The sequence below is a fragment of the Collimonas arenae genome (genome assembly GCF_001584165.1).
GTDB classification, from domain to species: domain Bacteria; phylum Pseudomonadota; class Gammaproteobacteria; order Burkholderiales; family Burkholderiaceae_D; genus Collimonas; species Collimonas arenae.
The window spans coordinates 1,835,593-2,296,965 of the sequence record NZ_CP013233.1; the positions used below are offsets into that span (position 1 = coordinate 1,835,593).

Sequence of the window (461,373 nt, forward strand, 5' to 3'; positions counted from 1 at the left end):
CAGCACGAACGGCAGGCGCGCAGGGAGCAGCCGCGGCTCTTCGGTGGAACCATCGTAATTGGGCTGGAAATCGACTGTACCCATGTCGATTTCTTCCAGCAGCAGGCGGGCGATCGGCGTCAACCGTGCTTCGGTGTATCGCATCGCCGCGGCGCCGTCACCGTCGCGTGAGCCGAAGTTACCCTGGCCGTCGACCAGCGGATAGCGTAGCGAGAAATCCTGAGTCATCCGCACCAGCGCGTCGTATACCGACTGGTCGCCGTGCGGATGCAGTTTGCCGAGCACATCGCCGACCACCAGCGCTGATTTGCGCGGCTTGGCGGCGGCGTTCAGGCCAAGCTCGTTCATTGCGTACAGGATGCGGCGCTGTACCGGCTTCTGACCGTCGGAGACGTCCGGCAGGGCACGGCCCTTGACGACGGAAATCGCGTAGTCGAGGTAAGCGCGTTCGGCGAAGGTGGCAAGCGTTAACGATTCTGCATCAGGGGAAGGGGCGTCCGGGGTGGCAAATAGATCGTTTTGGTCAGTCATGGAGATTCAAGCAAATTATTCGTTAAAAGGCGTTGCCGCCGCAGGTATGGCTGGTGTTGACGAGATGGCTGGCGGATTCGGCAGCGTACTGGCTTCTGTCACCGGAGGCGGCATATTGCTGCGCCCTGGAATGACCAGATGGACGCGCTTCAGGTTGCCGCTGCCGTTGCTTCCGCTGCTACCCATGGTGATCTCGCCGAATGCCGGCTTGTACAACTGGTAGAACTGGCGCACCAGTTGCACGTAGCTACGCGTTTCCGGAAACGGCGGCACCTGGTTGTTGTATTTCTGCACTGCGCCTTCGCCGGCATTATAGGATGCAATCACCAGATCTGGCCGCGAGGGAAACATATTTCGCAAGTCGCGCAGGTAACGTGCGCCAAGCCGGATGTTGGTGCGTGGATCGGTCAGTTTTTGCTCAACAGGTTTTTTCTTGTCGCCCGTCAGGCCGTAGCGTTCGGCTGTGGTCGGCATGATCTGCATCAGGCCGATCGCACCCTTGGGAGAGACCGCACCGGGATTGAAACCGGATTCGGCTGCCATCACCGCGTTCAGCAACGCCGGCTCAAGTGCGAATTCTCGCGCAGCCTGATTCACCAGCGCTTCGTATTTCTTCAGATTGGGATGCTGCGACAGGTAACGGAACAACGGGCTGTCGCGCAGTTTCGGATTGAGTGGCGTGCCCTTGTCGGCCATCAGTTGCGATGAGTCGAAAGCGGCGTCGCCGCGCATGAAAAGCTGATAGCGATTATCCAGTTTTTCGGTCGAGAAGTGCCCGGCGCCATCCGCATCGATGTAGCCGTAAATATCCGCACGCGCGCTGCCTACCGCGCCCAGCAGCGCGAGTGTCAACAGGAATCCTGCGAGATGTTGGCCCAGATGATGGAGAAGCTTGTTCATCTGCTATCGGTAACCAACACTAGAGGTATTGGCGTTGCGGTATTTCATTAAAAACAATGTCCTTTGAGTTTGCCGGCCCGCACGACGGGTGGCATAAGTACTATGGGCAAACCGTTGCATGCTGGCGTTGCGCGGACGCATATTGCAGGATGATCGAAGTTACGTGGAACAGCCTTGTTGGGCTGGCCGCTGGAGCGTGCGACGTATAAAATTTCGTCCATCATAATACGTTTTGCCGATATGGATGGCCGACGCCGATTATGGCGTCGACTTTGCCGATTGACAACGTATCAGATATCGGCCTCGGCTTCATTGCCATGCTCTTCAATCCAGGCGCGCCGCGCTGCTGCTTCGCCTTTCCCCATCAGCATGTTGAAGCGGTTTTCCGAGGCTTCCAGATCGAAGGTGCCGAGCGTGACCGGTAGCAGCCGACGGGTATCCGGATTCATCGTGGTTTCCCACAACTGCTCGGCATTCATTTCACCTAGACCTTTGAAGCGTGAAATGCTCAGGCGCCGTCCTTGACGCCGTCCTTGCGCAATTTATCTTCGGTGGCTTCCAGCTCGCCGTCGTCCAGCGCGTAGATCTTCTGCGCCGGCTTCTTGCCGCGCGCCGGAGCGTCGACGCGATATAACGGTGGCCGTGCGATGCAGATGTTGCCGCGATCGATCAGTTGCGGGAAGTGGCGGAAGAACAGGGTCAGCAGCAGCACCTGAATATGCGAGCCGTCGACGTCGGCATCGGACAGGATACAGATCTTGCCGTAACGCAGGCCGCTGAAATCGATGGTGTCGCCCTTGCTGTGCGGATCGACGCCGATGGCCACCGCAATATCGTGGATTTCATTATTGGCAAACAGCCGGTCGCGTTCGGTTTCCCACGAATTGAGCACCTTGCCGCGTAACGGCAGGATGGCCTGGAATTCCTTGTCGCGGCCCATCTTGGCGGAGCCGCCGGCCGAATCGCCCTCAACCAGGAACAATTCATTGCGGGTGATATCGCTGGATTCGCAATCGGTGAGTTTGCCAGGCAACACGGCAACGCCGGAGGATTTTTTCTTTTCGACCTTTTGCGCCGAGCGCAAGCGATTCTGCGCCTGCTTGATGACCAGGTCAGCCAGTTTCTTGCCATACTCGACGTGCTGGTTCAACCATAACTCCAGCGCTGGCCGAGTGTAGGTGGAAACCAGGCGCACTGCGTCGCGTGAATTCAGGCGCTCCTTGATCTGGCCCTGGAACTGCGGGTCCAGCACCTTGGCCGACAAGACGAAAGAGACGCGCGCAAACACGTCTTCCGGCAACAGCTTGACGCCCTTCGGCAACAGCGAGTGCATTTCGACGAAACTCTTGACCGCACCGAACAGGCCTTCGCGCAAGCCAGATTCGTGGGTCCCTCCGGCCGACGTCGGGATCAGGTTGACATACGATTCGCGTACGATGGCGCCATCTTCGGTCCAGGCCACGACCCATGCGGCGCCTTCGCCTTCGGCAAAACCTTCGGCGTCGGCGCCGGCGTATTGCTCGCCTTCGAACAACGGGATCAGTGGCTCGGCGTTCGACGATTGCGCCAGCGATTCCATCAGATAGCCGCGCAAGCCCTGGTCATATTGCCAGGTCTGGCTGTCGCCGGTCTTGGCGTTGAGCAGCGTGACCTTGACGCCAGGCAGCAACACCGCCTTGGAGCGCAGCAGGCGCTGCAGTTCCGGTTGCGAGATGGCTGGTGAATCGAAATATTTCGGATTCGGCCAGGCGGTGACGCGTGTGCCGGATTTTTTGTCGTCGCGGCCAATCGGACGTGTGGTCAGTTTTTCGATCACGTCGCCATCGGCGAACACCATATGATGTACGCCGCCTTCGCGCCAGACTGTGATTTCCAGGCGCGACGAGAGGGCATTGGTAACCGATACGCCAACCCCGTGCAGGCCGCCGGAAAATGAATAGGCGCCGCCGCTACCCTTGTCGAATTTGCCGCCGGCATGCAATCGCGTGAACACGATCTCTACCGTCGGGACTTTTTCTTCTGGATGAAGCCCGACCGGAATGCCACGGCCGTCATCCTCGACGCTGACGCTGCCGTCCACGTTGAGGGTAACCAGGATGTTCTTGCAAAATCCGCCGAGTGCTTCATCCGAGGCGTTGTCGATGACTTCCTGGATGATATGCAACGGATTTTCGGTGCGGGTGTACATGCCCGGACGTTGCTTGACCGGTTCCAGGCCCTTCAATACACGGATTGATGATTCGCTGTAGTCAGACTGCGGTGATTTTTTGGTTGCCATTCAGCTTTGTTGGGTTAAGTGTAACTTATTGTTAATTTGCAACTAAAACGGATGATGCTGGTTATTATCCTGTGCGCATTCTAATGAAAAAAAGGCCGGCCGTTGTTCAAGCCGTGTAGTCAATCAGAAATATCCATTCAAGCGCGTTGATATCAAAGCACTGCAGAGTTGGTGTTTGGCAAGAAAATGTTGTTGTTTTGCACATTGTATTGATAAAAATAAAATGCAAATAAAGACACTGATATCATGCGATCGTCGGTGTTCGCGTACCAGGGAGAACAAAAATAATGAAAAATCATAACGCACCATTTGCTATCCGTTTCATCGGCTTTTCCGCCCGTGAAATCAATATCTTCGATGCCACGTTCTCGGTAGAGCAGAATCGTGAGAAGCAGTACCATCGTCTGTCGGCAGACAGCTTGCAGGAGCCGGACCTATATCTGGTCAATGCAGACGATCTCAAGGCGCTGGCAATCCTTGCCGACATGGAGCCGAATAATTTGCGGCCCGCGCTGCTGGTCGGCAACCCGGATCTGGAGCTGCCGTACACCACGGTCGCTCGGCCGATCCGCTGGCTCAAACTGTTTGACGCCCTCGACAGTTTGATTGAGCGCCGTCTCATCATGCTGGCCAAGCAGAATCCATCAGACATGGCGCTGGCGAATAGCGCGCCTGACCGCCGCCGGCGCGAACGTCTCGATCTGGATCTGACCGATCCTGTTGAATACGAACGGATGAGGGTGCAGTCGCCGCAGATCGACCGCATTCTGGTGATCGACACCCAGTCGACATTTCGCGACGACCTGGCCATGGCGATGGCGCACCATGTGGTGCCGGTCGAGTGGGTCGGCAGTGCCGAAGCCGCTGCGGAGGTCTATACCAGCCAGACCATTTCGATCGTGCTGATCAATCCGCAACTGCCGAACGTCGATCCCTACGATTTGTGTGCAACCATCAAGCGCCAACATCAAGACACCCGAATCGCGATTGTTCTCTTGGCTGACAAGGACTTCGTCTACGACCATGCGCGCGCCCAGCAGGCTGGTTGCGACGGGTTCTTGAGCCGGCATCTCGACCAGCCGCAGATATTGCTGGCATTGGGAAAATTTTTGTCGCTGCGCAGATAAAAGACTGCCAGGGATGATGTTCAAAGGGCGCTGCGGCGCCCTTTTTATCTGCCTGCAAATTGCATGCGTTCGCCTGAGGCGCGCGTCCGGCCCCGGTTTTACTTGCTCAGCAGGCGCATGCCGCGCTCAAGCCCATCCATTGTCACTGGAAACATGCGGTTGCTCATCAGCTGCCGGATAACTTCGACCGATTGACGGTATTGCCACAGGCCTTCCGGTTCGGGATTGAGCCAGATGAACTTGGGGAAAGTCTTGGTGAAGCGTTGCAGCCATTCGGCGCCGGCTTCCTCGTTGTTGTATTCGACCGATCCACCAGGCTGCAGAATCTCATACGGGCTCATGGTAGCGTCGCCGACGAAGATCAGTTTTGTGTCCGGCGTGTACTTGCGCAGAATGTCCCAGGTCGGAAACCGTTCGGCATGGCGGCGCTGGTTGTTTTTCCACAGATAGTCGTAGACGCAGTTGTGAAAATAAAAAAACTCCATGTTCTTGAACTCGGTCTTGGCCGCCGAGAACAGTTCTTCGGTACGTTCGATATGGTCATCCATGGTGCCGCCCACATCGAGCAGCATCAGCACCTTGATGTTGTTCTTGCGTTCCGGCCGCATCTTGATATCGAGATAGCCGGCATTATTGGCCGTGGCACGAATGGTGTCGTCCAGCGCCAGCTCCTCGGCGATTCCTTCGCGTGCGAATTTGCGCAGGCGGCGTAGCGCCACCTTGATGTTGCGCGTGCCCAGTTCGCGTTCGTCGTCGTAATCGCGGTAGGCGCGCGCGTCCCAGACCTTGACCGCGGTGCGATTGCCGCCGCTGCCGCCGATGCGGATGCCTTCGGGATTGCTGCCGCCATGGCCGAACGGCGAGGTGCCGCCGGTGCCGATCCATTTGTTGCCGCCTTCGTGCCTTTCCTTTTGTTCTTCCAGCAGTTCCTTGAGGCGGTCCATCAGCTTGTCGTAACCGAATTTTTCCAGTTGCGCCAGTTGTTCCGGCGTCAATTCGCGTTTCATGCGCTGCACCAGCCAATCCAGCGGGATGTCAGCGTTCTTTTCGAAAATGGTCTGGATGCCTTTGAAGTAGCGGCCGAAGGCCTGGTCGAATTTGTCGAAGTGGGCTTCGTCCTTGACCAGCGTGGTACGTGCCAGATAGTAGAAGTTATCCAGCGTGGGCGAGATGACTTGCCGCTGGAGAGCTTCCAGCAGAATCAGGAATTCCTTGATCGATACCGGTATCTTGGCATCTTTCAAGGTGAAGAAAAATCGATCAGCATGATGTAGGGCAGGGGCGTTATCGATTTTTTCGCGCCATGAACACCAGGCGTTCAAACAGATGCACATCCTGCTCATTCTTCAGCAATGCGCCGTGCAGCGGGGCACGACTGCCTTGGTGTCGCTGCTGTGCAGCGCTTCTGGCGGAATGTCTTCGGCCAGCAGCAGCTTGAGCCAGTCCAGCAACTCGGAGGTCGACGGCTTCTTTTTCAGCCCCGCCACTTCGCGCACCTGATAAAAGGTTTCCAGGGCCTGCGCCAGTAGATCTTTCTTTAGGTTCGGGAAGTGGACGTTGACGATCTCTTGCATGGTCGCCTTGTCGGGAAACTTGATGTAGTGAAAGAAACAGCGGCGCAGGAAGGCGTCCGGTAATTCCTTTTCATTATTCGATGTGATGATGACCAGCGGGCGGTGCTTGGCGCGCACCATTTCCCGTGTTTCATAGACGTAAAATTCCATGCGGTCGAGCTCACGCAGCAAATCGTTGGGGAACTCGATGTCGGCCTTGTCGATCTCATCAATCAATAACACCACTTGTTCGTCGGCATTGAATGCCTGCCACAGGACGCCCTTGACGATGTAGTTGTGAATATCCTTGACGCGCTCGTCTCCGAGTTGGGAATCACGCAGGCGCGACACCGCATCGTATTCATACAAGCCTTGCTGTGCCTTTGTGGTCGACTTGATATGCCATTGCATTAACGGCATGTTGAGCGCAGCGGCAACTTCTTCCGCCAGCATGGTCTTGCCGGTGCCTGGCTCACCCTTGATCAGCAACGGCCGCTGCAGTGTCAAGGCGGCGTTCACGGCCAGTTTCAGGTCGTCGGTGGCGACGTAGCTCGGGGAACTTTCAAAACGTGTCTCTGGTCGCATCATCAATTGTAAAGTGAAGTAAAGTGAAAGCAAATAAAGTCGAGTATAAACGAGATTCAATTGGCCAATTGGCTGGCCATTAAGCTGCCCCATCGGCAACGCTTAAGAACGCTATCGAGTTATTTTGATGCTGAGATAACAGTTTCTTCACCGTCAATTCACTAGAGCCAATGAAAATTCTATTTCTTCGCCTGCGGGTGATGTGGCGCCGGTTTCGGCTTGGCGAGCGCCACCAGCAAAAAGACAGCCTGCATTACGCCACGCAAGTCGATACCCTGATGCGTCGCGCCAGCCCATTTTCTGCCTGGCAGGAACGCGCCAACTGGATCATCGATATTGTTGAGTGGCTGCGCCACACACCCAAAGTTTCTTTGTTGGATAAGGAAATTTTGCTGCGCGTCAAGCAGCAACGCCTGCATTTTTTGCTGGATTGGCTGGATGCAAATCGCCATGTACGGCGCGTGGTGCAGACTACATTGCAGAAAACCCTGCGGGAGGCCGCCGGTCCTGAACTGTTTTGCGCTACTGGTTTGCCGCATGAGCCGGCCTTCTTTAGCGAACTCTCCGAGCACCTGGTCAAGCTGGTGCTGCCAAAACCGCCCTTCGAGGCCGATCTGTCGGCTCTGTTTACCGCGCTGTTTCCAACCTCCGAAGATGCCGACTGGCTGCTTGAGCTGGATCAGCAAAGTGTCGCGCGGGTCTGGAAACTGATCGCCGATGACGGTATCGCCCACACTTATGAGCAACAAATCGACGAAGCCCTGATTCACCTGGCGACAACGGTAGTCGCAGATGGCATCAGCAAGGCGTTTCGTCAGCGCCTGGATGCCAAGACGCCATTGCAGGCAACACCATTCATGGTGTTGCGCCGCGAACTGGAGACGTATCTGTATGTCAGTCCGCGCGACGAGGCGGCATTGCGCAGTGTGCGTATGCTGATCGCTGTGTGCCAGGCGCAGACCGACAAGATTTATGCGCATCTCGATGAGCACGGTGTCTCGGTCAGCCTGGTGTATCGGGTCGAACGCATGCGGGCGCAACTGACGCGTATGGCGCGGTTGGTTGAGTTGCGCGGCGCCATCTATGGCACGCCGGATCATCATCGCGAAGCAGGGCCGGGCGCAGGTCAGATCCAGGCCCTGCTGGGCGACCTGATTGCGGCTCATCACCACGGTTCGTCGGTACGCGGTTTGGTCAAGCGCAGTTTCTCGCTGCTAGCGCGCAAGATGGTCGAACGCAATGCCGGTCACGGCGAACATTACATCGCGCGCGACAGCAGGGAATACAGCGCCATGTTCAAGGCAGCCTGTCGCGGCGGCGTGATCACGGCCTTTACAGTGCTGGGCAAATCGCTGGTGTCCGGTCTCGGCGCTGCGCGGTTTTTCGAAGGCTTGTTCGCCTCGTTGAACTATGCCGTCAGTTTCATCGCCATTTCCGCCGTCGGCGGCGTATTGGCGACCAAGCAGCCGGCAGTGACGGCGCCGGTGCTGGCGTCCAAGATGGGGCAGCTCGATACGGTCGAAGGTTTGCGCGCATTGCTAAGTGAAATCGCGTTGCTGTTGCGTTCGCAGGCAGCGGCAGTGTTCGGCAACCTGATCGCAGTGATTCCGATGATGTTGCTGATTTCTGGCGGTGTCTTGCTGTTTGCCGATGCGCCGATGATGACTGCCGAGCATGCGCAAGCCAGCATGCATAGCTTGTCGCTGATCGGACCGACGCCTTTGTTTGCGGCCTTTACCGGGATACTGCTGTGGCTGTCGAGCTTGGCGTCGGGCTTTGCCGATAACTGGTTTGCGCTGCGCCGGATGCGTGAGGCGCTGACGCACCAGCGTCGCCTGGTCTATGTGCTGGGCGCGTTGCGGGCTGAGCGCTGGGCAGCATGGCTGGATCGCAATGTGGCGCAGATCGCCGGCAACGTAACGTTGGGTTTCCTGTTGGGCATGACGCCGGTGCTGGCACAATTCTTCGGTTTGCCGCTGGACGTGCGTCACGTGACATTGGCCACCGGCAGCCTGACCGCGGCTGCCAGCAGCCTCGGTTGGGAAGTCCTGGCGAGGCCGCAATTCTGGCTGGCGCTGGCCGGCATCGCCAGCATCGGATTGTTGAATGTCGGTGTTTCCTTCGCTTGTGCGCTAACGCTGGCGCTGCGCGCACGCGATGTGCCGAGGCGTATTCGGCGCCTGGTATTCAGGGCGGTGCTGCGGCGCTTCAGTGCGTCGCCGCGCTCCTTCCTTTTTCCTGAAAAACCGCCGGCCGTGGCGCCAACGGAACCCGCAGTAACGGAGGTCCTGGACTCTTCGGCCGACGATGATATCGCTTCGCCGCAGTCAGGTGCTGTGGCCGGAACTCCAAGCGAGATGGCGCGCCCGCCCGACAGCCGGCTGGGTTGACGGCTGCTTTTGCATCGTGCCCGACGTCCGCGGAAGAGCGTGCCGGGGCACCTGAAAAGCGGCACAAAATGCTGGCCATAGTGTTCTAAAAGCTGCGATTTTGACATCGACCGGCGTGGACTCTGATTGTTTCTTGGGGTAAAATTAATCGCTTTTAGTGTAGGGTGGCGACGGCAACACGCGTCAGTTAGTGCTGCCTTATCTGCGGTATAAGCGGTGGAGAATGGAGATTATCTGCTGCCTACGCTGTATATCTTGAAGCATTTGAGGCAATATTCGCGGCAAGTTTCGCAGCACAACACAATTACCCAGCTATTATGAAAAAACTAATTGCACTTCTCGCGTTTGCGAGTCTTGCCAACGTGGCCGCAGCTGCGGACATCGTCGGCAATGCCAAGGCAGCTGAAAACAAGGTATCGATGTGTATCGGATGTCATGGCATCCCAGGCTATAAAGCCACCTTCCCGGAAGTCTATCAAGTGCCCATGCTGGGCGGCCAATCCGCAAAATATATCGAAAGTGCGCTGAAGGCTTATCAGAAGGGCGATCGCAAGATGCCAACCATGCACGGCATCGCGGCCAGTTTGTCCGATCAGGACATGGCGGACATTGCGGCTTACTACTCGCAGCAAAAATAAGGAACCCACACAATGAAAAAAATTTTTGCTGGCGTGGCGTTTCTTCTTTCCACCAGCGCATTCATCAATGCCCATGCTGCCGGCAACATTGCGGCGGGTGAAGCTGCAGTGAAAAAATATTCCTGCGCGTCCTGTCACGGTGCCGATTTCCACAGTCCTATCGATCCCAGCTATCCAAAGCTGGCCGGTCAGCCGCAGGATTACCTGCAGCATGCCTTGATCGCCTATCAGCGCGGTAGCGATGGCCCTTACGGCCGTAGCAATGCGATCATGGGTGGCCAAGCGAAGGCGCTGTCGCATCAGGAAGTGCAGGACATCGCAGCTTATCTGCACAGCTTGCCGACCACATTGGTGCTGCGCAAATAAAATCAGGCGAGCGGTTCTTACCGAGCCGGATCAAATCGAAAACCACGCAATCATGATTGCGTGGTTTTTTTTCGTGCGTCTGCACCGGCAGAGTGCGAGGTACGCGTTGATTGATCTGTCGGCAGACCAGTTGAGTGCATTCACCCTGCAGAACGAATGCTTGCGTGCTTGGCGCGCGCCGAATGAGTGCATGTTTATGTCTTTCGATACAGAAAATTGTGTGTATCTTTTTGTGCTGTGACATTTCATTTTGTGTCCATTTTCTTACGCAGAATTTTCCTATGCCCGGGATTTCGGAAGATTTGTAAGGAGATGTAAAAGGGGATAAATAATTATTGCAGTGTGGAAACTGGCGATTTATGCTGGACCCGAATCAAGCAGCATCAGTAACGTGGAAAGACAAGATATTTCATGGCGACACTTACCTCACAAGCGTAATGCTGTCGTATCGGTAGTCCTTAAAAGGGAATAGTGATGATCGGCGTTGAGCATGCAGTACATGCAGTGTCCTTGCAGTCGCAATCCAGGCCGTTCATGGATTCCTTCTTCCATATTCCCTTCCGTATTTCGGTACTGATTGCGCGATCTCCGCATCTCGCGCGACGGCCATCCCAATAACGAGTCCTTAGCAAGGCCGTTATCCCCGCATCGCCACTAGCGATGCAAATCTGACGTTTGGCGTACTCATGCACGGCTGCTTTTTTGCAACCGCGTGGTGCTGCACATCTGTGGTCTGTGCGTGCCTCAAGATTTCAGGCTGCAGGGAGGTTTCATCTTGCGTGCATTGCATTCAGGATGGGTTGCTAAGTGCGCTGACGTTACTGCAAGTTGTCTCCACGTTGTTTCATGTTGCTTACTTTATTTAAAAAAGGAATAAGAAGATGAAATCTAAAGCATCAGCAGTAAAGATCGGAGATTTGGCACTTCCGCGCACCTCTGCGTTGGCATTAGCGCTTTCCCTGGCATGTGCGGCACTCGGCGCGCAGGCTGCGACCGTCGATACGTCTTCTTGGGTTTCGACCAAGACAGAAGCGTTTTTGCCAAGAGTACAGACGCACGATACTACCGGTGCGGCGGTTACTGCGGATAAAGTCGCGGTGGATATGGCGCAGGGTGAATTGAAGAGCATCACAGTGAGTCTGCAATTGCGTAACCAGGACAAGCTTGAGAGCTTCCTGAAAGCGCTGCATACACCGGGCAATGCTTCGTATCACAAATTCCTGACCCCGGAACAGTTCGCCGCACAATATTCGCCTACCCAGGCGCAGGTTGATGCTGTCGTTGCGCACTTGACCAAAGCTGGATTCAAAAACATCAGCGTCAGCTCGAACCGCACGCTGATCAGCGCAGACGGCACTGCAGCGACGGTGGCGCAGGCATTCAATACTTCCTTGAAGCGTTTTACGCATGAAGGTCGTAGTGTTTTTGCAAATGACAAGCCGGCGCAGGTTCCTGCCGAGTTGGGCAGCATCGTTGGTTCCGTGCTTGGTTTGCAGAATGCCGCGATACATCATGTTTTGCATAGCGGCGTACATGCAACAGCGAAGACGATCACGCAAGCTGCAGCCGGCACGGAAACATCCCATACCCCGGTGCAATACCCGGCGATCTATGGCGATGTCACCACACCTGCCGCATCCACAGCAGTTGTCGGTACGATTTCCGAAGGGGACATGACGTACACCCTGAATGATTTCGCCACTTTCCTCGCCAATAATCCGAGCCTGCCAAAACTGACGCCGACTGTTGTCTATGTTGGCACCGAGAGTTCCGACGAGTCCGGCGAAGTCGAATGGGCGCTGGATAGCCAAGTGATCTATGGCGCCTCCGGCGGCGTCAAGCAACTGATATTCTATACAGCGTCGTCGATGGAAGATGCGCCGCTGACCGCCGCCTATAATGCGGCAGTCACTGCCAACGTCGCCAGCGTCGTCAACGTTTCGCTGGGCGAGTGCGAGGCCGCTGCCAAGTCATCCGGTTCGCAAGCTGCAGACGATGCCGTCTTCAAGCAAGCTGTGGCGCAGGGGATCACTTTCTCCGTCGCAGCGGGTGATGCAGGTCCGTACAACTGCGATACCGACTCTGCTGGCAATCCGGGTGTGGCAAGGACTACCACCCAGAAAAAGACCTATGACGTGAGTGAGCCTGCCAGTTCTCCATATGTTGTCGCAGTGGGTGGCACGGCCTTGTTCACAACGTCGGCTGGCGCTTATAACGGCCAGGCAGTGTGGAATGAAGGAACTGCTTCGACTGGGGATGGCACAGCGGTGCGTATCTGGTCCACCGGCGGCGGTTTCAGCGGCAATGAAGCGGCGCCAGCGTGGCAAACTTCCAGCATCGTCGGCACTGGCCACACCACACGCGGATTGCCTGATATCGTGTTCGATGCAGCGTCCGCCAGCGGCACTTACATCTACATCACCGCCTCGAACAACGGCGGCACGGCAGCCGGTGTAGTCGGCGGCACCAGCATGGCGGCGCCAATGTTCGCGGGTTTCTGGGCGCGCCTGGAGTCGGCGCACGGCAACAATCTGGGTTTCCCGAACTCGGCCTGTACGCAGCGATTCCATCTAACCCGAGCCTGGTTTTCCCTGTGACCAGTGCAACGGTTGACGGCGATGCAGTCAACTATACCGGTTGGAGCACGACCTATCCGGGGATGAAGGCGGCGGCATCGGGATGGAGTGCGGCGACTGGCTTTGGCAGTTTGAATGTCGATAAACTCAATGCTTACATTACGGCTAATCCAAGCGTTTTCCCTGCCAAGTAACATGGCTTGCCGCCTGCAGGCAAATCTGGTTTTGTGCAAGTAAAGCCGATTTGTTGACGGGATCAGGAAAGCACTGAAAGCCACGCGATCATCATTGCGTGGCTTTTTTTATTCTTGCGCGTTAGGAAAGCGCAGCGAAAACACTGTCAGTTGATCAGTTGATCGGATGAGATCAACCTGTCCGCCATGCAGTTTCATGATTGATTGCACGATCGCCAGACCCAATCCGGTTGACGAGGCAGAATCGCTACGCGCCGGGTCGACACGGTAGAAGCGATCGAACAGCCATGGGATCGCCGCATCGGCGATGGGCGGGCCGGGATTGCTTACGGAGATGACGGTAACGCTGCCCGCATGCTGTGCTTGCAATAGTACCGTCTGTCCCGATGCTGTGTAGCGGATCGCATTGGCCACAAGGTTGCTGATTGCGCGCCGCAACAGTATTGGATCGGCGCGTACGCGGGCGCTGGCATCGATACTCAGGCGTACTCCCGTATCTGCTGCCACGCCTTCAAAATAGTCGGCGATGCGCTGCAATTCCAGATGACAGTCCAACTCCTCGAATGACAGCGCGACATGGGCGTGATCGGCGCGCGCCAGGAACAGCATGTTGTCCAGCATGCGCGCCAGCCGTTCGTACTCTTCGACATTCGATTCCAGCAGTCCCTGGTATTCCTCCGATGAACGAGGTTGCCCCAGCGCTACCTGGGTCTGCACCATCAGGTTATTGATTGGCGTGCGCAGGTCGTGCGCCAGGTCGGCAGAGAATTGCGAGAGCCGCTGGAAGCTGTCGTGCAGGCGATCGAGCATTTCGTTGAACGCTACGACCAGTTGCTGCAATTCGTAGGGTGCACTGGTGACATCGAGGCCGCGATCCAGCCTTTGCGCCGTAATCAGATGCGCCTGTAGAGCAATCAGCCGGGTCGGCTGCAGCCCGCGACGCAGCAGTACGTACCCGAGCAGCGCCGCGAACGCAGCGCCGGCCAGCGCGGCGCCGAGGATTTGATTGCGATAGCTGGCCAGCATGGCGAGGCTGTCGCTGGTGTTGTGGGCGACAATGACTTGGACTAGTTCGCCGCTGTTGTCGATCCTGGCCCAGAGCGCGGTCGCGCGCACCGGCAAACCGGTCGACGTGCGCAGGTTCAGTCGCGATTCCCGATCCGGCAAGCGGTCGGCAGAGGTCAGCGGCAGCGCCGGCAGGCTGCCAACGCCAGGGCGGGTATCGAGTAGCGGCGTACCGTCGGCGCTGCGCAGGATCAGCAGCAGGTCATCGTGACCAAGTCCGGCGTCCATGAACATGTGCGGATCCTGGCGGATTGACTGCACGGACGCCGCTTTGCCAACCAGATGCCGCATCAGCGTCACCTTGCCCAGCAATTCCTGGTCGTCGTGGTTCTCCAGTTGGCGCGCCAGCGAATAATAGAGATAGCCGCCAACCAGCGCAAACGTCAACAGTGTAGCCAGTGCAAACAGTAAAGCCAGGCGCACGGTCAGCGAGCGCGGTGCAGCCAGCTTCAAGGCCGGTCCTCCAGCACGTAGCCCATGCCGCGTACAGTGTGTATTAGAGGCTTGCCGTAGGGCTCGTCGATTTTGACGCGCAGGCGGCGGATGGCGACATCCACGACATTGGTATCGCTATCGAAATTCATGTCCCAGACCTGGGAGGCAATCAGCGAGCGCGACAGCACTTCAGACTGCCGTTTTGCCATCAGATGTAATAGCGAAAACTCCTTGCTGGTGAGATCGATGCGGTCGCCGCCCGGGTTACGCGACGCTTCATGACATCGATTGCCATGTCGGCAACGTGCAGCATTTCGAATTCGCGGATTGGTCCGCGCCGCAGCAACGTGCGGATGCGGGCCACCAGCTCGGCAAATGCGAATGGCTTGACCAGGTAGTCGTCGGCACCCAGTTCCAGGCCCTTGATACGGTCTTCAACTTCGTCGCGCGCAGTCAGGAACAGCACTGGCGTCGCATGATTCTTGCGCAGTTCACGAATCACCGCCCAGCCGTCCATGCCAGGCAGCATCACATCCAGCACGATCAGATCGTAGTCGTCTGAGGTGGCGCAATGCAGGCCATCGGCGCCGTTGCGCACCCAATCGACTACGTATCCGGTTTCGCTCAATCCCTTGCGCAGGTATTCGCCGGCCTTGGGTTCGTCTTCCACCAACAGGATTCGCATAGATCACCTTTCCGCTTACGCCAACACGCAGCAATGCCGATTATCGGCCATAAATTGCCGGTCGTGGATTACAAAACCGTAATCCGGTCGTCACCTTCCGGTTTTACCCCGCTTCCTACACTTGTCCCCAACGATGCAGCTCCCCGCTTTTGACTGGTGAGGATGAGGCTGTTTCGTTGGATTTTTCCTCAACTACCTGGAGATTGAAAATGAATATCAAGCAAGTTATCGCCATTGCGACCCTGCTAACTGCCACTGGCGCTGTGATGGCGCAGACGCCCACCGGCCAAAAACCGGCGACCGGTGTACCCATGACCGACAACAAGCCGGCAACCGGCAAGGAAAAGGGGGCGCCGCAGCCACATGACCACAAACAAGATGCTCCCAAGAAAACGATTCATTCCGGTGCCTGATCGCAGTCTTAAGCAGATTTTCTTCAGCGCGTCCGGTCGTTTAACGGAATCGGCCGCGCTGGATTTCAGGGAGCCGTTGATGCACAAATTTTTCTTGCCGCTCGGGCTGGCGGTATTGGCCTGTCAGTTGTCTTTTGCTCAGGATGCGCGGCATAGCCCGGATGCACCTGAAAGTGTGTTGCCGCATACGCAGCAACGCATCAATTACACCTTGCCGCCTCCGGACATCAAGGCTGGTGGCGCCAGTTTGAGCCTGGAGCAGGCGATTGCCCGCGCGTTCAGGAGTAATCCTGAACTGGCGGCGGCAGGGCGTGAGGTTGAGGCGGTAACCGCTTCGATTCAGCAGGCAGCAGCGCGGCCGAATCCGGAAATATCGACCTTGCTGGAAGATACCCGCAAGGAAAACCGCACGACAACTGTTCAATTGAACCAGGCGATAGAACTGGGCGGTAAGCGTCACGCGCGTATTACTGCGGCGGAAAAGGCGCGCGACGCGGCGCAAGTGGATTTGCTCGCCAAACGCGCCGATTTGCAAGCGGCCGTTGTCGCTGCGTATTTTGCCGTGCTGGAGGGACAAGAGAATCTGCAGTTACTGCAAAGTTCATTGCAACTGGCGCAGCGCGCCAGCGCCATCACTGCCAAGCGGGTTGCATCCGGCAAGGTGGCGCCGATCGAGGAAACCAAGGCGCGGGTTGCCGAAGCCGGGATCCGGGTCGAATTGCAACAGGCACAAGGTACCCTGGATATCGAGCGGCGTCGCCTGGCAGCCACTTGGGGTGCCGGCGCGCCGGACTTTACTGCCGTCGATGGCGAAATCAATGCGCTGCCGGCGTTGCCTGATTTGGTAGCCCTACAGGCACGCTTGCCCAATGCACCCGGCTTCGTTCGCGCGCGGATCGAGGTTGAGCGGCGCCAAGCCATGTTGCGGCTGGAACGCAGTCGCCGCATTCCCGATGTCACCGTCAGCATCGGCAGCAAGCGCGCGGAAGAAATCGGTCGCAATCAGATGATCGTCGGCTTGTCGATTCCACTGCCGCTGTTCGATCGCAACCAGGGCAATGTGCTGGAAGCCTTGCGGCGGACCGACAAGGCGCGCGACGAACAGAGGAGCGCGGAACTGCGCATCAGTGGCGAATTGGCCAATGCTTACCAGCGCCTGCAACTGGCGCAGCAGCAGGCGGCGGCTTTGCAGTGGGAAATCCTGCCGGCGGCACAACAGACCTACGACATCACCACCAAGGGTTTCGAGCTTGGTAAATTCAGTTTCCTGGAAGTGCTGGATGCACAGCGCGTGCTGTTTCAGGCCAAATCACAAGCCCTGCGCGCGCTAGCAGAGACACATCGCGCTGCCACCGAGATTGAGCGCGTGGTAGGGACATCTCCATCAACCGATTCCCCGCAATAAAATCCTATGAAAATCAATTCAACTAAAAGCAAAGTCATCGCCATTGGCTTGGTGACCGTGGTTGTGCTGGCGGCTGCCGGTTGGTACCTGAGCGGCAGCAACGATACAGCTAAAAAAGTCGTCGACGGCCAACATCGCGAATCGGCAGGTCACGCCGATACGGAACATCACGGCGCCAAGGGCGACGACAAGCACATCGATTCCGACGAGCACGCCGATGGCGAACATCACGACGAAGCCAAGGAGTCGCACGATGACAAGTTGGAATTGAGCGACGCGCAGGTTGCCGCGGCCGGCGTCAAACTGGAAAATGTCGGGCCGGCACGGATCAGGACAGCCATCACCTTGCCCGGAGAAATTCGCTTTAACGAAGACAAGACCGCGCACGTGGTGCCACGCCTGGCCGGCGTGGTGGAGCAGGTGGCGGTTAGTCTGGGGCAGCAGGTCAAGCGCGGGCAATTGCTGGCGGTGGTAGCGAGCACCGATCTTGCCGAGCAGCGCAGCGAGTTGCTGGCAGCGCAGAAGCGCTACACATTTGCGCGGACTACCTACGAGCGGGAAAAAAAGCTATGGGATGAAAAAATCTCCGCCGAACAGGATTACCTGCAAGCGCGTCAAGTCATGAACGAAGCTGAAATCGCTTTGCAGAATGCACGCCAGAAATTGAATGTGCTGGGCACCGGCGTCGGTGCTTCCGGCGGCCTTAACCGGTATGAGATCCGAGCGCCATTCAATGGCATGGTGACCGAAAAGCACATTGCACTGGGCGAGGCGGTGGCCGCCGACGCCAGTATCTTCACCATCTCTGACCTGTCAACCGTGTGGGCCGAAGTCATCGTACCGGCCAAGGATCTGAACCTGGTGCGCCTGGGCGAGAAAGTACAAATTCGCGCTACCGCCTTCGAATCGACGGCCAGCGGCAGCATCTCCTACGTTGGCGCGTTGCTGGGCGAACAGACCCGCACCGCCAAGGCCCGCATCACCTTGCCCAATCCCGACATGGCCTGGCGTCCCGGGCTGTTCGTCAATGTCGAAGTGATTTCCAGCGAGGTCGAAGTAAACGTGGCGCTGCCGTCGGAAGCGATTCAGAGCGTCGACGAAAAGCAAGTCGTGTTCGTCCGCACCGACGATGGTTTCATGGTGCAGGCGGTCGTTACCGGACGTACCGACGGGCGGATGACAGAGATTGTCAGCGGACTACAGCCCGGCTCGCGTTATGCCGCCACCGGCAGTTTCGTCCTCAAATCGGAGCTGGGCAAGAGCGGCGCCGAGCACGCCCATTGAGCGCGTGATGCCGTTCGCCATTCCGCCCATGACGCAAAGGACCCGATTCCATGTTTGAACGCATCATTCGTTTTTCCATCGAGCAGCGCTGGCTGATCCTGCTGGCCGTGTTTGCGATGGCCGCACTCGGTATCTACAACTATCAAAAACTGCCGATCGACGCAGTGCCGGATATTACCAACGTCCAGGTTCAGATCAACACCTCGGCGCCGGGTTACTCACCGCTGGAAACCGAACAGCGCGTGACCTTCCCGATCGAGACCGTGATGGCCGGCCTGCCGCGACTGGAGCAGACACGCTCCCTGTCGCGCTATGGCTTGTCGCAGGTGACGGTGATATTCAAGGACGGCACCGATCTCTATTTCGCGCGGCAACTGGTCAACGAACGGATCCAGGAAGCCAGGGACAAGCTACCGGCCGGGGTGACGCCGGCGCTGGGGCCGATTTCGAGTGGTCTCGGCGAGATTTACCTGTGGACCGTGGAAGCCAAGGACGGCGCCAAAAAGCCGGATGGCAGCGCCTATACGTCAACCGACTTGCGCGAAATCCAGGACTGGATCATCAAGCCGCAGTTGCGCAATGTCAGCGGCGTCACCGAGATCAATTCGATCGGCGGTTTTGCCAAGGAATACCAGGTGGCGCCGGTGCCGGAGAAGTTGGCCTCATACGGATTGACCCTGCAGGATATTGCCACTGCGCTGGAGCGCAACAACAGCAACGTCGGCGCCGGTTATATTGAAAAGCGTGGTGAGCAGTTGTTGATTCGCGCACCGGGGCAGGTGCAATCGCTTGAGGATATCCGCAATATCATCCTAGGCAATGTGCAGGGCGTACCGATCCGTATTCGCGACATCGGTGAGGTCGACATCGGGCGCGAGCTGCGCACTGGAGCCGCCACCGAGAATGGCCGTGAAGTGGTGCTGGGCACGGTTTTCATGTTGATCGGTGAGAACAGTCGGGCGGTCTCGCAAGCGGTTGACCGCAAGATGGTTGAGATCAATCGCAGCCTGCCTGCCGGCGTTGAGGCGATCACGGTGTATGACCGCACGGTGCTGGTCGACAAGGCGATCAACACGGTCAAGAAGAACTTGCTGGAAGGCGCGATCCTGGTGATTGCTATCCTGTTCATGTTCCTTGGGAATATGCGCGCGGCGCTTATTACTGCGATGGTGATCCCGCTGTCGATGCTGTTCACCTTTACCGGCATGGTGCAGTACAAGGTCAGCGCCAACCTGCTGAGCCTGGGGGCGCTGGATTTCGGCATCATCATCGACGGCGCGGTGGTAATTGTGGAAAACTGCGTGCGGCGGCTGGCGCATGCACAAACTCATCACGGTAGGCCGCTGACGCGCAGCGAGCGCTTCCATGAAGTGTTCGCCGCGTCGAAGGAAGCACGGCGGCCGTTGCTGTTCGGCCAGGTGATCATCATGGTGGTGTATCTGCCGATCTTCGCGCTGACCGGTGTTGAGGGCAAGATGTTCAATCCGATGGCGCTGACGGTGGTGATTGCGCTGGTCGGTGCAATGATCCTGTCGATCACATTCATCCCGGCCGCAGTAGCCTTGTTCATCGGCAAGCGCGTATCGGAAAGCGAAAATTTCCTGATGCGCGGCGCCAAACGCTTCTATGCGCCGGTGCTGGATTGGGTGATGCAACGCAAAGCGCAAGTGCTCGGCGCGGCGCTGGTCGTGTTGCTGTTATCAGGCTTGTTGGCGACGCGACTTGGCAGCGAATTCGTACCGAGTTTGAATGAGGGGGATCTGGCGATCCAGGCCTTGCGTATTCCAGGCACCAGCCTGACGCAGTCACTGCAAATGCAGAAGCAGATCGAGAGCACCCTGAAGCGCAAGTTCCCTGAGATTGAGCGGGTATTTGCTCGCACCGGTACTGCGGAGATTGCTTCCGATCCGATGCCGCCGAATATTTCGGATGGCTACATCATGCTCAAGCCAGAGACGGAATGGCCGCAGCCGAAGAAATCGCGGGCCGAGCTACTGGCGGCGATACAGAAAGTTGCGAACGATATCCCTGGCAACAATTATGAGTTTTCGCAGCCTATCCAACTGCGTTTCAATGAGTTGATTTCTGGCGTGCGCAGCGATGTCGCCGTCAAGATATTCGGCGACGATATGGCGGTATTGAACGACACCGCCGGCAAGGTCTCGGCCGTGCTCGGCAAGATTGATGGCGCTGCCGAAGTGAAGATCGAACAGACTTCCGGGTTGCCGATGCTGACCGTGAACATCGATCGTGACAAGACGGCGCGCTACGGCCTGAATGTCGCCGATGTACAGGATGTGGTGGCCACCGCGATTGGCGGCAAGGAAGCCGGCACCTTGTTCCAGGGCGACCGCCGCTTCGATATCGTGGTGCGTCTGCCGGAGAACCTGCGCAGCGATCTGGAAGCTATCAAGCGGCTGCCGATTTCGTTGCCGCGTGGGGGCGGCGGGGAAGGGCGTACCAGCTACATTCCACTGGCAGAAGTGGCCAGCCTGGAACTGGCGCCGGGGCCAAACCAGATCAGCCGTGAAAACGGCAAGCGCCGCATCGTGGTGAGCGCCAACGTGCGTGGTCGGGATATTGGCTCGTTCGTATCCGAAGCCGAACAGAAGTTGCAGCAGCAGGTGAAAATCCCGAGTGGGTATTGGACCAGCTGGGGCGGCCAGTTCGAGCAGCTGCAATCGGCCAGCCAGAGATTGCAGATCGTGATCCCGGTGGCGTTATTGCTGGTGCTGACCCTGCTGTTTGCGATGTTCGGCAACCTCAAGGATGGCTTGCTGGTGTTCAGCGGGATTCCATTCGCCCTGACAGGCGGCATCGTCGCCTTGTGGTTGCGCGGCATCCCGTTGTCGATCTCTGCTGCAGTTGGCTTTATTGCCCTGTGTGGCGTAGCGGTGCTCAACGGCCTGGTGATGATCGCCTTCATCCGCAGTCTGAGGGAGAGCGGCAGCAAGCTCGATGTGGCGATTCGGGAGGGGGCGTTGACGCGTTTGCGACCGGTGCTGATGACGGCGCTGGTGGCATCGCTGGGATTCGTGCCGATGGCGCTCGCTACCGGCACCGGTGCCGAGGTGCAGCGGCCTTTGGCGACTGTGGTGATTGGCGGCATCCTGTCGTCGACGATCCTGACGCTGCTGGTATTGCCGATTCTGTACCAGTTATTTCATCGGCGCGATGAATAGCTGTCTGACGAAGTTAAAACGTAAAGGGGGTAGGCCGCTCTATGCTCGCTTGCGAACGCAATCGATATACGCAGCGCCATCCGGCGGCAAGCCACTGCGCTGCGAATTCCAGATCATCTGGCCCAGGCATTCCATGATCTGGTGATGCGCTTCATGTTCTGATTGCAGGCGTTGGGTCAGCGCGGTGGCGGCGGCGCGGATGCCTGGTGGTTGGTCGATCGAGATTTGTTCGGCAATTGACAGGTGCATCGACAGATGCAGGAAAGGATTGGTCTGGCCGTTCTCGACCGAATAATCGGCGGCCAGTGCTGCCTCAACATCCTTCAGGTCGCCGGCATATTCGGGGTGTTGCTGCAGCCAGTCGGCAGCGATCGCCTCCAGGGGTGTCAGGATTTCGTTGGCATGCTGCTTGCGATGGGTTTCACAAAAGAAACGGCGCACATCGTCTTGGGATGGATTGAACATGATGCTTTACTGGGGCCTGTTATATCAATTAATCGGTGAGCGCGGCATAAGGATCAGATTCCCTTGTCGGGCAACGGCGTCTTGCTCTTGAAATCGCACAGATCGGCAATGCAGCAGTTCCAGCATAGCGGCTTGCGTGCGATGCAGGTATAGCGGCCATGCAGGATGAGCCAATGATGCGCGTCCAGCAGAAATTCTGCCGGCACCAGTTTCATCAGTTTCTGCTCGACGGCATCGACGTCCTTGCCGGGTGCGATTCCGGTGCGGTTGGAGACCCTGAATATGTGTGTGTCGACAGCAATCGTCGGCATGCCGAACGCCGTATTCAGCACGACGTTGGCGGTCTTGCGGCCGACGCCGGGCAACGCTTGCAATTCTTCGCGGGTACGCGGTACCTGGCTGTCGTGCAGCGTCATCAGCATGCGGCAGGTCTCGATGACGTTCTTGGCCTTGGTGCGGTACAGGCCGATGGTCTGGATATACGGAATCAAGCCGTCGACGCCAAGCGCGTAAATCTGTGCCGGCGTATTGGCGACCGGGTACAGCTTGCGCGTCGCCTTATTCACCGAGACATCGGTGGCTTGCGCCGACAGGATCACAGAGATCAGCAACTCGAACGGCGAGGTGTACTCCAGCTCGGTGGTTGGGTGCGGCAGCGCGGCGCGCAGGCGGGTGAATATTTCACGGCGTTTTTCTGCGTTCATTGCGTGTCCTTGGCAGCTTGTTCTTTCTTCAGCCTGGCGCGTTCGATCGCCGCCTGAATGATCGCTTTCTTGCGCTGCTGTTCGGCTTGTTGTTCCGGTGTGGCGGCAGCTTCGGCAGCCACTGCCTTGAGTTTTTCTGCGGCTTTGGCTGCCAGCCGATCGTCATTCTCCTGCTTCTCCCGGCGTAGCCTGATTATATGGAAATCGTGGCGCGCGCGCGCGGCGTCCGCCTGCGCTTGCGTCCAGGCGTCCCAGCCGGTTTCCCTGCCAGTGGCGTCGACCATCGTGATGCAGTCGACCGGGCAAGGCGCCACGCACAGGTCGCAGCCGGTGCACAGCTCGGCGATCACTGTATGCATCTGTTTAGCCGCGCCGACAATCGCATCCACCGGGCAAGCCTGGATGCACAGGGTGCAGCCGATGCAGGCAGCTTCATCGATTACCGCCAGCGGCCTTGGACGCTCAAGGCCGTTGGCCGGATTGAGCGGGATCAACGGCTGGCCGAGTAGTTGCGCCAACCTTGCCACGCCTTGCTGGCCGCCGGGCGGACACTGGTTATAACTGGCGCTGCCGTCGGCGATGGCTTCGGCATATGGCCGGCAAGCCGGATAGCCGCATTTGGTGCATTGCGTTTGCGGCAACAGTGCTTCAATGCGGTCGGCGAGGGAAGGCGAGGATGGGGCTGGCACGGGCTGTAAGGAACTGGATGATGACAACATGGCGCGTATTATCCCGGATTCCTTGTTAGGGCGCTTATCTTTACTCGCAATGCGGCCATGCGCCTGCGGTGGCGGAAGTGCAGGATGTAAATTTTCGTGGCCGAAAATGAAAAAAGCCGTCCCGGTGAAGGAACGGCTTGTGCCGCAAGTACATTGGAGCAGGATGAACGCGCTTACGCGTTGTCCTTGATAAATGTCGCGATTTTCGGGCAAATCACTTCGCGCCAGCGACGACCGGAAAAAATCCCGTAGTGACCGCATTTTTCTGCAGTGAAATGCTGCTTCTTGGCTTTCGGGATGGAACTGCACAAATCATGTGCGGCCTGAGTCTGGCCAGGACCGGAAATGTCGTCCAGTTCGCCTTCGATGGTGAACAGCGCGACGCTCTTGATATCCTGCGGCCGCACCAGCTTGCCTTCGACTTCCCAGGTGCCTCGTGGCAAGGCATGATCCTGGAATACGGTCTTGATGGTTTCCAGGTAGTAATCAGCCGGCATGTCCAGCACTGCGTTGTACTCATCGTAGAACTTGCGGTGGCTTTCCGCCGACTCATTGTCGCCTTCGCGCAGATGCATGTAGAAATCCCAGTGGCTCTGCGCGTGGCGGCTTGGGTTCATGGCAACGAAACCGGCATGCTGCAGGAAGCCCGGGTATACCTTGCGACCGAAACCAGGGTAGTTCGACGGCACACTATAGATGACAGTGTTTTCAAACCAGCTGAACGGCTTTTCGGTGGCCAGGTTGTTGACATCGGTCGGCGATTTGCTTGGATCGATCGGACCGCCCATCATGGTCATGCTCTTCGGCAGGTGGCTGTCCTTGGCACTGGCCATCAGCGAAATGGCAGCCAATACCGGCACTGTCGGCTGGCAGACCGAAATCACATGCAGATCCGGGCCCAGCAGGCGGATGAAATCCTGTACGTAATATATATAGTCATGCAAATGGAAAGCGCCATCGCTGGCCGGGACCATGCGGGCATCGGTCCAGTCGGTGATGTAGACATCGTGTTCCGGCAGCAGGCCGCGCACGGTATCGCGCAGCAATGTCGAGTGATGACCTGAGAGAGGCGCTACGAGCAACACGGTCGGCTGTTTGAGAGCGCTAACATCTTTATTGCTAAGGGCTTTTTTAAAATGCAGGAGCCGGCAGAACGGCAGCGTCTGGGCAACCTCTTCGACGATCCCGATTTCCTTGCCATTGATTAATGTGCTGGTGATATCGAAAGCTGGCTTTTCGTATTCCTTGCCCAGCCGGTACATCAATTCGTAGCCGGCGGCGATGCGTTGCGAGAATGGCGTGTGCGCCAGCGGCGAAACAGGGTCGGTGAACAACCTGGCGCCGGCGTCTGCCCATTGCACCAGCGGCAGCATTAAAGACCGGTTGAATTCGTGAAATTGATAGAGCATACCTTGCCTTTTGGGTGGTCCTGGACGACAACTGCATAAAGTTGCATATATTGCAACGCAATAAGTGACCTATTTTATCTTATGTAAAGGGTTGCCGTGTGAATCCTGTAGTCGGGTAACAACGGTATAAATAGAAATACATATTTGGCTAGGCTGGTCGCAAATATACCACTTGCCGCCTGCATATGAGCGGTAAGTAATAAGTACATGAGAAGAGTTTATTTAGCGATCAGGTCCGACGACATGACTGCCTTCAGGTAGTTGGTCGTGATATCGCCACGCTCACGCTGGGCAATCCACCAGACGTTGCCCTTGCGGACCGACCATTCCTGCATTTGTCCGGCAATCAGCAAGGCGGCGACCTGGCCCAGCGTGGGTTGGTGGCCGATGATCAGCACCGGCTCGCGATTGAAGGGCCAATTGGCGACCGCCAGCAATTGTTCGGCCGAGCAATCCGGTGCCAGGTGAGGGTGAGTCTTGAATTTGCGGCCGAGTGCCTCGGCGGTTTGTACGGTCCGGGTGGCCGGGCTACTGATGATTTTGCAGCTATTGGGCAAGTTGTGATCCAGCCAGTCGGCCATTTTCCAGGCTTGCTTGTGACCCTTTCCGGTTAGCGCACGGCCTTCGTCCGGCTCCCGATTTCTGCCTCCGCGTGCCGCCATAAAATCAGTTCCATGATGTGGGTCCTTGCTTGAATGCGTCTTTTTACTTTAAGGGGGAAAGCGCGCCTAGGGAGAGCATCAGATGCCGTTGCGCACTATATGGCTTTTGCCTGTGATGCGGCTTTGATTTATGCCAATTACCGTCGGATCCCAGAATCCAGGCATTGGCATTGTCTTTCAGGTAAGGAGTGAGGCCTTCGTTGATTACCCGCTTCTTGAGTGTTTTGTCATGCACCGGGAAGGCTACCTCGATACGCCGGAACAGGTTGCGGTTCATCCAGTCGGCGCTGCTCAGATAAACGTCGTGCTGCAAGTTGTTACGGAAATAATAGATACGACTGTGTTCCAGGAAGCGGCCGATGATCGAGCGCACGTGGATATTTTCAGACAAGCCCGGCACGCCCGGCCTGAGCGCGCAAGCGCCGCGCACGATCAGTTCGATCTTGACGCCGTCGGCAGAGGCAGCATACAGCGCGCGGATCACGGATTCGTCCAGCAGCGCGTTCATCTTGGCGACGATGCGCGCTGGCCGACCCCTGCGGGCGATCTCGGCTTCGTTATGAATGGCGCGGATGATTTCTTTCTGCAGCGAGAATGGCGCCAGCCACAGCAGATCCATTTTCTTCGGTTTGGTCAGGCTGGTCAGGTGCATGAAGACTTCGTTGACTTCGGTGGCCAGTTTCTGGTTGGAAGTCAGGAGTCCGAAATCGGTATACAGTTTGGTGGTGCTCGGATGGTAATTGCCTGTACCGAGATGGGCGTAGTAACGCAGCTCTCCATCGCCGTTCTTGTCTCGTTCGCGGCGGATTACCAGCGATAGCTTGGCATGCGTCTTCAGTCCGACCACGCCGTACACTACCTGGGCGCCGGCGCGTTCGAGCTTGTCTGCCCAGTTGATATTGGCTTCTTCATCGAAGCGGGCCATCAGCTCCACCACCACAGTTACTTCCTTGCCGCGCTGTGCAGCCAGGATCAACGCTTCCATCAGGTCCGAGTTCATGCCGGTGCGATAGATGGTCTGTTTGATCGCCACTACATTGGGATCGAACGCAGCGGAGCGAACGAAGTCGATCACCGGCTGGAATGACTGGAAGGGGTGGTGCAGCAGCACATCCTTCCGTTTCAATTGCTCGAAAATGTCGTCGCCCGCCGCCAGTTGTATCGGCAAGCCCGGAGAAAATGGCGGAAACCGCAGAGATGCATCGTTCACCTGATCGATCATCTCCGACAGACGGACCATATTGACCGGCCCGTCCACTGCGTACAAACGGTTTGGCGCGATAGCGAATTGGCTGAGCAGGAATTGCGACAGATGCTCTGGGCAGCTGCGCGCTACCTCAAGCCGTACCGCAACGCCGAACTGACGGCTTTGCAATTCGCTCTGCAGGGCCTGGCGCAAATTCTTCACTTCCTCTTCATCGACCCACAAATCGCTGTTCCGGGTTACGCGAAATTGCGAATAAGACAATATCTGGCGACCGGCAAAAAGCTCGCCGATATGGGCGTGAATGATGGATGACAACAGGCAGAACGAGTTGCCCTTGGGCGACAGCACATCGGGCAACTTGATTACACGCGGCAGTACGCGCGGCGCCTTGATGATGGCAATCGTGGTGCTGCGGCCGAAGGCATCCTTGCCCGCCATCTCGACAATGAAATTTAAGCTCTTGTTCAACACCTGGGGGAAGGGATGGCTGGATCAAGCCCGATGGGCGTGAGCAGAGGACGTATTTCCTGCTCGAAAAAGGCTTTCACCCATGCCCGTTGTTCTTCGGTACGGTCGTCGTGCCGCAGCAGGTGTATGCCGATTGCCGACAACTGCGGCAGGATTGCCTGATTCAATATCTCATATTGGCGATCGACGATCTGGTGGCACTCGATACTGGTGCGTTCCAGCGCGGCGGTCAGTGCGGGGGGATCCGTGTTTTCGCCGTCGATACGACTATTGGCGAGCAGGCTGGCGATGCGGACTTCAAAAAACTCATCAAGGTTGTTACTGACAATGCATAAGTATCGCAATCGCTCCAGCAAGGGGACATGGCGGTCTTCCGCCTGGGCCATCACGCGGCGATTGAAGGCCAGTTGCGACAGCTCTCGATTCAAATAGCTTGGATTGGCGTCTAATCTGGCGCCTGAATATCTTGTTTCATCGTCCGACTTGGTTTTCTTGTTCATGAATCAGGCAGCGGGTCTGATGGTTTTCGCGGAGTGTATGGAGTGAATATGACAGGTTGATGAACAAATTGGAAGATTTGTTAGCGTTATCTTGTCATTCACGTCGGTTCAGGTTGGTGCGCATCAAAAAATGATAAAAGATCAAAAATAACTGGCGTTAATTGTGTATCTGGATTGTTTTTTTGCAAATTATCGAAATTTACAATCATTTTTCTCTCGTCATAAAGCTGTCATAAATGTTGGTTAGAGTTCGCCCTGTCTTAGGGGCTGTTGTGAAATTTTCTTCCTTTTAACGTGAAGCCAATTTCACAACAGTCTCAACTTAGGCACACCACACATAGTCCATAAGGGAGTAACAAATGCGATTGAATCACTTCGTTAAAGCCGCCATTATCGCAATGGGTGCGACATTGGCTGTTTCGTCGGTCATGGCAGCCGAGATTACCGGCGCCGGCGCGTCTTTTCCTTACCCGATCTATTCCAAGTGGGCTGAAGCCTACAAGAGCGCTACCGGCAACAGCCTGAACTACCAATCGATCGGCTCCGGCGGCGGCATCAAGCAAATCAAAGCCAAAACCGTTGACTTCGGTGCTTCCGACATGCCTTTGAAGGTGGAAGAGCTGAACGCCGACAATCTGGCGCAGTTCCCGGCAATCATGGGCGGTGTGGTGCCAGTCGTGAACCTGGATGGCGTCGCCCCAGGTCAACTGAAGTTGACTGGTCCAATCGTGGCTGACATCTACCTGGGCAAGATCACCAAGTGGAATGCACCAGAAATCGCGGCCCTCAATCCAGGCGTCAAATTGCCGGCCGACGACATCACCGTGGTGTATCGTGCTGACGGCTCGGGCACTTCGTTCGTGTTCACCAGCTACCTGTCGAAGACTAGCGCTGCATTCAAGAGCGGTGTTGGTGCTGGTACTGCTGTCAAGTGGCCAACTGGCGTAGGTGGCAAGGGTAACGAAGGTGTTGCTGCCAACGTGCAAAAGATCAAGGGTTCGATTGGTTATGTCGAGTACGCATACGCCAAGAAGAACAAACTGCAGCACACTCAGCTGAAGAATCATGACGGCAACTTCGTGCAACCGGACGACGAAACATTCAAGGCCGCTGCTGCTGGCGCCGACTGGCCAAGACTCCAGGTTTCGCACTGGACTTCACCGATGCAGCAGGCAAGAGCAGCTGGCCAATCACCAGTGCTTCGTTCATCCTGCTTCACAAGACTCAGGCTGACGCAGCCAAGGGCAAGGAAGTATTGAAGTTCTTTGAGTGGGCATACAAGAACGGCGGCGCAGCAGCCACCGAACTCGACTATGTCGCGATTCCTGCTTCGGTTGTGAAACTGGTGGAAGAATCGTGGAAAGCACAGATCAAGGACAACGCCGGCAAGGCAGTCTGGTAATTGTTTGATCTGATGTCCGATGCGGGTCGGACGCTGCCTGGCGCCGACCCACATCGCGAGCATCAGCCGATTCGGACCAACGATTCGGAAATGCAGCGCGAGCAGATTGTGGCAGTTTGACGGCCACCTGCTCGCCTTCTTTGAATATGGCAAGCGTATCGAGATAAGCGCATCACTGGTACACAGTAGTCTTCACGCGAAACATCTCCTGCAAGTCGAGCGCGGTCCGGCCGCTAGGTTAATCGCCGCCGCATCTTATTCTTCATCGGATATCGCTACTCATGAGTGCAAATATTCCTGTCATGGCACAATCGATTTCACCCCAGGCAACCACCGCTGAACAAGCGGGTGTGTCGCATCAGGCCTTGCTTGCCACCATGCGTAAGCAACGCATTCAAGATTTTCTTTTTCACAAGGTCACGCTGCTATTTTCGCTGATCGTGCTGTTCGTGCTGCTCGGCATTATTGTCTGCCTGGCGATCGGCGCCTGGCCGGTGTTCCGCGAATATGGGCCATCCTTCATCACTACCGTCGAATGGGATCCGGTCAACGATCATTACGGCGCGATGATCGCCATCGTCGGCACATTGGTGACATCATTCATCGCCCTGGCTATCGCGTTCCCGGTAAGTTTCGGGATCGCATTGTTCCTTACTGAAATCTGTCCGGCAAAATTGCGCCGCCCGCTGGGCACCGCAGTTGAACTGCTGGCTGGCGTGCCGAGCATCATCTACGGCATGTGGGGACTGTTCGTATTTGCGCCGCTGTTTGCCGAGTACGGCCAGCCGTTCCTGGCGTCCACGATCGGCCAGTTGCCGGTGATCGGCGTGTTGTTCAACGGGCCAAAGATGGGCATTGGCCTGCTGACGGCCGGTCTGATCCTGGCTGTGATGATCATCCCGTTTATTTCTTCCGTGATGCGCGATGTGTTTGAAGTGGTGCCTGCGGTGCTGAAAGAGTCGGCTTACGGTCTGGGCTGCACGCGTTGGGAAGTGGTGCGCAAGGTCGTGCTGCCGTACGCCAAGACCGGCGTCGTCGGCGGCGTCATGCTGGGGCTTGGCCGCGCTCTGGGCGAGACCATGGCGGTCACTTTTGTGATCGGCAATGCGCAACGGTTATCGTGGTCGCTGTTCGCATCCGGCAACAGCATCGCCTCGACGCTGGCCAACGAAATCGCTGAGGCATCGACTACGCTGCATGTGTCGGCACTGTTTGCTCTTGGCCTGATCCTGTTCGTGATCACCTTCATCGTGTTGTCGATCGCCAAAATCATGTTGATGGGCATGTCCCGTAAAGAAGGTGTCAAATGAAGAATTCCCATCAAACAGAGGCAGATGTATTGGCTCCGCCGGTGAACGCGGTTTATCGCAAGCGCTTGCTGATGCACCGTTTCGGTATGGTGCTGTCGTTCCTGGCAATGGCGCTGGGCCTGCTGGTGCTGGCCTGGATCCTGGTGACATTGGTGATCAAGGGTTTCGGTGCGCTGAACCTGGGCATCCTGACGCAAAACACCCCGGCTCCTGGATCTGGCTCCGGCGGTTTGCTCAACCCGATTGTCGGCAGCCTGATGCTGGTTGGACTGGCTACCGTGTTCAGTACGCCGGTTGGTATCCTGGCTGGTATTTATCTTGCGGAATATGGTGAGGAGAGCAAGCTGGCGCAGGTGACGCGCTTCGTGACTGACATCATGCTGTCGGCGCCATCCATCGTGATCGGCTTGTTCGTGTATGCGATCTACGTCGCCAAGGTGGGACATTTTTCGGGCTGGGCCGGTAGTTTTGCGCTGTCATTGATTGCTGTGCCGGTGGTGGTCCGCACGACCGACAACATGTTGAAGCTGGTGCCGGGCAATTTGCGTGAAGCGGCCTTTGCGCTGGGTGCGCCGCGTTGGAAAGTCGCCCTGCTGGTGCGGTTGCGCGCGGTCAAGGCTGGTGTCGTCACCGGCGTGCTGCTGGCGGTGGCGCGGATTGCGGGTGAAACCGCACCGCTGTTGTTCACTGCGCTGAACAACCAGTTCTTCAGCACCAACATGAACAAGCCGATCGCCAATTTGCCGGTCGTCATCAGCCAGTTCGCGATGAGCCCGTTCGACAACTGGGTGCCGCTTGCATGGGGCGGAGCGCTGCTGATTACGTTCAGCGTGCTGCTCTTGAACATCCTGTCGCGCTCGCTGTTCAGCCAAAAAATTCCAGGTTAACGCTTTCATATAGATTGCCATCATTATGCAAACATCACTCAAGTCGAACTCGCTCGATAAAAAGCCGACCATAGAAATTTCGGGATTGAATTTTTTCTACGGCAATTTCCAGGGCTTGAAGAATATCAACCTGCATGTCAATGAAAAGAAAGTGACAGCGTTCATCGGCCCATCCGGCTGCGGCAAATCGACGCTGTTGCGAACTCTGAACCGGATGTATGACTTGTATCCCGGCCAGCGTGCGGAAGGCGAGATCATCTACGCCGGCCGCAACATCCTGGAGCCCGGGCAAGATCTGAACATGCTGCGCGCCAAGGTCGGCATGGTATTCCAGAAGCCGACACCGTTCCCGATGTCGATCTATGACAACATCGCCTTTGGTATCCGTCTCTACGAAAACCTGCCGAAAGGCGAAATGGACGAGCGCGTCGAATGGGCGTTGTCCAAGGCCGCGCTGTGGGGTGAGGTCAAGGACAAACTGAATAAAAGCGGGCTTAGCCTGTCTGGCGGTCAGCAGCAGCGCCTGTGTATTGCACGCAGCGTTGCCGTGCGTCCGGATGTGCTGTTGCTGGATGAGCCAACCTCGGCGCTGGATCCGATTTCGACAGCCAAGGTGGAAGAACTGATCAGCGAATTGAAGGTCGATTACACCATCGCCATCGTTACCCACAACATGCAGCAGGCGGCGCGTTGTTCCGACTACACCGCTTACATGTATCTGGGCGAGCTGGTCGAGTTCGGCGAAACCGACCAGATCTTCATGAATCCTGCGCGCAAGGAAACGCAAGACTACATCACAGGACGCTTCGGCTGATATAGCCGGCGGCCATTGGAAAAATAAACCGGCGCAGGTGCAAGCCTGGCCTAAAAGAAATCGAAGGAAATCAGATGACTGGCGAACATTCTTCAAAACAATACGACACGGATTTGGAAACCATTCGCTCCAAAGTGCTGCTGATGGGCGGCCTGGTCGAACGCCAATTCCAGGAAGCCATCAACGTTTTCCGCAATGGCAACCTGGATGCGGCCGAACGTGTCATCAAGGATGACGACCAGGTCAATCGCCTGGAAATCGAACTCGACGATGCATGCAGCCACCTGATCGTGCGTCGCCAGCCGACTGCCAACGACCTGCGTACCGTGATGGCAACCATCAAAGTTATCACCGACCTGGAGCGGATCGGCGACGAAGCCGCCAAGATCGCTCGCACCGCAATTCATTTGCACAAACGCGGCGCCGGTACCATCGACCATACCGAGACGGTACGCGTGATCGCCGCCGGCGCGGCTGACCTGCTGCACGATGCGTTGGATGCCTTGGCGCGCCTCGATGAAAAGCAAGCCATGCGATTGATTGCGCAGGATGTCGTCATCGATCGCGATTTCCGCTCGATCATGCGTAACCTGATCACCTTCATGATGGAAGATCCGCGCACCATTTCTGCATCGATGGATACTTTGTGGGTGGCCAAAGCGATCGAACGCATTGGTGACCATGCCAAGAATATCGCCGAATACGTGATCTACATTGTTGAAGGCAAGGATATCCGCCATACCGATTACGCTACCGGCCAACTGGACGAGAGCGACGTCTGAACTGTGGCGAATATCGTAGAACGCATCATGGGGAGCAAGTTAACACCTTTATTTCACCTCTATGCATAAAAATATTGTGTATTACACCAGTTGCAGTACTGCCAGCTGTTTAACATTGTCTGTTGCATCTGGTAAAAATGGCTGCCGATAAAACCTCCATCCTGATCATTGAGGATGAGCCGTCTATCGCTGAACTGATCGGCTTTACCATCAAGGAAGCCGGCTGGTCGCCGTCGATCGTGCATACTGCCGCCGAAGGCTGGGAGTTTGTGCAGCGGCGCGTGCCACATCTGGTGCTGCTGGACTGGATGTTGCCCGATCAGAGCGGCTTGCGCCTGTTGTCGCAAATGCGCGCCGACCGTCAGCTGCAGTCGATGCTGGTGATGATGCTTACCGCGAAGAGCATGGAGGAAGACAAGATCGCCGGTCTTGACAATGGCGCCGACGATTACATGACCAAGCCTTTTTCGCCGCGCGAACTGACTTCGCGTGTCAAGGCCCTGTTGCGCCGCAAGGGGACCGATGAGGCGCCCGGTGTAATGCAGGCGGGTGCAGTGTCGCTTGATCCTGCCAGTTGTTCAGTTTGTCTTGAAAACCAGAAAATCGATATCGGCCACGCGGAATATCGCTTGCTGAAATTCTTCATGGCTAACCCGGATCGAGTGTTCTCGCGCAGCCAGTTGCTGGACAAGGTATGGGGCGATCACGTCGTCATCGAAGAACGTACTGTCGATGTCCATGTACTGCGCTTGCGCAAAGCCTTGCGTGAATCGGAACACCTGATTCGCACGGTGCGCAGCGTCGGCTACATGCTCTCTGCAAAATAGCAGGGGGCAAACGTACTTGATGGATGCTCTCAACTCATCGCCATAAAGCCAGCGTGCTTCTATTGCATAATCGTTATTTATGAACCCACAGATGCTGTTCTGGATCCCGGCCATGCTGCGGATCCTGCTGATTTTCGTCGTTTCGGCCGTAGTCTGGGCCTTATTTGGCGCGGTCCCTGGGCTGTTGCTAGGCCTGGGATTGATGTCGGTTGCCGTGGTGGTGCAATTGCATTACCTGTTCCGCCTCAGCGGCTGGCTCGACAATCCTCGCAGCGAGAAGCTACCTGATGGCTGGGGTGCCTGGACTGACATTTTTTCGCGCCTGTACCGCTTGCGCCGCGATGACGAAAAGCACCAGACCGAGCTGAGCGAGTGGCTGGCGCGTTTCCGCCAGGCCATGCATCTGCTGCCGGATGGCGTCGTCATCATGGACGACGTGCTGTTTCTGGAGTGGTGCAACCCGGCGGCGGAACGTCACCTCGGATTGCAGCACGGACGCGACAAGGGAATGCGCGTCACCAACCTGATTCGCAATCCGGATTTTATCGACTACATCATTCTCGGCCGCTATGACCAGCCGCTGACCTTGAGCCTGCGCGAGCGGAAGCTGATCGTGCAGATCATCCCGTTTGAAAATCGCCGCCAGATTCTGGTCACGCACGACGCCACCGAGTCCGAGCGGATCGACATGATGCGACGCGACTTCATCGCCAACGCCTCGCATGAATTGCGCACGCCGCTGACCGTGATCAACGGCTTCCTGGAAATTGCCCAGGCTCAACCCGATCTAGACCAGAAAACCCGCGCCGCCCATCTGCAGCTGATGACGGAGCAGGGGCATCGCATGCAAAACCTGATCGGCGACATGTTGACCTTGACGCGCCTGGAATCGATTGACTATCCGATGCGTCCGGAACCGGTCGACATTGACGCAATGCTGCACAGCCTGTTGTTGGAAGCTGAAGTACTGTCGGCTGGCAAGCACACGTTCTCACTGTCGATCGACGGGCCGGATATCAATGGCAGTAACGATGAACTGCGCAGTGCATTCAGTAACCTGATTTCCAATGCAGTGCGTTACACGCCGGCTGGCGGAAAAATCCAGATCATGTGGCAGAACAGCAAGGCCGGTCCGCAACTGGTCGTCAAGGATTCCGGCATTGGTATCAGCGCGGAACATATATCGCGCCTGACAGAGCGTTTCTACCGTGTTGACAAGAGTCGGTCGCGCGAGACCCAAGGTACTGGGCTCGGCCTGGCCATCGTCAAGCACGTCTTGCTGCGTCATCGCGGTACACTTGGCGTCGAATCGCGGCCGGGCGAGGGTAGCGTATTTACCGTCAGGCTGCCGGCGACGTCGGTGGTGGCGTCGGAAACTGCCTAACGCTTGTGCTGGCGGCGCGCGCCAACTTCCTGGCACGGCTGAAGTACGTGACATCGGCTACAATTCTGCGGCGACCGGATGTAGCCGGTCGTGATTGCCGACGAGATAATATTGTCGGCGCTTACGTTTCCTATTTTTCTGGCCCAATTTCCCATGCCTTCTTCGCGCCTGCTGCCTTCCCTTGCTCTTGCCTTTTGTACCGTACTGACCGCTTGCACTGGCAGTTCGGTTCTGGCTCCTAGCCAGACCACGCCAGTGGCGTCGACTCCGCCCGTTGGCCTGCCGAAGGTCAGCAAGCCGATCAAGATCGGCCTGGCGTTGGGTGGCGGCGCTGCGCGTGGATTTGCGCATATCGGCGTGATCAAGGCACTGGAATCGCAAGGGATCGTGCCTGATATCGTGGTCGGCACCAGTGCCGGCAGCGTGGTCGGCGCCATGTATGCGGCTGGCAACAACGGCTTTGCGTTGCAGAAGATCGCTCTGCAGATGGATGAGGGGGCGATTTCCGATTGGTCCGTGCCGTTCTTCGCCAAGGTCAGCGGAGTGCTGAAAGGCGAGGCGATCCAGAATTACGTCAACAAGACTGTGCGCAACGTGCCGATTGAGCAATTGAAGATGCCATTCGGGGCGGTTGCCACCGACTTGCACAGTGGCGCGCCGATCCTGTTCCGTCGCGGTAACACGGGCCTCGCGGTGCGGGCTTCATCGGCGGTGCCAGGCGTATTTCAGCCGGTCACTATCGGTGGCCGGCAATATGTCGACGGCGGCCTGGTGTCGCCGGTGCCAGTCCGTTTTGCTCGGGAGATGGGCGCTGATTTCGTCATCGCGGTCAATATCTCGGCGTCGCCGGAGGCACAGGCGGCGTCAAGTTCAGTCGATGTCTTGCTGCAGACTTTTGCCATTATGGGGCAAAGCATTAACAATTATGAATTGAAGGATGCCGACATCGCTATCCGACCGGAGCTGGGCGCGATGAAGGGTAATGATTTTGCCGCCCGCAATACCGCGATCCTGGCCGGTGAGCAAGCGGCGATGGCGCAAATGGTCATGATCAAGAAGAAATTGAAGGAAAAGCGCGAGGAGTAATGCAGCGCCGACGATGCATGCATTACCGGCCTCATTTTGTGCTCCGGCTGTAATCAAAAAGCCCCTGCGGATATTGAATCTGCAGGGGCTTTTCATCTTATTCGGCGAGATGGCGTGGCCGCGATGTTACCGGTAGGTTACTGGTGATTGTCGCCGCCTTGTTCGGGATCACTGATGCGACGGGCGCCGTTGAAGCGAGCTTTCCAGTAAGCAAGGTCCATGCTTTCGATGCGAACCGAAGCGCCGGCCCGCGGGCGTGGATGAACTTGTTGTCGCCGAGGTAGATCCCAACGTGCGAGAAGCTGCGGCGCAAGGTGTTATAGAACACCAGGTCGCCCGGCTGCAAATCCTGGGTGTCGACTTTTTCGCCGCTGCGGCTCAATTCCGCTGCAGTGCGTGGCACATTGACGCCCCAGGCGTCTTTGAATACATAGCGAACCAAGCCGCTGCAATCGAGACCGTTTTCCGGATTGTTGCCGCCGTATTTATAGTGAATGCCGATCATGCCCATTGCGCTGACTGCCAGCTCCGACGCCCGATCGGTAAATTGCTGGAGTTTGCTGCGGGTGCTGCTCGGTTGGGGACGCACATCGATATCGGTGATGTCAGAAGCGTGAGCCGGGGAGCACAGCCACAGGCTGGCAATGAGAGCGCACGCAAGTGCCACTGTCTGGAATAGGGGGAAGGCTTCTTTAATCGTCATCGTTATGGATGGGCTCTGGAACATTACGATCGCACGAATGTAAGTGAATAAGAGGTGCCTGTCAAATTTGATAGGCGCATATATAAATACAGAGGCATGACAAGACGGCAAATCGAAGCTAAAAGTTCCTGAAAAATTTTGCGATTCTGCTTTAAAGCAAGTGTCGTGCCGGAAATAAACTGACCGATTTGCGGAGCGGCTGCTGCCTATTGCCGAGCACTAAAGTACAATCAACAGTTATTTTTACAAGGAGCAAAAATGAAATCGAAACATGTTTTGACACTCGATGACGTGAAGAAAATTGCAGCGGCCGCTGAAGCTGAGGCGCTGGCAAATCGTTGGGCCGTGACCATTTCGATCGTCGACGACGGCGGTCACCTGCTGTGGTTGCAACGCCTGGACGGTGCTGCGCCAATTTCGGCGCATATCGCACCAGCCAAGGCCAAGACTGCTGCTCTGGGACAGCGTGAATCGAAAATCTACGAAGACATGATCAATAACGGTCGCTTCTCGTTCATCACCGCGCCGAACCTGGAAGGCTTGCTGGAGGGTGGCGTACCTATCGTGGTCGACGGTCAATACCTGGGTGCGGTTGGCGTTTCTGGCGTGAAGTCGGCTGAAGATGTGCAAATTGCCAAGGCCGGTATCGCCGCGTTGAGCGCGTAATATCTTTGTATTTGGGTGCAGCCGCTGCGATAGTCGGGCCTGGTGCAATGTGGTGCAAGCGTTGCGAGGTTTTGGTGCGGCGGTCCGTGGTTGTTACCCAGATGTGAATATAGCGTGGCTTGTCTTTGTTGAAATGTCGAACTGGCAAGTCGCCAATTATTGGCAGTGGTTACCGTGGCGACAGTCATAGTTTGTCAGTATTGTTGTTAATTGAGTCACGTCTTTTGTTTTTCCTAATTATTTATACAAAAATCCCGCAGGTTGATATCCGTTCGGATTGCCGGGAAGGGTGTTGTCGGCTATAATTGCAGGGTTTAGCCCAATTTACTCCGCCGTAGCGCATACCACCTTCCATTTCGTCCCAAAAAGACTGATAAACCGTCAAATCAACGCTGTTTGGGCGCTGTTTGGTGATTCATAGCGGTCGTTTGGCGCAGCGCAGCGGCGGTAACAACATCAGGAGTTACCCTTGCAGCCATTTTTTTCTGGCCTCACCGTACCGGCCATCCTCGCGCTAGCAGATGGGACGATTTTCCAAGGTATTTCCATTGGCGCCGTTGGTCATACGACAGGTGAAGTCGTATTCAACACCGCCATGACCGGCTACCAGGAAATCCTCACCGATCCAAGCTACAGCCGCCAGATCGTCACTCTCACTTATCCGCATATCGGCAATACCGGCGTCAACAAGGAGGATGTCGAATCTTCCCAGATCCACGCCGCTGGCCTCATCATCCGCGATTTGCCGCGCCTGGTTTCGAATTTCCGTTCTACCCAAACACTGGATGCCTACCTGCAGGAATCGAATATCGTCGCCATCGCCGGTATCGATACCCGCAAGCTGACCCGCATTCTGCGCGAAAAAGGCGCGCAGGGCGGTGCTATTGTGGCTGGCGAGTCTGATATTGCCGTCGCTACAGCCAAGGCGCTTGAACTGGCGCGCGCTTTCCCTGGGCTGGCAGGCATGGATTTGGCAAAGGTCGTATCGACCACCAAGGCCTACAGCTGGAGCGAGACGGAATGGCGTCTCGGCCGCGGTTACGATCAGCAGATCACTCCCAAGTACCACGTAGTGGCGTTCGACTACGGCGTCAAGTTCAACATCCTGCGCATGCTGGCGCAACGTGGCTGCAAGATCACCGTGCTGCCGGCACAGGCTTCGGCTGCCGATGCGCTGGCGCTGAATCCGGACGGGATTTTCCTGTCCAACGGTCCTGGCGATCCGGAGCCGTGCGATTACGCGATTGCCGCCACCAAGGAACTGATCGAGCGCGGCGTGCCGACCTTCGGCATCTGCCTCGGCCACCAGATCATGGCGCTGGCTTCCGGCGCCAAGACGCTGAAGATGAAGTTCGGCCACCATGGCGCCAATCATCCGGTGCAGGACCTGGACAGCAAGCAAGTGCTGATCACCTCGCAAAATCACGGCTTCGCCGTCGATGGCGCAACCCTGCCGGCGAATTGCCGCGTGACCCACGTATCGTTGTTCGACGGTTCGCTGCAAGGCTTTGCCCGCACCGACAAGCCGGCATTCTGCTTCCAGGGCCACCCGGAAGCGTCGCCTGGCCCGCATGACATCGCCCCTTGTTCGATCGTTTCATTCAATTGATGAATCAAACGATGTTGGAGAAAAATAAAAATGCCTAAGCGTAGTGATTTAAAAAGTATTCTGATTATCGGCGCCGGCCCGATCATCATCGGCCAGGCTTGCGAGTTCGACTATTCCGGCGCACAGGCCTGCAAGGCGCTGCGCGAAGAGGGCTACAAAGTCATCCTGGTCAACAGCAACCCTGCGACCATCATGACCGACCCGGAGATGGCCGATGTGACGTACATCGAGCCGATCACCTGGCAAGCGGTTGAGCGCATCATCGCCAAGGAAAAGCCGGACGCGATCCTGCCGACCATGGGTGGTCAGACCGCGCTGAACTGCGCGCTGGACCTGCATCGCCACGGCATCCTGGAAAAGTACAAGGTTGAACTGATCGGCGCTTCGCCGGAAGCCATCGACAAGGCCGAAGACCGTTCCAAGTTCAAGGCAGCGATGACCAAGATCGGTCTCGGTTCGGCCCGTTCCGGCGTTGCCCACACCATGGACGAATCCTGGGCTGTGCAGAAGGAACTTGGCTTTCCTGTGATCATTCGTCCTTCGTTCACGATGGGCGGCACCGGCGGCGGTATCGCCTATAACGCGGAAGAATTCGAAACCATCTGCAAGCGCGGCCTGGAAGCCTCGCCGACCAAGGAACTGTTGATCGAAGAATCGTTGATCGGCTGGAAAGAGTATGAGATGGAAGTGGTGCGCGACAAGGCGGACAACTGCATCATCGTCTGCTCGATCGAAAACCTGGATCCGATGGGCGTGCATACCGGCGACTCGATCACGGTAGCACCGGCGCAGACCCTGACCGACAAGGAATACCAGATCATGCGTAACGCCTCGCTGGCGGTATTGCGTGAGATCGGCGTCGACACCGGCGGTTCCAACGTGCAATTCTCGGTCAACCCGGCCGATGGCCGCATGATCGTGATCGAAATGAATCCGCGCGTATCGCGCTCTTCGGCACTGGCTTCCAAAGCTACCGGTTTCCCGATCGCCAAGATCGCGGCGAAACTGGCGGTGGGCTTTACGCTGGACGAGTTGCGCAATGAAATTACCGGCGGCGCCACGCCAGCATCGTTCGAGCCTTCGATCGACTATGTGGTCACCAAGATCCCGCGTTTCGCGTTTGAGAAATTCCCTGCTGCCGACAATCATCTGACCACCCAGATGAAATCGGTAGGTGAGGTGATGGCGATTGGCCGCACCTTCCAGGAATCGTTCCAGAAGGCCTTGCGCGGCCTCGAAGTCGGCGTTGACGGCATGAACGAAAAGACGCAAGACCGCGAAGTCATCGAAGAAGAACTCGGCGAGCCGGGCCCGGACCGTATCTGGTATGTCGGTGATGCGTTCGCCCAAGGCTTCACGCTGGAAGAAGTGCATCAACTGACCCATATCGATCCGTGGTTCCTGTCGCAGATCAAGGAAATCGTCGATATCGAATTGTGGCTGGAAAGCACCCAGACGCTGGAAGCGTTGGACCGCGACACGCTGTTCCGCCTGAAGCAAAAGGGCTTTGGCGACCGTCGCCTGGCCAAGCTGTTGAAGACCACCGATACCGATGTGCGCAAAAAGCGCCTGGCGCTGAATATCCGTCCAGTCTACAAACGGGTCGATACCTGCGCCGGTGAGTTTTCGACCAACACGGCTTACATGTACTCGACCTACGAGGAAGAGTGCGAATCGAATCCGACCAACAAAAAGAAGATCATGGTGCTGGGCGGCGGTCCTAACCGTATCGGCCAGGGTATCGAATTCGATTACTGCTGCGTTCATGCGGCCCTGGCGATGCGCGAAGACGGTTACGAGACCATCATGGTCAACTGCAACCCGGAAACCGTGTCGACCGACTACGATACTTCCGATCGCCTGTATTTCGAGCCGGTGACGCTGGAAGACGTGCTGGAAATCGTCGACAAGGAAAAGCCATACGGCGTGATCGTACAGTACGGCGGCCAGACGCCTTTGAAGCTGGCGCTGGATCTCGAAGCCAACGGCGTGCCTATCGTCGGGACTTCGCCGGACATGATCGATGCTGCCGAAGACCGCGAGCGTTTCCAGAAGCTGCTGCATGATTTGAATCTGCGTCAGCCGCCTAACCGCACCGCGCGCACCGAAGAAGATGCCTTGCGCCTGGCGCAGGAAATCGGCTACCCACTAGTCGTGCGTCCATCGTACGTGCTGGGTGGCCGTGCCATGGAAATTGTCCATGAGCAACGTGATCTGGAGCGCTATATGCGTGAAGCAGTCAAGGTCTCGCACGATTCGCCAGTGTTGCTGGATCGCTTCCTGAACGACGCCATCGAAGTCGATGTCGATTGCCTGTCCGACGGCAACCGCACCTTCATCGGCGGCGTCATGGAGCATATCGAGCAGGCTGGCGTGCACTCCGGCGACTCGGCTTGTTCGCTGCCGCCGTATTCGCTGGCGCAGGCGACAATTGAGGAGATCAAGCGCCAGACTGCATTGATGGCCAAGGGCCTGAATGTCGTCGGCCTGATGAACGTGCAGTTCGCGATTCAGCAGATCGATGGCAAGGATGTTGTGTTCGTACTGGAAGTTAATCCGCGTGCGTCGCGTACCGTACCGTTCGTGTCCAAGGCAACTGGTTTGCAACTGGCCAAGATTGCAGCGCGCTGCATGGTTGGCCAGTCGCTCGACAGCCAAGGCATCAAGGGCGAAGTCGTGCCGAAATACTTCAGTGTCAAGGAAGCGGTATTCCCGTTCGTCAAGTTCCCCGGCGTCGACACGATCCTCGGGCCGGAAATGAAATCGACCGGCGAAGTGATGGGTGTCGGCAAGACTTTCGGCGAAGCATTCGTCAAGTCGCAGCTGGGCGCCGGCATCAAGCTGCCGAAGTCGGGCAAGGTGTTCCTCAGCGTCAAGGGTAGCGACAAGCCGCGTGCGGTGCAGGTTGCCAAGGACCTGGTGGCGCTTGGCTTCACGGTGGTGGCGACCAAAGGCACGGCTGCGGCGATCGGCGCTGCTGGCGTGCCGGTGGAAACCGTCAACAAGGTTGTTGAGGGACGTCCGCACGTAGTTGACATGATCAAGAACAATGAGATTTCATTGGTGATCAACACAGTCGAGGAAAAGCGTAGCGCCATCGTCGATTCTCGCGCAATCCGGACGTCGGCTCTGGCAGCGCATGCTACGACCTACACCACGATTGCCGGTGCGGAAGCGGCGGTTGAAGGCATGCGTCATCTGGACGAGTTGCATGTCTATGATTTACAAGGCCTGCATAAAACCTTACACTAAGCTCAAATCAGGATGTGCCTAGGCGCATCCTGAATCGCTTTCGGGCTGTATCATTCGTTGCCCGGAAGCCGCCGAAACGTACAATTTAGCTATAGAAGTTCCTGCGGAGGTCATAAGCGCACCCTTTTAGGTACGTTTTTGACCTCCGTGACCTTTTATTGCGTACGTGAAACCCTATTTAATATTTGTTGAATATCACTCCTATGAGCTCAGTACCTCTTACCAAGCACGGCGCGCAATTGTTGAAAGATGAACTCCATCATTTGAAAACGAAAGAGCGTCAAGCTGTCATCAAGGCCATCGCGGAAGCGCGCGCACATGGCGATCTTTCGGAAAACGCGGATTACGATGCGGCGAAAGAGCGTCAAGGTTTTGTCGAAGGTCGGATTGCCGACCTGGAAGGAAAGTTGGGCGCCGCGCAGATTATTGATCCGGCAACCCTGGATGCGGATGGGCGCGTGGTGTTTGCCTCGACCGTCGATCTGGAGGACCTGGAGTCGGGCGACAAGGTCACTTACCAGATTGTCGGTACCGATGAGGCCGACATCAAGCTGTCCAAAGTTTCCGTGACCTCGCCAATCGCCCGTGCCCTGATCGGCAAGACGGCAGGTGACGTGGTGGGTGTGCAAGCGCCGTCCGGCATCCGCGAGTATGAAATCCTGGAAGTCCGCTACGTCTAAAGCGTGATCATGGCGGCGCCTGGCGGTGCCAGTGCAGCATTCAATCAGAAAATCCGGGAGCGGCAATGTTCGTAGTGCGATTTAGATTGTTAATTGCTACCATGTGGGTCGGTAGTTTGTGGACGATAGGCGGCCTGGTTGCGCCGGTCTTGTTCACCACATTGCCGGATCGTGTGCTGGCGGGCACGATCGCCGGCAACCTGTTTCGCATTGAAGCCTGGCTGGCGGTAGTGTGCGGCTTGCTGCTGATCATGTTGTTCAGTTACCGCACCCATGACGACTCAGCCCCGTTACGCAAAACCTTGCTGCGCCTGACCTTGCTGATGCTGGTTTGCAACGTACTCGGCTATTTCTGCCTGCAGCCTTTCATGGCTAGCCTGCGCGAAGCGGCAGCCTTGACCGGCGGCGTCATGAGTGACGGCGCCAGGACGCAGTTCGGCATCCTGCATGGCGCTTCCAGCGGGATTTACCTGATCCAGGGCTTGCTTGGGGTTGGGCTGATCTTGAAACTGCGTAGCTTGCGCTAGAAGCAAGGGGAAGGGCGCTGGCAGGAAGCCTGCGCCGCCGTATCGGAATACGGCCCCCTGGGTATTGTTATTTGAAGGCTGCCGAGGCGGCCGGCCATTAGCGGCCCAATGCCGATTTCTTGCTGCTCTTCTGGCGTGGTTTGGCGCGTTTGATGTTGCCGCCTTGCGTCACGCGTTCATTGCCTTTTACCATGACCTTGGTGACCGATGGCCGCTTGGTGCCACTCGGGCTTGGCTTGACGATGGTGACTTCGCGCATGCCTTTGCCGCGAGTTTCGCTGTGCTCTTTGACGGCATCTTTTTGCGGGCGATACAGGACCAGCAATTTACCAATGTGTTGTATCGGTGCAGCACCGAGTTTCTCGCAAATGGTTTCGTAGATAGCAATCCGTGCTTCGCGATCATCACCGAATACACGTACTTTAATCAGGCCATGCGCATTCAGATTGAGATCGATTTCCTTCATCAGGGACGGTTTCAGGCCATCTTCGCTGATCAGGACCACTGGATTGAGTCCATGGGCTTGGGAACGGAGCTCGCTGCGCTCGGCAGATGTAAGTTTCAACATAAAAATTCCTTAAAAACGGTATTCTACGCGAATGGCAAAGAAGAAATTAAACAAAAACTGGCTACACGACCACATTAACGACCCTTATGTGAAGCTGGCGCAAAAAGAAGGCTACCGTGCACGGGCTGCTTACAAGCTAAAAGAAATCGACGAACTGGACAAGCTGATCAAGCCTGGCCAGATCATTGTCGACCTTGGATCTACCCCGGGCAGCTGGTCGCAATACGCCCGCAACAAGCTGGCCGGGCAGGATGGCGGCGGTATCCACGGCATGATTATCGGCCTGGATATCCTGCCGATGGAGCCGATTGCCGATGTCCACTTCATCCAGGGCGATTTCCGCGAAGCAGAGAGTTTGCAACGTCTGGAGCGTCTGTTGGAGGGGCGCAAGGTCGATCTGGTGTTGTCCGACATGGCGCCGAATTTATCCGGAATCGCCATCTCCGATGCGGCTCGGGTCGAGGAAATTATCGATTTAGCAATTGAATTCGCACAGCAACACATGAAGCCTGGCGGTGCGCTGCTGGCAAAATGCTTTAACGGTACCGGCTACAATGAAGTGTTGATGAAATTCCGTCAAGAGTTCAAAACCGTGGCCTCCAGGAAGCCGAAAGCCAGCCGCGATAAGTCGTCGGAAATCTTCTTGCTCGGAAAGATATTGAAAAATCCGCGATAGTTATCAAGTTTTCCTTGATTTTTCATTGGTGCGGCCACATATCCTGCCTAGTAAGCTGTGCCTATTCCGAGTAAAATCGAAGAATACCTCGAAGCTGTACCTATGTCAGGCGCGCAGCGCGTCCAAGGAGTTCTAGTGAACAATATGTTTTCCAAAGCCGCCATCTGGGTGGTTATCGCCCTGGTGCTTTTCACCGTGTTCAAGCAGTTTGATGGACGGGGACTAGCTAGCGGCGCCGCGCCGATGGCCTATTCCGACTTCATCAGTGAAGTACGGTCTGGGCACATCACCGAGGCGGTCATTGAAGACCGCAGCATTGTCGCTACCACTTCGGACGGCAAGAAGGTAAAGACCGCCACCACGACGTTGGATCGTGGCCTGATTGGCGATCTGATCAACAACAACGTCAAATTCGATGTCAAGCAGCCGGAAGAACCATCGTTCCTGCAGCAGATATTCATTTCCTGGTTCCCGATGATCCTGTTGCTGGGTGTCTGGATTTTCTTCATGCGCCAGATGCAGGGCGGCGGCAAGGGCGGTGCTTTCTCGTTCGGCAAGTCGAAAGCGCGCATGCTGGATGAAAACAGCAATTCGGTAACTTTTGCCGATGTCGCCGGTTGCGATGAAGCCAAGGAAGAAGTCTCCGAACTGGTGGATTTCCTGCGTGATCCGACCAAGTTCCAGAAGTTGGGTGGCCGCATTCCGCACGGCGTGCTGATGGTTGGCCCTCCAGGTACCGGTAAAACCTTGCTGGCCCGTGCGATTGCCGGCGAAGCCAAGGTGCCGTTCTTCACCATTTCCGGTTCGGACTTCGTTGAAATGTTCGTCGGTGTCGGCGCCTCTCGTGTGCGCGACATGTTCGAAAACGCCAAGAAGCACGCTCCTTGCATCATTTTTATCGATGAAATCGATGCAGTCGGTCGTCACCGTGGCGCCGGCATGGGCGGTGGCAACGATGAGCGCGAACAGACACTGAACCAGATGCTGGTCGAGATGGATGGTTTCGAAGCCAATTCCGGCGTCATCGTGATTGCTGCGACCAACCGTTCCGATGTGCTGGACAAGGCTCTGTTGCGTCCAGGACGTTTCGATCGCCAGGTCGTGGTTGGCTTGCCTGACATTCGCGGCCGTGAACAGATCCTGAACGTGCACATGCGCAAGGTACCGATTTCGACCGACGTCAAGGCCGACATTTTGGCGCGCGGTACTCCAGGCTTCTCTGGCGCCGATCTGGCCAACCTGGTCAACGAGGCGGCACTGTTTGCAGCGCGTCGTGCCAAGCGCCTGGTTGAAATGCAGGATTTTGAAGATGCCAAGGACAAGATTGTCATGGGTCCTGAGCGCAAGTCGGCAGTGATGCGTGAAGAAGAGCGCCGCAACACTGCGTACCATGAATCCGGCCATGCGGTGGTTGCCAAGCTGTTGCCGAAAGCCGATCCGGTGCACAAGGTCACCATCATGCCGCGTGGCTTTGCACTTGGCCTGACCTGGCAGTTGCCTGAGCATGATCGCGTCAACATGTACAAGGACAAGATGCTGGAAGAAATCGCCATCCTGTTCGGCGGCCGCATCGCGGAAGAGATTTTCATGCACCAGATGTCGACCGGCGCATCGAATGACTTCGAGCGCGCTACCAAATTGGCGCGCGCGATGGTGACTCGTTACGGCATGTCCGAAACCCTGGGCACGATGGTGTACGAAGATACCGAGCAAGATGCTTATTTCGGCCGTATGTCTGCGAAGACGGTATCCGAAGCCACCCAGCAAAAGGTGGATGCAGAGATCCGCAGTATCCTTGACCAGCAATATGCGCTGTCGCGTCGTCTGCTGGAAGAAAACAAAGACAAGGTCGAAGCAATGACGAAAGCGCTGCTGGACTGGGAAACCATCGATGCCGACCAGATCAACGACATCATGGAAGGTCTTGAGCCACGCTTGCCGAAGGCTGGCAGCTCGGTTCGGAAAACGCCTAGCGACAATTCGTCCGGCGGTGTTTCGCCGAACGCTACGGCGCCTGCCTGATATCTGCCAGATGCGCATGATTAGCGCATATTGCGATAAATGCAATTGATTCTGATGAAAAAGGGTGAGGAGTGATCCTCGCCCTTTTTATTTGTGTAATTGCGGTGTCCCCGAAACTTTTCACTTTTTAAAATGCAACAGTATCTGCAATGCGGCCGCTATCGGCTGCCGCTCAACACACCGGAATCGCGGCCCTTGGTAATGGGCATTCTGAATATCACTCCCGATTCTTTTTCCGATGGCGGCAGGTTTCATTCGCTGGAGTTCGCGCTATCGCATGCCGAGCAGATGATCGCAGATGGCGTCGATATCATCGATATCGGCGGAGAGTCGAGTCGTCCTGGCAGTCCTGCACTGTCGCTGGAAGACGAACTGGATCGGGTCATGCCGGCAATCTACGCCTTGCGCGACTGCGGCAAGCCGCTGTCTATCGATACTTACAAGCCAGCTGTGATGCGTGAAGCAATTGCCGCCGGCGCCGATCTGATCAACGATATCAACGGCTTTCGCGCACCGGGCGCGTTGGAAGCTGTTGCCGAGAGTGATTGCGGCCTGTGCGTCATGCACATGCAGGCAGATCCGCAAACCATGCAGATCAATCCCGAATACCAGGATGTAGTGATGCAAGTTATCGGGTTCCTGAAGGAGCGCGTTGCAACACTGGAGCAGGGCGGTGTTGCGCGAAATCGCATCAGCATCGATCCAGGCTTTGGTTTTGGCAAGACATTGGCGCATAATGTTGCATTGTTGCAAAGCATTGGTGCAATTCAGGATACGCTGGATTTGCCTTTGCTGGCCGGCATGTCGCGCAAGAGCATGTTAGGTGAATTAACCGGCAAGCCAGTCGAGAGGCGGCTGGCAGGCAGCTTGGCGGCTGCTTTGGCCGCCGTTGCCCAAGGCGCCAAGATCGTCCGGGTACACGATGTCGCTGAGACGGTCGATGCGCTCAAGGTATGGCAGGCGGCGCGCCGGTAAATGAGTGCTTTGCGCAATCTGACGGGCTTCCGGTCAGTGCGATGCAGGCGCAAGCTGTAAAAAAGAATCAGTGAGTGAAAATTGAGATGACAAGAAAATATTTTGGTACCGATGGTGTACGCGGTCGTGTCGGCGTTGCGCCGATAACCCCTGATTTTGTGATGAGACTGGGCTACGCTGCCGGCAAGGTGTTGGCGCAAGCCGAGTCCGCGGCGGCCAAGCCGACTGTATTGATCGGCAAGGACACGCGCGTTTCCGGCTACATGCTGGAGGCCGCATTGGAAGCTGGCTTTGCCGCGGCCGGAGTTGACGTGATGCTTGCAGGGCCGATGCCAACGCCGGCGATTGCTTATTTGACACGGGCTTTGCGTCTGTCGGCTGGGGTCGTGATTTCCGCTTCGCATAATCCGTACGAAGACAACGGAATCAAATTCTTTTCGGCGCAGGGTAACAAATTGCCGGATGCGGTTGAAACGGCGATTGAAGCAGCCCTGGATTTGCCGATGGATTGTGTAACGTCTGATAAATTGGGCAAGGCAAAACGTCTGGATGACGCGGCAGGGCGCTATATTGAGTTCTGCAAGAGCACGTTCCCGAATGAGCTCGATCTGCGTGGTCTGACAATCGTGGTCGATAGCGCACACGGCGCCGCATATCACATTGCGCCATTCGTCTTTCATGAGCTGGGCGCCGAGGTCATTTCCATCGGTAACCAACCTAACGGATTCAATATCAATGCCGGTTTTGGCGCCACTGCGCCGGATGCGCTTGCGCTCGCGGTGCGTTCCAACCGCGCCGATATCGGAATCGCACTGGATGGCGATGCGGATCGCCTGCTGATGGTCGATGCAAGCGGTCGCATTTATAACGGCGATGAGCTGTTGTACGTGATGGTCAAAGATCGGATGAAGACTGGACCGGTCAAAGGTGCGGTTGGTACCCTGATGACCAATATGGCGTTGGAAGTGGCATTCCGTAAAATGGGTGTCGAGTTCGCACGCGCCAAGGTCGGCGACCGCTATGTGCTGGAAATGATGAAAGAGCGTGGCTGGAACCTCGGCGGCGAAGGATCGGGCCATCTGCTTTGCCTTGACAAGCACACAACCGGCGATGGCATCGTCTCTGCACTGCAAGTGCTGTCCGCATTGAAGCGCCACGGCCAAACACTGGCAGAGCTGACCGCTGATATCGCGTTGTATCCGCAAACTTTGATTAACGTGAAGGTCAGTGCGGGTTTCGATTGGAAGAAAAATCCGGCGATGGTCGCCGAAAAGGAAGCGGTTGAACGAGAACTTGGCGAGAATGGACGCGTGCTGATCCGCGCCTCCGGTACTGAGCCCCTGATTCGGGTGATGGTCGAGGCCAAGGATGCCGATCAGGCGCAGGCCACGGCGCGTCGTATTGCCGATAAGGTAAAGGTTTGACTGTTCAGTTGAATATTGCAGCGGGAAGGGACTTGCGCCGTTCCTTTGCTGCCATTACGCTGTCCTGAACTTTTTGCTTAATCAGTTAAAAACAGGAAAAGTCGCCGCAGCAAAACTGCTGTGGGGGCGGGCCCCTCTGTAAAATTAATGAAATATCAAACTCACATTCTGATTGTCGAAGACGAGCCGGGCATTGCCGAGCTGTTGCGATTTACGTTGGACGACGCCGGTTTTTCCTGCGAAATCGCCTATAGCGCAAACGAGGCGCGCCAGGCCATCATCGGCGTGTTGCCGCAAGCCGTATTGCTGGACTGGATGCTACCGGATACTTCCGGCCTGGCGCTACTGCAGGAATGGCGTGGACAGCCTCGTAGCGCCACTTTGCCGGTCATCATGTTGACCGCCAAGGGGATGGACGAGGATAAGGTCAGGGGGCTCAATGCGGGTGCAGATGATTATGTCACCAAGCCATTTTCGCCAAAGGAGCTGATTGCCCGGATCCAGGCGTTGTTGCGGCGCAAAGTGCCTGAACTCGGACAAAGCATGCTGAGCCTCGGCCTGATCCGGATCGATACCGATCGCTATCAGGTTACTGTCGACAACAGAGAAGTGGAGTTGGATCAGGCCGAATTCAAATTGCTGCGTTTCCTGATTGCTCATCCAGACCGCATTTTTTCGCGCGCGCAGTTGCTCGATAAAGTTTGGGGTGACCACACGTTCATCGAAGAGCGCACCGTTGATGTCCACATCATGCGCTTGCGCAAGTCGCTCGGGCTTGCCGCCGACTATGTAAAAACCGTTCGAGGCGTAGGCTACAAGCTCAACGCCGAACCTGCGGCGTGATCGTCAGCACCCGTACGGCACGTAAATTCTGGGTGCCTGTGCTGTTGTGGTTCGGATTGCTGTTGCTGGTTGCCGTTGCAATTGGGGCCATCTACGGCGCCAGGGGCGGCCTGGTTTTCTTTAGCATCTCATTGAGTATCCTCTTGTTCCTGCAGATGTGGTCGCTGTACCAGATCGAGCAATGGATGGACCGGCCTGTCGGCGGCCCGCGTCCGCGTACCTGGGGATTGTGGCGGCACGCTTTCGATCGGCTGGAGGATATTCGGCTGGAGGATGAGCGCTCGCGCGCCGAAATGGCTGAATGGCTGGCGCGCTTTCGGCAGACCATGAGCGTGCTGCCGGATGGTGTTGTGATCATCGATGGCGTCATGCATCTTGAGTGGTGTAATCCGGCAGCCCAGAAACATCTGGGCCTCGATCTGGCGCGTGATGAGGGACGTTTGCTGACCAATTTGATTCGCTCCCCAGATTTCGTCGACTACATGCTGTCGGGCCGCTTCGACCAGCCTTTGCCATTCATGCATCACGACCGGAAAATCCTGGTGCAACTGATTTCCTTTGAAAGTCGCCGACAGATACTGGTCACCCATGATGTTACGCAAAGCGAAAAAACGGACACCATGCGACGCGACTTCATCGCAAATGCTTCGCATGAGTTGCGTACGCCGCTGACGGTCATCAACGGTTTTCTTGAGCATGCGCTCAATAGCGAAATGGGAGAGGAAACCCGGCAGCGTCAGCTCAAGCTGATGGCCGAGCAGGGGCAGCGTATGCAGCGGCTTGTGGCCGATATGCTGACTCTGACCAGATTGGAGTCGCTGGTTCAGCCGCCATCGAGCGATACGGTGCGCATCAAGCCGCTGCTGAATCGATTGGTTGAAGAAGCGAGGGCCTTATCTGCCGGCAAGCACAGCATCAGCTTGCAGGCCCAGGAAATCGATCTCAAGGGAAATCACGATGAACTCGAAAGCGCGTTTGCAAACCTCCTGTCGAACGCCGTACGCTACACGCCTGACGGTGGTCACATCGCGGTTAGCTGGGCGATGGAAAATGATTGCGCGACATTGAGCGTTATCGACGACGGCATCGGTATCGCGGCAGAGCACCTGGATCGTTTGACTGAACGTTTTTATCGGGTCGATAAAACGCGTTCGCGTTCAACGCAAGGAACCGGGCTCGGTTTAGCGATTGTGAAGCATGTGCTATTGCGCCATCGCGGTCGTCTTCAAATTACCTCGGAGTATGCGAAGGGCAGTTGTTTTAAAATGATTTTCCAACGCGCACAATTGGCGTTGCGGCAGGATTAATTAAGTCTATAAATAATTTCGGGTGGATGATTTGCTGATGTTTTAGGCAGAAAGAAAAGAAGATGCAAATTTTTATAAAAATATGCGATTTTTCCTCGCATATTTTTCGAAATTCTGGTCTAATCCGTCTCTCAAGTTTTTCAGCAGATAAGCTTTTAGCGGTACCGTGATTGAGTTGGTTTTAGCAGCAAAATTTAGAAAATTTTCCTGTATAAAAATTTGACAAAAAACGAAATACTGTTTATTATCTTGCTTCTCGGAGTGTAGCGCAGCCCGGTAGCGCACCTGGTTTGGGACCAGGGGGTCCAAGGTTCGAATCCTTGTACTCCGACCACATTAAAAAAACGGGCTGTCTTCGGACAGCCCGTTTTTCATTTGTAGCTGATAAAAAATCAGCGTCAATCAGCAGCAAGTAGCATCAGGCACAAAGAGATCATACAGAGGTATTTCCGCAAGATATCTCATGATCGGAATCAGTGCAGCAAATGGCGGATCAATCCGGCCGTAGCTCAACTGGATAGAGCATTCGGCTTCTACCCGAAATGTTGGGGGTTCGATTCCCTCCGGCCGGACCAGTTTTCTGCCTGCAGCCACTACCTGCGTTCACCCGCCTGTATTTTTGCCTCGACACTCCCGTAATCAAATTTCCGACTCGCAATGTTCTGCGTGCGTTGTGGTATGTATTCGTCCGTAAAGATTGCCATTTTCGGAAATATTTCTGAGATGGCAACGAATGGATCTGCGTATTCTCCACGCGCGGCTTGTCTCATAGCAAAACATGATTCGGATAAGCCTCCCGTCAAGTTAAGAGCGAGCTGATTGCGCCGCTTCTTTATTCAATTGCAAGATGCAAGCAGGCATTGGTTTTGTGCCTTGCATCCAGGGGAATGTCTCCACTGGGTGCATTTCTTGTTCACTTGAATCAGAGGAGAACTGCATGCATATTTTGACCCGCCGACCTGCGTTTCCGACGTCTTTTATACGCGGCAACGCCTTGTTTTATACCGTTATCAGCCGAGTGTTCTCTAGGACTGTTCTTGCCTTGACACTGGCGCTTGCAACAGCTGCATCGCCGGCTGTTGCTGCCGACTATGTTGATGCTATTCATTACCCATCCAATGAGCAGGGATGGGATGTCTTCTTCGACCTGGAGGCGCGATTGGCGGGGGATTTCAATGATGTCTGCGGCGATACTTTCTGCGAGGGAGAGTACAGCAACCTGCAGGCGTTGCGCTATCGCTGCTCGGTGCGGCAGGCCGATAGCATGATGGGGCAGTGTGTTTGGATATTTGCAGGAGGAAATGCCGAAATCAATGAGGCGACCGGCAAGGTCGTGGTCGATGCGCGTACCTGGGCATGTCGCACTCCGCTGGCGCCAAATACGCCGCTGGCATCGTTTTATAGCGCGCTGTCGGGGAATAATCCGATCGATGCGCAATTGCCTGGGACCTCTACAACCATATATCAGGGCCTGACGGATTGCCTGCACTGATTTTGTGGCAGAAGGCGCATAGTGGCGCTGAACCCGGTACGAATCGAGTCAATGGTCGGTGACGCGATTTTGTAGTGTGGAGCAATGAAAAAACTGGCCCAGGTGCTGAAGGGAGTTGCCGACTTAGTCGTCCCTCCAAATCAGCATGAGAGATATTCGCTGCAGGATGTTTTGGCGGCGCCCGTTTAGCGAGCGCCGCTGCATTCATCCTTGATTGAGGCGTCGTCGGTGTTAACGGCCGCGTCCACCGGAGCGTCGTGGAGCTGCGGGGCGCGCTTGTGAGCCATTGCCGCCACCATGGCCGCGTGACGGGCCCTGGTTAGGTTTCGCGCCGCCTGGTGTGGATGCTCCGCCACCTTGGGGGCGACCACGTCCACCGCCACCGCTGCGATTTCCGCCGCCGCCACTGCGCAACTGAATAGGTTGAGCGCGTGCATTAGGATCAGGTTCAAAGCCGGCGATAACTTCCTTCGGCAGTTCGCGTTTGATCAGCTTCTCGATATCTTTCAGCATCTGGTGTTCATCGACGCAAACCAGGGAAACTGCTTCGCCGGTAGCGCCGGCGCGGCCAGTGCGGCCAATGCGATGAACGTAGTCTTCCGGTACGTTCGGCAGATCGTAGTTGACCACGTGCGGTAATTGATCGATGTCAATGCCGCGTGCTGCGATGTCAGTCGCTACCAGGACTTGCAGGCTGCCGTCCTTGAATTCGGACAGTGCGCGAGTACGCGCCGACTGGCTCTTGTTGCCGTGGATCGCCATGCCGCTGATACCGTCTTTTTCCAGTTGTTCGACCAACTTGTTTGCACCATGCTTGGTGCGCGTAAACACCAGCACTTGTGACCATTGATGTGTCTTGATCAAGTGGGCCAGCAGTGGATGCTTGCGATCACGATCAACCGGGTGGATCTTTTGCTGAATCACTTCCACGGTCGAATTGCGGCGTGCCACTTCGATCATGGCCGGCGAGTTCAGCAGATTGTCTGCGAGCAGTTTGATTTCGTCCGAGAAGGTTGCCGAGAACAGCAGGTTCTGGCGTTTCTTCGGTAGTACCGCGAGGATTTTCTTGATGTCGCGGATGAAGCCCATGTCGAGCATGCGGTCGGCTTCGTCCAGAATCAGGATCTCAACGTGATTCAGATTGACCGTGCCTTGCTGCATGTGGTCCAGCAGGCGGCCTGGAGTGCACACCAGGATGTCGACGCCATGCTTGAGCAATTTGATTTGCGGGTTGATGCCGACGCCGCCGAAAATCACGGCGGAAGTCAGTTTCAGGTATTTGCCGTACAGGCGAACGCTTTCTTCCACCTGAGCTGCCAGTTCGCGCGTTGGCGTCAATACCAGTGCGCGGATCGGACGCTGGCTACCGACCGGGTTAGTGGCCGAAGTCGACAGGCGATGCAATACCGGCAAGGTGAAGCCGGCAGTTTTACCCGTGCCGGTTTGTGCGCCGGCAAGCAAATCGCCGCCTGCCAGCACGGCTGGAATAGCCTGGGTCTGGATTGGGGTAGGGGTGGTATAGCCGTGTTCGGTTACGGCACGAACGATGGCTTCGGACAAGCCGAGTTCAAAAAAAGACATGACAACTCAATAGAATAATATCGGCCTGTCGCCTTTTATAAGGCGCCAGTCGCAGGCAAACGGATTAGAGGAGATGGAGCATCTTGGCTCCGAGGAGGCTGCCGGGCTCAGTATCCCAAGCTCGGTAACTTCCTTGACAGCAGTATTTGACTGGAGAATGTGCTGTGTCGCCGCAGAGTATAACAACGACGCTCTACAGGCAAGCAATTCCGATGGATTGGGAGGCGGGAGTCTTGAAAAGGCAGCTGTGACCCGCCAACCGCTAGCGGATCACAGTGGCATGCGCTTTGGCAATGCCTTGTGCTTAGGACGCGCTTTTCATTGCCGCTGCGGCGCGTTCGCTCAGTTCTTCCGGCGAGTAGTCCGCTATGTGCGTGCTGACCGTCCAGACATGGCCGAATGGGTCTTTCAGTGTGCCCGAGCGGTCTCCGTAGAACTGGTCTCGAAGCGGTCTCAGTTCGACTCCGCCGGCAGCAATCGCTTGCGGGTAGATGACATCTACATTGTCGACATAGATCATGATGCTGATACCGGCTCCGCCTAGCGTTGTAGGGCTGCGGATTTCCATGCCAGGACATTCGTCCGCCAGCATGACATGCGAGTTGCCGATTTTGATTTCTGCGTGACCGATCTTTTGATCCGGGCCCTCCATGCGGAATAGCTCCACGGCATTAAAAGCTTTTTGATAGAACGCGATAGCGTTGGCGGCGCCGTCGACGGCAAGGTAGGGAGTGACGGAAGAGTAGCCGTCGGGAATTGGTTTGACTGCCATATTGTTCTCCTGCGGGTTGAGGGATGATCGTTCAATAGGCGCTACTGCGCATGCATTGTAGTCGCCCGACCGCGCAGTTGAAATGACAAAAACAGCGTTTGCAGCGTTTTGTCTGTTTGCCAGGCCAAGGGGCCGTTCCGCTCCTTGGCCTGGTGAGGCAACTATTTTATTTCTTGGCGAATGGTGAAAGCAGGCCAACCATTTGCGCGAATACCTTCGGGCTGCCAGCCAACACGTCGCCCTTGTACAGGTAGTCCGAGTCACCGGAGAAGTCGCCAATAATTCCGCCGGATTCGGCAATCAGCAGGGCACCGGCTGCGATATCCCAAGGCTTCAGGCCTTTTTCAAAGAAGCCGTCCAGACGTCCGGCTGCCACATACGCCAAGTCCAGCGCCGCAGCGCCTGGACGGCGCAAGCCGGCACAGCTTTGTGTCATGATGCGGAACATTTTCATGTACTCGTCCATCGCCGGGCCTTCAGTTTCGCGGAATGGGAAGCCAGTACCGATCAAGGCATCAGCAATCTTGTCGCGTTTGCCGACGCGGATCCGTTTTTCGTTCAGATAGGCGCCGGAACCTTTTGTCGCTGTGAACAAATCATTGCGGGTCGGATCGTAGACCACGGCCTGGGTGATCTGGCCGCGATGCTGCAAAGCGATGGATACGCAGTATTGCGGGAAACCGTGAATGAAATTGGTGGTGCCGTCGAGCGGATCGATGATCCAGACGTTTTCGTTGTCGTCGTGCAGATTGGCGGAAGCGCCCGATTCCTCGGCCAGGATGGCGTGATCCGGGTAGGCATTCTTCAATACGTCGATGATTGCCGCTTCGGCAGCCTGGTCGACTTCGGTGACAAAATCGTTATGCTGTTTTTTTGTTACTTTCAGCAGGTCGACATCGAAAGAGGCGCGCGAAATAACTGCGGCACCGCGGCGGGCGGCCTTAATGGCCGTATTGAGCATAGGATGCATGATCGGGATTTGGTTCCGTTAAAATGGCGGCACTGTAGCCTACCGGGAACAGAACCACCTATATGATGAATAATAATGAACGATGCGGACGTCCTTGATGGACATCTCAGTAACCAAGCGGCCAGTTAGGCAGCTTTTAGTCTCTGAAATCCGCGCAATGGCGCTATTTTAAATGAACCTGGCAAAAACCAATACGTCTCTTTTCAAACGGCTGCGCTTCGTGCTGGTCGAAACCAGCAGTCCGGGCAATGTAGGCGCCGCCGCGCGCGCTATCAAAACCATGGGTTTTTCCGAGTTGATCCTGGTGAATCCACGTTTTCCCGATGTATTGCAGCGCGAGGAGGCAATTGCCTTCGCCAGTGGCGCACAAGATATCCTGGCTTCGGCCAAGATCGTCGATAGTGTCGAGCAAGCGTTGGATGGCTGCAACTTTGCGGCGGCGCTCAGTGCCCGCCTGCGTGAATTCTCACCACCCCTTGCTGCGCCGCGCGCTTTGGCTGCACAGCTAGCAGCGGATGCCAGCTTGAACGCGGCAGTGCTGTTCGGCAGCGAGCGCTATGGCTTGCCGAACGAAGTTGTCGAAAAATGCAATGTGCTGCTGAATATCCCGGCAAATCCCGATTATTCGTCACTGAATCTGGCGCAGGCAGTGCAGGTGCTGGCCTATGAGTGCCGGGTTGCAGTCATGGAGGATGCGCCGTTGCCTTTGAGTAATGAAGTCGGTTTTCAAGGCAACTCTGCCAGCTTGTCCGATATTGACGGCATGTTTGCGCACCTCGAAAAGGCCCTGATCGAAATCGAATTCCTCGACCCCGCCAGTCCGAAGAAGCTCATGCCGCGTCTCAAGCGCCTGTTCTCGCGTGCGCACCTGGAAACCGAAGAGGTCAATATTCTGCGCGGCATTGCCAGCCAGATTTTAACCAAGCGACGGCGTCTGGACAGGTCCTGACTGATTCGTCGAATAATCGGCTCGCCAGCTTAGTTTTGAGTGTAGTGGAGTGGTATTGTCGATACTGCGGCGGCTGCGGTGGGGTGTTGCGCGCCGACCGTTGTCGGCGCGCCTCATCATTGTCCGTGCTGTCAGGCCCAGCTGCGCAATAAACCGACTGCCAAGCCTTCCAGCGCAAAGTCCTCTTGCTTTGACGTCACGATGATAGGTTCGAAATCGGGATTTTCCGGCAATAATTGAATTACCGAGCCGTTCTTTTGATAGCGCTTGACGGTGACATCGTCGCCCAGGCGGGCAACAACGATCTGGCCATTGCGCGCGCTGTCGGCTTTTTTCACTGCCAGCAGATCCCCATCCAGTATGCCGGCGTCACGCATCGACATGCCTCGCACTTTGAGCAGATAGTCGGGTTTGGCGCTGAACAGGGCTGGGTCGACGTTATAGCTGGCCTGGATATGTTCCTGCGCCAGTATCGGGGAGCCGGCGGCGACCCGGCCAACTAGTGGCAGGCTCAGTTGCATCAGGGCTGGATGCGGTAGCGCCAGCTGCATGCCATGGTTGCGGCCGCCGGACTGGTGTGATTCCGTCAGGCGGATGCCGCGTGAAGTGCCGGGCGAGATCTCGATGGCGCCCTTGCGCGCCAGTGCTTGCAGATGCTCCTCCGCCGCGTTGGCCGAGCGAAAGCCAAGCTCACTGGCAATTTCGGCGCGTGTCGGCGGGAAGCCTGTGTTTTCGATGGCGCTCTTGATCAGGTCAAGGATTTGTTGCTGTCGTGCGGTCAGTTTGATCATATATTTGCGGTGCGAAATGTAGGGGTGCCATGTAGGCGCCCATTGCAGCATGGCGAATTGCTTTGCGTATTCTCTGTGCGGAAGGCCCAGAAAAGGCGCAAAGCCCGACTCGTTCAGTGCTGTGCATAACAACAGTCTGTATTTTTGTACAGTATTTGTGCGAATGCAAGACAATTTGATGCATATAAGCCATAGCGTAGCGCGGGAATTTTGCGTAAGGGCTTGAAAGCGTTGAGTTTTGTTGCAATTGCTAGTATTATTGCTGGTTTTCCTCTTCCCACACTCGTCTTGACGCCGAGGTGGGCGATTTTTCAATCCGTCCAAAAGGAGCTTACATGCGTCATTATGAAATCGTATTTATCGTCCATCCAGATCAAAGCGAGCAAGTGCCTGCAATGATCGAGCGCTACAAAGGCATCGTCACAACCCGTGGCGGTACCGTGCACCGCGTGGAAGACTGGGGGCGCCGCCAACTGGCATACCTGATCCAGAAACTGGCAAAAGCACATTATGTCTGCTTGAACATCGAGTGCGACAGCGAAACTCTGGCTGAAATCGAAACCGGCTTCAAGTTCAATGATGCAGTATTGCGTCATCTGACCGTCAAGTTGAAGAAGGCCGAAACCGGTCCTTCGCCAATGATGAAGGCCGTGCAGAAGGAAGATGCAGCCAAGAGCCATCGTACAGAAGCGCCAGCAGCCTAATATTTGCTTGGCCGCCTACCCGCATTCATTGCCTATCCATCGAGTCCATCAGGAGTGAGTCAACCCAACAACGTGTTTCAACTGGTAGCCACAATCGCCGAGCGTGAAGTCATACGTTATACGCCGGCAGGCATCCCGATCGTATCTGCGATTTTGCAGCACCGTTCGGAACCGATTGAAGCAGGCATCAAGCGTCTGATTGAATTTGAACTTGCCGCGCTAGCCGTCGGCGAGATTTCAGGAAGATTCAGCGCGGCGGCATTGGGAGGTACATTCTGGTTTACGGGATTCATGGCGCGCAAGAGCCGCAACGGTAGAAGCCTGGTATTTCACATCACTGATTTCGCTGCAGTCGAAGCCGATGATTCTTTAGGAAGCACCGCTGGAATTGCAGATTAATTATTTAGATACAGGAGCCAAAAATGGCATTCGGTAAAAAGTTCGATAAAAGCAAACTGAAAAACAAGCGTCAACAACAAAACCCGCTGTTCAAGCGCAAGAAATTCTGCCGTTTCACCGCTGCACACGTTGCTAGCGTTGATTACAAAGATATCGACACGCTCAAGGATTTTGTTCAGGAAAATGGCAAGATCATGCCAGCACGTCTGACCGGCACCAAGGCAATCTATCAACGTCAAGTGGACACTGCGATCAAGCGCGCGCGTTTCCTGGCGCTGCTGCCATACACCGATCTGCACAACGCTTAATTGACGACTTGAAATAGGAGAAAAACATGCAAGTCATTCTGTTGGAAAAAGTCGTTAATCTCGGCAATCTGGGTGAAGTTGTTCGCGTCAAGGACGGTTACGCACGTAACTTCCTGATTCCACAACGTATGGCACGTCGTGCTACTACTACTGCTATCGCTGAATTCGAAGCGAAGCGCGCTGATCTGGAAAAAGCGGCAGCTGAAAAGCTGGCTGCTTCCCAAGCTCAAGGCGAGAAACTGAACGGCCTGACCGTGCAGATTTCGCAAAAATCGGGTGTTGATGGCCGTTTGTTCGGTTCCGTCACCAACTTCGATATCGCTGAAGCGTTGACGAAGCAAGGTTTTGCTGTTGAAAAAGCGCAAGTTCGCCTGCCGAACGGCCCGCTGAAGATCACTGGCGAACACGCTGTTGCAGTTGCATTGCACACTGACGTTGTCGTCGACATCGTTGTTGCAGTCATTGGCGAGCACGTTTAATAAGCTGTTGGCAAAAAAATATTGCAGGAATAAAAAAGCCGGGTTTTCCCGGCTTTTTTTATGTCCTTTATTTTGGGCGCAGTGGGCGAAACAGGTATAATTCGCGCCATGAAAGCACCTTCTAAAGCACCATCAGATCCACAGCTTGACTCCCTCCGCGTACCACCCCATTCAATCGAAGCTGAGCAGTCCGTTTTAGGAGGACTGCTGCTGGATAATGCGGCCTGGGACAAGATCGCCGACTTTGTGAACGCCGACGATTTCTATCGCTACGACCATCGGATTATTTTCCAGCACATGGTCAAGCTGATCAACAGCACCAAGCCAGCCGACGTCATCACCGTTTTCGAATCGTTGAGCGGAACCGGCAAGGCTGAGGAAGTTGGTGGGCTGACTTATCTCAACGCACTTGCCCAAAACACCCCATCCGCGGCCAATATCCGTCGTTACGCCGAAATCGTGCGCGACCGTGGCGTGCTGCGAAAACTGATTACCGTGGCCGATGAAATTTCCGGTCAGGCATTCAGCCCACAGGGCAAGGAAGTCAAGCAGATGCTGGACGAGGCGGAATCCAAGATTTTTGCGATTGCTGAAGAAGGCGCGCGTGGCGCCCAGGGTTTCCAGGAAATCCAGCCTCTGCTGACGCAGGTGGTGGAGCGTATCGATGAACTCTACAACCGCGATAACCAGAGCGACATCACCGGCGTATCGACCGGCTTCATCGATCTCGACAAGATGACCTCCGGCCTGCAAAAGGGCGACCTGGTGATTGTGGCGGGACGGCCGTCGATGGGTAAGACAGCATTCTCGGTGAATATCGGTGAAAACGTCGCGCTCGACAGCGGCTTGCCGGTGGCGATCTTTTCGATGGAAATGGGCGGCGCGCAGCTCGCCATGCGTATGCTGGGTTCAGTCGGCAAGCTCGACCAGCATCGCCTGCGCACTGGTCGCCTGAATGATGAAGACTGGCCGCGCCTGACCCATGCGATCCAGAAGATGAACGATGCACAGTTGTTCATCGATGAAACGCCAGCGTTGAGCTCTATTGAATTGCGTGCGCGGGCGCGGCGCCTGTCGCGCCAGTGCGGCACGCTGGGCTTGATCATTATCGATTACTTGCAGCTGATGTCGGCGAATAATGCCGGTGAAAATCGCGCAACTGAAATTTCTGAAATTTCGCGGAATTTGAAGGGGTTGGCGAAGGAGTTGCAATGTCCGGTGATTGCCTTGTCGCAGCTTAATCGCTCACTTGAGCAACGTCCTAACAAACGTCCGGTCATGTCCGACTTGCGTGAATCCGGCGCTATCGAACAGGATGCCGACGTTATCCTGTTCATCTATCGCGACGAAGTGTATAACCCCGATTCGCAGGAAAAAGGTACTGCCGAAATCATCATCGGCAAGCAGCGTAACGGGCCTATCGGCAGCGTGCGGCTGAGTTTCCTCGGCCAGTATACAAAATTCGACAATTACGTCGGTAATTTGGATGCACCGTACGGCGGAGATTGATTTTCGTTGTTTTTTGTCAACGCTGGCAGCACAGAAATCCTTAAAACCTGTTTAGCAACAAATGAGCGAGCCTGATATATTTCAGTTTCGTGACATTTCTTTGCTTTAAATCAAGTTATTTAGTTGGTAGTTAGTAGTTTGTAGATTCAGCTTAACCTCAGAAGAGAGAAAAACATGTTTGGACGATTGATGCCCACCGAGGGCAAATTCTTTGAGCTCTTTAATCAGCATGCGGAGTTATGCGTCAAGGGTGCCAAGGAAATGGTGGCGTTAATGACGAATTTCGACGACCTGGAGATTCGTGTGCATGCAATCGAAGGCATTGAAAAGCAGGCCGACCAGGTCACGCACAATGCCATCGACATGTTGCACAAGACGTTCATCACGCCGATCGATCGCGACGATATCCATCAGTTGATCACCCGTATGGACGACATTCTCGATTTACTCGAGGATGCGGCACAGACCATCTCTCTGTATGACATCAAGGCCATTACGCCGGAAGCCAAGCGTCTCGCTGAACTGTGCCTGGGCTGCGCGGAGAAGGTCAAGTCGGCTGTCGGCCTGCTGCACAATATGGACAATTCGCGCGAAATCCTGGCAATTTGCGTCGAAATCGATCGCCTGGAGTCGGATGCCGATCACGTGATGCGCGCGGCCATGTCTAAGCTGTTCCGCGACGAACCTGATGTACGTACCCTGATCAAGCTCAAGGCGATCTACGAAATCCTGGAAACGGTCACCGACCGCTGCGAGGATGTCGCCAATATCATTGAAGGCATCATCGTAGAAAATGCCTGATGCAGAGTAGGGCGGTAGCGGCCTGGGCCGATACCGCGTTGTTCTTCCAATTCGACTTAAAACGATTACCGGGCGCCGAGCACGTTGCCCGATCTGGCGGGGGCCACAAGCGCCTGCCGAATTGACGTAATCTCAAAAAACGACGACACGACCTATTCATGCACACCCTTCAAATCAGTATTTACGTTCTCGTCTTCCTCATTGCACTGGCGCTGGTATTCGACTTCATGAACGGTTTTCATGATGCGGCGAATGCCATCGCTACGGTGGTTTCGACCGGCGTCCTGAAACCACAACAGGCGGTTGCCATGGCAGCCCTGTTCAACTTTATCGCCATTGCGGTATTCCAGCTGCACGTTGCCGCAACTGTCGGCAAGGGCACCATCGATCCAAACGTGGTCGATCACTATGTGGTGTTCGGCGCTCTGGTTGGCGCCATCTGCTGGAATATTCTGACCTGGTACTACGGCATCCCCTCATCTTCTTCGCATGCATTGATTGGCGGTTTGGTTGGCGCGGCAGTGGCGAAAGCCGGTACCGGCTCGCTGATCTCGGCCGGCCTGATCAAGACCATTGCTTTCATCGTATTGTCGCCGCTGCTGGGCTTTGTGTTCGGCTCCATCATGATGGTGCTGGTCTCGTGGATTTTCGTGCGTTCGACCCCGCGCAAGGTCGACAAATGGTTCCGTCGCCTGCAACTGGTATCTGCTTCCATGTACAGCTTGGGACACGGCGGCAACGATGCGCAAAAAACCATCGGCATCATCTGGATGTTGTTGATAGCGACCGGATTTTCGCAAGCCACCGACAGCTTGCCGCCATGGTGGGTGATCATTTCTTGCTATAGCGCGATCAGCTTGGGGACATTGTTTGGCGGTTGGCGCATTGTCAAGACGATGGGGCAAAAAATCACCAAACTGAAGCCAGTAGGCGGCTTTTGCGCAGAAACCGGCGGTGCGATCACGCTGTTCCTGGCAACCATGCTGGGCGTGCCGGTGTCGACCACCCACACCATTACCGGCGCCATCGTCGGTGTTGGCGCAGCGAAGCGTGTTTCGGCGGTGCGCTGGGGTGTCGCTGGAAATATCGTCTGGGCCTGGGTGCTGACGATTCCGGCGTCCGCCTTCATGGCTGCAATTGCCTGGTGGATCGGCAAGCATATTTTGTAACAACTGATCGACTGGATGGCAAAAGGCGGCGCATCGTTAATGATGCGCCGCTTTTTTTTGCCTTTCGTTCTGAAAAGGTTTGATGGTCACCTCCCCATTTTTCTCGCAGTCCCGGGTAAAACGTGCGATTATTTCTATATGGCCATTGTTTTATGGCAACTAACTGGGAATTAACAACCAAGGCGCAAATGTTGTGTATTGACGGAGGACTTCACCATGTTGTTTCTACGCAAGAAAGAAATCGCCAGTGTAATCATCGTATTTACCGGAGGGGCGGTGGCTGCCCCATCGCATGCCGCATGCAGCAACAATGTGCCCGCCAGCGGCGTCTCGGTAAACTGCTCTGGTAACGTTACTACGCCGGTTCTTGCGCAGACTGGCAGCAGTAGCGTCGCCGTCACCCTGGATTCGACTGTCGTTGCCAACATCGCGCGCAGCACCAGCCCCATCGCTTTTAGCGTCGACACTTCTAGCACCATCGTCAACAATGGCAGCGTGACGCTGACTGGCGGGGGGGCACTGGCGGCAATCGTGGTGCGGTATTGCTGGGTGTGAATAACAACAACCAGTTGACCAATACGACCCAAGGCAGCATTACTACAACAGGCGCTTTTAACGATGGCATGGCCGCTAACGGCAGCGGTAATATGCTGATCAATCAAGGCTCCATTTCGACGTCTGGCCCAAATGCCTATGGCATATCGGCAGCCTGGGGGCAGACCAATGTCGGGCAATCGAACAACAACGTCAATAATTCGGGGATGGTCACGACTTCGGGCAGTAATGCGCGCGCCATCTCGATCCTCGGCGGTAACGGCACCGTCACCAATAGCGGCAATTTATCGACCAGCGGCGCCAGCAGCACCACGGTGTATATGCAGGGCAACAACGACAAGCTGGTCAACAGCGGCAGCATCAATGCTTCAGGCAACGGTTCCGAAGCGGTGTTCTCGAACACGGTCAGCTCCGGTTTTAACGCCAGTATCGAGAATCAGGCCGGAGGCCAGATCATCAGCCAGCAAGGCATCGGCATTCGAACCTTGAATGGCGCCACTACTGTCATCAATGCGGGTCTTGTGCAGAGCGGTGTTGGTACTGCGATCTCGATGGGGCGTGGCAGCAATACGCTGGTATTGCAAACTGGTTCGGTGATCAATGGTACAGCCGATGGTGGCGGAAATGCCGGTACCAGTCTGGTGTTACAAGGATCCGGCACGGCATCGAATACTTTCACGAATTTCGCAATCTTGCTGGCGCAGGGAAGTAACTGGACCTGGAGCGGCAACGGCACGTTCACTACGGCGCAAATCCAGAGCGGCATGTTCAATCTGACCGGCACCCTTGGCGGAGCAACCACGATTTCGGCGGGCGCCACGCTGGCCGGCAGCGGCGGCACTGTGGCGGGTAACCTGCTTAATCAGGGGACCTTGCATCCCGGCGTCGGCGACGGCACCGGCGGGTTAGCGGTGACTGGCAACTACACGCATGCGGCCAATGCGATATTTCAGACCGAAGCGTCACCGGTTTCCGCCGGCTTGCTGATCGTAGGCGGCAGCGCTAGCCTGCTGGGTGGCACCGTTAATGCCACCATGTTGCCAGGAGCCTATGCGGATCAGGTAAAGTTGCCGATTGTCACCGGCGCTGGCGGCGTGACTGGCAATTTCAGTCAGCTGCAAGCGAATGCCACAGCCTTGCTGACGCCGACCTTGGAGTATGACAATGGTCATGCCTACCTCGTCATTACGCGAGCTCCGATTACCACCGTGGTACCAAACGGGAATGACTCGGCCATCGGTCAAGCCATCGACAGCAGCCGTCCGCAGGTCACACCGGCAAATCCGACGCCGGCTCCTGTTACGCCGGGTGGTGTGCCGGTCGCCAGCGGTGAGTTGGCGGCCACTGTGGATGCGCTCAATCTGATGGATAAAGATGATCTGAAGGCTACTGTCGGCAGCCTGACCGGCGGTATACACGCGACTTTCTCGCAACTTGCCTTGCGTGAAAACGATCTGTTCGGCCGGGCGCTGTCGATGCGCCTGGATACCCAGCGAGAAGGCGAGCGAAAGGATAGCGACAATGGCGTGTGGGTTCGGCCGTATGGATCTTTCGGGAAATTGAGTGCGACTGGAGATACCGCAGGCGCGCGCTATAAAATCGGTGGCATCAGTGCCGGTGCTGACCGTGTAGTGGGAACCGACTGGATCGTCGGCGGTGGTCTCGATTATGCACATATGCAGGCAGATTTCGATGACTATAACGGCAAGGGCAAGCTCGACAGCTATAAGATCGGCGCGTATGCCAGCTATGCCCCGGGGCCTTTTTATGTCGACACCATCGCCAGCTATGCAATCCAGAATACCCAGATCCAGCGCGATGTACTGACCGGAACCGGCAGCCTGCGTGCGCAGGGCTCTTATGACGGCCGCCAGGCCAGCTTGTACGGCGAGTCGGGCTATCGCATCAAGCTGGATCAACAAACCGTATTGCAGCCTTTCGGTGCTTTGCATTACACGCGTTTGCGTCAGGACGGATTTACCGAAACCGATGCCGACAATCTTGGCATTTCGGGCCAGGCGAATACGCTCAACAGCCTGCGCAGCAGCATCGGCGTCAGGCTGAGCAGCGATCTGGCGCTTTCTAGCGGGGTCCTAACTTTTGGCGCGCAATTGCGCTGGATGCATGAATTCATGGATGCGCAGGCACAGTATCAGGCCACCTTGATCGGTGCGCCTGGTAGTCCGTTCACCGTAAAAGGCGTGGATTTCGGGCGTGATGCCGCGCTGGTTGGTGTCAATCTTTCTTACGCAGCGACGGCGCGCCTGAACCTGTTTGCCGATTACGATTTCCAGACGGAGTCGCACAACCAGGTCAATCGGATTACCGCCGGCTTGCGTTACCTGTGGTGATGGGGAGGGGCCGCACAATATAATTCTGGCCCCACAAATGACGAGATCGATGCGGCTTGTGCGGCGGCATCGATCTCGTTGGTTTCAGGCGGGCATCAGGTACCCATCGGCATCCGTCAGTGGGCGCCGCCGGCGTCGACTGGTACGCTGGAACGCTGCGGTTTGGTCAGCCACACCAGCGCGATCAGCATCACGAACAATACCGCCGAGATCCAGAAAATATCAGTGGCGCCCTGGGTCGCAGCTTTCACTGAAATCAGTCGGTCGACAGTGGCCCAGGCAGCCGGCTCCGGCATGCCTTGCGCGGTGAGGTTGTGTACCGCATCGGTAAATGCCGGATTGTGCGGTCCGGTGAACTCAGTTAATTGCGAGTGATGCAGCGATGTGCGGCGATCCCACAAGGTACTGGTGATCGAGGTGCCCATGCCACCGAACATGATACGCACGAAATTCGACAAGCCTGCTGCGGAAGGAATCTTGTCAGGCGGTTGGCCGGACAGGATGATCGAAGTCAGTGGAATGAAGAACATGGCCATCGCTGCACCCTGGATGATGGTCGGAATCATCAGCGTAAAGGTGTCGACATTCTCGGTGAACTGGGAGCGCAGGTAGAACACGACTGCAAAGATGAAGAAGGCGGTGCTGGCAACCCAGCGCGCATCGATCTTGGGCAGCAGCTTGCCGATGAAGGGCGACAGGATGATCGCGAAGATACCCACCGGCGCCATCACTTCGCCGGCCAGCGTGGCCGTATAGCCAAGCGTGGTCTGCAGCCACAAGGGCAGGATCACCAGGCCGCCGAACATCAAGCCGTAACCAACCGAAATGGCGATCACGCCGCCGCTGAAGTTGCGGCTTTTGAACAGTCGCAGATCGACCACTGGATGGTCGTCGCCCAGTTCCCAGATGACGAAGTAGATGAAGGCAACCAGCGCAACGACGCCCAGTATCACGATGGTCGACGAATTGAACCAGTCGAGTTCCTTGCCCTTGTCCAGCATGATCTGCAGCGAGCCGACCCAGATCACCAGTAGCGCCAGCCCGACTTTATCGATAGGCAGCTTGTAGGTGACTGATTCACGCTTGTGGTAGATCGACCAGGTGGCCCATGCGGCAAACACGCCGACTGGAATGTTGATGTAGAAAATCCATGGCCAAGTGTAATTGTCTGAAATCCATCCACCCAGCAGTGGCCCCATGACTGGCGCCACCAGGGTGGTCATTCCCCAGAAGGCCAGGGCCATGCCGCTCTTTGAGGGCGTGTAGCTGGATAGCAGCAGTGACTGCGACAACGGAATCATCGGTCCGGCGACGGCGCCTTGAAGCACCCGTGCCGCGATCAATACTTCCATGCTGGGAGCCAGGCCGCACAGGATGGATGACAGCACGAACAGGATGATCGATGTGACAAACAGGCGAACCTGGCCAAAGCGCTGAGTCAGCCAGCCGGTCAGCGGCACCGAGATGGCATTGGCGACCGCAAACGAAGTGATGACCCAGGTGCCTTGCTGCGGCGACACGCCGAGGTCGCCGGAAATGGCGGGAATGGAAACGTTGGCAATCGACGAATCGAGCACGTTCATGAACACGGCCAGCGATAAAGCTACCGTACCCATGACGAGATTGCCGCCGGTGAGCGGCGGCAGTGGTTGCGATGGCGGCCGTGCGGGCGCTGCCGGTTTTGGGGAACTCATGAAGGCATTCCGGTAAGGGTTCGCATGGCGGATGCCGTCATGACGGCATCCGGCAGGGCAGTCGGCACAAGCTTAGTGTGCTGCAGCTGCATTGTTATTGGCAGCGATGATGCTGGCGATGCGCTGGTCGGCTTCCTGGCCGCTCTTATCGAAGACGTCGGTGGTATAGGCCGGAGCGGTGCGCGCCGTGCCTGCTGTCAACGAGGTGCCTTCGGTTTTCGCGACGTCGACCGTTGCATCCATCGATACGCCTATGCGCAGCGGATGGCTTTCCAGGTCTTTGGGATCGAGCGAAATACGCACTGGGACCCGTTGCACGATCTTGATCCAGTTGCCGCTGGCATTCTGTGCCGGCAGCAAGGCGAACGCAGAACCGGTACCGGCTGCCAGGCCAACCACTGTTCCGTGGTATTCGAATTTCGAGCCGTACAGATCCGATTTCAAGGTCACCGGCTGGCCGATACGCATGTTCTTGATTTGCACTTCCTTGAAGTTGGCGTCAACCCACAACGCGTTGAGCGGCACGATCGACAGTAGCGGCGTGCCGGCGGCGATACGCTGGCCAACCTGCACCGAGCGTTTGGCGACGTAGCCGGTAGTCGGCGCCAGCAATGTGGTACGGGCCAGGTTGATATAGGCGTTGCGCACTTGTGCGGCGGCATTGAGGACGTTCGGGTGCTGTTCCACCGAAGTGCGGTCAGTCAATACCTTGTTGGATGCCAATTGTTCGCGTGCGGCTTGCAATGCTGCCTCTGCACCTTGAACCGCTACTTTGGCGTGATCCAGTTCTTCCTTGGATACCGCGCCAGTGCTGATCAGCTGTTGACGGCGGGCCAGGTCGGAGCGGGCGCGTTCCAGCTCGGCGTTACGTGCAGTGACGTTGGATGCGTAGGTGTTGTTGTTGACGAACAGCGTGCGCACCTGGCGCACGGTTTGCGCCAGTTGGGCTTCGGCCTGATCCAGTGCTACCTTGGCGTCGGCTTTGTCCAATTCAACCAGCGGCTTGCCGATCTGCACCAGTTCTGTATCGTCGGTATTGATTGCCAACACTGTGCCGCCGACTTGCGGCGTGACTTGCACCACGTTGCCGCCGACATATGCGTCATCGGTGTTTTCGTAGTGGCGGGCGTAGATGAACCACCAGATGCCATAAGCGATCAGCAGGATGATCAGGACGATGGTGACGCCGATCAGCAGGCCGCGGCGTTTGCCGTTGCCATTGGCTGCTGCCGGAGCAGGTGCGGCAGCGGCGACGCCGCCGGCCGAAGAGTCTTGTGATGTTTGATTTGGTGTTGTCATGATGCAGGTTTCGCAATAAGTGAACGGTTTATTGGTGAATTAATTGGCGCTGCTGACTTGCGGACTGGCGTTGGCTGAAGCCGGTTCGGCCGGGCTGATGCCCTCGGCCGACGCATCAAAGCCACCGCCCAGGGATTTGATCAGGTTGACCCGCAGATCGGCGCGACGCGCACGGACATCCAGTTCAGCCTTGCGTTGCGCCAGCCAGGCTATCTGGGTGCTGACCACTTGCAGCATGTTTGCGGTGCCGACCTGTTGCCTTTGCTCGGCCAGTTTCATGCCGCGTTCTGCCGCTTCAACTGCGGTCTGCTGATTCTTGCCCTGCGTTGCCGCCGATTGCAGCGATTGCACGCTATCTGCGACTTCATGGAAAGCGTCGTTCAGCGCCTGATTGTAAGTTGCGACAGCGCCATCGTAGGCGGCAACCCGGCCCTTGAGCTGAGCACGCAATGCGCCGCCCTCGAAGATAGGCAGGTGGATCGCCGGGCCGATGCCAACCACTTTGCTGCTGTGGTTCAGGAACTGTGAAAAGCTGAGACTGGAAAAGCCGATCATCGCCGACAGGTTGACGTCTGGATAAAACTCGGTCTTGGCAACCTTGATGTCGCTTTGCGCAGCTTCCACTTGCCAGCGTGCGGCAACCACGTCCGGACGACGGCCCAGCAAGCCGAGCGGCAGTTGGTCAGGCAGCGCAATGGCGCTGTCTGCCGGCAAGGTCGGCACCGGGATTTTCAGGCCGCGGTCAGGGCCTTGGCCCATCAGTGCAGCGAGCTGGTTACGGGTCAGTGCAATGGCTTCCTGCCATTGCGCCTGTTCGGCACGCAGGCCGGCTACCTGTTGCCGACTTTGCTGGTTCTCACTTTGGGTATCAAGGCCGGCGGCGAAGCGTTGCTGCGTCAGCTTATCCAGCTTGTCGCGCAATACCAGTTGCTGGTTGGTCAGGTCCAGTTGGGCATACTGGCGTCCCAGTTGCAGCCAAGCTTTCGCGATGCCCGCGCTCAGAGCGAGCCGTGCGGCGTAATGCTCGGCTTCTGCTGCCTTGCTTTGCGAGATGGCCGAGCGCAACTGCGCACTGTGTTTGCCCCAGAAATCCAGGTCGTAGGAAAAATTCAGCGCGGTTTCATAATCGGTCACGTACATGCCGCCGAACGGTGGCGGGTAGATGCTGTTCTCGGAAAATCGCTCACGTGTGGCCGACAGGCTGGCTCCGACTTGCGGCTTGCTGGTTGCGCCTGCGGCTTCGACCATCGCGCGTGATGCCGAGATGCGCGCGGCTGCAGCTTGCAGGTTAGGGTTGCCGGCCAGCGCCTCGTCGACCAGTTGTTGAAGCTGGCTACCGCCGATGCCGCTCACCCACGACGTGCTCGGCCAGGTGCCGCCTTGTCCGGGCAGCGAGGATGCCGATGCGTAATCGTCAGGATTGTTGGAACGGGCAGTGCTATGTATTCCGCTGAAGTTCGCGCAGGCCGACAACAGCAATATGGCGGCGCCGATGGCAAGCCGCTGAGCACTGAGTTTTGGCAAGTTGCGCGGAAATGTGGATGGATGAGAGTTCATGTCGGTGTTGATTTGACGGGTTTGTTTGATTTGAATGCTGTGTTTTACAAGTGAAATCTGTGAAGCAATGGCATTTCGGTTACTGATTGAAAGCAAAGATCGGCAAATTAAGATTGCATAGTCAATGTGTTTTCTCCTCAGTCGAATTGCTTGCGAGCAAGCGTCGCAACATCGATTTCAAGAAACCAATCTCTTCCGCGCTGAAGTCGTAAAAATGTTTATTCAGTACACCGCAGAATGCCTTCGGTATTTCCGTCGACAGGGCTACTCCATCTGCCGTTAACTTCAATTTCATTAAGCGCCTGTCATGTGCGCATGGTTCGCGCTGTATCAGATTGCGTGCTGCCAGGCGGTCTATCATGCGCTTGGTCGAGGCGGCGTCGGTGTAGGTCTCGCGTGCCAAGTCTGCGGCAGTAGAATATTTCCCCGTGGATAACATCAGGATAATAGCGCCTTGTGCATGAGTTATTCCGAATTTGGCCAGCGATTCGTCTGAACTCTTGACCAGCATGGCGCGCGAGCGGGCCAGCAAATAGCCTATGCTTTCTTCGATCTGATAGGTGTCGAGATTAAATAACGGGGACGAATTGCTCATTTTCTTACTTCAATAATCATTGCCTAGGCAAGAATATACTGCAAATTAAAATTCTTTGCTGGCGGCAAGTTAGAAGTGTTGTTCAAGCTTCAGGCAAATTCAATGTGATCTGTGGCGGAGTACACGCCGGCAGGCGTATCGACACGATGAGGCCGCGTTGTCGTTCTCCGCTGCCCAGCGTCACCGTGCCTTGTGCAGCGAGTACGATTTCCTTGACGATAGCCAGGCCTAGGCCAGTGCCTTCTTGTCCCGGCGCCGCGTTGCGGAAGAAGCGTTCGAACACGCGGTCTCGCACTTCGGCAGGAATGCCGGGGCCGTCGTCGCTGACGCCGAGGTCGATCCAGCCATCGTTGAGTGCAAGCGTCACGGTCACTTTGCCGTTTGCAGGGGTATAGCGGATGGCGTTGTCGACCAGGTTCATCAGCATGGCGCTGAACAGGGCTTCGTTGCCCATCGCCCACGCCTGCTCGATATCGGTGTCGAAGCCGAGGTCGATGTTCTTGCGTTGCGCCAGGTCAACGATCTCCTCCAACACGATTGCCGCCAGCGCGATCAGGTCCACCGGATGCCTGAGGAATGCAGTGGTGTTGGCGGCTTCCGCCTGCGACAGCAACAAGAGCTTGTTGGTCAGGTCTGTCATGTTGCGGCTGCTTTCCTGTAGTGCTTGCAGCACTTCGCCGCGCCGAGTTTCGTCATCGAGGCGGCGCGCGAACTGGATTTGCGAATCGATCAGGGTCAGCGGCGTGCGCAGCTGGTGAGCTGCATCGGTGATAAAGCGCTTCTGCGCAGCCACCTGGGCATGGAGGCGCTGGATGGTCTGATTCAATGCTTCGACGATAGGACGCAATTCCAGTTGCAACTGACCCGGTTTGATCGGCGATAGCGACGTGGCGTCGCGCAATGCCAGTTGGTCTTTCAAATTCATCAGCGGACGCAATTCGATGGTCAGGCCGATCACCACTAGCGCGATCGCCAGCAACAGCATCGCGATTTGCCGATGCAGAGCAGGGCGCCACAACTCGGTCAGCATCTGGTCATGGGAGCGGGTAGTCTGTCCAACCAGGATCGCCACTTTACGCAACTGCCCACTGTCATACAGCGTGCGCACTGCACTCACTACGCGCAAGGCCTCGCCATGGTATTCAATGCTGCGAAACGCTGGGGCGCTAACCGGGAAACGCAGGATCTCAGGAAAATCGGGACGTCCGGCCAACAGCTTTTCGTGGTCGGTGATGACCTGGTAATACACCTGATCCTGTTCGGGCGAAACCAGCAGCTCCAGCGCTGCCGGCGGTACGCTGACATGCGGCACCCCGTCCTGCCAGAAAATGGCGCCGGCGATCACCTGGGCCGATGCCAGCAGTGCGTGATCCTGGATCAGATCTGCGGTTTGCCGGGCGCTCCGATACGACAGGGATGCGCTGATGGCGACGAACAGCGCCAGTGGAATCAGCAGCCACAGCAGCAAGCGCAGGCGCAGGCTGACGATCACTTGAGGTCTTTCTGCTTGAGCAGGTAACCGAGCCCGCGCAGCGTCATGATGGCTGCCTGGCAGTGCTCCAGTTTCTTGCGCAGACGATGGATGTAAATTTCAATTGCGTCTGCGCTGGGCTCGTCGTCGAGGCCGAAGACGCTGCTCATCAGCGCTGCCTTTGAGACGGTCTTGCCCTGCTTGAGCATCAATATTTCGAGCACGTCGTGTTCGCGCCCCGGCAGCGCCAGCAACTGGCCGGCGATCGAAAATTGCCGGGTATTGCTGTCATAGCGCAGGTCGGCGCAATGCATTTCGGCAGCCTTGTCCGGAGCCTGGCGGCGGATCAATGCCTTGATGCGGGCCACCAGTTCGCGCACTTCGAACGGCTTGACCAGATAATCGTCGGCGCCGGCGCCGAGGCAATCCACCTTTTCATCGATCGAACCGCTCGCGGTGAGAATCATCACCGGCACGTTGTTGTGGCGTTCGCGCAGCCGTCGCAATACACTCTTGCCATTCATCTTGGGCAACTGCAGGTCGAGCAGTACGACGTCGTAGCTCTCGCTTTGCAGCAGGCGGTCGGCCGCCTCGCCGTCGGTGGCGACATCCAGCGTGAATTTTTCTTCCTTCAGAATCTTGCTGAGCCACAGCGCCAATGGAGGATTGTCTTCGATCAGGAGTAGTTTCATTGAAGTGGCATGGTTTGGTTATGGTGCACTGCACGCAAAATAACAGGAATTTGGAAAGCTGGATGAAAGTTATAGCAACCTAGAATACGTCCAAGACTGGAACAACGGCATTCGGCCTTCGGATCCGGTCATTATCCCAAAAAAATAAATGGAGACAATACAATGCAGACTCTCGTCCGAGGTTCACTGATTTCCGCCTTACTGGCCGCTGCCGGCACGCTGTGCGCCGGCCAGGCCGTCGCCGCCGATTCCAGCAAGATCACCATTATGGTTGGCGGCATCACCAAGATGATCTACCTGCCGGCCAAGCTGACCGAGCAACTCGGCTACTTCAAGGAGGAAGGGCTGGATGTCGAACTGCAGTCGCAGCCGGCTGGCGTTGACGCAGAAAATGAATTGCTGGCAGGCGCGGTGCAAGCCGTTGTTGGTTTCTACGATCACTCGATCGATCTGCAGAGCAAGGGCAAGGAAGTCACCGCAATCACGATTTTCGGCCAGGTGCCGGGAGAAGTCGAGCTGGTGTCGAGCAAGGCCGCTGCAACCATCAAGAGCATGGCAGATGTCAAAGGCAAGACATTGGGTGTGACCGGCCTGGGCTCATCGACCAATTTCCTGACGCAATACCTCGCTGCGAAGCAAGGCATCACGTCCAATCAATTCTCGGTGCTGCCGGTTGGCGCTGACAATACCTTCATCGTCGCCATCAAGCAAGGGCGCATCGATGCCGGCATGACGACTGAACCGACCGTGTCGCAATTGTTGAAGAGCGGCGATGCATCGGTGCTGGTCGACATGCGTACTGTAGAAGGCACCGTCAAGGCGCTGGGTGGCTTGTATCCCGCATCGAGCCTGTACGTCCAACGCCCATGGCTCAATACCCACAAGACTGAAGCGGCCAAGCTGGCGCGCGCCTTTGTCAAGACGCTGAAATTCATCAATACCCATAGCGCCGCTGAAATCGCCGACAAGATGCCGAAGGATTACTACGGCAATAACAAGCCAATGTATGTGCAGGCCTTGCAGAACTCCCTGCCGATGTTCTCGCCGGATGGAAGAATGCCGGCTGGTGGCCCGGAAACGGTGCTGCAGGTGTTGTCCGGATTTAATCCGAACGTCAAGGGCAAGCACATTGACCTCTCCAAAACCTATACCAACGAATTTGTCAGCCCGACAAAATAAGGTTGTTTGGTTATAGCGCTTAGTTAAGTCTGGATCAGGTGTCCCACAACGGCAGGCGTCGCGCCTGCCGCGGGGATGTGTACGCCGAAAAATCGGGCGCCTGGTGCAAGCTGGTTCTCACAAAGGAAATATCGAATGAATCAAACAACATCCGTAGCAGCTGCTCCGTCGGCAGCTACCCAGCAAATTTCACGCGACACGCCGGCCATCGAATTGCGTAACGTCTCTTGCCGTTTCATTTCGCCGGACGGCAAGGCCACCGTGGCTCTGCGCGACTTCACGATGAGTGTGGCGCGCGGTGAGTTTGTTGCAGTTGTCGGTCCGACTGGCTGCGGCAAGTCGACCACCCTCAGCATGATTACCGGCCTGCTCAAGCCGACCGTGGGCGAAGTGCGCATCATGGGCGAGCCAGTCAACGGTATTGATCCGCGCATCGGCTTCGTGTTTCAGAACGATGCGGTGTTCCCATGGCGCAGCGTGCTGCACAATGTCGCGGCGGGACCACTGTTTCGAGGTAAGCCGAAAGACGCTGCGTATGCCTTGGCGGAAGAGTGGATACGCCGCGTCGGTCTCGACAAATTCAGCAACCACTATCCGCACCAGCTGTCTGGTGGCATGCGCAAGCGCGTGGCTCTGGCGCAAACCTTTATCAACAGCCCTGAAATCCTGTTGATGGACGAGCCGTTCAGTGCGCTTGACATGCAGACCCGTACTCTGATGCAGGACGAACTGCTGCAGCTGTGGTCGTCGCAAGCGGGTTCAGTGGTGTTTGTTACCCATGATCTGGAAGAAGCGATTGCACTGGCTGACAAGGTCTATGTGCTGACGGCGCGTCCGGCCACCTTGAAGAGTGTGTACGAGATCGATCTGCCGCGTCCGCGAGTCATGTCGGAAGTGCGTTATGAACAGCGCTTCATCGATATCTCACGCAAGATCTGGGCCGATCTGCGTGAAGAAGTCCATATCAGCTAACCATTCGTCTGCAATCATTCAATTTACATACCGTCGCCTATTCCGATAAGGGTTTCAAATAGGCGAGAGGAAAAAGGCAACTCTATGAATCAAGCACATGCAATCGACAAACTCAGCGCGGCCAGCCTGGCGACTGTCGAACAGGAAGCACAACGGAAAATCAAACAACGCCACTGGCTGGTGATTTCATTGCGGCTCGCGATCCTGGTGATCACACTTGGCGGATGGGAACTGGCGGCGCGGCTGCAATGGATAGATCCATTTTTCTTTTCGCAGCCGACATTGATCGTGATCCAGATTTATGACTGGATCGTCGAAGGAACCTCGCAAGGTCCGCTGTGGACCCAAGTGCTGGTGACCTTGGAAGAAACTGTATTGGGCTTTCTGATCGGTTCGGTCGCTGGCGTTATTTGCGGCATTTTATTGGGCCGTAACAAGCTGCTGTCGGATGTGTTCAGTATTTATATCCAGATTGCCAACTCGATTCCACGGGTTGTGCTGGGATCGATTTTCGTGATCGCGCTTGGCCTGGGAATGGCTTCCAAAGTCGCGTTGGCGGTGGTGATGGTGTTCTTTGTTGTGTTCGGTAATGCATTCCAGGGTGTGCGTGAAGCGGACCGTTACATGATTGCCAATGCTCAGATCCTGGGCGCCTCGCCGCGCCAGGTCACCATGTCGGTAGTGATTCCGTCGGCGCTGAGCTGGATTCTGGCAAGCTTGCATGTCAGCTTTGGTTTTGCACTCGTCGGCGCAGTGGTGGGTGAATTCCTTGGCTCCAAGCAGGGCATTGGCTTGCTGATCTCGACCGCACAGGGCGCATTTAACGCCAGCGGCGTGTTTGCAGCAATGATTGTGCTGGCAGTGGTGGCGTTGGCTGCAGATTATTTGCTGACGACATTAGAAAAACGTTTGCTGAAATGGCGTCCTGTGGCATTCTAGTTTCCAACTGACGTATTTTTGAATTTGTATTTCAGTCTTAAGGTTGCGGCGCATTTAACGATGCGCCGTTTTTTTCGCCTTTTTATTTGTCAGAAAAGAAATTCAAACTCTTCCGCTGGCTAGCCAGCGCGCCCAGTCCGGGCGACCATTCTTCAACGCGGTCCGTGCCGCCTGCAGGTGATCGTAAGCGACGCACAGGTGATCCACGCTCCAGCCGTCGCTGGTTTGCTCGCACATTGCGTAGCGGGCGTGCGGACTGCCGTTCTCGATCGTGTGGAAGCAGGGCTGGTCGTCGTCATAGGCCTGCAGGCCGACGCTGCCCGGATTGACCACCAGCCGTCCACCCGAGATGGCGCAGGCCCGTGGCTTATGCGTGTGGCCGCAAATGATCAAGCTGTGCGGGATGGCTTCAGCGCGGGCTTCGATATCCGTGCTGCTCGCCATGCGGCAGCCGTGCTGGTCGACATGTTCCAGAAAATACGCGAGGTCGTTGGCGGGTGTGCCATGGCACATGAAAATGTCATCATTGAGCGCCAGCGTGGCGGGCAGGCCGCAGATCCAGTCGCGTTGCGCTGCTGTCGTATTGTCATAGGCAAACTGGTCGCTGGGCTGGCCGGGTCGTTTTGCGCAGTCAAGCAGATGCCGCTCATGATTGCCGCGAATTGTCGGTAATTGCAGCGGCATCAGCAGATCTGCTGTTGCAGAAGGTTCCAGCGGGCCGGAAAGGATGTCGCCGGCATTGACGATCAGATCGACACCACGGCGCTTGATATCCGCCAGCACGGCTTCCAGGGCCAGGATATTTCCATGGATGTCGGACAGAATGGCAAGTTTCATGGTGGTTTCTTTCATGACGGGAAATACGGATATTGCACCACCAAATAAAAAAGGGTGCAATTCAATCAAGATCGAATTGCACCCGCTACACCTGTTGCACTGCTGCAGCGCATTATTGCGCGCAGCACTCAGTCGTCGTTACAGCACATCGCTGGCGTGATCCGCCAGACGCGAGCGCTCGCCGCGCGCCAGTGTCACATGGCCACTGTGCGACCAGCCCTTGAAGCGGTCGACCACATAGGTCAGGCCGCTGGAGCCTTCGGTCAGGTACGGCGTATCGATCTGCGCGATGTTACCCAGGCAGATGATCTTGGTGCCCGGACCGGCACGCGTAACCAGCGTCTTCATTTGCTTCGGCGTCAAGTTTTGCGCTTCGTCGATGATCAGGAACTTGTTGACGAAAGTGCGGCCGCGCATGAAGTTGAGCGACTTGATCTTGATGCGCGAACGAATCAGATCCTGAGTGGCGGCGCGACCCCATTCGCCGGCGTCCGAATCGGATTTGTTGAGCACTTCCAGATTGTCGTCGAAGGCGCCCATCCATGGCCCCATCTTCTCTTCTTCGGTACCCGGCAGGAAACCGATGTCCTCACCAACCGGCACTGTGACGCGGGTCACGATGATTTCGTTGTAGGTTTTGGTTTCCAGCACTTGCGCCAAGCCCGCCGCCAGCGCCAGCAAGGTCTTGCCGGTACCGGCCTGGCCCAGCAGGGTGACGAAGTCGCAGTCGGGATTCATCAGCAGGTTCAACGCAAAGTTCTGCTCGCGGTTGCGGGCGGTAATACCCCACACACTGTTCTTGGCATGGCCATAATCGCGTAATGTCTGCAGGACTGCTGTCTTGCCGTTGATCTGCGTGACTTGTCCGTAGAACGCCGGTTCACCGTTTTTCGGTTCAATGAACACGAACTGGTTGACCAGCAACGACGGCACCAGCGGTCCACTCAGGCGGTAGAAGGTATAGCCGGTGCCATGCTTGTTTTCCTGCCAGGATTCGATGCCCTTGCCGTGCTTGATCCAGAAATCGTCCGGCAATTGCTGGATGCCCGAGTACAGCAGGTCGGTGTCTTCCAGCACATGGTCGTTGAAATAGTCTTCTGCCGGCAAGCCCATGGCGCGGGCCTTGATGCGCATGTTGATGTCTTTCGACACCAGCACTACCGGGCGGCCCGGGGTTTCTGCTTCCAATGCGCGCACTACGCCCAGAATCTGGTTGTCGGCCTTGCCTACAGGCAGGCCTTCAGGCAGGTCGGCGTTTTGCAGCTTGGTCTGGAAGAACAGGTGGCCCTTGGCATCCTTGTTGCCGAGTTTCGACAAAGGAATGCCATGGTCAATTTCGTCGTCGACCACGTCGCCAACCAGTGCATCTAGCGAACGCGACACCTGGCGTGCATTGCGCGCCACTTCGGACATGCCTTTCTTGTGGTTGTCGAGCTCTTCCAGCGTCACCATCGGCAGATAGATGTCGTGTTCTTCGAAGCGGAACAGCGAAGTCGGATCGTGCATCAGCACGTTGGTGTCCAGTACGAACAATTTGGTGATGCCGGATTTGTCGGCCGCGCGGCTGGTGCTCGATTTCGGACGGCTATCGACGCTCTTGGCCGGCTTTTCGGCGGTGCGTGAATTGTCAGCCGGAGCCTTGTCGGTCTTGCGCGCCTCCACCGCTTTATTACGGGCCTGCGGGGCTACTTCTTTGATACGGGTAATCGGTTCGACAACTGCGATACGTGGCTTGACGGCTTTGCCGGCTTCCGCTTTTGGATAATCTTGCACAGACAGTAAAGCAGCGGGTTTGGTCGGTAATTTTGGTAGGGGCATCAGAACCTCGCTCTAAAGATGAAATAAATGTTCGCTTTGGTGATAACACGAACCGGACCAAACGGGTGAAGCAACGCCTAGAACAACAGAAAAATAGTTAAAAAAAGTCAATTAAGAGGAGGAAGCGATAGCAATCAACAAATTAAAAAGTAAAAAAGCCGTTTGGGAAGGCCTTCAGGCCTTGCCACAAACGGCTTCCAAAAATAATTTTTTGTGAATTCAATGACTTACAAACTCCAATACTTCTTCAACATGCGCTGGCACCTTCACTCCACGCCATTCTTTCACCAATGTGCCGGCGCCGTCAATCACAAACGTGCTGCGCTCGATGCCGCGTACTTTTTTGCCATACATATTTTTCATTTTCATGACATTGAACATCACGCACAGCGCTTCGTCAGGATCTGAAATCAGGTCGAACGGCAAGCCTAGTTTGGCCTTGAAGCCTTCGTGGGAGCGAATGCTGTCGCGGCTGATGCCGAAGATCAATGTATTGTGCCGCTGGAATTCCGAATACAGGTCGCGGAACTGGATCGCTTCGGTGGTGCAGCCTGGCGTGTTGTCTTTTGGATAAAAATACAGCACGATTTTCTGGCCATGATAGTTCGATAACTTGAACGTCTGTTCACCGGTCATGGCGGCAGTGAAATCGGGCACTGTCATATTGATGATGGAAGGAGTGTCGGCCACGGTATTGTCCTGTTCATTAAAAATGATAATTGCGGCACAGAGTTCGGGGGCCGTCGCAATATGCGGCGTGTCAGCCCGTTCCCAACTGACTGAGCAAGAATATTCAAGCAAGCAGTGTTTTTGCAAAACAGGGTAGACGAGCGTGGCGTTATCCGCCGGCAGCAATTTCCAATTGACGCTCAGCTAACCGCCATTTGCGCCTGCATGATCATTTCGCCCGAACGTCCCGGCAATTCAGCCCAGTTGAGTGGTGCGCTAGGCAGCGGTTGGTCTTTCACCTGCTGGTAATAATCTTCCATCGCGACCAGATCGTAGCCTTGCGCTTGCCAGCCCTGCAGCAATTGTTCGAATATGGGGGCGAGTTTTTGCCCTTCAAGCTCCGCGTGCAGAGTAAATACATGATCGCGCGGCGTCGCCGTCAATGCCAGGATATGCGCTGCGATATTGGCCGGCGTCAGTTCGACACCGTCGAAACTGCGTCCCAGCAATTCGTCGAGTGTCGGCAGCGTGGTAGGCAACTGGATGCATGGCAGCGTCTTGCCGTTGATTTGCAGCCGATGCGGGCCGGCGGCGCTATCGGCCAGGGCGCCATTGTCGGCCAGCATGGCACGTCCATCGGATGAATAGGCGATGCCGAATTTTTCCAGCTGCTCGAAAGCGTAAGGGTTCATTTGCCAGCCGGCGCGCCGTGGGTTTTCGGTGCAGTGCCGAAGACCTGGAAGAAGCGGTCGTACGCGCGCTGCATTTGCTGCTGGGTCCAGTCCGCACCGCGCTGTCGCACGTGATCCTGCCAGACACGATGATCCCAAGTGTGAATACCGCACTCGAAACCGGCATCGCGCACCGCCTGCATGTACTTCGCGCAAGTTTTGCCGATGTCCGGGGCTGGCAGCAGCACGCCATACATCAGGGTCTTCAAGCCATAATGTTCGACCACCGACGTGCGCGACACTTTTTGGAAGAAGCCGGGGCGAAATACCTGTTTCAACGCCCATCCAGTATGGTCATGCCCGAGCGAGAACAGGAAGGTGGCGCGCGCCTGGTACTTGGTCAGCAGGCGCACCAGATTAGGTACCCCTTCACGGGTGCCGCGATAGGTGTCGGCGTCGATTTTTAAGGTGAGGAAGGGCAAGTTGTGTGGGCTGGCAGTGAGTAATCGGACAAGTGCAGTGAGCTTCTTATATGCTCGTCATCCCCGCACACACGGGGATCCAAATTGCTGAATAAGATGGATTCCCGCGTGTGCGGGAATGACGCAATAGGCACTTGAATTAATCTTAATCCATCAAAGCGCGTGCTTCCGCGACCTGGCTGCGATACGCATCGAAAATATTGCGCAGGGTATCGGCCATGGTGGTGGTCGGCTGCCAGTTCAGTTCGTCGCAGGTGTTGGTGATCTTCGGTACGCGGTTCTGCACGTCCTGGTAACCCTTGCCATAGTACGCCGCGGAGGTGGTTTCGACCAGTTTGACCTTCTTCGCCGAGTCGGCGTATTCCGGGTATTCCGCAGCCAGTTTCAGCATCATGTCGGCCAGGTCGCGGATCGAATAGTTATTGACCGGATTGCCGATGTTGTAGATCTTGCCGCTGGCGACGCCGTCCTTGTTGGCGATGATCTTGATCAGTGCGTCGATGCCGTCGTCGATGTAGGTGAACGCACGTTTCTGCTGGCCGCCGTCGACCAGCGAGATATTCTCGCCGCGTACGATATGGCCAAAGAATTGCGTTACCACGCGCGAGCTGCCTTCCTTCGGCGTGTGGATCGAATCGAGGCCGGCGCCGATCCAGTTGAATGGGCGGAACAGCGTGAAATTCAAGCCTTCTTCCATCCCGTAGCCCCAGATCACGCGGTCCATCAACTGTTTGGCGCAAGAGTAGATCCAGCGCGGCTTGTTGATCGGGCCGCAGATCAGTTCGGATTCTTCCGGATCGAATTCCTCGTCGTGGCACATGCCATATACTTCAGAAGTCGACGGGAACACCAAATGTTTGCCGTATTTGGCGGCGGAGCGCACGATCGGCAGGTTGGCTTCGAAGTCCAGTTCGAATACGCGCAGCGGTTGCTTGACGTAGGTCGATGGAGTGGCGATGGCGACCAGCGGCAGGATCACGTCGCATTTCTTGACGTGATATTCCACCCATTCCTTGTTAATCGTGATGTCGCCTTCGAAGAAGTGCATGCGCGATTTGTATTCTTCGTTGTCGAGCAGGTCGCGGATGCGATCGGTCATCATGTCCATGCCATAGACGTGCCAATTGGTGGTTTCCAGGATGCGCTTGGACAGGTGGTGGCCGATGAAACCATTGACGCCGAGGATGAGGACTTTTTTCATGTTGATATCTTGTTGTTAGGTTGCTATTCGACGGAGCGGAGGCTCAAAACACTGCAATGCCTGGGTGGCATCGTGGCAAAGGGCTCCGCGCTGTTCGCAGGATGACACAACCGGTTTTATAAAAGGATGTTTTGTAATGCCTCTGGCGTCACGATTACACCATCGGCCAGCAATTCGTTAATCAACAGCGCGCGGCCATCGCCACATACGCCAACAATGCGATTATCCACTACCGCCAAGCCTAGAGGCAAATTTGCGGGCAGATTTTCGATCAAGTTGTCGGATAAATATGCTTTTCCGATAATAAAAGTGCGATCTTTGATAACGGTCCAGGCGCCAGGATAGGGCGGCGCGACCGCGCGGAACAGGTTGTACACTTGCTGCGCCGGTTGGTTCCAGTCGATTTCTCCATCCGCGGGCTTGCGACCGCCGAAATAACTACCTTGTGACAGGTCGTTCGGCAGTCTTGGCGTTTGTCCTGCCAGCATCGCCGGCAGCACGTTCCACAAGGTTTGTTCCGCAGCAACCACAACCTTGCCGAATACTTCATACGCCGTATCGTCGGGCAGGATCGGCACCGCCGTCTGGGCAACGATGGCGCCGGCGTCCGGCTTTGCCGCCATTTCATGCAGGGTGGCGCCGGTTTCCGTTTCGCCATGCAAGACCGCCCAGTTGATTGGTACCCGGCCGCGGTACTTGGGCAGCAGCGAACCATGCATATTGAAGGCGCCATGCTTGGCCAGTGCCAGCAAAGCGACCGGCAGCATGTGACGGTAATAGAAACTGAAAATGAAGTCCGGCTGCGCTGCGGCGACTTGTGCCAGTAGTTCAGGCGTAGCGGGATCGGCCGGAGCGATGAATGGGATGCCGCGCTGGCGGCACAACGCCGATACCGACTCGAACCAGATAGTTTCTTGCGGATTGTCCTCATGGGTCACTACCAGCGCGATGTCGACGCCGCGCGCCAGCAGGACTTTCAGGCAGCGTACGCCGACATTGTGATAGGCAAAAACGACGGCTTTCATGATGCTTGCTTGTCCTCGGAAGAAGACTGCTCCAGCATGGCTTGCACTACATAACGTGGCCGTGCCCGTACTTGCTGGTAGATGCGGCCGACGTATTCGCCCACCAGGCCGATGCCGAACAGGATAATGCCCATCAGGAAGAAGGCAAAAGCGAACAGGGTGAACACGCCTTGTACCTCGGCGCCAAACAGGAAGCGGCGTACCACCAGCAATACGAATAGTGCAGCGGAAGCGAAGGACAGCACGATCCCGATCAGTGAAAACAGCTGTAGCGGCACGATCGAAAAGCCGGTGACCAGATCGAAATTCAGGCGGATCAGGCTATACAGCGAGTATTTCGATTCGCCGGCCGAACGTTCCTCATGTTCGACCACGATTTCAGCTTGATTGCGGGAAAAGGTGTAAGCCAGCGCCGGAACGAAAGTATTGACTTCACGGCACTGGTTGATCAGATCGACCACATTGCGGCCGTAGGCGCGCAGCATGTTGCCCTGGTCGGTCATCTTGATGCCGGTAATTTTCTCGCGCAGCAGGTTCATGGCCTTGGAGGCGATGGTGCGCCAGGCTGAATCCTGGCGCTTGCGGCGGATCGAACCAACGTAATCGTAGCCTTCGCGCATCTTGGCGACCAGGTTGCCGATTTCTTCCGGTGGATTCTGCAGGTCGGCGTCGAGCGTGACGATGATGTCACCGCGGCTGGCTTCAAAACCAGCCAGGATCGCCATGTGCTGGCCGAAATTGCCGTTGAACAGGACGACGCGCGTGACATCCGGCCGCAAGCGGAACTGTTCGGCCAGGATCGCCGCCGATTTGTCGCGGCTGCCGTCGTTGACGTACAGAATTTCATAGCTGATGCCAAGTGCATCAAGCGCCGGGTAGAGGCGCTCGAACAGTTTGGCGAGGCCCGATTCCTCGTTGTATACCGGGATGACGACGGAAAGTTCTGGTTTCATCAAGCGACTGTTAATTTTATTGAAGGACGGATTTTACCGCGGAGACGGCACGTTCGACATCGTTCTTCGTCATCACATTGAACATCGGCAGTGACACGATCAGCCGGCCGACTCTTTCCGCCACCGGGAACATGCCTTCCTTGAAGCCGCGCGCCCGGTACATGCTGAGCAAATGGATCGCAGGATAGTGGTAACCGATGCCGATGCCGCGCTCTTGCATCTGCTCCATGAACGTAGCGCGTGCTGGTTTTCCATCCTTGCGTTCCGGCAGCACCAACTGGAACATGTGCCAGTTGCTGTTGTCGAAGTCGGGTACCGGCAACTGAGCGCCGTACTTGGCTTCAAAGTCGCTGCCGAAGCAGCTGAAATAATGCTGCGCCAGCTCGCGCCGATGCGCGGTGATGGCTTCAATATGCGCAAACTGTCCGAGGCCGATGGCTGCTGCAACGTCGGTCATGTTGAATTTCCCGCCTAGCACATCGACATCAAGGCCATCGAAGCCGCTGCGGGTAACGCCTTGCAAGCGGTATTTTTTCCGCCAGGCGCGCTTCCTCGGCATTGTTCAACACCAGGCAGCCGCCTTCAGAAGAAGTGATGTTCTTGTTGGCCTGGAAGCTGAACGAGACAAAGTCGCCGAAGGAGCCGATGCGCTGGCCGTTCCAGGTCGATCCCAGCGCTTGTGCCGCATCTTCGACTACGCGCAGATTGTGTTTCTTCGCCAGCGCATACAGACGGTCCATGTCGACTGGCAAGCCCGACAAGTAGACCGGGATGATGGCCTTGGTGCGTGGCGTAATCGCGGCTTCAACCTGGGCCAGGTCGATGTTGCGAGTGATCGGATCGATATCGGCGAACACCGGCGTGGCGCCGGTCTCAATAATCACGTTGGCGGTGGCAACCCAGGAAATCGGCGTCGTGATGACTTCGTCACCGGCGCCGATGCCGGCGATGCGCAGCGCGATTTCCATGGTGCAGGTGCCGGAATTGAAAGTGCGCACCAGGCGGCCGCCGAAATACTCCGACAACTGCGCTTCGAATGCCTGCACCTTGGGACCGCTGGTAATCCAGCCGGAGCGCAGGACATCGCCGACGGCAGCGATGGTGGCTTCATCGATGGTGGGTTTGGCAAACGGCAGGAATGGTTGTTGGCTCATGTTGTTTGTGGATTCCAATGTGAATTTGGTGGAGCGATCTACAGCTTTTCTTTATGGAGTTAGCTGCGGGTCAGCAATACTACGCCGACGATGATGATGCCGATGGCAAGCAAGCGCTGTGCCGAAATCGCTTCACCCAGGAAGTACCAGGCGCCGACGGCGCTGATGATATAGCCCATCGATAGCATCGGATAGGCGATCGTGACGTCGACTCGCGACAAGCCGATGATCCAGACCCCACTGAAATCACGTAGCAGGTCAGGCCGCCCAGGATTGGCAGTTGCGTTGCCAGCTTGATGCCGGTGGCAAACCAGTTTTGCGGCGTCAGATGGATCACGCCGATCGCGTTGGTGCCGGCCTTCAGCAGTAGCTGAGCCACGGCATTCAGGCAGACGCCGGCGAGGATGAAGGCAAAGGTTGTGATGTTCATGGATATGGTTGTTATTGGCTGCTTATTGGCTAATTATGGGACAGATGGCGCCGCCGCCGAGGCGGCAGGCGCTGCCGGGGATTCAGCTGGGGCTGGGCAGTTGCTGGAGTCGCTGGCGCCGCCGGGGACCGACGCAGCAGGAACGCCCAGGTTAGTCACGACCACACGGCGCGGATCTTCAGCGATGACCCGCATCGGCACGCCACGCTGTACCAGGTCGCGGTAGTTTTCCGGACGGATGATGGCGATGTCCTTCTTGCCGGCGGCCTGGTCGGCAGTCCATTTGACGACAAACGCATCAATGGTTGGAATCCACAGTTGCGGTTCCTGGCCAATGCCGAATTCCAGTTCATCCTTGTGCTGAACCATGGTCATGGTACGGCGCAGATAGAACGGCAAAGCCTGCTCGTATTTGCCAACCACATACAGCGTGGTTTGCGGCGTTATTTCGGCGTTGATGGCGGGCACCATGTCAATACCGGCCGAATAACGTCCCTGCGGATCGTGACCGTACATCAGCAATTGGCCGCCGATGAAACCGCTGGCGGCGAGGGCAACAATCGCCCATTCCCGTTGTCGGCGCACCAGCAGCAATGCCGCGATGGCGCCGATGAAGGCAACCACGGAGGCGCCGAACACCCATGGCACATGCGCTTGCAGCAGTGGCAGGGAATAGGCATCCTTGGCCAGCGTTGGAATCTTCGATGACAATGCCAGGCCGATGACGGCCGGGAGCAGAAGCAGCAAGGCCGACGCCTGTACCGACTTGTTGCTGGCGTTATCCAGGTGGCATGCAATCAGCAGGGCCAGCGCCGGGAAAATCGGCAAGATGTACGACGGCAGCTTGGAATCGGAAATGCTGAAGAACACAAAAATGAAGATGCTCCAGATCAGCAGCATCTTCTTCGGCTGGAAGCCGGACGCCGCGCTGCGTTCGTGGGCGCCGTTCCACAAACTTTGGAACAGTACGCCAAGCCATGGCACGATGCCCAAGATCAGGATCGGTACGAAATAATACGGTGGGCCATAGCGGTTATGGATCTTGCTGGTGAAACGCTGGAATTGTTCGTGGATGAAGAAGAATTGCAGAAACTCAGGATTCTTCATCGAGATCAACACAAACCACGGTGTTGTGATGATAAAGAACAGGAGCAGGCCCAGCACCAAGTGGAGTCGCTTCCAGATCGACCAGTCGCGTGAAAACAGCGTGTACAGCACCAATACCGCGCCCGGGATCAGCAAGCCGATCAAGCCTTTCGACAAGACCGACAGCGCCATGCCGGCCCAGCACAGCAGCATCCAGTTGCGTTGTTCGCTGTGGCTGATGTCGCTGCGCTGCGCCAGCAACAGCGCGCACAGTGCGATCGTCATCATGCCGGATAAACCCATGTCGAGCGTGTTGATGTGGCCCAGGCCGGCCCACAGGAAGCTGGAGCCGAGCACCAGCGCTGCGTAGAAGCCGATGCGTGCAGAGAATATGCGGGTGCCGGTGAATGCCACCAAAACGACGCCGAGCAGGCCACACAAGCCGGTCCACAAACGCGCCTGCCATTCGCCAAGGCCGAACAGTTCAAACGTGATGGCGTTCATCCAGGTTTGCAGCGGCGGCTTCTCGAAATATTTGAGTCCGTTCAGCCGCAACGTGATCCAGTCGCCGGTGGCAACCATTTCACGCGCCATTTCGGCGTAGCGGCCCTCATCGGTAGGCACCAGGGTGCGCGCGCCGAGCATATAAAACCAGATGATGCAGAACAGCAGGAAAAGCAGCCAGACGAAAGTTTTTGATTTGTGCAGTTCACGCATCTTGGGCGGTTTCCTTGTCGGTATTGAAAATCAGGGCCAAAACGACTTTGCGTCCTTCGGCCATCAAAATATTGTAAGTACGGCAAGCGGCCTGGTTATCCATGCATTCGACGCCGATGCGGCGCGCCGTCAGCACGGTGGTCAGTTTCGGGTGGACAAAACGCTGCCGCAGGCCGGTGCCGAGGATCACGACATCGGGCCGGGTGCTGTCTATATGCGCGAAATGTTCGGCCGTGAGAGCGTCGAATCCATTGACCGGCCAGACCACTGGCGCCGATTCGGGCAAGACCAGCAGGCTGTGCTCGTAACGGGTCGCATTGATTTCCACGCCATGGTCGTCGTAGGCCGTGACGGTCTGGTATTGCTGGGTCGGAGTGGTATGTAGCTTCATCGCATTATCTTTAATTAGTTGGGGCAAGGCCTGCAGCCATATAAAAGCGGCGCCTGACCTCGTCACGCAAATAGTTGTCTGGTCATGTTCAGAGTAAAGATCAAGATAGCTCTAAAAACCAAGGATAGACCGAGGATGACCTGCAAATTTCCATAAAGTGGAAAATAAAGTGCTGCATTGTAGCGTTTTCCGCTGGAGAGCTTGCGTTATTGATTGATAAAACCTCACGCTTTCGGCAGAATGGGTGGTTCGGGCGGTGATTTGTGCACCGCCGAAAAGCTGTCCGGAAAGTCGTGAAATAAGCCTGGAGTGGTCCTGGGGCTGTCCTTACAAGGGGTAGCTGCTTGCATTTGCTGCGGCACACGTTTAAATGCGTGACGATAATCATTTTCCAGACAGCTTTTTAAAGCTCGACAATGTTGCGTAAAATACAAGGATTGTACTGTGCGACCGATTCAAAAATCGAAGAAACTGGATGATGTCTGTTACGACATCCGTGGCCCTGTGCTGGAAAAAGCGCGGCAAATGGAAGAAGAAGGCCACAAGATCATCAAGCTGAACATCGGCAACCTGGCGGTGTTCGGTTTTGAGCCGCCGGATGAAATTGTGCAGGACATGATCCGCAACATGGGCAATGCGTCCGGGTATACCGATTCCAAAGGCATGTTCGCACCGCGCAAGTCGGTGATGCATTATTGTCAGCAGAAGCGCATTCAGGGCGTCACGATCGATGACATTTACCTGGGCAATGGTGCCTCGGAGCTGATCGTGATGAGCATGAACGCCTTGCTCAACACCGGTGATGAAGTGCTGGTGCCATCACCCGACTATCCGCTCTGGACCGCTGCCGTCAGCCTGTCCGGCGGTACGCCGCGGCATTACATCTGCGACGAGCAGGCGGGTTGGTTCCCGGATATTGAAGATATCAAAAAGAAAATCAATTCGAACACGCGCGCAATCGTCGTCATCAATCCGAACAACCCGACCGGCGCCTTGTATCCGGTGGAGTTGCTGCAGCAGATCGTCGAACTGGCGCGCCAGCATCAACTGATCATTTTTGCCGATGAGATCTACGACAAGGTGCTGTACGATGGCGAGGAGCATACGTCGCTGGCGTCACTGGCGGACGATGTGCTGTTCATTACCTTCAACGGCCTGTCGAAAAATTATCGGTCCTGCGGTTATCGCGCCGGCTGGATGGTGGTCTCGGGCGAGAAAAACACGCCAAGGGCTATATAGAAGGCTTGAACATGCTGGCGTCGATGCGCCTGTGCGCCAATGCGCCGGGCCAGTATGCGATCCAGACTGCGCTGGGCGGTTATCAGAGCATTAATGATCTGGTCGGGCCAAACGGCCGTTTGACGCGGCAGCGCGACATGGCGTACAAATTGCTGACCGATATCCCGGGCGTGACTTGCGTCAAGCCGAAGGCAGCGCTGTACATGTTTCCACGTCTCGATCCGAAGATGTATCCGATCAGCGATGACCAGGATTTCGCCTACGAGCTCTTGGCAGAACAGCGGGTCTTGATCGTGCAGGGGACGGGTTTCAATTGCCCGACGCCGGATCACTTCCGCGTGGTGTTCCTGCCGAACACCGATGATCTGGCCGATTCAATGGGACGCATTGCCAATTTCCTGGAAGGGTATCGCCGGCGTCACGGAACGGTTTGACGGTTGCAAGGCAGTTTTTTTATTCAATTTTTTCACAGACAGCAGAGAACATGAAATCCATCAAGGTAGGTTTGCTTGGCATAGGTACGGTCGGTTCCGGCACGTTTAACGTATTGAAGCGCAATCAGCAAGAAATTGCAGCGCGCGCCGGGAGAGCTATTGAAATTACGATGGTGGCCGATCTCGATACCGAGCGCGCCAAGAAGCTGACCAATGGCGAAGTGGCAGTCGTCAACGACGCCAATCTGGTCGTCAACAATCCCGATATCGATATTGTCATCGAGTTGATCGGCGGTTACGGCATCGCCAAGGATCTGGTGCTGAAGGCGATCGCCAACGGCAAGCACGTGGTGACCGCCAACAAGGCCTTGATCGCGACCCATGGCAACGAGATTTTCAAGGCGGCGCAAGAAAAAGGCGTGATCGTTGCGTTTGAAGCAGCGGTAGCCGGCGGTATCCCGATCATCAAGGCGCTGCGTGAAGGCCTGACTGCCAACAGCATCCAATGGATCGCTGGCATCATCAACGGCACTACTAATTTCATCCTGTCCGAAATGCGCGACAAGGGTCTCGACTTTGACGTCGTGCTGAAGGAAGCGCAACGCCTCGGCTACGCCGAAGCCGATCCGACCTTCGATATCGAGGGTGTCGATGCTGCCCACAAGCTGACTATCATGGCTTCGATCGCATTCGGTATCCCGGTGCAGTTCAGCAAGGCGCATGTGGAAGGCATCACCAAGCTGCAGGCCACCGACATCCGTTACGCCGAACAGCTCGGCTATCGCATCAAGCTGCTGGGTATCACCAAGCGCACCGCCGGCGGCATCGAGCTGCGTGTGCATCCGACGCTGATTCCGAGCGCGCGCCTGATCGCCAATGTTGAAGGTGCGATGAACGCGGTGCTGGTACGCGGCGACGCGGTTGGCGATACGCTCTATTACGGCAAGGGCGCCGGTGCCGAACCGACTGCTTCGGCAGTGATCGCCGATCTGGTCGATATCACACGCCTGGCAACCGCCGATCCGGAACATCGCGTGCCGCATCTGGCGTTCCAGCCGAATGCGATGGCCGATACGCCGATCCTGCCGATGGCCGAGATCACCACCAGCTACTACCTGCGCATGCATGTCGCCGATCAACCCGGCGTGCTGGCCGATGTCACGCGCATTTTGGCAGACTCGTCTATCTCGATTGATGCCATGCTGCAAAAAGAACCGGCGGCAGGTGAGACCCGTACTGATATCATCATGCTGACGCACCAGACCCAGGAAAAAAATGTCGAGGCGGCGATTGCCAAGATAGAAGCCCTGGCGACGGTGGTCGGTACGGTAACCAAAATTCGACTGGAAGAACTGGGTTAATCGCCCATTGCAAGATTGTCGCCAAAACGCGTTCGATATTCGGTGGTGCGCCGTAGGTTGGCGTGCTACGGTCGTCGGACGCATTCTAAGGAGAGTGTATGCGTAAGTTGTTGATGGCTGTTTGCCTGGTATTGCCTGTCGCTGCGTTTGCCCAAGCCGATCCTTGCTGTCGCAGAGCACCACTGCGGACATGAATTCGTGCGCCAAGACCGAGTTCGACAAGGACGAAAAGACCTTGAACGACACGTACCAGCAACTGCTCAAGCAGATCACCAAGCCTGACCAGGATGGGGTGCGCTACGGTGAGGTAAAGAAGAAACTGATCGAAGCGCAACGGGCTTGGGTCAATTTCCGCAAAAAGGATTGCGATGCCGTCTACACTTACAACGAAAGCGGAACCATCCGCACGCTTGAGTTCCTGGGATGCATGCGTGCTCACACGGTTCAGCGCACCAAAGAATTGAAGAACTTCATCGTCGAGAAATAATCGCCCGAGGAAGCTTTTCGCATCCGGTAAAAAAAACCGTTGCAGATGAGATATCTGCAACGGTTTTTTTATTGGAGGCAACCTGATTGCTATTCGAGATTTTGCACCTGCTCACGCATTTGATCGATCAACAGCTTCAATTCCATCGACGCATCCGCCAATTCCTTGATCGCCGCTTTGGAGCCGACGGTATTGGCTTCACGATTCAATTCCTGCATCATGAAATCCAGGCGCTTGCCGACCTGGCCACCCTTTTTCAGGATATGGCGGGTTTCGCTCAGATGTGCTGCCAGTCTTGATAACTCTTCGGCAATATCGATACGGATGCCGTACAGCGTGACTTCCTGGCGAATCCGGTCCAGTGCTTCTTCGCGCGACAGGCTGGAGTTGCTGTTGTCCTGTTGCGCCAGTCCAAGCGCTTCCTGCATGCGTTCAATAGCTTTCTGCTGGAATTGCGCGACCACCTGCGGCACCAATGGCGTAATCCGCTGCACAATAGCTTCCATGGCATCGATGCGAGCAATCAGCACGGCTTGCAGGGCTGCGCCTTCGCGTGCGCGCGATTCGACGAAGGCTTCCAGGGTTGCGCTCATGGTGGCCTGGATATCGGCCTGCAGCGTGTCCTGGCTGATGACAGCTTCTTCGATGACGCCTGGCCAGCGCAACAACTCATTGACGGTCAGCGGCGCCGCTTCGATGAATTGCTGGCGCACCGCGCTTTGCAAATCGGCGAGGGAAGCCAGGAGCGTTGTGTTCAGTGCTTGCGATGCGCCGGAGGCGGTCTTGCGCCCGAAACTCAGGCGGCATTCAACTTTACCGCGAGCAATGCGACCAATGATCGCTTCCCGCAACGCCGGTTCCAGCGAACGCAGGTCGTCGTTGATGCGGAATTGCAGGTCGAGAAAGCGCGAATTGACGCTCTTGATTTCGATGGTAATCGTGCCCGCGGCAGTTTCGCGATTGTTGACGGCATAGCCGGTCATGCTACAGATAGTCAAAATGCGTCCTTTGTTTCTGGGTTGCAAGGGTTTTTCTTTACAAGTCAGCGATTTATCAAGACAATCGCTACACCATTGACTAGGGTAGGATCGCATGGCCGCACAAAACAATGCTCCATTGCCTGACGGGCTGAAAATTGCTGGATACCGCATTGTAAAGAAGATTGCATCGGGTGGGTTCAGTATTGTCTATCTGGCATACGACGAGGACGGTAACGCCGTCGCCATCAAGGAATATCTGCCGAGCTCGTTGGCATTACGCCAATGGGGAGAGCTGGCGCCGGCAATTTCGCCGGAAAATCTGCCGACTTTCCGCATCGGCCTCAAGTGCTTTTTCGAAGAAGGCCGCGCCTTGGCGCGCATCGCGCATCCGAACGTGGTGAGCGTGATCAACTTCTTCCGCGCCAATGAAACGGTGTACATGGTGATGGCCTACGAATCCGGCCGCTCGCTGCAGGAACACATCCTGCGCCGCCGCGACAAGGGTGAGAAGCCGCTGGTGTCGGAGAAATTCATCCGCAAGATGTTCCGTCATGTGATGAACGGTTTGCGCGAAGTGCATACGCATAAACTACTGCATCTGGACCTGAAGCCGGCCAATATTTATCTGCGCGCCGATGGTACGCCGATCCTGCTGGATTTTGGTGCTGCCCGCCAGACCCTGCGTTCCGATTCGCCGAAACTGTACCCATGTATACGCCAGGTTTTGCGCCAGCCGAATTGTATGAGCGAAATGGCAATCTCGGACCGTGGACCGATATCTACAGCATCGGTGCTTCGATCTTCGCATGTATGGTCGGCGCGCCGCCGCAGCCAGTGGACCAGCGCAAGGTCAACGACAAGATGGAAGGACACTTCCGCAAGCTAGAAGGCTTGTATTCGCCGGAACTGATCCAGGTAGTACGCTGGTGCCTGATGATCGATCCACTGCAACGGCCGCAAAGCGTGTTTGCTGTACAGCGCGCCTTGATGGAGCCGGTGCAGGAAGAGGAGGTCAGCGTGCGTGATATGGTCACGCGCAAGATCCGCAGTGTCTTTTTCACACACATCCAATTCCGTAAGAAAGCTACCGACGGTCCGGACACGACGATTCAGGAAAACACCATTTAATACGGTTCGCTGGATCGCTGCACCGTTAAATTTCCCTGTATTTTTTGCTGCATTTTTAACAAGCGTCACGTTAATAGAGTTTTCATGCGATTTTCTGTTTATCAAGAAAGCCACATCGGCGCCGCAAGGTCAACCAGGACCGGATGGGCTACAGCTTCACGCGCGACGCCTTGCTGCTGCTGCTCACCGATGGCATGGTGGCCATCTGCACGGTGAGATCGCAGCCAATATCGCGATGCAAACCATCGGCTCCTTGTTCCAGAAAAGCGCCAGCCCTATATCAAGAAGCCGGAGCGTTTCCTGGAGGACGCGTTCTACGCTGCCCACATGGAAATTCATCGTTACCGGATGTCCACAAGTTGTCGGAAACGCCCGCACCACGGTTGTGGCGTGCCTGATCCAGCATAACAGCGCATTCTGGGNGCACTGTGGCGATTCGCGCCTGTACTGGATGCGCAACGGCCAGATCCTGGCGCGCACCCGCGATCATTCGCGTATCGAGAGCCTGATCGCCCAGGGCAAGGCCGATCCTTCCGAGCGCGCCACGCATCCAGATCGCAACAAACTGTTCAACTGCCTCGGCGCCACCAACATGCCGATCGTCGAACTGTCGCGGCGTGTCAGTCTGCAGGNCGGTGATGTGATGCTGTTATGTTCCGATGGACTGTGGTCAATGTTGCCGGATCATGTGCTGGCGCAGCGTCTGCAAACCAGCACCATCGTGCGGGCGGTGCCGGAGCTGGTCAGCAACGCACTTGGGATTGCCGGCAAAACCAGCGATAATATTACTGCTCTGGCAATGGCCTGGGCAGCGACCCGAACATGGATGACTCTTCCAGCTCAATCGTCACCCATACCTTGCCGATCGGTAGCCTTACCACCACCATCCAGGCACCGCGCTTGGCGCCGTAGACGCACCGGATGGCTTTACCGATGCCGATATCGAAAAGGCCATCGCCGAAATCCGTGGCGCCATCGAGAAAAATATTTAAAGCATTTGCCGGGCATCAGGTAGGGCAGGCAAGTTTTTTGCCCACGCGTTGCCGCGACGATCAAAGCAAATTGCGTACAGGTCATGCGTGGGCGAGACGTGCTCACCCGACATAAAACAGATTGAATTTTAAGGAATGAATTGAACATGCTCCCTATTACCCGTCCTAGCGGCCGCGCCGCCGATGCGTTGCGCACAGTGCGCCTGACCCGCAACTACACCAAACATGCGGAAGGCTCGGTGCTGGTCGAGTTTGGCNNGTCGAGTTTGGCGATACCAAGGTGATCTGTACCGCCAGCCTGGAAGAAAAAGTCCCTGGTTTCCTGAAGGGCAAAGGGCAGGGTTGGTTGACTGCCGAGTACGGCATGCTGCCGCGTTCAACCAACACCCGTATGGATCGCGAAGCGGCACGCGGCAAGCAATCCGGCCGCACCCAGGAAATCCAGCGCCTGATCGGCCGCTCGCTGCGCGCGGCATTTGATCTGCAGGCATTCGGCGAACGCACTTTGCATCTGGATTGTGACGTGATCCAGGCGGACGGCGGCACGCGCACGGCATCGATCACCGGCGCAATGGTTGCCGCTTACGATGCTTTTGTGAAACTACAGGATAGCAAGGCAATTGCGGCGATTCCGTTGAAACACTTCGTGGCCGCGATTTCAGTGGGCGTCTATCAGGGAACCCCGGTACTGGATCTGGATTATGTTGAGGATTCGGGTTGCGACACCGACATGAACGTGGTCATGACCGATGCCGGCCATTCATTGAAGTGCAGGGTACAGGGTAGCTCGACCGCCCGACGCTGAACAGCCTGCTGGACCTGGCGCAGGGCGGTATCGGCGATCTGATCCAGTTGCAGAAGCAAGCATTGGGCCTGGCTGCTTAGGGTGTAGCGGCGGGTATAAAAGCCTGCCCACCCTGCTGGCGTCATCGATAGCGAGCGTGTAAGCGATATAATCCTGTCCATGTATATCGATTCCCACTGCCATATCAATTTTCCGGAGCTGTCCGCCAGGATGCCGGAAGTCCTCGCCAAGATGGCGCAAAACCAGGTCACGCATGCACTGTGCGTATCGGTCGATCTGCCCGATTTTCCGCAAGTGCTGCAACTGGCCGAAACCTATCCGCACATCTACGCATCGGTCGGCGTACATCCCGATTATGAAGACACGCCGGAACCCAGCGTCGACGATCTGATCCGCCTGTCAGACCACCCTAAAATCATTGCGATTGGCGAAACCGGCCTTGACTACTATCGCCTGCAAGGGGATCTGGAATGGCAGCGTGAACGCTTTCGCCGCCACATCCGCGCCTCGCGCGCCACTGGCAAGCCATTGATCATCCATACGCGTGCCGCGTCCGAAGACACCATTCGTATCATGCAGGAAGAGGGCGCAGGCACCGATGCCGGCGGCGCCGGCGGCGTGATGCATTGCTTTACCGAATCGCTGGCTGTGGCCGAAGCAGCCATCGCGATGGGTTTTTACATTTCGTTTTCCGGGATCGTTACTTTCAAGAGCGCCAAGGAATTGCAGGCGGTGGCGCTGGCGGTGCCGCTCAGCAGCACGCTGATCGAGACCGATTCACCTTATTTGGCGCCGGTGCCGCATCGCGGCAAGATGAACGAGCCGGCTTGGGTCATGCATGTCGGCGAGTTCCTGGCGAATTTGAAGGGCGTGCCAGCATCGGAAGTGGCACAGCAGACCACCGATAATTTTTTCAACTTGTTCAAACTGGCAAAGGATCAGACGCATGCTTAACCTGCAAAGTCGTTCGCGCTCTGCGGCACTATTTTTACTGATGTTGCTGTTGGCGCTGGCATGCTTGCCATCCCTGGGGCACGCAGACAATGGCTCCGATGCCTTTTTCAAAGCAATCAAGCTGGATGATGAGCGCGGCATGAAGAGTTTGCTGGCCAAGGGCGTCAATCCCAATTTGGTCGACAAACAGCGCGGCGAAACCGGGTTGATGGTGGCGTTGCAGGAAGATTCAATGAAGGTTTTTGACGTTCTGATCAATGCGCAGGGCATCGATCTCAACTTGCGCGCGCGCAATGGCGACACGGCCTTGATGATTGCTTCGTACAAGGGCAAGGTCGCCGCGGTCAAGGCTTTGCTGGACAAGGAGGCCGAGCCGAACAATACCGGCTGGACTGCACTGCATTATGCGGCTGCGATCGGTAACGATGAAATTGTGCAGATGCTGCTGGATGCCTCTGCCTATATCGACGCCGGTTCGCCCAACAACACTACGCCGATCATGATGGCGGCGCGCGCCGGAAAAATCATGACAGTCAAACTGCTGCTCGACAGCGGCGCCGATGCTACCTTGAAAAACGATGTCGGCATGAGCGCCATCGACCTGGCGCGGAAATTCGATCACAACGACATCGCCGACGGCTTGACCAGCCGCCTCAAGCAGGCCGGCAAGCTATAACGTTAGCGTCTGGAGAGGATGTGCGGTCCGACATCCTTGATATCCTTGTTGCCGGTCAGCGCCATGCTGACATCCAGTTCCTGCTGCAGGATCTGCAGCATCCTGGTGACACCCGCTTCACCCATCGCACCCAGGCTGTACAGGAAGGCGCGGCCAATCATGGTGCCCTTGGCGCCCAGTGCGACTGCCTTCAATACATCCTGGCCGCTGCGGATGCCGCCATCGAACCAGACTTCGATCTGGTCGCCGACTGCATCGACAATCGCCGGCAGCGCCGAGATCGACGACACCGCGCCATCCAGCTGACGGCCGCCGTGGTTGCTGACGACGATGGCGTCGGCGCCGGTGGTGGCGGCGATCTTGGCGTCTTCGACATCCAGGATACCTTTCAGGATCAGCTTGCCGCCCCATTGTTCCTTGATCCAGGCGATATCGTCCCAGCACAAGGTCGGGTCGAATTGGCTGGCGGTCCATTTGCTCAAGGTCATGATGCCGTCCGCGCCTTTTACGTGGCCGGCTAGGTTGCCAAACGATTTGCGGCCGCCAAGCGCGCGCAATGCCCAGCCGGGTTTGCTGGCAAGGTCGATCAGATTGGCCAGCGTCATTTTCGGCGGCACCGACATGCCGTTCTTCAGGTCTTTGTGGCGTTGCCCGAGGATCTGCAGGTCCAGCGTCAGCACCAGCGCCGAGCACTTGGCGGCCTTGGCACGTTCAATCAGCGATTTAATGAAGCCGCGGTCGCGCATCACGTACAGCTGGAACCAGAATGGTTTGGTGGTGACGCTGGCGACATCCTCGATCGAACAGATGCTCATGGTCGACAAGGTGAATGGAATCCCGAATTTCTCGGCGGCGATGGCGCCCAGCATTTCGCCGTTGGCCCATTGCATGCCGGTCAGCCCGGTTGGCGCAATTGCTACCGGCATCGTCACATCCTGGCCGATCATGGTGCTGCGGGTTGAACGTTGGTCGACATTGATGGCGACCCGTTGCCGCAATTTCAGCGCGGCCAGGTCGTCGCTATTGGCGCGGTAGGTGGATTCTGTGTAAGAGCCGCTGTCGGCGTAGTCGTAGAAGGCTTTCGGCACGCGTTTCTGGGCCAGTACGCGCAGATCTTCCACGCAGGTAATTACAGACATAGGGCTCTCCGCTGGTTTTTGTTAGATACAGTCAAGCCGCTATATTAGATGAAAAGAAAGCAGGCACAGTGGAAATCAATTGATGTCTGGCATGAAGCTTTTTCAAGCAAAAGCGGCGCCGCGCCGGAACGGGCGGTACGGCGGCGGCTAGCGCAGTTGCTTGACGAGTTGCTGCGCCGCCAGTTTGCCGCTGCGCACTGCCGATTCGAGTGTCGCCGGATAGTCGCTTGCCGTATAGTCGCCAGCCAGCAGTAATCTTTCCAGGCCGCTGTCATTGGCTGGACGCGCGAGTGCCGGTGTACAGGCGAAGGTAGCGCGCTTTTCCGAAATCACGCGGGCCCAGTTTGGCGATGCCAATTCGGGCTGCTTGAAGGCAGTGGCAAGTTGCGCGGCGACAGCTTGCGCCAGCGCTTCGTGGCCAGCCTGGATGGCATCCGACGACGCGCTGATCACTATTGCCAGCAAGCCGGCCTGAGCCGGGTCGAGCTGGCCGCGATCGAATACGAACTGGCCCCAGGCTGGAACGCTGGTCGGTTCCGTCGTCGGCGGCGTATCGATCAGCGCGAAGAAAGGTCGCGGCAACCGAAAGTCGCGCGAGTATTGCAGGTAACAGGTGGTAATCGGCTCGTATTCAAATTGCGCAGGTGCGAGACCAGTGTCGCATCGGCGATGCCGTCCAGCAGACCGGCGGCGGTTTCGGGCGGAGTGGCGATCACCACCGCATCGAAATCGAGGCTGGTGTCGTTGCTGTCGAGTTGCCATTGCTCGCCATGGCGGCGTAATTGCCGGATGCTGCAACCGGTTTCGAGATTGCCCCCGCGCTCTTCGACGAACGCCGCAGCTTGCTGTGGATACAGGCTGCTCAAGTCAATCCGTGGCAACAGCATGTCCGATGCGCTGCGCTTGGCGCCGAGGCTGTCGCGCAATACCGCCAGGAAGACTTGCGCAGAAGCCTGTTCCGGACGGGTATTGAGTGCTGCGATGCACAGGGGGCGCCACATCAGCTGGATCAGGCGATCGGTCTGGTCGAAGCGTTCCAGCAGGGTGCTGACGCTGCAGTCGTCATGTAATTGCCATCCCATCCAACGTGCCGCCGATGAGAAACGCGCCAGCGCCAGTTTGTCTTCGCGGTCCAGTCCTTGCGCGCGCCACAACGCCACCAGCAAATGTAGCGGTGCCGGCAGGCGCGGCGCGACAAAGGTCATGCCGCCGCTCTCTGACGGGTAGCACATCTGCAAAGGCAGGCGCAGCATTGCGGCGGCCAGATCAATGCCGACCTTGCGCATCATGCCCAGGCTGTCTTTGTAGGCGCCGAGCAGGATGTGCTGGCCGTTGTCCAGCGTCAGTTCATTGATGTCGACCCGACGCGCGCGTCCGCCAAGCTGGCGGCTGGCCTCGAATAAGGTCACCTGGTGGCCGGCCGCAGTCAGTTCGACCGCGGCGGTGCAGCCGGCCCAGCCGGCGCCGATCACGGCGACTTGCTTCGCGTTGATAGCCATTATAGCGATGCGCCCGGGATCGGAAGAAGATGTTCAGCCGCGTACATAAGTCTTCCAGGCCAACCATAGTTTTCGGATCGGCGTCAGCGAGATGCGCTGGTTCAGCACATGGAAGCCATCGCGTTCGATTTCACTCAGCAGGGCGCGATAGATTGCCGCCATCATCAGGCCGGGCGCTGCGCGCGGCGGTCCTGCTTGGGCAGCAAGGCAAAGGCTTCGTCGTAAGCTTGCTGCGCGCGCGCCACCTGGAAGCGCATCAGGTTGACGAAGTTGTCGCTGTAGCGTGCGTTCAGGATGTCGGCTGCGGTGACGCCGAATTGCTGCAGTTCGTTGACCGGCAGGTAGATGCGGCCCTTGCGGCCATCCTCGCCGACATCGCGGATGATGTTGGTCAGCTGGAACGCGAGGCCGAGCTTTTCGGCGAATTGCAAGGTCTGTGGCTGGGTCACGCCGAAGATGCTGGCTGACAGGATGCCGACCACGCCCGCGACATGCCAGCAATATTGTTTCAGGCCTGGATAGTCGAGATAACGGGTCTGGTTCAGGTCCATTTCCATGCCGTCGATGATGGCTTGCAGATGCTTGCCGTCCAGCCCGTAGGTCAGCAGGTGCGGTTGCAGTGCTTGCGTTACCGGGTGAGTCGGGTTACCGGCCAGCATCGCGGCGATTTCCTTGCGCCACCACATCAGTTTGGTGCGCGCCACGCTTTCGTCGGTGCAGTCGTCGACGGTGTCGTCAACCTCACGGCAGAAAGCATACAGCGCAGTAATGGCGCGCCGACGCTCGACCGGCAGAAACAGGAAGCTGTAGTAAAAACTGGAACCGCTCTGGGCGGCTTTTTGTTGGCAGTAGTCGTCTGGAGACATGGATATGAAAATGGTAACACTACGCGGCAATCATGCGGCGTGAGTGGTCAGGATGCCTGAAAAAATAACTTGCCCGAAGTATACGTAAGAAATGCCGCCTGCTCGTCGAAGTATCCGGATTTATTCGTGTTTTTATACTGTATTTGGTGATGCGTCGGGAATTGCAGATTTGCCGGGGCGCTCATTTCATGCGCAGCGCGCGCCAGCCCAACATCAACCAATCCATTTTCACCAGCTTGGGCCGATGACGGAACATGTCGTAGTCGGCCGCTTCGAGTTTTTCCAGGATGCGCAAACCGCCCAGCACTACCAGCCGCAGCTCCCAGCCGATCCGTCCCGGCAAGCGCAGGGCCAGCGGCGCGGCGCTGGTCATCATGCTGCGTGCACGCTGCAGTTCGAATTGCATCAGCTGGCGCCAGGCATGGTCTATGGTGCCGTTGGCGATCTGCGATTGCGATACGCCGAAGCGTTGCAGGTCTTCCAGCGGCAGGTAGATCCTGGCTTTTTGCCAGTCGATGGCGATGTCTTGCCAAAAATTAATCAGCTGTAATACCGAGCAGATGGCGTCCGAATCCCGCAGGTTCTGTTCAGTCGCCTCGCCATAGAGATGCAACATCAGGAATCCCACGGGATTGGCCGAACGCCGGCAATAATCGAGCAGTTCGCTGAACTGACCGTAGCGGGTCGTCACGACATCTTGCTTGAAGGCGGACAGTAGGTCGCGAAACGGCGTCAGCGGCAAATCGTATGCGACGATGGTTTGTTGTAGCGCCTGGAACAAGGGATCTTCTGCCGGCAGCTTTTGTTCGATCCGGTCCAGCGCCGTTTCGAAGCCGTTTAGCGCCCGCAAGCGCTGCTCGGCGCTGGCATCGCCTTCGTCGGCAATGTCGTCGGCGGTACGGGCGAAGGCATAAATTGCCTGCACTGCAGGGCGCAGGCGGGCCGGTAGTAGTATCGACGCGACTGGGAAGTTCTCGTAATGATTAATGGACATTAGGGCATCTGGTCAAGCGCGGGGTGCGGATGGTTGTGTATATGGCATTATTTTGTGTCAGTTTTGCCCATGTAAAAAAGCCTTGGTCAAACTTGATCTCGCGCAATTATAATTACTGACTTAAGAGTTATTAATTTTTGACGCAATAAGATAAATAAACGTTCCACCAGGCTAGGCCTTGCTGCCTCGATAACAAAAGCCGCAGCGGCCCATGACAATTCGCAAACGAACGACAGCTCCGAATAGTAAAGGAAAAACCGTGTTGACCCAGATAAATCAGCGTCAGGTGGCATCTTCCCGAGGGGCTGCGCGCATCCAGCCGCACATTCAACTCCTCCCGCGCATATTGTTGATGTGTTCTTTGCTGCTGCTGGCGGCATGTTCCAAAAAGGTGGAAAAGGCTGAGGACATTCGCCCTGTCAGGGTTATGGTGCTGAGCCCGGCCAATGCAGACGTGATCTCCGAATTCCCCGGTGCGGTCCAGGCGCGCTATGAGTCGCAGCTCGGGTTCCGGGTGGGTGGCAAGATCATTGCCCGCCAAGCGGATGTGGGCACGGTCGTCAAGCGCGGCCAGGTCTTGATGCGCCTCGATCCGAAGGATCTGCAACTGGCGCAGGCGCAAGCAGTGGCAGCGCTGAGCTCCGCGACCAGCAGTCGGGACATGGCCAAGGCCGATCTGAAGCGTTATCAGGAATTGCGCGACAAGAATTTCGTCAGCCAGGCGGTGCTGGATTCAAAGGACACGGCGTTCAAGGCGGCGCAGGCGACCTATGACCAGGCCCAGGCTGCGTTAAAGGGGCAGTTGAACCAGACTGCCTATGCCACCCTGGAGTCCGATGTTGACGGCGTTGTTACCGCCATCAGTGCCGAGGCTGGGCAAGTGGTGGCGGCCGGTACGCCGGTAGTCAATGTCGCGCGCCAGGGCGCCAAGGAAGTCGTGGTCGGCGTGCCCGAGAACCAGGTCGACAAGTTGCGGCGCAGCGGCGATGTGCAGGTCCGCTTATGGGCCGATCCGAAGCAAGTCATCCGGGGCGCCGTGCGCGAAGTATCGCCGATCGCCGATCCGGTGACGCGTACTTATGCAATCAAGATTGCGATTCCAGACAGTGCGCCAAACGTCAAACTTGGCATGACGGCCTATGCCGCCTTCGCCAGCAAGACCAGCGACGATGCAATCAAGGTGCCGTTGACGGCGTTGCTGCGAGTACAGGATCACAGCGCGGTCTGGGTGGTCGAACATGGCGCAGTGCGGCAGGTGCCGGTGAGGGTGGTCGGGCAGCAGGGAAATGATGTGCTGATCCAGGGCGCGTTGGGCGGCGGCCAGCAGGTCGTTACCGCTGGCGTCAACCAGCTCAAGCCGGGCCAGAAAGTTACCATTCTCAATGCGCCGGAAAGCAGCGCGCCGGCCGGCAATATTGCGGCCCCTTCTCCGGTGGCGTCAAACGCAGTGCCGACATCCTCCGCAGCGAGCGGAGCGGTCCAATGAGCGACGGCAAAAAGAACAGTTTCAATCTGTCGCGCTGGGCGCTGGAACATATACCTCTGACGCGTTACCTGATGGTGGTGCTGATCATTGGCGGCATCATGAGTTATGGCCGTCTTGGCCAGGACGAAGACCCGCCATTCACGTTTCGCGCGATGGTGGTGTCAGCACAATGGCCCGGCGCTACTGCGCTGCAAATGGCCGACCAGGTGACCGACAAGCTGGAAAAGAAGCTCCAGGAAACACCGCATGTCGATACGATCCGCAGTTATTCCAAGCCAGGCGAAACGCTGATCATCCTGCAACTGCAGGAATCGGCTACGCCAAAGGAGACGGTGGACGCCTGGTATCAGGTGCGGAAGAAGATTGGCGACATCAAACTGACTTTGCCGCAAGGTGTGCTAGGGCCGTTTTTCAACGATGAGTTCGGCGAAACCTATGGTTCGATCTTCGCCGTGTCCGGCGATGGTTTCAATTATGCCGATGTCAAGGACTATGCCGATTTCGTGCGTCAGCAACTGTTGACGTTGCCTTCGGTTGCCAAGGTGGATTTGTTCGGCGTACAGGATGAGAAGATTTTCATCGAGTTCTCGCAAAAGAAATTTTCGCAGCTAGGCATCACGGTGCAGGACATTGTTAATCAGTTGTCCGCGCAAAATGCACTGCAGTCCACCGGCGTTCTGGTGACGCCGAGCGACAACCTGCAAATTCGCGTGAGCGGCGCGCTGGCGTCGCCGAAGGATCTGGAAAACCTGCAATTGCGGGCCAACAATACGACCTTCCGTCTGGGCGATTTTGCCGTCGTCAAACGAGAATACCAGGATCCGCCGCAAACCAAGATGCGTTTCAACGGCAAGGAAGTAATCGGTCTTGGCGTGTCGATGGTGAAGGGAGGCGACATCATTGCACTCGGCAAGGACATGGAAAAGATCACCGCCGAGATCAAGGCCAAGCTGCCGGTTGGCATTGATCTGGAGCGGGTTTCCAACCAGCCGAAGATCGTCGCTGAATCGGTCAACGAATTCCTCAAGACCCTGATGGAGGCAGTGCTGATTGTGCTGGCGGTCAGTTTCCTGTCGCTCGGCTTTCATACCAAGCCATTCCGCATCGACGTGCGCCCAGGGCTGGTGGTGGCGCTGACGATCCCGCTTGTGCTGGCGATTACCTTCCTGTTCATGAATATCTTCAGCATCGATCTGCACAAGATTTCTCTGGGAGCGCTGATCATCGCACTCGGCCTGCTGGTCGATGATGCCATCATTGCGGTTGAGATGATGGTGCGCAAGATGGAAGAGGGGCTGTCACGGCTGGAAGCGGCGACCTTCGCCTACACTTCGACCGCGATGCCGATGCTGACCGGCACGCTGATTACCGCAGCTGGCTTCCTGCCGATCGGCTTGGCCAAGTCGGCCGCCGGTGAATATACGTTTTCGATGTTTTCGGTAAATGCCTTGGCGCTGCTAATTTCCTGGCTGGTGGCGGTGTTGTTCACGCCGTATATTGGTTTCCTGTTGTTGAAGGTCAAGCCAGCCGCTGGCGCCGACGGGCATCATGAACTGTTCGACACGCCTTTCTATACAAGGGTGCGGCGGGCCGTCAACTGGTGCGTGGAGTGGCGCAAGACCACCATCGGCTTGACTTTGCTGGTGTTTGCGTTGGGCGTATTTGGCTTCAAATTTATTGAAGAGCAATTCTTCCCCGATTCCAGCCGACCGGAATTGATGATCGAGCTGTGGCTGCCGGAGGGCTCGTCATTTGCCGCCACCGAAGCCCAGGCCAAGAAGTTCGAGGCCTATATTCACGGCGCCCCGGAAGTGGAGAGCATGACGACCTATGTCGGCAGCGGCAGTCCGCGTTTCTACCTGCCGTTGGATCAGATACTGCCGCAGACCAATGTGGCGCAAGTGGTGTTGCTGACCAAAAGCCTGGCTGACCGCGATGCGCTGCGCCTGAAGATCACGGATGCGTTCAAACACGGATTTCCCGAAGTGCGCGGCCGTGTCAAATTGCTGCCGAGTGGCCCGCCGGTACCGTACGCGGTGCAGTTCCGCGTCAGCGGTACCGATGCCGCCAAGGTGCGGGTGATTGCCGACCAGGTCAAGGCAGTAATGAACGCCAATCCGAACATCACCGGCCTCAACGACAACTGGAATGAATCGGTCAAGGTGCTACGGATCGATCTTGACCAGGATAAGTTGCGGGCGCTCGGCATCGGGTCGCAAACCGTAATGCAAACTGTCAATACGCTGTTGACTGGCACCACCATCGGCCAGTACCGCGAGCATGATCGCCTGATCGACATCTTGGTGCGTCAGCCGCTCGACGAGCGGGTCACCATCGATGCGCTGAACCAGGCCAATGTGCCTACTGCCAGCGGCAGGTCGGTGCCGTTGTCGCAGATCGCCAGCGTCAGGCTGGTGTGGGAACCGGGTGTGGTGTGGCGCGAATGGCGCAATTGGGCGATTACGGTGCAGGCCGATGTGATCGATGGCGTGCAGGGACCGACCGTGACCGACCAGATCAATCCGCAGCTCGACAAGATCCGCGCGCAGCTGCCGCCAGGTTACGTGATCGATGTCGCTGGTGCAGCGCACGACAGCGGCAAGGCGCAGGATTCGATTGCCGCCAATGTACCGCTGGTGATTTTCATCATTTTCACCTTGCTGATGTTGCAGTTGCATAGCTTCTCGCGTTCGCTGCTGGTGTTTCTGACTGGACCATTGGGAATTGCCGGCGCGGCGGCGGCGCTGCTGATCCTGCATAGGCCGTTCGGCTTCGTCGCCCAGCTCGGGGTGATTGCGTTGTTCGGCATGATCATCCGCAACTCGGTGATCCTGATCGACCAGATCGAGCACGATATCGCCGCGGGCGTGGCGCCATGGAATGCGATTGTCGAATCTGCGGTGCGGCGCTGTCGGCCGATTATGCTGACCGCAGCAGCGGCGGTGCTGGCGATGATTCCGTTGTCGCATTCGGTATTCTGGGGACCGATGGCGGTTGCGATCATGGGCGGACTGATTGTTGCCACTGGCTTGACCCTGCTGTTCCTGCCGGCATTGTATGCGGCTTGGTTCCGCGTCAAGAAACCGCAGTGATGTACGCGGAGGTGAGAAGCGTGCTTTAGCGAAAGTCCGGCAAAAAGTGGCGAGATGTGGGTTGAGGCTCTCGCCATATCGCACGGCTTGAAGTAGAATAGCGGGCTGTCCAATCTTGCTCGCGCGGGATTGGGCGGCGAATGTTTCAAATGCGACCGTGGCGAAATTGGTAGACGCAACAGGTTTAGGTCCTGTCGAGAGCAATCTTGTGGAGGTTCGAGTCCTCTCGGTCGCACCAGTCTGTCGGTATGATTACCGTCTTGCTGAAATATGAAGGAACCCTCTTATACTTTTGTATTGAGGGTTTTTTTACGCCCGATGTTTTTCAAGGTGCTGAAATCGCAACTGCCGGATGGGCTCTCCGGCATACAATTCAATCAATTTTTCTTTCTCGGAATAAACATGCGTGCAAAGTCCTTGGCGTTGGCTGCATTATTTGGTTTTGCTGCAATCGCAACAGATGCGGCGCAAGCGGCATCGGAGCAGGTCGGCGAGGTGAGTACCGCATTTCGTTGGGTTGGGCGTAACGACCGGGTGGTGGTTGAGGCTTATGACGATCCCAAAGTGCAGGGCGTCACCTGTTACGTGTCGCGGGCGCGTACCGGGGGTGTAAAGGGTACAGTGGGTTTGGCGGAGGATCGTGCCGAGGCATCGATTGCCTGTCGCCAGGTCGCTGCCAACCTGCAGTTCGTCGGGAAGCTGCCGCTCCAGGAAGATGTCTTTACCGAGCGCATGTCGGTATTGTTCAAGCGTCTACACATCGTGCGGTTGGTTGATCCAAAGCGCAATACACTGGTTTACCTGACCTATTCGGATAAATTGGTTGATGGCAGCCCGCAAAATAGCGTTACTGCCGTGCCGGTGTCGGCCGGTAACCCGATTCCACTCAAATAAGGTGGCTTAATATAGCTAGTACGTGATGCGTTTTGGCGCAACAGGCTCTTTTACGTATAGAATATCGGACTTTAGCGCGACGGGGTTAGGGTGAAAATAACAACATTTCACCACTCCGGTCATCAGTAATCCCGGCCTGCCGGGGCGATTGAGTGGCTCGGTTCACCCTGGTCGCACCACGGAATTTTTAATTTTTGGACGATCCACATGGCAACTGCAGTCGAAACTCTGGATAAACTTGAACGCCGCCTTACCCTCACTATCGCAATCAGCGAAGTGCAAACCGAAGTCGAGAAGCGCCTGAAGGTTCGCGCTCGCACAGCTAAAGCGCCTGGCTTCCGCCCAGGCAAAGTGCCGATGAAGATGGTCGCTGCACAGTACGGTTATCAAGTCGAAACCGAAGTGCTGAATGACAAGGTCGGCAATGCATTCAACAGCGCTGCCAACGAAAACAACCTGCGCGTAGCCGGTTACCCGAAGATCGAGCCAAAGAACAGCGAAGGCGTGCCTGAAGGCACCCTGGCATTCGACGCAACTTTCGAAATCTACCCAGAAGTCAAGATTGGCGATCTGACCAGCGTTGAAGTCGAAAAGACCAAGGCTGAAGTCAGCGATGCTGAAATCGACAAGACCATCGACATCCTGCGCAAGCAACGCGTGCATTACCACGTCAAGGGTGAGCAAGGCGAACACGGCGACGGCGGCAGCGACCTGACAGCCAAGAACGGCGACCGCGTGACTGTCGATTTCGTCGGCAAGATCGACGGCGTTGAATTCCAGGGCGGCAAGGCTGACGACTACGCTTACGTATTGGGCGAAGGCCGCATGTTGCCTGAGTTTGAGAACGCTACGATTGGCCTGAAGGTCGGCGAATCCAAGACATTTGATCTGGCTTTCCCAGCGGATTACCACGGCAAGGATGTCGCCGGCAAGACTGCAGAATTCACCATCACGCTGAAGAAGCTGGAATGGGCGCATCTGCCGGAAGTCGACGCTGAGTTCGCAAAGTCGCTGGGTATCGAAGACGGTGACCTGACCAAAATGCGCGCTGATATCAAGCTTAACCTGGAGCGTGAAGTTGGCTCCCGCGTCAAGGCGAAGAACAAAGACAGCGTAATGGATGCGCTGATCAAGGTCAGTGAGCTGGAGGTGCCGAAAGCACTGGTCGAGCAAGACGTTGAACGTCTGGTTGAAATGACCCGTCAAGACATGGCGCAACGCGGCATGAAGGTCAACGACATGCCATTCCCACCTGAGCTGTTCACAGCCCAGGCAGAGCGTCGCGTTCGCCTCGGCCTGATCCTGGCTGAAGTGGTCAAGGAAAACAAGCTGCAAGCCACGCCGGAACAAGTCAAGGCACAAGTTGAAGACTTCGCCCAAAGCTACGAAGACCCACAACAAGTCCTGAAATACTATTTCAGCGATCGCCGCCGCCTGGCAGAGGTCGAAGCTCTTGTTTTGGAAGAAAACGTCGTTAACTACGTGTTGGGCAAATCGAAAGTGACTGAAAAGTCGGTTGCGTTCGATGAATTGATGAGCAACAACGGGCAGCAGGCTTAATTAGTCTCGGTGTCGCGTCCGGCGGTGTCGGACGCGACCAGCAGGCCGATCTAGTTTGAGGGCTCTTCATAAGGAAAGATATGACAGGCTTTAATCGTAATTCGGCACTGGATACTGACATGCTCGGCATGGTGCCTATCGTGATTGAGCAAAGCGGTCGCGGTGAACGTTCCTACGACATTTACTCGCGTTTGCTGCGTGAGCGCATCATTTTCCTGGTGGGTCCGGTCAATGACCAGACCGCCAACCTGGTTGTGGCGCAACTGCTGTTCCTGGAAAGCGAAAATCCTGACAAGGATATTTCCTTGTATATCAATTCCCCTGGCGGTTCGGTGTCAGCCGGTATGGCTATTTTCGATACCATGCAGTTCATCAAGCCGGAAGTCTCCACCTTATGCACTGGCATGGCTGCTTCGATGGGCGCTTTCCTGTTGGCTGCTGGCGCCAAAGGCAAACGTTTCTCGTTGCCGAATTCGCGCATCATGATTCACCAGCCGCTGGGCGGCGCGCAAGGGCAGGCTTCGGATATCGAGATCCAGGCGCGCGAGATACTGTATTTGCGTGAGCGCCTGAACGGCATCCTGGCCGACAAGACCGGGCGGACCATTGATCAGATCAGCAAGGACACTGATCGGGATAATTTCATGTCTGCCGATGCAGCCGTGGAATACGGCCTGATTGATAAAGTCCTGGCGACACGCGCTTGATGACAGCGTACTGACTAAACGCCCGGCCCCACAGGTACGGGCGTTTTGCTTTTCCGGCGGCGCGTCGACCAATGTGCGGCGACGCCGATGCTGATTGCGCTACTATTTCCTGCAGATGTCGTATAGTCATGGACAGTGTGTTTTGCATGCGCCTGTCGTGACGAACTCCTGTTTCGCAGGTAATATAAAATCAATGTCCCTATATAGCTTTACTTAAACTCTGCCTTTATGTCTGATAAAAAATCTTCCAGCGGCGAAAAACTGCTTTACTGCTCCTTCTGCGGCAAGAGCCAGCATGAGGTGAAAAAACTCATCGCCGGGCCATCGGTATTCATCTGTGATGAATGTATCGACCTGTGCAATGACATCATTACGGATGAAGCTTCGAACGTTGAAACGCTGGATGGTCAAAAATCGGAGTTGCCGATTCCGCAAGAAATCTGCGATCTGCTCGATCAGTATGTGATCGGACAAGAGCCGGCCAAGCGGATTTTGTCGGTAGCGGTTTATAACCACTACAAGCGGCTCAAACATCTTGGCAAGAAGGATGATGTCGAACTGGCAAAGAGCAATATTCTGCTGGTGGGGCCAACTGGTTCCGGCAAGACGCTGCTGGCGCAGACGTTGGCGCGCATGCTGAACGTTCCTTTTGTGATTGCTGATGCTACAACCTTGACCGAAGCCGGTTATGTGGGTGAGGACGTCGAAAACATCATTCAAAAATTGCTGCAGAACTGCAATTATGAAGTCGAGAAGGCGCAGCGTGGCATCGTATATATCGATGAAATCGATAAAATTTCCCGTAAATCGGACAATCCGTCCATCACCCGCGACGTATCGGGCGAGGGCGTGCAGCAGGCGTTGCTGAAGTTGGTCGAAGGCACCATGGCGTCGGTGCCGCCGCAAGGTGGTCGCAAGCATCCGAACCAGGATTTTGTGCAGATCGACACCACTAATATCCTGTTCATATGCGGTGGCGCATTTGACGGCCTGGCTAAAATCATTTCCGAACGTTCGGAAAAGAGCGGCATTGGCTTTTCGGCAAATGTGAAGAGCCAAAGCCAGCGTACTTCCAGTGAGGTGTTGCTGGATGCGGAGCCGGAGGACTTGACGCGTTTCGGCCTGATTCCTGAGCTGGTCGGGCGTTTGCCAGTGATCGCGACGCTGGCGGAATTGAATGAAGAAGCGCTGATCGAGATCCTGATCGCGCCAAAGAATGCGCTGGTCAAGCAATACTCCAAGCTGCTGCAGATGGAAGGCGCTGAGCTGGAAATCCGCCCTGCGGCGCTGCAGGCGATCGCCCGTAAGGCCTTGGCGCGCAAGACCGGCGCACGCGGCTTGCGTTCAATCCTGGAGCATGTATTGCTGGACGTAATGTACGATCTGCCAAGTCAGCAAAATGTCGCCAAGGTTGTCGTGGATGAAAACACCGTCACCAGCGGCGCCAAGCCGTTGCTGATTTACCATGAGCAGCCGAAAGTATCCGGGGCGAAATAATTGCCTCGGCATCATGTCCAGCGAACGATCGCATCGTTGTAGGCGATCCGCGGATATGCTGAGCTGCAGAAACATGTAAAGGCATGTAAAAAGTAGGGGTTTAAGCAGGCTTTTTACGCAAAAGTAGTACAATTTGCCAAAACATAATTCAATTGGCTTCAATCGAAAAGCCACCCGAAGTTACCTTCGCGTGTGGCTTTTTTATTTGCCATCGCAAATGCATCACAAACGCATCGCAAACGCATTGCAAATAGAAGTGGTGATTTATTGTTGAAACTGGGCTTGAGTTTCGGCCACTCGTGCCAACATCATTAATAAGTTTTTTTGATAAGGCTCGCCATGACGACTTCTACATTTACTGAACAAACTCAGTTGCCTCTCTTGCCTTTACGGGATGTGGTGGTATTCCCGCATATGGTGATCCCTTTGTTCGTCGGCCGCCCGAAGTCCATCAAGGCCCTGGAAGCCGCCATGGAGCAAGGCAAGAGCATCATGCTTGCCGCCCAAAAGGCTGCCGCCAAGGATGAACCGTCGCCGGACGATATCTATGAGATCGGCTGCGTCGCCAACATTTTGCAAATGTTGAAATTGCCTGATGGCACCGTCAAGGTGCTGGTGGAAGGTGCGCAGCGCGCCCGTATCCATCACATCAGCGAACTCGACACGCATTTCATCGCCGACCTGACGCCGGTCGAATCCGAACTGGGTGATGAGGCTGAGGTGGAAGCGATGCGTCGCGCCATCGTTCAGCAGTTCGACCAATACGTCAAGCTGAACAAGAAGATCCCGCCTGAGATCCTGACTTCGCTGTCGGGCATCGACGATGCCGGCCGCCTGGCTGACACTATCGCCGCGCACCTGCCGCTCAAGCTTGAGCAAAAGCAGGTGATCCTGGAGATCTTCAATATTGCCAAGCGCTATGAGCACTTGCTGGGTCAGCTCGAAGGTGAACTGGATATTCTGCAGGTTGAAAAGCGCATCCGTGGCCGCGTCAAGCGCCAGATGGAAAAATCGCAGCGTGAATACTATCTGAACGAGCAGGTTAAGGCGATTCAGAAGGAATTGGGCGAAGGCGAAGAAGGTGCGGATCTGGAAGAGCTGGAAAAGAAGATCCTCTCCGCCAAGATGCCGAAGGAAGCGCTGGAAAAAGCACAGAGCGAACTGAAGAAGCTGAAACTGATGTCGCCGATGTCGGCCGAAGCGACCGTGGTGCGTAATTACATCGATACCTTGGTCGGTTTGCCATGGAAGAAAAAATCCAAGGTCAATAACGAACTGGGCAACGCCGAGAAAGTCCTGGAAGGCGATCACTATGGCCTGGATAAGGTCAAAGAACGTATCCTGGAATATCTTGCCGTGCAACAGCGCGTCGACAAACTGAAAGCGCCGATCCTGTGCTTCGTCGGTCCTCCAGGCGTGGGTAAAACCTCGCTGGGGCAATCGATCGCCCGTGCCACCAACCGCAAGTTCGTGCGGATGGCTTTGGGTGGCGTGCGTGATGAAGCCGAGATTCGCGGTCATCGTCGCACCTACATCGGCTCAATGCCAGGCAAGATCTTGCAAAGCCTGGCCAAGGTCGGCGTGCGCAATCCGTTGTTCCTGCTGGACGAGATCGACAAGCTCGGCATGGACTTCCGCGGCGATCCGTCTTCGGCCTTGCTCGAGGTGCTGGACCCTGAGCAGAACCATACGTTCTCGGACCATTACATCGAGGTCGATTTCGACTTGTCGGATGTGATGTTCGTGGCGACCTCGAACTCTTTCAATATCCCGCCGGCATTGCTGGACCGGATGGAAGTGATTCGTCTGTCCGGCTACACCGAGGATGAAAAGACCAACATCGCCCAACGCTATCTGCTACCTAAGCAAATCAAGAACAACGGTTTGAAGGCTGAGGAAATCACCGTCGCCGAAGGTGCGATTCGCGACATCATACGTTATTACACGCGTGAGGCGGGGGTGCGTTCGCTGGAGCGCGAAATCTCCAAGATCTGCCGCAAGGTGGTCAAGCTGCTGCTGTTGAAGAAGCAGGAGAAGAAGGTTGCCGTGACCTCGAAGAACATCGATAAATTCCTCGGTGTGCGGCGCTTCGACTACGGCGTTGCCGAGAAAGAGAACCAGATCGGCCAGGTGGTCGGCCTTGCATGGACCGAAGTGGGCGGCGAGTTGCTGACCATCGAAGCCGTCAAGATGCCGGGCAAGGGCGCGATCATTCGTACCGGTACCTTGGGCGATGTGATGAAGGAATCGATCGAGGCAGCACGTACTGTGATGCGTAGCCGCGCTGCGAAGCTGGGCATCAAGGGTGAAGCGTTCGAGAAGAGCGATATCCACATTCACGTACCGGAAGGCGCGACGCCGAAGGACGGCCCGTCTGCGGGTGTCGGGATGACAACCGCATTGGTGTCGATCTTTACCGGAATTCCGGTGCGTGCCGATGTCGCGATGACGGGTGAAATCACCTTGCGTGGCGAGGTCTTGCCAATCGGCGGCTTGAAGGAAAAGCTGTTGGCAGCGCATCGCGGCGGCATCAAGACCGTACTGATCCCAGAGCAGAACGTGAAAGACCTAGCCGAGATTCCGGACAACGTCAAGAACAAGCTTGAGATCGTACCGGTGCGCTGGATCGACAAGGTGCTGGAAATTGCGCTGGAGCGGCAGCCGGTACCATTGACGGAAGAGGAGGCAGTACTCGATGCTGCGGTTGCAAAGAGCAGCGAGAAGTCTGATCCTACCGTGGTCAAGCATTAATCGCAGGAAAAGAGGCTGCAGTTGATCGCAGCCTCGTTGTTCTAAAAAAGGCGCTCGCAAGAGCGCTTTTTTTATATCTTCAAAAGATTTGAGTGTTGAATCTGCCAAGTTTGTGAAATCAGGTTAAACGCCCCCGAACTCGCCCGTAATCCGCTTGACACAAGGCTTTGCGACTTGTTTAATACGGACAGCAGATTTTTTCTGCGCCCATCAGCGATGGCCGCCGCATAAAAAGGCGCGCACAAACATCATCTCGACATTCAATTCATACGAGGGGACTTAAGTGAATAAAACCGAATTAATCGATCACATTGCAAAGTCAGCCGACATCTCCAAAGCGGCTTCGACCCGCGCGCTGGATGCCGTGATCGCCGCTGTCAAAACCACTCTGAAGAAAAACGGCTCGGTCACCCTGGTTGGCTTCGGCACGTTCTCGGTCGGCAAACGCGCGGCTCGCACTGGCCGCAATCCGCGTACCGGAGAGGCTATCAAGATCAAGGCAGCGAAAGTTCCTAAATTTAAGCCTGGCAAAGCGTTGAAAGATGCTGTAAACTAGCGTCTTTTGGCGTGGTGACAAACGCCAAAATCTAGACTGGCTAAATTGTCGTGTTTCAGTTCAACGCTTGTTTGAATAAAGCGATGAATGAAGGTAGCGCAGGGGGTGCTTAGCTCAGTTGGTAGAGCGGCGCCCTTACAAGGCGTAGGTCGGGAGTTCGAGCCTCTCAGCACCCACCAACGCAGTCAGGTAAGAAATGCAGGTCAGCGATGATTTGCAACAGCAGTTTTAGGAGTGGTAGTTCAGCTGGTTAGAATACCGGCCTGTCACGCCGGGGTCGCGGGTTCGAGTCCCGTCCACTCCGCCAAAATACAAAAAGGCGAACGAGAGTTCGCCTTTTTTCATATGCAACCCCGATTTGTATTGCTGCCTTTTTTGCCGGCAGCGCGTTCTCGATTGGCCGACCATGTTTGAATTCGTACGTACCCATCAGCGCTTGATGCAGTTTCTGTTGCTGTTGCTGATCATTCCTTCCTTCGCTCTTGTCGGGCTGCAAAGCTACAGCAGCTTTGGCGATAGCGCCAACACGGTGGCCAAGGTCGCCGGCCAGCCAATTACGCAGCAGGATTGGGATGCCGCATTGCGCGACCAGATGAGCCGCATGCAGCAGGCGTTTGGCGAGCGTTTCGATCCGAAGATGCTGGAGACGCCGGAGGCCAAGAAAGGTGTGCTGGATAACCTGATTACGCAACGCGTTCTGGCTGCGACGGCCAATCGCGAGCTTCTGACCGTATCGGATCCAGTTTTGCAACAGACCATTCTTGGCATGTTCCCGAATTTGGTTGGCGCTGACGGTAAGTTCGACAGCAACTTGTTCAATCAATTGTTGGCAGCCCAAGGCATGACGCAAGTTTCATATGCCGCCCGCCTGCGCCAGGAACTGGCGATGCAGCAATTGAACGGCGCTGTCCAGTCCACCGCCTTTACGCCGAAAACAGTGGCGATGCGGCTGTCGGATATCGGTGACCAGGAGCGCGATGTGCAGGAATTGTTGTTCAAGGCACAGGATTTTGCTGCGCAGGTCAAGGTGACTGACGCCATGCTGCAGGATTACTATGCCAAGAATGCCAAGGAATTTGAAATCCCCGAGCGGGTCAAGGCTGAATATGTCGTGCTGGATAGCGCAGCAGCTGCCGCGCAGGTAACGGTCAGCGATGCTGATATCAAGTCTTATTACGACAATAACCTGGTTCATTACACGACACCGGAAGAACGTCGCGCCAGCCATATCCTGATCTCGGTCAAGAAGGATGCGCCGGCGGCAGAGCAGGCTGCAGCAAAAGCCAAGGCAGAGAGCCTGCTGGCCGAAGTACGCAAGAACCCAGCTGATTTTGCCAAATTGGCGAAGGCCAATTCGCAAGATACCGCCTCTGCGGAAATGGGCGGCGATCTGGGTTATTTCGCCAGCGGCAGCATGGTCAAGCCATTTGCAGATGCCGCGAACAAGCTGAAGCAAGGCGAGATCAGCGATCTGGTGCAATCCGACTTCGGCTATCACATCATCGAGCTGACTGGTATCAAGCCGGCTCAAGTCAAGCCGCTGGATGACGTCAAGGCCGATATCAGCGCTGAAATCAAGAAGCAACTGGCGGCAAAGAAGTTTGCCGAGCTGGCTGAAACGTTCAGCAATACGGTCTACGAACAGGCAGATAGCCTGAAGCCAGTGGCGGATAAACTGCATCTGCAGATTCAGACTGCCGAGAATCTCGGTCGCAAGGTCAACCCTGCCGTGGCGCCTGCGGTCCCGTTCAATAACCAGAAATTCCTGGCGGCTCTGTTTTCGGACGAAGCACTGAAGAACAAGCACAACACCGAGGCAGTTGAAATTGCTCCGAATACTTTCATTGCCGGCCATGTGGTTGAGTACAAGCCGGTGACGAAGCGCGCGTTTGAAGAAGTCCAGGCAATGATTCGCGACAAAGTGACGCGCACTGAAGAGGTGGCAATGGCCAAGAAAGCCGGCGAAGAAAAATTGGTGGTTCTGAAAGCGCAGGACAGCAGCACTGGTTTCGGCGCAGTTCAGACTGTATCCCGCGCCAAGAGCGAGGGTATCAATCCGCTTGAATTCGAAGCAGTGATGAAGGCTGATGTCAACAAGCTGCCGGCATTTGTCGGTGTCGAATTGCCGCAGCAGGGTTACGCACTGTATCGGATCGGCAAGATTGCGCAACCGGCCACAATCGACCAGGCACGCCGCACTGCAGAGCAACAGCAGATCACCAGCGTATTGGCGCAACAGGAAATGCTGGCATATGTAGATGTCTTGAAAGAGAAAGCCAAGGTCAAGATATTGAAGTCTGCAGCATCGGCGCCGGTCAGCACCGACGCTCCGTAATATAGATAATAGCCAAGGCAGCGCTGCTGCCTGAAATAAAAAAGCCACTTCATTCAAGTGGCTTTTTTTTATGCGACGGCGTTATTTGGTGAGCAGTGGTTTTAAACCTGACCAGACATTGTCCAATATGATCGGATGAGCCTGGGCAACCGGGTGGATTCGATCGGCCTGGAACATTTCCGGTTTATCCGGAACTCCAGCCAGCAGGAAGGGAACCAGCGGAACTTTGGTTTGCTTTGCCAGCGTACCGTATAGTGCAAAGAACTTGTCGGTGTAATCGCGTCCGTAATTTGGCGGAATCCGCATACCAACCAGCAGCACTTTTGCTTTTGCCTTTTGAACGGCATCGATCATGCTGCGCAGGTTGTCCTCGGTAGCCTTCAATTGCAGGCCGCGCAATGCATCGTTAGCGCCCAGTTCGATGATGACGATATCCGGACGTTGCTGTAGCAATGCCGCCAGCCGCGCCTTGCCGCCGCTGGTGGTTTCGCCGCTGATGCTGGCATTGGTAATGCGATCGTCGAGTTTTTCCTGCTGCAAGCGCTGCTGCAGCAGTGCCACCCAGCCGCTACCGCGCGCCAGTCCGTATTCGGCGGAAAGGCTATCGCCTAACACCAGAATCGATTTTGATGCAGAATAAGCATTGTTCGTCCATACTAGCCCGAACAGGCCAAGCAACAGCGCAGCCAGCCGCAAGCTGCGGGCAAATCGGTCCGCGGTGTCTGCGATCAAGTCTTGAAACATATTCCCAAACCTGGAGTCGATAATCTGCATGCATCAATCCTCTTCTGTTATTCCTGTAACGGCAAATTCAAAGGCGCCCGCCATTGACGTCCAGCATCTCAGCAAGCGCGTGGCCGACGCCAGCGGCGAACTGGTGATTCTCGATGATATCAATTTTAACGTCCAGGGCGGTGCGACACTGGCAATCGTCGGCGCCTCGGGCTCGGGCAAGTCGACCCTGCTGGGGTTGCTGGCCGGGCTGGATACACCGTCCGCAGGAACGGTGCGTATCGACGGCACTGATATTTTCGCGCTGGATGAAGATGGCCGGGCGGGATTGCGCAAGGAGAAGCTTGGCTTTGTATTCCAGTCGTTTCAATTGCTAGGGCATTTGAGCGCGTTGGAAAACGTCATGCTGCCGCTGGAATTGCGTGGCGATAAGGATGCCCGAGAAAAGGCAGAGGCCAAGCTGGAGCGGGTCGGCCTGGCAACGCGCTTGCGCCATTACCCGAAATATCTGTCGGGCGGCGAGCAGCAGCGAGTGGCATTGGCCCGTGCCTTCGTGACGGAACCACCATTGTTGTTTGCCGATGAGCCGACCGGTAGCCTGGACGCCGCCACCGGCGATGCAGTGATTCAGTTGATGTTCGATTTGAACCAGGAGCGCGGCTCGACCTTGATCCTGGTGACGCATGACACTTCAATCGCCATGCAATGTCGACAGACGATTACCATCGCTGCGGGGCGCTTGCTGCGACCGGGCGATACCGGTGCGGCGGATCCGCAAATATTTCAACAAGCTGGTTGAGAAGGCGTCGTCGGGAAACGGTTTTCTGCAGTCCGGGCGCGGTGAAGAGAAAGTAGAAATGGGAGAATCAGCATGTCGGCATGGCTTTCAGTAACAAAGGCGGTGCTCCCGTATGTGAGCGATATCATTTCCGTCGCGGTGCCGGTCTTTACCCGTCGCAAAGGCAATACGGAAGAGAGTCAGATTCAAATATTGCAGCAGCAGGTCGCGGAACTGCAGGCAGCGTCGTTGCAGAACCTTGGCGAAATCAAGGCGCTCGCAGAGCAGTTGAAAACGGCGTTGCCGATGCTGGAGCAAGAAGTGCAGATGATCGACGCAAAATTGCGGCGCGCCGGCATACTCTGTGGGATAGCAACCGGCGTTGCGGTGCTGGCCTTGGTAGTGGCTCTGATTGCCTTGTTGAGCAAGTGAAATGACCCGCCGAGGCAGCGTGCTTCGAGCAAGATTGTTTTCAATGTTGCGGAGCTGTTTTTGAAAAGATAAGGGGAAATGGAAAGATATGGATCGTCTGCAATCCATGCGGGTTTTTGCCAAAGTGGTAGAACAGGGTAGCTTCGTTGCAGCCGCCCATGCATTAGACATGTCGAATGCAGTGGTCACCCGGCTGGTGGCCGATCTGGAGAACCATCTGGGCATTCGTCTGTTACACCGTTCTACCCGTCGCATGGCCTTGACCGAGCCGGGGCAGGTCTATCTCGAGCGGGTGCGCCAGATACTGGACGAAATCGACGAGGCCGAGGCGGCGGCTTCGGTGTTGTCGAGCAATCCCGCCGGCACGCTGCATATCTATTCTCAGATTGGCTTTGGTCAAACGCAGCTGGCGCGTTTGCTGCCCTTGTATTCGAAGCAGTATCCGGATGTCCAACTCGATGTGACATTGTCGGATCGCACGGTCGACTTGATCGAAGAAGGCTTTGATGTAGGCGTTTTTTCAGTCAACCAGAAGTTCGATGCCAGCATGGTTGCGCGCCAGCTTGGCATTGCGGAGGTGCTGTTGTGCGCTTCGCCGGCTTATATCGCGCAGCATGGCGTGCCACAGGTGCCGGAAGATCTGGCGCAGCACTCCTGCCTGAATTTTTCACTGGAACATTTGCGTCATCACTGGACTTTCCAGTCGGCCGATGGCACCTCGATCGTGCCGATAACCAGCAAGGTGATGTCGAATAATACCGACTTGCTGCGTCATTGCCTGCTGGCCGGCATGGGGATCGCGATGCGCAGTTCGTATACGCTCGGCGATGACGTAGTGGCCGGGCGTTTGGTGCGTGTGTTGCCGGACTACCAGATCAACAAGGTCGCGGTCAGCCTAGTGTACCCGAGCCGACGTCTATTATCGGCCAAGGTGCGCAGTTTTGTCGATTTCATGATGATGCAATTTCCTCATCCTGATTGCGATCCCTGGCTGGCGTCCTGACTACATTCCAACGCGTAGGGCGGGAAAATTTTTACCCAAGGGCTGCCGGATAGGCGGAGTGGATGAAGCCGGCATGGAATGAGCGGCAGTGCGCATCTGACGGTTCAGGGGCGGATATCTTTCAAGCGTCGCAACAGGTTGCCGTCCTGTTGCCAATGGCGTCGCTCGACGCTGCCATGCGCTTCGGCCAGCAGTTCATCGGGGCTTTTTGTCATCTGCGCCTGCAGGACTCTCTCCGCCAGGCGCAGATCCATTTCAACCGGGCCAAGGAAGGTCACCACGTCGCCACGCTGAATCAAAAGAGTCGGGAAGTTGTCGACATCCAGGTCGCCGATCAGGTCAGCCTGATCTTCGATGTCGATCCAGGCAAACTGTACTTGCGGGTGACGTTGTGCGAGCGCTGTGAAGTTCGCGAAATATTCGCGACAACTGCCGCACCAAGCCGCGCAGAGGCAAGCCACAATCCAGCCGTCGGCGGCCAGGATGTCGGTCAGTTCGTGGCGATTATCGTTGTCGAGAGTAAGGATCAGCATGCGCGGTATTTTACAGCGAGTGCGGCTGACTCTGCTCGGATACAGATGGTTCACTATATTTTCCGGCGATTTTCTCGAAATCCAACCGGGGATTCAGTTTGGCGGCAGCCGGAGCGTCCTTCAGCGCGGTAAAATACGGCCATGCAAACTATTCTTGCCATTGAGACATCTACCGAACTGGCCTCCGCCGCGATCCTGCGCGATGGCCAAATGATTATCCGCGAAACGACGGGGGTGCAGACGCATTCCCAATCCATACTGCCGATGGTGCAAAGCTTGCTGGCCGAGGCCGGAATCGGCCTGGCACAGTGCGATGGCCTGGCCTTCGGTGTAGGTCCCGGTTCATTTACCGGGGTGCGCACCGCCTGCGGAATCGTGCAAGGATTGGCTTTCGGTGCTGATCTGCCGGTGTTACCGGTGGTGACGCTGGAAGCCATGGCCCAGGCTTGTCGCGATTTGAACGGCACGGGCGAAGTGCTGGCGATCCTGGATGCGCGTATGGGCGAGGTCTACTGGGCGCAATATCGTTTCGATGGCGCTGCCTGGAAGGAAATCGTCGCGCCCACATTGTCATCGCCTGCGCAGGTAATGCCGCTGGCGGGCGGTTCGTCTCCGCTACAAGCCTGCGGCAATGGATTATCGGCTTATGCGTCGGCATTTGCCGCTGCTTCCTTCGCTGCAACTGGCTTGCCGGCCATCATGCCGCATGCGCGCCAGATAGCGCTGCTGGGCGGTGTGGCGCTGGCCCAGGGGCGCGGCTTGAGCGCTGTAGAGGCGCAACCGCTGTACCTGCGTAATAAAGTGGCGCTGACCACCGCCGAAAGGGCGGCCAAGGTGAGTGCATGATTGCAAATTTGCAGACTCCGCCAGCCTTGTCGAGGCCACTTTCCTTTGCCGTCATGCAGGTCGAAGACCTGGATGAAGTGGTGGCGATTGAAAAGAGCGTGTATTCGCACCCTTGGACCCATGGCAATTTTGTCGATTCGATCCAGAGCGGCTACCAGTGCTGGGTGTTGCGCGACGCCGCCGGGATGTTGCTGGGTTATTTTTTCATGATGGCGGTTGTGGATGAAGCGCATTTGCTGAATATCAGTGTCCATGGCGATATGCACAGGCGCGGCATCGGTAAAATGTTGCTGGATCAGGTGTGTGCGGTGGCGCGGCAACGGCAGATGCAGTCGATATTGCTTGAAGTGCGACCGTCGAATACACGTGCGATTGAGATTTACCTGCGCTATGGATTTACAGAGATCGGCCGTCGCCGTGATTATTATCCGGCGGCTGGTGATCAACGAGAGGAAGCGATCGTGATGAGGTTGCCGTTATGAGCGACATGAACCGGCGCAGTGCCTTCCTCGATGAAATTGGGCTGGGGCCAGTCTGGGTCAGGCGTGAAGGCGTTATTGAATTTTCGGATGAGGCACCAGAGGCAATCGAAACCGTGCCGCAACCGGTTGGCGGCGTTGCGCTAGAAGTCGAAGCGGCTTTGCAGGCCGACGTGATGCGGGTTGTTGCCGAATCTCCGATTGAGAACGAACTCGCGGATGGACCCTCGGCGTGGCCCGATGATGGCGTGTTGACGACAGTGCCTGCGCCGCATGTTGCGGTTCCGACCATGGCTTCGCCCCAGGCCATGGATTGGCTGCAATTGCAGCAGGCTGTAGCTGGCTGCACCGCTTGCGGCTTGTGTCATGGACGAAAAAATACAGTGTTCGGGGTTGGCGACAATAAGGCCAAATGGCTGTTTATTGGGGAAGGTCCCGGGCGTAACGAGGATATTCAGGGAGAGCCGTTTGTTGGCCCTGCAGGTAAATTGCTTGACAACATCCTGTTGGCGATGGGACTCAAGCGTGGCGAGAATGCCTATATCGCGAATATCGTCAAATGCCGGCCAACCGACGGCACTGGGCGCGACCGGCCGCCATCGCCGGAGGAGGTCGCTGCCTGTCTGCCGTATCTGCAGCGCCAGATAGAGTTGATCCAGCGACCGTCCTGGTTGCGCTCGGCAAGACTGCGGCTCTGTCGCTGCTTGGCCTCGATGCGGCGACGCCAGTATCCAAGCTGCGCGGCAGCGTGCATCGTTATGCCGATCGTCCACTGATTGTCACCTATCATCCGGCTTATCTGCTGCGGCAATTAGGTGATAAAGGCAAGGTCTGGGCCGATCTGTCCCTGGCGATGAGCACCTATGCGCAGGCCGGTGACTGAGGTGGCCAGCGGCTGCCAGGAAATTTTCCACCGGCGCTGGAACCATTTGGCGGACCCGCATGTGCGGGCGCTGGCTTGGTTGCTGGACGCACCTGATCTGCTTGACGCTGCGGCGCCGCAATGGCAGGGGAAAATCGCCACGTATATCGATCCCGATTTGGCTGTCTGGTTGGCGGAATACGACCAAAATCCGCAGAAATTGCAGGCACTGCATAGCTACATCGGTCGTCTGCCATCGACCCGGCTTGGCCTGTATGCCGAAAAACTGCTGGCGTTCTACTTTGAGCAGCGACAGCTTCTGGTTGCGCACAGCGTGCAAGTCCGGGCGAGCAAGAATGATACCGTGGGCGAATTCGACTTCCTGTTGCGACTCGACGGCGGCGTCGCGCACTGGGAGTTTGCCACCAAGTTTTATCTGCTAGAGAGCAGCGGCGGTGCCTTGCAAGCCGATGATTTCCTCGGACCCAACCTGGCCGATTCGCTGGGCGCAAAGATGCAAAAAATCCTGCAGCAGCAACTGGCGCTGTCGCTGCATCCGGCCTCGCAGGCGCACTTGGCCGAGCCAGTGACAGCAGCGAAAGCGCTGGTGAAGGGCTGGTTGTTTTATCCGGAAGATGAATCGCGTCAGTCGGCGGTTCCTGGCGTATCTGCACATGCTTGCCGTGGCTATTGGTGCAGCATGTCCACTTTGCAACTGGATGAAAGTGCGTTGTATCAACTGCTGCCGCGCCAGCGGTGGCTGGCGCCAGCAAAGATCGCTGTTGATCAGGCGCTCAGCCCGGCCGCAGCGCAACTTGCCTTGTCGCAGCATTTCGCTGTCGATGGATCGCCGCTGTTGCTGGCAACTCTGCGCGCTGAGGGCGAACATGCGCTGGAAAACCGACGCGGATTCGTGGTGCCGGATGACTGGGCCGGTCGTGCCGCGCAGCAGCGGCATTTGAACGCCGCGGCTGCAGGACCCGGATAATCAACGGTGTTGTCCCCGCAAGAGTCGGAAGCGGTGCTTCTGGACGATTAGTGTTTGACTTCACCAATCAACGCCAGCGAATCATGTTCGCGCTGGTTGGCTGCGTGCTTGCGCATGATGAAAAACATGATGCCGGCGACGAAGAAGCCGAACATGAAAATCACGATGTTGACGTCAAGATCGATCTTGATCATGAATGCGTATAGCACCAACATGGTCAGGACAGACAGGTTTTCATTGAAGTTTTGCACGGCGATCGAGTGGCCCGCGCTCATCAGCACGTGGCCGCGGTGTTGCAGTAGCGCGTTCATGGGCACTACGAAATAACCGGACAGGGCGCCGATGATGATCAGCAGCGGGTAAGCGACCCAGACTGAATGCACTACGGTCATTCCCATCACCACCAGGCCCATCACGATACCCATCGGCATGACCGTCAATGATTTCTTCAAGGGAACCATGCGGGCTGCCGCGATTGCGCCGATGGCGACGCCGAAGGCGACCACGCCTTGCAGGATGGCAGCCTTGTCGAGCGGCATGCCGAGCGATTTCTCAGCCCATTTCAATACGATGAATTGCAGTGTCGCGCCGGCACCCCAGAATAGCGTGGTAACTGCCAGTGAAATCTGGCCTAGCTTATCTTTCCAAAGAATCGAACAGCAATTGGCAAAGTCGGCGATCAGCTTGCTTGGACGATGCTGCTGATGGGCGTAGCGAGCGCCTGTATCAGGAATCCTGAGGTTAAAAATGGTGGCGACGATATACAGCATGGCAATCACTGTCAGCGCCGCGTGGGTCGGCGTGTTCAGGTTCCAGTTCAGGACAGGGACATGTAGTTGCAGCAGGACGGACACAACTTGCGGGTTGACCAGTGCGCCTCCCAAGACCGTGCCGAGGATGATGGAGGACACTGTCAGGCCCTCGATCCAGCCATTGGCTGCTACCAGCTTTTCCGGCGGCAACAACTCAGTCAGGATGCCATATTTGGCAGGTGAGTATGCTGCTGCACCGAAGCCGACAATCGCATAGGCGATCAGCGGATGGACATCGACGAACATCATCAGGCAGCCAAATATCTTGATCATGTTGGTGATGAACATCACCCTGCCTTTGGGCAGCGAATCGGCGAAAGCGCCGACAAAAGCCGCTAACAGCACGTAAGACAACACAAAAAATAATTTCAGCAGCGGCGTCATCCAGTCTGGCGAAGACATTTCAGCCAGTAAGGCTATTGCCGCTATAAGCAGGGCGTTATCGGCCAGCGAAGAAAAAAACTGCGCTGCCATGATGGTGTAAAAACCGCGATTCATCCGCATCCCAGAATGTAACAATGTGTCCCCGGCCTGCTTTATACCATGAAAATATGACCGATCCGTGATTATGAGAGTGTCAAAAGCGAAAACGTTCGAGACGATAATCGGATTGCTAATCCATCATCAACGACGCATCCGGTAAAATAGCCGGCTACTAAGAATCGTCACACATTCCTCACTGCCATGCCCAGACCTCTCGTCGCCACCATCGATATTTCTGCTTTGCAGCATAACTTGCGTATCGCCAAATCGCATGCCCCTGATGCAAAAATCTGGGCAGTGGTCAAGGCCAACGCATATGGCCATGGATTGGAACGCGCCATACGCGGTTTCGCTGAAGCCGACGGTCTGGCATTGATTGAGCCGGAAAATGCGCTACGCTTGCGCGAGCTCGGCTGGCAAAAACCGATCCTGCTGCTGGAGGGGATATTCGATGCCGCCGACCTTGAGACTGTGATGCTGGCCAAACTGGATTTGCCGTGCATTGCACCGAGCAGATCGCGTGGCTTGAACGTGCTGCCCAGAGTGGCCCGCTGGATGTTCACCTCAAAATGAATAGTGGCATGAACCGGCTGGGCTTCAAGTCAGATGTCTATCGCACCGCCTATCAACGCTTGCGGACGATTCCCGCAGTGCGCAAGATTACCCTGATGACCCATTTCGCCAACGCCGACGATCCGCTGAATCCGGGCTTGCCCTTGCTGCAACAGGTACAGCAGTTCGAGCAAGGCGTTGCCGGCTTGCCGGATGAGCGAAGCATTGCCAATTCGGCAGCCGACCTGATGCATCCCGAACTGAAGTCAGATTGGGTGCGGCCCGGCATCATGTTGTATGGCGCCAGCCCGGGCGCCACAAGTGCCGAGCAGTTCGGTTTGCGGCCGGCGATGACGCTGCGCAGCAAAATTATCGGCATCCAACGCATCGAGGCAGGTGAGGCAATTGGTTATGGCAGCCGTTTTGTGGCGGCCGGGCCGATGCTGATCGGCGCGGTGGCATGCGGTTACGCCGACGGTTACCCACGTCATGCGCCGAACGGCACGCCTGTACTGGTTGACGGCGTGCGCACCGGCACGGTTGGACGGGTATCGATGGACATGTTCTCGGTCGATCTGACCAATGTGCCAGGCGCAGGCATCGGCAGCGCGGTGACCTTATGGGGTGAGGGTTTGCCAATTGACGAAGTGGCGCACGCGGCCGGCACGATCGGCTATGAATTGATGTGCGCGCTGGCAGCGCGGGTTAAAGTAGTGGAATTGTGACATTGCATTGGGCGATCAGCAGCATCCACTCTGTATCTGCTTTTATATTCACATCTGTTTTGTAATTTTGTAATTTAACCGTCTTAATTTCGTTCATCGGGAACTGAGTAATACGCCACGCTGCGGTGGTTTTCAAACTCCGTTTCACAAATAAAAAAATGGCCAAAGCTAAAACCAATTACACCTGTACCGAATGTGGCGGCGTCGCCAATAAGTGGACCGGCCAATGCCCGTCATGCGGCAATGGAACACGCTGGTGGAAACCGTTGTCGAGGCGGTTGGCAATCGTTTTTCCAACCAGCACCAAGGCCTGGCGCAAACGGCGCCAGTAATGACGCTGGCCGACATCGAGGCGATTGACGTGCCGCGCTTCGGCACCGGTATCGAAGAATTCGACCGCGTGCTCGGCGGTGGCCTGGTGGCCGGTGGTGTGGTACTGATTGGCGGCGATCCGGGGATCGGCAAATCGACATTGCTGCTGCAGGCGCTGGCCAACTTGTCGAAAATTAAAAAGTGCTGTACGTCAGCGGCGAAGAATCCGGCGCGCAGATTGCGTTGCGCGCCAAACGGCTGGCAGTGGATGCGCAGGATCTCAAGCTACAGGCGGAAATCCAACTGGAGAAAATTCTCAACACGCTGGTTGAGCACAAGCCGGAAGTGGCCGTCATTGATTCGATCCAGACCGTGTATTCGGATGCACTCAGCTCGGCGCCGGGGTCGGTGGCGCAGGTGCGTGAATGCGCGGCGCAACTGACACGCGTCGCCAAGCAGTCCGGCATCACCATTATCATGGTCGGCCATGTGACCAAGGAAGGTGCGTTGGCCGGGCCGCGCGTGTTGGAACACATTGTTGATACGGTGTTGTATTTCGAGGGCGATACCCATTCCAGTTTCCGTCTGGTGCGGGCGTTCAAGAATCGTTTCGGTGCGGTCAATGAGCTGGGTGTGTTCGCCATGACCGAAAAAGGTTTGAAGGGCGTGTCGAATCCGTCGGCGCTATTCCTGTCGCAGCACGATAACCAGGTGCCGGGTTCCTGTGTGATGGTGACGCAGGAAGGAACGCGGCCGCTGCTGGTGGAGATCCAGGCGCTGGTGGACGCTTCGCATGTGCCGAATGCGCGCCGGTTGTCGGTGGGCTGGAGCAGAACCGGCTGGCGATGCTGCTGGCGGTGTTGCACCGGCATGCCGGGATTGCCGCGTTCGACCAGGACGTGTTTATCAATGCGGTTGGCGGCGTCAAGATCACCGAACCGGCTGCCGATCTGGCGGTGCTGCTGGCAATCAATTCATCGATGCGCAATCGGCCATTGCCGCGCGGGCTGGTAGTGTTCGGCGAGGTTGGACTGGCGGGCGAAATCCGTCCCGCTCCGCGCGGCCAAGAACGTTTGCGCGAAGCGGCCAAGCTGGGATTCTCGATTGCGATGATCCCGAAATCGAACGCACCGAAGCAAGACATCGAAGGCTTGAAGATCATCGCAGTGGAACGTATCGACGATGCGCTGACCAAGATTCGCGACGCTGGGTAATTCATTCAGTATCTCATTCAATATTTCCCTATTTATCCTGATCAAGGAGCATCAACATGAAAACCAAGGCAGCTATCGCATGGAAAGCCGGTCAGCCACTGACGATCGAAGAAGTCGAACTGGGCGGCCCGCGCGCCGGTGAGGTGCTGGTGGAGATCAAGGCCACAGGGATTTGCCATACCGATTACTACACCTTGTCAGGCGCCGATCCGGAGGGGATTTTCCCGGCGATCCTGGGCCACGAAGGCGCTGGCGTGGTGGTCGATGTCGGCCCAGGCGTCAAGAGTCTGAAGAAGGACGATCACGTGATCCCACTGTACACGCCGGAATGCCGTGAGTGCAAATTCTGCCTGTCGCAAAAAACCAACCTGTGCCAGTCGATCCGTTCGACCCAGGGCCGCGGCCTGATGCCGGATGCTACCAGCCGTTTTTCGATCGATGGCAAGCCGATCTTCCACTACATGGGGACATCGACCTTTTCCAATTACATCGTGGTGCCGGAAATCGCCTTGGCCAAGATTCGCAGCGACGCGCCGTTCGACAAGGTCTGCTACATCGGCTGCGGCGTCACCACCGGCGTTGGCGCTGTGCTGTTCACCGCCAAGGTGGAGGCGGGCGCCAATGTGGTGGTGTTCGGGTTGGGCGGCATCGGCCTCAACGTAATCCAGGCGGCGCGTATGGTTGGCGCCGACAAGATCATCGGTGTCGATATCAATCCGGCACGCGAGGCGATGGCGCGTAAGTTCGGCATGACCCATTTCATCAATGCGAAAGAAGTGGAAAACGTGGTCGATGCCATCGTCGGCCTGACCGATGGCGGCGCCGACTACAGTTTTGAATGCATCGGCAACACCACCACCATGCGCCAGGCGCTGGAGTGCTGTCACAAGGGTTGGGGTCAGTCGATCGTGATCGGCGTTGCCGCTGCCGGCCAGGAAATCAGTACGCGGCCGTTCCAGTTGGTGACCGGCCGGGTCTGGAAGGGCTCGGCCTTCGGCGGCGCTCGTGGCCGCACGGATGTACCGAAAATCGTCGATTGGTATATGGATGGCAAGCTGAACATCGACGACCTGATCACGCACCGTCTGCCGCTGGATCGCATCAACGAAGGTTTTGACCTGATGAAGAGTGGCGAGTCGATTCGTTCGGTGGTGATCTATTGATGGAAATCATCAGCGAACATGCCTGCTTCGGCGGTACGCAGGGGTTTTACCGGCATGCGTCGGCCGAGATCGGATTGCCGATGCGCTTTTCCGTGTTCCAGCCGCCGCAGGCGAAGACTGGGCCGGTCCCGGTGTTGTTTTTTCTGGCAGGGCTGACTTGCACCGAAGAGACTTTCATGATCAAGGCCGGGGCGCAACGTTATGCAGCGCAGCACGGCATCATGCTGGTAACGCCGGACACCAGTCCGCGCGACACCGGCATTGATGGTGTGGACGCCAGCTGGGACTTCGGCAACGGCGCAGGATTTTACCTGGATGCGACGCAAGCGCCTTGGGCACAGTATTTCAAGATGTATTCCTACATTTTGCACGAGCTACGGCAGGCGGTGATCCAGGAGTTTCCGGTGCAGGCCGACAATCTCGGCATCTTTGGCCACTCGATGGGCGGCCATGGCGCGCTGGTGCTGGCCTTGCGCAATCCAGATGTATTTCGTTCAGTGTCGGCGTTTGCGCCGATTGCTGCGCCCAGCCAGTGTCCATGGGGCCAAAAGGCATTCACCAAATATCTGGGCACAGATCAGGCCGGCTGGCGCGACTATGACGCGACGCAGTTGATGTTGGGCTCGACACAGCCGTTCCCGCAGGAGATATTGATCGATCAGGGCTTGGGCGACAAATTTCTGGCCGAACAGTTGCTGCCTGAACGGTTTGAGGCGGCGTGCGCACAGGCCGGGCAGCGCCTGAGGTTGCGACGGCATGCGGCTTATGACCACGGTTATTATTTCATCTCGACCTTGATCGAGGATCATCTGGCTTTTCACCAGCGGATACTTGCAGTCGTTTCCTGAGTCGAAAAAAAGCCCCGTCGGCTCAGGCGGGGCTTTCATCATGTTTACTTCTCGTTTCTTCGATCTTACTCGGCAACCTTGACGCCTTCGCGCCGCTTCGATACCAGCCAGCCGCCGCCCAGCACCAGCACAAAGCCAAGCACATAAGCCGCATAGTTCAGGCCGGGCAAGCTATCCCAGAATGATTTCAGGACTGGCTCTGTGACGATCATGTGCATCGCGGTGTACACCAGGATCGCTGCACCGATGAAGATCGTGAGCGGGAAGCGTTCGATCAGCTTCAGGGCGAGGGTCGAGCCCCAGACCATGATCGGCACCGAAATCAGCAAGCCGATGATCACCAGCGCCATGCTGCCTTTGGCGGCGCCGGCGACGCCCAGTACATTGTCGATGCCCATGACGGTATCGGCGATGATGATGGTCTTCAATGCGGCGGCCATGGTGGTGGCTTTGACGCCGTGTGCTTCACCGTCATCGGACTGGGTCAACAGACGATAGGCAATCCACAGCAGGGCGACGCCGCCGACCAGCAGCAGGCCTGGTATCTTGAGCAGCCAGACCACGCCGATGGTCATCAGCACGCGCATGATGACCGCACCTCCGGTACCCCACAGGATGGCCTTGCGGCGCAGATGGTCGGGCAGGTTGCGTGCCGCCATCGCGATCACGATAGCGTTGTCGCCGGCCAGCACCAGGTCGATGACAATAATCGCCAGCAATGCGGCAAAGAAGGCGCCGGCATTCCAGTCGGCCATGCCCAGCATTGAGAAAAAACCAGAAAAATCCATACAGTCTCCAACAAGGGTTAGTAAATAACCTCACTGGCATGGACAACGACAGGATGTGGCGGAGAGTAAGCGCGACACATTGCCTGCATGGGTTCCATGCCGACAAAGGTCTTGCTCAACAGCGTTGCTGCCAAGGTAACCGGGCGCAGGCGTTGTGCCTGTTCCGTGATGACGACTACCTTGCAAAACACTGACAGCCGGCGCTACGCCATGTCAATGCTTAGGAGCTACTCCCCTTTGAGAGGGTGTTGCACGCAGAATGCCGTGCAACTGGGCATTATTATACATCAGTCATGCCGAAAATGGAAAGGCGGAGCTCAGCCGTGGCGCCAGTAATCCGGCTGAGCGTAGGCGCGCCGCAGGAAATCTACAAACACGCGAATCCGCAGCGGCAGGTGGCGTCGTTGTGCGAATACCGCGTAAATGTCGTTGCCGGGCGCGGCAAATTCATCCAATACCGTGACCAGTTTGCCGGATTCGATCTCGCTGCCGACTTCCCACATCGAGCGCCAGGCAAGTCCCTTGCCGGCCAGCGCCCAGTCGTGCAGCACCTGGCCGTCGTTGCAGACCATATTGCCTTCCACCTTGATTGTGACTATCTTGCCGTTCTGGCGAAAACTCCAGCCGCGCTGGCTGCCTTCGCTGCTCATCGCCAGGCAATTGTGCTTTTGCAGCTCATCCACGGTTTCCGGCTTGCCGTGACGCCTGATATAGGAGGGCGAGGCCACCACGATGCGCTTGTTGTCGGCCAGCTTGGCGCCGACCAGCGACGAATCGGACAGCGAGGCGATGCGGATGGCGACGTCGATACCTTCGCCGATCAGGTCGACCACGCGGTCGTTCAGGTTAAGGGTGAGGGTGACGTCGCGGTGCTCAGTGAGGAAGGAGGGCATCAGCGGCGCCACATGCTGACGGCCGAAGCCGGCCGGCGCGGAAATCAGCAGGTGGCCGCTGGCGTGGGCGCTGCGCTCGGAAACTGCCGATTCGGCATTTTCCAGGTCGGACAGGATGCGCTGGCAATCTTCGAGGAAGGCTTCACCCTCATTGGTGAGGGCGATTTTGCGGGTGGTGCGTTGCAAAAGCTTCACACCGAGGCGTTCCTCTAATGCGTCCAGGCGTCGTCCGATCATGGCTGGGGCGATCCCTTCGGCGCGTGCCGCGGCCGACAGGCTGCCCTTGGCGGCTACCTCGACAAAAGTAGAAATTTGCTTGAATTGATCCACTGTCGACCGTGAAGTAAGTTTGAGGGATGCAAGCTTGTGCTAAGCTCATTTGTGACTAAAACGCATAGATCAAATGATAAATCGTTTTACCTATGATGATTTGGTTTAAATATACTATATAGCGTAAAAATTAGATAATGCCATTCAGGATTCTGCATATCCAGCATGGTAAAAACCGGAATGTAGCGGTGCACAATGCGAACGCGCTGTGCCATCGTTGTAGACGACATTGATTATTTGACAGAATAAACAGGAGCAACGCATGACTCAATTGACACTGCCAGCCGGCATGGAAATCAACGGCGCGATTGAAGCCGGATACGCCGAGATTCTGACCCCGGACGCGCTGGCGCTGGTCGCCAAGCTCAGCCGCGCTTTCGAAGCGCGTCGCCAGGAATTGCTGGCGGTACGTGTCGAGCGCGCCAAGCGCCTGGATGCCGGCGAGCGCCCTGACTTTCTGCCTGAAACCGCCCATATTCGCAACGGCGACTGGAAGATTGCGCCGATTCCTCAGGCACTGGAATGCCGCCGCGTGGAAATCACCGGTCCGGTTGAGCGGAAGATGGTGATCAATGCCTTCAATTCCGGCGCCGACAGCTACATGACTGACTTCGAGGATTCGAACTCGCCAGTATGGGATAACCAGATCACCGGCCAGATCAACCTGCGCGACGCGATCCGCAAAACCATCTCGCTGGAGCAGAACGGCAAGTCGTACAAGCTGAACGACAAGGTGGCGACCCTGGTGGTGCGTCCGCGCGGCTGGCATCTTGATGAAAAACATGTGCTGGTCGATGGCAAGCGCATCTCCGGCGGCATTTTCGACTTCGCGCTGTTCATGTTCCACAACGCCAAGGAACAATTGGCGCGCGGCGCCGGCCCGTACTTCTACCTGCCGAAGATGGAATCGCATCTGGAAGCACGCCTGTGGAACGACATCTTCGTGATGACGCAAAACGAACTCGGCCTGTCGCAAGGCACGATCAAGGCGACCGTGCTGATCGAAACCATCCTGGCCGCTTTCGAAATGGATGAAATCCTGTACGAACTGCGTGAACACAGCTCTGGCCTGAACGCCGGCCGTTGGGATTACATCTTCTCCTGCATCAAGAAATTCAAACTGGACAAGGATTTCTGCCTGGCCGACCGCGCCAAGGTGACCATGACTGCACCGTTCATGCGCTCCTACGCATTGCTACTGCTGAAGACCTGCCACAAGCGCAATGCGCCGGCAATCGGCGGTATGGCTGCGCTGATCCCGATCAAGAACGATCCGGAAAAGAATGAAATCGCCATGGGCGGCGTACGTACCGACAAGGCGCGCGATGCTACCGACGGCTACGACGGCGGCTGGGTTGCCCATCCGGGCCTGGTCGAACTGGCGATGACTGAATTCAAGAAGGTGCTCGGCGACAAGCCGAACCAGATCAGCAAGCAGCGCGACGACGTCAATGTCAGCGCCGCCGACTTGCTCGACTTCAAGCCGGAAGCACCGATCACCGAAGCTGGTCTGCGTTACAACATCAACGTCGGCATCCACTACCTGGGTGCATGGCTGGCTGGCAACGGTTGCGTGCCTATCCATAACCTGATGGAAGATGCGGCAACTGCGGAAATCAGCCGTGCCCAAGTCTGGCAATGGATCCGCTCGACCAAGGGCGTGCTGGAAGACGGCAGGAAGGTGACTGCCGAGATGGTGGTCGCGATGATTCCGCAAGAACTGGCCAAGGTCAAGGCGTTGGTCGGCGATGGCGCTACTTACGATCGCGCTGCCAAGATCTTTGAAGAAATGTCGACTTCAGCTGCTTTTGCCGAATTCCTGACATTGCCGCTGTACGAAGAAATCTAAAGAGCTGTCGGTGGCTGCTTAGGCTGCCTGCACAGCAAGAAGCCGATCTCGCGATCGGCTTTTTTTATGTCTGTCGGATGTTGGAGTCGTTACCGCGCGTGTCAGTACGTGATCGTGATGGTCAGCGTATCGGTATAGGTGCCAGCCGGTTTGCTCTGGCTGGCGGGAATGAGGCCGTAGGCGGTGTAGTTGCGTGCATTACTGCCGATGCTGAGCAGATAGCTGTCGGACACAGTGCTGGTGCCGGCGCTGCCGTCACCCCATACGATTGTGCGTGCGGTATCTGTGTACATATTGTAATTGAGCGCATTGGTGACGCCCGATTTCAGCAGGCGCGTGGCAAAGGTGCCGTTGCCCGCGCTCAGTTGAATCGTATAGCTGACCAGGAGTCCGAGGCCAGTGCAGGTGACAGTGACGGTACCGGTGCCTGTGGCGGTGGTACTGCCGGGCGAAGCGTAGCTGCCAAAGGCGACGCCGCTGCCGGCGACAGTGCAGTCGGCCAGCAACGCTTGCGCGCTTAGCGGCAGCGCGAGCATCGCGCCAGCCGCCAGCCATTTCAAGCCGGGTTTCATTTGCTCTCCTTGCCGCAGGAATAAGGACCCAGTTGCGGGAACGCTTCCATCTTGGCAAGCGCCGCAATGTCGAAACTGCATTTGGTTTCACCGTTGTCATTGTCGACTACGACGATGGCAGCGGGGTAGGCGATTTCCGGAATGAATACTTGCCCGCGCAGGGCGACTTCCTGCGCCGTTTTGCTGCCATTGACATAGACCAGGGTGCCGGTGGCGAGTGGCTTGCCTTGGCGGTCTGTCAGGGTCAGCGTTGCGCTTTGGTTTTGACGGGCACTGAATTTCAGCAGGCTGCCGGTCCTGTAGCCGGGGTGACAGATTTTTGCGACAGGTCCAGCGTCATCGACAGCGGCAGATGCGCATCGTCCAGGTAGACGTTGTTCGATTCGTAGGGAACCAGGCGTGGAATGAAGCCGACGCCGTCCTTGTCGGTGCGGCCAACCTTGATGTTGTTGGCATAGATATCGATCGGCTGGCTGACCGGTACTTCAACCATCGCGAAACTTTCGTCCATCCAGCGTGTGGCACGAACGTGACCGCCAAGCAGGGCGACACCGCCGCGCGCTTCGAGTTGCAGATTGGTCTGGCCGTTGATGCGATTGGCGTCGAACGTGTATTCGCCGGTGCTACCGAGATAGTTGGCGCCGATATCCTCGCCGCTGTTGTCGAACATGGTTTTGCGTGCGCGGTAGCCCCAGCCACCTTCCTGTGGAACAGTTTGCTGGTATTCGGTGCTGAATGATTTACTGCCTTGCTGTCCGTTGGCAACCAATTGCAGGAAACTTTGATGGCCGAGCGGAATGACCCAGACAAAATTCGCCGACAGTGAGCGATCTTGCGTCAGCGATTTAAGCAGGCCGAGGCTGATGCTGCCATATTCGCGCAGGTTGAAGTTGACGCCGGCGTTGACAGCGCGCACATTGTCCTGGCCGCGGTTGACCTGGCTCAGATAGCCGAGCGCGAAATTGGTCCGTTCATTCAGCGAGACATTGGTTTGTGCCTGTATCTGCTGCGCCGGCGCGAGTATGCCGTCGTCCAGGCCGAGCTGCCAGAAGCGTGCGCCGGCAGTTTGTCCGCGCACGGTCAGCGCATATTGACTGCCTTGGCGGTCGAATTGCACATATTGCTGGGTAGCGTTGCCGCGTTCGGAGTTGCTGGCGGCTATGCCGCCGCTCAGCAGGCCGATATCCCGGACAGCAATAGTGGCGCCGAAGCTGGCCGATTCGCGGCCGCGCATCAGCTCGCCATGGCTTTCGATGGTAGTGGCATCGCTGACGCCGTAGCGCACGGTGGCGGAACTGAAGGCTCTGCCGTAGTCGCTGTGGCTGGTGCCGAAGTTGTTGCGCAATGCGCCGATTTCGTAGGAGACGTCCTTGGTGCCCTGGCGCAGCAGTTGAGCGCTGGTGATATAGCTTTGCGTATAGATCTGCTGGCGTCCCAGCACGTCGTGCACCACCATCTGCACATTGCCCTGGCCGGCATACACCGGCAGGTTGTTGATCGTAAACGGACCGGTGTCGACGGGTTGTTTGAGTCGCAGAATGTTATTCACGTAGATGTCAACCACCGACGGAGCTGCTGCCGTTCCGCTGAATGTGGGCAACGGAATCGGTTGGAAGCCGGGGATGGTCGAGAATTTCGTATGCCACTGGAGCCCCCCAAAGTAGACCCGATGCGACAGGGCGCTGGCGCCGCTGATGCTGTCGCCCACCACCAGCGTTGCTTGCTGTTCCGGGAAATCACGCGTGTACTGGCTGTCGAGGCGGAACAGCGTGCGCTGTCCGGTCAGGTCGGAGCCGACAAAACGGCTGGTATAGGTGCCTCCGCCGCTGAATACTCCAACCTCTACCAGGCCGGAGAGATTAGTCTGGTTCTGGCCCTGCGCTTGATTCTGCGCCTTCGCGTAATTAATATCGTAGTTCAAGAAGGCGCCGGTTTCCGCTGCCTGCACCAATAGTGGCCGATGGTCTCCAAGATTGAACGCCGAATCGACGAAGGCGTCCGGCGGCGCATGGATGTTCAAGGTTTGGGTGCCGGCATCGATTTCCGCATGCACCCCAGCCAGGGCGTCGATCGGGTAGTAATAACCCTGGTGGCTGTTGATCGCTGCGCCTTGCGGCAGACGCAAGCGGGCATCGCTCAATAGCTGAGCGGGCACAATGATGCCGTTGGCGGCCGTACGCAGGACAAGCGTTGCGTCCGTCAATTTTTTATCGTTGACGACAACGGCCAATAGTATCTCCTGTTCTGATGCTGACGTGTCAACCGCTGCCTGGCCCGGGGTTTGAAAAATGATCAGGCTAGCGGCTAGAAACCTGGTCAGCCTCCAGCGTGAGTTGTTCTTCAATCTCGCCCTTGTCTGTCTGAACGTGCAGTCGGACCAGGCCGGAACGGATTGTTCCGTTTGCCAATGGCCACTCCTTGTGCTGACCCGGTAAAACGTAGGCAGGTGTGCTGATCTGCAGCGCGTCCTTGCCATCAGGATTGCTTAACTGGATGCTGACTATTTTGTTGTGGACATTGCCGTTGTTGGCCGCGATCAGCACTAGCCCACCGGCCTGCCTTCGCAACTGCCATGAGATGCTTTCCTGTTTTTGTAGAGGGACGATGAACACCGGGATGCTGACCCTCAACAAGGTTTTCAGGCCAGGCGGCTGAGGGCCGCCGGATGGCACCTCTTCAATCAGCAGGCGATAGCTTTTTTCGGTTGCTGGGGTGGCCGGATTGCGCATTCCAAAGCGCAGGAATTGAATCTGTCCCGGCTGTATCGCAAAGATCGGCGGGTTCAGCAACAGAGCATCGGTATCGGCCTGCACTTCCTGTCGTCCATCTGTGCTCCAGTCGACGGCACCGACCTGTATCCGCACCGGGGTGTCGCCAGTGTTCCTGATCTGCAGTACGCCGGATGGCCGCTCTACACTCAGATCGAAACCGATCGGGTTGACGTTGAACGATGCCGCGCGGATATCCTGGGCAACACTGGAACACAGAAGCAACACGAGTGCTGCCGACCATTTGTCAAGGGGCTGCATCATGGCGAGGCCCGCCTAGAATGTGACAGTGGCAACTACGGTGTCGGTGTAGGTGGCGGCTGGCAGGGACGTTTGCCCGGCCGGAATGCTTGCATAGATGGTGATTGGCGTGGCAGCGCCGGTAGCCGTGACCGCAGTTGGCGCCGTCGCTGCAGTATTGCCCCACGTTACCGTGTGATTCGTATCTGAAAACAAGCCGTAGTTGAGATATGCGGGCGTGGGAGTGGCGCCGTTGGAAAGCCGGCGCACCGGGGCCGAATTGGTGGAACCGGCGCCAGGATTTGCACCTTGACCAAGGGTGATGACCGGACTGGCGCCGACTGTGCAGGTGGTGCTGACGGTGGCGGTGGTGTACTGGTTGACGCTGGCGTTGACGACGACGGGATCATAGGTTGTCGTGAAGCCGGTCGTGGAGATGCTGCAATTATTGGAAATGGTGACCGTGTTGGTCATGGTGGCGGTTGCGGTGCCTGCGAATGCACTGGAGCAGCTGGTTGCTGCCGCGATAACTAGAATCACGTTCCGAACAAATTTTTGCATGACGAATCTCCCGATTGACATTTTTGTAATGGAAACCCAGGCTGTTATCTGGACATTTGTTATGTAATACACCCCTTCATTCGATTAAAATCAATATCCTTAAGGAAATATTTATTTTTGCCAATTATTGCCATTGTGCATTAGCAACGTCAAGGCACATTTAGATTTTTGGCAAAAAAGCCCATCATGGGTGATTTGCGATTGCTCCATGCGGGGAAGTGCAAATGAGGACCTGTCCACAGTTGTTGATGTCGTTTTGTGAGTGAGATGTAGATTCGAATGCCATATTGACAATAATTTCTTGATGGCATAGTCTGCGCTGCACTCGAGAGTTGCCGTATTCTTTGATGCCGATTGCACCGAATTGCCCTTTACCGTTCACGTCGCCTTGTCCAGATACTGAGGAAACACATGCCGCAACCTGATGACATGAAGAACAGCCCCAATAAAATATTGGGGCTTTTTTCTACCTTGCTCAAAGCCGTCCTCGCAGCGCTTTTACTGATCTGGACGCCACTCAAATGGTTATTGCGGCAAGTGTTTGGCAATATTGCTTGGCAGGCTCCAGCCTGGGCCAGCTGGACTGGGCGCAATGTGCGTGCCGTTGCGGCAGCTGCATGCCGCCAGCCGCGTCGTTCACTGGCGGCTTTATTGTGCTTGCTGCTGCTGGCTGGCGGCAGCTGGTATGGTTACCGCTGGTGGCAGGCGCAGCCTAAGCCGGTGGAGGTCGTGCTCAAGGTGAGCAATCCAGGGCGCACCGAAATCGAACAGGAGGATCCGGCCAATCGATTGCCGAAGCCGTTGCTGATCAGTTTCGATCATTCAGTGGCAACCTTGGCCAGTGTCGGCAAGGATGTGGCCAGCGGCATCACGGTCAGTCCGGCGATTGCCGGGGTGTGGCACTGGAACGACGACAAGACATTGAGTTTTGCGCCGACGGAAGATTGGCCAGTCGGTAGTGAATTCCAGGTCAGCTTCGACAAGAAGCTGTTCAGCCCGGAAGTGCGGCTGGCGCAGTACGACACCAAGTTCAACAGCCCGTCTTTCAAGATCGATATCGTCCGCTCCGAGTTCTACCAGGATCCGATCAATCCCGCCGTCAAGCAGGCCGTGATCGAGCTGCATTTCAGCCATCCGGTCAATTCAGCCGAACTGGAAAAGCGCATCGAATTACAGCTTGAACAGCAATCCGCCGGTGTGCTGGGCATCGGCAAGGAAACCACGCCATTCACAGTTGGCTACGACAAGCTCAAGCTGAACGCCTACGTCCGCTCGGCCAATCTGCCGATTCCGAAAGACAGCAGCAGCCTGCGTTTCGCGCTCGATAAGGGCGTGCCGGCGGCGCGTGGCGGTACGCCATCCGACAATCCGCTGGGCGCAAAAATAGCAGTGCCGGGGTTGTACAGCCTGGTCATTACCGACATGACGCCGCAAGTCGTGACTAACGACAAGAACGAACCGGAGCAGGTGCTGTTGCTGAATACAACCGCCACCGTGCATGAACGCGAGATGAAAAAGGCGATCAGCGCCTGGGTGCTGCCGAAAACACATCCGGATAAAAATGGCGTATTCAAACCTGCCAGCGACGACGATACGGCGGAAGAGTGGGGTGTCGATGAAATTACGCCGGCGATCCTGAAACAGTCGACTCGCCTGGCGTTGGAGCAGATTCCGGCGGAACATGAATTTACCGATATCCACAGTTTCAAATACCACGCCGATGTCGGTGCGCAGGTGTACGTGCAGGTCGAAGCCGGCGTCAAGTCGTTCGGCGGCTATGTGCTGGGCAAGACTGACCGTCGTGTGGTACAGGTGCCGCCATTCCCGGCAGAGTTGAAGATACTTAGCCAGGGCGCATTACTGACCATGAGTGGCGAGAAAAAAGTCGCGGTGCTGGTGCGCGACCTGCCAGGCGTAAAGATTGAAATCGGACGCGTATTGACGACCCAGTTGCAGCATCTGGTGTCGCAATCTGACGGCAATTTTGCCAATCCGGAATTCTACGACCGTTTCGGCCCGGATAATCTGACCGAGCGTTTCGAGTCGAAGATTCCGTTGCCTGATCTGGAGCGTGGCCGCGCGCATTATGAAGCGGTCGACATGAACCAGTACCTGAAAGGTGATGCCGAAGGCGGGGCTCGCCGTGGCGTTTTCTTGCTCACCGTTACCGGCTATGACCCGGCGGCAGAAGCACGCGCCAAGAAAGAAGAGGCTAAAAATCAGCGTCAGCCAGGCGAACCGGCGGCTGACGACAATGCTGACGATTGCGGCGACAACTGTGCTGACCAGGGTGACGCCAACGGTGAAAATGGCGACAATGTCGCGCCCGAAAGCAAGGTCGACAAACGACTGGTGATCGTCACTGATCTTGGCATTCTGGTGAAGAAATCGCTGGACGGTTCGCAGGATGTATTCGTGCAATCGATTTTCAATGGCAAACCGGTTGACGGCGCAACGGTCGATATCATCGGCAAGAACGGTATCACCTTGTTTTCGCAAGCCACCGATGCCACCGGGCGCGCCCATTTCGCCAAGATCGAGGGCCTGTCGCGCGAGCGCGCGCCTTTGATGGTGCTGGTGCGGAAAGCCGGCGACCTGAGTTTCATGCCTTTGAATAAAACCGACCGTGCTTTGGACATGTCGCGCTTTGATGTCGGCGGCGTCAAGAATGCTGCCGTGGCGGACCAGGTCTCCGCCTATCTGTTCAGCGATCGCGGCATCTACCGTCCGGGCGATACATTCCACATCGGCATGATCGCCAAGTCGGCCAATTGGGGCGGTAGTATCACCGGCTTGCCGCTGGAAGCGGAAGTGCTGGATGCGCGCGGCCTGACTGTCAAGCGCGAGAAAATCAAACTGCCGCCGGGCGGTTTCAGCGAGTTGTCCTACACCACGCAGGAAAGCGCGCCGACCGGCAGCTATAACATCAACCTGTATCTGGTGCGCGACGGCAAAGCCGGTGCGCAGGTTGGCAGCACCAGCGTCAAGGTGCAGGAATTCCAGCCAGACCGGATGAAGGTGAGCGCCAAGTTCAATGTTGCAACAAGCGAGGGCTGGCTCAATCCGAAAGACCTGAAGTTGTTGGTGAATGCACAGAATCTGTTTGGTACGGCAGCGGAAAACCGTCGCGTCACCGCCGAACTGACCTTGAGCCCAGCATTCCCGGCGTTCCGCCAGTTTCCGGATTACAAATTCTACGATCCGCAACGGGCCAAGGATGGCTATAGCGACCAGCTGGGCGACCAGACTACCGACGACAAAGGCGACGCATCGTTCGACCTCGGCCTGTCGAAGTACGCCAAGGCCACCTACCGCCTGCAAGTGCTGGCGCGCGCCTACGAACCACAAGGCGGACGCGGTGTCGCGGCGGAGACGTCAACACTGGTGTCCGAGCTGCCTTACCTGGTCGGTTTCAAGGCCGACGGTGCGCTCGATTTCGTATCGCGCGGCGCCCATCGCAGCGCATCGATTATCGCGCTCGATCCGAAAGCGCAAAAGACTGCGATTTCGGGTTTGACTTTGCAGCAGATCGAACGCAAGTACGTGTCTGTGCTGACCAAGCAGCAGGATGGCGGTTATAAATACGAATCGCGCAAGAAGGAAATTCTGTTGAAGGAGACGCCGCTGACGATTCCCGTCGCCGGCTTTAACCTGGCGCTGGCCAGCGACACGCCAGGCAACTTCGCCTACGTGATCCGTGATGCCCAAGGGTTGGAATTCAACCGCATCGAATATGCGGTGGCCGGGCAGGGCAACGTCACACGCAGCCTGGAGCGCAACGCTGAGCTGCAACTGACCTTGAACAAGAAGGACTACGTGCCGGGCGACGATATCGAAGTCAGCATTCGCGCGCCGTATGTCGGCGCCGGCCTGATCACGATCGAGCGCGACAAGGTGTTTACCCATCAGTGGTTCAAGACCGATACCTTGGCGTCCGTGCAGAAGATCCATTTACCGAAGGATTTCGAAGGCAACGGTTACATCAGCGTGCAGTTCATCCGCGACCCATCGTCGGACGAGATATTCATGAGCCCGTTGAGCTACGGCGTGGTGCCGTTCGCTACCAGCCTGGCGGCGCGTACCAACAAGCTGACCTTGAACACGCCGGAATTGGTCAAGCCGGGCCAGCCGTTGAAGATCAAGCTGTCGTCCACCCAACCGACGCGGGTGGTGGTGTTTGCGGTGGATGAAGGCATCCTGCAGGTGGCGCGTTATCAGATGGCCGATCCGCTTGGTTTCTTCTTCCAGAAAAAGATGCTGGAAGTGCGTAGCTCGCAAATTCTCGACCTGATCCTGCCGGAGTTTAAGAAACTGCTGGCGGCTAGCGCGCCGGGCGGTGACGCTGAAGGGGCCCTGGGCAAGCACTTGAATCCGTTCAAGCGCAAGCATGACAAGCCTGCGGTGTACTGGTCTGGGATTGTCGATGTTGATGGCGACAAGGAATTCACTTACCAGGTGCCGGATACGTTCAACGGCAGCATGCGAGTAATGGCGGTGGCGGTCAACGACAATACCGTTGGCACAGCGCAAGGCAAGACGCTGGTGCGCGGCGATTTTGTGATTTCGCCGAATGTGCCGCTGGCGACGACGCCGGGTGATGAGTTTGATGTCAGCGTCGGTGTCGCCAATAACGTGGTCGGCTCGGGCAAGGATGCGCCGGTGACGCTGGCCTTGAAAACATCGCCGCACCTGCAAGTGATCGGCAGCGATACGCAGACCTTGAAGATCGGCGAAATGCGCGAAGGCGTAGCGACCTATCGGATCAAGGCGGTCGACGGTGCGCAGGCGATGCTCGGTTCGGCGACGCTGAATTTCACATCGACATTGGGCAGCAACGCCAGCAAGACCAGCAAGCTGGCGACCGATGTCTCGGTGCGGCCGCCGGTGGCGCGCTACACGCAACTGACGATGGGCAATTTCAACGGCTCGGTGGATGTGGCGCTGAAGCGCTCGCTGTATCCGCAATACCGACAGCTGGAGGCCGGCGTGTCGTCGTTGCCGCTGGTGCTGGCAGGTGGCTTGTCGAGCTACCTGGCCAACTTCGACCATCTGTGCACCGAGCAAATGATCAGCCAGGCAGTGCCGGCACTGGTGCTGTCCAAGCGACCCGAGTTCGGCAAATCCGATCTCAAGCTGCAGACTGCGCGCAGTTTCGACGATGCGTTGAAGGTATTGCGCACGCGGCAAAATGCTGAAGGTGGATTCGGTTTGTGGGATGCATCGGTGCAGGCTGACGAGTTTGCTTCGATCTATGCGCTGCACCTGATGCTGGAGGCGCGCGAACGCGGTGAAGTGGTGCCGGCCGACATGTTGCAGAAGGGCCTGGATTACGCGCAGAAGCTGGCGGCCAGCCCGGCCACCGGCCTGCCGCAATTGCGCGTGCGCGCCTATGCCGCTTACCTGCTGACGCGGCAGACGGTGATTACCACGCCGATCCTGACCAGCATCCGCGAGACGCTGGAACGCCGCTATCCGAAAGACTGGCAGAACGACTTGGCAGCGGCTTACCTGGCTGCCTCTTACCAGTTACTCAAGCAGGATCGACTGGCCAGCAACCTGATCGATAAGCAGGTGGCGCAACTGGTCAAGCCGGGTCAGTCTTTTGGTTACGACTATTACTACGATCCGCTGATTCGCGATGCGCAGGTACTGTACCTGCTGTCGCGCCATTTCCCGGCGCGGGTCAAGGCTTTGCCGCCGGCGGTGATGACGGCGCTGGTGAAGCCGATCGCAGACGGCAACTTCAATACCTTGTCGAGCGCTTATCTGATCCTGGCGTTTGATGCCTACGCTACGGCGATGGGACCGGATGCGTTGGGCAAATTGTCGATCACTGAAATCGATGCCAGCGGCAAGCAACGGCCATTGACGCTGCCGAACAACCTGGTGCCGCGCGTGGCCTTTACGGCAGGAACGGCCAAGTTGCGCTTCGGCAGCGACAGCAGCTTGCCGGCTTATTATGCGGTGACCGAAACCGGTTTCGACAAGGCGCCGCCGAAGGAAGAGCTGCGCTCCGGCATGGAAGTGCTGCGCGAATTTGTCGGCAAAGATGGCAAACCGGTGACATCGGTCAGCGTCGGCGACGAGCTGACGGTGCGCCTGAAGTTCCGTGCGGTCGGACGTGATTATGTGCCGAACGTGGCGCTGGTGGACTTGACACCGGCGGCTTCGAGCCGGTACTCGATACGCCATCCGAACCAAGCACCGGTACCGCCGAGGGCAGCACTGCCCAGAGCACGCAGAATGCCGCACTAGCCGGTTTGGCCGGCGCCAAGTCGAACTGGAATATCACCTACGCCGACGTGCGTGAAGACCGGGTGGTGTTCTACGGCACGGTGAGCAAGGATTTCAGCGAGATCACTTATCGCATCAAGGCCACCAACAGCGGTCGTTTCACGGTGCCGCCGGCGTATGCCGAATCGATGTACGAACGCAACGTGCAGGCGCGCTCCGCTGCCGACCAGAGCCTGACGGTGGACGCGCCGGGGAAGAAATAACGCAGTAACCGCAGCTGGAGCGTGGCTTAGGATGTTGAACGGGAAATCAGTGGCAGGTATGGCGCACCGTCATCGACGGATATTGCTCGGCGTCGCCCTGGCTGCACTGCTGCTGATCGGCTTGCGTCTGTGGCCACATGCGTCGCTGCGGGCCGCGGTTAGTACGTCCACTGCGGTCTACGCCAAGGATGGCGAGTTGTTGCGCCTGGCGCTGGCGCCGGATGAGCAATATCGGCTGTGGGTGCCGCTCAGCGATATCGATCCGCACCTGGCGCAAGCGGTGCAGTTGTACGAGGATCGCTGGTTTTACTGGCATCCCGGCGTCAACCCCGTGGCGTTGGGCCGGGCGGTTTCATCTACTTATGGTGGCGGCACACGGTTGGGCGCGTCAACCATCACCATGCAGTTGGCGCGTCGGCTATACGGCATCCAGAGTCAGAACGTCGGCGGCAAGCTGCAGCAGCTGGGAGCGGCGCTTTGGCTGGAGGCGCGCTACAGCAAGCGCGAGATACTGGAAGCCTATCTGAACCTCGCGCCCTACGGCGGCAACATCGAAGGCGTGGCCGCCGCCAGCCTGATCTATTTCCACAAGCGCGCCGAACACCTGACCTTGCCGGAAATCCTGACCTTGGCAGTGATCCCGCAAAATCCCTCCAAGCGCGGCGGCATGTCGCGCCTGGGCGGCGGCTTGCAGCAAGAGAAAACCCGCGACCAGGCGCGCAAGCGGTTGGCGGAAATCTGGCTCGACAAACATCCCGAAGCGCGACGTTACAAGGCCGACCTCGAAGCCCGGGTGCCGTTGTACTCCACCGGTAGCGTGCCGTTCCTGGCGCCGCATGTTAGCGACTATCTGTTGCGCACCAAGCCTGCAGGCGAGATCTGGTCCAGCATCGATTTGCCACTGCAGGGCACGCTGGAGCGCATCCTCGGCCAGTTCGTCGCCAATCATCGCGGCGTCGGCGTGAATAACGCGGCGGCGATGCTGATTGATCGGCGCAGTGGTGAGGTGCGCTCGGTGGTCGGTTCCGCCAACTATTTCGATCCAGCGATCGACGGCCAGGTCAACGGTACGCAAGCCAAACGCTCGCCCGGCTCGACCTTGAAGCCGTTCATCTACGGCCTGGGGCTGGACCAGGGTTTGCTGCATCCGATGACGATCCTGAAAGATGCGCCAACCACTTTCGGCCCCTTCAGTCCCGAGAATTTCGATGGCCGCTTCGTCGGGCCGATTGCCGCCCAGGATGCGCTGGTGCGCAGCCGTAATATTCCAGCGGTGGCGCTGGCCTCGAAACTGACGCAACCCAGCTTGTACGAATTCCTGCAGCAGGCCGAAGTCAGCAGGCTGGCGTCGGAAAAACATTACGGGCTGGCGCTGGCGTTGGGCGGTGGCGAGCTGACCATGGAAGAATTGGCGCGCCTGTATCTGATGCTCGGCAGCGGCGGTGTGCTGCGACCGCTGCATTATGACTGGCAGGCGCCGGACGTGCCGCAAGGGCATGAGGAACACAAGCGCTTGCTATCGGAAGAAGCTGCCTTCATCACGCTGCAAATGCTACAGACCAATCCGCGCCCCGATACCGGCGAACCGGGCGCCCCGGCCATCGCCTGGAAGACAGGCACTTCCTGGGGTTTCCGTGATGCCTGGACCGCCGGCGTGTTCGGCAACTACGTGCTGCTGGTCTGGGTTGGGAATTTCGACGGCAGCGGCAATCCGGCTTTTGTCGGTGTGCAGACTGCGGCGCCGCTGTTTTTCAAGATTGTCGACAGCATGCGCGCGCAGCGTCTCGATTCCGGCGCCGTGGCGCAGCCGGTGCCTGCCAATGTGAAGCGGGTCGAGGTCTGCCGCGCCAGCGGCGATTTACCGAACGACTTGTGCACGGATCGGGTGCAGACCTGGTTCATCCCGGGAAAGTCGCCGATCCGTATCAGCAATTTGCATCGCGCTGTCAAGATCGACAGCCGTACCGGCCTGGCGACTTGCGAAGACGGACCGTTCACCCGCACCGAGGTGTTCGAATTCTGGCCGACCGACATGCAACGGCTGTTCCGCGAAGCCGGCATGCCGCGCCGCCAACCGCCGGTTCAGCCGGATTGCGGAGGGCAGGCCATGCAACAGATCAAACAGCAGTCGATGGATGATGATGGCCCATCGATCATTTCTCCCAATAGCGGCGCGACCTATACCATGCAGTTGTCAAAAATGACGCCGATCGCGTTGCGCGCCAACGCCACTTCGGCGCAGGACATGCTGTTCTGGTTCGCCAACGGCGGCTTGATCGGCAAGGCGCGCGCCGCCGACAGCGTGGGCTGGCTGCCCGGTGCGCCGGGGCGCTATCAGTTGCGCGCCATCGATCAGGAAGGGCGCGCCGACAGCCGCGAGGTCGAGATCGAGTTCGTCCCCTGACGCATCGTGCCGAGCATTGTCGGATCGCTATCGTAGCGCCATCGCAGCGCTCAAGTTACGCGCAATCGCGGTAACGATTTCTATTTCATTGTGGTAATGTTTCACTCCTAAAAATTATTAATGTTAGGAATGTACGATGCGATTTCATTGGCTTTTAGCGGCACTGCTGGTGCCAGGCATGGGCATGGCGGCGGAGGGGATGTGGACTCTGGACAATTTACCGAAAGCGAAGATGCAGGCCGAATACGGCTTCACCCCGACAGATGCCTGGATCAAGCGCACCATGCTTGGTTCGGCGCGTATCGCCGGCGGTTGCTCGGCGTCTTTTGTATCGAAGGATGGCCTGGTGATGACCAATCACCACTGCGCTTCCGAATGCCTCGACCAACGCTCGACGGCAACCAAGAATCTGATCCAGGATGGTTTCCTGGCCAAGCGCCGCGAAGAGGAACTGAGCTGTCCCGAGATCGAGCTGAACCGGCTGGAACAGATCACCGATGTTACCGATCAGGTCAAGAGTGCAACCGCCGGCCTTGATGGCGCTGCCTTCAAGAGCGCGCAGAATGCGATCAAGGCCAAGCTGACTTCGGCTTGCGTCGGCAATGACAAGGAAACCGTACGTTGCGACGTGGTCGACCTGTATCACGGTGGCCAATACCAGGTCTATAAATACCATCGTTTCCAAGATACCCGCCTGGTCTGGGCGCCGGAAAAGGCTGCCGCTTTCTTCGGTGGTGATCCGGACAACTTCAACTTCCCACGCTACGACCTGGACATCACCATGTTGCGTGCCTATGAAGGTGGCAAGCCGGCCAAGATCGAGAACTACTTTCCGTTCAGTAAAAACGGCGCGGAGGAAGGCGAGCTGGTATTCGTCACCGGCCAGCCCGGTTCGACCCAGCGCCAGCTGACCGTATCGCAACTGGATACCTTGCGCGATGTCACCCTGGTCAACACTTTGCTGCGTCTGGCCGAGATGCGCGGCGTGCTGGAACAGTACAGCAAGAGCAGCCCGGAAGCGGCGCGTAATGCAGAACACATGCTGTTCGGTGTGGAAAACGGCTACAAGGCGCTGCGCGGACGTTTGACGACTTTGCAGGATCCGGCTTTGATGAAGCAAAAGCAGGATGAGGAAACCGCCTTGCGCAAATACGTCGCGCAACAACCGGCGCTGCAAGCCAAGATCGGCGGCGCCTGGGATGAGATCGCTGCTGCGCAGCAGGTGTATCGGCAGATCGAAGCGCCATACGGCATGATTGAAGGCGGTCGCGGCTTCAACAGCAAATATTTCAGCTACGCCCGCGCACTGGTGCGCGGCGCGGCGGAACGCGCCAAGCCGAATGGTGAACGCCTGCCTGAGTATGCCGACGCCAAACTGCCGGAGGTCGAGCAGGAATTGTTCTCTACAGCGCCGGTTTATCCAGAGTTCGAGAAAGTGATGCTGGGACTCTCTTTCACCAAGATGCGTGAAATCCTTGGTGCCGACGATGCCTTCGTCAAGCGGGTGCTTGGCAAGCAATCGCCGGATCAACTTAGCGCTGCGCTGATTGATCATACCAAGTTGGGCGATCCTGCAGTGCGCAAGGCATTGTGGCAAGGCGGCCGGGAAGCCATCCTGAAATCCGACGATCCGTTCATCAAGATGGAACTGGCGCTGGATCCGCCGGCACGGGCGATCCGCACCCGCTATGAAAAGGAAGTGGAATCGGTGCAGCAGAAAAATTCCGAACTGATCGCCCAGGCGCGGTTTGCACAGCAAGGCACCAGTACCTATCCGGACGCCACCTTTACGCTGCGCCTGTCGTATGGTGAAGTTAAAGGCTGGAAAGAAGGAGATAAGCAGATCGCTCCATTCACCACCATTGGTGGCGCCTTCGAGCGCGATACTGGAGCTGATCCGTTTGCCTTGCCTGCTTCCTGGCATGCCGTTAAGGATAAACTGAACCTGGCGCAGCGCTACGATCTGGTCACCACCAACGACATCATTGGCGGCAACTCCGGCAGCCCGATGATCAATCGCAACGGTGAAATCGTCGGCCTGATTTTCGACGGCAACATCCATTCGCTGGGCGGTGCGTTCTGGTACGATCCGCGCTTCAATCGTTCGATTGCGGTGCACAGCGGAGCGATCCTGGAAACGCTGGACAAGGTGTATGGCGGTAGTGCGTTGAAGCAGGAAATCCTGGCGCACTAAGCTGGGTGTTGTAGATGATCCCCTTTATCACCGCATGAAGGGGATCGCATGCAGTGCATGGAGCTCATTTCATGCCTGTCCGTATCGGTTTGCGCGGACAGGCATGAAATGAGTTCTGGTCAGCCGCCGACAGGTAGGTGGCGTACAAAAGGAGATCGATCATGGCGATGCTGGTCTTGGGATTGGTTCTGTTTATCGGTATCCACCTGCTGCCCACCGTACCCAGTCTGAAAGCCAGACTGGTCGGCAATTGGGGTGAAAATCGTTACAAGGCCCTGTTTTCGATCGTCGCGGTGCTGGGGCTGTTGCTCATCATCGTTGGCTATGGCAGGGCGCCCGGCGGCGGCCGGGTATTCGATTCCTCTCCGCTTGCCATCATGGTGGCGCCGTTCGCAATGGCCATCAGTTTCGTGCTGTTTGCCGCCGCCAACATGAAAACCCACATCCGCGTCTGGCTACGCCATCCGATGTTGCTCGGGTTAGGTATCTGGGCGCTGGTGCATCTGCTGGCCAACGGCCACGGCAAGGCGACCTTGCTGTTTGGGGCATTCCTGGCTTATGCCGTGCTGGATCTGATTTCCGCAGTGCTGAGAAATAGCAGCAAATCATTCACACCGACTTTCAAGCAAGACGTGATAGCGATTGTCTCGGCGTGCTGCTGGCGCTGCTGGTCATGACCTTCCATCGGCAATTGATGGGCGTGGCAGTGGTAAGTTGGGGGATGTAAGACGCGTTTGCCGCTTGCCTGGCGGCGGCGCCCGTCAGTTTTCCTGTATCAGCTGGTTTAGCAACAGCCGCATTTCCGGAATCAGTTCGCTAGCTGTCAGACCGATTGGCCCGATGCCTTGCTCCACCAACTGATCGGCGGCACGACCGTGCAGCCATACTGCCGCCAGCGCCGCTTCCCAATGCGGCCATCCCTGCGCCAGCAAGGCGCCGCAGACGCCGGACAGGACATCGCCGCTGCCAGCGGTGGCCAATGCCGGGTTGCCTGTAGAGTTGACTACCGCTTCGCCGTCAGCGCGGGCGATGATGCTGCCGGCACCTTTCAGCACCACTACCGCGTTGAAACGGCTGGCCAGTTTGCGTGCTGCGCTAATGCGGTCAGCCTGGATTTCAGAGGTGCTGACGCCAAGCAGGCGCGCCGCTTCCAGCGGATGCGGGGTCATCAGTACGGCGTGCTGGCGTTGTGCAATCTGCTGTTGCAGCAGCGGTTGCTTCGACACCAGGTTGAGGGCGTCGGCATCCAGCACCAACCAGCTCGGAGCTTCCAGCGCCCGTACCAGAAGCGCCAACGCAGCATCGGCCATGCCGAGGCCGGTGCCGACGACCAGTGTCGCTGTCGAAAAGTCGAGGTCGTCTGCATGCCGGCACATCAGTTCAGGTTGTGCACTGTCATAGGCCGGAGGATTTTCTGCGTAGCCGACGAACACACGGCCAGCGCCGCATTTGGCCGCGGCCCGTGCCGCCAGGATTGGTGCACCACCCATGCCGGCTGCGCCGCCAATGACCGCGACGTCGCCGAAGCTGCCTTTGTGCGTATTGCGCCGGCGCGGTTGCAGGCGTTCGGAAAACAATCCCGGCTGGTTCAGCCACAGATGCGCGGCTGGAAAATAATTGTCTGCGATCTCCAGCGTGGCGACTTCAACCTGGCCGGCATAATCGGGGCCGTCGCCGGTATGCAATCCGGCCTTGTCAGCAATGAAGGTGATCGTGTGCGTGGCTTCGATGGCGATGCCGCCACCGGCTGCACCGACCACCGTGCCAGTATCGGCATCCAGCCCGCTCGGCACATCCAGCGCCAGCACCGGGCAGTGCATCGCATTGACCGCCTGCACCAGTTTGCGCAAATCGCCATCCAGCGCCCTGGCCAGGCCGATGCCGAACAGACCATCGATGACCAGCGTCCATTGGCTGCCGTCGATCTCGGCGAATTGCTCCGGCGGCATCAGATGCACGCCTTGCTGCTGAGCGCGCTTGAGCGCGTTGGCGGCGTCGGCCGGCAAACGGGTCGGATCGGCTTTCAGCAGCACCACTGCTTCGGCGCCGGCCTTGGCCAGGCCGGCAGCTGTTTCCAGCGCGTCGCCGCCATTGTTGCCAGGGCCTGCCAGCACCAGGATGGTTGCAGCATGCGCAGGGCCGGGCAGGATGCGCAACGCAGTCTGGGCAGCGGCCTGGCCGGCGCGTTGCATGAGGCTGTATGACGGCGAGTTGCGCAACGCCGCCTGTTCAATTTTCCGGATATCGGCGGTTGAATAGATGGCGTTCATCGGGGCTCGGCCTAGAAGAGTGGGAGTTTAACGATAGCGCGCGATGGTCAGTCCGTCCAGATCAACTTCCGATGGGCGGCCCGAAACCTGGTCGGCCAGCACCTTGGCCGCGCCCAGCGCCATGCTCCATCCGGAACCGCCATGGGCGATATTGACGAAGACATTGTTGACGCCGGTATGGCCGATCAGCGGGACTTCGTCGGCCAGCATCGGCGTGTGGCCGCACCAGAAGCTGGCGCTGTTGAAATTGGCGGCGTCGGGGAACCAGTCGTGCGCCACTTTCAGCAGGGTGCGCAGCGCCTTGTCGTCGATTTCCATATCCTTCGCGCCGAACTCCGCAATGCCGGACAGGCGGATGCGTGAGCCGATACGCGCCATGGTGACCTTGTAGGAGGGATCGAGGATGGCCAGTTTCGGCGCATCTTCATAGTTCTTGACGGCGGCCGTCGCAGTGTAGGTCTTGATCGGGTGCAGCGGCAGGCGCAGCCCGAGCGGTTTCAGCAGCTTGGCGCTGGAACTGCCGGTAGCGCAGACTACTGCGTCAGCAGTCAGCTGCTGGCCGTCAATGTGCAAGGCCACGCGCGAACCCTGCGGTTCGATGGCGGTGACTGCGCTGTCGAAATGAAACTGTACGCCCAGGCCTTGCAAGATGGCTTTCAATTGTTTGGTAAACAAAGTGCAGTTGCCGGCGCCCATATCGGGAAAGTACAGTCCGCCAGCGACATTGCTGGCGTTTGCCAGCGCCGGCTCAAGTGCGCGCGCAGCAGCGCCGTCGAGCAGTTGGTGGGCGACGCCGCATTCGGTCAGCAATTCCTGGGTGGCGCCGAGCGTAGCGATTTCCGCCTCGCTACGGAACAGGCGCAGCAAACCGGGGCTTTGCTCGAAGTCGATCTGGTAATGTTGTTCGATTTGCTGTAGCAGGTCCTGGCTGTAAGACGCCAGGCGTTGCATCTGGTGAGTGTGGGAGCGAAAGCGCTGCAGTTCCGATTCGGCCATCCAGCGCCGCATCCAGCGCCACAGTGCAGGGCTGAAGCGGGCATTGAGGACATTGGGCGCTTCCTGATTGAACATGCCGGCCAGGATCGCTTTGCGCATGCCGGGTGCCGACCATGGCATGGCAGAGCCGGCCGACAGGATGCCGGAGTTGCCTAGCGTCGATTCTTCGGCAACGTTGCTGCGTTGCTCAACCACTGCTACCTGGTGGCCGGCCTCGGCCAGGAAATAGGCGCTGCAGACTCCCATTACGCCGCCGCCGATAACCACGATTTGTTTCTGTGTTTGTTGCTGTATCACTATTGTTCTCAAGGTGTTCTGCGAACCGGTTCGGCGGATCTGGACAAACTCCGCGGACGTGGCGCCGGCTTGCGTGCTGGCCTCATGTAGGCGATCAGAATCATACCTTGAATTACTTGCCAAGAGGACAGCAGGCAGCGGCAAATATCGTCGCTGCCGGTGTTTGTGGAAAAGCGGCGACTTTGGGGCTCGCTTTCGGGCTGGTTAACAGTTAAATGTTAGCGCCCTTGGCTACAACTTGAAAACGCCGTCGTCATAAGCTTTGCTGTAGGTCTGCCAGTCCTTGCTGACCTGGATGGTGCATTCCTGCACCGCCTCCAGCAATGGCTTCTTCCATTTCCTGTTCTGGCCGAAATCGATCAGTTCATCGGCAATCGCCGAGCCTTGACGACCTGCACTGCGCAGTTGCGCCCAGGCGACGATATTGCCCATGGTGGCCAGCACGTGCTGAATATCGCTCATCTTTTGGTGCGAGCGGTCGAGCGCAACTCGGTCTTCGCTTGGTTGCAGGCCGCGCAGCACATAGGACGTCTTGCCAAGCATGACTGGTTGCAGGAAAGCCATGGGCACTGCCTGGCAACGCCGTTGCAATGCCACCACGCGTTGTGCCTCGGTCTTCCATTTTGGCTGTTCAAGCTTCAGATAAGGTGCCAGAGAGGAGGGCAAGGCTTGCTTCAGGTCGAGCAGGTAGTTGGTGTCGGGTGAGCCCTTGCCTTCTACGAGTATTGAGTAGCGGTCGACGCCGAGACTGCCGGTGCCGGCGATGCGGCGCGCTACATCCAGCACTTTGTAGAAATCCGGGTTCGGTTGTTCCGCTGCGAATGCGTTCATGAAGGCGGTGACTTTGGCGCGTTGCTTGTCCGAGACTGCCAATGCCTTCTTGCCATCAATGCGCAGCGTGCGTTGCCTGCCTTTGCGTACAGTGCGGGTGTCGAGATAGAGTGCGCGCTGGCGGCCGCGCAAGTCGTTGAGCAGCGTGCCGACCATGCCTTGCGCGGTATCGCGTTCGACCCAGCGCGCCTTGCCCGATGTCAGCGCGGCGCTGTAAGCATCGAGGAAGGCGCGGCACAGGGTGCGGCTTTCGGCGGCGCTCAGCGATAATCCTTCGGCCGCGATCAGGACGCTGGTCAGGAAGCGCACCAGTTCCATGCTGGTGGCGCCAGCGCGGCTTCATCGAAGTCATTCATGTCGAAGTAGGTGAGGCGGTTGTCGCCCTTGTAACTGCCAAAATTTTCCAGATGCAGGTCGCCGCAGATCCAGGTCGCGGGGGCAGTGCGGAACAGGCCGCTTTTCGGCAGGCGCTCGTAGAACAGGTGGCATGTGCCGCGCAGGAATACGAACGGATTGCTGCGGATGTTGCGATATTTGAGTTGCAAGCGTTCCGGATCACGCCCGGCGTTGTATTCCTGGATGCGTTTTACGACATTGACCATGGTGGGCCTCGTGGAAGAATGAATTGGCGGCAAGTTGTCTGCCGCCAATCTTACTGCATCGTCTTGACAATATGTTGGCAAAACTGACGCGTTTCCCTCAAGGCCCGGAGTTCCTGATATTTACTCCCAGACCCGGTATACCCGGCCGGTCTGCGCACCTTCAACGCTGCGGCTGTAAGCCAGGGCAACGCGGCTGGCGGGCGCCGCCTGGAAACCATAGAAGAACGGGCCGTAGCTGGCCAGCGACTCTTCCAGCACGGTCGGGCTGACGATGTTGATGCGCAGGCCGCGCTTCAGTTCGATCGCGGCGGCGCGCACGAAACCGTCCAATGCTGCGTTGACGGTGCTGGCGTTGACGCCCTGCAGGATCGGTTCGTCGCTGAGGATGCCGCTGGTCAGGGTGATCGAGCCGCCGTCGTTGAGATGGTGCTGTGCCACCAGCGCCAGGTTGATCTGTCCCATCAGCTTGTCGCGCAAGCCGACCTGGAATTTCTCCGGCGTCAGTTCCTGCAACGGGCCGAAATGCAGCTTGCCGGCAGTCGATACGACAGCGTCGATCTTGCCGAGCTTGTCGAACAGTGTTTCGACGCTGTTGATATCCGTCATGTCGACCTGATACTGGCCGCTGCTGTTGCCGACTTCGATGATTTCGTGGCGGCTCGCCAGTTGCGCCACGACTGCCTTGCCGACTGTGCCTGTGGCACCGATAACTGCGATTTTCATGTTGTGCTCCGTGATGAATGAGATACGGCCTCCAGTATGATTGCTTCTTGATGGTGGATAAATATATTAAAATTACTTTCACTTGAAACCAATGGTGTTTAATTGAAGATATGGACAGACTGACCAGCATGCAGATTTTCGTCCGCGTGGTCGAAAAAGGCGGATTTTCGGCTGCGGCGGAAGAGGCCGGGATTTCGCCGACGATGGTAGGCAAGCATGTGCGCCAGTTGGAGGAGCAGCTTGGGGTACGTTTGTTGAATCGCACCACGCGGCGTCAAAGCCTGACCGAGATAGGCCATTTGTATTTCGAGCGCTGCAAGCAGGCGCTGCAGGAAATCGAGGCCGCCGACGCCTCGGTCAAGGAGATGCAGCTGTTGCCGCGTGGGGTGTTGCGTGTGACCGCGCCGGCAACTTTCGGCGGCCTGATGTTGACGGCCGTGGTGCGCGCCTACCTGGAGCGCTATCCCGATGTCGAACTGGATCTGTCGCTGAACGACAGGGTGGTCGATATGGTTGAGGAAGGTTTCGAGGTGGCACTACGGATCGGTGAGCTGCCGGACTCCAGCTTGATCGCGCGACCCTTGCAGCACTACCGTGCAATGGTGTGCGCCTCGCCGGAATACTTGGCGCGTTGCGGCACTCCGCGCACGCCGCAAGAACTGGTCGGGCACAATTGCCTCAGCTTTGCCCACGGCAGCCGCTATAACCGTTGGGAATTCGCCAGGGATGGCGTGCGGCAGGAAGTCGAGGTGCACGGTAACTTCCGCGCCAACAACGGTCTGGCGCTACGCACGGCGGCATTGAACGGGATCGGTATCATCATGCAGCCGGAAGCCCTGCTGCGCGACGAGGTGGCTGCCGGGCGGCTGCAGCGCTTGCTGACTGACTACGAACTGGCACACCGGCCGATGCATATCGTGGTGGCGTCAAATCGCAAGATGACACCTAAGTTGCAATCGTTCATCGAGTTCGTCGTCGATCATTTCGGCCGTGACGGCGGGGTGCTTACGGAGCCGCGTTGAGCGCCGCAAAGCGTTCGCGCAGAAACACCAGCAGCGCGCGCAGCGATGGCGACATGCTGCTGCGGTGCGGATACACCATGCTAAGTGGGGTTTCCTCGCCGACAAACTGTTCCAGGACGATTTCCAGCCGGCCGTCGGCTACGTCCTGGCGCACGTCCAGCCAGGACTTGTAGGCGATGCCGATACCAGCTACTGCCCAGGCGCGGGCGATGGCGGCATCGTCGGTCATGCGGTCGCCGCGCACCTTGACGTCAATCGGCGTCTTGCCCGCATAAAACCGCCAGTTATTGAACAAGCCGTGCTGCAGGTAATACAGCAGGCAGTTATGGCTGGCCAGATCCTTCGGCACCAGCGGCCTGCCATGTTTAGCCAGATAGGATGGCGCTGCTACCGCCACCCTGCGGCTAGCGGCCAGCGGTTGCGAGACCAGCGTCGAGTCGTCCAGCGGACCGTAGCGGAAAGCCACGTCTACCGGATCGCGGAACAGGTCGATCACGCGGTCTGAAAACTGTAGCGACAGCGTCACTTGCGGATATTTTTCCTGGAAGGCGTCGAGCCAGGGCAGTAATACATTGCGGCCAACATCGGACGGCATTGACAGCCGTAGATGGCCGCTTACCGCGCCGTCCGCATTGAGCAGGGCTCGGCCTTCCTGCAGCAGGGCCAGGGCTTGGCGACTATATTCAAGAAACAGGGTGCCTTCCGGCGTCAGGCGCATGCTGCGCGTCGAGCGGACGAACAGCCTGGTATTGAGTTGCTGTTCCAGCCGCTTCAGGCTGGCGCTGGCGGTAGCTGGCAGCAGATCCAGCTGACGGGCGGCGTTCGACAGGCTGCCGAGATCTGCAGTGTAGATGAAAAGTTGAAGATCCGTGGTTGAATACATTATCAAATATTGATTGAAAGTGAATCAATTAATCGGCTGTTTATAAAATAATTCAACATTATCATAATGGTTGGCATCCGATCGGATTTACGATGAATCCAGCTTGAGTCGGTTAACCAATTTCAGGAGTTTGAGCATGAAAGCCGTTGCATTAACCCGTTACCTGCCTATAGAAAACCCCGAGTCGCTGGTCGACGTCCAGCTCGACAAGCCGACGCCGAAGGGGCGCGATATCCTGGTCGAGATCAAGGCCATTGCGGTCAACCCGGTTGACGTCAAGGTACGCGCACCCAAGGACACGGTCGAGCCGGCGCCGCGTGTGCTGGGTTGGGATGCCGCCGGGGTAGTGCAGGCGATCGGTCCCGAGGTGAGCCGTTTCAAGGTCGGCGACCGGGTGTTCTATGCCGGCGATATCACCCGTCCCGGCAGCAACAGCGAATTTCAACTGGTGGACGAGCGGATCGTCGGCCATATGCCGCAATCGCTGGCGTTCGAGCAGGCGGCGGCGTTGCCGCTGACGGCAATCACCGCCTGGGAAGCCTTGTTCGACCGCTTGCATGTGCCGGCGGCAACCAGCTTGCCGGGCAAGTCGATCCTGATCATCGGTGGTGCCGGCGGTGTTGGCTCGATAGCGATTCAGCTGGCGGTCAAGGTGGCCGGCCTCAACGTGATCGCTACCGCCTCGCGTCCTGAGTCTGAAAAATGGGTGCGTGAACTAGGGGCGCAGCATGTGATCAACCATTTCGGCGACCTTTCTGCGCAGCTGAAAGAGCAGGGCTTCGACAGCGTTGACTATGTGCTGATCCTGAATGATACGGACCACCATTTCCCGGCTGCTGCTGCCGTGGTGGCGCCACAAGGCACGATCTGCACCATTGTCGAGAACGCCGCACCGCTCGATGTCAGCCTGTTGAAGGCCAAGAGCGCCGGTTTCGTCTGGGAATTCATGTTCACCCGCTCGATGTTCCAGACTGCCGACATGGAGCAGCAAGGATATCTGCTGGACCGGGTGGCGGGCCTGATCGATAACAAGACCATCGTTACCACGGTCAACCAGGTGTTGTCGCCGATTAATGCTGCGAACCTGAGGCAGGCTCATGCCACGCTCGAAACCGGTCGTGTCATTGGCAAGATTGTCCTCAAGGATTTTTAAATCACGGGTTCAATCGTCTGGCGTGGTCGCTTCTCAAGCTGCGGCTGCGTCGTCCCCGCGCACGCGGGACTCAAGTTGCGGGTGGTAATTTGGATTCCCGCGTTCGCGGGAATGACGGCGATTAGATATTGTTTTGATATTTTTAATTATTCGTTTTGCAATTTCTTTCTCGGGGAGCAGCATGTTTGCCTGGTTACACCCCAGTGCAATCAAGTTGATTTTGTCATCGTTTCACAGGGCAAGGGACGGGCCGGCACTGTATAATGACGGCTTCTGATTTAACCCGCAGCCCACGCTGCATCAACTCCCTCCTCGCCATGTTGATTTTGCCCGGTTCCAACGCTCTTCCCGCCTTCCGTTCCCAACGCCTTTTAGCCCAATTGCAAGCGATCGACAGCAATGTCATCGCAGTCACCGGCCGTTTCGACCATTTTGTCGACGCCGCGACGCCGCTCAGCCAGGACGATATCGGCCGCCTGAACGCATTGCTGACCTATGGCGACCCGTTCGATTCGTCGATTGTCGGCGAAGGTGGCGAGGAATTCATCGTCATCCCGCGTTTCGGCACCATTTCGCCGTGGGCCAGCAAGGCCACAGACATTGCCCATAACTGCGGCATGACGCACATCAAGCGCATTGAGCGCGGGATTGCGTTTCAGGTCAAGCTGAAGGCCGGCCTGTTGGGCCTGGGAGCAGAGAAGAAGCTGAGCGACGACAGCGTGCGCGCCATTGCCGATGTCTTGCATGACCGCATGACCGAAACCGTGTTGCGTAGCGCCGAAGAGGCCGGCGGCCTGTTCCGCGAACTGGATGCCAAGCCATTGGCGTTTGTCGACCTGCTGGCCGGTGGCAAGCAGGCGCTGGCGGAAGCCAATAGCGAACTCGGCCTGGCATTGTCGGACGATGAGATCGATTATCTGGTGGCGGCGTTCACCAGCGCCAAGCGCAATCCAACCGATGTCGAACTGATGATGTTCGCGCAAGCCAACAGCGAACATTGCCGCCACAAGATTTTCAACGCCGACTGGGTCATCGACGGCGAAGCGCAGGACAAATCGTTGTTCGCGATGATCAAGAACACCCACCAGCTGGCGCCCAGGGGCACCATCGTCGCCTATAGCGACAACTCATCCATCATCGAAGGCGCTACTGTCTCGCGCTTCTATGCGCGCGGCGCGGCAGAAGGCAATACCTACCGTGCATCGGAAGAACTGACGCACATTCTGATGAAGGTCGAGACGCATAATCATCCGACCGCGATTTCCCCATTCCCGGGCGCCTCCACCGGCGCCGGCGGCGAAATCCGCGACGAGGGCGCAACCGGCCGCGGCGCCAAGCCGAAGGCTGGCCTGACTGGCTTCACCGTATCCAACTTGTTGTTGCCGGACGCGCACCAGGCATGGGAGACCGCTGCTGATGTTACCGTCGCCGGTCAGCAGGATGTCGGCCAGTATGGCAAGCCGGAGCGCATCGCCTCGGCCTTGCAGATCATGATCGAAGGCCCGCTCGGCGGCGCTGCGTTCAACAACGAATTCGGCCGACCTAACCTGGGCGGCTATTTCCGCACCTACGAACAGAATGTCGGCGGCAACGTGCAGGGCTATCACAAGCCGATCATGATTGCCGGCGGTATCGGCAGTATCTCCGACAAGCACACCAAGAAGAACGACCTGCCGGTTGGCAGCCTGCTGATCCAGTTGGGCGGCCCAGGCATGCGCATCGGCATGGGCGGCAGCGCCGCATCGTCGATGGCAACCGGCTCCAACACGGCGGACCTGGATTTCGATTCGGTCCAGCGCGGCAATCCTGAAATGGAGCGGCGCGCGCAGGAAGTCATCAACGCCTGCTGGGCGATGGATGACAAGAATCCTATCCTGTCGATCCATGACGTCGGCGCCGGCGGCCTGTCGAACGCGTTCCCTGAAATCACCAACGACGCCAAGCGCGGCGCGATTTTCGATTTGCGGAAGGTGCCGCTGGAAGAGAGCGGCATGGCGCCCAAGGAAATCTGGAGCAATGAATCGCAGGAGCGTTATGTGCTGGCGATCGCACCGGAAAGCCTGCCGCTGTTCGAGTATTTCTGCCAGCGTGAGCGCTGCCTGTTCGCGGTTGTCGGCACGGCTACCGAAGAGCGTCAATTGAAGGTGATCGATCCTGAACATGACAACAATCCGGTCGACATGCGATGGATGTCCTACTCGGCAAGCCGCCAAAGATGCTGCGCGATGTGACCCACGTCAATCCGGTGCTGCCGGCGGTTGACCTGACCGGCATGGATCTGCTGGAAGTATCGCAGCGCGTGCTGAAGTTGCCTACAGTCGCCGACAAATCGTTCCTGATCACCATCGGCGACCGCACAGTTGGCGCCACGTCGGTGCGTGACCAGATGGTCGGTCCGTGGCAAATCCCGGTAGCCGATTGCGCTGTCACCAGCATGAGTTTCGAGGGCTATCTGGGTGAAGCGATGGCGATGGCGAGCGTACGCCGCTGGCTGTCATCAATGCTGCCGCATCGGGCCGCATGGCGGTCGGCGAAGCGCTGACCAACATTGCCGCCGCACCGATTGCTGATATCTCCGACGTTAAATTGTCGGCCAACTGGATGGCGCCTGTGGTCAGCCTGGGCAGGACGCGGCGTTGTTTGATACCGTCAAGGCGGTTGGTATGGAGTTGTGCCGGCGCTGGGCATCAGCATCCCGGTCGGCAAGGATTCCTTGTCGATGCGCACCACCTGGAAAGACGAAGGCCAAGCCAAGGCCGTGACTTCACCGGTATCGCTGATCGTCTCGGCCTTCGCGCCGGTGACCGATGTACGCCGCTCGTTGACGCCCCAGATCCGCACCGATGTTGGCGATACAGCCATCATCCTGATTGACCTCGGCCGCGGCAAGAACCGCATGGGCGCTTCGGCGCTGACGCAGGTCATGCAGCAGATCGGCAATGAGACGCCGGATGTCGACAGCGCGGAAGACCTGAAGGGCTTCTTCGCCGCGATCCAGCAACTCAACAGCGAGCAAAAACTACTGGCCTACCATGACCGTTCCGACGGCGGCCTGTTCACATCCTTGTGTGAAATGGCGTTTGCCGGTCATAGCGGTTTGTCGATCAACCTTGACATCCTGACCATGGAAAGCGAGCACGCAGCGGATTGGGGTGATTCCAAGAACTGGACCGGCCAGGTGGCTGAGCGTCGCAATGAATTGACCTTGCGCGCACTGTTCAACGAAGAGCTGGGTGCGGTGCTGCAAGTGCGCGCCGAGCAGAAGTCGGAAGTCATGAATGTGCTGCGCAGCTTCAACCTGGGCGCCTGCAGCCATATCATCGGCAAGCGAATGCGCGTGACATCATCGAGTTCAGCCGCGACGCCAAGACCATCTACAGCCAGACCCGTATTGACCTGCAACGCCTGTGGAGCGAAACCAGCTGGCGCATCGCCCGTCTGCGCGACAATCCTGCCAGCGCCGATGCCGAATACGACCGTATCCTGGATGCGGCGGATCCTGGCATCACGCCGAAGATCCCATTCGACCAGCAAGACAATATCGCTGCACCGTTCCTGAACCTGGCGGCCAAGCCGCGGGTAGCGATCCTGCGCGAGCAAGGCGTCAACTCGCATGTCGAGACTGCCTATGTGATGCATCAGGCTGGCTTTACCTCGGTCGACGTCCACATGAGCGATCTGATCGCCGGCCGCGCCGCCTGGATGACTTCAAGGGTTTCATCGCCGTTGGTGGCTTCTCCTACGGCGACGTACTGGGTGCAGGCGAAGGCTGGGCCAAGACGATTCTGTTCAACGCCAAGCTGGCCGAGCAGTTCTCGCTGTTCTTCCAACGTGGCGATACCTTTGCGCTAGGCGTCTGCAACGGTTGCCAGATGATGAGCAACCTGAAATCGATCATCCCAGGCGCGCAAGCCTGGCCGAAGTTCACGCGCAATAAATCGGAGAAATTCGAAGCCCGCTTCTCGATGGTGCAAGTCGAGTCGTCGCCATCGATTTTCTTCCAGGACATGGCCGGCACGCAGAGCGCCATCGCCATCGCCCACGGCGAAGGTTTCGCAGACTTCTCGCAAACCGGCGATATCAACGAAGCCTTGGTAGCGATGCGTTTCATCGATAACAAGGGACAGGTAAGTGAAAGCTATCCGTACAATCCGAACGGCTCACCGCAGGGGATTACCTCGGTAACTACACCAGACGGCCGTTTCACGGTCTGCATGCCGCACGCCGAACGGGTGTTCCGCAGCGTCCAGCAATCCTGGCACCCGGAATCGTGGGGCGAGGACTCACCATGGATGCGCATGTTCCGCAATGCGCGTAAGTGGGTAGGGTAATTGCCATTTGAGGTCAGCGATTCCTGAGCGATCAGGAGTCGTAGTTAGTAGTCAGGTAGGGTGGGCAAGTTGTTTTGCCACGCCAACTTTATTCGACGATTGAGGTAACGCGTGGGCACGGCTGCCCGCCTAGGTCAGGCGATATCGTCGATATGTTATCGCTGGGAATACAAAAAAAGCGCTCCGAGGAGCGCTTTTTTATTGCCGCATGATTGCTTGCTGCGAAGGTCTTATTGCACCTTGGCTTTTGCGCGCAGATCTTGCTGGTAAGCCTGCAGTTTTTTCTGTTGCAGCGCTTCAGTGATCTGTGGCTTTACTTCTGCCAGGGTCGGGATCTTGGCTGGGCGTACTTCGTCCAGTTTGATGACGTGATAGCCAAACTGGGTCTTGACCGGTGTGTCGGTCAGTTGGCCTGGTTTCAATGCAACCAGCGCATCGGAGAATGGCTTCACGAACGAAGCTGGTGTTGCCCAACCCAGATCGCCGCCATTGGCTGCCGAACCTGGATCTTTCGATTGCTTGGCCAGATCTTCAAACTTGGCGCCGGCTTTCAGCTTGGTGATGATGGCTTTTGCATCGGCTTCGTTTTCAACCAGGATATGCTGTGCATGGTATTCCTTGTCGCCGGCTTGTGCCTTGAACTTGTCATACTCAGCCTGGATGTCGGAATCCTTGATTGGGTTCTTTTTGATGAAGTCGGCAACCAGGGCGCGGATCAGGATCGATTGGCGGGCGATGTCGGCTTGCGCCTTCACGTCTGGGTTGTTGCCCAGGCCCAGCTTGTCGGCTTCCTGGATCAGCACTTCACGGTTGATCAGCTCGTCCTTGACCATGTTGCGCAGTTCCGGGCTGTCAGCCTGACCGCCTTGTGCTGTCAATTGCTTGACCATCATGTCGGCGCGCGAAGACGGGATTGCCTTACCATTCACGACTGCAAGGTTTTGCGCCATAACAGGCAATGCAGCAGCTGCAAAAAGTACTACCAGTAAACGGGAAGGTTTAAAAGTCATTATCACATCCTAATTGGGGAGAAGTTATGAATAAATTAATGCTAGACAGGCCAGAATAACTGAAGTCGGTTTGCAGGACAATTATTTTGTTTAAGGTACTTATCAAGGTTACTTATTTCGCTTTTGTTTCAGAAGGCGCCAGCGCATTGATTGCCAGTGCATGGATTTCAGTATGCATCATTTCAGCCAGGCAATCATACACCAGCCTATGCCGATTTAAGCGATTTTGCCCCTCAAAAACTGTGCTGACTATCCGTACCTTGTAATGACCGCCGCCTGAAGCAGCGCCGGCGTGTCCCACATGCAGCGCCGACTCATCCTCCACTAGACATTCCAGCGGCGAAAAAGTTGCTGTCAATTTGTTACGAATCGTATCAAGACGCTGATTGTTCATTCAGATTCCTTGATGTATTTCGACAGCAGCAGGCTTTGGCCGATAACGAAGACGAACATCAGCCCCATGCCGCCGAATAGTTTGAAGTTGACCCAGGTGGCGGTCGGGAAGTTGAATGCCACAAACAGGTTCAGGCAACCCATGAAGATGAAAAAAGCGATCCAGGCAAAGCCCACCTTTGGCCAGATCTGATCCGGCATGGACATTTGCTTTTCCATCATGGTGCGGATCAGGTTCTTTTTCAGGAACAACTGGCTGACCAGCAATACCGCGGCGAAGGCCCAGTACAGGACGGTTGGCTTCCATTTGATGAACGTTTCGTTATGGAAGTAGATGGTGGCGCCGCCAAATACGCAGATGATCAGCAGCGATACCCACAGCATCGCGTCGACTTTTTTCCGACGCAGCAACAGGTAGCCGATCTGTGCGACGGTGGCGACGATAGCCACCGCTGTCGCCAACAGTACCGGCGCCTGGGTTGCGGTAACTACGCCACCAGAGACAAAGCCGGACAAGTAATGATTGACCAGCGCTAGCGCAGCATCGGAGCTGCCTTCGCCCCATTTGAAGATGCCGAAGAAAAGAATTACCGGGAAAAGGTCGAACAGGAACTTCATGTGTTGGGTCTGCTTTCAGTCAGGATAGTAGCGGTCGGTGAAGATGGCTCAGTCGGCCGGATCAAAACGCAATGATGCCGAATTGATGCAGTAGCGCAGGCCGGTTGGCGGCGGGCCGTCCGGGAACACGTGGCCTAGGTGGGCGTCGCACACCTTGCACAGGATCTCGGTGCGGCTCATGCCATGGCTGCGGTCGACGCGTTCTTCGACGTTGTCGGGATTGATGGCTTTGAAGTAGCTCGGCCAGCCGCAACCGGAATCGAACTTGGCGTCCGATTCGAACAAGGGTGTATTGCAGCAGACGCAGGTGTAGATGCCGTGTTCGTGGTGATCCCAGTAGCGGCCCGTGAATGCCCGTTCGGTCGCTGCATGGCGGGTCACTTCATATTCCATCGGTTCCAGCTCGGCGCGCCATTCGGCGTCGGTCTTACTGATTTTGGTGGTGCTCATGATTCAATTCCTAAACAGGTTTCATGATGAGCAGCTTACTTCCAGTCCGCGCGCCCAATCCGGAGGCAATTCGGCGTACTGTGCATGTTGCGGCTGCTCGTCAAACGGGTTTTCAAGAATCTGCAGCAGCTTACGGACTTCCGAAAAGTCCTTATTCTGCGCCTTTTCGATTGCGATCTGCGCCAAATAGTTTCGCAGCACGTATTTGGGGTTGCTTGCATCCATTGCAAGCTTGCGCGCCGAGTCCTGGCTGTTTTCCATTCTCAGGCGTGCCCGGTATTGTAACGCCCAGGCGTCGAATGCAGCGCGGTCGATGAATTGGTCGCGCAGGGCGCGTCGGCGCTTGCATCATCCAGACGCAGGTTGCCGAGGCTGCGGAAAAACCGCGTGAAATCGACGTGGCTGCCTTGCATCAGGGCAAACATTGCATCCAGCAATTTGCTGTCATCGGCCTGGTGCGATTGCAGTCCTAGCTTGGTGTGCAGCAATTCATCCATCTTTGCGCCGTATTGACCCTGGTAATCGGCCAGCGCCGCTTCAGTTGCTTCGACGCTGCCGATCAGCGGCAGCAGCGCCTGGCCTAGCGCATAGCAGTTCCATTGGCCGATCTGTGGCTGCATGCTGTAAGCGTAGCGGCCTTGCTGGTCGGTGTGGTTGCAGATATGGCGCGGATCGTAGGCCTCCATGAAGCCGAACGGGCCGTAATCCAGAGTCAGGCCGAGGATCGACATATTATCGGTATTCATCACGCCATGCATGAAGCCGACGGCCTGCCATTGCGCCATCAGATGCGCTGTGCGGCGGGTTACCTCGGCTAGCAGCGCCTGGTAGGGATTGGCGGCGTCCTGCAGTTCCGGGTAAAAGCCGGTTATCACGTAGTCAGCCAGGATTTTCAGTTCTTCTTGCCGATTGTTGTAATACCAGTGCTCAAATGAACCGAAGCGCACGAAACTGGGCGCCATGCGTGTGACGACCGCAGTGGTTTCTGGGCGTTCGCGCATGGCCAGCTGGTCGGAGCCGATTAGCGATAGGGCGCGTGAAGTCGGAATGCCAAGCGCGGCCATTGCTTCCGAGCAGAGGTATTCGCGAATTGATGAACGCAGCACTGCGCGGCCGTCGCCCATGCGCGAATAGGGCGTCGCTCCGGCTCCCTTCAACTGCAACTCCAATCGTCCGCCAGCGCTGGCAGCGACATCGCCAAGCAAAATGGCGCGGCCGTCGCCTAATTGTCCGGCCCAGACGCCGAATTGATGGCCGGAATAGACCGCCGCCAGCGGCTGCGAACCAGTTGCGATGCGGTTGCCGGCAAAGGTCTGGATGAATTCGTCGCTGGCCGTGACCTCGGCGTCCAACCCAATCAGGCCTGCGGCCTGGGCGCTGGCGTCCACCAGATAAGGGTCGGCAGCGGCGTCGGCATCAGCTTGGTGTAAAAGGCGGCTGGCAACTGCGCAAACGTGTTGGCGAAGCGCAGTTGTTCGAGGCCGGGGACTTCGGGAGTGACCAAGCGGGTGTTCATGACGGCGTTAATCCTGGTTGCGATAAGGAATGGCGGGAATCTTGCAGTATCTCATGGTTGTCGCAAGGGAGAATGCGGAGATTCCTGTGTCGGCGTTCATGCCTCAACAGCAAAGGCGCGTGCTGCCAGCCTGCGGGCATGATCGCGAATATCGATTTGCCAGGGTTCGCTCAGTTCTGCAAAGCGCTCCTGGTCGCCAGCAAAGAAGGCTCGGGTCGCTTCTTCGAAATTGATCAGATCCCCGGCCATCGCCGACATGAACCGATACGCATACTCTTGGGCGCGGCGGATCTGGTCGCGTTCCTCCCCTTGGCGTTTGGCATCTTCGACCAGCTTACGCAGCGCCACCGAGGCGCCGCCAGGCTGCTGGTTGAGCCAGTCCCAGTGGCGCGGCAGCAGTGTGACTTCGCGGCCGATCACGCCCAGTTTCGGCCGCCCGGGGCCGCGCGGAAGTTCCTCGCTGTTGACGGTTTTCGCCGTTTGCGCCGCATGGATTTCATTTGACGACAGGCGTTGCAAGACTTGTTCGGCGCTGCCTCGGAAATCGACTTCGACCTGAGCGCTGGTGATGTCGTCGAAGATCAGTACGGTCGCGGCGTCGTTCCTGTCGAGCAGTTCCTTGGCTTTTAACGCGACCAGGGCCAATTGGCCGGAAGCGATGCGGTGCGCGCCGGCGAAGGCGATGACCTGGTTGGGATAGGGGGAATGCATTTTTTATGACCCTCTGAAATTAAGTGATGGGATAATATTATCCTGGTTTAATTTGGGCGTCAATATTACCTTGGTAAAATTAAATTGAGTGTCCGATACGGACATTCATATCATGCTGACCAGGTGCGGGCGCTGTGCCGGCAAACCGGTAGAATGCCGAACCGTGTGTCATGACAGCGCCAATAAACGCGTAATGGAATTTACCCTCATCACTTTACTGAATGGCCTCAGCTACGGCTTGCTGCTGTTCCTTCTGTCATCCGGGCTGACCCTGATTTTCAGCATGCTGGGCGTGCTGAACTTTGCCATGCCAGTTTCTATATGCTGGGTGCTTATTTCGCCTATGCGATCAGCGCAAGCTAGGATTTTGGCCCGCACTGTTCTTGGCGCCGCTGCTGGTTGGCCTGCTGGGGGCGCTGGTCGAGCGTTTCGGGCTGCGTCATGTACGCCGCCATGGGCAGGTGGCGGAGCTGCTGTTTACTTTCGGACTGTCTTATCTGGCAGTTGAACTGGTACAGCTGGTCTGGGGTAAGTCGCCGCTGCCGTATGCGATTCCAGCGCAGCTCGATGGGCCGTTGTTTACTTTTTATTCCACCGAATTTCCGATCTATCGTGGTTTCATGATGCTGCTGGCAGTGCTGACGCTGCTGGCGGCGGCCTGGTTGCTGAAGCGTTCGCGCCTTGGCTTGCTAATCCAGGCGGCGTTGACGCATCCGCAGATGGTCGAGGCGTTGGGGCACAACGTGCCGCGGATTTTTACGCTGGTGTTTGGCGTCGGTTGCGGCCTGGCGGGGTTAGCTGGCGTGGTGGGCGGCAATGCTTTTGTGACCGAGCCGGGCATGGCGGCTGGTGTCGGCAGTATTATTTTCGTGGTGGTGGTGGTCGGTGGCCTGGGTTCGCTGGCGGGGCGTTCATCGCTTCGCTGTTGATCGCGATCCTGCAAACCTTTGCCGTGGCGCTCGATGTCTCGCTGCTGGGCGGCTGGCGCGGCTGGGGATCGAGATTGATCCGGCCGCGGCTGCTTATCCGCTGCTGCAATTGACGCTGGCGCAGGTGGCGCCGATCCTGCCATATTTGTTGCTGGTGCTGGTCATGCTGCTGCGGCCGCGCGGCCTGCTTGGCGTGCGTGATTGAGGGCGGGACATGACAGCAGCGCATCCGTCGTCGCACGCCAAATGGGTTTGGTTACTTTTCGCCTTGGTGCTGATCGTTGCGCCGCTGCTGTTCCCGCAAAGCGCTGCGTTGTCGATCCTGTCGCAATGCGGCAGCATGATGATTCTGGCCTTGTCCTTCAACATGCTGTTGGGGCAGAGCGGCATGCTGTCATTCGGGCATGCACTGTATGCCGGTTTGCCGGCATTTGCGGCGGCCCACGCGATGAACCGATTGGCCGGAGCGGGTGCTGCGGCGCTGTTGTTTGTGCCTTTGTTGGGCGGGTTGGCAGGATTGGCGTGCGGCGCACTGTTCGGTTACGTCACTACCCGCAAATCGGGCACAGCCTTGTCGATGATCAGCCTGGCATTGGTGGAAATGGCGGCTGCGGCGGTGTTGATGTTTCCCGCCTGGTTTGGCGGTGAAAGCGGTGTCAGCACCGACCGGGTGCTGGGTACGCCGTTGTTTGGCATCGATTTCGCGTCACCGTTGCAGGTGTATTACCTGATTGCGTTCTGGCTATTCGTTTCCTGCGCCGCCATGTATGCGTTGACGCGCACGCCGCTGGGGCGCATTGCCAATGCGGTGCGCGACAACCCCGAGCGTGCCGCCTTCGTCGGGCATGATCCGCGCCGTGTACGCTATCTGATGTTCATGCTGGCGGCCTTCTTTGCCGGCATCGGTGGTGCACTGGGCGCCATCAACTTTGAAATTGTCAGCGCCGAGAACCTGGGATTGCTGCGTTCGGCGCAAATCCTGTTGTTTACCTTTATCGGCGGCATCGGCTATTTCTTCGGACCGTTGCTGGGGGCGCTGGTCGGCGTGCTTTTTCTGGACTGTTATCGACTTACACCCGAGGCTGGCAGCTATATCTGGGCCTGCTGTTTGCTTGCATCGTGCTGTTTGCCCCGGGCGGACTGGCCGGGATCTGGATCGGAGCCGTGTCGACCTGGCGCCGGTTGACGCTGTCGCAATTGCGGCGATTGGCAAAGCCGTTTTCGATGCTGTTGGCTGCGGGATTGCTCATGATCTGCGCCGGCGTGTACCTGATTGAGATGCTGTATCGGCATGCGGCAGAAGGCGGCGATGGCGCGCCGGTTTCTGTTGGCCTGATGGGTTTGTCGATCGGCGTATTGCTTGTTGCGGCGGCAGTCATGCGGTCTGCGCGGCAGCGTTATCTGCATACGCTGGCAATGATGGATGAGGAGGCGCGGTCATGAGTGCGACAGAGCAGCCGATCGTGCTGGAGTTGCGCAATCTGCACAAGCAGTTCGGCGACACTCCGATTATTCGTGGCGCCGATTTGCAATTGCGGCAGGGGAAAGAATGGCTCTGATCGGCCCCAATGGCGCCGGCAAATCGACTTTGTTCAACCTGATCTCGGGCCGCAATGCGGTCACCAGCGGCGAGATACTGCTGCATGGCCGCCATATCGCTGGCCTCAGTCCGTTCCAGGTGAATCGCCTCGGCCTGGCGCGCAGCTTCCAGATCACCAATATTTTTCCGCAACTGAGTGTTTGGGAAAATCTGCGCGTTGCGGTATTGGCTGCGCATGGCCATCGTCATGCGTTCTGGCGCAGGCTGGCGGCGCTGGACGCCATCAACCGGCGCACTGACGAAGTCCTGCGCTTGTGCGGCTTGCAAGGCCAGCGCGAGATGCCGGGCGGCGCCCTTGGATACGCCGGTCAGCGTGCGCTGGAGCTTGGCGTCACGATCGCCGGAGGCGCGGGCGTGCTGCTGCTCGATGAGCCGACCGCCGGCATGAGTCGCGATGAATCGGGGCAGGCGCTGGAGTTGATCCGACGCATCAGCGATGGCAAGACGTTGTTGCTGATCGAGCACGACATGGAGGTGGTATTCGGTCTGGCGGATCGAATCGCCGTGCTGGTCGAGGGGCGTGTTATCGCATGCGATACACCGGCCGCGATCCGCAGCAATCGAGCGGTGCAGGAGGCTTATCTCGGCACGCTGGGCGTGGAGTTCGGCTCATGAGTGCGCTGCTGCAAATTCGCGGTTTGCATGCCTTCTACGGACAGGGTCAGGTGCTGCGCGGCGTCGATCTGGAGGTCGGCCGCGGCGAAATTGTGGCTTTGCTAGGGCGTAATGGCGCTGGCCGCTCCAGCACATTGAAGGCGGCCATGGGCATGTTGCGCGGCAGCGGCTCGGTGTTGCTCGATGGCGCCGAACTGTTCGGTTTGAAAACCTTCCAGATTGCGCGTCAGGGTCTGGCTTACGTGCCGGAAGAGCGTGCCGTATTTCCCACTTTGACGGTGCAGCAGAATCTACTTCTTGGGCAGCATGGTGGTGGCGTTGGAGGTGTCAATATCGACGACATGCTGTGCCTGATGCCGCAATTGGCGGCACGCCGGCATGTTGCAGCAGGGGCATTATCCGGCGGCGAACAGCAGATGCTGAGTTTGTGTCGCAGCCTGATGGGCGCGCCTAAAGCGATCATGGTGGATGAGCCAACCGAAGGCCTGGCGCCAGCCATGGTCAAGGTGGTTGCGCAGCATTTGCAACGGCTGCGAGAGCAGGGGTTAGGCGTGCTGCTGGTCGAGCAAAAGCTCGACATTGCGCTGGAGATTGCCGATCGCGTGCTGGTGATGGGGCGGGGGCGGATTGTGTTTGCCGGAACATCGTCCGAACTGCGACGCAATCAGGCGGTGCGCCGGCAATGGCTAGAAGTCTGAGCGTGATTTTGTTGCGGTTGACGGCCTACCAGTAGTCCTCAGTCACAAACTGCCCCGGCACTGCCCGTCGACATGGGCGCAGGCCGCGCTGGTGCAGCAGCTCCCGGGTTTCGGTAATCATTTCCGGATTGCCGCACATCATGATGCGCGATTTCTCGACGGTGATATCCAGGCCTGCCGCAGCCTCCAGTGCGCCGTTCGCCAACAATGCAGTGATGCGTCCCTGTAAATTGCCTGGCGCTGCGGCTTGTACATCGCGTGTGGTGGAGCGCAACAGTCGTAGCCGTGCGCCGCCGGCCGCCAGTTCCGGTCGTGACGGCAACGATGTCAGCAGTTCCTGGTAGGCGAGTTCGTCGGCATTCCTGACGCAATGGACCAGGATCAGGTTGCGGAATTTCTGCCACACCGCCGGATCTTGCAGGATCGAGATGAACGGGCCGAGGCCGGTGCCGGTGGCCAGCATCCATAAATCCTCGCCATCGACAAAACGGTCCGCGGTCATGAAGCCGTAGCTGAATTTTTCGACCAGGATCGGCATGCCTGGCTGCAGGCTCTTGAGATGTTCGGTAAATTGGCCGCCGGGAACCTGCACCAGGAAATATTCCAGTTCCGGTTCGCTGGTTGCCGAAGTGACCGAATAGGCACGCCACAATACTTCTTCGCCAACGGTCACGCCGAGGCGGGCAAACTGTCCCGGCGTGAATTGATAGCCGGCCGGTCGCGTGCTGCGAAACGACAGCAGTTTGTCGGTCCAGTGGTGCACGCTGGTGACGCTTTCAGTGCTGGCCTTGAGCGGGGACACGGCTGGCTTGGGTGGCGTGCTGCTCATGAACGTGACTCCTCCGGTTGGCTGCCCTTGATGGCAGAAGACGCATTCAGGCGCAAGGCCTGGCGCACCGTGAAGAAAGCCAGCAGCGGCGCTGCGGCAAAACAGATGAACAGCCAATGCGCGGCATTGGAAGCGCCAGTCAGCCCACCTGGATCGGCAACGCCGGCTAGCGCCGCAACCATGCCGGCCAGCGCGGCGCCGATAGCGGTGGCGAACAGCTGCACGGTGGTCAGCGAGTAAGCCGCCAGGTTGCCTTCATCGGCAGGCGCGCTGCTTAATATCTTCGCCATCAGGTGCGGCATGCCCATGCCGATGCCGAAGCCGACCAGCAATAGCACGACGCACAAGGGTAGCAAGCCGTAGCTGTCCAGCACCGCGGCCGACGGCAGCAGCAACGACAACGCCAGCAGCGCGACGATGACAACCACCGGCCCCGCCTTCATCACAAACCTGGCGCGCGCGCCGCTATAGCTGGAGAACAATAGCGCTGCCAAGGTCCAGCCGCAGGACATGATGCCTGTCAGGTAACCGGCCAGCAGTGGCGAATGTCCCTGGATCACTTGCAGGAAATAAGGTACGTAGATTTCGGTGGTTAATCCCAGGATCATCAATATCATGGTTGCATACAAGGCGCCGATACGGGTACGCAGCGAGAACGCACCGCTCGGCAGCAAGCGTGTGCCGCCGCGTCGCTCCAGCCAGGCGATCAGTGCAATCAGGGCGACGCCGAATGCAATGCCGCCGACATTCAGAATGATGCCGCTGAACAGGCTGGCCGCCGACACCGACATCACCGCCGCCGCCAGCAGCAGGATTTTCAGGATCGGGATGCTCTCGGGTTTGTCGTCCGAACGGCTTTGTGGCGGGACTTTCAACGTGAACTGCACCAGCAGCGCCAGGATGATGGCGGCGGGTAGCAGCGCCCAGAACGCGCCGCGCCAGCTACCCATTTGAGCGAATATGCCGCCGATGGCCGGCCCGACAGCGTTGAAATGCCCCACATGCCGGACATCAGCGCCATCGCCCGCGACCACAGCGGCGGCGCAAAAACCACGCGGATCATCGCGTAAGACAACGCCACCAGCACGCCGCCGCCAAAGCCCTGCACGGTACGCGCCGCCAGCAGCCAAACCATGTGCGGCGCCAGTGCGCAGCCGGCGGAGCCGAGCGAAAACACCAGCAACGCCAGCAGGCAGGCGCTGCGATAGCCGAGCCATTCGACCAGGCGTGAAGCAACGCCGGCGGCAATGATCGACGCCACCACGAACAGTGAAGTGGCCCAGGCATAGTATTCCAGGCCGCCGATCTCCTTGACTACCGACGGCAGGATGGTGGTGACGATATAGACGTTGGTGGCGTGCATGCCGACGCCGCCGGCCAGGGTGATGGAGCGCAGTGCGTTGCGGCCCGACAGCAGGTCGGACCAGCTGGCCGGTGCATCGTTTGAATTAATTGCGGAAGAGGTAGCCGACATGGGCAATATGTCCTGTTTTTGCTGCTTCAGAGTTGAAATTCTACTGCGCCGGCTCAGACGGCGCTGGCGGTCTGTACGGTTCAGAAACCGCCGGTAAACTGGTATCGGGAGCCGGGATGCCACAGGCTGACCGAGGTTGCCACGGCGTCGTGGACCCAGGTGCGGCGCGACAGCAGCAGGCATGGTTCGCCGGCTTCCATCTGTAGCAGCTTGCGCACTGCGGCGTCTGGCATTTTCGATTCGATGCTGTATTCGGCGCGATCTAACGGTGCCACCTGCACCATGTAGTGATTCGGCGTGATGCGATGAAAATCCTGCTGCAGGTAATCCGGAAACAGCGCTGGATTGGTGTAACGATCTTCTAGTTGGATCGGGATGTCGTCGGCGAAATGCACGATCACTGAATGGAATACCGAGCCGCTGTCGAAGCCAAGCGCCTTCAATGCCACCGGCGTGGCGCTGGCTTCCAGCGTCAGCACCTGGCTACGGTAGCGGTGGCCGCGCGCTACCAGTTCGTCGTCGATACTGCGGATTTCCACCAGAGTCGATTGATATTTTCCCGGCGCGACATAGGTGCCGGAGCCTTGAATCCTGACCAGCATTTGATTGTCGGTCAGCTCACGCAATGCGCGGTTGACTGTCATTCGCGACAGGTTGAATTGCAACATCAGTTCGCGTTCAGACGGGATCAGGTCGCCCGGCTTCCATTCACCGCTGCGGATCTGCTGCAATACATGATCCTTGACCAGTTGAAATGAGGGTACTGCCTTGTTGTTCTTTGCTAATGCGCCATGCATACGCCGGCTCCTACTCAATAAATTTCATTACGGATACTACAACAGTTGGGGGGCAACCGAAGTATGCAAGATCAAGTAAGCTTTAAGTCAACGGGAATCTTTGATGCCATGATTGTCCGTAAGGTTATTCGTGTGCCAACCGTTCTCGAAGCATCGCCAGAAGTTTGGATAAATCCGGTTGACTAAGTTGTATAGGCATTATATCTTACTGGCCTATACAACTTGTACTTTGAATGCGAACATTGTTGAGCGAATAACTTTTACGGAGACCAGTCACCATGAGCACACCGACCAGCACCGATCCACGCCGCGATCCGAGCCGCACCATCCGCGCAGCACGCGGCACCCAGTTGACCGCCAAGAGCTGGTTGACCGAAGCGCCGCTGCGCATGCTGATGAACAACCTCGATCCGGAAGTGGCCGAGCGGCCGAACGACCTGGTGGTGTATGGCGGCATCGGCCGGGCGGCGCGTGACTGGGCCTGTTTTGACAAGATCGTTGAAGCGTTGACCAAACTGAACGACGATGAAACATTACTGATCCAATCCGGTAAGCCGGTCGGCGTATTCCAGACCCACGCCGATGCACCGCGGGTGCTGCTGGCCAATTCCAACCTGGTGCCGAAATGGGCCAATTGGGAGCACTTCAACGAACTCGACCGCAAAGGCTTGTTCATGTACGGCCAGATGACCGCCGGCAGCTGGATCTACATCGGCAGCCAGGGCATCGTGCAAGGCACGTTCGAAACTTTTGCCGAAGCCGGGCGCCAGCATTTTGGCGGCGACCTGTCTGGGCGTTGGATCCTGACCGCCGGCCTGGGCGGCATGGGCGGCGCGCAGCCTTTGGCCGCGACGCTGGCTGGCGCCGCTTCGCTGACCATCGAATGCAAGCAGTCGAGCATCGACTTCCGCCTGCGCACGCGCTATCTCGACAAGCAGGCCAAGAACCTGGACGACGCGCTCGATCTGATCAAGTACCACACCGAACGCAAGGAAGCGATTTCCATCGGCCTGCTCGGCAATGCCGCGGAAGTGCTGCCGGAGCTGGTGAGGCGCGCCAAGGCTGGCGGCATCAAGCCCGACCTGGTGACCGACCAGACCTCGGCGCATGACCTGATCAACGGTTATCTGCCAATCGGCTGGAGCGTAGAGCAATGGGTGGCGGCGCAAAACGATCCGTCGCAGCAGGCGCGGCTGACTGCCGATGCCGCCCACTCGTGCGCGCAGCACGTGCAGGCGATGCTGGATTTCCATGCGATGGGCATCAAGACCGTCGATTACGGCAACAATATCCGCCAGGTTGCATTCGACCAAGGCGTCAAGAATGCCTTCGATTTCCCCGGCTTTGTGCCGGCGTACATTCGCCCGCTGTTCTGTGAAGGAAAAGGGCCGTTCCGTTGGGTGGCCTTGTCCGGCGATCCGGAAGATATCTACAAGACCGACGCCAAGATCAAGGAGTTGTTCCCCGAAAATAAGCACGTACATCGCTGGCTGGACATGGCGCACGAACGGATTGCATTCCAGGGCTTACCCGCGCGGATCTGTTGGCTTGGCTTGGGCGAGCGCCATATTGCAGGCCTGGCCTTCAACGAGATGGTACGTAACGGCGAACTGAAAGCGCCGGTCGTGATCGGCCGCGATCACCTCGATACCGGCTCGGTCGCCAGCCCGAACCGTGAAACCGAAAGCATGAAAGATGGCAGCGATGCCGTCTCCGACTGGCCGCTGCTGAATGCTTTGCTGAATACATCCGGCGGTGCCACCTGGGTTTCGCTGCATCACGGTGGCGGCGTTGGCATGGGCTATTCGCAACATGCCGGCATGGTGATCGTTGCCGACGGCACTGATGCCGCCGCCAAGCGCCTGGCGCGCGTGCTGGTCAACGATTGCGCGTCGGGCGTCATGCGTCATGCCGATGCCGGCTATGAGGCAGCGGTGGAATGCGCCAAGCGGCACAATCTGAATTTGCCAATGATTAAGTAAGCAATAAACGCGGCAGGGTGCGATTCATCCGTAGAATCGAGTTTGAATTGCGCTTATCCGGCGCTACAGTGAACAGATAATTGTGAAAGAAATGCATATGAAAACATCGTTAACCCTGCAACCGGGAAAAATGTCGCTGGCGGAAATCCGCAGCATCTGGGCCGATGCCGTGCCACTGCAATTGCCGGCATCCGCCTATACCGCGATCAATGCCTCGGCCGCTACCGTGGCCCGGATCGTCGAGCGCGGCGATGCCGCCTACGGCATCAATACCGGTTTTGGCAAACTGGCCAAGACCCGCATTCCGGATGAACAACTTGAGCTGCTGCAACGCAACCTGATCCTGTCGCATTCGGTCGGTACCGGCGACCTGATGGACGACGCCGCAGTGCGCTTGATCCTGGCGATGAAAATCGGCAGCCTGGCGCGCGGCTTTTCCGGCATCCGGGCGCAGGTGATCGATACCTTGCTGGCGATTTACAACGCCGGCATCATGCCGTGCATTCCGGTCAAGGGCTCGGTCGGCGCTTCGGGCGACTTGGCGCCGTTGTCGCACATGACACTGGCGATCCTGGGCGAAGGCCAGGTACGGGTTGATGGCAAGCTGGTTGACGCCAAGGAAGCGCTGGCGAAGGCAGGTATTGCACCGATCGTGCTGGCCGCCAAGGAAGGACTGGCGCTAATCAACGGCACCCAGGTCTCTACCGCATTGACCCTGCATGGCTTGTTCCTGGCCGAGCGCGTGCTGGAAGCGGCTGCCGTTACGGGCGCGTTGGCTGTCGACGCGGCGCGCGGCAGCGACGCGCCGTTTGATCCACGCGTACATGAAGTGCGCGGCCAGCCGGGGCAGATCGCCACCGCCAAGATCTATCGCCAACTGCTGAATGGCAGCGCGATCCGCCAATCGCATCTGGTAAATGACGAGCGCGTACAAGATCCGTACAGCTTGCGCTGCCAGCCGCAGGTGATGGGCGCTTGCGTTGACCTGATCGGCAATGCCGCACGTACGCTGCTGATTGAAGCCAATGCGGTGACCGATAATCCGCTGATCTATGCCGAACACGATGAAGTCATCTCTGGCGGTAATTTTCATGCCGAGCCGGTGGCCTTTGCCGCCGATACGCTGGCATTGGCGATTGCTGAAATTGGCGCCTTGTCCGAGCGTCGTATCGCTTTGTTGATCGATTCTTCGCTGTCCGGATTGCCACCATTTCTGGTGCAATCATCCGGCCTCAATTCCGGCTTCATGATTGCGCATGTCACCGCGGCCGCGCTGGCATCGGAAAACAAATCGCTGGCGCATCCCGCCAGCGTCGATAGCCTGCCGACTTCCGCCAATCAGGAGGACCACGTCAGCATGGCGACCTTCGCCGGTCGCCGCCTGCACGAAATGGCGCACAATACGGCTACCATCGTCGCGATTGAATTGCTGGCCGCAGCGCAGGGCGTCGATTGTCATCAGCCGCTGACCACTTCGCCGTTGCTGGCCGACGTATTGCAACGCTTGCGCCAGCAGGTGGCGTTCTACGACAAGGATCGTTTCTTCGCACCCGATATCGAAGCGGCGAAGCAACTGGTGCTGCAAGGTACTGTCAGCGCCAGCTGCGCGTCGTTATTCACCGAGTTATACGCCTGATAAAACCTTTGAAGGACGGCAGTAATCCATGAAACTGATCCGCTTCGAAGACTTGCCGGCGACGCCCTGGAAAAACGGTGGCGGCGTGACGCGCGAGCTATACAGTTATCCGGCTGCGTCTTCATTCGACACCTTCTTGTGGCGCGTGAGTATTGCCGATGTGGCCCAGTCAGGTGCATTTTCCAGCTTTGCTGGTGTCGACCGGGTGATTACCTTGCTGGCCGGAGACGGCATGCAACTGCTGGTAGAAGACAGCGCCGCAGTGCCGTTGTTGCCATTGCAGCCGCATCGCTTTCGCGGCGAGCAGCAGATTGCTGCTCGGCTGGACGGCGGGGCCTGCCGCGATTTCAACCTGATGCTGCGCCGTGGCGCCGCGACCGGAGAGTTGCAGGTCTGGCACGCCGACCAGGATTTGACCGAAAGTTGCGACTTGCTATATTGCGTCCAAGGTGGCTGGGACGTGTTGGGCGATCAGGGGGAGCAGGCGACGCTGGCGGAACGGCAAGCCTTGGTTTGCGATGATCTGTCCGGTCCGGTGTCGTTGCGTTCCTTGCATGCCGGTAGTGTATTAATCAGCATCAACGTCAATCTGCAACAGGAAGGCCGCCATGCCGCAGAACCAAGTTAATTCAGCCCGGTCGGCCGATGGCATCTGGCATAACGCCCGCATCGTGCCGGCCGGCAATCCTGATCACACCATTGTCGACGCCGTCATCGTGGTGCGCGATGGCGTCATTGCCTGGCTTGGCAGCGAAGCATCACTGCCGGCCGAGTTTTCCGATCCGGCGCTGCCGCGTCACGATGTCGGCGGCCGATGGATTACGCCCGGGCTGATCGATTGCCACACACATCTGGTCTACGGCGGCAACCGCGCCGATGAATTTGCATTGCGCCTGGCCGGCGCCAGCTACGAGGAAATCGCGCGGCGTGGCGGCGGCATCGTCTCGACCGTGCGCGCCACCCGGCTGGCGGATGAAGACAGTTTGTTCGAGCAGTCAGCAGGGCGGCTGGAAGCCCTGCTGGCGGAGGGCGTGACAACGATTGAAATCAAATCCGGCTATGGGCTGGACCTGGACGGCGAACGCAAGATGTTGCGTGTGGCGCGGCGCCTGGGGCAGCACTATCCGGTCACGGTGTATACGACCTTCCTTGGCGCCCATGCGCTGCCGCCGGAATATCTGGGCCGTGCCGACGAATATATCGCGCTGGTCTGCGACATCATGCTGCCGACGCTGCATGGCGAAGGGTTGGTCGATGCGGTCGACGTGTTTTGCGAGAACATCGGCTTTACGGTGGCGCAAAGCGAACTGGTTTTTAACGCCGCGCAACGCCTTGGCCTGCCGATCAAGATGCACGCCGAACAACTGTCGAATATCGGCGGTACGCAGTTGGCGACGCGTTTCAATGCCTTGTCGGTGGATCACCTGGAACATCTGACAGAAGCCGATGTGATCGCCATGCAGCGTAGCGGAACCGTGGCGGTGCTGTTGCCGGGCGCCTACTACTTCATCCGCGAAACCAAACAGCCGCCGCTCGATCTGCTGCGACGCCACGGCATACCGATGGCGTTGGCGACCGACAGCAATCCCGGCACATCGCCGACCACGTCCTTGCTGCTGATGTCGAACATGGCCTGCACATTGTTCCGGATGACGGTAGCGGAATCATTGCAGGGCGTTACCGTCCATGCCGCACAAGCGATTGGCCAGGGCGCGCGGCACGGCCTGCTTGAGGCGGGACGGGCTGCCGATTTCGTGGTCTGGTCGGTTGACTCACTGGCCGAGCTGGCCTATTGGTCCGGTCTCAATCCTTGCCGCACGGTGGTACGTGGCGGCAGCATTACCCGAGGACAGCCATGAATCCAGTCATGAAGCAGCTGATTGCCGACCGCGCGCTGTTGCCGCAGGGTTGGTGCAACAATGTCCTGTTGGAGTGGGACGAGGCCGGCATCCTGACCAATGTCAGTCCTGACGCCGCCGAGTTCGCGCTGGCGCCGCGCGTCGCTGCTGCGGTGCTACCCGGCATCACCAACTTGCATTCGCACGCATTCCAGCGCGCGATGGCTGGCCTCACCGAATACCGCTCGCAGGCACAGGCCGGTTTCAGCGACAGCTTCTGGAGTTGGCGCACGTTGATGTACAAGTTCGCCGGTAAATTATCGCCGGCCGATTTGAAGGCGATTGCGCTGCAGCTGTATATTGAAATGCTGCAGGCAGGCTATACCTCGGTGTGCGAATTTCATTACCTGCATCACGATATTGGCGGCAAACCGTATGCCGATCCGGCTGAAAACCTGGTGTGCCTGATAGAAGCGGCGCAGGAAGCCGGCATCGGCCTGACCTTGCTGCCGGTGCTCTATCAGTACAGCGGTTTCGGCGCCCAGGCGCCACATGCCGGGCAGGCGCGCTTCATCAATTCGCCGCAGTGGATCATGGCGGCGCTACAAGGCTTGCAGGCGGCGCATCCGCAGCATGCCGGGCTGCGCTACGGCGTTGCGCCGCATTCGCTGCGGGCGGTGTCGCCGCAATCGCTGCAAGCCATGCTGGACCAGCTGCGGCAGTGGGATGCGCAGGCGCCGGTGCATATCCATATCGCGGAACAGACCAAGGAAGTTGACGATTGCGTGGCGGCATTGGGCGCGCGTCCGGTGGCCTGGCTGCTGGATCATGTCGAGGTCGATCGCCACTGGTGCCTGGTCCATGCGACCCACATGAATGCCGATGAAACCGTCCGGCTGGCGCGCAGCGGCGCAGTAGCCGGCATCTGTCCGACCACCGAAGCCAATCTCGGCGACGGCTTTTTCAACGGCGTCGACTACGCCGCCGCACAAGGCGTGTGGGGCATCGGTTCGGATAGTCATGTCAGTACCAGCGCTGCGGAGGAATTACGTTTGTTTGAGTACAGTCAGCGCCTGCTGCATCGGCAGCGCAATGTGCTGACTGGGGTTGCGGCTAGCGATGGCGCGGCGTCAGTTGGTGCTTATCTGTATCGACAGGCCTTACGCGGTGGCGCCGCCGCCGGCGGCAGGCAAGTGGCCGGCTTGCAGGTGGGACAACGCGCCGACCTGCTGGTGCTGGATCCACATCATGCCGACCAGGCCGGAAAACAAGGCGACCAGCAGCTCGACAGCTTCGTCTTTTGCCAACATGGCGCCAATCTGGTACGCGACGTCGTGGTCGGCGGCCGTTGGGTAATCCGCGATCATCGTCATGGGCTGCAGGAAAGCAGCGCCAAGGCATATGGGGATACACTCAAGGGATTGCTCGATTGAACTTGGAGACAAAATGAATACGCCGATAGAAAAATTCATATTCCGGCGCGGCCACCTGCCGTTGTTGGTCTCGATGCCGCATGCCGGCGAATACATCCCGCCGGAGATCGCTGCCAACATGACGCCTGTCGCGCTACAGATAGCCGATACCGATTGGCATATGCCGCTGCTGTATGACTTTCTGCATGAAATCGGCGCTTCGGTGCTGGTGGCGACCCATTCGCGCTACGTGATCGATTTGAATCGTCCGCGCGACAACGTCAACCTGTATCCGGGGCAGGACACGACCGGCCTGTGCCCGATCGACACCTTCCATAAAGAAGCCTTGTATCAAGATGGCAAGCAGCCCGACGACACCGAAATTCAGCGTCGTATTACCAGTCATTGGGAGCCGTATCACAACCAGTTGCAGAATGAACTGCAACGCATGCGCGCCGAACATGGCGTGGCGATGCTATGGGATGCCCATTCCATAGCATCGGTAGTGCCGCGTTTCTTTGAGGGACGGCTGCCGGACTTGAACCTTGGTACGGCATCCGGTGCCTCCTGCGCACCGGAACTGGCACAGCAGTTGCAATTGATTGCCGCGCTGGCGACCGATGACGGCTATAGCCATGCCTTGAACGGCCGTTTCAAAGGCGGTCACATCACGCGCCACTATGGCAAGCCGGAGCAGAACATCCACGCGGTTCAGCTTGAGCAGACCCAGCTTACCTACATGGAGGAACAGTTGCCGTTTGCCTTCGATGAAGAGCGGGCAGCGCGGGTGCGGCCGACCCTGCGCCGTTTCCTGCAGACCATGTTGACCTGGGCCGATGCCCATGCGCTATAGCCAGTAACCGAGTGAGCGCGCTGACCATTCCTTGATGTGTTCGGAAAACGGTCGCTGCTGCCACTGTCCCAGCGTAATCTGGTCGGAGTCGAGCAGATCCTCCTGGAAGGCATTTTCCATTTCATTGCCGAAATCGCTGTCGATCACGATCACATTGGCTTCGTAATTGTGCAGGAAGCTGCGGATATCCAGGTTGGCGGAGCCGACGGTGGACCAGACACCGTCGATCACCGCGGTCTTGGCATGCAGCACTGTCAATTGCAATTCGTAGATATGGATGCCAGCCTCCAGCAGCTGCGTGTAGAACGAGCGACCGGCCTGGAACACCAAGCCGCTGTCCGACACGCTGGGCAGGATCAAGGTGACATCGACGCCGCGCCGCGCGGCAGCTTCAAGCGCATTGACCAGTTGCCGGTCGGGCGCAAAGTAGGGCGTGGTGATGTGGATGCTTTGCCGGGCTTGCTGGATCGCCAGGATGTAGGCTTTGTAGATACCATAGTCGCCGTCCGGTTGGCTGCCGAGCACGTGAACAGCCTTGTCGCCGGCCTTTTTCAGCGCAGGGAAATAATCGAGGTCGGGCAAGTCTTCGCTCTGCTGGCTGACCCACGTCTGCAGGAACAGCAATTGCAGCGAGGCGACTGCCGGACCTTCGATCTGGACATGGGTGTCGCGCCATCCAATATCATTCGCCGTCGCGTGGCGGTGCGAGCGGAACAAAGAGCTGTTGGCATAGGCTGCACTAATATTGACGCCGCCGGTAAAACCAATTTTGCCGTCAACCACCAGGATCTTGTGGTGATCGCGATGGTTCAGTTGCCAGCGGCCGAAGCGTTTGAGCGGATTGACCGGATTGAATTCGAGCAGCTTGATGCCGGCGGCGCGCATCTGTTCGAAAAATGCGCTGGGGGTGCCGATGCTGCCGACGCTGTCGTAAATCACGTTGACCTGCACGCCGGCACGCTGTTTCTCAATCAACAGGCTGGCGAAGCGCTGGCCCAGCTCATCCTGATCGAATATGTAGGTTTCAAAATTGATGGTGCTTTTGGCTTGCTCGATGGAGGCAATCATGGCTGTCATGGTTTCGGGGCCATCGAAGAGCAGAGTGACTTTGTTGCCAGGGACCAGCGGGCTACCGGTGGCTGCTGCTTCAAGCGCCGCCAGGCGGGCCTGGTCGAGAATTGGGCCGGTGGTTACGTTGGTGGCTGCCGGGATTTTCTGTGTGAGCGATGTGCTCAGGTTGCTGACATCGGGCAGGGTTGAGCATGCAGCGGTCAGGATGCCGAGCAGCAGGGCAGCGTATCGCTTGAGTCGATTGATTCGGCGCTGCGGCACGGGGTTGTTCAACGTGTTTTCCATATCTGGTGGCGTTGATGTTCGTTGCCGTTGGGATATTACAGTGTTGTGATGGCGCTTGCTTGAGTGCTTACTCGAATTGTCTTTTCTGCTGCATGTGATGGATGTGGAATCATCCATCACATAGTTAAATGGGGTCGGAGTTTTTTTTCGGCGGGGTTTTGCCGAAAATTACTCTGCCCCCCTTTTAACGGTCCACGGAGTACGTTCAGTGACGCATCAGTCGTGTTCGTCCGGCAAAAGCGAACGCCCCCGAAATTTTTTCCCTTGATCGATCAGATTTGATTTTATGCAGCGGATGTTCTTCCTCTGGAATCGCCACCTTTTTCGGCGGAATGAAAAAATCCCTCGGGCCTTTGCAGAAGCGCTTGAACACTGCTTTGGCCAGGGTCAAGCCGTGGCGGAAGCGGACCTGGCGGGCTCTTAGGGCGACAAACAGGGCTAGCGAGAAGCTGACCCACAGGTTGACGGTGCCGATCCCGATGACGCCGATCACCGATGTGACGGCGGTTTGCCAGCTCATGTGGTTGTCCAGGCCGACCAGGGCGGTGGCGAAATTGGTGGCGGAAAAGGTGATGTGGCGGATGTCGATCGGCAAACCGAGCATGAAGCCGATGGTGCCGATGGTGCCTAGCAGGATGCCGAAATAGAAATTCCCCATCAGGCCGCCCAGGTTGCGCTCCAGATATTCGCCGAAACGGGCTTGGCGCTCCTCTCCCAGAATCCCGCGCAGCCAGTGCGCGCGTGCTACCCGTTTGGCCATATGGGTATACAGCGCCTTGTTGTCGTAGTAGCCGGAAATCAGGCCGGCCAGGAACAGGCAGACGCCGGCGATGGCGGCGTGGAACAAGGCCAGGCTGGCGAACGGATCGATATCGTGCAGCAGGTGAGCCGCCTTGTCGGGCGACACTAGATGGTGGCCGAACAGTGCCTGGTAGCAGAGCGCGATCAGGTAGGCGGCCGGGAAGGCGATCACCAGGTTGCCGGCAACGGCAATGAATTGGGTGCGGATCACCTTGACGATCAGTTCCACCAGGCTATCGATATCAATGTTGCGACCGTCGTGGCTTTGCAAGCCGGAAGCGATACGGGAGGCGGTCATGGCCGGTTGCTTGGTGGCGACCGTGAAATGGAGTACATGAATCAGCATGAAGCCGAGTGAATAGTTCATGCTGAACAGGAACGCTTCGACCAACGGTGCGGCGCGCAGGTAGGATGCCAGTATCTTCAGCATCGACATGAAACCGATCACGAAGCCGGCACCGGCAGCCGAACGGAACATCGTGGCGTATTCCGAGCGATCTTCGGCGATGTAGTGCTCGCCGGTGCGGCTGGCGTTTTCTGTAACGTTGCGGGCCAGCAGGTTGATGTTGTCGGCGAACAGTTCGCGCACTGCGTATTTGCGGTTATGCCCTTCGATCAGTTCCTGCGCCAGGGTGAGCGCCTCGCTGCGCTTGGCAAGTTGCTGGGCTGTGGCTTGCGCTTCGATCGCCCCCAAGTCGAGCGGACCTTCCGGCTTTTCAGTGTTGGGTTCGGTGATACCGATTTCACCGACGTCGACCAATGTCAGCAGCTTGCGCAGGCGTGCGATGCTTTGCTCCAGGCGCACCAGCAGGTAGGTCAGCGACACGCTGCTGCCCATGCGCAGCGCATTCTTGCGGATCTTGAGTACGATGGTTTCGCATTGGTCCAGCATCACGGACAGGTGACGCGCATCTTCCAGCGGCGGCAGTTCGGCCTGGCCAAAAGCTGAATCGGCAGCGGCCAGGTGTTGGCGATAGCTGTTCAGATAAAGATGCAGTTCGACGTTCTGCATCAGGAACGGCGATTCGAATTCATCAATGCTTGGATACAGCCTGAGCAAGGCTGGCTCCAAGCCCATGGCACTGATGCGGTAAGAGAGCGTCTGAATCGCTTCCAGCATTTCGCCGATGGTCTTGTGGCGATCGATGGCGTCGCTGGCCGCATTGTTTTCGGCGTCGGTGTACGGCGCAGCTCGACTCAATAAATCGAACAGGGCCAGCCAGTCGGCGGTTGGTACCGCATTGATCCAAAGATAATCGGTCTCTTTCGGCAGTAGACGATCAAGGCAGTCGCGCAAGTAGTTTTCATCCAGCGCGGGCGGCAGCAGCCGGAACGACATGCGCTGAAACAGTTCGGTAAAGAAGCCGGCGTTCGGCAAGATGCCGGTGTCGGTGTACAGGCTGATCTGGCGCCGTGTTGAAAATAGCCGCAGCACGTAGTGGCGCAGGGCGCTGGCCTGGTCTGGTTCGCCATGCAGCAGTTGCACCAATATGCGAACCTTCTCGGCGGCTTGTGCGCCAAGTTCAGGCTTGTTGGGGCGCAACGTGTTTATCAATGCCACCAGGTGATCGATGTTGTCGGAGTTCGGATCGGCGGCAATGAGTTTTAGTGTTGACAGCATGTAAGTTCTTATAGAATGCAAAATCGATAGTGTACGTTCAGTTTGGCACAGCTGAAGGTAAATGAATGTTAAGTTTGGTTCGGCAGTTGCAAAGCGCATCAGGCGCCAAAGAAAGAATCCATGAAAAATGTGAATAAGCAAATTTTAGGACAATTCGGCCGCTGGCTGGCCATTGTGCTACTCGCTGCGCTCGCCGCATGCCAAAGCGTTCCACCATCCCTGACGATAGCCGACAGCGAACAGATTGACCAATTGCTGATCCTGATCGACCAGCGCTTGGCGGTAGCACCCCAAGTGGCCAAGGCCAAATGGAATTCCGGCGCCGCCATCAACGATCCGCCGCGTGAGAAGCTGATCCTGGAAGACGTGGTGACGCAGGCGGATGGTTTGGACCCGGCATTTGTTCGGAAATTCTTCCAGGCACAGTTCGATGCCAGCAAAGCCTTGCAGCAGGAATTACAGGACCAATGGCGTGCCGAGGGGCGGGACAAGTTCGATCAGGTGGCCGATCTTGGCCGCGATGTGCGGCCTGTGCTGGATAAGCTGACGCCACAACTGATCACGGCACTGCACCGTACACGGTCTTTGTTGAACCGACCGGGGACCCGGGATTATATAGAAACCCGTTCGCTGCAACTGGTGCGTGGCGATATCGACGGCAAGCCGCGGCGGATTGCGTTGCTGGGGCTGGGCGTCAAATAACGCAAGCGATGCACTTGGTCCCGGGGCTGTTAGCAGGCGCAGGACCAAGATCTCAGAGTCTTCAGCATCAGCAATGGCCCCAGAACATCCTGGTTTGCACTTCGTCCCGCTCGCGCCGCATGCGGTCGCGGATGTGCGGCGCTTGCCAATGGCGGGCCCGGTTGTAATTGTAATCGAGCCATTGGAAGCGCCGTCCTAGAGCTACGCAATCGACATCGGGTTCGGTCCCGATCGAGGTGGTTGGTTCAAGGACGCCGGCCGGCGACGCTGCTTGCGCCACGGGTGGCGGTGGTTGGCGTAGCGTGTTTTCAACTGTCGCCCGGTCGTAGCCTGGAATGATCGCATTGTCGGTGATTTGCAGCGATTCGGCGTTGCTGCCGCGCGGACAGCCTTTGTCGGTGTAGACGATCTTGCCGTCAATACGGCATTTGGCGATAGTGCCGACGTGTTCCAGCAGCGGTTCGCTCGGTCGTTGTTGGGCTGCGGCAGGCTGGGCGTTGTCGGTAAGCGCTGTGGCAGCAGGCGTCGCCACGGGGGCGTGGCGGGAGCAATTGCCGCATTGTTCGTCGTTGCCTTGTCGCCCACGGTTTTCGTCCTGTCCGGGACGGTGGGGCGATCGGCGGTAGAACGATCGATCGCAAATAGCGTGCCGCCGACAAGTGCGACAGCAAGAGCGACAGCGCCGGAAATTCGGAGGGCAGAATGCATGCGTCTATTCAGGATATGGGCTGATCGCCATGGCTACCCCGCATGAGGACTTGTCTCAGGAGTGGGCATGGCGATTTCAGGGGCAGGTTCAGGGCAGTAATTGTCCGCGTATTTCGCCGGCCGGATTGGTAGCGCTGTGTACATTGATGTACAAGTTGCCTGCCATGTAGCTGGCATATTGCGCATCCGTGAACTTGGTGTTGGCCGGGACCGACCAAGTGCTGTCGCCTGTCTTGACCAGGCCCACCAGCACCGGCCCATTCTTGCCGAGTGCGCCCTCATGGATGTGCGCCACTTTGCCTTGCATGCCGTCGGTGGTGACGCTGCCGCTGACGGATTTATCGGCCGCCACCACGATGGTTCCGCTGCCGGTTGCCGCCGAACCGGTAGGCGGCACTTCGTGTCCACCATCGAGGGTGATCTTGCTGGTATGGCCCATATCCATGGACATGGTCGAACACGCTCCTAGCAGGAGCGCCAGGGCGACAGAAGCGAACAACGACGGCCTGACATTTTTTAGTAGGTTAGCCATTTTCTTTCCTTCGTTTTGTTGTGGGGAAGCGCACACATTAGTGTAGTCCGCTTTCGGCATTACGGAATGTTTTATGTGTCCGCTTGACCTTGTAGTAGCTTTAGGGTTTTTAATGAGTGTATACGGCGTCGAAAGAAAATCGATTGCAGAACTCAGTGCGACAACACTGATACATTGCAACTAGCACTTATTTACACTTATTTGCACGTATTCCGAGGATACCCATGAGCGCAGGCCATACCCATGCCTTACCTAGCAGCCAGAACGAGAAATATATCTGGATTGCGCTGGGACTGACTTCGACTTTCCTGGTGGTGGAGGTAATCGGTGGCCTCGTCACCGGTAGCCTGGCGCTGATTTCCGATGCTGCGCACATGTTGACGGATACCATGGCGCTGGCAATCGCATTGGCGGCGATCCGTATCGCTCGCCGCGCACCCGACGCCCGTCGTACCTTCGGCTATCACCGCTTCGAAATTCTGGCGGCGGCATTTAATGCCGCCTTGTTGTTCCTGGTGGCGATGTACATCCTGTATGAGGCCTACCAGCGCTTCCGCAGCCCGGCCGAAATCCAGTCGACCGGCATGCTGGTCATTGCCGTGTTCGGCCTGTTCGTCAACCTGCTCAGCATGCGCTTGCTGAGCAGTGGCAAGGACGCCAGCCTGAACGTCAAGGGGGCCTATCTCGAAGTGTGGAGCGACATGCTGGGTTCGCTTGGGGTGATTGCCGGCGCGTTGCTGATTCGTTATACCGGCTGGACCTGGATCGACTCGTTGATTGCGGTCCTGATCGGACTCTGGGTGCTGCCGCGTACTTGGGTGTTGCTGAAGGAAAGCGTGAATATCCTGCTGGAAGGGGTGCCCGAAGGGATGGACATCGATCAGGTACAGAGCGCCATGCGCGCCGTCCCTGGGGTGTTGAGCGTGCATGATTTCCACTTGTGGGCGCTGACCAGCGGCAAGGCAAGCCTGACTGCGCATGTGGTGTACGATCCGGCATACGCAGTCGAGCAGCAATTGCTGCCGGCGCTCAAGGATGTGCTGGCACGGCAATTTTCGGTGTATCACACGACCTTGCAGTTCGAGACTTTCCCTTGTGCCCATACTGACGACGGTTGCAATTACGGCGCGCCGGAAGAGGGCCACGAAGCATCGCATATGCACGTCTGACAGCATCGCGGGCCGCTGTTTCGCCATTCTGCCAAGAGTCGCCGCATAAGCGACGGTTTCGCTTCACTAGCCGGAGCATATTGTGCGCCATGATGCCCGTGGCCTGTATTTACGGGCATCATGGCAGTAACTCGCATTGTTCGCTCTGACGTTCTCCTGATTGTTTTCTATCGTTGTCGGATTTGTAATTCACTGACCATGCCACTAAGGACAGGTGAGGCCGCCCGCAATATGGGCGGATGTGCTGTCAATTCGCCATGCAGCTTGCGTGATGTCGCCATAGTCTTGGCTAGATATCTGAAAACATTTTATTGATAATGCAAATCATTCGCATTACTATTATGTTTTTCCAAAACACGACTCTCCAATAATCTCGCCACGCAATGTGCATTGCGCCGCATCCATTATGGTCGGCATACCTTGCGTGGCCTATAGGAGGGAATTGCAGTGTTTTGTCTCAAACCATAAAAAAGCTTTTCACGATCAACTCAGGGAGTAAGCAACGATGACCAACACCAACGCGCCGCATGCGCCGACGCTCGACCTTTCACGTCCGGCGCTGCGGCCGCCGACATTGCGCGCAATGAGCGCAGCGGTGGCGTTAGCACTGTCGGCTGGGACGTCTCAGTTTGCATTAGCGCAGCAGGCCGCCGCCGCGGGTGCAGATGCCGCGTTGCCGGAAGTGGTTGTTACCGCCGGCAACGACCAGCAGACTCCGACCGAAAAGACCGGCAGCTACACGGTACGCAAGAGCAATTCGGCAACCAAGATGGACATGTCGTTGCGCGAAACACCGCAATCGGTATCGGTAGTGACACGCGCCAAGATGGACGACTTCAAGCTCGATAACATCAACGAGGTGCTGGCCGGCACTACCGGCGTCACCGTCGAAAAAGTGGAAACCGATCGCACCTACTACACGGCGCGCGGTTTCGACATCACCAATTTTCAGTTCGATGGCGTGGGTATTCCGATGGTATTCGGCAACCAGAACGGCGACCTCGACACCGCGCTGTACGACCGTATCGAAGTGGTGCGTGGTGCTAACGGCTTGATGTCCTCAACCGGCAATCCTTCTGCCACCGTGAATTTCCTGCGCAAACGTCCGACTTACGATTTCCAGGCTGCCGCTGGCGTCAGCTATGCCTCATGGAACACGCGGCGCATCGATGCCGACGTTTCGGGGGCGTTGAATAGTGAGGGTACGGTGGCGGCGCGCGTGGTGGTGGCGCATCAGGATGGCGATTCCTATCTGGACCGATATCAGCCCAGCAAGAATGTTTTCTATGGCGTGATTGAAGCCAACCTGAGCAACGACACCTTGCTGACGCTTGGCTACAGTTATCAGAAAAACGATGGCAAGGGCGCCATGTGGGGAGCGTTGCCACTGTATTACAGCAATGGTGCGCCGACCAACTATGGGGTTGGCGCCAGTACGTCGGCCGATTGGTCGTTCTGGAATTCCGAGGACCAGCGCGCATTCGTCGAGCTGAATCATCGCTTCAATGATGACTGGCAGTGGAAGACTACACTGGCGCGCAACGCGCAAATTAACGACAGCAAACTTTTCTATGTCTACGGCACGCCGGATCAAGCTACCGGCACCGGCTTGTTCAGCTATCCGTCGCAGTATCACTCGGACAACAAGCAGACTTTGCTCGACAGCTATGTCACCGGCAAGTACAGCCTCGGCGGCCGTCGTCATGACCTGACTTTCGGCGCCAGCTGGTCGCGTTCGACACTCGACGATGTATCGCACTACGGCCAGGGCATTGGCACGCCATTAACCGAAACTACGGCCCTCGACGGCAGCTACCCCGAGCCTGATTTCAATGCCTCGACCGATGGCAGCTCTTATGTCTCCAAGCGTAAGACCCTGTACGCGGCGACCCGTCTGAACCTGGCGCATGATCTCAAGTTGCTGCTGGGCGCCAACTATACCGATGCCAAGACCACTGGCGTCGCGTATGGCGTCAGCCAGGATACCAGCGCCAGCAAGACTACGCCGTACGCCGGCCTAGTGTATGACTTGAACAAAAATTTGTCGGCCTACGCCAGTTATACCCAGATCTTCAACCCGCAAAACCAGACCGACATCAATGGCGCCACGCTCAAACCGGTTGAAGGCAAGAGTTACGAATTGGGCTTGAAGAGTGAATTCTTCAATCGCCGCCTGAATGCTTCGGCGGCACTGTTCCGGGTCGACCAAAACAATTCGGCGGAGCAGGCCGGTTATGTCGGCGCCAAGGCTTACTATCGCGGCATCAATGCACATTCGGAAGGTCTGGAACTGGAGCTTTCCGGAGAAATGGCCAAGGGCTTGCAAGGTAGCGTCGGCTATACAGTGATGACCATCAAGGACGACAATGGCAATTCGGTTAAAACCTATGTGCCGAAAAAGACCTTGCGCATGGCAGCCACCTATCAAATCCCGCAATTCGAAAAACTGAAGGTCGGCGCCAGCATCAATTGGCAAGGGGCCACCAGCTATACGCAAACGCCAACCATCACCACGGTGCAGGAAGCTTACGCGCTGCTTAACCTGATGGCGCGTTACGACATCAACAAGCAGGTGAGCATCAGCGCCAACCTGAATAATGTGACCAACAAGAAATACATTTCCAGCCTGTACTGGTCCCAAGGTTATTACGGTGCGCCGATCAATGGCAGCGTTGCTGTCAACTGGAAGTATTAAGAGCAACCATGTCGCTACGTCCTTTGCTGGTCATCGTGCACCGCTGGTTTGGCCTGGCAGCGGCAGTGTTCCTGTTCATCGCCGGCGCTACCGGTGCCGTCATTTCCTGGGATCACGAGCTGGATGCATGGCTCAATCCGCAGCTGTTCCAGGCCCGCAGCGCCGAGCAGGCGTTGCGGGGAAAAGTCATGCCGGGGTTGCAGCTGGCTAACCTGGTCGAGGTGCAGGATCCTCGTTTGCGTGTCACCTACGTGATGACCGAAAGCGAGCCGGGCCATACCAGCAACATGATGGTGGAGGCGCGCATCGATCCCGCCACCAAACAACCTTACGATCTGGGTTTCAATCAGATTGCCGTCGATCCGGTCACCGGCGAGATCCAGGGAAAACGCATGTGGGGCGCGGTTTCTCTGAGCCGTGAAAACCTGCTGCCGTTTCTGTACAAGCTGCATTACACAATGCATCTGCCGGACGTAGGCGGGATCGAGCTCGGGGTCTGGTTGATGGGTATCATCGGCGTGGTGTGGACGCTCGATTGCTTCGTTGCGCTGTGGCTGTCCTTCCCCAATTGGCGCAGCTGGCGCAAGTCATTTGTGTTCCGCTGGCGGCAGGGTGGGCACAAACTAAATTTCGACTTGCACCGTTCGGGCGGCGTATGGCTGTGGATATTGCTGCTGATCTTGGCAGTGACCTCGGTCTCGATGAACCTGGAACGGCCGGTGATGCGGCCGATCATCTTGTCGTTGTCGACACTGACGCCGACGGCATTCGATACCCGCATGCCGAAAGCGCCGGCGCAGGCTCAGGCAGCGGACGCCAAGGTCAGCCGCGAACAGGTAGTGGCGCAAGCTGCCGGTGAAGGGCAGCGGCGCGGCTGGACGCTACCGGTCGGCGGCGTATTCTACTCGTCGGCATTCGGGTTGTATGGCGTCGGCTTTTTCGAGGCCGGTAACGATCACGGCGATGTCGGGTTAGGCAACGCCTGGCTGTATTTCGATGCTGATAGCGGCGCTCCGGCAGGCGGCAAGATCCCTGGCACCGGCAGCGCCGGCGACTTGTTCATGCAGGCCCAGTTCCCGTTGCATTCAGGACGGATTCTCGGCATCCCTGGACGCATCATGATTTCGTTGCTGGGTGCGGCGGTAGCATTGCTGAGTGTCACCGGCGTCGTCATCTGGGCTCGCAAGCGGCGCGCGCGGCAGTCATCCGCGCGCCAGGTGGCATCAGTTGCGTCGTCCAGGCCGGCCCACACGGTGAAATAGTATTTCCCGCGATTCGCAGCGCTGCCGTGCGGCGCTGCGTTCAATGCGCCGACAACCCAATCAGACAGTGGTTTCAACCCGGTTCTTGCCACTGCGCTTGGCGCGGTAGAGCGCCTGATCAGCCGCTTCCACCAGTTTCGTCTGCGAACTTCCGCGCACCGGCACCACCGTGGCGCCGCCAATGCTGACCGTGACTCGGGCGTCGTTTTTGGAACCGCTGTGGGCGATGTTCAAGGCATGCACTGCGGTTTGCAGTTTTTCCGCCTGCGCCACCATATGCTCTGGCGACATGGCCGGCAGCACCAGGACGAACTCCTCGCCGCCGATGCGCGCCGCCAGGTCGGTAGGGCGCCTGGCGAACGTGCCGATGGATTCGGCCACCTGTTTCAGCGCAGTGTCGCCAGCCAGATGGCCGTAGGTGTCGTTGTACAGCTTGAAATCGTCGATGTCGATCATTAATAGCGACAGCGGGCTTTGTTCGCGTTCCGCCCGTTTCCATTCGGCGCCGAAATATTCATCGAAATAACGCCGGTTAGCGAGTCCTGTCAGACCATCGGAGTTGGTCAGGCGCTGCAGTTCCAGGTTGGTTTCCAGCAGTTGTTGCTGGCTTTGCCGTAGCGCTCGGTAGGCTTCGTCCCGTTGCAGCAGGTTCACATAGGAACGAGAGTGATAGCGGATGCGCGCCACCAGTTCGATGGTGTCGGGCAGCTTGACCAGATAATCGTTGGCGCCGGCCGTGAATGCGGCGCTCTTGACTGCCGGATCTTCACGCGTCGACAGCACGATGATCGGCACATTGCGCGTCGCCGGATTGGCACGGTACTGACGCACCAGCGTCAGGCCGTCGATGCCGGGCATCACCAGGTCCTGCAGGATGACTGTCGGCCGGGTTTTTTGCGCCGCTTCGATCGCTTCGTCGGGATGGGCGCAGTAGTGGAAATCGATGTTGATCTGGTTCGACAGTGCGCGCCTGACGGCTTCGCCCACCATGGCTTGGTCGTCGACCAGCAGCACCATGACCGGATAATCGTCAGGCGGCTGATCGGTGTCGAGGTTTAATTCGGTATACATATGCTTACTCCGTATCTGAACTGCTTGTTCCTACTGCTTCGAGACGATGCTCAGCAGTTTTTCTGAAATCTGATTGATCGGCAGGATGACATCGGCGGCATTCAGCAGCGCCGCTGCTTTCGGCATGCCGTAGACGGCGCTCGATTCCTGATCTTGCGCGATCGTGTAATAACCCTTGTCACGCATGGCTTTCAAGCCCAGTGCGCCATCGCGGCCCATGCCCGTCAACAGGATGCCGACAGCCTTGCCTGCCCATAATTCGACCACGCTCTGGAAAAATACATCGATCGATGGCCGGTACGGATAGCCGCTGGGTTGTTCGGTGTAGCCAAGCTGGAACGGCCGGGTCAAGCGCAAATGGTCGTTGGTGCCGGCCAGCAGCACGCAACCCGGAGTCGGGCTGTCGCCGGCCTGCGCTAGCTGTACCGGCAATTTGATCTGGCTGGACAGCCAGTCGGCCATGCCGGCGGCAAACTGGGCATCGACATGCTGCACCACCACCAGTGCCGCTGGAAAGTCGGCCGGCAGTTGTGACAGCAAGGTCGCCAGCGCGGCAGGACCGCCAGCTGAGGCGCCAATCGCCACCAGGTACTTGGAATTGGCTGTCTGTGGCGGCATCGCGTATTTGTTTGCCGGATTTGTCGCGCTGCTGTTGTCTGTCGGTGTCTGCCGCTGGTTGATCAGTTTTTCTATCGAATCGATCTTCGCCAGCAGCGAATTGGCGCCATTGCGCGGATGCTTGACCAGTGCGGTCGGGGTGTCGATGGCGTCGAGCGCGCCGTAGGCCATTGCTTCGTAGACCGCCGACACGTTGGCGCCGACATCGCCGGTGACTACCAGAATCGGACAAGGAGTATGCGTCATGATGTAACGGGTTGCCGCCACGCCGTCCATCACTGGCATCAACAAATCCATCAGGACCAGGTCGGGCAACTGCCAGGCGCACAGTTCGGTGGCGCGCTGGCCATCCTCGGCGATCCAGATGATTTCATGTTCTTTGCGTTGGGCCAGTGCGCGCCGTAGCGCCTCTATCGCAATGGGAGCGTCGTTGACAATGCCTATTTTCATGCGTTGGCCTCGCCGATCAGATCTTCGACAGCTTGCAGCAAGGTTTCGTCATGGAAGCTGGCCTTGGCGAGATAGTAGTCGGCTCCCGCTTCAAGCCCTCGCTGGCGGTCTTCCTGTCGATCCTTGTACGAAACGATCATGACCGGAATTGCTTTCAATTGCGGGTTCTTTTTGATCAGCGTCACCAACTCGATACCATCCATGCGCGGCATATCGATATCCGTGATGACCAGGTCGAATGGTTCGCTGCGCAACACGTTCCATCCATCCATGCCATCCACCGCGACGCGCACGGCATAACCGCGGTTACTGAGCAATTTGCGCTCCAGCTCGCGCACGGTCAGCGAATCGTCGACTACCAGCACCCGTTTACTGGATTTGACCTGCTGATTGTCGGCGCTGTTCTGGATTTTGTCGAGATGGCCGTGGGCAATCAGCTTTTCGACCGAACGCAGCATGTCGGCAACGTCCAGTATCAGCACCGGCGCGCCGTTTTCCATCAGCGCGGCGGCGGCGACATCCTTGATCTTGCCCAGCCGCGCATCGAGCGGCTGCACCACCAGCATGTGTTCGCCCAGCAGGCGATCAACCTGCAGGCCGTAAGTCTGGCCCTGATTGCCGATCACCACCAGGGCGATGCCGTCTTCGCCAGCCGGAGCATCGCCGCTCTGCAGTATCTGGCTGGCCGCGACCAGGCCGATCTGGCGCCCGTCGAAAGAAAAATGTTGGCGGCCTTCGAGCATTTCAATCTGTTGCCTGTCTAATATCATCGTGCGGTTGACGTACGCCAGCGGAAAAGCGTAAGCCTCGCCACCGATGCTGACCAGCAGACTGCGCACCAGCGACAGCGTCAGCGGCAGTTGCAACTGGAATCGCATGCCATGGCCGGGTTCGCTGAACATCTGGATCGCGCCGCGCATCCGCTTGAGCATATCGTGAACCACATCCAGGCCGACGCCGCGCCCTGAAATTTCAGTGACGGTGTCGCGCATGCTGAAGCCTGGTAGCAACAGGAAATTGAGCAGTTCGGAAGTGCTGAGCCGCGCAGCGGTAGCCTGTTCGACCAGGCCGCGTCGGATCACGCTGCTGCGCAGCTGCTCCAGGTCAATGCCGTTGCCATCGTCACTCACGGTGATTTGCAGCAGGCCGGCATGATGGCGTGCACTCAAGGTGATGACGCCTTCTTCGGCCTTGCCGGCAGCGCGTCGTTGTGGCGGTGTTTCGATGCCATGGTCGAGCGCGTTGCGCAGCAGATGCACTAGCGGCGCTTCCAGCTGCTCCAGGATATCGCGGTCGACCTGGGTACTCTCGCCGCTGATGTCGAGCCGGACCTGCTTGCCGAGCGTGCGGCCGAGATCGCGCACCATCCGGCCGTAACCCACCACCCGGTCGGCAAATGGCCGCATGCGGCAAGCCAGCGCCTGGTCGTAGAGGCGGCGCGACAGGCTGGTATTGCGGCGCTCAAACGCTTCCAGTTCAGCCATGCGTTCCGCCAGCATCTTCTGGCAGGCGTCGATATGCTGCTGGGTTTCCCGCATTGCATTTAGTTGCAATTCCGATAAATCGCTGCCGCGCAACGTGTCGCGCAGCAGATCGAAGGAATGTGCGGCGTGCTGATGTTGCCGCTTGAGGCGTAGTAGCGAGGTATTGAAGGATGGCAGCCAGCGCGACTCCACTAGCGATTCGCCCGACAGCCCGACCAGCTGGTTCAGATGCGTGGCAGTGACGCGCAGCATGCGATCGGCATGATCCTGATGGGCTTCCGCGGCGCCGCGCGGTGCGTCGAAGCCTGGTTCGGAGGCTGTTGCCGAGAGTGTTTCTTGCGACGTTTCCTGTATGGGCGCCGGTCCGTGTTCGTCGGGTTGCGCCAGGCTATCCTGCAATCCTTGCAGGAAAATGTCGATTTCCCCGCGGCCCGCTCCAGCCTGCCAGAATCCTTGGTCGTCGGCGCTGGCGGCGATGCGCAGCAGCAGGTCTACGCCGCGCAGCAACTGGTCGATACGGCGCGGTCCCAGCTGGATTTTCCCTTGCTGTGCAGAGACAAAGCAATCCTCCATCACGTGGGTGACATCCACGCCAGCCTGGATGCCGACGATTCGCGCCGCACCTTTAATCGAATGGGCGGCACGCATACAGGCTTCGAGTTGCTCCGGCGACGCCGTGCGCTCGATGGCGAGCAGGCCGCTGCTCATCACCTGTGCCTGAGTGTCTACCTCGAGGCGGAACAGATCAAGCATTGACGCATCGCGCATATCGTCGCTAGTCATGCAGGCTCCTGTCCAAAGTGTGGAACAGCAATTCTTCGTCGAGCAAGCCGACGCTGTGGTCATTCCATTGGATGACCGCGCGGGTAAAGTGACCTGCGCCACGCGGCAGCGTAGTCGGTACCGACTGGTGTGCAGCTGTGGCAACGCGCAGCGTGCCGTATACCTCATCAGCGCTGAAGGCAGTGGCGTGGCCGTGGCGTTGTACCACCAGCAAGCGCGTAGTCGTTTCCGTCGTTTGCGTACGCTTGTTGTCGACGCCTAGCATAGCCGCCAGCGAGACGCAGGTGACCAGCTCGCCGCGGATATTGGCAATGCCGAGTACGGTGGCGTTTTTCTGATGCGGCAGACCATGAACCGGGCGTAGTTCGGTCACTTCCTCGAACAGTACAGTGGGCAGGGCCAGCCACTCTTCGCCAATGCGGAACAGCAGTAGCGATTTCAGGCTGGCGCCGTCCTGTTGCTCGTCCTCTGCCTGCTGTTCCCCGTTGTACGATAAATCGTCCGTCTGCAGCCGATCCAGTAATTCGGCGGCGGCGCGCGCATGCACCGGGCAATTGCGGCAGTCGATATGCAGCGCCAGCTGCGTACATGAGCCGTCGCCACGTACGCCGATGCGGTTCCAGCAATCGTCGATCTGTACTGACTTGGACGCTGCCTGTTGATGAGAAGATGGAGTCATGGTGTTAGCACAATACACGATCGTCGCCTGCCGAGCTGGATACGCGATAGGCTGGATGGGTGGGGGGCAAGGCAAGCATCATGTCCTAGGTATTGTCCGCCGCGCGGCGCGCGCGTTGCAGCAGCAGTTTGGCGGCAGCTTCGTCACCCTGGATCTGCAGCAGGGCGGCCAGGTGCGTCAATGCGCCGGCATGGGTCGGTTCCAGGTAGATGGCTTTGCGATAACACTCTGCGGCCTCTTGCTTGCGGTCGGCCGCATCGTGGATGACGCCCATCAAATAATAGGCAGCCGCGGTGCCGCCGTTGCGGTTGATGAGTTGCTCGCACAGGCTGGCAGCCTCAGCGAGTTTGCCCTGATCTGCCAGATTTTGCACGGTGTCGAGACTCTCATGCCCGATCGTCGCTGCTGCCGGGATGTTCACGGCGATTGGCGCATGTTTCAGTACTCTGGTTGACGGACGTGACTGCGCGGATCGGGGAGGCTGCGCGAACAGAGGTGGGGCCGAGGGTTTTGCAATATCCTGGGCTTTTGGCGCGCCTTGCCGGAAGGCGAATGCCATAGGCGCGTTGAGCGACGTAAACGGATGTTGCATGATGAGCGGGCTTTCCGCCGGACCAACGAACAGTAACCCTTCGCTTGCCAGATGTTGGCTCAGGATGGTGATGGCCTGGTGCTGGGTCGGGCGGTCGAAGTAGATCAGCAGATTACGGCAAAATATGATGTCGTAGGGCGCTTCGCCAAGCAACAGATCGGCGGCGAACAAGTTGCCCTGGATGAAGCGCACTTGCTGGCGCACAGTTTCAGACAGTGCGTAGCCATGCTCATGGAACGCGAAATAGTGATCGCGAAACGCCAGGTCGTTGCCACGGAATGAATTCTTGCCATATACCGCCTGGCGCGCGATGTCGAGCGACTGCGGGCTGATGTCGATGGCGTCGACATGGAACTGCTGCGGCGCCAGGCCAATGTCGAGCAAAGCCATCGCGATCGAATACGGTTCTTCGCCGGTGGAGCAGGGCAAGCTCAGTACGCGCATCGGCTGGCTGGCGTTGGCTGGGCGCTGCAACGCCAGTTGCGCCATTGCATTGAACGCCTCGCGATTGCGGAAGAACCATGTCTCCGGTACGATCACCGATTCAATCAGGTGCAGCTGTTCCTGTTCGGACATCTGCAGCAGCAACCAATAAGCGTCTAGGTCGTCGCTCCCGCTTTTGCCGCGTCTTTCGTGCAGGGCGCGCTCCAGCATGGGTCTGCCGATCGATTGGATATCGAGGCCCATGGTACGTTTCAACATGGTTTCAAATTTCGCCAGCGGCATTACTTCTCCACAGCCGGGAATAATTGTTCCCGCACATCCGGCGGCAGCAGGTCATGAACCTGGACCGACTGGATCAGTCCGCGCGAATCGTCGGTGACCGGGCCAAGATAGGGTGCATTGCGATGATCGAAGCCGCTATCGCGAAATTCGGACGGTTCGCGCCGCATGATCTCGCTGGCTTTTTCCAATATCAGTCCGAGCAGGCGGCTATCCGGCCCCGGTGCCGGGTAGTGGGCCAGCACGATGCGGGTACTGAGGCGGCGCTGTGCCGGCTGGCCGGTAGCCAACTGGCTAAGGTCAATGACAGGCACCGATTGGCCGCGATAGGTAAACACGCCAGCCACCCACGGATCGCTGGCCGGTATCTGCTTCAGACTGACCAACGGCAGCACGACGGATACCTGACGGGCGTCCAGCGCGTAATGATCCTGACCGATTTGGAACAATAGAAAAAGCATGTGGTATGGACGTATCCGATGTATCCGTTGTATCTGCCAAAGCGGCGTCAGGTTCGCAAAATCAAATTCTTAGCCGAGCTTCAATTTGAAGCGCGATACGCCGTTGCGCAAGCCGTTGGCAGTCAATGTCAGTTCGTCGATGGCCTGGCTCGACTGGCGCAGCGATTCGACGCTTTGCTGGGCGGCATCGCTCAGTTGTCCGAGCGCCTGGCTGATCTGCTCGGCGCCAATGGCTTGCGCCTGTACCCCCTCGTTGACCGACTGAAAGCGCGGGGTCAAAGCTTGTACCTGGTGGATGATCTGCGACAGCTGCACGCCAACGTTCTGCACATCGGCGATGCCGCGCCGTACCTCCTCCGAGAATTTATCCATACCCATTACGCCGGCCGATACAGCCGACTGGATTTCCTTCACCATTTGCTCGATGTCGTAAGTAGCGACGGCAGTCTGGTCTGCCAGGCGACGGATCTCGGTGGCGACCACCGAGAATCCGCGGCCGTACTCACCGGCTTTTTCTGCTTCGATGGCGGCATTCAGTGACAGCAGGTTGGTTTGTCCGGCGACCTTGGTGATCGTCGTGACTACCTGATTGATATTGCTGGCCTTTTCGTTGAGGATGGCCAGCTTGGCATTGACCGAGCCGGCGGCATCCATCACATGATGCATGGTGTCTTCCATCTGGGTCAGCCCGGCTTGGCCGGTGCCGACCAGGCGCGCTGCTTCTTCCGCACCAGCCGATACTTCGTTCATCGTGCTCACCAGCTCGCGCGAGGTCGAGAAGATTTCGCGCGAGGTGGCGCCGATTTCCGTTGTCGTCGCAGCGGTTTCATTGGCTGTGGCCTGTTGCTGTTTGGCGGTGGCGGCGATTTCGACGACAGAGGTAGTGACCTGGATCGCCGATTTCTGGGCTTGCCCAACCAGTCCTGTCAACTCATCCGACATGCGGTTCAAACCCGCTTCCAGGGCGTGGAACTCATCGTTGCGGTTGAGGTTGAGGCGTTGCGACAAATCGCCGGAACGAATCACTTCCAGTGCGCCAATCAGCTCCGCCATCGGCCGCGTAATGGCGCGCAACAGAAAGTAGCCGCAGATGACGGCGACGATCAAGGCAATCACCAGCGCCACCAGCAGCGTGGTTTTTGCGACGACTACCGCAGAAACAATGTTGTTTACCGACTGCACTTCATCTCGCTGGTTCAGATCGCGCAGCTCGGTGGCGGCGGCGCGGCCTTTCTGCCAGGCAGGCTCAAGCTGCTCAATCAGCAGGTTGCGCGCCTGGAGATTCTTTTGCGCATCGTCGAGTTTCAATACTTCAGCCATGATGCGCTGGTACTCGGTACGAGCGGCCTTGAAATTATTGAAGTTGTTCCTGTCTTCGCTCACGAAAATGGTCTTGTCGTAATCCACCAGCAATTGATCCATCTTCTCGGCATCGACACGTAGCGTAGCAAGATCACGCTGGCGCTTTTCCGGCTGCGTATCGAGGGCGATGACTTGTATCACCAGCAGGTAGCTTTGAAACCAGGTGGAACGAATGCCGGTGCTTAACTCCAGGCCAGGCATGGAGTCGGTCTGAAAGCTGGTGGTTTCATGGTCGATCGCCGCCAGCTTGAGATAAGTGACGCCAGCCATGAGTCCCATCAATGCCAGAATGACGCCAAAACTGACCAGCATTCTCTGTTGGATAGTCCATTGCTTCACGTGTTGTCTCTCCTGTTTTTGATGGGTGGTCGCCGCATGTTTGCGGCGCGCGTTACCCGGCATGCTCTGAAATTATTGATATGTCAATAATGCCGAAAAGGCGAATTGCTACGCGGATACAATAAACCAGTAAGGTCGAACGCGGGTAAATTTTTGCCGATTCATGATGTTCGCCGGGCGCGATTATTACAGGTTTTTTTGTTCTTTAATTGAGCCGCTGCTGAAAAATCAAAGGTAACAATCAAAAATTCCACATGATGGATTTAACAGTTGTTTGCGGCTGTTATTGATGCTCAACACGCGCTTGGCATCGTCGCCGCAACTATCACGCCAAACTGACGTGGCCGTTCGCTCGTCATCCACTTGAGTTCCGCCTTCGGATTTTTAGAATTTCTCTTCCAGACCCTTCAGGTATTGCCCGAAGCTGCCGTTAACGCCAAGGAAAGCAGGGCAAGTATTCGCCGGCTTTCCGTGAGCGCGCGTTGACGCCGCACGATACCAATAATTGCCAAGGCAAAACGAGGGACTCATACATGAACAAGTTATCTTTTACGCAAAAACTCTGGTTGCCTCTTGTCGTCAGTCTCATCGCGCTATTTGCGATCTCCGTGTTTAACGCCTACCAGTCGCGCCAGATCAGATTTGAAGAGCGTAAAAGCGATTTGATCAATGTCTCCAACACGGCGATGAGTGTGATCAAGGAGTATGCGGGCATGGCGGATAGCGGCAGTATCAGCAAGGGCGATGCGCAGCGGCAGGCGTTGGCTCGGCTGAAAGCAATGCGCTATGGCAAGGATGGTTATTTTTCGGTATCGACATCGAACCAGCTGATGGTGATGCATCCGATCAAGCCTGAACTGGACGGACGCAACATGAGCGACTTCAAGGATCCCGCGGGCAACCTGTTGTTCGTTGCGATTTCCAAGGCCGGCAGTCAGCCGGGTGGCGGCTTCATCGATTACGTCTGGCCGCGCGTAGGCTCAACGGAGTCGGTGCCGAAGACTTCTTTCGCGTTGAGCTACCAGCCTTGGGACTGGATCGTCACTACCGGTATCTATGTCGATGACCTCAATCTCGCTTTCATGCATTCGTTGTACCAGGCCGGCGCGATATTGCTGGTGGTAGCTGCGATTCTGGTCGCACTGGTTATTTATTCGAACCGCAGCATGCTGAACACGATCGGCGGCGACCCCGCCCACGCCTCCGAGATCGCCAACCGCATCGCTGACGGCGATTTGACGCTCGATATTGCGACTCGGCCAGGTGACACCAGCAGCCTGGTGTACGCGATGAAGTGCATGCGCGAATCACTGTTGCGTACCATCTCGGACATCAAGAGTTCGGCCGATACGATTGCCACGGCCTCCAGCCAGATCGCCGGTGGCAATCTCGATTTGTCCAGCCGCACCGAGCAGCAGGCCGGATCGCTGGAGGAGACCGCATCCGCCATGGAGGAATTGACATCGACAGTGAAGCAGAACGCTGACAACGCCAGGCAGGCCAACCAGCTGGCGGTGACCGCCTCGCAGGTGGCAACCCAAAGCAGTGGCGTGGTGTCTCAGGTAGTCGACACCATGGGATCGATCCGCAATTCGTCGAGGAAGATCGTCGACATCATCGGTGTCATCGACGGGATTGCCTTCCAGACGAATATTCTGGCACTGAATGCCGCAGTGGAAGCTGCGCGTGCCGGCGAGCAGGGCCGAGGTTTCGCCGTGGTCGCCTCCGAAGTACGCAATCTGGCGCAACGCTCTGCCGCCGCCGCCAAGGAAATCAAGGTATTGATTGACGATTCGGTCGATCAGGTCGGCACCGGCAGCAGACTGGTGGAACAGGCTGGCGCCACGATGGGCGAGGTCGTGACTAGCGTCAAGCGGGTTACCGACATCGTCGGCGAGATCGCCACTGCCAGCCAGGAACAGAGCATCGGTATCGAACAGGTCAACCACGCGATCACGCAGATGGATGAAGTGACACAGCAGAATGCCGCGTTGGTCGAGCAGGCCGCTGCGGCGGCAGCGTCGCTGCAAGAACAGGCCGCCAACTTGGCGCAGGTCGTGAGCGTATTCAATACTGGCAACGGGCATTCGCACCACGGTGCGGCGGACCGGGGCAGTCGGAATATTTCTCCGCAGCCGGTACAACTGTCGACACCGCCGGCGATGCGGCGGGTCGCCTAGAAAATGAAATTCAACACCTAGTGAAAGTATGTGCGTATGAAAACGTTGAGTCTGAAAGCAAAACTGTGGTTGGTGCTGGCGGTCATGTGGATCGGTTTGCTGTTGCTGGCCGGCTGGTCTGCACTGAATACCCGCAGCACCATGATGAGCGAGCGCGAGGCCGGCCTCAAGAACATAGTGGAAAGCGCGGCGGGGATTGTCAAAGGCTATGCCGATGAGGTGGCAGCCAACAAAATGAGCCTGGCGGATGCGCAGAGCCAGGCTTTGCAGCGCATCGGCACCATGCGCTACGCACAGGACAACTATGTGTTCGTGTTCGATTCGCGACCGGTGGTGCTGATGCATCCTACCAGCAAGGATATCGTCAACAAGAATGTTGGCGATCGCAAGGATACCGAAGGCAAGTTGTACTACACGGAAATGGTCAAGGTCGGAAAGGAGCAGAAGCAAGGCATCGTTCATTACATGGGACGTTTGCCGGGCACTACCGACACCCGCGCGGAAAAAATCAGCCAGGTCATCTATTTTGCGCCATGGGACTGGTTCCTGGTCTCGGGCGTGTTCGTCAATGACGTCCAGACCGCGTTTTACGACAACCTGATCAAGCAGTTGCTCATCATGTTTGTTATCGGCGTGACGGTGTCTGCCACCATGCTACTGATTATCCGCAGCGTGACACGCAGTCTCGGCGGCGAACCAAGCTACGCTGCCGGTATCGCTGCCAGGATTGCCGACGGTGAACTGGATGTCGCGGTGCTGGTTGACGCTGGCGACCGCAGCAGCCTGTTGTATGCAATGCGGCAGATGCAGCAGCAACTGTCAGCGGCAATCACTGAAATTCGCTCAGGCACCAACAATATCGGCGACTCGATCCGGGAAATCTCGGCCGGCAACAGCGATTTGTCGGCGCGCACGGAACAGCAGGCGGCGTCGCTGCAACAGACTGCGGCCAGCATGGAGCAATTGACTGCTACCGTGCGACAAAATACCGATAACGCCCGGCAGGCCGGTCAACTGGCGCAAACCGCATCTGATATTGCAGCCAGAGGTGGCGACGTGGTGGGGCAAGTGGTGCACACAATGCAGGGCATTACCGACAGTTCCAAGCGCATCGCGGATATTATCGGCGTGATCGATGGCATTGCTTTCCAGACCAATATCCTGGCCCTGAATGCTGCGGTGGAGGCAGCCCGGGCCGGTGAACAGGGACGCGGGTTCGCGGTGGTCGCAGCCGAAGTGCGCAACCTGGCCCAGCGCAGCGCCCAGGCGGCGAAGGAAATCAAGGAACTGATCAACGATTCGGTCGGCAAGGTTGATGGTGGTTCCGAACTGGTCAGTCGGGCCGGCCAGACCATGAGTGAGATTGTGCAGGCGGTCAAGCGACTGACTGACATCATGGGCGAGGTAACGATCGCATCTGAAGAGCAAAGCAGCGGCATCGAACAGGTCAACCAGGCGGTGACTCAGATGGATAAGGTAACGCAGCAAAATGCCACGCTGGTGGAGCAGGTGGCTGCGGCGGCCGGTGCATTGGAAGGGCAGGCACAACGGCTGCAGGATGCCGTGTCGGTATTCCAGGTTGGCGGAAACGGACAGGCGGCCAAGTCGGCTCCTGCTCCTGCCAACATCAAACGTGGCGCGGCGACACCAGTAGTCGTCCAAGCGGTGCCGCGGCGCGTGGCGCCGAGCGCACTGAAAGCCGTCGCAACTGCCCACGTCGGTAAAGCGCCGCGCAAGGCGGTTGCGGCATCGCAGCTTGTCCGGCCGTTAAAATCATCCGAACCATTAAAGCAGCCAAAGCCGCAGGTGCAGCAACAGTGGCAGGCGCCCAAGTCCAAGCTGGCGGCATCCAACGGGGACGACTGGGAGACATTCTAGGCAGCGGAATGCCGCCCAGCCCGATAGTTACTGCAGGAAGCGCCTCCTGACGAAAGAAAACGGTCGGCGCTACGGTCAGGAAGGTATACTTGGAAACTGTCGACAATGCATGGTTTGCTGTCCCATGATGGCAAACCCGCATTGCAGCCGGAATGATGTCGTGCACATCATGGCTTGCTTCCCATCTACCTATACTGATCGAGACCACCCCATGCGCTTGAATTTCCCTTCTGTTGAATCGCGTCCCGCGGGCGCACCATGAGCGCAACTGAGCAGCCAATGATTCATTGGGTCGAAGATGACCAGCCGCGTTCCGCCCGCTGGCGCTCGGAAAGCGGCAATGCCGCGCCAAAGCGCGTGGTGATAGCCGACGATCGTATGACGGCGGACACCGCCTATCGATTGGCCTGCGAAGGCACCGGCATGCTATGGCGCGGAGATTTTCAGAATGCTCGTCAACTGCTGCAGGCGCTGGCCCGCCGCGCTGAGCCGAAGACCGAGAAGCGTGGCAAACCGCGTCAGCCGCCCGCGTCGCCGAAAGACGCATTTAACCTGCATCGCCAGGCACAGTCGCAGCGAGCCAGGACGCTGGGTATGTTGCTGCTACCTTTCGACGCCGATTACAGTATCCCGCTACGCCGCGCGCCGGATGTGCAGTTGGCTTGCAATGAGGCCTATGGCCAGCCCAGTGAGCCGTTTGTGGCGTCGCTACGCGAATTGCTGGGCCTGATCGGCGCGCATGAATGGCGCAAGAAAGGGGTTGAAATCCCAGCGTTGGGCGACCGCATCCATCCGCACTATGGCGTCTACTCGCCGGTGCGGGGCGAATACATCGGGCTGGTGGCGCAAGCGCCGTTGCCGTCAACCAAACTGGCGTTTGACATCGGTACCGGCACCGGCGTATTGGCGGCATTGCTGGCCAAACGGGGCGTTGCCCGCGTCATTGCTACCGATATGGATCCACGCGCATTGACATGCGCCCGCGAGAATCTGGCGCGCCTCGACGCCGACGACAAGGTGACGCTGATGCAGACAGACCTGTTTCCCGAGGGGCGGGCGCCATTGGTAATCTGTAATCCGCCGTGGGTTCCTGCACGTCCCAGCTCACCTATCGAGCACGCTGTATATGATCCAGAGAGCCGCATGTTGCGTGGTTTCCTGGGTGGTTTGGCGGCGCATCTTGAGCCGGGCGGCGAGGGCTGGCTGATCTTGTCGGATCTGGCGGAACACCTGGGCCTGCGATCACGCGCCGAACTGATCGAAGCAATCGACGCCGGCGGCTTGAAAGTGTTGGAGAAAATCGATATTCGCCCACAACATCCGAAAGCTTCAGATCCAAGTGACCCTTTGCATGCTGCGCGCGCGGCCGAACTGACGTCGTTGTGGCGCCTGGCCGCCCGTTGAGCGTATCGGAGTCAGGCGCCAGATGAGCTGCTTGATGCGATGATAGAAGAGCTGCCGGCAAAGCCCTTTTTCAGGGCTTCTCGCCGGAGTACCGCACAAAAATAATTTCCATATGGAAAATATTTGTTGTAAATTCGCTGGTTTCGTCAATCTGCCGTGTAGATTGGTGGCATTGAATGTTAACTATTGTGAAATATATAGTTTTGCTATTGCTGCAATTATTCACTAAATTTAGGCTATCTCTAGTCGTTTGACGATAAATGGTGGGCGTGTTCTCTCTATCCGCAGGAAGAGAACGGTGCATTTTGCTCATTTTGCTGCGTTTTCTGCCAATTCCGCAGAAAACGACGGCGACGTGTCGTAACAATCACTAGAAGTGGACGAAATGAATAAAAGCAACAATCCTAGAAGTCCGAACTCATCTTTACCGCCTGCCCTGAGCGACATCGAGTCCGGTTTGAATGACTTGTTCCTGGTCAGCGCCAGGCAAGATCTGGCGGGCATCGAACAGGCATTGGAGCGTCGCGATTATGGCTCCCTGCAGGATACTGTGCATCGCTTGAAAGGCGCTGCCATGATTTTCCGCATGACGCCGACCGTCAATGCCGCGTTGCACATTGAAGCTGTCCTGAATACCGGGTTGCCTGTCGAGCATGCCCGGTTGGTCGAAGCTTGCGCCTTGCTGCGCCAGCTAATCGCCGCACTTTGACGGAATAATGAAATCCTGCAATCCCCGACTGGATCGGGCAGTAGCAGCCCCTTTATCCTCATCTGATTTCCCGTCTGACTGACTCGGATTCTTGTCCGGCTTGGACAATTTGTTGCATGACGGTAGATTGCCAGCAACGTCCCCTCCCAAAAACGCTATAGTCTCAATATCTACTCCTCGCTTGCCGCGTCGGCATGCCTGAGGCAGCAATGACACGTCGATATGGAGAACGCGTATGGCATCTGTACATCTACATAGCAATTCCGGTTACGCCCAGCACATTCAGGCCCGTTCACATCAGATTTTGGCCGATGAACCCAGGAGCAACGGCGGTACCGACAGCGGGCCGGCCCCTTACGAACTGCTGTTGGCCGGCCTGGCAGCATGCACTTCGCTGACCTTGCGCATGTACGCCGAGCGCAAACAATGGGAACTCGGTCGAATCGATGCGCAATTAAGATTTGTACGCGATGAACAAGGCGTGGAATTGATCACGCGAGAAATCGCCTTTGGCGCACCACTGAGCGAAGAGCAGTTATCCAGGCTGGCGGAAATCTGCGAAAAGACGCCGGTCACCAAGACTATCAAGCGCGGGACCGAAATCCGCACGACTGTGAGCAGGACGCCCGCGGCCTGAATATTGCTATCGGCAGATTGAAAATACAAGGAGGAAAAGCATGACGAAGATTATTGGCGTGGCGGGCAGCCTGCGCAGTGGTTCGCTCAATGCCGCATTGCTGCGAGCTGCTGCAGGTCTGATGCCGCCGGGTTCAGAGCTTGAGATTGGCACCATCAAGGGAATTCCCTTGTATGACGGCGATCTTGAAGCGGCAGAGGGCATTCCGGCAGCCGTAGCGTTGCTGAAGGAACAGATTGCGGTGGCGGATGGTTTGCTGCTGGTGACGCCGGAATACAATAATTCGATGCCCGGGGTATTCAAGAACGCGCTTGACTGGTTATCGCGGCCACCTGCTGACAGCGCACGTATCTTTGGCGGGCGTCGGGTGGCGGTGATCGGCGCTTCACCGGGCGGCTTCGGCACCATCCTCTCGCAAAATGCATGGTTGCCGGTGTTGCGTACGCTGGGCATGCAGCCCTGGTTTGGCGGTCGCCTGATGGTATCGCGCGCGGGCCAAGTGTTCAACCAGGATGGAGAACTGGTCGATGAGCAGGTGCGTGAACAGTTAAAGCAGTTCAACCGGAATTTTGTCGAGTTCCTGAAGAACTGACAGGAGCTATGGCGCGAACTCTTTGCGACAGATTTTATTGCTTGTAAGTTGCCGGCAACGTCGGCAGATTACCAATTAACGGCAAAGGACAACATGAAATTTAAAGATTATTACAGCGCTCTTGGCGTCGAGCGCACCGCAACCGCTGCAGAAATCAAGCAAGCGTATCGCAAGCTGGCGCACAAATACCATCCGGACGTGTCCAAGGACCCGGCCGGCGAAGAAAAATTCAAGGAAGTCGCCGAAGCTTACGCAACGCTGAAGGATGCGGAAAAACGCGCCGCCTACGACCAGCTCGGCACACACCGGGCCGGCGAAAATGTTGAGCCGCCACCATCTTGGCAGCAAGACTTCAGCGATTCGGGGGCATCGTTCGGCGATGTCGACATGGCTGATATCCTGGCCGCTTTTGCGGCCTCGCGTCACGGCGGCGGGCATGGCGGCAGGCCGCGGCCCGCCAGAGGCGAAGACTATGAGGTCAACGCGCCGATCACGCTAGAGCAGATTTATGACGGCGGCGAAACCGACGTCAGGCTGACCATGCCGGAGTATGACGAGCACGGCAAACTGCATCGGGTGCCGCATACCTATCGGGTGCGCATTCCGAAAGGCGCTGAAGACGGCCAGCGCCTGCGGCTGGCTGGCAAAGGCGGGCAGGGCCACGATGGCGGCAAGCATGGCGATTTGTATGTCGTGATGAAGGTAATTCCGCATCCCCAGTATCGGGTCAGCGGCAAGGATCTCTACATCGACTTGCCGCTGGCGCCTTGGGAAGCAGTGCTGGGCGCCAGCGTGACGGTGCCGACCTTGGGCGGCAAGGTAGAGTTGGCGATTCCCGCCAGCACTGCCGCCAATCGCCAGTTCCGACTGGCCAAGCGCGGCCTGCCGTCGGCCTCAGGCGAACAGGGGAATTTGTATGCAGTAATTCGGATAGAGGTGCCGAAGGCGGCCACGCAGCGTGAGCGTGAACTGTTTGAACAGCTTGCGGCCGAATCGACCTTTAATCCACGTGCCAAAGGAGAAGCGTGATGACAAGTCTTGTAGTGGAATCCGTCTGGCTCAACGATGCCGACCTGTGTTCGCTGGAAGATCTGGCGGAATTTTCCGGCCTCAGCAATGAAGAGTTGGCCGATCTGGTGGAAATCGGCGCGATCGAGCCAGACGATCGCGAGGCGCCAGTGTATCTGTTCCGCTCGCAAACCATTGTGGTCGCCAGAACCGCGCGCCGCTTGCGCGACGATTTCGAGCTTGATACACACGGCTTGGCGGTAGCACTTAATCTGATGCAGCGCATACATTTGCTGGAGGCTAAGCTGGCGGCGATGGATGCCAAGCTGCCACATTCATTCTGATCGGCTGTATCGGATCGGTAGTGGCCGGCCGAATTCAGCAAGGATTGCGTTATGCACGCCGTCGTGACGAACGCAATCCTGCTTATTGCAAATCTTTGCAAATTTAAAATCCCGCCGCCTGGCCATCGCGTCGGCTGTCGCTGGCCGCCACGTAGCCCTGATCCGGATCGTCAGACAGACGCCAGATGAACTGGCCGGAACCGAAATCCATGTAAGGATCGGCGATCGACTGCAGGCGATGGCCGCGCGCCTTCAACGCCGTCACTACATCCGTATTCATAGAAGCTTCGACATCCAGCGTGAAGTCGCGATTGACCTTCCAGCGCGGTGCGTCGCAGGCGGCTTGCGGTTGCTGTTGGTAGTCGAGCATGCGCACCAGCGTTTGCACATGGCCTTGCGGCTGCATGTCGCCGCCCATCACGCCGAAACTCATCACTGGCACGCCGTCGCGGGTCAGGAAGGCCGGGATGATGGTGTGAAAAGGGCGCTTGCCGGGTGCAACCACGTTGGCTGAACGCGGATCCATCGAGAATCCGACGCCGCGGTTTTGCAGGCTGATGCCGGTTCCCGGCACCACCACGCCTGAACCGAAACCCATGTAATTGGATTGAATGAATGACACCATCATGCCGTTTTCATCGGCGGCGCTGAGGTATACGGTGCCGCCGCTGCGTGGCATGCCGAATTCGAATTGCGTGGCGCGATCCATGTTGATCAATTTGGCGCGCTGACTCAGATAGGCGTCGCTTAGCATTTCCTGTGGCGTCACCTGCATCGCGCGTGGGTCGGCGACATACTGGTACAGATCAGAGAAGGCCAGTTTCATCGCCTCGATTTGCAGATGCTGTGCATCGGCCGAATCCAGCGGCAGGCTGTCCAGGTCGAATTGATCGAGCATGCCGAGCGCCATCAGTGCTGAAATGCCCTGGCCGTTAGGCGGGATTTCATGCACGTCGTAGCCGCGATAGCGCTTGCTGATCGGCGTCACCCATTCCGGCTGGTAGTTACCCAGGTCGGCCATCGTCATGGCGCCGCCGCAGTCGCGGCTGAAAGCGACGATCTGCTCCGCCAATGCACCTTCGTAGAAGGCGCGGCCGTTGCTGGCGCCGATCATGCGCAGGCTGCGCGCGGCATCGGGCAGCATGAATTTTTGGCTTACCGCCGGCGCTCGTCCATTAGGCATGAAGGCTTCGGCAAAGCCGGGCTGGTCATGCAGCGCAGGAATGGCCGCGGCCCATTTGTGCGCCACTACCGGCGCGATGGCATGGCCGCGCTCGGCGATTTCAGCGGCCGGCTCCATGATGTCTTCAAACGGCAGTTTGCCGAAGCGTTGGTGCAAGGCCGCCCAGCCTGCCACCGCGCCCGGTACGGTGACGCTGTCCCAACCGCGTTGCGGTTGCTGCGCCAGGTGGTTCGATTGCTCGCCGTATTTTCGTTTGAAATAGGCCAGGTCCCAGGCAGCCGGGGCGACGCCGGAGGAGTTCAGTCCGTGCAAGGCCTTGCCATCCCACAGAATCGCGAAGGCGTCGCTGCCCAGGCCGCAGGAAACCGGCTCGACAATGGTCAGTGCCGCAGCGGCGGCAAGCGCCGCGTCAATGGCGTTGCCGCCCTTGAGCAGCATGCGCACGCCGGCCTGCGCCGCCAGCGGATGAGACGTTGCGACGGCGTTGCGGGCAAATAATGGAATCCGGGTGGTAGGGTAGGGATTGTTCCAGTTGAACGACATGCTTGTGCTCCTATCGTGAAGACTCAGTATTCCTTGATTGCCTCGACGCTGATATGCAGTGTCACATCGTCGCCGACAAATGGCGCGTAGCGGCCGAGTTTGTAATCGCTGCGTAGTATTTTTGCAGAACCGTTGGCGCCGCAGGCACGTTTTCCGTAGAGCAGCATGAAGCGGCAGTTGAAATGACTGATGTCGAGTGTTACCGGGTGCGTGACGCCCTTGATCGTCAGGTCACCGTCGACCTGCTTCAGTTGCTGGTCCTCAAAATGCAGGCTGGATGATTTGAAACTGATTTTCGGATAGTTGGCGGTATCGAAAAAATCTCCAGACCGCATGATCTGGTTGAAGCTTTCGCTGCCGGTGCTGATTGAGGAGGCATCGATCTCGATATCGATGGTCCCGCTCCCTGCCGATTCATCCAGTTCTATGGTGCCGGCAGTGCTGTCGAAACGGCTACGCTGCTGCGACAAACCCCAGTGGTTGTATTCGAAATAGGAGAAGGTATGCTCCGGATCGATCAGGTAGTGGTCGGCAGCCAGGCAGGTATTGCTGCTGCTGAATGCCCACAGCAATGGCAGCAATGGCAGCAATGGCAGCGATTGTAGTGGGTGGAGCGGTCGAAAAGAAATCGGCATGGCTATCGTTCCAGTAAATTTCCCGGTCGCATGGGGTTGTCTATTTTAAATTGACTCAAGAAATCGAGTTGGCCCATCGAATTGAACCTTCGAATTCATATCGGGAAAGTGACCAAGTTGCGTGGTTCGTCGCATCTGCTTCTAAGGCATCACGATACAGCGTCATGGATATTCCCATCCAGAAATATTAGAATGCATTTTTGGCCGAACCGGTAACTCAACCCAGGAGCTTCTGACATCATGTATCAGCTGTATATCGCTAACAAGAATTATTCGTCGTGGTCGCTGCGGCCATGGGTACTGCTGCGTGAACTTGGCATCGGATTCAAGGAGCAGATCGTGCCATTCTCAGAGGGCTCCAATTGGGATGCGTTTCGCGGTTTTTCGCCGACCGGCAAGGTGCCGGCCCTGACCGACGGTGACATCACAGTGTGGGATTCGCTCGGCATCGTCGAATACCTGGCCGAGCGCCATGATGGCGTCTGGCCTGGTAATCCGCAGGCAAGAGCCTGGGCGCGCTGTGCTGCCGCCGAGATGCATTCCGGCTTCGGTGTGCTGCGTGAACGCTGCACGATGAATTGCGGAATCCGGGTGCAACTCGAAGAAATGCCGGCTGCGCTCAAGCAGGACATCGACCGCATTGACGAATTGTGGCAACAAGGACTGGAACGATTTGGCGGTCCTTTCCTGGCGGGCGCGCGTTTTACTGCGGTGGATGCTTTTTTTGCGCCGGTGGCATTCCGTGCACAGACCTATGGACTTAAACTGAGCACGGCGGCGCAGGAATATGCAACACGCCTGTTGAACCTGGCATCAATGCAGCAGTGGCACGCAGATGCCCTGGCCGAGTCGTGGCGTGAACCTGGGCATGAAGCCGAAGCCAAGGCGGCGGGAATACTGTTGCAGGATTTGCGCACGACGATTGCGGTAAAGAAGTAACGGGGACCTGGAATGCTCAGGCATGCGTGCCATAATGGTGCGCATGCTTAGAGCCCAGTTCATGAATAGCCGCAACGACGACCAGTTGCTGTACATTACCGACGCGCTCGCGATCCCATTGGACGAGATCGAGATCACGGCCGTCCGTGCGCAAGGTCCAGGCGGTCAGAATGTCAATAAGGTATCGTCGGCGATTCACTTGCGCTTTGCCATCCAGGCTTCGTCGTTGCCGGCTTTTTATCAGGAAAAGCTGCTGGCACTGCGCGACAGCGATCAGCGTATCAGCAAGGACGGCGTCATCGTTCTCAAGGCACAGCAATCGCGCAGCCAGGAAAAGAACAAGACTGAAGCATTGCGGCGGTTGCAGGAACTGCTGCTGAGCGTCACCATCGTTCCGAAGAAAAGAAGGCCGACCACTCCCAGCCGCAGCTCACAACTCAAACGTGTAGATAGCAAAACCCGTCGCGGCAAGGACAAACAGATGCGCGGCAAGGTAATGTTGTAGATTCGGAAATCAGAGTGGGACTAACCTCAGACGAGTAATTTCAGATGGCGCCAGCAGTCGTTTCGGCGGTCCCCAATAACCGGTGCCGCGACTGGTGTATACCCACAAATTGCGCAGCCGGTTCAAGCCGGCCGTATACGGCTGTTGCAGCGGGACGAATAAATTCCAAGGGAAAAACTGGCCGCCATGCGTGTGACCGGACAACTGCAAGTCGAAACCTGCATCGGCTGCCGCCGCGGCTGAACGCGGTTGATGCGCGAGCAACAACTTGACTGCGACTTCGGACGGTCCGCCGGCCAGCGCCGCGTGCGGATCGCTGCGTTCCGCTTCGTCGAAATGATGGGCGCTATAGTCGGTAACGCCAGCCACCAGCAGCGAAGCGCCCTGGTGATTCACTACCACGTGTTCGTTCATCAACACTGTCAGTCCTAACCGACGCACTTCGGCCACCCATTCCGACGCGTTCGAGTAGTACTCATGATTGCCTGTCACAAAGTAGGCGCCATGCCGCGAGCGCAAATTGGCAAGCGGCGCAGTATGTGGCGCCAGCTCCTCCACGCTGCCGTCGACCAGGTCGCCGGTAATGGCAATCAGGTCCGGCTTGAGCGTATTGACCTTGTTGACGATGGAATCGAGATAGCCGCGCTTGATGGTCGGCCCGACATGAATATCGCTGATCTGGGCAATCGTGAAGCCGTGCAGGCCGGCAGGCAGGCCGCTGATCGGTATGTCGATATCGATCACCGCCGCTAGCCGGCGCGCATTAAAGAAGCCGACAACAGTCGCCAGTGCGGCCACCAGCAACACTGCCAAGGCGCTCCAGCTCGACCATTCGGCGCCGTTCAGGCCAAGCCATGGCGCCGCCAGCAGGAACAGTTCGCGCACTAGCGTCGCGATCAGCAGCGACGAAAACACGCCCATCGCCAGCATGCCGGCCCAAGCCAGCCGATCAGCAAACGGCTGTCGCTTGATGAAGCGCGATAGCAGGCCGCCGGAATCAATGGCAACGAAAACAACAGCCAGATGCCGAGTAGCCATTGCGCAGCCGGCAGGCCGGCAGCGCAGGAATCAGGCGCCAGCCGATATAGGCGTGCAGCACGCCCAGCAAAAAGAGGACAACCGAGATGGCGAAGCGCGACGGCATGGAGATACCTGTAAGAAATGAACAAGGGGGCAACCAGTTGCGAAATCGATTGCGCTGGCTGCTGATATTGGGGCGCGTTTGCCGGCTTCAATAGGTTGGAAGACGTGCAATACCGGCGTTGACCGGCTTAACGGGGAGAGGTAATCCAATATAATCTTGCCTTTATTGCTTAAAACCATCGCTAGCCGGTGTTTTCCAGGTCACCATGCATCTTTTGAACCAAAATAACGTAATTTCCCGATTTGTTGGTAGATTGGCATGGGCAGCGCTGGCGCTTGGACTGCTGCATGTAAATGCAGCGATTGCAACGGACACGTCGGCGGCGGATGCCAAAGCAGTAACGGCGGAGGTGCACGGTCGGCCGCGCATAGGTCTGGTGTTGTCCGGCGGCGGCGCCGTGGATATGCCCATCTCGGCGTGCTCAAAGCGCTGGAGCAAATGCATATCCCAATCGATTATGTTGCCGCAACCAGTATGGGGCGGTGGTTGGCGGGTTGTACGCGAGCGGATTGTCGGCCGACGAACTGGACCACATCCTGACCGGCACCAATCTGAGCGACATTGCTTTCGACCGTAATGAGCGCGCCGAATTGCCGCAGTCGCAGCGTGAGGATGATTTCCAGTATCCGATCGGCCTGTCGGCCGGCTACGGCGACGGCAAGTTGAAACTGCCGGCAGGCCTGGTGCAGGGAAACAATTTACTGGCGCTCCTGCAGAACTGGACGCCGCAGTTGCCGGCGAATATTTCTTTCGACAAGTTGCCGACACCGTTTCGCGCTGTGGCAACCGATCTCGGCAGCGGCGCCGAGGTGATCCTCAAGCAAGGCTCGCTGCCACGCGCGATCCGCGCCAGCATGGCAGTGCCGGGCTGTTCGCGCCGCTCAAGCTGGATGGCCATACGCTGGTCGATGGAGGCCTGGTGCGCAACCTGCCGGTCCAGCTTGCGCGCGACATGGGCGCGGACATCATCATTGCCGTCAACATTGCCACCGACCTGCAAGACCCGTCGACGCTCGATTCGCCGACTGCAGTGGCGCAGCAGATGGTGACCATCCTGATTCGGCAGAACGTCAAGCAGCAGATTGGATTGCTGAAGAAGGGCGATGTGCTGATCGAGCCCGATCTGGGTGACTTGTCGTTTGCCGATTTTTCGCGCGGCAAGGATGGCGTCGCGGCCGGCTACGCCGCCGCGCAGAAGCAGCGCGCCAAACTGGAAGCGCTGGCGCTGCCGCCGGAACAATGGAAATCCTACCTGGCTGGGCGTAGCGGTGGACCTGTGCTGGCCCAGGAAACGCGCATCGACAAGATTGAAATCAATAGCCATGGCCCCGTGCCGGCAGCGGCAGTGCGCCGCTCACTGGACGTGAATGAGGGGGATTTCTACAATCCTGTGGCGCTCAACCAAGACATGGCGCGCCTGTCGACCAACGGCGATTTCAAGAGCGTCACGCAGGAACTGGTGACTGAGGACGGCATTAACGTACTGAAAGTCGATGCAGACGCCAAATCCTGGGGGCCGCATTTCCTGCTGTTCGGATTGGGTGTCTCAAACAGCTTCAACGGCCGCGGCGACTTTAACCTGCAGATCGGCCATCGGTTGCCGTGGATTACCGATAGTGCCTGGAGTGGCGCAATGACGTCGTGCTGGGCAGTAAGCAGGCCAGCCTGCATACCGAATTGCGGCAGCCGATATGGAATACAGTCGGTTTGTATGTGGCGCCTTATGCCGAATACGGGCGTCGGCATCTTGATATCTATTCCGATGACAACAATGCCACTGCTGCAACGGTGCCGGTCACCGCTTATCGCGTTGACACCACCAAAGTCGGGGTTGATCTCGGCATCCCGATCGGGCGTTTGGGCGAGTTCAGGGCCGGTGTCAATTATCAGTGGCTGGTCGCGGCACCGTCCTACAATATACCGCTCGGCTCAGACGGTTCGGCATCGGACGGGCTCTTCGATTCATTCCGGATCAAGCAACCGGTGGTCAGTGCCAAGCTCACCGTCGATCAATTGGACGATCCGTTATTTCCGCGTAAAGGCTATTACGTCTCGGCCATCAGCAACGTTGGTCTTGGTGGAGCGGACAATCGCTATAGTGACGCCCAAGCCAAGGGGCTGTGGGCTGTCAGCCACGGCGGCAATACCTTGAATTTCGCGCTGGAGGCGGCCGGTACTTATGGCAATGAGGAGAATGGCGTCAGCGGAAACGGTGGTCTGGGATTTTCTTTAGGAGGGTTCCAGCATTTGTCGGCGTATGCGCCTGACCAGTTCACCGGCAATTACCTGTTGTACGGCCGCTTGACCTATCTGCGTGACATGCCTGATCTGGATTTGCCTGGATTGCGTAGTACCGTGCTGGGAACCAGCCTGGAAGCCGGCGATGTGTGGCAAACCCGTACCGCGTTCGGCACCGGTCCGCTCAAGAAAAGCGCCAGCATGTTCTTAGGTGGCAACAGTTTCCTGGGTCCGGTTTACTTTGGTCTGGCGCTGGCGCCGCGTGGCGTCTGGAATCTTTATTTGCAATTGGGGCGAGTGTTCTGAAGTAACTTGACCTGGCTGCGGCCCGGCGAGCTAGAGACGCTAGCGCCGCGCATCCGGCGCGCCGGTGCAGGCGGATAACCGAAAAATTCCAGCACGCTGTTGATGACCTGTTCACGGTCGTTGTCGACGCAAATCATGTGGTAGCTATTCTCCAGTACCACCACGCGCACATCGGTCAAGGTGCCGCGCAGGAATTCGGCCGATTTCAGGCTGGTCAATTCATCCTCGCGGGCGTGCACCACTAAGGTGGGACAGGTGATCTTGTGGGCATTCGCTTGCACCTGGCGGCGCAGTCGATCGACCTGGCGCACGCAAGCCAACGGCACCCAGCGGTAATGGAAATTGTCGCCGCGCGCGAATTTGGCCTTGACGATTGCACGCACCGTCGAGTTCTTGATGCCGAACGGCTCGTCTTCTTCCACTTTCATGCGCGCCGGCAGCCCAGGTATCCAGTACACCAGATGCCGCAAACCGCGATACCACGGCGTCGACCAGCCATCAATGAAGATCGGCGGCGCGAGTGTCACCAGCTTGCCTTTGCTGTGCTGTACCCGTTCGCACAACGCGAGCGCCAGCAACGAGCCCATGCACATGCCCAGCACATGAAAGGTGTCGTACTGCGGCGCCAGTTCACGGTAGCTGGCAACGACCGTATCGAGCCAATCCTCCGCGCGTACCGACACCAGGTCTTCCGGCTGGGTGCCATGGCCGGGCAGCGTGACCGCATGCGTCTCCACGCCGGCCCGCTGCAGCACCTTGTGCAGCGGACCGAGGTCGAACTGCGTGCCGCCCAGACCATGGATCAGCAGCGCTCCGGTGCGATCGGTCATTGCCTGCCCCGGGGTTGAGCGACCTCCTTGATGTTGAGTCGCCAGGCGCCGGCTACCATGGCGACGCTTTCGTCGGAATCGAGCAATACCGCACTCATGTCGGTCATCTGGTTCTCATGGCCGACTGGCAGCAACAGCCGGAAATGGAGGTCGGGGCGGGAGCCGTCTTCCGCGTCCTCGAGCCAGCGGCTGCGCAATTGGGCGCGATCATCGGGGTGAACATGACTGAGCACATGATCGAGATCGCTGAAGGTGTCGATGCTGACGCCCAGCAGTCCTTGCAGGTCGCCGTTCCAGCGCAGCTTGCCACTGTGCGGGTCAATACTGTAGACCAGCTGGCGGCTGATGGTAAGTGCGAGTTCGACGTCGCTCTTCCATTGCGCAGCGTCTTCATGCAATTGCTCGCGTGTGGTTTTCAGCGCGCTGATCAACAGACACAGTAATGCTGCAACTGCCAGGTACAACTGGGCTTCCAGTAGCGAATGGTGTGAGTAGTTGTTGGCAATTGCGCCAATGGCGGCGAATGGCCCGTCGCCCTGCACGGTGTTGAGCAGGGCAAAGAAGGCCAGCATCGCCACTGCCAGCGAACCTCCGCGCCCACCCCACAGCAAGGTGACAACCGCGGCGAAAACAGCGGAATGTAGGTCAACGCAAAATTGACGCCGATCGACAGGTTGCTGATGGCGTCGCCATCGAAAATCATAAAAGAGGTGACGCCGAGAGCGACGAAGGCTGCCAGGCCAAGCAGAAAGTCGCTGCGATCCATGCCGCCGGAGCGCATCGCATGAAAACGCGACCAGCCGGCCAGCACTGGTGTCACGATCAGGATGCCGACCAGATCGGAGGCTGCCCACACGCCCGCAGTCGGCCAGAACGGCACATTCAAGACCAGCAGGAACCAGGCCGCGCCGATTGCGGCGCTGACCGCACTGCAGGCAACGCCGGCGATCAGCAGGCCGCGCACGAAATACAGCCCTCCATTGGCAACTGCGTCATCCGAACCAGCACCACTGCAATCGCGGCGACGCCGATCTCATCAAGCGCAAATAAAGCCATGCGCAAGATATTGCGGTCCTCGATCCAGCCCAATATCAATTGCGCCACAACGAAACCGATGATCAGCGGCAGCCAGCGCGAGGTTTTAGTGAGCATGAAGGCGGCTACCGTGACGCCGGCTGGCAGCCAGATATAGCCGGTCGCGGCAATCGGGCCGTTCAGCTGATGCGACATGTAACCCATGACCAGGTACAACAATCCCCATAGCAGTGCGGTGACAAATTGATTGGTCAGTTTCACTGTGAATGTCCTTGTGGTGTTTGCCGATTGAGGTTGATGTTGCCGCTGTCGACGCATTTTAGCCGCTCATTATAAGTTGAGCAGCAAGCAATAATTGAGACAGAATAATGACGAATGAATTACTGCGCGCGAGTCACTCGTTTCGTTTGAGTGTCCGGCACATGTTTGATGGAGGAGTGAGAGTGGATGTTGTCGGTTATGGCGAAGCAAGGGCTTGGCCCCAAATCGTCCGTAAAAAATACGCACCAAATCAGCGTTGGCAATGCGCGCATTACAAAACGAATAGAAAAACAAAGGGAAGTAAATCTTGATTTTCACTATAATCACCAACGCGCCGCATGTAATGCGGCGCCGGAAGTGCAGTGAAACTTGCGGAAAGCTAGACCCCGAAAAGGGTCTAGTCTATGGTATATGGTGCCCACGGAGGGACTCGAACCCCCACACCTTGCGGCACATGGACCTGAACCATGCGCGTCTACCAATTCCGCCACGTGGGCTTGAGAGAGCGAGATTATAGGCTATTTCAAAAATATGTCAACTAGTTGGTGAGGATAAAGAAGAGATATTTAAGTGATATATAAAGTTGCTTGGTTAGGAGAAAGTCATAATCCTCCGTTACACTAAGAGCCTTGTTGAATAACAATCTGTTGAAAATAGCCTTTTGAGCCAATATTCCTACACAATCCCTAGCCGAGAGGAAATTCTCGGCCTTCTGCGGACTTCTACTGAACCGCAAAATGCCGCCGCTCTCGCTGCTGCACTCAATGTCAAACCCGATGAAATGGATGGTTTGACGCGCCGCCTCAACGCCATGGAGCGTGATGGCCAGATCAAACCGGATCGCGGCGGCATCTACAAATTGACCAATTCGCCCGATTTTATCGAAGGCCGCGTCAGCAGCCATCGTGACGGCTATGGCTTTCTGATCCCGGATGAAGGCGGCGATGACGTGTTCCTGCCGGAAAAGGAAATGCAGAAAGTGCTGCATGGCGACCGCGTCCAGGCGCGCATCGTCGGCACCGACCGCCGCGGCCGTCCGGAAGGGACGATTGTCGAAGTCGTGGCACGCGCCAATACCCATGTGATCGGCCGTCTGCTCAATGAAAACGGCGTCTGGGTGATTGCTCCCGAAGACAAGCGCATCGGCCAGGACATCATCCTGGCAGGTTCACCAGGCAAGGCCAAGACCGGCCAGGTGGTCAGCGTCGAGCTGACCGAGCAACCTTCACGCTACAGTCAGCCAGTCGGCAAGATCGTCGAGATCCTGGGCGATATCGACGATCCGGGTATGGAAATCGAAATCGCAGTGCGCAAATACGGCGTGCCGCACGAATTTTCCGAAGCTGCCAAAAAAATGGCCGCCAAGCTGCCGGGCGAAGTCCGTCCCGCCGACCTGGCTGACCGCGTCGATCTGCGCGATGTGCCGCTGGTTACCATCGACGGCGAAGACGCACGCGATTTCGACGATGCCGTGTATTGCGAACCGGTCAAGATCGGCCGCGCCAACGGTTATCGCCTGATTGTCGCGATTGCCGACGTCAGCCACTACGTCAAGCCCAACGACGCGCTGGATGTCGATGCGCTGGAGCGCAGTACCTCGGTGTATTTCCCGCGCCGGGTTATCCCGATGTTGCCGGAGAAACTATCCAACGGCTTGTGCTCGCTGAATCCCGATGTCGATCGTCTGACACTGGTATGCGATGCAGTGATCAGCGCCAAGGGTGAGATCAAGGCTTACCAATTTTATCCAGCGGTGATCCACTCCGCTGCACGCCTGACGTATACCGAAGTTGCCGCGATCCTGGGCAATACCAAGGGCCCGGAAGCGGCCAAGCGTCCTGGCCTGGTACCGCATCTGCTGCATCTGTACGAAGTGTTCCATGCGTTGCTGCAGGCACGCCAGGCGCGCGGTGCGATTGATTTCGAAACCACCGAAACCTACATCGTCTGCAATGCTGCCGGCAAGATCGAAAAAATTCTGCCACGCACCCGCAATGATGCGCACAAGGTAATCGAAGAATGCATGTTGGCGGCCAACGTTTGCGCTGCCGACCTGATGGAGCGTCACAAGCATCCTGGCCTGTTCCGTATTCATGCCCATCCGACCAAGGAAAAGCTGGCGGTTTTGCGCACTTTCCTGAAGCAGGTCGGACTGACGCTGGCTGGTGGCGATACGCCGTCCGCCTCTGATTACGCCGAGCTGATGCCGAAGATCAAGGCGCGTCCCGACGCGCTGCTGTTGCAGACCATGCTGCTGCGCTCGATGCAGCAAGCGGTCTACAGCCCGGAGAACATCGGTCACTTCGGCTTGTCGTATGAATCCTATGCGCACTTCACCAGCCCGATCCGCCGCTATCCAGATCTGCTCACGCACCGTACCATCAAGGCGATCCTGCAAGGCAAGCGTTACGATCCGAAAGGGCTCGATACCAGCTCGCTGAACACCATGCTGTCGCCGGCCGGTCGCAAGAAGCAGGCCGAAGACAAGGCTGCGGGCAAGAAAAAGAACGAGGGTAGCCTGGCTATCTGGGAAGCACTCGGGGTGCATTGTTCGGCCAACGAACGACGCGCCGACGAAGCTTCGCGCGACGTTGAAGCGTGGCTCAAGTGCTATTTCATCCGCGACAAGCTGGGCGAAGAGTTTACCGGTGTCATTTCCGGCGTCGCCACTTTCGGTATTTTTGTCCAGCTCGACGCCCTGTACATTGAAGGCCTTGTGCATGTGACCGAACTTGGCGCCGACTACTTCCAGTACGATGAAGCGCGTCACGAATTGCGCGGCGAGCGCACTGGCATCCGCTACCAGTTGACCGACCGTGTCACGGTGCAGGTCAGCAGGGTCGACCTTGATGCGCGCAAGATCGATCTGCGCCTGGTCAATGAACCTGGCATCAAGACTGTGCTCAAGAACGAGGCGCGCCGTGCCGACAGCGAGCAGGGCCGCGGTGCGAAAACCAAGGCCGGTGCGAAAGTTGCGCCGCCGAAGAAAACTTCGCGGGTTACGACTGCAGCCAAAACGACCAGCACTGCAGGCGCAGGTAGCAAGGTGACTCAGGCCAAGAAGCCTAAGGCCGGCAGGTCTGCCAAGACGCCAGTCACTGCGGAGAAGTCGCGCGCGCCCAAAGGTTTCACGAAGTCGAGCAAGCGTAAAAGATAGTAGGTAGTCAGTAGATAGATTCAGGTAGATAGAAGAATATGAAAAGTAAAATGATTTTTGGCTTTCACGCCGTCACCGCGCGTTTGCGTCATGAAGCGTCGTCGGTGGAAGAGATATACGTGGATGCCAGCCGCGTCGATCGCCGCATGCAGGATTTGCTGCACGCTGCGAAAGCCGTCGGTGTACGCGTGATTCCCGTGGACGATCAGCGTTTGTCGAATATCGTCGGCACGCGTCGTCACCAGGGAGTTGTCGCCAAAGCTGGCGAATTGTCGCTGGCGCGTAATCTGGATGAGTTGCTGGATGCGATTGTTGGTCCGCCGTTGCTGTTGATCCTCGACGGCATCACCGATCCGCACAATCTGGGTGCCTGCCTGCGGGTTGCCGACGGCGCCGGCGCACATGCCGTGATCGCTCCGAAAGACCGTGCTGTGGGCCTCAACGCTACGGCCGCTAAGGTCGCCAGCGGTGCAGCTGAAACCGTACCGTACATTACCGTGACCAATCTGGCGCGTACCTTGCGTGAATTGAAAGAACGCGAAATCTGGTTGATTGGCACCGATGAAGATGGCGAAAAGGGTTTGTACGAGGCTGATTTCTCGACACCGGCTGCGATTGTCATGGGTTCAGAAGGCGAGGGCATGCGCCGCCTGACACGCGAAACCTGCGACGTGCTGGTGAACGTGCCGATGTTCGGTTCAGTTGAAAGCCTGAACGTATCTGTCGCCTCCGGCGTCTGCCTGTACGAAGCCCGTCGCCAACGTATGGTCAAGGGCTGTTGATTCCACTCCGCAGCATCTTCTGGGAGGATGGCCTGCCAGGCGCCGCGGCGCTGGCGGCTTGAATCCCGGATAAATTCAGGCCGGGTTTCCGGACTTTCGCAGCAAAAGACGGCAGGCGCAATTTGGAATACCATTACGCCTCCGTATTCAATCGACACCCCCTATGTTCAGCCGCATTCGTGAAGACATTGCCAACATCATGGCGCGCGATCCAGCCGCCCGTACCCAGTGGGAAGTGCTGACCTGCTATCCGGGGCTGCATGCAATCGTCCTGCATCGTTGGGCGCATCATTGCTGGCACAATGGTTTCAAATGGCCAGGCCGTTTCATCTCGCATATCGCTCGCACATTGACTGGCATTGAAATCCATCCAGGCGCCACCATTGGTCGCCGCGTCTTCATCGACCACGGCTTTGGCGTGGTGATCGGCGAGACGGCGGAAGTCGGCGACGATTGCACCATTTATCAGGGAGTCACACTGGGCGGTACTTCGCTGAACAAGGGCGCCAAACGTCATCCGACATTGGCGCGCGGCGCCATTATCGGTGCTGGCGCCAAAGTGCTGGGCGGCTTTACCGTGGGCGAGGGGGCCAAGGTTGGTTCCAACGCCGTGGTCGTCAAGGAAGTGCCGCCGGGGGCAACCGCAGTCGGCAACCCGGCACGCATCGTCCTGAAGGATAGTAATAGCAGCAAGGATGAAACAGCAGCACGCATGTTTGCCGCTTACGGCGTCACGCCCAACGGTGATGACCCACTGTCGAAAGCGTTGCATGGCTTGATTGATAATGCGGCGGCGCAGGAGCACCAGATCGATCGCATCATCGCTTTGCTGAAGAAGTCCGGCATCGCGTGCGAAAGCTTGCCCGAACTGGAAAAATTTGATCCGGACCAACTCAATAAACTGGTTGAGTAGGGTCTAGCACCGGGAGACTACGTAATGCATCAGGAAATATCTCATATTCTGACGGGCGACGATGCCGTCACCGATTCGTATCTCGATCCCTTTGAAATTCGTGTCCTTGCCGTACTGGCTGAAAAAGAAGCGCTAACGCCGGATAATTATCCGCTGTCGCTGAACACCCTGGTCAACGGCTGCAACCAGCTGTCGAGTCGGGACCCGGTCATGTCGATTGCCGAGCCGACCGTGCTTGATATCCTGCAGCGTCTGATGCAGCGAAAACTCGTGGTTGAGGTCAACCAGGCCGGCGCCCGTGTGCCCAAGTATGAGCATCGGATGCGGGTCAAATGGTTGCTGGAACAGGACAAGTTGGCGGTATTGACCACACTGATGCTGCGTGGCATCCAGACTGCCGGCGAGCTGCGCAGCCGTTGCGGCCGATTGCATGAGTTTGCTTCGGTGGCCGAAGTGGAAACTGCACTGCAATTCCTGATCGATAAATATCCTCCGCTAGTGGCGCGCCTGGCGAAGTCGCCTGGTACCAAGGAGTCACGTTATGCACATTTGTTGGCTGGCGAAGAAGTGCTGGAGCAGCAGGCAATAGCCGACACGATGTCGGGCAGCGCAGCGGTGGTGAAGGCTGGCAACCAGGACCGAATCGCTCAGTTGGAAGAAGAGGTTGCGGCCTTGCGTCGACAGATGGACGACTTGCAGTTGCAGTTTGCGGAATTCAAGCGGCAATTCGACTAGCTTCGAATCGGTGGAAGGGCGGGGTTCCGCCCTACGTTCGTTATTTCAATCGGCCAATTCCTGGCCGTCAAATCCAAACCGGCGGATCACGCCGTCTGCATCAATGGCGATCCAGCCGCCGCGCTGCGCCTTGACGTCGTATTCCCAATCCGGCAATACATAACGGGTCCTGGCATTGTCGCCTGCGCCGCTCTTGTGGCAAGCCGGCCGATGCGTATGGCCGTGGATCAGGGTGCTGGTGGCAGTGGTGTCGAACAGTGTATCGATGGCGGCTGCATTGACATCCATGATTTCCATCGATTTGTGACGCTGTTCTTCCTGACTTTCCTTGCGGACGCCGGCGATGATCGCTTTGCGCTGCGCCAGCGGCAAGGCCAGGAACTGCTGCTGCCATTGCGGTTGCCGCACTTGCTCCCGGAACTGCATGTAGGCCAGGTCATCGGTACATTGGGCGTCGCCATGGGCAATTGCCAGGCTTCGTCCTGCGACATGGATGACGGATGGGTCAGGCAGCAAGGTCAGGCCTGCCGCCCGGGCAAACGTATCGCCAACCAGGAAATCGCGATTACCGGCAATCCAGAATACCTGGACGCCGGCATCGCTGACCTGTCGGATCGCTTCGGCAATCTCGCGATTGTATGGCGTCTCCAGATCGTCGTCGCCAGCCCAGTACTCGAACAGGTCACCCAGCAAATAGAGTTGCTGCGCATGCTTGGCTTGCCCCTGCAGGAAATCCAGGAAGGCTTGCGTAGTGCGTGGATGCGCCGCCTGCAAGTGCAGGTCGGAGATAAAGAGTGCAACCGCGGGCGGTTGCACTGGCGTGTTCGGGACTGTGGCTGTCATTGGATGGCGATGAGCGATAGAGAGTGAGGGATTAAGCGACGACTTCCGCTTTTTCGATCACGACGTCATCCACCGGCACATCGGCAAACATGCCGGTGCGAGTCGTTTTGACGCCTTCGATCTTGTCGACGATGTCTTGGCCTTCGACCACTTTGCCGAATACGCAATAGCCCCAGCCGTCCTGGCCTGGATAGTCGAGGAAGCTGTTGTTCTTGACGTTGATGAAGAACTGGGCAGATGCCGAATGTGGCGCCGAGGTGCGGGCCATCGCCAGTGTGTACGGTTCATTCTTGAGGCCGTTCTTGGCTTCATTTTCGACCGGATCGTTGGTCGGCTTTTGTTTCATGCCTGGCTCGAAGCCGCCGCCTTGGACCATGAAGCCAGGAATCACACGGTGAAAAATCGTGCCGGTGTAATGGCCGGCATTGACGTAGGCCAGGAAATTTTCTACGGTCTTCGGCGCTTTTTCAGCGTCCAGTTCGATTTTGATCTTGCCGTGGTTTGTGGTGAGGATGACAGCCATGGTATTTCCTATCGGGTGGTTAAAATGAATGGATGCTTGATTACTGGTCTGGTAAAAATAATATTTATTTGGTCACTGTAGCCGATTCGATGATGACCGGCGTGGTCGGCACGTCCTGGAATGCGGTCTTGACTTTCTTGATCTTGTCGACGACATCAACGCCCTTGATTACCCTGCCGAATACCGCATAACCCCAGCCGTCGCGACCAGGATAGTTGAGGAATTCATTGTTGTTGACATTGATGAAAAATTGCGCACCAGCCGATTGCGGGTCTGCGGTGCGTGCCATGGCGACGCTGTAAGCGATGTTCTTCAAGCCGTTCTTGGCTTCGTTCTCAACCTTGTTCGGCGCCGGTTTTTCGACCATATCCTTGGTCATGCCGCCGCCCTGAATCATGAAGCCATCAATCACGCGATGAAAAATCGTGCCGTTATAATGCCCGCTGTTGACGTAGCCGAGAAAATTCTTGACAGTCTTCGGCGCTTTTTCCGGATTCAGCTCGAGGACAATGTCACCCATGTTGGTTTTCAACAAAACATGCGGCATGTCGGCCGCGCTGGCCAACGTCGGGCTGCCAGCCAAGGTTGCGGCGGCGAACATCGAAACAAGAGTGCAAGCGAACTTGCGGCGCGACAGGCGAAGAGATGCTGGCATAAAATTCCTTCAGGTAAGGGATGCGATTTCGCATTTGAGCAATGATATACTGCGGCGAAAAGCAACATTTTATCAAACTAAGCACGACAAAAGAGTTTTGGCGACCTTGTTGCACCAACATTGCGCAACCGAAAGCTATACGGATGTGTGGATGTGTAGAACAGCGTGCAATACTTCTGTGCCTTAACCGGTAACTTCCCATGAGCGACCTGAAAATATATAACACGCTGGCGCGTGAGAAGCAGCCGTTTTCTCCGATCGAACCGGGCAAGGTTCGCATGTACGTATGCGGCATGACTGTGTATGACTATTGCCATCTTGGTCACGGCCGCGTGATGGTCGTGTTCGATATGGTACAGCGCTGGCTGCGGCAGTCTGGTTTCGAGGTCACCTATGTCCGTAATATTACCGACATCGACGACAAGATCATCAAGCGGGCGGTGGAGAACGGCGAGACAATTTCGCAACTGACCGGGCGCTTCATCCAGGCAATGGACGAAGATGCTGCCGCGCTCGGAGTACAAAAGCCCGACCATGAGCCGCGTGCCACCGCGTTTGTGCCGCAGATGCTGGCCCTGATCAAGAAACTCGAAGCCAATGGCCTTGCATACCAGGCTGGCGACGGTGACGTCAATTATTCGGTGCGCGATTTTGCCGGTTACGGCAAATTGTCCGGCAAGTCGCTTGACGACTTGCGTGCCGGTGAGCGCGTCGATGTCAATACCGGCAAACGGGATCCGCTCGATTTTGTGTTGTGGAAAGCTGCCAAGCAAAGCGAGCCGGAAGAGGTTAAATGGGCTTCGCAATGGGGGCAGGGACGTCCCGGCTGGCACATTGAATGTTCAGCCATGGCCGGTGAGCTGTTGGGTGAGCAATTTGATATTCATGGTGGTGGCCAGGACCTGCAGTTTCCGCATCATGAAAACGAAATCGCGCAGTCTGAAGGCGCGCATGGGCATCAGTTCGTCAACTACTGGATGCACAACGGCTTTGTTCGCATCGACAATGAAAAGATGTCGAAGTCGCTCGGCAATTTTTTCACGATCCGCGATGTACTGAAAAAATACGATCCTGAAGTGGTGCGTTTCTTTATCCTGCGCGCGCATTATCGTAGCCCGTTGAATTACGCCGATACCAATCTTGATGACGCTAAACACGCCTTGACCCGCTTGTATACAGCGTTGAAGGAAGTGTCAGCCGATGACTTGCCGCTGGATTGGCAGGAGGTGCATGCGCAGCGCGTTGCCGAAGCGATGAATGACGATTTCAATACGCCCATGGCGATTTCGGCATTGTTCGATTTGGCCAATGAAGTCAACAAGGGCAAGTTGCCCGCATTGGCGCGCCAGCTCAAGGGATTAGCCGGGGCGCTTGGATTGTTGCAACGCGTTCCGGAAGATTTTCTAAAAGGCCGTGCGATGGCCGGTGCCGATATTGTTGTAAATGGCATTGCGGAAGCGGCGTTGTCGGAGCAAGATATCCTGCTCAAAATCCAAGCGCGCCAAGCGGCAAAAGTAGCCCGTGATTTCACCGCCGCCGACAGGATTCGCAACGAATTGTCAGCTGCTGGAATACTGCTTGAAGACCGGCCTGGTGGTCAAACCGAATGGCGAAGGGCATAACCGTATGCTAAAAACGATAGCTGTCGACTCCAAGGTTTTCGTGCCTTCGTATTGGGAGGACGCCAAGGTAGAGTTGATGAAGCGTGACCGTATCATGCGCAAGTTGATTCCCCAGTTTGGCGATCTGCACCTGATCGGTCGCGGTGAGGCGTTTACCACGCTGGCGCGCTCCGTGGTTGGCCAGCAGATTTCAGTCAAGGCGGCTGAATCTGTCTGGCAAAAATTTCTGTTAATCTGTCCAAAATCGACCCCTGCGCAAGTGCTGAAAGCGGGTCCGGAACAATTGGCGGCGTGTGGCTTGTCCAAGCGTAAGGCGGAATATATCCTGGATTTGGCAGACCATTTCAAGACAAAGCGTGTCCATGCCGATCAGTGGGTCGAGATGGAAGATGAAGAAGTTATTGCGGACCTGACCCAGATTCGCGGCATTGGGCGCTGGACAGCGGAGATGTTTTTGATATTTAATTTGCTCCGGCCCAATATTTTGCCTTTGGATGACCTTGGGTTGCTCAAAGGAATCAGTGTCAATTATTTTTCCGGTGAGCCTGTTTCGCGCAGCGATGCCCGCGAAGTCTCGGCCAACTGGGAGCCGTGGCGCACGGTGGCAACCTGGTATCTGTGGCGCAGCCTGGATCCTGAACCTATAGAATATTGAATCATGACTGGTGAATTGAGGGCGAGTTGCTTGTCGCGCGGCGACAACTGTTAAACTCTGCCCCGCAATGCATTAGCTGGCCGGTAACGGCGGTGTAATCAAAGGAATAACATGAGCAAAACAACATTTCTCGGATTCGAACAATCGATTGCCGAGCTGGATGCCAAAATCGAAGAACTACGTTTCGTTCAAGACGATTCAGCTGTCGATATTTCGGAAGAAATCGACCGCCTCTCGAAAAAGAGCCAGCAGCTGACCAAGGATATCTACGCAAAACTGACGCCTTGGCAAGTTTCCCAGATTTCCCGCCATCCGCAACGTCCATACACAATGGACTATGTGAATGAAATATTCACCGATTTCCATGAGCTGCACGGCGACCGCACTTATGCCGATGACCAGTCGATCGTCGGCGGCCTGGCGCGCTTCAATGGCCAGGCTTGCATGGTGATCGGCCATCAGAAGGGGCGCGACACCAAGGAGCGCGCGTTGCGCAATTTCGGCATGCCGAAGCCGGAAGGCTATCGCAAGGCGCTGCGCCTGATGAAGGTCGCAGAAAAATTCGGCTTACCGATTTTCACCTTTGTCGATACACCGGGCGCATTCCCTGGTATCGACGCTGAAGAGCGCGGTCAGTCGGAGGCGATTGGCCACAACCTGTACGCGATGGCTGAACTGAAAGTGCCGCTGATCGCCACCATCATCGGTGAAGGCGGTTCCGGCGGCGCGCTGGCGATTGCGGTCGGCGATGCTGTGCTGATGTTGCAATATGCGACCTATTCGGTAATTTCGCCGGAAGGCTGCGCTTCGATTTTGTGGAAGACCGCCGAACGCGCCGCTGATGCGGCTGATGCGCTGGGCCTGACCGCGCATCGCTTGAAAGCGGTTGGTCTGATCGACAAGATCGTCACTGAGCCGCTGGGTGGCGCACATCGTGATCCAAAGCAGATGGCTTCGTTGCTGAAGCGCGCTTTGGCCGATACACTGCGCCAGTTCCAGGGTGTCAAGACTAAGGACTTGCTGGCCGCACGCCACGAAAAATTGATGAGCTACGGCAAATTCAAGGAAGTGCTGGCGGCAGAGTAAGTCAATAAGCGTGTCAAAACATATTCAGGCAACAAGTATCCCCGAGTACTTCGAAAGCACGCTGACAAGCATTGCAGCGCAGGCTGTCCCGACCTTGCCGCGCTTGGCGGTCGCCTTTAGCGGCGGGCTGGATTCCACCGTCCTGCTGCATGTGGCGACACGCTATGCCGCTACGCACGGCATCACATTGTTCGCCTTCCACGTACATCACGGCATCAGTTCTAATGCGGATCGCTGGCTGGCGCATTGCGCCGAGCAATGTGCGGCGCTGGGCGTTACTTTTGATAGTCGTCAAGTAGCACTGCGCGACAGCGACAAGACCGGCGTCGAAGAGGCTGCCCGTATCGGTCGCTATGCCGCGCTGGGTGATTTGTGCGCCGAGCACCAGGTTCCTTTGCTGTTGACTGGGCACCACCTGGACGATCAGGCCGAAACCATACTGCTGCAATTGTTGCGCGGCTCCGGCGCGGCAGGTTTGTCCGGGATGGATAGCTGGAATATGGCGCCGGACCTGCTCGGCCATGCTGGCTTGTTGATGGCGCGGCCGTTGCTGAAGGTATCGCGCACCGCGCTGGAAAGCTATGCCGTCGCGGAGAAGCTTGCCTACGTTGAGGATGAGTCGAATCATGATCCGCGCTATGCTCGCAACGCCTTGCGTCAGCAGGTGATGCCGGTGCTGGCGCAATATTTTCCCGGTTTCCAGGAGCGCTTTTCCCGCAGCGCCGGACACATGCAATCGACCCAGCGATTGCTGGTCGAACTGGCGGCGCAAGACATGATTGTTTGTGCCGATGGCAATTGCATCGACCTGGAACGCCTGCGCCAGTTGAGCGCGGAGCGCATCGATAATCTGTTGCGCTATTGGTTCGGGCTGCATGGCCTGCGTATGCCTTCCAGCGCCTGGCTAAGTGAAATGCGACAGCAGTTGCTGGAAGCGAAGGCAGACGCGCAATTGTGTGTGACGCATCCTGATTGCCATATTCGCCGTCACAGGAATCGTGTGTTCCTGACGCCGCGCGACGATACTGATCGTTCCGAGATCGAGCCGCAGGTTTTTCGTTGGAGCGGTGAAGCCGAAATACGGTTTGCCGAATTTGGCGGCGTCATGCATTTCGAGCCGGCAGAGCAGGGGGTCGATGCCGCCTGGTTGCGTCAACAGCCATTGCAAATTCAATATCGCTCGGGCGGCGAGCGCATCAAGCTGGCGTTCAACCGGCCGACAAAAAGCCTCAAATATCATTACCAGGCATTTGACATTCCTGCCTGGGAGCGCGAATGCCTGCCTTTAGTGAGCAGTGACAAGCAGATTCTGTTCGCCGCTGGCATCGGTTTCGATTGTCATTGCCTGGCTACCGGGCCAGGGCCGCGTATCGGCCTGCGTTGGCAAGCCGATCCGTTGCCATTCGGGAAAGATGCCCGGCGTTAATCCGCGCGCGGGCGATGTGCGCATCGCCGCGGTAATCTACTTGTCATAAAGGCCTGTAGCGGGTACATTTAAGGGTTGATTTTTATTTTTCCCTGCACTGCGTCTACTTCTCACTCCCTATGGCTTTATTCGTACACAAATACGGCGGTACTTCGATGGGCTCGACCGAGCGCATCAAGAATGTCGCCAAGCGCGTCGCCAAATGGCATGACGCCGGCCACCAAATCATCGTGGTGCCCTCCGCGATGTCCGGTGAAACCAACCGCCTCCTGGGCCTAGCAAAGGAAATTAGCGACCAGCCCGATCCGCGCGAACTTGACATGCTGGCTTCCACCGGCGAACAGGCTTCGGTTGCGCTGCTGGCAATGGCATTGCAAGCGATCGGTAAGCAGGCGGTTTCCTATGCGGGCTGGCAAGTCCCGATCAAGACCGATTCGGCCCATACCAAGGCGCGGATTCGTTCGATTGACGACGTCAAGGTACGGCAAGATCTGGATGCGGGTAAAGTAGTCATTATTACCGGCTTCCAGGGCGTTGATGACCTCGGCAATATCACCACTCTGGGTCGCGGCGGTTCGGATACGTCGGCGGTAGCGGTTGCTGCCGCGCTGCAGGCTTCGGAATGCCTGATCTATACCGACGTCGACGGCGTCTACACGACGGATCCGCGCGTGGTGTCGGATGCACGCCGCCTGAAGACCGTGACCTTTGAAGAAATGCTGGAGATGGCATCGCTGGGCTCGAAAGTGCTGCAGATTCGCTCGGTCGAATTTGCAGGCAACTACAAGATGCCGACCCGCGTGCTGTCGTCGCTGACTGACCCTTTGATACCGCTGGAAGAAGAAACCGTTTCCGGCACCCTGATTTCGTTTGAGGAAGACACCAAGATGGAACAAGCCACCATTACCGGCATCGCATTCAATCGCGACGAGACCAAGATTACCGTACTCGGCGTACCGGATCGCCCAGGTATCGCGTACCAGATTCTTGGCGCTGTTGCCGACGCCAACATCGAAGTCGACATGATTATCCAGAACCAGTCGGTCGACGGTAAAACAGACTTCACCTTTACTGTGCCGCGTGGCGAATATGCCAAGGCAATGGATGTACTGAATGAAAAGGTCAAGGCACATATTGGCGCTGCCAGCATTACCGGCGACGCGAAGGTGTCGAAGGTTTCCGTAGTCGGCGTCGGCATGCGCAGCCATGTCGGTATCGCTTCGCAAATGTTCCGTACCTTGTCGGAAGAGGGCATCAATATCCAAATGATTTCGACCTCTGAAATCAAGATCTCGGTGCTGATCGACGAGAAGTATATGGAATTGGCCGTGCGTGCGTTGCACAAGGCTTTTGGTCTGGAAACTGCTTGATTTAAGCTTTTTAAAAAAATTTAAAAAAAACTGTTTTTTAGGCATACTTTTATTGACCAAATCCGCATGAAAAGTTATTATGCGTGGCCTTACAGCGGTGCAGTTCTAATACCGTTTTAAGTGTGGAGACGTGGCCGAGTGGTCGAAGGCACTTCCCTGCTAAGGAAGCATATGGGCTTAAACCTGTATCGTGGGTTCGACTCCCACCGTCTCCGCCAAGAACACGCTTCTGGCGGTTCAACGAAGCTCAGAAACCCGCATTTCTCTTTATGAGGATGCGGGTTTTTTGTTTTGTCGCGTCCCGGACGAAAGTTCGTCAATCTCCTCTTTATCTAGTATCACGGTTCCGCTATTGAATGCCGCTGCGGCGGATCTGGTCGCGTAGGGAAGCGCTTTTAACGCAGCATCCTGGAAGCTTCAATATTGCGTGCCATGCGCGGATCAGGCTCAACTTTCTAGCATTGCTGTGCCGCAAAACGACTTATTTCCGCAGTGTTTCCTTCGGCAACTTAATTGTTCATATGCAAAAACGTAACAGGAAGCAATTGTTTATTGTTACGTAATGCATTTTCTGGAAGGCTGCGTTATACCGGTACTCAAATCAATGGGCCAACTTCTCGGACTTGATTACCTCAGAAAATTAAAGAAATTGCTTGAAATTAATTTCTTTTAAACCGCTTGATTGGTTTATTATTACTAACAAGCACTATTTAAATGTTAAGTGAATGTGCACTTGTGTGATTCGCAAGCATTTAAACACCGCTTTGATACGTTGACGCTGTCGCCATACCCAATGATTGGGCTTTCCATCTTGTGAAAGCCGCCCGCTTTAAATTGGTCGGTACATTTGTAAGCTTCGAACAAGAATTCCTGATGTAAAAATATCCTGAAGCAACGTCTGATAGTTGTTTCATTTATATAACGTCATTCTGAATCAGTTTGCGGGGAAAACAAATGCTCAGCTGTGACAACGCATCAGGATTGATGCCATCGGACGAGATTCTCCCGGCGCGTGAAGCCGCTTTCATTTGTACCAAGCATCTGGCCGAAAAAGAACTGCTGCGCTACGCAGTCATGATGCAGATTGCCAGAAAAAAAACAATATTCGACTGGACCTCATCCGATCAGAAGGTCGCCTCTGTGGCGCTGCTAGAGCCTACGACTTTTCACGACCTAAATATACTTCCGGCGGGCTGTATCCGCATCTGGATTTCCCGGGAAGATTCCGACCCGGAACATAAAGAAGACCTGATTTTGCCGGCGCATTTTCGGGTCAGCGATCTGGCTGATGTGCTGGATCAAGCCACCTTGCGCTTACTTGAACTTAGAGGCGTCAATACCGGCTTGAGTAGTTCCAATCAAAAAGTAAAAAACAACTACCGCATATCGAGATGGATCAACTTGCCGCAAAGTTTTTTCACGGTCCGCTTCCAAAAAATTCTCGTCGTCATGACGAAAAAATCAATCGATCTCGATTGGCTTCTTGCTGATGGTGGCTTGACAGAGCAAGAGGCGTTTTTGTTTCTCGATGAGTTAAGGAAGCATGGTGTGCTTGTCGAGCAAAGTATGCAGCTCGATGATGGTCATGCATCTGCGAAAGAAATTTTTGCCGAACCACGTGTGAGCGGCGTGAATTCGTTGGTGAAGAAAATGAAACAATGGCTGGGTAGGGCTCGATCAGATGAATTGGAGAGATCACGATAATGAGCGGGCTTCGTATTGTATTGCTGGGGCCGATGGGGATCGGGAAAACGACAGCTATCCGGTCCTTGTGCGGGGATGTGATGGTCGATTGCGACGTTCCCAATATGGACCCGTCATCTTCTGCAAAGGCAAGCACAACGGTTGGCGCCGACTTCGGCGTGATAGACCTGGGTAATGGTGAAGAGCTACATATCTACGGGAGCCCAGGGCAGGATCGCTTCGAGTTCATGCGTAACTGGCTGATATCCATAGCCATTGGGGTCATCGTGCTGATTGACGCAAACCAGACGGATGCCACTGACATGGCTGAACAGTATGTGCGAACCGTTCGTTCTTTTTCCGAGACGATGCCATGCATGTTGCTGTTGGCGCGGCCGGCTAGTGACGAAACGGCTAATCGGTTTTCATCAATCTTGACGGATAAGCTGGGTGTTGCGGTGCCTGTCATTACCGCTGATGTGCGTGAAAAATTACAGATGCTTGATGTGCTGGATATATTTTCGCCATTGATGGCCACCATATGAAACCATGACAAAAAAAATGAAAACCAATCTATTGTCGGCATCGATCGCAGCTAATCAAGTATTTGACCAAATAGAATTACCCCAAAACGGCATAACCACCGCTGTCATAACGACTTTGGATGGTCAAGACGTAGCCATCTATGATCCGAAGCAGGAATTCAGCGCAATCCGCCTCTCCGCGATGACCAGTTCACTCGTGGCTATTGCGCGATCCGTTGGCAAGGAAGTAGGTTTCCATGGCTGTGATCGCCTGATGCTTGAAACGCCAACTGGAAGAATCATTTTCCGGTCTCTCGACAACAAATATCCTTACCTGCTTTGTGTGGTGGCCAACCAAGACGCCAATCTCGGACATACGGTATGGATGGTAGACAAAATTGCCAAAAATTTTGTACAGCAATTAGATATGAGTCACTAGTGTTGCTCCAGGCATCTCCGACGTTAGTTGGCCGACGGCGATGTTTTTCTATTCAACGCCACTAATTACCAAGCGAGGAAAAGTATGAGTAATATTGATGTCGTCGTTGAAAATTTGTTGAGTATCGATGGTGGTTTGGCTGCGGCAGTTGTCGATAGCAATAGTGGAATGCTTTTGGGTTCCGGCGGAACTGGCGTGGATCTGGAATTGGCCGCCGCAGGCAACACCGAAGTGGTTCGCGCCAAGCTGAAAACCATGAAGAGTTTGGGACTCAAAGATACGATTGAAGACATTCTCATTACTCTTGGCAAGCAGTACCATATCCTGCGCCCGGTGGAAAAAAACGAAGGTCTTTTTATCTATATGGTTTTGGATAAGGCTAAATCCAATCTTGCCTTGGCACGTCGCAAGGTCCTGGAATGTGAGCAAGCCTTAGTGCTGTAAGCAGGCTGAGCACTGATTGGAAATTCTGAGTGACTTGCGCGAAATGTTCATGGTTGCGCAGTTTGATTCATTCTAATAAGTCGCTTGTCTCCATCCTTGGTGAGCAATCCTAAAGAATGGACTGACATGCCGGGTTGTTGGGGAGACGGCCGGTTGAGCAGGCGGGAGTATTATGCCTGTTCAGCTGGCCGTTGTTTTTTCTCTCATCCTTGTCAGAGTTGATATTGATGTTGCCTTGCATAGCCATCCATGGCAGCATGGTTCAGCCACTTTCCGAAGTCATCCTTGGGAGCAGACTATGAACATCGATGAGCTGAAATCGACGGCGCGCGCTATCGTTGCGGCCCAGAAGGGCGTCCTTGCTGCGGATGAAAGCGGTCCGACGATCAAGAAACGCCTCGACGCAATCAAGGTCGAGGCAAATGAAGCAAATCGTCGCCGCTACCGTGAAATCCTCTTTACTAGCGCCGGCATCGAACAGTACATCGGCGGCGTCATTCTCTACGATGAAACCCTGCGTCAAAGCACCTCGGATGGCATCCCGTTTGCAGAGCTGCTGGCGCGTCGTGGCATCATGCCGGGAATCAAGGTGGACAAGGGCGTCAGTCCATTGGCCCTGCATCCCGGCGAAAAAATCACGGAGGGACTGGAAGGTTTGCGCGAACGCTTGCTTGAATACAAGCAGTTGGGAGCCAGGTTCGCGAAATGGCGCGCTGTTATTGAAATCGACGAGCATGATATTCCCACACCCTACGCGATACGCGCCAATGCGCATGCGTTGGCGCGGTATGCTGCGCTCTGCCAGGAGGCGGGCATTGTGCCGATCGTGGAGCCGGAAGTGCTGATGGATGGTTCGCACAGTATCGAGCGCTGCGCTGCGGTGACCTCGTCTGTGCTCAAGTATGTATTTGCTGAACTGGATTCGCATGGAGTGGCGTTGGAAGGCATTCTGCTCAAGCCAAATATGGTGATTCCCGGGATCAAGTGCGCGCAGCAAGCCACGGTGCAGCAAGTTGCCGACGCGACGATGCATTGTCTTACCAGCAGCGTTCCGGCAGCAGTGCCTGGCATCGTTTTCCTGTCCGGTGGGCAAAGCGCGGAAGATGCCACCGACCACCTGAACGCGATGAACAGGCAGGTTGCACATCCGTGGCAGGTGAGTTTTTCTTACGGGCGGGCGTTGCAGGCCCCGGTATTGGCAGCCTGGAAGGGACTGGAAGACAATGTCGCACTCGCGCAAGAGACATTTTTCAGGCGCTGCCAACTAAATGGTTTGGCCCGCGATGGAAAATACACACGTGCCATGGAAAGCGACATCCTCGCCTGAATCCCTGGTTGTCTGCCGCTTAGCCTGTAGCGTCGCGTAACTTGGCCACTGGATTTGCCCGCAGTCGGAATCCATCGGGCATGCCTGAACCGAGCAGCGGGCGCAGATAGTGCCTGAAAGCGTCGGTGATGTCGGTGCCGCTGGCGCTGATGAAGGCGTCCGCCATGATCTGCGTCTTGCCAGCCACGGTATCGAGTTCCAATAATGCGTAATCGGTCGCGTAATCTCCGATGCGCTGGATGGCCACTGAGCCGTCGCGGCCTGCCTGCATTGCATATTGCACCGCTTTTTCGCCAACCTCGCGTGCCTCGCGTTGGTCGACGTCGGAAACGCAACCCATGAAGGAGCGCTGCAGGTAGCCGAAGGTGTCGCCGCGGACGCGCTTGATCTTCAGTTTTGACTTGATTTCTTCACACAACAAATCGGCCAGGGCGCCAGTACCGGACAGCTGCACATTACCGTGCGCGTCGCGCTCTACGGTGGTTGTCAGCAGGCTGGTGATCGGCGTTCCGGCGGCGTCGTGTATGCCTTCTGACACGGCTACTACGCAACGACCGAGACGTTCGTAGACAGCTTTTACATCAGCCAGGAATTGTTCGATGGTAAAGGTGCGTTCAGGCAGGTAGATCAGATGCGGGCCATCTTCGGCAGATTTTCGTCCAAGTGCGGCGGCGGCCGTCAGGAAACCGGCGTGTCGGCCCATGACGACGCCGACATAGACACCGGGCAGGGAGGCGTTATCCAGGTTGGCGCCGGAGAACGCCTGCGCCACGAAGCGTGCTGCCGACGGGAAGCCCGGCGAATGATCATGGCCGACCAGGTCGTTGTCGATGGTTTTGGGAATGTGGATGCAGCGCAAAGGGTGGTTCGCCTTGGCGGCTTCCAGGCTAAGAATGCGCAAAGTATCGGACGAATCGTTGCCGCCGATGTAGAAAAATTGCCCAATCTGGTGCAGACGCAGGACTTCGAGGATTTCCTGGCAATACTTCAGATCCGGTTTGTCCCGTGTGGAGCCTAGCGCAGAGGAGGGGGTGTTGGCCACCAGTTCAAGGTTATGGCTGGTTTCCTGCGTCAGGTCGACGAAATCTTCATTCACAATGCCGCGTACACCATGGCGCGCGCCATATACCCGTTCGACGCCGCTGAAGCGCCGCGCTTCCAGCACCACGCCCGCCAGCGATTGATTGATCACTGCAGTCGGACCGCCGCCCTGGGCGACCAGGATTTTTCCGGAATGCATTTGATGTTCTCCTCTATCCTTGGTTGAATACCAATAAGGTCGTGCAAACGCTCATCGATTCTACCCTTGTCGGTACTGGGCGGGCGCATCTTCAACGGTCGACCCAGGCCATTCTTTCCTTGCTGTAGCGTTCGCCGGCTGTCTGGCGCAGCGCCTGTTCCAGCGCCGAAGTTTCCTCCGCGCTCAACGTGATGTTGGCAGCTGCGATATTCTGCTCCAGGTAGGTACGGCGCTTGGTGCCGGGGATCGGCACGATATCTTCGCCTTGATGCAGCACCCAGGCCAACGCAATCTGTCCTGGCGTGACGTTCTTGGCAGCGGCGATATCCTTCACCGCTTGTGCTGCCCGCATATTGGCATCGAAGTTCTCACCTTGCAGACGCGGGTCGAGGTGGCGGAAATCGGAGGCGGGATAGTTTTCCGCGCGTTGCGCACTGCCGCTCAGGAATCCGCGCCCCAATGGGCTGAACGGCACCAAGCCGATGCCGAGTTCGCGCAGGGTAGGCAGGATGTCGGCTTCAAGATTGCGTTCCCACAACGAGTATTCGCTTTGCAGGGCGGCGATTGGATGCACTGCATGCGCCTTGCGGATATTGGCGATGCCAGCTTCCGACAAGCCAAGGTAGCGGACTTTGCCTTCTCGCACCAGATCGGCTATGACGCCCACCACTTCTTCGATCGGTACTGTCGGGTCGACCCGGTGCTGGTACAACAGATCAATATAATCGGTGCCTAGCCGGCGCAGTGAACCTTCTACGGCCTGTCGGATGTGTCCCAGCTCGCTGGTAATGCCGGTGGTGACGCCATTTTCGATTTTGAAGCCGAACTTGGTTGCAAGCACCACGTCATGGCGACGCCCCTTGAAGGCGCGCCCGAGCAGCGCTTCGTTTTCATAGGGGCCATATTGTTCGGCGGTGTCGAAAAAAGTGATGCCCAGTTCCAGTGCTCGATGCAGAGTGGCGATGGATTCGCTTTCGTCGGCCGCACCGTAGGCTGTGCTCATGCCCATGCAACCTAGCCCCATGGCCGATACGCATAATCCGCCAGTTCCCAATTTGCGCTGCTTGATCATTTGTCACTCCAATATGTCAATCATTCGGGTGCCAACAGTGTAGACCAGTGCGCTATTCATCGCTTGCCGGGCGCGCAAGTTTTTTGCGGCGCGGCGGCGTCTTCTGGCTGCTCCATCCTAGTGCAGCGATTCAGGTGTTATCCGGGCATCGATTTTGCGTAGACAATTATTTGCGCTTTGCGTAAGCTAGGCGGCGAAAATCGTCTATCGCATTAATGTGGCGGTTTTTAGGGGAGACAAGCATCGACTAGGTTTGAAAGATTTCACGCACTGAAATAGAACGCATTTCATCCATATCCGTGAGATGCGTTCTAGTTGTTGAAGACTATCTGCACAAAAAAACAGGCGGCGATCCCGCTCCGAATAATTGCAGTCAAATCCAGATAAAAACAATGAAATTGATTAATTTTAATTTTGTAGCGATGGCGCTCGCCTTCGCCCTGGCCGGTTCGGCATTCGCCCAAGAAGATCCAACCGCGTACCTGAACCGAGCCAATGCCAAATTGGCCAAGGCGATGGCTTTTAAAAACAGTTGGGACGGACCCAGCACCGGCCCAAAAATAGGGGCGCAAAAAAAATTGATTGTGCTGATCGCTTCAGACTTCAAGAACAATGCCGTTTTACGTGTTTCCAATGCGGTCAAGGAAGCCGCGGCGGTAGCTGGCTGGGAGGTCTTCACGATAGATTGCTGGGGCGTCAACAGCAAGCACGCGGAGGCCTTCAGCAGGGCGCTTGCCCTGAAGCCGAACGGCATCGTGCTGGCCGGGATCAGCGCCAACGAGCAACCGAATGAAATGAATGCCGCCAACAAGGCGAACGTTCCTGTGGTGGGTTGGCATGCTTCAACCAGGGGTGGGCCGAGCGACGGCCTGTTCACCAACGTCACCGCCGATCTCAAGGACGAAGCGCAGATCGCCGCCTTGCTGGGGGTGGTCAACTCAAACGGCAAGGCCGGCGTGGTCGTGTTTACCGATCCCGCCAGTTTGTACTCACAGGCCAAATCGAATGAAATTGTCGCCGCCATCAAGCAATGCCGGACCTGCAGCCTGCTCTCGGTAGAAGCCCTGCCGGCGGCCACGTCCGCCGACAAGATGCCGGCCCTGCTGACTTCCTTGGCGCAGCGCTTCGGCAAGAAATGGACGCACGTCATTGGCGTCAATGACCAGTACCTGGATTTGCTGGCGACTCCGGCGGCGGCGTCCATTATCTCCAGTAACAAGATCGAGGCGTTGTCTGCCGGCGACGGCACCGAAACGGCATACCAGCGTATCCGCAGCAAGACCGTGCAGGTCGCTACCGTGCCGGAACCGTTCGGATTGCAGGGATGGCAGATCGTCGATGAGCTCAATCGCTCCTTCTCCGGTGACAAGGCCAGCGCCTATACCACTCCCACCTATCTGGTCACTGAACAGAACATTGCCTTCCATGGCGGCCAGCAGAATACCTTTGAGCCGAATAACGGCTATCGAACGGAATACAAGAAAATCTGGGGGAAATGATTCGCGTCCGGATCGGCACAGCTATCCGCAGTCCTTGGTTGCAGCTGGCCGATTTGGGCCTTGGTGCTTGCCTCGCTAGAGGATGGTCTTACTAACCAGAACCTGTTAGAATGCGCCCTGTCCAATATCACCGACAATGTCGGTGATATTTCTTGTGCGCATTATTGAAATGACACAGCTGCCCGAGTGGTGAAATCGGTAGACACAAGAGACTTAAAATCTCTCGCTCGAAAGGGCGTGCCGGTTCGATTCCGGCCTCGGGCACCAATGAATACAAGGCTCTCAGCAATGACGGTCTTTTTTCTTACGCTCCGCAATCCTAGTGTTGCTCGGCAAAATTTCCAAAATAAGTGCGATGCGTCCTGCATCGTAGAAATTATTCCTGAAAATGTAATTCGGACGTGGGCACAGCCTGGATCCGTGGTCCGAAACTGTCGATTCCGGAAAGCGTGGCATTGTGATGGGTGCGTATCTGAAGGCCATTTGCGTGTTTTTTGTCGTGGGTGGTGTGCGCGTCGGCGGCCAGGGTTACCGGGTAGCCGAGGGCGGCAGCCCGGCGGGTAGTGGTGTCGACGCAGAATTCCGTGGCGTAGCCGCAGATGACAACTTGTTCGACGTTCCAGGAATCCAGCAACTCTTCAAGATTGGTGTGCAGGAAGGAGTCGGGCGTAGTCTTGCGCAGTTTGGTGTCGTTTGGCGCGACTTGCAATCCGCATTGCAACTGCCAGTTTTGCGAGCCGTGCGCCAGTTCATCGTCAGCGGTTTCATGCTGGATGAAAACGACCGGAACGCCGGCCTGACGTGCGCGGGAAGTCAGCGTATTGATGCGCTCGATGACCGTGTCGGCTTCGAACGGACGAGGCGTTTCGTCGAACAGTCCTTGTTGGACGTCGATGACTAGCAGGGCAGGCTTCATGCTGATTCTAGGTTGGTTGTCGGGAGCTGTAGTTTATGCGATTTGGCCGCGATGCGCAGTCGGGTACGAGTACTTGCACTAACACAAAAGCCTGGACGTCACAGTGCGCGACCCAGGCTTCGTGCAGCACGTAGTCAGTCATTGTTGACCGGCCGTCTATAGTGGCGACTCGACCAACATTCGACTGAGGTGCATCAGGCGACCGTGATGGTTGGATCCCAGTAGTAGTAGCCGAACAGATTCTGGTTTTCGCCATTGTCGGAAAGTGTGTAGAGCGCGAAGAGGACATAGAAATCTTCAGTGCCGGCGTTCTTCACTTTCGAATCGAAGCTGGAGAAATTAGTTTTTACCTGAACTGCCGGCAAGCCGTTTGGCGAGTCAGAGTTTGGAATTACTGCGCCGGTGCGTGTAACCAGGTCCGGTACGAACTGATTGAAAACGTTATCGCGCTTCCAGTACTGGATGCCATAAATGATGACGGCATCGTCGGCGTTGTCATAGATAGACACGCCGGTGAAGGCCACTGTATCGCCAACGTTTGCCCTGAAGTTCAGATCGGCTGTGCCTTGACCGCTGATGATGCCGCGCGATCCGGTGCAGATCATGAATTGGCTGCTATGGTTGATGCCGGTTGGGTGATTCTGGTCCTTACTTGGATTCGGGTAGTTTTTTTTAACATACTCGGTGTCGATGACCACAAGTACATTCACCTGTTGCGGACTGGCAGCTAAAATTAAATCTGATGGCATGATATTACTCCTACGCTGTAGACAGTTGATGGAAGTAACCCGTTAGCACCGTTGAGTGCCGCGCCAATAGTGGCACCAATTTTGTGGCGTGGAATCTGTCAAACATCGCAGTTGTATATGCCTCGAAATGTGCACATGGGGTCGGCTGACTGCAAATCGAGGCGAGTTACAAAAAATTATCGTGATCAGTAAAAAACGCTGTGAGGTAGAGTTTCACAAGACGACGATTTCGGTCTTGTGAAATAACGTGAGGCTATATGGCGTTACAGCGATAGTAGCTAAGCGGCACAGGCCAGCATGAAATGGTCGATGGCTGTGGCTGGAGGTGTATGACGTTGTCGACATCATGGCCACCCGGCACATGGAATCGCATCAGTTCTTCGGGCAAATCACCGATTTTGATGCAGCTGCCACTCATCACCGCACAACCATAACGGATCGCCGCATGCATCTGGCGCAGGTTGCAGGGGCATGGGTAAGACAGCAACTGCTGCAGCGCCGCCTAGCTGCTGAAATCCGGTCGGACGACGACGGCACGCTTAGCGCCGCACTCATCGGCGTCGTGGCGGATACTGACGGTAACGTGTTCGGTGGCCCGTTTGTCGCTGGCGCCAACCCGATCTGCATGACCTTTGAAGTGACGCTCGAGGAGTGGTGGCCGGCATTAAAAAAGCTGGCATGTGAAGCAGGCCGGGAATACAAACCGTGGGGAAGTCTTGATGCCGTCCAACTACCTGTTGGATGGCATTTTTTTTTCGGCCGATTGGACGTCGCTCGCAAGCCATCTGACGAGGCCGATGACTGTAGTTGAAAGATGTGAGGAATGTCTTAATTGGCAATATTTTGACAGGTAATAAGTTACAAATTGTAATATTAAGTTACAATATTTACAGTTTCTTCTTGGGAATTTTTGTCGAATTGGATCGCGAAATACGGTATTGCGCCGATTTTTTGCAGCCAGATAGAGATAGAAAATTGTTATTTTTAACTGTATAGGAGCAATATGGCTGGTCAAAGCGAATCGAAAACCAAGCTGGCGTTGGCCGCGCTTGCGGCATTGCTGGCCCTTGCCGGTTGTGGCGGCGGTGGAGGCGACTCATCATCCGGAGACGCCAAGCCTCTGACTCAAAATCCGGCGGCTCCGGTTCCTGCCCCGGTCACGGCAGCGGCAGTCAGCGGAAAAATTACTTACGATTTCGTGCCGGCGGTTGCTAGCAAGGATTCGCAAGGCAAGTGGCAGGCCAAACTTGACTATGCCAATACGATGCGCAAGCCGGCCCGCGGCATCGTGGTCGAGCTGGTCGATACGCAAAACAAGGTGCTGTTGTCGACGCAGACCGACGAACTTGGTGCTTACGTTTTCCAGGCGCCGGCGAATACCGTGGTGCGCATCCGCGCCAAGGCACAGGCATTGCGGGCAGCGGGTAGTGGTCCAAGCTGGAATTTCGCGGTGCGGGACAATTCTTCGGGTGGCTACGGCGTGTCGGTCAACGGCGCTGCACTGTATGCGATCGAGGGAACGAGCTTCAATAGCGGTGTGCAAGCCAGCGTACATGATCTGAACGCAGGTTCCGGCTGGGGTGGATCGAGCTATACGACTGCGCGCGCAGCTGCGCCGTTTGCGATGCTCGATACGGTTTATACGGCCAGCCAGAAAGTGCTGCTGGCCGACAAGAACCTCGTATTTCCGCCGCTTAATGTGTTCTGGAGCCCAGATAGCGCAGACGGGACTTACTATGGCAACGACAAGGGCCCGGCTACCAAAGGGTTGCATATTCTCGGTCAGGAAAATGTCGACACCGACGAGTACGATGCAGGCGTGATTGCCCATGAGTGGGGCCATTACTTCCAGGCCAGCTTTTCTCGCGACGACAGCATCGGCGGCGGACATGGTAGTGGCGATCTGCTCGACATGCGGTTGGCATTCAGCGAAGGCTGGGGCAATGCATTCTCCAGCATGGCGCGCGACGATCCCATGTACGTCGACACCAGCGGCCCGCAACAGGGACGCAGGGCGGTGGTCTTCAAGGTCGACGAGATTCCGGCAAGCGATCCGAAAGCATGGTTCAGCGAAACGGCAATCCAGTCGGTACTGTATCGCCTGTACAGCGCGCCTGATGTCGGCTTCGCACCGATTTACCAAGCCATGACGATGCAAAGGAACTCGGCCGCACTCACCAGCATGCACTCATTTGCGACTTACTTGCGCGGACAGATCAGGCCTGCCGGACAAACTATCGTGGATACCTTGCTGGCCGAAATAAACATGGCCAACAAGAATGGGCTGGACATGTTCGGTGCTGGCCAGATTGCCTTGCCACCGTCAGTCCCTATGGCCAATCTGCAATTTGTGCTTCCGATCTACACGCCGCTCGCGCCTGGGCAGGCAGCCACAGTGTGCACGACCGCCAGCTACGGCAGTAGCAACAAGCTGGGCGTCTATCGTTACCTGCGATTCAATATCGGCCAAACCGGTGTCCATCAATTGAAGATCGTCGCGGATCCCGGGCTGCTACCTTCTGTCGATGTCTACAGCTACGGCAATGAGGTCAGCGGATTGCTTCAGAAAGATCCGGCAACCAGTGACAGCTATACCGGTTCTTACGGACTGGCTGCGCATAACGATTATGTCGCGACGATCGCGAGCGACGATAATAGCAAGAGCGGATGCTTCAGCGTCACGCTCGTACCATGAGGACAGTAATGAAGAATCTTACAATCGTTTTATCGAATGGCTTGCTGGCATTTGCCACCATTGCGTGCAGCGCCCAGGCGGGTGTGACGACGCCGGGTCATGACAGCAACGCTGATCAGGTATCCAGCGCAAAGCGCCAGCATGCTGGCAAGGTCACGGCACCGGTGACGGTCGAGCTGGTGTCGAGCGACAAGACCGGCAAGAAGGCCACGCTACCCTTGATGTTGCGCTTTAAGACGGATCGTCCGAATGTGCCATTGCGGGTTGAGTATCGTGCCGATGCCGGGTTGTTCATCGTCACGGCGAGCAATGCGGCGCTAGTCAGCGGCCAGGACGGCGTAGCGACCGATACGCCGAATGTACGCGCTGCAGTTGATGGTGTGTATCACTTGAACGTGTTTGTGACCGTCGATGACCGTACGCGCGCGGTATCGATTCCAGTCATCGTTGGCAACGCTAAGCAAGTGCGAAAGTCTGCAGGCAAGGCGATGCAGACGCCGCAAGGAGAGAGTCTGATGATTTTGCCGGCGCAGGAGAGTACACACTGACGGCATTGCGCTTTATTTGAGCAGGACCACAAGCAAGTTGCCTTGATAAAGCTGTAAAGAAGGAGATGGAATGCGCCTGCGCTTACTTCAACGGTATTCGGCAGGCGCTTTTTTATGGTGATTTCTTTGCGGGGATCAGGGCGCTGGCAGGGCCGGATCGACCGGGGCTGGTCCAAAGTTGTTCGGTTCTTTCGGCTCCTGGACCAGGAAATAGATCATGGCGATCCAGCCAAGAATAGGGATGATCCCGATCAATTGCAGCCAGCCGCTGCGATTTGAATCGTGCAGGCGGCGTGCGGCAGCAGCGATCAACGGCACCAGCGTAGCCAGTGAAAACAGCAGGCTGAGCTTGTGGCTGACGATGTCTGTCACGAATGAGGCGAGCACCAGGAAGAGAATGAACCACCAATATTCCGAGCGCGAAGCCCTGCCGTTGAAGTCGGCGTATTTGGAGAAACAGACTTTGATTGCTTCGGTAAACGTCATTTTTGATCCCCTGAGGTTTTTTGCAAGGGCAATGCACTCGTTGGTGACGGCGCGCTTGCCGATGGATTTAGGTAGGATTACCTGGCGGCAATGATAACAAAGTCGGCAGAAAACCCAACATAAATATTGGTTATTAGCAATTTTGTGGGGCATCCTGGCGCTTTGACCGCCTCGGTTTTGAAGCGTCCGCTATTCTGATTCAATCCACAACTTCCTTGATATTTATCAAAAGAAATAGTTGCTCTTCGCGCTACGCTCCGCCATTCATTTATTTCACCCGGCATATTAGCGATGGCAATAGAACTTTTTAACGATGGGCGGCACGCATGCACGATGTTTTCGGATCTGGTCGAGGAAGACGACGGCGAGGTGGTTCAGACTAACCAGTTTTTCATTGTTGACCACGGCCAAGGCGCATTGATCGATCCGGGTGGGCAAATGACATATAACGAACTGTTCATCGCGCTCAGTCGCTATTTCCCGCCGAAGGAATTGAAATACATCCTTGCCTCGCATGCCGACCCCGACATCGTCGCCTCCGTCGGACGCTGGCTGACCGGATCGACATGCCGGATCGTCATATCCAGACTTTGGTCGCGTTTTATCCCGCATTTTTGCCCAGCCGGAAAAACCGCCGGCCGCATCATTTCGATTCCCGACGAGGGGCTCAAGATTCCGCTCGGGCATAGCCATATCCTTGCGCTGCCAGCGCATTTCCTGCATTCAGAAGGTAATTTCCAGTTTTACGATCCACTCAGCAAGATATTGTTTTCCGGCGACCTCGGAGCATCAATGGTCAGTAATACCGATGCCGCTGAGCCGGTTGCCGATTTCGCCGCACATGTGCCGCGGATGCTGTCTTTCCATCGTCGCTACATGAGCGGCAATCGCGCCTGCCGGCTGTGGGCCGCGATGGCGCGGCAAATCGATATCCAGTGCATCGTGCCGCAGCATGGCTGCATGTTCAAAGGGGCGGAGATGGTCGCTCGTTTCATCGACTGGGTCGAACAGCTTGATTGCGGAATTGATTTGCTATCTGAGCGTCACTATAGCTTGCCGACAAGCTGGTTGCAGCCCACCAGCGAGGGTTGACGCTTGCGTCGCGGCATTCGCAATTCAGTTCGCCCGTGCTAGGATTCCTGTAGAACCGCTTTGGAGGTATGCATGACGACTCTTGTTGCCGGACCAAGCTTGACAGCCAGCGGCGACCTCTCCTTTACCGCCGGACTGGCGGACGGCAGGAAGCAGCAGTTTCAGATGTCGAAGGCAGTTTTATATGAGTATTTTGGCGCCAAGGACGGTTCAGCAACTGAATTGATTTGCGCTTTCGGTTACGGTGTTGATCGCATTCTTGATGTCGCTGAAAGTAAGCATTGCCGGGATACCGATGGACTGATTTTGATCGAGTGTTCCGATTTTCAATAGCGCTTGGAAGGGCTGCCCTTCGTGATCGCTTAATTCGCATTTTGTATCATCCTGCACAGAAACGCCCCTCCCGATTCCCCGATTCCCCAGACTGCCAGTCTCACCGAGGTTAACGCATCGACATTTTTGGGTGCGTGTATAAATTTCCACATGGAAATAAAAAACACAAGTCAATCAACATAAACGCGCGCATAATAAATTGCCGTGTAGAAATAAATGTAGATATTGCAATCTAATGCGCGACTGAGTATGTGAATGCTGCAAGCGGATGATCCGTTCCATGAGCGGGTCGATGACAAAGCACATATATGGAGGGGGCATTATGGGCAAAGAGCAATCCACCCGGAGATCGCTATCAATTGTCTCTGTTGCAGTAATGGCAATGATCTCGGGTTGCGGTGGTGGTGGAGGAGGTAGCAGCAATCCAAATCCAGCTTCCCCGGTCACCCCAAGCATCCCGCCGACAACCAGTCCTCCTACACCCAGCAGCAGTGGCAATTCTGCCTCTGTGATACCTCCGGTAGTGTCGGCGCTACTGAATGTTGCAGATCCCAGCAATGCCGGCGCCGCACGTGCGCAAGGCTACACCGGCGCTGGCGTCACCGTCGGCGTGATCGACACAGACTTCCAGGTTGATAGCACGCAGCTGGCCGGGCGCATCGTCAAGACGGTGTACAGTCCAAACGGTGCCAACGGCAATACCCACGGCACCGAGGTGGCGGAAGTATTGGCAGGCAGCACGCTTGGTGTTGCGCCCGGGGTGTTCATACAAGGCGCTGCCGCCGGCATCAGCGGCGACAACCTGTTGATCAATAGCCAGATGTATCAGGATCTGTTCACCAAGGGTGTGCGCATATTCAATCAGTCGAGTGGCATCAGTGCCAACGGCGCCACGATATCGCAAGCACAAGGGCTGTACAACCTGTACCAGCCGTATGTCGCTCAGAAGGGCTTGTTCATCTGGTCGACCGGCAATGACGGCAGCAGTCAACCCACTCTGAACGCCAACCTGCCGACGCTCTTTGCCGACTTGCAAACCGGCTGGATCGCCGTCACCGCCGTCAATGGTGCCGGCGGCAGCAGCGGTTATGCAGCCAGCGACACCGTACCTGGTGTGATCTCCAGCTACGCCAACCGTTGCGGCCTGGCCGCCAACTGGTGTCTGGCCGCAGCAGGTGATTTCGTCTCCAATGTCGCCGGCGGCCGCGTCTATGGCACTTCGTTCGCCGCGCCGGCCGTCACCGCCGCCGCTGCCATGGTGCAGCAAGCTTATCCCTGGATGAATGCGGACCTGATCCGCCAGACCATCCTGTCGACCGCCACCGACATGCACGATACGGCCACCTACGGCTGGGGCCTGCTCAATGCCAGCAAGGCCGTCAACGGTCCGGCGCTGTTTGATCGGCGGCTGGCGTTGGGGCCGACGGTTACTATCAATTTCGACAACGCCGCGTCGACATTCAAGAACGATATCGGCGGCGATGCCGGCCTTAGCAAGGGCGGCAGCGGCCAACTGACGCTGGCCGGCAACAACACCTATTCGGGCGACAGCACGATCCAGGGCGGCAGCCTGAACATCACCGGTTCGGTGGCCTCCAATGTCAACGTCAGCGCACTCGGTAACCTGGCCGGCGCCGGTGGCCGCATCCACGGCAACGTCCTCAACAGCGGCCGGGTCAGCAACAGCGGCGCCGGCTTGAGCATCGACGGCAATTACGTCGCAACGCCCAATGCGGTGCTGGCCAATCAACTGAACAGCACCTTGACAGTGGGCGGCAATGCCGTGCTCGGCAATTCGCATCTGGTCGCCACCACGCCGGGTGGCACGACTGATCCGTCTGGCTATGTCACCCAGCAGGTGGGGGTGACCGGCAAAGTGATCACGGCGGCGGGCGGTGTCAGCGGCCAATTCGCCGACCTCAGCTTCGAGGCCGATGGCGTCAGCTTTGCGCCAGGCGTGTTCATCGCCGCGACATTGCAATATCAACCCAAGGAAGTCGACCTGCACATCGCCCGCACCAATGTCGCGGCGCTGGCCACCGCCAGCTTTGGCGCAGACGCCACCCGCAACAACGCCGGGCAGAATCTGGAGGCGGCATTGCAGGCGGCTGACCAGATGGTCGCCAGCGGCAATACCGGCGGCGCCAACGGCCAGTTCCTGGCCAGTGCTTCGGCCTTGCAGAAGACCGCCAGCATCGCTGCCGCCGCACAGACCCTCGATAGCCTGTCAGGCCAGGTGCATGCCTCGGCGCAGGCACTGACGTTCCAGCAATCGCAGGCGATCAACCGTGATCTGGGCAACCGCTTGTCGGCGCTGGGCAGCCAGGCCGACAGTCATGATGGCACGGGTCTGTGGGTCAGCGCGCTGGGGGCATCCGGCAAGCTCAGCGAGGACGGTTTTGCCACTGGCGACACCACGCTGTGGGGCGGGCAGTTCGGTGTCGACACCCATCTCGGCAGCAACACCATCGTCGGTGCCGCGCTGGCGTATTCGGATGGTCGGGCCAGTTTCGACCGCCTGGGCGGCCAATCGAAGAGCCACAATACCGGCGTCTCGCTGTACGGCCGGCAAGCCCTCGGCACCAACGGCTGGTATTTGTCCGGCCGTGCTGGCGTCGCCAGCGTCGACAGTACGGTGACGCGCGATGCGCTGATCGGCAATACGGTCCAGAGCCTGAATGCCGGACACACCGATCAGATCTGGTCGTTCTATGGCGAAAGCGGCTATGTGCTGCCGTTATCGGACAGCACCCGCTTGACGCCTTACGCAGGGCTGTCATACGACCGTCTCAAGCGCGGCGGCTTCACCGAGAACGGCGGCGCATTCGGTTTGACGGCGGACAGCCAGGCGTACCGGCAGACTGCGGCGCTGCTGGGATTGCGTGGCGATGCGGCATTTCAATGGTCGGGCGGGCGCAGCGTGTTGCAGGGCTACGCAGCGTGGCAACATGCGTTCACCGATGGCAGCCTGGATTTCAAGGCGGCCTTTGTGGGCGCGCCGGCGGCTGGCTTCACGGTGCAGGGGATTGGTTTGGCGCGCAATTCCGGCTGGGTCGGACTGGGTTTGAGCACCGATGTCGACAAGCGCTGGGGCTGGTATCTCAACTACGACCTGCAGTTCGGCAGGGGCGGGATGGGGAACAATGTGGTGGCGCTGGGGTTGCGCTTCAAGCTGGACTAAATCGGATCACGACTGTCATCGACAGAAAACTGTTTCAGTCTGCCGAAGCAGTACCGCATCCGTCGATGGCAGCCGTTTTGGTGGCGGCGTGTCCGGTAATTACATCGTATTGCCGGCTACGGTATCGTCCTGGCTAGGCAGCGACGGCGGTGCTTCGGCTTCCATTGCCGGGGCCGGTTTCATGACGCGCTTCTTTCCCATCAGGCCGAGGTCTGCTCCGGTAATGCCGTATTCGTTCATCTTGGCCTTGATCTCGGCAATGACACCGGCGATTTCCGCCTGGCGCAATTCTTCCGCTTGCTTTCTCAACTGTTCGATTTGTGCTTGCAGTTCTTTATAGGTGGTCATTTCTGTTGCTTTCTCTCTGCGGTTTGGACGCGCAAGTATACCGTAAGCGAGGATTTGCATGGATTGCGCCATTGCCGCTGGATTGATACACACTGTTGCAAACATTACTGAATTGTATCGGCCATTTTTCCTGCGCTTCCTATAGTGAATACAGGGAGATGGAACCTGTTGCCGTGTTGCTGGCGGTACGTAAGGTAAAAGGTGCAGCCATGAAGAAGTCGATGATATTGTTGTGTGCGGAAGTCGCGCTGATACTGGCTTCGGTCAGCGGTGCTGCATTGGCTCAGCACGGAGGATTCCACGGTGGGCACGGTGGTTTTCATGGCGGCTTTCATGGAGGTGCAGCCGGCATGCAAGCCGGTAGCGGTTCCCACTTCTATGCGCGCCACGGATTCCGGCGATTCCGCGATTTTCGCGGATTTGGCTTGTTCGTCGTAGGCGGTCCTTTATTCTGGTCGCCGTACTATTACGATCCAGCATATTTTTATCCGGACGGTACTTTGTATATTGCACCTGACAGCAACTACAGCTTTTACTGCAATAACCCCGTCGGATATTATCCGGATGTGCCAAGTTGCCCCAGCGGCTGGTTGCGGGTAGTGCCGGCAGAGCCTTGACTGAAAAAAGACGATCGCTCCCAACGGTCGAGCCAGGCATGCGAACAAACGCTATCCATCGGATAGCGTTTGTTTTTGTGGTGCGACGACGTATCGCGCCAGGATGGGCGTCATATTTTTGCCAGACATCTTGCTGCCGATTAACAGGGCGCGTACCATGAAGCGGCAAATCATTCGACTTCCCATCTCGGAGAAATACATGTCAATTCACATGATTGAAGCGGTTCGTTTTAACGTTGCGGGTGATCGGGTTGAAGAAGTACGCTGGGGACGGGCAAAATCGAGGGACGACGGTTCTATCGGATGGGAACACAAGACTTCCGAGCAGGATGTCAGCCTGGTGGTAGATGCGCTGCACTTCGGTGATGAGGTTGCCACCGCATTTTCGGTGGATGGGAAAATAGTGCGCGGCCCCAGCATCGGCCTGGTGATTTACGAACATGGCATCGAGGGCATCGATATTGTCGATCGCTCTGGATCCGGGCGAACGCTGGCCGACCTGCCACGCTTCTAATTTTTCGCGGCCAGAAAGTCTGTAGCGCGGATTGGATCAAAAACTGGTGGCAGGCATTGAGGGGCGCGTCGCAGCGTTATCCGTTGGCGGCACTGCCTCGCCGTGGTTTTCGCGCCATTGCTGGCGTTGCCACTCTAATTCGCTCCATTGATCAGTACGTCGCTTGTCCCACTCATTCCGTTCGCGCCAGGTAAGCGGAGCGATAACGGTAGATGTCGGATGGAGCAATGGCGCCGGATGAAACACCGGGCCAAACAAGGGTGGCGGAGCAAAAGTTTGCGCTTGTCCGGCAATCACGTAACTTGGCAGGGCTGCGGCGACAATGCCAAGCAGCAATACCAACAGTATCTTCCTCATGTTGCCCCCGATTCATGTGAGCAAAAGCCTGCGGCGACCACGTCGCTTCCGCTTCATTCTAGGAAACAAAGCTCGTCGAAGCTAGGGCCTGTTGGCATTCAATTTGGGCTTGCCAACAGGCCCTATGGAAAATCGCTATGGTGAGGGTCGGTTGAGATAACGGGCGGTATCGAAGCAGCCGATAAGTTCTATGCTGATTGGCGTAGCATCACTGTCTTTCGACGTATTAGCATTGATGCTTGGCATGTTTCGGCATGACTACGCGAAGGCTTTTGCGTTTTTGGCATTTCGGGCCTAGGGTTTTAGGTAAGCAGCTATCCATGAAAGTCTACAATTTATCTTGTGAGCAACAGCATCGCTTCGAGGGTTGGTTTGCCTCGGAAGATGATTTTCTGTCGCAATCGGAACGGCAACAGATCAGTTGCCCGGTGTGCGACAGTCTGAAGGTAAGCAAACTGCCTTCCGCGCCTCATCTGAATCTGTCGAACTCTAGGGAAACTGCTTCCGTTACAGCGCGTGAGCAATCGGGAGCGCTGTCGGCGATGGCGCCGTTGCAGCAGCAACTGGCGGAAATGGTGCGTCAGGTAGTGGAAAACACCGAGGATGTTGGCGAGCGTTTCACAGAGGAGGCACGGCGTATTCACTACAATGAAGTGCCAGCATACGGGATTCGCGGCACTGCCTCTGCTGAGCAGCGAGAGGAGCTGGCGGAAGAGGGCATCGACGTTTTTCAACTGCCGATAGCATTGCCTGGCAAGCAATCGCTGCAATAAAAAACGGCCGGTGCTGACCGGCCGTTATCCTGTTATTCAGTCAAATTGCCTGTGAGCAGTCAACTGCGGTCGCGCAGGATGCGTGTCACGCCGCGGATACGGCGCACATTGCGCATCAGCCGCGCCAGGTGAACGCGGTCTTCCACCTGGATGGTGAAGATGAGTTGCGTCATCATCTGATCTTTGTCGTCATCCATGTTGACATAGATGATGTTGGCATCGGAATCGCCGATTTCCGCAGCAACCCGCGCTAGGATGCCCTTGTCGTTATGCACCAGCACCTTGATGCGGCAATCGAAACGACGATTCAGGTCCTCGCCCCACAGCACTTCGATCCAGCGGTCCGGATCTTTGTTGCGTTGACGCTTGGCGATATTGCAGTCTTCGGCGTGCACCACCAGGCCCTGATCGCGCTTGAGCTGGCCGACGATATGGTCGCCCGGAATCGGTTGACAGCATGGCGACAATTGCACCGAAATGCCTTCGCTGCCATATATGACCACCGGATCCATCTTGCTCGGGGCGCCGACGCTCTCCAGGTCGAGAAGCGGCGAGGCCAGCGGTTCGTTTTCCAGCAGGCCCATGATGTGGCGCGCCACCAGTGTCGCCATGCGTTTGCCGACGCCGATGTCGGCATAGATTTCATCGAGCGATTTGGCACTCGATTCATTCAACAGACGTTCGACCACCACTGGCGCCAGCGCCGGATTCAAGTTGAGCGACGCCAACGCCTGCGACAGCAGATGCTTGCCGAGTTCCAGCGACTCGCCGAGGTTGATGGTGCGCAGATAATGACGGATTGCCGAGCGCGCCTTGCCGGTACGTACGAAGCTGAGCCAGTTGGGGCTTGGGCGTGAGGTGGTCGAGGTGATGATCTCGACGATGTCGCCGTTGTGCAGTTCGGTGCGTAGCGGCGCGGGTTCATGGTTGATCTTGGCGGCGATAGTCTGGTCGCCGACATCGGTGTGGATGGTGTAGGCGAAATCGAGCGCGGTGGCCCCGCGAGGTAGCGCGATGATCTTCGATTTTGGCGTAAACACATAGACCGAATCGGGGAACAGGTCGACCTTGACGTGCTCCAGAAACTCGGCCGAATCACCGGTTTGCTTCTGAATATCGAGCAGCGATTGCAGCCACGCATGGGTGCGCTGCTGCAGGTCGCTCAGGTTGCCTTCTTCGTCCTTGTACAACCAGTGTGCCGCGACGCCGGATTCGGCGACGCGGTGCATGTCCTGGGTGCGGATCTGGAACTCCACAGGCGTGCCGTAGGGGCCGATCAGCGTAGTGTGCAGCGACTGGTAGCCGTTCAGCTTGGGAATGGCGATGTAGTCCTTGAACTTGCCTGGCATCGGCTTGTAAAGCGCATGCAGCGTACCGAGCGCCAGGTAGCAATTGGCGAAGGTGTCGACCACGATGCGGAAGCCGTAGACATCAAGCACCTGCGAAAAAGACAGGTGCTTGTTGTGCATTTTGCGATAGATGCCGAACAGGCTTTTCTCGCGGCCGTCAATCTGAGCATTGATGCCGGTTGCCGCCAGCGTAGTGCTGACCGATTCCAGGATTTTGCTGACCACTTCGCGGCGGTTGCCGCGCGCTGCCTTGACTGCCTTCGCCAAGGTGCGATGGCGCAGCGGGTACAGGTGCGAGAAGGCCAGTTCCTGCAGTTCGCGGTAGATGTTGTTGAGGCCAAGCCGATGCGCGATCGGGATGTAGACTTCCATCGTCTCGCGCGCGATGCGGCGTTTCTTTTCCGGCGCCATCACGCCCAGCGTGCGCATGTTGTGCAGGCGGTCGGCCAGCTTGACCAGGATCACGCGCACATCGCGCGCCATCGCCAGCAGCATCTTGCGGAAGTTTTCGGCCTGCGCTTCGATCTGGCTCTGGAATTCGATCTTGTCCAGTTTCGACAAGCCGTCAACCAGGGTCGCTACCGGTGCGCCGAAGCGCTCGATCAGCTCGTCCTTCTTGACGTCCTGATCTTCCATGACATCGTGCAGCAGGGCGGCCATGATGGCTTGCGCGTCGAGTTTCCAGTCGGCGCAGATTTCAGCGACGGCAATCGGGTGTGAAATATAAGGCTCGCCGGACTTCCGCATCTGACCGAGATGCATTTCATCGGAAAAGCGATACGCTTCCTTGACCTTCTTCAATTCCGTCGGGGTCAGGTACTCGGCAAGCTTGGTGGTCAGGTGGGTAATCGAGGCAACGCCGAATTGGGAGGCGGGCTGAGGGTCTGGCAAAGGAGGGGTATTAGCGGGTTTTCTGGCTGAGCGGGGGGATGCCGCCCGTTTTTTTGTGGTTGCAGCCGATGACATGCTTGAATCTGGAGATGTCAGGTTCATACTGGGTCGATGTCAGCCGCATGATGGTGAACTGATTGTTGGACGGAGTGCAGGATTCGCCAAGGCGCAACACATTGCTCCGTCCTCGATCAACTAATTAACCAGGTACTTTCTTCAGCATTTCAATACCGATCTTGCCGGCAGCGATTTCGCGCAGGGCGACAACGGTTGGCTTGTCCTTGGCGTCCACTTTGGCGGTGTGGCCTTGCAACAGCTGACGTGCGCGATAAGTCGCGGACAGCGTCAGTTGAAAGCGGTTAGGAATCTGTTTCAAACAATCTTCGATGGTGATGCGGGCCATATATTTCTCCAGAAATCGGTGCCTGTCAGGCATTGACTTAATATTAACTTAAGTTGGCGTGGATGCCCAGTTGGGCAAATAACGAGGCGTTGCACACTGCCTGCTGCGAAAAGCGGCAGCGAGTGGCTTTGACGATCGCTGTTAATTCCGACAGAGCAGTTGCAAACTCTTGATTAATAATAACATATTCAAACTCGGGGGCGTGCGCGATTTCGCCGCCGGCGGCAAGAATTCGGCGCGTAATTACTTGCGGTTCGTCCTGACCGCGTTTTTTCAGGCGGTCTTCCAGCGCGGCAATCGATGGCGGCAGGATGAAAATGCCGACCGCGTTGGGGAACTGTTTCTTGACCTGCTGCGCGCCTTGCCAATCGATCTCCAGCAGAACATCGGTGCCGGACTGCATCTGCTCGGCGATTGCCAGGCGCGATGTGCCGTAATAATTGGTGTGGACCTCTGCCCATTCCAGGAATTCGCCCTGTTTGTGGCGTGCACGGAAGTCTTCGACGGTTGTGAAGTGGTACTCGCGGCCATCTTGCTCACTGGGGCGCGGTGGCCGAGTGGTGTACGAGATCGACAGCTTGATGGCGGGTTCCTGTGCCAGCAGCGCGTTGACCAGCGTCGATTTGCCGGCACCGGAAGGTGCTACCACCATGAACAGGCTGCCGGACATCGGATGTTCGTCGGGCATCGCCGAACTGTTTTGCAGATCGGTCGACGGGGACGTTGAAAGTGGAGGTGTCATAACAATTGAATGGGTTGCAAGCGGAATAAGGCCAATTATCGCCATATTGACGACGGGCCTGCCAGGCATTTCCTGCGCATTGGCGTAAGACCGATATTGTATCAGTGTGGCAATAAGGATGCAGTGCGCATTTGTATCATTTGTATGTGCGTCCAAGCCGACTTGTATATTGGCTGGGTGATAACGAACATGCGAGTCATGTAGTAGAGTAACGGGCTTTCGAAAACAATGCATTCGGCACGCTGTTTTTGAACCTGTAATCATGCATTAAAGACAAGGGAATGCGTCATGGCGATCAAATTACGGCAAGAGGAACAAAAGGATCTGATTGGCTCGATCCAGCGCTATTTCAAGGAAAACATGGAAGAGCCGATCGGCGACCTGAAGGCCGCCATGCTGCTCGATTTCTGCGTCAAGGTAATCGGTCCCAGCATTTACAATCAAGCGGTAGCCGATGCCCAGGCGCATATGGAAGCCAAGGTTGCCGATCTGACGGTGGAGTGCTACGAGGATGCGGCCGATTACTGGAAAAAGAAATAGAGTGACCGGCCCGATCATGCAAAGCTGACAGCGGCCTGCTTGCGGCGGCTATAATGTGAAAGACAGTAATTCGCGGCGGAGCCGCTCTTGCCTCGTGCATTTTCTTCGTTATCAGGCCCCATCGGTATTCGTAACCACAAAACCTCATCCAATCCTATGCAATATGTCTCGACTCGTGGCCACGCAGCCGCACAAAATTTTTCTGAAATCCTGCTTGGCGGCCTGGCTCCGGATGGCGGCTTGTACCTGCCAGCCGAATATCCGCAGGTGAGCGGCGCCGAGCTGGATGCTTGGCGCAGCCTGTCGTACGCCGATCTGGCGTTCGAAGTCCTGAAAAAATTTGCGACCGACGTGCCCGAGGCCGACTTGAAAGCGCTGGCGCACAAGACTTACACCGCGGAGGTATATCGCAACGCGCGTGCCGGCGAGGATGCCAGCCAGATCACGCCATTGCGCGTGCTGGAGGAAAGGGATGGCGGCAAGCTGCTGCTGCAAGCGTTGTCGAACGGCCCGACGCTGGCCTTCAAGGACATGGCGATGCAGTTGCTGGGCAACCTGTTTGAATACACGCTGGCCAAGCACGACGCCAAGCTGAATATTTTTGGCGCGACATCCGGTGACACCGGCAGCGCTGCCGAATACGCAATGCGCGGCAAGAAGGGTATCCGCGTCTTCATGTTGTCGCCGCACAAGAAAATGAGCGCCTTCCAGACCGCGCAAATGTTCAGCCTGCAAGACCCGAACATTTTCAATATCGCCGTCGAAGGCGTGTTCGACGATTGCCAAGACATGGTCAAGGCCGTCTCCAACGACCACGCATTCAAGGCTGCGCAGAAAATCGGCACCGTTAATTCGATCAACTGGGCGCGGGTGGTGGCGCAGGTGGTGTATTACTTCCGCGGCTACCTGAGTGCGACCACCAGCAACGACCAGAAAGTCTCGTTCACTGTTCCATCCGGTAATTTCGGCAATATCTGCGCCGGTCATATCGCGCGCATGATGGGCTTGCCGATCGACAAGCTGGTTGCCGCCACCAACGAGAACGACGTGCTCGACGAGTTCTTCCGTACCGGCATCTACCGGGTGCGCAAGGCGGCCGAGACTTACCACACCAGCAGCCCGAGCATGGATATCAGCAAGGCGTCCAATTTCGAGCGCTTTGTTCATGACCTGCTGGATGGCGATAGCGAACGCGTGCGCGCCTTGTTCCACAAAGTCGAGACCGAAGGTGGCTTCAGTCTGGCGGGCGGTGCGGGCAGCGATGGCGATGAATTCGCGAAGATCGGCCAGTTCGGCTTCCAGTCCGGTAAATCGACGCATCAGGATCGCCTCGATACCATCCGCGACGTGCAGACGCGCTATGGCATTACTATCGACACGCACACCGCCGATGGCGTCAAGGTGGCGCGTGAATACATGGCGCCCGGCGTGCCGATGATCGTGCTGGAAACGGCGTTGCCTGCCAAGTTCAACGAAACCATCCGCGAAGCGCTGGGGCACGATGCGGAGCGCCCGGCAGGTTTTGAAAACATTGAGGCGCTGCCGCAGCGCTTTGACGTGATGCCAGCGGATGTGGCTCAGGTCAAGCAATTCATCGCCACGCACACTGGCTTGTAACCGCTGAGTACCCACAGATCAACAAACCAAGAATGATGCAAAAACCACCGATGTTGGATGTCGCCGCGGCCTTGCAGGTGCTGCTGGCGACCGAGCGCCCGTTGCTGACGGGTGGCGCGATCGAACTGCTGCCGACGCTGGCCGCCAATGGGCGTATGCTGGCCGAGGCGCAAACGTCGCACTTGAATGTGCCGCCGGCCGACAATACGCAAATGGACGGTTACGCGGTGCGGGCGGTGGATTGCGCCAGTGGCGCTGCGCGGTTGCCGGTATCCCAGCGGATCCCGGCCGGACACGTCGGTGCGCCTTTGCAACCCGGCACTGCCGCCCGCATCTTTACCGGCGCGATGATCCCGGCCGGCGCCGATGCCGTGGTGATGCAGGAAATGTGCGAAGCCGATGGCGAAGCGGTGCTGGTCAAGCATGCGCCGGCAGTTGGCGAATGGGTGCGTCGCGCCGGCGAGGATATCCGCAACGGTAGCGTGATTCTCGCTGCGGGTACGCGCCTGCGGCCGCAGCACCTGGGGCTGGCGGCTTCCGTCGGACTGGAAAAACTGCCGGTGCTACGCAAGCTGCGGGTCGCGATGTTTTTCACCGGCGATGAACTGGCGATGCCCGGTGAACCACTGAAGCCGGGCGCAATCTACAACTCGAATCGCTTTGTATTGCGCGGTCTGCTGGAAAACCTGGGCTGTGCCATCACCGACTACGGCATCGTTCCGGATAATCTGCAAGCGACGCGCGAGGCCTTGCGTCTTGCGGCACAGGAGCATGACCTGATCCTGACGTCGGGCGGCGTATCGGTCGGCGAAGAAGATCACGTCAAGCCGGCGGTGGAAGCGGAAGGGCGCCTGAACATGTGGCAGATCGCCATGAAGCCGGGCAAACCGCTGGCTTTCGGCGAAGTGCATCGTGCCGCAGGCGGCACGGCTTTCTTTATCGGCTTGCCTGGCAATCCGGTGTCCAGCTTTGTCACGTTCCTGATTTTCGTGCGGCCGTTCATCCTGCATCAGCAGGGCGCTGCAGTCGACGCGTTGGCGCCGCAGACGATTCCTATGCGCGCCGATTTCAACTGGCCCAAAGCGGACCGCCGACGTGAATTCCTGCGTGTCAAGATCAATGCCGCCGGCGGACTGGATCTGTTTCCGCATCAAGGCTCCGGCGTGCTGACTTCCACCGTGTGGGGCGACGGCTTAGTCGACAATCCACCGGGAAAAACCATTGCCAATGGCGACATGTTGCACTTCTTGCCGTTTGCCGCGCTGACATGATAATGCGTGGGGAGCCCGCAACTGCGCAGGTTCTTGCAATTGATTGAAAATGAGAATGTAATGAAAATCCAGCTACGTTTTTTTGCCAGCATCCGCGAGGCGCTCAACCTGTCGCAGGAAACGCTGGAGGTGCCGGCGGCGGTCGCCACCGTTGGCGATGTGCGCGCCTATTTGCGCGCGCGCGGCGGGGTCTGGGCCGAGGTGCTGGCTGACGGGCGGGCGTTGCGGATGGCGTTCAACCAGGAGTTGGCAAGCGCTGATACGGTGCTGGCCGATAATGGCGAAGTGGCGTTTTTCCCACCCGTGACCGGCGGCTGATGTTAATCCCGTTCCTGTCGGCGCAAGGCGACTGGGACTGCTACTAGCGAGGTTTTTAATTATGCCAATTCGCGTTCAGACTGAGGATTTCGATCTCGCTGTCGAACTGGCGCAGCTGCGCCAGGCCAATCCGAAAATTGGCGCCGTGGTCACTTTTCTCGGCACGGTACGCGACCTGAACGACGGCAGCTCCATCGCCCAGATGGAGCTGGAGCATTATCCCGGCATGACCGAGAAAGCCCTGTCCACGATTGTCGACCAGGCCAGGCAGCGCTGGGAGATTTTCGACGCGTTGGTGATCCACCGCATCGGCCCGCTGTTGCCGCAGGACCAGATCGTACTGGTGGCAGTCAGTTCGGCGCATCGCGGCGATGCGTTTGCCGCCTGCGAATTCATTATCGATTACCTGAAAACCGAAGCGCCGTTCTGGAAAAAGGAACACACTCCACAAGGTGCGCGTTGGGTCGATGCGCGCACCAGCGACGATGAAGCGTTGGCGAAATGGGAGCAAGACGCATTGCCGCTGCCGATTCGCGAAAGCAAGAAATGAGCTGGCTTGCGGTTGGCATCGGCGCGGTACTAGGTGCATGGCTGCGTTGGTTGGCGACCATCTTGTTGGGCGCATATCAGAATCAGTTGCCGTTGGGTACCTTGGTGGTCAATCTGGCTGGCGGCTATATGGCTGGCCTGGCAGTGGGTTTTTTCGAAGCCCATCCGCTGCTGCCGGTCGAATGGCGGCTGTTGGTGATCACCGGCTTTCTTGGGGGATTAACCACCTTTTCCACCTTTTCGGCGGAATCGATGGTGTTGCTGCAGCAGGGCGACTATGCTTGGTTCTTGGGGCATGCACTGCTGCATCTGTTTGGCTCGATCATTCTGTGTATTGCCGGCTTTGCGACGTATCGCGCCATCACTTTTTGAATATTTCCTTTATCCGCAGCATCGCATGCGCTTGAAATTAGCTGGCCTGTCCCAATTTTCTATGCATTAGATATTTTGGAGGAACCATGCGTTTCGATAAATTAACCACAAAACTGCAGGAAGCCATTTCCGACGCCCAAAGCCAGGCGGTCGGTAATGATAATCAGTATATTGAACCGGTGCATGCGTTGCTGGCGCTGTTGCAACAGGATGATGGCGGCGCCACTTCCCTGCTGCAGCGTGCGGGTGTCAATGTCGCCGCCCTTGAGACCGGCCTGAAGGCAGCGCTGGAGCGTCTGCCTAAGGTCTCCGGTAACGGTGGCGAGGTGCAGATCGGCCGCGAGCTGCTGGCCTTGCTCAACCTGGCCGACAAGGAAGCGCAAAAGCGTGGCGATCAATTTATCGCTAGCGAGATGCTGCTGCTGGCGCTGCTCGACGATAAATCAGACGCCGGCCGCCTGGCGCGCGAAAACGGCCTGACCCGCAAGGCGCTGGAAGCAGCGATCGCTGCGGTGCGCGGCGGCGCCAATGTTGCCTCGCAAGACCAGGAAGGGCAACGCGAGGCCCTGAAAAAATACACGCTGGACCTGACCGAACGGGCGCGCATCGGCAAGCTTGATCCGGTGATCGGCCGTGACGATGAAATCCGTCGCGCGATCCAGATTTTGCAACGGCGCAGCAAGAACAATCCGGTGCTGATTGGCGAGCCGGGTGTCGGCAAGACGGCGATTGTCGAAGGGTTGGCGCAACGGATTGTCAACGGCGAAGTGCCAGACAGCCTGAAGTCGAAGCGCGTGCTGTCGCTTGACATGGCGGCCTTGCTGGCCGGCGCGAAATTCCGCGGTGAATTCGAGGAGCGCCTGAAAGCGGTGCTGAAGGAAATCGCCCAGGATGAGGGGCAAACCATTGTCTTCATCGATGAATTGCACACCATGGTCGGCGCCGGCAAGGCCGAAGGCGCGATGGATGCGGGCAATATGCTCAAGCCGGCGTTAGCGCGCGGTGAGTTGCATTGTGTCGGCGCGACGACCCTGGACGAGTATCGCAAGTACATCGAGAAAGACGCTGCGCTGGAGCGCCGTTTCCAGAAAATCCTGGTTGACGAGCCGAGCGTTGAAGCGACCATTGCGATTCTGCGCGGCCTGCAGGAAAAATACGAAGTCCATCATGGGGTAGAAATTACCGATCCGGCGATCGTCGCAGCGGCGGAATTGTCGCACCGATACATTACCGATCGCTTCTTGCCGGACAAGGCCATTGATCTGATCGACGAAGCCGCAGCCAAGATCAAGATTGAAATCGACTCCAAGCCGGAGGTGATGGACAAACTCGATCGTCGCTTGATCCAGCTCAAGATCGAGCGTGAGGCGGTGCGGCGTGAGAAAGACGAAGCATCGCAAAAACGTTTCGCTTTGATCGAAGAAGAAATCGAGAAGCTGTCGCGTGAATATGCTGATCTGGAAGAAATCTGGAAATCGGAAAAAGCCAGTGCGCAAGGCAGCAAGCATCTGAAGGAAGAGATTGAAAAGTTGCGTCTGCAAATCGACGAGGCGACGCGCAAGAGCGATTGGCAGAAAGTGTCGGAGCTGAAGTACGGCAAGCTTAACGAACTGGAAAAGGCGCTGGAGACGCAATCCAAACAGGATGCGCTGGCGGCCGAGCATCCGGATCCGAACGGCAAGCCGCAGCTGGTTCGCACCCAGGTGGGCGCCGATGAAATTGCTGAAATCGTTTCGCGCATCACCGGGATTCCTGTATCGAAGATGCTGCAAGGCGAGCGTGAGAAGCTGATTAGCATGGAAGATGAATTGCATCGCCGCGTGGTTGGCCAGGATGAAGCCATCGTTGCAGTTTCCGATGCGATCCGCCGTTCGCGTGCCGGTCTTAGCGATCCTGATCGGCCGTATGGTTCGTTCATGTTCCTCGGGCCGACCGGGGTTGGCAAGACCGAATTGTGCAAGGCGCTGGCTGGTTTCCTGTTTGATAGCACCGATTCCTTGATCCGTATCGACATGAGCGAGTTCATGGAGAAACATTCGGTTGCCCGCCTGATTGGCGCGCCACCCGGTTATGTGGGCTATGAAGAGGGCGGTTACCTGACCGAGCTGGTGCGGCGCAAGCCGTATAGCGTGATCCTTCTCGATGAAATCGAGAAGGCGCATCCGGATGTCTTCAATGTGCTGCTGCAGGTGCTGGACGATGGACGCATGACCGATGGTCAGGGGCGCACCGTCGATTTCAAGAATACTGTGATCGTAATGACCTCGAACCTTGGTTCGCACCGTATCCAGGCAATGGAAGGAAGCGATCCGGCACTGGTGAAGATGGAGGTGATGGCCGAAGTACGCAATCATTTCCGGCCCGAGTTCATCAACCGTATCGATGAAATTGTGGTGTTCCATTCGCTTGATGAGAAGAACATCGGCGCAATTGCCAAGATCCAGCTGCGCATTCTGGAGCAGCGTTTGGCGAAGATGGATATGGGGCTGGAAATTTCCGAAGCTGCTCTGCAAAAAATCGCAGAAGCGGGCTTCGATCCGGTGTATGGGGCGCGGCCACTGAAGAGGGCGATTCAGCAGCAGATCGAGAATCCTCTATCCAAATTGATCCTTGAGGGGAAATTCGGGCCAAAGGACATTATTCACGTAAATGTTAACAATGGTGAGATAGTGTTCAAAGCGACAATTTAAGCTCGAATCTTACATAAGCAACAGAGTAGAATCGCAACAAGCTTGATCGTGTTGCTTTAAAGATTAAAGGTCACATGGTGATGCCGTGTGACCTTTTTTTTTGCGCTTTTGTTATTGGGGGTGGCGCTGCGTCGTGAATCGGTTATGAATGTTGTCGATTGCATATTTTTGGCGATATGGAGGAGATGAGATGACGCCGTGAAGTATGGTGAACACGACAACAACAAGGTTTGACGCTGGTTGGCAGACCGACCGGAAAAAATTATATTCTGCTCGATGGTGGAACGAGACATACGCACTTCGAGTCGAATAGCGCCAATTTAATGTGTTTTTCGAGGCAAATTTGAAGCGAACTTCACTACAGCGCTTATTCATTTTGCCATTTGCAACCTTGCTGTTGTGCCTGGCGGTTTCAGTCGGCTGGTTTCTTTACCAGGCGGGACAGGACGCAACTGACGCGTTATCGCAAAAAGTTCTGGCAGACATGATGGGGGAATCAATGGCGCGATCAACCGGCAGTTGTTCGACGCCGGCGCCGCCTTGCGCGTGGTGGCCCCAGACCAATTGCCCGATGCTACAGGCAAGACGCCGACGCGCATTCCTTTTCCCAATAATGTAGGTCGGCTGGAGGAGCGCATGTGGATCGCTACCGGGCTGTTTCCCGCCGTGGGTGGTTTTGTGTGCTTTGGCGGTGTGGACGGCCAGTTTGTCGGCATTCGCCGGATTGGCGCCAATGAATTCCGGGTCAGGCTGCGCGGCGCCGGTGATGGCCCTAGTCACTTGTATCGCAGCCGCGGTCCGTCGACCGAGATGATCCTGTTGGAGACGGAGGAGTACGAGCCGCGCGAACAGAACTGGTACGTCAGCGCCTCTACCGGCATGCGCGATGCCTGGTCTGCGTTATTTGTCGATGAATCCATCAATGAGCCGGTAATGATGTTGGCGCGGCCGGTGTATGGCGATAATCGGTCTGTGCTTGGCGTGGTGGCAAGGGAGTTGTCGTTGAAACCGCTGCGAGAATATCTGCAGGCGTTGTCGATGGATCGTCACGGGCTGGCATTCGTAGCGGAAAGCAACGGCAATCTTGTGGTTTCCTCGAATAGCGATAGCCCGTTTGGCAGTTTGCCGGGAGAGCCGGGCAAGAAGGTGCGCGTCAACGTACAGGATTCAGGCTCGCCATTGATGCGGCAAAGCTGGCAACTGGTGCAAAGGTATCTGCAGCAGCATCCGGACGCGGTATTGGCTGGCGATTCGGCAGGATCTCCCGGTGCTGGCCTGGACCAGCCGCGGCAGCTTATCAGTGGTGCCTTTCCGAGCGAGTTCGGGCAGATCGAAGTGGCGGCCCAGGTCCATCGCGATGCCGCCGGGCTAAATTGGATTGCCGTTGTCGCGTTGCCGCGCTCGGACTTCTGGGGGGCGATTAATAGCGGCGTCTATAAGAGTCTTTATCTCGGCTTGCTGGTGATCCTGCTGGCCTTGCTGTTTGGTTATGCAATTTTGCGCTGGGCATTGCGCGACATCCGTAAACTAACCTTGGCTGTGCGCAGCATCGGCAGTGGCCGGCCGCTGGCGAAATTGAATATCGATCGCAAGGACGAGATCGGTGAGCTGGCTGAAAGCTTCCAGGAGATGGAGCGTCATCTTCGCACTGATCGCCTGACCAGCCTGCTCAACCGGGATTCCCTGATTGCCCAAATCGAGTTTCGTCGCCGTACCGACGTCGAGCCGCATCTGTTCCGCTTTGCTGTGCTGTTTGTCGATCTCGACAAATTCAAGCAGGTCAACGATGAATATGGCCATGATGAAGGCGACCGGGTTTTGATCGAAGTCGGCTTGCGTTTGCAGAATGCCTTGCGCAAAGAAGATGAAGTGGCGCGTTTTGGCGGCGATGAATTTATCGTTTATTTGCCGGGCGTGGCTGACGAGGAATCGGCATTGGCGATTTCCGAAAAAATCTATGCGGTGTTGAACAAGCCGATCCTGATGTCTAACGGCGAGTATTTCCAGATAGGCGCATCGATCGGCGGCGCCCTGTATCCGGCTGACGGCCTCGATCTGGAAGCCTTGTTGAAGGTGGCTGACAAGCGGATGTATAGTGTCAAGAAATTCGGTGGTCCGGCATTCTCAGTGGATCCCGAGTGATGCGATTCCGGATTTCTAACACGATGGAGATGTCATGACTTTTGCAACCACCGATCTTTGCGACGCCAACGAAGACATGCTGGGCACGGCAGCCCTGGCGGTGCTGCCGCCGGTATTTATTTCGCTGGGCAAGCGCCAGGCGTTTGCCGGTCCGGCGCGAACCCTCAAGGTGCATGAGGACAATGTGCTTGTGCGCAGCACATTGGAAACCGCGGGCGAGGGCCAGGTGCTGGTGGTCGACGGCGGCGGTAGCTTGCGCTGCGCGCTGGTCGGCGGCAACCTCGGCGTGCTGGCGCAGAAGAACGGCTGGGCAGGGATTGTCGTCAATGCTGCGTGCGCGATTCGGCGGAGTTGAATGCCTGTGATATCGGCGTGCGTGCCTTGGCGTTGCATCCGCAGCGTAGCGTTCGTAAAGGGGAGGGGGAGCGTGATGTCAGCGTTTCGATAGCCGGTGTCACGGTGCGGCCGGGCGACTGGATTTATGCTGACGCCGACGGGGTGTTGGTGGCTAGTCAGAAGCTGCATTAAGCGCCGCCCTGGCAAAGACAGAAATGACCGTCTCGTCGAGGCGGTGTTAATGCAGTCGATTTCCCAAAGTGGTTCGCCGACATGGCCTGACATTTTTTCTATTTACTGAGAGTGCGTAGCATGTCTCATCGGTTGAGCATGCCGCGTCCGCTTATGCACTTATGCTGCGGCGCGTTGGGTTACTCCATTGTTCGCCAGAATAGTCCTTATCATTTATAGGGCTATTGAAAATCGTATTAAGAATGATTCGCATTTGTGTTACACTTGGAAATCATCTTATCCTAGTGGAGTGAACATATGGCGCAAATGCATGAGCGGACGAAACCATCGGCAGCGATGCCAATGTTGAACTTGAGTTCCGATGCATCGCTTTCTGCCGCCCCCTTGCTTGATGCCCTTATCGCGAATCGCCCGCTGTTCGTCAATGTGGCGCGCAGCTTTGTCGGCTGCACCAGCCGCGCCGAAGACGTAGTCCACGATGTGTTCATCAAGCTTGCCGATCTTCCTGATCAGGAAGTTGTCCGCCAGCCGGCCGCCTACGTGATGCGGATGGTGCGTAATGCATCCATTGACGCCTGTCGCCGCCAGAATCTTGAAAATATCTACCGCGCCGACGAAGACAGCGGCCTGAATATGCCTTCGCAAGAACCGTCACCGGAGGCCGCGCTGGAGGTGCGCGATACGTTGCGCCACGTATTCGCTGCATTGGCTCAGTTGCCGGCGCGTAGTCGCAATGCATTCGAAATGGTACGGCTGCGCGACGAAACGCTGCAGAGCACCGCACGTGCACTCAACGTCTCGCAGACACTCGTGCATTTCATGGTGCGTGATGCGCAACGGCACTGCAGCAACTGCCTGGAGGCCTGCGACCGCGGCGCCGCCATTCCTGCATTTCACAGCAATAACTCGCGTGATGCTAAAAAAATGCGCGCGCCAATCGTCTACTTGAAGTAGAGGCGGCGTTTGGGCGCAGCAAATCCTATCCGTCACCGTTTTTTGAACGCATTTCGAGCGAGCTCCCACCATGACACAAGCACAGAATATTCCTGACACCATTGCCAAAGAAGCGGACGGCGATGTTTACACCGTTGTGATCAACGACGAAGAGCAGTATTCGATCTGGCCGACGTTTCGCGCTGTGCCAGCCGGTTGGCGCGAGGTAGGAGTAAGCGGCCCGAAGGCTGTCTGCCTGGCGCACATCGAATCGGTCTGGACCGACATGCGGCCGGCCAGCTTGCGTCGTCATATGGATGGCGCTGCCGCGCCGAAGGCGCAAGTATCGTAATTTGCCGTGCCCGGGTCGGGTTCCGGCCCCGGTTGCACTGTTTCTGCAAGAGGATTTCGTATGACTACAATTTCCGTGCCGCAGCTCACGCTTGATGATCTGCGGATCGAGCCGGGCTTGCCGACTATCGTCGCGCCGAAAGCCGGAGTGGATATTTCATTGGAAGAGGCGGCGCCGCTATTGCGGACGCTTGCCGACGACACCCTGGAAAAGGCCGGTGGCATCCTGTTTACCGGCTTTCGCGCGGCGCCGGTGGAAGCGTTCCAACGCTTTGCCGCGTCATTCGGGCACCCGCTGATCGGTTACGAATTCGCATCGACTCCGCGCAGCCAGGTGGAGGGCGCCGTATACACCTCGACCGAATATCCGCCGCATCGCTCGATTCCGCTGCATAACGAACAATCGTATACGCGTGAATGGCCGTTGCGGATCTGGTTCCAGTGCGTGCTTGCCGCACGTTCCGGCGGCGCCACGCCGATCGCTAACAGCCGCGCGATTTATCAGGCGCTTGATCCGGCGCTGATTGCGCGCTTTACCAAACGCGAACTGCTCTACGTGCGCAACTTTGGGCAAGGCCTTGATTTACCGTGGGAGCAGACCTTCGGCTCAAACGATCCGCGCGTGGTTGAGCGTTATTGCGCCGCGCGCGGCATCGACTGCTTATGGCGTGACGGCGAGGACGGCGAGTTGTTGTTGCGTACGCGCGAACGCTGCCAGGCAGTCGCAAGCCATCCGCGCACCGGCGACATGGTCTGGTTCAATCAGCTAAATCTGTTTCATCTCTCTGCGCTGGATGAAGACATGCAGGAGACGCTGGTCGATGCAGTCGGTTTTGAGAATGTGCCGCGCAATGTCTTTTATGGCGACGGTGAGCCAATCGAGGCCTCGGCGCTGGCTGAAATTCGCGGTGTGCTTGACCGCCAGCGCATTGTTTTCCCCTGGGTCGACGGCGACGTGCTGATGCTGGATAACATGCTGACGGCGCATGCCCGCGATCCGTTCGAAGGGCCGCGCAAGGTGGTGGTGGCGATGGCGCAAAGCTATAGCGAACCGAACGCCGGTCAGCGACTGACGGCGCCATGATGAAGGCGGTGGGAGCGGCGCTGTTGGCGCGCTCGTTGACGGTCGCTTATCGCGAACAAGTGGTGCTTGACCGGCTGGACCTGAGCATCAAGGCCGGACGAATCACTGCCTTGTGCGGTCCCAATGGTTGCGGCAAGAGCACGTTGCTGCGCACGCTTGCCGGGTTACAGCCGTTTCGTAGTGGCCAAGTGGAAGTGAATGGCGCCGCGCTGGGCTCTTACCGGCGGCGCGACCTTGCGCGGGCGCTGACGATGCTGGCGCAATTCAATCAAATTCCCGCAGGGTTAACGGTGCGCGAGCTGGTCGCCTATGGGCGCTACGCATATGGGGGGTGGCTGCGTGGATTGACGCGTACTGACCAGGTGGCGATCGATGAAGCACTGGATGCCAGCGGACTGGCCGATTATGCCGGGCGTGACGTGGCTGCCTTGTCGGGCGGTGAACGGCAACGTGTGTGGATTGCCATGGCGCTGGCCCAACAGGCGCCCATCGTGCTGCTTGATGAGCCGACCACCTATCTCGATATCCATCATCAACTCGATATCCTGTACGAACTGCGTCGCCTGAATCAGGAGCGCGGGCTGACGATCGTATGGGTACTGCATGACCTGAACCAGGCCGCCGCCTTCAGCGACGAGATGGTACTGATGCGCGCCGGCCGCATTGTTGCGCATGGCTCGCCCGATGCGATGCTTGAGCCGCACTATCTGAGCCAGACCTTCGATGTGCCGATGCTGAAGATCGCCCACCCGCAGACGGGCGCGCCGATGTGCGTGCCTGCCTATCAGGGAGCGATCGATCCGGCCCGAGCCGGCAAGGACCTCGCGGCATGAGTGCATCGGCGGTATTCCGCTCGTCGCGCCCGCGTGGTCCGGGGCGCTGCTCAGCAGCCGGCAGGCGCCGATGAAGAGCAGGGTGGCTGTCATTGCGGCGGCGCTGATCGTGTTGATCATCGTTACAGCGGCAATGCGTCTTGCTCCCGGCGTGCAATTCTGGCTGGCGGCATCCGCGCAGGGCGGCGACGCCGCCACGCTGAGCCGTATCTTGTTGTTCGACTTGAGCATGCCGCGGGTAGCGGCGGCGCTGGTCGCCGGCGCTTGTCTCGCGGTAGCGGGGACGCTGTTCCAGGCTATCACACGCAACCCGCTGGCCTCGCCCGATCTGCTCGGCATCACCGGCGGCGCCCAACTGGGCCTGCTTGCCGCCATGATTGTGCCGGTACTGGCTGGTGTGGCGTCGGTGCCGTTGTTGTTCGGTTGCGGCCTGGCTGCTGCGCTATGCGTGGTGGCAGCGGCGGGCTGGCGCGCGACGCCGTTACGTCTGGTGCTGGCCGGCAGTGTGTGCATGTTGCTGTTTTCGGCGATTAGTACGCTGGTGCTGGCGTTTTTCGAGCAAAGCATAGCCGGCGCTGCGCTTTGGGCCAGCGGTAGTCTCTACCAGCCAGGGGCGAGCGGGCTGAAGACCGCCATGGGTTGGCTGTTGCTGCCGTTGCTGGTGTTGCCATTCGTGATCCGCCCGCTCAATCCGCTGGTTCTCGGCGATGATGCCGCTACCGCTGCCGGAGTGCGAATCGACGCCGCGCGCGGCGTAGCGATGGTGGTCGCGGTCGGCTTTGCGAGCGTTGCGGTGAGCATTGCCGGGCCATTGTCGTATGTAGGTTTGATCGCACCGAATTTGCTGCGCCAGATACGCGGCGCAAAATCCTCGAAGCTGGGGGCGTTGGTGCCGTTGTCGGCATTGGTGGGGGGCGCGCTGGTGCTGGTGACCGATAGCGCCGTGCTGGTGCTGGACTTGGACGCTACATTGTCGACCGGGGTAGCGATTGCGTTAGTTGGCACGCCGCTGATGCTGGCAATGATCCGCAGCGGTGCAGCATGGGCTGGCGCCATGGGCAAGGAACAGGAGCCGCCGGCGTCGGCAGCGCGAACGCGCGGGATGTTGGCGCTGGCCGCGCAGCCATGGCCGGTGATCGCTGGCGGTTTGCTGCTGGCCAGCGCCGCACTGTTGTTTGTCGGCGCTTCGCTGGGGGCGAGGATGATTGATCCGGCCAGCTGGTTGGCGGCTCTGGATGGTCGCGACGAGGTAACGCGGATGCTGCTTGACCTGCGTGTGCCGCGCTTGCTGTGTGCACTGCTGGCTGGCGGCTTGCTGGCCGCCAGTGGGGTGCTGATGCAGAGCATCGTGCGCAATCCGCTGGCCGGGCCAGAAGTGCTGGGCGTGACGCAAGGCGCGGGATTGGCAACATTCATCGCCCTCATTCTCTGGCCCTTCGCGGCCCATTCGACACTTGCTGTCGCCGCGTTGGTCGGCGGCGGCGCTACCCTGATGCTGACCCTACTGCTGAATCGCCGCCATCGTTACGCACCGCTGGCGGTGGCATTGACCGGGCTGGTTCTCGGCACCCTGTGGACTACCTTGTCGCAGTGGCTGATCACGCAACAGAGCGTACAGCCGGCGCGATTCGTGGTCTGGCTGGTCGGTGGCACTTATGGTCGCAGCTGGGGTGAAGTGATGACACTGCTGCCTTGGTGTTTGCTGGCGTTGCCCGTGCTTGCCTTTCTGGCGAAACCGCTCGACCTGCTTGCACTCGGCGACGAACAAGCCGCAAGTCTGGGCTTGCCGATCGCCGTCTTAAGGCCGCTGGTGTTGACGGTTGCCACGCTTGCCGCGTGTGCGGCGGTGGCAGCGGTGGGGCCGGTCAGCTTTATCGGCTTGATGGCGCCGCATCTGGCTGCAATGCTCGGCGCTCGCAGCCATCGCACACGCTTGTGGTTGGCCGCTGTCTGCGGCGCCTTGCTGTTGGCGTTAGCCGATGTCGCCGCTCGCACGCTACTGGCACCGCGCGAGATTCCGGCCGGCGTGCTGACCGCCATGATCGGCGCGCCTTATCTGCTGGCGTTGCTGATCATGCAGGTTCAGCGGGAGAAAAGAGGGGGGCGGTAATGGACATGCAGCTACCGGCCGGATTGCATATGCAAGCACCTGCGCATTGCATGGCGGTGGTGGCGCCGGAATCGATGGCGCCTCATCTTGAACATGTCTGGCTTGGCGGCCCTGCCGAAAATCAGGGTGCATCGGTGCCCGGCGACAATGTGGAAGACACACTTTGTATTCCGCTGACGCAGCTTGGTGCACATCGGGCTGATCTGCTGGACGCCATGGCGCTGCAGTATGGTGGCGACGCCAATATCCATGCGCCCGCACTCCTGTCGCAATGGAGTAAATACTATTTCTGGCTGGCGGCGCCAGCCGGCGTCGCTGCGATACTGTTGCGCCGTCCACTCGATATGTCGCCGGTGCGCACCCGGTTAGTGCTGCGCGGCGGAATGCCGGTTGCGCTCCATTTCGCCACCGGCGCGCTGCAGCCAGTCGAAGTGGACTGTTCACGTTGCTACTCGCCGCTGCTGGGACATCTGCAGGCAGTGATCGAGATGCTGGCAGACATGACGCGGATTGCGCCACGGGTATTCTGGAGTAATGCTGGCAACCTACTCGATTATCTGGCCGGCCAATGTGCGACATTGCCGGGAGCCGCGGACGATATGGCGCGCCTGTTCCAGCCGACCACTGTCGATGGCGAATCCAATCCGTTACGCATGCCGGTGCGTCATGTCCAGCCTCGTACGACGCTATTGCCCAACCCGTTTCGCGCGCGCCGCGTATGCTGCATGCGCAATCAGATTCCAGGAGAGATACATTTGTGTGGAAGTTGTCCATTACTGCTGACGATGCCCGACGACGAGTTGGCGCTGCAGGACTCGTTGCGATGAAGGCGTGTATGCGACGACTTTGTACGGTGACGGCTATAGCTTGTGCAAGCTTGTCCTGCTATGCAGCGCATGCTGCTGATGTCTCAAGCCACGCAATCAATGCTGCGTCTTGTGTGTCTCTCGCCAGCAATCCCACCGTGTCGCAATTTCATCCAACGATGCCGAAACGGCCGCGGCGCATTGTCGTGCTCGAATTCATGTTCGGCGAAGACCTGGCTGCGCTTGGCATGACGCCGGCCGGCATGGCCGACGCCGCCAGTTATGCCGGATGGTTTGACTATGACAAACAACGCTTGGCGCGCGTGCCGGATGTCGGTACACGCCAGGAACCTAGCTTCGAAGCGATTGCGGCGCTGCAGCCAGACCTGATTCTCGGCGTCGGACTGCGGCATGCTTCGATATTCGCGGCGCTGGACCGAATCGCGCCAACCGTGCTGTTCCAGTACAGTCCCGATCTGGAAAAGAGCGGCGCAGCGCTGACCCAGTTCGACTGGACCCGCAAAATATTCCAGACTATCGCTTGCCTTACCGGACATGAAGAGCTGGCGCGGCAGGTCGAAGCCAAAGTCGACGCCGGACTGGCGCGCAATGCGCAGCGAATTGCTCAGGCCGGTCGCAGCGGAGAGCAGGTCGCATGGCTGCAGGAACTGGGGTTGACCGATCGTTACTGGGCTTTCACCGGCAACAGCATGGTGGGTGGCGTGGCGCATGCGTTGGGCTTGCGGCTTGGCTATGCCGAGCCGACGCGCGAAGGAACCACCTATGTGACATCGGAGGATATGCTCAAGAAGCCCGATCTAGCCGTGTTGTTTGTCAGCGCCACCGGACCTGAAGTGCCGCTCTCCACCAAGCTCGATTCGCCAATCTGGCCTTTTGTGCCTGCGCGACGGGCTGACCGGGTGGGCTTGGTCGAGCGCAATCTCTGGGTGTTTGGCGGGCCAATGTCAGCTTTGCGCCTGGCCGATACGATGACCGACAAATTGCTGGCATTGCCGCTGCCGCTAAAACGTTGATGGCAGCGTTGATAGCGGCGCAGCTATTTTCTAAATGGCTGCCATCCCAATATTTCACTTGCATTGTCCGAAGCAGGAACCGCAACCCATTTCTGGGTGCGGTTCCAGGTCGGTTTCATGTTCAGCCTTCGGTGCCGTTGGCTGCTGCAGCGAATAATGGCGCTGGCGCAAGCTGCGCGCCATGCGTTTCGCTGATGATGCTGCCATTATCCAGTTTCAGCACGCGATCGGCGAGCGGGAAATAGCGGTCGTCGTGGGTGATCACCAGGACCGTCTTGCCGCGCGCGCACAATTCCGGCAGCAATTGTTCATAGAACACGGCCTTGAACGCCGGGTCTTGATCTGCGGCCCATTCGTCGAACAGATAGAAAGGCCGATCCTCCAGGTAGGCCACAACTAAAGCCAGGCGTTTGCGTTGACCGGTGGAGAGTGCCCGGGTCGAGAATGCACCGTTGACCACCTGCACCTTGTGATCCAGCGCCAGCTTGGCGACCAGTGCATTGGCCCGTGCGTCGGCTTGTGCGCGTGACGGATCGTTAGGATCAATGATGCCAAGCAGTGCATCGAACAGGTGAAAGTCATTGAACACTGCGGTGAAGCGCTCGCGGTAAGCCGCGCGCTCGGTAGAACCGATGGGCTGGCCATCCACTTCGATCACGCCGTCTTCCGGTTCGTAGAGTCCTGTAAGCACTTTAGCCAGCGTGGTCTTGCCACTGCCGTTGCCGCCAACCAGGAACACCAGCTCGCCCGGCTTGAAGGTCAGATTGATCGGTCCGACGCTGAACATCCGTTCGTCGCGTTCGTGGAAATACGAGTGGGTGACATCGCGCAAGGTTAGTGTCTTGAACGGTGCATGCGATGCACTTTCGCTCGGTATGGTCAGGGTGCGCAGGTTGCCGAACTCTTCCATCACTTTTTCGATCCGGTCCAGCGATACCCGAGCCGCATTCAGGGTTGGCACGTTATTGAGCAGGCCATCAAGCGGCAGCAGCATGAACAAGAAGACAACGATGTAGCCGGAGGCAGCTGCCGGATCGGCATGCACGCCCAGCTTCGGCCAGAATGCTGCGGCGCCGAGGAAGGCATAAAACAGGAAGACGATCCAGCCGACGCCGACCGCATAGGCACTGAAGGCGCGCCGGCGATGATCGCGTACCTCGCCGATGGCGGCGCCAAGCTGGCCGTCCAGGAACTGGCGCGCGCGCGCCTGGTGCAGCTTGAGTTCCTTGGCGCCGGTGAACAATGCGCCGAGATAGCCGAACAGCTTGTCTTGCGACTGGCCGGCCGCTTCCAGCGAGGCAATCGCGCGCTTGTCGCCGGTGTGATATCCGATCGAGCCAACCACGATGGCCGTCAGCGCGAGCAGGCAGACCGGCCATGACAGCCAGGCCAGATAGCCCAGGCAGCCGAATACGATCGAACCGTGCATCACGATGTTGGGCAAGGCGAAAAACAGCATCGAGACATTGGTGGCGTCGTCGGTCAGCACCGATTGCACGGGGGCGGCGCCAATTCTTTCGACATCGCGCAACTCGGCCGCGGCGACGCGCTTGGCGACATGCTCGCGCAGTTGCGCCATGGTGTCTTGCGAAAGCCGCGCGAACAGCACGCCGGTAATGACGCGTGTGACCAGCGCTATCACTGCGCAGAGGCCGAAACGCAGGGCCAGCTCGCCGTCAGCAGCCGCTGACCCGGAGAGTGCGCGATTCAGGGTCGCCACCAGCAGCACGCTGGCAATACCGTTCAGTACACAGGCAGTCAAGGCAATGGCGAGTGCGCCGCGCGAGCGTTTCAGCAGCGCCAGGATAAGGCGCATGGCCGGTTTGGCCGGGGCGGAAATTGAAGGGGCGGGCGGGGAAGTGTAAGGCTGGTTGGCAGCTGTCATCGGCGGTCAGTGGTTTGGGGTTGTAAAAAAGACGTGGTTGAGCGGATTTGGGCTCTTGTCACTGATGACGAATGACTGTCGAAAATCTTCAGGTCGTTTTTAATTGGTTGCTGTCATTGAGAAGAAAAAATAATTTTCTTGCGGAATTGATTAAAGAATCCGACGCCTGGTTCGTCAATCCAGCAAAGAGGCCTCACTTGCGGCCGGACTTGTCGTGGCGCTTCATGCGCGGTCCGGCAAAAAACCGCCGCTGCGGCTTCACCGTTGACAAAGCATTACACAAAAGGATTTTATGCCTATGACGCGCTTTCCGATCGCATTGCACCACCAAATCCGTGCGCAGGCACGTCTTGACCCCGATGCGCCGGCGTTGGCGTCGTTTTCGCCGCACGCTGTGCGGATGTCGCGCGGCGATTTGGATCGGCGCGCCGCGCGGCTTGCGGCCCGCCTGCGGGCGTCAGGTGTATCGGTGGAGGTGCGGGTTGGCGTGTGTGTCGAACGTTCTTGCGATCTATTTGTGGCGTTGCTTGCGGTATTGAAAGCGGGCGGCGTGTTCGTCGCGCTGGATCCTCGCCATCCGGCCGCGCGCCTTGACTGGATAGTCCAGGATGCCGGGCTTGCTCATGGCATCGTTGACGGGACGGCCGACGCCGCCATGCGGACGCGATTCTCGCACTGTTTTGTGGTTGGCAATGAAGAGATGGATGCTGACGGTGACATTTACCCGGATGAAGGTGATGCGCCGGTACATCCACACAGTGCGGCTTACATGATTTATACCTCCGGTTCCACCGGCACGCCGAAGGCGGTAGTGGTTGAGCATGGACCGCTTGCCGTGCACTGCGATGCGCTGAATGCTTCGCTGCCTATCGACCCCAGCGATCGATTGCTGCATTTCGCATCGGTGAATTTCGATGTGTCGATCGAGGCCTGGCTCGCGCCGTTGTCAATTGGCGCCAGCGTCGTGATCAGCGATCCGCCGCCGTTCCCGCCCGAAACTGCGCGCCAGGTCATGGAACGGGAGGGTGTCACCAATACGACGCTGCCACCGGCATATCTGCGTGAATTTGCCCTGGCGTGTGAACGCTCCGGCGTGCCATCGGCGTTGCGCGTGCTGCTGTTCGGTGGTGAGGCGATGTCGCAGGATACTTTCGAAGAAATTCGACGCGTGTTTCCGGCAATTCGCTTGGTGAATGGTTATGGGCCTACTGAAGCGATCATTTCGCCAATGCTGTGGCCGGTCGATCCTGCCGACGTGCCGCTCCTTGAACAAGGCAACGGGTATACATCGTTACCGATCGGCTGGCCGATCGGGCCGCGGGTCGCCAGGATAGATGAGGTTGCGGCTGGGGCAGAAGGCGAGCTGTTGCTTGGTGGTCTATGTCTGGCGCGCGGCTACCACGGCCGGCCAGCGCTCACCGCAGAACGTTTCCTGCCGGATCCGAGCGGGGCGCCAGGTAGTCGTATCTATTGCACCGGGGACCTGGCGCGGGAGCGCCCGGACGGCTCCTTTGACTATCTAGGTCGTATCGATGACCAGGTGCAGGTCCGTGGCGTGCGGGTGGAGCCCGGCGAGATCGCCGCCTGTCTGCTGGCGCATCCGAGCATCGCCGACGCGGCTGTACTGGCGGAGCCGGTGAGCGGACGCACGCAATTGATCGCGTGCGTGGTACTGAGTGCGGCGCTGGACGATCAGCAACTGAAAGAATACCTGGCGCAACACCTGCCGCCGGCGTGGTTACCGCACCGTTTTGTGCGTCTTGAGCGCCTGGCTTACACACTCAACGGTAAACTGGACAAGGCCTCGCTGCGTGCTGCCGTGGCTGCGCAACCGCTTGCGATTGATGAAGATCACATCGCGCCGGAAACAGCCATCGAGCGCGACCTGGCGGAATTGTGGCAACGGCTGCTGAACGATCCAGCGCCTATCGGCCGCGAAGACCGCTTCTTTGCACGTGGCGGCGATTCGCTCGCGGCGATGCAGATGCAGGTAGCAATCCGGGTCGAATGGCGCGTCAACCTGCGGCTGGATGTGCTGTTCGATAATCCTTCGCTTGCTGAGCTGGCGTTGCTTGTCGAGCGCAGCGATATCGAAACGCAGGTTTATCGCATTCCGGCGCAACGCGGCTTGCTGAGCAACGGCGGCGCTTCCTATGTCGACTATCCGGTCCCATACGCGCAGCAGCGTTTCTGGGTGCTGGCGCAGACCCGCGACGCCGGAGCTGCCTATCATGTCGCCGTGGATTGGGATGTGAGCGGCGTTTTGCAACTTGATGTGCTGCAGCGTGCGCTTGATCACATGATGGAAAGGCATCAGGCCTGGCGCACTACGCTGGTCGAAAATGATGACGGCATCGTGATGCAGCGGATCCATGCGCGCCTTCCTGTGCCCATCGTTCATGTCGATTTAAGTTCAAACGACGTCGCTGAGCGCGCACAAAAACTGGCCGATCTAGCGGAAAACCACGTGACGGCAGGCTTCGATTTGTCCAATGGTCCGCTGGTGCGAGCAACACTGGTGACGCTTGGCGATGCCGCGCAGCGCCTGATGCTGACCACCCATCATGCCGTCAGCGACGGCTGGAGTTCGCGTTGCGCATTCCAGGAGTTGACTGCAGCCTATACGGCGTTTGTCAGCGGCGATGAGGTCGCCTTGCCTGCATTGCCGATTCAATATGCCGATTACGCCCAATGGCAGCGCGACATGCTGGCAGCAGGCGAGGGCGAGCATCAGCTCGGCTATTGGCGTAACGTATTGCGCGACGCACCGCCGCCGCTGGCGCTGCCACTTGACCGTCCGCGCAGCGCTGAACGCGATTATCGCGGCGGCCGCGTCGTGTTGCGTCTTTCGGATGAAATTTCAGGTGCGGTGCGCGAACTCGCCCGGCGCGCACGCACGTCGCCATTTGCGGTGCTGCTGGCGGCATTCGACGCCTGGTTGTATCGCTTGACCGGAACCGCCGACATTGTGGTCGCCGTGCCGGCAGCGCATCGACAGTATGCAGAAACGATGCCGTTGCTCGGCCTGTTCCTGAATACCTTGGCATTGCGCGCGCACGTGACGCCGAAACAGCCGTTTTCGGCGCTGTTGGATGCGGTACGGGCAACTGCGTTGGATGCGTTTTCATGCCAGGATGTGCCGTTTGATCAGGTCGTCGATGCCGTGAAACCGCCGGTGCGGCGCGGCGACGAATGGCTCAGGGTCAAATTCGCACAACAATTCGATCTGGCATTAACTGCCGATCTGCCGGGCGCTACGGTCCGCATGTCGCCGGGCCTGGACCTTGCGGCGCGTTTCGATCTGGCCCTGGATTTTACCGACGAACCGCGCGGCATCGAACTGATTGCTGCCTATGCGCTGGATGGCATTGATGCAGGCACGGCGCAGGCTTGGCTGCACAGCTACGCTGCGCTGGTCACCGATGCGGTAAGCGATCCGACTCGGAAAATTGTGGATTTGGATTGTGCAGAGAGTGCTGATTACAATGCCGCACGGCATGGCCGCGCGTTACCGCCGGCATTCGATAGCGTGCTGGCGCAGTTTGCGCGGCATGTCGGTGAAACGCCGCACCGGATCGCATTGGCGGACGCCGATACACAACTGACGTTCGCCGAACTGGACGACGCTTCGGATCGCGTCGCATTGGCGTTACAGCAACACGGAGCAACGGCAGAGCGGCCAATCGCCATCTGCATCGAGCGCTCCGTGCATTTTGTCGTCGCGTTGCTCGCCGTGCTCAAATCTGGATCGTACGCTGTGCCGCTCGATCCAGCGCTGCCGGCAGAGCGCCTGGCCAGCGCGATCAATGCTTGTCAGTCGCAGCGGGTATTAGTTGCCCGCCGAGCTGATGATGTCTCTCACATCGGTGGCGCACAAGCGCTTGGACTGGATGAGTTGGTGCAAACGCCGTGCGCGATGAGCGGTGCCGCCAGACGGTTGCCACCGATGCCGGAACAGGCGGCTTATCTGGTCTATACCTCCGGTTCAAGCGGCAGCCCCAAGGGCGTGACGGTTTCCCATCGGGCGCTGGAAGATTATGTGCAGGGGATGCTGGATGAACTGTCCTTCTCCGCCGAAGCGTCGATGGCGATGGTTTCCACGGTAGGTGCTGATCTGGGTCATACGACTTTATTCGGTGCATTGTGCTCCGGACGCACGCTGCACTTGTTGCCGGCCGAATGCGCATTCGATCCGGACCGCTTTGCCCATGAAATGCGCACACGCAAGGTCGGTGTGCTGAAAATCGTTCCAAGCCATCTGCATGCACTGCTCGATGCGCAACAGCCGGCTGACGTGTTGCCGGCGCATGCCATCGTGCTGGGCGGCGAAGCATTGCCTTGGGCGCTGGTTGCACGCATTGAGGCGCTCAAGCCGGGCTGCCGCGTGATCAATCATTATGGCCCAACGGAAGCAACGGTTGGCGCCTTGGCATGCGATACATCGGCGCCAGCACAGGCCGGCCTGCGTGCAGAAATGTCGTCATCGACGCGGAGCGTACCGCTCGGCAGCCCGTTGCCGAATGCCCATGCCTATGTGTTTGACACACACGGCGCCAGCGTACCGAGCGGCGCGGTCGGCGAACTGTATCTCGGCGGCCCTGGCGTTGCGCGCGGCTATCTTGGGAAAGCGGCGATGACCGCCGAACGATTCGTGCCGCATCCCTTCGCGCCGGGCGAACGTCTGTACCGCACTGGCGATCGTGTGCGGCTGCGTGCCGATCAGCGCCTGGATTTCCTGGGGCGCATTGACGACCAGGTAAAAATCCGTGGCTATCGAATCGAGCCTGGTGAGGTCAGTGCAGTGTTGCGCGGGCTGCAAAGCGTGGCGCAGGCGGAAACGGTGGCGGTCGAGCAAGAAGGACGCTTGCGCCTGGCTGCATTTGTGACGCCGCGCCTCGGCGCAAAATTTGACGTTGCGTCGGTGCGCGCAGCATTAGCGGCGCGTTTGCCGGACTACATGGTGCCGGCGCAGTTGATCTTGCTGGATGTCCTGCCGGTGACACCTAATGGCAAGGTTGATCGCCAGGCATTAAGGACATTGGCGGTCGCGCCCGCGCCTGCCGAAGCAGCAGGCGATGCGCCAAGCGGCGCCGTCGAAGAAACCCTGGCGGCGGTCTGGAAAGAAGTGTTAAAAGCCGGAACGATCGGGCGTGAAGACAATTTCTTCGAACTGGGTGGCGATTCGATACTGGTGCTGCAGGTGATCGCCAGGTCACGCAAGCGCGGTGTGCGTTTCACGCCGAAGCAGTTGTTCGATGGGCCGACAATCCGACAACTGGGGCAGGTCGCCACGGTGACTGAAAATGCTGCGCCGGCGCGGCAAGCGAAGCCGACTGAGTCCGAAAAAGCGGATGGTGTTGAGAAATTGACATTGACGCCAGCCCAGCTACGCTTTTTCTCGTTAGACATTCCGCGGCGCGGCCACTGGAACCAATCGGTCAGGTTTGATCTGCATGAGCCGTTTGATCTTGACGCTTTCGCCCGCGCATTTGAGGGAATGCTCTCGCATCACGAGATATTCAAGCAGCGCTTTGCCAGGGATGACGCCGAATCATGGCGTATCAGCAGGGCGGCGCAGGCCTTCGATACTTTGCCATTGGCTGTCGCCGCAGTACTTGATGAGGGCGATGCACTGGCACAATTTAATGCGCTGCAGAGCACGCTGGACCTGGAGCGCGGCCCGCTGGCCTGCGCCTTTGCCGCAACCTTGCCCGACGGCCGGACACTGGTCTACCTGGCGATTCATCACGTAATCGTCGACGGCGTTTCCTGGCGCGTGCTGCTGGAAGATCTTGATGCGGCATATCGGGCTGCGCGTGAACGCCGCAGCATGCGTTTTCAGACGACGGGGAGCAGTGCGCAGGAATGGGCCGCGCGGCTTGCCGGCGCAGCTGTCGATGCGGGTTCGCCGTTCCTGGCTGAGTTGCCGTACTGGACATCGCTGGCGACGCCGCACGATGATTTGCCGCTGGATCACCCGCACGCGTCGGCGACCAACGCCGATGCAGAAGTGGTGATGCAAGCACTGGATGCAGAACTGACACGTGCCGCGTTGACCGAGGCGAATGCGGCATATCGTACGCAAATGATTGACCTGCTGATCGCGGCGCTGGCGCAAGCCATCGGCGCACACGCTGGAACTGCATCGTGCCGCCTTGAACTGGAGGGGCACGGCCGCGAAGCGCTGTTTGACGATCTCGATGTCAGCCGCACGCCGGGCTGGTTGACGAGCCATTACCCGGTTTCCTTCGCGATCGGAGATACGGGCGTCGCGACACTCTGTGCTGCCAAAGATGCGTTGCGTGCGGTGCCGAACAAGGGACTCGGTTTCGGCGTGTTGAGCCATTATGGCGATGCATCGACGCGCGCTGCGCTTGCTGAAGTACCGCGTCCGCGTGTGACATTTAACTATCTGGGGCAGTTTGACGCGCCGCGCGATGCGGCACTGGTGCCGAGCTTCGGCGGCGCCGGGCAAGAGCGCGATCCTACCGGCCCACTCGGCAATGCGCTGGCCATACATGCGTATATCGACGCCGACGGTCCGCGTACCTTGAAGGTGCACTGGGTTTACGGCAAGACACAATTCGAACGCGCGACGATCGAATCCTTGGCCCAGCGCTTTGAAGCAGCGCTTGCCGACATGACAGCAGCCTGCACCGTGCGCCTCGCGCAGCGCGGAGCTTGCGCCACACTCGCCGACTATCCGCTGGCGCGCGTTGCGGGCTTCACACAAGCTGCGTTGGAACGTTTGCCGTTGGACCTGCGTACGATCGAAGATGCGTATCCTTTGTCGCCGATGCAACAGGGCATCCTATTCCAATCACTGCTGGCACCTGAGCAGGCTACCTATGTCAATCAATTGGTCGCCACGTTGATTGCGCCGGATGTGGTGCGCCTGCGTGCCGCTTTCGAAGCAACGGTGGCGCGGCATGACATATTGCGAACCGGATTTACGCCGGACGAAGCGATACCGGTGCAGATTGTCCATCGTCAGGCAAGAATGCCGGTTGAAATCCTCGATTGGCGCGAACAGCAAGACGAAGTCGAAACTGCATTCAATGCATGGCTCACGGCCGATCGGGTACGCAGTTTCGACCTTGCTGCACCGCCGCTGATGCGTGTGGCGCTGATTCGCTTCACGGACGACGAATGGCGTCTGGTCTGGACCCGGCATCATCTGTTGCTCGATGGTTGGAGCACGGCACGATTCTTTACCGAGGTGCTGCGCGATTATATCGAACCACAACGCCCTCAGCTGTTTGCCGCTGCGGCAAAAACGCGCTACCGCGATTTCATCGCCTGGCTCGGCGCGCGCGATATTGGCGCCGAGCGCGCTTTCTGGCTGCAACGCCTTGCGCATCTTGAACAACCGACATGCGTTGCCGCGATAGCCGGTCCAGATTTCGCAAGCGACACTCAAGCAGGAAATCGTGTTTGGCGCGCACAATTTGCAGCCGATGTGACGCAGCACATGAGCGATGCCTCGCGTCGTCTGAAAGTGACGCTCAATACCTTGGTGCAAGGAGCCTGGGCGCTGGCGCTACAGCGCATGACGAACCAGGCTACGGTAGCGTTCGGCGCTACGATAGCGGGCCGCCCCGATGCGTTGCCGGATGTCGATACCGTGCTGGGTCTGTTCATCAATACCTTGCCCGTCATAACGGCTCCTGCGCCTGGAATTTCGGCCGCGACGTGGCTGCATCAACTGCAAAGCGACAATGCCGCTGCAGCCGAACACGCGCATACGCCGCTGTATGAAATCCAGCAATGGGCGGGGCACGGTGGCGCGCTGTTCGATACGTTGCTGGTGTTCGAGAATTATCCGGTCGATGAAGCCTGGCAAGGACGTGACGAGCGCGCGCTCAGGATGCGTAACCTGCGCAATATAGAAGCTACCGATTTTGCCTTGACGCTGGTGATAGAGGCAGGAGCGACCCTGACGATTGACTACGGTTACGATGCGGCGCGCATCGACCAGGCCCGCGTCGTCGAGTTGCATCAGGCATTTACAGCTGCTGTCGACGGTTTCCTCGATCGACCGGAGGCGGCGCTTGGTGCGCTGTCCGTGATCGCTGCAGGTGATGTTGTCGCGCTGGAACAACATAACGCCACTACGCAGGAGTGGCCTGATCGGCAGCAGTTGGCGTTGCATCGTCAATTCGAATGCGCCGTCCGCGAAACGCCTGGGGCGATAGCGCTGGAATTTGTCGACGGCCGGCACGTGCAGACGATGACTTACCGCGAGCTCGATGAACGCGCAAATCGCGTCGCTGCCGCACTCGTGGCAGCTGGTGTACAGCCTGACACGGCCGTTGCGCTGTGCGTTGAGCGTTCGTTCGATATGGTGGTGGCGCTGATGGCCGTGCTCAAGTCGGGCGCAGCCTATCTGCCCGTGGATCCGGATTACCCCGCCGAGCGCATCGCTTACATGCTCAACGATGCACAACCCGCAGTGGTGATCACGCAAGCGCACCTGCGCCAGCGGGTTCACGCTGCGGTGGAGCGCCCAGGGACATGCATCCTGACCGTGGATGAGTTGATGCAAGGCGGAAAAAAACTGGTTCAGCCAATTGATGTCGCGGCAGAGCAGCTGGCATATCTGATCTATACATCCGGTTCTACCGGCAAGCCGAAGGGCGCCGGCAATACGCACCGCGCGCTGGCCAACCGGATTGCGTGGATGCAGTCCGCCTACCAGTTGCAACGCGATGACGTGGTGCTGCACAAGACGCCGTTCGGCTTTGACGTATCGGTCTGGGAATTCGTCTGGCCGCTTGCAGTCGGCGCCAAACTGGCGATTGCAGCGCCGGGCGATCATCGCGATCCGGCCCTGCTGGTCTTGGCGATCGACACACATAAAGTCACAACTTTGCATTTCGTGCCTTCGATGCTGGCAGCCTTTGTGGCTTATCTGGACGACTTCAAGGCCGCAGCGCGTTGCGCCAGCATCGAACGGATAGTCGCCAGCGGCGAAGCATTGGCGCCGGAACTGGTGGCGCGTGTTGCTCGCTTGTTGCCGAATGCGCAACTGGTCAATTTGTACGGTCCGACCGAGGCTGCCATCGACGTTTCGCATTGGACCTGCACGGCAGCCGATGGACGCGCGGTTTCGGTACCGATCGGCCATCCCATCGCCAACCTCCAGTTGCATGTGCTGGATATCGCGCTGCAGCCGACGCCGCAAGGCGGAGTGGGCGAACTGTATCTGGGTGGTGCCGGCCTTGCCCGCGGCTACCTGGGACGGCCTGGATTGACAGCAGAACGCTTTGTACCAGATCCGTTTGTGCCGGGCGCCCGCCTGTACCGCACCGGCGACCTGGCGCGACGCCGAACCGATGGCGCGCTCGATTACCTTGGCCGCATCGACACCCAGGTGAAGTTGCGCGGCCAGCGCATTGAACTAGGTGAAATCGAAGCCTTGCTGCGGATCGCGCCCGGTGTGCGCGACGCTGTCGTGATCGTACGCGAAGAACAATTGGTGGCTTACGTGGCGCGCGCACCGGAAACGGCGCTTGATCAGGAAATGCTGTTGGAGATGCTGCGCGCGCAGTTGCCTGCTTATATGGTGCCGGCGCAGATCATCGAACTGGACGCGCTGCCCGTGACACCCAACGGGAAGTGCGATCGCAATGCCTTACCTGTTCCTGTGCGCCAGAAAAAGATCGCAGTTGCCTTGCGCACCGATACCGAGCACACGCTTGCCGCCATCTGGCAGCGCGTGCTGCGCCTGGATGCTGTTGATCGCGACGACGATTTCTTTATGCGCGGCGGCCACTCGCTGCTGGCGATCCAGGTTAATGCCCAGGTCAATCTGCACTGGGGCCTGATGCTGCCGCTGCGCACGCTGTTCGACGAACGCACGCTGGAACGCTGTGCGGCCGTGATCGACCAGACGCTTGCAGAGCGCGGCGCGAACGGTGGAATAGACGCCGCCAGCGCGATTGATGCCTTGCTGGGCGAACTGGAAATGGAATGAGGATTCACTGATGACGACTGTAAAACCAGACCTGCTTTCGCTGGCAGCCCGTTTCGCGCAATTGCCCGACGCGCAGCGCAAGCTGTTTTTGCAAAAGCTGACTACTGCTGGTATCGATTTCCGCATGTTGCCGATTCCGCCGCGCGCCGAACGTGCGGCAAGTGTGCCCGCTTCGTTCGCGCAGACACGCCTGTGGCTGCACGCGCGCATGATCGACGAGCCGGCGGCATACCACATCACTGAGCGCTTGCAGCTTGATGGCGCGCTCGATGCCAATGCCTTGCGCTTGTCCTGCGATGCCTTGATTGCGCGCCATGAAGCCTTGCGCACCACCTTTGCAGAAAGTGCGGACGGCGTGCAGCAGGCCGTACATGCACCGACACGTTGCCCTTGGCGCATGACGGATTTGAGCGACTTGCCGGCAGCGGTACGCACGGCACAAGCCGAGCAGCTGGCGCACAACGATGAAGCGCAGCCATTCGATCTGACGCAGGGGCCATTGATGCGCGCGCATTTGATTCGCCTGGATGCGGCAACGCATTGGCTGGCCATCACCATGCACCATATCGTCGCCGATGGCTGGTCGGTCGATGTCATGCTGGCCGAACTGAGTTCGCTGTATCGCTCGTATGCAATGAAAGAAACGGTCGCGCTGGCGCCGCTGCCAATCCAGTATGCTGATTACGCCTTGTGGCAACGTCGCTGGCTCGATGCCGGCGAACGCGAATCGCAGCTTGAATACTGGCGCGGCCAGCTGGATGCCAACCGCGATGTGTTGATGCTGCCTGGCGCGACACCGCGGCCGGCACAGCGCAGTGCGCGCGGCGCGCGTCACATGTTCCGGATTGATGCGCAACTGGCGCAGCGTATCCGTGCGTTGGCCGGTACGCGCCGGGCAACGCCGTTCGCCGTGTTGCTGGCAACACTGAATGCATTGCTGGCACGTGCCTCCGGCGAAACGCATATCCAGATCGGCGTGCCGTCGGCCAACCGCGAGCGTGCTGAAACCGTCGGCTTGATTGGTTTCTTTGTCAATACCTTGACTCTCGCCACGCGGATTGGCTACACCCAACCGTTCTCCGCGCTGGTGGACCAGGTTCAGAACAATTTAATTGATGCGCAGACGCACCAGGATGTGCCGTTCGAGCAAGTGGTAGAAGCGCTTGGCGTGGTGCGTAGCGCCAGCCACAATCCGCTGTTCCAGGTGATGGCTGCCTACGGCGCACGCCGCCATCTGCCGTCGCTGGCGGACGTGTCGATCACCATGCTGCCATCCGGTACGCCGTTCGCCAAATTCGATCTGACGCTCAACTTTGAAGAACACGACGATGGCGCGATTGATGCCGGTCTGACTTATGCGGCTGACATGTTTGACGCCGATGCCATCGAACGGCTTGCCGAGCGCTTTGTCACCTTGCTGTCGAGTGCCGTGGCAGTACCTGAAACGGCGGTGTGCGATCTACAGTGGCTGCCGGCGATCGAGCGTGCGCAGCTGGAAGCCTGGAATCACAATCAACCGCTTCGACAGGATGCTTTCAAAGCGGTGCATGAGCATATTGCCGAGCATGCCCGCGTGCGGCCCGATGCGCGTGGCATCGCCGACGTGCAGCGTACCTTGACTCGCGGCGAAGTCGACGAGCGCGCGACCCGGCTGGCGCAGCGCCTGATTGCGGCGGGAGTCAGCGCGGAGATGCGGGTTGGTGTCGCACTTGGCCGATCAGTCGATCTGTTGATTGGCCTGATCGCGGTACTGAAGTCGGGCGGCGCCTTTGTCCCGCTCGATCCGGCCCATCCTAGGGATCGCCTGGCGCAGATTCTCGGCGATGCCGGCATCACCCACGTGATTACCGAACAGCAAAGCCTACCGGCGTTGCCGCAATCGCCGGCCATGCGCGTCTGGCTGGTGGATGAGGATGGCGCGGGCAGGGATGATCGCGCAACCGCGTCGATTACGTTGCCCGCTGTGGCGCCGACACAGGCTGCTTATGTGATCTACACCTCCGGATCGACCGGAAAACCGAAAGGCGTGGTCGTCGACCATGCTTCGTTTTCCCGGCATTGCGCGGCCATCGCCGAACGCTACGGCGCCGGCGAAGACGATGTTTTCCTGTTGTTCCAGTCGGTGAATTTCGATGGCGCGCACGAAGGCTGGTTTTCCCAATACATGTCAGGTGCGGCAGTGGCGGTGGCCGCCGACACGCTCTGGCCGCCGGCGCAGACCTGCAAGATGATGGTGCGCGAAGGCGTCACCATGACTTACGTGCCGCCAGGTTGCGCGGCGCAGCTGGCCGAGTGGGCATTGATGCACGGTGCGCCGCCTACCTTGCGCTCGCTGACGGTAGGCGGCGAGGCGACCTCACGCGAGGCATTTTCCCTGATGCGACGGGCTTTTCCGAATGTGCGCATCGTTAATGGTTATGGGCCGACCGAAACCGTCATTACGCCGATGCTGTGGATGTTCTATCCAGATGACGATGGCGCCAAGCTGGCCGACAGCGCATATCTGCCGATCGGCACGCTGGTTGGCGCACGTACCGCGCATGTGCTTGACGCCCGCCTCAATCCGTTGCCGGTCGGGGTGATTGGCGAGTTGTACCTGGGCGGCGAAGGCGTGGGCGTGGCGCGTGGCTATCTCGACCGTCCCGCGCTCACCGCCGAACGTTTCGTGCCCGATCCGTTTGGTGCCCCGGGGGCGCGCTTGTACTGCACTGGCGACCTGGTCAAGCGGCGCGCCGATGGCGTATTCGATTTCATCGGCCGCGTCGACCATCAGGTGAAGTTGCGCGGCTTGCGCATTGAACTGGGTGAGATTGAAGCCCAACTGGCGGCGCACGAGGATGTACGCGAAGCAGTGGCGATCGTGTACGGCAAGGGTGCGCAAGCGGCGCTGGTTGCCTATGTCGAGTTGAGCGCGGAGGCACGGCAGCGCCAGGCGCCGGCGGATGCAGCTGAACTGGACGCGCACCTACGTCACACCTTGCCCGATTACATGGTGCCGGCGCACATCGTCATACTCGATGCACTGCCGCGCAATACGAATAGCAAAGTCGATCGCGGCGCGTTGCCGGAACCCAAACGGGTGGAGCGTGTGTACGAATCGCCGATGGCCGGTGTCGAAACTGCGCTTGCCCAGATCTGGCGCGACGTGCTGGGTGCTGAACGCGTGGGTCGCGCCGACCATTTCTTCGAACTGGGTGGTCATTCTCTGGCTGCGGTGCGCGTAGCGACCAGGGTGGCGGAACGACTGGCCCGCGATGTGCCGGTGCGTGCACTGTTTGAGGCGCCAACCCTGGCGCAGTACGCGCAACGCGTGGTCGCTTCCATGCACATGGAGCCGTTGTGTGAAAGCGGCGCTGCCGACACCGATGTTGTCGCCTTTGTTGCCGACGCCGATGGCGTATTGCCATTATCTCCGCCTCAACTAGCCTTGTGGTTCTTGTGGCGCACACAACCGGCAAGCGCTGCCTACAACATCCCGCTGGCATTGCGCCTGAGCGGCGTGCTCGACCTCGATGCATTGCGTGAAGCATTTTCCTTGACCGCGGCCCGTCATCCCGCCTTGCGCACGCGGCTGGTCGAGCGCACCGGTGAACTTCCGGGGCAACGCATCGCGTCGCACTGCCCGGTAGCGTTGCCGCTTGTCGACCTGTCTGTCGAAGGCGACGCTGCCGCTGTGGCCGTGGCGAGGGCGGTTGCCTTGACTGACGAAGATGCGCTCACTCCATTCAACCTGCTGGGCGAAGCGCCGCTGTGGCGGGTGCGCTTGCTGCGGCTGGCCGAACAGGAACATGTGTTGTCGCTGGTGATCCATCACATCGTGTCGGACGGCCATTCGATTGATCTGTGGCTGGACGACATCCGCGCGACTTACGTTGCACTGGTTTCAGGTTCTGCGATTGCGCGTGTGCCACCAAACGTCATGCCTGATCTGCCGTTATTGCCCGCCGCTGCGTCGGCTTCACGTCTCGGTTTTTGGCGCGATGCGCTTGCCGATTTACCAACTAGTGTACTGCCGCCGCCACCGTCAGGTCGAGCGACGGAGCCACGCTGGGTGGCGGGCGGATTGGCTTTGAACTCGACGAGGAATTGCTGCGGCGCGCACGCAGCATGGCATTCGAGGTGCACGCGACCTTGCCGATGCTGCTGCATGCGGCGCTCAATGTTGCGTTCTATCGTGCGACTGGAGCGACGGACCAGCCGGTAGGGGTGTTGGCGTCAACCCGTGAGTTGACAGGCGACGCTGCTCGTCGTGCATTGGGTCTGTTCATCAACGCTGTGGTGGTGCGTACCCGTCTCAATCGGGCCGATTCACCGGCCACGGTTCTCGCCGCAGTGCGTGACGCCGCGCTTGCTGCTTATAGCCATGCAGATACGCCGTTTGCCGACGTGGTGGCTGCATTGCGCACTCCACGCGCGGCGATCGGCAATTCGCTGTTTCAGGTGATGTTCAACTACATGCGTCCAAGTGGTGCGGCCGCCGCGATTGGGGCGGCCTTGCACTCGGCGATTTCAACGATGTGCGACACCGGGTGGTGTTTGAACTGGAACTGGACATCGTCGAGCATCCTGACGGTCGTGTGACCGGAGCTTTCTCTTATGCAAACGAATTGGTGGATAGCGCGTTCGTCGAAGCCCTAACGGCCGATTACACGCAGGTAATCCAGCAATTCGTCGATGCGCCACATGTTGCGCTTGGTCCTGTTGCACCCACGAAGATTGAATCAGTACAACGCACGGCAGAAGCGGCCGCAACGGTGGAAGCAGGCGAAGTTCAAGCTGAAGCAATGCAGTTCGCACAATCTCTGCAAACCGTGTGGGGCGACCTGTTCAAAGGCAAGCTTCCGGCGTTTCAAGACAACCTGTTTGAAACCGGCGTCACCTCGTTCGACCTTGTTCGTTTCGTCGATGCGGCCCAGGTGGCAGGTTATTCACTGACGATTGTTGGCGTATTCGCCCAGCCATATTTCTATGCAATGGGGCAGTGCCTGGCTTTGCAGCGGGCTACGGCAATGGCGTTGCCTGATGCCGGTTGAAGGTTGAATGACTCCACGGATAGTTAACTCCCAGACATTTATATCGGCCGGCACATCTGAATTGCCGGCTGCCACTAATAAGGAAATTAGACATGCAACGAGATAACGTTTTTGATCTGATTGGTGTCGGCTTCGGGCCGTCGAACCTAGCGCTTGCGGTACGTCTTGCCGAAGAGCCGGGCGCATCAGGTATCGGGCAGTGTTTCATCGAACGTCAGCCGGAGTTCGGCTGGCATCGCGGCATGCTGCTCGACGATTGCCGGATGCAGATTTCCTTCCTGAAGGATCTGGTGACCTTGCGCGACCCAAAGAGCCGTTTCACGTTCATTAATTATCTTTTCGAGCGCGGCCGGCTGCCTGATTTCGTTAATTTGAAGAGCTTTTATCCGACCAGGTTGGAGTTTCACGACTACTTGAGCTGGGTCGCGCAGGCGTTCGATGAAAAGGTGCATTACGGCGAAACGGTCTTAGGCATCGAACCGTCGCCGCTGCGGATCGCTCCAGCCAGATTAATGCCTTGCGCGTATTTTCGCGCGATGAGGCAGGACGCGAATGGCAACGCGTCACGCGTGCGCTGTCAGTCGGTATCGGCGGTTCAGCGCGGATTCCGGAAGCATTCGCTGCATTGGGTCCGCACAACATCATTCATACCTCGAATTACCTGACATCGATCGATCGGGTGGTCGGCCAACCGCAAAGCGGCCCGCGCAAACGGATCGCGGTGATCGGCGCCGGGCAAAGCGCCGCCGAGGTGTTCATTGACCTGACGCGGCGCTATCCGGGAGTCGACGTCAGCCTGGTGATGCGCTCGGGAGCGCTCAAGCCGGCCGACGACAGCCCGTTCGTCAACGAGATTTTCAGCCCGGCATATACCGATATCGTCTATGCCCAGGCGAAAGATGTCCGACGCTCGCTGATTGATGGCTTCCGCGACACCAACTATGCAGTGGTCGACCGCGTGCTGATCGAACAAATCTACGAAATGCTGTACCTGCAGAACGTCGGCGTGGAGCAGCGCCATCGCCTGTTGGCCAACACGGCGATCGAAACGGCTGTGCGCAGCAGCAATGGCCAGATCGAGCTGACTTTGCGTAACCGCCTCGATGGCCACGCTTGCGCGGAACGCTTCGATGCGCTGGTGCTGGCCACCGGTTACGGCCGCGCCACTCATCTTGGCCTGCTTGACGGGCTGGCGCCATATCTCGGCGATGCGCTCGCGCAAGGCAATGTCGGCGCGATTACCGGCTCTCCACCCCGGCGAATTTCAAACCGCGCATTTATCTGCAAGGCTGCTGCGAAGACAGCCATGGCCTGTCCGACACGCTGCTGTCGGTACTGGCGCTGCGCTCAGACGAAATTACGTCTTCGCTGATGCAGGAAGTCAAGCAGGAGATCAAGCAAGAAGCAGCAGGCGGCCCGATGCCGGATCAGTTGAAGCGTGCCGTGGAAGGCGGTCGCCTGGCTTCCGCTTTGTAACGTAGAGAGGACTCCGGTCGCGCCGGTTGGAAAAATTGCAGTTGGAAGGGGTAGCCAGGGCAGAAAGTAGGCATTCTGAATTTCGAGACGTATTTATTAGAAGCCATATGGGTAGCTTGAGGCGGTCAATGACCGCTTCGGGATTTCAAAGAAAGCGGTTAAAAACCGCATCGCAATTGGGAGCAGTAGAAGATGGAATGGATAACAGGCACGCGTCGGCGTGCGATTGTCGTTGCAGTAAGCGTATTGTTTGACGCGACGGCTGTAGGTTATGCGCACGCTCAGCAGGTGGCGCAACCGGCAAACGATGTGCAGAAAAACGGCAAGGCCGGAGCGGACAGTACGCTGCCGGAAATCAATGTCAATGCTGGCTCAGACGATAACGGCACTGTTGGCCTTGTGGCCAAGCGCAGCGCCACCGGCACCAAGACCGACACGCCGCTCAATGAGATTCCGCAGACCATCAACGTGGTGACGGCGGCGCAGATCGAACAGACCGGCGCTGCCAGCGTCAACGATGCGTTGCGCTACGTGCCAGGTTTTTCGACCTACGGTTCGGAAGTGCGCTCGGACTGGTATTCGGTCTTGCGCGGCTTCACGCCAACCGTGTACACCGACGGGCTGGCGGTGCCGACCACCATCAACCTGGCCAGCTGGCGCGTCGATCCCTTCATGATCGATAGCATTACCGTGCTGCGCGGTCCAAGCTCGGTGCTGTACGGCCAGGGCGATCCAGGCGCTATCGTCGACGTCCAGACCAAACTCGCCAACGGCGAGCGGATCCGCGAAGTACAGATGCAGCTCGGCGATTACGCCAGGAAGCAAATTGCTTTCGATATCGGCGACAAGATCGATGCTGACGGCAAGCTGTCATACCGCGTGCTCGGCGTCGGCCGCGACGGCAATTCCCTGACCGGACCGAACGGCGAGCGGCGGATTGCTTTTTCCCCATCCATCAAATGGCAGCCGGACGCCAACACGTCGCTGACCGCCGCCTTGACTTACCTGCAAGACCACGGCGACGCATCCAACAATTTCCTGCCGGCGCAGGGCACCATCTTGCCGAACCCGAATGGCACGATTTCAGAGAACCTGTATACCGGCGATCCGAATTTCTCACATTACCGCAAGAAGCAATGGTCGGCCGGCTACCAGTTTGAGCACAAGTTCGATCCGGTCTGGACTTTCCGCCAGAACCTGCGCTTGATGCACTTGTCGCTGGACCAGGGGCAGGTGTTCGGCGGCGGACTGGATGACACCGATCCGACCCAGCAATCACTGTTGCGTTATGTCGGCGACTATCAGTTCAACTACAGCCGCTTCGATATCGACAACCAGGCGCAGGCCAAATTCAAGCAGGGTCCATTCGACCATACCGTGTTGCTGGCCTGGAATACAACCGCCAGCGCACCAGCGATACCGAATTCATGGCGCTTGGACCTAGCCTGAACATGTATAACCCGGTCTATGTTCCGATCACGAAAGCGATCTTTTCCACGCCGGCGGCCTATGCGCCGACCGATACCCGGACCACGCTGAGCATGCTCGGCGCCTACGCTCAGGATCAGATCAAATGGCGGCGCTGGACCTTGACTGTCGGTGGCCGTCAAGACTGGAGTGACACCAAACAGAGCGACCTGGTAGGCGGCACGCAGCTGCAGCAGAACGATCGCGCCTTCTCGGGCCGCGTCGGACTGGTCTACCTGGGCGATTACGGCCTGTCGCCTTACCTCAGTTACTCAACCTCGTTCAATCCGGTGATCGGCGTCAGGATGGCCAATGGCAATCTGGCGGCGCCGACCAAGGGACGCCAGGTGGAAGCCGGGGTGCGCTGGCAGCCGGAAGGCAAGAACCTGACGCTGAACGGTGCGCTGTACCAGATCTACCAGAACAACGTGCTGACGCCGGATCCAACCGATCCGACCGGGACCTTCTCGGTGCAGACCGGCAGGTACGTTCGCGCGGTCTTGAGTTGAGCGCGGTCGGCAACATCACGCGCGAATTCTCCATCATCTCCGCTTATGTGTATCAGGATGTGAAGAATACCGAAGCCAACGATTCGTCGCTGGGTAAATGGCCTGTCGATATTCCGCGGCCGCGCCAGATGGCGTCGCTGTGGGGCGACTGGACCTGGCACACCGGCGCGCTGGCCGGTTTCGGCCTGGGCGCGGGTATCCGTTACCAGAGCAGTGCCGCAGGGGCGTCTGACAACTCGCTGCTGGTACCGAGTAATACGGTGTACGACGCCGGTGCGCACTACGACATGCAGAACTGGCGCTTCACGCTGAATGCGACAAACCTGTTCAACCGTCGTTTCGTCAGTGGCTGCCAATCGGTGAATACCTGCTTCTACGGTAATCAGCGCACGGTGGTGGCGTCTGCGAAATACGTCTGGTAAACGTTCTTTAAAAACGCCGTCATCCTCGCGCGTGCGGGGATCCAAGTTACCTGGCATGACGATGAACATGGATTCCCGCGTACGCGGGAATGACGGTATTAATCATTAATGATAATAGCCATGCAAAAGAAAAAACTCGTTTATATCTGGTCCCTCAGGAATGCCGCTGCCGACAAGGCCGGACAGGATGTCGCCTACAAGGATGGCACGCGTTACATGAAGTCGGTGCTGGAATCGCTGGTTGAAGCGCTCAACCAGACCACGCTTGGACAAATGTACTCGCTCGAAAAAGTGATCTACGACGACGATGCCGAGCTGGCCAGCGACAGAGAGAAATTGACGGACTATGGTTTCTCATACGAAGCGGGCAAGCGCTGGTTTTATCCGCCGGATCTGCAGGTGCAGGGTCGGCCGGTGAACGAATTGCTGCTCGCCATTCCGTCTGCTTACCGGCGGCATGGCATGCAGGCGCCGGAACGCATTGCGGGTAAAAGCGCGTTTGAAAAGCACTTGCTGGACACCTTGCAGGAACTGGATGCCGACATCGTCGTGCTGGATGGGCTGCTGATCATCCTGGATGAGCTGGTGCGGCCTGGGAGCCTATTCCACCGTAAGATCGTCAATATCCATCCTGGCGTCACGCGCCTGGAGTCACCCTATGAACGGCGCGGCGCCTACGCCACGCTGGATGCGCTGTATGGCGCGCGCGGCCAGAAAGTGGTCAACTGGCAAACCATGGAAACCGTTCCTGTGAAACCGCTGTACATGACCGGCGCATCTTTCCATTATGTGGACAACGGCATCGATTCCGGCGAAGTGATCCACGATGTCCTGAAGACTGAAATCGACAAGGAAGACACGATTCTTGAACTGCGCTGGAATAATTTCAACCGCAGCCTATTCCCAGCATTGCACGAGGGGCTGGTAAAGATATATCAATAAGGCCGAATACAAGGTCAGATACGATTAAACAATAACGGCCATGCACGGGAAGTCGCATGGCCGTTATCCGTTGTAGCCGGGGTCAGCTCTTCTTGCTTAGCTGATCCCGGATCGGCAGGTTGCGGATGCGCTTGCCGGTTGCCGCGAATATGGCGTTGCACAAGGCCGGCGCGATAGGCGGCGTGCCTGGTTCGCCAACGCCACCGAGCGGCATGTCGTACTTGTGCGGCACCATATGCACGCGCAGGTCGCGCGGTGCACTGAAAGCACGCAATACTTCGTATTCATGGAAGTTGCCTTGTTCCACGCTACCGTTCTTGAAGGTGATTTCACCGGTGGTCGCCAGGCTCAGGCCCATGATGCACGCGCCTTCGACTTGTGAACGGATCCGGTCCGGCGTGATCTGTGGGCCGCAATCGATCGCCATATCGACGCGCGGAATACTGATCTCGCCGTCGTCGCTGACCGCCACCTCAATCACCGTCGCTACATAAGACATGAAGCTGTAGGCGACCGCCAGGCCAAACCATGGCCCTTGGGAACCTTGCGGCCCCAGCCGGCTTCCTTGGTGGCCAGTTCGATCACGCCGCGCATGCGACCGGTATCGAGCGGATACAAGGTCGGCGACTCACCGTAATTGGTGGTATCCGACATGTCCTGCGGATTGATCTGGCGCGCCGGGCCGATCAGTTCCAGCAGGAATTCACGATGGTCACGCTTGGCGGCGGCGGCCAGTTCGGCCACAAACGATTGCACCGCAAATGCGTGTGGAATGTTGTAGACCGAGCGGAACCAGCCGATCCGCGTGTGCGCTTCGACTTCCGGCGCTTCGATGCGGATGTTCGGGATCACGAACGGAATATTGATCGCACCCATGCCCAGCTCGCCGGGCTGCTCGCCCTTGGCGCCGGCAACAAACGTCGAGGCGATGGTCGGCGCCGCGCTGCGGTGCAGCCAGGCCAGCGGCTTGCCTTTGGCGTCCAGCGTGCTTTCCAGATGTTCCAGCGACACGGTATGAAAGTAATCGTGGCGCAAATCGTCTTCGCGGGTCCAGGTGACCTTGACTGGAGCGCCGTTCATCGCCTGTGACAGCAACGCCGCTTCTGCCGCGAAGTCAGGTTTGGATTTGCGGCCGAAACCGCCGCCCAGCAAAGTAACGTTAACCTTCACGTCGTCGGTTTTCCAGCCGAGGCGGGTCGCCACCGTGTTACGCGTGGCTTGCGGATCCTGGACGCAGGCCCAGACTTCGCATTTGCCGTTGGCAGTGCGCGCGGTGGCAGCAGGCGGTTCCATCGTGGCGTGCGCCAGATGCGGGATGTAGTACTCGGCTTCGATGCGCTTGCCGGTTTGCGCCAGCGCCGCCATCGTATCGCCGTTGTTGCGCACTACCTTGGCTGGTTTGCGGGCGGCTTCCTGCAGCGTGGTCTTGAATGCGGTGGAGTCGTAGCCGCCATTCGGACCATTGTCCCAAGTGATCTTCAGCGCTTCGCGGCCCTTGATTGCGGCCCAGGTATTGCTGGCGATCACGGCGATGCCGCCGAGCGGATTGAACAGTGCCGGCGGCGGGCTGCCCTTGAGTTCGATTACCTTGACCACGCCGGGTACCTTCAATGCGTCGGCGGGGTCGAAGCTGGCGACCTTGCCGCCAAATACCGGCGGCCGGGCGATCACCGCATACAGCATGCCTTCCAGGCGGGTGTCGATGCCGTAATGGGTATTGCCGGTGACGATATCCTGGAAATCGACGCTGCCAAAAGCATCCTTGCCGATGTAACGGAACTGCGCCGGATCTTTCAGTTGCACTTGTGCGGCTGGCGGTATCGGCAACTTGGCGGCTTCTACCGCCAGCTCGCCGTAGCCCAGCTTGCGGCCGCTCTTGGCATGCAATATCTCGTGGTTCTTGCTGCTGACTTCGGATAACGGCACATGCCAGCGCGCTGCTGCGGCGGTTTCCAGCATCAGGCGGGCAGTGGCGCCGACCTGGCGCATCGGCGTGAAGAAGTGGCGCATGCTGCGCGAACCGTCAGTATTCTGGTTGCCGTAGCGGCTTTCGTCGGCATTGGCTTGCACCACGCGGACCTGATTCCAGTCGGCGTCGAGTTCGTCGGCTACCACCAGCGGCAAGCTGGTGCGGATGCCTTGGCCCATTTCCGAGCGATGGGCCACGATGGTGACGATGCCGTCGGCGCCGATCGAGACGAAGATCAACGGATCGTTGACGGTGCCGCCAGGCATGCCTGCACCGCCGTATTTTTTTGCGGCGCTGCATCAGCGGCCATGACAAGACCATTCACCCCGACTGTCAGGGCCAGGCCGGTAAATGCGCCGACGCCCTTGAGCCAGCTACGGCGGCTGATTGATGACGGCTCGCCGGTGCTGCTGGTAGCGCTAACTTTATTGAGATCGAAAGCGGCGCTCATTTGACGACTCCCTTGGCGGCGGCAACCTGCTTGATGGCGGCGCGGATGCGGGTGTAGGTGCCGCAGCGGCAGATATTGCCGCTCATGGCGTCGTCGATTTCCTTGTCGGTCGGCTTGGCGGTGGTTTTCAGCAGGGCGGTGGCGGACATGATCTGGCCGGCCTGGCAGTAACCGCATTGCGGCACGCCCAGCGCTACCCAGGCTTGCTGCACGGCGTGGCCGATGCTGTCATCCGCCATGGCTTCGATGGTGGTGACTTTCTTGCCGGCGGCAGCGCTGATCGGCGTGATGCAGGAGCGAATCGGCTCGCCGTCCAGATGCACGGTGCAGGCGCCGCAGAGGGCCATGCCGCAACCGAACTTGGTGCCGGTCAGGCCGACGTGGTCGCGCAGCGTCCACAGTAGCGGGGTGTCTTCCGGTAAATCGATTTCGTGTTGCTTGCCATTGATGTTGAGGCTTGTCATGACGTTTTTACCTTTCCAACTTGGGAATTTGCCTATTGAAGGAATTTTTCTGCTGCAGTATAGCCGGTTTGATAACTTTTCGAATCATGTGCCGACATACACGGGAAATGGTCGCGCCGGGGAATTGTAATCCGAAGTCAAATTTTTAGATGAGGGGCAACTGTTTCAGGGATAATTGGCCGATTGCAATTTTCGTGATGGAGTTTCGATGTCTGTTTCGTTGTCGCCAACCGGGCGTATTCCCGATTCCGTATCGCTGCCAGAGCTGACGATACGGGGCATCATTCTTGGTGCCTTGATTACCGTCGTTTTTACAGCGTCCAATGTTTATCTCGGCTTGAAAGTCGGCCTCACTTTTTCTTCGGCGATTCCAGCCGCAGTGATTTCGATGGCAGTGCTGCGCATGTTCAAGAGCGCCAATATCCTGGAAAACAATATGGTGCAGACCCAGGCTTCGGCGGCCGGCACCTTGTCTTCAATTATCTTCATCCTGCCGGGCCTGGTCATGATCGGCTACTGGCAAGGCTTCCCGTATTGGCAAACATTGGCGATCTGCGCCGCCGGCGGCATGCTGGGCGTGATGTTTACGATCCCGTTGCGTCATGCGATGGTGGTGCAGAGCGACCTGCCGTATCCGGAAGGCGTGGCGGCGGCGGAAATCCTGCGCGTCGGCAGCGCCGAACCGGAAATCGATGCAGCTACCGGTAAACAAGGCAAAGCTGAAACCGCATCGTCGACATCATGGCCGGCGGTATCACCGCAGCCGTGGTGACGCTGGCGGCATCCGGTTTCCGCGTGCTGAGCGAAGGTATCAACCTGTGGTTTGCCGCCGGCTCGGCAGTGGTTCGCATATCGGCTGGCTTTTCGCTGGCCTTGCTGGGTGCCGGTTACCTGATCGGTATCGTGGCCGGCATTGCCATGTTGATCGGCTTGCTGATCGCCTGGGGTGTGGCGGTACCGGTGCTGACTTCGATGCACAGCATGCCGGACGGCGTGACCTTGGCCAAGTATGCAACCGGCCTGTGGAGCAAGGACGTGCGCTTCATCGGCGCCGGCACCATCGGCGTGGCTGCAGTATGGACCTTGATCACGCTGATCAAGCCAATGCTGGAAGGCATCAAGACTTCGTTCCGCGCCCTGAGCGGCGGCAAAGGCCGCATCGACATCCCGCGCACTGAGCGCGACATGTCGCCAGGCTGGATCATCGCCATTACGCTGGTGCTGGTAGCGATCCTGGTTGGCACCTTTGCCAGCTTCCTGAGCGCGGCGCCATTGTCGGCCGGCATGGTCTGGGGCCTGGTTGCCTACAGCGTGCTGTTTGCGGTCATCTTCGGTTTCTTGATTGCTGCCGCCTGCGGTTACATGGCTGGCCTGATCGGTTCGTCGGCCAGCCCGATTTCCGGCGTCGGTATCGTCGCTGTGGTGCTGGTGTCGTTGCTGATCCTGCTGGTAGGCAGCGGCGACGGCCTGTTGGCAACCGAGAGTGGGAACAAGCTCGGCATTGCCTTGGCGATCTTCACGACTTCGGCGGTGATCGCGGTGGCGACCATCTCCAACGACAACCTGCAGGATCTGAAAACCGGCTGGCTGGTCGGCGCCACGCCTTGGCGGCAACAGGTGGCGCTGCTGATCGGTTGCGTGGTTGGCGCAGTTGTCATCCCGCCGGTGCTGGAATTGCTCTACAACGCCTACGGTTTTGCCGGCGCCATGCCGCGTGCCGACATGGATGTGGCGCATGCATTGTCGGCGCCGCAAGCGACGCTGATGACGGCAATCGCCACCGGAATTTTTACCCACCAGCTGAATTGGGACATGATCCTGATCGGCCTGGGTCTGGGCGTCGCGTTGGTGGTGGTCGATGAAATCCTGCGTCGTCGCGGCGGTGTTGCGCGCTTGCCGGTGCTGGCGGTCGGGATCGGCATCTACCTGCCGCCAACGGTGGCTTCGACACTGGTGCTGGGCACTTTGCTGGCCTGGGTCATAGAACGCATCCTGAAAAAACGTGCGCAGAAGGCTGGTCAGCCGTATGAACAATACGCCGAATCGTCGAACCGGCGCGGCGTCTTGCTGGCGTCGGGCCTGATCGTCGGCGAAAGCTTGGTTGGCGTGCTGCTGGCGGCCATCATCGGCTTCACTGGCAATGATTCGCCGCTGGCGTTGGTTGGCGCGTCCTTTGAAAATACTGCGCAGTGGCTGGGCTTGATTGTATTTGCGGCCGTGGCTTGGGTGTTTGCGCGTCGCGTGTTAACTGCACGCCAGGCAATCAGCGACTGACAAATCTGGGGTCGCTGAATTTTGTGGCGCATTGTGCAGGTTGAATAGACGAACGGATCGGGTCGATGACCCGGTCCATTTTTATTTGTGGGGCGTGAAACGACGCTGACTATCCATCAGTGCTGATGCCGATGATGGATGTCGGGATAATGCGCATGGCTATGGCTGATCGGCAGGTGTCGGTGCGAGTGGCTATGCGGTTCGCGGCCATCCCAGTCGAAATCGTGCTGGTGCTGGTGGTGCAGATCATGGCGATGGCTGTGGGCATGCTCTGTTTCTTCATGCGTATGCGGGTGATGGTGACTTTCCGTCAGATGCAGCCAGATTCCAACTGCCATTAATCCTGCGGCCAGCCAGAACAGGCCGCCAACCGAGTCGTGCAGCACCAGCAAGGATATCGCCGCACCGATGAATGGCGCCGCTGAAAAATACGCGCCGGTTCTGGCGCTGCCAAGGTGGCGCAACGCCAGCACGAACAGCACCAGGCTGACGCCATAGCCGGCAAAGCCGATCAACGCTGCGGCGCCGATGCTGGCGGCGGCGGCCATTGCGCTCCGAGCGAAAACGCCAACGTCAGGTTGACCGCCGCCGCTGCCAAGCCTTTGATGGCGGCGATCTGCACTGCGTCGCTGGCGGAAATGCGGCGCGTTAGATTATTGTCGATGGCCCAGCAAAGACAGGCCGCCAGGATCGCCAGCGGCCCCCATGGCACGCCGAATTCCGGCACTTGCTGCCACGACAACAGCACGCCTGCCAGCACGATGACCAGCATGCCGAGGACGATCCGGCGATCGAAATTTTCCTTGAATACAAACCAGGCAAGGGCGGCAGTCAGGACGCCTTCCATGTTGAGCAATAAGGACGCGCTGGAAGCCGGGGTCGACGACAGACCCAGCATCAGCAGGATCGGACCGCCAATGCCGCCGCTCAGAATGACCGCTGCAAGCCACGGCAAATCCTTGCGGCGCAAGCCGTCGCCGTCCTGTTCATTGCGCCGTAGGGCGCGGCGGACAACGTACCAGATCGACAAGCCGACGCCGCTGCCAAGATACAGCAGTCCCGCCAGCGTCACCGGTGACACATGGCCGACCAGCATCTTGGAAAACGGTGTGCTGGCGCCAAACAGCGCCGCGGCCAGCAATGCGTAGAGTGCACCTTGATGCATGTGTTTTTCCTTCAGTAGCAGAGGCGGATGCTTGTCCGTCTACTCGTGGTGCAAGGCGATCCCGAACTGTTCGGCCAATGCGCTGCGGCCGTCCGCCGTGATCGAGACCGCGCGAGAATGCTTGTTGCGGGTCAGCCACCCCAATTCGATCATGCGTTTCGCCAGCGTTGCACCCAATGCGCCGGCCAGGTGATCGCGGCGTTCGCTCCAGTCCAGGCAAGGATAGGCAAACTGGCGTCGGCTCTTCTGCAGGGCTTTGGTATCGATGCCGAATTCGCCGAACCAGGTTTCGCCTTGCTCTGTCAGCAAGAAGGTGCCGTCCTCGGTTTCCAGCAAGCCGCGCTTGACCAGCACATCGGTCAGTTGCGTGCCGAGCTTGCCGGCCAGATGGTCGTAGCAGAAGCGGGCGGTGCAGATGGCACTGCCGCCGGTAGCAGGCCCGACATGCTTGCGCTTCGGCGCAAACACCATCAGCGATTCGATCAGTCGCGCCACTTCCGGCGAGGCCAGGCGGAAATATTTGTGCCGGCCCTGCGTGGTCATGTCGAGCAGTTTGTCTTCCAGCAGCTGGCGCAGGTGGGTGGTTGCGGTTGCAGGCTTGATATCGGTGCCGTAGGCCAGCTCTTTGGCGGTCAGTGCACGTCCTTCCATCAGCAGCGCCAACATCTGGATACGGGTCGGATCGCCGATGGTGCGGGCTAGCCGGCTGAGGTCTGGTTCATCGTTCATAGTTTGATGGTAACCGTACTGTTGTTGTGTGACAAGTGCGCGCAACTGGCACAGAATCAAGGCTTGATTACTTTGGAGTCGCAGCAATGACAACCCCTCAATCGGCACCTGCAATCGACGGTGCCAACGCAGTTGTTAAGACAGCAATTCCGGCGGCAGGCTGGACCATTGCTGCCAGCAGCTTTGCCTTCATTATCGTCCAGCTCGACATCACCATCGTCAACGTCGCCTTGCCAAAAATCGGCAGCGATCTGCATGCGCCGGTCGCGGCGTTGCAATGGGTGGTTGATGCTTACACCTTGGGTTTTGCTGTATTCCTGTTGTCGGCCGGCGCGTTGGGCGACAAGTTCGGTTCCAAGAAACTGTTTCTGGCCGGCTTCCTGCTTTTTGCATTGACCTCGATGGCTTGCGGACTGGCGCCGAATGTCGGTTTCCTGAATGCCGCCCGCGCCTTGCAGGGTATTGGCGCGGCATTGCTGGTGCCGAGTTCGCTGGCGATTCTGAATCGCGCCTGTGCGCACGACAAGAAATTGTTGGCTAAGGCGATCGGCCTATGGACAGCCGCCGGTGGCGTGTCGATTGCCGCCGGTCCGGTGCTCGGTGGCTTGCTGTTGGCGACAGGCGGCTGGCGTAGCATCTTCTGGGTCAATATTCCGATTTGCGTGCTGGGATTTTTACTGACCTTGCGTGTGGTGCCGACGATTGCCGCCAAACAGCATACGGCCTCGTTCGATTGGCTCGGCCAGATACTCGCGATCCTGGCGCTGACGGGCCTGGTCGGCGCCGTCATTGAATTACATCCGCTTGGATTGCTGCATCCGCTGGTGCTCGCAGGTTTCGCTGTGGCGCTAATTGCGGGTGCGGCCTTTATCCTGGTTGAGAAAAAAGCTGCACATCCGATGTTGCCGCTGCAATTTTTTCGGCAGACCAGTTTTTCGGCAGCGGTGTTATTTGGTGTGCTGGTCAATTTTTCCTACTATGGCGTGATCTTTGTCATCAGTTTTTATCTGCAGAAGTTGCTGGGCTACAGCTCGCTGCAAGCCGGCCTGGCATTCCTGCCGCTGACGGCGACCTTCATTTTTTCCAATCTGGTCAGCGGCTGGCTGATCGGCCACGCCGGTATTCGCCTGCCAATGATGCTGGGTGGTGCAATCGGCGCCCTTGGCTACGGTTTGCTGGGCAGCATCGGCGTCGCCGAGCACGCCAGTTTCCTGCAGATGCTGCCGGGTTTCGTGCTGATTCCGGCAGGCATGGGCCTGGCAGTGCCGGCGATGACGACATCGATATTGTCCAGCGTCGAGAAGAACCGGGCGGGCACGGCATCGGCTGTGCTCAATACGGCGCGGCAGGTTGGTGGAGCGGTGGGAGTGGCGGTATTCGGTGCGCTGGTCAGCGACAGCTTTGGCGGCAACATGACCGATGGCGTCAAGATTGCGATGCTGACTGCGACGATACTGCTATTGATTGCTGCGGGATTGGGATATCTGGTGCGGCCACCGGCTCAAGTACGGCAGTAGATCGCAGGGGATGGAGAAAACGTCAAGGCCGGCTCGCCGATGCGGAATGCGGCGAGCCGGTCTTGCTGCATCAAATTACTTTTTTTCTTCGACGTGGTGGTGTTTCTTTGCCTTTTCATGATGACGATCATGCTTCTTATGCTCGACAGTCCTGCCTTCATAGCTTTGTGGCGTGCGATCGTTGCGGGCGTCGGGATGTCCTGCCAGCGGATTATCCATATTCTGGGCTTGGGCGAATGGTGTGAATGCGAGGAGAACAGCGGCAATGCCTAATAGCTTTTTCATATTCATTCCTTCCGGTGATTGGGTTTCACTATCCGCAGTTGCAGCGGCCTAAGCTATAAACGTCGCGACAGATATTCCGTTGACAAATACAATTGCGACAACGCAATCATGCCTTAAACACGCAGCCAGCGGACATAAAACCTTTCAAGGAGTCACGATTGAAAAAACGCCAATTCCTGTCGACCGCAGCAACCTCGATCTTCGCAGCCTTGGGCACGTCAGCCTATGCCGCGCCAGTCAAATCGACTACCCATTCAAGCGGCGCCGTCGTACTAACGATTGCCGGTGCAATTGAACGTAGTAATCGCGGCCCGACCGATCCCGTGATCGACCAGATGATGCACAAGCAGAATGTGCAGTTCGAGCGCGCGTTTACCTTTGACCTGGCAGCGCTGGAGAAACTGCCGCAGGTCACCATCAGTCCGACCCTGGAATACGACAGCAAGCCGCATCAGTTGCGCGGACCACGTCTGGCTGAGGTGCTCGATATGCTGGGTGCGAACAAGGCTGCGGAAACGCAGATCGTGTTCCACTCGGTCGATGGCTACATGCCGCAATTGTCCTTTTCCCAGCTACGGCAATACGGTTACATCCTGGCTACCCACATCGACGGCAAACCGCTGGCCATCGGCGGTTTCGGTCCGATCTTCGCCATTTACGACGCCGACCGCATTGCGGAACAAGCGCAAAAGCCGCTCAACCAGCGTTTTGCGCTGTGTCCATGGGGCTTGTATTGCATTGAAGTGGTTGCCAAGAAGTGAGGGCGGGCGCAGCCTGGTTTATCGTTCGCTGAATAGTTCGCCTTGCATCACGGACGGGTTATTGGCGACATCCTCTTTCCGCGACAGTGCGCTGGCGCGTACTCCTAGCAATCTCAGGCGCCGGTCCAGCGTGATGCGGCGCAGGCACTCGCCCGCTGCTTGGCGGATGGCGGCAGCATCGTCGGTTGCTTCGGGCAAGGTCAGGTCGCGCGTGGCGATGCGAAAATCGGCAAAACGCAGCTTGATGCCGATAGTCCGTGCGACATAGCCTTTTCGCTGCAGATCGCCGGCCAGGCGCACGCACAAGTCCGTGAAAATCGGCGTCAAGACGCCGCGGTCCAGCTTGGCGTGCAGATCGCGTTCAAAGGTGGTTTCGCGGCTGATCGATTTGGTTTCGGAGCTGGTGACAACCGGCCGTTCATCGAGGCCGTGCGAGGCGCGCATCAGCCACTCGCTGTAGGTGCGGCCGAAATTGTCCTGCAACAGCGCCGGATCGGCAGCCGCCACGTCGCCGATAGTCTGGATGCCCAGCGCCGCCAGTTTTTCCGCAGCCTTGGGCCCGATGCCGTTGACCTTGCTGGCGCGTAGCGGCCAGATGCGCGGCGCAACGTCGGCCTCCGTGATCACAGTCAGGCCGTTTGGCTTTTCCAGTTCTGAGCAAATCTTGGCCAGCAACTTGTTGGGCGCGATGCCGATGGAGCAGGACAAGCCGGTGGCGTTACGCACAGCGTCCTTGATACGCTGCGCCAGCACGCGTACATCGTCGTTGAATTCGGTCAGGTCGATATAGATTTCATCGATGCCGCGATCCTCGATCAACGGCGCAATGCTGGCTACGGCAGCCTTGAACAGCCGCGAATAGTGGCGATAGGATTCGAAATCGGTCGGCAGCAGCACGGCATCGGGCGCCAGTTTGGCGGCTTTCATCATGCCCATCGCGGAAAACACGCCCAATGCCCGTGCTTCATAAGTGGAGGTGGTGACGACGCCGCGGCCGACATAATCGCGCAGCTTGGCGTAGCGCCGCTGCCCATCTTCGCCGACTTCCGGGGTGTGCCTGGAGCCGCCTCCTATGACTACGGCCTGGCCGCGCAAGTCTGGGTAGCGCAGCAGCTCGACCGAGGCGTAGAAAGCGTCCATATCCAGATGTGCGATACGACGGATGTGCGAAACCATGAAGTCAATGATGTAAGAGATTCGATACGGCGACAGCATAACATCACTGTATAAAAACACAGTAATAAAAAATGCACTCGCCATTGCATTTTTACATGGCAATAAAGCAAATCTTTAGTCGCTGCCGTGCCGCTATTTATAGCACCGGACTCATCAGCCTGGCGACATGTATCGCCACACGGTACAAATAATGGAATTGGCGTATTCGCCGCTATCGATTTCATGGGCTTGCTCAAAATCGGCCAGTAGCATCGCCTCGACCTCGGCGGCGAAGGCAGGATCAATGTTCAACGAACTGATTTCAAAGTTGAGACGCAGCGAACGGTTATCGAGGTTCATGCTGCCGACAGCAGTGGTGTCGTCGTCGATCAGCATCACTTTTTGGTGGGTGAAGCCGGGCAGATAACGGAACACGCGGATGCCGGCGCGCACCGATTCGTGGGCATACAGTGTCGAGGCCATGTAGACCGTGCGGTGATCGGGGCGCGACGGAATCAGGATGCGCACATCAACGCCGCGAAATACCGCCAGCTGCAAGGCCGCCATCACTGCCGAATCGGGAACCAGGTAAGGCGACGTCAGCCACAGGCGCCGCTGGGCGGCGTGTATTGCTTCAACGAAAAACAGCGAGCAGGTCTCCTGAGCATCGGCCGGCCCAGTGGCGGCGATCAGGCTGGTTGCATTTCCGCCTTTATTACTGGCGTGCGGCGACAGCAAGCTGAGCAGGTCGCCGGTGATCCAGTGCCAGTTTTCATCAAAAGCCAGTTGCAGATCGGCCACTGCCGGCCCTTGCAATTCCATATGGGTATCGCGCCAAGGCGCCAGCGGCGGTTTGCGTCCCAGATATTCGTCGCCCACATTCAAGCCGCCGACAAAGCCGCGCCAACCGTCCACCACGACGATCTTGCGGTGATTGCGAAAGTTCAGCTGGAAGCGGTTGCGCCAGCGCCGTGTCGCAAACGGATGCACCTGCACGCCGCCCGCACGCAGGATATCGCTGTAGCTGTTCGGCAGATCATGGCTGCCGACCCGTCGTAGAGCACGTAGACGCGTACGCCAGCGGCGGCGCGCTCCAGTAACGCCGATTGCAGACGCCGACCAAGTTCGTCATCGTGAATGATGAAGAATTGCACCAATACGTAATGTTCAGCACTGGCGATGGCTGCGAAGATCGCGTCGAAGGCGGCCGCGCCGTTCACCAATAGGCGCAGGTGGTGGCCGCTGAGAAAGGGAACGCCCAGCATGGCGCTGATGGCTTTGAAACGCTGTGCGCCGGGATCGGCAGGATGGCGCGCAGCCAGCGCCAGTTGCTCAGGATCGTCCAGCTTGCGCAGGCGCGCCAGGCGCGAATGGTGCATCTCGACGTACCCGGAAAAGCGTTTGCTGCCGAGGAACAGGTAAGGCAGCAGCGTGAAATAGGGCAGTAGCACTAGCCCGAATACCCAAGCCACGGCGCCTTGCGGGGTGCGCGTATGCATCAGTGCATGCGCGGCGGCAAAGACGCCGGCGATGTGCAGCAGCAGGACGACAGTGGAAATCAGGGCAAACGGCAAATGCAGCATTCAGGCGGCTCCGGGTTGCGTGGAAACGTGCATGTTAGCCAATAAATCGACTCGCGGGTGAAGGGCGTCGCGATGGATTGTCCTGCTGCCGCATGCGCCGGTCATGCACGCTTGCGGGAGATTATTTCCTTGCCTGCAGCGCGATTTTTACGGCCAGACCAGCGAGCACGGTACCCATCAGCCAGCGCTGCACCAGCAACCAGCTCGGCCGGCTTGCCAGCATCCCGGCAATCGAGCCTGCGGCCAGCGTGACCATGGAATTGACGGCAACGCTGATGCCGATCTGGATCGCGCCCAATACCACCGATTGCACCAGGACGCTGGCGCCGTTCGGATCGATGAACTGCGGCAGCAGCGCAAGGTAGAGCAACGCCACCTTGGGATTAAGCAGGTTGGTGAACAGGCCCATCAAGAACAGCTTGCGATTGCTGTCGGCGGGCAGGTCGCGCACCGCAAACGGCGAGCGGCCTCCGGGTTTTACCGCCTGCCAGGCCAGATACAGCAGGTAGGCGGCGCCGCCGAAACGCAGCAGATCGTAGGCGAACGGCACGGCAAACAACAGGGCGGTGATACCCAAGGCCGCGCACAGCATATAGAAAAGAAATCCGGTAGCGACGCCGGCCAGTGACACAAATCCGGCTTTCGGGCCTTGGTAGATCGAACGTGAAATCAAGTAAATCATGTTGGGCCAGGCGTGAGCACCATGCCCAGCGCGACCAGTGCAAATCCCAGCAGTAAATTGACATTCGGCATAGTAGGCTCCAGGTAAGTGACAGGTCGGTTGAATTGGATCGATGGTGATATTTTGAGGTAAAAACCGTTGACGTAGATAACTATTTATCGATTTTTGTCGGATTGACCGGGAATGGATATTGAATTGAGTTTTTGGCGCAGAATGCAGAATGTTTGAATCAATTTTCACATCCTGTTGTCACACGGGTAGCCAAAATGGCTGTCGCTCGTTATATAAAGGAAGCTATAGATGAAGCTGTTACGTGTCGGCCCCAAGGGCCAGGAAATACCGGCGATTCTTGACGCCGCAGGCAAGGTGCGTGATCTGTCTGGCGTCGTCAATGACATCACCCCGCAGCATTTGGCTCCCGCCGGCCTGGCCCGGCTGCGTGAGATCGATCCAACCAGCTTGCCTGAGATTGCCACTCCCGGCCGCATCGGCACACCGTTTACCGGTGTGGGCAAATTCATGTGCGTCGGGCTGAACTATAGCGACCATGCCGCCGAATCCGGCCTGCCGGTGCCGTCGGAACCGATATTGTTCAACAAGTGGAATAGCTGCTTGGGCGGGCCTAATGACCCGATCGTGATGCCGAAGAACTCGGTCAAGACCGATTGGGAAGTTGAGCTGGGGGTGGTCATCGGCAGCAAAGCGCGCTATGTCGAGCTCGACCAGGCATTGCGGCATGTCGCCGGCTATTGCGTGATCAACGATGTTTCTGAGCGCGAGTATCAAATCGAGCGCAGCGGCACCTGGGACAAGGGCAAAGGCTGCGACACCTTCGGTCCGGTCGGTCCATGGCTGGTCACCGCCGATGAAGTCGCCGATCCGCAGAATCTGTCGTTGTGGCTGGAAGTGAACGGCAAGCGTTTCCAGAACGGTAACACCAAGACCATGATTTTCGATGTCGCGTTCCTGGTGCATTACATTAGCCAGTTCGCCACGCTGTATCCTGGCGATATCATTTCCACCGGCACGCCGCCAGGAGTCGGCATGGGGCAGAACCCGCAGGTCTTCCTCAAGCACGGCGATGTGGTGCGGCTCGGCATCGATGGCTTGGGCGAGCAGCAACAAACAGTGCATGCATGGAATGCAGAGTTGCTTGATTAAATGTGTGATTAACCGCTTGATTACATAACGTGATTCGGCGTCTGCATGATCGGTTTGCAGGCACCGTTGCGGGCAATTGCCGGAGGCCGACGCAAGCGCGGCCTGAACTTTCAATCGCTGCCTGTCTCAGGCAGAAAATCGCTATCGATAAAACTGTTTGGCGATGTTGATTTGTGCTGCTACAGCACAAGTGTTGTTCTGATTCATTGGATTGTGTGCGCTGTTGGAATAAATAATAATGAATTGCAACACGGCATCATGACGCCGCGCAATGCGGTTTCACTCCGACGATGTCCAACAGACAAGGCGATTGCGATGAAATCCGAAAACATTCACCAACTGCAGACCAGGCAGCAAGCGTTCGGTCCGATTTATCTTGCCGAAGACCAGACCATCTCGATCCAGAGATCCCTGAAGGAAGGAGAGCGAATCAAATGCCTGAGTGGCCTGTTGTGGATCACCGCTGAAAACTTCAAGGGCGATATCTTCTTGAACGAAAACAAGGACATTGAAATGCACGGCGCCAAACACATTGTGATTACGGCGCTGAAGTCCTCGAGTTTTACTTACGAACAGTCGCATTAGGATTTCAATCGCCGCCCGGTATAGACCAGGGCAAGGCAGTGCCCGACCATCGCGTACAGGGCAAATAGCGTAAGATTTGGCCATTGTTCACCAAGACCGTGGAGTGTGCCAATGTCTTTCGATGTCGATCTGTTTGTAATTGGGGCCGGCTCCGGCGGCGTGCGCGCCGCGCGCTTTTCGGCTGGGTTCGGCGCCCGTGTGGCGGTGGCGGAAAGCCGCTATCTGGGCGGCACCTGCGTCAACGTTGGCTGCGTGCCGAAGAAATTCCTGGTCTATGGCGCCCACTACAGCGAGGATTACGCTGTCGCGTCGAGCTTTGGCTGGACCAGCGGCAAGCCGCAGTTCGACTGGCCGACGCTGATCGCCAACAAGAATCGCGAAATCCATCGCCTTAACAATGTCTATCGCGGCCTGCTGGAAAACAGCGGCGTCGCGCTGTACGAAGGGCATGCCAGATTGCTCGATCCGCACACGGTCGAGATCAACGGACAGCGCATCAGCGCCGCCAACATCCTGATCGCTACCGGCGGCTGGCCACAGGTGCCGGATATTCCGGGCCGCGAATATGCGACCACGTCCAACGAAGCTTTCTTCCTGAAGGAAATGCCGCGCCGTGTGCTGGTGATCGGCGGCGGCTATATTGCGGTTGAATTTGCTTCGATCTTCCATGGCCTTGGCGCCCGGACCAGCCTGCTGTATCGTGGTGATCTGTTCCTGCGGGGCTTCGATCAGGGCGTGCGCGAGCACCTGAAGGATGAATTCACCAAGAAGGGCGTCGACCTGCAATTCAAGGCCGATATCGCCCGTATCGACAAGCGCTTAGACGGCAGTCTGACCGCGACCTTGCAGGATGGCCGCGTGTTAGAGACCGATTGTGTGTTCTATGCTACTGGCCGGCGGCCGATGCTGGATGATCTCGGCCTGGAAAATGTCAATGTGGCGCTGACCGACAAAGGTTTTGTCAAGGTCGACCAGGAGTATCGCAGCTCGGAGCCATCAATCCTGGCGCTGGGCGACGTCATCGGCCGCGTGCAGTTGACGCCGGTGGCGCTGGCGGAAGGCATGGCAGTGGCGCGGCGCTTGTTTCGGCCTGACGAATATCATTCGGTCGATTATCAACTGATTCCGACTGCGGTATTCAGCTTGCCGAATATCGGCACGGTTGGTTTGAGCGAAGAGCAGGCGCGCAGCGCCGGCCATCAGTTGAAAATATTTGAAACCCGTTTCCGGCCGATGAAGCTGAGCCTGGGCGATTTCCACGAAAAGACCTTCATGAAGCTGGTGGTTGATGCTGTCAGCGACAAGGTGCTGGGTTGCCACATGGTGGGGCCGGACGCCGGCGAGATTATCCAGGGCATCGCCGTGGCCCTGCGTGCGGGCGCCACCAAGCGCGTGTTCGACGAGACCATCGGTATCCACCCAACGTCGGCAGAAGAATTCGTCACGCTGAGAACGCCGCTGCCGGCCTGACGACGAGTCCGGCATGTCGACAATGGCTTTTGCCTGGGCCACAATGCCTTCCGTAGAAATCAAACATCATGCACAGCATCTATGACTGACAATAAAAAACCGGAATCACCTAGTGAAGACGAAGCCGCAGGTTTCACCCGTCGCCGTTTCCTCGGCAGCGTCGTTGCAGTGGGCGCCACACTGGCCTTGTCCGATTGCGCCAGCGACGCCAGCCAGCAGATTGCCGACGCGTCGCAGGAACGGCAGCTGGACAAGAAGCTGCAGGCCGCCGTCAAGCATGTCGTAGTGATCTACGCCGAAAACCGCAGCTTCAATAATTTATACGGCAATTTCCCCGGAGTGCAAAAGCCATTGGCACAGGTTGCCCAGGCACGTTTCACGCAACTGGATCGGGACGGCAAGACAGCATTGCCGCAGTTCCCGAAAATCTGGGGCGGCATGGTGCCGCAGGCGCAGCAGGTCGATGGCCAGCGCTACATGATTGCAGAGGACCAGATCACCGGTTTGCCGAACGCGCCTTTCAAACTGTCCGACCAGTACGGCAAACCGCTGCCGCAAGGCGTCATCACGCGCGATCTGTGGCACAAGTTTTACCAGAATCAGATGCAGATCAACGGCGGCAGGAACGATCAGTTCGTTGCCTGGGCCGATTCCGGCGCGCTGACCATGGGGCACTACGGCGAAACCGCCAGCAAGCTGCGCCTGTGGAAGCTGGCCGAGCAATACACGCTGTGCGACAATTTTTTCATGTCGGCGTTTGGCGGCTCTTATCTCAACCATATTTTCCTGGTGTCCGGCCAGACGCCTTTCTATCCCGATGTGCATAACAGCCCGGCGCGTCATAACGTGTCGAAGGTAGAGGGCGACGATCCGACCGGCGCCCGTTTGCAGCTGGCTGAACATAACCCGGCTTCGGCGCTGGATGGCCCGCCCAAATTCGAGCGCGACCGGGCCATCACGCCGGACGGTTATGCAGTCAACACCATGGCGCCGCCGTACCAGCCGAGCTTCGTCAAGCCGGCGCCGGGTGGCGATACTGCATATGCCGACGCCAGCGATCCGATGGTGCTGCCGCCGCAAACCTATCCGACCATCGGTGACCGCTTGTCGGAAAAGGGCATCAGTTGGGCCTGGTATGCCGGCGCCTGGCAAGTAGCGCTGGCTGGCAAAGCCAACGACGACGCGGTGCCGAATTTTCAGTTTCATCACCAGCCGTTCAACTATTTCAAAAGTTTTGCGCCGGGAACCCCCATGCGCGAGGCCCATCTGAAAGACGCCGGCCTGGGGGATGATCCTTCTACCAATAAATTTCTCGCCGATGTTGATGCCGGGCGGCTGCCGCCAGTCACGTTCTACAAGCCTCAGGGCAACCTCAACTTGCACGCCGGTTATGCCGATGTCGAGTCGGGCGACCGCCACATTGCCAATGTGATCGCCCATCTGCAGCGCGGGCCGCAATGGGAAAACATGGTGGTGATCGTCACGCACGATGAAAACGGCGGTTGGTGGGACCATGTGGCGCCGCCGAAGGGCGATCGCTGGGGGCCGGGGTCGCGGATTCCGGCGACGATCATTTCGCCTTACGCCAAAAAGGGCTTCGTCGACCATACGGTCTATGACACGACCTCGATCATGCGTTTCATCACCCGCCTGCACGGCTTGCGCAAGCTTGATGCGTTGGTCGCGCGTGACGCGGCTTTCCGTGCCAACGGCCTGCCGCCATTGGGCGACTTGACGAATACGTTGAGCCTTGGCTAAGGCGTGTTCCGCAGCTTTTGAGATTGTCAGAAGCCAACGACGCTACCATCGATGAAGTGACGGTAGCGTTGCTGCGCATGCTGCCAGCGATTCATCAGGTCAGCGAAATTCGTCTTCCGTGGTTTTTGTCGCGCCGGAGCGTCGTATTTCACGTCCGGCGTCGGAAGCTCAGGAAATCGTCGAAGATCGGCACGATCGCCAGGCATGTCAACAGCGCGGCCAGCGGCGCCGTGGCGATGAAGCCGATCTGCTTGAAACCAATCGCGCCGAACAGCCCACCGCAGAAAAATAACGTTACCAGTGTGGTCAGCAAGCGCAATTTGTTGCGATCGGCCACCACGTGCAGCCGATTGTCGCTTGGTTTGACTTTGTTCCAATAGACCAGCTTGCCGATTTCAATGCCGATATCCGTGACCATGCCGGTCATGTGCGTCGTGCGTATTTCAGCTTTCGAAATTTTTGTGATGATGGCGTTTTGCAACCCCATGATGTAGCACAGCAGCAGTACCGTCAACGGCACGAACAGCCATTTGTGCCCTTCCAGATTGCCTCCCAGCAGACCGAACAGCAATAGCAGCGCCGCTTCCAGCATCAATGGCAGCGCATATTCCGCGTGCAATTCCTGTCGACGTCCCCAATTGATGAGTAGGGCGGACGACACTGCGCCCAGCAGGAATGAGAGCAGGGCGGCCAGGCCGGCCAGCATCAGGCCAATGGACCCTAACGCCAGATTATCTGCCATCGCGGAAATGATGCCGGACATGTGGGACGTATATTGCCCGACAGCGAGGAAGCCGCCGGCATTGATGGCGCCGGCGATAAAGCACAGGAACATGGCCAGATGGCGGTTTGCTTCCTGGCTGCGGTCTTTGCCGGTCAGTTTTCTCAGGTAGGGAATGGGCATTTTCTTTAGCGTCATGTTGTTTGTGCCGGGTTCATCTTACGCCGAGTTGAAGTCAATCCGCGGATTTGATTGGTCGGTGCTGATGGCCTGTCGTCCGCCATTTTGAATGATATTGATTTTACATGCCGTTAAATTAACGGGACTTACGGTAATTGGCTGCGTATACTGTGGCGACGGTGTCGAAGATTGTAAGCGCATTTGCGAGCTAATTTTGTTGTCTGTATGGCATGGAAAATTATGGAAATTGAATTGAAGTTGTTGCTGGCCCCTGCCGACGTCGCGCGTTTTCGACGCCACCCTCTGCTCAAGAAGTATGCGAGCGGCAAGCCACGTCCGCAACAATTGACCAGCATTTATTTCGATACGCCCGACCTGTATCTGAAACAGAACCGCACTGCGCTGCGGGTGCGCAAGGTCGGGACGCGCTGGATCCAGACCTGCAAGAGCGGCGGACGCGTGGACACAGGATTGCACCAGCGGCCGGAGTGGGAGTCGCAGGTGGCATCCGCGGTGCCGGATCTGGACGCCCTGCGCGCGCTGATCGACGGCGAATCGCCGCTCGCGGGATTGTTATCGCCCCCTAATCTGGCGCAACGCCTGCAGCCGATTTTCACTACGACGTTCCGTCGCACCATCTGGTTGTTGCGGCTGGCCGGCGGCGCCGAAGTGGAGCTCGCCTTGGATCAGGGGGACGTACGGCGCGATGCAAACAGCCAGCCCATCAGCGAGATCGAACTGGAGCTGAAATCCGGTGCGCCGGCAGCCTTGTTCGAATTTGCGCTGGAGTTGCAGCGTGATTTGCCATTGCGTGTCGCCAATGTCAGCAAGGCCGAGCGTGGCTATGCGCTGCATGCGCCGCAACCGCCTTCGGTGTTACGGGCGCAGGCGCTCTGGCTGGCGCCGGATTTGACGCTAGAGCAGGGGTTCCTGCAACTGGTCGGTAGCTGCCTGACGCAGGTGCAAGGCAATGAAGAGGGCGTGGCGCACGGTGTCGATCCGGAAAACGTGCACCAGATGCGGGTCGGCTTGCGGCGTTTGCGCGCCACGCTGGACCTGTTCAAAAAGCGTATGCCGATACCTTCCGAGATATTGCAGCAAATCGCCTGGCTGGGAGGTGCACTGGGTCCGGCACGCGACTGGGAAGTGCTGGCAATGGCGACATTGTCGGATGTGATCGCAGCGTGCCCTGATAGCCCGGAGCTCGATCAGTTGCGTCAGCTGGCGTATCAGGAAGCTGCCCGCCAGCGCCATATTGCTGCGGCTGCCATCGAGTCGCCGACTTATTCTCGGTTGCTGCTGCAGATCGGCGCTTGGCTCAATGCACAGCGCTGGCGCGATGGGCTGAGCGCACCCCAGTTGGATGCGCTGGCGGCGCCGCTGCAGAAATTCGCCACGAAAAACTGTCGGCTTTGCAGGAAAAATTACTCAAGCGCGGTGACCATCTCTCTCATTGCAGTGCTGGACGTCGTCATCGAGCAAGGATCGCAGCCAAGAAATTGCGCTACGCAGTGGAATTTTTCGAATCTTATTTGCCGGCTAAACGGCAGCACGCCTTCATTGGTGCGCTTGGCGGACTGCAGGACGCCATGGGCAAGTCTAATGACGCCAGCGTGGCGGCCAGGCTGTTGGCGCAGATTGCAATGGCGCAGCCCGAATTGTCGCCCCAGTGCGACCTGGCGGTGGCTTCGCTAGAGGCGATGAACAAGGATCGCCAATTGGAGACGGTTCGTTTGTGGCGCAAATTCAAGACCCTGAAAGCGCCAATGAAGGCCGGTCAGCGGCGGTAAAGGCCTTGTAACAACTGCTGCGCCATGGCAGCATTTGATGCAAAATATGCCCGCCGAGCTTTTCCTGTAACGCAGTGGATGAAGGTGAGCGGAGTCGGCGAGTTGCGTTTCCGTGTGCGAAACGCCCCGCGGGAAACAACCGGAGTTGAATATGACCTACGAAGAATACCTGGATGAAGTCACTACTTTGATGGTAGAGATCTATGAATTGTCCGATGCTGCCGCCATCAAGTTCGTGATGCGCGCCCAAGCCGCCGATTTCTTTACCTTGCACGACGACGATCCGGCCATGCGCACGCTGGAGCGTGCTCGCGCGGATGCCAAAACCATCTACGAACAGCGTAACAAGTCGCGTCCCGAGTTGTATCGTAAATAAACGTGCGGCGGTTACAATAGCCGCCCGCATTATTGACCTCATTCGATACCTTACCTATGACAGAATCCATCCGCCTTGCCAAATACCTGGCCGAACAGCAAGCCTGTTCGCGCCGCGAAGCCGAACAATATATCGAGGGCGGGTGGGTCAAGGTCGACGGCGTGGTGGTGGAAGAGCCGGGATTTCGTATCAATGCCCGGCAAAAAATCGAGCTGGCGCCGGAGGCCAGCCTTGAATCCCAGGATCCAGTCACCATCCTGTTTCACAAACCGGCTGGCCTCGATCTGTTTGCCGATTCACAATTGCCGGTGGCAGAACTCGCTTCACGCCTGATCCTCGCCGACAAACGGGCTGCGGACGATCGCGCCGAGCTGCGTTTCCTGAAGCGCCATTTATCGAATCTGACGCTGATTGAACCGCTCGAAACCATGGCGAGCGGCCTGCTGATCTTCAGCCAGGATTGGCGTGTCACGCGCAAGCTGGTCGACGATGCGGCGAAGATCGAACATGAATACATCGTGGAAGTTGCCGGCGATATCGTTGACGATGGCTTGAAATTATTGAATCACGGCTTGAGTTTCAATCGCAAGCCGCTGCCGCCGATCAAGGTGAGCTGGCAGAACGAGACGCGTTTGCGCTTTGCGTTGAAGGCACCGCCGCGGGGCCTGATCGTGCATATGTGCGATCAGGTTGGCTTGCAGGCGGTGGCAATCAAGCGGATTCGCATTGGGCGCGTGCCGATGGCGGGCTTGGCCGTTGGTGAGTGGCGTTATCTGCTGGGTTACGAACGGTTTTGAAGCGTCTCTGAGGACGCTTTGCGGCCAGATAGCTACGGCAGCGCGTAGCTCGGATCAGTAGTTAAATGGGGTCAGAGTTTTTTTTCGGCGGGGGTTTTGCCGAAAATTACTCTGACCCCTTTTAACGGGCCACGGAGTGAGTGCGGTGATGCATCAGCCTTTTTCGTCTGACGTTACTTAAAACGGTTTCTACTCCGTGGAAGCTTGCCGGGGGTAGCCCGGCAGCTAGTTACTTTTCTTGCTTCGCCAAGAAAAGTAACCAAAAGAAGGCGATCGCACAGCCGTTGCCCGCCGTTGGCGGGTTCCCAAATGAGACGTGCGCCAGTCGGATGGGACACAAACTCGCTGCGCTCAAACATGTGTCCCATAATTCCCGACTGTCGCCCGTCCCATTTGGCAACGTCAGCATGCGAGAAGTCAAAAGCAACGACAACTGCAACGTCAAAACCAACAACAACGTCAAAACCAGCCCCGAGAAGTTAAATGGGGTCAGAGTTTTTTTCGCGGTCTTTTGCGAAAATTACACTTCCCGCGCAGCTCTGACCCATTTAACGGACCACGGAGCGCATGCGGTGGCGTTAGCTCAAGCCGGACTCATCAAACATCAGCTTTTGCAAACCGTCCCCGCATTCGCCTTGAACCCTTCGACATTTGCCGCAATCCCATCCACCGCGCCGGCTACAGTGCGTTGCACGCCTAGCACCAGTGCGTCGATGCCGCTGCCTACCGGTTCTGTTAGCGTGAGTTGGCAGGCGGTGGTGCGGCTGTTGTCGGAGCGGGTGATGGTCCAGCCGTAGGTGGCTTGTACTTGCTGGCCGGGGACGGCGTCGAATTCGCGCAGTTCGATGGCGATGCGGTATACCGGTTGGTCGATTGGCCGGCCGTTGCGGCTGACGTCGGTGGCGTTGAGACGATTGGCTAGGCCGCTGGCGAAGGCGTCGCGCAATTCATTGTTGAATGGCGAGGACCAGCGCTCCTGTTCCAGGATGTCGACCCGGATCGCTGATGTCGCACCGGCGCTGCGCACGACCAGTTGCGGACGGGCCAGCCGTTCCGGCAGGGCGATCGGCGATATTTCGATGAAGGTACGCGCGTTCGATGCCGTGCCGGTTGGCGTTGTGTTCGCTGTGCCCGCAGGCGTCGCCAATGTGTAGAAATGGGTAGGCGCCGAGGCACAGCCGGCCAGCAGCAGCGCGGCCCCCAGGGAATACAAGAGCGTCGATCTTGGCATGGTCAATCTCATTATTTGTTTTCCTCCTGCTTGCCGCGAATCAGCGATTCGGGATGGCGTTCCAGATAATCGGTCAATACCCGCAGCGAAGCCGCCGAACGTGTCAGTTCCTGCAAGGTCTGACGAATATCCTGCTGCAATGGCGAATTGTCGGACAGGGTGCGATTGGCGTTGTCCAGCGTCTTGCGTACATCCTTCATGGCCGAAGCAATTTCCGGCGCGACATCATTGTTCAGGCTCTTGGTCAGTTGTTCGGCGTTGAGCAACGTACGGTTCATTGTGCCCAGCGTCGTTCGCAGATCAGCGGCGATCTGGTCGAACGGCACTTTGCTCAGGTTCTTGGCGATTTCGGCGATCTGCGACTGGATTTCATCCAGGCTGTTCGGAATGGTCGGCAGCACGATCACCGGGGATGAGGTGTCGATCTTGACCGGCGGCGCTTTCGGGAAGAAGTCCAGCGCAATGTACAGTTGGCCGGTCAACAGGTTGCCGGTGCGCAGCTGCGCACGCAAGCCGCGACTGACCATATATTCCAGGCGCTGCTTGGCGGTGTACTCTGAATGACGTTCGTCCTCAGCATACTTGCGTCCAAGCCGCTCTGGATAAATCTGCACCGCGACTGGCATCTGGAATTCACGTTTCTTGGCATCGTATTCGAGGCCGATCGATTTGACTTCACCCAACACCACGCCACGGAAATCGATGGTGGTGCCAGGCGTCAGTCCGCGTAGGGACTGGTTGAAGTAAAGCAGTACGGTTTCCGACGGGCCGTCCGGTTCCTTCATTGCGGTTTCTTGATCTTCGGCCAGCGCGAAGGTGGTGTTTTCCTTTGCCAGCGGTCCGAGATTGTCTTCCGGCGCCTGGAACGCGATGCCACCCAACACCACGGTGGCCAACGATTGAGTGCGCAATTTGAAGCCGCTGGCGTTGATCTGCATGTCAAAGCCACTGGCGTGCCAGAACCGGGTGTTGACGCCAATGAATTTTTCGTAAGGCTTGTCGATGAAAATGCGCATCGTGACGCCTTTGCCATCTTCATCCAGATCGTAGGCGGCCAACTGGCCGACCTTGATGCGCCGGAAGTAGATGGGTGAGCCGATATCCAGCGATCCGATGTCGGTCGCATGCAGCATGAATTGCTTGCCGGGAGAGTCGAGCGCAACGATCGGTTGTACCTCGAGACCGGTGAAATCGTCTTTCTTGTCCTTGGAGACGCCGGCGTCGGCGCCAATGTACGCACCCGACAGCAAGGTGCCCAGGCCTGAAATGCCGGACGCGGCCACGCGTGGACGCACCACCCAGAAACGGGTATCGGTGGCGGTGAAACTCTCGGCTTCTTTCGACAGCTGGACATTGGCCAGCACATGCTTGCGGTCTTTGCTCAGCGTGATGGTCTGTACCACGCCGATGTCGACATCGCGGTACTTGACCTTGGTTTTTCCGGCCTCCAAGCCTTCAGCCGTGCGGAACGTGATGGTGATGGATGGGCCGCGCTCGACCAGTATCTTGACCACCAGCGTCAGGCCAACTACCGCAGCGACAATCGGAATCAGCCATATCAGCGATGGCAACCAATCACGTTTGCGGCTCAGTTTCGGTTCTGGCAGGGGCGGCACGGTGTTTTCATCACTCATCTTGTACTTTCTTTCATTTCATCTAACTCTTGATCGCCGCTGTCCCAGGTCAGGCGCGGATCGAAACTCAGCGCGGCAAGCATCGTCAGGACCACCACCGAGGCAAACGCCAGTACGCCGAAACCGGCAGTGATCTTGGCAAAGCCTTCGATCTGCACCAGGCCGGCCAGCAGAGACACCACGAATACGTCCAGCATCGACCAGCGGCCGATGATTTCGACCAGTCGATACAGTTTGGCGCGTTCCAGGCGGCGCCAACGGCTGCGTCGTTGCGCTGTCAAGGTCAGCAGGATCAGCGAGGCTAGTTTGAACAGCGGTACCAGGAAGCTGGCGATGAAAATGATCGCCGCCAGTTCCCAGGCGCCGGATACCCAGAAATAGATCACGCCGCTCATGATGGTGTCTTCCTGGACGCCAAGCAAGGTCTTGGTAATCATGACCGGCATCAGATTGGCCGGGATGTACATGATGCAGGCGGCAATCAGAAAGGCCCAGCTGCGCCGGATGCTGTCGGGTTTGCGTTTGTGGAGTGCTGTGCCGCAGCGTTGGCAGTGTTCATCTTCACGCACTTCCTGCCACACCGTCCCGCAGTGATGGCAGGACATCATGCCAAGGCTGGCCGCGGTATGTACAGGCAGATCTTCGTTACCTTCAAGGCCGGATGCGCTGGCCCCGCCATCACTTGCGACTGTGCTTGAATTGGCTGAATTGACGTTGATCATCAGGAACCTTCCCGGGCTTGTTCTGCATACGCCATCTGCCAGAAATGCCGCGGATTGAATGAGACTACCGCGGTCAGCAGGACCGTCAGCACGCCGAACGCCCACAAGGCCACGCCCGGGATCACGGTCGCCATGTTTGACAGCTTGACGACGGCTACCAGTACGCCCAGCAGGAAGACCTCAACCATCCCCCATGGCCGCAAGCTTTGCATGGCACGCACCAGCCAGCGGAAGCCTGGCGGGCGACGCCGACCGGCCAGCGAGACCAGCAAGTAGAACAGGAACAGCAGTTGCAGCAGCGGGAACAGGATCGTGGTGGCAAGCACCAGCAGGGCCACCAGCGACATGCCTTCGGTGGTCAGCGACAGCACGGCACCGAATAGTGTGGTGCGGCTGCTCAAGCCTTGCAGCTCGATCTCGACGATGGGGAAGCTGTTGGCAATGACGAACATGATCAGGCTGGCCACGGTGAGCGGCAGGATGCGCTCGCGCTGACGTCCTGAATCGCGATCCAGTTCGGTGCCGCAGCGCGGGCAATGGGCGATTTCCTGTGGACGCAGCGCCACCTTGCGATACAGCGCATCGCATCCTTCGCAAGCAATCAGGTCGGGGACTTCGCGCATTATTCGTCTTGAATTTGGATGGATGGAATTCTAACAACAAATCTGCAAATATTGATCTTACATACGTTCAGCGCTGAGAAAAAGATTGCCACGACATTGCCCATGCTGGATGTGCGCGACAAAATCGCTTGAACAGAAATTCTGCGCGATTGCGTTGCATCCATTGCACCATTTGTGGGCGATGGTAAATAACAGTCGATTACATTGGCGGCGCAATGAGAACGATGGCACGCCTTCGATCATGCCGGTAAAGCTGCGTCATACGTATCTTCCCGAATACTCGTAAAATGACGGGTGAATTCATTGTTGCCAGAGCTAAAGTGTGGTTTGCGGACAGGATATTGACGCAACGCCATGCTTTTTATTTACATCAAAGTTACCTAATGAGCATCATTACACCACAAGGCGCACCATCCGCCGCAGCAGCTACCGATCACAAGCTGGAGTATGTCACCTCCTGCGAACTGCCCATGCCTTGGGCGACGTTCCAACTGCATGCCTTTGTCGACCATGCCTCCGGCAAAGAGCACCTGGCCTTGACCCTTGGCGCCGTCAATGACGGCGAGCCGGTGTTGGCGCGTGTCCATTCCGAATGCCTGACCGGTGATGCACTGTTCAGCCAGCGCTGCGATTGCGGCGCGCAACTGGAGGGGGCACTGCAAAAAATCGCTGCCGAAGGGCGCGGCGCAATTCTGTATTTGCGTCAGGAGGGCCGTGGTATTGGCCTGATTAACAAAATTCGGGCCTACCGGATTCAGGATGGCGGCGCCGATACGGTGGAGGCCAACCAGCAACTGGGTTTCGCAGCCGACCTGCGTGACTACAGCCTGTGTGAATCGATGCTGGAACACCTAGACATCACCGCATTGCGCCTGATGACCAACAATCCGCGCAAGGTAGCGGCATTGCAAAAGATTGGCATCACCGTTGTCGAGCGTATCCTTTGATTCTAAACAGGAATCCGTTCAACACGCGTTATCTCGATACCAAAGCGTCCAAGCTGGGCCATTTGCTGCCGATGGATGGCATGGAGCGCGACGCCGACAGTAATTAAGCCGGAATTAAGCCGGATCGGCCACAGCCGCATGCGCGGCTGTTTCTCCCGATTCCGTTCAGTGTTTACCGCTGCCGATATGCTTGGCATTCACCACGGCGTCGGTCACGTTGGCCGGCGCTTCAGCATAATGCTTGAATTCCATCGTATAAGTGGCCCGTCCCTGCGTCAGTGAACGCAGCGTGGTCGAATAGCCGAACATCTCGGCCAGCGGCACCTCGGCGCGGATGATCTTGCCGACGCCGCCTGGAATATCATCCATGCTTTGTATCATGCCGCGCCGCGACGACAGGTCGCCGATCACATCGCCCATTTTTTCCTCTGGCGTTTCCACTTCGACCGCCATCATCGGTTCCAGCAAGGCCGGGCTAGCCTTGCGGCAACCGTCCTTGAATGCCATCGAAGCGGCCATGCGATAGGCGTTTTCGTTGGAATCGACATCGTGCGAGGAGCCAAAGAACAGCGTGACCTTGACGTCGACCACCGGATAGCCCGCTAATACGCCGGTCGGCAAGGTTTCGCGCACGCCTTTCTCGACCGCAGGTATATATTCACGCGGCACGGTGCCGCCCTTGATCGCATCGATGAATTCGAAGCCCTTGCCAGGCGGCTGCGGTTCGATCTTCAGCACCACGTGGCCATACTGGCCGCGCCCGCCGGACTGTTTGATGAATTTGCCTTCGCTCGATTCGCATGTCTTGCGGATGGTTTCACGAAATGCTACCTGCGGCTTGCCGACCGTGGCGTCGACCCCGAACTCGCGCCGCATCCGTTCCACCAGCACTTCCAGATGCAATTCACCCATACCTGAGATGATGGTCTGACCCGACTCCTCATCGGTCTTGACGCGGAACGATGGATCTTCCTCGGCCAGTCGGCTGAGCGCAATCCCCATTTTTTCCTGGTCGACCTTGGTCTTCGGCTCAACCGCCTGCGAGATCACGGTATCCGGAAAAACCATTTTTTCCAGCGTGATGATGCTGCCAGGGTCACACAGTGTATCGCCGGTGCTGGCTTCTTTGAGTCCGACCGCAGCGGCGATGTCGCCTGCATATACTTCGCTGATTTCAGTACGATGATTGGCATGCATTTGCAGCACGCGGCCGATTCTTTCCTTCTTGCCTTTATTCGGGATGAATACTGAATCGCCGGAAACCAGCACGCCGGAGTACACACGGAAGTAGCTCAAGTGCCCGACAAACGGATCGGTCATGATCTTGAAGGTGAGGGCGGAAAATTTTTCATCGTCGCTGGCGCGCCGCTCGATAATTGAGTCGTCCTGGGCGTGGCCTTTGACCGGCGGGATATCGGTTGGCGCCGGCAGGAAATCGATCACGGCATCCAGCAGCGCTTGCACGCCGCGATTCTTGAACGCACTGCCGCACAGCATCGGAACGATTTCGCCGGCAATGGTGCGCTTGCGCAGCGCGGCCTTGATCTCTTCCTCGCTAAGCGTGTCGCCATCCAGGTATTTCTGCATCATGGTGTCGCTGGCGTCGGCCGCCGCTTCGATCATGCGGCCGCGCCATTCCTGGGCGCTGGCTTGCAGCGCAGCCGGGATGTCGATGTATTCGAACTTGACGCCCTGGGTGGCATCATCCCACATGATCGCCTTCATCTTGATCAGGTCGACCACGCCGTGAAAATTGTCCTCGGCGCCGACCGGAATCTGCACCAGCACAGGATTGCCCTTGAGGCGATCGCGGATCTGCTGGTACACGCGGAAGAAATCGGCGCCGACCCGGTCCATCTTGTTGACGAACGCCAGCCGCGGCACGCCGTACTTGTTGGCCTGGCGCCAGACCGTTTCGGACTGCGGCTGGACGCCGCCGACTGCATCGTAGACCATGCAGGCGCCATCCAGTACCCGCATGGAACGCTCGACTTCGATGGTGAAATCGACGTGTCCCGGGGTGTCGATGATATTGATGCGGTGGATCGGATAGTTGCCGGCCATGCCCTGCCAGAAGCAAGTGGTGGCGGCCGAAGTGATCGTGATGCCGCGTTCCTGTTCCTGTTCCATCCAGTCCATGGTGGCGGTGCCGTCGTGTACTTCGCCGATCTTGTGGCTGACGCCGGAATAGAACAGGATGCGTTCGGTAGTGGTGGTCTTGCCGGCATCGATATGAGCGCTGATGCCGATGTTCCGGTAACGCTCGATGGGAGTCTTGCGAGTCATGACGATTTCCTCTTGGAGCAAATAATGATGATCTTGGTTGATTGACAGCCGATTTGACGTATGAGCTTACCCGTTTTTTCGGTTCGCGGTTGTGAGCAATGCGAGGCTCCGTTTTTTGCGCTGCGGTGGTATCCTAGGCGTTTCGCCGGCAAGACGATTTTTCGGCATATGAATTGTTCCGAACACCACTGAATCACACACTTCCGACCATTTTCCAAACCGCGATGAATTCCAGAACCTTCTCCCAAACCACTGCCGGTCCGCGCATCCAGCTACTGCGCGATGCGATGAAACGCCACCATGTCGATGCCTGCCTGATACCGTCGGCAGATCCGCATTTGTCCGAATATCTGCCAGGGCGCTGGAAAGGGCGGGAGTGGATGTCTGGCTTTACCGGTTCGGTTGCCAACCTGATCATTACCGCCGATTTTGCCGGTCTGTGGGCAGATAGCCGCTATTGGTCGCAAGCGGAAGCGGAATTGGCCGGCAGCGAGATCGTCCTGATGAAGACCCCGTCTGGCAATAGCCTGCTACATCTGGACTGGTTGGCAGCAAATCTTCCGGCCGGCAAGACGCTGGCGGTCGACGGCGCCGTACTCGGCTTGGCGACAGCGCGTGCGCTGGAACAAGCGCTGACCAAGGGCGGCAGCAAATTATGTACCGATATCGATCTGCTCGGCGAAATCTGGAGCGATCGCCCAGGGTTGCCGATGGCCGATGTTTACCAGCATCAGGCACCGCATGCGCCTTTGGCGCGTGGTGCCAAGCTGGCCAGTTTGCGTCAGGCCATGCAGGAACAGGGCGCGCAATGGCATTTCATTTCCACGCTGGACGATATCGCCTATCTGTTCAATCTGCGCGGCACCGATGTCAATTACAACCCGGTGTTTGTCGCCCACGCGCTGATCGGTCCGCAGCGGACTACGTTGTTCGTCGCCGACGGCAAGGTGCCGGAAGCCGTGCGCGAGGCGTTGATTGCCGATGGCGTCGACCTGGCGTCGTATGCGCAGGCGGCTGAATCATTGGCTAGCTTGCCGACAGATGCCGTGCTGCTGCTCGATCCACGCCGTGTCACGCTGGGCTTGCGGCAGGCCGTGGCGGCTGGCGTCAAGGTGCTCGAAGCAATCAATCCGACCACTTTCGCCAAGTCGCGCAAGACTGAAGACGAGATTGCCCATGTGCGCGCCACGATGGAACAGGATGGCGCGGCATTGTGCGAATTCTTTTCATGGCTGGATCAGGCTTTGGGCAAGGAAACGGTGACCGAGCTGATGATCGACACCCAGATCACTGCCGCCCGGGCGCGGCGTCCCGGGTTCGTCAGCCCGAGTTTTAGCACCATTGCCGGTTTCAACGCCAACGGTGCGATGCCGCACTACCGGGCTACGCCGGAGTCGCACGCAACGATCAGCGGCGACGGCTTGCTGCTGATCGATTCTGGCGGCCAGTATGTCGGCGGCACCACGGATATCACTCGTATGGTGCCGATCGGGCAGCCATCGCAGGCGCAGAAGCGCGATTGCACACTGGTCCTGAAGGGCGTCATTGCGCTGTCTTCGGCACAGTTCCCGCGCTCCATCAAATCGCCATTACTCGATGCCATTGCCCGCGCGCCGATCTGGGCCGGCGGCGTTGATTATGGGCACGGCACCGGCCACGGAGTGGGTTATTTTCTGAACGTGCATGAAGGCCCGCAAGTGATCTCGGGCAGCGCTGCGCCGGATGCGCACACGGCAATGGAGCCGGGCATGATCACTTCAATCGAGCCAGGCACCTATCGTCCTGGCCGCTGGGGTGTGCGGATTGAAAACCTGGTGCTGAACCAGTTTGCCGAAACGACCGAATTCGGCGAATACCTGCGTTTCGAGACGCTGACCTTGTGCCCGATCGATACCCGCTGTCTGGATGTGAGCTTGTTGCGCAGCGATGAAATCAACTGGCTCAATGCCTACCATGCCGAAGTGCGGCAGCGCTTGTCGCCGCATGTGCGGGGCGACGCCAGGCTGTGGCTGGAGCTGCGGACTCAGCCGTTATAAGTGCGTAGGTGGCTGCGGATTAGTAATGTGGTGGCCGCTCTTGCGCGCCTTGTCCGGCGTTGCGGCTATCCTCGGCCTCCTTGAGGCGCCGCGCCAATGTCGCGCATAACGTTTCCAGCTGGTCTATTTGCAATTGCTGCCGATAGACCAGCTTGTTCAACTCGTCCAGCATGTCTTCCTGGCGCAATATCTTGATCTCGATATCGACGATGCGGTCTTCGGGGTTCATTTTCGTACTTCCTTGATTTTTTTGCAGTGCGAGATGGTAGCGCAATAGGAGCTGTCGCGGCTGGAATGGTGTATTTTCATGGCGGATATCCGCACAGTAAAAATTGCCAATTCTGGATTTCCGCACAAAAAGCGATGGACGGATTCCTGATCTGGTGCAATTATTTCCAATAAATCAAAAGCTTAGCTTTTTCGATTGCGCTGGCACGAAGTCTGCGATGATTTAGAAAAAAATCTAATCTACAGGAGACAGCTATGCACCCATCATCACCATCCTCTTTGTTGCATCAATCTTGATTTAAAGTCAACTTGGCGGCACGCGGTTCAGCCGGGGCGATCAGATACGTTGCTGCATTCCTCGTGCCGTCCGTAACGCCAGCGGAGCGACTTGCTGTCGTCGCGCGCACCGAATCACCGATCTTGCTGCACCAAAACACTCATAACAGGAGATAAACATGTCAAAGCTTCATCCTTCCGACCATGCGGCAACCGCAGCGGAAAATCGAAAACGCATTTTTGCAATTGTCGGCGCCTCCTCCGGTAATCTGGTCGAATGGTTCGATTTCTACATCTATTCGTTTTGCGCGATCTATTTTGCACCGGTATTTTTCCCCAGCGGGAATCCGACCACGCAATTGCTGAATACCGCTGGCGTGTTTGCCGCCGGCTTCCTGATGCGTCCGATCGGTGGCTGGTTGTTTGGCCGTATCGCCGACAAGCACGGGCGCCGTCGCGCCATGATGATTTCGGTGTTGATGATGTGCGGCGGTTCGCTGATGATCGCTTTCCTGCCGACCTACGCCACCATTGGCGCCTTGGCTCCGGCACTGCTGCTGGTGGCACGGCTGTTCCAGGGCTTGTCAGTAGGCGGTGAATACGGCACCAGCGCAACTTACATGAGCGAAGTGGCGTTGCAGGGACGCCGCGGCTTTTTCGCTTCGTTCCAATACGTGACCTTGATCGGCGGCCAATTGCTGGCTGTACTGGTATTGGTGATCCTGCAGCAATTGTTGACCACCGAGCAGTTGCATGCCTGGGGCTGGCGCATTCCATTCGTGCTGGGCGCCGGCGCTGCCATTATTGCCCTGTACTTGCGTAAATCCCTGAGCGAAACGTCGACTGCAGAAACCCGCAAGAACAAGGATGCGGGCACCTTGGCCGGTTTGATGAAGCACAAGGGAGCGTTTCTGACGGTGGTCGGTTTTACTGCTGGCGGATCACTGATTTTCTATACCTTCACAACCTACATGCAAAAGTACCTGGTGAACACCGCCGGCATGAATGCCAAGACCGCCAGTAATGTCATGACGGTAGCGCTGCTGGTTTACATGCTGATGCAGCCGCTGTTTGGCGCGCTATCCGACAAGATCGGCCGCCGCACCTCGATGCTGTATTTCGGCGTCCTGGCGACATTGGCCACGGTGCCTATCCTGCATGCACTCAAAGACGTTACCAGCCCCTATGCAGCATTCGGCCTTGTGATTCTGGCTTTGGCCATCGTCAGTTTTTATACATCGATCAGTGGCCTGATCAAGGCGGAAATGTTCCCGCCGGAAGTGCGGGCGCTGGGAGTTGGATTGTCGTATGCGGTCGGTAATGCGGTTTTCGGTGGCTCGGCTGAGTTTGTCGCGCTGAAGTTGAAATCGATCGGCATGGAATCCAGTTTCTACTGGTATGTATCGGCCATGTGTGCGATTGCGCTCATCGTGACTTACAGAATGCGCGATCCAAGCAAGGAAGGCTACCTCAAGGATGTGCCGCTTGAAACCAAACCGTTCTCTGCCGAAGGTGCTGCGGTAACGTCGCGATAGCGCAGCGGCGATCAGACGCTTCCGGGGCCGTCGCTGACAGGTGGCGACCCTCGGATGAATCTGATAGCCAATGTTTTTTTGCGCCTCCGGGCGAGTCCTGTTAGTGGCGGAGATATCATGAAGGTGAGAAATCCCCTCGCATTACTTGCGTTTGGCCTCGCGTTCTCTGTCGCGGTGGTGGCGGCGACCTATATCTTCGCGGCGCAAAAAGCTACCAGCGATATACGTGAAGCCAGCGAGCGGCAATTGCAGATCATCGCGCTTGATCTTGGCTCGGTGCTGGATAAATTCGAGACGTTGCCGTATGCGCTCGGATTTCAGTCGGATGTCGTGCAAGCACTGACACGGCCGGACGACCAAGCCATCATCCAACGCCTGAACCAGACCTTGCAACTGATCCAGCGCCAGTCGAAAGTGGTGGCGATATATATGCTGGATCGCAAGGGCACCACGCTGGCATCCAGCAACTGGGATACGCCGACCAGCTTTGTCGGTCGCGACTTTGGTTTCCGACCGTATTTCAGTGAAGCAGTCAAAGGCAATGCCGGCCGGTTCTACGGTATCGGCAATGCGACCAATATTCCGGGCTATTTCATCGCTCAACCGATCTATGCGAGCGCCTCTGCACGTGATAACGGCGCGCCGCTGGGTGTCATGGTAGTCAAGATCGATCTCACCGAATTCGAGCATACCTGGAGCAGCAGCGAAGATCCGATTACGCTGTCCGATCATAGCGGCGTGGTTTTCCTCAGCAATCGCCCGGCGTGGAAGTATCGCAGCCTGTATCCGCTCAACGGCGAGATTCAGCTGGATCTCGCCGGCACCCATCAGTATGCCGACCAGCCAATCACGCCGGTCGCTTCGTTGCCAAAGCACCTGCGGGTCGGTTTTGGCGATCATGTCACGCGTACCATCGGCCGGCTTGGCTGGCAATTGATGCTGTTTCCGTCGCAGGCCAGGATCGCCCGGGTTGCCATGCTGTGGGCATTGGCGGCTGCATTGTTGCTGGCAATCGCGGGTATTTCACTATGGGCCCTGTACCAGCGCCGGCGGCGCCTGGAAGAGCGACTGACTTCCGCTGAATATCTCGATCGAACCATCGCCCAGCGCACGCAAGAGCTGATGGTGGCGAACCATACGCTGGAAGCGAAATACGCGAAACTGAAGGAAACCGAGCACTTGCTGCGCTCGACCCAGAACGAGTTGATCCAGGCTGGCAAGCTGACCATGCTCGGGCAAATGGCGGCCGGCGTGGCGCATGAGTTGGCTCAGCCGCTGGCGGCGATCCGGGCATTTGCCGATAACGCGATTACTTTCCTGGGCCGTCAACAGGCCGACAAGACTGCGGAAAACCTGACGCACATTAGCAATGCCAGCGCCCGCATGGGCAAGATCATCGGCCAGCTCAACAGCTTTTCCCGCAACAGTTACGATACGGTCGCCGTGATCGATCTGCAAAAATCGATAGAGGCGGCGGCACTGTTGATGCGCAACGAATTCCAGACTCATGGCGCCAGCCTGCATATCGATATCCGCCAGGCCGCACACGTAGTGGGTGATGCGGTGCGCACCGAACAGGTACTGATCAACCTGTTGCGCAATGCGCTGGACGCGGTGGATAATGCGCAGCAAAAAAATGTCTGGTTGACATTGGAAAAGGAGGCTGGCGAAGCCGTCATCCGGATACGCGATTCCGGCGCCGGCATCCCGGCTCAGGTGGCGCTGCATCTGTTTGAGCCGTTTTTTACCACCAAGCCTTCCGGTAAGGGACTGGGCTTGGGACTGGCGATTTCCTCGTCGATCGTGCAGGCCATGAACGGCAGGCTGCAGGCCAATAATCATGGTGATGGCGGCGCCGAATTCGTGTTGTGCCTGCCATTGCTGGCGCAATCTTGAAGGAGAACAGGGTGGCAGTGCTCGAAGCTTTGCTGATTGAAGATGAACACGCGGTGCGCGAAGCGGTAGCCCAGACCCTGGAGCTCGGCGGTTTCACTGTGCGCGCCTGCAGCAGCGTGGAGCAGGCGCAACCATGGCTGCATGCGGGATTTGCCGGCGTAATTGTCACCGATGTGCGTTTGCCGGGTCGCTCCGGCCTGGAGTTGTTGAGCCAGGTGGTGGCGCTGGATCCGGATTTGCCGGTGATCGTGGTGACCGGGCATGGCGATGTCGGCATGGCGGTCGATGCGATGCGCGCCGGCGCTTATGATTTCATCGAAAAGCCGTTCGCTGCCGAGCGCTTGATGGAAGCGGCCAACCGGGCCCAGGAAAAGCGCAGTCTGATTCTTGAGAACCGCAACCTCAAGGCGAGCTGGGCGGCGCATCCGGACATGCCGAGCCTGATCGGGCAGTCAGCCGTTATCGAGCGCGTGCGCACCATGATCCGCAGTGTCGGGCCGACCATGGTCGATATCCTGATCAACGGCCAGACCGGCAGCGGCAAGGAAGTGGTGGCGCGTCAATTACATGTCGCCAGTGGCCGCAAGGGACCGTTTGTGGCGATCAATTGCGGTGCGCTGCCGGAGACTGTGTTCGAGAGCGAGATCTTCGGGCACGAGGCGGGCGCTTTCACCAGTGCGCAGAAGCGACGTATCGGCAAGCTGGAATATGCCAAGGGCGGCACCGTCTTCCTCGACGAAATCGAAAGCATGCCACTGACGCTGCAGGTCAAGCTGCTGCGGGTGCTGCAGGAACGCAAGCTGGAGCGGCTCGGCGGCAATGAGCCGATCGCCATCGATTGCCGTATCATCGCCGCCAGCAAGGCCGACTTGCTGCAGATGAGCGCGCAGGGTAGTTTCCGCGAAGATCTGTATTACCGCATCGGCGTGGTCAGCATCGATCTGCCGCGCCTGATTGACCGGCGCGAAGACATCCCGCTGTTGCTGGCGCACTTCATCCAGGGGGCGGCGATCCGTTACCAGCGGCCGCTTCCGCAATGGACGATGGCACAAATGGCGCAATGGCAAACTCGCGACTGGCCAGGCAACGTCCGCGAACTGCGCAATTTCGCCGATCGGCTGGTGCTGGGCGTGGCGGAAGGCGTCAGTGATCCAGGCAAGGCAGGTGTCGATGCGCTGGCGGGAGAGATGTCGCTGCCACAGCAGATCGATGCCTACGAACGCATGCTGATTGCGGAAATGCTCACCGCCAGCAACGGTAATGTCGCTGCCGCCGCAGACCTCTTGGGCGTGCCCAGGAAGACCCTGTATGACAAGATCAAGAAATACCAGTTGGCGGTCGGCAAAGCATAAAGACAGCCTATAATATTTGTCCCTTGCATATCTGCTATCAGGATTGCCATCAAGCCGTATTGCGCCTACTACGATGTCATTGACCGCCAGCATTGAAAGCATTTACCGTAGCGAATCGCGTCGCGTTTTCGCGACCTTGATTCGCCTGCTCGGCGACTTCGACCTCGCCGAAGAGGCGCTGCAGGATGCCTTCAAGGTAGCGATCGAACAATGGCCGCGCGATGGCATTCCTGCCAATCCTGTTGCATGGTTGGTGTCGGCAGGGCGTTTCAAGGCGATCGACGGCATACGCCGGCGCGCCAGGTTTACCCCGTATGACGATGTAGCCGATACGATCGAGTCCATTCCGGATGGAGGAGCCGCGCTGGATGACGAACGCGAACATGTCGAGGACGACCGGCTGCGTCTGATTTTTACCTGTTGCCATCCGTCGCTGGCGCCTGATGCGCAGGTGGCGCTGACGCTGCGCGAAGTCTGCGGCCTCACCACCGAAGAAATCGCACACGCTTTTCTCACCCCGGCGCCGACATTGGCGCAACGTATCGTGCGCGCCAAATCAAAGATCCGCGATGCCCGTATTCCATATCAGGTCCCCGGGCGCGACGAATTGCCTGCGCGCCTGGAAAGCGTGTTGCGCGTCATCTATCTGGTATTCAATGAAGGCTATTCGGCGTCATCAGGGGCGTCGTTGACGCGTCATGACTTGTCGCAAGAGGCGATTCGCGTCACGCGTCTGCTGATGCAGTTGCTGCCAGAACCGGAAGTGATGGGCTTGCTGGCGCTGATGCTGCTGCACGAGTCGCGGCGTCAGGCGCGCACTGCCGCCAACGGCGACCTGATCCCGCTTGATGAGCAGGACCGCAGTTTGTGGGCCGCGAACAGATTGCTGAAGGTGCTGCGTTGATCGGGCAAGCCCTGTCGTCTGGCCGCTTCGGCATGTATTCGCTGCAAGCGGCGATTTCTGCCGTGCATGCCGCCGCGCCAAATGCCGACGCCACCGATTGGGCGCAGATTGTCGGGCTATACGACGCACTATTACGCTTGCAGCCGTCGCCGGTAATTGAATTGAACCGTGCGGTCGCCGTAGCCATGCATCAAGGCCCACAAGCCGGACTGACGGTGGTCAATGCTTTGATCGCCGACGGTCAATTACAGAATTATCACCTTGCCCACGCGGCCAAAGCCGACTTGCATCGCCGCCTTGGTCATTTCGCCGAAGCGCGCGTCGCTTATGCAAAAGCGCTGGAGTTGACCCAGCAGGAGCCGGAACGTCGTTTTTTGCAACGCCGCCTGGGCGAGTTGCCGCATTAGCCGCCATAGCAAAAATTTTTTTCCTTCATGTCGATTGTGGTGTTCGCTGCTCGACTAATTCTTGCCAATGCATTCATATCAGCCTTGGCGCCCGACGTGCTGCTTATATTTACTGCCAACAGGAGATCTTCATGAACTATCTGTGCCTAGTCTATCTCGCGCAAGACAAACTCAACGCCTGCCCAGACAACGTTTGCCATGGCTACCGCGAAGAATTGCGCGCAAGTGGCCATTATGTCGCCAGCCGGGCGCTACAGCCGGTTGACACCGCCACTACCGTACGGGTCCGCAATGGACAAACGACGCTGACGGACGGGCCGTTTGCCGAAACCAAGGAGCAACTTGCAGGGTTTTACATGATCGAAGCAAAGGATTTGAATGAAGCGATCCACTGGGCTTCGAAGATTCCGCCAGCGCGCTTTGGCAGCATAGAAGTACGGCCGGTCCGCGAACTTGATCTTGCCAATCTTGTATCCAGCGTGGATGCGATCTGAGCCGAAACTTGCATTCGAAAGGAAAGCGCCATGCACAAGCAAATTTTTGTCAACTTGCCAGTCAAGAACCTGCCCAAGTCAATGAGTTTCTTCAAGGAGCTCGGGTATAGCTTTGACGTGAAATTCACCAACGAGCAGGCGGCCTGCATGATTCTTGGTGAAAACCTCCATGTCATGCTGCTGACGGAAAATTTCTTCCAAGGCTTTACATCCAAGCCGATCAGCGACGCCACCAAACAAAGCGAAGTGCTGGTCTGTGTTTCCTGCGATAGCCGGGCGCAGGTTGATAACCTGGTTGCAAAAGCGAGCGCTGGCGGAGCCACAACGCCGCGCCCGTCGCAGGATCATGGCTTCATGTATGGCCACGGATTCCACGATCTGGATGGACATATCTGGGAGTTTGTTTATATGGAGCCACAATCGACTTGAGGCGGCCTGATCAAGATGCCGGATTGAAATGTACTCTAATAAAGGAGATCTCCCATGAAATACCAAGGCAGTTGCCACTGCGGCAAGATTGCATTTGAAGTAGAGGGCGAACTGAACGGCGCGATGGCATGCAATTGTTCGATCTGCTCGCGCAAGGGCTCGTTAATGTGGTTTGTTCCTCGCGACAATCTCCATATGCTGACAGACGAAGGTGATATCAGTGAATACACCTTCAACAAGCACGTCATCAAGCATCGTTTTTGCCGCACCTGCGGCATCCATCCGTACGGCGAGGGTGTCGACCCGAAAGGCAACCGGGTCGCCGCCATCAATATTCGCTGCCTTGAGGGAGTCGACCTGGCAGCCATTCCGGTTACGCATTACGACGGGCGTTCATTGTGAATGCTGCCGCTCGTAGGCGAAGTTAACTGACGAGAGGAGAGCAAGATGCAAAAAATTACACCATTCCTTTGGTTCGACGGCAAGGCAGAGGAGGCGATGAATTTTTACACTGCCATTTTCAAGAAATCCAAGGTTGGCAATGTCATGCGCTATGGCGATGCCGGCCCTGGACCGAAGGACGCTGTCATGTCGGCAACTTTTGAACTCGAAGGCCAGGAATTCATTGCATTGAACGGTGGGCCGCAATTCAGCTTTACGCCGGCGATTTCTTTTTTTGTAAATTGCGAGACGCAGGAAGAAGTCGATGAGCTGTGGGATAAGCTTTCCCAAGGCGGCGAAGCGCAAGGGTGTGGCTGGATGAGAGATAAATATGGCTTGTCATGGCAGATCATCCCCTCGATTCTGGGGCGCTTGCTGCAGGACAAGGATGCCACCAAGTCGCAGCGCGTGATGCAGGCCATGCTGAAAATGGTCAAGATCGACATCCAGCTTTTGCAACAAGCATACGAGCAACAATAATAGGGTGATAGGACGGCCCGAATGGCAGCGTTGGCAATGCGTCAAGCTGTACTGCTGCATTCGTGTCGTTCCGATAACGATAAGAAGCGCCACTCTATTTCTGAGTTGTTACAAAAGGATATTCCGCTGGACAACATCGTTTGAATCATTATCATTGGCATCTTTTTCAAATATGGATGCAACAATGAGCGGTTCATCAGCGCTGCATAGCTCATCTCATTCTCCGGATCACCATCGCAATTTTCAATTTGGCTTTATCGATCTGCTCAAACTGATCGCTGCGCAATTAATTGTCCTGCATCATCTCGCTTTCTATGGGCCGATGTCCGATCACGTGCGCCCGATCGCGCCGACGCTGATCGACTGGCTCGATTCCTATGCGCGCATTGCCGTCCAGGTGTTCCTGGTGATTGGCGGCTTCCTGGCCGCGAAGTCGTTGTCGCCGCAGGGGACATCAACAGTTGCCGACCCGTTGCGGGTCATGTGGCGGCGCTACATGAAGCTGGTGCCGCCTTTCCTGATGGCGACCGTGCTGGCAGTCGGTGCCTCAGCCTGGGCCTCCCTGTGGATGACGCATTACTCGATTTCGGCAATGCCGACTGCATTGCAACTGGCTGCCCATGCGCTGTTGCTGCATTCGATACTGGGTTATGAGTCGATCTCGGCTGGCGCATGGTACGTCGCCATCGATTTCCAGTTATATGCATTGCTGACCATGCTGCTGTGGCTGACCGGTGGTATCGCCCGTCGTGGCGCCATGCCTTGGCTGGCGCCGTTGCTGGTGGTGGCCGGGATCAGCGCATCGCTGCTGTATTTCAATCGCAACGCCGCTTGGGATGCCTGGGCGCCATATTTCTTCGGCAGTTACGGCCTCGGCGTGATCGCCTGGTGGGCACGCGACTTGAGTCGCCGACCGGGCGTGGTAGCGTTGCTGATCGCGGCGCTACTGGTGCCGACCGTGTATGCGTTGACGATCGATTTTCGTAGTCGGATCGCCGTTGCCCTGGTTGTCGCTTGCGCGTTGGTGTTGGTGAGCCGACACGGCATGCTGCTGTCGCGCCAGCGTTTTGCGTGGATCCGCAGTTTCGGACGCATCTCATACTCGATATTCCTGGTGCATTTCCCGGTTTGCCTGTTGGTCAATGCCGCTTTCGTCCGCTTTGTACCGGCTCGCCCACTGTTGCAAGCCGGCGGCATGGTGTTGGCCTGGGCTGCCAGTCTGCTCGCCGGGGCAATCTTCTATCGTTTTGTAGAGATACCGTTGAGTCGCCTCTCGACCCGCGCTTCAGCGCAGGGGCTGGCGTTACAAGTCCCTGCTGCTGCGTGATAGCGGCGAACGGTCAGGATACGTTTTCCGTTTCCAGGGCCTTGGTTGCCGGTGTTGTCATTGCGCGTTGCCGGCGCTGGCGCCGGAAATGCAGGAAGGCCAGGATCAGCGCAGCGAACTGCAGCAATGCGCAAAAATAAAACGGTGCGCCGATACGCCAGTCGCCGGCTGGCAAATGCGATACGACGCCCAATAGCGGGGCGCCGATGATCGGAGCGATCACCGCCATCAGGCTGTTGAGCGAGCTGACGGCACCAAGCGCCTGACCTTGGTTGTGCGAGTCGACTGCGCCGGAAATGATGCTCTGGATCGACGCATTGACTGTCGAGCCGAAGATGTTGGCGAAAATGATCGCGTACATCATCCAACCCTGGCTGGCAACTCCCCATAAAAGATATGCAGCCGTCGAGGAAACCAGGCCGATCACGGCCAGCCGTTGCGGGCTGAAGCGCTTCAACAGCGGTCCCAGCAATACCCCTTGCACCAGCACCGACATGATGCCGACCGCCGCTAGAGATTGGCCGTTCTGTTGCGGACCCCAGCCGAACTTGAATGTGGTGTACAGCACCCAGGTGGTGAACAACATGAACTGCGCCAGGCCGCTGCAGCCAATCACGGCGATCAAAGGTCCGATTGATTTGAGACGCGACAACGCGCGTAGCGATGCCAGCGGATTGGCTGTCTTCCAGTTGAAAGCGCGGCGTCGTTCTAGCGGCAGCGATTCGGGCAGCACAAAATAGCCGTACATCAGGTTGATCAACGCCAGACTGCCGGCAACAATGAATGGCAAGCGCAGGTTGATGGCACCTAGCAAGCCACCCATCACCGGCCCGACGATAAAGCCGACACCGAACATCGCGCCCAGCATACCGAAACGCTTGACGCGTTGCTCAGGCGCCGTGATGTCGGCGACATAGGCATTGCATACCGCCGCATTCGACTGCATCGCTCCACCGATCAGGCGCACCACGATCAGCATCCATAGTGCAGTTGAAAATGCGGTCGCGAAGAAATTCAGCGCCAGCCCGCAAAATCCCAGCAACAAGACCGGTCGGCGACCGTATTTGTCGGACAACGCACCAAGAATCGGCGAACCAAAGAAATTGGCCAGGCCGAAGGCAAAGGCGACGGCGCCATACCAGAAAGCCTGATCGGCTTGCGAGCCGGTGAATTTCCCGACCAGCACCGGCAGTACCGGAATAATCAGGCCGATCGAAATCATGTCGATCAGTACGGTCAGCATGATGAAGGGCATCGCGGCAGCCCGAGGTTGTGTTTGCGCAGGAGAAGGGGTGTTCGTCACGCGAGATCGCTCCGGTTGGTATTGTTATTTTCCGTTGGTAACGGCAAGTCGGAAGTTGCCTGTTCATCAAACGCCATGATATCTAAATATGTTTTGTATGGATTGCGCCTTGCGGCAGATCAAGCACGAGATCCGCGCATCTGCTTATTTTCTCAGTTCCAATCCCAGGCCATGGCCCGCCATTTCGAGGATTGATGGATTCTATATCCGATCGGAGATGATGCGGCGCGCAGCATTAAATGGAAAAGGAGATTCGGCGGTGTTTTTAGGCCATCTCGCACAGCTTTTCTTTGGAAGAAATGCTCTATTTTCACCTGTCGCCATAGTCGATCCTCGCCGCGCCTGCTGGCAAGCCATTCTCCAATTTTCAGGCGTCATGTTGCGCTGCAAAATAAGTGGCGCGCAATCAAATTAAGGTTCAGAATAATCTTGTCTTCGGCGAATTTGTCGCGTGGTAGGCGGCATCGTCCGCTGGACATTTATCGTCGAAAAAAAGGAAGAGCGTATGGCAAAAGTAACGGGTTTATCCGGAAATGAAATTTTCTGCTTGGCGCTAAAGAATTATTCGGCAGGCGAAATTGTCGTCGGCAATAGCGTCAATTCCATGGGTTTCCTCGGCGGCATAGGCGCCGGCTTGAAGAACATGCTGGGCGGAGAAATAACCCAGGTCACCGCCGCCATCCACGAAGGGCGCGCCAACGCCTTCGAGCGCATGAGCAAGGAAGCCTTGCAGCATGGCGCTTCGGGGGTAGCGGGTGTGACCAGCGAGTTACGTTCGTTCAGTGGCAGTACCGAATTTCTGTTCGTCGGTTCCTGCGTCCATGCGCGCGATATGTCGGGGCGATTCTTCACGACGGCGGGCGATGCACAGGAACTGTATTGCCACATGGATGCCGGCTATGAGCCGATCCAGCACGCTTTCGGCAATATTGCCTATTCGATGGGCGTCGGCGGCGGCCTGATTGGCTCGCTCAAGACCCTGGTCCGAGGCGAGATTCCTGAATACAGCAATATATTCAATACGACCCGCCACAAAGCGCTTGACCGGCTGGTGGCGCAGGCCAAGGCCGACAAGGCGAATGCGGTGGTTGGAATTCGCACCACCATCTTGCCGTGGATGGGCACGCATGAAATGCTGATGACGGGAACCGCATCGCGGCACGCTGCATTGCCAGCTGGCGCCGACGGCAATCCCGTCACCAGCGATCTTACCGGTGAAGAATTGTGGGCCATGACCAGCCTGGGTTATGCGCCGGTCAAGCTGCTGATGTCGACTTCCATTTATTCGCTGGGTGTGGTGGGCGGGTTCATGGCGGCGTTCAAATCGTTTACCAAAGGCGAAATCAGCGACCTGACCACGCTCATCCACGATGCGCGGGAGATCGCGATCGAGCGTTTGAAAAGCGAGGCGGATGCGCTCAATGCGGAAGAGGTGGTCGGCGTGAAGACGTATATCGCAGAGATCGGCAATGGGCTGGTCGAGTTCATGGCAATCGGAACTGCAGTCACGAAAATGCCGGGCTTTGCGGTCAAGACGCCCACTCTGCCGGCGCAGGCAATTATCCGCGACAAGGACACCTGGATCGATGGTGATTTCGGGTTTTCCCTGGATCGCAACGGGAACGGTTGACCTGGTCCATTCAATTCGCTAACAAAGAAAGGCAGGGCAGATATCGATCCATCGCTGATGGATGCATTCATGCCGCTCGCAGAAAATGGATCAAACGGATCATCAAGGGACGATCCGGCTTTCTGGTGTGGCATCGGCAGCAAACGTAATTATAGAAATCCGTTCGGAAGAAAAGTTGTCTTTCATAATAAAAGAAAGAAAAGATATGCTGAATCTATTTTCGAGTTTGGGTTGGTTTCCAACCGTTACCATCATTCTGGTTGCAGTCATCATTGTGCTTGCGGTGTTTTTCTCGCTCTCGGGATCATCCGCTACATTCCTAACGACCGCATCGGTGTCGTTGAAAAATTATGGAGTTCAAGTGGTTCGGTGAAGGCCGGTTTGCTGGCCTTGCATGGCGAGGCCGGGTTGCAGCCTGATTTGCGGCGCGGCGGCTTCCATTTCTTTGCGCCATTCCAGTTCCGGGTACACATTCATCCGATGGTCTCCGTCACTCAGGGGCGGATCGGCTACGTCTTTGCGCGCGACGGCATCGACCTGCCAGCCGGACAAACGCTGGCCGACAATTCCAGGGTCGAGGATTTCCGCGATGTACGCTCGTTCCTAGAAGGCGGCGGCCAGAAAGGACCGCAGCGCAAGATCCTGCGTGAGGGCACCCATATCATCAACCCGGCCTTGTTCGTGGTGATGACGGAGGAAGCGACCTATTCGCTGTCGCTGGATGCGCAAGAGAAGGCGTACTACGAGCAAATGCGCGGTGTGCTGGACGAACGCAGCGGCTTTACGCCTGTGGTGCTCAAGGAAGTGGCCGGCGCCCACGATTCAGACCAGTTGGCCATTGTCACGGTGCAGGATGGTCCCGGCTTGTCGAAGGACGAATTGCTTGCGCCGGACGTCGGCGATACCCACAACTCGTTCCAGGAGCCGGAAAAATTCCTGGCGGCGGGCGGCTTGCGTGGCCGGCAGGAGCGTGTGCTGGTGGAGGGTACGTATTACATCAACCGCCTGTTTGCAACAGTCGAACTGATCCGCAAGACCATCATTCCGGTCGGCTATGTCGGCGTGGTGGTTTCCTATACCGGGCGTAAGGGTTCGGATTTGTCGGGCAAGGAATACAGCCATGGCGAACTGGTTGAAAGCGGTTGCCGTGGCGTCTGGCGCGATCCGCTGATGCCTGGCAAATATGCATTCAACACCTATGCCGGCAAGATTGAACTGGTACCGACCACCAACTTCGTGCTGATGTGGCAATCCGGCGAGAGCGGCTCCAGTTTCGACAGCAACCTGCGCGAAATCACGCTGATCACCAAGGATGCGTTCGAGCCGCAACTGCCGTTGTCGGTGGTGGTGCATATCGATTACAGGAAGGCGCCGATGGTGGTGCAGCGCTTCGGCAACGTCGCGCAGCTGGTGGAGCAAACACTCGATCCGATGGTCTCGTCGTACTTCAAGAATGTCTCGCAGACCAAGACTTTCATTGAGCTGATCCAGTCGCGCAGCGAGTTGCAGACTAATGCGTCTGCCGATATGAAGGAACGTTTCCAGGCTTATTCGCTGGAATTCCAGGAGGTGCTGATCGGCACGCCGAAGCCACAGCCGGGCGACACAAAGATCGAAAATATCATGGCACAGTTGCGTGACCGCCAGATTGCGCGGGAGCAGGTCGAGACCTTTGCGCAGAAACAGATTGCTGCTGACAAAGAGCGCGAGCTGAATGAGGCGGAGCAACGCGCTTCCAAGCAGAAGGAACTGACCGGTTCGCTGGTGGATATCTCGATCAAGGAAAACCAGGGTTCCGCCAATGTGAAAGCGGCGGAAAAGAAACGCCAGGAAATCGAGGCGCTGGCGCACGCAGAGAAATTCAAGCAGGAGCTGGAAGGCTCCGGTCGGGCTTCTGCGATCAAGTCGGTGGGTGAGGCGGAAGCGGCCGCCATCAAGGCCAAATCGGAAGCCTTGCAAGGTGAGGGTGCTGACAAGCAACTGATGCAGACCGTGATGCTGCGACTGGCCGAAGCTTTCGAAACATCAAAGGTACCACTGGTGCCACAGATCCAGATGGGTGGTGGCGGTGACACCAATGCGTTCAATACCTTGCTCTCTCTGATGGGATCGCTGAAGGCGGGGGAACTGGCGCAGTCGCTGAAGCGGGATGAGGCGCCACACGCATAACAATACCAAGTGGTGACTCAAAAAAACGGGGTGGCTAAATTGGCCGCCTCGTTTTAATTAAAGCTCAACACGTATTTTCTATATTTACTTCTTTTCTGCTACCGGCACCAGGTCGAAATGATTGGCCTGGTATTGGAACAACAGGCAGTCTTCTGCCGGCGTGCAGCCGCTGAAGTGAGGCATATTTGACGGCAGGTTGTAGAAAGAACCGGCCGGATACTCAATGCGCTTGCCGTCGATAATGGCGTAGAACGTGCCTTTCAATACCACTGTCGGCAGGTTCTGCGTATGCAAGTGGTAAGGATTGTTTTTGCCAGCAGGGAAAATGACGAAGGCTTCGTACGGGCCTTTGCCAGCCAGGTTGCCGCGCACGTTAGCATATTTGACGCCGCCGGAATTAGGCAGGGTTTCCCATTTCAAGTCCGCTGCAGGAAGCGAGATCAGTTCTTTGATGTGCTTCGCCTGCACGCCGCCTTCGGCAACATCATGGGCAATAGCATGGCCGGCAAAAATCGCGGTCGACAGCAATAACAGGGCTTTGAATTTGATATTCATTCGATTCCTTTCAGTTGGGGATAAAGCTAAAGAAAAAATAATTTGACTCAGGCCAGTTGCAAATTGAGAACCTGTTCAGTGCTCATGATGTCGCCAAAGGTATCGGCGATGCTTGCCAGGGAGGCGCTGTGCAGAGCTGCGTGCGGTACTACGCAGCCGCTGGCCAGATCCAGGTCACGGGTAGCGCAAGCGTCGTCAACGACGATGACCTCGTAACCTTTGGCTGCGCCATCGCGTGCCGCACCGGCTACGCAAGCGTGTGTCATCAGACCGGAGATGATCAGTGTCGTGATACCGTCGGCTTTCAGCTTGGCGTCGATATCGGTGTTGACGAACACGCTGACGTCGCCTTTTTGCTGCACTTTATGGTTGGCTGCCGGTTGCAGGTCGCTATGGAATTTGACGGTGTCGCCGTCTTCGGCAAAAATCGGCGCGCCGGCAGGCGTTACGTGCTGGACGTGGATGACCTGCATGTTTGCCCTGTCGGCAAATGCGACCAGGCGCTTGGCGTTGTTCAGGGCCTTCAGACCGTCAGGGATCGGCATCTTGCCGTTGAAGTATTCATTCTGGAAATCGATCACCAGCAAGGCGGTGCTTTTGGCGTCTACTTTGTTTGGTGCGGTTGCGCCGACGATGGTGCGAATTGTTGGGTGGCTCATGTAAAACTCCTGATTAAAATTGAAGCACGGTTAAGGGCGTTGGCGCTGCTTTCCTGATGCTTGCAGTGCTTTAACGTTGGAACGGAGTGAAGTATAGGTTTCGTGGCAATGCCTCGAAAGTGTCCCGGAAGACAATATGCGATAGAATCGGGCCATGTCGACTTCACCCATTTCCTACGAGAAAGCGCATACGGTCGCCGTTGTCGTCTTTGACGGCATCAGCCCGTTCCACTTGTCCGTGCCCTGCATGGTGTTTGGCGACGATCTCGCCAGACTGGGCGTGCCGCGCTATCGCTTATTGGTGTGCGCGATGCATACCGGCCTGATTCCAACGATGTCGGGCTTCAACATCGATGTGCCATACGATCTGTCGGTGCTGGCAGAGGCCGATACGGTAATTGTCCCGGCCTGGCACGATCCTGATCAGCGACCACCGCAGGCATTGCTGGACGCCTTGCGCATGGCGCATGCCCGCGGCTCGCGGATTGTCGGCTTGTGCCTGGGTGCTTTTGTACTGGCCGAGGCGGGATTGCTGGATGGCCGTGTGGCATCCACGCATTGGGTGTGGGGCGATGATTTCAGCAGAAAGTATCCGCACGTAAAGCTGGATAAGAAGTCCCTTTATGTCGACGATGGCGACATCCTCACCTCCGCTGGGACCGCAGCGGCAATCGATTGTTGCCTGCATCTCCTGCGTTGCGATCATGGCGCTGACATCGCGAACAAGATTGCCCGGCGCATGGTGGTGGCGCCGCATCGGGCTGGCGGCCAGGCACAATATATCGAACAGGTAATGCCCAAGGATAACGGCAGCGATCACCTCACGGCCACTCTCGACTGGGCCATGGAAAACCTGAATCAACCTTTGTCGCTGGATATCCTGGCGAACAAGGCAGCGATGGGACGGCGCACCTTCACGCGCCGCTTCAAGCTGAAAACCGGCGCGACGGTATCGGAATGGCTGCTGAATCATCGATTGGCGTCTGCACAGCGCCTGCTGGAAACCACGGATAAGCCCATCGACCGGATTGCCGAAGCGGCGGGGTTCGGCTCGACAGTGTCACTCCGCCAACATTTTGCCACAGCCTTTTCTATTTCCCCCGCCGCCTACCGTCGCCAGTATCGACGCCAATGAGCGTGGCCGACGTATGGTGCGACATGTCAGCCTGAGTTACATATCCAGTCTTGTAATTAATTAATGCGTTGATTAATATCAAAGGCATGACCAGACCTACGCCGGTGCGCGGACGTCCTTTGGCATCGGACCAGGATTCGCGTGAGAAACTCCTCGATACCGCCACTCTGCTGTTTTCTTCGCAGGGTATTGCTGCAACTACAGTGGCGGCGGTCGCACGTGGAGCTGGCGTCACGCCGGCGATGGTGCATTACTACTTCAAGACGCGCGATCAGTTGATTGAGGCGGTGGTCGACGAGCGGGTATGCCTGTTTGTTAACAGCATCTGGGACCCGATTCGTGGCGACGAACCGCCTGAGGACATGATTCTCGACATCGTCGAGCGCATGATCGCCACCACCGAAAAGATGCCCTGGATGCCGGCCTTGTGGGTCCGCGAAGTGCTGAGCGATGGCGGCCAGCTGCGCGAACGCATGGTGCAGCGGGTGCCATTGGCCAAGATTGCCCTGTTTTCCGAAAACGTCGCGCGCAGCCAGCAAGCCGGCGCGATCAACCCGGGGCTGGAACCGACCTTGATTTTCATCTCGGTGCTGGGTCTGACCATGCTGCCGCTGGCGATGGCACGCACCCTGAAGAATCGGCCTTTGCTGCCTGTGGTGAACAAGGCGGCGCTGCTGGACAAAACGGTCCTGACCCGCCATATCAAGGCACTGTTGCTGTCCGGTCTGGCGTTGCCAGCGACAGCGCTATCCGACGCGCATTTCGACGAATAACCGAGGGATTTTCCATGCCATATCGTCTTTCGACCAGCTCCCGGCAATCAGCCGCAATTGTCGTGGCGGTGACGGCTTCCTTGTGGCTGGCTGCGTGTTCACCGGCCAGCGACAACGACTGGCAAGGTTATGTTGAAGGCGAGTATGTGTATGTGGCGTCGTCCCAGCCTGGGCGCCTGGACAAGCTGTCGGTTGAGCGCGGCAAGCAGGTAGCATTGGGCGCACCCTTGTTCATGCTGGAAGCGGGTGACGAAATCGCCGCCCGACGTCAGGCTTTGCGCCAACTGAACGCCGCCGAGGCACAACTGGCCGATATCCAGAGCGGCAAGCGCCCCCAAGAGCAGGATGTGACGCGCGCCCAACTGGTCCAGGCGCAAGCCAACGCTTCCAAGACCGCGGTGCAGCTCCATCGCGATGAGATCCAGTTCCAGGCCGGCGGCATCGCCAAACAACAACTCGACGATTCGCGCGCTGCCGCCGAGGCAGCCGCGGCCCAGGTCCGGCAATGGCAAAGCCAGTTGACGGTTGACCGTTTGCCTAACCGCACGGCCCAGGTGCGAGCGCAACAGGCGCAGGTTGCCGCAGCCCAGGCGGTGCTGGACCAGGCGGATTGGAAGCTTGGGCAAAAAGCCATCATTGCTACCCGTGCCGGGCTGGTGTTCGATACCATGTATCGTGAAGGCGAATGGGTCGCGGCCGGCAATCCGGTGCTGCGCATGCTGCCGCCCGAGAACGTCAAAGTACGTTTCTTCGTGCCGGAAACCGTGCTGGGTCGGCTCAAGGTCAACCAGGCCGTGACACTCAGTTGCGATGGCTGCCAGGCCAATGTGGCGGCACACATTTCCTACATCTCAACCGAATCCGAATATAACCCGCCGATCATCTACAGTAATCAATCGCGCTCCAAGCTGGTCTACATGATCGAAGCGCGGCCGGCCGCGGCGGATGCACTCAAGCTGCATCCCGGCCAACCGGTGGAAGTGAAGCTGCCATGAGCGCGGTCAAGGAAGATGTCCGCAATGGCGAACTGGTAGTGGATGTTGACGGCATTAACAAGCACTTTGGCAGCAAGCATGTGGTGAGGGATTTGTCGCTGCAGGTGCGGCGCGGCGAGATTTTCGGCTTCCTGGGGCCGAACGGCAGCGGCAAGACCACGTCGATCCGCATGATATGCGGCCTGCTAACGCCAGACTCCGGGCATGGCACCTGCATGGGGTTCGACATCATCAAGCAAAGCGCAGAGATCAAGCGTCGGGTCGGTTACATGACGCAGAAATTTTCCTACTGGGATGACCTCAGCATCCGCGAGAACCTGGATTTCGTCGCCCGCATCTATGGCATGAAGAATCGCAAAGAAGCGGTCGACCAGAGTCTGGAAAAACTCGGCTTGGCAACCCGTGCGAAGCAATTGGCTGGATCGCTGTCGGGCGGCTGGAAACAGCGGCTGGCACTGGCTGCCAGCATGTTGCACAACCCCGAACTATTGCTGCTGGATGAACCGACCGCCGGCGTCGATCCAGCTGCGCGCCGCGATTTTTGGGAAGAGCTGCACCGACTGGCTGCCGACGGCATCAGCGTGCTGGTCAGCACCCATTACATGGACGAAGCGGAACGCTGCCACAAGCTGGCTTACCTGGCCTATGGGAAATTGCTGGTGCAGGGCACGGCGGCGGAGGTGGTAGCGGGGCAGGGCCTCACGACCTGGGCCATCTATAACAGCCGCGACAGCGATATCCACGACAACCAGCTGGTCGGTCTGTCGCAGCAATTGCACGGGCAGCCTGGCGTTGATCAACTGGTGGTATTCGGCACCTCATTACACGTATGCGGCAAGGATGCCGCGCTGCTGGAACAGACGCTGCGCCAGATGACGCAAGGGAAAAATCTGCGCATGGAGCCGATCGACACCAGCCTGGAAGACGTGTTCATCTACATGATGAACCGCTCGGCGGATAATTTCGAGGACCAGGCATGAAATATCTCAGCGGATTTTCTTTCCAGCGCTGGTGGAGCATCGTGCTCAAAGAGTTTCTGCAACTGATGCGCGACCGCGTCACGGTGCGCATGATCACCGTGATTCCGGTGATGCAGATGGTGCTGTTCGGCTTTGCCATCAACAGCGATCCCAAGCACATGCCGACTGCCGTCATCGCTGCCGATCACAGCGAATTCACACGTACCTTCATCGCCGCGATGAAAGCTTCCGACTATTTCGATATCGTCGCCGAGCTGCCCAACGAGGCGGCGGCGCGCACAGCACTGGCGCAAGGTAAAGTCCTGTTCGTATTGAATATTCCGGCGGATTTCACCCGCAACCTGCTTCGCGGCGAACGTCCGGCGCTGCTGGTGGAGGCTGACGCCACCGATCCGACCGCCACCGGCATGGCTTTGGCGGCGTTGCCGCAGTTGGTGCAATCGGTAGTCAACAAGGATTTGAAAGGCGCACTGGCGAAGTTCAGCGGCGGCACGCCAGCCTTCGATGTCCAGGTGCAGCGCCTGTACAACCCGGAAGGCGTGACCCAGTACAACGTCGTACCCGGATTGATGGGCGTGATCCTGTCGATGACGATGGTGATGATGACCGGCCTGTCGATGACCCGCGAACGCGAGCGCGGCACCATGGAAAACCTGCTGGCGACGCCGGTGTCGCCAATCGAAGTCATGACCGGCAAGATCATGCCTTACATCGCCATCGGCCTGATCCAGGCCAGCATCATCCTGCTTGGCGCGCGCTTCATGTTCCATGTGCCGTTTGCCGGCAGCGTGATCGCTATTTATCTGGCAGCGCTGTTGTTCATCGCCGCCAGTCTGACGGTCGGCATTACCTTGTCGTCGATTGCACAAAACCAGTTGCAGGCGATGCAACTGACGATGTTTTACTTCCTGCCGAACATCCTACTGTCGGGCTTCATGTTCCCGTTCCAGGGCATGCCGCGCTGGGCACAGTTCATCGGCAACCTGCTGCCGCTGACCTACTTCAACCGGCTGATTCGCGGCATCCTGCTCAAGGGCAACGGCTGGGTGGACCTGTGGCCCAGCGTTTGGCCGCTGATGGTGTTTACGCTCGTCGTCATGGGCATTGCGGTGCGGTTCTATCGCCGCACGCTAGATTGAGGGAGTGGCGATGAATTTGATATGGATCTACCTAAGCTTGAAAAGAGCGACCCGGCCGCTGCTATGGTTTGGTGTCGGCGGATTGCTGAGCGCTTGCGCCGTCGGACCGGATTTTCATGCACCGGCGGCGCCCACCGTCGCGCAATACACAGCCAGCATGCAGCCGCTGGCCACCGTGTCGAGCAGCGGCACAGCCGGCGCAGCTCAGCGTTTCGATACTGGAATGGATATTCCAGGGCAATGGTGGACCTTGTTTCATTCGCCGCAACTGGACGCGGCGGTGCGTCAGGCGCTGGCTAACAGCCCCTTGATCGCCCAGGCAAAAGCGACATTACGGCAAGCCAGCGAAACCTTGACTAGCCAGACCGGTGCAACCCGCTATCCAAAGATCGACCTGCGGCTGGGCGCAGTTCGTCAGCAGATCGACACTGCCGCAATCGGCATCCCGAATGTACCGCAGGTCGGGCCGTTTTCACTCTTTAACGCTTCGCTGAACGTGTCTTACACCGTCGATGCCTTTGGCGCCAACAGCCGCATGCTGGAAGGTTTGCAGGCGCAAGTGGATATGCAGGCCGAGGAATTGCGTGCGGCGCAGCTGACGCTGGCCGCTAATGTCGTCACCGCGGCGATCCGGCAGGCGACGTTGCAGGCACAAATCACCCAGACGACACAAATGCTCGATCTGCAACATCAGCAACTGACAATCATGGAACAGCGTCTGGCCGCAGGTGGCATCGCCGAGCGTGATGTCAAGAACCAGCGCACATTGGTGGCGCAATCAGCGGCATCGTTGCCATCGCTGCAACAGCAATTGCAGCAGGTGGGCCATCAGTTGGCGGTGTATCTAGGTAAGGCTCCGGCACAGCTTGACTCCCAGCCGCTGGACCTCGACAAGTTGACACTGCCGGAAACCTTGCCGCTGAGCCTGCCATCGGCGCTGGCACGTCAACGTCCGGACATCCGCGCCGCCGAAGCGACCTTGCACCAGGCCAGCGCCCAGGTTGACGTAGCAACAGCCGGCCTCTATCCGCAACTGACCTTATCAGGTAGCGCAGGGGCTGAGCAAACGCATATCTCGGATATCGCCAACAGCCTCAATGTCTGGAGTATTGGGTTAAATTTGATGCAGCCCTTATTCCATGGCGGCGAATTGCGGGCGAAAAAGCGTTCCGCAGTTGCCGCCTATGATGCGGCCGCGGCAGCGTATCAGCAGACTGTGCTGCAGGCGCTACAACAGGTGGCTGATGGTTTGCGCGCGCTGGAGAACGACGCGCAGGCTTTGCAGGCGCGCACGCAGGCGGCGGAAAATGCAGAGGGGAGTCTGTCGATTACGCGACAACAGTATCAGGCGGGGGCGTCAGTCACTTGGCTTTGCTGGACGCGCAGCGGCAGAGCTTGCAGTCCGGGTTGGAGCGGACCGTCGCACAGTCGGCGCGCTTTGCCGATACGGCGGCGCTGTTACAGGCATTGGGAGGTGGGTGGTGGAACGCGTCTCCAGATACTGGTGCGGCGCCGTAGGATTGATACGTTATGTCGACGAGCAGTCGCCCAGATATTTAGTGCCTTGACGCGCCTACTATTTCTAGACTGGTTATGGACGCTGCACTTTGAAGAAACGGTAATCAGATTTATGCAAAAACAGTGTTTACTGGACAGTTAGACCACAGCAGCGCTGAACGACTCGGGCCGCTGCGTAAGCAGATGAGACAGCCGTTGAAGACCCGCCTGCAAGCGTCCGCGGTCCCTGATGCACCCCAAAGAGATCCGAATTGCATTCGCTGATGCGCTGCCAGTTGCGAATGCCTCCGCCGGCGTGACTGCGATGCCCTCTCTGTCAGCTGCACGCGCAAACTGTGCGGGATTCCAATACCCCGGCAACTCGAGCCATACATGCAGGCCGTCACCAAAGCCGCTGTATCGCCCCGCCAGAATGTCCCGAACCATCCAGTGGCGCAGGCGCGCCTCATTGCGTACGCCTTCCATCAATCCGTCAGCCGAACCGTCGAGGATCCACTGAGTGGCTAGTGCCGCCGTCAAAGGAGCGACCATCAGCGCAAATGATCTTAGCGCGGCCAGGAAACGTTCGCGTTCGTGCTGGGCGCGTATGAGCACGAAGGCGACACGCAAGCCGGGCGTCAGGCATTTCGACAGGGTTGAGATGTAGACCACCTGTTGCGGGGCAAACGTGGCAATAGGTGGCGGCGGGGCATCGGCAAGGAACCAGTAGGGATCGTCTTCGACGATGCGTACATTGCAGCGCTTCGCGATGCTGGCGAGGTCCTTGCGCCGGTGTTCCGGAATGGTGATGGCGGTCGGGTTCTGTAATGTCGGATTGAGGTAGACCAGCCCAGGCTTGTGCTGGCGGCACGCTTCCTCAAGCATCTCTGGCACCATCCCGTACTTGTCCGCTTCCACCGCAATGATGTGCCGGCCGAATTGGGTCGCTGCGGCACGCAATCCGGGATAACTCATTGGTTCTGCCAGGATGACATCGCCAGGCTCCGTCAGCGCAAGGATCAATGCGGCAATCGCCGCTTGCGCACCCGGACAGACAACAACCTGCCGAAAATCCAGATGTCCGAACATCGGAGCCAGCCATTTGGCTCCAGCCTTACGGTCGGCGTCGCCTCCCCCGGCCAAGTGGTAAGTCATCAGCAATTCATTATCTGCCCGCATCAAGACTTGAGACAAACCTTGTTTCAACATGTCGTCGAAGTCCACGCCATCCGGTGGTGGTGGGGTATTCATGCTCAGGTCGAGGATAGCGTTCAATTCGACTTTCGGTGCCGCGACATAAGTGCCTCGTGCACCACGGCCCTCCAACAAGTTGCGGCGTCTGGCTTCGTCGTATGCGCGCGTGATTGTCGTCAGGTCAACGTCCAGTTGTGCTGCCAACTGGCGCTGCGGCGGTAGACGGTCACCCGGTTTCAGCGATCCGTCCACCATCGCCGCCTGCAACGCATCCGCAATCTGCAAAAAACGTGGTCCTTTATTCCCGACCAATCGCGGCAACCAGATTGGCAAATTTTCATCTTGTATGTTTTTGAACTGGGACATTTTGTCTCAATGTATGGAAATTGTTTTTAAGTAGTATGGCTCAGGATGTGCAGCAACACCATCCTCGCATGGCAGTCGTTGACGTTTTCTCCTCTCTCATCTGCATTTGGCAAATCACTTCGCTGGACGCCATTCTTATTTCATAGGTGGATGTAATGAAAGATTCAAGCAGGATGCCCGAGGGATGGTTTGAACAAAAAATGAAGCTGCTGAAGCTACGTTTTAAGGTAGTGCTCCTCACGATAGGTAGTGTCAAGTAACAGGCTGGAAATACGCAAAATGATGGAATGGATCCCTATAGTCTTAGTTGCATTCAAGGTTCTCGTGCTCGGCACGGGCATGTTCTTCGCCATCAAGTGGCATTACGATCAAGGGAAGAAGGGGAAGGGGAGGGAGAAGCGCGCGGTGCTACGCGCGGGCGGCAAGGTGGCCGCAGTCTTCGTGCTATCGCTCTTGGGCCTGGTGCTCGTCACCTTCGTCCTTGCCAGGATGCTCGGTTTGGACTTGACCTTCCCATGATAGCAAAGAATAATCGGCCGATATCTAGTGATGCTGCAGCAATTCCCCGATGCGGCTATTAGGCAGCGTTGGCAGGCTGGTCAGAGTGAAATGCCGTCAAATTTAGATGACCGCCACAGGCTGTTTTGAGCGGGGCGTGATAGACGCAATTCGACCCAAAGCGGTCCGTCCGTTTTCTCCACATCGGACGCTCGACGCGACCAGTTATCCGACAATCTTGTGGATGCGATAGAATTTCTCGAACTGTGGGTCGCTAAGAAATCATATCCAGCCAATATCGAGAAAGACCAAATGAAATCCACGCCGAACGTACTTCCCTGGAAAAATACCTCGTGTGAGATGGAGTGCAATCTTGCGATGGGTCATCTTCTTATGAACCTCCAGCCGCGATTGCAGGTCAATGGCCGTGTCCATGCTGAAACCTATATTGCGGCAGTCGGTGCAATTGCGGGCTACGCTGCGCAGCGCACGTTGTTCGCCGAAACGCCGCCGGTTGTCGGGCACAACATTCATCGCGTGGGCACGAAGTCTGGCGAACAGTACTGGTTTGGCGATGCACTGAACAATATGCTCATGCCAAAAACGGAAGCCGATGGGAGTCGCTGCCTATGGTCCTTGGCGGCCGGCGGTGCACTAGGTGCTGGCCTGCAACCTCAGCAAATACCCAATCTCGACGCGATGTTTAAACATGTCGTGTCGACGATTGGCGGAGCAAATGAAGGGCGATCTTCAGTTCCTGCTCAGCATCAAGCTCACTTTGCGGCACGAGATCTGCTGAAACTAGTGTGGCCTTTAGCGCTCACCTGTCTTTCAGGAAAAATTCCTGGTGCCAAGCGCGAATTTGGAGCCGCACCTATCGCATGGTGGTCGGCCATCACAGCACAAGCCTCGAATCGCCCTATCCAAGATGTGAAACAAGTGTTGGCCCCTGATGTCGCTCTGACGTTGCTTATGGAGTCCGCAATTTATTGCAGCAAACTTGACCAATCGAGTATCGAATCAACGTAGGCCCGCTTGGGGCCTGGGTAGCAATGCCTGGGGCATATTGGTACCGTTGAGCACTTTTAGGCGTCGAACCAGCGGCGATTGTTTGCGATCTATGTAGGTCCGTCGACTGTCGGCTTCTGGCCGAGGCCGTGTAAAAACGCTGAATCCATCAAGGGAGCCGAGATCCACGTCATTTTAACGCGACATTGTTGATAATAGAGAGCCCTGCAAACGCGGCGGCTATTTCCCTTGGCCGAGTAAATAGCCGTCTCCAAACATATCTCCTGACGCTAAAAGCGCCTATGCGCTCATCACCTTCATCAAGGTTCCCACGCCCAGCACGTTGATCATCCGCTTCATGTTGTAAGCCAGGACATGCAAGCTCATCTCGGTGCTCACTCGGGCCTTGGTTTTGGTGAGGAAGTGCGTAGCACCCATCCATGCCTTGATGGTGCCGAATGGATGCTCAACCGTTTGCCGGCGTATTCGCATCGCCTTCGGCGTTCGTTCCAACCGCTCCTGCATGGCCTCCAGTACAGACTCATGCTCCCATCGTGTCACGCGCCGTTGAGGACTTGGCGTGCATGCGGATTTGAGTGAGCACTGCTGGCAATTCGAGCTCCAATAGCGGTGCAAATTCAAGCCTTTCTCTTTGCTCGTGAAACGCCAGATCAATCGCTCTCCGGCGGGACACTGATATTCATTGGCGCGTGCGTCGTAAATGAAATCCGCTTTGCCAAACCGACCTTCAGCAGAGGCATTGGAGGTCAGGTTCTTCGGGACGATCACGTTGATGCCGGCTTGTGTGCACGCCAGGATCTCTTCTCCTTTGAAGTAACCACGATCAGCAACTACGGTCAGCGATGCGGTGCCAATCGCTTCTTGCGCTTGCCGGCTCATCGAGTGCAGTTGATCCCGGTCGCTCCCGATGTTGGTCACCTCGTGCGCCACAATCAGATGATGCTTTGCGTCGACCACCGTTTGTACGTTGTAGCCAACGACGCCTGTACCACGCGTCTTCATCGACCGTGCATCAGGATCGGTTTGGGAGACTTGTTGATCCGGCGTCTTCTGGAGTTTTAATTGGATGTCTTCAAGCTCTCGCATCTGCGCCTTGAGCGCTGCGATATTCTCATGCAGTCGAGTTGTCGTGAGTTGCTTGCGGTCCGGCTCTTGGCGATCCGCCGTGTCGAGGGCTGTCAGATAGCGATCAATGCTCGCTGCGATCTCTTCCATGCGCCGTTGCAGCTTGGCGCTGGTGAAGTTGCGGTCGCGGTTGTTGACGGCTTTGAATTTGCTGCCGTCAATAGCGACCAGCGCTTCAGAGAACAGGCCAAGTCGCTGACACAGCACGACGAACTGCTTGCATACATTGGAGATGGCACGGCCATTGTCTTTGCGGAAGTTGGCGATAGTCTTGAAGTCCGGCGTCAAATGCCCTGTCAGCCACATCAGTTCAACGTTACGCTGCGCCTCTCGTTCCAGGCGACGGCTTGATTGGAGCCGATTGAGATAGCCGTAGATGTAAATCTTGAGAAGAACCGATGGGTGATAGGCCGGACGTCCTGTTTGTGCAGGCATTGTTCCTTCGAAACCCATTTGCACCAGGTCCAGTTCATCGACGAAAACATCGACTACCCGCACTGGGTTGCTATCGGCAACGTAGTCGTCCAGTTGCTCGGGAAGCAAAATGCGTTGACTGCGATCCCGCCCTTCAATGAAGCGTTTCATAGGTGTACCTCGAACAGAGTCATCTGTCCGTGTGACATGGATCGCCGCAAATCGTTTACTTCCGATTAGAATTAGCGCTCGACAGCGTTTTTACACAGCCTCGGCCGATTGCGGCCACTTACTAGAAGCTATAAAACTAGAAATTTTCCACCCTGGCGCTCAAAATCTTGACGGGAGGTCTCTGTTTCTATCGTCGCGAATGTATCAGGACTATAAATATCTCGATAGAACAGCTGAGGTTTTTTATACACTTTGCGGAATTCTTGAAATGACAGCGTCGTGATGTCGACGTCATAAGTTAGCTCTACAACCGCGACTATCCACGAGCACACCAAGTCCGTTCTGTTCAAGACATTGTTAACGCGTGACTCAAGTTGTGTATAACCGCTGGAGTCTTTTGATGTATTTTTGAGTTCGTCGCCTGTCATCATCGTAACCACTATCTCGTGATTCATAACACTAGTCAGCGATACCCAGCCCATAGTCACCATGTCCGTGTCGCCCGAGAACTGGACGATTGGAAAACTCTTGCCTGTTTTTTCCGATACTAGCCAAAGAATAGAGTCGTATATTGACTTTGGGACCTTGTTACCATCGAAGAGTTTTTTCAGGATGTTCATGCCGCAGGTGCCTCGTTAAGTTCATCGAGCAGCCAGGGTAGTTTCTCCCCAGCAATATTCCACTATCGTGCCACGAAATGATTGGCAAAACAATATTAAATTGGAGACGGGGGCGACGGACCGGTGTTGGCCGATAGATGACGACTACTTCCAATTCGAAGCGGGCATCCGCTATCACTCTGTGCGGTGTGGAAGAATTTTTTCCGCTCGTTCATGAATCCCGTCCGGCTCTCAACACGGCTTCTCCCGTGCGTGGATTCGTCAGAGTTACGTTCTCGAGCGCCTTGATTCGCCACTCGGTTGCCTGTCGCGTCAGCACGGCAAGGATCACCGTGTCGACAGCGTGCGGCCCCGCCGGATGAGCCTCTCCGACCGCGAGGCGGCTCCAGAAGTGCATGACTGCCGCGTCGTCGCTGATCGCAACTACATCGATTAGCTCGTTCTCAAGGATGGAATCGCTGTAGATGGTTGCGTGGATGGGCGCATGTAGCTTGACGATCTCACCGACACCGCGCACATAGTGTCCGAACCGATTCACGAACGTCGCATCCTCATGGAACAATGCTCCGAAGGATTGCATGTCGTGATTGTTCCAGGCGGTTTGAAACGCGTGAGGTGCGTCTTCGGGTTGTTTCATTTGAATCATGTGGATCCTCATAAGCGTCTATATGAAAGTACCCAACGTCTGTTTTGGGGCTTACGGTCGGGCGGTTAAGGCAAATCCTGCTCAATCACGGAATGCCCGCCCGTGGCCGCAATCAGTCTTTCTTGCTTTGCGGTTGGAACTTCAAATGTATCAACGGATAAGCGCGTCCTTGGCTGTCGCATTCCGAACGACCTGTCGCCTTAAAGCCTATGCGGAAATAGAAAGCTGCGGCCTGAGCGTTCTGTTCATTGACGTCCGTTGTCAAACATTCGTGTAAGGTCAAAGCGTGATTCACCAACGCGTGTCCAATACCTTTGCCATGGTGAGCGGGATCAATAAATAAGGCTTCCATATGGGCGCCACTCAATAACATGAACCCTAATGCCTGGTCGTCTTCATTCACGGCCAACCACAATGGCGCAGCAGGAAGAAAATCGCGTACTTCCATTTCAATTGCAATGCGGTCTTCGTGGCTGAGGAATGCATGGGTTGTGAACACGGCATCACGCCAAATCTCGAGCACGCGTTCACCATCTGTACTGCGTGAGTTTCTAATTTTTATCATGCTGGAAAGAATACTTACAGTTCAGATCCTTTGCAAACGTAAGCTGGCTGCAGAACGTACGTTTCTGGCCGTTCGTTTGCTTTCGACTTTAATTGTACGGAACACTAAATTAGCAAAAATGCATCTCGCCGTGAAATTTCATGTCAATCGTTGACCTCAGTGATATATCACATTAATATCAGTGTCAATTGATACTCGATATTAAGCGCTCACGCGTTTCAACAACCCAATGTCCAATACCCCGCAGCGAGCAACATCGCCTTCCAAGGCGGCGCAGGCAAGCCAGGTTCAGCCGACCAATATTCCAGCCGGGGCTGCGCTGCGCGAATTCGCTTACGCAGAGATCAAGCGCCGCATCATGACGCTGGAATTTCGTCCGGGCGAACCGATCAACGAAGCACACCTGCAAACCTTGCTGGGCATTGGTCGCACTCCTGTGCATCAGGCTTTGCATCGGCTGGAGGTGGAAGGGCTGGTGTCGATCATGCCGCGCAAGGGGTGATGGTGACGCCGTTGTCGCTCAACGATGTGCTGGACATGATCGAGGTGCGCATGGCCAATGAAATCCTTTGTGTCGGGCTGGCGGCGGAGCGTGCCGATGAGGCCGACTTGAAGAGCATGCGCGATATTGTCGACCGCTCACCGACGCTGATTGCACGGCGTGATGTGCCGGCCCTGATGGGATTGGACATGCAGTTCCATATCGCGATTTCTGCGGCTTCGCGCAATAAGGTGCTGGGTGATCTGTTGCGCAACCTGCATGAAAAACAGGCGCGTTTCTGGTTCCTGTCACTTTCCGATCCGCAGCATCTGCAACATGTCTATGAAGAGCACCTGCAGATCGTCGACGCGCTTGAACGGCGCGATGCCGACGCTGCGCGCGAGGCAATACGGCAACACGTCGACGAATTCCGCAGCAATATTGTCCGCTCCATTTAATCAGCCTAATCAACCCAACAACCAAGCGAGTAGTCTCATGGCGAATTTGCAATTCAACCTGGTCGGCCACGGGCCGATTTCGATCGATGTGCAGCAACTGGTGATCGCCGGCTGGACCGGCCGCGACCATGCAAGCGTCGAGCATCATATTCAGGAGCTGGAGGCAATCGGCGTCAAGCGGCCAGCCAGCATCCCGAGTTTCTATCGTGTGTCGGCAGATCTGCTGACCATCTCGCCGTCGTTGCAGGTAGCGGGCGATGAGTCGTCCGGTGAGGCCGAATTTGTGTTGTTTTCGACGACCGAGGGGCTGCTGGTCGGGATTGGTTCGGATCATACCGACCGCAAGGTGGAAAGCTATGGCGTCACGGTTTCCAAGCAGATGTGCGCGAAACCGGTCGGTGCGGATTTGTGGCGCATGAGTGAACTCGCTGAACACTGGGACGAATTGCAGATGCGCACCTGGCGTCGACGCGGTGCCGAGCATCGTTTGTACCAAGAGGGCGCTGTCACGAAAATGCTGGCGCCACAGGACTTGATCGGCCGCTATACCGGAGGCAAGGAACTGCCGGTCGGCACGGTCATGTTTTGCGGAACCCAGCCGATTATCGGCGAGATGGGCTTCGGCGAGTGCTTCGAAATGGAACTCTCTGATCCGCGCCTGCAACGCAGCCTGACGCATCGCTATAACGTTGTCTCCTTACCTATCGAAGGATGAATCGATGAAAACTATCCGTACCTTGGCCGCAGAATTGCAGGCCGGAACAAACAGCAGCGTCAAACTGGTGGAGCAGGCGCTGGCCCAGATCGAGGCCCACCGCGCCGCCGGCGGCGCAGCATATATCCATGTCGACGCCGCTCAGGCGCTGGCTGCGGCGCGCGCCAGCGATGCTGCTCGTGCGGCCGGTTATGCACCGTCGCTGCTGGCTGGTTTGCCGGTATCGATCAAGGATTTGTTCGATGTCAAAGGGCAGGTAACTGCTGCCGGTTCAACCGTGCTGGCCGATGCAAAACCGGCTACCGCCGATGCTGCTGCCGTGGCGCGCCTGCGCAATGCCGGTGCGATTTTGCTCGGTCGCACCAACATGAGCGAATTCGCATTTTCCGGTCTGGGTTTGAATCCGCATTACGGCACGCCGACCAATCCGTTTGACAGCGCCCGCGTGGCGGGGGGCTCTACGTCCGGCGGCGCGGTGTCGGTTGCCGGCGGTATGGCGGTGGCGGCACTTGGCACCGATACCGGCGGTTCGATCCGTATTCCGTCGGCGTTCTGCGGGCTGACCGGCTTTAAGCCGACCGCGCGCCGGGTCGATTTGAGCGGCGCCGTGCCGCTATCAACCACACTCGATTCCGCCGGACCGTTGACGCATAGCGTCGATTGCTGCGCGATTGTTGATGCCATCTTGTCTGGCGAGTTGCTGGATAGTGCCGCGGTACCTTTGCAGGGATTGCGTTTCGGCGTGACGGAGGATTTTGTCGGCGAAGGCATCGCCCCCGAAGTGCGCGATGCCTTCGAAAATGTACTGAATTTGCTGGAGCGTGCCGGCGCGCATATCGAACGTTTTACCTTCCCCGAACTGAAAACGCTGCCCACGATCAATGCCGGCGGCGGCTTCACTGCGGCTGAGGCGTGGGCCTGGCATCGCGCGTTGCTGGAAAGCTCGGCCGAGCGCTATGATCAACGGGTGGCGGCACGCATCCGGCGCGGCGGCCAGCAAAGCGCCGCCGACTATATTGACCTGCTGGCCGCGCGCCGCAACCTGATCGCCGCCGCGCAACAGCGCTTGCGTCCATTTGACGCCTGGTTGATGCCAACGGTCGCCACGTTGCCGCCGTTATTGCAGTCATTGCAGCAAAGCGACGACACCTTCTTTGCCACCAATGGACTGGTGTTGCGCAATCCTGCGGCGATCAATTTCCTCGACGGCTGTGCGCTCAACCTGCCATGTCCTGTCGGTAGCGGTTTGCCGGTGGGCTTCAGTATTTGCGGCTTGGCCGGGCAGGATGCGCGGGTGCTGCAAATCGGCCGCGCGGTCGAAGCGGCATTGCAGGACGCTTGATCTTACGCTGCGTCAGGTGCGAAGGAGGCATTGTGAACACGCGATTTCTGGAAGCGTTTGTATGGGTGGCGCGGCTCGGCAGTTTCCGTGCTGCGGCGGAGAAACTGAATATCACCCAGGCCGCGATTTCCAATCGGATCGCTTCGCTCGAACAGGATTTCGATACACGCCTGTTTGAGCGCGATGCCCGCGAGATTCGCCTGACCTTCGATGGCCGTCGCTTGCTCGGTTACGCCGAACGGATGCTGGAACTGAGCCGGGAAATGTCCGCCATCGGTCGCACCGGTTCCAGCATCGCCGGCATTGTGCGTATCGGCGTGATCGAAACCATCGTCCACACCTGGCTGATCGATTTCCTGCGCCGCGTGCAGGAGATGTATCCCGGCATTGAACTGCAACTGACGTCGGAATCGACACGGCGCTTGCACGAGCAGTTGCGGCAAGGCGAACTGGATCTGGCGCTGCAGACCGATCCGGTGATCGGCGACGGCATTCGCAATACCGCGAGCGGATCGATTGCGATGGGCTGGGTCGGGCGCGCTGCCGACTGGCCCGCAGGCATGGCGCCGGTGAGCCTGGCGCAATTGGCGGAACGGCCGATCGTGACCATGAATCGCGGTTCGCAACCGCATTCCGCATTGATGGAATTGTGCGAAGCCGAAGGGGTGCCGGCGCCACGCATCCATTGCGTCAGTTCCATTTCCGCCATCGTGCGGCTGGTGCAATCGGGTTTCGGCATTGCCGTGCTGCCGTTGGCGCCGGCACGTGATCAGATCAGCAGCGGCACGCTGAACATTATTCCCTGTACCACTAATCTGACGCCGCAACGGCTGGTGGTCAGTTATTGCGCCGACCTGACCACGGAAGCGATCCAGCTGGTTGCCAAGCTGGCATGTGAAGAGGCCGCGCGCTTCACGCTCAACCTGGAACCGCAGTACGGCTTTGATCCTCACCAAGTCAACGACGCCACAAGTAAAACTTATCAGTCACCATAAAAATAACCCGTTTGCCAGGCATGGACCGAAAAACTATTCTCAAGTCTTCCGGCCCAACTTGAAAAAGCGAAAACGATGAGTACGCAAGCAATAGCAACAGCAACAAAACCAGCAGCACCAGCAACAACACCGGAGGCAAAAGAATTACCAGGCATCTTGTTCGTATGGACCAATGTCGATCCAGCGCATGACGACGACTTCAACCGCTGGTACGACCGTGAGCATGTCGAAGAACGGGTGAACCTGCCGGGCTTCGTTTCCGGCACCCGCTACCAAAGCATGAAGGGGCCACGCCAGTATCTGGGCTTGTACCGCACGACGTCGCTGGCGGCATTCAAGACACCTGAATATTTCAAGGCGTTCCAGCAGCAGACACCGTGGTCGGTGACCAATCTGGCGCGCATGCGCGACCCGATCCGCCGCGTCTGCAGCATCGACGCTGAAGTCGGTAGCGGCATGGGTGCCTGGCTGGCAGTTTTGCGGCTGGGTAACAACGAGATTGGCAGCGATCCAGCGGCAGTGGCCAAGCTGGCCAAAAATTGCTAACACTGGATGGCGTAGTGGCCTCGCGCCTGTTGACGCCAGATGTCGCACTGTCCACGCCATTGCCAGCGGAAAACGCCAACGGCCGTGTGCTCGATCCGATCCTGCTGATTGAGGCATCGTCGGAACCGGCGGCGGCCAATGCGGTGCGGTTGGCGGCGGAACAGATCGGCGGCGAACTGGATGGTCATGCCATTTTGCAACTGAGCTGGCAATTACGCGATCGAGCGGCATGAAAGACCGCGCATCGACCCTCACCGGTTTTTAGTTAGGGGAAGTACAAGAGGCCAGACAAAGGTCAAACGCATCGCAGTGGCAGTTTTGAAAGACATGCCGTTGCGGTTGGGGATAGCAGGTTCCTGGAGGGAAGTGAGATGAGTCATCAACATTCAATTGCATTACAAGCTGAAGAGGCGGCATTGTCAGCGCCCGCGCAGCAGGCTGCGCATGGCGCACCTGCCAAGAAAAGCATGACCAGCAGGCTGGCTGCCGCCAGCATGATCGGTACCACGCTGGAATGGTACGACTTTACGGTTTATAACACGCTTGCCGCGCTGATCTTCAACCATCTTTTCTTCCCGTCATTCGACCCTTTGTCGGGCACCATCCTGGCGTTCTCGACCTATGCGGTCGGCTACATTTCACGGCCAATCGGCGGCGCGCTATTCGGCCATCTCGGCGATAAGCTCGGACGCCGTTTCGTGCTGGTCGTGACCTTGGTACTAATGGGGATTACCACCGGCCTCATGGGCTTGCTGCCAACTTATGCTTCGGTCGGCATCCTCAGCCCGATCCTGCTGGTTGCGCTGCGTTTCGTACAGGGTGTGGCGCTGGGCGGCGAATGGGCCGGGGCGGTGCTGATTTCCGTTGAACATGGTGCGCAAGACAAGCGTGGCCGCAACGCCTCCTGGACCCAGGTCGGACCGTCTTTCGGCACCTTGCTGGCGACCGGTTTCATTGCGGCGATCACCGCGCTGGTGTCGCCGGACGATTTCCTCGCCTGGGGCTGGCGCATCCCATTCATTGCCAGTCTGTTGCTGGTCGCGTTCGGTCTGTGGATCCGCCGTGGTGTTGAGGAAACCCCGCTGTTCAAGGAGCTGGATGAGAAGCACGCCACCGCCAAGACGCCGATCGGCGACGTCATGCGTCATCATTGGCGACGCCTGCTGATCGCCGGTGGCGCGCGGATCGGTTCGGACGTGCTGTATGCACTGGTGGTGGTGTTCACCTTGACCTATGTGACGACAGTGCTGGACCTGTCGCGTACCCTGGCGCTGACTGCGATCATGATCGGCACCGCGTGCAATGCGCTGACGGTGCCGGTGTTTGGCGCCTTGTCGGACCGCATCGGCCGTCGGCCTGTGTATGCCATCGGCGTGGTGCTTGGGCGATCTGGGCTTTCGCCTTCTTCGTGCTGCTCGATAGTGCGCAACCGTTGCTGATCGTATTGGCGGTAATTGGCGGCCTGGTGATTCATGCAATCATGTACGGTCCGCAAGCGGCATTCGTGACTGAACAGTTCCCGACCCGGGTGCGTTACGCCGGTTCTTCACTCGCTTACACGCTGGCCGGCATTGTCGGCGGCGGTTTCGCGCCGCTAATCATTGCCAGCCTGTTCCGCTCCTTCCACAACACCACAGCCATCTCGTTGTATGTGTTGGCGGCGTTGGCGATCACCGGCGTGGCCCTGTTTGCAGCACGTGAAACCGGCAAGTCGCCGTTGGAAGAGTAATCGGTTGTCGTTCCGCTGAGGCGGAGCCACGCCTACATCCCGGCCGACCTGCGCTTCGGGCCAGACGGCAGCCGCGCGCCGATTTTGTACTGAATCGACCCGAATTCAAAGGCACGCGCATTCTGATCGGCGGCCCCAATTTTGGCTGCGGCTCCAGTCGCGAACATGCAGCGTGGGGGATTGCAGCATGGGCATCGAAGCGGTGATTGCGCCGAGTTTCTGCGAGATTTTTTTCAGTAACGCGTTGAATAATCGGCCGCTCGTGATCGTGCTGGAACTGGAGCAGATTGCTGCGCTGCTCTCCCGGGTAGGGTGTCCGATGTTTCCTAGCGAGAGAGCGCTTCGAAGATTTTGTGGGCAATCTCCACGCGCTCCTCGTTCGGATAATTCTTGTTGGCCAGCACGACGATGCCAAAGTGCTTGGAGGGGACAAATGCAACGTATGCGCCAAAGCCGTTGGTTGAGCCGGTTTTATTTACCCAGACATCAGGCCTTGGGGACGAAGGCGGAACTTGGGCGACGACTGGGGTGGGGTTGTAAATCAGCGCGGCTGAGTTGCCGTGTTGTAGAACTTGCAAATCGACGGGCAGCGCGTACTCCTCCCAAATCAGATCTTGCGTCATGTCGCCGACCTTGAAGTAACCTTTGCGGGTATTCTTCAACGCGGTCTGCAGCGTGCTGCCAAGTTGCAGCATGCCCATATTCGCCTTCAGAAACCGTGTGAGGTCTCGGGCGGTGGTTTTTACGCCGTATGCTTCATTCGAAAGCATGCCTGGATTCACTCGCACAGGCACTTTGTCCTTCGTATAACCAAACGCGTAGCTGCTCAGCTTCTCGGAAGGAACGCTGAGATAGGTGCTTTCCAAGCCAAGAGGCTGGAATATTTCGTGGCTCATGGCCGCACCGAAATCCTGATGCAGGCTTCTCGCCGCAATCAAGCCGAGGGTGCCGATGCTCGGGTTGGCATAGGTGCGTACCGCGCCAGTCTTATATGGGGGTTTCCAAGCCCGGAAGTAGCTCATGAGCTGCTCCTCGGTCTGAATCTCGTCCGGTACCTGCAACGGCAGTCCGCCAGTGGTGTGCGTCCCGAGGTGGTAGAGCTGCAGCCTGCCAAAGTCCGTATCTGCAAGCTCGGGCAGGTAGTTCGCCACCATGTCGGAAAGCTCCAGCTTTCCTGTAGCTTCTGCGTAGGTTGTCAAGGTGGCGGTGAAGGTTTTGCTGACAGAGCCAATCTCGAAAATCGTCGCATCGGTTACGCGGCGCTGACCTTCGACCGATGCCATCCCGTAATTAAAAACATAGGTTTGGCCCTGGAGAACCAGTCCGACGGCAATACCTGGGATTTGATTTTTCTCCATCACTGGCTGAATGGCTGCGGACGTCACCCGCAGAGCTTCAGCGCGAGAAATTTCTGCAGCGTGACATACCGAGGTGAGGCAAACCACCAACGAAGAAAAGGCCCAGCTCAATAATCGTTTTTTCAATTTTTCTTAACCTTTTTAACCATTTGGAACGAGGAAAAAAGTCCTCTCTTGTCGCAATTCAGCACGGGAAAATTACTCGCGTCTGAAACTGAGAATAGCTCTGCCTATTGGATTTCCTGATATTAATGGATTTGGCATCCAGGCTGTAAAGACGTTGAGCATGTCCCCATCAAGCTTGTAGAGTCGTTCCTGCTCGCTGCCGTTCCAGGCTTCATTCCAAGATGCGTCAACCTTTGTGATGAACCTATCCCCATCTATCCGATACCGTCCTGTATAGGCCATCACAGTACGGAAAAGCGCCACCAGTTTCTCATCTGTATTACCAGGCTCTCGCGCCTGTGCGGTAATGAGTACCATCATTCGCCCATCAGAGCCGAAAATAAGATACCCATTTGGATCGGTGCCCCATGGTTGAGTGCGCTCCGTTGAATCCTGACGCTCCATATGAAAAGAAACCAGCCGCCAGCACCCGTGGAGCTTAGTGTCGCGCTCGGACAAATTCCCTCCTGTAGTATTTCGCCTCAAATTAGCCACCTGTCGAATGCTGGGCAAGTTGCCATGCAAATTGCAATAACACCAGCAAATTCGCTGTATGTACCATGCCAATCTCATTGCCGTTTTTGTATTGCAATATTTAAACACAATTTGCATGTTGGACGGTTTTGCTAAGAACCTGATCTCGCGCCGGTGCCATGCTAAATGTGCGCCCCGGTAACGCGTTGTTCGCAATTTGGCTACACTGGCGGCCTGAATCTAAACGGGCTTCCAACATGCAAACCAAATATCAGAACCGCCAGTGGTTTTACGTCAAACGGCCAGAAGGCCGGGTCAGTGACGATCACTATGAATTGCGTGAAACCGAACTGGACGGCAATCTCGCCACCAACGAAGTGATCCTGCGTTCACGAATTATTAGTGTCGATCCGTACATCCGCATCCAGCAACATGAGCGCAACACCTACGATGTGCCGCATCCGCTCGGCATCGTTCAGCGCGCCGGCGTGGTGGGTGAGGTAGTGGCTTCGGCCAGTCCGCTGTTCCAGGTCGGCGATTGGGTTTCCGCGTATAGCGGCTGGCAACTGTTTGCGCGTTGCCACCACAGTGAGCTGACCAAGCTCGATCCGGAGGCGGCGCCGGTATCGACGGCGCTTGGCGTGCTGGGCATGCCGGGGCGGACTGCCTGGTTTGGCTTGACCGAAGCAGGGCGGCCGCGGCCCGGCGATACCTTGCTGGTGTCGGGTGCGGCGGGTGCGGTCGGTTCGCTGGTGGCGCAGTTCGGCAAGCGTGCCGGCTGCCGCGTAGTCGGCATTGCCGGCGGCGCGGAAAAATGTCGTTTCCTGACTGAGACACTGAAGCTCGATGCTGCAGTCGATTATCGTGCGCACACCACGCCCGAAGCCTTGAGCGCGGCGATCCAGGCGTCGACCGGCGGCGTCGACATCTATTTCGATAACGTCGGCGGGCCGATCACCGATGCAGTGATTCCGCTGATCAAGCGACGTGCCCGCATCATCATTTGCGGCGCCATCAGCCAATATGACGGCGGCCTCGATACGCCGGACCTGGGGCCGCGTTTCCTGCAGCACATGCTGTTCCAGCGCGCCACCATCCAAGGCATCCTGGCGCGCGATTTCACCAATCGGATGGACGAAATGCTGGCGGTCGTGACGCCGTGGGTGAAGAACGGAGAGATCGTTTACCAGGAGACTTACGTCGATGGTTTCGAGCAATTGCCAGAAGCATTGAATAGCCTGTTTGAAGGAAAGAATCTGGGTAAATTGTTGGTGCGCGTATAGCCTGGCCCGCCGGGTTATCGTCGCTGACGTTGCATTGTGCAGCCGGGCAGCTAAACTGAACACTCCGCCTGGCCGATATGGTGAGTGTCCGGCGTTTGCGCATCCCTAAAGGAGGTCGATCATGATCAAGGTAGGATTGTTCGTTCGGCTACAGGCCAAGCCGGGCAAGGAGAATGATGTCGAAACCTTTCTGCGTGACGGCTTGCCGGTGGTGCTGCAGGAACCGGCGACCATCACGTGGTATGCGCTCAAGCTGGGGCCGTCAGTTTATGGTATTTTCGACACCTTTCCGGACGATGCAGGGCGGCAGACGCATTTGACGGGGCGGGTGGCGGCAGCACTGATGGCCAGGGCCAACGAATTGTTTACGGAGCCGCCGACAATTCAATCGCTCGATATTCTGGCATCCAAATAAGATCGGTGAAGACCACAGCCCGGCGCGATGCCGGGCCGGCGTCTGCGCATTTGCGCGATCAAATCTTCGTCGCTTTCTCATACGTCTATGCCGACGCGGCGACAACGCGTCTTTACAGTTGGTTACATCCGATACATATTGTCGGTAGCAGGACCACGTTCAAAGTGGGTTAATCAAACCATTGCAAGATATTTCCAATAATTTCAAATGAAGGCCGTCTATGACATCGCCGATCCTGCGCCTGCCGATCCGTATTGCCGCACTTGTACTGTTTTCGGCGGGTTCTCTGGCCGCGGTTGCGGCGCCACTGTCTGTTGACCAGCAAGCGTTGCATGTCCTGGACCGGTTGGGATACGGTCCCAAGCCAGGGGACATCGAACGCGTCAAGCAGATGGGGGTCGACCGTTATATCGATAGCCAGCTGCAACCGGAAACCATTCCCCTGCCCGCGGCGCTGACTGCACGCCTCAATGCGCTTGAGATGAGCAATGAAAGCGCCGGCGAAGTGCTGGCGGAATTTCTGGCGGTGCGCAAGGCTGCCAACGATGGCGATGACGCGGCCAAACAAAAGCGGCGCGAAGTAATCGGCAGGATCACCGAACAGAATGCCGAAGCGCGCATCGCCCGCGCCATCGACAGCCCGCGCCAGCTGGAAGAAGTGATGGTCGACTTCTGGTTCAATCACTTCAATGTTTATGCGGGCAAGGGCTTGGACCGCGCCCTGATCGGCAGCTACGAGCGCGACGCTATCCGCCCTTATGTGCTGGGATCGTTCCGTGACCTGCTGGGCGCCACCGCCAAGCATCCTGCGATGCTGTTTTACCTGGACAACTGGCTGTCTACATCAGCCGATTACCAGCCGCCGCAATTCCGACGCAATGCAGCGCAGGGAGCGAAAGCGAAAGCCACCGGCCTGAATGAAAACTATGCGCGTGAGCTGATGGAATTGCACACCTTGGGCGTCGATGGTGGCTACACCCAGAAAGACGTTACAGAATTGGCGCGCATGCTGACTGGTTGGACTTTCGAGCCGCGTGACCTGGTGCGTAACAACCGTACTTTCCGTTTCGATGCGCAGCGCCACGACACTGGCGACAAGGAATGGCTTGGTCGCCATGTCGCATCCCAAGGTCAGCGTGAAGGCGAGTTTGCGCTGGACGTGTTGGCCATGAGTCCGGCCACTGCTCATCACCTCAGCTTCCAGCTGGCGCAGTATTTCGTGCAAGACAATCCGCCGTCGGAACTGGTGGAACGTTTGTCCAAACGTTATCTGGCAACCGGCGGCAATATCCGCGAAGTGCTGCGAACCTTGTTCCATAGCCAGGAATTCATGGCTGCTAGCAGTGTCGGCGCCAAGTTCAAAACGCCATACCAGTTCGTGATTTCCGCGGCCCGTGCAGCGCAGGTGCCGATCACCAACGTCCGTCCGCTGCTAGGCGCCTTGAATCAATTGGGTATGCCGTTATACGGTTGCCAGACGCCTGATGGCTACAAAAATACTGAGAGCGCCTGGCTCAATCCGGATGCGCTGACTCGGCGGATCACGTTTGCTACGGCGCTGGCGGCCGGGCGTTTGCCGCTCACCAAGCCAGCCGGTCCGCAGCAGGATAGTGCAGTGCCGGCGGCGGAGTCGCAACCGGTGGAAGTGACATCCCTGCTGGAGGCGATCGGTCCAGGCATTTCGGGCAAGACGCGCGCCACCATTGACATCAATCCGCAGGCTTTGCGTGCGGCGATGGTGCTGGGCAGTCCTGATTTCATGCAACACTAAGTCACGTCATATTGTTGAACGAGGAACGTCATGAACCGTAGAAACCTAATGAAGCTGATGGCGCTCGGCGGCTGCCTGGTGATTCCGGTGGGCCGCCAGGCCTGGGCTGCCGTCAGCGACGACAATACAGTGACCAAGCGCAAGCTGGTGGTGGTGATGCTGCGTGGCGCGGTCGATGGCCTCAACGTTGTCGCGCCCTATGGCGATGTCAATTATGCGCGGCTGCGGCCAACTATCGGTTTGGCGCGTCCCGGGCAGGACAATGGCGCGATCGATCTGGATGGCTACTTTGGCATGCATCCGGCGCTCGCTTCGCTGCAGCCGCTTTGGCAACAGAAGAAGCTGGCGTTCATCCACGCCTCTGGCTCACCGGACGCGACACGTTCGCATTTCGACGCCCAGGATTATCTGGAGTCAGGTACACCGGGCAAAAAATCGACTCAGGACGGCTGGCTCAATCGCCTGTTGACGGTATTGCCTGGCGCGTCTTCGCCAACTCGGGCCATCAGCATCGGCCCGATCATGCCGCGCTTCCTGGCCGGGGCTGCGCCCGCAACCAATTTGGCCGCAGGAGCCGCCGGCACCAAGGAATCGATTCTTGACCGGCCGAATATCGGCAGCGCGTTCGATCAGATGTACCAACACAGCGATAAATTCGCCAGTACCTATCAGGATGCCAGAGACGCCCACAAGGAAGTCATGACGGCAGCGATGAAAAATGAAATGCAGGTGGCCGATGGCGGCGCACCGTTGCCTAACGGCTTCCCGAACGATGCTGCGCGGCTGGCGACATTGATGCGTAATGACCCGAAAATCCAGATTGCTTTCGTTGCCCTCGGTGGCTGGAATACCCACGCCAACCAAGGCAATGGCAAGGGCCAACTGGCGAATCGTCTAGAGCCCTTGGGGCAGGGACTGGCGACCTTGGCGCAGCATCTGGGGCCCGTATTCGAGGACACTACCATCATCGTCATGTCGGAATTTGGCCGTACTGCACGCCAGAATGGCAATGCTGGCACCGATCACGGCCATGGTAACGTGATGTGGGTACTCGGTGGCGGCGTCGCCGGCGGGAAAGTGCTGGGCGATTGGCAGGGGCTGGCCGATAGCCAGTTGCATGAGGGGCGTGATCTGCCAGTCACCACTGATTTCCGTTCGGTGCTGGCGCAAATCTCGGAGCGCCATCTGCGTTTGACTGATGCTCAGCTTGCACAGGTGTTCCCGTCGATGCCAGTAATCAATCCGAAATTGAACTTCATGCTCGGCTAGCCGATAGCTGCCGCAGGGCAATACCAGCTGCGGCAAAGAAATTCCGCATGTAATTTATATGTCACGCCAAAGGTCCGTTCTGGAAGGGGTGGCACACTAACTGCTTAATATTCTCCCAGCATTTCGTTTCCATTTGGAAATGCATGTCGTCGCGTGTTCCTCGTTCATGTTGCATCAAGTCAAGTCCGCCGACACGGTAAATCGGATGAGTCTGAATTTGCGCCAGACTGGCAGCAAAATCGCATGAATTAAAGCGCCGTCGCCGGTTGACGGATTGACGGTGAGCCGCGATCATGTCGCACGCGGCGGGCTTTACCCGCGATGGCTTGCAGTTTACGGGGATGCGAGCTAGCGACGAACTATCAACTTAAACACATCATCACCAGGAGAATCATCCATGTCGCTAAAGAAATTTGCGGTGCTCGCCAGCATTCTGGCATTTGCGTTGCCGGTCGTCTCTGCCCATGCTGCAGACGCGCAAACCTATGTGGTTGGTGCCGGCGGCACTTATCGTCCATTCGAATTCGAGAACGCAAAGAAAGAACTGGTCGGCTTCGATATCGACATCATCAAGGCAATCAGCAATGCGTCCGGCTTCAAGATCAAGCTGGTCAGCACGCCTTGGGAAGGTATCTTCGCCACAGTTAACCAGGGCGATCGCGACATCCTGATTTCCGGCATCACGATTACCGACAAGCGTAGCCAGATGGTGGATTTTTCGCTGCCGTACTTCCCGGCTGACCAGGTCATCATCGTTGGCGACGGTCCGAAAGTGACCGGCCTGGCTGATCTGAAGAAATTGCAGGTTGGGGTCGTCAATTCCAGCACCGGCGATATTTCGGTGTCGGATGAAATCGGCAAGAACAATACCGCCATCCATCGCTTTGACAATACGCCGCTGATGCTGGAAGAGTTGTATCGCGGTGGTGTTGATGCCGCTGTTGGCGATGTTGGCGTGATCAAGTTCTATATCAAGAGCCATCCCGAGAAAAATTCAAGGTGATCGGCGACGCCAAGTTCAAGCGCCAGTATTTCGGTATCGCCGTGCAAAAAGGCAACAAGGTCATGCTCGACAAGATCAATGCCGGCTTGAAGAAGATTGTTGCTGACGGCACTTATGCCAAGATCTACAAGGAATGGTTTGACGACAGCGTGCCGACACTGCCGCTGCAGTAATCCGCGTAAGGCCTGATTCACTTTACACGGAATACATTTATGTTTGCTTCTTTCCAATGGCAGATCATTGGCGAATACCTGCCATTGTTCATCGAAGGTACGCTGATGACGCTGAAGGTGGCGGTCATCTGCGTGGTTACTGGTACTTTCCTGGGGCTGTTGCTGGGCGTTGGCCGCGTGGCCGAAGCACGGCACGGCGCCATGAAATATTTCCTGCGTTACGCGGTGCAATGGCCGGTGCGTTTCTATGTCAGCTTCTTCCGCGGTACGCCGCTGTTCGTGCAAATCCTGTTGATTCACTTTGCGTTGATGCCGTTGCTGATCAATCCCAACGGTGGCCTGCTGCTTAGTGGCGACATCGCGCGGGAAGTCCGCTCACAATACGGCGCATTCCTGTCGGCGGTGCTGGCGATTACACTGAACTCCGGCGCCTATGTGTCGGAGATATTCCGTGCCGGCATCCAATCGATTGACCGCGGTCAAAGCGAAGCCTCGCGTTCGCTCGGTATGACCTATCTGCAGACGTTGCGCAAGGTGGTGTTGCCGCAGGCGTTCCGGCGCATGCTGCCGCCGCTGGGCAACAACGCGATTGCGATTGTCAAGGATTCATCGCTGGCGTCGGCGATCGGCCTGGCCGAACTGGCTTATGCCGCACGCACGGTGTCGGGCGCCTATGCGCGCTACTGGGAGCCGTATTTGACAATTTCGCTGATTTACTGGGGCATCACATTGCTGTTGTCGGTTTTTGTTCAGCATTTAGAGAAAAGGTATGGCAAGGGTGATACACGTTAAACAACTGCAGAAAAACTTCGGCCGCGCGCATATCCTGCGCGGTATCGATTGCGATATCGAGGAAAGCGAAGTGGTGTGCGTGATCGGTCCGTCAGGCTCGGGGAAAAGCACTTTCCTGCGCTGTCTGAACGGCCTGGAAGAAGCCTCCGGCGGTGAGATTCTGGTCGACGGCATCAAGGTCAACGATCCGCACATCGATCTCAACGCGATGCGTGCCGGCGTCGGCATGGTGTTCCAGCGCTTCAACCTGTTCCCGCACATGTCGGTGCTCGATAACCTGATCATGGCGCCGATGCAGGTCAAGAAGATGTCCAAGGCACAGGCGGTGCTGGTGGCGGAAAAGCTGCTGCAGAAGGTCGGCCTGCTGGACAAGATCGACGCCTTTCCCAACCAGTTGTCAGGCGGCCAGCAACAACGCGTGGCGATTGCGCGCGCGCTGGCCATGGAGCCCAAGGTCATGCTGTTCGACGAGCCGACTTCGGCGCTCGATCCTGAATTGGTCGGCGAAGTGCTGGCGGTGATGAAGGCGCTGGCCGAAGAAGGCATGACGATGGTGGTGGTGACGCACGAGATGGCTTTCGCGCGCGAAGTTGCCGATCGGGTGTTCTTCATCGACCAGGGCGTCATCATGGAACAGGGACCACCGGAACAGGTGCTGGGTTCGCCGCACAACGAGCGTACCCGCGATTTCTTGTGCAAGGTGTTGTAGGCGTGTTGGCGCAATTTTTATTGCTGGCTGGCCCTATAGGGCAACGTTGCTGATCGGAAAATCCATTAAAATGAGGAGCGGTTCATCATGTCTCGCTTCTGCATTTGGCGGAGTGCGCAGATGAGTCGATGAGGCTGTATAGGTCTTTGCCAATACAGCCTCAAATCCAGTCTGTGGACCTCGATTAACGCTGTCAATTCAATGGCTTTATGGATATCCTCACGCAGGAACATTTCGCAGCACGTCTGAACGACACATTTGTTGCCCCTGACGAGGGCAATGCCGCGTTCACGCTGATTGAAGTCCGGCCGCTGGCGGCGCCGACCTTGCAGGGGATGCTGCGCTCCCCATTCAGTTTGTTGTTCCGGAATTGTTCACCGATCCTGTTGACGCAGAAGATCTATAGGATGCAGCACGATGCCATCGGTGAAGTCGGGATTTTCCTGGTGCCGGTTGCGCGCGATAACCAGGGTTTTCTTTATCAGGCAGTGTTCAACTAGCCTGCTTTGACTGGATTTCTTGTTTGTTTTGCGTACCGGTTGACGCCGGCCAGCGCATGCCGGTGTGGAAGCCTTCCGTGTCGGTTGCGATGAAGCCGAGGCGGTCATACAGTTTTCGCGCAGCATCATTGCGCTGCTCTACGTGTAAATTCAATCCTGCCCCTGCATTCTCCGCTAGCGTCTGTGCGTGGCGGATCAGCGCTGTGCCGATGCCGCTGTTGCGCCACCCTGGCGCCAGGCTGATATCGATGATGAGGAATTCCGGCATCTGCCGCGACAGATAAAGGCGCCCGATCGGCTCGCCATTACATTCAATGAGCAAAAAATCGGCATTTGGATAATGCGTCAGGTAATGCCGGTGCTGCAGCGCGAACTGGCTGTCGATGAAGGCATGTTTTTGTGCGTCCGGCCAGGGTAACGGCGCCAGTTCTGCGGCGCGCAATTGGCGGTAGAGGGAAGTCAGGAAGCTGATATCCCCGGCCGCACAAGGGCGCAGCCGGATGCCGCGCTGTTGCAGGGCAGTCGGAGACTCCAGGGCTGCGCCAGCCGGAAATGCCGGCAGCGCACCGTGCCCTGGACCTGGATCAGTCAAACGCGGGGAATGCACCTTGTAGCGCGATGCAGAAGTTCAGAGGCAGCAGCGGCTGGCGGTTTTCGTGCGGTTGGCTACCGCCTGTTGCGCCGACGACAGTCGGTGCGAAGGTTGCATTGGCGGTGGCATTCTGCACAAATGGCGTAGTGCTTGCCGGCCCGGTCAGCCCATAACCGTTGGCAGGTGTGTTGCTCTGCAACGTTGTATTGGGCTGGTGGTACAGATTGGCGGCGTGGCTATGACCCGGGATTTCTGACTGAAGCAGACTAACCTGTTCCGTGCCAAAAGTGTCGCCGATGGTACGTTGCGTCAGGCCGGGTCCTTGTCCCTGGCTGCAAGCCGCGCGGCCGGTAAAATTCGGCAACTGGAATGTGGTCCGGCCGTCGCCGCCATAGTAGGTGCCAATCAGCGAAAACAGCGCGCTATTTTGACTGATCGATAATGTGGCGCCATTGCATTGCGCCCAGCCGACAGGCGCAAAATTGAAACCGAAAATTTGAATCTCACCCAGGAATGGTGTGGTCACGATACTCTCTCCTCGTCTTATCTGATGGCTGCGCCGGCGATGTGTAATGCAGCAACGTGGCAGGCGCTCTTGCTGTTATGACTGCGACGGAAAAACCCCTGCCCAGGCAATGCAAAATGACGCTGTCAACGTCGGCATCGTGTTGTCGTGCGGCTGGCTTCCGCCGGTACTGCTGGTCGACGCCGGCGACATGACATAGGGAGTGAGTCCGGCAATGCTGCTGGTGTACATCTTGTCGCTGGCGGCGGCAGCGCCCAGTTGCACCGTTGCCGCTGGCGCGCTGGCAGTTGCCTCCAGGCTGGTGGCGCTATACGGATGGGTATGGGCGGGTATTGTGCTGGTCGTCAATGTGACGTTTTCGCTGCCGCCTTGTTGCCCGAGAACGCGCGTCGACAGGCCTGTTCCGGTACCTTGATGCAGCGGCACCTGGCCGCGCATGTCCGGCACGCCGAAGGTGTTGACGCCGTCACCGCCATAAGTTGTTCCCAGTAATACGTACAGCGTTTCATAGTCGGCGATCGATTTCACGCTGCCGTCGCATGCAAACCATCCGGTGGGCACGCGTTGAAAGGCGAGCAGGCGGATTTCACCTACATAGGGTGTAGTCATGGCTTTATTCCGTTAAAGGTTGCGAGGGAAACGACTAACTGCGCGATGGGAAAACGCCGCTGAGGGCAATACTGAAATTCAAGACCCGGAACGGCTGCATGTTTTCATGCGGGCCATTGCCGCCGACCGCAGCCAGGGTTTGCGGCGCTAGGACTGCCTGCGTGCCATTGGTTTGCGCATAGATGGCTTCAGTTCCGCTGCCGCCGTAGAGCGTATTGGTGGGATTCTTGACGGCGCCTGCTGTGGTGGTGCCATTGGGCACATGCGTGTGACTTGGCAACTGCGCTTGCAGCAGCGTGACGGTTTCGACGCCGATAGGCTGTCCTTGGAGATAGGTTGAAGGTTGCCAGGATGGATCGGCCGAGGGCCGGTATGTATTGGGGTACGACCTTGCAGATTGGGGAGGGCAAAAGTGGTCCGGCCGTCGCCGCCATACATGGTGCCGAGAAGGGAAAACAACGCCGGATTCTGATTGATCGGAAGCAACTGCCCGTTACAGAGCGCAAAGCCGCGCGGGGCAAAACCGAAGCCGGATAACATAATCTGTCCAACGTAACATTCAGCCATCGTTTTCTCTCCCAAGATTGATGTGGTAATGCACTGATGGTGGCACAGCGAAAGCTAACCGTGTTGATTGTATATTTAAAGCAACAGTTAGCAATAAACAACAATTCTTATTGTTAATTTTGTTTACATTCGAGTTAGCATACGTTGCCAAAAGGTAAGCGTCAATAGCCGTCACGGCAAGCAAAAAGAGCGAAAAGACTCTTTGTCGAGCATTGAGTAAAGCGATGGATAACCATCGCAAAACAGCGCACGAATACGAAAAAAACATCAGGGGGAAATCATGTTGCTGCGTCCGCACGCTTGTGCCGGTAGTTGCGAGTGGTCATCATTCGCAACCGGTTCTGTATCCGATCAACGGAGAACAATCGTAGGACGAGGCGCATTTGTCCGGCACCGGAACTGGTTCCCGCGCGCGCTGGCCAGTTTGTTGTATGCGCTGCTTCTTGGCCTGTGCAACCTGGTGCATGCGAGCCCGAGCACGGAATGTCCGACCCCCGTGGCTATCACGGTTCCCTCGGGCGGTGTTTACAGTGCCGATCTGTCAAGCGCCCCAGGAGCGTGTTCGCCATTTGGGCTTTCCGGTATAACGCTTGCGCCATCGCATGGGAGCTTGTGGAATCCGGTGACCACCAACGTCGTGCATTACACGAATAATGGCGACGGGGCATTGTCCGACACTTTTATCGTGCAGGACGATTCGGGCAACGATATCACCTATAACGTCACGATCCAGGCGTCGACTTCGCCGATCACCGTATTGCCGTCGATTTTGACCAATCCTGCGGTTGGCGTCAGCTACAGTCAAACCCTCACTGCTTCAGGTGGTGTAGTGCCTTATACGTACTCGATTAGCTCCGGAAGCTTGCCTGCCGGCCTGACTTTATCTTCAACGGGCGTGATTTCCGGGACCTCAACTTACACCGGCCCGGCATCCGTGACGATCGGCGTGCATGACTCTACAACACCAACAGCGCTGACCACAACCAAGTCTTATTCCTTCACCGTGCCGCCGCCGGTACTGGTGATATCACCCACGACGCAGCCTGCGGGAACGGTGAGTATTCCGTACAGTCAGCAATTGAACGGTTCGGGTGGCACGTCTCCCTACAGTTATACCTTGCAGACAGTCACCGGCAAAGGCTTGCCGCCGGGATTGAACCTGGCGTCGACCGGCGTGATTTCAGGTACGCCGACCACCGCCGGCACCTATACCGCCTCAATCGTCATCGTCGATAGCACTACCGGCAGCGGGCCGTATCCGGTACCGTTCGATGTCAGCATTACGATCAACGCCACACCCGTCGTCGTCGTGAGCCCATCCACGCTGAGTGCCGGCACTGTTGGCGCCTTGTATAACGCACCTTCGCTGACCTTGTCCGCCAGTGGTGGCACTGGGCCTTACACTTTTGCTCTCACCGCGGGCGCGCTGCCGGCGGGAATGACCTTGACGAGTGCTGGTGTCCTGTCGGGCACGCCGACTGCCGGCGGCAGCTTCAATTTCACGGTGCGGGCTACCGATCAAAATGCCGTTCCCGGTTCGCGGGCCTATACGCTGTCAATCAATGCACCGGCGATGACCATCACCCCGCCGATACTGCCGGCGTCTACGGTAGGTGTTGCCTATACCAGCCAGAGCGTGAGCGCCAATGGCGGTACTGCGCCATATACGTACGCTATTACGTCCGGCTCATTGCCGACGGGAATGACGCTGTCGTCGTCGGGAGCGCTTTCAGGTACGCCAACTTCAGGTGGCTCCTTCAATTTCACCGTCACTGCAACCGACAGCTCTACAGGCAGCGGCCCGTATACCAGCGCGCGAGCGTACACGCTGACGGCCAATGCACCGACCATTGCATTGTCGCCGCCTACTTTGCCGACAATGACAGTCGGTACCGCCGTCAGTCAAATCATCACAGCCACAGGTGGAATCTCCTCTTATACCTACAGCGTTAGCTCTGGCACCTTACCGCCCGGATTGACGTTGTCATCAAGCGGCGCGCTGAGCGGAACGCCCACCGTAGCGGGCCATACAATTTCACCGTCACTGCTACCGACAGTTCAACCGGCAGCGGTCCGTATATCGGCTCGCGCGCCTATTCGGTAACCGTCAATGCCGGTCTGCCTGTAGCGGGCGCCGTCAGTGCCACCGTTGCCTATGGCAGCTCTGCCAATCCGATCACATTGAACTTGAGCGGAGGTGCGCCAACGTCGGTGGCAGTGGCGTCGGCCGCCGCACACGGCACAGCTACTGCGAGCGGCACCAGCATCACATATACGCCACTGGCCGGATATATTGGCGGCGATACCTTCACCTATACATCCACCAATGGCGCCGGCACCTCCAGCCCTGCCACAGTGACGGTGACGGTATCGCCACCGACGCTGATGATTACGCCATCCGCCTCCTGGTCAGCAACCGACGGCGTCAGTTACAGCCAGACCCTGACTTGGGCTGGCGGCGCCGCACCTTATTCCAGCTATAGCGCCAGCGGCTTACCTGCTGGATTAACTGTAACCGGAACTAGCGCCAGCAGCCTGACCATTTCTGGCACGCCGACTGCCGCCGGCAGTTTCTCGGTGGCAGTGTCGGCAACCGACAGCAGCAGCGGCAGCGGACCGGTCACGAAATCGCAAACCTTTACGCTGACCGTCGCCGCGCCAACCCTCAGCATCGCACCAGCCGGGTCGACCTTGACGCCGCTCTACGGCGCTGCGTTTTCACAGACGTTTTCAAGCAGCGGCGGTGTCGCCCCATACACCTACGTGTTGAGCGGCGGCCTGCCCAGCGGGCTGAGCTGGAATGCCGCAACTGGGACGTTATCAGGAACGCCGACGCAAAGCGGCAGTTTCCCGATTAACGTAACGGCGACCGATCACTCGACCGGTACTGGCCCGTTCTCAGCCACAGGCAGCTATACGCTGCAGATCAGTGCGCCGGTTATCTCATTTACGCCTGCCAGTACGCCAGGCGGCACGGTGGCGCAATCGTATTCCGCCACGCTGAGCGCAAGCGGCGGTGTCGGACCATACAGCTACGCCGTCACCGCAGGAGCGTTGCCGACCGGGGTCTCGCTCAATGCCAGCAGCGGTGCGCTATCCGGCACACCAACTGCCGCCGGCAGTTTCAATTTCACTGTACGCGCCACGGATGCCAATAATTTCAACGGCAGCCAGGCCTACACCATCACCGTTGGCGGGCCGAGTTTGACATTGAATCCATCGACATTGTCGGCAGCGAGCGCCGCAACTCCGTACAGCGTCACTTTAACCGCCGGCAACGGCACGGGGCCGTACAGCTATGCGGTGGTGGCCGGCAGCCTGCCATCGGGCATCAGCCTGAATACAGCCAGCGGCGTACTGTCCGGCACTACCGTGCAGGCAGGAAGTTTTTCGATCACTGTGCGAGCAACCGACAGCAGTACCGGGGCCGGCGCGCCGTTCAGCGTGCAAAGGAGCTACGCGCTGGTTGTTTCGGCGCCGACCATTAGTTTATCCCCAAGCACAGTCAGCAACGGTACTGTCGCGGTCGCCTATACGGCAACCATCAATGCAGTGGGTGGCGTCAGCCCTTATACATACAGCATCACCAGCGGTGCGCTACCGGCTGGTATCACGCTGAATGCTTCGACCGGCGCGCTGGCCGGCACGCCGACCGCGGCCGGTACTTTCAATTTCACCATGAAGGCGCAGGATGGCAACAGCTTCAGCGGCAGCCAGGCGTACAGCTTGATAATTGCCTCCGCAAGCGTGACCTTGAATCCTGCAACCTTGGCTAACCCGACTGCGGAAGCGCCATATAGCGCCACATTGACGGCTGGCGGCGGTACTGCGCCATATAGCTTTTCAATCAATGGCGGTGCCTTGCCGAGCGGATTGACGCTGAATACAAGCACAGGCGTGCTGTCCGGCACTACCAACCAAAGTGGCACGTTCACTTTCAGTGTCCGGGCTAGCGACAGCAGCACCGGTACCGGCGCGCCGTTCAGTGTCACCAATAACTACACACTGAACGTAGGCGCTCCTAGCATCACGCTGAATGCCGCCGTGGCTGCAGCGCCCAAGGTCAACGTTGTCTACAGCCAGCAGTTCAATGCTGCCGGTGGCGTCGCGCCCTATGCGTATGCGGTGGCCAGCGGCAGCCTGCCGGCCGGACTCACATTGAACGGCACCACCGGTTTGTTGAGTGGCACGCCGACGACAGCTGGCAGTTTTCCATTCACGGTCAGTGCTATCGACGCGCATAATTTCAGCGGACAGCAAGCCATGACCTTGAACGTCGGTCAGGCGCAACCGGTGGCGGTCAACGACACGGCCGTCACCACTGCCAACCAGACGGTGACGGTGAATGTCAGCGCCAACGACAGCGGCCCGATTACCAGCATTGCGATCGCCACCGCGCCAAGCCACGGCAGCGCGACCGTCAATGGATTGAATGTGATCTACACACCAGCCAGCAATTACTTCGGCAGCGACAGTCTGACTTATATCGCAACCGGGCCGGGAGGCAGTTCAGCGCCTGCCACGGTGACGCTGAACGTAACGCCGCTGGCAGTGCCGGTGGCGGTGGCGCAGAGCGCAACCATCCTGGCTGGTCAACCGGTTACGCTGCACGCCGCCAACGGCGCCAGCGGAGGCCCATTCACCAGCGTCACCATCGTGACGCCGCCAAGCGCCGGCACTGCAGCGGTGAGCGGGACCGATATCGTCTATACATCGGTGGTTGGCAGCAGCGGCGACATCAAGTTCACTTACACCTTGGCCAATGCGTTCGGCGCATCGGCTCCGGTGACGGCGACCGTCAGTGTCAATCCGATGCCGACGGCGGGTGTCCATAGCGCCACGGTTAGCGCCGGTGCGGCAGTCAGCGTTGACTTGATGGCCGGCGCCAGCGGTGGCCCATTCACGGGCGCCGCAGTGGTTTCGATAACGCCGACGACGGCAGGCACAGCAACGATTAGGGATGTCGGCACGGCGGGCAAGCCGTCCTACCAGATGACCTTCACCGCCGCCGGCACCTTTGCCGGCCCAGCCGTGATCAGCTATACCCTGAGCAATGCCTTCGCGACATCGGCGCCGGGTAGCGTCAATGTTTCCGTGACACCGCGCCGCGACATGTCGACCGATCCTGAAGTCATCGGTCTGCTGGCTGCCCAGGCGGACAGCGCCCGGCGCTTTGCCAGCGCCCAGACCGCCAATTTCACGCGGCGCCTGGAAAGCTTGCATGGCGATGGGTGGGGCCGCTCCAGTTTCGGCGTCAGCCTGACGCCGCCGACTCAGGATGGCAAACCGGCAGACGATGTGGCGCGCTGGCAAAACGACGATGCGGATCGCCTGTTAGGCGGGCCGTTGCAACCGAACATGCGCAAGGTTGGCTGGCCGCAGCAGGCTGGCGGGCAGGGCGGCAATGGTCTCGGCGGCGGCTGGGGTAACGGTTATGGCGGCAACAAGACGCTGGCCGCAAACGATACTCAAAAAACCATCAGCGACCTGCCTGACATGCCTGTGCATCAGGATGGACAGAAGCAGCCGTTGTCATTGTGGATGGGCGGCGCGGTCGATTTTGGTCAGCACTATGTCAATGGCCGCCAGGACGGATTCCGCTTCACCACCAACGGCGTCAGCATCGGTGGCGACTATCGCATCAATGACCTTGCCAGCGTCGGTATCGGCGGCGGTTTCAGCCGCGACAGCAGCGATGTCGGCAATAACGGCACCAAGAGCACTGCAGAAAGTGTAGTGGGCGCGGTGTATGGCAGCTTGCGGCCGGCCAAGAACGTATTTATCGACGGCGTGCTGGGTTACGGGACATTGAATTTCGATGCCACCCGCTACATCACTGACGGTGGCGGTTTTGCTACCGGGCTGCGGCATGGCGACCAGATCTTCGGCGCTATTGTTACGGGCGTTGAATATCGTAATGATGGCTGGATGTGGTCGCCATACGGTCGCCTTGAGTTGATGTCAGCTACGCTCGATCAGTACACGGAAACAGCGGCCGGTTTGAATGCATTGACCTACTTCAAGCAAACCGTGCGCACCAGCAGCGCCACGCTGGGTGTTAGGGCCGAAGGGCAGTATGTGACCCGCATCGGTACCTGGATTCCACGCGCCAGGCTGGAGTTCAGTCACCAGTTCCAAGGGGCGGACGATGCCACGCTGGCGTATGCCGACCTGGCAGCGGCGGGGCCGGCCTACGTGATTCACACCAGCAGCCAGGACACCGGCAACTGGGCCGCAGGCCTTGGCGCCAGGCTGCTGCTGTCGAACGGCATGACGTTTACCGTCGACTACAACAGCAACATTAACCTTGGTAATGGCCGCAGTCAGTCGATCATGTTTAGCGTAGCGGTGCCGCTGAACTGAGGAAATGTGGCAGGGAGAGATGCAGGGTTGGCGTTAAGCGGCTCAATCCTGCAGATAGCTACGTAAGGTGTCGCCCCGGTAGTCAAGCCGGAACTGGCCGCGTCGCTGCAGTTCCGGCACCACCTGCTCAACAAAGTCGTCGAAGCCGCTTGGCAGGTGCACCGGTGTGATGACGAAGCCGTCAGCGCCTTGCTTGCTGACGATATGTCCCATCCAATCGGCAATGTCGGCGGCGGTGCCTGCTACTTGCGGCACCAGCACGCCGCTGGCGTAGAGGCGGCCGACGTCCGCCAGCGTCAATTGGCGTTCGGCGGATAACTCGCGGATCAGGCTGAACAGGCCTTGCATGCCGGCCACTTCGAGGTCGGCAATCGGCGCATCCAGCGCATACCCGGAAAAATCGACATTCATGTGGCTCGACAAGGTCGATAGTCCGACTATTGGATCGACCAGTGCATTGTGCCGCGCCTGTTTTTCTTCGGCTTCGGCGCGGGTACGACCGATGAACGGCATCAGCGCCGTGAGCACTTTGATATCGCCCGGCTTGCGCCCGAACTTGACGGCGCGGCCCTTCAAATCGTTGTAGAAACGCTGCATGCGCGCCAGATCCGGCTGGATGCCAAACACCACTTCGGCCCAGCGTGCGGCAAAATCCTGGCCGCGATGGGACGATCCCGCCTGGATGATCACCGGCCCGACTTGCGGCGTCGCCGGAATGTTCAGTGGGCCGCGGACATTGAAATAGCGGCCACGATGGCTGATTGCCGTCACCCGATCGGCATTGGCATAGCGACCGCTGCTCGCTTCCAGCAACAACGCATCCGGCGCCCAGCTTCCCCACAGCTGGTGCACTACATCGAGGAATTCGTCGGCACGGTCATAGCGAGCATCGTGTCCAAGGGTTTCACGCAAACCGAAATTGTCGGCTTCGCCTTGGTTGACCGATGTCACCACGTTCCAGGCGGCGCGTCCGGACGACAGGTGATCGAGCGTGGCGAATTCGCGCGCCAGGCTGAACGGTTGGGAGTAAGTAGTGGAGCGGGTCGCGCCGAGCCCGATTTTTGATGTCATTGCCGCTAGCGCGCCTAGCACCGGCAAGGGATCGAGCCGGGTTGCATCCTGGTCGCCATAGCCGACGCCATAACGATGGTCGCCGCCAAAGCGAGTCGATACCGCCAGCCGGTCGGCGAAGAACAACAAGTCAAACTTGCCGCGCTCCAGGGTTTGCGCGATGTGGGCGTAATAGTCGAGCTTCAGAAAACCACCCGGATTACTCTCCGGGTGGCGCCACAGCACCTGGCTGTGGGAGGCATTGCCGGCGATCAGGAAGGCGGCGAGATGCATTGACATGGCGCGTCCCGATCTTTTTACAGCAGGACTTCGGCGTAAACCTTGTCCTTGACCTGCACCTGGGTCTTGATCAGTCCCAGCTTATAGAAGGCTTCGACAATCTGCTGCTGTTCGGCGACGATGCTGGCATCGACCGGAACAGTGGTGTAGTTGCGGCGCTCGGTGGCTAGTCGCAACACCTTGGCGTCTACACTCAATTGCGGCGCCAGCAGTTCAGCGGTTTCCTGTGGATGGGATTGCGCCCAGGCGTTGGTTTTTTTGAGTTCCGCAAATAGCGTGCGAATGATCAGTTTATTGCGGTCGACGAAACCCGGGTTGGCCAGGTGGAAAGTGCGGTTGTTCGAGAGGCCGGTGCCGTCGCGCAGGATGCGCGGGCTGGTCGAAATCTGCTGGCCCGCCAGATAAGGGTCCCACAGGGTGGCGGCATCGACATTGCCGGACTGGAATGTGGCCCGCACATCGGCGGCGTTGGTGACATACACCGGCACGATATCGCCATAATTCAAACCGACCTCTTCCAGCGCCCGCACCAGCAGATACTGTACGTTCCATCCACGGCCGAGGGCAATCTTCTTACCATTCAAATCCTGCACCGTGCGAATCGGCGAGTCTTGTGCGACGAAAATCCCGATGCCTTTTGGGTAAGGTTGTTCGGCGGCCAGATAGACTGCGTTGACGCCAGCTGCGTTGGCGAAGGCAGAAGGGGTGTCGGCGGCATGGCCGAAGTCGATGGCGTCGCCATTCAAGGCCTCGGTCAGTTGAGGACCGGCGGCGAACTCGAACCATTTCGCCTTCCATCCTAATGGCTGCAAAGCCTTTTCCAGGTTGCCGCTGCCTTTCAGGATATTGAGCGTGTTGAATTTCTGGTAGCCGATGCGCAAGGTGCGTTCTTCAGCGGCAAAAGCGGGCAATGTACCTGCTGCGGCGGTCGCAGCCAGGCCCTGCAATAGCAGGCGGCGCTTGTTGGATATGATCGTCATTTGTCGCTATTCCCCGATTGATTTGTACGTGACGGTATGTACTGCATCACTAGGCATCCTAGTAGCGTGGCGCAGGGCGGGGAACGAATAGTTTTGATGATGCTAAATTGATTTTTGTATAAAGGACGCGTGAGCGTTTTATCGGGAGCATTCTGCCGTGCCGTGGTGCTACTTCAAGTAGTGCTGTCGCTGCGGTTGCATCATGTATTGCGGACTGGCGCATCGCAAGGACTTGGTATATCAATAATTCAAAAATCGCATCACAGCTATCTTGATTGATGGCTTTTTTTAATGGATGAGCGCGCGTAAGCTTGAATTGTTTACTTCAACCAAGGAGAAATGCCATGTTCGCAATACAGTATTCACACAGACTGCCTGCCAACTACAACATGCAGCAGATCAGAGATCGCGCCACCACACTTGGCCCAAAGTGGGATGCCATTGAGGGCATGATTTTCAAGGCATTCATTGCCCAGGAGCGTGGGGTCAACGGCGCGGCAGGCAATCTTTATGGTGCGGTCTATCTGTGGCAGGACGCCGACGCGACCGCGCGTTTCCTGATGGGTGAACGCTTTCAGGGTGTGATCGATTCATTTGGGCGCCCGCAGGTAGAAAATTGGTTGCCACTGGACGCTCGTATCGGACCAGCGCAGAAGGCGTTGTCGCTGTATCGGGAAGAAAGCCCGATCGACGCGGCGGCGGACCGCACCGCGTTGCTGGTTGCGGAGCAGGAACGCAATCGGCGGATTGCCGCGCAACCTGATTCGGTCGCTGTATGGACCGTGCTGGACGTCAACGCCTGGCGTTTGATCCGTTTCAGAATGTCGTCCCAGGCGCCTGACGTGGCCAAAGGTGCTGCGGTGTATGAAATACTGTATCTGGCCAAGCCTGGCCTGAGTCGTCTGTCATGACACCCGCCGGGAAGCGCTGCGGCAAAATCGGCTTGGCGGCAAGACAGCCGCTGGCCGGGGTTGTCATATTCGCCGCTCATCTCGCCGGATTCATTATCACTGCCGCCACAATCGTCTGCCTTGCGGCGGTCATGGCCGCGCTGGTACGCGTGTTTTTTACGGACTGACGTAAACCGCACAATCATGAGAAAATCGTATGGATATGTAGCTCAATAAATCGTTTTCCGAATGGTAAGCCGATGAAAGCACTCGATCTCGAAGCAGTTCAGGCATTTGTGCTGGTAGCCGACTTCAAAAGTTTCACCCGCGCAGCCGAGGCGATGAATACAACGCAGTCGGCCGTCAGCCTAAAAATCAAGCGCCTCGAAGAAGGCATCGGACGCCGATTGCTGGAGCGCACACCGCGGCTGGTACGTCTATCCGCGGAAGCAACGCATTCCTCGGCGCGGCGCGGACTTTACTCAGCGCCCACCAAAGCGCGCTAGGTGCATTTGCCGTGCATCCGCGGCGACTGGTTGTGGGCATCAGCCATCACGTGGTGGGAGGTGAATTGCCGCTCCTGCTCAAACGCATGAAAAGCGCCGAACCGGAGTTGGTCATAGAAATGCGCGTCGCGAGTTCGCGTGAAACGATCGAAGCGTTCGATCAAGGCATGCTGGATGCCGCCATTGTGCTAGGGCAGGATAACCGGCGGCTGGACGGCGATATCATTCTTGAAGAGGGATTCGGCTGGATGGGAGTTCCCGATTTTGAATATTATCCGGGACAACCGCTGCGCCTTGCGACGCAGGCCGAACCGTGCAGCGTACGCGGCATGGCCGTTGCGGCCCTGGCCGGCGGTGGCATCGCATGGACCGAAGTCTTCGTCGGCGGCGGCATCGCTACCATAGGCGCCGCCATTTCCGCCGGACTCGCTGTCGCCGCGCTGGGACGCCGCGTTGCGCCAGCAGGAACGATAGATCTTGGCCCACAACTCGGCCTGCCACCATTGCCATCGCGCGACATCGTATTGCATTCAAACGTTTCCGATCCCCGCACCCGCAGTTCCTTGCGGCTCCTGGTCACGGCAATCCGCTCGACGCAATGAGCGTGCGTGTCGGGACTGTTGATGTTGGCATCGACACAATCAAATGCCAACTCAAGCCAGCCCCATGTGATTCAAATGGGTAACTATTTGCTTGACGACCAATAATCACGTGTTGTCTACTCATTGCGTCGCAAATTTCACAAGATGTTGATTTCATCGATAGCGTGAGCATGAAAGCGCGTCATGCGGGGCGACCGGGTTCTTTCATGTTAACAATGGCTTCCATGCTTGCGAGGTGTTCGATATGGCGAATCTGAAAACCCCCGGAGTCTACGTTGTAGAACAAAATGCCTTTCCGCATTCGGTCGTTGAGGTTGCAACTGCGGTACCGGCATTTATCGGCTGCACGCAAAAGGCGGTACGAGGCAATCAATCGCTGCTAAACGAGCCGACACGGATTGCTTCATTTGCGGAATACGTCAATTTGTTTGGCGGTCCTCCCGATACTAAATTTGCTTTTTCGGCGTCCGCCAACAGCGTCGCGATTACGGTCGATCCTGCCACCCAGTATTATTTTTACGCCAGCATGCGCTTGTTTTTCGACAATGGCGGCGGTTCATGCTACATCGTTTCGACAGGCCAGTTCGATCAGATTACGATCGGCGGCGGCATGCCGGCAATGAGTACGGCCAACCTGTGCGACACACCCTTGCAAATGCTGTTGAAGGAACAAGAGCCAACCATGTTGGTTGTGCCCGACGCGGTGTTGTTAAGCCTGTCGGGCTGGCAGTACACTTGTCAGCAAATGCTGAAGCATTGCGTAACGATGCAAAGCCGGATCGCGATTTTCGACGTCTATGATGGCTACAAAGCGCGCGATCACGACGATATCAACGATGTTATTTCGGGGGCGAACGGTTTTCGCGGCCAGATCAACGCCGACGGCCTCAACTACGGCGTCGCCTATTACCCATGGCTCAATACCAGCATCACTGAAGACAGCGAGGTCGACTACGGCTGCCTCAGCGACAACTCCAAGCCTGCGTTCATCGCCGCCCTAAAGGCAGAAGCAGCCGCCAATTTCCCACCGTCCAGCGAGGGCATTCCTGATCCGAAACTGCTGAAGCTGGGTACCGTAATTGACATGATCGCGTTGCCGGAAACTTCGACCGACCCGATGCAAGCAAAGAAAGACCGCGCATCGACTCACCAAGCGTTGAAGACAGTCTCGCAGCTGTACCAGAACGTCATAACGGAAATTCAACGTCAACTCAACATTGTGCCGCCGAGCGGTGCAATGGCTGGCATTTATACGCGTATCGACAACGCACTCGGCGTCTTCAACGCACCAGCCAACGTGGGAATCAATTCCGTCATCAAACCGACCGTCAGCGTCACCGATGATGACCAGCAAGACCTTAACCTGCCGGCAGACGGCAAGGCGATCAATGCGATCCGTGACTTCACCGGTCGTGGTCTGGTTGTGTGGGGTGCGCGCACGCTGGATGGCAATAGCCAGGACTGGAAATACATCAACGTGCGTCGCACCCTGATCATGTTCGAGCAATCGATCAAGATTGCGATACAAGCTTATACCTTCGAAGCGAACGATGCCTCGACCTGGATCACGGTCAATAGCATGATTTGTAACTTCCTGACGAGCCAGTGGAAAATTGGCGCACTGGCCGGCGCCAAGCCACAGGATGCATTCAGTGTCAATGTCGGGCTCGGCTCGACCATGACTGCCGAGGATATCCTGAACGGTTATATGCGCATCACAGTCATGGTTGCAGTCACGCACCCGGCCGAGTTCATCGAGATGACCTTTCAACAACAAATGCAATCGTCATAATATTGCTTCCGTTTAACTCGTTCATACTTGAAGTCTTAGGTTTTACTTGTGCGGTCGAGAAAATATTGTAGTCTGCACAAGCATCTGATATGCATGATTCCCGTCGGGAGCGAAATGAAAGAACAAGAACCAAGCCGTACCGCATTTGCTGCAGCTGCCCACCGTGCCATCCATCAGGTGGTGGAAAAGGGAAAAATTTTTAGCGACCCGCTTGCCCTCACGATAGTAGGAATGCAGGCCAAGGACGTGCAGCATGAGCAGGAATTGCACATCGCCAGACGCGGCATCAGATTGTTCATTGCAGCTCGCTCAAGCTACGCCGAAGCGGCGCTCGCGCGCGCCGTTGAGCAGCGCGAAGTGCGACAGGTCGTGATACTTGGCGCTGGCTTGGATACGTTTGCCTATCGTAGCCAGCTTCCCGGTGACACGCGCATTTTTGAAGTCGATCATCCGGCGACACAAGCATGGAAACGAAGACGGCTTGAGCAAGTCGGTATAGAACGGCCGGTTTCGCTGATCTATGCACCGGTCGATTTTGAGAACGATACGCTGCTGGACGGGCTCAATGCTGCGGGCTTCGATGCAAGCCGGCGAACCTTTTTCATTTGGCTCGGTGTCGTTCCTTATTTGACGGAGAGAGCGATTGACCTGACGCTGGAGGCAATTGGCAGTCTCATCGGAGGTGCCGAGGTGGTGTTCGACTATAGCGATCCTCCGAGTTCGTTTTCCAAGGAGTTGCTGGCGTTGCATCAGGAAAGAGTGGCCCGCGTGGCCGCCGTCGGCGAACCATTTTTAAGCTATTTCGATCCACCCGCGCTGCACGAAAAACTACGCAAGTTTGGCTTTCGGGAAATCGATGATGTTGGCGCTCGCCGCTTGCTTTCTCGTTACCTTGAACAACCAACGACGACTGCGCAACCGGCAAAAGAAAATAGCGGGCCAGGCTCCGGCGGCGGACATGTATTGTTTGCAGCGACGAAATTCACTTAGAAACGCCACGCACATCTCGCTCAATTTTCTCGAAAAACGACGAACGGTCAATGTCATGAAAATCCATAAAATTGCAGTCATCGCCGGCGACGGCATCGGCAACGAAGTGATGCCGGAGGGTTTGCGTGTGCTGGAGGCAGCAGCACGAAAATTCAACATTGCCCTCCAATTCACGACCATGGAATGGGCCAACTGCGCGTATTACCTCAAGCATGGCCAGATGATGCCGGACGATTGGCGCGAGCAACTAGATGGCTTCGAAGCGATCTATTTCGGCGCTGTCGGCATGCCCGACAAAGTGCCAGACCACATTTCTCTGTGGGGTTCTCTGATCAAGTTCCGCCGCGATTTCGATCAATACGTCAACTTACGCCCGGTGCGCCTGATGCCTGGCGTGCCTTGCCCGCTGGCCAATCGCAAGCCGGGCGACATCGACTTCTACGTCGTGCGCGAAAATACGGAAGGCGAATATTCATCGGTGGGTGGGAAAATGTTCGACAATACCGATCGTGAGTTCGTGGTGCAGGATGCAATTTTCACGCGCAAGGGCACCGACCGGATACTGAAGTACGCATTCGATCTGGCGCAAAGCCGGCCAAAGAAACACCTGACCTCGGCCACCAAATCAAATGGCATTTCGATCAGCATGCCATATTGGGATGAACGTGTGGAAGCGATGGCGCCATCGTATGCGGATGTGCGCTGGGACAAGTATCACATCGATATACTGTGCGCGCGCTTCGTGCTCTCACCGGAGCGCTTCGATGTGGTGGTGGCATCAAACCTGTTCGGCGACATTCTGTCCGATCTTGGCCCGGCGTGCACTGGCACAATCGGCATCGCGCCGTCGGCCAATCTGAATCCAGAGCGCAAGTTTCCCTCACTGTTCGAGCCGGTGCACGGTTCGGCGCCCGATATTTTCGGCAAAAACATCGCCAATCCGATTGGCATGATCTGGTCCGGGGCGATGATGCTGGACTTCCTCGGCAATGGCGATGCGAACTACACGGCCGCGCACGATGCCATCATGAAGGCGATTGAAATCGTGCTGGTGCAGGGGCCAAATACGCCCGATCTAGGCGGCAGCGGCAACACAACCGAGGTTGGCAAGGCAATCGCCGCCGCACTCTGACATACTATTTTTTCAAGCCGGAAACCTACATTCTGCAATCGGGCTTAAGCGGTCTTTTAATGCAGTTAGCTGTGGACGACAGGAGCGGGGGGAATGGAATTTTTGGTAAACCTTGACGTTGACAACCTTGACAAGGCAATTCAATTTTACGAAACGTCGTTTGGATTAACGGTCGGTCGACGCTTTGGCGTCAGCGGCGCAGAAATGTTGGGTAGCTCCGCGCCGATTTATCTCTTGGTCAAAGCGGAAGGAACGCCAGCGGCAAATGCAACTGCTCAGCGTCGTACTTACGAGCGTCATTGGACGCCAATCCATCTTGATTTTGTTGTTGAAGACATTGAATCTGCAGTGCGAAGGGCCGTCTCGGTTGGAGCGCGCCTTGAGGAACCCGTCGCCACGCAAAAGTGGGGGCGACTCGCACTCATGGCGGATCCCTTTGGTAATGGCTTTTGCTTCGTTCAATTTCTAGGCCGAGGCTATGACGAGATTGCCGATTGATAGCAGTACGTCAAATAATGTGGCGCGCAGGAACGCAGGCGACATGAACCTGATCCCGGATCGTCGCTAGTGACAGGGCGCTGAACGGCGCAAGCTACGGTAGCGTAATCTCATAGATGGTTGGACGGATGTCTTAAGATGGGGCGCTTGCCGCCCGTCGTGCTATGTTTATCCTAAGTGTTTTCCGCCAAAGTAGACGCTCATTCCAGTCTACTCATCACAGGAGAACATGCCATGCAAGAGTCCGCCGGCGGCAATATCTCGAACATGCTGAACAAGGTTCCAGAAGTAACGTTCGTCTTCTGGATCATCAAGATCATGGCAACCACGGTGGGCGAAACCGCCGCCGATTTTCTCGCGGGCGACCTCAAGCTCGGGCTGGGTGGAACCTCGGTCCTGATGGCGGGGCTGTTGTTGATTTCGCTGTTCCTGCAAATCAGGTCCAAAAAATACATCCCTTGGCTATATTGGCTGACGGTGGTCCTGGTGAGTATTGTGGGCACCCTGATCAGCGACAACCTGGTGGACAACCTTGGTGTCACGCTGCAGGCCATCACCATGACCTTCAGCCTGGCGTTGTTGTTCGTGTTCATTGCCTGGTATGCAAGCCAACAAACCTTGTCGATACACGCTATCCATACCACACGGCGCGAAATGTTCTACTGGGCTGCTATCCTGATCACTTTTGCGCTGGGCACTGCCGCTGGCGATCTGGCTGCGGAAGGGCTGAATCTGGGTTATGCGACTTCGGCAATGATATTTGGCGGGCTGATCGGCCTGGTCTACTTTACTTATTATGTATTCAAGGCGAACGCCATTGCCGCCTTCTGGATTGCATACATCCTGACGCGCCCGTTCGGCGCCTCCTGCGGCGACTTACTGTCGCAGCCGAATGCCAATGGTGGGCTGGCGCTGGGAACCACCGGGACCAGCGCCGTGTTCCTGTTGATTATTCTGGGACTGGTCGGCCACCTCACGCTGCGGCAGAAAGTTGCGGCTGCCAGGTAGGCGCAATGGCAAACCGCTGCATTAACCAAATCGCATCAAAATCCACGTTACTTCACCAAACAGGCAGGGCATGAATAAACTTCCACAAATCACATTGGCGTTCTGGATCATGAAGATCTGCGCCACCACGCTGGGCGAAACCGCCGGCGATCTGCTCTCGATGACGCTCAATGTCGGCTATGCCGCCAGTTCGATCATCCTGATTTCCTGTTTCCTGGTGATGCTGCTGATCCAGCTGTCATCCAGGAAATTCCACCCATTTCTCTATTGGGGCGTGATTCTGGCGACCAGCACCGCCGGCACGACGATGTCGGACTACATGGACCGCACGATGGGGCTGGGCTATGCCGCCGGATCGCTGCTGCTGGTAAGCATTTTGCTGGCCATACTGGCGTACTGGCGCATCACCGAGAAAACCCTGGCGGTCGACAATATCAAGACTTTCAAGGTTGAATTGCTGTACTGGATCGCGATCCTGTTCTCCAATACGCTCGGCACGGCGCTCGGCGACTTCCTGGCCGATAGCTCCGGCCTTGGTTTTGCCGGTGGCGCATTGCTGATCGGCGGCGTGATCGGGCTGGTGGTGGTGGCGCATTTCTATACCAGGATTTCCGGTGTCTTGCTGTTCTGGGTGGCGTTCGTGCTGACCCGTCCGCTGGGCGCGACGATGGGCGATTTGTTCACCAAGCCGCTGGATAAAGGCGGGCTTGGCTTCGGTACTGTCGGGTCTTCCGCCATTCTTGCTGTCACGCTTGCCATTTTCGTGGGGTGGAGTACTTGGGACAGAGCCCGGCTGGCGCAGCGGGTTCAAGGCTGAACTGCCATACAATGCGGATTGCCGCGCAAGAGGCGGTGACGCCAAGGGATAAGCATGCGGGTATTGTTGGTTGAAGATGACAGAATGATCGGTGAAGCGGTTGAACAGGCACTGAAAGATGCGACCTATGCCGTCGATTGGGTGCGTGACGGTCAGGCAGCGCTGCTTGCCGTCGGCACCCAAGCCTATGATGCAGTACTGCTCGACCTGGGTTTGCCGAAACGGGACGGCGTGACTGTTTTGCAGTCGATCCGGGCACAAGGCAATCCGGTGCCATTACTCATCGTCACTGCGCGCGATGCCGTCGAAGACCGCATTCAGGGGCTCGATAGCGGTGCAGACGACTATGTATTAAAGCCGTTTGAGATGAGTGAGCTGCTGGCCCGGATTCGTGCCGTCATGCGACGCAAGGCGGGGGTTAGTGGTCCGGTGCTGTCCAATGGCGTCCTGTCACTCGATCCAGTCAGCCGGGAAGTCAGCATCGATGGCGTCGCGACGCGTTTGTCGGCGCGCGAGTTTTCATTGCTGCAGGCGCTGCTGCTGCGCCCCGGGGCGATCCTGTCGCGTAGCGAACTGGAAGACCGCATTTACGGCTGGAACGAGGAGGTGGAAAGCAATGCCGTCGAATTCCTGATTTATTCTCTCCGCAAGAAATTGGGCAGCGCGGCCATCAAGAATGTCAGGGGTATGGGATGGATGGTATCCAAGGAAAAATGAAGCGCTCGTTGCAATATCGGCTGTCGATCTGGTTGTCGCTGGCCATCATCGGCATCGCCTTGGCCGCGGGCGTTTTTTCGTTTTTCTCCGCGTTCAGGGATGCGCATGAATTGCAGGACGATCAACTCAAGCAAATCGCCGCGCTGGTCAGCCGCCATCATCTGCAGGTAACGCTGGCGGACCATCCCGAAAGCGTGCCCGATATCGATCCAGAATCCCGAGTGATCGTGCAGGCGCTGCCGCCAGCGACAGGTTCGGCACAAGCTGCAGATGGCCAGGCATTGCTGCTGCCGGCAAATGTGCGGGATGGCATGCACACAGTCGCTGTGCATGATCACGAGTGGCGGTTATTTGCGAAAACCCTGGATGACGGCAGCCGCATTGCTGTCGCGCAACAAACCGAGGTACGCGACGAAGTCGCGCGGGATAGCGCATTGCGCACGGTGATGCCATTCGTGATATTGGTTCCGGTGCTGCTGATCCTGATGGGGGTGTTGATCCGGCAGATGTTCAAGCCGCTAAGACATCTGGCCAGCGATCTTGACGAACGCTCCGAACAAAACCTGGAACCGCTCAGCGCTACCAATCTGCCTTTGGAAATCATGCCGTTCGTGGTGGCCATCAATCGGCTCTTGGCGCGCGTTGCACGCTCGGTCGATGTTCAGCGCCGCTTCGTGGCGGATGCCGCCCACGAATTGCGCACACCTCTGACGGCGTTGTCCTTGCAGGCAGAGCGGCTCGACGCAGCGGAGATGTCGCCGCCGGCGAAGGAACGGCTGGTGACCCTCAAGCGCGGCATACAGCGTAACCGGATGCTGCTCGATCAATTGCTGGCTCTGGCGCGTGTGCAGCAAACCGCGTATGGCGAACGTAACGCCGTCTCGATACAACAGGTGATCCGCCAGGTACTGGAGGATTTGCTGCCGCTGGCCGAATCCAAGCAGCTTGACCTAGGCATGATCAGCGATGTTGACGCACGGGTCGCCGCATCGGAGATGGATCTGAAGACATTGCTAAAGAACTTGGTCGACAATGCCATCCGCTATACCCCGGAGAACGGCCGTATTGATTTGTCGATAAAGGTTGATGAGGCCAGCGTTGTCCTGCAAATCGACGATACCGGTCCGGGTATTGCGGTGGAGGAGCGCGAGCGCGTATTCGATCCGTTTTACCGCGTACTGGGCAATGACGAGGTCGGTTCCGGCCTGGGTCTGTCGATCGTCAAAACCATCGCCGATCGGATTGGCGCTTCCGTAGCGTTGCGCGCGGCCAGTTCGTCGCCAACCCCGGGATTGAGTGTGCTTCTTACCCTGAAGAGAGCGATGTAACGTCGCAATCAGCAATCAGTATCAGTAAGCTGGGGCGCTCAATCAGTTGGCTTGCCCGGATTTTGCCAGCTTGCCATTGAGCGGGCCGGCAGCCTTGAAGCATTCTCCTTGCGCCCAGGCTTCGGTGAGCGTGCTGCGCAAGGCGCGCAGCTCCTGCCGTTGATCGCGCAGAGTGCGCATCAGTTGCTCTATCTCACCCAGCCGGCGATCCAGACCGGCAAGCAGGTCTTCCTTGGAAAAATCTTCGCCGCTGGCGAACACGTTGCGCAACGCATCCAGCGAAAATCCCAGATTCTGGGCCATCTGGATCAGCCGCAACCGTTCCACCGCAGTTTCAGCATAGACCCGGTAGCCGTTGGCGCCGCGTGTGGCTTTTGGCAGCAGGCCACTGTGTTCGTAATAGCGGATGGCCGACGGCGCCAAGCCGGTCTGGTCCGCCAATTCACCAATTTTCATATCGCTTGACCTTCAAGTTGACTTTAAGCTTAGGATACACCCATTCTTTCTTCAGAATCGGGATTCATCATGACATCAACCCTGTTTGCACCATTGCAATTGCCGAATGGCAGCATTCTGCCCAACCGCCTGGCGAAGGCCGCCATGGAAGAAAACATGGCCGACGAAGGGCAATTGCCAGGTTCCGCCATTCTTCGTCTATATCGTACCTGGGCGCAGGGTGGCGCTGGCCTGATCATTACCGGCAACGTCATGGTCGATGGCCGCGCGTTGACCGGCCCGGGCGGCATTGTGCTGGAATCCGGGACGCCGCTGGTCCCGTTCAAACAATGGGCTGACGTGGCGAAAGAACAGGGCGCGCAGGTCTGGATGCAGATCAATCACCCTGGCCGCCAGATCTTGGCCGCGATGGGCGGCACGGCTTGGGCGCCGTCTGCGGTACCACTGGAGATGGGCAAGCACAGCAAGCTCTTTGTACAACCGAAAGCCATGGACGAAGCAGAAATCAGGGAAATCATCGAGCGCTTTGCAAATACTGCCGAAGCGGCCGAGCGGGCCGGCTTCAACGGCGTCGAAATCCATGCTGCTCACGGTTATCTGATCTCGCAATTCCTGTCGCCGCTGGCCAACCGCCGTACCGACCAGTGGGGCGGCAGCCTGGTCAATCGCGCACGCTTGCTGCTTGAAGTCGTGCGCGCGGTGAGGGCGCGTGTTCAGGGTGGGTTTTGTGTAGCGGTCAAACTCAATTCCGCCGATTTCCAGCGTGGGGGCTTTTCCGAAGACGACGCGAAGCAGGTCATTTTGTGGCTCAACGATCTATCGGTGGATCTGGTCGAGCTGTCCGGCGGCAGCTATGAAAGCCCGGCGATGCAAGGGCGTTCGGTAGATGGCCGCACGCTGGCGCGCGAAGCCTACTTTCTGGAGTTCGCACGAGAGCTGGCGGCAGTCGCACGCATGCCGTTGATGACTACCGGCGGCATCCGCCGCAAAGCCGTGGCGGAGCAGGTACTGGCGAGCGGCGTGGCGGTAGCGGGTATGGCAACCGCGCTGGCGATCGCTCCCGATTTACCGGCGAAGTGGCGATCCGGCGACGGCCCAAGCGCCGACAGTCCGCAGGTCGATTGGAAGGACCAGGTCATGGCGGCGGTGGCACGCATGGCGCTGATCAAGCGCCGCTTGCGCGTTCTAGGAGCCGGCCGCATTTCAACCGGCCGGCACTCTGCCGCGATCAGCTTGTTCATTGACCAGTTGCGCACGCGTCGCCTGACGCGTCGCTACCGACGCTGGCACCAAGCGCGCGAGGCGTCTGGCATGGTAAATTAGGCCTCCCAACCAGAGGAGCAAGGCATATGTCGCGCCGCACGTTGAATCTTGATGATACCGTCTACAACTATCTGCTGGAACATTCGCTGCGCGAACATCCGGTGCAAACCGCATTGCGACAAGTGACCAGCACGCATGCGCGCGGCACCATGCAGATTTCGCCCGAGCAAGGGCAATTCATGGCCTTGCTGGTGCGGCTTATCGGTGCGCGCAAGACCATCGAGATTGGCGTGTTCACGGGTTACAGCGCGCTGGCCGTGGCGCTGGCGCTACCCGATGACGGAGAGATACTTGCCTGCGACATCAGCGACGATTACACACGCATCGGTCGTCCTTACTGGGAAGAGGCGGGCGTGGCTCACAAGATCGACTTGCGGCTTGCACCGGCGCTGGAGACACTCGACGCCCGCCTGGCTGCTGGCGCTGCCGGACAATACGATTTTGCTTTCATTGATGCCGACAAGACCAGCTACGATGCCTACTACGAGCGTTGCCTGCAGTTGTTGCGCCGTGGTGGCCTGATTGCGATCGACAATGTCTTGTGGAGCGGAAGTGTTGCCAGCCCTGCGAAAGATGCAGATACAGCGGCTCTACAGCAACTGAACGATAAATTGCATCGGGATGATCGGATTGATCTTTCGATGCTGCCAATCGGCGACGGCCTGACCTTGGTACGCAAACTCTGAGCGCATCATCCAGGCCTAGCTGCCGCCTCAATCAATCATTCCCTCAGGATTACGCGCCTGAATAAATGGCGTCTCCGGCATCTTTTTTCTCAATATGCTGGGCGGTCATGCGCTGCGGTTCCGGCGCGCTCGGGGCAGAAGTGACCGGATAGCTACTGTCGCCTTGCACCAGCACGCCCTGGGCCTGGGCGTCTGTCACTGCTTGCATGACCTGCGCCCTGCTTAGCGTGGAAGTGAAGGGCTGTTCGGGCGGATACGGTGCTTCGGCAAAGGCCGATGCGGTTGCGCTGAGAGTGAGGGCGGCCAGGACTGTTGGCAGGATACGCATGATGATTCTCCTAAAAATTGAAGGTGGGCGACCGCATTGACCGTTCTTGCGCATATGTGTCATGCGCTAGATCGAAAGCTGATGCTTGCCATCGCTGACTAGCAGTGTAGGTCGCCGCTTCAAACGAACAGATGACACACGGATGACAATTCCGTCATGTGTCAATAAGCTTTTTCCAGAGCCAACCCAACCAGAATAACGTTGCGCCGCAGGTGGTTACAGCCACATTTTCCACCTCGCTCCGGCGGAAACAGGAACATCTCAGGATTGCATCTTGGCGCGTTGTGGCAATCCCTTCCAGGCCATCGGATCCGTGGCAAGAGACGATGCAAACATCTCTCTTTCAATTGCTGTAGATCCAGCGCCTTTCCTGGCGTTTCGCTAATCCATTCCCAAAGAAATAGCAATCGTCTAGGTTTGATTGTTAAGTATTGATTTTTGTGACGGTGGCCGGACAAAACAACGATTATTTTCGCCTTCTTGGTTGGAGTAGTGCGTTGATATACGGCAAGACATATGTCCGTATTCAACGCTTTTAGATGAAAAATAAGAGATTTTTTTACATTGTTTAACTTAACAATTAATGCATGGAAACTTATTTGTGAAATATGGTTAATGAGTGTTAAAGATTGTCAATAAATAAAAAATAAAACTAGGCGCGATGATAAATTCCGGCCAATCGAAAAGTGAACGGAAGCAGTAATCCATTCACCGGGATTTAGCCAAGGTGGCCACGTAGTTGCATCACAGCAGCATTAACTCTTGCCACCAAAATTATTGACAATTTTGAATAGAGCCAATCATGAATAAAGTCTATCGTACCGTCTACAGCGAAGCACTCGGTGCTTGGGTTGCCGTGTCCGAAAATACCGCAGCTCGTGGCAAGCACAGCTAGTCGGCAACAGCCAAAGCGATGGCGATAGCGGTTCTGATGGCAGGCGCTGGTGGTGTCAATGTGGCCTATGCGCAATATAACGCCGGCGGCGGCAATGCAACAGGAGTCCAAGCGATTGCCATCGCGGGCAACTCAGGCTCCACTGCCACTGCGAGCGGAGTCACCTCCATCGCAGTTGGTAATAATGCCAACGCCGCAGCCAACTACTCTCAAGCATTCGGGCAAAATTCCCTGGCCAGTGGTACGAGTGCGATTGCCTTGGGATCGGGTTCCAAGTCAACCAATACGGGAAGCACGGCGGTCGGCAATGATACTCAGGCGACAGGCGTCGGCTCCACCGCGATAGGTGGCGGGAATAATGGGAACGGCGGTATTGTCGGAGCGCAAGCGCTGGCGGATACCTCGGTGGCAATCGGGCGTGCCGTCGTCAGCTCGGGAGCTACATCAGGGATTGCCATCGGTACAGGCGCCAACGCAAGCGTGGTCGGTTCGGTCGCACTTGGGGCATCGGCAACCACTACCAGCACCGCGTCGACGGCGACCGGCGGTACGGGCAGCGTCAGCAGCGTTACCATTGGTAGCGCGACCTACGGCACATTCGCAGGCGCGAGCTCTGCCTCTGGCGTTGTCAGTGTAGGTGCACCGGGATCGGAGCGTCGCATCCAGAATGTCGCCGCCGGCCTGATCGGCGCTAGCAGCACTGATGCCATCAACGGTAGTCAGCTGTATACCGTGGCCAGTAGCACTGGCTCGAATATCGCTAGCCTGTCGACTGGTTTGAGCACCACCAACAGTAATGTCACATCGTTGTCGACATCAACTTCGACCGGCATCAGTACATCACGGGTAGCAGAAGCGTCCTTGTCGACGGGTTTGAGTACAACCAACAGCAACGTCACATCGCTGTCTACCTCGGCTTCTACGGGCATTACTTCGCTGTCGACTGGTCTGAGCACAACCAACAGTAATGTCGCATCGTTGTCGACATCAACTTCGACCGGCATCAGTACATCACGGGTAGCAGAAGCGTCCTTGTCGACTGGCTTGAGCACAACCAACAGTAACGTGACATCGTTGTCGACCTCGGCTTCGACAGGTATCACTTCGTTGTCGACGGGTCTGAGCACCACCAACAGCAACGTCACATCGCTGTCGACCTCGGCTTCGACAGGCATCACTTCGCTGTCCACTGGCTTGAGCACAACTAACAGCAACGTGACCTCGCTGTCGACCTCGGCTTCGACAGGTATTACTTCGCTGTCCACGGGTCTGAGCACCACTAACAGCAACGTGACCTCGCTGTCGACATCTGCCTCGACGGGTATTACTTCGTTGTCCACTGGCCTGAGCACAACCAATAGCAACGTGACATCGCTGTCGACATCTGCCTCGACGGGTATTACTTCGTTGTCCACTGGCCTGAGCACAACCAATAGCAACGTGACATCGCTGTCGACATCTGCCTCGACGGGTATTACTTCGTTGTCCACTGGCCTGAGCACAACCAATAGCAACGTGACATCGCTGTCGACATCTGCCTCGACGGGTATTACTTCGTTGTCCACTGGCCTGAGCACCACCAACAGTAACGTGACATCGCTGTCGACATCTGCCTCGACGGGTATTACTTCGCTGTCCACCGGCCTGAGCACCACCAACAGTAACGTGACATCGCTGTCGACATCTGCTTCGACAGGTATCACTTCGCTGTCCACAGGCCTGAGCACAACCAACAGTAACGTGACATTGCTGTCGACATCTGCCTCGACGGGTATTACTTCGTTGTCCACCGGCCTGAGCACAACCAACAGTAACGTGACATCGCTGTCGACATCTGCCTCGACGGGTATTACTTCGTTGTCCACTGGTCTGAGCACCACTAACAGCAACGTGACTTCGCTGTCGACATCGGCTTCGACCGGCATCACTTCACTGTCCACCGGCCTGAGCACCACTAACAGCAACGTGACTTCGCTGTCGACTTCGGCTTCGACAGGCATCACTTCGCTGTCCACCGGCCTGAGCACCACCAACAGCAACGTGACTTCGTTGTCGACCTCGGCTTCGACAGGCATCACTTCGTTGTCCACTGGCCTGAGCACCACCAACAGTAACGTGACATCGCTGTCGACCTCGGCTTCGACAGGTATCACTTCACTGTCGACTGGTTTGAGCACCACCAACAGCAACGTAACGTCGCTGTCGACATCGGCTTCGACCGGCATCACTTCGCTGTCCACTGGTCTGAGCACAACCAACAGTAACGTGACGTCGTTGTCGACATCTGCCTCGACGGGTATTACTTCGCTGTCCACTGGTCTGAGCACCACCAACAGTAACGTGACATCGCTGTCGACCTCGGCTTCGACAGGTATCACTTCGCTGTCCACTGGCCTGAGCACAACCAACAGTAACGTGACGTCGTTGTCGACTTCGGCTTCGACAGGCATCACTTCGCTGTCCACTGGTCTGAGCACCACCAACAGTAACGTGACATCGCTGTCGACCTCGGCTTCGACAGGTATCACTTCGCTGTCCACTGGCCTGAGCACCACCAACAGTAACTTGACATCGTTGTCGACCTCGGCTTCGACAGGCATCACTTCGCTGTCCACTGGCTTGAGCACAACCAATAGCAACGTGACTTCGTTGTCGACCTCGGCTTCGACAGGCATCACTTCGTTGTCGACCTCGGCTTCGACAGGCATCACTTCGTTGTCGACCTCGGCTTCGACAGGCATCACTTCGTTGTCCACTGGCCTGAGCACCACTAACAGCAACGTGACTTCGTTGTCGACCTCGGCTTCGACAGGTATCACTTCGCTGTCCACTGGCTTGAGCACAACCAATAGCAACGTGACTTCGCTGTCGACATCGGCTTCGACAGGTATCACTTCGCTGTCCACTGGTCTGAGCACGACCAATAGTGTAGTGAATACCTTGGGCGCCAGTACCGCAGCAGGCCTGGGCGGTGGAGCTACCTACAATCCAACGACTGGCGCAATCAGCGCACCGTCCTATACCACTTACAATGCAAACGGCACTACCGCCGTAGCCAATAGCGTCGGTGCTGCGATCGACAATATCAACAGCCAGGGCATCAAATACTTTCATGCAAATTCGACGGCGGCTGACAGCATCGCTACCGGTACGGATAGTGTGGCAATCGGGCCCAATGCCGTAGCCAGCACCAACAATTCAGTTGCCCTTGGTGCCGGTGCGACAACTGCTGCCGCGGTTCCTGTCAGCAGCGCGACGGTTGGAACGCTGGCACTTGGTCCGTTCGCCGGTGCCGCTCCAGTAGGAGTGGTCAGCGTCGGCGCAGCCAATGCTGAGCGTCAGATCACCAATGTGGCTGCCGGCCAGATATCGACAAGCAGCACGGATGCGATCAACGGCAGCCAGCTTTATGCTGTTGCAAATCAGCTCGGCACCACAACCAGTTCACTCAATTCCTTGTCGACATCGACCTCGACCGGGCTGAGCACGGTCAACAGCAACGTTGCTTCGTTGTCGACATCAACATCGACTGGCTTGAGCACGGTCAATAGCAATGTGACATCGTTGTCGACTTCGACTTCGACCGGTCTGAGCACGGTCAACAGCAATGTGACATCGTTGTCGACTTCGACTTCGACCGGTTTGAGCACGGTCAATAGCAACGTCGCTTCGTTGTCCACATCAACCTCGACCGGTTTGAGCACGACAAACAGCAATGTTGCTTCGTTGTCGACATCGACATCGACCGGTTTGAGCACGACGAACAGCAACGTCGCCTCGTTGTCCACATCAACCTCGACCGGTTTGAGCACGACAAATAGCAACGTTGCCTCATTGTCCACATCGACATCGACGGGCTTGAGCACGGCAACCAGCGGTATCAATTCTCTGTCGACTGGTCTGAGTACAACCGATAGCAATGTGGCTTCACTGTCGACTTCCACATCGACTGGACTCAGCACAACAAACAGTAATGTCGCTTCGTTGTCGACATCGACCTCGACCGGTTTGAGCACGACGAACAGCAACGTCGCCTCGTTGTCCACATCGACATCGACGGGCTTGAGCACCGCAACCAGCGGCATCAATTCACTGTCGACTGGCCTGAGCACAACCGATAGCAATGTCGCTTCGCTGTCAACTTCCACATCGACTGGACTCAGCACGACAAACAGCAATGTTGCTTCGTTGTCGACATCAACTTCGACGGGCTTGAGCACAGCAACCAGCGGTATCAATTCGCTGTCGACTGGCCTGAGTACAACCGATAGCAATGTGGCTTCGCTGTCGACTTCGACCTCGACCGGCCTGAGCACGACGAACAGTAACGTCGCTTCGTTGTCGACATCGACATCGACGGGCTTGAGCACGGCAACCAGCGGCATCAATTCACTGTCGACTGGCCTGAGCACAACCGATAGCAATGTGGCGTCATTGTCGACTTCGACCTCAACCGGCCTGAGCACGACAAACGGCAATGTCGCTTCGTTGTCGACCTCGACATCGACGGGCTTGAGTACCGCAACCAGCGGCATCAATTCGCTGTCGACTGGCCTGAGCACAACCGATAGCAATGTGGCGTCATTGTCGACTTCGACCTCAACCGGCCTGAGCACGACGAACAGTAACGTCGCTTCGTTGTCGACATCGACATCGACGGGCTTGAGCACGGCAACCAGCGGTATCAATTCACTGTCGACTGGCCTGAGCACAACCGATAGCAATGTCGCTTCACTGTCCACATCGACCTCAACTGGCCTGAGCACGACAAACAGTAATGTTGCATCGTTGTCGACATCAACTTCGACCGGTTTGAGCACGACAAATAGCAACGTTGCATCATTGTCCACATCGGCATCGACGGGCTTGAGCACTGCAACCAGCGGCATCAATTCGCTGTCGACTGGCCTGAGCACAACTGATAGCAATGTCGCTTCACTGTCGACTTCGACCTCAACTGGCTTGAGCACGACAAACAGCAACGTCGCTTCGTTGTCGACATCGACATCGACGGGCTTGAGCACGGCAACCAGCGGTATCAATTCGCTGTCGACTGGTCTGAGTACAACCGATAGCAATGTCGCTTCACTGTCCACATCGACCTCAACTGGCTTGAGCACGACAAACAGCAACGTCGCTTCGTTGTCGACATCAACTTCGACCGGTTTGAGCACTGCAACCAGCGGTATCAATTCGCTGTCGACTGGCCTGAGCACAACCGATAGCAATGTGGCGTCATTGTCGACTTCCACATCGACTGGACTCAGCACGACAAACAGCAACGTTACCTCGTTGTCCACATCGACATCGACGGGCTTGAGCACGGCAACCAGCGGTATCAATTCGCTGTCGACCGGCCTGAGTACAACCGATAGCAACGTCGCCTCATTGTCGACCTCGGCATCAACAGGCTTGAGCTCAGCTACAAGTGGCATCACGTCCTTGTCGACCGGCCTGAGCTCAACGAACAGCAGCGTGACTTCGTTGTCGACCTCGACTTCAACTGGCCTGAGTACGGCGACCAGCGGTATCAATTCGTTGTCGACCGGTCTGAGTACAACCGATAGCAATGTGACGTCATTGTCCACATCAGCATCGACGGGCCTGAGCACAGCGACCAGCGGCATCAATTCGCTGTCGACCGGCCTGAGTACAACCGATAGCAACGTCGCCTCATTGTCGACCTCAGCATCAACAGGCTTGAGCACAGCTACAAGTGGCATCACGTCCTTGTCGACCGGCTTGAGTTCAACGAACAGCAACATCACTTCGCTGTCGACATCGACCTCGACCGGATTGAGCACAGCAACCAGCGGCATCACGTCGTTGTCGACTGGCTTGAGTTCAACCAACAGCAACGTCACTTCACTGTCGACCGGTTTGAGCACAATCAACGGTAACGTAGCCTCGTTGTCGACGGCCTCATCCAATCTGCAGAAAGATGGCGTCTATAACTATTTCAAAGCGGATGGCTTGCAAAATGGCCTGGACGATGCTTCGGTAAAAGCCGGTACCGGCTCGGTGGCAATCGGCGCCAACGCGAATGCGACCGGCATGAATTCCGTGGCGCTCGGCGCGGGTTCTACCGACGGCGGAATGAACAATGTGGTGTCGGTAGGTGCGGTGGGTAGCGAACGCAAGATCATCAACGTTGCGGCCGGAACCAACACCACCGATGCAGTCAACTACGGGCAGTTGAGCTCGTTGTCGACGGCAACGGGGGCGGGCATCGGCTCCTTGTCAACCGGCTTGAGCACGACCAACAGCAACTTGAGTTCCCTGTCGACTTCTACTTCTACCGGGCTGTCGACCAATACCAGCAGCATCAACTCGCTGTCAACCGGGCTCTCCAGCACTACGTCCAATGTGAGCTCTTTGTCGACCGGGCTGTCCAGCACGAATAGCAATATGTCGTCCTTGTCGACGTCTACATCGACCGGCATTTCGTCCTTGTCTACTGGGATCTCTTCGCTGTCAACCGGTTTGAGCCAGGTTACGTCGCTGTCTACTGGCCTGAACACCATCACCGCAGGCACAGCGTCGTTGTCTACCTCATTGTCGTCGTTGGTGAATGCATCTAACCACGCGACCCAGACGGGAGCTACATTGGGCGGCACAACGATCGGCGCCTCCAATGGCGACGGCACGGCGCAGACGCGCGGCATCAGTGGTACGGCGGTCAACACGGTCAACGTGGCCGGTTGCACGAACGTCAACGGCATTGACGCCACAGGCTCCGGGCTGTGTGCGCAAGCGACCCAGGACGGCGCCACTGCCTACGGTTCGAATGCCCGTGCAACAGGGGGTAATTCGACGGCGATCGGCTTCCGCGCATTTGCTTCGGGAAGCGGAGCTGCGAGCCTGGGCAATAACTCCCAAGCCAGCGGAACTTCTGCCGTCGCGGTCGGGAAAATTCCCAGGCCACAGGAAACAATTCGGTCGCCTTGGGAGCCGGCTCTGTGGCGAACCAGGACAACACCGTCTCGGTAGGCGCACCTGGCAGCGAACGCCGTATCACCAATGTTGCCGCCGGTGTCAATGCGACAGATGCAGTCAACGTCTCACAATTGAACCAGGTATCGTCGCAAATCGGCGATGTCCAGCGCCTGGCCTATAGCGGGGTTGCGATGGCCGGGGCGCTTGCCGGTTTGCCGCAGGTCGAAGCGGGCAAGACATTCGCACTGGGAGCAGGTATCGGCAGCTATGCCGGTTACACCGCGCTGGCAATCGGCGCCAGTGCGCACGTGAACCGCGATACCATCATCAAGTTTGGCGTCAGTACCACAACCGGCAGCCATACCTTGATTAACGCGGGGGTTGGCTATTCCTGGTAACAACCCTGAGGCAGTCCCGGCTCCCCACTAGCATGGGTTCATGCAGATGGGGAGCTGGCGCATCGACATGATGTGTCCTGGCTGTCGAGGCCAAGGCGTGACCAGTCTCGCCATCCATACTCAAGGCAGCCTGCAATTCACCGGAACGGGAAACAATTCGCTTTCAAAGCAAATAATTCAGGCGTACACGGGCTGGGATTGGTTGATAATAGCGAAATTAAAACAACGGTCCTACCGAAAGGAATCCCATCATGAAGCGTATTTTCGTCTTGCTCTCATTTATTTGTCTGCTTGCAGGGATTTCAACGACTGCCATGGCGCAGGAGGGAAGTTCCGCCGATGCATTGATTCAGAATGGCATCGCTGTGTTGCAGCAGATCGATCGTGATGGCTCCGGCGATGTCTGGGAAGGGGCTGCCGCTTTCGTCAAGGCAAAACTTCCAAAGGACGCGTTCGTCAAGAATATCCGCCAGGCCAGGTCAACGATTGGCGTGGTGGCGCAGCGGAGATGGGCATCGGTCGTGCGGATTCGCTATAACACGCAAGCCGGCGATACCCCGCCAGGGCTATATGCCAACATCGATTACGCTACCGACCTTCGGGATGGTACGACGGTTTTCGAATTGATCAGCTTTCAACTCGATCCGAATGGAGTGTGGCGCGTGACCGGATATATTCCGCGCAATAAACAATAATCCAAATCAACGCGGGAAGCTCGGCGCCGCAAGAGTAGGCCCGGGCGGCCGTCCAAATTACGGCTGAAGCTTGCCGGCCAGCCAGGCCCTCAGTTGTGCTGCCAGTTCAGGCGGTAATTCACCAAGAACCCCATGTCGATGCGCGGGGATGTGGGCGGTAGGATTGGCCGCTGCGTCAAACGCGAAATGCGCAAACATCGCGCCCCATGCCGATCTGATTTCCGGCGACAAGCCCCTCATGTTCAACAAAGCGTGGAAGAGGGCGTCGAATGGTGAGTGCGGTTGGTCGGCGCTGCCGATCGAACCGCCCCACCAATAGTTGATCAGTATATTGATTTTCTCAAGCGATTCGACGTGATGCCACCATAAGGTCGGGATATAAATCGCGTCGCCTGGTTCCAGCTCTGTCATCTGGGCGGCAGCCAATGCTTCTCTGAATTTTGGATAGCGTTGAAAGTCGGGCTGGTTCAGTGACACCATGCTGATTGGGGCGCCGGTTGGCGCGTAATCGAGCGGACCGATGTACAGGTTCGATACCTGCTCCGGTGGAAACAACGTGAACCGCCGGCGACCACTGACCGAACAGGCAATATTGTGTGCTTCATCGATATGCGCCGGGACCGTAACCTTATTGCCTATCCATATCCGCGGCAAGATCGACGGATCAAGTGCGGTCAGCTTGTTTTCATTTAAAAAACCGGGCATGCAATCTGCGATCCTGGCGCTCTGTACGGCAACCGAGGGCGACTCGGGAAATCGGGCATAGCGCAACAATTGCTCCAGGACTGCGGATACCGGCAGCCGGTTGCGCATGAAATTGAAACCGTTCATGTCGCCCTGATAGAAGATCCTGCCTTTCACCTCAGGCGGCGTCATGATGGCGTCGACGTGGTTACCGTTATCGAAACCGTGCAAGTAGCGGCAAACTGCTTCCGGCGAGTGCAGTCCATGCCGGACCACCGGCCATTTCCTGACAAATCCCCTCAGGACTGCCGGCCTGTATTGGGCAATGATTTCATTCTTGAAAATCTCGTCGTCAACGTCATGCCATTCTGGAATTTTTTGCAATTTCTGGCTTTCGGCAGTCATGTTTTTGCGGTATTCGGCATCTGCTGCGCGATCTTGAGAATTGGCGCGATTGGATAGCGCTACTGAGGCCGTCGCGCTTGGCTCGCCAATTCTAGCCGATTTTGTGGCAATTCCAGATTGCATCGATGCGCTGGCGGAACATCCAGAAAGCGGGCTAGTGCTTAGATGTGGCTGAGAGGGAGCTCGCCGGCATCGAGCATTTCGGCAAAAGGCATCATTACCCGTATCTCATTCTGATAAATCCTGTTGGAAGTGTGATTCCGGCGGCTGGCTGGCAGCATGTCGGGAGGAGAGCAGCGGATGCATGCCATCGCGCGCGAGCTGATGGCGCCGGTGGTGATGCAGCAACTAATTGATGGATGTGCTGATGGCGATTGAGCAGGATGGGATGACGGTATTGCTGGTGGAGCAGCGTAGGCTTCTCTCGGATTGTAGAACTGCCTGTCAGTTTGCTGCTCAATAACGCTGGCATATTGCCATCGGGCTGTGGCGGGGGGAAAGGAGTCGGCCTATTGGTCAAACTCGCTTCCCCCGGTGGGAGCCAGGTTCAGGTCAATCGCGAATTTCCAGGGCGCGATTCAGGCTCAAGGCTGCCATTGAGCAGGCTGCGCCCGACAGCAGGTAGAAACTGACGTAGGCCAGACCGAAGTGTGCTGACAGGCCGAGTGCGACCAGTGGTGCGAAACCTGCACCAACCAGCCATGCCAGATCGGAGGTCAATGCGGCACCGGTATAGCGATACTTGGCAGGGAAATTTGCCGTCACTGCGCCGGCCGCCTGGCCATACGACAGGCCAAGCAGGCTGAAGCCCAGCAAAATGAATGCGTTCTGGCCAAATTCACCGCCGTTCATCAAGGTTGGTACGAACGCGCTAAGTATGGCAATCAATAATGCGCAGGCGCCGAGCGTGGTGCGGCGGCCGATGCGGTCGGCAATCAAGCCCGAAGCGACCACGCCCACAGCCATGAGGGCCGCGCCGATGATCTCGATGTGCAGGAAGTCGCTTGGTGCACGCAGCGAATACAAGGTGATCCATGACAACGGGAACACGGTGACCAGATGGAACAACGCATAGCTCGCCAGTGCCGCCAAGGCGCCGATGATCAGGTTGCGACCTTGCGACCGGGTCATTTCGATGGCGTTGGTCGGTTCCAGCTCGCGTTCATCAAGCAGGCGCGCGTATTCCGGAGTGGAAACCAGGCGCAGCCGGGCAAACAAGGCCACCACATTGATTGCAAAGGCCACATAGAAAGGATAGCGCCAGCCCCAGTCAAGGAAATCGTCAGTCGTCAGGTTGGCGAGCATGTAGGCGAACAGGCTGCCGGCAACGATGAAGCCGATCGGCGCGCCGAGCTGGCCCATCATGGCATACCAGCCGCGCTTCTTGGCTGGCGCATTTAACGCCAGCAGGGAAGGCAAACCGTCCCAGGAGCCGCCGAGGGCAATGCCCTGGCCGATACGCAACAGCGACAGCAGGACGATCGAGGCGAAGCCCAGATGCTCATAAGTTGGCAGGAAGGCAATCCCGGCCGTGGACAGGCCAAGGATAAATAGTGCTGCAGTAAGTTTTACCTCGCGCCCGAAATAGCGCTGGATTGCCATGAATGCAACAGTGCCGAACGGTCGCGCTAAAAAAGCAAACGAAAAGATGACGAACGCATACAATGTGCCTTCCAACTGCGGTTCAGACGGGAAAAAGACCGCCGGAAACACCAGCACTGAGGCTATCGCGTAGACGAAGAAGTCGAAATACTCGGAGGCGCGGCCGATAACCACGCCAATCGCAATTTCGCCCGGAGCAATTGCCGGGTGGTCAGACCTTGTAGTTTGGCCGTCTTTGACGGTTGACTGAGACGAAAAATTGGCGGAATGTTCGCTATTTATATGGATACTGGTCATGATCGTCATTTCTCACAAAGTAAGTTGCGGCCTGAGAATGCGCCAACCCCTTCCAAATGTCGCTTGCAAGGGTAGGACAAAACGTCCAATCGCCAACGCACACCAGTAGTTGTACATTATCATGATTTTCTTGCTTCGACTGGAACTTTACTGCATGTTTTCTCTAATAGTTCGTCGCGGACTGCTCCTTCTCCCCGTCATTTTATTGGCCGGGTGCAATACGGTGGTAATGAATCCGTCAGGTGACATTGCCAAACAGCAGAGCCATCTCATCATCGTCTCCACATTATTAATGCTGCTCATCATCATTCCGGTGATCGCATTGACTATATGGTTTGCCTGGCGCTACCGGAAAAACAATACCGCGGCGCGCTATGAACCAGACTGGGATCACTCGACCCAGCTCGAGCTGGTGATCTGGGGCGCACCGCTGCTCATCATCATCGCTCTCGGCCTGCTGACCTGGATCAGCACCCATACCCTCGATCCGTACCGGCCGCTGTCGCGCCTGGATGCAGACCGCCCGGTTTCGGCCGATACCAAGACGCTTACTGTCGAAGTCGTGGCGCTGGACTGGAAATGGCTGTTCATCTATCCGGAGCAGGGTATTGCCACGGTCAATGAACTGGCTGCGCCGGTCGACATGCCGATCCGCTTCAAGATTACCGCTTCCACAGTGATGAACTCGTTCTTCATTCCTGCGCTGGCTGGTCAGATCTACGCGATGCCGGGCATGGAGACCTCGCTCAACGCGGTCATCAATCAGCCAGGCGAGTTCGAAGGCTTCTCGGCGAACTATAGCGGCGCTGGCTTCTCCGGCATGCGCTTCAAGTTCCACGGCATGACAGCAGAAAACTTCGATCAATGGGTGAAGAATGCCAAGGCCGGCGGCGGAGCGCTGAAGCGCGCCGAGTACCTGGAACTGGAAAAGCCTAGCGAGCGCGATCCGGTACGCCGTTTTGCGGCTGTCGACAGCGACCTGTACCACGCGATCGTCAACCGCTGCGTCGAACCCGGCCAGGTGTGCATGGACAAGATGATGGCCACCGACACCAATGTCAAGGCAGGCATGCATCATGAATAACCACCAGCAAGCCGCCCTGGCAGCCTTCCAGCCAGCGTGCCGCTTTGCCGGTACTGGCGCCGTGGCAGGCGCCGCGTCCTCCTTTTTCCTCGGAAAGTAACAATGCTAGACCATATTGATCTGACCAAGCTGATCTTCGGCCGTCTCACCTGGGACGCGATTCCCTTTCACGAACCGATCCTGCTGGTGACCTTCGCCATGGTCGCGCTCGGCGGCGTGGCGTTGCTTGCCGCGCTGACTTATTACCGCGTATGGGGCACCCTGTGGCGCGATTGGTTCACCAGCATCGACCATAAACGGATCGGTATCATGTACATGGTGCTAGGCTTGGTGATGCTGCTGCGCGGCTTCGCCGATGCGCTGATGATGCGCGCCCAGCAAGCCTTCGCGTTCGGCGATTCCGCCGGCTTCCTGCCACCACACCATTACGACCAGATCTTCACCGCGCACGGCGTGATCATGATTTTCTTCGTCGCAATGCCGCTGGTTACCGGTCTGATGAACTATGTTGTACCGCTGCAGATCGGCGCTCGTGACGTGGCTTTCCCGTTTCTCAACAACTTCAGCTTCTGGATGACCACATTCGGTGGCGGCCTGGTCATGGCTTCGCTGTTCGTCGGCGAATTCGCTCGTACCGGCTGGCTCGCGTATCCGCCGCTGTCTGGCATTCTGGGTAGTCCGGACGTGGGGGTCGACTACTACATATGGGCATTGCAGATTGCCGGGGTAGGGACCTTGCTGTCCGGGGTCAACCTGATCGTGACCATCGTCAAGATGCGTGCGCCTGGCATGAACATGATGAAGATGCCGGTGTTTACCTGGACTGCGCTGTGCACCAACGTGCTGATCGTCGCTGCGTTCCCTGTGCTGACCGCCGTATTGGGCATGCTGGCGCTGGACCGCGTGGTCGGCACCAATTTCTTCACCAATGACATGGGCGGCAACGCCATGATGTATGTCAATCTGATCTGGATCTGGGGCCACCCAGAGGTGTACATCCTGATCCTGCCAGCCTTCGGTATTTTCTCGGAAGTGGTATCGACCTTCAGCAGCAAGCGCCTGTTCGGTTATACCTCGATGGTTTATGCGACCGTGGTTATCACCATCCTGTCCTACCTGGTATGGCTGCACCATTTCTTCACCATGGGTTCGGGAGCCAGCGTCAACTCGTTCTTCGGCATCACCACGATGATCATCTCGATCCCGACAGGGGCCAAGATATTCAACTGGTTGTTCACCATGTACCGTGGCCGCATCCGCTTTGAAGTGCCAATGCTGTGGACCATGGGTTTCATGATCACCTTCGTCATCGGTGGCATGACCGGCGTGCTGCTGGCAGTACCGCCAGCCGATTTCGTGCTGCATAACAGCCTGTTCCTGATCGCTCACTTCCACAACGTGATCATCGGTGGCGTCCTGTTCGGTATGTTTGCCGGTATCAACTACTGGTTCCCGAAGGCATTCGGTTACAAGCTTGACGATTTCTGGGGCCGTTGCTGCTTCTGGTTCTGGACCATCGGCTTCTACTTCGCCTTCATGCCGCTGTACGTACTGGGCCTGATGGGCGTGACGCGCCGCATGAGCCACTTCGAAGATCCGTCGCTGCAGATCTGGTTCATCATCGCTGCATTCGGTGCTGTCCTGATCGCACTCGGTATCGCTTCGTTCCTGGTCCAACTGGTTGTCAGCTTCCGTCGCCGTCACGAACTGCGTGACACGACTGGCGATCCTTGGGGTGGCCGTACTCTGGAATGGTCGACTTCGTCGCCGCCGCCAGACTATAACTTCGCGTTCACGCCAGTGGTGCACGACAACGATGCATGGACTGACATGAAGAACAATAACTATGTTCGTCCGCAGCAAGGCTTCACCGATATCCACATGCCGAAGAATACGGCTGCCGGATTCATCATTGCCGGGCTGAGTGCAGCAGTTGGTTTCGCGCTGATCTGGCAGATGTGGCTGTTGGCCGGCCTCGGTTTCGTAGCGATGGTTGCCGCTGTCATCATCCATACTTTCAATTACAACCGCGATTACCACATCCCGGCGGATGAAGTTATCCGCACAGAGGGTGAACGCACACGTTTGCTGGCTAGCCATGTCTGATATCTCAACTTCCTCCGCTGGCGCGCTGAGCGCCGATCCGAGCTCGCGCTATTTTGTGCGCGAGCACCATCCAGAAAACGGCACTTTGCTCGGTTTCTGGCTGTACCTGATGAGCGACTGTCTGGTGTTTGCCTGTCTGTTCGCGACCTACGCTGTCCTCGGTCGCAACTATGCAGGCGGCCCGACCGGCGCTGAATTGTTCGACCTGCCGCTGGTGGCCCTCAACACAGCGTTGCTGCTGCTGTCGTCGATCACCTACGGTTTCGCCATGCTGGAAATGCAGCGCAAGAAGCAAGGTGCAACCATCGCCTGGCTGGCCATCACCGGCGTGCTTGGCGCCTGCTTCATCGCTTTCGAGCTGTACGAGTTCGCGCACCTGATCCACGAAGGCGCTGGCCCGCAACGCAGCGGCTTCCTGACCTCGTTCTTTGCACTGGTGGCTACCCACGGCTTGCACGTCAGCTTCGGCATCATCTGGCTGATCACGCTGATATTCCAGGTCCGTCGTCACGGCCTGACACCAGAAAACGGCCGGCGCCTGATGTGCCTGTCGATGTTCTGGCACTTTCTTGACGTTGTCTGGATCGGCGTCTTCACCTTTGTCTATCTGATGGGAGTCTTGCCATGAGCGGGCATCAACAACACCCGGCGCTAGTCGTCCCGCACAGCCATGATCACGACACGCATGTCGATCACGGCACTGTAAAAAGCTACGTAACCGGCTTCGTGCTGGCCGTCATCCTGACCGCCATTCCATTCTGGCTGGTGATGGGCAAGGTGATCGATAAATCCAGCACTACCGGTATCGTGCTGCTGGCTTTCGGCGCCGTGCAGATCGTGGTTCACATGATCTACTTCCTGCACATGAACACCAAGTCCGAAGGCGGCTGGACCATGCTGGCAATGCTCTTCACCGTCATGGTGGTGGGGATCATGTTGAGCGGTTCGCTGTGGGTGATGTACCACCTGAACCACAACATGATGCCTGGCATGACGCCAGCATCGATGCAGGAAACCGTACCTGAATCGATGCAAAACATGCCGGCTTCGCATGACATGCACAACATGAAAATGCAATGACCCCGGCGCCGCACAGCAAGGTGCCCGGCGACGGATTGCCGGATAACACTGCTGTTGCGGCACAAGATGTAAAGCCGCGGCAGCGCTCTCGCGCCACGCGGCTGCTGCTGGCTGCTTGCGCAGGGTTGTTGTTCTTTGGCTTTGTGGCGCTGGGCAGTTGGCAGTTGAAACGCCTGCAATGGAAGCTCGACCTGATCGAACGGGTTGAGCAACGCGTCCATGCTCCGGCAACGGCTGCTCCCGATCGGGAAAGCTGGCCACACATTAGCGCCGAAAATGACGAATATCGTCATGTCCGCCTTACCGGCAATTTCCTGTATGAACTGACCACACCTGTCCAGGCCGTCACCGAACTCGGCAACGGCTTCTGGCTGCTGACGCCGTTGCGTAGCGCCGATGGCAACATAGTGATGGTTAACCGCGGCTTCGTTGCCGCCAAGGTGGGCGATTGGAAATCGCAGGACTCTGCCGAGCAAACTGGTGCAGGCTTGAGCTCTCCCGCACCTGTCAGTGTGACCGGATTGCTGCGCATCAGTGAGCCCGGCGGAGGCTTCTTGCGCCACAATGATCCAAGTGCCAACCACTGGTATTCGCGCGATGTGCAGGCGATTGCCGCAGCGCGCGGCCTGTCCGCCGCAGCGCCTTACTTCGTCGATGCCGATGCTGGCCAGAGCGGTTCCGGCGGGACGGCGGCCGGGCAACCGATCGGCGGCCTGACCGTGATCTCCTTCCATAACAGTCATTTGGTTTATGCTCTCACTTGGTATGCTCTCGCCTTGATGGTGGCGGGCGCCTGCTTCTGGGTGGTGCGCGAGGAGCGCCGCATGCTGCGCGTTGCCGCCAGCGCCAGTGGCGACGGTATCGACCGGGAAAGTGAAGATGGCAAGCAAAATTGAACCCAATGCAAATACAGGCGAATTGAAGGAAGCAATAGCGGGCGCTGCCGGTCCTGAAGACACCACCGGCCACAAGAACATGCTGCGGCTGATCCAGTTACGCTGGATCGCCGTGATCGGCCAGATCACTACCATCGCGGTGGTGATGATCGGCTTCGGTATCCACCTGCCGCTGCCACACATGTTGATGGTGCTGGCTTGCCTGATTGCCTTCAATATCGGCAGTCACCTGCGCTGGCACGAACGTACGGAGGTGAGCAACAATGAATTGTTCCTGGCGTTGCTGGTGGATGTCGGGAGCTTAACTGCTCAGCTCTACCTCAGCGGCGGCACCGCCAATCCATTCGCATTTTTGTTCCTGCTGCAGGTCATTCTGAGCGCGGTGCTGCTGGAAGCATGGTCTACCTGGACCATCGTGGCGATCACCAGTGCATGCCTGGCGGGGCTGTCGCTGTTTTCCGAGCCCTTGCGCTTGCCGGCCGATCATGGCAATGGTTTGGCCAGTCTGTACGTCGATGGCATGCTGCTATGCTTTGCCATGATCGCTGCGCTGCTGGTGTTTTTTGTCACGCGCATCAACCATAACCTGCGCGCCGGCGATGCCCAGCTTGCCGACCTGCGTCAACGCGCGGCGGAGGAAGATCACATCGTGCGCATGGGGCTGCTGGCTTCAGGTGCGGCGCACGAACTCGGCACGCCGTTGGCCACACTTTCCGTTATCCTGGGCGACTGGCGACGTATGCCGGAATTCAGCAATAACAGCGAACTGCTGGAAGAAATCAGCGAAATGCAGACCCAACTGCAGCGCTGTAAAAGCATCGTCAGCGGCATCCTGTTGTCGGCTGGCGAAGCGCGTGGTGAATCGTCGGTAAAAACCACCATCAGCACGTTTTTGAACGACCTGGCCAAGGAATGGTGCACCACCCGGCCTATCGTATCGTTTGCCTATGAAAACAGAATCCAGCAGGACATGCCAGTGGTGTTCGATTCTGCGCTCAAGCAGATGATTTGCAATGTGCTGGATAATGCCCTTGAAGCCTCGCCGCAATGGGTCAGCCTGGAAGCTACCCGCGAAGGCGATTCGCTCATCTTGCAGGTCACCGACGCCGGTCCCGGTTTCGTGCCGGCCATGCTAAATCATATTGGCAAGCCATACCAATCGAGCAAAGGCCGGCCCGGCAGCGGCTTGGGCCTGTTCTTCGTCGTCAATGTCGCACGTAAATTGGGCGGCGTCGTGAGTGCCAGGAATCGGTCCGAAGGTGGGGCCGAAGTCCGCCTTACTTTGCCGCTGGCAGCCATCAGCCTTGAAGAGGAAATTGTCAATGTCGGTTGATCGACTGCTGCTTATCATCGAAGATGACGCGGCGTTTGCGCGCACCCTCGGTCGCTCATTCGAGCGCCGCGGTTATACGGTACTGCTGGCGGAAAGCCTGGATCAGGCCGCAGAATTTCTGAAGCAGCATTCACCGGGTTATGCGGTGGTTGATCTCAAGCTGAACGGAAATACATCCGGATTGGCTTGCGTGCAGATGCTACACAAGCACGATCCGGAAATGCTGATCGTCGTGTTGACCGGTTTCGCCAGCATCACCACCGCTGTCGAAGCGATCAAACTCGGCGCCTGCCAATACCTGGCCAAGCCATCCAACACTGACGATATCGAAGCGGCTTTCGGTCACGTCGCCGGGGTGGCCGACGTCGAATTGACCAGTCGCTCTACCTCCATCAAGACTCTGGAGTGGGAGCGCATCCATGAAGTGCTGGTAGAAACCGGCTTCAATATTTCTGAAACGGCGCGTCGACTCGGCATGCACCGGCGTACGCTGGCGCGCAAGCTGGAAAAACAACGCATCAAATAGGCGGCGGCAGCTGCATTCGTCGATTCGCCGCTACCGTTTACGGCATCAGCGCTTGTAAGTCTGTCCACATGATTAACACTATAAGCTGCTTCCTCGCTCTCTAATCAGGTGAGGTGGCAATAGCGGCTGAGCACATCAGCCATTTTTTCATTTGCTTATGGAGTTTTCCATCATGTCAGCTATCTTGTCTCCACGTCCGCTTATCAAAGAAAACGATGTAAAGGCGACACTGTTGTCGCCCGATTTTTTGCGCGTGTCTCAACCGAAAACGTTTCGCCATTCGATTGACGTCTATCTGAAAGATTCGAATGCCACTGGCAATATCTATTTTGCAAGGCATTTCGAGTGGCAGGGGATCTGCCGTGAGCGCTGGTTTTTTGAGTGTGTTTCTGCCGACATGCTGCAATCGCTTGGTGTTTTCATTACCAAGGAAGCACAGCAGAAATACGTCAGCGAGACATTCGCTTTTCAAAAGATCGATTGCGAGGTCAATACTTTCGGTGTGAAGCATTGTTCGTTCTCGCTGTTGTTCCGTTTTTTTGTTGGCGGTGAACTGGTGGCCGTTGGCCATCAGCAGATCGTTTTCGCCAACAAGGAAAAGAAAATAGCGCGTTTGCCGGATCACATCCTGGCAAAGATCCGCGAGTATGAAGTCGAGAAGGGTGAATAACTGTTTTTTGATTGATACCTTGAGCTAGGAACCAAGCGGAGGAGGGATTGCCGTACTTTTCTCCGCTTGGCGAGATGCTGCTACGGGAGCCAGGTCTTGGGCAAGGTTGTCTACCCGCGGAAACTCCAGCGTGAAAGTAGTGTATTGGCCGGCGACCGAATCGCAGCGGATACGGCCACCAAAAGAAACCATCACACGATGGCAGAAAGTGAGGCCGACGCCGGTTCCGCCGCTATTCTTGGTCGTGAAAAAGCCGTCGAAAATGTTCGGCAGCGCTTCTTGCGGAATGCCGGCTCCGGTATCGGTAAAGTGCAGGCGGTTGAATGTTGTACCGCTCTCGGTCGATATGTAAATATCGCCCTTTTTTGCGGCCTTGATCGCATACAGCGCATTCTTCAGCAAATTGAACAGTACCAGTATCAGGAGCGTATCCGAACCGTAAAATCGGAATTCTTCGGCGACGTTGACTACGATCCGTTCTCGGTCCTCGTGGTCGAAGGTGTACCTGTCGATGGCTTCTGCCAGGCAGTCATGTATTTCGTGCTGGGTAAAGTTGGATTTATCGATCTGGTCCATCTTGATCGACGCCAGCATCATGTCCAGCACCGCATTGGTGCGATCGACCTCCCTGGTGAGTGTTTGTCCGATGGTGGCAAGGTAATTCATTGCAAACGGCGGCAACGTAGGTTCGCACAGCTTATGCGACACAGCCAGCTGGTAACTGTTCAGTAGCGTCGGTATGTATTTGCTCATCCCTTGCGCCTGGTTGCGGATCGACAGCAGCGGCGTCCGCATTTCGTGAGCAACCGTGGCGGCAATCGCCATTGGGTTGAATAGCCCGTATCTGACGATCGCAATGGTGATAATGCCGAGGCTGACAGCGATGAACAGCACGCCCGGAGGATAGAACTCGTAGCCATAGTTGCAAAGATAATCTATGGCTGCGAAGAAGTAAGTCAATATGCCGGCAATGCAGAGACGCAACCTGATGCGTTTGTTGGGTGGGGCATTTCGCTGCTGCATGTAGGTGATATACAGGCCGCGATTGACTACAACAACCGTTTGCAGCACATGGATCGGGTGCAGCAGTCCGGCTTTCGGATAATATCCCCAAAAATATTCGTAGTAGCCGGACACGAAGAGATCGCTGCCGATCAAGAAAACCGCCAGTATCGAGGCCAGGCCATACGACAGATAAACCAGATGTCGCTCCTGCGGGCGATCCGAGACTTCAGTAAGGAAGTGATACAGGCTGGTCGGCAGGAACAGGATCAGCAGATAGCCGAACTTGATCAAGAATATCGCCACGGCCGGATTGTGGACCTGGAATAACACCGCCCACGTTCCTTGCCAAAATGCGGACGTGACACACAACACGGAAAAGCTGATGCCGATACGAGTAAAGCCCTGGGTGCAAAGTACGTACAAGCCATAACCGAGGAACACGGACGATACCAGCGCGGGCAATATTGAGTACATTGGCAATAGCAATCAAGTGGTGGTATTGATGCGAGTTATTGACGGCAAGAGATACACAATATGACCCAACATAGGACTCCACAGATCGGTGATATGTCCTGTTCAAACCAATAAGGTTCCGGAAATATGACGTTCAATTGTCAATGATGACAGTATTATAGACTTGTCATCATTCTTTTCGGAAACTATTTTCCAAAAGATAGCACCGTCTGACTGACGCATTGATTGTAAGAGTTTTTTGCCTTCAATCGCGAAGGAGCGCGAAGACACCACCGGATTATATGCGCTGGCGGCTGAACCGCCGCCATTTTGCATTCAACACCACTTGAGGATAGCTGGCGAGCTGAACCCGACTAATGCGTGCTCATGGTCGATGCGGCAAAGTGTTGTTTTGCGCGCTTGTCAGCATTTTGTCAGGATTCCTTCAGGTTTCTGACAGGAATGGTCGATATTCTCATGCTGTCCGTTACTACGCAGCATGTGGTTCCCCCGAGATTCATAGAATTACATGCAAGATTGCCGATCAATTAGCTGGCGTCATCCCGGTAAAAAACACATTGAGGAATGTACCGAAGAAATCATTCGGGCTGCCAGCGTGCGGCGGCAACGCAGAAGCGACATGTCACCAGATAACGTACTAAAAAGCGTACCAAATCATGAAGAGTCGCGCGATAAACGATTTTCACTATGAGCCCCATCATGCAAAACACCACCCAGCAACCAAAGAAACGTGTCATTGTCCTGGCGATAGGCATTCTTGCCGTTGTCGGTATTGCCTGGCTCGCATCAGTCGGCAGTAAAGGCATTGCCCTTGCATCTGACGCCAATACCGGGTCGACGCCGAATTTCGTGCGCAAAGGCGACCAGTTGCAGGTCCCTTCCGGGTCGCCGCTACGTAAGCGCTTGGTCATCGCACCAGTGACGACAATGGATGCTCCGCATACGCTGGAATTACCAGCGCAGGTTGAGGCCGATCCGGCACAGACCATCAATATCCTGCCTCCGGTTGCCGGCAAGGTAATTGAACTGAAAGTCGGGCTTGGCGATCAGGTCAAGAAAGGCCAGTTGCTGCTGGTGATGAGTTCTGGCGACTTTGCACAGGCGGCAGCCGACCGGAAAAAGGCTGCCGATGCCTTGCAATTGACGAAAAAAATACTGGATCGCCAGCGCGGTGTGCAAGATGCCGGTGCAGGTGCGGCTAAGGATCTGGAGCAAGCTGAAAGCGCTTACATCCAGGCGCAATCCGAATTTTCACGCGCTGATACGCGGCTCAAATCATTGGGCAGCGTCAGCGCCGATGGCAGCGGACGTCGCCTCAACGTCGTTGCACCAACCTCCGGCAGTATCACCGCGCTGTCGACCGGGGTAGGACAGAATGCCAATGACCCGAACGCCGTGTTGATGACGATCGCTAACCTGGACAAGGTTTGGATCACGGCCAATGTTCCAGAGAACGTGCTGTCTTCTGTCAAGAAGGGACAAGCGGCGTCGATTCGATTGCCGGCCTATCCGGATATCCAGTTCCATGGCAACGTGGCGTTCGTCAGCGATGTTCTGCAGCCGGATACGCGTCGCGCGCTGGTGCGCATCGGCATGCCGAACGCGGACGGGAAATTCAAGCCGAACATGTTTGCCAACGCCTTGTTCGCCGTCGCGCAAACCTCTTTGCCGGTTGTGCCGACCTCCGCGCTGCTGATGAACAATGATGACACCACCGTGTTTGTCGAGGTATCACCATGGAATTTTGTGCGCCGTAAAGTCATCACCGGATTTGAAGAGAATGGCAGTATCCGCGTTCAAACCGGACTGAACACCGGCGATCGCGTTGTCACTTCGGGCGGAGTGCTGCTCAATGATTAACAATGTCGTCCGCTATTGCCTGCGCAAGCGCTATGCAGTGATTCTGGTGACGATATTGGTGGCGCTGTTTGGCTACTATTCGTGGACCCAGATGGCCGTGGAGGCCTATCCTGAACTGAGCGATGTCCAGGCGCAGGTAACAACCCAGGTGCCAGGCCTGGCCGCAGAAGAAATCGAGCAACAAATCACGATTCCGCTAGAGCGCCAGCTCAGTGGTACGCCAGGCCTGGTGCATATGCGCTCTTCCAGCACCTTTGGCTTGTCGCTGATTACATTGAGCTTCAAGGACGGCGCTGAGGATTACTGGGAACGTCAACGCGTGACTGAACGTATAGCGCAGGCAACCCTGCCCAGCGGAGTTACGCCAAGTCTGGATCCGGTAAGTGGTCCATCCGGCGAAATTTATCGCTATACGCTGCAGTCTGACAGCAAGAACCTGATGGAGCTGTCCGAGATCCAGCGCTGGATCGTGATGCCTGAATTACGGCAGGTGGCAGGCATTGCTGATGTCAATAACTTCGGCGGCATGACCAAGGAGTATCAGCTTGAAGTCGACCAGAACCAGCTGCAGCGCTACGGTATTGCGCTGTCGGACATCACGACTGCCATCAACAACAACAATTCGAACGCCGGCGGCAGCCGTATTTCTCGCGGCGAGCAGGGCTATGTGGTGCGCGGCATCGGCCTGATGCGCAATCTCACCGACCTTGGTAATGTCGTGGTGAAGCAAGTCAACGGCGTTCCGATATTGGTGCGGGATCTCGGCAAGATGCAGTACAGCCATCAGGAGCGTCAGGGGATTTTGGGCAAGGACAACAATCCTGACACGATTGAAGGCATCGTCTTGCTGTTGAAATATCAAAACGCCTCCGAAGTGATCAAGAATGTGCATGCCAAGGTCGAGCAATTGCAAAAGCAATTGGCACCGCAAGGTGTACGAATCGTGCCTTACATCGACCGTGACGATCTGATCGAATTGACCGTACACAAGGTGAGTCATACGGTAATCGAAGGTATCGGCCTGGTTTGCATTGTGCTGATCCTGTTTCTCGGCAGTCCGCGCAGCGCCCTGGTGGCCGCGGTAACCATTCCGTTGGCGCTGGTTACCGTGTTCATCATGATGTACCTGACCAAGATGCCTGCCAATCTGTTCTCTCTGGGAGCCATCGACTTTGGCATCATTGTCGATGGCGCCATTGTGGTGACCGAAGCCATCTTGCGACGACGAGAGGCCAAACCGACCGAGGAATTGACGGAGGGCGAAGTGCGGGCCGCCACGACCGAAGTGGTCAAGCCGATTTTCTTCGCAACGTTGATTATCATCAGCGCCTATCTGCCGTTATTTGCCTTTGAACGAGCAGAAGGCAAATTGCTGTCGCCGATGGCACTGACTGTCAGCTATGCATTGATGGGTGCGCTATTGTGCAGCATCGTCCTGGTGCCTGGGCTGGCCTACATGGCGCTGCGCAAGCCGCGCCGGATTTTTCATAACAAACCACTGGAGTGGCTGACCGCCGGCTATCGAAAGACACTGGGCGCATTGCTAGACAAACCATCAATAGCCTATGTCATCGGTGCAGTCGCACTGGCCGGCGTGATCGTACTGGGCGCGGCTACCGGCCGGGAGTTCATGCCGCAGCTGGATGAGGGCACGCTTTGGCTGCAAGTGCAGATGCCGTCCGGGCTGTCACTGGAAAAGGGAATGGAGATGGCGGCTGAACTACGCCACACCATCCTGGAGTATCCAGAGGTGTCTTACGTTGTAACCCAACTGGGCCGCAGCGACGATGGCACCGATCCGTGGACGCCGTCTCACATGGAAGTGCCGGTCGGCTTGAAGCCCTACAACACCTGGCCGAATGGCGAGAACAAGGCGCAATTCGTGAAACGTCTGAACGCACGCCTGTCGCAATTGCCAGGATTCTCGATTGGCATCAGCCAGCCGATCAGCGACGGTGTCAACGATGCGGTCGGCGGCGCCCATAGCCCGTTGGTGATTCGCATATATGGCGACGACTTCAAGGAGCTGCGCCGTATCGGCAATGACATTGTCGATGTGTTGCATGGTGTGAAGGGCAGTGCCGATGTGTCGATCTTCCAGGAGCCACCGGTTCCGCAAATGGTGATCGATATTGATCGCGCGGAAATTGCACGGCTGGGCATCAATATCGGAGATATCTCGAATCTGATCCAAACCGGCATCGGCGGTGCGCCTGTTACCCAGTTGTATGTGGCAGATCGTATTTATAACGTGACGGTGCGCTTCCCGAGAGGAAATCGAAACGGGCCGGAGGCATTGGGCAACTTGCTGATCACGTCATCTAGCGGCGCGCGCATTCCATTGTCGCAAGTGGCGCATATTCGCACGGCAACCGGCGAGAGCACGATTACCCACGAAAGTACGCATCGGCAGCTGACCGTCCGCCTGGACTATGCCGACCGTGACTTGCTGTCGTATTACCAGGATGCGCAAGCGCAGGTTGCGCAGAAAGTCCATTTCGACAAGACAAAGTACCGCCTTGAATGGGCTGGACAGTTTGAAAACCAGGAGCGTGCACAGGCGCGCATGATGCTGGTTTTCGGTCTGGTAGTTGGTCTGATGGCCATTATTCTGTATGCCGGCTTTGGCAAATTGCGCCAGGCCATGCTGATACTGGGCGTGGTGCCGCTGGCTGCGCTGGGCGGCTTGATTGCACTGCACATCACGGGCAACACCATTAACGTCGCCACCGGAGTCGGATTCATCGCGTTGTTTGGCGTCGCTGTGCAGAACGGCATCATCATGGTCTCCAATATCAATCGCGTCAGGCAACAAGGCCTTGCCTTGGCGGACGCGGTGCTGGCAGGGGCGTTTGAACGTTTCCGGCCGGTCTTGATGACGGCGACCGTGGCGTCGATCGGGATGTTGCCTGCCGCACTGGCAACTGGTGTCGGCACTGACGTCCAGCGTGGCTTGGCGACCGTGGTAGTGGGAGGGCTGGTGGTTGCCACCTTGCTGACCTTGTTTATTCTGCCGACATTTTATTTTGCGTTGGAGCGTTGGATTGAGCGGCGCAAGAAGCAAGTCGAGACAATCGATGGACGCTAATTTGTTCAGAGCCAGGGAGATGCCAAGGGTAGGCTCCCTGCAGGATCGACAGGCTGCGACGGATGTTTAAATAGGTAGAACATGATGAAATTAAAATTGCAATCTTTGGCATATGCACCACTGCTGGCTTACTCGCTGGTGTTGGCAGGATGTGCGGTTGGCCCCGATTTCAAGCAGCCTGACGCGCCGTCGGTGCAGGGTTACAGCAAGGAGCCAATGCCGTCGAAAACGGCGTCCGCCAATACCACAGGCGGTGATGAGCAACAGTTCGTCAGTAACATGGATATTCCGGCGCAATGGTGGACGTTGTTTCAATCGACGCCTTTGAATTCGCTGATTGAACAGGCGCTGAAGGCCAATCCGGATCTGCAATCGGCACAAGCCGCGTTGCGGGCGGCGGAAGAACAGGTCTCGGTGCAGCAAGGCGCCTTTTTCCCTGCGGTCAATGCAAGCCTGACGCCGACTCGCCAGAAAACTGCCACTACGCCAGGCCAGGAGTCCTCGCTGTATAACCTGCATACCGCTCAGGTCAGCGTGTCATACACGCTGGACGTCTTTGGCGCAAATCGGCGTGCGGTGGAGAATCTGCAGGCACAGGCCGGACAGCAGCGCTTCTTGCTGGAGGCTGCCTATCTCACGTTGACCTCGAATGTCGTCGCTGCGGCAGTGCAAGAGGCATCGTTGCGCGCGCAAATCGGAGCGACACTGGAAGTGATCAGCACCCAGCAGAAATTATTGGCGTTGCTGAAGCGCCAGTATGCATTGGGCGACGTGTCGCAAGCCGATGTCGCCGCACAAGAGGCGGCGCTGGCGCAGACCCAGGCGACGTTGCCGCCGCTGCAGAATTCGCTATCGCAACAGCGCAACAAGCTGACCGCGTTGGCTGGCCGCTTCCCAAGTGAAGAACTGGACCAGAAATTCCTGTTGTCCCAGATCAGCTTGCCGCAGCAACTACCGGTCAGCCTGCCGTCAAATCTGGTACGGCAACGACCTGACGTGCGTGCAGCAGAAGAGCAATTGCACGCGGCGTCGGCGGAGGTCGGTGTCGCCACGGCCAATATGCTGCCCCAAATTACACTGAGCGCCAATATCGGCAGCTCGGCAACGCAAATCGGGAACCTATTTACGTCCGGTACCGGATTTTGGGCATTGGCGGGCGGCCTGACCCAGCCGTTGTTTGCCGGCGGTGCGCTGCTGCATAAAAAGCGCGCGTCTGAAGCGCTTTTCGAGCAGGCTCAGGCACAGTATCGCAGCACGGTGATTGTGGCATTCCAGAACGTGGCTGATAGTTTGCGCGCGTTGCAATATGATGCGGAGACCCTGAAAGCGCAGTTGCTGGCCGAACGTGCCGCCGCCCATAGCCTGGAAATAGCGCGTAAATCAGTGGCGCTGGGCGCCAGCACTCCGCAGACTTTGTTGACCGCGCAGCAAACGTACCAGCAAACGGTAATCAGCCTGGCGCAGGCGCAGGCGGCGCGTTTCGCCGACACGGCGGCATTGTTCCAGGCGCTCGGTGGCGGCTGGTGGAATCGCACAGACGCTGCCGAATCGGCGCAGGCCGGCAACAACGTACAGAAATGACGTTTTGTTTTGTCATTTGGTGTAATTCAACAATGTGCCGGGAGGATGCCTGGACGGGAATAGCGTACTAGTCTGGCGCCTGATTGGCGCCGCTGGAGTTCTGGTCCTGGTGTTTTCGGCGGCCGGTGCATGCTTCCTGCGTGCATGGATTGCGCGCAGGATCGGGACAATCCGCGATGCTGCACGTGATATTGAGTGTGGCAATCTGGGACGTCGATTGCCGGTATCGGGCGATAGTGGCCAGTTTACTCGATTGAATCAGGACCTCAATCGCATGCTGGACAAAGTTGAGCAAGGAATGGATGGCGCTCGCCATGTTTCCAACACCATCGCACATAGCTTGCGTACCCCATTAGGGCGAATTCGCGCCCATCTCGACGAAACATTACACGCCAGATCCGATGTGGCAGCACTGACAGCTGCCGGAGAACTCGCAGTCCAGGAGATCGATAGCCTGGTTGCTCTGCTGGATAAGTTGCTGCAGATGGCCGAAACGGAGTCTGGCGCTCGGCGCCAGACCTTTGAGCCGGTTGCCATGCGCGACATGGTGGCAAGTGTGGTCGAACGTTACCAGCACGCTGCCCACGAGATGGCGGTAGCGCTGGTGATGGAAATCGAAGGTAATCCGAGTATTCGCGGCGATCGCCAACTGCTGGAAAGTGTATTGACGGATTTGCTCGACAATGCCTTGAAGTATGCGGGTCATCCAACAGCGATCGGCGTGTACGCTGCGCAACGCAACGATGAGGTCATTTTGCTGGTGCACGATGACGGTCTTGGCATTCCGGCGCAGGAACGCACGAATGTACTGCAGCGCTTCTATCGCCTCAATCACAAACAGCAGGGCAATGGCATCGGGTTATCTACCGTCGCTGCCATCGTCAGTCTGCATGGCGGAACGCTGCATTTGGAAGACGCAGCGCCGGGGCTGCTGGTGCGGATGGTGTTTCCGGGTTGCACCGGAGTTGATTGACATCAAGTTCAATTGGGTTGACAGCATTATGCAAATAACTACAAAGTTAAACTTTGAAGTTTACCTTCATATCTGCTAAGGTAAGTGCATGGAAACGCACAAACAGCAGAATACCCCTGACGCCGCTCATGCTTTGGCCATGGCCGTGGAGCTTCGCGTCCTGTTCGGAAAATTGCGGCGGCGCCTGCGCGAGCAGGCCAATCCAGGGGATTTCACATGGTCCCAGACTTCTGTGTTGCTTCATCTGGAGCGCGAGGGGGCCGCTACCGTCACGGCATTGGCGCGTGCAGAAGGCATGCGCCCACAATCGATGGGTGCCACGATTTCCGTCCTGGAGGCGGCTGGGCTGGTGAGCGGCGCGCCTGATCCTGCCGATGGGCGCCAAACCATCTGGTCCATCACTGCAGCCTGCCAGGAAATGATCAAGCCGGCCGGGCGGCAAAAGAGGATTGGTTGTCTCGCGCCATTCAAACCGAGTTTGCGCCGGCCGAGCAAGAGCAGCTCGCGAACGCCATCGAACTTCTTAAACGTCTTGCCGATTCCGAATAAAACTCTGCCGTCCGGTTGTCGTGCCGATTCCCGGCCGCGGCAATCCCACCTTCTCATAGGAGCACGCCATGGCTGTAACCTTACTTGACCCGAAGACCGCTCTGATCGTCATCGATCTGCAGAACGGCATTGTCGCTTACCCGACTGCGCATCCGGCCGCAGCAATCGTGCAGCACGCAAGCACATTGGCCGTGGCGTTTCGCGGCCATGGACTGCCGGTGGTGCTGGTCAACGTTGCCGGTGGCGCGCCGGGCAGGGCGGAACAGGCGCGTAGCCTTGCCAATCTGCCTGCAGGTTGGGCCGATCTGGTGCCAGAACTGAACCGGCAGCCACAGGACCACGCCGTCACTAAGCGGACCTGGGGTGCTTTTACGGACACGGATCTCGAAGCGCATTTGAGGGGTCTCGGCGTCACGCAGGTTGTTATCGTCGGCATTGCCACCAGCATTGGCGTCGAGTCGACCGCCCGCCAGGCGCATGAGCGCGGATTCAACGTCACGCTGGCGATCGATGCCATGACTGACATGAATCCTGATGCGCATATCAACAGCGTCACACGGATCTTCCCGCGGTTGGGCGAAACCGGAACCACCCAGGAGATTCTTGATCTTCTCAATCAACGAGGAGATTGACAATGACATGGGTTCACTATGTTTCCTATCTCTTCGGCGGCGCTTTCCTTGTCAACGCCATTCCGCATTTTGTGAGCGGCGTGACAGGTCGCCCTTTCCAGAGCCCATTCGCCAATCCTCCCGGGGAAGGCCTTTCCTCGTCGTCCATCAATGTACTTTGGGGATTTTTCAACCTGGTTATCGGATATGTTCTTGTATGCCGTGTCGGCAACTTTGATTTGCGTTCCACGGATCATGTCGTTGCGCTGGGATTAGGCATTCTTCTCATGGGCATGATCTCGGCGCGCCTGTTCGGGCGTTTTCATGGCGGTGATTCTCCGGGCGGCCACTAAACGGGCGTGAGCTACTGTGAACAATAACGGCACTTTTCGGTCACTGAGCAGCTACAACTATCGCGTCTGGGCCGGCGGCGCGATCATTTCCAATGTGGGCACGTGGATGCAGCGCACTGCGCAGGATTGGCTGGTGCTGACCAAGTTGACAAACCATAACGCGACAGCAGTTGGCATCGTGATGGCACTGCAGTTCGGCCCGCAATTGCTGTTGCTGCCACTGACCGGTTTCGCAGCCGATCATTTCGACCGCCGCAAACTGCTGTTCGCCACCCAGATCGCCATGGGAATGTTGGCGTTGGGGATGGGTATCCTGACAGTCACCGGACTGGTTCAGTTGTGGCACGTGTACGCGTTTGCTTTCCTGCTCGGCTGCGTCAGTGCGTTCGATTCACCGGCCCGCCAGACATTTGTCTCCGAGCTTGTGGTTGAATCCAATATGTCGAACGCCGTAGCGTTGAATTCCACCTCGTTCAACGCCGCACGAATGATCGGCCCGGCGCTTGCCGGTGTGCTGATCGCCGCAATCGGCTCGGGTGGGGTATTCCTGATCAATGCCGCCTCGTTTGCCGCCGTTATCGGTTCGCTGTGCCTGCTGCGTGTCGAAGAACTGCGCCCGAGAATGCTTGCTCCCCACGTCAAAGGCAGCCTGGCCGAAGGGTTTCGCTACGTATGGAGGCGTCCTGACTTGAAGGCGATCCTGTTCATGGTGTTCCTGATCGGCACCTTCGGGCTCAATTTCCCGATCTTCATTTCGACCATGTCGGTTAGCATCTTTCACGGCGGCGCCGACCAGTACGGCCTGCTGTCGTCAATTATGGCGGTCGGGTCGGTAGCCGGTGCGCTGCTGTCCGCCAGGCGGGCAAAGCCGCAGATTTCCATGTTGCTGACTGGTGCTGCCGTCTTCGGATTCGGCTTTGTGTTGGCCGCGGCCATGCCGAATTACTGGTTGTTTGGCCTCACCCTGGTTCTGCTCGGGGTATCTGCGCAAACTTTCAATACCACCTCAAACAGCATGATTCAGCTCACCACCGAACCTGAAATGCGTGGGCGCGTGATGGCGATTCTACTGGCCGTTGCGTTGGCGGAACGCCGCTTGGCGCACCGATTGTGGGTTGGGTCGCGGATACTTTTGGTCCGCGCTGGGCGCTTGGCATCGGCGCGGCTTCCGGTCTAGTTGCCGCACTGATCGGAATCCGTTACCTTGTCCGGCATCGCGGCTTGCGCGCATATATTCAAGCAGGGCGACTCCGTTTCAGCATCGAGGCCTCCGGTCACGTCGCCGCGTCGCATCTTTCTGGAGCGCCCGTCACACTGCCGGCGGGCAGTCGGCGCGATTGACTACTCCTAGCCCATGCACCAGCTAATCAGCAATTGTCTCGCGCTCTTTTGCAAAGTTAGTTCGTGCAGCCTCGCTACTTGGACGGCAGCATGCGTCGCAATGTCGTATCGCGCACCACATAATGATGGAACAGCCCTGCCACGGCGTGTAAGCCGATGAGAAAGTAGCCAATGGTAGCGCAGGTTTCATGCACTTCCTTAATCTGCGATGCCAGTTCTTTGTTTTGACTGATTAATGCGGGAAGTTCCAGTCCGAAAAAAGGAATTGGCTTGCCAGCAGCACTCAGCGTCAACCAGCCGAGTATGGGCATACCAATCATCAACGCGTACAGCGCCACATGCATGACGCTGGCAAACACCATTTGCCAGCGTGGCGGTGGCGGCTGAATTGGCGGCGTCGCACTGAACCATCGCGCCGCAAGGCGTAACGTGACGACGGCCAGAACTGATAGGCCAAGCATGTAGTGCCACATCATCATGCCGTTACGGCCATCGCTTCCTTTTGGGAAAATGCCGCGCAACTCCATGGTTGCATAGATGGCTATGAGCAATAGCAAGGTCAACCAGTGAAGGCCAATGGTGAGTGAACCATATTTGGCGGTTCCGGTATTGTATTTTGCGTACATGGCAGGACGACTCCAATCTAGTTAAATGCAAATGTATCTTGTTTACCGCGATCTGAAAAATGGTCGAATTCGCCAATTCCCCAGGCTTTATACCAATCCAGAATTAGGGCTGGCTTAGATGTGCCGACTGGCATGCGCCCAGCGCGATGTTGTTCGTTAGAACGAGAAAGTCCACGCTACAACGAGGGCGGTGGGCCGAGCGATATCTTTCATGGCGGAAATGTCAGTCTATTATCCAATTCATTTAAGTCAGCAAAGTGCGTCCGGGACAGCGATATGAGGAAAATTTGATATACGTCAAATTTAATCGGCCCTTTGTTGATACAAGTATGTCTGCATACCCAACATATCGGAACAATTCGAGCGCGCACATCTTTTGATGTTCTCTTGGTTTTACTCGAAGCCTTTCAAGAATAATTGTCAAAATTAACTGAAGGGAGGAGTCAGCAAATGAACGCGTTCATTTCTCGATATCGAATAATCAGATATTGTCATCTGATAGCCGTCACTTTTCTACTTGCAGCATGTCTCTTCCCAGTTACCACGCATGCGCTTCCTGCCTTCGCAAGGCAAACGGGACAGAATTGTGTGGCTTGCCACGCAGGCGGCCAATTTCCTGAGCTAACGGCTTATGGGAGACTGTTCAAACTCACCGGATATACGATCGGTACGCGGACGATTCCGTTGTCGGTGATGGGGGTTGCCAGCTTCACCAAGAGTTCCAATCCGGATAGCGACGTAGCATTCGCCAAGGACGCCGTCGCTTTGTTTCAAACCGGAAGTGTCTTTTTGGCTGGCAAAGTTACTGATAATGTCGGCGTATTCGGACAGTGGACCTATAACAACTACGACAATCAGAACCAGAATACCGGGCGATGGCAAGGGAAATGGGCTTCTGATAATTTCGATCTGCGTTACGCGGACAGAATCATCGGCCCGACACAAGACTTTATTTACGGCTTCAGTCTGAATAACAATCCTTCTGTTACCGATCCCTGGAACACCGCTCCCGCATGGATTCAGTATGTGCCTACCAAGTTTGGCGTCACTGCGCCTGACGCCAGCCCCATCATCAGCCAATTGGGACGCAGGTCGCCGGTCTGACAGCCTATGCTTTCTGGAACCAGACACTGTACGCAGAGTTGGCTGCCTATCAGACCAGTAACGGCGTCTGGTCGTTTTTAAGTCAGGGCACGAATGCGCAGAGCCAAACCTATCTGAAGGGCAGCAACCCTTACATCAGGCTAGCGCTGAGTCATGACTGGGGCCGCATAGTGCGATGATCGGCGTGCTCGCCATGAATGCCCAGATCTATCCAGACAGCACGAACCCTACTGGCCCCACGACGCGCTATCGCGACCGTGGCATAGACGCGCAGTATCAATATTTGCTTGATCCGCATACTGTCACGGCGCAGTTTAGCTATATCCGCGAAACCATCACGAATGGCGATGTAACGGGAATTGCCAGCAATGCCTCCAACACACTGAATCAGTTGCGGTTGAAAGCCAGCTATGTTTACCGTGCGAAATATGGCGCAAGCCTGGGTTATTTCAGCACGACCGGGAGTGCCGATCCAACCCTGTATCCGGATGTCGCGGCCAATCCAGGCACGCGCGGCTGGGTTCCTGAAATATTCTGGATGCCGGTCCAGTACTTGCGTATCGGCGTTCAATATTATGCCTACACTCAGTTCCACGGCGCTGCCACCAATTACGACGGAGCAGGGCGTAATGCCAGGGATAACAACACATTGTTCTTGTACCTGTGGGGAGCGTATTAAATGAAAAACCGCGATAGCGATCACACCAAGCCTCCTGGGACGACGGTAACACCGTGCGCTGACTTGAGGCGCAAGGTTGCTTATTTTTCCTTGAGTTTGATCATCGTTGCGAGTATGGCGGCTTGTAATCTGCCGGAAAGATCTCGCTCGCTGGGCGATCCCGGTGTCGCGGCCAAGACGCTGGCGCTGCAGGTTTGCTCCAATTGCCATGGCGTCCAAGGCGTGTCTGTATCTCCGAATTTTCCGAATCTGGCCGCGCAGTCGCAGCCGTATCTCGTGGAACAGCTCAAATCGTTCAAAAGCCATGGTCGTTCAGATCCGGCTGGTTTCGAGTACATGTGGGGCATCAGTGCGCGCCTGAGCGACGAACAGATCAATGGGCTTGCTGCCTATTTTTCTTCGCAGCCTCCGGCCTCGGGTAAGCCTGGAGAACCGGCGTTGCTGAACGAAGGCAGGAAAATATTTGCGCAAGGAATCGTCGCCAGCAACACGCCTGCATGTGCGGGTTGCCATGGCGCACATGGCGAGGGTATTCAACAATTCCCGCGTTTGGCAGGGCAACACGCGGACTATATTGTCAAGCAGTTGATGGTTTTTCAGAGGACAGACGAGAGGCCCGAGGGCGCGATGATGAAAGGTATCACGCATGAACTTACGCCACAGGACATGAGAAATGTGGCTGCTTATGTGGAGTCCATGGCTGCTGCGCAATAGCGAATGGCGCACCTCACTCATGTTGGCTGTCTAACCAGCTTCGTATCTTAACCACAGTGGAGAAATATTATGACCAATCGCCGCGATTTCATCATCCGTCTCAGCCTCGGCGGCGCAGTGCTCGCTTCCGGGCAATCTATCGCACAGAGTGCGATGGTGACCGAAAGCGATCCGCAATCCATGGCTCTAGGCTACAAAGCCGACGCCAGTAAAGCAGACAAGGCAAAGTTTCCCAAGTATGCGGCTGGCCAGTCATGCAGCAACTGCTCTCTGTATCAAGGCAAGCCCGGCGATGCTGCCGGCGGATGCCCGCTGTTCGCAGGGAAACAGGTGGCTGCGAATGGATGGTGTAGTGCTTGGACAAAAAAAGCTTGAGGCATGGTAGGTGATACGGCATCACGTCAAGTCGAAAACGATGTTCAGGAAAAAATCGACGGCCATGGATTGATCTATATCAAAGCGCTTGCTCCTGCTCCCTTGTATATTGCTCCGAACAGAATGATCGACCTCCTGTGTCGACCCATCCAAATGCTGGAGCCCATACATGTTAACTTCAAGAGATCCGTCTGCAGCTGATGCGGTTGATCATGATGCTCCCTCGCTTCGCAGGTCAATAAAGGTTTGCCCACGCGCTGCACCTTGCGCCGAGGCAGACCGGGATGCAGCAGATGGCAAAGCTTGCTCGGTGCGGGGCATGGGGGGCACATGAATCTCGTTCCGGTTTTTCTGATCGGCTTGTTGGGAAGCATCCATTGCATCGGCATGTGTGGTGGCATCGTCAGCGCCTTGTCGGTAGCGGCGGCGCCATCGACGCGTGTCATTCAGTTGCGGCTGGTGACTGGTGGTGTCAGCCCTGAGCCCCAAAAGCAAACCTATTTCATGCAATTTCCACGCGTACTCGCCTACAACAGCGGCAGACTGTTCAGCTACGCCATCGCTGGAACCCTGGCTGGGGGCTGGCGCAAAGCGTGCGCGCCATGACGTCACTGTCATCGTTACAAATAGGTGCATATTGGCTGACCAATCTGATATTGATCTTGCTGGGCCTACACTTGATGGGGGCCTGGCGCGGCTTGAGCCAGCTGGAAACCATTGGGCAGACCGTCTGGCGGCGCTTGCAGCCAGCCATTAAATTTTTTCTGCCCATGGACAGTCCGGCCAAGGCATTGATGCTGGGCGCTTTGTGGGGCTGGCTGCCGTGCGGCATGGTCTACAGCGTGCTGCTGACCGCCATGCTGAGCGGCGACGCCGTATCCGGCGCCAAGGTGATGCTAGCGTTCGGATTGGGAACCTTGCCCATGCTGCTCACACTTGGCATGCTGGGCATGCGTTTGAAAGGTCTGCTGCTTGATCCTCGGGCCCGCGTCGCCGGCGGCTTGATCGTGTTGCTGTTTGGGGTGGCGGGCGCTCTCCGGCTGGTCAACGGCTTGAGCTTGGGCTGGCTTGATGCTATCTGCATCAGCCCGCTGGGAGCAGGACATTGACTGCCGCCTTTGTTGATCTTGTGCCGCCTTCATTGGACGCTGTCGTCGAGCTAACCTCTGGCAACTGCTTTCATTGTGGCCTGCCATTGCCGCCCACTGAAGCAGGAAAGCAATGGTTCGTCAAGATCGCACAAGTGCCGCGCGCGATGTGCTGCCCGGGTTGCGCAACGGTTGCACAAACCATCGTCGATAGCGGTTACGCCGACTATTATTCTTCACGCACCGCCTTTTCCAATCGTATCGACGGCGACGGACTGGTACCGTCACAACTGCGACTGTATGACGATGAAGACAGTTTTTCGCAATTCGCCACCACACTTGATAACCGTGATGGACCCGACGCTTTGCTGGTCGAAGCGACCTTGGCACTGGACGGTATTCATTGCGCGGCCTGTGTCTGGCTGATCGAACAGCGATTGGCGCGCCTTCCGGGACTGCGGCTGGCCAATCTCAATGTGGCGGGTGAGCGTCTGCATGTGCGTTGGGACAAGACGCAATGCAAGCCCAGCGATATTCTGCAAGCGTTGCACGAGATTGGCTACAGCGCCTACCCGTTCGATGCGGTCAGGCAGGCGGAACAGCTGCGCAAATCCGAAAAGCGCTTGTTCCGTCAAACGTTCATTGCCGGACTCTGCATGATGCAGGTCATGATGTACGCAGCTCCTGCCTATTTCTCCAGCGCTGGCAGCATTGACCACGCGCAGCTGCAGTTGATGCGCTGGGCCAGTCTGCTACTGACCTTGCCGGTACTCTGCTACTCGGCACTGCCTTTTTTGCGTGGCGCCTGGACCGGCATGAAATTGCGCCGCTTCGGCATGGATCTGCCGGTGGCGATTGGCATTGTTGCTGCCTTTGCCGGCAGTGCCGTGGCCACCGTGCGCGGTTCTGGCGAAGTCTACTTCGACACCGTCACCATGTTCGTTTTTCTTCTGTTGTGCAGTCGCTACCTGGAGCAGATGGCACGACGCAAGGCGGCGTCGACGCTGGAGCGCCTGCAACACGCGTTGCCTGATTCAGCCACCCGTCTGCTTGACTATCCCGTCACGATGGATGGCGAGGTCATTGCTGCGGCAAGACTGGGCAAGAATGACCTGATCCTGGTCAAGCCGGGGGAAGTGATCGCGGCTGACGGCATGTTGCTGAGTGCCTGCGGCAGCATTGACGTGTCCTTGTTGACAGGGGAAAGTAAGCCCGTATCGCGCGTCGCCGGGGATGCGCTACCTGGGGGGGCAGTCAACTGCGGGCAGGCCATTGTGGTGGAGGTAAGCCGGCTAGTGCGCGAAAGCACCTTGTCGGCCTTATTCAAGCTGGCAGAGCAGTCGGTGCAAAGCAAGCCACGTATGGCGCAATGGGCAGACCAGGTCGCAGGCTGGTTCGTGGCGGCCTTGTTATTGTGTGCGTTGCTAGCGTTCTGTACCTGGCAGTGGCTGGATCCGGTGCGCGCCTGGCCGATTGCCATCGCCGTACTGGTGGTGTCCTGTCCTTGCGCATTGTCGCTGGCGACGCCGTCGGCGCTGGCGGCAGCCACCGATCGCCTGCTGCGTAACGGCGTGTTGATCGTGCAGCCACACGTTTTGGAAACACTGCATAGGGCGACGTGCGTCATTTTTGATAAAACTGGCACACTCACCGTGGGAAAACCGGTGCTGCAGAATGTGACCGCATATGGTCATGACGCCAGCGAGCGGTATCTGCAGATAGCTGCGACGATGGAAATATCCAGCGCCCATCCGCTTGCACGGGCGATCGTCGATGCTATTCGCGATGTCTCGGCCGAGTCACCTGCCTTGCATATTGAGGCAATCAGCCAGATAGCGGGAGAGGGCGTACAGGCGGAGATTGACGGGATTTCATATCGGCTCGGCTCGGCGTCGTTTGTGGCAGGGATGGCCGGCGCCGCAACGCCAGCCATCGCATCCGAAGACGCGACGCTGACGCCGGTGTTTCTTGGCAAGGACGGCGAATGGCTGGCGCGTTTCGACCTGGTAGATGCGATACGGGAAGATGCCCGCCAGACTGTCAGCTATTTCCAGCGTCAGGGCAAGAAGGTGATATTGCTTAGTGGTGACGAAAGCACGGTGGCGCAACTGGTGGCGCGTGAATTACACATGGATGACGCCTATGGCGAACAATTGCCGGCGCAAAAGCTGGCGTTCGTGCAAGCGTTACAAGAGCGCGGCGAGATCGTTGCGATGGTTGGCGATGGCGTCAACGATGCGGCCGTGCTGGGCGCCGCCAACGTCTCCTTTGCGATGGGGGCAGGCGCGGCGTTGGCGCAAGTCCATGCGGACACGGTGCTGTTGTCGGATCGATTGTCTGCGCTTGCAGACACCGCCAGGCTCGGCAAAAAAGCCATGCGGGTGATCAGGCAGAACCTGGTCTGGGCGTCTATCTATAATCTGCTGGCCATTCCGGCAGCAGCGCTGGGTCTGCTTAACCCATGGCTATCTGCGGTAGGCATGTCGTGCAGTTCAGCACTGGTGGTGATCAACGCGCTGCGTTTGCGCAACAAGATATAGGAGGATGAAATGGAATCACTATATCTGCTCATCCCTATCAGTACGGTGCTGGTATTCCTGGCGATCTGGGTGTTTGTCCGTGCTTCCGACAGTGGTCAGTTCGATGACATGGTCGGCCCCGCGCTCAGAATCCTGCTAGACGACGACAGCGCCCACCAGCAAGAGAAAATAATACCCGAGCCACTTCCCGACAACGACGTCGCGAAATAATTCCTGCCAACACAGCGCTATTTGATTCACATCAAAGAAAAGCCGCTGATAGCCAGCTAACCTCGCCCCATTGAAGTTGCATTTTGGGGGAGAGAAGAACGTGGAAAAAGCGCTTAACTATAACTACAGGGTCGTCAAGCAATTTTCGATTGCGACGATCGTGTGGGGAGTGGTCGGCATGACGGTCGGCCTGCTGATCGCGGCCCAACTGGCGTGGCCGATGATGAATTTCGACATACCCTGGCTGACGTTTGGTCGCTTGCGGCCCTTGCACACCAATGCAGTGATCTTCGCGTTCGGCGGCAGCGCGTTGATGGCAACTTCTTATTACGTCGTGCAGCGGACTTGCCAGGTCAGACTGTTTTCGGACGGTTTGGCGGCATTCACGTTTTGGGGCTGGCAGCTGGTGATCGTGCTGGCGGCAATCACTCTGCCGATGGGCTACACGCGCGGCAAGGAATATGCGGAACTCGAATGGCCAATCACCATATTGCTGGCCGTGGTATGGGTGGCATATGCCGTGGTATTTTTCGGTACGCTGGCCAAGCGCAAGGTTTCCCATATCTATGTTGCCAACTGGTTCTACGGCGCTTTCATCATTGCGGTAGCGCTCTTGCATGTCGTCAACGGCATGTCCATGCCTGCCACCTTGACCAAGTCCTACTCTGCATACAGCGGTGTCCAGGACGCCATGATCCAGTGGTGGTACGGCCACAATGCGGTTGGGTTTTTCCTGACCGCAGGATTTCTCGGCATGATGTATTACTTTATCCCCAAGCAGGCCGAGCGGCCGGTATATTCCTATCGTCTCTCGATCGTACACTTCTGGGCGTTGATCTTCACTTACATGTGGGCCGGCCCGCATCATCTCCACTACACCGCGCTGCCGGACTGGACGCAGTCGTTAGGCATGGTGTTCTCACTCATCCTTCTGGCGCCGTCTTGGGGTGGCATGATCAACGGCATGATGACCTTGTCCGGTGCCTGGCACAAGTTGCGCACTGATCCAATCCTGAAATTCCTTGTGGTCTCGCTCTCGTTTTACGGCATGGCGACCTTTGAAGGGCCGATGATGGCCATCAAGACGGTCAACGCCTTGTCGCACTATACGGACTGGGGTATTGCCCACGTCCATTCCGGCGCACTGGGCTGGGTCGGTTTCATCACGATGGGTTCGATGTATTACCTGATCCCACGTCTGGTAGGCAAACAGCAGATGTGGAGCGTAAAAATGATTGAACTGCATTTCTGGATGGCCACCATCGGCATCGTCCTGTACATCGCCGCGATGTGGATTGCCGGCGTGATGCAAGGCTTGATGTGGCGCGCGGTTAATGCCGACGGCACGCTTACCTATGCCTTCGTTGAAGTGGTCAAGGCGACTTATCCGTACTATGTGATTCGCTTCTTTGGCGGCTTGCTGTACCTGAGCGGCATGTTGTTGATGGCGTTCAACGTGTTCAAGACGATGCGCTACAGCTTCCCGGTAGATACCCGTATTGCCACGCCGCGTGTTCATCCCGCAGCGCCGCAACTGGCTCCTGCCGCCAAGATCGGCGCTGAAGCGGCGCAGATCACATGACGCAGACAATCCAAATTGATCCGGGAGTATGGGAATGAAATTTACGCACGATTCTATAGAAAAAAATCATTGGCTATTGATCGGACTGGTGGTGCTGGTTGTCAGTGTCGGGGGACTGGCGGAAATTGTGCCCCTGTTTTTCCAGAAATCGACTACCCAGCCGATTACCGGCCTGCGACCTTATTCGCCGCTGCGGCTGGCAGGGCGCGACATTTATATACGCGAAGGTTGCTATAACTGCCATTCCCAGATGATTCGGCCGTTCCGTGCCGAAACAGAGCGCTATGGTCATTATTCCGTAGCTGGCGAATCGGTGTACGACCGGCCGTTCCAGTGGGGATCGAAGCGCACCGGGCCGGATCTGGCGCGTGTTGGCGGCCGCTATAGCGATGAATGGCATCGCGCTCATCTGCACAATCCACGCGACCTGGTGCCGGAATCGATCATGCCGAGCTATCCATGGCTGGAATCGACGCGTCTGGTCCCTGACGATATCGTGCCGCATCTGCGCGCGTTGCAACGTCTCGGCGATCCTTATACCGATGCCGAGATCGCCGCAGCACCGGCGGAATTGCAGGACAAGACCGAGCAAGATGCGTTGATCGCCTATTTGCAAGGATTGGGAATACAGATCAAGGCGGAAAGATAATCATGGCTATCCAAAAAATACTGATTGATGCGCACAGCATCATTACCGTGATCAGTTTCGTCACGTTCATCGGCATTGTCTGGTGGAGTTATATTCGAAAGCAACCCAAGGATTTCGACGATGCGGCGCTATTGCCTTTCACCGACGACCAGGAGCAATTCGACAAGGTGAAGGCGGAACTGGACGCCAGGGAGAAGCACCATGGCTGACTTTACCGACGGTTTCTGGAGCCCTATATCACCATATTGACGATACTCAGCATCTTCGGTTGCGGTGTACTGCTGTGGATGCAGGGTAGCCGCAAGGTCAAGCTGGAGCCGGGAAAGGATCCAGCTGACAATACCACGGGCCATGTCTGGGACGACGATCTAGGGGAATTGAACAACCCTTTGCCGCGCTGGTGGATGTGGCTGTTCTATTTGACCATCGTCTTCGGGCTGGTCTACCTGGTGCTATATCCCGGCCTTGGCAGCTACGCCGGCCAGTTGGGCTGGAAATCCAGTAGCGCCTACCAGGACGAGTTGAAGAAAGCCGATGCCGACTATGGGCCGATGTTCAACAAATACCTGCATCAAGATCTGAAAACCGTTGCCGCCGATCCTCAGGCGCACGCGATCGGCGAGCGTTTGTTTCTGACCTATTGTGCGCAATGCCACGGCTCCGACGCACGCGGCAATAAAGGCTTTCCGAACCTGACCGACCAGGATTGGCTGCATGGCGGTGAGCCGGAAACCATCAAGATCACCATTATGGAAGGCCGGCATGGCGTGATGCCGCCGATGGGAGCGGCGCTGGGGGGCGACAAGGATGTCGAGAATGTCGCCCATTATGTGCTGAGCCTGTCCGGCTCCAACCATGATCCGATCAAGGCGGTTTTCGGCAAGCCGAAATTTTCTGTCTGCATGGGTTGCCATGGCCCTGGCGGCGGGGCAATCAGGTCATTGGCGCGCCGAACCTGACCGACAAGATATGGCTCTATGGCGGCAGTGTCGACACCATCATGGAAACCATCCGCAAGGGCCGTGACAACACCATGCCATCGTTCAAGGATTTCCTTGGTGAGCCGAAGGTACATGTACTCGCAGCTTATGTCTGGAGTTTGTCGAATCATCCGGGGGATGCCATCGCACTTGATCATGCGCCTGGCGCACCACAGTAATTGGAACAAGAACAACCAACCATGGACACCAGCGATTCCTCCGCCAAGACTGCCGTTGTCAGGATGTACCAGGCACGGCAGCAAATATATCCGCGCGATGTCAACGGACGGTATGCCACGCTACGCTGGGTATGTGTGTGGCTGACACAATTGGTGTTTTATGGCATGCCTTGGCTGAGATGGAACGATCGTCAGGCAGTTCTGTTTGATCTGGCGACGCGCAAATTCTACTTGTTCGGCATCGTGCTGTGGCCGCAGGATTTCATCTATCTTGCGGTACTGCTTATCATCTGTGCGTTTTCGCTGTTTCTCTTTACTGCGATCGCCGGTCGCGTCTGGTGCGGCTACGCTTGCCCGCAGACGGTGTATACCAAGATTTTTCTATGGCTGGAAAGCCGGATCGAAGGGCCGCGAAGTGCACGCATGCGGCTCGACAGGCAAGCATGGTCGCTCGACAAGTTGCTGCGCAAAGGCGGCAAGCATGTAGCCTGGGCGGCGGTAGCGCTGTGGACAGGCTTTACTTTCGTCGGCTATTTCACCCCCATTCGCGATCTCGCGCGCGAAGCCACCGTATTTGGCTTGGGATCCTGGGAGTGGTTCTGGGTTCTTTTCTATGGCTTCGCCACCTATGGCAACGCCGGCTGGATGCGCGAGCAAGTGTGCAAGTACATGTGCCCCTATGCGCGCTTTCAGAGCGCCATGTTCGATCGCGATTCCTTGATCATCACTTATGATGCGGAACGCGGCGAACCGCGTTCCAGTCACTATCAGAAGACACCCGAACCAACGCGTTCCCCGTGCATTGACTGCAGCATGTGTGTACAGGTATGCCCGACCGGAATCGATATCCGTGGCGGTCTGCAATACATGTGCATCGGCTGCGCTGCCTGTGTCGACGCCTGCAATATGGTGATGGACAAGATCGGCGCGCAACGCGGGCTGATCCGCTATTCGACGGAATATGCCATGGCCGAAAAATTGTCGCCGTCCGCCATTTTGCGTCGGGTTGTTCGGCCGCGCGTACTTGTCTACAGCTCGGCGTTGCTGGTGATCATAACGATTTTTATCGGTTCGCTGGCCCTCCGGGTTCCTCTCAAGCTCGATGTGATTCGCGACCGCGGCTCCATGGGCCGGGAAGTAGAGGAAGGTGCGGTTGAGAATGTCTACCGGCTACAGGCAATCAATACCGATGAATTACCTCGCCGCTACAAGATAAGCGTGACGGGAATCGACGGCATCGCATTGTCTGGCGACGACGAAGTGTCACTTGGCGCCATCGAAACACGACTTCTGCCCGTGCGGGTAAGGGTGCCGCACGGACAGGGCAGGCCAGGCTCCAACATCATTTATTTCAAACTGCAGTCGATAGACGGCACGAGGGCGCAGGTCAATGAAAAGGCTGTGTTCTATATCCCGCGCTGAAGGTGCATCACCGTCAGATTGCAGCACATCCATACGAACAGGATACCTATGAAAAGCCAGCAAAGCGTGACCTTCAAGACGGACATCGTTTCCAAGCCTTGGTACAGCCAGCGCTGGCCATGGCTGCTGATGCTTGGCCGGCAATAGTTGTGGCGGCAGCAAGCTACACCTGCTGGCTGGCATTTACCCGGCAAGATGCGTTGGTCGAGGATGACTATTACAAAGAAGGTAATGCGATCAACCAGGATCTGAAGCGCGATGAAGAGGCGATCCGGCGGGGCATCTCCGGGAATCTGCGTTACGATCCGAAAACCGGCTTGTTGAGTGGTGTTTTACTTCATGTCGACGGCCAGGCGGACCAGGCTATCGCGCCCGAAACGACGCCAGACTTGCAGTTGCGCCTTATTCATTCTACCTTGCCCGACAAAGACATCACTCTCTTTGTCAGACCGGATGCCAACGGTCGTTTCTCGGTGAGCTTGCCGCAATTGGACATGGCGCGCTGGCAGATACTGATTGAAGATGCGCATCGTGATTGGCGCTTGCATGCTAGCTGGCTCTGGCCGCAACATACTACTGTCGATCTGAATCCGGTTGCGATGAAACCGGCAGATGACTGATTTTTTTATTACTCCTTTTGCGGATTGCCTGGTTTCCTGGTTGGCGCCAGCTGTGCAGCAGGCAGGCATTCATCGCATGACACCAGCGAGTCTGCTTGACTAGATAAGAAGTTCGGCTCGAACCACGCGTTACGCGGCTTGCTTTGGCGGCCTCAGGACTTCATGATCAGCACCGGGCAATCGGCGATCCGCAAAAAGTGTTCGGCAACGCTACCCAGCATAAGCCGCTGCATGCCTTGCAGACCATGCGATCCCATGACGACGACGCTGGCGTTCCATCGACTGGAGACTTCGCGGATGAGGTCGGCAACCCGCTTTCCTTTCTCTTGCAGGTCCAATATCTGGACATCGCCCCGCAGTTCAAACGCATCGAAAACCTTCAAGGCCACCGCTCGTACTCCTGCAGCCTGTTCGGCAGCGGCCTGCAGCATCTGTTCACGCTGGAAATAGACGACGCCCAGCAAGGGAAATGCGAGGAACGGATCAACATTGATATACAGGGCGCGAATCTCGCAACCCTGTTCCTTGGCCAGTGCGCAACCATGGCGCAAGGCGTTGTTCCCGAGTTCACTGCCGTCTATCGCTACCAGGATGCGCTTAAGCATGATCGCCTTTATCCCGCTTTTCCTGCGCGGCTGCCGGTTCGATGGAGTGCACCAACAACACTGGGCGTGTAGACATCCGCACGAAATTCTCGGCGACACTGCCCAGGAACATGCGCCGCACGCCGCGTCGCCCATGAGTGCCCAGCACAGTCAGATCCGTACCCCATTTTTCGCCATCTGCCTTGATGGCGCCCGGAATGTCCTGGCCGGTGGCGCGTAGATCGATCAACTTGGTTTCCACTTGATACCCTTGAGACCGCAAGCTGGATTCCGCCTTCTCCAGCACCTTCTTACCTTCTTCCAGGGTCACATCCCGCAATAGTTCAAGGTAGGTGAAGTCTTCATTGATGACGGGATAGGTTGTAAGGGGATCTTCCGCGACATAGACGACACGGACAATCGCGTCGGTCGTTACAAAGTTGGCAATTTGTGCCAGCGCCTGGTCGGAAGTCGGACTGCCATCCACGGCTAGCAGCACTTTTTTATAGATGGCCATAAGTTTCTCAAAGAAGTTGGTTGAGACCGCACTGGCGAATTCCGACGACACCTGAGCATGCCGATTCGCTCAATATGATCGATATGCGTCAATCAGCCGAGTGCCAGAGCAGCCATATCTTGGAGTTCATTGTATGCACAGGCGACACGCCGGCAAGTGTTATTCCTGCTGTGGTTGACATGGATCAAACACGGGCTCCGCGCAATGAAAACAGCCGGCCGTGAGAATCCAGCGTGTTTTTGATCCAGCGCAAGTTATCTCTGGCTGTCTAGGTCAATATTCACAACATAACGCTACTTCCTTCCTTGTCTTTGTTGATGGCTAAAGCGACATGAAAAATTCGCCACTGGTTTGGCAAGAAAAATTCTTGATGCCGGCCGCGTTACTGTTGTCGATTCCGGCCTTCTATCTGATTTTGGCCGGATGGGAGCCGCTTTACCGGAATATTGGAAGTGTGCTGTATCTGCTTGTCGCGGCGATGGCTGGCGCCGATTTGCTGTCCCGGAACAAGACGCGGAACTGGCGCGATAGCGCAACGATGTTGGACTGGGCGATTTTTCTCGGTGCAATATTCAGCATTTGGCCAAGCAACCCGCCCTGGTCGATGCTCGAATGGGTTTTACGGATGGTTTATTGCGCCATCGTATTTTCGCGCTTGGTGATGTTTTCGGCGAAATTTGTCTTGTCTTGCCGCCTGTTACATGTCGTTGCATTCGCAGTCGCCGTGCTTGCCGTGGCTGGAGCCGTTTTTCTGTGGCTCGAACCACGGGTCCATACCTATGCGGATGGTGTCTGGCTGGCTTTCATTACCGGGGCCACAGTTGGTTATGGCGACCTGGTGCCATCGACGCCAGCGTCCCGGATTTTTGCCGCTTTCATTGTGTTGCTGGGTTATGCCTTATTTTCCGTGGTCACGGCCAATATATCGGCAATGCTGGTCGGAGAGGATGAAAAGCGCCTGGAGCATGAACTCCATGCCGACATGCGCATGCTGCGCAAGGAAATTTCGTTATTGCACAAGGAATTGAACTCGTCGCTTGTGGACAGCCGCGGCGATGATCCAAAGAACGCCGACAATCAGGTGGAGCGCGTTTGAGAACGTAGAAAGAGGCAGACAATGAACATCCAATTTCTAGGCGCCACCGGAACCGTGACCGGCTCTAAATACCTGTTGAGCGCCGGGTCGAGCAAAATTCTGGTCGACTGCGGCCTGTTTCAAGGTTACAAGCCATTGCGCCTCCGTAACTGGGAACACCTGCCGCTCCATCCGGCAGAGCTGGATGCGGTAGTCCTGACCCATGCTCATCTGGACCACAGCGGTTATTTGCCGTTGTTGGTTAAAAATGGCTTCAAAGGCAAGATATTCTGCAGTGAAGCGACTTTCGATTTGTGCAAGATACTGCTTCCGGACAGCGGACATTTGCAGGAAGAAGAGGCCGGCTATGCGAATCGCCACGGCTTCTCCAAGCACAGTCCTGCTCTGCCTTTGTACTCGGAAGCGGACGCGGTACGCGCGTTGGCTTTTTTTTCGCCGGTCAGCTTCGATACGGATTTCCAGGTTTGCGAAGGTTTGCGCGCGCGGCTGCTGCGTGCGGGTCACATTTTGGGCGCTGCCATCGTCATACTGAAAAATGGCGATACGACCATTACGTTTTCGGGCGATCTCGGTCGCCCAACGACCTGATCATGTTACCGCCGTCGATAGTCGAAAAGACCGATTATCTGGTGGTCGAATCCACCTATGGCAACCGTCGTCACGACCCGGCTGATCCGGCCATCCTGCTTGGCAAGACCATACGCGAGACGGCAGAACGCGGCGGCGTGACGATCATCCCATCCTTCGCCGTAGGACGCGCCCAGGCCGTGCTGTACGCCATCCATCTGCTCAAGGAAAACGGCGATATTCCGGCAACGCTGCCGATCTACCTGAACAGTCCAATGGCAGTCAATGCCACCGAGATTTATCATCGGCACGCACGAGACCATCGACTTGATTACGTGCAATGCGAAGCCATGTTCCACACAGCCACGATCGTCAACAGCGTCGAAGAATCGATTGCGTTAAATAAAAAACAACGGCCGATGGTCATTGTCGCTGCCAGTGGCATGGCTACCGGCGGACGGGTGCTGCATCATTTAAAGGCATTCGCCCCTGATCCCCGCAACACCGTGCTGTTTACCGGGTTTCAAGCTGGCGGCACGCGTGGCGCCTCCATGGTTGCCGGCGCCGACGCCATCAAGATCCATGGCGAATATGTGCCGTTGCGGGCACAGGTACGCCAGATCGACAATATGTCGGCGCATGCCGACGCTGACGAGATACTTGCCTGGCTATCGCATTTTTCCGCCGCGCCCAAGCAGACATTCATTACCCACGGCGAACCGCCGGCTGCCGATGGGTTGCGCAAACGAATCGAAGAGCAGTTGCATTGGGCTTGCCGGCTGCCTGATTACTTGGAAAGCGTGGAACTGCCATGAGCTATCGCCAACCTGCGGCTGCCGGCGCAAGTGGCAATCACGCAACCAGCGGATTGCACCTGCGGCGACTTGGCATCGACACCTACCAGGAACCGGTCGCCTACATGCGCAGTGACTGCGATATCTGCAGGTCTGAGGGTTTTGAGGCGCACTCAAGGATCGAGCTATGGTGCGGCGAGCGCCACATTGTCGCGACGCTTAATGTCGTGCATTTTCCAATGATTGCGTTGCATGAAGTGGGTCTCTCGGAGGCAGCCTGGCGTACGCTCGGCGGTAACGACGGCGACCTGGTGCGGGTGTTGCACCCGGCCCCGGTGCAATCGTTTTCATCGGTGCGGGCAAAGATTTACGGGCATCCGTTTACATCCGAAGGCGTCGCCGCTATTGTGTGCGACATAGTGGCGGGCCATTACTCGAACATTGAAATGGCGGCCCTTATCACCGCCTGCTCCGGTAGCCATCTGGATATCACCGAAACCATAGGATTGACCGACGCCATGGTGAAAGTTGGCCAGCGTTTGCAATGGCAGGCCGACATGGTGGTGGACAAGCATTGCGTCGGCGGCTTGCCGGGCAACCGCACCACCTTGCTGATCGTGCCGATCGTCGCCGCCTGTGGCCTGATCATTCCGAAAACCTCGTCGCGCGCCATCACTTCGCCGGCCGGTACTGCCGACACCATGGAAACCTTGGCGCCGGTGGCGCTGGACATCGACGCCATGCGACGCGTGGTGGAGCGCGAAGGCGGCTGTATCGCCTGGGGCGGCGCAGTCAGCCTCAGTCCTGCCGATGACCTCCTGATCCGGGTGGAACATCCGCTGGATCTGGATAGCGACGGCTTGCTGGTGGCTTCCGTCCTCTCAAAGAAAATTGCTGCTGGCTCTACCCATGTGGTGATTGACCTGCCTGTGGGGGCGACTGCCAAGGTGCGATCGCCGCAAGCCGCCATGGCACTGGCAGGTCGGCTTATCGCAGTGGGCGAAGCGTTAGGCATCACCGTCAAGCCGGTCCTGACCGACGGCACCCAACCCGTAGGGTGCGGCATCGGCCCTGCGCTCGAAGCCCACGACGTACTGGCCGTTCTGCAAAACATTGCTGGGGCCCCACAAGACCTGCGTGAACGCGCGTTACTGCTGGCAGCCAATGTGCTTGAGCTGGGCGGCAAGGCCCAGGTGGGGCAGGGGATGGCGCTGGCGGCATCCGTGCTGGACAGCGGCGCCGCCTGGCGCAAATTCCAGGCCATCTGCGAGGCCCAAGGTGGCATGCGCGTTCCGCCCAAGGCGGGATTTACCCATCCGGTTCTGTCACAGCACCGAGGTCAGGTAGTGGCGATCGACAATCGGCGCCTGGCCAGCATTGCCAAGCTGGCAGGAGCGCCTAAAGCTCCCGCCGCCGGCATCGTGTTCCATGCGCCATTAGGCAGCCGCATGGAGATCGGACAACCCTATCTGACCATTCATGCCGCGTCACCAGGAGAGCTGGCTTATGCACGCGCTTATGCCGAAGCCCAGGAAAATTTGATTTCTTTGCAGGAGGTTTGATGAGACCCGTACTTTTTTCCATGCCAGGCAACGACGGCTTTGCCTCGCAACTGCGTAGTATCTTGACAGCCGAAATTGGCGACATGCAGATGCATCACTTCCCAGATGGCGAGTCCTGTCCGCGCTTCATGACGGCCGTCGCCGGACGCGACGTGATTCTTGCCTGCGCTCTGGACCGGCCGGACGGCAAGATCATGGAACTGTATCTTGCTGCCAGCGTTGCCCGTGAGCTGGGCGCCCGCAGCGTCGGCCTGGTCATTCCCTATCTGCCTTACATGCGGCAAGATGCGCGCTTCATGGAGCAGGAAGGGGTGACCTCGGCGCATTTCGCGCGCCTGATTTCCGGTTGCTGCGACTGGCTGGTGACGGTCGATCCACATCTGCATCGCTATCACGACCTGGCGCAAATCTATACGGTGCCAAGCCGTATTGCGCATGCGGCGCCGGAACTGGCGAAGTGGATTGTCGCGAACGTCGCATTGCCGGTGATCATTGGCCCAGACGTTGAAAGCGAGCAATGGGTGGCCTCCGTAGCAGCGGAAGCCGGTTGCCCGCATACAGTGCTGCACAAGAAGCGGCGAGGTGATCGTGATGTCGAGGTATCGATTCCCGATGTGGCGGAATGGAGCGGCCGTACGCCGGTCCTGGTCGACGACATCGTCTCCACCGCGCGCACCATGGTGGCGGCGGTCAAGCAAGTCAAGGCAGCCGGCATGGCGCCGCCGGTTTGCATTGCCATCCATCCCTTGTTTGCCGGTGACGGTTATATCGCACTGCAGGTAGCCGGTGTCGAGCGTATCGTCAGCTGCAATACGATTGCCCATTCGAGCAACCGGATTGACATGGCCAAGGTGGTTGCCGTTGCCATCGAGGATTTGCTGGGTGCGCACAGCAAGGTTGTGACTTAGCTAGCCGGAGGATAGGTGTGAGTGCAAGAAACCTGCAATATTTTTTTTCGCCGCAGTCGATTGCCATTATCGGTGCTTCTGAAAGAGCGACGAGCATTGGCACCTGCATGTTGCGCCACATAGCAGGAGCAGGTTTCACGGGACGTGTCTTTCCGGTCAATCCCAAGTATGACCTGTTGGACGGCATTAAGACATTTCACAGTCTGGATCAATTGCCGGAAACGCCCGAACTGGCAGTCATTTGTACTCCGGCGGCGACTGTGTCCAGGATCATCGGCCAACTGGGGGATTTGGGCAGCAAGGCAGCTATCGTATTAAGCGATACCGCCGATTTTCATGACAGCTTGCAGCAAGCTGCGCTGCATGCGGCCCGCCCGCACATGCTGCGTATCCTCGGGCCAGGCTCGGCCGGCATCATGACGCCGGCAGCCTGGCTCAACGCCAGCCTTGTCGCAGGCGGCGCATTGCCAGGGCGGATAGCATTGCTGGCAGAATCCGGGGCACTCGCTTGCGGCCTGACAGACTGGGCGAGCTCACAAGGCATTGGCTTTTCTAAAGTGGTCGCGCTAGGGGAAGTATCGACGTTGACGTCGGCGACATGCTGGATTTCCTGGCAAGCGATGTCGATACGCACGCGATATTACTGTGCGCGGAGCATATCCCGCATGCACGAAAGTTCATGTCGGCGGCACGTGCTGCCGCCCGCAACAAGCCGACCTTGATACTCAGGAGTGGCCTGAGCGGCACTGTGCCGGATGCGATTTTTGATGCCGCAGTACGGCGGGCCGGCATGCTGCGCGTATTTTCTACCGACGATCTGTTCAGTGCAGTTGAATCTCTGTCTCGTATCCGCCCGCTGGATGGCCGCGGATTGCTGGTGATCAGCAATGGCCGTGGGCCGGGACTGATGGCTTGCGATGCCTGGATGCGCAACGGCGGCAAGCCGACCGCCTTGTCAACTGACAGTGTAGGCAAGCTCAGCCAGCTCCTGCCAGTTGAAAAAATGGAGTTTCCCCCCATCGCGCTGCCCGCCAATGCTTCTGCGCAGCTGTATGGGCAGGTGATGGAAGCGGTATCTGTCGACCACGGCGCGGACGCCTTGCTGGTCATCCATGCATCGAGCGCACTGGAGCCCTGCGCCGATATCGCCAATGCGGTCGTTGCCGCTGCCAAGCGCAGTGGCTGCAACATTCTTTCTGTCTGGTTGGGAGGAAAGTCGCTGGAGCCGGCGCGACGGATTTGCGCAGATGCAGGTATTCCCGCCTACATTTCACCGGAATCGGCGGTATGTGGCCTGATGCAAATGCTTGATTTCAAATGTAACCAGAATCTGCTGATGCAAGTACCACCCGCCGTATCGGCGGATATCGTGGACAGGGAAGCCGCACATCGGATTGTCGAAGCCGCATTGCGCGACGGATCTCAACGCGTGTCACTGACAAAGAGCTGCGCGTTGTTGGCAGCGTACGGTATCAAGGCAGGGGATCAGCCTCAGGAACGTGACTTGTCGTTAGATACCATCGCACTGACAATCTCACTGGCCATCGATCCGGTATTCGGCCCGGCTGTCATCCTTAAACTAAGCGGAAAGAATGGGCGGACTGAGACGAGCGCGGGCCTGCCGCCTTTGAACATGGTGCTGGCGCAAGACATGGTCGCCCATGGCGGTTTGGCAGGATTGAACGAGGGTATCCACGAATCCGACTCGAGCGTCGACCAGATTTGTCGAGTACTGCTCAAGGTATCCCACCTTTTGACAGATGTCCCCGAGTTGGCCGAACTGGAAATTGGCTTCCCACAACCAGGCGTCAAGGAAATGTGCGCAGTGCGTGTGCATGTTCTCCTCAAGCCAAATAAGCCAAACGAGACCGGCGACGGCTTGCAGCGGCTGGCGATTTGTCCCTACCCGAATGAACTGGAAGAAACCATATCCTGGCAAGGGGCGCCGCTGTTGCTGAGGCCGATCCGGCCGGAAGACGGCGAGGCGCATGTGGCGTTCTTCAATGCCCTCGATCCAGAGGACGTGCGCTATCGCATGTTTGTCGGCATACGGGCTTTACAGCCGTCGCAACTGGCTCGCTTCACGCAGATCGACTACGATCGCGAAATGGCCTTCATTGCAACCAGGTTGAACGGGGATGGCGTAGCAGAGACGCTCGGTGTCGCTAGAGTGGTGGCGGATCCGGACAATATTCAGGCGGAATTTTCAGTGATCGTGCGTTCAGACCTGAAAGGGCTGGGACTTGGCCAGGTGCTGATGACAAAATTGATCACGTACTGCCGTCGTCATGGCACCCAAGAAATTATCGGTGAAGCGTTGCCGCACAATGTCCGCATCCTGCATTTGGTAAGGAAGCTTGGTTTCGACGTCAAGCCGTTGGAGCGCAACGGCACCATGTGGCTGCATCTGGATCTCCGGCCTGGGCTGCGGCGCTGAACGCCAGATCTCAAGTCTTGGCGATCGCCGGAGCAACTGGCTTGCAGTCTTTTTTTGTCATCATCGCCAATTCGCTGCCAAGCGCGATCTCTTTCAGTTTCGGGAGATCCAAAATATGAATCTCCCGTTTGTCGACGGAGATCCAGCCTTTCACCCTGAAACTGGAGAGAAGTCGGCTGATGCTTTCGATAGTCAGGCCAAGGTAATTGCCGATGTCTTCCCGCGACATGCGGAACTGGAAACTGGTGGAAGAGTAGCCACGGGCCAGGTAACGTGAGGAAAGATTTACCAGGAAAGCCGCAAAGCGCTGTTCGGCGCGCATGTTTCCAAGCAAAAGCATGACATTTTGATCGCGCGTGATTTCCTGGCTCATGATGCGGTGGAAATGATGCAACAGGGTTGGAATATGGCTGAACAGTTCCTCCAGCCGCGAAAACGGAATCTCGCACACTTCGCTGTCTTCCAGCGCAATGGCGTCGCAGTGGTGATGGTCTGAGCTGATGGCATCCATGCCGAGCAATTCGCCGGCCATCTGGAAACCGGTAATCTGCTCCTCACCGCCATTGCTCATATGGCAAGTTTTAAAGTGTCCAAAACGAATGGCATAGAGATTCTTGAACGGGTCTCCCATCCGATACAAGCGTTGGTCGCGGGAGATACGTTGCCCACGCCCGATGATCTGGTCAAGACGCCCCATGTCAGCATTGTCCAAGCCCATGGGCAGACACAGCTGATGCAGGCTGCAGCCTGCGCAGCTCGCTTTCAGGACCGGAATATTGAGAAGAGGCGAGGCCAATTTTGAAAACGGTGTATTCATAGTTTTTGACTATTTCGGATCCATTGCTGATTAGCTATCGATTTCACCCGTAGACCGTCAGGCACGAGTGAACAAAACCGTGCCATCCAGTCCATCAAGTCGCAGCAGAGTATCTCTTGAATCTACACGCAATATTAACAATGCGCAAACCGCGTTAACATGTGTTTTGTGCACAATTGATCAAGAGCCCTCGCCGCTTCCGGAGACCGGGTCTATCGTAGCCATCCCTTAGCCATGAAAGTGTAAAGTACGCCGAGCATCAAAATCAGGGTGCCGAAAGCCACTTGCCCAAGAGTGACCTGCCATGGCGCTTCGCCAAGATTCATCCCGAGCAAGCCGCCGACGACTGCCGGGATCAGGGCAAGTGTCGTCACGATGGCAAGCAGGCGCATAAAGCGATTGGTGTCGTGGGCGGCAATGTCGAGATGCAGTTCGATGAGAGAGAGCAAGGATTCACGGGTGTTATCGATGGTCTCATAAAGATATTCCGCTTCTTCAGCGAGCGGAGCGATCGAAGCAAGCTGGTCCAGGCCGAGTCCGGGCAATAGGCGTCGGCCATCGCCGAGCATCTCAAGCAATCCACGCAGTCGCCATAAGTCTCCTTTGGCCGTTGACAACAAGCGCTTGAGATGAAAAGTGTTCCTGAAGAAGCTTTCTGGACTTTCGATCACCGGCAACTCCTCAAGCTGACGCACCATTTGCTCCGTTTTTCCGGCCAGTTCTTCGTATCGGACGAGTACCAGGTTGACAATGTGGAGCACACAACGCGCTCCCCAAGGAAGGGAACTGGTTGCCATGTGCAATCGCCGCATATCGAACGGATGCCGAGAGAGCGACAGGACACTATTCGCGGATATCAGCAAAAAAACCGGTATTCGGTAAGTGATTTCCTCGGAGGAGGGGAGCGAAAAGGTGAAGGCAGTCCAGGGCGCAACCTGCTCGATGCGCGGAAAACTTGACTCCAACAAGGCCGTTTCGATCATTGTCTGAGAGACGCCAAGCCCGGTGGCAATCGCCCGCAGGTGTTCCGGCGAAAGATTCGATGCGTGGACCCAATCACTTGTTGGTGCAGTGATCCATTCCCGCAGTTCCTCCCAGCTGCATTTGCTTCGCACCGTGCCATCGGATCTCAAGAAGGAAATTTGCGACTTGCCGGACGAAACAGCTATCGGTGAAGGCGGAGAGGGTCGCTGCAATCCATGCACGATGCGCGGTCCGAACAGGAGAACGCGAAACAGCCGCAGGATACGCAACGCTGGTGTCGAACCCATGGCAGGTGCCACCGTAGGAATCAGCAAAAACAGGGGAGCGATGATGATAACAACGTCCAGCATGTGCCATGGTGCCAGCACGAATTCACGCCGATCGCTTGCCAACGCAAAGTTCGCGCCATATTCCAATGCGAATAATCCGATGATCAACCAATTTGCAATATTGAAACCTTGCTCTACGGTGCGTGGCAGATCAAACAGGAACGGCGCCACGCCCATGCTCAACGAAGCAAGTGCGAAGAAGCCCATCGTGGATTCGTTCAACACATCCGAGAGTCGGCGTAGCATGGCAAGTCATCATTCATTTGGAAGGACAAGTGCCGCGTTCCGCTAGCGAGCCGTGATGAGGTGCGGCGCTCAAGGTCCAACCCGGTGCAGCGAGGCACAAAAAAAAACTGAAAATTGAAGTTCGTGCGTAGCAGAGCCCAATTACCGGATGCGAGGCGCAGTTCGCATGGCGGTAGCTTACTGAGCACTTATTTCATTTTTGACGGCAACTTAAATTGCGGGCACTCACGACACAACCCAGCAATGGTGCGTGCTGTCAGCCGGCAGTTTCATGGATCGATTTTTTCAGTTTTTCGATAGAGGCACTAAATGAGAGCTTGATTTCCTGCCAACGACTCTCGCTGACATCCTTTATCTGCTGCCACTTCTCTTCGAGACTTCGGAGATCTGTCTGGAAACCTTGTATTTTTTGATCTAGATCCGCTTTCAGCGCCGCACCGGAATTGTTCGCTTTCACCTGCAGCGCATCAATTTCAGTGCGCAACTGATCCAGCTCCTGGCGTGTCGTTTTCAAATACTCGCTCCGCTCCGCCTGGAACATCTTGCCGGGTTTTTCATTAGAGGAAGGCGCCTGCTGTTGTTGTTCCGATGAACTAATCTTCGGCACGTTCCATTCACTCTTGTCGCAGCCGGCAACAAGCAGAATGCCTGTCGCCAATACTGCCGATGGCCATTTGATCATTTCGTACTCCCTATGCCAACCGGACAGGTCGATCCCGTTATTCCATGACAGATCGTCGTCGCCCGTGGATCGACCAATGTCGTTAGCGTTGATGAGGCAGATTGGCATCTCACACGAAATGCCAATCTGCTGTCATTTCGCCTGTAACGCGGTGGCCAACGAAAATACTTAATTCACGGTAAGTTGCTTCGCCCCGGCACGCACTTTTTTGGGCAGAGATAGATCCAGCACGCCGTCCTGATATTTGGCGACCGCGTTGGCCTCATCGATTTCGTGCGCCAGGGTGAAGCTGCGGAACTGACGACCGAAATAACGCTCGCTGCGGACCACGGTTTCGCCGTCTTTTTGTTCGCTCTCTTGCTTGGTTTCCGCAGTAATCGACACCTGGTTGCCGTCAATGTCAATTTTGATATCTTCTTTTTTCATGCCGGGAATTTCAGCCTTGACCGTATAAGCCTGGTCAGTTTCTGTCACATCCATCTTCATGCTCGGCCGCACTTCAAGCTCTCGCAGACTCGGAGCGAGCCGGAAATCCCGCAGTAGATCTTCGAACCCACGCAGCGGTTCGAAGTGTGCAATGTCATTAAATGGGGCAAAATGCATCAGATTATTAGCCATGATTGCTCTCGCTTTCTATCGTTCAGAGATTGAAACTGCCAGCGTGGCTAACATAGATCAGCCGCTGGACCCAGATGCCACCTACACAGGATCAGCATAGGCTGATGAATACTTGCGTTCAATGATCTACATCAAACGGAGCGACAATTTGATGTATATCAAGACAGCACCCGTTGCAAGCATTACGCTTGGCGGCAAGCGCCATAAATGTGCCAGGCGCGATATTGCGGAACTGGCGAGCAGCGCCGCTTAACGACAAGACAGGACCGTGCCGGCGACGGCTGCGGCGAGGAGGGATCATGCAACGTGTTGCTATCGTTACCGGAGGTACCCGCGGCCTGGGCAAGGCCACTTCTCAGATACTGCACGCGTCAGGCTATCGCGTAGCAGCCGTCTATGGTCACGATAGTGCAGCAGCGGAGGCATTTCGCGACGAGACCATGATCGAAACTTATCAATGGGATGTCGCTGACCTGAAATCTTGCCAGGAAGGAGTCGCCAAGGTCGAACGCGCGTTGGGGCCAGTCGAGATCTTGGTCAACAACGCCGGCATTACGAGCGATGCAGTACTGCACAAAATGACCGAAGAGCAGTGGTCAAGGGTGATTCAGACCAATCTTGGCTCGATGTTCAACATGTGCCGTAGCCTGATCGGCGGCATGCGTGAACGCGGGTTCGGACGCATCGTCAATATCAGTTCCGTGAATGGCCAGAAGGGGCAGTTCGGCCAGGCGAATTACGCCGCCGCCAAGGCCGGCATCCTTGGTTTCAGCAAATCGCTGGCGCTGGAAAGTGCGCACAAAAATGTGACAGTCAACGTAGTCGCTCCGGGATATTGCGATACCGACATGGTGGCCAGTGTTCCGCCGGACACTTTACGGGCAATCATCGCCGGGATCCCGATCGGGCGTCTGGGAACGCCCGCAGATATTGCCCGCATGGTGGCATTTCTGGTTCATGACGATGCCGGATTCATTACCGGCGCGACATTCTCGGTCAACGGCGGCCAGCACATGGACTAGGCGAACGCCGAGCCAACTGGCATTCGGGCGCGACAAGGCGGGATCAGGTTCTGATACCGAAACCATATCAGTGTGACATCAGGACCGGCAGTCTCATCGATTTCAGAATCGTATGGGTAACGCCGCCCAACAGGGTTTCACGAAACCGGGAATGCCCATAGCAACCCATGACCAGCAAATCGGCCTGCATGCTGTCGGCGAGCGAGAGCAATGCTTCGCCGACATCGGCTTTGCTCTTCTCCTCCTTAAGTTCAATGTTGATGCCATGGCGAGCCAGGTACAGGGAAATGTCGGAACCGGGCAACTGGCCGTGGACGCCTTCGTGGGAGTTCGGATTGAACACCGCAACTTCGACAATCTCGGCTCGCTTGAGCAGGGGAATGGCGTCATGAACCGCGCGTCTGGCCTCCATGCTGCCATTCCAGGCGATCAGGACCTTGGAGCCTATCTTTGCATAAGCGCCTGTTCCAGGCACCACAAGGACCGGGCAACCAGAGTTGAGGACGACATAGGGAATGGTGTCGACGTTGGCGCCGGCCGGATCGTCCGGGTAGCTTTGCCCCAGCACCAGCAGGTCAGAATACGCGCCCTGCAAACTGATGCCGCCGTTCACGTCATCATCTATCAAGCGATGTTCGAATGACAGCACACCAGCCTGATCTGCAATCTTGTCGAATTTTTCCAGCGATACGCCGGCGCGCTTGCGCAAGGTGTCAAGCAGTGGGGCGATCGCTGGATCGTTGCGGTTAACACTGACAGTGTCTTGGAGAAATTGCGACACACCGGTGGCAGCGACGCCGATCAGGTGCGCATTTTCGGCCAATGCAATATCTGCGGCGGCTTCGATACGCTTACCGACATTCTCGGATGCGTCGACATATACGACGATGGTTTTATAGGACATGTTGATACTCCTGATCTTTCGTTGATGGACTATCGCTCGGGCAAACTGGTGTTACCTCGTTTTTACCGTATTCTCTGGCGAGCCGGTCGTCAAGCCGGGATCCAACTGGCAACCACAATATTTGAATGAAATTTGTTCCATATCAATTTACCCGGATTCAGCGGTTTTTTTTACACCAAATCTCACTTGCCCGGACGGCTCTTCGTTGATCATTCAGGACTCTGGAACGCGTCTGGCGGCCCATATACACAGACCTGGAACACTTGAAGCGCGAGCGCTTGTCCGCTCAATTTTTTGAAGCCAGGATCAAAATAGACAAGGCGAACGGCGTTCTTCCGCGCGTAAAGTGGAATGTGGGCGAAACGCGCAGTGTCTTCCAGTCCTTGCCCGGGATTCTCACCTTGGTCGCGCGCAGCGGCGATGGCCTTGAACAGAGATGCGTATGTGGCGCACGTGCGGTTACGCAATGCTTTCTGTGCGTTGGCGGCGTTGCTGGACGATGGCGCCAAGACCGTGCTCTTGAGCGGCGGCGGAAAATTCTGCTGCTGAGTGCCCGTACCGGCTAACGCGCCGCACGAAACCGAGGTAAATAGCAGCGCCGTGGTTATCGCTGCGGCTGGATGAAAGCCGCTCCGACCGTTCATTGCCGTACCGGGCAGCTATATGCCCGTCGGTTCGTTGGCAGGCGATCGTCATTGCGCCTATTCCATCGGCCACGCAGACGCCTCGCAGGACTGAAATGAATGTGCTTGAACATAGCGTTCCTTTGCAACGGCATCCTTTCCCTGATGACCTATGACGACAAGCGCCGCAGACTGGCACAGCAACAGCTTCATGATTTGCGCGCTTACATGCATACATGCTGGCAGGCGCCGGCCGACACCATCTTGATATGGATCAAATAAAGGGGAGTCGACAGATGTGGCTTGCCGCTGCCAGAGTGAGTCATCGATGCCAATGCCCGTACTTTTGATGTGCATCAAATCCTTGTTTGCTGTCGCATCTATGATGGTTGCCAGAACGTGCTATTCCACGCGGCACGGGATTTTCTGCCGCTTGCCGGCAAGGACCATTTGGGACCGATGCTGTCCTGAGCGTGCGATATTGGAGCACCATGTTTAAGTCGTCAATGGAGGAGTGAGATGAAAACCGATCGACAATTAAGGCAGGATGTCATGGATGAATTGGCATGGGACCCATCTATCAATGACACCGATATCGGAGTCGAAGTCAAGGATGGCGTAGTGACGCTGGAGGGACACTTGAGCAGCTATGCCGAGAAGTATGCTGCCGAACGCGCTGCACAGCGGGTTGCAGGCGTGAAGGGCGTTGCGGTGGAGATCGATGTTCGTTTGCCTGGAACGAGCGAACGCTCGGATGCCGACATCGTGCGTGCTTCCGAACTCGCATTGGAATGGAATGTTCTGGTGCCAAAGGACAAGGTAAAAGTCTTGGTAGAAGACGGATGGGTGACGCTGAGCGGCGAACTGGAGCGGGACTACCAGCGTGTGGCTGCCGGCAACGCCATACGTAACCTGATGGGAGTAATCGGCGTCAGCAATCAGATCTCGGTCAAGCCTGCGGTGCTGCCGTCTGATGTCAAAGTCAAAATTGAGGCAGCTCTACAACGGCGCGCTCACATCGAAACGCAACGCCTTACCGTTCTCGTCAATGGCGATCAGGTGACGCTGACCGGACCGGTGCGTTCATGGTCGGAACGCTACGCGGCACTACAGGCCGCTGCGGCGGCGTCTGGCGTGACGCGTGTGGTGGATAAAATGGTCATTGCCTAAATTGCACGCGCAGGATGGATGGCAGCATCCATCTTCCAACGCGCTCCGCTATAGCCGATCCGGCAGCGGAGCGCGCTTTTCTTAATGCGCCATCAGGACCGGCACAGTCATCGATTCCAGAATCGTATGCGTTACGCCTCCCAGCATGATCTCACGGAAACGCTTGTGACCATAGCCGCCCATCACGATCAGGTCGGCGCCGAAATCCGCCGCGTGTGACAAGAGTGCGTTGCCGACGTCGATGCCTGTCGGCATGGTCTGTTCCGAGACGTCGACCTTGACGCCGTGACGTGCCAGATAAAGGGCGATGTCGGCTCCCGGTTGTTCGCCATGGGCGCCGGATGGGTTGCCTTTGTCAAACACCACCACTTGCACCAGATCGGCCTGCCGCAGCAGCGGGATCGATGCGGTGACGGCGCGTGTTGCTTCCACGCTTGCATCCCAGGCCACCAACACCCGTTTTCCAAATACAGGAAAATGCCCGGCATAGGGCACAATCAGAACCGGCCGGCCGCAATTCAGCAGTACAAATTCGGGAAAGTCAGCGCGCAACACAGTGGAATAGTCGGCGGGGTTGACCTGCCCGATCACCACCAGGTCGCTGTAGCGCGCCTGCAAGCTCAGACCCACACCCGCATCATCTTCGATCAAGCGTTTTTCGAACGACTTGACATCCATTTTCCAGGCAATCGATTCAAATTCCGTCAGCCGCTTCGCTGCCTGGTCGCGTAGTTCGCTCAATGCCGGGCCGAGCAGGGCCAGATTGCTTTCGCCGATGACTCCCGGCATAAAGAACTGCGGCGCAACGCCGGTCGCAGCGGCGCCGATCAGATGCGCGTTGTATTTTTGGGCAAGCAACGCCGCAATCCCGATCTGTTCGCTGGCACGCCGGGATTCGTCCACGTGCACGAGGATAGTCTTGTAGTCCATGTGAGGCCTCTTTGGTCGGTCAAAGCAGGAAATCTGCCTTGAGAAAATGTTTACGGGCAAGCGTCTGTAGTTGCGGATCATCGGGGTGATTCACCGTTTCGACACCAACGATTTTTTTTGCCAGTTGATGCTTGTGCCTGAGCACGTGCTTAACAAAAGCCATTTTTTCCAGACCAGGCCCCGTGATCAATATTTGGCCGGCCTGTGGCAAAGCGTTGGCAATAGCGTCAAAGTAGGGCGCCTGCTCCACTGCATCCGGTATCCTGGAATGGCTTTCGGCGGCATAGGGATTCGCATGCCTGGAATGCATCCTCATCATGTCGTGCCCAACTGCGTCCGGTTTGGACACAAGAATTCGAGCTTCCGCGTGATCAAGCCATACGACGAGGTGGTTAAATGACATGAAACGTCCTTAAAAAATCAGGTTCCTATACCAGGATCGGAGCGCTGATTGTTCTCTATCTCAGCCTGGCAATGCCGACAACGTTCTGCCGTTGGATGTATCCGAAGCCGTTGCGGCGAAATCGCCGCGCCACAAGCAATGCAGGCACCATAGACATGCGATTTGATGCGCCTTAGCGCAGCCTGTATCTTCTGCGGCTCTGCCGACGTGTGGAGCAGCAGTGCGATTTCTGTATCGGTAAGCAACTCAGCCGCGATGATCTCTCCCTGACGGCCGCAATTGAAATGCTTCTGATCGAACTGATTTGTCGTGCGCGGATGCGAACGGATGGCAGCCAATATGTATTTGCGGCGCCGTTGCAGCTGGGTTTCGACTTGCCCCATCAGACGAGAAGAGATCATTTCTGCTCCCCAAAAAATGAAAATTCAGTTACTAGCTTATTTGCGTGAAAGATTGCTGTCTTGATGTAAATCAAAATCCGCTTGCTTTCCGACATCAGGGTTGCAATACATACAGTCCGGGCGCCTTTCTCCGGCTTGGAGGCATTGCCGGTGGCCCGACTTCCTTGCCTGAACGGGCTGCCAGCCAGGCTTCCCAGGCAGGCCACCATGAGCCTTCCTGCCGCGAGGCGTCCCTTTGCCACGTGTCGGCGTCGAGAAACGGACCGTCTTTGGCGCGGGTAGCTATCTGGTAACTGCGATGCAGGTGTCCGGGTGGCGACACCACGCCGGCATTGTGGCCGCCGGAAGTAAGCAAGAATGTCACCTCCGTCTCCGTCAGCAGGTGTATCTTGAACACAGATCGCCATGGCGCGACGTGATCGGTGAGGGTGCCTACCGCAAACAGCGGAATATGCAGGTCAGTCAGTGCGATCGGCTTGCCGTCGGTACGATAGCGTCCCTCGGCCAGGTCGTTGTGCAGGAATAGCTGACGCAGATATTCGCTGTGCATGCGATAGGGCATGCGCGTGGCATCGGCATTCCAGGTCATCAGGTCGCTCTTGTTTTCGGCGACGCCACGCAAATATTGATTCAAGCGGTGCGACCAGATCAGGTCGTTCGAGCGCAACAACTGGAATGCCCCCGCCATTTGCTTGCCGTCGAGATAGCCATGTTCCCACATGGCGGCTTCGAGAAAGCCGATCTGGGCCTCATCGATGAACAACGACAATTCACCTGGTTCCGTAAAATCAGTCTGCGCAGCGAACAAACTCAAGCTTGCCAGGCGTTGATCGCCATCGCGCGCCATGCTTGCCGCAGCGATTGCCAACAAGGTGCCGCCCAGGCAATAGCCAACACCATTGACCTGCGTCGCGCCCGTAATGCTTGTGACCGCGTCGATCGCCGCCATCACTCCCAGCTTGCGGTAATCCTCCATCGACAGATCGCGATCTTCGGTGAGCGGATTTTTCCACGAGATCATGAATACGGTATAGCCGTTGTCGACCAGGTACTTGACCAGGGAATTTTGCGGCGACAGATCGAGAATGTAATATTTCATGATCCATGCCGGGACGAACAGGAGCGGAATGGCATGCACCTGCGCAGTGCTTGGCGCGTATTGAATCAGCTCGATCAAGTGATTGTGATAGACGACTTTTCCTGGCGTCACGGCCATGTTTTCGCCGACCTTGAATGTCTCGTCCTCCGTGTGTCCCGTCGTGAGCTGCAGCAGATCGGCCATTGCCAACTGGGCGCCACGCACCAAGCTGAGACCGTTGCTGCGAAGCGCATCTTCCTGGACCACTGGATTGGTAGAAATGAAATTCGACGGCGCCAGCATGTCCAGGATTTGCCGTGCCGTGAATGTCACGACATCCTCGTGATGCCGCGAAACGCCGGGTATTCCCGTCGTTGCACGATGCCACCATTGCTGATTGAGCAAAAAACCTTGCGCGATGAGATTGAATGGCCAGCGTTCCCAGGCTGGATCGGCAAAGCGCCGATCTTGCGGCAGTGGCTCAATGCAGTGTCCAGCGCCGGCGGGAACCGTCGCGGAAGCCGCAATGGCGTACTGCGACCAGCGCCACAGGTTTTTCCAGGCCTTTTGCAGTAATCCGGCTTGTTCCGCCGGCGCCAATTGAAAGTGCAGCAGCCAGTCAACATAGGCGTTGCTCAATGCCGCAGGAGAGAGACCGCCGGTGAATTTTGCCAGAGCGGCGTTGGCGCTCATATCCAGCTGGACGGCTTGGCTGCAGGGCGCTTCAGTTTGTATCCCCGCTGCGCCTAGCCACGCACTTGCCAGGCGCTCTGTACCGACAGGCTGTTTTTGCGTTCCATGATGCGCTTTTTCCCCAAGATAGATGGCATTCAGCATAACCATGGACAGGGGGAAAAATTTGATCCAGATCAATTCAGGCGGAGAGAGTTGCGGCTAGAGTGATTTACAGGCATCAGGAAAACGAATTGGGGCATTCCATGAGACAGGCTATGGCTACAGGGCTGGAGAAGATTGAAACGCTTGGGAACCTGTTTGATTGGAGAGTCCGGCAGACACCCGAAAACGAGGCGTACCGCCACTTCAATCAGGAGACGGGGCATTGCGTTCCCATAGCTGGGAGCAGATCGGCGAACGAATCAGAAGCTGGAGTAGTGCATTGGCCGCCTTGCGCTTGCCGTTTGGCGCTCGAATAGCGGTATTGTTGCCTAACGGAGTCGATGCGGTTTGCATGGACCAGGCCAGCCTGGCGCTGGGTCTGGTTCCGGTGCCCATGCATGCGCTCGACAATCCGGCCAGTATCGCCTATATCATCAAGGATTGCGACGCTGCGATGCTGGTGGTGTCTACCCGCGCCCAATGGGAAGGCATCGCCGCGATCGGCGAGGCCATGCCGTTGTTGAAACTGGTGCTGGTGACGGAAGACGGCAATTTCACTGCATGCCACTCACCGCTGCACCCTCAAGGCCTGGTAATCGCCTTGCCTGCCTGGCTAGCCGGCGGTAGCCTGCTGAACAATGCATTCCGGCCAATAGTATCCGCGGACGACCTGGCGGCGATCGTCTACACCTCGGGAACCACCGGCAAGCCGAAGGGCGTCATGCTTACCCACGGCAACGTCCTGTCGAATATCCGGGCGATGATGGCAACGGTGACCGTGAGTGCATCGGATGTATTTCTGTCATTCCTGCCGCTGTCGCACACCTTTGAGCGCACTGTCGGTTATTACCTGCCGATGGCGGCGGGCAGCTGCGTCGCGTATACCCGATCCATCGCCCAGATCCCGGACGATCTGAAAATCATTCGGCCCACGGTGCTGGTCTCGGTACCGAGAATCTATGAACGGTCGCACGTGAAATTGCTGGAGACGCTGTCCGCTTCCAGCCGCATGACGCAACGATTGTTCACATTGACGCAAACGATCGGCTGGCGACGCTTTTGTCGGCGCCAGCATTTGCCTACGGTTGGCCAACCCCCGCGCTGGCTCGACGCGCTGCTGTTCTCCGTCTTGCGGCCGCTGGTCGGAAACAAGGTGCTGGCACAGTTCGGTGGACGATTGCGTATCGCAGTGTGCGGCGGCGCACCTCTGTCGCAAGCGGTGGCCGAATGTTTTCTTGGGTTGGGCTTGCCTCTGGTGCAAGGTTACGGC

General features: G+C 57.4%; 357 protein-coding genes, 8 tRNA genes and 49 pseudogenes (2 of these 414 cut by a window edge). 266 read left to right on the plus strand and 148 right to left on the minus strand.

What is annotated here, in order from left to right; translation table 11 throughout:
• From parC to CAter10_RS08695, 3 genes and pseudogenes are all read right to left on the minus strand, one after another.
• Positions 1-531, minus strand: the 5' portion of a protein-coding gene (gene parC / locus CAter10_RS08685; RefSeq protein ID WP_061533105.1) for a DNA topoisomerase IV subunit A. Its footprint begins 1,788 nt before the window's first position; 531 of the gene's 2,319 nt are visible here — the first part of the coding sequence; its start codon is at positions 529-531; its stop codon lies beyond the left edge, outside the window.
• Between the two features lie 15 nt (positions 532-546).
• Entirely contained in the window at positions 547-1,431 is an 885-nt protein-coding gene (locus CAter10_RS08690; RefSeq protein WP_061533106.1) for a lytic transglycosylase domain-containing protein, read from the minus strand.
• 290 nt (positions 1,432-1,721) lie between these two features.
• Positions 1,722-3,709: pseudogene (locus CAter10_RS08695) on the minus strand (DNA topoisomerase IV subunit B).
• Positions 3,710-3,996: 287 nt separating this feature from the next.
• On the opposite strand from CAter10_RS08695, the gene CAter10_RS08700 reads away from it, so the two are divergent.
• Positions 3,997-4,836 carry a response regulator gene (locus CAter10_RS08700; RefSeq protein ID WP_061533107.1) on the plus strand — a complete coding sequence of 280 codons (840 nt, stop codon included), beginning with the start codon at positions 3,997-3,999 and terminating at the stop codon, positions 4,834-4,836.
• Positions 4,837-4,934: 98 nt separating this feature from the next.
• Here CAter10_RS08700 and CAter10_RS08705 read toward each other — a convergent pair whose 3' ends face one another.
• Entirely contained in the window at positions 4,935-6,080 is a 1,146-nt protein-coding gene (locus tag CAter10_RS08705; protein ID WP_417924712.1) for a vWA domain-containing protein, read from the minus strand.
• A 40-nt stretch (positions 6,081-6,120) separates the two neighbouring features.
• Positions 6,121-6,974, minus strand: a pseudogene (locus CAter10_RS08710) (AAA family ATPase).
• A 170-nt stretch (positions 6,975-7,144) separates the two neighbouring features.
• Between CAter10_RS08710 and CAter10_RS08715 the strand changes: the two are divergent.
• From CAter10_RS08715 to CAter10_RS22770, 5 genes are all read left to right on the plus strand, one after another.
• Positions 7,145-9,364, plus strand: coding sequence for a site-specific recombinase (locus tag CAter10_RS08715; protein ID WP_082797844.1), 2,220 nt, complete (start codon positions 7,145-7,147; stop codon positions 9,362-9,364).
• A gap of 317 nt (positions 9,365-9,681) precedes the next feature.
• On the plus strand, positions 9,682-10,002 hold the full coding sequence (locus CAter10_RS08720; protein WP_061533108.1) for a c-type cytochrome: 321 nt from the start codon (positions 9,682-9,684) through the stop codon (positions 10,000-10,002).
• Between the two features lie 12 nt (positions 10,003-10,014).
• Positions 10,015-10,368 carry a c-type cytochrome gene (locus CAter10_RS08725; RefSeq protein WP_061533109.1) on the plus strand — a complete coding sequence of 118 codons (354 nt, stop codon included), beginning with the start codon at positions 10,015-10,017 and terminating at the stop codon, positions 10,366-10,368.
• 881 nt (positions 10,369-11,249) lie between these two features.
• Entirely contained in the window at positions 11,250-12,965 is a 1,716-nt protein-coding gene (locus CAter10_RS08735; protein ID WP_061533111.1) for a S53 family peptidase, read from the plus strand.
• The gene (locus tag CAter10_RS22770) at positions 12,962-13,138 is read left to right on the plus strand and encodes a hypothetical protein (protein ID WP_164840428.1); all 177 of its coding nucleotides are present in this window, start codon (positions 12,962-12,964) and stop codon (positions 13,136-13,138) included. Before CAter10_RS08735 ends, CAter10_RS22770 begins: the two co-directional genes overlap by 4 nt.
• A 108-nt stretch (positions 13,139-13,246) precedes the next feature.
• Here the strand turns inward: CAter10_RS22770 and CAter10_RS08740 are convergent, their stop codons facing one another.
• Both CAter10_RS08740 and CAter10_RS08745 read right to left on the minus strand, forming a co-directional pair.
• Entirely contained in the window at positions 13,247-14,656 is a 1,410-nt protein-coding gene (locus CAter10_RS08740; protein ID WP_061533112.1) for a heavy metal sensor histidine kinase, read from the minus strand.
• Positions 14,653-15,323: pseudogene (locus CAter10_RS08745) on the minus strand (heavy metal response regulator transcription factor). The gene CAter10_RS08740 and the pseudogene CAter10_RS08745 overlap by 4 nt, the downstream one beginning before the upstream one ends.
• 209 nt (positions 15,324-15,532) lie before the next feature.
• On the opposite strand from CAter10_RS08745, the gene CAter10_RS08750 reads away from it, so the two are divergent.
• From CAter10_RS08750 to CAter10_RS08765, 4 genes are all read left to right on the plus strand, one after another.
• On the plus strand, positions 15,533-15,736 hold the full coding sequence (locus CAter10_RS08750; RefSeq protein WP_061533113.1) for a hypothetical protein: 204 nt from the start codon (positions 15,533-15,535) through the stop codon (positions 15,734-15,736).
• Between the two features lie 79 nt (positions 15,737-15,815).
• Positions 15,816-17,141 carry a TolC family protein gene (locus tag CAter10_RS08755; RefSeq protein ID WP_061535246.1) on the plus strand — a complete coding sequence of 442 codons (1,326 nt, stop codon included), beginning with the start codon at positions 15,816-15,818 and terminating at the stop codon, positions 17,139-17,141.
• Positions 17,142-17,147: 6 nt separating this feature from the next.
• Positions 17,148-18,425, plus strand: coding sequence for an efflux RND transporter periplasmic adaptor subunit (locus CAter10_RS08760; RefSeq protein ID WP_061533114.1), 1,278 nt, complete (start codon positions 17,148-17,150; stop codon positions 18,423-18,425).
• 50 nt (positions 18,426-18,475) lie between these two features.
• The gene (locus CAter10_RS08765; protein WP_061533115.1) at positions 18,476-21,607 is read left to right on the plus strand and encodes a CusA/CzcA family heavy metal efflux RND transporter; all 3,132 of its coding nucleotides are present in this window, start codon (positions 18,476-18,478) and stop codon (positions 21,605-21,607) included.
• A gap of 39 nt (positions 21,608-21,646) precedes the next feature.
• Here CAter10_RS08765 and CAter10_RS08770 read toward each other — a convergent pair whose 3' ends face one another.
• The 6 genes and pseudogenes from CAter10_RS08770 to ppk1 all read right to left on the minus strand — a co-directional run bounded on the left by CAter10_RS08770 (position 21,647) and on the right by ppk1 (position 27,741).
• Positions 21,647-22,072, minus strand: coding sequence for a DUF1841 family protein (locus CAter10_RS08770; RefSeq protein ID WP_061533116.1), 426 nt, complete (start codon positions 22,070-22,072; stop codon positions 21,647-21,649).
• Between the two features lie 53 nt (positions 22,073-22,125).
• Positions 22,126-22,776 carry an endonuclease III gene (gene nth / locus CAter10_RS08775; RefSeq protein ID WP_061533117.1) on the minus strand — a complete coding sequence of 217 codons (651 nt, stop codon included), beginning with the start codon at positions 22,774-22,776 and terminating at the stop codon, positions 22,126-22,128.
• The gene (gene rsxB / locus CAter10_RS08780) at positions 22,773-23,465 is read right to left on the minus strand and encodes an electron transport complex subunit RsxB (RefSeq protein WP_236905510.1); all 693 of its coding nucleotides are present in this window, start codon (positions 23,463-23,465) and stop codon (positions 22,773-22,775) included. The genes nth and rsxB overlap by 4 nt, the downstream gene beginning before the upstream one ends.
• Before the next feature lie 203 nt (positions 23,466-23,668).
• A complete protein-coding gene (locus CAter10_RS08785) occupies positions 23,669-24,904 on the minus strand; it encodes a polyhydroxyalkanoate depolymerase (RefSeq protein WP_061533119.1) in 1,236 nt (411 codons plus the stop codon).
• Positions 24,905-25,122: 218 nt separating this feature from the next.
• Positions 25,123-25,580: pseudogene (locus CAter10_RS08790) on the minus strand (SixA phosphatase family protein).
• Positions 25,581-25,609: 29 nt separating this feature from the next.
• Positions 25,610-27,741 (minus strand): annotated as a pseudogene (gene ppk1 / locus CAter10_RS08795) (polyphosphate kinase 1).
• 359 nt (positions 27,742-28,100) lie between these two features.
• Here ppk1 and pstS point away from each other — a divergent pair.
• The 9 genes from pstS to CAter10_RS08835 all read left to right on the plus strand — a co-directional run bounded on the left by pstS (position 28,101) and on the right by CAter10_RS08835 (position 36,233).
• Entirely contained in the window at positions 28,101-29,000 is a 900-nt protein-coding gene (gene pstS, locus CAter10_RS08800; RefSeq protein ID WP_236905511.1) for a phosphate ABC transporter substrate-binding protein PstS, read from the plus strand.
• On the plus strand, positions 28,997-29,143 hold the full coding sequence (locus tag CAter10_RS23475; RefSeq protein WP_236905512.1) for a hypothetical protein: 147 nt from the start codon (positions 28,997-28,999) through the stop codon (positions 29,141-29,143). Before pstS ends, CAter10_RS23475 begins: the two co-directional genes overlap by 4 nt.
• A 281-nt stretch (positions 29,144-29,424) precedes the next feature.
• The gene (pstC, locus tag CAter10_RS08805; RefSeq protein WP_082797845.1) at positions 29,425-30,453 is read left to right on the plus strand and encodes a phosphate ABC transporter permease subunit PstC; all 1,029 of its coding nucleotides are present in this window, start codon (positions 29,425-29,427) and stop codon (positions 30,451-30,453) included.
• Positions 30,450-31,340 (plus strand): phosphate ABC transporter permease PstA, encoded by an 891-nt coding sequence (pstA, locus tag CAter10_RS08810; RefSeq protein WP_061533121.1) that lies wholly within the window; start codon positions 30,450-30,452, stop codon positions 31,338-31,340. Before pstC ends, pstA begins: the two co-directional genes overlap by 4 nt.
• A 25-nt stretch (positions 31,341-31,365) precedes the next feature.
• Entirely contained in the window at positions 31,366-32,154 is a 789-nt protein-coding gene (gene pstB, locus CAter10_RS08815) for a phosphate ABC transporter ATP-binding protein PstB (protein ID WP_061533122.1), read from the plus strand.
• A 74-nt stretch (positions 32,155-32,228) separates the two neighbouring features.
• Complete coding sequence (gene phoU / locus CAter10_RS08820) at positions 32,229-32,936, plus strand: phosphate signaling complex protein PhoU (protein ID WP_061533123.1); 708 nt, start codon at positions 32,229-32,231, stop codon at positions 32,934-32,936.
• Between the two features lie 137 nt (positions 32,937-33,073).
• Positions 33,074-33,763: a winged helix-turn-helix domain-containing protein gene (locus CAter10_RS08825; RefSeq protein WP_061533124.1), complete on the plus strand. Its 690-nt coding sequence runs from the start codon at positions 33,074-33,076 to the stop codon at positions 33,761-33,763.
• Between the two features lie 79 nt (positions 33,764-33,842).
• The gene (gene phoR / locus CAter10_RS08830; protein WP_061533125.1) at positions 33,843-35,147 is read left to right on the plus strand and encodes a phosphate regulon sensor histidine kinase PhoR; all 1,305 of its coding nucleotides are present in this window, start codon (positions 33,843-33,845) and stop codon (positions 35,145-35,147) included.
• A gap of 153 nt (positions 35,148-35,300) precedes the next feature.
• The gene (locus tag CAter10_RS08835) at positions 35,301-36,233 is read left to right on the plus strand and encodes a patatin-like phospholipase family protein (RefSeq protein WP_061533126.1); all 933 of its coding nucleotides are present in this window, start codon (positions 35,301-35,303) and stop codon (positions 36,231-36,233) included.
• A gap of 137 nt (positions 36,234-36,370) precedes the next feature.
• Here CAter10_RS08835 and CAter10_RS08840 read toward each other — a convergent pair.
• Positions 36,371-36,960 (minus strand): annotated as a pseudogene (locus tag CAter10_RS08840) (C40 family peptidase).
• Positions 36,961-37,194: 234 nt separating this feature from the next.
• On the opposite strand from CAter10_RS08840, the gene CAter10_RS08845 reads away from it, so the two are divergent.
• From CAter10_RS08845 to CAter10_RS08865, 5 genes and pseudogenes are all read left to right on the plus strand, one after another.
• Positions 37,195-37,602 carry a GlcG/HbpS family heme-binding protein gene (locus CAter10_RS08845; RefSeq protein ID WP_061533127.1) on the plus strand — a complete coding sequence of 136 codons (408 nt, stop codon included), beginning with the start codon at positions 37,195-37,197 and terminating at the stop codon, positions 37,600-37,602.
• 469 nt (positions 37,603-38,071) lie between these two features.
• A pseudogene (carA, locus tag CAter10_RS08850) lies at positions 38,072-39,249 on the plus strand (glutamine-hydrolyzing carbamoyl-phosphate synthase small subunit).
• A complete protein-coding gene (gene carB / locus CAter10_RS08855; protein ID WP_061533128.1) occupies positions 39,242-42,463 on the plus strand; it encodes a carbamoyl-phosphate synthase large subunit in 3,222 nt (1,073 codons plus the stop codon). Before carA ends, carB begins: the two are co-directional and overlap by 8 nt.
• A gap of 203 nt (positions 42,464-42,666) precedes the next feature.
• A complete protein-coding gene (gene greA, locus CAter10_RS08860) occupies positions 42,667-43,143 on the plus strand; it encodes a transcription elongation factor GreA (protein WP_061533129.1) in 477 nt (158 codons plus the stop codon).
• A gap of 101 nt (positions 43,144-43,244) precedes the next feature.
• Positions 43,245-43,670 carry a DUF4149 domain-containing protein gene (locus CAter10_RS08865; RefSeq protein ID WP_231879244.1) on the plus strand — a complete coding sequence of 142 codons (426 nt, stop codon included), beginning with the start codon at positions 43,245-43,247 and terminating at the stop codon, positions 43,668-43,670.
• A gap of 97 nt (positions 43,671-43,767) precedes the next feature.
• On the opposite strand, the gene CAter10_RS08870 is transcribed toward CAter10_RS08865, so the two are convergent.
• Entirely contained in the window at positions 43,768-44,238 is a 471-nt protein-coding gene (locus CAter10_RS08870; RefSeq protein ID WP_061533131.1) for a YhbY family RNA-binding protein, read from the minus strand.
• 31 nt (positions 44,239-44,269) lie between these two features.
• Between CAter10_RS08870 and CAter10_RS08875 the strand changes: the two genes are divergently transcribed.
• The 9 genes from CAter10_RS08875 (at position 44,270) to CAter10_RS08915 (ending at position 52,977) form a co-directional block, all read left to right on the plus strand.
• A complete protein-coding gene (locus tag CAter10_RS08875) occupies positions 44,270-44,914 on the plus strand; it encodes an RlmE family RNA methyltransferase (protein WP_061533132.1) in 645 nt (214 codons plus the stop codon).
• 135 nt (positions 44,915-45,049) lie between these two features.
• Complete coding sequence (ftsH, locus tag CAter10_RS08880; protein ID WP_061533133.1) at positions 45,050-46,936, plus strand: ATP-dependent zinc metalloprotease FtsH; 1,887 nt, start codon at positions 45,050-45,052, stop codon at positions 46,934-46,936.
• A 132-nt stretch (positions 46,937-47,068) separates the two neighbouring features.
• A complete protein-coding gene (gene folP, locus CAter10_RS08885) occupies positions 47,069-47,911 on the plus strand; it encodes a dihydropteroate synthase (RefSeq protein ID WP_061533134.1) in 843 nt (280 codons plus the stop codon).
• Between the two features lie 86 nt (positions 47,912-47,997).
• Complete coding sequence (gene glmM, locus CAter10_RS08890; RefSeq protein WP_061533135.1) at positions 47,998-49,335, plus strand: phosphoglucosamine mutase; 1,338 nt, start codon at positions 47,998-48,000, stop codon at positions 49,333-49,335.
• A gap of 147 nt (positions 49,336-49,482) precedes the next feature.
• Positions 49,483-50,178 (plus strand): winged helix-turn-helix domain-containing protein, encoded by a 696-nt coding sequence (locus CAter10_RS08895; RefSeq protein ID WP_061533136.1) that lies wholly within the window; start codon positions 49,483-49,485, stop codon positions 50,176-50,178.
• Positions 50,175-51,485, plus strand: a complete 1,311-nt coding sequence (gene phoR / locus CAter10_RS08900) for a phosphate regulon sensor histidine kinase PhoR (protein ID WP_128083021.1) — start codon at positions 50,175-50,177, stop codon at positions 51,483-51,485. The genes CAter10_RS08895 and phoR (CAter10_RS08900) overlap by 4 nt, the downstream gene beginning before the upstream one ends.
• A gap of 257 nt (positions 51,486-51,742) precedes the next feature.
• Positions 51,743-51,819 (plus strand) — tRNA-Pro (locus tag CAter10_RS08905).
• A gap of 164 nt (positions 51,820-51,983) precedes the next feature.
• A tRNA-Arg gene (locus CAter10_RS08910) sits at positions 51,984-52,060 on the plus strand.
• A 272-nt stretch (positions 52,061-52,332) separates the two neighbouring features.
• On the plus strand, positions 52,333-52,977 hold the full coding sequence (locus CAter10_RS08915) for a hypothetical protein (RefSeq protein WP_197467211.1): 645 nt from the start codon (positions 52,333-52,335) through the stop codon (positions 52,975-52,977).
• Between the two features lie 231 nt (positions 52,978-53,208).
• Here CAter10_RS08915 and CAter10_RS08920 read toward each other — a convergent pair whose 3' ends face one another.
• The 3 genes from CAter10_RS08920 to CAter10_RS08930 all read right to left on the minus strand — a co-directional run bounded on the left by CAter10_RS08920 (position 53,209) and on the right by CAter10_RS08930 (position 56,300).
• Entirely contained in the window at positions 53,209-54,558 is a 1,350-nt protein-coding gene (locus tag CAter10_RS08920) for a DEAD/DEAH box helicase (RefSeq protein ID WP_061533137.1), read from the minus strand.
• A gap of 304 nt (positions 54,559-54,862) precedes the next feature.
• A complete protein-coding gene (locus CAter10_RS08925; RefSeq protein WP_061533138.1) occupies positions 54,863-55,330 on the minus strand; it encodes a VOC family protein in 468 nt (155 codons plus the stop codon).
• A gap of 166 nt (positions 55,331-55,496) precedes the next feature.
• Entirely contained in the window at positions 55,497-56,300 is an 804-nt protein-coding gene (locus tag CAter10_RS08930) for an inositol monophosphatase family protein (protein WP_061533139.1), read from the minus strand.
• A gap of 172 nt (positions 56,301-56,472) precedes the next feature.
• Here CAter10_RS08930 and CAter10_RS08935 point away from each other — a divergent pair, with 172 nt between their 5' ends.
• On the plus strand, positions 56,473-57,249 hold the full coding sequence (locus tag CAter10_RS08935) for an RNA methyltransferase (RefSeq protein WP_061533140.1): 777 nt from the start codon (positions 56,473-56,475) through the stop codon (positions 57,247-57,249).
• Positions 57,250-57,380: 131 nt separating this feature from the next.
• Here the strand turns inward: CAter10_RS08935 and lexA are convergent, their stop codons facing one another.
• Positions 57,381-58,040, minus strand: a complete 660-nt coding sequence (gene lexA / locus CAter10_RS08940) for a transcriptional repressor LexA (protein ID WP_061535249.1) — start codon at positions 58,038-58,040, stop codon at positions 57,381-57,383.
• Between the two features lie 335 nt (positions 58,041-58,375).
• On the opposite strand from lexA, the gene rpsF reads away from it, so the two are divergent.
• The 9 genes from rpsF to CAter10_RS08985 all read left to right on the plus strand — a co-directional run bounded on the left by rpsF (position 58,376) and on the right by CAter10_RS08985 (position 66,315).
• On the plus strand, positions 58,376-58,744 hold the full coding sequence (rpsF, locus tag CAter10_RS08945) for a 30S ribosomal protein S6 (RefSeq protein WP_038488331.1): 369 nt from the start codon (positions 58,376-58,378) through the stop codon (positions 58,742-58,744).
• A gap of 54 nt (positions 58,745-58,798) precedes the next feature.
• Positions 58,799-59,143 carry a primosomal replication protein N gene (priB, locus tag CAter10_RS08950; RefSeq protein WP_061533141.1) on the plus strand — a complete coding sequence of 115 codons (345 nt, stop codon included), beginning with the start codon at positions 58,799-58,801 and terminating at the stop codon, positions 59,141-59,143.
• Positions 59,144-59,166: 23 nt separating this feature from the next.
• Positions 59,167-59,451 (plus strand): 30S ribosomal protein S18, encoded by a 285-nt coding sequence (gene rpsR, locus CAter10_RS08955; protein WP_014006464.1) that lies wholly within the window; start codon positions 59,167-59,169, stop codon positions 59,449-59,451.
• 26 nt (positions 59,452-59,477) lie between these two features.
• Positions 59,478-59,930: a 50S ribosomal protein L9 gene (rplI, locus tag CAter10_RS08960; RefSeq protein ID WP_061533142.1), complete on the plus strand. Its 453-nt coding sequence runs from the start codon at positions 59,478-59,480 to the stop codon at positions 59,928-59,930.
• Positions 59,931-60,038: 108 nt separating this feature from the next.
• Complete coding sequence (locus tag CAter10_RS08965; RefSeq protein ID WP_061535250.1) at positions 60,039-61,439, plus strand: replicative DNA helicase; 1,401 nt, start codon at positions 60,039-60,041, stop codon at positions 61,437-61,439.
• A gap of 174 nt (positions 61,440-61,613) precedes the next feature.
• Entirely contained in the window at positions 61,614-62,240 is a 627-nt protein-coding gene (locus CAter10_RS08970) for a DUF47 domain-containing protein (protein WP_061533143.1), read from the plus strand.
• Between the two features lie 158 nt (positions 62,241-62,398).
• On the plus strand, positions 62,399-63,409 hold the full coding sequence (locus CAter10_RS08975; RefSeq protein WP_061533144.1) for an inorganic phosphate transporter: 1,011 nt from the start codon (positions 62,399-62,401) through the stop codon (positions 63,407-63,409).
• A 216-nt stretch (positions 63,410-63,625) separates the two neighbouring features.
• Entirely contained in the window at positions 63,626-63,964 is a 339-nt protein-coding gene (locus CAter10_RS08980; RefSeq protein ID WP_061533145.1) for a hypothetical protein, read from the plus strand.
• A complete protein-coding gene (locus tag CAter10_RS08985) occupies positions 63,961-66,315 on the plus strand; it encodes an autotransporter family protein (RefSeq protein WP_128083022.1) in 2,355 nt (784 codons plus the stop codon). Before CAter10_RS08980 ends, CAter10_RS08985 begins: the two co-directional genes overlap by 4 nt.
• A 116-nt stretch (positions 66,316-66,431) precedes the next feature.
• Here the strand turns inward: CAter10_RS08985 and CAter10_RS08990 are convergent, their stop codons facing one another.
• From CAter10_RS08990 to CAter10_RS09015, 6 genes are all read right to left on the minus strand, one after another.
• Positions 66,432-68,009, minus strand: a complete 1,578-nt coding sequence (locus CAter10_RS08990) for a DHA2 family efflux MFS transporter permease subunit (RefSeq protein ID WP_061533147.1) — start codon at positions 68,007-68,009, stop codon at positions 66,432-66,434.
• A 72-nt stretch (positions 68,010-68,081) separates the two neighbouring features.
• Positions 68,082-69,308, minus strand: coding sequence for an HlyD/EmrA/EmrK family protein (locus tag CAter10_RS08995; RefSeq protein ID WP_061533148.1), 1,227 nt, complete (start codon positions 69,306-69,308; stop codon positions 68,082-68,084).
• A gap of 39 nt (positions 69,309-69,347) precedes the next feature.
• On the minus strand, positions 69,348-70,865 hold the full coding sequence (locus tag CAter10_RS09000) for an efflux transporter outer membrane subunit (RefSeq protein WP_061533149.1): 1,518 nt from the start codon (positions 70,863-70,865) through the stop codon (positions 69,348-69,350).
• Between the two features lie 121 nt (positions 70,866-70,986).
• Positions 70,987-71,460 carry a MarR family winged helix-turn-helix transcriptional regulator gene (locus CAter10_RS09005; RefSeq protein WP_061533150.1) on the minus strand — a complete coding sequence of 158 codons (474 nt, stop codon included), beginning with the start codon at positions 71,458-71,460 and terminating at the stop codon, positions 70,987-70,989.
• Between the two features lie 82 nt (positions 71,461-71,542).
• Complete coding sequence (locus tag CAter10_RS09010; protein ID WP_061533151.1) at positions 71,543-72,952, minus strand: sensor histidine kinase; 1,410 nt, start codon at positions 72,950-72,952, stop codon at positions 71,543-71,545.
• A complete protein-coding gene (locus CAter10_RS09015) occupies positions 72,949-73,623 on the minus strand; it encodes a response regulator transcription factor (RefSeq protein ID WP_061533152.1) in 675 nt (224 codons plus the stop codon). The genes CAter10_RS09010 and CAter10_RS09015 overlap by 4 nt, the downstream gene beginning before the upstream one ends.
• 162 nt (positions 73,624-73,785) lie before the next feature.
• Between CAter10_RS09015 and CAter10_RS09020 the strand changes: the two genes are divergently transcribed.
• From CAter10_RS09020 to CAter10_RS09030, 3 genes are all read left to right on the plus strand, one after another.
• The gene (locus CAter10_RS09020) at positions 73,786-74,802 is read left to right on the plus strand and encodes an ABC transporter substrate-binding protein (RefSeq protein WP_061533153.1); all 1,017 of its coding nucleotides are present in this window, start codon (positions 73,786-73,788) and stop codon (positions 74,800-74,802) included.
• 135 nt (positions 74,803-74,937) lie between these two features.
• Positions 74,938-75,774, plus strand: a complete 837-nt coding sequence (locus CAter10_RS09025; protein WP_061533154.1) for an ABC transporter ATP-binding protein — start codon at positions 74,938-74,940, stop codon at positions 75,772-75,774.
• A gap of 84 nt (positions 75,775-75,858) precedes the next feature.
• Positions 75,859-76,713: an ABC transporter permease gene (locus CAter10_RS09030; protein ID WP_061533155.1), complete on the plus strand. Its 855-nt coding sequence runs from the start codon at positions 75,859-75,861 to the stop codon at positions 76,711-76,713.
• A gap of 102 nt (positions 76,714-76,815) precedes the next feature.
• Here CAter10_RS09030 and CAter10_RS09035 read toward each other — a convergent pair whose 3' ends face one another.
• The 11 genes and pseudogenes from CAter10_RS09035 to CAter10_RS09085 all read right to left on the minus strand — a co-directional run bounded on the left by CAter10_RS09035 (position 76,816) and on the right by CAter10_RS09085 (position 88,147).
• Positions 76,816-77,550: a metallophosphoesterase family protein gene (locus CAter10_RS09035; protein ID WP_061535251.1), complete on the minus strand. Its 735-nt coding sequence runs from the start codon at positions 77,548-77,550 to the stop codon at positions 76,816-76,818.
• A gap of 138 nt (positions 77,551-77,688) precedes the next feature.
• Complete coding sequence (locus tag CAter10_RS09040; RefSeq protein ID WP_061533156.1) at positions 77,689-79,368, minus strand: PhoH family protein; 1,680 nt, start codon at positions 79,366-79,368, stop codon at positions 77,689-77,691.
• Positions 79,369-79,587: 219 nt separating this feature from the next.
• The gene (locus tag CAter10_RS09045) at positions 79,588-80,031 is read right to left on the minus strand and encodes a peroxiredoxin (protein WP_082798044.1); all 444 of its coding nucleotides are present in this window, start codon (positions 80,029-80,031) and stop codon (positions 79,588-79,590) included.
• Between the two features lie 206 nt (positions 80,032-80,237).
• Positions 80,238-81,190 (minus strand): annotated as a pseudogene (locus CAter10_RS09050) (polysaccharide deacetylase family protein).
• A 145-nt stretch (positions 81,191-81,335) separates the two neighbouring features.
• Entirely contained in the window at positions 81,336-82,391 is a 1,056-nt protein-coding gene (locus tag CAter10_RS09055) for a bifunctional UDP-4-keto-pentose/UDP-xylose synthase (RefSeq protein ID WP_061533157.1), read from the minus strand.
• A gap of 116 nt (positions 82,392-82,507) precedes the next feature.
• Positions 82,508-83,416, minus strand: coding sequence for a formyltransferase (locus CAter10_RS09060; protein ID WP_061533158.1), 909 nt, complete (start codon positions 83,414-83,416; stop codon positions 82,508-82,510).
• Positions 83,413-84,369, minus strand: a complete 957-nt coding sequence (locus CAter10_RS09065) for a glycosyltransferase (RefSeq protein WP_061533159.1) — start codon at positions 84,367-84,369, stop codon at positions 83,413-83,415. The genes CAter10_RS09060 and CAter10_RS09065 overlap by 4 nt, the downstream gene beginning before the upstream one ends.
• Positions 84,370-84,385: 16 nt before the next feature.
• A pseudogene (locus CAter10_RS09070) lies at positions 84,386-85,523 on the minus strand (DegT/DnrJ/EryC1/StrS family aminotransferase).
• Positions 85,524-85,582: 59 nt separating this feature from the next.
• A pseudogene (locus CAter10_RS09075) lies at positions 85,583-85,953 on the minus strand (EamA family transporter).
• Positions 85,954-85,986: 33 nt separating this feature from the next.
• The gene (locus tag CAter10_RS09080) at positions 85,987-87,756 is read right to left on the minus strand and encodes a glycosyltransferase family 39 protein (RefSeq protein ID WP_061533160.1); all 1,770 of its coding nucleotides are present in this window, start codon (positions 87,754-87,756) and stop codon (positions 85,987-85,989) included.
• Positions 87,749-88,147 (minus strand): Mth938-like domain-containing protein, encoded by a 399-nt coding sequence (locus CAter10_RS09085; protein ID WP_061533161.1) that lies wholly within the window; start codon positions 88,145-88,147, stop codon positions 87,749-87,751. The genes CAter10_RS09080 and CAter10_RS09085 overlap by 8 nt, the downstream gene beginning before the upstream one ends.
• Positions 88,148-88,672: 525 nt before the next feature.
• Here CAter10_RS09085 and CAter10_RS09090 point away from each other — a divergent pair.
• The 3 genes and pseudogenes from CAter10_RS09090 (at position 88,673) to CAter10_RS09100 (ending at position 91,668) form a co-directional block, all read left to right on the plus strand.
• Positions 88,673-89,820: pseudogene (locus CAter10_RS09090) on the plus strand (pyridoxal phosphate-dependent aminotransferase).
• Between the two features lie 50 nt (positions 89,821-89,870).
• On the plus strand, positions 89,871-91,181 hold the full coding sequence (locus tag CAter10_RS09095; RefSeq protein WP_061533162.1) for a homoserine dehydrogenase: 1,311 nt from the start codon (positions 89,871-89,873) through the stop codon (positions 91,179-91,181).
• A gap of 163 nt (positions 91,182-91,344) precedes the next feature.
• Positions 91,345-91,668, plus strand: coding sequence for a lysozyme inhibitor LprI family protein (locus CAter10_RS09100; RefSeq protein WP_061533163.1), 324 nt, complete (start codon positions 91,345-91,347; stop codon positions 91,666-91,668).
• Positions 91,669-91,757: 89 nt separating this feature from the next.
• Here the strand turns inward: CAter10_RS09100 and CAter10_RS09105 are convergent, their stop codons facing one another.
• On the minus strand, positions 91,758-92,666 hold the full coding sequence (locus tag CAter10_RS09105) for a YicC/YloC family endoribonuclease (RefSeq protein WP_231879246.1): 909 nt from the start codon (positions 92,664-92,666) through the stop codon (positions 91,758-91,760).
• A 94-nt stretch (positions 92,667-92,760) separates the two neighbouring features.
• Here CAter10_RS09105 and CAter10_RS09110 point away from each other — a divergent pair.
• The 4 genes and pseudogenes from CAter10_RS09110 (at position 92,761) to CAter10_RS09130 (ending at position 97,203) form a co-directional block, all read left to right on the plus strand.
• A pseudogene (locus CAter10_RS09110) lies at positions 92,761-93,776 on the plus strand (serine/threonine protein kinase).
• A 1,138-nt stretch (positions 93,777-94,914) separates the two neighbouring features.
• Positions 94,915-95,653 (plus strand): annotated as a pseudogene (rph, locus tag CAter10_RS09120) (ribonuclease PH).
• 79 nt (positions 95,654-95,732) lie between these two features.
• Positions 95,733-96,527 (plus strand): TatD family hydrolase, encoded by a 795-nt coding sequence (locus CAter10_RS09125; protein WP_061533165.1) that lies wholly within the window; start codon positions 95,733-95,735, stop codon positions 96,525-96,527.
• The gene (locus CAter10_RS09130) at positions 96,520-97,203 is read left to right on the plus strand and encodes an ankyrin repeat domain-containing protein (protein ID WP_061533166.1); all 684 of its coding nucleotides are present in this window, start codon (positions 96,520-96,522) and stop codon (positions 97,201-97,203) included. Before CAter10_RS09125 ends, CAter10_RS09130 begins: the two co-directional genes overlap by 8 nt.
• A 2-nt stretch (positions 97,204-97,205) precedes the next feature.
• Here the strand turns inward: CAter10_RS09130 and CAter10_RS09135 are convergent, their stop codons facing one another.
• The 5 genes and pseudogenes from CAter10_RS09135 to hpnC form a co-directional block, all read right to left on the minus strand.
• Positions 97,206-98,342, minus strand: coding sequence for an alpha-hydroxy acid oxidase (locus CAter10_RS09135; RefSeq protein WP_061533167.1), 1,137 nt, complete (start codon positions 98,340-98,342; stop codon positions 97,206-97,208).
• A 147-nt stretch (positions 98,343-98,489) separates the two neighbouring features.
• Positions 98,490-98,924, minus strand: a complete 435-nt coding sequence (locus CAter10_RS24245) for an FAD-dependent oxidoreductase (RefSeq protein ID WP_335340210.1) — start codon at positions 98,922-98,924, stop codon at positions 98,490-98,492.
• On the minus strand, positions 98,900-99,841 hold the full coding sequence (locus CAter10_RS09140) for a hydroxysqualene dehydroxylase (protein WP_335340211.1): 942 nt from the start codon (positions 99,839-99,841) through the stop codon (positions 98,900-98,902). Before CAter10_RS09140 ends, CAter10_RS24245 begins: the two co-directional genes overlap by 25 nt.
• Positions 99,842-99,874: 33 nt before the next feature.
• Positions 99,875-100,707 (minus strand): annotated as a pseudogene (gene hpnD, locus CAter10_RS09145) (presqualene diphosphate synthase HpnD).
• Between the two features lie 181 nt (positions 100,708-100,888).
• The gene (hpnC, locus tag CAter10_RS09150) at positions 100,889-101,701 is read right to left on the minus strand and encodes a squalene synthase HpnC (RefSeq protein WP_061533168.1); all 813 of its coding nucleotides are present in this window, start codon (positions 101,699-101,701) and stop codon (positions 100,889-100,891) included.
• Positions 101,702-101,960: 259 nt separating this feature from the next.
• Here hpnC and CAter10_RS09155 point away from each other — a divergent pair, with 259 nt between their 5' ends.
• The 12 genes from CAter10_RS09155 (at position 101,961) to CAter10_RS09210 (ending at position 116,579) form a co-directional block, all read left to right on the plus strand.
• On the plus strand, positions 101,961-103,187 hold the full coding sequence (locus CAter10_RS09155; protein ID WP_082797846.1) for an efflux RND transporter periplasmic adaptor subunit: 1,227 nt from the start codon (positions 101,961-101,963) through the stop codon (positions 103,185-103,187).
• Positions 103,184-106,279: an efflux RND transporter permease subunit gene (locus CAter10_RS09160; RefSeq protein WP_061533170.1), complete on the plus strand. Its 3,096-nt coding sequence runs from the start codon at positions 103,184-103,186 to the stop codon at positions 106,277-106,279. The genes CAter10_RS09155 and CAter10_RS09160 overlap by 4 nt, the downstream gene beginning before the upstream one ends.
• A 151-nt stretch (positions 106,280-106,430) precedes the next feature.
• Positions 106,431-106,517 (plus strand) — tRNA-Leu (locus CAter10_RS09165).
• A 164-nt stretch (positions 106,518-106,681) separates the two neighbouring features.
• The gene (locus tag CAter10_RS09170) at positions 106,682-107,173 is read left to right on the plus strand and encodes a CreA family protein (RefSeq protein ID WP_082798045.1); all 492 of its coding nucleotides are present in this window, start codon (positions 106,682-106,684) and stop codon (positions 107,171-107,173) included.
• A 207-nt stretch (positions 107,174-107,380) separates the two neighbouring features.
• Positions 107,381-108,733 carry a trigger factor gene (tig, locus tag CAter10_RS09175; protein ID WP_061533171.1) on the plus strand — a complete coding sequence of 451 codons (1,353 nt, stop codon included), beginning with the start codon at positions 107,381-107,383 and terminating at the stop codon, positions 108,731-108,733.
• Positions 108,734-108,813: 80 nt separating this feature from the next.
• Complete coding sequence (gene clpP, locus CAter10_RS09180; RefSeq protein WP_061533172.1) at positions 108,814-109,440, plus strand: ATP-dependent Clp endopeptidase proteolytic subunit ClpP; 627 nt, start codon at positions 108,814-108,816, stop codon at positions 109,438-109,440.
• Positions 109,441-109,668: 228 nt separating this feature from the next.
• Positions 109,669-110,937 carry an ATP-dependent Clp protease ATP-binding subunit ClpX gene (gene clpX / locus CAter10_RS09185; protein WP_061533173.1) on the plus strand — a complete coding sequence of 423 codons (1,269 nt, stop codon included), beginning with the start codon at positions 109,669-109,671 and terminating at the stop codon, positions 110,935-110,937.
• Between the two features lie 339 nt (positions 110,938-111,276).
• Positions 111,277-113,688, plus strand: a complete 2,412-nt coding sequence (lon, locus tag CAter10_RS09190) for an endopeptidase La (RefSeq protein ID WP_061533174.1) — start codon at positions 111,277-111,279, stop codon at positions 113,686-113,688.
• Between the two features lie 283 nt (positions 113,689-113,971).
• Entirely contained in the window at positions 113,972-114,244 is a 273-nt protein-coding gene (locus tag CAter10_RS09195) for an HU family DNA-binding protein (protein WP_014006418.1), read from the plus strand.
• A gap of 103 nt (positions 114,245-114,347) precedes the next feature.
• Positions 114,348-114,423: transfer RNA gene (locus CAter10_RS09200), tRNA-Val, on the plus strand.
• A gap of 52 nt (positions 114,424-114,475) precedes the next feature.
• Positions 114,476-114,551, plus strand: a tRNA-Asp gene (locus tag CAter10_RS09205).
• A gap of 99 nt (positions 114,552-114,650) precedes the next feature.
• Positions 114,651-116,579 carry a SurA N-terminal domain-containing protein gene (locus tag CAter10_RS09210; RefSeq protein WP_061533175.1) on the plus strand — a complete coding sequence of 643 codons (1,929 nt, stop codon included), beginning with the start codon at positions 114,651-114,653 and terminating at the stop codon, positions 116,577-116,579.
• Positions 116,580-116,660: 81 nt separating this feature from the next.
• On the opposite strand, the gene CAter10_RS09215 is transcribed toward CAter10_RS09210, so the two are convergent.
• Complete coding sequence (locus tag CAter10_RS09215; protein WP_061533176.1) at positions 116,661-117,323, minus strand: arylesterase; 663 nt, start codon at positions 117,321-117,323, stop codon at positions 116,661-116,663.
• Positions 117,324-117,351: 28 nt separating this feature from the next.
• On the opposite strand from CAter10_RS09215, the gene CAter10_RS09220 reads away from it, so the two are divergent.
• The 3 genes from CAter10_RS09220 (at position 117,352) to CAter10_RS09230 (ending at position 119,524) form a co-directional block, all read left to right on the plus strand.
• Positions 117,352-118,110 (plus strand): ABC transporter ATP-binding protein, encoded by a 759-nt coding sequence (locus tag CAter10_RS09220; protein ID WP_061533177.1) that lies wholly within the window; start codon positions 117,352-117,354, stop codon positions 118,108-118,110.
• A gap of 72 nt (positions 118,111-118,182) precedes the next feature.
• On the plus strand, positions 118,183-118,521 hold the full coding sequence (locus CAter10_RS09225) for a hypothetical protein (protein ID WP_061537140.1): 339 nt from the start codon (positions 118,183-118,185) through the stop codon (positions 118,519-118,521).
• Between the two features lie 88 nt (positions 118,522-118,609).
• Positions 118,610-119,524, plus strand: coding sequence for a LysR family transcriptional regulator (locus CAter10_RS09230; RefSeq protein WP_061533179.1), 915 nt, complete (start codon positions 118,610-118,612; stop codon positions 119,522-119,524).
• A gap of 104 nt (positions 119,525-119,628) precedes the next feature.
• Here CAter10_RS09230 and CAter10_RS09235 read toward each other — a convergent pair whose 3' ends face one another.
• Positions 119,629-120,057, minus strand: coding sequence for a thioredoxin family protein (locus CAter10_RS09235; RefSeq protein ID WP_061533180.1), 429 nt, complete (start codon positions 120,055-120,057; stop codon positions 119,629-119,631).
• Between the two features lie 141 nt (positions 120,058-120,198).
• On the opposite strand from CAter10_RS09235, the gene tsaB reads away from it, so the two are divergent.
• From tsaB to CAter10_RS09255, 4 genes and pseudogenes are all read left to right on the plus strand, one after another.
• Positions 120,199-120,903 carry a tRNA (adenosine(37)-N6)-threonylcarbamoyltransferase complex dimerization subunit type 1 TsaB gene (tsaB, locus tag CAter10_RS09240; protein ID WP_061533181.1) on the plus strand — a complete coding sequence of 235 codons (705 nt, stop codon included), beginning with the start codon at positions 120,199-120,201 and terminating at the stop codon, positions 120,901-120,903.
• Positions 120,900-121,385 carry a ribosomal protein S18-alanine N-acetyltransferase gene (rimI, locus tag CAter10_RS09245; RefSeq protein WP_082797848.1) on the plus strand — a complete coding sequence of 162 codons (486 nt, stop codon included), beginning with the start codon at positions 120,900-120,902 and terminating at the stop codon, positions 121,383-121,385. Before tsaB ends, rimI begins: the two co-directional genes overlap by 4 nt.
• Positions 121,382-122,265: pseudogene (locus CAter10_RS09250) on the plus strand (uracil-DNA glycosylase). Before rimI ends, CAter10_RS09250 begins: the two are co-directional and overlap by 4 nt.
• Positions 122,246-123,232, plus strand: a complete 987-nt coding sequence (locus CAter10_RS09255; protein ID WP_061533182.1) for a DUF1853 family protein — start codon at positions 122,246-122,248, stop codon at positions 123,230-123,232. Before CAter10_RS09250 ends, CAter10_RS09255 begins: the two are co-directional and overlap by 20 nt.
• A gap of 47 nt (positions 123,233-123,279) precedes the next feature.
• Here CAter10_RS09255 and lplT read toward each other — a convergent pair whose 3' ends face one another.
• Complete coding sequence (lplT, locus tag CAter10_RS09260; protein WP_061533183.1) at positions 123,280-124,542, minus strand: lysophospholipid transporter LplT; 1,263 nt, start codon at positions 124,540-124,542, stop codon at positions 123,280-123,282.
• 186 nt (positions 124,543-124,728) lie between these two features.
• On the opposite strand from lplT, the pseudogene alr reads away from it, so the two are divergent.
• The 4 genes and pseudogenes from alr to fghA all read left to right on the plus strand — a co-directional run bounded on the left by alr (position 124,729) and on the right by fghA (position 129,341).
• Positions 124,729-125,804: pseudogene (alr, locus tag CAter10_RS09265) on the plus strand (alanine racemase).
• Between the two features lie 158 nt (positions 125,805-125,962).
• A pseudogene (gene radA / locus CAter10_RS09270) lies at positions 125,963-127,330 on the plus strand (DNA repair protein RadA).
• A gap of 56 nt (positions 127,331-127,386) precedes the next feature.
• Positions 127,387-128,493 (plus strand): S-(hydroxymethyl)glutathione dehydrogenase/class III alcohol dehydrogenase, encoded by a 1,107-nt coding sequence (locus CAter10_RS09275; RefSeq protein ID WP_061533184.1) that lies wholly within the window; start codon positions 127,387-127,389, stop codon positions 128,491-128,493.
• Positions 128,490-129,341 carry an S-formylglutathione hydrolase gene (gene fghA / locus CAter10_RS09280; RefSeq protein ID WP_061533185.1) on the plus strand — a complete coding sequence of 284 codons (852 nt, stop codon included), beginning with the start codon at positions 128,490-128,492 and terminating at the stop codon, positions 129,339-129,341. The genes CAter10_RS09275 and fghA overlap by 4 nt, the downstream gene beginning before the upstream one ends.
• Positions 129,342-129,406: 65 nt before the next feature.
• Here fghA and CAter10_RS09285 read toward each other — a convergent pair whose 3' ends face one another.
• Positions 129,407-130,129, minus strand: a complete 723-nt coding sequence (locus tag CAter10_RS09285; RefSeq protein ID WP_417924713.1) for a TerC family protein — start codon at positions 130,127-130,129, stop codon at positions 129,407-129,409.
• A gap of 317 nt (positions 130,130-130,446) precedes the next feature.
• Entirely contained in the window at positions 130,447-131,352 is a 906-nt protein-coding gene (locus tag CAter10_RS09290; protein WP_061533186.1) for a LysR family transcriptional regulator, read from the minus strand.
• Positions 131,353-131,614: 262 nt separating this feature from the next.
• Between CAter10_RS09290 and aceB the strand changes: the two genes are divergently transcribed.
• On the plus strand, positions 131,615-133,201 hold the full coding sequence (gene aceB / locus CAter10_RS09295; RefSeq protein WP_061533187.1) for a malate synthase A: 1,587 nt from the start codon (positions 131,615-131,617) through the stop codon (positions 133,199-133,201).
• Positions 133,202-133,302: 101 nt separating this feature from the next.
• Here the strand turns inward: aceB and CAter10_RS09300 are convergent, their stop codons facing one another.
• The 4 genes from CAter10_RS09300 to CAter10_RS09315 form a co-directional block, all read right to left on the minus strand.
• Positions 133,303-133,773 (minus strand): spore coat protein U domain-containing protein, encoded by a 471-nt coding sequence (locus CAter10_RS09300; protein WP_061533188.1) that lies wholly within the window; start codon positions 133,771-133,773, stop codon positions 133,303-133,305.
• Positions 133,774-134,053: 280 nt separating this feature from the next.
• Complete coding sequence (locus CAter10_RS09305; RefSeq protein WP_061533189.1) at positions 134,054-136,003, minus strand: fimbria/pilus outer membrane usher protein; 1,950 nt, start codon at positions 136,001-136,003, stop codon at positions 134,054-134,056.
• Between the two features lie 67 nt (positions 136,004-136,070).
• A complete protein-coding gene (locus CAter10_RS09310) occupies positions 136,071-136,805 on the minus strand; it encodes a fimbrial biogenesis chaperone (RefSeq protein WP_061533190.1) in 735 nt (244 codons plus the stop codon).
• Between the two features lie 12 nt (positions 136,806-136,817).
• Complete coding sequence (locus tag CAter10_RS09315) at positions 136,818-137,342, minus strand: spore coat protein U domain-containing protein (RefSeq protein ID WP_061537145.1); 525 nt, start codon at positions 137,340-137,342, stop codon at positions 136,818-136,820.
• A gap of 411 nt (positions 137,343-137,753) precedes the next feature.
• Between CAter10_RS09315 and CAter10_RS09320 the strand changes: the two genes are divergently transcribed.
• The 5 genes from CAter10_RS09320 (at position 137,754) to CAter10_RS09335 (ending at position 149,114) form a co-directional block, all read left to right on the plus strand.
• Positions 137,754-143,597, plus strand: coding sequence for an alpha-2-macroglobulin (locus CAter10_RS09320; protein ID WP_236905514.1), 5,844 nt, complete (start codon positions 137,754-137,756; stop codon positions 143,595-143,597).
• 5 nt (positions 143,598-143,602) lie between these two features.
• A complete protein-coding gene (locus CAter10_RS23480; RefSeq protein WP_236905515.1) occupies positions 143,603-143,839 on the plus strand; it encodes an alpha-2-macroglobulin family protein in 237 nt (78 codons plus the stop codon).
• A gap of 58 nt (positions 143,840-143,897) precedes the next feature.
• Complete coding sequence (pbpC, locus tag CAter10_RS09325; RefSeq protein WP_061533192.1) at positions 143,898-146,243, plus strand: penicillin-binding protein 1C; 2,346 nt, start codon at positions 143,898-143,900, stop codon at positions 146,241-146,243.
• A 136-nt stretch (positions 146,244-146,379) separates the two neighbouring features.
• A complete protein-coding gene (locus tag CAter10_RS09330; RefSeq protein WP_061533193.1) occupies positions 146,380-148,437 on the plus strand; it encodes a S46 family peptidase in 2,058 nt (685 codons plus the stop codon).
• 161 nt (positions 148,438-148,598) lie between these two features.
• Positions 148,599-149,114: an NnrU family protein gene (locus CAter10_RS09335; RefSeq protein ID WP_061533194.1), complete on the plus strand. Its 516-nt coding sequence runs from the start codon at positions 148,599-148,601 to the stop codon at positions 149,112-149,114.
• 84 nt (positions 149,115-149,198) lie between these two features.
• On the opposite strand, the gene CAter10_RS09340 is transcribed toward CAter10_RS09335, so the two are convergent.
• The 4 genes and pseudogenes from CAter10_RS09340 to CAter10_RS09355 all read right to left on the minus strand — a co-directional run bounded on the left by CAter10_RS09340 (position 149,199) and on the right by CAter10_RS09355 (position 154,156).
• Complete coding sequence (locus CAter10_RS09340; protein WP_061533195.1) at positions 149,199-150,707, minus strand: NAD(P)H-hydrate dehydratase; 1,509 nt, start codon at positions 150,705-150,707, stop codon at positions 149,199-149,201.
• A 27-nt stretch (positions 150,708-150,734) separates the two neighbouring features.
• A complete protein-coding gene (locus CAter10_RS09345) occupies positions 150,735-152,000 on the minus strand; it encodes a D-amino acid dehydrogenase (protein WP_231879249.1) in 1,266 nt (421 codons plus the stop codon).
• 231 nt (positions 152,001-152,231) lie between these two features.
• A pseudogene (locus CAter10_RS09350) lies at positions 152,232-153,433 on the minus strand (DUF2252 domain-containing protein).
• Between the two features lie 120 nt (positions 153,434-153,553).
• Complete coding sequence (locus tag CAter10_RS09355) at positions 153,554-154,156, minus strand: short chain dehydrogenase (RefSeq protein ID WP_061533196.1); 603 nt, start codon at positions 154,154-154,156, stop codon at positions 153,554-153,556.
• A gap of 110 nt (positions 154,157-154,266) precedes the next feature.
• Here CAter10_RS09355 and CAter10_RS09360 point away from each other — a divergent pair, with 110 nt between their 5' ends.
• Positions 154,267-155,178, plus strand: a complete 912-nt coding sequence (locus CAter10_RS09360; protein WP_061533197.1) for a LysR substrate-binding domain-containing protein — start codon at positions 154,267-154,269, stop codon at positions 155,176-155,178.
• Here CAter10_RS09360 and CAter10_RS09365 read toward each other — a convergent pair.
• Positions 155,162-156,061: a LysR family transcriptional regulator gene (locus CAter10_RS09365; protein ID WP_061533198.1), complete on the minus strand. Its 900-nt coding sequence runs from the start codon at positions 156,059-156,061 to the stop codon at positions 155,162-155,164. The two genes, CAter10_RS09360 and CAter10_RS09365, sit on opposite strands and share 17 nt — an antisense overlap.
• A 136-nt stretch (positions 156,062-156,197) precedes the next feature.
• Between CAter10_RS09365 and CAter10_RS09370 the strand changes: the two genes are divergently transcribed.
• Positions 156,198-157,214, plus strand: coding sequence for a zinc-binding alcohol dehydrogenase family protein (locus tag CAter10_RS09370; RefSeq protein ID WP_061533199.1), 1,017 nt, complete (start codon positions 156,198-156,200; stop codon positions 157,212-157,214).
• A gap of 317 nt (positions 157,215-157,531) precedes the next feature.
• Positions 157,532-161,545 (plus strand): annotated as a pseudogene (gene purL / locus CAter10_RS09375) (phosphoribosylformylglycinamidine synthase).
• A 230-nt stretch (positions 161,546-161,775) separates the two neighbouring features.
• On the opposite strand, the gene CAter10_RS09380 reads toward purL, so the two are convergent.
• The 6 genes and pseudogenes from CAter10_RS09380 to CAter10_RS09405 form a co-directional block, all read right to left on the minus strand.
• Entirely contained in the window at positions 161,776-162,555 is a 780-nt protein-coding gene (locus tag CAter10_RS09380; RefSeq protein ID WP_061533200.1) for a peptidylprolyl isomerase, read from the minus strand.
• A gap of 112 nt (positions 162,556-162,667) precedes the next feature.
• A complete protein-coding gene (locus tag CAter10_RS09385) occupies positions 162,668-162,949 on the minus strand; it encodes a BolA family protein (RefSeq protein WP_061533201.1) in 282 nt (93 codons plus the stop codon).
• Positions 162,946-163,566 carry a septation protein A gene (locus CAter10_RS09390; RefSeq protein WP_061533202.1) on the minus strand — a complete coding sequence of 207 codons (621 nt, stop codon included), beginning with the start codon at positions 163,564-163,566 and terminating at the stop codon, positions 162,946-162,948. The genes CAter10_RS09385 and CAter10_RS09390 overlap by 4 nt, the downstream gene beginning before the upstream one ends.
• A 48-nt stretch (positions 163,567-163,614) precedes the next feature.
• Positions 163,615-164,016 carry a peptide-methionine (R)-S-oxide reductase MsrB gene (gene msrB, locus CAter10_RS09395; RefSeq protein ID WP_061533203.1) on the minus strand — a complete coding sequence of 134 codons (402 nt, stop codon included), beginning with the start codon at positions 164,014-164,016 and terminating at the stop codon, positions 163,615-163,617.
• Between the two features lie 21 nt (positions 164,017-164,037).
• Positions 164,038-165,532, minus strand: a pseudogene (locus CAter10_RS09400) (protein adenylyltransferase SelO).
• 96 nt (positions 165,533-165,628) lie between these two features.
• Positions 165,629-166,243, minus strand: coding sequence for a DUF2239 family protein (locus tag CAter10_RS09405; protein ID WP_061533204.1), 615 nt, complete (start codon positions 166,241-166,243; stop codon positions 165,629-165,631).
• Between the two features lie 193 nt (positions 166,244-166,436).
• Between CAter10_RS09405 and CAter10_RS09410 the strand changes: the two are divergent.
• From CAter10_RS09410 to CAter10_RS09430, 5 genes and pseudogenes are all read left to right on the plus strand, one after another.
• Positions 166,437-167,377 (plus strand): annotated as a pseudogene (locus CAter10_RS09410) (branched-chain amino acid ABC transporter permease).
• Between the two features lie 9 nt (positions 167,378-167,386).
• The gene (locus tag CAter10_RS09415; protein ID WP_061533205.1) at positions 167,387-168,358 is read left to right on the plus strand and encodes a branched-chain amino acid ABC transporter permease; all 972 of its coding nucleotides are present in this window, start codon (positions 167,387-167,389) and stop codon (positions 168,356-168,358) included.
• Entirely contained in the window at positions 168,337-168,615 is a 279-nt protein-coding gene (locus CAter10_RS23485) for a hypothetical protein (RefSeq protein ID WP_236905517.1), read from the plus strand. The genes CAter10_RS09415 and CAter10_RS23485 overlap by 22 nt, the downstream gene beginning before the upstream one ends.
• Positions 168,612-169,387: pseudogene (locus CAter10_RS09425) on the plus strand (ABC transporter ATP-binding protein). Before CAter10_RS23485 ends, CAter10_RS09425 begins: the two are co-directional and overlap by 4 nt.
• Complete coding sequence (locus tag CAter10_RS09430) at positions 169,384-170,085, plus strand: ABC transporter ATP-binding protein (protein ID WP_197467212.1); 702 nt, start codon at positions 169,384-169,386, stop codon at positions 170,083-170,085. The pseudogene CAter10_RS09425 and the gene CAter10_RS09430 overlap by 4 nt, the downstream one beginning before the upstream one ends.
• 25 nt (positions 170,086-170,110) lie before the next feature.
• On the opposite strand, the gene CAter10_RS09435 is transcribed toward CAter10_RS09430, so the two are convergent.
• The 3 genes and pseudogenes from CAter10_RS09435 to hutC form a co-directional block, all read right to left on the minus strand.
• Positions 170,111-170,914, minus strand: coding sequence for a ferredoxin--NADP reductase (locus CAter10_RS09435; RefSeq protein WP_061533207.1), 804 nt, complete (start codon positions 170,912-170,914; stop codon positions 170,111-170,113).
• A pseudogene (locus tag CAter10_RS09440) lies at positions 170,911-172,571 on the minus strand (MFS transporter). The gene CAter10_RS09435 and the pseudogene CAter10_RS09440 overlap by 4 nt, the downstream one beginning before the upstream one ends.
• Complete coding sequence (gene hutC / locus CAter10_RS09445) at positions 172,469-173,185, minus strand: histidine utilization repressor (protein WP_061533208.1); 717 nt, start codon at positions 173,183-173,185, stop codon at positions 172,469-172,471. Before hutC ends, CAter10_RS09440 begins: the two are co-directional and overlap by 103 nt.
• Positions 173,186-173,463: 278 nt before the next feature.
• Between hutC and hutU the strand changes: the two genes are divergently transcribed.
• The 6 genes from hutU (at position 173,464) to hutG (ending at position 180,906) form a co-directional block, all read left to right on the plus strand.
• A complete protein-coding gene (gene hutU / locus CAter10_RS09450; RefSeq protein ID WP_061533209.1) occupies positions 173,464-175,167 on the plus strand; it encodes a urocanate hydratase in 1,704 nt (567 codons plus the stop codon).
• 97 nt (positions 175,168-175,264) lie between these two features.
• Entirely contained in the window at positions 175,265-176,803 is a 1,539-nt protein-coding gene (gene hutH, locus CAter10_RS09455) for a histidine ammonia-lyase (RefSeq protein ID WP_061533210.1), read from the plus strand.
• Between the two features lie 28 nt (positions 176,804-176,831).
• On the plus strand, positions 176,832-177,431 hold the full coding sequence (locus CAter10_RS09460) for a HutD/Ves family protein (protein ID WP_061533211.1): 600 nt from the start codon (positions 176,832-176,834) through the stop codon (positions 177,429-177,431).
• Entirely contained in the window at positions 177,412-178,662 is a 1,251-nt protein-coding gene (gene hutI, locus CAter10_RS09465) for an imidazolonepropionase (protein WP_061533212.1), read from the plus strand. The genes CAter10_RS09460 and hutI overlap by 20 nt, the downstream gene beginning before the upstream one ends.
• Positions 178,659-180,074 carry a formimidoylglutamate deiminase gene (locus CAter10_RS09470; RefSeq protein ID WP_061533213.1) on the plus strand — a complete coding sequence of 472 codons (1,416 nt, stop codon included), beginning with the start codon at positions 178,659-178,661 and terminating at the stop codon, positions 180,072-180,074. The genes hutI and CAter10_RS09470 overlap by 4 nt, the downstream gene beginning before the upstream one ends.
• Before the next feature lie 13 nt (positions 180,075-180,087).
• Positions 180,088-180,906 carry an N-formylglutamate deformylase gene (gene hutG / locus CAter10_RS09475; RefSeq protein WP_061533214.1) on the plus strand — a complete coding sequence of 273 codons (819 nt, stop codon included), beginning with the start codon at positions 180,088-180,090 and terminating at the stop codon, positions 180,904-180,906.
• Here the strand turns inward: hutG and cls (CAter10_RS09480) are convergent.
• Together cls (CAter10_RS09480) and CAter10_RS09485 are read right to left on the minus strand one after the other, a co-directional pair.
• On the minus strand, positions 180,901-182,262 hold the full coding sequence (gene cls, locus CAter10_RS09480; protein WP_061533215.1) for a cardiolipin synthase: 1,362 nt from the start codon (positions 182,260-182,262) through the stop codon (positions 180,901-180,903). The two genes, hutG and cls (CAter10_RS09480), sit on opposite strands and share 6 nt — an antisense overlap.
• A 205-nt stretch (positions 182,263-182,467) precedes the next feature.
• Positions 182,468-184,684: a site-specific recombinase gene (locus CAter10_RS09485; RefSeq protein WP_082797852.1), complete on the minus strand. Its 2,217-nt coding sequence runs from the start codon at positions 184,682-184,684 to the stop codon at positions 182,468-182,470.
• 120 nt (positions 184,685-184,804) lie between these two features.
• Between CAter10_RS09485 and aroQ the strand changes: the two genes are divergently transcribed.
• Positions 184,805-185,386: a gamma subclass chorismate mutase AroQ gene (gene aroQ, locus CAter10_RS09490; RefSeq protein ID WP_061533216.1), complete on the plus strand. Its 582-nt coding sequence runs from the start codon at positions 184,805-184,807 to the stop codon at positions 185,384-185,386.
• Positions 185,387-185,453: 67 nt separating this feature from the next.
• On the opposite strand, the gene CAter10_RS09495 is transcribed toward aroQ, so the two are convergent.
• On the minus strand, positions 185,454-185,918 hold the full coding sequence (locus tag CAter10_RS09495) for a hypothetical protein (RefSeq protein ID WP_061533217.1): 465 nt from the start codon (positions 185,916-185,918) through the stop codon (positions 185,454-185,456).
• 264 nt (positions 185,919-186,182) lie between these two features.
• Positions 186,183-186,626 (minus strand): CHRD domain-containing protein, encoded by a 444-nt coding sequence (locus CAter10_RS09500; protein WP_061533218.1) that lies wholly within the window; start codon positions 186,624-186,626, stop codon positions 186,183-186,185.
• Positions 186,627-186,850: 224 nt separating this feature from the next.
• On the opposite strand from CAter10_RS09500, the gene CAter10_RS09505 reads away from it, so the two are divergent.
• The 3 genes from CAter10_RS09505 to CAter10_RS09515 all read left to right on the plus strand — a co-directional run bounded on the left by CAter10_RS09505 (position 186,851) and on the right by CAter10_RS09515 (position 191,752).
• Positions 186,851-187,795, plus strand: coding sequence for a cation diffusion facilitator family transporter (locus CAter10_RS09505; protein WP_061533219.1), 945 nt, complete (start codon positions 186,851-186,853; stop codon positions 187,793-187,795).
• A gap of 505 nt (positions 187,796-188,300) precedes the next feature.
• Entirely contained in the window at positions 188,301-190,490 is a 2,190-nt protein-coding gene (locus CAter10_RS09510) for a TonB-dependent siderophore receptor (protein ID WP_061533220.1), read from the plus strand.
• Between the two features lie 8 nt (positions 190,491-190,498).
• Positions 190,499-191,752 (plus strand): PepSY-associated TM helix domain-containing protein, encoded by a 1,254-nt coding sequence (locus CAter10_RS09515; protein WP_061533221.1) that lies wholly within the window; start codon positions 190,499-190,501, stop codon positions 191,750-191,752.
• A gap of 60 nt (positions 191,753-191,812) precedes the next feature.
• On the opposite strand, the gene CAter10_RS09520 is transcribed toward CAter10_RS09515, so the two are convergent.
• The 7 genes from CAter10_RS09520 to CAter10_RS09550 all read right to left on the minus strand — a co-directional run bounded on the left by CAter10_RS09520 (position 191,813) and on the right by CAter10_RS09550 (position 200,314).
• Positions 191,813-192,823 (minus strand): GGDEF domain-containing response regulator, encoded by a 1,011-nt coding sequence (locus CAter10_RS09520; RefSeq protein ID WP_061533222.1) that lies wholly within the window; start codon positions 192,821-192,823, stop codon positions 191,813-191,815.
• A gap of 30 nt (positions 192,824-192,853) precedes the next feature.
• Positions 192,854-193,891 carry a chemotaxis response regulator protein-glutamate methylesterase gene (cheB, locus tag CAter10_RS09525; RefSeq protein WP_061533223.1) on the minus strand — a complete coding sequence of 346 codons (1,038 nt, stop codon included), beginning with the start codon at positions 193,889-193,891 and terminating at the stop codon, positions 192,854-192,856.
• Entirely contained in the window at positions 193,888-196,158 is a 2,271-nt protein-coding gene (locus CAter10_RS09530; protein ID WP_061533224.1) for a hybrid sensor histidine kinase/response regulator, read from the minus strand. Before CAter10_RS09530 ends, cheB begins: the two co-directional genes overlap by 4 nt.
• A complete protein-coding gene (locus CAter10_RS09535) occupies positions 196,151-196,837 on the minus strand; it encodes a chemotaxis protein CheW (RefSeq protein ID WP_061533225.1) in 687 nt (228 codons plus the stop codon). Before CAter10_RS09535 ends, CAter10_RS09530 begins: the two co-directional genes overlap by 8 nt.
• An 85-nt stretch (positions 196,838-196,922) precedes the next feature.
• A complete protein-coding gene (locus CAter10_RS09540; RefSeq protein ID WP_061533226.1) occupies positions 196,923-198,155 on the minus strand; it encodes a CheR family methyltransferase in 1,233 nt (410 codons plus the stop codon).
• Positions 198,155-198,613 (minus strand): chemotaxis protein CheW, encoded by a 459-nt coding sequence (locus CAter10_RS09545; protein WP_061533227.1) that lies wholly within the window; start codon positions 198,611-198,613, stop codon positions 198,155-198,157. The genes CAter10_RS09540 and CAter10_RS09545 overlap by 1 nt, the downstream gene beginning before the upstream one ends.
• A 69-nt stretch (positions 198,614-198,682) precedes the next feature.
• A complete protein-coding gene (locus tag CAter10_RS09550) occupies positions 198,683-200,314 on the minus strand; it encodes a methyl-accepting chemotaxis protein (protein WP_061535258.1) in 1,632 nt (543 codons plus the stop codon).
• A gap of 533 nt (positions 200,315-200,847) precedes the next feature.
• Between CAter10_RS09550 and CAter10_RS09555 the strand changes: the two genes are divergently transcribed.
• The 8 genes from CAter10_RS09555 to CAter10_RS09590 all read left to right on the plus strand — a co-directional run bounded on the left by CAter10_RS09555 (position 200,848) and on the right by CAter10_RS09590 (position 209,066).
• Complete coding sequence (locus tag CAter10_RS09555) at positions 200,848-202,494, plus strand: methyl-accepting chemotaxis protein (RefSeq protein ID WP_082797853.1); 1,647 nt, start codon at positions 200,848-200,850, stop codon at positions 202,492-202,494.
• 36 nt (positions 202,495-202,530) lie between these two features.
• The gene (locus tag CAter10_RS09560; protein WP_061533229.1) at positions 202,531-204,372 is read left to right on the plus strand and encodes a methyl-accepting chemotaxis protein; all 1,842 of its coding nucleotides are present in this window, start codon (positions 202,531-202,533) and stop codon (positions 204,370-204,372) included.
• Between the two features lie 258 nt (positions 204,373-204,630).
• Positions 204,631-205,776 carry a methyltransferase gene (locus CAter10_RS09565; RefSeq protein ID WP_061533230.1) on the plus strand — a complete coding sequence of 382 codons (1,146 nt, stop codon included), beginning with the start codon at positions 204,631-204,633 and terminating at the stop codon, positions 205,774-205,776.
• 385 nt (positions 205,777-206,161) lie between these two features.
• The gene (locus CAter10_RS09570) at positions 206,162-206,485 is read left to right on the plus strand and encodes an Hpt domain-containing protein (RefSeq protein WP_061537155.1); all 324 of its coding nucleotides are present in this window, start codon (positions 206,162-206,164) and stop codon (positions 206,483-206,485) included.
• Between the two features lie 235 nt (positions 206,486-206,720).
• The gene (locus CAter10_RS09575) at positions 206,721-207,122 is read left to right on the plus strand and encodes an OsmC family protein (RefSeq protein WP_061533232.1); all 402 of its coding nucleotides are present in this window, start codon (positions 206,721-206,723) and stop codon (positions 207,120-207,122) included.
• 40 nt (positions 207,123-207,162) lie between these two features.
• Positions 207,163-207,714 carry an NADPH-dependent FMN reductase gene (locus tag CAter10_RS09580; protein WP_061533233.1) on the plus strand — a complete coding sequence of 184 codons (552 nt, stop codon included), beginning with the start codon at positions 207,163-207,165 and terminating at the stop codon, positions 207,712-207,714.
• A 93-nt stretch (positions 207,715-207,807) separates the two neighbouring features.
• On the plus strand, positions 207,808-208,743 hold the full coding sequence (locus tag CAter10_RS09585; RefSeq protein ID WP_061533234.1) for a DnaJ C-terminal domain-containing protein: 936 nt from the start codon (positions 207,808-207,810) through the stop codon (positions 208,741-208,743).
• Positions 208,743-209,066: a chaperone modulator CbpM gene (locus CAter10_RS09590; protein ID WP_061533235.1), complete on the plus strand. Its 324-nt coding sequence runs from the start codon at positions 208,743-208,745 to the stop codon at positions 209,064-209,066. Before CAter10_RS09585 ends, CAter10_RS09590 begins: the two co-directional genes overlap by 1 nt.
• A gap of 103 nt (positions 209,067-209,169) precedes the next feature.
• Here the strand turns inward: CAter10_RS09590 and CAter10_RS09595 are convergent, their stop codons facing one another.
• Complete coding sequence (locus CAter10_RS09595; RefSeq protein ID WP_061533236.1) at positions 209,170-210,792, minus strand: gamma-glutamyltransferase family protein; 1,623 nt, start codon at positions 210,790-210,792, stop codon at positions 209,170-209,172.
• A gap of 23 nt (positions 210,793-210,815) precedes the next feature.
• A complete protein-coding gene (locus CAter10_RS09600; protein WP_082797854.1) occupies positions 210,816-211,427 on the minus strand; it encodes a YceI family protein in 612 nt (203 codons plus the stop codon).
• Positions 211,428-211,667: 240 nt separating this feature from the next.
• On the opposite strand from CAter10_RS09600, the gene CAter10_RS09605 reads away from it, so the two are divergent.
• Complete coding sequence (locus CAter10_RS09605; RefSeq protein ID WP_061533237.1) at positions 211,668-212,366, plus strand: glutathione S-transferase family protein; 699 nt, start codon at positions 211,668-211,670, stop codon at positions 212,364-212,366.
• A gap of 61 nt (positions 212,367-212,427) precedes the next feature.
• Positions 212,428-212,871 (plus strand): alternative ribosome rescue aminoacyl-tRNA hydrolase ArfB, encoded by a 444-nt coding sequence (arfB, locus tag CAter10_RS09610; protein WP_197467243.1) that lies wholly within the window; start codon positions 212,428-212,430, stop codon positions 212,869-212,871.
• Positions 212,872-212,880: 9 nt separating this feature from the next.
• Here the strand turns inward: arfB and CAter10_RS09615 are convergent.
• Positions 212,881-214,015, minus strand: a pseudogene (locus CAter10_RS09615) (metallophosphoesterase).
• A gap of 205 nt (positions 214,016-214,220) precedes the next feature.
• Here CAter10_RS09615 and CAter10_RS09620 point away from each other — a divergent pair.
• Positions 214,221-216,559 (plus strand): annotated as a pseudogene (locus CAter10_RS09620) (patatin-like phospholipase family protein).
• On the opposite strand, the gene CAter10_RS09625 reads toward CAter10_RS09620, so the two are convergent.
• From CAter10_RS09625 to CAter10_RS09635, 3 genes and pseudogenes are all read right to left on the minus strand, one after another.
• Positions 216,532-217,389, minus strand: coding sequence for an alpha/beta hydrolase (locus CAter10_RS09625; protein WP_061533238.1), 858 nt, complete (start codon positions 217,387-217,389; stop codon positions 216,532-216,534). The pseudogene CAter10_RS09620 and the gene CAter10_RS09625 overlap by 28 nt on opposite strands.
• Positions 217,386-218,628, minus strand: a pseudogene (locus tag CAter10_RS24510) (MASE1 domain-containing protein). Before CAter10_RS24510 ends, CAter10_RS09625 begins: the two are co-directional and overlap by 4 nt.
• A gap of 469 nt (positions 218,629-219,097) precedes the next feature.
• A tRNA-Leu gene (locus CAter10_RS09635) sits at positions 219,098-219,182 on the minus strand.
• 164 nt (positions 219,183-219,346) lie between these two features.
• Between CAter10_RS09635 and rnr the strand changes: the two genes are divergently transcribed.
• The 4 genes from rnr (at position 219,347) to CAter10_RS09655 (ending at position 224,272) form a co-directional block, all read left to right on the plus strand.
• Positions 219,347-221,842, plus strand: coding sequence for a ribonuclease R (gene rnr / locus CAter10_RS09640; RefSeq protein ID WP_061533239.1), 2,496 nt, complete (start codon positions 219,347-219,349; stop codon positions 221,840-221,842).
• A gap of 38 nt (positions 221,843-221,880) precedes the next feature.
• Positions 221,881-222,624, plus strand: a complete 744-nt coding sequence (rlmB, locus tag CAter10_RS09645; RefSeq protein ID WP_061533240.1) for a 23S rRNA (guanosine(2251)-2'-O)-methyltransferase RlmB — start codon at positions 221,881-221,883, stop codon at positions 222,622-222,624.
• Between the two features lie 163 nt (positions 222,625-222,787).
• The gene (cysE, locus tag CAter10_RS09650) at positions 222,788-223,537 is read left to right on the plus strand and encodes a serine O-acetyltransferase (protein WP_061533241.1); all 750 of its coding nucleotides are present in this window, start codon (positions 222,788-222,790) and stop codon (positions 223,535-223,537) included.
• A gap of 24 nt (positions 223,538-223,561) precedes the next feature.
• Positions 223,562-224,272, plus strand: a complete 711-nt coding sequence (locus CAter10_RS09655) for a YceH family protein (protein WP_061533242.1) — start codon at positions 223,562-223,564, stop codon at positions 224,270-224,272.
• A 45-nt stretch (positions 224,273-224,317) separates the two neighbouring features.
• On the opposite strand, the gene CAter10_RS09660 is transcribed toward CAter10_RS09655, so the two are convergent.
• The 3 genes from CAter10_RS09660 to CAter10_RS09670 all read right to left on the minus strand — a co-directional run bounded on the left by CAter10_RS09660 (position 224,318) and on the right by CAter10_RS09670 (position 226,293).
• The gene (locus CAter10_RS09660; RefSeq protein WP_061533243.1) at positions 224,318-225,115 is read right to left on the minus strand and encodes a UDP-2,3-diacylglucosamine diphosphatase; all 798 of its coding nucleotides are present in this window, start codon (positions 225,113-225,115) and stop codon (positions 224,318-224,320) included.
• Positions 225,116-225,146: 31 nt separating this feature from the next.
• Positions 225,147-225,638, minus strand: coding sequence for a peptidylprolyl isomerase (locus CAter10_RS09665; protein ID WP_061533244.1), 492 nt, complete (start codon positions 225,636-225,638; stop codon positions 225,147-225,149).
• Between the two features lie 64 nt (positions 225,639-225,702).
• Positions 225,703-226,293: a peptidylprolyl isomerase gene (locus CAter10_RS09670; protein WP_061533245.1), complete on the minus strand. Its 591-nt coding sequence runs from the start codon at positions 226,291-226,293 to the stop codon at positions 225,703-225,705.
• Positions 226,294-226,493: 200 nt separating this feature from the next.
• Here CAter10_RS09670 and cysS point away from each other — a divergent pair, with 200 nt between their 5' ends.
• The 11 genes from cysS to CAter10_RS09725 all read left to right on the plus strand — a co-directional run bounded on the left by cysS (position 226,494) and on the right by CAter10_RS09725 (position 236,869).
• Entirely contained in the window at positions 226,494-227,915 is a 1,422-nt protein-coding gene (cysS, locus tag CAter10_RS09675) for a cysteine--tRNA ligase (RefSeq protein ID WP_061533246.1), read from the plus strand.
• Between the two features lie 4 nt (positions 227,916-227,919).
• The gene (locus tag CAter10_RS09680; protein WP_061535261.1) at positions 227,920-228,570 is read left to right on the plus strand and encodes a DNA-3-methyladenine glycosylase family protein; all 651 of its coding nucleotides are present in this window, start codon (positions 227,920-227,922) and stop codon (positions 228,568-228,570) included.
• A gap of 111 nt (positions 228,571-228,681) precedes the next feature.
• Positions 228,682-229,656, plus strand: coding sequence for an acetyl-CoA carboxylase carboxyltransferase subunit alpha (locus CAter10_RS09685; protein ID WP_061533247.1), 975 nt, complete (start codon positions 228,682-228,684; stop codon positions 229,654-229,656).
• A gap of 10 nt (positions 229,657-229,666) precedes the next feature.
• Positions 229,667-231,082: a tRNA lysidine(34) synthetase TilS gene (tilS, locus tag CAter10_RS09690; protein ID WP_417924714.1), complete on the plus strand. Its 1,416-nt coding sequence runs from the start codon at positions 229,667-229,669 to the stop codon at positions 231,080-231,082.
• A 119-nt stretch (positions 231,083-231,201) separates the two neighbouring features.
• Positions 231,202-232,452 (plus strand): aspartate kinase, encoded by a 1,251-nt coding sequence (locus CAter10_RS09695; RefSeq protein ID WP_061533248.1) that lies wholly within the window; start codon positions 231,202-231,204, stop codon positions 232,450-232,452.
• A gap of 124 nt (positions 232,453-232,576) precedes the next feature.
• A tRNA-Ser gene (locus CAter10_RS09700) sits at positions 232,577-232,670 on the plus strand.
• Between the two features lie 736 nt (positions 232,671-233,406).
• Positions 233,407-234,156, plus strand: coding sequence for a hypothetical protein (locus CAter10_RS09705; RefSeq protein ID WP_061537160.1), 750 nt, complete (start codon positions 233,407-233,409; stop codon positions 234,154-234,156).
• Positions 234,156-234,680, plus strand: a complete 525-nt coding sequence (locus tag CAter10_RS09710; RefSeq protein ID WP_061533250.1) for a GTP-binding protein — start codon at positions 234,156-234,158, stop codon at positions 234,678-234,680. Before CAter10_RS09705 ends, CAter10_RS09710 begins: the two co-directional genes overlap by 1 nt.
• A gap of 16 nt (positions 234,681-234,696) precedes the next feature.
• Positions 234,697-235,098, plus strand: a complete 402-nt coding sequence (locus tag CAter10_RS09715) for a roadblock/LC7 domain-containing protein (RefSeq protein WP_128083025.1) — start codon at positions 234,697-234,699, stop codon at positions 235,096-235,098.
• An 84-nt stretch (positions 235,099-235,182) separates the two neighbouring features.
• Positions 235,183-235,542 carry a hypothetical protein gene (locus tag CAter10_RS09720; protein ID WP_061533252.1) on the plus strand — a complete coding sequence of 120 codons (360 nt, stop codon included), beginning with the start codon at positions 235,183-235,185 and terminating at the stop codon, positions 235,540-235,542.
• Between the two features lie 298 nt (positions 235,543-235,840).
• A complete protein-coding gene (locus CAter10_RS09725) occupies positions 235,841-236,869 on the plus strand; it encodes a class I fructose-bisphosphate aldolase (RefSeq protein WP_061533253.1) in 1,029 nt (342 codons plus the stop codon).
• A gap of 19 nt (positions 236,870-236,888) precedes the next feature.
• Here the strand turns inward: CAter10_RS09725 and CAter10_RS09730 are convergent, their stop codons facing one another.
• On the minus strand, positions 236,889-238,109 hold the full coding sequence (locus CAter10_RS09730) for a 6-phosphofructokinase (protein WP_061533254.1): 1,221 nt from the start codon (positions 238,107-238,109) through the stop codon (positions 236,889-236,891).
• 91 nt (positions 238,110-238,200) lie between these two features.
• Positions 238,201-239,181 carry an aldo/keto reductase gene (locus CAter10_RS09735; RefSeq protein ID WP_061533255.1) on the minus strand — a complete coding sequence of 327 codons (981 nt, stop codon included), beginning with the start codon at positions 239,179-239,181 and terminating at the stop codon, positions 238,201-238,203.
• Positions 239,182-239,573: 392 nt separating this feature from the next.
• Between CAter10_RS09735 and CAter10_RS09740 the strand changes: the two genes are divergently transcribed.
• Together CAter10_RS09740 and CAter10_RS09745 are read left to right on the plus strand one after the other, a co-directional pair.
• A complete protein-coding gene (locus CAter10_RS09740) occupies positions 239,574-240,680 on the plus strand; it encodes a substrate-binding domain-containing protein (RefSeq protein WP_061533256.1) in 1,107 nt (368 codons plus the stop codon).
• A gap of 180 nt (positions 240,681-240,860) precedes the next feature.
• Positions 240,861-240,947, plus strand: a tRNA-Leu gene (locus CAter10_RS09745).
• 109 nt (positions 240,948-241,056) lie between these two features.
• Here CAter10_RS09745 and CAter10_RS09750 read toward each other — a convergent pair.
• Together CAter10_RS09750 and CAter10_RS09755 are read right to left on the minus strand one after the other, a co-directional pair.
• Complete coding sequence (locus tag CAter10_RS09750) at positions 241,057-241,596, minus strand: cysteine hydrolase family protein (protein WP_061533257.1); 540 nt, start codon at positions 241,594-241,596, stop codon at positions 241,057-241,059.
• Between the two features lie 194 nt (positions 241,597-241,790).
• A complete protein-coding gene (locus CAter10_RS09755) occupies positions 241,791-242,345 on the minus strand; it encodes an inclusion body family protein (RefSeq protein ID WP_061533258.1) in 555 nt (184 codons plus the stop codon).
• 361 nt (positions 242,346-242,706) lie between these two features.
• Between CAter10_RS09755 and CAter10_RS24515 the strand changes: the two genes are divergently transcribed.
• The 3 genes from CAter10_RS24515 to CAter10_RS09770 all read left to right on the plus strand — a co-directional run bounded on the left by CAter10_RS24515 (position 242,707) and on the right by CAter10_RS09770 (position 245,588).
• On the plus strand, positions 242,707-243,156 hold the full coding sequence (locus CAter10_RS24515) for a hypothetical protein (RefSeq protein ID WP_417924715.1): 450 nt from the start codon (positions 242,707-242,709) through the stop codon (positions 243,154-243,156).
• 192 nt (positions 243,157-243,348) lie between these two features.
• Positions 243,349-245,040: a hypothetical protein gene (locus CAter10_RS09765; RefSeq protein ID WP_061533259.1), complete on the plus strand. Its 1,692-nt coding sequence runs from the start codon at positions 243,349-243,351 to the stop codon at positions 245,038-245,040.
• 8 nt (positions 245,041-245,048) lie between these two features.
• On the plus strand, positions 245,049-245,588 hold the full coding sequence (locus CAter10_RS09770; protein WP_061533260.1) for a hypothetical protein: 540 nt from the start codon (positions 245,049-245,051) through the stop codon (positions 245,586-245,588).
• A 135-nt stretch (positions 245,589-245,723) separates the two neighbouring features.
• On the opposite strand, the gene CAter10_RS09775 is transcribed toward CAter10_RS09770, so the two are convergent.
• The gene (locus tag CAter10_RS09775; RefSeq protein WP_061533261.1) at positions 245,724-246,074 is read right to left on the minus strand and encodes a DUF805 domain-containing protein; all 351 of its coding nucleotides are present in this window, start codon (positions 246,072-246,074) and stop codon (positions 245,724-245,726) included.
• A 291-nt stretch (positions 246,075-246,365) separates the two neighbouring features.
• On the opposite strand from CAter10_RS09775, the gene CAter10_RS09780 reads away from it, so the two are divergent.
• The 3 genes from CAter10_RS09780 to CAter10_RS09790 all read left to right on the plus strand — a co-directional run bounded on the left by CAter10_RS09780 (position 246,366) and on the right by CAter10_RS09790 (position 250,680).
• The gene (locus CAter10_RS09780) at positions 246,366-247,166 is read left to right on the plus strand and encodes an oxygen-binding di-iron domain-containing protein (RefSeq protein ID WP_061533262.1); all 801 of its coding nucleotides are present in this window, start codon (positions 246,366-246,368) and stop codon (positions 247,164-247,166) included.
• 72 nt (positions 247,167-247,238) lie between these two features.
• The gene (locus CAter10_RS09785; RefSeq protein ID WP_061533263.1) at positions 247,239-247,499 is read left to right on the plus strand and encodes a DUF1488 family protein; all 261 of its coding nucleotides are present in this window, start codon (positions 247,239-247,241) and stop codon (positions 247,497-247,499) included.
• A 376-nt stretch (positions 247,500-247,875) separates the two neighbouring features.
• Positions 247,876-250,680 carry an autotransporter serine protease gene (locus CAter10_RS09790; protein ID WP_231879255.1) on the plus strand — a complete coding sequence of 935 codons (2,805 nt, stop codon included), beginning with the start codon at positions 247,876-247,878 and terminating at the stop codon, positions 250,678-250,680.
• 99 nt (positions 250,681-250,779) lie between these two features.
• Here CAter10_RS09790 and CAter10_RS09795 read toward each other — a convergent pair whose 3' ends face one another.
• Positions 250,780-251,028, minus strand: coding sequence for an H-NS histone family protein (locus CAter10_RS09795; protein ID WP_082798046.1), 249 nt, complete (start codon positions 251,026-251,028; stop codon positions 250,780-250,782).
• A 158-nt stretch (positions 251,029-251,186) separates the two neighbouring features.
• Between CAter10_RS09795 and CAter10_RS09800 the strand changes: the two genes are divergently transcribed.
• Both CAter10_RS09800 and CAter10_RS09805 read left to right on the plus strand, forming a co-directional pair.
• Positions 251,187-251,645 carry a hypothetical protein gene (locus CAter10_RS09800; RefSeq protein WP_061533265.1) on the plus strand — a complete coding sequence of 153 codons (459 nt, stop codon included), beginning with the start codon at positions 251,187-251,189 and terminating at the stop codon, positions 251,643-251,645.
• Between the two features lie 199 nt (positions 251,646-251,844).
• A complete protein-coding gene (locus CAter10_RS09805) occupies positions 251,845-252,159 on the plus strand; it encodes a hypothetical protein (protein WP_061533266.1) in 315 nt (104 codons plus the stop codon).
• A 36-nt stretch (positions 252,160-252,195) separates the two neighbouring features.
• Here CAter10_RS09805 and CAter10_RS09810 read toward each other — a convergent pair whose 3' ends face one another.
• Positions 252,196-252,516, minus strand: a complete 321-nt coding sequence (locus tag CAter10_RS09810; protein ID WP_061533267.1) for a hypothetical protein — start codon at positions 252,514-252,516, stop codon at positions 252,196-252,198.
• A 320-nt stretch (positions 252,517-252,836) separates the two neighbouring features.
• Here CAter10_RS09810 and CAter10_RS09815 point away from each other — a divergent pair, with 320 nt between their 5' ends.
• Positions 252,837-253,289, plus strand: a complete 453-nt coding sequence (locus CAter10_RS09815) for a DUF1178 family protein (RefSeq protein ID WP_061533268.1) — start codon at positions 252,837-252,839, stop codon at positions 253,287-253,289.
• 59 nt (positions 253,290-253,348) lie between these two features.
• Here CAter10_RS09815 and CAter10_RS09820 read toward each other — a convergent pair whose 3' ends face one another.
• The 3 genes from CAter10_RS09820 to gmk all read right to left on the minus strand — a co-directional run bounded on the left by CAter10_RS09820 (position 253,349) and on the right by gmk (position 256,620).
• The gene (locus CAter10_RS09820; protein ID WP_061533269.1) at positions 253,349-255,631 is read right to left on the minus strand and encodes a RelA/SpoT family protein; all 2,283 of its coding nucleotides are present in this window, start codon (positions 255,629-255,631) and stop codon (positions 253,349-253,351) included.
• Positions 255,632-255,728: 97 nt separating this feature from the next.
• Entirely contained in the window at positions 255,729-255,932 is a 204-nt protein-coding gene (rpoZ, locus tag CAter10_RS09825; protein ID WP_061533270.1) for a DNA-directed RNA polymerase subunit omega, read from the minus strand.
• 43 nt (positions 255,933-255,975) lie between these two features.
• Positions 255,976-256,620: a guanylate kinase gene (gmk, locus tag CAter10_RS09830; RefSeq protein WP_061533271.1), complete on the minus strand. Its 645-nt coding sequence runs from the start codon at positions 256,618-256,620 to the stop codon at positions 255,976-255,978.
• Positions 256,621-256,962: 342 nt separating this feature from the next.
• Here gmk and CAter10_RS09835 point away from each other — a divergent pair, with 342 nt between their 5' ends.
• From CAter10_RS09835 to CAter10_RS09910, 16 genes and pseudogenes are all read left to right on the plus strand, one after another.
• Positions 256,963-257,214 (plus strand): DUF2164 domain-containing protein, encoded by a 252-nt coding sequence (locus tag CAter10_RS09835; RefSeq protein ID WP_061533272.1) that lies wholly within the window; start codon positions 256,963-256,965, stop codon positions 257,212-257,214.
• Positions 257,215-257,370: 156 nt separating this feature from the next.
• Positions 257,371-258,831 carry a threonine synthase gene (gene thrC, locus CAter10_RS09840; protein WP_061533273.1) on the plus strand — a complete coding sequence of 487 codons (1,461 nt, stop codon included), beginning with the start codon at positions 257,371-257,373 and terminating at the stop codon, positions 258,829-258,831.
• A 32-nt stretch (positions 258,832-258,863) separates the two neighbouring features.
• Positions 258,864-260,102, plus strand: a complete 1,239-nt coding sequence (locus CAter10_RS09845; protein ID WP_061533274.1) for a molybdopterin molybdotransferase MoeA — start codon at positions 258,864-258,866, stop codon at positions 260,100-260,102.
• A gap of 60 nt (positions 260,103-260,162) precedes the next feature.
• Positions 260,163-260,420, plus strand: coding sequence for a molybdopterin converting factor subunit 1 (gene moaD, locus CAter10_RS09850; protein WP_061533275.1), 258 nt, complete (start codon positions 260,163-260,165; stop codon positions 260,418-260,420).
• 61 nt (positions 260,421-260,481) lie between these two features.
• A complete protein-coding gene (gene moaE / locus CAter10_RS09855) occupies positions 260,482-260,970 on the plus strand; it encodes a molybdopterin synthase catalytic subunit MoaE (protein ID WP_061533276.1) in 489 nt (162 codons plus the stop codon).
• Entirely contained in the window at positions 260,967-261,341 is a 375-nt protein-coding gene (crcB, locus tag CAter10_RS09860; protein ID WP_061533277.1) for a fluoride efflux transporter CrcB, read from the plus strand. The genes moaE and crcB overlap by 4 nt, the downstream gene beginning before the upstream one ends.
• A gap of 86 nt (positions 261,342-261,427) precedes the next feature.
• Positions 261,428-264,031, plus strand: coding sequence for an ATP-dependent chaperone ClpB (clpB, locus tag CAter10_RS09865; protein WP_061533278.1), 2,604 nt, complete (start codon positions 261,428-261,430; stop codon positions 264,029-264,031).
• A gap of 519 nt (positions 264,032-264,550) precedes the next feature.
• Entirely contained in the window at positions 264,551-266,173 is a 1,623-nt protein-coding gene (locus CAter10_RS09870) for a sensor domain-containing diguanylate cyclase (protein WP_061533279.1), read from the plus strand.
• Positions 266,174-266,207: 34 nt separating this feature from the next.
• Positions 266,208-266,701: pseudogene (rraA, locus tag CAter10_RS09875) on the plus strand (ribonuclease E activity regulator RraA).
• 297 nt (positions 266,702-266,998) lie between these two features.
• On the plus strand, positions 266,999-267,655 hold the full coding sequence (locus tag CAter10_RS09880) for an RNA polymerase factor sigma-70 (RefSeq protein WP_061533280.1): 657 nt from the start codon (positions 266,999-267,001) through the stop codon (positions 267,653-267,655).
• Between the two features lie 70 nt (positions 267,656-267,725).
• The gene (locus CAter10_RS09885; RefSeq protein WP_061533281.1) at positions 267,726-267,986 is read left to right on the plus strand and encodes an MbtH family protein; all 261 of its coding nucleotides are present in this window, start codon (positions 267,726-267,728) and stop codon (positions 267,984-267,986) included.
• 60 nt (positions 267,987-268,046) lie between these two features.
• Positions 268,047-269,069 carry a TauD/TfdA family dioxygenase gene (locus tag CAter10_RS09890; RefSeq protein WP_061533282.1) on the plus strand — a complete coding sequence of 341 codons (1,023 nt, stop codon included), beginning with the start codon at positions 268,047-268,049 and terminating at the stop codon, positions 269,067-269,069.
• Positions 269,066-269,902, plus strand: a complete 837-nt coding sequence (locus tag CAter10_RS09895) for an ABC transporter ATP-binding protein (protein WP_061533283.1) — start codon at positions 269,066-269,068, stop codon at positions 269,900-269,902. The genes CAter10_RS09890 and CAter10_RS09895 overlap by 4 nt, the downstream gene beginning before the upstream one ends.
• Before the next feature lie 46 nt (positions 269,903-269,948).
• Positions 269,949-272,012: a Fe(3+)-hydroxamate ABC transporter permease FhuB gene (gene fhuB, locus CAter10_RS09900; protein ID WP_257722429.1), complete on the plus strand. Its 2,064-nt coding sequence runs from the start codon at positions 269,949-269,951 to the stop codon at positions 272,010-272,012.
• 5 nt (positions 272,013-272,017) lie between these two features.
• Positions 272,018-272,839 carry a siderophore-iron reductase FhuF gene (fhuF, locus tag CAter10_RS09905; protein ID WP_231879293.1) on the plus strand — a complete coding sequence of 274 codons (822 nt, stop codon included), beginning with the start codon at positions 272,018-272,020 and terminating at the stop codon, positions 272,837-272,839.
• Positions 272,840-272,847: 8 nt separating this feature from the next.
• The gene (locus CAter10_RS09910; RefSeq protein WP_470294980.1) at positions 272,848-273,852 is read left to right on the plus strand and encodes an ABC transporter substrate-binding protein; all 1,005 of its coding nucleotides are present in this window, start codon (positions 272,848-272,850) and stop codon (positions 273,850-273,852) included.
• 121 nt (positions 273,853-273,973) lie between these two features.
• Here CAter10_RS09910 and CAter10_RS09915 read toward each other — a convergent pair whose 3' ends face one another.
• Positions 273,974-275,737 carry a cyclic peptide export ABC transporter gene (locus tag CAter10_RS09915; RefSeq protein WP_061533285.1) on the minus strand — a complete coding sequence of 588 codons (1,764 nt, stop codon included), beginning with the start codon at positions 275,735-275,737 and terminating at the stop codon, positions 273,974-273,976.
• Between the two features lie 298 nt (positions 275,738-276,035).
• Here CAter10_RS09915 and CAter10_RS09920 point away from each other — a divergent pair, with 298 nt between their 5' ends.
• The 5 genes and pseudogenes from CAter10_RS09920 (at position 276,036) to CAter10_RS09940 (ending at position 295,562) form a co-directional block, all read left to right on the plus strand.
• Complete coding sequence (locus CAter10_RS09920; protein ID WP_061533286.1) at positions 276,036-285,713, plus strand: non-ribosomal peptide synthetase; 9,678 nt, start codon at positions 276,036-276,038, stop codon at positions 285,711-285,713.
• Positions 285,714-285,723: 10 nt separating this feature from the next.
• Positions 285,724-290,746, plus strand: a pseudogene (locus tag CAter10_RS09925) (amino acid adenylation domain-containing protein).
• A 92-nt stretch (positions 290,747-290,838) separates the two neighbouring features.
• Positions 290,839-292,222: pseudogene (locus CAter10_RS09930) on the plus strand (lysine N(6)-hydroxylase/L-ornithine N(5)-oxygenase family protein).
• A 192-nt stretch (positions 292,223-292,414) separates the two neighbouring features.
• Positions 292,415-294,620, plus strand: a pseudogene (locus tag CAter10_RS09935) (TonB-dependent siderophore receptor).
• A gap of 120 nt (positions 294,621-294,740) precedes the next feature.
• Positions 294,741-295,562, plus strand: a complete 822-nt coding sequence (locus CAter10_RS09940) for a formyltransferase family protein (RefSeq protein ID WP_061533287.1) — start codon at positions 294,741-294,743, stop codon at positions 295,560-295,562.
• An 82-nt stretch (positions 295,563-295,644) separates the two neighbouring features.
• On the opposite strand, the pseudogene CAter10_RS09945 reads toward CAter10_RS09940, so the two are convergent.
• Positions 295,645-297,982: pseudogene (locus CAter10_RS09945) on the minus strand (xanthine dehydrogenase family protein molybdopterin-binding subunit).
• Positions 297,979-298,446 (minus strand): (2Fe-2S)-binding protein, encoded by a 468-nt coding sequence (locus CAter10_RS09950; RefSeq protein ID WP_061533288.1) that lies wholly within the window; start codon positions 298,444-298,446, stop codon positions 297,979-297,981. The pseudogene CAter10_RS09945 and the gene CAter10_RS09950 overlap by 4 nt, the downstream one beginning before the upstream one ends.
• 208 nt (positions 298,447-298,654) lie before the next feature.
• Between CAter10_RS09950 and CAter10_RS09955 the strand changes: the two are divergent.
• A pseudogene (locus CAter10_RS09955) lies at positions 298,655-300,720 on the plus strand (OPT family oligopeptide transporter).
• 116 nt (positions 300,721-300,836) lie between these two features.
• Here the strand turns inward: CAter10_RS09955 and CAter10_RS09960 are convergent.
• Positions 300,837-301,885: pseudogene (locus CAter10_RS09960) on the minus strand (DMT family transporter).
• A 39-nt stretch (positions 301,886-301,924) separates the two neighbouring features.
• Positions 301,925-302,614, minus strand: a complete 690-nt coding sequence (locus CAter10_RS09965) for an ArsR/SmtB family transcription factor (protein ID WP_061535266.1) — start codon at positions 302,612-302,614, stop codon at positions 301,925-301,927.
• 86 nt (positions 302,615-302,700) lie between these two features.
• Between CAter10_RS09965 and CAter10_RS09970 the strand changes: the two genes are divergently transcribed.
• A complete protein-coding gene (locus tag CAter10_RS09970) occupies positions 302,701-304,131 on the plus strand; it encodes an MFS transporter (RefSeq protein ID WP_061533289.1) in 1,431 nt (476 codons plus the stop codon).
• Between the two features lie 75 nt (positions 304,132-304,206).
• Here the strand turns inward: CAter10_RS09970 and CAter10_RS22355 are convergent, their stop codons facing one another.
• Complete coding sequence (locus tag CAter10_RS22355) at positions 304,207-304,416, minus strand: hypothetical protein (protein WP_128083027.1); 210 nt, start codon at positions 304,414-304,416, stop codon at positions 304,207-304,209.
• A 158-nt stretch (positions 304,417-304,574) separates the two neighbouring features.
• On the opposite strand from CAter10_RS22355, the gene CAter10_RS09980 reads away from it, so the two are divergent.
• Positions 304,575-305,177 carry a putative pterin-binding protein gene (locus tag CAter10_RS09980; protein ID WP_061533291.1) on the plus strand — a complete coding sequence of 201 codons (603 nt, stop codon included), beginning with the start codon at positions 304,575-304,577 and terminating at the stop codon, positions 305,175-305,177.
• A gap of 18 nt (positions 305,178-305,195) precedes the next feature.
• On the opposite strand, the gene dinB is transcribed toward CAter10_RS09980, so the two are convergent.
• The 3 genes and pseudogenes from dinB to CAter10_RS09995 form a co-directional block, all read right to left on the minus strand.
• The gene (dinB, locus tag CAter10_RS09985) at positions 305,196-306,353 is read right to left on the minus strand and encodes a DNA polymerase IV (RefSeq protein WP_061535267.1); all 1,158 of its coding nucleotides are present in this window, start codon (positions 306,351-306,353) and stop codon (positions 305,196-305,198) included.
• A 136-nt stretch (positions 306,354-306,489) separates the two neighbouring features.
• Positions 306,490-307,915: pseudogene (gene cls, locus CAter10_RS09990) on the minus strand (cardiolipin synthase).
• Between the two features lie 121 nt (positions 307,916-308,036).
• Positions 308,037-308,668 (minus strand): annotated as a pseudogene (locus tag CAter10_RS09995) (LysE family translocator).
• Between the two features lie 229 nt (positions 308,669-308,897).
• Here CAter10_RS09995 and CAter10_RS10000 point away from each other — a divergent pair.
• From CAter10_RS10000 to CAter10_RS10015, 4 genes are all read left to right on the plus strand, one after another.
• Positions 308,898-309,758, plus strand: coding sequence for a fumarylacetoacetate hydrolase family protein (locus tag CAter10_RS10000; protein WP_061533292.1), 861 nt, complete (start codon positions 308,898-308,900; stop codon positions 309,756-309,758).
• Positions 309,759-309,803: 45 nt separating this feature from the next.
• A complete protein-coding gene (locus CAter10_RS10005; RefSeq protein ID WP_061533293.1) occupies positions 309,804-310,343 on the plus strand; it encodes a DUF2917 domain-containing protein in 540 nt (179 codons plus the stop codon).
• 111 nt (positions 310,344-310,454) lie between these two features.
• On the plus strand, positions 310,455-311,813 hold the full coding sequence (gorA, locus tag CAter10_RS10010) for a glutathione-disulfide reductase (protein ID WP_061533294.1): 1,359 nt from the start codon (positions 310,455-310,457) through the stop codon (positions 311,811-311,813).
• A gap of 81 nt (positions 311,814-311,894) precedes the next feature.
• Complete coding sequence (locus CAter10_RS10015) at positions 311,895-313,571, plus strand: acid phosphatase (protein WP_061533295.1); 1,677 nt, start codon at positions 311,895-311,897, stop codon at positions 313,569-313,571.
• A gap of 175 nt (positions 313,572-313,746) precedes the next feature.
• Here the strand turns inward: CAter10_RS10015 and CAter10_RS10020 are convergent.
• Positions 313,747-314,475 (minus strand): annotated as a pseudogene (locus tag CAter10_RS10020) (YoaK family protein); the annotation flags it as partial.
• Positions 314,476-314,712: 237 nt separating this feature from the next.
• Between CAter10_RS10020 and CAter10_RS10025 the strand changes: the two are divergent.
• The 3 genes and pseudogenes from CAter10_RS10025 to CAter10_RS10035 all read left to right on the plus strand — a co-directional run bounded on the left by CAter10_RS10025 (position 314,713) and on the right by CAter10_RS10035 (position 317,435).
• Positions 314,713-316,262 (plus strand): annotated as a pseudogene (locus CAter10_RS10025) (CYTH and CHAD domain-containing protein).
• A gap of 151 nt (positions 316,263-316,413) precedes the next feature.
• Positions 316,414-316,638, plus strand: a complete 225-nt coding sequence (locus CAter10_RS10030) for a hypothetical protein (protein ID WP_061533297.1) — start codon at positions 316,414-316,416, stop codon at positions 316,636-316,638.
• A gap of 56 nt (positions 316,639-316,694) precedes the next feature.
• Positions 316,695-317,435 (plus strand): rRNA pseudouridine synthase, encoded by a 741-nt coding sequence (locus tag CAter10_RS10035; protein WP_061533298.1) that lies wholly within the window; start codon positions 316,695-316,697, stop codon positions 317,433-317,435.
• A gap of 604 nt (positions 317,436-318,039) precedes the next feature.
• Here CAter10_RS10035 and CAter10_RS10040 read toward each other — a convergent pair.
• Genes CAter10_RS10040 through CAter10_RS10055 form a run of 4 tightly spaced genes read right to left on the minus strand, consistent with a single transcriptional unit; the run spans position 318,040 to position 321,645 of the window.
• Positions 318,040-318,678, minus strand: coding sequence for a PqiC family protein (locus tag CAter10_RS10040; RefSeq protein ID WP_236905523.1), 639 nt, complete (start codon positions 318,676-318,678; stop codon positions 318,040-318,042).
• Positions 318,678-320,300: a PqiB family protein gene (locus CAter10_RS10045; RefSeq protein ID WP_061533299.1), complete on the minus strand. Its 1,623-nt coding sequence runs from the start codon at positions 320,298-320,300 to the stop codon at positions 318,678-318,680. Before CAter10_RS10045 ends, CAter10_RS10040 begins: the two co-directional genes overlap by 1 nt.
• Positions 320,297-321,022 carry a paraquat-inducible protein A gene (locus CAter10_RS10050; RefSeq protein ID WP_231879259.1) on the minus strand — a complete coding sequence of 242 codons (726 nt, stop codon included), beginning with the start codon at positions 321,020-321,022 and terminating at the stop codon, positions 320,297-320,299. Before CAter10_RS10050 ends, CAter10_RS10045 begins: the two co-directional genes overlap by 4 nt.
• Positions 321,022-321,645 carry a paraquat-inducible protein A gene (locus tag CAter10_RS10055; protein ID WP_061533300.1) on the minus strand — a complete coding sequence of 208 codons (624 nt, stop codon included), beginning with the start codon at positions 321,643-321,645 and terminating at the stop codon, positions 321,022-321,024. Before CAter10_RS10055 ends, CAter10_RS10050 begins: the two co-directional genes overlap by 1 nt.
• Positions 321,646-322,028: 383 nt before the next feature.
• On the opposite strand from CAter10_RS10055, the pseudogene ribA reads away from it, so the two are divergent.
• Positions 322,029-322,699: pseudogene (ribA, locus tag CAter10_RS10060) on the plus strand (GTP cyclohydrolase II).
• Between the two features lie 58 nt (positions 322,700-322,757).
• On the opposite strand, the gene fusA reads toward ribA, so the two are convergent.
• Positions 322,758-324,878 (minus strand): elongation factor G, encoded by a 2,121-nt coding sequence (fusA, locus tag CAter10_RS10065; protein ID WP_061535271.1) that lies wholly within the window; start codon positions 324,876-324,878, stop codon positions 322,758-322,760.
• Positions 324,879-325,102: 224 nt separating this feature from the next.
• On the opposite strand from fusA, the gene CAter10_RS10070 reads away from it, so the two are divergent.
• Entirely contained in the window at positions 325,103-326,914 is a 1,812-nt protein-coding gene (locus tag CAter10_RS10070) for an aminopeptidase P family protein (protein WP_061533301.1), read from the plus strand.
• Positions 326,915-326,933: 19 nt separating this feature from the next.
• On the opposite strand, the gene CAter10_RS10075 is transcribed toward CAter10_RS10070, so the two are convergent.
• The gene (locus tag CAter10_RS10075) at positions 326,934-327,143 is read right to left on the minus strand and encodes a SlyX family protein (protein ID WP_061533302.1); all 210 of its coding nucleotides are present in this window, start codon (positions 327,141-327,143) and stop codon (positions 326,934-326,936) included.
• 454 nt (positions 327,144-327,597) lie between these two features.
• On the opposite strand from CAter10_RS10075, the gene CAter10_RS10080 reads away from it, so the two are divergent.
• The 10 genes from CAter10_RS10080 to CAter10_RS10120 all read left to right on the plus strand — a co-directional run bounded on the left by CAter10_RS10080 (position 327,598) and on the right by CAter10_RS10120 (position 336,683).
• Complete coding sequence (locus CAter10_RS10080; protein WP_061533303.1) at positions 327,598-328,953, plus strand: MFS family transporter; 1,356 nt, start codon at positions 327,598-327,600, stop codon at positions 328,951-328,953.
• 117 nt (positions 328,954-329,070) lie between these two features.
• Positions 329,071-330,849, plus strand: a complete 1,779-nt coding sequence (locus CAter10_RS10085) for a sensor histidine kinase (RefSeq protein ID WP_061533304.1) — start codon at positions 329,071-329,073, stop codon at positions 330,847-330,849.
• Between the two features lie 11 nt (positions 330,850-330,860).
• Positions 330,861-332,201: a sigma-54-dependent transcriptional regulator gene (locus tag CAter10_RS10090; RefSeq protein ID WP_231879260.1), complete on the plus strand. Its 1,341-nt coding sequence runs from the start codon at positions 330,861-330,863 to the stop codon at positions 332,199-332,201.
• A 73-nt stretch (positions 332,202-332,274) separates the two neighbouring features.
• Positions 332,275-333,105 (plus strand): RNA polymerase sigma factor, encoded by an 831-nt coding sequence (locus tag CAter10_RS10095; RefSeq protein WP_335340212.1) that lies wholly within the window; start codon positions 332,275-332,277, stop codon positions 333,103-333,105.
• Entirely contained in the window at positions 333,102-333,512 is a 411-nt protein-coding gene (locus tag CAter10_RS24255; protein WP_335340213.1) for an RNA polymerase sigma factor, read from the plus strand. The genes CAter10_RS10095 and CAter10_RS24255 overlap by 4 nt, the downstream gene beginning before the upstream one ends.
• A gap of 131 nt (positions 333,513-333,643) precedes the next feature.
• Entirely contained in the window at positions 333,644-334,006 is a 363-nt protein-coding gene (locus CAter10_RS10100) for a YciI family protein (protein ID WP_061533305.1), read from the plus strand.
• A gap of 30 nt (positions 334,007-334,036) precedes the next feature.
• Positions 334,037-334,435, plus strand: coding sequence for a VOC family protein (locus CAter10_RS10105; protein ID WP_061533306.1), 399 nt, complete (start codon positions 334,037-334,039; stop codon positions 334,433-334,435).
• Between the two features lie 54 nt (positions 334,436-334,489).
• Positions 334,490-334,837: a GFA family protein gene (locus CAter10_RS10110; protein ID WP_061533307.1), complete on the plus strand. Its 348-nt coding sequence runs from the start codon at positions 334,490-334,492 to the stop codon at positions 334,835-334,837.
• 45 nt (positions 334,838-334,882) lie between these two features.
• Positions 334,883-335,356, plus strand: coding sequence for a VOC family protein (locus CAter10_RS10115; protein ID WP_061533308.1), 474 nt, complete (start codon positions 334,883-334,885; stop codon positions 335,354-335,356).
• A gap of 184 nt (positions 335,357-335,540) precedes the next feature.
• Positions 335,541-336,683 (plus strand): acyltransferase family protein, encoded by a 1,143-nt coding sequence (locus tag CAter10_RS10120; RefSeq protein WP_061535273.1) that lies wholly within the window; start codon positions 335,541-335,543, stop codon positions 336,681-336,683.
• 13 nt (positions 336,684-336,696) lie between these two features.
• Here the strand turns inward: CAter10_RS10120 and CAter10_RS10125 are convergent, their stop codons facing one another.
• Complete coding sequence (locus tag CAter10_RS10125) at positions 336,697-337,986, minus strand: TCR/Tet family MFS transporter (RefSeq protein ID WP_231879261.1); 1,290 nt, start codon at positions 337,984-337,986, stop codon at positions 336,697-336,699.
• Between the two features lie 109 nt (positions 337,987-338,095).
• Between CAter10_RS10125 and CAter10_RS22360 the strand changes: the two genes are divergently transcribed.
• From CAter10_RS22360 to CAter10_RS10135, 4 genes are all read left to right on the plus strand, one after another.
• Positions 338,096-338,401: a hypothetical protein gene (locus tag CAter10_RS22360; protein WP_128083028.1), complete on the plus strand. Its 306-nt coding sequence runs from the start codon at positions 338,096-338,098 to the stop codon at positions 338,399-338,401.
• Positions 338,402-338,491: 90 nt separating this feature from the next.
• The gene (locus CAter10_RS10130) at positions 338,492-339,616 is read left to right on the plus strand and encodes a heavy metal-binding domain-containing protein (RefSeq protein ID WP_061535274.1); all 1,125 of its coding nucleotides are present in this window, start codon (positions 338,492-338,494) and stop codon (positions 339,614-339,616) included.
• 85 nt (positions 339,617-339,701) lie between these two features.
• The gene (locus tag CAter10_RS23510; protein ID WP_236905524.1) at positions 339,702-339,989 is read left to right on the plus strand and encodes a hypothetical protein; all 288 of its coding nucleotides are present in this window, start codon (positions 339,702-339,704) and stop codon (positions 339,987-339,989) included.
• The gene (locus CAter10_RS10135) at positions 339,986-341,785 is read left to right on the plus strand and encodes an SPFH domain-containing protein (protein WP_236905525.1); all 1,800 of its coding nucleotides are present in this window, start codon (positions 339,986-339,988) and stop codon (positions 341,783-341,785) included. The genes CAter10_RS23510 and CAter10_RS10135 overlap by 4 nt, the downstream gene beginning before the upstream one ends.
• An 84-nt stretch (positions 341,786-341,869) precedes the next feature.
• Here CAter10_RS10135 and CAter10_RS10140 read toward each other — a convergent pair whose 3' ends face one another.
• Together CAter10_RS10140 and CAter10_RS10145 are read right to left on the minus strand one after the other, a co-directional pair.
• Positions 341,870-342,340 (minus strand): cupin domain-containing protein, encoded by a 471-nt coding sequence (locus tag CAter10_RS10140; protein ID WP_061533311.1) that lies wholly within the window; start codon positions 342,338-342,340, stop codon positions 341,870-341,872.
• 47 nt (positions 342,341-342,387) lie between these two features.
• A complete protein-coding gene (locus tag CAter10_RS10145; protein WP_061533312.1) occupies positions 342,388-342,999 on the minus strand; it encodes a cysteine hydrolase family protein in 612 nt (203 codons plus the stop codon).
• Positions 343,000-343,153: 154 nt separating this feature from the next.
• Here CAter10_RS10145 and CAter10_RS10150 point away from each other — a divergent pair, with 154 nt between their 5' ends.
• From CAter10_RS10150 to CAter10_RS10175, 6 genes are all read left to right on the plus strand, one after another.
• The gene (locus tag CAter10_RS10150; RefSeq protein WP_061533313.1) at positions 343,154-344,134 is read left to right on the plus strand and encodes a GlxA family transcriptional regulator; all 981 of its coding nucleotides are present in this window, start codon (positions 343,154-343,156) and stop codon (positions 344,132-344,134) included.
• Positions 344,135-344,220: 86 nt separating this feature from the next.
• Positions 344,221-344,907, plus strand: a complete 687-nt coding sequence (locus CAter10_RS10155; RefSeq protein WP_061535275.1) for a TetR/AcrR family transcriptional regulator — start codon at positions 344,221-344,223, stop codon at positions 344,905-344,907.
• Between the two features lie 14 nt (positions 344,908-344,921).
• Positions 344,922-345,902 (plus strand): HlyD family secretion protein, encoded by a 981-nt coding sequence (locus CAter10_RS10160; RefSeq protein ID WP_061533314.1) that lies wholly within the window; start codon positions 344,922-344,924, stop codon positions 345,900-345,902.
• Positions 345,899-346,882, plus strand: coding sequence for an ABC transporter ATP-binding protein (locus CAter10_RS10165; protein WP_061533315.1), 984 nt, complete (start codon positions 345,899-345,901; stop codon positions 346,880-346,882). The genes CAter10_RS10160 and CAter10_RS10165 overlap by 4 nt, the downstream gene beginning before the upstream one ends.
• Positions 346,879-348,021 carry an ABC transporter permease gene (locus tag CAter10_RS10170; protein WP_061533316.1) on the plus strand — a complete coding sequence of 381 codons (1,143 nt, stop codon included), beginning with the start codon at positions 346,879-346,881 and terminating at the stop codon, positions 348,019-348,021. The genes CAter10_RS10165 and CAter10_RS10170 overlap by 4 nt, the downstream gene beginning before the upstream one ends.
• Positions 348,022-348,031: 10 nt before the next feature.
• Positions 348,032-349,681, plus strand: a complete 1,650-nt coding sequence (locus CAter10_RS10175; protein WP_335340214.1) for an efflux transporter outer membrane subunit — start codon at positions 348,032-348,034, stop codon at positions 349,679-349,681.
• Here the strand turns inward: CAter10_RS10175 and CAter10_RS10180 are convergent.
• Complete coding sequence (locus CAter10_RS10180; protein WP_197467215.1) at positions 349,678-351,078, minus strand: aminotransferase-like domain-containing protein; 1,401 nt, start codon at positions 351,076-351,078, stop codon at positions 349,678-349,680. The genes CAter10_RS10175 and CAter10_RS10180 overlap by 4 nt on opposite strands.
• Positions 351,079-351,357: 279 nt before the next feature.
• On the opposite strand from CAter10_RS10180, the gene CAter10_RS10185 reads away from it, so the two are divergent.
• Positions 351,358-351,597: a hypothetical protein gene (locus CAter10_RS10185; protein WP_061533317.1), complete on the plus strand. Its 240-nt coding sequence runs from the start codon at positions 351,358-351,360 to the stop codon at positions 351,595-351,597.
• A gap of 291 nt (positions 351,598-351,888) precedes the next feature.
• Positions 351,889-352,605: a hypothetical protein gene (locus CAter10_RS10190; RefSeq protein WP_128083019.1), complete on the plus strand. Its 717-nt coding sequence runs from the start codon at positions 351,889-351,891 to the stop codon at positions 352,603-352,605.
• A 279-nt stretch (positions 352,606-352,884) separates the two neighbouring features.
• Here the strand turns inward: CAter10_RS10190 and CAter10_RS10195 are convergent, their stop codons facing one another.
• The 4 genes from CAter10_RS10195 to CAter10_RS10210 all read right to left on the minus strand — a co-directional run bounded on the left by CAter10_RS10195 (position 352,885) and on the right by CAter10_RS10210 (position 356,146).
• Complete coding sequence (locus CAter10_RS10195) at positions 352,885-354,315, minus strand: IS1182 family transposase (RefSeq protein WP_061533319.1); 1,431 nt, start codon at positions 354,313-354,315, stop codon at positions 352,885-352,887.
• A 128-nt stretch (positions 354,316-354,443) separates the two neighbouring features.
• Positions 354,444-354,935, minus strand: coding sequence for a hypothetical protein (locus CAter10_RS10200; protein ID WP_061533320.1), 492 nt, complete (start codon positions 354,933-354,935; stop codon positions 354,444-354,446).
• A 211-nt stretch (positions 354,936-355,146) separates the two neighbouring features.
• Positions 355,147-355,581 carry an SgcJ/EcaC family oxidoreductase gene (locus CAter10_RS10205; RefSeq protein ID WP_082797858.1) on the minus strand — a complete coding sequence of 145 codons (435 nt, stop codon included), beginning with the start codon at positions 355,579-355,581 and terminating at the stop codon, positions 355,147-355,149.
• A 112-nt stretch (positions 355,582-355,693) separates the two neighbouring features.
• Positions 355,694-356,146 (minus strand): acetyltransferase, encoded by a 453-nt coding sequence (locus CAter10_RS10210; RefSeq protein ID WP_061533322.1) that lies wholly within the window; start codon positions 356,144-356,146, stop codon positions 355,694-355,696.
• A 229-nt stretch (positions 356,147-356,375) separates the two neighbouring features.
• Here CAter10_RS10210 and CAter10_RS10215 point away from each other — a divergent pair.
• The 4 genes and pseudogenes from CAter10_RS10215 to CAter10_RS10230 all read left to right on the plus strand — a co-directional run bounded on the left by CAter10_RS10215 (position 356,376) and on the right by CAter10_RS10230 (position 360,137).
• Positions 356,376-357,085, plus strand: a pseudogene (locus tag CAter10_RS10215) (GntR family transcriptional regulator).
• Positions 357,086-357,122: 37 nt separating this feature from the next.
• A complete protein-coding gene (locus CAter10_RS10220) occupies positions 357,123-357,800 on the plus strand; it encodes a DUF2848 domain-containing protein (protein ID WP_061533323.1) in 678 nt (225 codons plus the stop codon).
• 4 nt (positions 357,801-357,804) lie between these two features.
• Positions 357,805-359,142 carry an amidase gene (locus CAter10_RS10225; protein WP_061533324.1) on the plus strand — a complete coding sequence of 446 codons (1,338 nt, stop codon included), beginning with the start codon at positions 357,805-357,807 and terminating at the stop codon, positions 359,140-359,142.
• Between the two features lie 32 nt (positions 359,143-359,174).
• Complete coding sequence (locus CAter10_RS10230) at positions 359,175-360,137, plus strand: LysR family transcriptional regulator (RefSeq protein ID WP_061533325.1); 963 nt, start codon at positions 359,175-359,177, stop codon at positions 360,135-360,137.
• Here the strand turns inward: CAter10_RS10230 and CAter10_RS22775 are convergent.
• Positions 360,125-360,292: a hypothetical protein gene (locus CAter10_RS22775; RefSeq protein WP_156477090.1), complete on the minus strand. Its 168-nt coding sequence runs from the start codon at positions 360,290-360,292 to the stop codon at positions 360,125-360,127. The genes CAter10_RS10230 and CAter10_RS22775 overlap by 13 nt on opposite strands.
• A 1-nt stretch (position 360,293) precedes the next feature.
• On the opposite strand from CAter10_RS22775, the gene CAter10_RS22365 reads away from it, so the two are divergent.
• The 5 genes and pseudogenes from CAter10_RS22365 to CAter10_RS24260 all read left to right on the plus strand — a co-directional run bounded on the left by CAter10_RS22365 (position 360,294) and on the right by CAter10_RS24260 (position 362,618).
• On the plus strand, positions 360,294-360,683 hold the full coding sequence (locus CAter10_RS22365) for a DUF4286 family protein (RefSeq protein WP_128083029.1): 390 nt from the start codon (positions 360,294-360,296) through the stop codon (positions 360,681-360,683).
• Complete coding sequence (locus CAter10_RS22370; RefSeq protein WP_128083030.1) at positions 360,677-360,916, plus strand: hypothetical protein; 240 nt, start codon at positions 360,677-360,679, stop codon at positions 360,914-360,916. Before CAter10_RS22365 ends, CAter10_RS22370 begins: the two co-directional genes overlap by 7 nt.
• A gap of 261 nt (positions 360,917-361,177) precedes the next feature.
• Positions 361,178-362,044: pseudogene (locus CAter10_RS10240) on the plus strand (MFS transporter); the annotation flags it as partial.
• Between the two features lie 47 nt (positions 362,045-362,091).
• Positions 362,092-362,412: an MFS transporter gene (locus tag CAter10_RS24520; RefSeq protein WP_417924716.1), complete on the plus strand. Its 321-nt coding sequence runs from the start codon at positions 362,092-362,094 to the stop codon at positions 362,410-362,412.
• A 122-nt stretch (positions 362,413-362,534) separates the two neighbouring features.
• On the plus strand, positions 362,535-362,618 hold the full coding sequence (locus CAter10_RS24260) for a hypothetical protein (protein WP_335339753.1): 84 nt from the start codon (positions 362,535-362,537) through the stop codon (positions 362,616-362,618).
• A gap of 120 nt (positions 362,619-362,738) precedes the next feature.
• Here the strand turns inward: CAter10_RS24260 and ampC are convergent, their stop codons facing one another.
• Positions 362,739-363,896, minus strand: a complete 1,158-nt coding sequence (gene ampC, locus CAter10_RS10245) for a class C beta-lactamase (RefSeq protein WP_061533326.1) — start codon at positions 363,894-363,896, stop codon at positions 362,739-362,741.
• 72 nt (positions 363,897-363,968) lie between these two features.
• The gene (locus CAter10_RS10250) at positions 363,969-364,394 is read right to left on the minus strand and encodes a lipocalin-like domain-containing protein (protein ID WP_061533327.1); all 426 of its coding nucleotides are present in this window, start codon (positions 364,392-364,394) and stop codon (positions 363,969-363,971) included.
• Between the two features lie 272 nt (positions 364,395-364,666).
• Here CAter10_RS10250 and CAter10_RS10255 point away from each other — a divergent pair, with 272 nt between their 5' ends.
• The 8 genes and pseudogenes from CAter10_RS10255 to CAter10_RS10290 all read left to right on the plus strand — a co-directional run bounded on the left by CAter10_RS10255 (position 364,667) and on the right by CAter10_RS10290 (position 372,324).
• A complete protein-coding gene (locus tag CAter10_RS10255; RefSeq protein WP_061533328.1) occupies positions 364,667-365,692 on the plus strand; it encodes an NADP-dependent oxidoreductase in 1,026 nt (341 codons plus the stop codon).
• A 121-nt stretch (positions 365,693-365,813) separates the two neighbouring features.
• Positions 365,814-366,107: a putative quinol monooxygenase gene (locus CAter10_RS10260; protein WP_061533329.1), complete on the plus strand. Its 294-nt coding sequence runs from the start codon at positions 365,814-365,816 to the stop codon at positions 366,105-366,107.
• A 220-nt stretch (positions 366,108-366,327) separates the two neighbouring features.
• Positions 366,328-367,878 (plus strand): DUF1800 domain-containing protein, encoded by a 1,551-nt coding sequence (locus tag CAter10_RS10265; RefSeq protein WP_061533330.1) that lies wholly within the window; start codon positions 366,328-366,330, stop codon positions 367,876-367,878.
• Between the two features lie 30 nt (positions 367,879-367,908).
• Entirely contained in the window at positions 367,909-369,147 is a 1,239-nt protein-coding gene (locus CAter10_RS10270; RefSeq protein WP_061533331.1) for a DUF1501 domain-containing protein, read from the plus strand.
• Positions 369,148-369,544: 397 nt separating this feature from the next.
• A pseudogene (locus CAter10_RS10275) lies at positions 369,545-370,323 on the plus strand (basic amino acid ABC transporter substrate-binding protein).
• Between the two features lie 39 nt (positions 370,324-370,362).
• Positions 370,363-371,115 carry an amino acid ABC transporter permease gene (locus CAter10_RS10280; RefSeq protein WP_061533332.1) on the plus strand — a complete coding sequence of 251 codons (753 nt, stop codon included), beginning with the start codon at positions 370,363-370,365 and terminating at the stop codon, positions 371,113-371,115.
• Complete coding sequence (locus CAter10_RS10285; protein ID WP_061533333.1) at positions 371,102-371,824, plus strand: amino acid ABC transporter ATP-binding protein; 723 nt, start codon at positions 371,102-371,104, stop codon at positions 371,822-371,824. The genes CAter10_RS10280 and CAter10_RS10285 overlap by 14 nt, the downstream gene beginning before the upstream one ends.
• A gap of 209 nt (positions 371,825-372,033) precedes the next feature.
• Positions 372,034-372,324: a DUF6916 family protein gene (locus CAter10_RS10290; protein WP_061533334.1), complete on the plus strand. Its 291-nt coding sequence runs from the start codon at positions 372,034-372,036 to the stop codon at positions 372,322-372,324.
• On the opposite strand, the gene CAter10_RS10295 is transcribed toward CAter10_RS10290, so the two are convergent.
• From CAter10_RS10295 to CAter10_RS24525, 5 genes and pseudogenes are all read right to left on the minus strand, one after another.
• The gene (locus CAter10_RS10295) at positions 372,317-372,916 is read right to left on the minus strand and encodes a GNAT family N-acetyltransferase (RefSeq protein ID WP_197467216.1); all 600 of its coding nucleotides are present in this window, start codon (positions 372,914-372,916) and stop codon (positions 372,317-372,319) included. The two genes, CAter10_RS10290 and CAter10_RS10295, sit on opposite strands and share 8 nt — an antisense overlap.
• Positions 372,909-373,442 carry a phage tail protein gene (locus CAter10_RS10300; RefSeq protein ID WP_061533335.1) on the minus strand — a complete coding sequence of 178 codons (534 nt, stop codon included), beginning with the start codon at positions 373,440-373,442 and terminating at the stop codon, positions 372,909-372,911. The genes CAter10_RS10295 and CAter10_RS10300 overlap by 8 nt, the downstream gene beginning before the upstream one ends.
• A gap of 75 nt (positions 373,443-373,517) precedes the next feature.
• Positions 373,518-374,051 (minus strand): phage tail protein, encoded by a 534-nt coding sequence (locus tag CAter10_RS10305; protein WP_061533336.1) that lies wholly within the window; start codon positions 374,049-374,051, stop codon positions 373,518-373,520.
• A 34-nt stretch (positions 374,052-374,085) separates the two neighbouring features.
• The gene (locus CAter10_RS23515; RefSeq protein WP_236905566.1) at positions 374,086-374,331 is read right to left on the minus strand and encodes a phage tail protein; all 246 of its coding nucleotides are present in this window, start codon (positions 374,329-374,331) and stop codon (positions 374,086-374,088) included.
• Between the two features lie 86 nt (positions 374,332-374,417).
• Positions 374,418-374,618, minus strand: a pseudogene (locus CAter10_RS24525) (phage tail protein); the annotation flags it as partial.
• Between the two features lie 622 nt (positions 374,619-375,240).
• On the opposite strand from CAter10_RS24525, the gene CAter10_RS10315 reads away from it, so the two are divergent.
• Positions 375,241-376,722, plus strand: a complete 1,482-nt coding sequence (locus tag CAter10_RS10315; RefSeq protein ID WP_164840431.1) for a putative Ig domain-containing protein — start codon at positions 375,241-375,243, stop codon at positions 376,720-376,722.
• A 14-nt stretch (positions 376,723-376,736) separates the two neighbouring features.
• The gene (locus CAter10_RS10320; protein WP_236905541.1) at positions 376,737-380,981 is read left to right on the plus strand and encodes a putative Ig domain-containing protein; all 4,245 of its coding nucleotides are present in this window, start codon (positions 376,737-376,739) and stop codon (positions 380,979-380,981) included.
• Positions 380,982-381,023: 42 nt separating this feature from the next.
• Here the strand turns inward: CAter10_RS10320 and CAter10_RS10325 are convergent, their stop codons facing one another.
• Both CAter10_RS10325 and CAter10_RS10330 read right to left on the minus strand, forming a co-directional pair.
• A complete protein-coding gene (locus CAter10_RS10325; RefSeq protein ID WP_061533339.1) occupies positions 381,024-382,331 on the minus strand; it encodes an LLM class flavin-dependent oxidoreductase in 1,308 nt (435 codons plus the stop codon).
• A 17-nt stretch (positions 382,332-382,348) separates the two neighbouring features.
• A complete protein-coding gene (locus tag CAter10_RS10330) occupies positions 382,349-383,311 on the minus strand; it encodes an aliphatic sulfonate ABC transporter substrate-binding protein (protein ID WP_061533340.1) in 963 nt (320 codons plus the stop codon).
• Between the two features lie 344 nt (positions 383,312-383,655).
• Between CAter10_RS10330 and CAter10_RS10335 the strand changes: the two genes are divergently transcribed.
• The 11 genes and pseudogenes from CAter10_RS10335 to CAter10_RS10380 all read left to right on the plus strand — a co-directional run bounded on the left by CAter10_RS10335 (position 383,656) and on the right by CAter10_RS10380 (position 393,591).
• Positions 383,656-384,222 (plus strand): DUF4865 family protein, encoded by a 567-nt coding sequence (locus tag CAter10_RS10335; protein WP_061533341.1) that lies wholly within the window; start codon positions 383,656-383,658, stop codon positions 384,220-384,222.
• Positions 384,219-384,389, plus strand: coding sequence for a hypothetical protein (locus CAter10_RS22780; protein ID WP_164840432.1), 171 nt, complete (start codon positions 384,219-384,221; stop codon positions 384,387-384,389). The genes CAter10_RS10335 and CAter10_RS22780 overlap by 4 nt, the downstream gene beginning before the upstream one ends.
• Positions 384,390-384,461: 72 nt before the next feature.
• Positions 384,462-385,309, plus strand: a pseudogene (locus CAter10_RS10340) (LysR family transcriptional regulator).
• Positions 385,310-385,553: 244 nt separating this feature from the next.
• Positions 385,554-387,101 (plus strand): phage tail sheath family protein, encoded by a 1,548-nt coding sequence (locus CAter10_RS10345; protein ID WP_061533342.1) that lies wholly within the window; start codon positions 385,554-385,556, stop codon positions 387,099-387,101.
• Positions 387,102-387,215: 114 nt separating this feature from the next.
• Complete coding sequence (locus CAter10_RS10350; RefSeq protein WP_061533343.1) at positions 387,216-388,091, plus strand: class I SAM-dependent methyltransferase; 876 nt, start codon at positions 387,216-387,218, stop codon at positions 388,089-388,091.
• A gap of 55 nt (positions 388,092-388,146) precedes the next feature.
• Entirely contained in the window at positions 388,147-389,223 is a 1,077-nt protein-coding gene (locus CAter10_RS10355; protein ID WP_061533344.1) for a tartrate dehydrogenase, read from the plus strand.
• Between the two features lie 93 nt (positions 389,224-389,316).
• Positions 389,317-389,721, plus strand: a complete 405-nt coding sequence (locus CAter10_RS10360) for a VOC family protein (protein WP_061533345.1) — start codon at positions 389,317-389,319, stop codon at positions 389,719-389,721.
• A 234-nt stretch (positions 389,722-389,955) separates the two neighbouring features.
• Positions 389,956-390,729 carry a COG4705 family protein gene (locus CAter10_RS10365; protein ID WP_061533346.1) on the plus strand — a complete coding sequence of 258 codons (774 nt, stop codon included), beginning with the start codon at positions 389,956-389,958 and terminating at the stop codon, positions 390,727-390,729.
• Positions 390,730-390,799: 70 nt separating this feature from the next.
• Entirely contained in the window at positions 390,800-391,546 is a 747-nt protein-coding gene (locus CAter10_RS10370; protein ID WP_061533347.1) for a COG4705 family protein, read from the plus strand.
• A gap of 54 nt (positions 391,547-391,600) precedes the next feature.
• Positions 391,601-392,263, plus strand: a complete 663-nt coding sequence (locus CAter10_RS10375) for a response regulator transcription factor (RefSeq protein WP_061533348.1) — start codon at positions 391,601-391,603, stop codon at positions 392,261-392,263.
• On the plus strand, positions 392,239-393,591 hold the full coding sequence (locus tag CAter10_RS10380; protein ID WP_061533349.1) for an ATP-binding protein: 1,353 nt from the start codon (positions 392,239-392,241) through the stop codon (positions 393,589-393,591). Before CAter10_RS10375 ends, CAter10_RS10380 begins: the two co-directional genes overlap by 25 nt.
• Before the next feature lie 42 nt (positions 393,592-393,633).
• Here CAter10_RS10380 and CAter10_RS10385 read toward each other — a convergent pair whose 3' ends face one another.
• Positions 393,634-394,047 (minus strand): MerR family transcriptional regulator, encoded by a 414-nt coding sequence (locus CAter10_RS10385; protein ID WP_061533350.1) that lies wholly within the window; start codon positions 394,045-394,047, stop codon positions 393,634-393,636.
• A gap of 69 nt (positions 394,048-394,116) precedes the next feature.
• Here CAter10_RS10385 and CAter10_RS10390 point away from each other — a divergent pair, with 69 nt between their 5' ends.
• Together CAter10_RS10390 and CAter10_RS10395 are read left to right on the plus strand one after the other, a co-directional pair.
• The gene (locus tag CAter10_RS10390; RefSeq protein WP_128083033.1) at positions 394,117-395,370 is read left to right on the plus strand and encodes an NADH:flavin oxidoreductase/NADH oxidase family protein; all 1,254 of its coding nucleotides are present in this window, start codon (positions 394,117-394,119) and stop codon (positions 395,368-395,370) included.
• 26 nt (positions 395,371-395,396) lie between these two features.
• Positions 395,397-396,056: a class I SAM-dependent methyltransferase gene (locus CAter10_RS10395; RefSeq protein ID WP_061533351.1), complete on the plus strand. Its 660-nt coding sequence runs from the start codon at positions 395,397-395,399 to the stop codon at positions 396,054-396,056.
• 49 nt (positions 396,057-396,105) lie between these two features.
• Here the strand turns inward: CAter10_RS10395 and CAter10_RS10400 are convergent, their stop codons facing one another.
• A complete protein-coding gene (locus CAter10_RS10400) occupies positions 396,106-396,384 on the minus strand; it encodes a DUF4148 domain-containing protein (protein WP_061533352.1) in 279 nt (92 codons plus the stop codon).
• Between the two features lie 802 nt (positions 396,385-397,186).
• Here CAter10_RS10400 and CAter10_RS24530 point away from each other — a divergent pair.
• The 4 genes from CAter10_RS24530 to CAter10_RS10435 all read left to right on the plus strand — a co-directional run bounded on the left by CAter10_RS24530 (position 397,187) and on the right by CAter10_RS10435 (position 405,308).
• Positions 397,187-397,279 (plus strand): ESPR domain-containing protein, encoded by a 93-nt coding sequence (locus CAter10_RS24530; protein ID WP_082797860.1) that lies wholly within the window; start codon positions 397,187-397,189, stop codon positions 397,277-397,279.
• 60 nt (positions 397,280-397,339) lie between these two features.
• Complete coding sequence (locus tag CAter10_RS24030) at positions 397,340-404,269, plus strand: ESPR-type extended signal peptide-containing protein (RefSeq protein ID WP_470295001.1); 6,930 nt, start codon at positions 397,340-397,342, stop codon at positions 404,267-404,269.
• Positions 404,224-404,613 carry a YadA family autotransporter adhesin gene (locus tag CAter10_RS24540; protein WP_236905526.1) on the plus strand — a complete coding sequence of 130 codons (390 nt, stop codon included), beginning with the start codon at positions 404,224-404,226 and terminating at the stop codon, positions 404,611-404,613. The genes CAter10_RS24030 and CAter10_RS24540 overlap by 46 nt, the downstream gene beginning before the upstream one ends.
• A gap of 251 nt (positions 404,614-404,864) precedes the next feature.
• Complete coding sequence (locus CAter10_RS10435; protein WP_061533357.1) at positions 404,865-405,308, plus strand: DUF4019 domain-containing protein; 444 nt, start codon at positions 404,865-404,867, stop codon at positions 405,306-405,308.
• Between the two features lie 57 nt (positions 405,309-405,365).
• On the opposite strand, the gene CAter10_RS10440 is transcribed toward CAter10_RS10435, so the two are convergent.
• Positions 405,366-406,397, minus strand: a complete 1,032-nt coding sequence (locus CAter10_RS10440; RefSeq protein ID WP_082798051.1) for a cupin-like domain-containing protein — start codon at positions 406,395-406,397, stop codon at positions 405,366-405,368.
• 552 nt (positions 406,398-406,949) lie between these two features.
• Positions 406,950-408,296, minus strand: a complete 1,347-nt coding sequence (locus CAter10_RS10445) for an MFS transporter (protein WP_061535280.1) — start codon at positions 408,294-408,296, stop codon at positions 406,950-406,952.
• A 154-nt stretch (positions 408,297-408,450) separates the two neighbouring features.
• Here CAter10_RS10445 and cyoA point away from each other — a divergent pair, with 154 nt between their 5' ends.
• From cyoA to CAter10_RS10485, 8 genes are all read left to right on the plus strand, one after another.
• Entirely contained in the window at positions 408,451-409,380 is a 930-nt protein-coding gene (cyoA, locus tag CAter10_RS10450) for a ubiquinol oxidase subunit II (protein WP_061533358.1), read from the plus strand.
• 102 nt (positions 409,381-409,482) lie between these two features.
• The gene (gene cyoB, locus CAter10_RS10455; RefSeq protein WP_061533359.1) at positions 409,483-411,486 is read left to right on the plus strand and encodes a cytochrome o ubiquinol oxidase subunit I; all 2,004 of its coding nucleotides are present in this window, start codon (positions 409,483-409,485) and stop codon (positions 411,484-411,486) included.
• On the plus strand, positions 411,479-412,114 hold the full coding sequence (gene cyoC, locus CAter10_RS10460; RefSeq protein WP_061533360.1) for a cytochrome o ubiquinol oxidase subunit III: 636 nt from the start codon (positions 411,479-411,481) through the stop codon (positions 412,112-412,114). Before cyoB ends, cyoC begins: the two co-directional genes overlap by 8 nt.
• Positions 412,111-412,566: a cytochrome o ubiquinol oxidase subunit IV gene (gene cyoD / locus CAter10_RS10465; protein ID WP_061533361.1), complete on the plus strand. Its 456-nt coding sequence runs from the start codon at positions 412,111-412,113 to the stop codon at positions 412,564-412,566. Before cyoC ends, cyoD begins: the two co-directional genes overlap by 4 nt.
• On the plus strand, positions 412,563-413,462 hold the full coding sequence (locus tag CAter10_RS10470) for an SURF1 family protein (RefSeq protein ID WP_082797861.1): 900 nt from the start codon (positions 412,563-412,565) through the stop codon (positions 413,460-413,462). The genes cyoD and CAter10_RS10470 overlap by 4 nt, the downstream gene beginning before the upstream one ends.
• On the plus strand, positions 413,446-414,795 hold the full coding sequence (locus tag CAter10_RS10475) for an ATP-binding protein (protein ID WP_082797862.1): 1,350 nt from the start codon (positions 413,446-413,448) through the stop codon (positions 414,793-414,795). The genes CAter10_RS10470 and CAter10_RS10475 overlap by 17 nt, the downstream gene beginning before the upstream one ends.
• Positions 414,785-415,321, plus strand: a complete 537-nt coding sequence (locus CAter10_RS10480) for a response regulator transcription factor (protein ID WP_061533362.1) — start codon at positions 414,785-414,787, stop codon at positions 415,319-415,321. The genes CAter10_RS10475 and CAter10_RS10480 overlap by 11 nt, the downstream gene beginning before the upstream one ends.
• Before the next feature lie 172 nt (positions 415,322-415,493).
• The gene (locus tag CAter10_RS10485) at positions 415,494-415,991 is read left to right on the plus strand and encodes an acyl-CoA thioesterase (RefSeq protein WP_128083034.1); all 498 of its coding nucleotides are present in this window, start codon (positions 415,494-415,496) and stop codon (positions 415,989-415,991) included.
• A 24-nt stretch (positions 415,992-416,015) separates the two neighbouring features.
• Here CAter10_RS10485 and CAter10_RS10490 read toward each other — a convergent pair whose 3' ends face one another.
• A complete protein-coding gene (locus CAter10_RS10490) occupies positions 416,016-417,470 on the minus strand; it encodes a sensor histidine kinase (RefSeq protein WP_061533363.1) in 1,455 nt (484 codons plus the stop codon).
• Positions 417,471-417,572: 102 nt separating this feature from the next.
• Positions 417,573-417,785: a hypothetical protein gene (locus CAter10_RS22385; protein ID WP_128083035.1), complete on the minus strand. Its 213-nt coding sequence runs from the start codon at positions 417,783-417,785 to the stop codon at positions 417,573-417,575.
• A gap of 384 nt (positions 417,786-418,169) precedes the next feature.
• On the opposite strand from CAter10_RS22385, the gene CAter10_RS10495 reads away from it, so the two are divergent.
• The 8 genes and pseudogenes from CAter10_RS10495 to CAter10_RS10540 all read left to right on the plus strand — a co-directional run bounded on the left by CAter10_RS10495 (position 418,170) and on the right by CAter10_RS10540 (position 427,826).
• Positions 418,170-419,330, plus strand: coding sequence for an efflux RND transporter periplasmic adaptor subunit (locus CAter10_RS10495; protein ID WP_061533364.1), 1,161 nt, complete (start codon positions 418,170-418,172; stop codon positions 419,328-419,330).
• Positions 419,323-422,418, plus strand: coding sequence for an efflux RND transporter permease subunit (locus tag CAter10_RS10500; RefSeq protein WP_061533365.1), 3,096 nt, complete (start codon positions 419,323-419,325; stop codon positions 422,416-422,418). Before CAter10_RS10495 ends, CAter10_RS10500 begins: the two co-directional genes overlap by 8 nt.
• An 81-nt stretch (positions 422,419-422,499) precedes the next feature.
• Positions 422,500-423,999: an efflux transporter outer membrane subunit gene (locus tag CAter10_RS10505; RefSeq protein WP_061533366.1), complete on the plus strand. Its 1,500-nt coding sequence runs from the start codon at positions 422,500-422,502 to the stop codon at positions 423,997-423,999.
• Positions 424,000-424,108: 109 nt separating this feature from the next.
• A complete protein-coding gene (locus CAter10_RS21915; protein WP_197467218.1) occupies positions 424,109-424,972 on the plus strand; it encodes a HAMP domain-containing sensor histidine kinase in 864 nt (287 codons plus the stop codon).
• An 88-nt stretch (positions 424,973-425,060) separates the two neighbouring features.
• Positions 425,061-425,521, plus strand: a pseudogene (locus CAter10_RS21920) (MarR family winged helix-turn-helix transcriptional regulator).
• A gap of 68 nt (positions 425,522-425,589) precedes the next feature.
• On the plus strand, positions 425,590-426,153 hold the full coding sequence (locus tag CAter10_RS10530; protein WP_061533371.1) for an isochorismatase family protein: 564 nt from the start codon (positions 425,590-425,592) through the stop codon (positions 426,151-426,153).
• A gap of 2 nt (positions 426,154-426,155) precedes the next feature.
• Positions 426,156-426,485 (plus strand): hypothetical protein, encoded by a 330-nt coding sequence (locus CAter10_RS10535; RefSeq protein WP_061533372.1) that lies wholly within the window; start codon positions 426,156-426,158, stop codon positions 426,483-426,485.
• Between the two features lie 16 nt (positions 426,486-426,501).
• Positions 426,502-427,826 (plus strand): annotated as a pseudogene (locus CAter10_RS10540) (MFS transporter).
• A gap of 74 nt (positions 427,827-427,900) precedes the next feature.
• Here CAter10_RS10540 and CAter10_RS10545 read toward each other — a convergent pair.
• A complete protein-coding gene (locus CAter10_RS10545; protein WP_061533373.1) occupies positions 427,901-428,452 on the minus strand; it encodes a cytochrome b in 552 nt (183 codons plus the stop codon).
• Positions 428,453-428,902: 450 nt separating this feature from the next.
• Here CAter10_RS10545 and CAter10_RS23550 point away from each other — a divergent pair, with 450 nt between their 5' ends.
• From CAter10_RS23550 to CAter10_RS10605, 13 genes and pseudogenes are all read left to right on the plus strand, one after another.
• Complete coding sequence (locus CAter10_RS23550; RefSeq protein WP_236905527.1) at positions 428,903-429,556, plus strand: cytochrome c family protein; 654 nt, start codon at positions 428,903-428,905, stop codon at positions 429,554-429,556.
• A gap of 175 nt (positions 429,557-429,731) precedes the next feature.
• The gene (locus CAter10_RS23555) at positions 429,732-430,235 is read left to right on the plus strand and encodes a hypothetical protein (protein WP_236905528.1); all 504 of its coding nucleotides are present in this window, start codon (positions 429,732-429,734) and stop codon (positions 430,233-430,235) included.
• Positions 430,236-430,949, plus strand: coding sequence for a c-type cytochrome (locus tag CAter10_RS10555; protein WP_082797864.1), 714 nt, complete (start codon positions 430,236-430,238; stop codon positions 430,947-430,949).
• Positions 430,950-431,018: 69 nt separating this feature from the next.
• Complete coding sequence (locus CAter10_RS10560) at positions 431,019-431,324, plus strand: high-potential iron-sulfur protein (protein ID WP_061533374.1); 306 nt, start codon at positions 431,019-431,021, stop codon at positions 431,322-431,324.
• 387 nt (positions 431,325-431,711) lie between these two features.
• Positions 431,712-432,433, plus strand: a pseudogene (locus tag CAter10_RS10565) (sulfite exporter TauE/SafE family protein).
• A 20-nt stretch (positions 432,434-432,453) separates the two neighbouring features.
• Positions 432,454-434,952, plus strand: a complete 2,499-nt coding sequence (locus CAter10_RS10570) for a heavy metal translocating P-type ATPase (RefSeq protein ID WP_257722351.1) — start codon at positions 432,454-432,456, stop codon at positions 434,950-434,952.
• Positions 434,953-434,961: 9 nt separating this feature from the next.
• Entirely contained in the window at positions 434,962-435,162 is a 201-nt protein-coding gene (ccoS, locus tag CAter10_RS10575) for a cbb3-type cytochrome oxidase assembly protein CcoS (protein WP_061533375.1), read from the plus strand.
• A 100-nt stretch (positions 435,163-435,262) separates the two neighbouring features.
• Entirely contained in the window at positions 435,263-436,744 is a 1,482-nt protein-coding gene (gene ccoN, locus CAter10_RS10580; protein WP_061533376.1) for a cytochrome-c oxidase, cbb3-type subunit I, read from the plus strand.
• A gap of 34 nt (positions 436,745-436,778) precedes the next feature.
• Positions 436,779-437,393 (plus strand): cytochrome-c oxidase, cbb3-type subunit II, encoded by a 615-nt coding sequence (gene ccoO, locus CAter10_RS10585; RefSeq protein WP_061533377.1) that lies wholly within the window; start codon positions 436,779-436,781, stop codon positions 437,391-437,393.
• Positions 437,394-437,395: 2 nt separating this feature from the next.
• On the plus strand, positions 437,396-437,602 hold the full coding sequence (locus tag CAter10_RS10590) for a cbb3-type cytochrome oxidase subunit 3 (protein ID WP_061533378.1): 207 nt from the start codon (positions 437,396-437,398) through the stop codon (positions 437,600-437,602).
• Positions 437,595-438,552 (plus strand): annotated as a pseudogene (gene ccoP, locus CAter10_RS10595) (cytochrome-c oxidase, cbb3-type subunit III). Before CAter10_RS10590 ends, ccoP begins: the two are co-directional and overlap by 8 nt.
• Before the next feature lie 21 nt (positions 438,553-438,573).
• The gene (gene ccoG / locus CAter10_RS10600) at positions 438,574-439,974 is read left to right on the plus strand and encodes a cytochrome c oxidase accessory protein CcoG (protein ID WP_082798053.1); all 1,401 of its coding nucleotides are present in this window, start codon (positions 438,574-438,576) and stop codon (positions 439,972-439,974) included.
• A gap of 119 nt (positions 439,975-440,093) precedes the next feature.
• The gene (locus CAter10_RS10605; RefSeq protein WP_335340215.1) at positions 440,094-440,594 is read left to right on the plus strand and encodes a FixH family protein; all 501 of its coding nucleotides are present in this window, start codon (positions 440,094-440,096) and stop codon (positions 440,592-440,594) included.
• A 152-nt stretch (positions 440,595-440,746) separates the two neighbouring features.
• Here the strand turns inward: CAter10_RS10605 and CAter10_RS10610 are convergent, their stop codons facing one another.
• Together CAter10_RS10610 and CAter10_RS10615 are read right to left on the minus strand one after the other, a co-directional pair.
• Entirely contained in the window at positions 440,747-441,199 is a 453-nt protein-coding gene (locus CAter10_RS10610) for a universal stress protein (protein ID WP_061533380.1), read from the minus strand.
• Complete coding sequence (locus CAter10_RS10615; protein WP_061533381.1) at positions 441,192-441,695, minus strand: universal stress protein; 504 nt, start codon at positions 441,693-441,695, stop codon at positions 441,192-441,194. Before CAter10_RS10615 ends, CAter10_RS10610 begins: the two co-directional genes overlap by 8 nt.
• 331 nt (positions 441,696-442,026) lie before the next feature.
• Here CAter10_RS10615 and CAter10_RS10620 point away from each other — a divergent pair, with 331 nt between their 5' ends.
• The 6 genes and pseudogenes from CAter10_RS10620 (at position 442,027) to CAter10_RS24550 (ending at position 449,059) form a co-directional block, all read left to right on the plus strand.
• On the plus strand, positions 442,027-442,791 hold the full coding sequence (locus tag CAter10_RS10620) for a potassium channel family protein (protein WP_061533382.1): 765 nt from the start codon (positions 442,027-442,029) through the stop codon (positions 442,789-442,791).
• A 21-nt stretch (positions 442,792-442,812) separates the two neighbouring features.
• A pseudogene (locus CAter10_RS10625) lies at positions 442,813-444,173 on the plus strand (MBL fold metallo-hydrolase RNA specificity domain-containing protein).
• Complete coding sequence (locus tag CAter10_RS10630; RefSeq protein ID WP_061533383.1) at positions 444,170-445,714, plus strand: thymidine phosphorylase family protein; 1,545 nt, start codon at positions 444,170-444,172, stop codon at positions 445,712-445,714. Before CAter10_RS10625 ends, CAter10_RS10630 begins: the two are co-directional and overlap by 4 nt.
• Positions 445,714-446,622, plus strand: a complete 909-nt coding sequence (locus CAter10_RS10635; protein ID WP_061533384.1) for a ribose-phosphate pyrophosphokinase — start codon at positions 445,714-445,716, stop codon at positions 446,620-446,622. The genes CAter10_RS10630 and CAter10_RS10635 overlap by 1 nt, the downstream gene beginning before the upstream one ends.
• Positions 446,623-446,639: 17 nt before the next feature.
• A pseudogene (locus tag CAter10_RS24545) lies at positions 446,640-447,400 on the plus strand (CoA-binding protein); the annotation flags it as partial.
• Positions 447,401-447,412: 12 nt separating this feature from the next.
• The gene (locus CAter10_RS24550) at positions 447,413-449,059 is read left to right on the plus strand and encodes a bifunctional acetate--CoA ligase family protein/GNAT family N-acetyltransferase (RefSeq protein ID WP_417924723.1); all 1,647 of its coding nucleotides are present in this window, start codon (positions 447,413-447,415) and stop codon (positions 449,057-449,059) included.
• Positions 449,060-449,069: 10 nt separating this feature from the next.
• Here the strand turns inward: CAter10_RS24550 and fnr are convergent, their stop codons facing one another.
• From fnr to CAter10_RS10665, 4 genes are all read right to left on the minus strand, one after another.
• Positions 449,070-449,876 carry a fumarate/nitrate reduction transcriptional regulator Fnr gene (fnr, locus tag CAter10_RS10650; protein ID WP_061533387.1) on the minus strand — a complete coding sequence of 269 codons (807 nt, stop codon included), beginning with the start codon at positions 449,874-449,876 and terminating at the stop codon, positions 449,070-449,072.
• A gap of 212 nt (positions 449,877-450,088) precedes the next feature.
• Positions 450,089-451,411 carry a CorA family divalent cation transporter gene (locus CAter10_RS10655; protein ID WP_164840433.1) on the minus strand — a complete coding sequence of 441 codons (1,323 nt, stop codon included), beginning with the start codon at positions 451,409-451,411 and terminating at the stop codon, positions 450,089-450,091.
• A gap of 280 nt (positions 451,412-451,691) precedes the next feature.
• Positions 451,692-452,117 carry a sll1863 family stress response protein gene (locus CAter10_RS10660; RefSeq protein ID WP_128083036.1) on the minus strand — a complete coding sequence of 142 codons (426 nt, stop codon included), beginning with the start codon at positions 452,115-452,117 and terminating at the stop codon, positions 451,692-451,694.
• A gap of 168 nt (positions 452,118-452,285) precedes the next feature.
• Entirely contained in the window at positions 452,286-452,735 is a 450-nt protein-coding gene (locus CAter10_RS10665; protein WP_061533390.1) for an Hsp20/alpha crystallin family protein, read from the minus strand.
• A gap of 299 nt (positions 452,736-453,034) precedes the next feature.
• Here CAter10_RS10665 and phbB point away from each other — a divergent pair, with 299 nt between their 5' ends.
• The gene (gene phbB / locus CAter10_RS10670; RefSeq protein ID WP_061533391.1) at positions 453,035-453,757 is read left to right on the plus strand and encodes an acetoacetyl-CoA reductase; all 723 of its coding nucleotides are present in this window, start codon (positions 453,035-453,037) and stop codon (positions 453,755-453,757) included.
• A gap of 67 nt (positions 453,758-453,824) precedes the next feature.
• Here phbB and CAter10_RS10675 read toward each other — a convergent pair whose 3' ends face one another.
• Together CAter10_RS10675 and CAter10_RS10680 are read right to left on the minus strand one after the other, a co-directional pair.
• Positions 453,825-454,661, minus strand: coding sequence for a universal stress protein (locus CAter10_RS10675; protein WP_061533392.1), 837 nt, complete (start codon positions 454,659-454,661; stop codon positions 453,825-453,827).
• A 209-nt stretch (positions 454,662-454,870) separates the two neighbouring features.
• Positions 454,871-455,305: a hypothetical protein gene (locus tag CAter10_RS10680; protein ID WP_061533393.1), complete on the minus strand. Its 435-nt coding sequence runs from the start codon at positions 455,303-455,305 to the stop codon at positions 454,871-454,873.
• A gap of 498 nt (positions 455,306-455,803) precedes the next feature.
• Between CAter10_RS10680 and CAter10_RS10685 the strand changes: the two genes are divergently transcribed.
• Positions 455,804-456,454, plus strand: a complete 651-nt coding sequence (locus CAter10_RS10685) for a BON domain-containing protein (protein WP_061533394.1) — start codon at positions 455,804-455,806, stop codon at positions 456,452-456,454.
• 81 nt (positions 456,455-456,535) lie between these two features.
• On the opposite strand, the gene CAter10_RS10690 is transcribed toward CAter10_RS10685, so the two are convergent.
• From CAter10_RS10690 to CAter10_RS10705, 4 genes are all read right to left on the minus strand, one after another.
• On the minus strand, positions 456,536-457,384 hold the full coding sequence (locus CAter10_RS10690; protein ID WP_061533395.1) for a universal stress protein: 849 nt from the start codon (positions 457,382-457,384) through the stop codon (positions 456,536-456,538).
• A gap of 19 nt (positions 457,385-457,403) precedes the next feature.
• Complete coding sequence (locus tag CAter10_RS10695) at positions 457,404-457,787, minus strand: hypothetical protein (protein WP_061533396.1); 384 nt, start codon at positions 457,785-457,787, stop codon at positions 457,404-457,406.
• Positions 457,788-457,804: 17 nt separating this feature from the next.
• Positions 457,805-458,188 (minus strand): TraR/DksA family transcriptional regulator, encoded by a 384-nt coding sequence (locus CAter10_RS10700; RefSeq protein WP_082797867.1) that lies wholly within the window; start codon positions 458,186-458,188, stop codon positions 457,805-457,807.
• Between the two features lie 94 nt (positions 458,189-458,282).
• Entirely contained in the window at positions 458,283-460,103 is a 1,821-nt protein-coding gene (locus CAter10_RS10705; protein ID WP_061535286.1) for a PHA/PHB synthase family protein, read from the minus strand.
• 223 nt (positions 460,104-460,326) lie between these two features.
• Between CAter10_RS10705 and CAter10_RS10710 the strand changes: the two genes are divergently transcribed.
• Positions 460,327-461,373, plus strand: the 5' portion of a protein-coding gene (locus CAter10_RS10710; protein WP_164840434.1) for an AMP-dependent synthetase/ligase. It continues 714 nt past the right edge of the window; 1,047 of the gene's 1,761 nt are visible here — the first part of the coding sequence; it begins with the start codon at positions 460,327-460,329; its stop codon lies off the right edge, out of view.

Coding starts and splice junctions, on each gene's coding strand:
- CAter10_RS08690 (WP_061533106.1), bottom strand. CDS start 1,431: ATGAACAAGCTTCTCCATCATCTGGGCCAACATCTCGCAGGATTCCTG.
- CAter10_RS08700 (WP_061533107.1), top strand. CDS start 3,997: ATGAAAAATCATAACGCACCATTTGCTATCCGTTTCATCGGCTTTTCC.
- CAter10_RS08715 (WP_082797844.1), top strand. CDS start 7,145: ATGAAAATTCTATTTCTTCGCCTGCGGGTGATGTGGCGCCGGTTTCGG.
- CAter10_RS08720 (WP_061533108.1), top strand. CDS start 9,682: ATGAAAAAACTAATTGCACTTCTCGCGTTTGCGAGTCTTGCCAACGTG.
- CAter10_RS08725 (WP_061533109.1), top strand. CDS start 10,015: ATGAAAAAAATTTTTGCTGGCGTGGCGTTTCTTCTTTCCACCAGCGCA.
- CAter10_RS08735 (WP_061533111.1), top strand. CDS start 11,250: ATGAAATCTAAAGCATCAGCAGTAAAGATCGGAGATTTGGCACTTCCG.
- CAter10_RS08750 (WP_061533113.1), top strand. CDS start 15,533: ATGAATATCAAGCAAGTTATCGCCATTGCGACCCTGCTAACTGCCACT.
- CAter10_RS08755 (WP_061535246.1), top strand. CDS start 15,816: ATGCACAAATTTTTCTTGCCGCTCGGGCTGGCGGTATTGGCCTGTCAG.
- CAter10_RS08760 (WP_061533114.1), top strand. CDS start 17,148: ATGAAAATCAATTCAACTAAAAGCAAAGTCATCGCCATTGGCTTGGTG.
- CAter10_RS08765 (WP_061533115.1), top strand. CDS start 18,476: ATGTTTGAACGCATCATTCGTTTTTCCATCGAGCAGCGCTGGCTGATC.
- CAter10_RS08770 (WP_061533116.1), bottom strand. CDS start 22,072: ATGTTCAATCCATCCCAAGACGATGTGCGCCGTTTCTTTTGTGAAACC.
- nth (WP_061533117.1), bottom strand. CDS start 22,776: ATGAACGCAGAAAAACGCCGTGAAATATTCACCCGCCTGCGCGCCGCG.
- CAter10_RS08785 (WP_061533119.1), bottom strand. CDS start 24,904: ATGCTCTATCAATTTCACGAATTCAACCGGTCTTTAATGCTGCCGCTG.
- pstS (WP_236905511.1), top strand. CDS start 28,101: ATGCGATTGAATCACTTCGTTAAAGCCGCCATTATCGCAATGGGTGCG.
- pstC (WP_082797845.1), top strand. CDS start 29,425: ATGAGTGCAAATATTCCTGTCATGGCACAATCGATTTCACCCCAGGCA.
- pstA (WP_061533121.1), top strand. CDS start 30,450: ATGAAGAATTCCCATCAAACAGAGGCAGATGTATTGGCTCCGCCGGTG.
- pstB (WP_061533122.1), top strand. CDS start 31,366: ATGCAAACATCACTCAAGTCGAACTCGCTCGATAAAAAGCCGACCATA.
- phoU (WP_061533123.1), top strand. CDS start 32,229: ATGACTGGCGAACATTCTTCAAAACAATACGACACGGATTTGGAAACC.
- CAter10_RS08825 (WP_061533124.1), top strand. CDS start 33,074: ATGGCTGCCGATAAAACCTCCATCCTGATCATTGAGGATGAGCCGTCT.
- phoR (WP_061533125.1), top strand. CDS start 33,843: ATGAACCCACAGATGCTGTTCTGGATCCCGGCCATGCTGCGGATCCTG.
- CAter10_RS08835 (WP_061533126.1), top strand. CDS start 35,301: ATGCCTTCTTCGCGCCTGCTGCCTTCCCTTGCTCTTGCCTTTTGTACC.
- CAter10_RS08845 (WP_061533127.1), top strand. CDS start 37,195: ATGAAATCGAAACATGTTTTGACACTCGATGACGTGAAGAAAATTGCA.
- carB (WP_061533128.1), top strand. CDS start 39,242: ATGCCTAAGCGTAGTGATTTAAAAAGTATTCTGATTATCGGCGCCGGC.
- greA (WP_061533129.1), top strand. CDS start 42,667: ATGAGCTCAGTACCTCTTACCAAGCACGGCGCGCAATTGTTGAAAGAT.
- CAter10_RS08865 (WP_231879244.1), top strand. CDS start 43,245: ATGTGGGTCGGTAGTTTGTGGACGATAGGCGGCCTGGTTGCGCCGGTC.
- CAter10_RS08870 (WP_061533131.1), bottom strand. CDS start 44,238: ATGTTGAAACTTACATCTGCCGAGCGCAGCGAGCTCCGTTCCCAAGCC.
- CAter10_RS08875 (WP_061533132.1), top strand. CDS start 44,270: ATGGCAAAGAAGAAATTAAACAAAAACTGGCTACACGACCACATTAAC.
- folP (WP_061533134.1), top strand. CDS start 47,069: ATGCAACAGTATCTGCAATGCGGCCGCTATCGGCTGCCGCTCAACACA.
- glmM (WP_061533135.1), top strand. CDS start 47,998: ATGACAAGAAAATATTTTGGTACCGATGGTGTACGCGGTCGTGTCGGC.
- CAter10_RS08895 (WP_061533136.1), top strand. CDS start 49,483: ATGAAATATCAAACTCACATTCTGATTGTCGAAGACGAGCCGGGCATT.
- CAter10_RS08915 (WP_197467211.1), top strand. CDS start 52,333: ATGCAAGCAGGCATTGGTTTTGTGCCTTGCATCCAGGGGAATGTCTCC.
- CAter10_RS08920 (WP_061533137.1), bottom strand. CDS start 54,558: ATGTCTTTTTTTGAACTCGGCTTGTCCGAAGCCATCGTTCGTGCCGTA.
- CAter10_RS08925 (WP_061533138.1), bottom strand. CDS start 55,330: ATGGCAGTCAAACCAATTCCCGACGGCTACTCTTCCGTCACTCCCTAC.
- CAter10_RS08930 (WP_061533139.1), bottom strand. CDS start 56,300: ATGCATCCTATGCTCAATACGGCCATTAAGGCCGCCCGCCGCGGTGCC.
- CAter10_RS08935 (WP_061533140.1), top strand. CDS start 56,473: ATGAACCTGGCAAAAACCAATACGTCTCTTTTCAAACGGCTGCGCTTC.
- lexA (WP_061535249.1), bottom strand. CDS start 58,040: ATGATCAAACTGACCGCACGACAGCAACAAATCCTTGACCTGATCAAG.
- rpsF (WP_038488331.1), top strand. CDS start 58,376: ATGCGTCATTATGAAATCGTATTTATCGTCCATCCAGATCAAAGCGAG.
- rpsR (WP_014006464.1), top strand. CDS start 59,167: ATGGCATTCGGTAAAAAGTTCGATAAAAGCAAACTGAAAAACAAGCGT.
- rplI (WP_061533142.1), top strand. CDS start 59,478: ATGCAAGTCATTCTGTTGGAAAAAGTCGTTAATCTCGGCAATCTGGGT.
- CAter10_RS08965 (WP_061535250.1), top strand. CDS start 60,039: ATGAAAGCACCTTCTAAAGCACCATCAGATCCACAGCTTGACTCCCTC.
- CAter10_RS08970 (WP_061533143.1), top strand. CDS start 61,614: ATGTTTGGACGATTGATGCCCACCGAGGGCAAATTCTTTGAGCTCTTT.
- CAter10_RS08975 (WP_061533144.1), top strand. CDS start 62,399: ATGCACACCCTTCAAATCAGTATTTACGTTCTCGTCTTCCTCATTGCA.
- CAter10_RS08980 (WP_061533145.1), top strand. CDS start 63,626: ATGTTGTTTCTACGCAAGAAAGAAATCGCCAGTGTAATCATCGTATTT.
- CAter10_RS08990 (WP_061533147.1), bottom strand. CDS start 68,009: ATGAGTTCCCCAAAACCGGCAGCGCCCGCACGGCCGCCATCGCAACCA.
- CAter10_RS08995 (WP_061533148.1), bottom strand. CDS start 69,308: ATGACAACACCAAATCAAACATCACAAGACTCTTCGGCCGGCGGCGTC.
- CAter10_RS09000 (WP_061533149.1), bottom strand. CDS start 70,865: ATGAACTCTCATCCATCCACATTTCCGCGCAACTTGCCAAAACTCAGT.
- CAter10_RS09005 (WP_061533150.1), bottom strand. CDS start 71,460: ATGAGCAATTCGTCCCCGTTATTTAATCTCGACACCTATCAGATCGAA.
- CAter10_RS09015 (WP_061533152.1), bottom strand. CDS start 73,623: ATGAAACTACTCCTGATCGAAGACAATCCTCCATTGGCGCTGTGGCTC.
- CAter10_RS09020 (WP_061533153.1), top strand. CDS start 73,786: ATGCAGACTCTCGTCCGAGGTTCACTGATTTCCGCCTTACTGGCCGCT.
- CAter10_RS09025 (WP_061533154.1), top strand. CDS start 74,938: ATGAATCAAACAACATCCGTAGCAGCTGCTCCGTCGGCAGCTACCCAG.
- CAter10_RS09030 (WP_061533155.1), top strand. CDS start 75,859: ATGAATCAAGCACATGCAATCGACAAACTCAGCGCGGCCAGCCTGGCG.
- CAter10_RS09035 (WP_061535251.1), bottom strand. CDS start 77,550: ATGAAACTTGCCATTCTGTCCGACATCCATGGAAATATCCTGGCCCTG.
- CAter10_RS09040 (WP_061533156.1), bottom strand. CDS start 79,368: ATGCCCCTACCAAAATTACCGACCAAACCCGCTGCTTTACTGTCTGTG.
- CAter10_RS09045 (WP_082798044.1), bottom strand. CDS start 80,031: ATGACAGTGCCCGATTTCACTGCCGCCATGACCGGTGAACAGACGTTC.
- CAter10_RS09055 (WP_061533157.1), bottom strand. CDS start 82,391: ATGAAAAAAGTCCTCATCCTCGGCGTCAATGGTTTCATCGGCCACCAC.
- CAter10_RS09060 (WP_061533158.1), bottom strand. CDS start 83,416: ATGAAAGCCGTCGTTTTTGCCTATCACAATGTCGGCGTACGCTGCCTG.
- CAter10_RS09065 (WP_061533159.1), bottom strand. CDS start 84,369: ATGAAACCAGAACTTTCCGTCGTCATCCCGGTATACAACGAGGAATCG.
- CAter10_RS09080 (WP_061533160.1), bottom strand. CDS start 87,756: ATGCGTGAACTGCACAAATCAAAAACTTTCGTCTGGCTGCTTTTCCTG.
- CAter10_RS09085 (WP_061533161.1), bottom strand. CDS start 88,147: ATGAAGCTACATACCACTCCGACCCAGCAATACCAGACCGTCACGGCC.
- CAter10_RS09095 (WP_061533162.1), top strand. CDS start 89,871: ATGAAATCCATCAAGGTAGGTTTGCTTGGCATAGGTACGGTCGGTTCC.
- CAter10_RS09125 (WP_061533165.1), top strand. CDS start 95,733: ATGTATATCGATTCCCACTGCCATATCAATTTTCCGGAGCTGTCCGCC.
- CAter10_RS09130 (WP_061533166.1), top strand. CDS start 96,520: ATGCTTAACCTGCAAAGTCGTTCGCGCTCTGCGGCACTATTTTTACTG.
- CAter10_RS09135 (WP_061533167.1), bottom strand. CDS start 98,342: ATGTCTGTAATTACCTGCGTGGAAGATCTGCGCGTACTGGCCCAGAAA.
- CAter10_RS09140 (WP_335340211.1), bottom strand. CDS start 99,841: ATGGCTATCAACGCGAAGCAAGTCGCCGTGATCGGCGCCGGCTGGGCC.
- hpnC (WP_061533168.1), bottom strand. CDS start 101,701: ATGTCCATTAATCATTACGAGAACTTCCCAGTCGCGTCGATACTACTA.
- CAter10_RS09160 (WP_061533170.1), top strand. CDS start 103,184: ATGAGCGACGGCAAAAAGAACAGTTTCAATCTGTCGCGCTGGGCGCTG.
- CAter10_RS09170 (WP_082798045.1), top strand. CDS start 106,682: ATGCGTGCAAAGTCCTTGGCGTTGGCTGCATTATTTGGTTTTGCTGCA.
- tig (WP_061533171.1), top strand. CDS start 107,381: ATGGCAACTGCAGTCGAAACTCTGGATAAACTTGAACGCCGCCTTACC.
- clpP (WP_061533172.1), top strand. CDS start 108,814: ATGACAGGCTTTAATCGTAATTCGGCACTGGATACTGACATGCTCGGC.
- clpX (WP_061533173.1), top strand. CDS start 109,669: ATGTCTGATAAAAAATCTTCCAGCGGCGAAAAACTGCTTTACTGCTCC.
- lon (WP_061533174.1), top strand. CDS start 111,277: ATGACGACTTCTACATTTACTGAACAAACTCAGTTGCCTCTCTTGCCT.
- CAter10_RS09210 (WP_061533175.1), top strand. CDS start 114,651: ATGTTTGAATTCGTACGTACCCATCAGCGCTTGATGCAGTTTCTGTTG.
- CAter10_RS09215 (WP_061533176.1), bottom strand. CDS start 117,323: ATGTTTCAAGACTTGATCGCAGACACCGCGGACCGATTTGCCCGCAGC.
- CAter10_RS09220 (WP_061533177.1), top strand. CDS start 117,352: ATGCATCAATCCTCTTCTGTTATTCCTGTAACGGCAAATTCAAAGGCG.
- CAter10_RS09225 (WP_061537140.1), top strand. CDS start 118,183: ATGTCGGCATGGCTTTCAGTAACAAAGGCGGTGCTCCCGTATGTGAGC.
- CAter10_RS09230 (WP_061533179.1), top strand. CDS start 118,610: ATGGATCGTCTGCAATCCATGCGGGTTTTTGCCAAAGTGGTAGAACAG.
- CAter10_RS09235 (WP_061533180.1), bottom strand. CDS start 120,057: ATGCTGATCCTTACTCTCGACAACGATAATCGCCACGAACTGACCGAC.
- tsaB (WP_061533181.1), top strand. CDS start 120,199: ATGCAAACTATTCTTGCCATTGAGACATCTACCGAACTGGCCTCCGCC.
- rimI (WP_082797848.1), top strand. CDS start 120,900: ATGATTGCAAATTTGCAGACTCCGCCAGCCTTGTCGAGGCCACTTTCC.
- CAter10_RS09255 (WP_061533182.1), top strand. CDS start 122,246: ATGCGCAGGCCGGTGACTGAGGTGGCCAGCGGCTGCCAGGAAATTTTC.
- lplT (WP_061533183.1), bottom strand. CDS start 124,542: ATGAATCGCGGTTTTTACACCATCATGGCAGCGCAGTTTTTTTCTTCG.
- CAter10_RS09275 (WP_061533184.1), top strand. CDS start 127,387: ATGAAAACCAAGGCAGCTATCGCATGGAAAGCCGGTCAGCCACTGACG.
- CAter10_RS09285 (WP_417924713.1), bottom strand. CDS start 130,129: ATGGATTTTTCTGGTTTTTTCTCAATGCTGGGCATGGCCGACTGGAAT.
- aceB (WP_061533187.1), top strand. CDS start 131,615: ATGACTCAATTGACACTGCCAGCCGGCATGGAAATCAACGGCGCGATT.
- CAter10_RS09300 (WP_061533188.1), bottom strand. CDS start 133,773: ATGAAACCCGGCTTGAAATGGCTGGCGGCTGGCGCGATGCTCGCGCTG.
- CAter10_RS09310 (WP_061533190.1), bottom strand. CDS start 136,805: ATGATGCAGCCCCTTGACAAATGGTCGGCAGCACTCGTGTTGCTTCTG.
- CAter10_RS09315 (WP_061537145.1), bottom strand. CDS start 137,342: ATGCAAAAATTTGTTCGGAACGTGATTCTAGTTATCGCGGCAGCAACC.
- CAter10_RS09320 (WP_236905514.1), top strand. CDS start 137,754: ATGCCGCAACCTGATGACATGAAGAACAGCCCCAATAAAATATTGGGG.
- pbpC (WP_061533192.1), top strand. CDS start 143,898: ATGGCGCACCGTCATCGACGGATATTGCTCGGCGTCGCCCTGGCTGCA.
- CAter10_RS09330 (WP_061533193.1), top strand. CDS start 146,380: ATGCGATTTCATTGGCTTTTAGCGGCACTGCTGGTGCCAGGCATGGGC.
- CAter10_RS09335 (WP_061533194.1), top strand. CDS start 148,599: ATGGCGATGCTGGTCTTGGGATTGGTTCTGTTTATCGGTATCCACCTG.
- CAter10_RS09340 (WP_061533195.1), bottom strand. CDS start 150,707: ATGAACGCCATCTATTCAACCGCCGATATCCGGAAAATTGAACAGGCG.
- CAter10_RS09355 (WP_061533196.1), bottom strand. CDS start 154,156: ATGAAAATCGCAGTTATCGGTGCCACAGGCACAGTCGGCAAGGCAGTC.
- CAter10_RS09360 (WP_061533197.1), top strand. CDS start 154,267: ATGGACAGACTGACCAGCATGCAGATTTTCGTCCGCGTGGTCGAAAAA.
- CAter10_RS09365 (WP_061533198.1), bottom strand. CDS start 156,061: ATGTATTCAACCACGGATCTTCAACTTTTCATCTACACTGCAGATCTC.
- CAter10_RS09370 (WP_061533199.1), top strand. CDS start 156,198: ATGAAAGCCGTTGCATTAACCCGTTACCTGCCTATAGAAAACCCCGAG.
- CAter10_RS09380 (WP_061533200.1), bottom strand. CDS start 162,555: ATGACTTTTAAACCTTCCCGTTTACTGGTAGTACTTTTTGCAGCTGCT.
- CAter10_RS09385 (WP_061533201.1), bottom strand. CDS start 162,949: ATGAACAATCAGCGTCTTGATACGATTCGTAACAAATTGACAGCAACT.
- CAter10_RS09390 (WP_061533202.1), bottom strand. CDS start 163,566: ATGAAGTTCCTGTTCGACCTTTTCCCGGTAATTCTTTTCTTCGGCATC.
- msrB (WP_061533203.1), bottom strand. CDS start 164,016: ATGAGCACCACCAAAATCAGTAAGACCGACGCCGAATGGCGCGCCGAG.
- CAter10_RS09405 (WP_061533204.1), bottom strand. CDS start 166,243: ATGCATTCCCCCTATCCCAACCAGGTCATCGCCTTCGCCGGCGCGCAC.
- CAter10_RS09415 (WP_061533205.1), top strand. CDS start 167,387: ATGACAGCAGCGCATCCGTCGTCGCACGCCAAATGGGTTTGGTTACTT.
- CAter10_RS09430 (WP_197467212.1), top strand. CDS start 169,384: ATGAGTGCGCTGCTGCAAATTCGCGGTTTGCATGCCTTCTACGGACAG.
- CAter10_RS09435 (WP_061533207.1), bottom strand. CDS start 170,914: ATGAGCAGCACGCCACCCAAGCCAGCCGTGTCCCCGCTCAAGGCCAGC.
- hutC (WP_061533208.1), bottom strand. CDS start 173,185: ATGCATGGCGCATTAGCAAAGAACAACAAGGCAGTACCCTCATTTCAA.
- hutU (WP_061533209.1), top strand. CDS start 173,464: ATGAGCACACCGACCAGCACCGATCCACGCCGCGATCCGAGCCGCACC.
- hutH (WP_061533210.1), top strand. CDS start 175,265: ATGAAAACATCGTTAACCCTGCAACCGGGAAAAATGTCGCTGGCGGAA.
- CAter10_RS09460 (WP_061533211.1), top strand. CDS start 176,832: ATGAAACTGATCCGCTTCGAAGACTTGCCGGCGACGCCCTGGAAAAAC.
- hutI (WP_061533212.1), top strand. CDS start 177,412: ATGCCGCAGAACCAAGTTAATTCAGCCCGGTCGGCCGATGGCATCTGG.
- CAter10_RS09470 (WP_061533213.1), top strand. CDS start 178,659: ATGAATCCAGTCATGAAGCAGCTGATTGCCGACCGCGCGCTGTTGCCG.
- hutG (WP_061533214.1), top strand. CDS start 180,088: ATGAATACGCCGATAGAAAAATTCATATTCCGGCGCGGCCACCTGCCG.
- cls (WP_061533215.1), bottom strand. CDS start 182,262: ATGGAAAACACGTTGAACAACCCCGTGCCGCAGCGCCGAATCAATCGA.
- CAter10_RS09485 (WP_082797852.1), bottom strand. CDS start 184,684: ATGCTGTCAACACTAAAACTCATTGCCGCCGATCCGAACTCCGACAAC.
- aroQ (WP_061533216.1), top strand. CDS start 184,805: ATGAAAAATGTGAATAAGCAAATTTTAGGACAATTCGGCCGCTGGCTG.
- CAter10_RS09500 (WP_061533218.1), bottom strand. CDS start 186,626: ATGGCTAACCTACTAAAAAATGTCAGGCCGTCGTTGTTCGCTTCTGTC.
- CAter10_RS09505 (WP_061533219.1), top strand. CDS start 186,851: ATGAGCGCAGGCCATACCCATGCCTTACCTAGCAGCCAGAACGAGAAA.
- CAter10_RS09510 (WP_061533220.1), top strand. CDS start 188,301: ATGACCAACACCAACGCGCCGCATGCGCCGACGCTCGACCTTTCACGT.
- CAter10_RS09515 (WP_061533221.1), top strand. CDS start 190,499: ATGTCGCTACGTCCTTTGCTGGTCATCGTGCACCGCTGGTTTGGCCTG.
- CAter10_RS09520 (WP_061533222.1), bottom strand. CDS start 192,823: ATGTATACCGAATTAAACCTCGACACCGATCAGCCGCCTGACGATTAT.
- cheB (WP_061533223.1), bottom strand. CDS start 193,891: ATGAAAATAGGCATTGTCAACGACGCTCCCATTGCGATAGAGGCGCTA.
- CAter10_RS09530 (WP_061533224.1), bottom strand. CDS start 196,158: ATGACTAGCGACGATATGCGCGATGCGTCAATGCTTGATCTGTTCCGC.
- CAter10_RS09535 (WP_061533225.1), bottom strand. CDS start 196,837: ATGACTCCATCTTCTCATCAACAGGCAGCGTCCAAGTCAGTACAGATC.
- CAter10_RS09540 (WP_061533226.1), bottom strand. CDS start 198,155: ATGCCGCTGGCGAAATTTGAAACCATGTTGAAACGTACCATGGGCCTC.
- CAter10_RS09545 (WP_061533227.1), bottom strand. CDS start 198,613: ATGCTTTTTCTATTGTTCCAAATCGGTCAGGATCATTACGCGCTGGAC.
- CAter10_RS09555 (WP_082797853.1), top strand. CDS start 200,848: ATGAACAAGTTATCTTTTACGCAAAAACTCTGGTTGCCTCTTGTCGTC.
- CAter10_RS09560 (WP_061533229.1), top strand. CDS start 202,531: ATGAAAACGTTGAGTCTGAAAGCAAAACTGTGGTTGGTGCTGGCGGTC.
- CAter10_RS09565 (WP_061533230.1), top strand. CDS start 204,631: ATGAGCGCAACTGAGCAGCCAATGATTCATTGGGTCGAAGATGACCAG.
- CAter10_RS09570 (WP_061537155.1), top strand. CDS start 206,162: ATGAATAAAAGCAACAATCCTAGAAGTCCGAACTCATCTTTACCGCCT.
- CAter10_RS09575 (WP_061533232.1), top strand. CDS start 206,721: ATGGCATCTGTACATCTACATAGCAATTCCGGTTACGCCCAGCACATT.
- CAter10_RS09580 (WP_061533233.1), top strand. CDS start 207,163: ATGACGAAGATTATTGGCGTGGCGGGCAGCCTGCGCAGTGGTTCGCTC.
- CAter10_RS09585 (WP_061533234.1), top strand. CDS start 207,808: ATGAAATTTAAAGATTATTACAGCGCTCTTGGCGTCGAGCGCACCGCA.
- CAter10_RS09590 (WP_061533235.1), top strand. CDS start 208,743: ATGACAAGTCTTGTAGTGGAATCCGTCTGGCTCAACGATGCCGACCTG.
- CAter10_RS09595 (WP_061533236.1), bottom strand. CDS start 210,792: ATGTCGTTCAACTGGAACAATCCCTACCCTACCACCCGGATTCCATTA.
- CAter10_RS09600 (WP_082797854.1), bottom strand. CDS start 211,427: ATGCCGATTTCTTTTCGACCGCTCCACCCACTACAATCGCTGCCATTG.
- CAter10_RS09605 (WP_061533237.1), top strand. CDS start 211,668: ATGTATCAGCTGTATATCGCTAACAAGAATTATTCGTCGTGGTCGCTG.
- arfB (WP_197467243.1), top strand. CDS start 212,428: ATGAATAGCCGCAACGACGACCAGTTGCTGTACATTACCGACGCGCTC.
- CAter10_RS09625 (WP_061533238.1), bottom strand. CDS start 217,389: ATGACCGATCGCACCGGAGCGCTGCTGATCCATGGTCTGGGCGGCACG.
- rlmB (WP_061533240.1), top strand. CDS start 221,881: ATGAAAAGTAAAATGATTTTTGGCTTTCACGCCGTCACCGCGCGTTTG.
- cysE (WP_061533241.1), top strand. CDS start 222,788: ATGTTCAGCCGCATTCGTGAAGACATTGCCAACATCATGGCGCGCGAT.
- CAter10_RS09655 (WP_061533242.1), top strand. CDS start 223,562: ATGCATCAGGAAATATCTCATATTCTGACGGGCGACGATGCCGTCACC.
- CAter10_RS09660 (WP_061533243.1), bottom strand. CDS start 225,115: ATGACAGCCACAGTCCCGAACACGCCAGTGCAACCGCCCGCGGTTGCA.
- CAter10_RS09665 (WP_061533244.1), bottom strand. CDS start 225,638: ATGGCTGTCATCCTCACCACAAACCACGGCAAGATCAAAATCGAACTG.
- CAter10_RS09670 (WP_061533245.1), bottom strand. CDS start 226,293: ATGCCAGCATCTCTTCGCCTGTCGCGCCGCAAGTTCGCTTGCACTCTT.
- cysS (WP_061533246.1), top strand. CDS start 226,494: ATGAGCGACCTGAAAATATATAACACGCTGGCGCGTGAGAAGCAGCCG.
- CAter10_RS09680 (WP_061535261.1), top strand. CDS start 227,920: ATGCTAAAAACGATAGCTGTCGACTCCAAGGTTTTCGTGCCTTCGTAT.
- CAter10_RS09685 (WP_061533247.1), top strand. CDS start 228,682: ATGAGCAAAACAACATTTCTCGGATTCGAACAATCGATTGCCGAGCTG.
- CAter10_RS09695 (WP_061533248.1), top strand. CDS start 231,202: ATGGCTTTATTCGTACACAAATACGGCGGTACTTCGATGGGCTCGACC.
- CAter10_RS09705 (WP_061537160.1), top strand. CDS start 233,407: ATGCTCAGCTGTGACAACGCATCAGGATTGATGCCATCGGACGAGATT.
- CAter10_RS09710 (WP_061533250.1), top strand. CDS start 234,156: ATGAGCGGGCTTCGTATTGTATTGCTGGGGCCGATGGGGATCGGGAAA.
- CAter10_RS09715 (WP_128083025.1), top strand. CDS start 234,697: ATGAAAACCAATCTATTGTCGGCATCGATCGCAGCTAATCAAGTATTT.
- CAter10_RS09720 (WP_061533252.1), top strand. CDS start 235,183: ATGAGTAATATTGATGTCGTCGTTGAAAATTTGTTGAGTATCGATGGT.
- CAter10_RS09725 (WP_061533253.1), top strand. CDS start 235,841: ATGAACATCGATGAGCTGAAATCGACGGCGCGCGCTATCGTTGCGGCC.
- CAter10_RS09730 (WP_061533254.1), bottom strand. CDS start 238,109: ATGCATTCCGGAAAAATCCTGGTCGCCCAGGGCGGCGGTCCGACTGCA.
- CAter10_RS09735 (WP_061533255.1), bottom strand. CDS start 239,181: ATGATCAAGCAGCGCAAATTGGGAACTGGCGGATTATGCGTATCGGCC.
- CAter10_RS09740 (WP_061533256.1), top strand. CDS start 239,574: ATGAAATTGATTAATTTTAATTTTGTAGCGATGGCGCTCGCCTTCGCC.
- CAter10_RS09750 (WP_061533257.1), bottom strand. CDS start 241,596: ATGAAGCCTGCCCTGCTAGTCATCGACGTCCAACAAGGACTGTTCGAC.
- CAter10_RS09755 (WP_061533258.1), bottom strand. CDS start 242,345: ATGCCATCAGATTTAATTTTAGCTGCCAGTCCGCAACAGGTGAATGTA.
- CAter10_RS24515 (WP_417924715.1), top strand. CDS start 242,707: ATGGAATCGCATCAGTTCTTCGGGCAAATCACCGATTTTGATGCAGCT.
- CAter10_RS09765 (WP_061533259.1), top strand. CDS start 243,349: ATGGCTGGTCAAAGCGAATCGAAAACCAAGCTGGCGTTGGCCGCGCTT.
- CAter10_RS09770 (WP_061533260.1), top strand. CDS start 245,049: ATGAAGAATCTTACAATCGTTTTATCGAATGGCTTGCTGGCATTTGCC.
- CAter10_RS09775 (WP_061533261.1), bottom strand. CDS start 246,074: ATGACGTTTACCGAAGCAATCAAAGTCTGTTTCTCCAAATACGCCGAC.
- CAter10_RS09780 (WP_061533262.1), top strand. CDS start 246,366: ATGGCAATAGAACTTTTTAACGATGGGCGGCACGCATGCACGATGTTT.
- CAter10_RS09785 (WP_061533263.1), top strand. CDS start 247,239: ATGACGACTCTTGTTGCCGGACCAAGCTTGACAGCCAGCGGCGACCTC.
- CAter10_RS09790 (WP_231879255.1), top strand. CDS start 247,876: ATGGCAATGATCTCGGGTTGCGGTGGTGGTGGAGGAGGTAGCAGCAAT.
- CAter10_RS09795 (WP_082798046.1), bottom strand. CDS start 251,028: ATGACCACCTATAAAGAACTGCAAGCACAAATCGAACAGTTGAGAAAG.
- CAter10_RS09800 (WP_061533265.1), top strand. CDS start 251,187: ATGGAACCTGTTGCCGTGTTGCTGGCGGTACGTAAGGTAAAAGGTGCA.
- CAter10_RS09805 (WP_061533266.1), top strand. CDS start 251,845: ATGTCAATTCACATGATTGAAGCGGTTCGTTTTAACGTTGCGGGTGAT.
- CAter10_RS09810 (WP_061533267.1), bottom strand. CDS start 252,516: ATGAGGAAGATACTGTTGGTATTGCTGCTTGGCATTGTCGCCGCAGCC.
- CAter10_RS09815 (WP_061533268.1), top strand. CDS start 252,837: ATGAAAGTCTACAATTTATCTTGTGAGCAACAGCATCGCTTCGAGGGT.
- CAter10_RS09820 (WP_061533269.1), bottom strand. CDS start 255,631: ATGAACCTGACATCTCCAGATTCAAGCATGTCATCGGCTGCAACCACA.
- rpoZ (WP_061533270.1), bottom strand. CDS start 255,932: ATGGCCCGCATCACCATCGAAGATTGTTTGAAACAGATTCCTAACCGC.
- gmk (WP_061533271.1), bottom strand. CDS start 256,620: ATGCCCGACGAACATCCGATGTCCGGCAGCCTGTTCATGGTGGTAGCA.
- CAter10_RS09835 (WP_061533272.1), top strand. CDS start 256,963: ATGGCGATCAAATTACGGCAAGAGGAACAAAAGGATCTGATTGGCTCG.
- thrC (WP_061533273.1), top strand. CDS start 257,371: ATGCAATATGTCTCGACTCGTGGCCACGCAGCCGCACAAAATTTTTCT.
- CAter10_RS09845 (WP_061533274.1), top strand. CDS start 258,864: ATGATGCAAAAACCACCGATGTTGGATGTCGCCGCGGCCTTGCAGGTG.
- moaD (WP_061533275.1), top strand. CDS start 260,163: ATGAAAATCCAGCTACGTTTTTTTGCCAGCATCCGCGAGGCGCTCAAC.
- moaE (WP_061533276.1), top strand. CDS start 260,482: ATGCCAATTCGCGTTCAGACTGAGGATTTCGATCTCGCTGTCGAACTG.
- crcB (WP_061533277.1), top strand. CDS start 260,967: ATGAGCTGGCTTGCGGTTGGCATCGGCGCGGTACTAGGTGCATGGCTG.
- clpB (WP_061533278.1), top strand. CDS start 261,428: ATGCGTTTCGATAAATTAACCACAAAACTGCAGGAAGCCATTTCCGAC.
- CAter10_RS09880 (WP_061533280.1), top strand. CDS start 266,999: ATGGCGCAAATGCATGAGCGGACGAAACCATCGGCAGCGATGCCAATG.
- CAter10_RS09885 (WP_061533281.1), top strand. CDS start 267,726: ATGACACAAGCACAGAATATTCCTGACACCATTGCCAAAGAAGCGGAC.
- CAter10_RS09890 (WP_061533282.1), top strand. CDS start 268,047: ATGACTACAATTTCCGTGCCGCAGCTCACGCTTGATGATCTGCGGATC.
- CAter10_RS09895 (WP_061533283.1), top strand. CDS start 269,066: ATGATGAAGGCGGTGGGAGCGGCGCTGTTGGCGCGCTCGTTGACGGTC.
- fhuF (WP_231879293.1), top strand. CDS start 272,018: ATGCAGCTACCGGCCGGATTGCATATGCAAGCACCTGCGCATTGCATG.
- CAter10_RS09910 (WP_470294980.1), top strand. CDS start 272,848: ATGCGACGACTTTGTACGGTGACGGCTATAGCTTGTGCAAGCTTGTCC.
- CAter10_RS09915 (WP_061533285.1), bottom strand. CDS start 275,737: ATGACAGCTGCCAACCAGCCTTACACTTCCCCGCCCGCCCCTTCAATT.
- CAter10_RS09920 (WP_061533286.1), top strand. CDS start 276,036: ATGACGCGCTTTCCGATCGCATTGCACCACCAAATCCGTGCGCAGGCA.
- CAter10_RS09940 (WP_061533287.1), top strand. CDS start 294,741: ATGCAAAAGAAAAAACTCGTTTATATCTGGTCCCTCAGGAATGCCGCT.
- CAter10_RS09950 (WP_061533288.1), bottom strand. CDS start 298,446: ATGACAAGCCTCAACATCAATGGCAAGCAACACGAAATCGATTTACCG.
- CAter10_RS09965 (WP_061535266.1), bottom strand. CDS start 302,614: ATGAACGATGAACCAGACCTCAGCCGGCTAGCCCGCACCATCGGCGAT.
- CAter10_RS09970 (WP_061533289.1), top strand. CDS start 302,701: ATGACAACCCCTCAATCGGCACCTGCAATCGACGGTGCCAACGCAGTT.
- CAter10_RS22355 (WP_128083027.1), bottom strand. CDS start 304,416: ATGAAAAAGCTATTAGGCATTGCCGCTGTTCTCCTCGCATTCACACCA.
- dinB (WP_061535267.1), bottom strand. CDS start 306,353: ATGGTTTCGCACATCCGTCGTATCGCACATCTGGATATGGACGCTTTC.
- CAter10_RS10000 (WP_061533292.1), top strand. CDS start 308,898: ATGAAGCTGTTACGTGTCGGCCCCAAGGGCCAGGAAATACCGGCGATT.
- CAter10_RS10005 (WP_061533293.1), top strand. CDS start 309,804: ATGATCGGTTTGCAGGCACCGTTGCGGGCAATTGCCGGAGGCCGACGC.
- gorA (WP_061533294.1), top strand. CDS start 310,455: ATGTCTTTCGATGTCGATCTGTTTGTAATTGGGGCCGGCTCCGGCGGC.
- CAter10_RS10015 (WP_061533295.1), top strand. CDS start 311,895: ATGACTGACAATAAAAAACCGGAATCACCTAGTGAAGACGAAGCCGCA.
- CAter10_RS10030 (WP_061533297.1), top strand. CDS start 316,414: ATGACCTACGAAGAATACCTGGATGAAGTCACTACTTTGATGGTAGAG.
- CAter10_RS10035 (WP_061533298.1), top strand. CDS start 316,695: ATGACAGAATCCATCCGCCTTGCCAAATACCTGGCCGAACAGCAAGCC.
- CAter10_RS10040 (WP_236905523.1), bottom strand. CDS start 318,678: ATGAGATTGACCATGCCAAGATCGACGCTCTTGTATTCCCTGGGGGCC.
- CAter10_RS10045 (WP_061533299.1), bottom strand. CDS start 320,300: ATGAGTGATGAAAACACCGTGCCGCCCCTGCCAGAACCGAAACTGAGC.
- CAter10_RS10050 (WP_231879259.1), bottom strand. CDS start 321,022: ATGATCAACGTCAATTCAGCCAATTCAAGCACAGTCGCAAGTGATGGC.
- CAter10_RS10055 (WP_061533300.1), bottom strand. CDS start 321,645: ATGCGCGAAGTCCCCGACCTGATTGCTTGCGAAGGATGCGATGCGCTG.
- fusA (WP_061535271.1), bottom strand. CDS start 324,878: ATGACTCGCAAGACTCCCATCGAGCGTTACCGGAACATCGGCATCAGC.
- CAter10_RS10070 (WP_061533301.1), top strand. CDS start 325,103: ATGAATTCCAGAACCTTCTCCCAAACCACTGCCGGTCCGCGCATCCAG.
- CAter10_RS10075 (WP_061533302.1), bottom strand. CDS start 327,143: ATGAACCCCGAAGACCGCATCGTCGATATCGAGATCAAGATATTGCGC.
- CAter10_RS10080 (WP_061533303.1), top strand. CDS start 327,598: ATGTCAAAGCTTCATCCTTCCGACCATGCGGCAACCGCAGCGGAAAAT.
- CAter10_RS10085 (WP_061533304.1), top strand. CDS start 329,071: ATGAAGGTGAGAAATCCCCTCGCATTACTTGCGTTTGGCCTCGCGTTC.
- CAter10_RS10095 (WP_335340212.1), top strand. CDS start 332,275: ATGTCATTGACCGCCAGCATTGAAAGCATTTACCGTAGCGAATCGCGT.
- CAter10_RS10100 (WP_061533305.1), top strand. CDS start 333,644: ATGAACTATCTGTGCCTAGTCTATCTCGCGCAAGACAAACTCAACGCC.
- CAter10_RS10105 (WP_061533306.1), top strand. CDS start 334,037: ATGCACAAGCAAATTTTTGTCAACTTGCCAGTCAAGAACCTGCCCAAG.
- CAter10_RS10110 (WP_061533307.1), top strand. CDS start 334,490: ATGAAATACCAAGGCAGTTGCCACTGCGGCAAGATTGCATTTGAAGTA.
- CAter10_RS10115 (WP_061533308.1), top strand. CDS start 334,883: ATGCAAAAAATTACACCATTCCTTTGGTTCGACGGCAAGGCAGAGGAG.
- CAter10_RS10120 (WP_061535273.1), top strand. CDS start 335,541: ATGAGCGGTTCATCAGCGCTGCATAGCTCATCTCATTCTCCGGATCAC.
- CAter10_RS10130 (WP_061535274.1), top strand. CDS start 338,492: ATGGCAAAAGTAACGGGTTTATCCGGAAATGAAATTTTCTGCTTGGCG.
- CAter10_RS23510 (WP_236905524.1), top strand. CDS start 339,702: ATGGATCAAACGGATCATCAAGGGACGATCCGGCTTTCTGGTGTGGCA.
- CAter10_RS10140 (WP_061533311.1), bottom strand. CDS start 342,340: ATGAATATCAAATTCAAAGCCCTGTTATTGCTGTCGACCGCGATTTTT.
- CAter10_RS10145 (WP_061533312.1), bottom strand. CDS start 342,999: ATGAGCCACCCAACAATTCGCACCATCGTCGGCGCAACCGCACCAAAC.
- CAter10_RS10150 (WP_061533313.1), top strand. CDS start 343,154: ATGTCGACTTCACCCATTTCCTACGAGAAAGCGCATACGGTCGCCGTT.
- CAter10_RS10155 (WP_061535275.1), top strand. CDS start 344,221: ATGACCAGACCTACGCCGGTGCGCGGACGTCCTTTGGCATCGGACCAG.
- CAter10_RS10160 (WP_061533314.1), top strand. CDS start 344,922: ATGCCATATCGTCTTTCGACCAGCTCCCGGCAATCAGCCGCAATTGTC.
- CAter10_RS10165 (WP_061533315.1), top strand. CDS start 345,899: ATGAGCGCGGTCAAGGAAGATGTCCGCAATGGCGAACTGGTAGTGGAT.
- CAter10_RS10170 (WP_061533316.1), top strand. CDS start 346,879: ATGAAATATCTCAGCGGATTTTCTTTCCAGCGCTGGTGGAGCATCGTG.
- CAter10_RS10175 (WP_335340214.1), top strand. CDS start 348,032: ATGAATTTGATATGGATCTACCTAAGCTTGAAAAGAGCGACCCGGCCG.
- CAter10_RS10180 (WP_197467215.1), bottom strand. CDS start 351,078: ATGTCCCAGTTCAAAAACATACAAGATGAAAATTTGCCAATCTGGTTG.
- CAter10_RS10185 (WP_061533317.1), top strand. CDS start 351,358: ATGATGGAATGGATCCCTATAGTCTTAGTTGCATTCAAGGTTCTCGTG.
- CAter10_RS10190 (WP_128083019.1), top strand. CDS start 351,889: ATGAAATCCACGCCGAACGTACTTCCCTGGAAAAATACCTCGTGTGAG.
- CAter10_RS10195 (WP_061533319.1), bottom strand. CDS start 354,315: ATGAAACGCTTCATTGAAGGGCGGGATCGCAGTCAACGCATTTTGCTT.
- CAter10_RS10200 (WP_061533320.1), bottom strand. CDS start 354,935: ATGAACATCCTGAAAAAACTCTTCGATGGTAACAAGGTCCCAAAGTCA.
- CAter10_RS10205 (WP_082797858.1), bottom strand. CDS start 355,581: ATGATTCAAATGAAACAACCCGAAGACGCACCTCACGCGTTTCAAACC.
- CAter10_RS10210 (WP_061533322.1), bottom strand. CDS start 356,146: ATGATAAAAATTAGAAACTCACGCAGTACAGATGGTGAACGCGTGCTC.
- CAter10_RS10220 (WP_061533323.1), top strand. CDS start 357,123: ATGGCGAATTTGCAATTCAACCTGGTCGGCCACGGGCCGATTTCGATC.
- CAter10_RS10225 (WP_061533324.1), top strand. CDS start 357,805: ATGAAAACTATCCGTACCTTGGCCGCAGAATTGCAGGCCGGAACAAAC.
- CAter10_RS22775 (WP_156477090.1), bottom strand. CDS start 360,292: ATGCCTGGTAATTCTTTTGCCTCCGGTGTTGTTGCTGGTGCTGCTGGT.
- CAter10_RS10255 (WP_061533328.1), top strand. CDS start 364,667: ATGCAAACCAAATATCAGAACCGCCAGTGGTTTTACGTCAAACGGCCA.
- CAter10_RS10260 (WP_061533329.1), top strand. CDS start 365,814: ATGATCAAGGTAGGATTGTTCGTTCGGCTACAGGCCAAGCCGGGCAAG.
- CAter10_RS10265 (WP_061533330.1), top strand. CDS start 366,328: ATGACATCGCCGATCCTGCGCCTGCCGATCCGTATTGCCGCACTTGTA.
- CAter10_RS10270 (WP_061533331.1), top strand. CDS start 367,909: ATGAACCGTAGAAACCTAATGAAGCTGATGGCGCTCGGCGGCTGCCTG.
- CAter10_RS10280 (WP_061533332.1), top strand. CDS start 370,363: ATGTTTGCTTCTTTCCAATGGCAGATCATTGGCGAATACCTGCCATTG.
- CAter10_RS10290 (WP_061533334.1), top strand. CDS start 372,034: ATGGATATCCTCACGCAGGAACATTTCGCAGCACGTCTGAACGACACA.
- CAter10_RS10305 (WP_061533336.1), bottom strand. CDS start 374,051: ATGACTACACCCTATGTAGGTGAAATCCGCCTGCTCGCCTTTCAACGC.
- CAter10_RS10325 (WP_061533339.1), bottom strand. CDS start 382,331: ATGTCAATGCATCTCGCCGCCTTCCTGATCGCCGGCAATGCCTCCCAC.
- CAter10_RS10330 (WP_061533340.1), bottom strand. CDS start 383,311: ATGACGATCATATCCAACAAGCGCCGCCTGCTATTGCAGGGCCTGGCT.
- CAter10_RS10335 (WP_061533341.1), top strand. CDS start 383,656: ATGTTCGCAATACAGTATTCACACAGACTGCCTGCCAACTACAACATG.
- CAter10_RS22780 (WP_164840432.1), top strand. CDS start 384,219: ATGACACCCGCCGGGAAGCGCTGCGGCAAAATCGGCTTGGCGGCAAGA.
- CAter10_RS10345 (WP_061533342.1), top strand. CDS start 385,554: ATGGCGAATCTGAAAACCCCCGGAGTCTACGTTGTAGAACAAAATGCC.
- CAter10_RS10350 (WP_061533343.1), top strand. CDS start 387,216: ATGAAAGAACAAGAACCAAGCCGTACCGCATTTGCTGCAGCTGCCCAC.
- CAter10_RS10355 (WP_061533344.1), top strand. CDS start 388,147: ATGAAAATCCATAAAATTGCAGTCATCGCCGGCGACGGCATCGGCAAC.
- CAter10_RS10360 (WP_061533345.1), top strand. CDS start 389,317: ATGGAATTTTTGGTAAACCTTGACGTTGACAACCTTGACAAGGCAATT.
- CAter10_RS10365 (WP_061533346.1), top strand. CDS start 389,956: ATGCAAGAGTCCGCCGGCGGCAATATCTCGAACATGCTGAACAAGGTT.
- CAter10_RS10370 (WP_061533347.1), top strand. CDS start 390,800: ATGAATAAACTTCCACAAATCACATTGGCGTTCTGGATCATGAAGATC.
- CAter10_RS10375 (WP_061533348.1), top strand. CDS start 391,601: ATGCGGGTATTGTTGGTTGAAGATGACAGAATGATCGGTGAAGCGGTT.
- CAter10_RS10380 (WP_061533349.1), top strand. CDS start 392,239: ATGGATGGTATCCAAGGAAAAATGAAGCGCTCGTTGCAATATCGGCTG.
- CAter10_RS10385 (WP_061533350.1), bottom strand. CDS start 394,047: ATGAAAATTGGTGAATTGGCGGACCAGACCGGCTTGGCGCCGTCGGCC.
- CAter10_RS10390 (WP_128083033.1), top strand. CDS start 394,117: ATGACATCAACCCTGTTTGCACCATTGCAATTGCCGAATGGCAGCATT.
- CAter10_RS10395 (WP_061533351.1), top strand. CDS start 395,397: ATGTCGCGCCGCACGTTGAATCTTGATGATACCGTCTACAACTATCTG.
- CAter10_RS10400 (WP_061533352.1), bottom strand. CDS start 396,384: ATGCGTATCCTGCCAACAGTCCTGGCCGCCCTCACTCTCAGCGCAACC.
- CAter10_RS24530 (WP_082797860.1), top strand. CDS start 397,187: ATGAATAAAGTCTATCGTACCGTCTACAGCGAAGCACTCGGTGCTTGG.
- CAter10_RS10435 (WP_061533357.1), top strand. CDS start 404,865: ATGAAGCGTATTTTCGTCTTGCTCTCATTTATTTGTCTGCTTGCAGGG.
- CAter10_RS10440 (WP_082798051.1), bottom strand. CDS start 406,397: ATGACTGCCGAAAGCCAGAAATTGCAAAAAATTCCAGAATGGCATGAC.
- CAter10_RS10445 (WP_061535280.1), bottom strand. CDS start 408,296: ATGACCAGTATCCATATAAATAGCGAACATTCCGCCAATTTTTCGTCT.
- cyoA (WP_061533358.1), top strand. CDS start 408,451: ATGTTTTCTCTAATAGTTCGTCGCGGACTGCTCCTTCTCCCCGTCATT.
- cyoB (WP_061533359.1), top strand. CDS start 409,483: ATGCTAGACCATATTGATCTGACCAAGCTGATCTTCGGCCGTCTCACC.
- cyoC (WP_061533360.1), top strand. CDS start 411,479: ATGTCTGATATCTCAACTTCCTCCGCTGGCGCGCTGAGCGCCGATCCG.
- cyoD (WP_061533361.1), top strand. CDS start 412,111: ATGAGCGGGCATCAACAACACCCGGCGCTAGTCGTCCCGCACAGCCAT.
- CAter10_RS10470 (WP_082797861.1), top strand. CDS start 412,563: ATGACCCCGGCGCCGCACAGCAAGGTGCCCGGCGACGGATTGCCGGAT.
- CAter10_RS10475 (WP_082797862.1), top strand. CDS start 413,446: ATGGCAAGCAAAATTGAACCCAATGCAAATACAGGCGAATTGAAGGAA.
- CAter10_RS10480 (WP_061533362.1), top strand. CDS start 414,785: ATGTCGGTTGATCGACTGCTGCTTATCATCGAAGATGACGCGGCGTTT.
- CAter10_RS10485 (WP_128083034.1), top strand. CDS start 415,494: ATGTCAGCTATCTTGTCTCCACGTCCGCTTATCAAAGAAAACGATGTA.
- CAter10_RS10490 (WP_061533363.1), bottom strand. CDS start 417,470: ATGTACTCAATATTGCCCGCGCTGGTATCGTCCGTGTTCCTCGGTTAT.
- CAter10_RS22385 (WP_128083035.1), bottom strand. CDS start 417,785: ATGCAAAATGGCGGCGGTTCAGCCGCCAGCGCATATAATCCGGTGGTG.
- CAter10_RS10495 (WP_061533364.1), top strand. CDS start 418,170: ATGCAAAACACCACCCAGCAACCAAAGAAACGTGTCATTGTCCTGGCG.
- CAter10_RS10500 (WP_061533365.1), top strand. CDS start 419,323: ATGATTAACAATGTCGTCCGCTATTGCCTGCGCAAGCGCTATGCAGTG.
- CAter10_RS10505 (WP_061533366.1), top strand. CDS start 422,500: ATGATGAAATTAAAATTGCAATCTTTGGCATATGCACCACTGCTGGCT.
- CAter10_RS10530 (WP_061533371.1), top strand. CDS start 425,590: ATGGCTGTAACCTTACTTGACCCGAAGACCGCTCTGATCGTCATCGAT.
- CAter10_RS10535 (WP_061533372.1), top strand. CDS start 426,156: ATGACATGGGTTCACTATGTTTCCTATCTCTTCGGCGGCGCTTTCCTT.
- CAter10_RS10545 (WP_061533373.1), bottom strand. CDS start 428,452: ATGTACGCAAAATACAATACCGGAACCGCCAAATATGGTTCACTCACC.
- CAter10_RS23550 (WP_236905527.1), top strand. CDS start 428,903: ATGAACGCGTTCATTTCTCGATATCGAATAATCAGATATTGTCATCTG.
- CAter10_RS23555 (WP_236905528.1), top strand. CDS start 429,732: ATGATCGGCGTGCTCGCCATGAATGCCCAGATCTATCCAGACAGCACG.
- CAter10_RS10555 (WP_082797864.1), top strand. CDS start 430,236: ATGAAAAACCGCGATAGCGATCACACCAAGCCTCCTGGGACGACGGTA.
- CAter10_RS10560 (WP_061533374.1), top strand. CDS start 431,019: ATGACCAATCGCCGCGATTTCATCATCCGTCTCAGCCTCGGCGGCGCA.
- ccoS (WP_061533375.1), top strand. CDS start 434,962: ATGGAATCACTATATCTGCTCATCCCTATCAGTACGGTGCTGGTATTC.
- ccoO (WP_061533377.1), top strand. CDS start 436,779: ATGAAATTTACGCACGATTCTATAGAAAAAAATCATTGGCTATTGATC.
- CAter10_RS10590 (WP_061533378.1), top strand. CDS start 437,396: ATGGCTATCCAAAAAATACTGATTGATGCGCACAGCATCATTACCGTG.
- ccoG (WP_082798053.1), top strand. CDS start 438,574: ATGGACACCAGCGATTCCTCCGCCAAGACTGCCGTTGTCAGGATGTAC.
- CAter10_RS10605 (WP_335340215.1), top strand. CDS start 440,094: ATGGCTGCTGATGCTTGGCCGGCAATAGTTGTGGCGGCAGCAAGCTAC.
- CAter10_RS10610 (WP_061533380.1), bottom strand. CDS start 441,199: ATGCTTAAGCGCATCCTGGTAGCGATAGACGGCAGTGAACTCGGGAAC.
- CAter10_RS10615 (WP_061533381.1), bottom strand. CDS start 441,695: ATGGCCATCTATAAAAAAGTGCTGCTAGCCGTGGATGGCAGTCCGACT.
- CAter10_RS10620 (WP_061533382.1), top strand. CDS start 442,027: ATGAAAAATTCGCCACTGGTTTGGCAAGAAAAATTCTTGATGCCGGCC.
- CAter10_RS10630 (WP_061533383.1), top strand. CDS start 444,170: ATGAGCTATCGCCAACCTGCGGCTGCCGGCGCAAGTGGCAATCACGCA.
- CAter10_RS10635 (WP_061533384.1), top strand. CDS start 445,714: ATGAGACCCGTACTTTTTTCCATGCCAGGCAACGACGGCTTTGCCTCG.
- CAter10_RS24550 (WP_417924723.1), top strand. CDS start 447,413: ATGCTGCGCGTATTTTCTACCGACGATCTGTTCAGTGCAGTTGAATCT.
- fnr (WP_061533387.1), bottom strand. CDS start 449,876: ATGAATACACCGTTTTCAAAATTGGCCTCGCCTCTTCTCAATATTCCG.
- CAter10_RS10660 (WP_128083036.1), bottom strand. CDS start 452,117: ATGATCAAATGGCCATCGGCAGTATTGGCGACAGGCATTCTGCTTGTT.
- CAter10_RS10665 (WP_061533390.1), bottom strand. CDS start 452,735: ATGGCTAATAATCTGATGCATTTTGCCCCATTTAATGACATTGCACAC.
- phbB (WP_061533391.1), top strand. CDS start 453,035: ATGCAACGTGTTGCTATCGTTACCGGAGGTACCCGCGGCCTGGGCAAG.
- CAter10_RS10675 (WP_061533392.1), bottom strand. CDS start 454,661: ATGTCCTATAAAACCATCGTCGTATATGTCGACGCATCCGAGAATGTC.
- CAter10_RS10680 (WP_061533393.1), bottom strand. CDS start 455,305: ATGAACGGTCGGAGCGGCTTTCATCCAGCCGCAGCGATAACCACGGCG.
- CAter10_RS10685 (WP_061533394.1), top strand. CDS start 455,804: ATGAAAACCGATCGACAATTAAGGCAGGATGTCATGGATGAATTGGCA.
- CAter10_RS10690 (WP_061533395.1), bottom strand. CDS start 457,384: ATGGACTACAAGACTATCCTCGTGCACGTGGACGAATCCCGGCGTGCC.
- CAter10_RS10695 (WP_061533396.1), bottom strand. CDS start 457,787: ATGTCATTTAACCACCTCGTCGTATGGCTTGATCACGCGGAAGCTCGA.
- CAter10_RS10700 (WP_082797867.1), bottom strand. CDS start 458,188: ATGATCTCTTCTCGTCTGATGGGGCAAGTCGAAACCCAGCTGCAACGG.
- CAter10_RS10705 (WP_061535286.1), bottom strand. CDS start 460,103: ATGCTGAATGCCATCTATCTTGGGGAAAAAGCGCATCATGGAACGCAA.